This window comes from Geobacillus zalihae (assembly GCF_030414215.1).
GTDB lineage: Bacteria > Bacillota > Bacilli > Bacillales > Anoxybacillaceae > Geobacillus > Geobacillus zalihae.
This window is the reverse complement of the sequence record NZ_CP129217.1, coordinates 2,634,691-3,090,530: the sequence shown is the minus strand read 5'-3', so window position 1 is coordinate 3,090,530 and position 455,840 is coordinate 2,634,691. Positions and strand designations below refer to the sequence as shown.

The window sequence follows — 455,840 nt, the reverse complement described above, 5'->3', positions numbered from 1 at the left end:
CGGACGATTTTTTGATCATCGTTGATGAGTCGCACGTCACCTTGCCGCAGTTGCGCGGCATGTACAACGGCGACCGGGCGCGCAAGCAAGTGCTCGTCGACCACGGCTTCCGCCTGCCGTCGGCGCTTGACAACCGGCCGCTCACGTTTGAAGAGTTCGAGCAAAAAATCAATCAAATTATTTACGTCTCGGCGACGCCAGGGCCGTACGAGCTTGAACACAGCCCGGGCGTTGTCGAACAAATCATCCGCCCGACCGGGCTTCTCGACCCAACGATCGACGTCCGCCCGACGAAAGGGCAAATCGACGATTTGATCGGCGAAATTCATGAGCGCGTCGAGCGGAACGAGCGGACGTTGGTGACGACGCTGACGAAAAAGATGGCGGAGGATTTGACCGATTATTTGAAAGAAGCGGGGATCAAGGTGGCGTATTTGCATTCGGAAATTAAGACGCTCGAGCGCATTGAAATCATCCGCGATTTGCGGCTCGGCAAATACGATGTACTGGTCGGCATCAACTTGCTTCGCGAAGGGCTCGACATCCCAGAAGTGTCGCTTGTCGCCATTTTGGACGCCGACAAAGAAGGGTTTTTGCGCTCGGAGCGCTCGCTCATCCAGACGATCGGCCGGGCGGCGCGCAACGCGAACGGCCATGTGATCATGTACGCCGATACGATCACGAAATCGATGGAAATCGCCATTCAAGAGACGAAGCGGCGCCGCGCGATTCAAGAAGAGTACAACCGAAAGCACGGCATCGTGCCGCGCACGGTGAAAAAGGAGATTCGCGACGTCATCCGCGCGACGTATGCGGCGGAAGAGACGGAGATGTACGAGGCAAAGCCGGCGGCAGCGATGACGAAACAAGAGCGGGAAGAGCTGATTCGAAAGCTCGAAGCGGAAATGAAAGAGGCGGCCAAAGCGCTCGACTTCGAGCGGGCCGCCCAGCTGCGCGATATCATTTTCGAATTGAAAGCGGAAGGGTGATGGCCGGGTGAACGGAATGGATAAAATTATCGTCAAAGGGGCGCGCGCCCACAACTTGAAAAACATTGACGTCGAAATCCCGCGCGGCAAGCTCGTCGTCTTGACCGGGCTGTCCGGGTCGGGGAAGTCGTCGCTGGCGTTTGATACGATTTACGCGGAAGGCCAGCGGCGCTACGTCGAATCGCTGTCGGCGTATGCCCGCCAGTTTTTAGGGCAGATGGAAAAACCGGACGTCGATGCGATTGAAGGCTTGTCGCCGGCCATTTCGATCGATCAAAAAACGACGAGCCGCAACCCGCGCTCAACCGTCGGCACGGTGACGGAAATTTACGACTACTTGCGGCTTCTATTCGCCCGCATCGGCCGCCCCATTTGCCCGACGCACGGCATTGAAATCCAATCGCAGACGATCGAGCAAATGGTCGACCGGCTGCTCGCTTACCCGGAGCGGACGAAAATGCAAATTTTGGCGCCGATCGTCTCGGGAAAAAAAGGGACGCACGCCAAGACATTGGAGGATATTCGCAAACAAGGGTATGTGCGCGTCCGCATTGACGGCGAGATGCGCGAGTTGACGGAGGACATTGAGCTTGAAAAAAACAAAAAACATTCGATTGATGTCGTCGTCGACCGCATCATCATCAAAGACGGCATCGCATCAAGGCTTGCCGATTCGCTTGAGACGGCGCTGAAGCTCGCCGACGGCAAAGTTGTCGTTGACGTGATCGGCGAGGGGGAGCTCTTGTTCAGCGAAAAGCACGCTTGTCCGTACTGCGGCTTTTCGATCGGGGAGCTTGAACCGCGTCTGTTTTCGTTCAACAGTCCATTCGGCGCCTGCCCGGACTGCGACGGGCTCGGGGCGAAGCTCGAAGTGGATCTCGATTTGGTCATCCCGAACGATGAGCTGACGTTAAAAGAACACGCCATCGCTCCGTGGGAGCCGCAAAGCTCGCAATATTACCCGCAGCTGCTCGAAGCCGTGTGCCGCCATTACGGCATCCCGATGGACGTGCCGGTGAAGGATTTGCCGAAAGAGCAGCTCGATAAAATTTTGTACGGCAGCGGCGGAGAGCCGATTTATTTCCGCTATACGAATGATTTCGGGCAAGTGCGCGAACAATACATCGCATTTGAAGGCGTCATTCCGAACGTCGAACGCCGCTATCGCGAGACGAGCTCGGACTACATCCGTGAGCAGATGGAAAAGTATATGGCGGAACAACCATGTCCGACATGCCAAGGCTACCGGCTGAAAAAAGAAAGCCTGGCCGTCCTTGTCGGCGGCAAGCATATCGGCGAGGTCACCGCCATGTCGGTGACCGAGGCGCTCGCCTTTTTTGACGGGCTCGAGCTGACCGAAAAAGAAGCGCAAATCGCCCGCCTTATTTTGCGTGAAATTCGCGACCGGCTCGGCTTTTTGCAAAACGTCGGCCTCGACTATTTGACGCTCAGCCGCTCGGCAGGAACGCTCTCCGGCGGCGAGGCGCAGCGCATCCGCTTGGCGACGCAAATCGGCTCGCGGCTGACGGGGGTGCTGTATGTGCTCGACGAGCCGTCGATCGGGCTTCATCAGCGCGACAACGACCGGCTGATCGCGACGTTGAAAAGCATGCGCGACCTCGGCAATACGCTCATTGTGGTGGAGCACGACGAGGATACCATGCTGGCCGCGGACTATTTGATTGACATTGGTCCGGGGGCGGGCATCCACGGCGGCGAGGTCGTCGCCGCCGGCACGCCGGAAGAAGTGATGAACGACCCGAACTCGCTCACCGGCCAGTATTTATCGGGGAAAAAATTCATCCCGATTCCGGCCGAGCGTCGCCGTCCGGACGGACGTTGGCTTGAGGTCGTCGGCGCGCGCGAGCATAACTTGAAAAACGTATCGGTGAAAATCCCGCTCGGCACGTTTGTCGCTGTCACCGGGGTGTCGGGCTCGGGCAAAAGCACGCTCGTGAACGAAGTGTTGTATAAGGCGCTGGCGCAAAAGCTGCACCGGGCGAAGGCGAAACCGGGCGAACATCGCGGCATCCGCGGGCTGGAGCATCTCGATAAAGTCATTGACATCGACCAGTCGCCGATCGGCCGCACGCCACGCTCGAACCCGGCGACGTACACCGGGGTGTTTGACGACATCCGCGACGTGTTTGCCTCGACGAACGAAGCGAAAGTGCGCGGCTACAAAAAAGGGCGGTTCAGCTTCAATGTCAAAGGCGGGCGCTGCGAGGCGTGCCATGGCGATGGCATCATCAAAATTGAGATGCACTTTTTGCCGGACGTGTACGTCCCGTGCGAAGTGTGCCACGGCAAACGGTACAACCGCGAGACGCTCGAGGTGACGTATAAAGGAAAAAACATCGCCGAGGTGCTCGACATGACGGTCGAAGATGCGCTCGACTTTTTCGCCTCGATCCCGAAAATCAAACGCAAGCTCGAGACGCTCTATGACGTCGGGCTCGGTTATATGAAGCTCGGCCAGCCGGCGACGACGCTCTCGGGCGGCGAGGCGCAGCGCGTCAAGCTCGCCGCTGAGCTTCACCGCCGCTCCAACGGCCGGACGCTCTACATTTTGGACGAGCCGACGACCGGGCTTCATGTCGATGACATCGCCCGGCTGCTTGACGTGCTCCACCGGCTCGTCGACAACGGCGATACCGTGCTTGTCATTGAACATAACTTGGACGTCATCAAAACCGCGGACTATATCATTGACTTAGGTCCGGAAGGCGGCGACCGCGGCGGACAAATCGTCGCCGTCGGCACGCCGGAAGAGGTGGCCGAGGTGAAGGAGTCGCACACCGGCCGCTACTTAAAACCGATTCTCGAGCGCGACCGGGCGCGCATGCAGGCGCAATATGAAGCGGTGAAGGCGTAAAGGCCTTTGCGGCTTTGTCCGCCGCTTGGGACACCGGCGGCCGCCGCCTTTTTTTGCCGTCGGCAGGAAACTTTTCCTAGCGGCCGTCGTATATACAGGTAAAGGAAACTTGGAAAGGGGATTGCCGATTGTCGACGAACAAAGTGTTATCCGCGCTTTGTTATTTCAGCGTCTTTTTTGCGCCGTTCATTTTGCCGATTGTCGTCTATTTTGTTGTCGAAGATCTTGAAGTCAAACGCCATGCGAAGCGGTCGCTCGTGTCGCATTTGATTCCGGCCGTTACGATCCTCTTGTTCATTGCGTTGGCCGCGTCGCCGGTGTTGTTTGGCCATTGGAGTGGGGAATCGTTTCTTTTTGGCGGCGGGCTCGTCTGGCTTGGATTCCTTGTTGCTGGAGCGGTGAACCTCGTTGTCATCGTTTGGAATGTCGTAAAAGGGATTCAAGTGTTAAAATAAGAGAAAGCGTCCGTTTGCCAGCGATGCCGCGCGAGCAGCGAACAGCGCCGCATGAAGCCTGTAAAAAGGCATTGGCCGGCGGGCGCGAGACTCGAATAAAGATGGTGATGGGATGCTCAATTGGTTGATCGGTGTGTTGATCAATACGGTGTTGCTCATGGCGATCGACGGCTATTTTGACGATATTCATTTCAGCGGCGTCGGCGCGGCGTTTTTGGCGAGCGTCATTTTGGCGGTGCTCAACGCCGTCGTGCGCCCGGTGCTCATCTTGTTGACGCTGCCGGTGACGGTGTTGACGCTTGGATTGTTTTTGTTTGTCATTAACGCCATCACGCTCATGATGACCGCCGCGCTGATGGGGGATGCGTTCCAAATCGGCGGCTTTGGCACCGCGCTGCTTGCGTCGATCGTCTTGTCGTTTTTCCATTTGCTTGTGCAAAAAGCGATTATCGAGCCGCTGCGCAACCGGTCGTAACGGGGGCGTGATCCATTGGAAGGCCGGTGGCGCCATGGTTTTCCGTGATCGTGTGAAAAGATGGCGAATGCGGCAAGGGGTTGCAATGGGAGAAACGATGCGGTGAAGATCGTTTCGGTTTGATGTGTTTGGCTTGATCGGGACGGGGGGAGCCGTCCCTGTTTTGTTTTCCCCGATGTTTTCCATTCAATGGCGGAACGAAACGTGTTACAATGGAAAAAGATGAAGAAAGGGGAGAAAGGCGACGTATGCCAAAAGTGCGGACGAAAGACATCATTGAACAGTTCCAGCTCGAGCTCGTCAGCGGCGCGGAGGGCATTTACCGCCCGATTACGACAAGCGATTTGTCGCGGCCGGGGATTGAAATGGCCGGCTATTTCGCCTATTACCCGGCGGAGCGTCTGCAGTTGCTCGGACGGACGGAGCTGTCGTTTTATGAAACGTTGACGCCGGAAGAAAAAAAGTCTCGGATGGAACGGCTTTGCACCGACATTACGCCGGGGATCATCGTCTCGCGTGGACTTGAGGTGCCGCCGGAGCTGATCGAAGCGTCGGAGCGCCAGTCGGTGCCGGTCATGCGCTCGACGATGAAAACGACCCGCCTGTCGAGCCGATTGACAAACTATTTGGAAAGCAAGCTCGCCCCCACCACCGCGGTGCACGGGGTGCTCGTTGATGTGTACGGCGTCGGGGTGTTGATCACGGGCAAAAGCGGCGTCGGCAAAAGCGAAACGGCGCTCGAGCTCGTCAAACGCGGCCATCGGTTGGTCGCCGACGACTGTGTGGAAATCCGCCAAGAAGATGAAGATACGCTCGTCGGCAGCGCGCCGGAGCTGATCGAGCATCTGCTTGAAATTCGCGGCCTCGGCATTATTAATATGATGACGCTGTTCGGCGCAGGGGCGGTGCGGACGCATAAGCGCATTTCGCTCGTCGTCGACTTGGAGCTTTGGGATCCGGAGAAGCAGTACGATCGGCTCGGGTTGGAAGAAGAGAAAGTGAAAATTTTGGATACCGAATTGCCGAAACTGACGATTCCGGTTCGTCCGGGCCGCAACTTGGCGGTCATCGTCGAAGTGGCGGCGATGAACTTCCGGCTGAAACGGATGGGGGTCAATGCGGCCGAGGAGTTTTCGGCGCGCTTGAGCGACGCCATCGAAGACGGCGCGCACGATTACGACTGATCGGCGGCGTTTCTTGCGTCAAAGGAATGGATCTCGTTTGGGCATGAAGCATAGGAGGTGGTAAACGATGGAATCGACGATTCAGCCGCTTGACCGCGTGTTTTTGCACCTTGGCCCTATTACGATTTATTGGTATGGGATCATTATCGGCACCGGTGTGTTGATTGGGCTATGGCTCGCGACGCGCGAAGCGGTGCGGCGCGGCTTGCCGAAAGAGACGTTTGTCGATTTAGTGCTGTTTGCCGTGCCGATCGCCATTGTGTGCGCGCGGGCGTATTACGTGCTGTTTGAATGGCACTATTATTCAAAGCATTTGTCAGAGATTCCGAAAATTTGGCAAGGGGGCCTCGCCATTCACGGCGGTTTGATTGGCGCGGTGGCGACGGGCGCGGTGTTCGCCCGCGCGCGCGGGCTGTCGTTTTGGAAGCTCGCCGACATTGCCGCGCCAAGCATCATTTTAGGCCAGGCGATCGGGCGCTGGGGCAATTTCATGAACCAAGAAGCGCACGGCGGCCCGGTGTCGCGCGCGTTTTTGGAGAGCTTGCATTTGCCTGACTGGATCATCAACCAAATGTACATTGACGGCCGCTATTGGCATCCGACGTTTTTGTACGAATCGCTTTGGAATTTGGCCGGCTTTTGTCTTTTGCTTTGGCTCCGGCGCGTCAACTTGCGGCGCGGCGAGCTGTTTTTGTCGTATTTGATTTGGTACTCGATCGGCCGCTTTTGGATTGAAGGGATGCGCACCGACAGCTTGATGCTCGCCGGCAGCCTGCGCGCGGCGCAAGTCGTGTCCGTGACGCTCATCGTTTTGTCCGTCGCGCTTTGGATCGTGCGCCGGACAAAAGGCTGGGCGGACGCGCGCTATCGGGATGAATAGCCGTTAGAAGCGGCGAAACGCTGCGGACTTGTTCGGTTTGCGGGAAACCACGATGAATGAAGCTGCTTCGCCGCCGCGCTTCTTAATGGGAACAACCGTGTTGGGAGCCGCATTCCCTCTTTTTTAGGTTGGCCTGGGGCGAATTAAAAAGATACTTGTGCGCGGCATCCAGAGAATTGAGGTTTCATCGCACCGCGGCATGAAGGCAAGCAAAGGAGAGAGGAGAACATGACAGGAATGTTGCAGCGCGGCGTGCTCGCCGGGCTGAAGACCGCGTGGGCGCTTGGGAAAATTATTTTTCCAGTGACGCTCATTTTAGCGCTGTTGCAGCCGACGCCGCTGTTTTCGTGGCTCATTGACTTTGTCACGCCGTTCATGAAATGGTTTGGCTTATCCGGCGATGCGGCTGTGCCGCTTGTGCTCGGCAACTTGCTCGGGCTGTATGCGGCGATCGGGGCGATGCTGACGATCGAGTTGACGGTGAAAGAAGTGTTCATTCTCGCGGTCATGCTTTCCTTTTCCCATAACTTGATCGTCGAGTCATCGGTCGCCTCGCGCACCGGCATGAGCGTCTGGCTCATGATCGTCGTGCGCGTCGGGCTCGCTGTCGTGTCAGGTTTGTTGATCGCCCATTTCTGGGACGGGGGGCAGGAGATCGCCCGATACGGGTTTGTCGCGCATGAAGCCGCCCCGCCGTCCGGTTGGGGAGAGATCATCTTGGCGGCGCTGAAAAAAGCGGTTACCGGCATTGTGCAGCTCGTCGCGATCGTCATCCCGCTCATGACGGTCATTCAAATTTTAAAAGAACGCCACTGGATCGAGACGGTTTCGCGCTGGATGGCGCCGGCGACCAAGATGCTGGGCATGAGCCCGAACACATCGCTCACGCTCGCGGCCGGCTTTGTGTTCGGTCTGGCGTACGGAGCGGGCGTCATGATTCAGGCGGCGAAAGAAGACGGCGTCTCGAAGCGCGATTTAACGCTGGCGTTCATTTTTCTCGTGTCATGCCATGCAGTCGTCGAAGATACGCTCATTTTCGTTCCGCTTGGCATCTCTGTTTGGCCGCTGCTTTTCATCCGCTTGGTGACGGCGGTGCTGTTGACCATGGCGGTGGCATTCGTTTGGCGCCGTTTTGAACATCCCATGAGAAAGGAAGCCGCTTCATGACGATTCGCACGATTTTGTTTGACCTTGACGGCACATTGATTGATACGAATGAGCTCATCATCCAGTCGTTTTTGCATACGCTGGAGAAGTACTACCCGGGCCGCTACGGGCGCGAGGACGTCCTGCCGTTCATCGGCCCGTCGCTGTATGAGACGTTCAGCTCCCTCGATCCGGAACGGGTCGAGGAGATGGTGAAGACGTATCGCACGTTCAACCACGCCCACCATGACGAACTGATCCGCGAGTTTGACACCGTGTATGAAACAATCGAAACGCTCCACCGCCATGGCTTTCGCCTCGGCGTTGTGACGACGAAAATGCACGACACCGCCCTGATGGGGTTAAGAAAAACGCGGCTGGCGCCGTTTTTCTCGTGCGTCATCGGCCTCGATGACGTCACGCGGCCAAAGCCCGATCCCGAGCCGATTCACAAAGCGCTTGGCATGTTGCAGTCAACGCCGGACGAAGCGCTCATGGTCGGGGACAACTACCACGACATTTTGGCCGGCCAAAACGCCGGAGTGAAAACAGCCGGCGTCGCCTGGGCGATTAAAGGGCGCGAGTATTTGGAACAATATGAACCGGACTATATGCTGGAAAAAATGAGAGACTTGTTGGCCATTGTCGGCATCAACGAATGAAAGGAGGAGCCGTCCTCCCGGTGAGACGAACGACGAAACACCCTGTCCAAGGGGCGAACTCGCTCTGGCAGTTGTATCGCACCGTATCGTTTTGGAAAGTGCTGAAAAACGTCATCATCATTCAAATCGGGCGCTACACGCCGTTTTTGCCGCTGAAAAACTGGCTGTACCGCACGTTTCTCGGCATGAAGATCGGCGAGCAAACCGCGCTCGCCTTTATGGTCATGCCGGACATTCTCTTCCCAGAAAAAATTCACATCGGCCGCAACTGCGTCATCGGCTACAACACGACGATTCTCGCCCACGAATATTTGGTTGACGAATACCGCCTCGGCGATGTCGTGATCGGCGATGAGGTGATGATCGGCGCGAACTCGACCATTTTGCCCGGCGTGGTGATCGGCGACCGCGCCGTCGTCGCCGCGGGCACCGTCGTCCATCAAGACGTCCCGCCCGGGGCGATGGTCGCCGGCTGCCCGATGCGCATTGTCCGCCGGAATGAACCGCCTTCCGATTGAACGGGGGCGGTTTTCCATTTTGGAATAGGAAAAAATGAAAGAAACGAAAAAACAGAGAGTCTGTTTTTTTGCCCCCTATAAGTTAAACTTCCAGTTGGATTTATATAGGATCAATGATGAAAATATGAAACTTTAGGTGGCAGAACTAAAAATTGTTGGCTCTTCACCACAAAGTGTACTTGACAAAGAAAGACGATTATGATAGAGAAAATCAAAACATCATTTTTCCTTTTTTATACCACACATCTCTTTTTAACAGGCATTCGTGAAAAAACAGAACGTGTATGGATCCATGACCGATATGAAACCGTATCGTGGGCTTTCTATCAGTTCCGTCAAATGTTAGAGTATAAGGCGCGTTTGCATGGGTCAAAAGTGATGGTGGTTGCTCCGCATTACACCTCTTTGACATGTCCAAAGTGCGGGCATACGGAAAAAGCCAATCGAAACAAGCGTACACACACCTTTTGTTGCCGAACATGCGGATATACCTCAAACGATGACCGCATTGGTGCCATGAACCTTCAACGAAAAGGAATAGAGTACATCGTTGAAGGAACGACACAGGCATGACCTGCGTCGTTGGGCAGCTGTCAACCTGCCCCTGATGCAACCCCAAGTCAAGGAAGGAGGACGAAGTCCGCTCGCACTTCTGGGGAGTTGCAAGCCCCCACTTCAAGCGTTAGCGAAGTGGGGGTAGTTGACGTCTAACCTGTTTAGGTGAGAATGGGAATAACAACTTTCGGTGAAGGTGTATAAGAGAGAGTTCACAAGATGCAAAGTCAGCGAAACACGTAAAAAGCCGCCCCGTAAATGGGGCGGCTTTTCCTTTTGGACCGCGCATGCGGCGGTCAGTTGAAAAATATTTTTGGCCGCACTTGAGTTCAAGGAACTCAAAGGGCATTATTTATCGTATGCTTGTTTTCCGAATCTCATGCAAAGAAAATAATAAAGCATTTTGACAGAAGTGTCAAGAACGGTTTTCTGGATCTTTTCTAAGTTTAGTGTACATCCTACGGATTTTTTCGTCAATCAAGTCCATTTGTTCGCTTGTTAATTTGAAAACGCCGTCTTTTGCTTTTTTGGGTTTGAAAATGCGAATTTTGCTTATAGGGCGCATTTGGTTTGGAATGGCCACTGCCTTTTTTTCGTTCAGTCCCTCAATCGTACCTAAAAAGACCGAGTCTTTATGTACATCCTGTTCTGTTTCGTTTTCGTCTAATGAAGATAAAGGAACGACGTTGACGACGGGATTGTTTTTTGAACTATCGCGAATGACAACAGCATAGTGCATGCCGCCGAATTCAGCGCCAACATTAAAGCCAAAATGCGCTAAAACGATTTCTGACCGCTTATAAGCTCTTAGGTAAGATGGGGCAAATGTTTCTTCCCAGACGAGATATTTGTTTTGTGTTTCAAGCCACTCAATAAATATTCTTCCCCGCTTTTCGTCCATATTCTCAATGATTTTTTGCAGTTCCATTAGCTGTCTATTCATTTCTCTTACCAAATCTTTATTCTCATGCAACTTTTTTAACAAGGCTTCTCCTCCCTTTCCATTATAATAGATGAACGAAATGTTGTCTCTTTAATGTTCAAATGCTTGGCGATCGCAGTCATGCTGTCTATGTCGGATTCGGCCATCATGATTTTTAAAGTGTGCTTAAGTCCTATGCCATCTAGAAATTTTTTCTAATATTTTCACTTACCAACAATTATAACACTAAAACATCGAATATTTTATAATATTCATCATTGAGCACCGTCTGATGTGAGATCGACACGCCCGCCGTGGATGTCCTTCATGGCTGCCTCCGTCATGCGGGAGAACATCACGAAGTTGACGTGGTACGTCAATACGAGCCCCCAGAATGTGCGGTGAAACGGCCATCCGGGACAAATCGACCTTCAGTTTGATGAGTGATGATGGAACCAAAGGGAGAAAGTCAAACAGGAACTCCCGGAATCGACACTGCAACTCGAAGGCTTGAGAATCTTGCTTGAAACGTCAGCGCTCCTTCTTGGTCATCCGGCGAAGATTGGCTTAGTAAAACGGGCAATCGTTGTTCTTGCACTTGTAGATGTGGTATTTTTTTTGTGCTCTTTGATTTTCTCAAGCCGATTCTCGCCGACGAATATTTAGTGGACGAATACCGCCTCGGCGATGTCGTGATCGGCGATGAGGTGATGATCGGCGCGAACTCGACCATTTTGCCCGGCGTGGTGATCGGCGACCGCGCCGTCGTCACCGCGGGCACCGTCGTCCATCAAGACGTCCCGTCCGGGGCGATGGTCGCCGGCTGCCCGATGCGCATCGTCCGCCGGAATGAACCGCCTTCCGATTGAACGGGGGCGGTTTTCCATTTTGGAATAGGAAAAAAGGAAAGAAACAAAAAAGGAGAATTGGGGATTTTGGCAAGATGGATCGCCGCTATTTTCATTAGAGTGCAGATCACTGCCTATGCCGTGTGGAACGAAGCGCTTCTTGTTTTTGAAGCGATCTTGTCCGTTTTGTTATTTGTAAAGCATTCCCCCCTTGACGCTGTGGCCGCAAAGGAGTAAACTACTAATAACTTCACTTCTCTACCATATTAGCAAACTAAAGCATTTTGATAAAGGGCGTGGGGACATGGCAAAAAAGCTGTTTATGTTTGAAAAACCGTTAGGCATGCGCGATACGCTGCCGTTTTTATATGAGTTGAAAAAACAAGTGCGCTCGGTGATGGCGGAGGAAATTGAGCGCTGGGGGTACGAGTTTATTGAAACGCCGACGCTTGAGTATTATGAAACGGTCGGGGCGGCGTCGGCGATTGCCGATCATCGGCTGTTTAAGCTTCTCGACCAGCAAGGGCATACGCTCGTGCTTCGGCCGGATATGACGGCGCCGATCGCCCGGGTGGCGGCGTCAAGGCTTTATGAAGACGGCAATCCGCTCCGGTTGGCGTACAACGCCAATGTGTTCCGCGCCCAGCAGCGCGAAGGCGGGCGGCCGGCGGAGTTTGAGCAGATCGGTGTGGAGTTGATTGGCGACGGCACGGTGACGGCCGACGCCGAGGTCATCAGCTTAATGGTCGCGTTGTTGAAGCGCGTGGGGTTGGGCCGCTTTTCGGTGGCGGTCGGCCATATTGGGTATGTGAACGCACTGTTTTTGGAGATTTTAGGGAATGAGGAGCGGGCGAGTGTATTGCGCCGTTTTTTATATGAGAAAAATTACGTCGGCTACCGTGAACATGTGAAGTCGTGGCCGCTTTCGTCGATCGATCAAAAGCGGCTGTTGGATCTTCTTTCCTTGCGTGGCGGAACGGACGTGATCGAACAGGCGAAAACGCTCGTCACAAGCGAGGAGGGGCGGCGGTCGGCCGATGAGCTGGCGGCGCTCATGGCGGCGCTTCGGACGTACGGAGTGGCCGAGGCGGTGAAGCTCGATATGGCGCTTGTCAGCCATATGAGCTATTACACTGGCATTTTGTTTGAAGTGTACGCCGAGCAGGTTGGATTCCCGATCGGCAACGGCGGGCGGTATGATGATTTATTGGCGAAGTTCTCGCGCCCGGCGCCGGCGACGGGGTTTGGGTTGCGCGTCGATCGGTTGATTGAGGCGATTGGGGAAACGGATGTGCGCGATGACATCGAGTGCATCGTGTTCAGCCAAGAGCGGCTGGCGGAAGCGGTGGAATTGGCCGAAGCGAAACGGGCGGAAGGCAAGCGCGTCGTCTTGCAGCACATTGCCGGCATTCGTGATATTGACGCCTACAGCCAGCGCTACCGGTCGATCGTGTATTTGCTTGGCCGCAGCGGGCGCGATGGGCAGTGAACATAACAGAGAAGGGGCCGCCGGTTGGTCATCGACGCTGTTGAAAACGGCAGCGATTGGCGGGACAGAGCGGATGCGAAGAACGGACGGGAGAGGCTGCCCATGGCGGTGGAGAGCATGCGGTGTAATCGAGGACCAGCGCCGCATTTGACATGATGAGGAGCAAGGAGGAAGAATGATGCTGACGATTGCCATGCCAAAAGGGCGCATTTTTGAAGAGGCGGTCGAGTTGCTGCGGCGAGCGGATTATGCGCTGCCGCCGGAATTTACCGAGTCGCGCAAGCTCGTCATTGATGTGCCAGAGGAAAACATGCGCTTTATTTTGGCGAAACCGATGGATGTCGTCACCTATGTCGAGCATGGGGTCGCGGATTTAGGCATTGCCGGCAAGGACGTGCTGATGGAAGAAGAACGGGATGTGTACGAACTGCTCGATTTGCAAATCAGCCGCTGCCATTTGGCGGTCGCCGGGCTGCCCGGCGCCAAGATGAACGAGATCGCACCAAGGGTGGCGACGAAATACCCGAACATCGCGTCAACGTATTTTCGCGAGCAAGGCGAGCAAGTCGAAATCATCCGCCTGAACGGATCCATTGAACTCGCCCCGCTGATCGGCCTTGCCGACCGGATCGTGGACATCGTTTCCACGGGGCGGACGCTCAGAGAAAACGGGCTTGTCGAGCTTGAACGGATCGCCGAGGTGACGTCGCGCCTGATTGTCAACCCGGCGAGCTACCGGCTAAACGGCGGGGACATTGAACGGTTGGTCGACCGATTGGCGGCGGTCATTCCCCAGCCGTAGGAAAAAAGGTGTGACAGAGCGGAAATGGGCGGTTTCCGAAGAATGGGTTGGTGGAGATTCGGGAATGGCGGATCGGCGTTGACAACGCCGTTGGAAAATAGCATATAGATGCAACGAAGAAGTTTAACATATCCTTGACGGAAAAGCGGTTTGTCCATTTTCGACTGTCGGAGGCAAGCCACAGGCTTGCCTCCGTCACGCCAAGGCGTGACGGAGGATCGAACAACCGCCTGCTTCACAGACCCATATATGGGTCTTTAAGCGGTGTTGTTCGGTCGTCCGACAGTCGATCAAATACTCGGTAAAAGCTGCAAATGGTAAAGCTTCAAATTGTATCTATACAGATTGCCAATGGACGAAAACCGATGGACGTCACAGAAAGGGGAGCGAACGATGAAAATCGAACGGATCCGAGGCGGCGTTTCGCTGCGGCGCACGATTGAAAGCGGAACGGAGGAGCAGCGGCGCGCGGTGCTTGATATCATCGCCAACGTGCGCGCCCGCGGCGATGCGGTGCTCAAAGAATATACAGAACGGTTTGACGGCGTAAGCTTGGATTCGCTCAAGGTGACGGAAGAGGAAATGAAGCGCGCGCATGCGGCGATGGACGCGGAGATGCTGGAGATCATTCGCCAAGCGGCGGCGAACATTCGCGACTACCATGAGCGGCAAAAGCGCGAATCATGGTGGATGACGAAAGAAGACGGCACCATTCTCGGACAAAAGGTGACGCCGCTCGATGCGGTCGGGTTGTACGTGCCAGGCGGGACGGCCGCTTATCCGTCGTCTGTGCTGATGAACGTTATTCCCGCACAAGTGGCGGGGGTGAAACGGATTGTCATCACCTCGCCGCCAAACAAAGACGGCACGCTCCCGGCTGGGGTGCTGGCCGCCGCCTATGAACTCGGCGTGACGGAAATTTACAAAGTCGGCGGCGCGCAGGCGATCGCCGCGCTTGCTTACGGGACGGAAACGATCCGGCCGGTTGACAAAATTTTCGGGCCGGGCAATATTTATGTGGCATTGGCGAAGCGGGAAGTGTTCGGGCATGTGGCGATCGACATGATCGCCGGGCCGAGCGAAATTGTTGTGCTGGCGGATGAAACGGCCCGACCGGATGAGATTGCGGCCGATTTGTTGTCGCAAGCCGAGCATGACGTGCGGGCGTCGGCCATTTTGGTGACGCCGTCGATGAAATTGGCGCTGGCGGTGGCGAGCGAAGTCGAACGGCAGCTTGAAACGCTGCCGCGCCGCGACATTGCCCAAGCGGCGCTTGAGAACTACGGCGCCATTTACGTCACCGAGACGCTTGAGGAAGCGGTCGATGTTGTGAACGAACTGGCGCCGGAGCATTTGGAAGTGATGACGGCGGAACCGCTCGCGCTGCTCGGCCGGCTCCGCCATGCGGGAGCGATGTTTTTCGGCCGCTTCAGCTCCGAGCCGGTCGGCGACTATTTCGCCGGGCCGAACCACGTGCTGCCGACGAACGGTACGGCAAGGTTTTCAAGCGGCTTGAGCGTTGATGAGTTTGTGAAAAAATCAAGCGTGATCGTTTACAGCGAAGCCGCATTGAAACAACATGGAGAAAAAATCGCCGCCTTTGCCCGCCTCGAGGGGCTGGAGGCGCACGCGCGCGCCATTGAGGTGCGGCTCGAGAAAGGGGAATGAATGATGGCAAGGGAAGCAACGATCGCAAGAACGACGAACGAGACGAGCATTCAGTTATCGCTTTCGTTGGATGGCGAAGGGAAGGCGGAACTGGAAACGGGCGTGCCGTTTTTAACCCATATGCTCGATTTGTTCGCCAAGCACGGCCAGTTCGATTTGCACATTGAGGCCAAAGGCGACACGCATATTGACGACCACCATACGACGGAAGACATCGGCATTTGCCTCGGGCAGGCGATCAAGGAAGCGCTTGGCGACAAAAAAGGAATCAAGCGGTACGGCAACGCGTTTGTGCCGATGGATGACGCCTTGGCGCAAGTTGTGATCGACTTGAGCAATCGCCCGCATTTTGAGTTTCGCGGCGAGTTTCCGGCAGCGAAAGTCGGCGCGTTTGATGTCGAACTCGTGCATGAGTTTTTATGGAAACTGGCGCTTGAAGCGCGGATGAACTTGCATGTCATCGTCCATTACGGGCGCAATACGCACCATATGGTCGAAGCGGTGTTTAAGGCGCTCGGGCGGGCGCTCGATGAAGCAACGATGATCGACCCGCGCGTCAAAGGCGTTCCGTCGACAAAAGGGATGCTGTAGCCGATGGAGTGGGGCGCCCCCCGTGGGGAAAGAGTTCCGCAGGCGCAGGAAAGGCGGTCGGATCGAGGCAGCGCTTCCTGCGGGAAAAGCTCCATGGATGCAGGAAAGGCGACCGGATGCCAAGGAGAGGTTTGCACATGGAAGGAGCGCCGTAAAAAAGCATGCCGCCATACCGTTGTTCATTGAACAAGGGGATGGGCATGGATCAGGGAAGAAAGGAATGGGATGACGATGATCGGGATCATCGACTATGGCATGGGCAACTTATACAGCGTCAGCAAAGCGCTCGAGCGGCTCGGCTGTCCGTATGTCCTAAGCGGCGACAAAGAGGAGCTCGAGCAGGCGCGCGGGCTGATTTTGCCCGGTGTCGGCTCGTTTCGCGATGCGATGCACATTTTAAATGAGACAGGCCTAGCTGCTTTCATCCGTTCGGCGGTTGAAAACGGCACGCCGCTGCTCGGCATTTGTTTAGGGATGCAGCTGTTGTTTGACGAAAGCGAAGAAAACGGGCCGACAAAAGGGCTTGGCTTGCTTCGCGGCCGCGTCGTCCGCTTTCCGGGCGTCACGAAAACCGGCGAGCCATACAAAGTGCCGCACATGGGCTGGAACCGGCTCCGCTTTCATCGTCCGTCGCCGCTCCTTCGTGGCGTCGAGGAAGGGCATGTCTATTTTGTCCATTCGTATTATGTCATTCCAGGGGATGAGGACGTCGTGCTCGCGAGCAGTGAATATGACGTTGATGTTCCGGCGATCGTCGGGCGCGGCTGTGTGTTTGGCACACAGTTTCATCCGGAAAAAAGCGGTGCGGTCGGCATGAGCATCTTGAACAATTATGTCGGCATCGCCACGGGAAGGGGGAACGGCTGATGGCGGCGTTTACGATTTATCCGGCGGTCGATATGCGCGGCGGCAAGTGCGTCCGCCTGCTGCAAGGCGATTACAACAAAGAAACGGTGTACGGCGATTCGCCGGTCGCGATGGCCGAGCAATTCGCCGCTCAAGGGGCGGAGTGGATTCATATGGTCGATTTGGACGGAGCGAAAGAAGGGCGCCGCGTCAACGACCGGTTTGTCATTGAAGCGGCCCGTCGTCTTTCCGTCCATGTGCAAGTGGGCGGCGGCATCCGGACGGAAGAGGATATCGTGCATTATTTAGAAAATGGGGTCGCCCGCGTCATTTTAGGAAGTGCGGCCATTTCCGACCCGCCGTTTGTGAAAAAGATGCTCCAAAAATACGGCCGCCGCATCGTGATTGGCATTGACGCCCGCGACGGCTTCGTGGCGACGGAAGGGTGGCTTGCGACGTCGAACGTCAAGGCGGAAGAGCTCGGGCGGATGCTCGCTGAGGCGGGGGCGGAGACGTTTATCTTTACGGACATTGCAACGGACGGCACGCTGTCGGGCCCGAACATCGCCGCCGCGGTCCGGTTGGCCGAGGCGACGGGAAAAGAAGTGATCGCTTCTGGCGGCGTCAGCTCGCTTGACGATTTGCGCGCGCTCTGCCAATATGCTGGACAAGGCATCGGCGGCGCGATCGTCGGCAAGGCGCTTTATACGAATCAGTTTACGCTCGCGGAAGCGCTCAAGGCGGTGAACGAGCGATGATCACGAAGCGCATCATCCCGTGCCTCGATGTGAAAGACGGGCGCGTCGTCAAAGGAGTGCAATTTGTCCAGCTGCGCGATGCCGGCGATCCGGTGGAGCTCGCGAAGGCGTACGATGAGCAAGGGGCGGACGAGCTCGTGTTTTTGGACATTTCCGCTTCCCATGAAGGGCGGAAAACGATGGTCGATGTCGTCGAGCGCGTCGCCGCCCAGCTAGCGATTCCGTTTACGGTCGGCGGCGGCATCCACTCGCTTGAGGATATGAAGCGGATGCTTCGCGCCGGGGCCGACAAAGTGTCGCTCAACACCGCCGCGGTGCTCCATCCGACCTTGATCACCGAAGGGGCGGACTTTTTCGGCTCGCAATGCATCGTCGTCGCCATTGACGCGAAATACGATGAAACGCTTGGTTCATGGCGCGTCTATACGCACGGCGGCCGCAACGCCACGAACTGGGAAGTCGTCGCTTGGGCGCAGGAAGCGGTCCGTCTTGGCGCCGGGGAGATTTTGCTGACGAGCATGGACGCGGACGGCGGCAAAAACGGTTTTGATATTGAGTTGACGCGGCGGGTGAGCGAAGCGGTCCCGATTCCGGTCATCGCCTCGGGCGGCGCCGGCAAGGCGGAGCATTTCCTCGAAGCGTTCGAAAAAGGGAAAGCAGACGCGGCGCTGGCGGCATCGATTTTCCATTACAAAGAAACGTCGGTCGGACAAGTGAAAGCGTACTTGAAAGAAAGAGGGGTGAACGTGCGATGACGGCGGACATTCGCTTTGATGAAAAAGGGCTTGTACCTGCCATCGTCCAAGATGCGCAAAGCAAGGAAGTGCTCACGCTTGCCTATATGAACAAAGAGTCGCTTAAAAAAACGCTGGAGACCGGAGAAACATGGTTTTACAGCCGCTCGCGCCAAGAACTATGGCATAAAGGGGCGACATCTGGAAACGTGCAGCGCGTTGTTGACATCCGCTACGACTGCGACGCCGACGCCCTGCTCGTTCTCGTCGAGCCGGCCGGCCCGGCTTGCCATACCGGGTCGTATTCCTGTTTTTCCCGCTCGCTGGACGGCGCGGCGCGCACGCCGGCGGCCGACCGGTTCGCGATTTTGCATGAGCTTGAACAAATCATCGCCCAGCGCGACGCCGAACGGCCGGAAGGGTCGTACACGACGTACTTGTTTGAAAAAGGCGTCGATAAAATTTTGAAGAAAGTCGGCGAAGAAGCGGCGGAAGTCATCATCGCGGCGAAAAACCGGAGCCATGACGAATTGAAATGGGAAGCGGCCGACTTGTTGTACCATTTGCTTGTACTGTTGCGCGAACAAAAGCTGCCGCTTGACGCGGTGCTTGCGACGCTTGCCGAGCGGCACGCGCAAAAGGTGGAAGCGAGCGACAAAAAATAACAAGATGGTTAGGTGAGAAAAAGGAACGTCTGCCATCGCGCCGGCGTTCCTTTTTTGCACGGAAAAACCGCATTCCTAAAGTTTCTTGCTTGTTTTCGCCGCCGATATGGTATACTGTTGTTCGACGAATTTTACGGACGACGGAGGACAGAATGGGAAAACAACTGAAGCGATCATCACGAAAAGCGACGATTGTACCGTTCATCCAAAGCGGAGATTACTTTTTTAAAAAAGGAATGAAAGCATACGACCGAGGCGATTTGGAAAAGGCGAGGAAATATTTTGAGCGCGCCGTCCGTTTGGATGAGCGCGACGCCTCATTCGCCTTGCAGCTTGCCCTTGTGCTGTCGGAGCTTGGTGAATATCAATTTTCCAATCAATGGCTGTTCAAAATTATCCATGATTTGGACGAAACGATGTACGACTGTTTGTATTTTTTGGCGAACAATTTCGCCTGCCTCGGCTTGTTTCGTGAAGCAAGGCAATACGCGGAGCGTTATTTGGCGCATGAGCCGGCCGGAGAGTTTGCCGACGATGCTGCTGACTTGCTTGAGCTGCTTCGGCTCGATGGCTCGGAATGGACGGAAGAAGAGGAGCAGCTGATGGTGCTGGAGGATCGGGCCCGCCGTTTGCTTGAGGAGGAGCGGTTTGCGGAAGCGATTGAAGCGCTTGAAGCGCTCGTCGTGCGCTATCCGGACGTTTGGTCGGCGCATAACAACTTGGCGCTTGCTTATTTTTACAGCGGCGATGTCGACAAAGCGAAACAGAAAGTGCGTGAAGTGCTCAAACGCGATCCCGGCAATTTGCATGCGCTTTGCAACGCGCTTGTCTTCGCCTATTACTTGCGTGAGGAAGAACAGGCGGCCGCGCTTTGCGAGACGCTGGCCGGTTTGTATCCGTTTTTTCGCGAGCATCAATACAAGCTCGGGGCGACATTCGCGCTTGTTGGGCGGTTCGATTTGGCGTTCCGTTGGCTGCACCGTTTGTATAAACAAGGCTTTGGCGGTGATGGGCCATTTTATTATTGGCTCGCTTGCGCTGCCTACTATACTGGCCATGAGCCGCTCGCTCGGCAAATGTGGGAGGTGCTTGCCACCCTCCATCCCGAAAAACGGGGTGAGGAGCCGTGGGCCGTTTCAGCGCCGGTGGATGAGGCGCTTATCCGCTTGATGGCTTGGCTGGAGGGCGACGAGCTGGCCGACCGTCTGTACGGATTGTACTTGTTCAGCCGCTCGCCGCAGGCGAAAGAGCCATCGATGTCGCTTGCGGTATGCCGCCTCTTGCCGTCTGATCCCCGTCTGCGCCCGTTTATCGACTGCTTTTTGTTCGGCTTAACCGACGGCCCGTCCGCTTGGGCGGCGAACATCGGCCGCATGGTCGATGCGCTTTCGGCGCATAATGAGGAAAAGGAAGCGCTCTGCCGCTTCGCCTTCGCGATGGCCGTCCATCCGTCGGCTGATCGCGAGCCATTTGCGAACGGAGCCGCGTGGGCGGCGGCGATCGAATACATGTGGCGCCGACAGCAAGGAGAGCGTGTGACGCAAAGAGAGATGGCGGCCAAATACGGCGTTTCGGCGGCGACGGTGCAAAAATACGTGCAAAAAGCGCGCCGGCTCTATACATGAGCAAATCAATAGACAGGGCGAATCGACTTCTATACGATGAAAATGGAAGGATTCTCAAGCGAGGGAGTGGACGGTGTGGCAGACGAAAAAATTTACGATGTCATTATTGCCGGAGCCGGGCCGGCTGGGCTGACGGCGGCTGTCTATACATCGCGCGCCAATTTGTCGACGCTGATGATCGAGCGCGGCGTCCCGGGCGGGCAGATGGTCAACACTGAGGAAGTCGAGAACTATCCTGGCTTTGAAACGATTTTAGGCCCGGAATTGGCGACGAAAATGTTTGAGCATGCGAAAAAATTCGGCGCGGAGTACGCATACGGCGATGTGAAAGAAATCATCGACGGCGAGGCGTACAAAACGGTCATCGTCGGCGACAAAGAGTACAAGGCCCGCGCGGTCATCATCGCCACCGGAGCGGAATATAAAAAACTCGGCGTACCGGGTGAAGCGGAGCTCGGCGGCCGCGGCGTTTCGTACTGTGCGGTGTGCGACGGGGCGTTTTTCAAAGGGAAAGATTTGGTCGTCGTGGGCGGGGGCGACTCGGCGGTCGAAGAGGGCGTCTATTTGACGCGGTTTGCCAATAAAGTGACGATCGTTCACCGCCGCGACAAGCTGCGGGCGCAAAAAATTTTGCAAGACCGGGCGTTCGCCAATGAAAAAATTGATTTCATCTGGAACCATACGGTGAAACAAATCAACGAAAAGGACGGAAAAGTCGGCAGCGTGACGCTTGTGCATACGCAAACGGGCGAGGAGCGCGAATTTCCGTGCGACGGCGTTTTCATTTACATCGGGATGGTGCCGCTCTCGAAGCCGTTTGCCAATCTTGGCATCACGAATGAAAACGGCTATATCGTCACGAACGAAAAGATGGAGACGAAAGTGCCGGGCATTTTCGCCGCCGGTGATGTGCGGGAAAAAACGCTCCGGCAAATCGTGACGGCTACCGGCGACGGCAGCATCGCCGCGCAAAGCGCCCAGCATTACGTTGAGGAACTGAAAGAAAAGCTCAATAAGCAAGGGGTCAGCTGATCCGGTAACCAAATCGCAATCAAATCGTAATGGTTATTTAACCCAGATGTAACACGGGCGCAACACATTTGTCGTATGCTATAAGTAAGTAATTGACCCCCTTTTATATAGATCCTTGATTCGGCGCGGGCGTTTGTCCGCGTCTCTTTTTTCTTTGCCTGCGCGCTTGCATCCTGCCGCCCCGCTCGAAACGGCGGGGGATGGCGTCTTTCGGCTGGAAGCGGAATGTTGGGCCCCCGAGGTTTTTGCAGACGGGAAGCGGACGGTTTCCAGCGGTTTGAAGGTGGAGCGGCCTAACTATTTATGGTAAAATAAAGATGATTATGTGCGTGTTTGCGGATGGTTGGGGTGAACGAATTGCAACGGGTGACAAACTGCGTATTATATAAAGACGGCCAAGTGCTGCTGTTGCAAAAGCCGAGGCGCGGCTGGTGGGTCGCTCCGGGCGGGAAAATGGAGCCCGGCGAGACGGTGCGTGAAGCATGCATTCGTGAATACCGGGAAGAGACGGGCATTTATTTGAAAAATCCAGAGCTGAAAGGCGTCTTTACGATCGTGATGAAAAATGGGAATGAAACAGTGTCGGAGTGGATGATGTTTACGTTTTTCGCCGACGACTTCATTGGCGAAAACGTGCCGTCTTCCGAAGAAGGGACGCTTGCTTGGCATCAGGTGGAGACGCTTTCGACGCTGCCGATGGCCCCTGGCGACTATCATATTTTGGACTACGCCTTGAAAGGCAAAGGGGTTATGTACGGGGTGTTTGTGTATACAGAGGAGTTTGAACTGCTTTCGTATCGATTGGATCCGAGTTGATGGAGAGGAGAGACGACAATGGGGCAAAATGGGGCGCTGCAGCCGATTCAGCTCGTCATCATCACCGGCATGTCCGGCGCGGGAAAGACGGTGGCGATTCAAAGCTTCGAAGACCTCGGCTTTTTTTGTATTGACAACTTGCCGCCGACGCTGCTGCCGAAATTTTTGGAGCTCGTCAAAGAATCCGGGAATAAAATGAACAAAGTCGCCCTTGTCATGGATTTGCGCAGCCGCGACTTTTTCGATCATTTGTTCGCTGCGCTCGATGAGTTGGCTGAGCAGGCATGGGTCGTCCCCCAGGTGTTGTTTTTGGACGCCCAAGATTCGACATTGGTGGCCCGCTACAAAGAAACGCGGCGGACGCATCCGCTTGCGCCGAACGAGCCCCCGCTTGAAGGAATCCGTTTGGAGCGGAAGCTGCTCGAAGAACTGAAAGGACGGGCGCAGATCATTTACGATACGACGGGGCTCAAGCCGCGCGAGCTGCGGGAGAAAATCATCCGCCAGTTCTCATCGCATGCTCAATCCGGGTTTACCATCAACGTCATGTCGTTTGGGTTTAAGTACGGCATTCCGATTGATGCGGATTTGGTGTTTGACGTCCGCTTTTTGCCGAACCCGCATTACATTGAACATATGCGGCCGAAAACCGGGTTGGATGACGACGTATCGTCCTACGTGCTCAAGTGGGGGGAAACGCAAAAGTTTTTGGAAAAGCTCATTGATTTGTTGTCGTTTATGTTGCCGTATTACCAGCGAGAAGGAAAAAGCCAGCTGGTGATCGCCATCGGCTGCACGGGCGGCCAGCACCGTTCGGTGGCGCTCGCAGAATATATCGCCCGCCATTTTTCGGCCGACTATAAAACTGTTGTCTCGCACCGGGACATGGAGAGGAGAAAGGACATACACCGATGAGGAACGAACGAGCAGCGAAACTGGTCGTCATCGGCGGCGGCACCGGGCTTCCCGTGCTGCTGAGGGGGCTGAAGCAGCATGAATTGGATTTGACCGCCATTGTCACGGTCGCCGATGACGGCGGAAGTTCCGGGCGGCTGCGGGATGAACTGCACATTCCGCCGCCCGGGGATGTCCGCAACGTATTGGCCGCGCTGTCTGACGTCGAACCGCTCATTGTCGAGCTGTTCCAGCACCGTTTTCAAAACGGCAACGGCTTATCCGGCCATTCGCTCGGCAATTTGATTTTGGCGGCGCTCACATCGATCACCGGCGACTTTGTGAAAGCGATCCGTGAGATGAGCAAAGTGTTGAACGTGCGCGGCCAGGTTCTGCCGGCGGCGAACAAGAGCGTCGTATTGCACGCGGAGATGGAAGATGGTTCCATTGTCTCTGGCGAGTCAAAAATCCCGAGTGCGGGAAAAAAAATTAAGAGGGTGTTTTTAACGCCGGAAGACATTGAGCCGCTGCCGGAGACGGTTGATGCCATCCGCCGCGCCGATTTGATTGTCATCGGGCCGGGCAGCCTATACACAAGCATCTTGCCGAATTTGCTCGTGCCGAAAATCGGGCAGGAAGTATGCAAGGCGAAGGCGAAAAAAGTATATATATGCAACATTATGACTCAGGCCGGCGAGACGCCGCACTATACGGTGAGCGACCATGTGGAGGCGCTTCATGCTCATCTTGGCGGCCCGTTTTTGGACGCGGTGATCATCAACAGCGGAGCGATCCCGGAAGCGATCCGCCGCCGCTACGAGGCGGAGCGGGCCGAGCCGGTGCGTGACGACAGCAGCGGGCTTTCGTTGCAAGTCATCCGCGACGATATTGTCACGTACGAGGATGGGGTCATTCGCCATAATACGGCGAAAGTCGCCGCCCTTCTTCTCGGGCTTCTCCCTCACCGTTAAAGGCGGGACCCGAGTAGGCCGCAAAGCGCCATTATGGGCGGTGATGCTCCCGGTGGCCGCGCCGAAAGTCAGGCACCTCCAACCGGCCGGATGCGGGGAACGAATGGAGGTGGAGCGATCGTGTCTTTTGCATCGGAAACGAAAAAGGAATTGACCCATTTAGAGGTGAAGCCTTGCTGCTTGCGCGCGGAGCTGTCGGCGCTTTTGCGCATGAACGGTTCACTGTCGTTTTCCGGCGGGCGAATGGCCATCGATGTCCAGACGGAAAATGCGGCGATCGCTCGGCGCATTTATACGTTATTGAAAAAGGGCTACGATGTCGCCGTCGAGCTGTTTGTCCGCAAGAAAATGCGCTTGAAAAAAAACAACGTCTACATCGTCCGCGTGACCGACGGTGCGGCCTCTTTGCTTCGTGAACTTCACATTGTCAACGGCGATTTTTCGCTCATCCATGACATTTCCCCGGAGCTCGTCAAGAAAAAATGCTGCAAGCGCTCGTATTTGCGCGGCGCGTTTTTGGCTGGCGGTTCGGTCAACAACCCGGAGACGTCGTCTTACCATTTGGAGATTTTTTCGCTGTATGAGGAGCATAACCGGGCGTTATGCGAATTGATGAACAGCCACTTTTTTTTAAATGCGAAAACGTTGGAACGGAAAAAGGGGTTTATTACGTATTTAAAAGAGGCGGAAAAAATCGCCGAGTTTTTGAACATCATCGGCGCCCATCAAGCGCTGCTCCGCTTTGAGGACATTCGCATCGTCCGCGATATGCGCAACTCGGTCAACCGGCTTGTCAATTGCGAAACCGCCAATTTGAACAAAACGATCGGCGCTGCGCTTCGCCAGGTGGAGAACATCCGCTACATCGACGAGACGATCGGCCTTGATTCACTGCCGGCCAAGCTGCGGGAAATCGCGAAACTTCGCATCGAGCATCAAGACGTGACGCTGAAAGAGCTCGGGGAGATGGTTGCCGGTGGAAAAATCAGCAAATCCGGCATCAACCACCGGCTGCGCAAAATTGATGAGATCGCGGAGCGGCTGCGGGCTGGAAAGCCGGTCGATTTCCATAAATCGCTGTAAAGGGGAGATGGAGAATGGTGGAAAAACAAGTGGAAGTGAAATTAAAAACCGGGCTGCAGGCGCGCCCGGCGGCGTTGTTTGTCCAAGAAGCGAACCGTTTTTCCGCTGATGTGTTTTTGGAAAAAGACGGAAAACGGGTCAACGCGAAAAGCATTATGGGCTTGATGAGCCTCGCCATCGGCCATGGAGCGGTGATCACGCTCATTGCCGACGGTCCGGATGAGCAAGAAGCGATCGAAAAGCTCGCCGCCTATGTGCAAAAGGAAAAGTAAAGCAGCGTGTGGGGCTGGCGGGGAAAGGAATGGAAAAGGCTGCTCCGTTTTTGTCGGAAGCAGCCTTTTTTCGTCAATGTCGGTGCAGGCGCAGCTCTATAGCGGTTCTGCCAACGTGTGCATGCCTTATTTTTCATCAGCGCGCGTCAGCACGCGGTCAATGATGCCGTATTCCATTGCTTTTTGCGCGGTCATAAAGTTGTCGCGGTCCGTATCGCGCTCGATCACTTCGATCGGTTGGCCGGTGTTTTCCGATAAAATGCGGTTCAATTTGTCGCGCAAGAACAAAATGCGCTTCGCTGCGATTTCGATTTCCGTTGCTTGCCCTTGGGCGCCGCCGAGCGGTTGGTGGATCATGATTTCACTGTTTGGAAGCGCGAACCGTTTCCCTTTCGCACCGGCGGCAAGCAAAAACGCCCCCATGGAAGCGGCCATGCCGATGCAAATCGTCGATACGTCCGGTTTGATGAACTGCATCGTGTCGTAAATCGCCAGGCCAGCTGTGATCGAGCCGCCCGGGCTGTTGATGTACAAGGAAATATCTTTGTCCGGGTCTTCCGCCGCCAAAAACAGCAGCTGCGACACGATCGAGTTGGCCACTTGGTCGTCGATCGGGCTGCCAAGGAACACGATTCGGTCTTTCAATAAGCGCGAATAAATGTCGTACGCCCGCTCCCCGCGGTTCGTCTGTTCGATGACAGTCGGAATCAAATACATCAAAAACGCCTCCTTTTCCATCCTAATGGATCAATATGTACGCCTTAATCATACACGAATGGTCAATGAAGGTCAAACAAAACGACCTTCCCCATTCTTTATAACATATTCGCGGCTGGCGGCAAACATCCCTTTTTTCATCATAACCGCTTTTTCGTTTTTTTAACCTGTTGCCCCGTTGATGGGGGAAGGAACAAAGGTGCAATTTTTCCTGCTTTTGATGGCATTTTTCCTCTTGCATTTTTGCGCGATCCTGCTATAATAGAACATGCGACGGAACGAAATAGAGAAATCATGAACTTCCATGCCCTCGTAGTGTAGTGGATAGCACGAGAGATTCCGGTTCTCTTAGCGTGGGTTCGAATCCTGCCGAGGGCGCTACTTGTATCCGACCTGTTCGGATCGGAATTCCTAGACTCCTTGATACGACCGCGTTTGCGGTCGTTTTTCATTTTTGGGGAATCCCGAAAAAAACGATAGAATCCGAAAAAATTTTGCACGAATTTTGCACGGCTATTTGGTACGATCCAGTTCCGCCATCGCGAGATCGACCTGCCGGGATTCTTTTTGTTCCATCTCATCTAAAATATGCGAGTACGTTTGCAGAGTAGTGACAATATGGCGGAACGGGAAACGAGTTTGGAGCAGCTGGCTTCGATTCGGTTTCGCCAACCGTCGATCACGATTCGGACCTTGTCCGCAGACAAAGCGTATGGCGCCACGGAGTATCTGGAAGCGCTCTTTCTTCATCCAGACTACAGTTTTTTGTTTTTTGTCGTGTAAATGCCACTAATAAGTGAAAGGTGCAAACCGAATCCTCCTTCCGTTGCGTCACCCGATTGGGCGGCGTTTTTTATTTAGGTGAGGTGATACACGTGTAGAAGTTGCACGAGGTATTGAACGATAACAAAAGCTAAACCACATGAAGAAAAAGGACGGAATGACCTGGGGCGACTGGATGGAGATCATGGGGTCCGGCGCGATACGTATAAACGAGTGCGCGGGGCGGTGAGGAGGAAATGGGAAGGAATAAAGACCCTTAGGTTAAAAAACATATACTTGGTATATGGTTATAATCCTGCCGAGGCAAAACAGCCGCCTAGGAGGCTGTTTTTCTTTTAGATCAGCAGCGGACGCGCCGCTTTCCTCGAGAGGGTTCCCAAATCAAGGGCTCGGGCGGGGCATTGGGTTTTTTCGTCTGAACAGGCGCCGGTTCGGGCGGTCGACAAGGCCGCTTTCCGCCGTCAAAAATTTCTCCTACCCCCTCCCGCTCCCGTCGTGTACAATAAAAGAAAGGGAGGCGTGACGATGAGGGCGGAGTTATGGCAAGAGCAGCGGCTGCAGTTGTCGCTGACAAAGGAACTTGTGCAGGCGATTGAACTGTTGCAATATTCTGCAGTGGATTTGGAAGCGTTTTTATATGAACAGTCGCTGGAAAACCCGTTTTTGGAAATTCGCCGCACCCGGGTGCGGCAACGGCCAAGCCGGACAGAAAGAGACCAAAAGCAATGGCTCGAGAACATTGGCGCCCGCGCAGAGACGCTTGTTGGCCATTTGCTTTCTCAGCTGCCTGCGTTAAAGCTCGGTGATCGGGAAGAGCGCATCGTCCGTTATCTCATTGCCTCGCTCGATGAGGATGGCTATTTGCGCGTGCCGCTTGCCGAGCTGGCGGAGCGGTTTTCCACATCGATCCAAGAAATGGAATGGGGGTTGCGCCTTGTGCAGTCGCTTGACCCGCCGGGAGTCGGCGCCCGCGATTTGGCGGAATGCCTTCTTTTGCAGCTGGAACGTCTTCCGGAGCGCGACGAGCTGGCGGAAACGATCGTTCGTGATCATTTTATTCCTTTTGCGGAAAAATCGTGGAAAACGCTCTCCAAACAGCTTGGCGTCAGCCTTGGCGAACTGCAGCGCGTCTTCGAGCTTATTCGTTCACTCGAGCCACGGCCGGGCATTCACTATTCGAGCGAAACCCCGCCTTTGGTCGTGCCGGATGTCATCGTCACCCGCAAAGGGGATGGAGACTGGATTGTCGCCTACAACGATGACATCCATCCGGAGCTCGGATGGAATCGGGAGTACGAGCGGCGCATCGCCGCATCGAGCGATCGGCATGCCGAACAGTTTATCAAAGAAAAATATCGGCAGTTTACATGGCTTGCAAAAAGCCTAGAGCAGCGAAAACAGACGCTTCTTCGGCTCATGGCGGTCATTGTCGAGCGCCAGCGTCCGTGTTTGGAGTTCGGTCTTGCGGCGCTTAAACCGATGACGATGCGCGAGGTGGCCGAGGAGCTCGGCGTCCATGAATCGACGGTAAGCCGTGCGGTGCGTCATAAATATGTGCAAACGCCGTTTGGCACGATCGAGCTGCGCCGCTTCTTTTCGAACGCCGCGACGGCCAAGGAAACGATCGAGGCGGCTTCCTCCGCTCAAGTGAAAGCGATCATCCAAGAGCTGATCGCGGCGGAAGACCGACAGGCGCCGCTTTCTGACCAACAGCTGGCCAATTTGCTTCATGGCCGCTACGGCATCGCCATTTCCCGCCGCACGGTCGCCAAATACCGCGAGCAGCTGCGCATTCCTTCTTCGGCGAAACGAAAGCAATACACCGGAGCTTGATGCGACCGGTGAAAGAAAGGAAGAACGCGATGCACATCCGGTTGTACACGAAGACGAACTGTCCGCTTTGCGACAAAGCGAAAGCGGTTTTGACGGAGCTGCAGGCAGACTATCGGTTTACGATGGAAGAGATCGATATTTATGAAGACGACGCGCTTCTCGAGAAATATCAGTTGATGATTCCGGTCGTCGAGCTTGACGGGGAAGAAATCGGGTATGGGATGATTGAAAAAGAAATGGTGAGAAAGCGGTTGCGGCAAGTGCGAAACAGTTGAACGGCTCAATTCCTCCTGCTATAATGAAAATGGCGCGGGAGGAATTTTTTATCGATTGGCGGGACATAATATGTCATACTGGGACAAAAAACGTCCCTATGTTCTGCTAAGGGGAAGGATCGATGCAACCGTTAGTAGAGGCATTAAAAAAATTATCGCCCGACTTGCTTGACGTTATGCAAAAACGGTACGAGATTTTGCACTCCATTTCGCTTATGGCGCCGGTCGGGCGGCGGGTGCTGGCTGCCAGCCTTGGCATGAGCGAGCGGGTGCTGCGGTCGGAAACAGAGTTTTTGAAAGGGCAAAACTTGCTTTCCGCCGATGTATCGGGCATGAGGCTGACGGAAGAAGGCCAAGCGCTGCTGTATACGCTCCACGATTTGATGCGGGAAGCGCTTGGGCTCAAGGAATTGGAAGCGGCGCTCAAAGAACGGCTCCGTGTCGGGCGCGTCGTCGTCGTTGCCGGGGATAGCGACCGGTTTCCTTGGGTAAAAAAAGAAATGGGAAGAGCGTGCGTCGCCCGCATGAAAGAGCGGCTTCAGCCGGGGGACGTTGTCGCGGTGGCCGGTGGGACGACGATGGCGGCGGTCGCGGAGATGATGACGCCGGACCCACAGCTGAGCGGTGTGCTGTTCGTTCCAGCGCGCGGCGGCCTTGGCGAAGATGTCGAGAACCAGGCGAACACGATTTGCGCCAAAATGGCGGAAAAAGCAGCCGGTCGTTATCGGCTTCTCCATGTGCCCGACCAGCTGAGCGACGAAGCGTATGCGTCGCTCGTCGAAGAGCCAGCCGTGAAGGAAGTGCTGGAGCTCATCCAATCGTGCCGCATGGTCGTCCATGGCATCGGGGAAGCGGTGACGATGGCGAAACGGCGGCGGACGCCGCCTTCGGAGATGGAAAACATCATCGCCCGCCATGCCGTCGCCGAGGCGTTCGGCTATTATTTCAATGAGCAGGGCGATGTCGTCCATAAGGTGAAAACGGTCGGCATTCAACTTGAGCATCTCCCGCATGTCGAACACGTCATCGCCGTCGCCGGAGGGGCATCGAAGGCGAAAGCCATTCGCGCCTATATGAAGCGGGCGCCGCATTCACTGCTCGTCACCGACGAAGGTGCCGCCAAAGCGTTAGTAGGGGAATAACTTCCCTTGCCGATACTATTCAGCAGCAAAGTTAAGGAGGAAAACACGATGACAGTAAAAGTTGGGATCAACGGATTTGGCCGCATTGGGCGCAATGTGTTCCGCGCGGCATTGAAAAATCCGAACATTGAAGTGGTGGCGGTGAACGATTTAACGGATGCCAACACGCTTGCGCATTTGTTGAAGTATGACTCCGTTCACGGCCAGCTGGATGCCGAAGTGTCCGTCAACGGCAACAACTTGGTCGTCAACGGCAAAGAAATCATCGTCAAAGCGGAACGCGACCCGGCCAACTTGGCGTGGGGCGAAATCGGCGTTGACATCGTCGTCGAATCGACCGGCCGCTTCACGAAACGCGAAGATGCGGCGAAGCATTTGGAAGCCGGCGCGAAAAAAGTGATCATTTCCGCCCCGGCGAAAAACGAAGACATTACGATCGTCATGGGCGTCAACCAAGACAAATACGACCCGAAAAGCCACCATGTTATCTCGAACGCGTCGTGCACGACGAACTGCTTGGCGCCGTTTGCCAAAGTGCTGCATGAACAATTCGGCATCGTCCGCGGCATGATGACGACCGTTCATTCGTACACGAACGACCAACAAATTTTGGACTTGCCGCACAAAGATTTGCGCCGGGCCCGCGCCGCGGCCGAATCGATCATTCCGACGACGACCGGGGCGGCGAAAGCGGTCGCGCTCGTTTTGCCGGAATTGAAAGGAAAGTTGAACGGCATGGCGATGCGCGTGCCGACGCCGAACGTATCCGTTGTTGACTTGGTGGCGGAGCTGGAAAAAGAAGTGACGGTCGAAGAGGTGAATGCCGCATTGAAAGCGGCGGCCGAAGGCGAATTGAAAGGCATCTTGGCTTACAGCGAAGAACCGCTCGTCTCGCGCGACTACAACGGCAATCCGGCTTCGTCGACGATCGATGCGCTCTCGACCATGGTCATTGAGGGCAAAATGGTGAAAGTCGTTTCGTGGTATGACAACGAAACCGGCTATTCGCACCGCGTCGTCGACTTGGCGGCGTACATCGCGTCGAAAGGGCTGTAAGACGGGCTCGGCATTGAGTTTTCCGCCTGTTCAAGTCTATAATAGGAAAATGGAGGGGAGCGGGGAAATGATCCCCACTCCTTTTCCTTTTCCAACACCATCGTTGAAGGGGGCTGGAACGATGAACAAGAAGACGGTTCGCGACGTTGATGTCAAAGGGAAGCGCGTCTTCTGCCGCGTTGATTTCAACGTGCCGATGGAAGAAGGCGCGATCACTGATGACACACGCATTCGCGCCGCACTCCCGACGATCCGCTATTTGATCGAGCACGGGGCGAAAGTCATTTTGGCGAGCCACCTCGGCCGCCCGAAAGGAAAAGTGGTCGAAGAATTGCGTTTGGATGCCGTTGCCAAGCGGCTCGGCGAGCTGCTTGAACGCCCGGTCGTGAAAACGAATGAAGCGATCGGCGATGAGGTGAAGGCGGCGGTCGACCGTTTGAACGAAGGCGATGTGCTCTTGCTTGAGAACGTCCGCTTCTATCCGGGCGAAGAGAAAAATGATCTCGAGCTCGCCAAAGCGTTTGCGGAGCTTGCGGATCTATATGTCAACGATGCGTTCGGCGCTGCCCATCGCGCCCATGCGTCGACGGAAGGCATCGCCCATTACTTGCCGGCGGTGGCCGGATTTTTGATGGAAAAAGAACTCGAAGTGCTTGGCAAGGCGCTTTCGAATCCGGACCGCCCGTTTACAGCGATCATCGGCGGTGCGAAAGTGAAAGACAAAATCGGCGTCATCGACAATTTGCTTGAAAAAGTCGACAACTTGATCATCGGCGGCGGACTGGCGTACACGTTCGTCAAAGCGCTTGGGCATGATGTCGGCAAGTCGCTGCTTGAAGAAGATAAAATCGAACTGGCGAAATCGTTTATGGAAAAAGCAAAAGAAAAAGGCGTCCGTTTTTATATGCCGGTGGACGTGGTCGTCGCCGACCGGTTTGCGAACGACGCCAACACGAAAGTCGTGCCGATTGACGCGATTCCAGCCGATTGGGAGGCGCTTGACATCGGCCCGAAAACGCGCGAATTGTACCGCGATGTCATTCGCGAGTCGAAGCTCGTTGTCTGGAACGGCCCGATGGGCGTCTTTGAAATGGACGCGTTCGCGCACGGGACGAGAGCGATCGCTGAAGCATTGGCGGAAGCGCCCGACACCTATTCGGTCATCGGCGGCGGGGATTCGGCGGCGGCGGTTGAGAAATTCGGCTTGGCCGACAAAATGGATCATATTTCCACGGGCGGCGGCGCGTCGCTTGAGTTTATGGAAGGAAAACAGCTGCCGGGTGTCGTCGCGCTCGAAGACAAATGACCCACGGCGCCGGATTTGGCGCATGGCGGCTGACGCCGCCCATTGAAAGGAAGGGTGAACGATGAGAAAACGCATCATTGCAGGCAACTGGAAAATGCATAAAACATTGGCGGAAGCGGTTCAATTTGTCGAGGACGTAAAAGGGCACGTGCCGCCGGCTGACGAAGTGGATTCCGTTGTTTGCGCGCCGTTTTTGTTTTTGGATCGGTTGGTGCAAAATACAAACGGCACCGATTTGCAAATCGGGGCGCAAAACATGCACTTTGCCGACCAAGGGGCGTACACAGGCGAAGTGAGCCCGGTCATGCTGAAAGACCTCGGCGTGACGTACGTCATTCTCGGCCATTCGGAGCGCCGGCAGATGTTTGCGGAAACGGATGAGACGGTGAACAAAAAAGTATTGGCCGCTTTCACCCGCGGCTTGACGCCGATCGTTTGCTGCGGCGAATCGCTTGAGGAGCGGGAAGCGGGGCAGACGAACGCCGTTGTCGCCTCGCAAGTGGAAAAAGCGCTCGCCGGCTTGACGCCGGAACAAGTGAAGCAAGCGGTCATCGCTTACGAGCCGATTTGGGCGATCGGCACGGGCAAATCGTCGACGGCGGAAGATGCGAACGAAGTGTGCGGCCATATCCGTTCGGTTGTTTCGCGCCTGTTTGGCCCGGAGGCGGCGGAAGCGATCCGCATCCAATACGGCGGCAGCGTCAAACCGGACAACATCCGCGACTTCTTGGCGCAAGAACAGATCGACGGCGCCTTAGTCGGCGGGGCGAGCCTCGAGCCGGCTTCATTCTTGCAATTGGTGGAGGCGGGGCGCCATGAGTAAACGACCGGTTGCGCTCATCATTTTGGACGGGTTTGCGCTGCGCGACGAAACGTACGGCAATGCGGTCGCTCAGGCGAACAAACCGAACTTTGACCGCTATTGGAACGAATACCCGCACACAACGCTCAAGGCGTGCGGCGAGGCGGTCGGGCTTCCGGAAGGGCAGATGGGCAACTCGGAAGTCGGCCATCTCAACATCGGCGCCGGGCGCATTGTGTACCAAAGCTTAACGCGGGTCAACATTGCCATTCGCGAAGGCGAGTTTGACCGGAATGAAACGTTTTTGGCGGCGATGAACCATGTGAAGCAGCACGGAACGAGCCTTCATTTGTTCGGTTTGCTTTCTGACGGCGGGGTGCACAGCCATATTCACCATTTGTACGCCCTCTTGCGCTTAGCGGCGAAAGAAGGCGTGAAGCGTGTGTACATCCACGGCTTTTTGGACGGCCGCGACGTCGGCCCGCAAACGGCTCCGCAATACATCAAAGAACTGCAGGAAAAAATCAAGGAATACGGGGTCGGCGAAATCGCGACGTTATCGGGCCGCTACTACTCGATGGACCGCGACAAGCGGTGGGACCGCGTCGAAAAGGCGTATCGGGCCATGGTATACGGCGAAGGCCCGACGTACCGCGATCCACTTGAATGCATTGAAGACTCATACAAGCATGGCATTTACGACGAATTCGTCCTGCCGTCGGTCATCGTCCGCGAAGACGGTCGGCCGGTGGCGACGATTCAAGACAATGACGCGATTATCTTCTATAATTTCCGCCCGGACCGGGCGATTCAAATTTCAAACACGTTTACGAACGAAGATTTCCGCGAGTTTGACCGCGGCCCGAAACATCCGAAGCATTTGTTCTTTGTCTGCTTGACCCATTTCAGCGAAACGGTGAAAGGGTACGTGGCGTTCAAGCCGACAAACCTTGACAACACGCTCGGGGAAGTGCTGTCGCAGCACGGACTGCGCCAACTGCGCATCGCCGAGACCGAAAAATATCCGCACGTGACGTTTTTTATGAGCGGCGGCCGCGAAGAGAAATTTCCAGGCGAAGACCGGATTTTGATCAACTCGCCGAAAGTGGCGACGTACGACTTAAAGCCGGAAATGAGCGCCTATGAAGTGACCGATGCGCTCCTCAAGGAAATTGAAGCCGATAAGTACGACGCGATCATCTTGAACTACGCCAACCCGGATATGGTCGGCCACTCGGGCAAGCTTGAGCCGACGATCAAGGCGGTGGAAGCCGTGGACGAATGCCTCGGCAAAGTCGTCGACGCCATTTTGGCCAAAGGCGGCATCGCCATCATCACCGCCGACCACGGCAACGCCGATGAAGTGCTGACGCCGGACGGCAAGCCGCAAACGGCGCATACAACCAATCCGGTGCCGGTCATCGTGACGAAAAAAGGCATCAAGCTGAGAGACGGCGGCATCTTAGGCGATTTGGCGCCGACGATGCTTGATTTGCTCGGCCTGCCGCAGCCGAACGAAATGACCGGGAAATCGTTGATTGTCAAATAACGATGATCTTGAGAAAACGATACGAAAAGGAGTGTGTTTTAATGTCTGCCATTATCGATGTCTACGCTCGTGAAGTGCTCGATTCGCGCGGCAACCCAACCGTAGAAGTGGAAGTGTACACGGAAGACGGCGGCTTCGGCCGCGCCCTGGTGCCAAGCGGCGCCTCGACCGGGGAATATGAAGCGGTCGAACTGCGCGACGGCGATAAAAACCGCTACCTCGGCAAAGGGGTGTTAAAAGCGGTCGAAAACGTGAATGAAATCATTGCGCCGGAAATCATCGGCCTCGAGGTCACTGACCAAGTGGCGATCGACCGGAAGTTGATTGAACTAGACGGCACGGAAAACAAAAGCAAGCTTGGCGCCAACGCCATTTTGGGCGTCTCGCTTGCCGTGGCCCGCGCGGCGGCGGACGAGCTCGGTTTGCCGCTGTACCAATACTTGGGCGGCTTTAACGCCAAAACGCTGCCGGTGCCGATGATGAACATTTTAAACGGCGGCGCGCATGCGGACAACAACGTCGACATTCAAGAATTTATGATCATGCCAGTCGGGGCGGAAAGCTTCCGCGAAGCGCTGCGCATGGGGGCGGAAATTTTCCACAGCTTAAAAGCGGTGCTGAAAGCGAAAGGCTACAACACCGCGGTCGGCGATGAAGGCGGCTTCGCCCCGAACTTGAAATCGAACGAAGAAGCGCTGCAAACGATCATCGAAGCGATCGAAAAAGCCGGCTACAAACCGGGCGAACAAGTGATGCTCGCCATGGACGTTGCCTCGTCCGAGCTGTACAACAAAGAAGACGGCAAATATCATCTTGAAGGCGAAGGCGTTGTGAAAACGTCGGAAGAAATGGTCGCTTGGTATGAAGAGCTTGTATCGAAATATCCGATCATCTCGATCGAAGACGGGCTCGATGAAAACGACTGGGAAGGCCATAAACTGCTGACCGAGCGGCTCGGCAAAAAAGTGCAGCTTGTCGGCGACGACTTGTTTGTCACAAACACGAAAAAACTGGCCGAAGGCATTGAAAAAGGCGTCGGCAACTCGATTTTGATCAAAGTGAACCAAATCGGCACGCTCACCGAAACGTTTGACGCCATCGAAATGGCGAAACGCGCCGGCTACACCGCCGTCGTCTCGCACCGCTCCGGCGAAACGGAAGACAGCACGATCGCCGACATCGCCGTCGCCACGAACGCCGGCCAAATCAAAACAGGCGCGCCGTCGCGCACCGACCGCGTCGCGAAATACAACCAGCTGCTCCGCATTGAAGATGAACTCGGCCACACGGCCATTTACCAAGGCATCCGCTCGTTTTACAATTTGAAAAAATAACGGGAACAGGCGTCCCCAACGGAGGGGGCGCCTGTCGTTTTGACGGAGGCGAAAAGAGAATCGAATGGCTGGCGGTGATCAAGACGTCTTGATGCATTCAGGAAAGCTGCGCCTCTCCTTTAGACGGGAGAGGAAACAGCCGTTTTATGCTGTGTAGTGTAGCGTTGGATGTTGTCTCATGATGAAGAGAAAGTCAAGTATCATCATTTGTAGAAAATAGTCGAATTTTTTGTAATGATTTATATAAATTGAAATAAAGGTTTTCTCCCGTTCCACGGCGAATAAATAAAAGAGAAAATAGGGGAACGGAGAGAAAATATGATGCCAAATCACAAAGACGAGATCGAAAAGTTGTCCACTGCCATGAAAGAAGCAAAAAGTAAACGAGCATATGAACGCTACCAAGCGATTTATCTTCATTTGCAGGGATATACCAAAGGAGAAATCGCAACGATTATTGGTCGATCCAAGAAAACTATTTATAACTATATTCATGCCTACGCCCAGCGCGGTCTTGATGGACTGGAGATGAAATACTCACCTGGCGCCCCACGTCGATTGACCCCTGAGCAGGAAAAAGAGCTGGCTTTGATCATTGAACATCAGCTCCCCGTAGATGTGGGATTCGAAGCAAAATATAATTGGACGCTTGCGATAATCGCTGAACTCATTCAACAAAAGTGGGGGCCAACATACACGCTTCGCGGAACAAGTGACATTCTGCATCGGTTAGGGCTAAGCTATACGAAACCGACCTATACACTAGCCAATGCCGATGAAGAGAAACAAAAAGAATTCGTCGAAATCACCTTCCCTGAAGTAAAAAAAAACTGGTAGATGGGAACATCGCCCATGTCCTCGTTCAAGATGAGTCGATGATTCGTGATTACCAAGCGATTCAAAAAACATGGTTTGTCAAAGGAAAACAACGAATCATTCCGACGTTTGGAAAACATCAAGGGCTGAAGCTGATTGGCACGTTGAACTACGAAACAGGGGAAGTGTTTTGCATCGAAGAAGAACGCTATGACGCGGAAACATTTCTTCGATTTCTTCAACTTGTGTTAGAACGCTATCCCACAGGCAAAATAGTGATGATTTTAGATAACGCTCGAATTCACCATGCCAAACTCATTCAGCCATTTTTAAAAGAACACGAAGATCGGTTAGAGCTCGTCTTTTTGCCACCATACAGTCCGCAATTGAACTTGATTGAAGGGCTATGGAAATGGCTGAAATCAGACGTGATTTACAACGTGTTCTATTCGAGTGTGCAAGAAATTAGAAAGAATGTCCAAGCCTTTATTCAGCGAATCAACCAGAAACCAGAACAAACGATCGATCGTTTGTGTGTTCAGTTGTAAATCTTTAATTCAACTTATATATCAAAGACAAAAAAAAGAAATGATGTGTTTGATTTCGTTATCAAAATGGAAGATAATAAACATAAATATTTGATTCGCATGGTAAATTACACCAAACCTTTGGGATGGGTTCCATTTAACGACTTTCAAATAAATCAAGTCAATGAAATTGAATAGCCCGTAGTGCTTTGATGAACACTTATTTACAAGGGGCTGTATCAATGAATAAAATTATGATTTTCATTTATTGCATCTGTTTGTTTTTAAAAGCGGTTGAAAAATAAACTTTGCTGCAGATGAGCATGGTTCCTCAACTTAAAGTTTCATCAAGCACATGTTGGAATGATGAACATCAAAAAAGGTAGAGATTTATCCATAAATGGCATTGTAGGATAGGGCACACCATCGTCCAATTTTGCCTGGAAAGTAAGAAATCTTTAGAAGGCTGGTGAAAAACGACTGATTTCGCCGAACCCATTGTTTTCGGTCGAAAGAGAAGCGTTGATTTTGCAAGACTTCTCTATTTGAGAAAAAAGTCCATTTTCCGCGATTTTTCACTAAATCCCCGGCCTTTTAGGTGCTGTTCCTTTTCCTATTCCAACGAGCTGACATTGTCCCGCATAGGTCGATGGACGCAAGTGGTCCGTTCGTTTATAATATTTTTGAATGATCAGAATATTTAGGGGGGATAGGGATGGAACAAACGATTGTCGAGACGCGGTATGGGCGGCTGCGCGGTGTGATGAATGGAAGCGTTTTCGTTTGGAAAGGGATTCCGTACGCGAAAGCGCCGGTCGGGGAGCGTCGGTTTTTGCCGCCAGAGCCGCCCGATGCGTGGGATGGGGTGCGGGAGGCGACTGCTTTCGGTCCTGTCGTGATGCAGCCGTCAGATCCGATTTTCAGCGGATTGCTCGGGCGGATGAGCGAGCCGCCGAGCGAAGACGGGCTGTACCTGAACATTTGGTCGCCGGCGGCGGATGGGAAGAAGCGCCCGGTGTTGGTTTGGATTCATGGCGGCGCCTTTTTGTTCGGCTCGGGTTCTTCGCCGTGGTATGATGGGACGGCGTTCGCGAAACACGGCGATGTCGTTGTCGTGACGATCAACTACCGAATGAACGTGTTTGGCTTTTTGCATCTCGGTGATTTGTTCGGCGAAGAGTACGCTCAAGCCGGGAATCTCGGAATTTTGGACCAAGTGGCGGCGCTGCGCTGGGTGAAGGAGAACATTGCGGCGTTTGGCGGCGATCCGGACAATGTGACGATTTTCGGTGAATCGGCGGGAGCGGCGAGCGTCGGCGTGCTGTTGTCGCTTCCGGAGGCGAAGGGGCTGTTTCGGCGCGCCATTTTGCAAAGCGGTTCGGGATCGCTTCTTCTCCGTTCGCCGGAGACCGCCATGGCGATGACCAAGCGCATTCTCGAGCGTGCCGGCATCCGCCCGGGTGACCGCGGCCGGCTCTTGTCGATTCCCGCCGAGGAGCTGCTGCGGGCGGCGCTGTCGCTCGGTCCGGGAATCATGTACGGTCCGGTGGTGGATGGCCGCGTATTGCGGCGCCATCCGATCGAGGCGCTCCACGACGGGGCGGCCAGCGGCATTCCGATTCTCATCGGTGTGACGAAAGACGAGTACAACTTGTTTACCTTGACGGATCCGTCATGGATGAAGCTTGGCGAACACGAACTGCTTGACCGGATCAACCGTGAAGTCGGGCCCGTGCCGGAGGCGGCGATTCGCTATTATGCAGAAACGGCGGAGCCGTCGGCGCCCGCCTGGCAAAAGTGGCTTCGCATCATGACGTACCGCGTGTTTGTCGAGGGGATGCTGCGGACAGCGGACGCCCAAGCGGCCCACGGAGCGGATGTGTACATGTACCGGTTTGACTATGAAACGCCGGTGTTCGGCGGGCAGCTGAAAGCATGCCACGCGCTCGAGCTGCCGTTTGTGTTTCACAATCTCCATCAGCCGGGCGTCGCGAATTTCGTCGGCAACCGGCCGGAGCGCGAGGCGATCGCTGACCAAATGCATTACGCCTGGCTGGCGTTTGCCCGCACCGGCAACCCGAACGGCGATCACTTGCCGGAAGCGTGGCCGGCGTATACGAGCGAGCGCAAGGCGGCCTTTGTCTTTTCAGCCGCCAGCCATGTCGAAGATGATCCGTTTGGCCGCGAGCGAGCGGCATGGCAAGGACGCTAGAAGATTTGATTCGTGAGGGAGCACCGCCATCTGTGAAAAAATGGAGCTTCGGCCTCTCTCCGCTAAACCAACAAAGGAACGGCCAACCGCCGTTCCTTTGTTATTCGTTTGCCCCCTGAGAAGGAAGCCCGAACTGTTCCGCCAGCGCTGGGTCGCGGTCGATGGCCTCGATGAGCTTGCGCATGACGTTGACGTCAAACGTAAAGTTCGCCCCAATCGGCGAGGTGACGAAAATTTTCCCTTTCTTCGCCTCCCGCGCCCGTTTGAATTGATAGCCGTCAATCGCGATGACGACTCGTTCGTCCGGTCTTGCCATTGAAGTCCCTCCAGTCGTTGCCGATTTGCTTTCTATTGTAACGTATTTCGGCGGCGGACGACAATGATCATACCGCACCCGATTCATGGAGCGTCAAGCGGATGGAGGATGAAACGCTCCCCCATCTATGCCAAAGGGGAGGAGCAGGGAATTTTTTGGCCCCATCCCTTCGATTTAGCCCTCTAGAAAAGACAGGAAATGTAGTCTTTCCTTCAACATCGTTCCATTCTTTCGCTGCCTCCAGGCCGATCAGATCAGGTCAGATACGTTGCGATTTTTGCCAGGCATTCATCAATGATTTCATCGATTTCCTCCATTTGAGCATCTTCTGGCTTGTATTTTTTTAAAATTTTTAGATGACGGGCTTTCCAATCTAATGTTTCACAAAAAAGAGAATCTGTTCCTTTCGTCGTGTTGAGACAGGCCCGCCAGTTGCCGCCAACGGCGATCTATGGTATAGTGAAATTATTGCAACGTCGGTCGTTGGAGGTGTCAGGCATGCATGCCTTGCTTGTGACGCTGCTTGTCATTGTGTCGATCGCGCTGATCGCAGTTGTCTTGCTGCAGTCGGGCCGCAGCGCCGGGCTGTCGGGGGCGATCACCGGCGGCGCCGAGCAATTGTTCGGGAAGCAGAAAGCCCGTGGGCTCGATGCGGTGTTTCAGCGCGTCACGGTCGTGTTGGCCGTCTTGTTTTTCGTATTGACGATCTTGGTTACGTACGTACAGCCATCATAAGTCAAACATGGGGCGGTCCATAGAATGAAGGGCTGCCCTTTCTATTTCACACTAGAGAGGAAGGAGAGCCGATGATGAAAATTGTTCCGCCGAAGCCGTTTTTCTTTGAAGCCGGGGAGCGGGCGGTGCTGCTTTTGCATGGGTTTACCGGCAATTCCGCCGACGTTCGGATGCTTGGGCGATTCTTGGAATCGAAAGGGTATACGTGCCACGCTCCGATTTACAAAGGGCATGGCGTGCCGCCGGAAGAGCTCGTCCACACCGGACCGGATGATTGGTGGCAAGACGTCATGAACGGCTATCAGTTTTTGAAAAACAAAGGCTACGAAAAAATTGCCGTGGCTGGATTGTCGCTTGGAGGCGTATTTTCTCTCAAATTAGGCTACACTGTACCTATAGAAGGCATTGTGACGATGTGCGCGCCGATGTACATCAAAAGCGAAGAAACGATGTACGAAGGTGTGCTCGAGTATGCGCGCGAGTATAAAAAGCGGGAAGGGAAATCAGAGGAACAAATCGAACAGGAAATGGAACGGTTCAAACAAACGCCGATGAAGACGTTGAAAGCCTTGCAAGAACTCATTGCCGATGTGCGCGCCCACCTTGATTTGGTTTATGCGCCGACGTTCGTCGTCCAAGCGCGCCATGATGAGATGATCAATCCAGACAGCGCGAACATCATTTATAACGAAATTGAATCGCCGGTCAAACAAATCAAATGGTATGAGCAATCAGGCCATGTGATTACGCTTGATCAAGAAAAAGATCAGCTGCATGAAGATATTTATGCATTTCTTGAATCGTTAGATTGGTAATGGAGAAAGGAGGGGATGGCCAATGGATCATGTGTTGGCCGAACGCATTTTAACGTTTATGCGCGATGAGGCGTACAAACCGCTGACCGTTGAGGAACTGGAGGAAGCGTTTGGGATTGAGGATGCGGACGGGTTTAAGGAATTTGTCAAAACGCTTGTCGCCATGGAAGAGGAAGGCCTTGTCGTCCGGACGCGCAGCAACCGCTACGGCGTGCCTGAGCGGATGAATCTCGTGCGCGGCAAGGTGACCGGCCACCCGAAAGGATTCGCGTTTGTCACACCGGAGGAGCCGGGACTGGATGATATTTTCATCCCGCCGTCCGAATTGAAAAACGCGATGCATGGCGACACGGTGCTTGTGCGCGTCCAAGCCGATTCATCCGGGGCGCGCCGCGAAGGAACGATCGTCCGCATTTTGGAGCGCGGGGTGAAAGAGGTCGTCGGCACGTACACGGAAAGCAAATATTTCGGCTTTGTCATCCCGGATGACAAACGGATCGTCAATGACATTTTCATCCCGAAAAACGCGGCGAACGGCGCGGTCGAAGGGCATAAAGTCGTCGTCCGGCTCACCTCGTACCCGGAAGGACGAATGAGCGCTGAAGGGGAAGTCGTGCAAATTCTCGGCCATAAAAACGACCCGGGCGTCGACATTTTGGCGATCATCTATAAATACGGCCTTCCGCTTCAATTTCCAGAAGACGTGATCGAGCACGCCAACCGGGTGCCGGACGTCATTACGGAGAAAGACTTGGAAGGGCGCCGCGATTTGCGCGGCGAGATGATCGTCACCATTGACGGCGAGGATGCGAAAGACTTAGACGATGCGGTGACGGTGACGAAGCTTGAAAACGGCAACTATAAGCTCGGCGTTCATATCGCCGATGTCAGCTACTATGTTGAGGAAGGCTCGCCTATTGACCGCGAGGCGTATGAACGCGGCACGAGCGTTTATTTGGTTGACCGCGTCATCCCGATGATCCCGCATCGGCTGTCGAACGGCATTTGCTCGCTCAACCCGAAAGTCGATCGGCTGACGCTCTCGTGCGAAATGGAAATCACCCCGCAAGGAGAAGTCGTCCGCCATGAAATTTTCCCAAGCGTCATCCGCACGGCGGAACGGATGACGTATTCCGATGTCAATAAAATTCTCGTTGACAAAGACGAAGCCTTGCGGGAAAAATATGCGCCGCTTGTGCCGATGTTTGAGCTGATGGCTGAGCTTGCCGACATTTTGCGGGCAAAGCGGATAAAGCGCGGGGCGATTGATTTCGATTTTAAGGAGGCGAAGGTGCTTGTCGATGAAAACGGCAAGCCGTACGATGTCGTCTTGCGCGAGCGGTCGGTCGCTGAGCGGTTGATTGAAGAGTTTATGCTGGCGGCGAACGAAACGGTGGCTGAGCATTTCCATTGGTTGAACGTGCCATTTATTTACCGTGTTCACGAGGATCCGAAGCCGGAAAAACTGCAGCGCTTTTTAGAGTTCATCACGAACTTCGGCTATGTCGTGAAAGGAACGGGCAACCAAATCCATCCGCGCGCCCTCCAGCAAATTCTCGAAGCGGTGCGCGGCGAGCCGGAAGAAATGGTGATCTCGACCGTCATGCTTCGGTCGATGAAACAGGCGCGCTATGACGCCGAGAGCCTCGGCCATTACGGCCTGTCGACCGAGTTTTACACCCATTTTACGTCACCGATCCGCCGCTACCCGGATTTGATCGTCCATCGGTTGATCTGGACGTATCTCATTAACGGCCAGATGGATCTTGACACCCAGCAAAAATGGGCGGAAAAGCTGCCTGAAATTGCGGAACACGCTTCCGATATGGAGCGGCGCGCCGTTGAGGCGGAGCGGGAGACGGACGATCTGAAGAAAACCGAGTTTATGGAAGACAAAATCGGGATGGAGTTTGACGGCATTATCAGCTCGGTGACGAACTTCGGCTTGTTCGTTGAGCTGCCGAACACGATCGAAGGCTTGGTGCACGTCAGCTACTTAACGGACGACTATTACCGCTACGACGAACGCCACTACGCGTTGATCGGCGAACGGACCGGGAAAATGTACCGCATCGGCGATGAAATCACCGTCCGCGTCATCAACGTCAACAAAGACGAACGGATCGTCGATTTTGAAGTCGTCGGCATGAAAGGGCGCCGCCCGCCGAAAGCGAAAGCCGCTCCGGTCGTCATTGAAGGGAAAAAGCAAAAACAGGCCAAGGCAAAGGCGGAAGCGAAAACGAACAGCGGCAAAAGCCGCCACGCGAAGGCGAAAAAGAAGAAAAAGAAAAAACGGTGAGGAAAAGCCTCGCGCCCGGCTTTTCCTTCTTTTTCGTTTTTGATAAAATAAGAAACGCTACGATGAGGAGGGGGAAAACGGATGCCGAAAGGCGAAGGAAAGGTCATCGCGCAAAACAAAAAAGCACATCACGATTATTTCATCGAGGAAACGTACGAAGCCGGCCTCGTGCTGCAAGGGACGGAAATCAAATCGATCCGCAACGGCCGGGTGAATTTGAAAGATTCGTTCGCCAAAGTCGAAAAAGGGGAAGTGTTTCTCCATAACATGCACATCAGCCCGTACGAACAAGGCAACCGCTACAACCACGATCCGCTGCGGACGCGAAAGCTTTTGTTGCACCGCCGTGAAATCAACAAACTGATCGGCTACACGAAAGAGCAAGGGTATACGCTCGTGCCGCTCAAACTGTACATTAAAAACGGCTTTGCCAAAGTGGAGCTTGGTGTGGCCAAAGGGAAGAAAAAATACGACAAACGGGAAGACATGAAGCGGAAAGAAGCGCAGCGCGAAATCGAGCGGGCGTTCCGCGAGCGGCAAAAACTGTAGAAGAAGTCCGCGGTGGTTGGGGCGCTGGCCGCGAGGAGAAACTTGGACTCATCGGGCTTGATTGGCCGTGCGCGCAGCGGGTTTGGAAACGGGCGAGCCCCGTCCGTATGGCGGGCGCTTCCGGGACAGGACGAATGGTTTCAAACAATAAAGAAGATGTCTTCCAACATCGCCCCCGCCGTTCGAGGGAAATCCTGTTTTTTGGCGGAATTGAAAACATTCCCATTGCAAATGCGCACCGCCATGGTATAATAAAAAGTGCAACAGCCGGTTATCCCATGCTTAAGCTGTTCCGGTCTTTCTTCGCACCGCGGGGACGATCCGGATTCGACAGGGGTAGGTCGAGCTTAAGCGGCGAGCCGAGGGGGACGTCCTCGTAAAAACGTCACCTAAAGATAACTGGCAAACAAAACTACGCTTTAGCTGCCTAATTGCTGCAGCTAGCTCCTCCCGCCATCGCCCGTGTGGCGTCCGAGGGGTTCATATGAAGCGGGCTACGCCCAAATCCGCCGCCTGAGGATGAGGGAAGAGATGAACCAGGCTAGCCGCCGGGAGGCCTGTCGGTAGGCGGAACGGACGGCGAAGCGAAATATACCGACTACGCTCGTAGATGCTTAAGTGGCGATGCCTCTGGACGTGGGTTCGACTCCCACCGTCTCCATTTCCAACATCCGAACGGTTCGGACGAGAAACCGTGAAACCCTTGATGCGACTGCATTTGCAGTCGTTTTTCATTTTTGGGGAAGCCCGAAAAAAACGATAGAATCCAGAAAAATTTTGCGCGGCTTTTTATTGTAACCCATGGTGCTAGTTGAGCGTTGACGCTCAACTAGCACCATGGGTTATTGTTACATCTTATCCGAAGTGGTGATGAATATGATGGAAATTGAGGGGAAATTTAAGACGCTCAAATACTTTGTAGATGGGTATTATAATCAATCGATGATCATGAATTTGACGATATGATTAGAGAATTTAGAGACGAAGAACCAGAGAGTTTGGTTCATGCATTAAGAGCTGAATTAGCTGAATTACAAAAACTAATAGACAATGGGGATAGAGAAACATTTAAAAAAATAGAGATTTTATTGCATGATAATAGTTTACGATATATTGAGTTTGAAGATGGTCAAGCGTTTATTAATCGTGTTTTAAATGTTCTGGATAATAAAAACTAAAATATTCTCACCCAATTAATTAAAAAGCCTTTCTCATTCGAGAGGGTGAATCCACAAACACTTCATTTGAAGTGTTTGTGAATCTTGCGCAGAACGTGCAAAAAGAGAGAGTCAACGATACATATAGGGGATTCCGTACGTCTCTGTTCGGTTCAGTTCTGGGTATTCGGAAGTGAAATGAACCAAAATCGGACTGCCATCGCAGGAAGGAAAATGACGGAAAAAGTGCCGGTCTCCGTAGCGAATGGCTTCTAGCGCCAAGGTCAATTCTTGTTCGAATACTTGTTTTCGGCGGATGTTTTCTTCCTTGCCCATTTGCTTGCTGCCGACAAACACATAAATGAACAAGGCGAGATGTTGCCCTGCCTGTTTCCATTCTCCCAATACTTCATCGCGCATGGCATTGAGCCGTGTGGTCGCGAACGAGCGGCCGATCGCTAAATAGAGGTCTCCCGTCGCATCAGAGTGAGTTAACGTATACATTCGTCCGATGAGCGGGAACGTATGGGTGGTTCCGGCGGCGAACTGGGTGTGTAGCCGGTCGATAGAAAGGTGTTTCATGGCGGTCCCTCCTTCTTTCATCTTGTTCTGCAGCGATGATGGGCCCATAATATGAATATGCGCCTCGTTTGTTCATGATGAATGGATTCGTGATCGGGAAAAAGAGATAAAAAAGAAGGCCGAACGAGCGAATCTTTCGCTTCGTTCGGCCGAGCGATCGGCGCCTGTTAGTCGGTTGCGGCGGATGGCTCTTTGTCTGCCGCTGCTTCACGATGAGCGGCAGGAGTGTTGGCTTCGGCCCATTGCGGGCGCCAGGCGATGCAAAGCGCCCCGCCGATGATGCCGAGAATCGTGCCGACTAAGAAGCCGCCCAAGGCGCCCATGATCGACAGAATGGCACTGAACATACCGATGATGCCGAGCAAGGTGGATAGCCGCGGCATGGCGTAGGAAAGAATCCCCATCAACATGACCATGCCGCCAAGGAAAAAGCCGGCGAACACCATGCTTCCGGGAACGAGAGAAATTTCGTATAGCTGCATCGGAATCCATAAAATCACAAGGCTTGATAACAAGAGAAACGTCGCCCCCCAAAACGGGCGGCGTTTCCGCCAGCGACCGAACGCCTGCCAGCTAGAACGAATGATGCCCAATGTTTCTCATCCTTACTGAAATTAGTTGAGTTTTTCAAAGTACACTTTCATGCCCGGCAGCGATACTTTTTGCTGGAATAAGTAGACGGTTTTGATATCGCCGTTTTCGATCGTAATGCTGTCGGCTCCTTGTGTGAATTCTTTGGCCGCTTTCTCGACTGGGTTGCTCGTATCGCCGACATAGCTTTCTTTCATCGTCAAGCTGCCGAAGGAGATGTTGCCGTTGATTTGCGTCGCTTTTTGCACGAGGCCGTCAATGGAGACAGGCTCGCTCGCGACAATGACGACGCGAATGCCCAAGGCCGGGAAGTCTTTCGAAATCCGAAGACCTTGAATCGTCGCTTTATCCATTTCATTGACGAAGACCGGCGTCTGCGGCGCATTGCCTGCTTCCGCCACGCCGCCGTACATTTTAAACCCGCTGCCGTTTAGCTTGTCAAACTGAACAGTGAATTCGCCGACCCCGCTGATTGGTACGGCATAGGCGACGCCTGTCAGCCCGAAGGCGGACAACATAAGAGTGAGGGCAAAAAATCCTCCGAGCAAGGCGAGAAGCAACGGTTTTTTGGCCGTGTGCCCTCCTACAATCAGTGATTGGCTGGCCATATTCATGAACATTCTCCTCCCCTTCACATAAATTGAAAGCGCTTTAAATATAGATTTAATTAAATATTAAAATAATTCAAATAAAATAAAATCCCTACATTTGTAGGGTTTTTTCCCGTCTTCGTCGCAGAGGGGAGAAGGAATCAACGCACGCGTTGCGAAAATACAATAGTGAGGGAACACGGTCGACCAAAAAAGGGGGGCGTTGCCTTGTCAACAGAATTGCACAATCATTTGTTTCGACTGCTGAGAGAGGCTTCGGATATTTTGCGGCAGTATGAAAGGGAAGTGAACCGGGAATGGAAGCGGATCGGCGAAGCGCTTGGCAAGCGGAATGCGCGGGTTCAAGAGGTGTTTTCCACGCTGTGCGCATTCGTTCAGGCAAGATTGCTCCCGTACGGGGGCGAACACCCAGCGAATAGGCATCTCGAACGCATTGCGGCGTTTCATCCGGAGATGGTCATATTTTCCCTAAATTTAATGGAAAATACGGTTCATCAAGTGTTGAAGGCGCATGCGTCAGCGGCTGCTACGCTGCACCCAGCCGTGCGGTATTTGTTTTTCAAATGGAATGAATGGTTGTTGTATGAAATGAATGAGCAATCATTCAAAATCGGCCGCGATTCCTCGTGGAAAAAAGAATCCTTGTGGAAAGACGCCGTCATTTTGTTCAACGAATGGATTTTGCGGGCGCAGACGTTTGAGGAATCGGCGGCGCATATTTGTTTTGGTTTTTCCTATTTTCTTCCTTTCAGCCGCTGCGCTCTGTTTCAATTTGTCAATCAGGAGAGCACAGCCATCGGTCTGCACGGGCATGGCGTGGACAACGGGCAAATTCAGCGCTTGCGCGTGGAATTGGACAGCATTCCGATGTTGAAAGAAAGTGTGGGGAAATTGAAAGCGGAAGTGCATGAATTTCGCCATTTTCGTCCGATTTATGTGCCGAGGGCGAGCGAACAGTTTCCGCGCCTGTATGTGGACCCGTTCGGTTTGGCCTCGCTGGTGATCGTTCCGGTGTATGTGCCGACGGAAGGGAGGATGATTGGAGGCGTCGTTCTCGACCGCGGACCGGGCCGCTTCTTTGCCGTTGACCGCCGCCTGTTTCCCGCGCTGATGAAATTTGGCCAAAGCGCGGGGGAGTTGCTGTTGAAATGGATCAAGGCGCCAAAAAAAGAATGGGAAGGGATGGCGGAATCCTTGTCGCCAAGAGAAATTGAGATTTTGAAGCTGCTCGCCGACGGAGCCTCGACATTGGAAGCGGCCTGTCAGCTTTATTTGAGCGAATTTACGGTGCGCGACTACATTTCCAGCGCCTTAAGGAAACTCAACGCGAAAAATCGGACGGAAGCGGTGGCAAAAGCGCTGCGTCTTGGGTTGATTGGATGACGAGGCGGACTGGTCTGTCCGGCCGTTTCATTTCACACCATTTTCGCCGATTGCTCACCGTTTGGACACAGTTTTGTTCTATACTGCCTACTGAAAAACATGAAAACATGGCAGGGGGGAAAACTGTGGAACAAACGGTGAAGGCGGCGGACAAACAGCGGCCGATGTATGCGGTGGTCTGGAGGTGGCATTTCTATGCCGGGATCATCTTTGCGCCGTTTCTGATCATTTTGGCGTTGAGCGGGGCCGTCTATTTGTTTAAGCCGCAGATCGAATCGGCTCTGTACGGCCATTTGTACGAGGTGGACAAGGTTGGGGAAAAAAGGCTGTCTCTCGTTGAGCTGACGGAACGGGTCAAGGAGAAATATCCGCATGATTCCGTTGTCTCTGTGACGCTTGAGAAAGAAGCGAATCGGACCGTGAAAATCGGGATGATGGACAAAGGAGAAATGGTGTTTGCCTTTGTCAATCCGTATACCGGGGAGATTCAAGGGACATTGCGCGCGGATGAGAATTGGACGGAAATCGCGAAAAAAATCCACAGCGAGCTATTGATTGGCGGAACGGCGGCCAACCGTCTTGTAGAGCTGGCGGCTTGTTGGGGCTTTATTTTGTTGGCCACGGGCCTCTATCTTTGGTGGCCGCGGCAATCATTCTCTGTTCTCGGGACGTTTTGGCCGCGCTGGTGGGCGAAAAAACGGTTGGCTTGGCGCGATTGGCATGCCGTGACCGGTGTATGGATGAGCATCGGGATTTTGCTGCTCATTGTGACAGGGATGCCGTGGACAGGGGTCATGGGGGAGGTCATCAACCGGGTGGCGACGGCGACAAACACCGGGTATCCGCCGTTTGCGTTCAGCTTCGGACTGAAGCCGGAATCGAAAGTGGTCACCAAAGAAGTGGCGCAAGACGTGCCATGGGCGGCCGAACAACTGCCTGTGCCTTCTGTTCGCAAGCGCAAGGCGGCCCCGCTTTCGCTCGATGAGGTGTATGCGATCGCGGAGGCGAAAAAGGTGAAAAAGCCGTTCACCATTTCGCTGCCGCAAGGGGAAAAAGGGGTGTTTACCGTTGCGACATCGAAGACGAAGCCGTGGGATAACGCGACCTTGCATATTGACCAATATTCGGGACGGGTTCTGAGCGATGTCCGCTTTTCCGACTACGGCGCATTGGCCAAAGCGATTACGATTGGCATCGCGTTCCATGAAGGGCGGTTGTTTGGGCTGGCCAATCAGCTCGTCAATCTCGTTTTTTGCCTCGGGCTTGTGTTTTTGGGCGTCAGCGGCTTTGTGATGTGGCGCAAGCGCAAGCCGAAAGACGGTTTCGGCGCTCCGGCGCGGGTGAAAGACCCTCAAGCGGCGAAAACGGTGTGGGGCGGCATGATCGCCGCAGCGGTCGTGATGCCGCTGTTTGCGTTGTCGCTCGTTGTGATTTGGCTGTTTGACCGTTTTGTTGTGCAAAAGATTCCGAGCGTTCGCCGCTTTCTAGCGGCGTAAACATCTTTGGAAGCGGCTTGAATGTCCTTGAGCATCAGGCCGCTTTCTTTTCTCGACGTTGGGTTTTTTTGTCATGTTCTGCATGGGGCGGCATATGGATAAAAAGGGAATCTTCTTCAGCGCATCAAAAGGGAGGAAATGAGAATGAACCAGCCCTACGCGTCCCATGCTTCGTCACCGCAGCTCATTGCCCTGGTTGACCCGTATGTGTACCACGCTTTCCAAGCTTTGAACGGCAAAGAAGTGGTGGTGGAAACCGTCCGCGGTTCGATCCAAGGAACTGTGAGGGATGTGAAGCCGGACCATATCGTCATCTCGGCGCATCAGGCGGTTTATTACATCCGCTTGGCGCAAGTGGTGTCTGTTCGCCTCAGCAATTAATGGAGAGGAGGAAAAGAGTCGTGGTATTTCAGCGGATCGACCGGCTGGCGATCGAATTGCCGAAGCCGAAGTACGCGGACCCCAATGCGGCTGCCGCTGTCCAGGAGCTGCTTGGCGGCCGTTTCGGAGAAATGTCGACGTTAAACAATTATTTGTTTCAGTCATTCAATTTTCGGCAAAAACAGAAGCTGCGCCCGTTTTACGAGTTGGTGGCGAGCATCACCGCCGAAGAGTTTGGCCATGTGGAGCTCGTGTCCAATGCGATCAACCTTTGCTTGACCGGCTCCACCCATCCAGGTGATCCGGATACAGCGCCGATGAAGGATGCGAAAGACAAGCGCAATACGTATCATTTTATCGCGACGGCGCAGACGGCGTTTCCCGGCGATTCGATGGGGAAGGCGTGGACGGGGGAGTACGTGTTCAACAGCGGCAACTTGATTTTGGATTTGCTTCACAACTTTTTCCTTGAATGCGGAGCGCGCACGCATAAAATGCGCGTCTATGAAATGACGGACCACCCTACCGCCCGCGAGATGATCGGCTACTTGCTTGTGCGCGGGGGCGTTCATATTTTGGCGTACGCCAAAGCGATCGAAGTGGCTACGGGGGTCGATGTGACGAAACTGCTGCCGATCCCGAAGTTGGATAACCGTGTGTTCGACGAGGCGAGAAAGTATGAGGATCAAGGCGTCCACCGCCGGCTTTATACGTTCAGCGATCGCTATTACAAAGAAATCGTCCGCATTTGGCAAGGAACCCATCCAAGCGATGGACAGCCGCTCGAGGTGGTCGAAGGAGCGCCCCAAGGGGGGGCGATCCCCGATTTGGACGAAGTGCCGGAAGAATTCGCCCCCGGGATTTCGGCCGAAGATTTTTTCGAAATCGCCAAGCGGCTGCAGCGGTCGGCAGGGTTGTGATGAGGCGCCCAACGGCGCCTCATTTTTTGAAAAGCAGGTCATTGAACAAAAAGGACGGCGCAACGAGGGCATGACGTTTCCCTTGAGCGTCCACGATTGGAGGAATCGCTATCTTTCTTCATGTTGTTCACCGGCGGCGCGGGCGGCAACGGTTTGGAGCACGTCGAGGAATGTTCGGGCGCTTTTCGGCAAATACCGTTGTCGGTCGAGGATGGCGGCGGCTTCCGCTGTCATCGAAGAGTCGATGATCTCCAGCACCTTGATGCCAGGGAGGCGAAACAAGGCTACGGTGGATTGCGGCACAATGGTGGCCCCGAGGCCTTGGGCGACAAGGGAGAGCAATATGGTCGCGTCCGGGCATTCGCATAGAACGTTCGGTTCAAAGCCATGACGGCGGCATTCCTCGATGACCCGCTCGTACTGTCCGGCGCCGTGCACCCGGTGGAGAAGGAGAAGCGGCCAATCCGCAAAATCGCGCATGCATAATGAGGGTTGGCCGGTTTTCCATTGCGCCGGCAACACGCCGACATAACGTTCGCCGGGCAGACGGATGACGTCGTAATCAGCCGAGTCGATCGGCAGGCGGACGATGCCGATGTCAATGCGCCGCTCGTAAAGCAGCTGACAAATGGAAAATGTATCTCCTTCACGGAGATGAAAGGTCACGTTCGGAGCTTGTTCATGGAAGTGACGGATTGCTTGGGCCAAATAGTAAAAGCACGATTTGACGCAGCCGATCGACAGCGTTCCCGCCGTTCCCGCTTCGATTTCTTTTACTTCCGCCACGGCGTCATCAAGCTGGGCGAGCAGCCGTTTCGCCTTTTCGTAAAACGCTTTGCCTGGTGCGGTGAGCTCCATTTTTTTCGCCTTTCGATCAAATAAAGGAACGCCGAGCTCTTCTTCGAGCTGCTTCAGCTGCTGGCTGAGCGGCGGCTGGGCGATATGAAGCTTTTGCGCCGCTTTCGTGATTTGCCCCTCTTCGGCAATCGTGATGAAGTATTTCAGCTGCTTCACATCGATCATGGTCGTGCCTCCTCTCTTGCTTCCATATCTTTTTCGTATAGGATGGTTGATCATTTTTGTATTTTTCATATATGAAATCATATGTTATATTAATTTTGAACATTCTGAATGATAGCGCTTCCTTATCTATTATACGTGAAAACGGGGGGAATGAAAATGCCGGCCAAAACAGGTCAGGAGTATATGGAGCGGCTCAAGCGGGCGAAAAGCAGCGTGTACATCCACGGGGAAAAAGTGGAGGATGTCACCGTTCATCCGGCGTTTTGCAACGTCGTCCGTTCGATGGCGGCGCTTTACGACCGGCAATATGAAAAGCCGGAGAAAATGTTGTACCGGTCGCCGACAACCGGGCAACTCGTCGGCATGACGTTCATTCAGCCGACAACCATTGACGAGCTCATCGCCCGCCGCGAGGCGACGCAAGAATGGGCGCGTATGTCGGCGGGGATGATGGGCCGTTCTCCCGATTATTTAAACGCGGAAGTCATGGCCATGGGCGTCGCCAATGATCTATTTGCCGAAGATGATCCGATGTTTGCCGAAAACGCGAAAAACTACTATGAGTACGCGCGTGAAAACGACATCAGCTTGACGCACACGCTCATCCATCCGCAAATGAATCGCGCCAAGGCGCTTCATGAACAAAACGATGCCGATGTGCCGCTCCATTTGGTGGAACGGCGAAAAGACGGGATCATCGTCAGCGGCATCCGTCTGTTGGCGACGCAAGGCGGGATTACGGACGAAATTTTAGTGTTTCCATCAACCGTGAAAAAATCGACAGCTGGTGAAGACCCGTACGCGCTCGCCTTTGCCATTCCGAACAATACGCCGGGCGTCAAGTTCATTTGCCGCGAGGCGTTTGACTACGGGCGGAGTGCGTGGGACCATCCGCTGGCGTCCCGCTTTGAAGAGGGCGATGCCATCGTTTCGTTTGAAAACGTGTTTGTGCCGTGGGAGCGCGTGTTTGTTTGCGGCAATTCATCGATTTGCAACCGGACGTTCCGTGAGACGAACGCGGTCATTCATATGTCCCATCAAGTGGTGGCGAAAAACATCGTCAAAACGGAGTTTTTGCTCGGTGTCACGCTTTGTCTGATCGAAGCAATCGGCATCGGCGAATTCCAGCATGTGAAAGATAAAGGGGCGGAAATCATGCTCGTCCTCGAGACGATGAAGAGCCACCTGTACCGGGCTGAGCACAATGCGAAGCGAGACCGCTGGGGAACGATGACGCCGGATTTTGCCGCGCTCGATGCCGCACGCAACTGGTATCCGCGCATTTATCCACGGCTTTCGGAGATCATCCGCATTTTAGGAGCATCGGGGTTGATGGCGATTCCGACTGAAGCCGATTTCCATCATGAAGAAATTGGAGATATCGTCCGCCGCGCGATGCAAGGGGCGACGGTGGACGGCTATGAACGCGTCCAGCTGTTCCGTCTCGCCTGGGATCTCACGATGAGCGCGTTCGGAGCCCGGCAGACGCATTATGAATATTACTTTTTCGGCGATCCCGTTCGGATGGGGATGGCGTATTTTGACGGCTATGAAAAAGAGCCGTATCAACAGTTCGTGCGTGAATTTCTGCGCGGCGCCAAAAGTGTGTTCATTCCTTCTGACAGCCAGCGGTGACAGTGCAAATGGAGTTGAATTTTATCGAAAGGGGAGAAGGATGGTGAAATTTTCCATTATTCGCTGCGCCCGCGCGGTGCTGCATGTGACTGATTTGGCCGCCGCCCGCGATTTTTACGAACGGGTGCTTGGGTTTGTCGTGACGGAAGCGGATGAGAGCCATCTGTATTTGCGGGGGCTGGAAGAATATCATCATCATAGCCTTCTGTTGAAAAAAGGGCCCCGCCCCGCGGTCGAGGCGCTTGGCTACAAAGTCGGTTCCGAGCAACAATTGGAAGCGCTTTATGAATGGTTTGCGGCGCAAACGCTGCAGCCGAAATGGCTGGAAGCGGGAAGCCAGCGAGCCGTCGGGAGAGCGTTTCGCGTGCAGGATTCGTCCGGGCTGCCGCTTGAGTTTTTCGCGCATATGGACAAAACTGAGCGGCTGTTGCAGCGGTATGACTTGCACCGCGGCGCCCGCGTGCAGCGCATCGATCATTTCAACTGCGCGGTTAGAGATGTAAAGAACGCGTACGACTTTTATGTCCATGGTTTGGGCTTTGCCTGCTCAGAGTATACGGAAACAGAGGATGGGAAACTTTGGGCGGCATGGCTGCACCGGAAACAAAATGTTCACGATTTGGCGCTGATGAATGGGAAAGGGCCTCGTCTTCATCATATCGGTTTTTGGCTGCCTGACCCGCTCAGTTTGATCCATGCGTGCGATGTGCTGGCGGCGGCTGGATATGCGGCAAACATTGAACGCGGGCCGGGCCGCCACGGATTGTCGAACGCCTTCTTTGTCTATTTGCGCGACCCGGATGGCCACCGAATTGAGCTGTATAACGGCGACTATTTGACGAGCGACCCCGATTTTCCGCCGATCCGCTGGGATTTGGACGATCCAAGGCGCCAGACGTTTTGGGGGCATGCGGCGCCGGACAGCTGGTTTGAAGAGGCGTCCGTCGTTCTTGATGTTCACAGCGGTCAGCCGATCGAGCCGGACGAACCGACATTGGCGAAGCAGAAACCGACCTTCCTGATTTAGAAAAAAACCGCCGTCCTTCTGCTCGCGGTTTTTGGATCAAGATTATATATGATTTTATCGTTGATTTTATATATGATAATGTGTACAATATAAATAAGATTCGGAAAAGTAAAACAAATAGGGGGAGAAAGGATGGCATACCGCGAGGCGAAAGAACGGCTGCGCGGCTCAATCGCGCCGGTCGTCACGCCGTTTGATGAGGAAGGAAACGTGGATTTTGCGGCGCTCGCCGCGCTCATCGATTGGCATATTGAAAGCGGCACGCACGGCATTTCCGTCACGGGAACGTCGGGAGAGCCAAGTTCGCTGACGCTTGACGAACGGAAACAGGTGATGGAAACGGCGAAAAAAGCGGTGGCGGGTCGGGTGCCGTTCGTGCCGGGGACGGGCTCGACGAACCATGCGGAAACGATCGAGCTGACCAAATTTGCGCAGGAGATTGGGGCTGATGCGGCGATGGTCATCGTCCCGTATTACAATCGCCCGTCTCAAGCTGCGCTCTATAAGCATTTTAAGGCGGTGGCCGAGTCCGTTGACATTCCGATCATCATCTACAATATTCCGGGGCGGACGGCGGTCAATTTGGAAGTCAAAACGTTGGCGCGGTTGGCTGAAGATTGTCCGAACATTATCGGCGCGAAGGAGTCAAACAAAGATTTTGAACATGTGAACCGAGTGCTGTGGCACTGCGGGCGCGATTTCCTTCTCTTTTCCGGCATCGAGCTGTTGTGCTATCCGATGCTGGCGATCGGCGGCGCCGGTTCGATCAGCGCGACGGCGAACGTCGTGCCGCATAAGGTGGCCGAGCTGCATGATGCTTGGTTTGACGGCGACATCAAGCGGGCGCAAGATCTTCATTTTGAACTGATGGAGCTCAATGATGTGCTGTTTATTGAAACGAATCCGGGCCCTGTCAAAGCAGCGCTCGGCATGATGGGGAAAATCACCCCGAAGCTCCGGCTGCCGCTCGATTTGCCAAGCGAAGAACATCAGCGGCAAATCCGCCGCACGCTCGTCAAATACGGACTGCTGGCTGAAGAGCCATCCAAAACGGCATAACGGGGCGGGAGGAGAAGCGATGGTCAATGTGCGCTTGCGTCTGGCCGGCATGAGGCGGACGATTGAGGCAAAGGCGGATCCGCACGGCGGGACGGTGTCGTTTGGCGGGCAGACGCACCGCATTGATGAATTGGAATGGGACGCGCCTATTGGCGGGGCGATGTACGGGGTGGCGCTGAATGATGGAAAGGAGTGGGCGGCGCTGTCAAAAGAGATGAACGCCCCGCCGTATGAAAAGCCGCCGGAAGGCCCGGTGCTGTATATGAAGCCGGCAAACACCATCAACGCCCATCGGCGTCCGGTGCTTCTGCCTCGTTGGGTGAAGCATCTTCAGGCTGCTCCGGCGCTCGGGCTGGTGATCGGGCGGACGGCGGCGCGCGTGCGGCGCGAGCAGGCGCTCGATTTTGTATTCGGCTATACGATCGTGAATGATCTGTCGATTCCACACGAGCAGCGGCACCGCCCGGCGGTGAAGGAGCAGGCGCGCGACGGGTTCGCCCCAGTCGGCCCGTGGATCGTGCCGAAAGAGGAAGCGTCGCCGCTCTTTTCGCTCACCGCGCGCGTCTACGTCAACGGGCGCCTCGTCCAGCGTGCAGACCTGAGCCGCTTTCGCCTTCCAGTCGAACAATGGCTTGCTGAGGTGACCGAATTTATGACCCTTTACCCAGGCGATGTGCTGTTTTTCAGCTGGCCGGCCGATGCGCCGCTTGTTACAGCAGGAGATGTGGTGCGCATCGAAATCGAAAGGATCGGTGTGTTGGAAAATGAAATCGCCCTGGAACAAGGAGGCGATGAATGATGAGGCGGGCGCGTGTGGCCTGGAACGGAATCGTGACCGAAGCCGAGCCGCTCGACGATGGCCGCCTCCGCCTGCCGGACGGAACGATCGTCGGGGAGCTTGACGTGATGTGGCTTCCCCCGGTGGAGCCGGGCGTGATCGTGGCGCTTGGATTGAATTATGCCGAGCATGCCGGCGAATTGTCTTTTGTTGCGCCGAAAGAGCCGCTTTTATTTTTCAAAGGGAAAAATACGCTCATCGGCCATCGCGGCCGAACCGTTCGCCCGGAGGGGGTCAACATGATGCATTATGAATGCGAGCTCGCGGTCGTCATCGGCCGCCCGGCCAGCCGGGTGAGGGCGGAACGGGCGTACGACTACATTTTCGGTTACACGATTGCCAACGATTACGCTGTTCGCGACTACTTGGAAAATTACTACCGGCCGAATTTCCGCGTCAAAAACCGCGACCGGACGACGCCGCTAGGCCCGTGGATCGTCAGCCATGAGGAAGTCGGCGATCCGATGGCGCTTCGTTTGCGGACGTATGTCAATGGGGCGGTTGTGCAGGAAGGATATACGGGCGATATGATTTTTTCGATCCCGTATTTGCTTGAGTACATCACCGAATTCATGACGCTCGCGCCTGGCGACGTGATTTTGACCGGCACGCCGAAAGGGGCGGTGAACGTCCAGCCCGGCGATGAAGTCGTGGCCGAAATCGAACGCATCGGCCGGCTGATCAATTACATCGTCTAGCCAAAGGAGGAGGAATGATGCCGCACTTTATTTTGGAATACACGGCCAATCTCGGCGAAGAGGCCGATATTCGCGGCTTGCTTGGAAAAATTCACCGCGTGTTGATCAAGCGGAGCGATTGGTTTCCCGTCGGCGGCATCCGCTCGCGCGCCATTCGGCTTGACGAGTACTATGTGGCTGATGGGGCCGAAGACGATGCGTTTGTGCACGGGACGCTGAAAATCGGCGCCGGGCGTCCGGAACAGGTGAAAAAAGAAGTCGGCGACGAGCTGTTTGCCGTGATGAAAGACCATTTCGCCCCGCTGTTCGCCAAACGCTATTTGGCGCTGTCGCTTGAGCTGTATGAATTCAACGAGGCGGGGACGTATAAACACAACAACATTCATGCGCGTTATCGGACATAGCGGGAGGGGGAAACGAATGGCAGTGCAACCAAAAGTGCTTCATTATATCAATGGGCAGTTTATGGAAGGGGCAGCCGGTGCGTATTTCGACAACATCAATCCGTTTACGAACGAACCGATCAACGAAGTGGCCGAGGGGCGGAAAGAAGACATCGATGCGGCGGTTCGGGCGGCGAAGGAGGCGTTTGATCACGGGCCGTGGCGGACGATGCCGGTTGAAAAGAGGCTCCGTTATTTGTTCCGCATTGCCGAGCTGATTGAAACATATGCGGATGACATCGCCTATTTAGAGGCGCTCGACACCGGCATTCCGATCAGCCAGGCGAAAAAGCAAGCCGCCCGCGCGGCGGAAAACTTCCGCTTTTACGCGGAAATGGTGAAGACGCGCCTTGTCGGCGAGGCGTACCATGTGAATGGACAGTTTTTAAACTATACCGTTTATAAACCAGTCGGCGTCGCCGGGCTCATCACGCCGTGGAATACGCCATTTATGCTGGAAACGTGGAAGGTGGCTCCCGCGCTGGCGACCGGCAACACCGTCGTCTTGAAGCCGGCCGAATGGTCGCCGTTGACGGCGAATAAACTGGCGGAAATCATCGATGAAGCCGGGCTGCCTCGCGGGGTGTTCAACGTCGTGCACGGGTTTGGCGAAACGGCGGGCGCCGCGTTGGTTGCCCACCCGGATGTGCGCCTCATCTCGTTTACCGGCGAGACGACGACCGGCATGGAAATTATCCGCAACAGCGCCGCAACGTTGAAAAAAACATCGATGGAGCTCGGCGGCAAGTCGCCGCTCATTGTGTTCGCCGATGCGGATCTCGAACGGGCGCTCGATGCGGCGGTTTGGGGGATGTTTTCGCTCAATGGCGAACGGTGCACGGCCAACTCGCGGCTTTTGCTTGAACAGTCGATTTACGACGAATTTGTCGCCCGGCTGAAAGAGCGCGTCGACCGCATCGTCATCGGCGACCCGATGAACCCGGCGACTGAACTCGGTCCGCTCATTCACCGCGATCATTGGGAGAGGGTGAACCGCTATATTGACATCGCCAAGCAAGAAGGGGCGGACGTCTATGCCCCCAGCGTTCCAACAGGATTGGAAAAAGGCAATTTTGTGCCGCCAACGTTGCTGCTTGGTTGCCATAACGGCATGAGGGTGGCGCAGGAAGAGATTTTCGGACCGGTCATGGCGGTCATGTCCTTTGCGGATGAAGAAGAGGCGATACGGCTGGCGAACGATGTGAAATACGGGCTGGCGGCATACGTCTGGACGAACGATATGAAGCGCGGCCACCGCGTCGCCCAAGCGATCGAAAGCGGGATGGCGTGGGTCAACTCGCCGAACGTCCGCGATTTGCGCATCCCGTTTGGCGGGACGAAATACAGCGGCATCGGCCGCGAAGGTGGGCATTACAGCTTTGATTTCTATACGGAAGTGCAAGTCGTCCACGTCGCCGTCGGCGATCCGCCGATCCCCGCGTTCGGCAAGGGGGAGAAACCGACCGCCTTGTCTGCCGAACAGGCATAACGACTAGTCAATGTATATGATCTAGTATATGATAAACGTATGGAAACGAAAGCGAAAAACAAAACCCAATTGGCTTACGAGTATATTCTTTCCCGCATTGAAAACGGCGTCTATGGCCCGGGATACCGCGTCGTCATCGATCAAATCGCCCGCGAGCTTGGACTCAGCAGCATCCCGGTGCGCGAGGCGATCCGCCAGCTCGAGGCGGAAGGGCTTGTCGAATTTAAGCCGTATACAGGCGCCGTTGTGAGCAACATCAACGAGAAAGAATATATCGAGACGCTGTCGGTGTTGGCTGTGCTGGAAGGCTATGCGACCGCGCTTGGCTCCGCCAATTTGACGAAGGAGGCGATCAACGAGCTTGAGCGGTTGAACGAACGGATGGAGCGGGCGCTTGAAGAGCTGGAGCTGGAACGGTTCAGCGAGCTGAACTATGAATTTCATTCCTTGATTTACGCCCATTGCGGCAACGCCTACCTCGAAGAGCAAATCAAGCAAATTTGGCAGCGGATGAAGCGCATCCGCGTGTACGGATTTACGTTTGTCCCGCAGCGGGCGAAAGCATCGATCGAAGAACATCGAGAGATCATCCGTCTGTTGCATGAACAGGCGCCGCCGCATGAAATCGAACAATACGTCCGTCAACACAAAATCAACACCGCCGAAGCGTTTAAGCGGCGGCGCTGATCTTCTTCCGCTGAGCGGGTGGCAGAGGCGTACCTTGGAGCGGCGGGCCGCCGATGACAGCCGTATATCGTCGTTGTTTCTTTCCCCTATTTCTGCTATGATGGGGGTAGATTTGACCCTCATTTCGGCATGAATGGGTCTCAGCCATAGAGGCAAGATGTCGGACGAAGCGCCCGTCGTGTGGAAACATCAAGAAGGAAAGCCGCCCAACCGCCAGCGGAAGGCGCAGGGCGGCTGATGACGAAAAGGGAAGGATGGGAGAACCGTATGGATGATCGTACATTTCGCAGAGCCATGGGAAAATTTGCGACCGGCGTGACGGTCGTGACGACCGAATTTCAAGGGGAAGCGAAAGGAATGACGGCGAACGCGTTTATGTCCGTTTCGCTCGACCCGAAACTTGTCGTCGTCTCCATTGGCCATAAAGCGCGAATGCATGACATTGTCAAGCAAACGGGGAAATTTGCCGTCAACATTTTGCGGCGCGATCAAGAGGAGTTGTCGCGCTTGTTTGCCGGCCAGTTGAAAGAAGAGCGCCCCGTTTCGTTTGATTGGGTGAACGGCCATCCGATTTTGCCGGAGGCGTTGGCGAATATTTTATGCAACGTCCACAGCACGTACGTGGCCGGCGATCATACGCTTTACTTTGGGGAAGTGACCGATATTTTGATGAAAGACGAACCGGGCGACCCGCTCTTGTTTTTTGAAGGGAAGTACCGGAGCATTGGACAATAAGCGCCCTTGGATGGATCGGGGCCGCTATGTCGATGCGGGTACGACGCAACAGGCAGTTCAGCCCGTCATCTTGCGTCCCGGCCGTTTCCATGGCGCTATTAGAAAAGGTGTCCCGCTGTTTGGGACACCTTCGTTGTTATTTTTTCAATACATCGTGATCAACGTACCGTTCGCCGTTCAGTTCGCTGATGACGTTGATGGCGACTTTCGCCCCGTCGCCCGCTGTGATGATCGTATGAACGCTGACGCCGGCCACCGTCCCCGCCGCCCAAATGCCGTCGATGTTCGTTTTGCCATTGGCGTCGACGTCAATCACCGTTTTAATGCGCGGCTCCGTGCCCGGTTTGGTGCGCAGGCCGATTTTTTCCGCCAGATCCGTGGCGACGCCGGTGGCGAAAATGACGTGTTTCGCCTCAAAGGAGCCGTTTTCCGTTTCGAGGCGGAATCCCCCGTCTGTTTTTTGCACATTTGTCACTTGCGTTTCCACCAATTCCGCCCCGAATTTTGCGGCTTGCTTTTTCCCGGTTTCCACCAATTCCGGGCCGCTGATTTCCGGAACCCCGTAATGGTTTTCCACCCAAGCGCGCTTTGTCATGCCTTTGTCGCTGTCAAACAAGACCGTTTTCTTCCCGGCTTTGGCGGCGAAGATCGCAGCGCTTGCCCCCGCAGGCCCGGCGCCGATGATGGCGATGTCGTACATCGTGACCGCCTCCTTCTTTTGAATATTGGCACTATTATTACCTTATCACAAATAGAAAAAGAGTCCAAATGATCTGCTCATTATTTATAATTATTATCATTTTGTATTTACTTTAAATAATCATGGGTGTATAATAGATACCAAACACGCAGCAAAGGGGAGGAAACGCGTGAATAAACCGGCCGTTTGTGAACAGTGCGGTCAGCCGTTGCGGCGGCTGAAACATTCGCTGCTTTGTCAATGCGGGATGAAAATTGTCGTGCAAAAATAATATACCGAAAAAACGGCTTCCTGTTTCTGTCGCATTCAACCGGCGAATGGCGCCGGTTTTTTTCTGTCCTCATTTGGGGCGGCGGCGAATATATAAAAGTAAAACCGCATTTTTCACAAGGGTTGGTGCCGCTGATGCACGACAAACGAGATTTGGGCGCCCGCTTGGCCGCCTTTTACCGAGGGATGGCGGAGTGGGTGGGACAAAAGCAGAAGTATTTTCCTCTTCCATCCCATGAAGAGAGCCGGGATCAGTTGCTTGCTTACTTATATATGAGGGAGCATATGCCGTCGGATTTGCGTGAAGCGATGGAAGACGCCGGATGGCGGCTCGAGGGGCAAGAGGCTCATCTCATCGACGCGATCGAACAAGTTTTGGCCTATTTGCGCACGCGGGTTGATGGCGGATGGGAGCTTCGAAAGATGACAAGAAAGGAAGCGAAACAGTTGCTTCATAAACGGGCGGGGGCAGTGTTCGGAAGCCCAAGTTCTGTTCGGCCGACACGCATTATGGTGACGATGGACGAGGCATGGGTGGATGAGCCGGGGCTGATCGAGCGGCTGCTTCTTTATGGCATGGACATCGCCCGCATCAACTGCGCCTACGGTTCTCCGGAAACGTGGGAGGCGCTCGTGGCCATCATTCGTCAAGCCGAGAAGCAGTTGGAGCCACAGCTGCAGGGGAGGCGATGCCGCATTTACATGGATCTGCCGGGGCCAAAAATCCGGGTCGACCGCTTGGCGGTCAACGCGGGGCCGATGAAGCTCTCTGTGAAGAAAAATCTATATGGAGAGCCAATGGAGCCGCTCTTCGGCCTCATTTCCTTCTCTTCTTCCCCGCCGCCGTCTCCGCTCCCCCGCGATGTTTCATTCTTGTGGCAGTTGACGGCTGAGGACGGAGCGACCGTCGAAGAAGGGGATGAACTGCTGTTTACCGATGTGCGCGGAAAAAAACGAAAACTTCGGGTCACGGAACAAATCGCGCCGTCTTGTTTTAAAGTTCTTCTTTCGCGGACGGCCTATGTGCAAAAAGGGATGAAACTGCGGCGCGGGTCGGCTTCCTTCACTCTATGTTCTGTTTTGTTCATTCCAATGAAAGCGTTTGTCACGGTCGGTACACCGCTGTATATTTATTTCGATGACGCTGCGTTTGCACAGGCGCAGAATGGCTGCGGTGTGAAAATGACGACGACGTTGGCGAAAGCGTGGCGCAATGTGCGGGCGGGAGACCGCCTTTATTTGAACGACGGCCAAATTGCAGCGCGGGTCGTGAAAGTGCACGAGCGGCATGTAGAGGCCAAAGTCGTTGCCGATGGCGGAAAGCGAAAAGCGATTAAGCAAGGAACGGGCATCCATCTTCCCGATTCGTTTCTCCATTTGACGGTTCCGCCGCTCACCGACCGCGACCTTGAATGGATTCCGTTCATCGCGAGATGGGCGGATATCGTCGGGCTGTCGTTTGTTCAGGCCCCTCATGACCTGCGAAAGCTTTATCATTTGCTTGCCGAACAAGGGGCTGGTTCTCTCCCGGTGATCGCGAAAATCGAAACGCGGGCGGCGCTTCATAACTTCGTTCGCATCTTGCTTGAGGGATTGAAGTTTCCGGCGTTTGGTGTGATGATTGCGCGCGGCGATTTGGCCCTGGAGATTGGATTTGAACATCTTGCGGCCGCACAGAACGACGTTTTGGCGCTATGCCGGGCGGCTCACACCCCGGTCATTTGGGCGACGCAAGTGCTTGAACAAATGGCGAAAAAGGGAATTCCGTCGCGCGCGGAAATCTCGGATGTTTTTGTTGGAAAACAGGCGCAATGCATCATGTTGAACAAAGGAAGGCATATTGCGGAGGCGGTGCGCTTATTGTCGTCGTTGTTGGAAAAGGAGGAGAGGCAGAGTGGATCGCTGGCGATGCCGAAAACGGACGGCGAACGGATGAACCTGCTTAACTTGTGGGAGGATGAAGGGTGAGCGTTGGCCACTGCTTCCGCCGTCTGTTTGAGAAATGAGCCGCGCCAAAAAAGGAGTCCTGCTGTGTTAGGGGGCTCCATATTTTTTGTCTAAATGTAAACCTATATAAAAATAAAGTTGACAAATAAAAAACACATCAGGCACAATAGAAACAAATATTTGGAGAGGAGGGAAGATGTGCGAATCCATTCCTTTGTTTGGGCGGCATTTTTTGCCGCGTTGACGGCTGTTGGTGGGTGGATCAAAATTCCGGTGCCGTATGTGCCGTTTACGCTGCAAATCGCGGCGGTGTACTTGGCCGGCTGTCTGCTTGGCCCAAAAATCGGAGCGCTTAGCCAACTTCTATATGTCTTGATTGGGCTGGCGGGCGCGCCCGTGTTTGCGGAAGGAGGCGGGCTCGGTTATATTTGGAAGCCGACGTTTGGCTATTTGCTCGGTTTCATCGCCGGGGCGTATACGTGCGGCTTGCTTGTCCGCCGCTTTCAATGGACAAGAGCGAGAGACATATTGATGGCGAATGCAGCGGCATTGTTGGTCGTGTATGTGTTTGGCTGCGCGTGGCTGTACATAGCAATGAAATGGATCGCGGAGACTCCGCTTTCCATCGGCCAAACGCTATGGTTCGGCTTTCTTCTTCCGGTGCCGGGGGATCTCGTGCTTTGCGCCGTTTGTTCGGTCATCGCGGCGCGCGTATGGCCGCGCGTCCGACCGATCATGATGACTCGAGGGATGGGGGGATAAGAGAATGGGGCAAGCCATTTTCATGACGGGAACAGGAACAGAAATCGGCAAAACGGTCGTCACTTCCATCGTGGCGTTGGCGCTGGAGCGGCTTGGGATGAAGGTCGGCGTGTTTAAACCGGTTCAGACTGGACTGGCCGAAGACGGGGTGTCGTTTGCCGAACAATATTGGTACGAACGAGTGGCGAAGATTCCGACATCAGAAGGCATGTACTATATGGAACCGGCGATGTCGCCGCATTTAGCGGCGAAGTTGACCGGCACGTCCATCGAACCAGAGAGGGTGGCCGAACGGTTGGAATGGCTTACGCAGCGCTATGATGTGGTGCTCGTCGAAGGAGCGGGAGGGTTGGCCGTTCCGTGGTGCGAGCGCGACGGACGATGGTATATGACGAGCGATTTTGTCCGCGACTATGAGGTGCCGGCGATTCTCGTGTCGCTCTCAAGCCTTGGTGCGATTCATCACGCGGTGACGACGGCAGCCTATGCGAACGCACAAGGCATTCGTCTGCTTGGCCTGATGTTCAATCAGTTTCAGGAGCAAGAGATTATCCACCAAAACAATGTCGAAACGATCGCCGCCTTGCTTCGGCTGCCGGTGCTGGCGGTCGTGCCGCTCCTTCCTGCAGTCTCAAGGCGGGAACTGGAAACCTTAGCTCAGCGTTGGATCGAACAAGGAAAGGCGAAACAATTGCTGGAGGTGCTTAGCGTTGGCGTATAGCTACGAGCAATTGGAACAGTGGGACAAGCAGTACGTCTGGCATCCATTTACGCAAATGAAGCAGTATGCCAAAGAACGCCCCTTGATCATTGAACGCGGGCAAGGAAGCTATTTGTACGATGTCGACGGCAACCGGTACCTAGACGGCTATGCGTCGCTATGGGTCAATGTCCACGGCCATAACGATCCGGAGCTGAATGCGGCGCTTCGCGAGCAATTGGAGAAAATTGCCCATTCGACATTGCTTGGTTCGGCGAATGTGCCGTCGATTTTGTTGGCCAAACGGCTGCTTGAATATTGGCCGCACATGTCAAAAGTGTTTTATTCCGATACCGGGGCGGCGGCGGTGGAAATCGCGCTCAAGATCGCCTATCAGTATTGGAAAAACATCGACCCGGTCCAATATGCGAAGAAGAACAAGTTTGTCTCGTTGAAGGAAGCGTACCACGGCGATACGGTCGGGGCGGTGAGCGTTGGCGGCATGGAAACGTTCCACCGTATTTTTGCGCCGCTTTTGTTTGAGCGGATCGAAGTGCCGTCGCCGTACGTGTACCGTATGGACGAATACGGAAGCGAGCAGGAGATCGTCGGCTATTGTTTGCGCGAGCTTGAACGGGTGCTTGAGGAGCAGCACGATCAAATCGCCGCGGTTGTCATCGAGCCGCTTGTGCAAGGAGCGGCGGGGATCATCGTCCATCCGCGCGGGTTTTTAAAAGGAGTGGAAAGGCTTTGCCGCCGGTATGGGGTGCTCTTCATTTGCGACGAGGTCGCCGTCGGCTTTGGCCGCACCGGCACGATGTTCGCTTGTGAGCAGGAAGAGGTGCAGCCTGATCTTGTCTGCCTTGGGAAAGGGATCACGGGAGGATATTTGCCGCTCGCGGCCACACTGGTCACGGAAGAGATTTATGCGGCATTTCTCGGCGATGTGGACGAAGACAAAACGTTTTACCACGGCCATACGTACACGGGAAACCAGCTCACTTGTTCCGTTGCGCTGAAAAACATCGAGCTCATCGAAAAACGCGGCTTGATTGACAGCGTCAAGCGGAAGGCGCGCCGGCTGGCCGAATGGCTTGAGCGGTTGTATGACATTCCGATTGTCGGCGACATCCGGCAAAAAGGCTTGATGTGCGGCATTGAAATCGTGAAAGACCGAAGAACGAAAGAAGTCTTTCCGCGCGCGGCCATGGTGGAGCACCGGATCATCCTCGAAGCGCGCCGGAGGGGGCTTGTCATCCGTCCGCTCGGCCCGGTGTTGACGTTCATTCCGGTTCTTTCGATGAGCGAAGACGAAATGGCTGAGGCGGTGCGCATTTTGTTCGATTCGATCGCCTGTTTGTACGATCAAGTGCAGGCGTAGCTTGTATAAGCGGGGGCGGCGGACAGCCGCCTGCTTTTGTTTTTCGAATATACTGGGAATAAAAGGAAATAATTTCCTTTAATGAGAATATCTTGTAGAAAGAGACCTTCCTTTGCATTCACGGATCGATGATTTGGGAGAAATCGCCGTTTTTCACCAGCCTTCTAGGTACTGGCCTAAGCAGCGGGCGTTTTTCCTGCATACAGTGGGACTAAAGCAAGCGGAAGGGGGGAAGCAAGATGAGCCATCTCCAAGTGGCGGATGAGCGCATTTGGCGGCCATGGGGCTGGTGGTTTTGGCGGCCGCGCCCGTTTTTCTTCGGCGCTCCGTTTTTTGGCGCTCCATTTTTCGGCGGCTTTTTAGGCGGTTTGCTTGGGAGCGCATTGGTTCCGCCGTTTTTCTATCCGTGGTGGTATGGCCCCATTTGGTGGTGAGAAACCGGCAAGGGTTGGGCGGACGGCCCACCCTCTTTTCTTGTTTGTTGCATATGAATAAAGTGTAGCATTCTAGCTTTGGGGAAAGGAGAAGGAACGATGCTATTTCCAGGATTGTTGTTTGGCGCCCCATTTGTCGGCGGCTTCTTGGGCGGACTGCTCGGCGGCGCGTTGGCTCCGCGTCCGTTTTACCCATACCCGCCGTATCCGCCGTACCCGCCGTATCCAGGCTGGTGGTATTAATCGTCTATTCATGAAAGAATAAGCATCCCTGTGGAACAAGAAGGGATGCTTATTCAATGATCCCGGTGTCGCGGATGCGGACGTCCGCTGTTTGCAGCATGCTCCATACCGATTCGGATGGCGCTGTCATCCCTTTCTCCCCTTTCTGCGTCCTGTCTTCTTAACGGATGGAGAAAGAGGATGTCCTTCTGCCGTTCGGACATCCCCTCGTTTTGTTATTGCATGGCATTTCGTTGATAAGGGAGCTGATTCGTATACCCTTGGAACTGCTGGTACGTTTGCTGAAGCTTTTGCGGATCGGCGGCTTCAAGCTTGTACCATCCTTTTTTGAACATCAAATTGTACAAGTCGCGCTGACAGTTTTGCGTTTCGGTGAAAATATTCATCATATCTTGATATAACGGTTGGTTGCTCGCTTCATGCAAAAAGACGCTGTACGACAAGGTCATGTATTTTTCCGTCGTCAACATGTCGTTTAGAAAATCGCGCTCGTTCATTTGCGGCGTTTTCGGCACTTGCATCTCCGGATTTTGCACTTGTTTCGTGTTCATGCATCGTTCCTCCTTTCACATCACCGGTGGCTGCGGCGGGTTTTGCAAATGGCGCAAAATCATGTCGTAATGGCGCTGATGCATCTGTCCAGCGCGCTCGATCGCCTGCACCACTTCAGGGTCTCGGCATTGCGAGGCGAAAAAGTGCGCTTTTTTCGCCGCGAGCAAGTTCCACGACATCATGTCGGAAAAATACATGGCGTCTTTGGTGGACACCATTTGCGGCGGCTCGGGCATCGCCGCCTGCGGGTTCATTTGTGGTTGCTGTTGCATCGTTGTTCGCTCCTTTCGTCGGTTGTTCGCTTGTAGATTGTGCAGAGAGTGGAAAATTATGCGCATATAAAAAATAAACCGTGGGGAAAAAACATATTCAATTGAATTGAAACATGGTACAATAAGAATGGTGAATGCGTTTCCATACAAGGAGGCTTGCAACAGTGGAGCAGTTGATGCGCGATTTTTTCCTGTTCTTATCGAAAAATAAAACATTGACGAAATGGGCGAAACGATACGGCCTTCGCTTCGGCGCTTCACGGTTTGTCGCCGGCGAAACGATCGAGGAAGCGGTGCGCGTCATCCGCCAGCTGAACGAAAAAGGATTGGCGGTCACGGTCGACTATTTGGGTGAGTTTGTCGACAATGAGCAGGAAGCGAATGAGATGGCGCGCCATTGCTTGGAGGCGATTGAGGCGATCAGCCGGGAGAAGTTGAACTCGCAGCTGTCGCTGAAAATGACATCGATGGGGCTTGATATTTCCGATGAGCTTGTCATGCGCAACATGCGCCGCATTTTGGATGCGGCAAAACAGCGCGGCGTGTTTGTGACGATCGATATGGAAGACTATTCGCGCTGCCAAAAGACGCTGGACATTTTTAAAATGTTGAAAAAAGAATACGACAACGTCGGCACGGTGCTGCAGGCGTATTTGTACCGGACGGAACAAGACATTGAAGATTTAAAGCCGTACCGCCCGAACTTGCGGCTCGTCAAAGGAGCGTACAAAGAGCCGCCTGAAGTGGCGTTTCCGGATAAAAAAGATGTCGATGAGAACTTTAAGAAGATCATTAAAATGCATTTGCTAAACGGCAACTATACGGCGGTGGCGACGCATGACGACGCCATCATCGAATATACGAAGCAGCTCGTCAAAGAATACAACATTCCCAACAGCCAGTTTGAATTCCAAATGCTGTACGGCATCCGCCCGGAGCGCCAACTCGAGCTGGCGCGCGAAGGATATACGATGCGCGTGTACGTTCCGTACGGCACGGACTGGTATGGCTATTTTATGCGCCGGCTCGCCGAACGGCCGGCCAACGTGGCGTTTGTTTTAAAAGGCATCCTCCGCAAGTAGGGGCGCAAAACAGAGGAAAACGCCGGCGGCCGCCGAGCGTTCGGGCGCAGAAGGGGACAGGCATCCAGCGAGCGGCCATGAAGCCGGTTTCCATTTTAAACCATGGCCGCTGCATATCCCGAGGCGTCGGGCGGTCATTTGAGGGAAAGGCCGTTCAGATCGTGCGGCCTTTCTTTGCTTTTCCCTATATCTGCAGCTATGACAGGCGGGAGCTGACGATGTGGGCGTCAGCTCCCTTGCATGTTGTGCTTTTTGTACTGCTGGTTTTGGCTTGTCCGTTTGCCGCCGCCGTCGGCTTCGACCGTCGGGCCGGCGTTTCCTTTGACGCTTGCGGCGCTGACGCCGCGTTCAGACGGATTTTTTTTCAGCCGGGCCATCGTCTTCACCTCCTGTTTGTTAGTATGGATGAAAGAACGGCCTCGATGTGAAAAAAATGTGCGCAAATATATTGCGAAAATTACCAACATACTATATATTGAATATAGAGAACGTTTTCACGGCTATTTTTTTCGCCGAAAAATGAATGATGATTCATTCAATGGTGTGAGGGGGAACCGAAATGGCAAAACGCATTCGGCGCGCCGCGGTGCTTGGGTCCGGCGTCATGGGTTCGGGCATTGCCGCCCATTTGGCGAACGTCGGCATTCCGACGCTGCTGTTGGATATCGTGCCGCGGGAATTGACGAAAGAGGAAGAAGCAAAAGGTTGGACGCTCGAGCATAAACAAGTGCGCAACCGCCTCGCCAATCAGGCGCTGGAAAGGCTGCTCAAGCAAAAACCGGCGCCGCTCATGTCCAAAGACAACATCGCTTTGATTGAAACGGGCAACTTCGAGGATGACTTCCACCGGCTCGCGGAAGTCGATTGGATCATTGAAGCGGTCGTTGAAAAGCTGGAAGTGAAAAAAGAAGTCTTCGCTCGCGTCGACGAGGTGCGGACGCCGGGGACGATCGTCAGCTCGAACACATCCGGCATCTCGATCGCCGCGATGGCGGAGGGGCGTTCGGATGATTTCAAAAAACACTTTTTAGGCACGCATTTCTTCAATCCGCCGCGCTATTTGAAGCTGCTTGAGATCATCCCGACGGAGCATACGGATCCGGATGTGGTCGCCTATATGAAATCGTTCGGCGAAGACGTGCTCGGCAAAGGCGTCGTCATGGCGAAAGATACGCCGAACTTCATCGCCAACCGGATCGGCACGTATGGGTTGCTTGTCACCGTCCGCGAGATGATGCAAGGCGGCTACAGCGTCGGCGAGGTCGATTCGGTGACGGGGCCGCTCATCGGCCGGCCGAAAAGCGCGACGTTCCGCACGCTTGACGTCGTCGGGCTCGATACGTTCGTGCATGTCGCCAACAACGTGTATGAAAACGTCGAAGGGGAAGAAAAAGAGGCGTTCCGCGTGCCGGAGTTTATGAAAACGATGCTTGAAAACGGCTGGCTCGGCAGCAAATCCGGACAAGGCTTTTTTGTCAAGCAAGGAAAAGACATTCTCGAGCTGAACTACGTCACGATGCAATACGAGCCGCGCAAAAAGCTTGTCACCCCGGCGGTGGAGATGGCGAAGCAGGCGAAAGGAGCGGCCGCCAAGCTGCAAACGCTCGTGTATGCCGATGGCGACCGCGCGGGAACGCTCCTTTGGAACATCATCGCGCCGACATTGCTGTACACCGCCCGCCTTGTCGGGGAGATCGCCGACGACATCGTGGCGATCGATCAGGCGATGAAGTGGGGGTTCGGCTGGGAGCAAGGTCCGTTTGAACTGTGGGATGCGATCGGCCTCGAGAAGTCGGTGCGCAAAATGCAGGCGGAAGGGCGCGACATCCCGTCGTGGATCACGGACATGCTCGCCGACGGAGCCACATCGTTCTATAAAACGGAAAACGGCCGGCTGTTCTATTATGCGCCGGGCGGGTATAAAACAGTAGAAGAAAACGAAAAAGTCATCCACATCCGCCGACTGAAAGAGGCGCGCGGCGTCATCAAGAAAAATGCCGGCGCCAGCCTCATTGACCTCGGCGACGACGTGGCGCTTCTGGAGTTCCATTCGCCGAACAACGCGATTGGCGCCGATATTGTCCAAATGATCAACGAGGCGCTTGAGGAAGTCAACCGCAACTACAAAGGGCTCGTCATCGGCAACCAAGGGAAAAACTTCTGCGTCGGCGCGAACTTGGCGATGATGCTCATGGAGGCGCAAGACGAAAACTTTTTTGAATTGGAACTTGCCGTTCGCCAGTTCCAGCAAGCGCTTCTCAAAATGAAATACAACCCGAAGCCGGTCGTCGTCGCGCCGTTTGCCATGACGTTAGGCGGCGGGGCGGAAGTGAGCTTGGCGGCTTCGCGCATCCAAGCGGCGGCCGAGACGTACATCGGGCTTGTCGAAGTCGGCGTCGGCTTGATTCCGGGCGGCGGCGGCAACAAGGAGCTGTACATCAAACGGTTGAACAGCCTGCCGCGCGGCGTGGACGTCGACTACGTCAAAATCGCGGCCAGCGTATTTGAAACGATCGCCATGGCGAAAGTGTCGACGTCAGCGGCGGAAGCGCGCGAGCTTGGCTTCTTGAATCATCGCGACGGCATCACGATGAACGGCGACCATCTGCTGTATGAAGCGAAACAGGCGGTGCTCTCGATGTATGAGGAAGGGTACCGGCCTCCTGCAAGGAAGAAAGTGCCGGTGGCCGGCGAAAGCGGCTATGCCGCCATGTTGCTTGGGGCGCAGTCGATGTTCCATTCCGGCTACATCAGCGAGCACGATTTGAAAATCGCGAAAAAATTGGCGTATGTTCTAGCCGGCGGCAAAGTGCCGTACGGAACGGAAGTCGACGAGCAATATTTGCTCGATCTCGAGCGCGAGGCGTTTTTGAGCCTCATCGGCGAGCCGAAGACGCAAGCGCGCATGCAGCATATGCTTGTGAAAGGAAAACCGCTCCGCAACTAAAGCGGAGGAGATCAAGGGGGGATTGGCGTGAGAGAAGCGGTCATTGTCGCAGGTGCGCGCACACCGGTCGGCAAAGCGAAAAAAGGAACGCTCGCCCACGTGCGGCCGGATGATTTAGGGGCGCTCGTCGTCAAAGAAACGATCAAGCGCGCGGGGAACTATGAAGGAAACATTGACGACTTGATTATCGGGTGCGCCATGCCGGAGGCGGAGCAAGGATTGAACATCGCCCGCAACATCGGCGCGCTCGCCGGGCTGCCATATACCGTGCCGGCGATCACGATCAACCGGTATTGCTCGTCCGGTTTGCAGGCGATCGCCTATGCGGCGGAACGGGTGATGCTCGGCCATTCCGACACGGTCATCGCCGGCGGGGTCGAATCGATGAGCATGGTGCCGATGATGGGGCATGTCGTCCGCCCGAACGCCCGCTTGGCGGAAGAAGCGCCGGAATACTACATGTCGATGGGGCACACTGCCGAGCAAGTGGCGAAAAAATACGGCGTCAGCCGCGAGGACCAAGACGCATTCGCGGTGCGCAGCCACCAGCGCGCCGCCAAGGCGATTGCCGAAGGAAAATTCAATGAAGAAATCGTGCCGGTCGAGGTGACGGTGCGCAAAGTAGAAGGCAACAAACTCGTTGAGGAGAAAGTCGTCTTTACACAAGATGAAGGCGTGCGCCCGGACACGAATATGGAAACGCTCGCGAAACTCCGGCCGGCGTTTGCGGTAAACGGCACCGTCACCGCCGGCAACGCGTCGCAAATGAGCGACGGGGCGGCGGCGGTCATGGTGATGGACCGCGAAAAAGCGGAGTCGCTCGGCTTGAAGCCGCTCGGCAAGTTTCGTTCGTTCGCGGTTGCCGGCGTGCCGCCGGAAGTGATGGGGATCGGCCCGGTCGCTGCGGTGCCGAAAGCGTTGAAGCTGGCCGGCCTTGAGCTGTCCGACATCGGTTTGATCGAGCTGAACGAAGCGTTCGCCTCGCAATCGATCCAAGTCATCCGCGAACTTGGGTTGGATGAAGACATTGTCAACGTCAACGGCGGGGCGATTGCTCTAGGCCACCCGCTCGGCTGCACGGGCGCGAAGCTGACCTTGTCTTTGCTTTACGAAATGCGGCGCCGCAACGTGCAGTTCGGCATCGTCACGATGTGCATCGGCGGCGGCATGGGAGCGGCCGGCGTGTTTGAGCTGCTGTAGCGGCAGCTGACAGCGAGCGGGCTTCATCAGCTCGCGCGAGGCATGCATCCGCATTTGCCCGGCTGCATGGAACGTCTATTTCCCGGGCGGCGTTGCCGCCCGGATCATCAATCATCTTTCGGGGGAGGAAATCAACGATGGCCAAAACGATGGAAGAAGCGATCAAAGGCGGCAGCTTTTTGATTGAAGACATTCCGGCGGAGCGCGTGTTTACGCCGGAAGATTTCACCGACGAACATCATATGATTGCCAAAACGACGGAAGAGTATGTCAACAATGAAGTGCTCCCGCAGCTCGAGCATTTGGAAAACCACGAGTTTGACCGTTCCGTGAAATTGCTTCGCAAAGCGGGCGAGCTCGGCTTGTTAAGCGCTGACATTCCGGAAGAATACGGCGGTTTGGGCCTAGATAAAGTCAGTTCGGCCATCATTGCGGAAAAAATGGCGCCGGCCGGCGGTTTTGCCATTTCGCACGGGGCGCACGTCGGAATTGGCTCGCTGCCGATTGTGTTGTTTGGCACGGAAGAACAAAAACAAAAATATTTGCCGTATTTAGCGACCGGCGAAAAAATCGCCGCCTACGCCTTGACGGAGCCTGGCTCGGGTTCGGACGCCCTCGGCGCGAAAACGACGGCGAGATTAAACGCGGAAGGCACGCATTACATTTTAAACGGCGAAAAACAATGGATCACCAACTCCGGTTTTGCTGATGTGTTTGTCGTCTATGCAAAAGTCGACGGCGAACATTTCACCGCGTTCATCGTGGAACGCGACTTCCCGGGCGTTTCAACTGGTCCGGAAGAAAAGAAAATGGGGATTAAAAGCTCGTCGACAAGAACGCTCATTTTGCAAGATGTGCCGGTGCCGAAAGAAAACGTGCTCGGTGAAATCGGAAAAGGCCATGTCATCGCCTTCAACATTTTGAACATCGGCCGCTACAAGCTTGGGTTAGGGGCGGTCGGCGGCGCGAAGCGGGCGCTTGAAATCACGCTCAAATACGCCAATCAGCGCCAGCAATTCAAACGGCCGATTTCGCAGTTTACGTTGACGCAGGAAAAATTCGCGACGATGGCGTCGCGCCTGTATGCCGCCGAAAGCTCGGTTTACCGCACGGTCGGCTTGTTCGATGAACGGATGGGCCTGCTTGATGCGGAAAAGGCGAAAGATGGCAAAGAAGTGGCGAAATCGATCGCCGAATATGCGATCGAATGCTCATTGAACAAGTTTTTTGCCACGGAAGTGCTCGATTACATCGTGGATGAAGGCGTGCAAATCCACGGCGGGTACGGCTTTATGCAGGAATACGAAATTGAGCGCGCCTACCGCGATTCGCGCATCAACCGCATTTTCGAGGGGACGAACGAAATCAACCGCCTGCTCGTGCCGGGCATGTATTTGAAAAAGGCGTTAAAAGGCGAGCTGCCGCTCTTCCAAAAAGCGCAGCAGCTTCAGGAAGAACTGATGATGATGGCCGCCGAAGAGCCGGGGACGGGCGCGCTGGAACAAGAGAAATACTTGGTGCGCAACGCGAAAAAAATCGCCTTGATGGTCGCCGGTTTAGCGGCGCAAAAATACGGCCAGCGCATTGAAGAAGAGCAAGAAGTGCTCGTCAACATCGCCGACATCGTCTCGAACATTTATGCGATGGAATCCGCGCTCTTGCGCACGGAAAAAGCGATTCAGGCGAGCGGTGAGGAGAAAAACAAACAAAAATGGCTGTACACGCAAATTTTCTGCCAAGAGGCGTTCAATGAAATTGAAGCCCATGCGAAAGAAACGCTCGTCGCCGTCGAACAAGGCGACACGCTGCGGATGATGCTCGCCGCTCTCCGACGGCTGACGCGCCATACGCCGATCAACGTGATCGCGAAAAAACGCGAAGCGGCCGCCGCGCTCATTGAAGCCGAACGGTATATTGTGTGATAATGGGAAGTGCCAGGCGTTTGCCTGGTGCTTCTTATTTGTTTGCCAAACAGCGGAAATGAAAGGGAGGAGTGAAGATGGCGCTCACGCTCTATTGGTATCCAAAATGCGGAACGTGCCGGAAGGCGAAGCGTTGGCTCGATGAACACGGCATTGAGGTGCAAACGGTGCATTTGGTCGACGAGCCGCTGACGAAAGAGGAGCTGGCTGAACTGCACCGAAAAAGCGGGCTGCCGCTCAAAAAATTTTTTAATACGAGCGGCATGAAATACCGCGAGCTTGGCTTGAAGGACAAGCTCGACCGCGCATCGGAAGACGAGATGCTCGATTGGCTCGCCTCGGACGGGATGTTGGTCAAACGGCCGATTTTGACGGACGGCGAGCGGGTCGTCGTGGGCTTTCGCGAACAAGAATACGAGGCGTTTTTCGCCAAGAAGGCATAAAATTTTTTGCAAAATCGCGTCAAGACAGTGAGTTTTATTGAAAAATCGGTTATGATGAAGAAGAACATATTTTGATTTTGCTGCGATGGAGGGATTCGATGAACACGCCGAAAGAACTTCGTTACACAAAGGAGCATGAATGGGTGCGCGTGGAAGGAGAGAACGTGCGCATCGGCATTACGGATTACGCCCAGTCAGAACTTGGCGACATCGTCTTTGTCGAGCTGCCGGAAGTCGGCGCGGAGGTTGTGGCGAACGAGCCGTTCGGCAGCGTTGAATCGGTGAAAACGGTCTCGGAATTGTATGCGCCGATCAGCGGCACGGTCGTTGAAGTGAATGAGGCGTTGAACGACCATCCAGAGTACGTGAACGAATCGCCGTATGACAAAGCGTGGATGATCGTCGTCAAACCGAATGATTTGAGCGAAATCGACAATTTGTTGACGGCGGAACAATACGAGGCGATGATCAACGAAGGATAAACGTTCCTGCAATCTTCGCTTCGATTCGGGCACTCTATACATACCGGAATTTGATTGAAAAAAGGGGTGCTCGCGATGGCGCTGCAAACGACGCGCATAGATGTCACGGACCGGATCATCGGCAAACTGAACGGCCGCTCGCTGGAGTTGTACGAGGAAGGAGAGCTCATCGGGCGCCTTCCGCTTCCGGCGGCCGTCCCGTTGAAAAAGGGGTATACCGAACAAAACGGAAGAATTTACAAACAGGTGACCGCTACCGTTGAGCCGGACCAAAAATATGTCGATTGCGACGGGGAAGCGGGCTGGTGTTGAAAGGCAACGGTGGATGGCCGTTGCTTTTCATTTTCAACATTTGGCCGGCGCAAGACATACAATAATAGTATCCTCATTTGAAGTTAGGTGGGTCGGACATGCGACGCGTGGAAAAAGTGATCATCGTCGAAGGGCGATCAGACAAGCAAAAAGTGGCGGCGGTGCTGAACGAACCAGTCGTCATCGTCTGCACAAACGGCACGATCAGTGATGCGCGCCTTGAGGAGCTGGCCGATGAGCTGGAAGGATGCGATGTATACGTCTTGGCCGATGCCGATGAGGCGGGAGAAAAATTGCGCCGGCAGTTTCGCCGCATGTTTCCAGAGGCGGAGCATCTTTACATTGACCGGGCGTATCGCGAAGTGGCGGCCGCTCCGCCTTGGCACTTGGCGCAAGTGCTGTTGCGCGCTCGTTTCGACGTCCGCATCGAATCGCTCATGAGGGGAAGAGGCGAGTGAAAGCGATCGACCGAAACGATGTCATGCGAGTGGTGGAAGTCGAGCCGCTTCTGGCCCTTTACTTGTATACCCCGCTGTGCGGCACGTGCCAGCTGGCGCGGCGGATGCTAACGGTGGTGGAGCAGTTGTTTCCGGCGCTGCCGTTTTACGAAACGGACATCAACTATATCCCTGAGCAGGCCGTTGCGTGGAAAATTGAAAGCGTTCCTTGCCTGCTTCTTTTTAGGGACGGAACGGTCGCAGGCAAGTGGTATGCCTTTCATTCCGTTCCGTATTTGTACGAAGTGATTCAAGCCTGCTTGCCGTCCCGATGATTCGCCTTTTTTTGACGCTGTTTGACACATTTCTTGGGAAATGACAAAAACGGCGCTCGTTCGTCAACGGGTTGTCGAGATTTTTGTAAAGGATTTCTCCTCTTCAGGTGGAAGTGAAAAAAATAAAAATGGGGGAGGGGATATCCATGGAAATGCGTGAATTAGTTGGGCAGTTCGTGGAACGGATGCAAGTGTTGCGCCATTTGGTGCCGATTTTGCCGGATGAGCAGCTGTATGTTCGGTTTGAAAGCGATGACGAAACCGCCTTGCTGTTGATCGGCAAGGAATCAGCCGCTAGAGGGATGGAAAACGATGAACGGAAAACATTGACGGTGCGCGGTTCCAAAGAGGCGCTCGCGTCCCTGCTGAACGGCGAACTGAAGCTGCAGCAGCTCGTCCGGTTGCGTGAAGTGCACGTGTCAGGAAGCTTCCGCCAGCTTTTGCTTCTTGAATCGCTCCTCCATTTGGCCAAGCCTTATCGGGACGTCGGATAAAGTGTGAGTAAAATATTTGTGGGTGACATTCCGAAATGATCCCCGACGAGGGTTGCGAACTTTTGTTCGCGACGCTCGTCGGGGCCACCAAGCGAAGCGCGGTAGAAAAAAGCAAATGTCATGCAAAAAGGACTCTCTCCCTGCTATGATGGTGATTGTCAACATCAACCGAAAACAGGAGGGAGAGAGTCCATGAAACATCTTACCACAGAATGGCCTTTATTAAAAGAGCTGGAGGAACAATTAGTCAGAACTCTTCAAAAGGTGTTCGCTGTCTTGTTGGCGGCCCTTTTGGAGGAGATTGATCAACAACTGGCGGAAGCGCGGGACAAGCGCCGGTATCAGCTGAAAGACAAACGGCCGACTACGATCCAAACGCTGTTTGGAGAAGTGACGTTTCGACGGAACTACTACTATGACCGGCAAACGGGGAACTATACCTTCTTGCTGGATGCCGAATTAGGCTTTGATGGGGCCCGATCGATCAGTCCTTGCCTCGAGGAAACGGCGGTCGAGTTGGCCGTCGAGTGCTCTTCCTACCGCAAAGCGGCCCGTACGTTGGAGTCGATCGTGGGGTATGCGGTCATGAGCCACGAGGCGATTCGCCAACTGGTGCTGGAGGCCCCTGTCTCGCTGCACCGCCCTGTTTCCCAACGGCACGGCCGGGTGCTGTTTGTGGAGGCGGATGGACTGTTTATTTCCCGCCAGGGGAAAGGGAAACGGGCGAAAGAAGAGAAAATCCTGGCGGTTCACGAGGGATGGAAACGAAACGGTTCGCAGCTCGAGCTCGTGAACCGGCGCCACTACCTCCATGAAGGGGAGGGAGACGTGTGGGAACGGTTCGAAGAGTGGCTGATGAACGAATATGCCTATGATCCGTGCCGGGACCTGTTGATCATCAACGGCGACGCGGCGTCGTGGATCACGGCCTGCCGGGAGTATTTTGGGAAGCGGGCGTGCTTTCAGCTGGATCGATTTCATGTGGCGCGGGAGCTGCGTCAGTGTCTGTCCGGCCATCCGCGTTGGCGGGAGGTGCGGAAGAAGCTGGCGAAACAAGACGAAGAGGGGCTTCTCGTGGAGCTGAACAGCGCGGTCGGCACGTTGGAGGACGAAGCGAAAGAGAAGCAGATGGCTGCCATGATCCGCCGGATCGAGTCGATGCCGGGATGCATCCGGGACTATCGGGAGTGGCTGTCGGAGCAAGGGGTGGAGACGACCGGCATGCGTCCGATGGGCCACGCCGAGAGCGTGATGAGCCGGTTTGCGCATCGGGTGAAATCCCGCCGCAGCTGGAAAGACCAAGGGCTTCGGGCGTTTCTGAGGGCGATGGCGGCCCGAATCGACGGGATTTGGCGGAGAAATGGGCAGTTGGTGGAGGAAGAAGAGACCCGAACGGCGGCCTCGGCCTCAACAAAGTCCAAGCGGATCGAACAGGCCAAACGGAAGGCCGGACGGTTATGGGCAGATGTGGTGCGTCAGAATCTACCGTGTCTGCAGCGGTCATCCGGGACACCGATCCATCAAGCGTTGTCGGCGCTCCGGGATGGTGGTTGGGTGTAAAAAAATGGAATATCGTATCATCGCCTCAAGATGAGGGATGAGAGTCCGAAAGCGCTTACGATATGAATTCCTGAAAATGGTTCGCTAACTAGTGATTGACAACGCCCGTAGTGAACCGAAAAAATGTTCTCCACAAAGTCTTGACTGACTCTCGGATAAAAAAGATGTTGACACGCTTCGACAGACAATGATACAATCACATTCGTAGTCAATTGAATAGGCGATTGTTGCGCTCTTATCAAGAGAGGTGGAGGGATGTGCCCAATGAAGCCCGGCAACCGTCAGCGCATGTGCTGAAATGGTGCCAATTCACACAAAGCGGCCTGCTTTGAGAGATAAGAGACGGAATGGTGCACAATACCTTTCTGTTCTCTGCGGGCAGAAAGGTTTTCTTTTTGCGCTCTGCCGCTTGGGGAGGAAGGTGAAACGATGATTACACTCGAACAAGTGACGAAAATCTATCAAGCGGCCAACGGTTCGGTCACGGCAGTCGACAATGTGTCGCTTGAGATTCGCGAAGGAGAAATTTTCGGCATTATCGGCTACAGCGGCGCTGGGAAAAGCACGCTCATCCGCTTGCTCAATGGGCTCGAGAAGCCGACGAGCGGCCGGGTGGTCGTCGCCGGGCGCGATATGACGCGCGTGAAAGGGCGGGAGCTGCGCAAGGCGCGCCAAGAAATCGGGATGATTTTCCAGCATTTCAACTTGCTTTGGTCTCGCACAGTCAGGGAAAACATTGCCTTTCCGCTTGAAATTGCCGGCGTCCCGAAAGAGGAGCGGAACAAGCGGGTGGATGAATTGATCGAGCTTGTCGGCCTTTCCGGGCGCGAGGATGCCTACCCGTCGCAGCTGAGCGGCGGGCAAAAGCAGCGGGTCGGCATCGCCCGGGCGCTCGCCAACAACCCGAAAGTCTTGCTGTGCGACGAGGCGACATCGGCGTTGGACCCGCAGACGACCGATGCGATTTTGGACTTGCTCGTTGACATCAACAAGCGTCTCGGGCTGACGATTGTGCTGATCACCCATGAAATGCACGTCATCCGCAAAATTTGCGACCGCGTTGCGGTGATGGAAAGCGGCCGAATCGTCGAGCAAGGCGAAGTGCTGCATGTGTTCCGCAACCCGCAGCAACCGATTACGAAACGGTTCGTCAAGCAGCTGATCGAGCCTGAGGAGACGGAAGAGGCGATTTCCCATTTGTTTGGCCAATACCCGAGCGGGCTGATCGCGCAGCTGACGTTCGTCGGCGCGGCAGCCGGAAAGCCGCTCATCACCGAAGTGGTGCGTCAGTTTGCCGTCGATGTCAACATTTTGCAAGGGAAAATTTCGCAAACCCATCAAGGCGCCTATGGGGTGCTGTTCGTGCACCTCGACGGGGCGAGGGATGAAATCGACCGGGCGCTTGACTATATTCAACGCCAGCAGGTGGCGGTGGAGGTGATTCACGATGCTCGCTAACCTCCTGCCGAACGTGCAATGGGAGACGATGTGGGCGGCGACGGTCGAGACGCTGTATATGACGGGAGTGGCGGTGGCGGCCACTTTCGTCCTCGGAATCGTTCTTGGCTTGCTTCTATTTTTGACAGCGAAGGGCAACCTATGGGAAAACCGGTTTGTCAATACAGTGATTGCTGCGTTTGTGAACATTTTCCGCTCTATTCCGTTTATTATTTTGATCATTTTGCTCATTCCGTTTACCACCTGGCTCGTCGGGACGATGCTTGGCGCCAATGCGGCGCTGCCGGCTTTGGTCATTGGGGCCGCGCCGTTTTACGCCCGCATGGTGGAGATCGCCCTTCGCGAAATCGACAAAGGCGTCATCGAAGCAGCCCAAGCGATGGGCGCCTCAACGTGGACGATCATTTGGAAAGTGCTCTTGCCTGAATCGCTTCCAGCGCTCGTCTCCGGCATTACGGTGACGGCGGTGTCGCTCGTCAGCTATACGGCGATGGCTGGAGCCATCGGCGCCGGCGGGCTTGGGGACTTGGCGTATTTGGAAGGATTCCAGCGCAACCATAACGATGTGACGTTTGTCGCGACCGTGTTGGTGCTCGTCATTGTCTTTGTCATTCAGTTGATCGGTGACTTTGTCACTTCAAAAATCGATAAACGATAAAGGAGGAAGAAGTCGATGAAAAAATGGCTTGGTGCGCTCCTTGCCGCCGCTCTCGTCTTCGCCTTGGCAGCATGCGGAAGCAACAATCACGACAACGCGGAAGGCGGCAAAGACGGCAAATTGGTGAAGTTGAAAGTCGGTGCGTCGAACGTGCCGCATGCGGAAATTTTGGAAAAAGCGAAACCGATTTTGAAGAAAAAAGGCATCGACTTGGAGATCATTACGTTCCAAGATTACATCTTGCCGAACAAAGCGCTGGCGGAGAAGCAAATCGACGCCAACTATTTCCAACACATTCCGTATTTGGAATCGCAAAAGAAAGAGTACGGCTATGATTTCGTCAACGCCGGCGGCATTCATATCGAGCCGATCGGCTTATACTCGAAAAAATACAAAAGCATTGAAGAACTGCCGGACGGCGCGACGATCATCATGAGCAACTCGGTCGCCGACCATGGCCGCATTTTATCGATGCTGCAAGAAAAGGGGCTCATTAAGCTGAAACCGGGCATCGATAAAACGAAAGCGACGGTCAACGACATCGTCGAAAACCCGAAACATTTGAAATTTAAAGCGGACGTCGATGCTGGACTTCTGCCGCAAATTTACAAAAACGGCGAAGGCGATGCGGTTTTGATCAACGCCAACTATGCGCTTGACGCCGGTTTGGACCCGGCGAAAGACCCGATCGCCGTGGAGTCGCCGAAAAACAATCCGTATGTGAACATTGTGGCGGTGCGCAAAGGCGATGAAAACCGAAAAGAAATCAAAACGCTTGTCGAAGTGCTGCAATCGAAAGAAATTCAAGATTTCATCAAAGAAAAATACCACGGCGCCGTCATTCCAGCGGCGGAAAACAACCAATAACGGGAGCATTTCGCTTCCGTTTCTTTTTTTGTCTCCAAAAAGCCGCTCCCCTTAAACGAAACGAAAGCGGCAAAGGTTAAAACGATTCTGAATCCGAGGGCGCCGCGGCCGACCTGCTTCATCGGCCGTTCAAACGCGCCAGTACGGCGGCGAGCATAACGATGATGACGCAGTTTTGCAGGACGATCACCGCCGTTAAGCTGAAGGCGCCGTCTCCTTGTTCACCGAGGGTGTTGCCGATGATGATCCACGCCAAAAACGAAGCGAAAGCGGCGGTTAAGGCAAAGACAACCCAACGAATCAATGGCATTCCCCCCTTTCCTATGATGATGGAAGTGGAACAGAACCGTTCGTTTTCATCATGACATTCCGTCGATGTTGGCGAAACGGTGGTGTTTCCACAAGCTTTTAATACCATTCGTTGTTTAATATCGTTTTCCTTCATCCATACTAACAGCGGATAAGCAAAATAAGGAGGACAACGATCATGAACAACGAAACACATGCATCGGTCGAATCCGCGCTTCATCGCTACAAAGAGGGAATTGGGGCGTTCACCAAAAAACTTCCGAATGTGGCCGAGCGGTTTAACGCGTTTACGGAAGCGTGCTTTGCCGAGGGAGCGCTGTCAAAAAAAGAAAAACAATTGATTGCCCTCGGCATCAGCTTGGCGGCGCAAGACGAGTATTGCACGATTTACCATACGAAAGGATGCCTTGACGAAGGAGCGTCGGAACGGGAAATTTTGGAAGTATGCGCGGTGGCGGCCGCGTTTGGCGGCGGGGCGGCGATGAGCCAGGCGGTGACGCTCGTGCAGGAATGCCTCCGCGAGCTGCGGACAGCCCATTAGACTCCGGCAACGGGGTCTTTTTTTTGCAAAAGCTCGTACAAACAGCCCGTTTTCGTGTAAAATATAAAAAGCGCTGTCCCTTTTTCCTGTTTTTCTCCGTTTAGTTGCGTCTACATAGTGAAAAAGGGGGCGGAATAGTTGCGCATATTTTTCATTTGTTATAAGATTGTAATGAGAATAAAATGAGAATGAGCGTCCGCTGGGTCAACAGCGAGCGATGACTATTTTCAAGCAGAAATTGGAGGTATGCTGCATGGCAGTGTTGACGATTCAAAATCTCCACGTTGCGGTGGAAGGGAAAGAGATTTTAAAAGGGGTTGACTTGGAAATCAAAGGCGGGGAAATCCACGCTATTATGGGTCCGAACGGGACGGGAAAATCGACGCTGGCTTCGGCCATTATGGGGCACCCGAAATATGAAGTGACGGAAGGATCGGTGACGCTCGACGGCCAAAACGTCCTTGAGATGGAAGTCGACGAGCGAGCGCGCGCCGGCCTGTTTTTGGCGATGCAATACCCGAGCGAAATCAGCGGGGTGACGAACGCCGACTTTTTGCGCGCTGCGATCAACGCCCGGCTTGGCGAAGGTAATGAAATTTCGCTCATGAAATTCATCCGCAAGCTCGATGAAAAAATGGCATTTCTCGAAATGAACCCGGATATGGCGCACCGCTACTTAAACGAAGGATTTTCGGGCGGGGAGAAAAAGCGGAACGAAATTTTGCAGCTGATGATGCTTGAGCCGAAAATCGCCATTTTGGACGAGATCGACTCCGGCCTCGATATCGACGCGCTCAAAATCGTCGCCAAAGGCGTCAACGAAATGCGCAGCAGCGAATTCGGCTGTTTGATCATCACTCACTACCAACGGTTATTGAACTACATCACGCCGGATTACGTGCACGTCATGATGCAAGGGCGCATCGTCAAATCCGGCGGTCCGGAACTGGCGCAGCGGCTTGAGGCGGAAGGGTACGACTGGATCAAAAAAGAGCTTGGCATTGAAGACGAAACGGTCGGACAAGAAGCGTAAGCGTTAGGAGGAGGATTATGGCGACAGAAACGAAAATCCCATTCGATGAAACCTACATCCGCACGTTCTCAAGCGGGCGCGGCGAGCCGGACTGGCTGACCGAGCGGCGCCTTGAGGCGCTTCGGCTGGCGGAGCGGCTGCCGCTTCCGAAACCGGAGAAAACGAAAATCGACAAATGGAATTTCACCGAGTTCGCCCGCCACACGGTCGACAGCGCGCCGTATCATGGTCTTGACGATTTGCCGGAAGCGGTCAAGGCGCTCATCGAGGCGGGCGAAGGAACGAAAAACTTGTACGTGCAGCGCAACCATACGCCGGCGTACGTGTCGCTGTCCGATGAATTAAAAGAAAAAGGCGTCATTTTCACCGACATCTTCACAGCAGCGCGCGAGCATGGCGACTTGCTGAAAAACTATTTGATGACGGCGGTCAAGCCGGATGAGCACCGCCTTGCCGCGCTCCATGCGGCGCTGCTCAACGGCGGCGTGTTTGTCTATGTCCCGAAAAACGTGGAGATTGAAACGCCGCTTCAGGCGGTCTATATTCAAGACGAAGACGATATCGCCCTATTCAACCATGTCATTGTCGTCGCAGAAGACAACAGCCGCGTCGTGTTTGTCGAAAACTATATATCGGCAAGCCGAGAAGGAAAAGCGGTCGTCAATGTGGTCGCCGAGGTGTTTGCCCAAGCGAACGCAAGCGTCTTTTTCGCCGCCGTCGACCATTTGGCAAAAGGCACAACGACGTATGTCAATCGGCGCGGCATCGCCGGGCGCGACGGACGGATCGAATGGGCGCTCGGGCTGATGAATGACGGCAACACGGTCTCCGAGAACATCACCCGCCTTGTCGGCGACGGCTCGTTCGGCGATACGAAAACGGTCGCGGTCAGCCGCGGCGAGCAAGTGCAAAACTTTACAACGAGCGTCATTCATTACGGAAAGCATACAGAAGGCCACATTTTAAAACACGGCGTCGTCCGCGACAGCGCGACCTCGATTTTCAACGGCATCGGCAAAATTGAGCACGGCGCGTCAAAATCGAACGCCGAGCAGGAGTCGCGCGTCTTGATGTTGAGCGAAAAAGCGCGCGGCGATGCGAACCCGATTTTGCTCATTGATGAAGACGACGTCATGGCGGGCCACGCGGCATCGGTGGGACGCGTCGATCCGATCCAATTGTATTACTTAATGAGCCGCGGCATTCCGAGACGCGACGCAGAACGGCTCATCATCCACGGCTTTTTGGCGCCGGTCGTCGAGGCGATTCCAATTGAAGGCGTGAAAAACCAATTAATTGAAGTGATTGAAAGGAAAGTTCAATCATGAATGTGAACGAAATTCGCACGTTGTTTCCAATTTTGCATCAGGATGTCAACGGCCATCCGCTCGTTTATTTCGACAGCGCGGCGACATCGCAAAAGCCGCTGCCGGTGATTGAGGCGCTTGACCGCTATTACCGCGAGTACAACTCGAACGTCCACCGCGGCGTCCATACGCTCGGGACGAAGGCGACCGATGCGTACGAAGGCGCGCGCGAAAAAGTGCGGCGGTTTTTAAACGCCCAATCGGCGCAGGAAATCATCTTTACGCGCGGCACGACGGCATCGCTTAATTTGGTCGCCTCCAGCTACGGGCGCGCCAACGTCAAAGAAGGCGATGAGATCGTCATCACGTACATGGAGCATCACAGCAACTTAATCCCATGGCAGCAGCTGGCGAAGCAAACGGGGGCGACGTTAAAATACATTCCAATGCAGGAAGACGGCACGATCGATCTGCGCGATGTCGAGGCGACCGTCACCGAAGCAGCGAAGATTGTCGCCATTGCTCATGTATCGAACGTGCTTGGGACGATCAACCCGGTGCGGGAGATCGCCCGCATCGCCCATGAGCGCGGCGCGGTCGTCGTCGTCGATGCGGCGCAAAGCGCTCCGCATATGAAGGTCGATGTCCAAGAACTTGATTGCGATTTTCTCGCCCTTTCCGGCCATAAAATGTGCGGGCCGACGGGAATCGGCGTATTATATGGCAAAAAGAAATGGCTTGAGCAGATGGAGCCGGTCGAGTTCGGCGGCGAAATGATCGATTTTGTCGAGCTGTACGACTCGACGTGGAAAGAGTTGCCGTGGAAGTTTGAAGGCGGCACGCCGATCATCGCCGGGGCGATTGGCCTTGGGGCGGCGATCGATTTCCTTGAACAAGTCGGCTTGGACGCCATCGCCGCCCATGAGCACGAGCTGGCGCAATACGCACTCGAACGGCTGGCTGGCATCGACGGCGTCACCGTCTATGGCCCGAAAGAACGGGCGGGGCTTGTGACGTTTAACATCGAAGGGGTGCATCCGCACGATGTGGCGACCGTTTTGGACGCAGAAGGGGTCGCCATCCGCGCCGGCCACCATTGCGCCCAGCCGCTCATGAAATGGCTCGGCGTGACGGCGACCGCCCGGGCGAGCTTTTACCTTTACAATACGAAAGAGGAAATCGACCGGTTCATCGCCGCATTACAGAAAGCGAAGGAGTACTTCAGCCATGTCTTCTAACCATCCGTTGGACCAGCTTTACCGCCAAGTCATTATGGATCATTATAAAAACCCGCGCAACCGCGGGGTGCTTGAGGGCACGAACGTCGATGTCAACATGAACAACCCGACGTGCGGCGACCGCATCCACTTGACGATGAAAGTTGAAGACGGAAAAGTCGCCGACGTCAAATTTGAAGGGGAAGGCTGTTCGATTTCGATGTCGTCGGCGTCGATGATGACGCAGGCGATCAAAGGGAAAACGGTGGAAGAAGCGCTTCGGCTCGCCCACATTTTTTCCGACATGATCCAAGGGAAAGAGTACGACGATTCCGTCGACCTTGGCGACATCGAAGCGCTCCAAGGCGTTTCCAAGTTTCCGGCCCGCATCAAATGCGCGACGCTCGCGTGGAAAGCGCTCGAAAAAGGGCTGCACAATCATGAACATGAAGGAAGGTGAACCGAGATGGCGAAAAAAGCACCGGAAATCGGTGAATACAAGTACGGCTTCGTCGACAAGGACGTCTCCGTCTTCCGCGCCCAGCGCGGCCTGACGCGTGAAGTCGTCGAAGAAATTTCGCGGATGAAAAACGAGCCGCAATGGATGCTCGAGTTCCGCTTAAAAGCGCTCGACATCTTCTACAGCAAACCGATGCCGCAATGGGGCGGCGACTTGTCAAGCCTCGATTTCGATGAAATTACGTACTACGTCAAACCGACGGAAAAATCGGGCCGCTCATGGGATGAAGTGCCGGCGGAAATTAAAGCGACGTTCGATAAATTAGGGATTCCAGAGGCGGAACAAAAATATTTGGCCGGCGTCTCGGCGCAATATGAATCCGAGGTCGTCTACCACAACATGAAAGAAGACCTCGAAAAACTCGGTGTCATCTTTAAAGACACCGACTCGGCGCTGAAGGAAAACGAAGACTTGTTCCGCGAGTATTTCGCCAAAGTCGTGCCGCCGACGGACAACAAATTTGCGGCCTTGAACTCGGCCGTCTGGTCGGGCGGTTCGTTCATCTACGTCCCGAAAGGCGTCAAAGTCGATACGCCGCTTCAGGCGTACTTCCGCATCAACTCGGAAAACATGGGGCAGTTTGAACGGACGCTCATCATCGTGGACGAAGGGGCGCACGTCCATTACGTCGAGGGCTGCACGGCGCCGATTTACACGACGAACTCGCTCCATAGCGCGGTTGTTGAGATCATCGTCAAAAAAGGCGCGTACTGCCGCTACACGACGATCCAAAACTGGGCGAACAACGTCTTCAACTTGGTGACGAAGCGCGCCGTCTGCGAAGAAAACGCGACGATGGAATGGATTGACGGCAACATCGGCTCGAAGCTGACGATGAAATACCCGGCCGTCATCTTAAAAGGCGAAGGGGCGCGCGGCTTGACACTGTCGATTGCCATCGCCGGCAAAGGGCAGCACCAAGACGCCGGGGCGAAAATGATTCATCTGGCGCCGAATACGTCGTCGACGATCGTCTCGAAGTCGATCTCGAAACAAGGCGGCAAGGTGACGTATCGCGGCATGGTCCATTTCGGCCGCAAAGCGTCCGGCTCGCGCTCGAACATCGAATGCGATACGCTCATTCTCGACAACCAGTCGACATCGGATACGATTCCGTACAACGAAATTTTAAACGACAACGTGTCGCTTGAACACGAAGCGAAAGTGTCGAAAGTGTCGGAAGAGCAGCTGTTCTACTTGATGAGCCGCGGCATTTCCGAGCAGGAAGCGACGGAAATGATCGTCATGGGCTTCATCGAGCCGTTCACGCGGGAGCTGCCGATGGAATACGCGGTCGAGATGAACCGCTTGATCAAATTCGAGATGGAAGGAAGCATTGGGTAAGCTTGATGAATCAAGGGTGGAGCGTTCGCTTGGGGGTGCTTCCCCATACCCATCAAGTTAAGAATTTTGGTCTTTGTGCATCGTCAAAAACATGGTATCCTTTCTAACGAACACTCCACGTTAGAAAGGATTTTTTTCATGGAAAAACAAATGAAAGCATGGGTTCAAACCATTCGTCAACTCTTTTCTCCCGAAGAATTAACCCGTCTCGCACGGAAAACAGGCTTTATCCGGCGGCAGCGTTCGTTAACGGCGGAAGCCTTTCTGACTCTCTGTGCATGGGGAGATGGCTCACTGGCCAAACAGTCGCTTCAGCGGTTGTGTGCGGCCTTGACGCTCTGGCATGGCTGTTCCCTTTCAAGCGAAGGCTTGAATCAGCGTTTTACCGATCGGGCCGTGGCATTTTTGCGAGAAGTGTTTTTCCTTCTCCTCCTGCATCAACGTCCATTGCTTTTGTCAGCCATGGAGACCTATCGAACTTGTTTTACCCGCCTGCGGATTTTGGACTCAACCAGCTTTTTGGTTCCCGCTGACTATGGGGAAGACTATCGAGGTTCCGTTTCGTCGGGGGTGAAAATTCAGTTTGAATATGACTTGTTATCCGGCGCCTGCCTTCAGCTATGCGTTCAATCGGCCAATGACTCGGACGCTCGTTTTGCCTATCATGCCCAGCATACGATTTTACCGAATGACCTATGTATTCGGGATTTGGGCTTTTTCTCCGTTGCCGCACTGGCCGAGATCGACGCCCGCGGAGCGTATTATATTACTCGGCTCCGTTCCGATATGAAAGTGTATATCAAGGAGAATGGCCAGTGGAAGGAATGGGATTGGGAATCCCTTGGGAATCAATTAGAGGAAGGGGAATCAGTGGAAATGGAACATGTATACATCGGACATGAACGCTTGTATGTTCCACGGTTGGTTTTCCGCCGTCTGACGGCGGAAGAATGGCAAAAACGGATGGCGTATGTGCGGAAAAAGGAAAAAAGAAAAGGGAAGGCGCTGGCACGCCAAACCCTCGAACAAAAGAAATACCACATCTTACTGACGAATTTACCACAAGAGTCGTTTGATGGTCAACAGGTTTATGAGCTCTATTCCCTGCGCTGGCAAATTGAATTGTTGTTTAAAGCCTGGAAATCCGTATTTGATTTGGAGAAAGTCAAGGAGATGAAAAAAGAACGTTTCGAATGCCATTTATACGGGACGTTGATTGCCATTTTGGTCACCCAGACGTTTCTGTTTCAAGCTCGGATGTATTGGCATCAAAAGGAAGACATTGAAATCAGTGAACGGAAAGCGCTCGATCTTCTCCAATCGTATTGGCACCAGTTGCTTTTGCGTTCGCATATGGCGGAAATCAACCTTTTCTCTCTCCTTTCCCTGTTGCGAAAACATGCCAAGAAAGGTCGAAGGAAAGGGGAAGAAACGGCATCAGATATCTTAACGAAATTAGAGATATGGTAGAATTAGATATGGATATAAATACCAAATACCCCTCTTCTGGAGGGGTATTTGGTATGCCCAATAATGGATGTGATCCACATCATTCACTGCGGGGATGAACACGAGTATCGTCTTAAAAATTTTATACCGCTAACTTGACGGGTATGGGGTGCTTCCCCCACAAAACGCCCACATGATCGACGCAGGGCAAAACAAGGGAGCGGCCGGCGCTTATTCTCTCCGGTGGTCTCTGGAAGCGTCAAGGCCGCCCTGCAGGCCATTTCCTCCCTCATGGGAGCATGTTTTTAGGGGAGCGCTCTTTTTTGGGCGCTCCCCTGTCTTTCATTTCACATGCCAGGCGGCTCTGTTCAGCCGCGCCCGGTCTTCCTGTTTAGCTCTGGACTTTTTCAAGCGCCAATTTGATGCCGAACCCGATCATCACCGTGCCCGTGATGCCTTCGATCCATTTCTTCGTTTTCGGCCGCTTCATGAAATCGCTGATATAATGGATGAAGGAAATGTAAAACAAAAACCATATCGCGGTCATCGCCGTATAAGCCGCCCCCATCAGGAGAAACGGAACAAAGGAGTGCGAGCCCGGTGCTACGAATTGCGGCAAAAAGGTTAAGAAAAAGGCCGCCACTTTCGGATTTAAGAAATCGGTCAGAAACCCTTGCTTGAAGCAGGCGGTATGTTCTCCTCCTCCTCTGATGTCCGTTTCCACACTGGGGGCTTCGCCTTTTTTCATGACCCCATATAATGCCTTAACGCCTAAATACGTTAAGTACACAGCACCCACATACTTCAGGATCGAAAACAGCAAGGCCGATTGCATAATGACGGCGGAAAGCCCGAGCGACGCCGCGGCGGTGTGGAGAAACAAGGCGCAGCAAACCCCTAGTGCGGTTTTCAAGCCGCCGATCTTCCCTGCGGAAATGGTGTTTTTGGTCACCACCGCTGTGTCGGGGCCGGGCAGCACAATCAAAAATATCGATAAGAGAAGAAACGGGTACAGATGGATCATTGGACAGCCCTCCCATTGTCAGAATGTTTCGATGGGTATCATTGTATCGCAATCGTTCCTCGATTGTAAATTATGGATGTTATGAATCTATGAACTGCCATTGCCCTTGATGGTGCGGCGGTCATTTTTATTTCGCGCCGCCCGCGCTTATGGTATAGTGAAGATAGCTGGAAATCGAACGAATTGGTGATCATGATGATTTACATCGGACTGACTGGTTGGGGGGATCATGACAGCTTGTACCCGCCAGGTCTTGCGGCAAAAGACAAGCTGCTGGAATACGCGGCTCATTTTCCGACAGTCGAGGTCGATTCGTACTTTTACGCTATTCAGCCGCGTTCGAACGTGGAAAAGTGGATTCGCGAGACGCCACCGTCGTTTCAGTTTATTGTGAAGGCGTACCAAGGGATGACTGGGCATGAGCGCGGCCCGATTCCGTATGAAAGCAAGGAAGCGATGTTTGCCGCGTTTTTGGACTCGATCGCGCCGTTTCAGGAAGCGGGGAAGCTGGCGATGGTGCTGTTTCAGTTTCCGCCGTGGTTTGACTGCCGGCGCGAGCATGTGGAGTACTTGCGCTGGGTGAAAGCGCGGATGGGGGAGGTGCCGGCGGCGCTCGAATTTCGGCACCAATCGTGGTTTTCGCCGCGCTTTTATGAAAAAACGCTTCACTTTATGGAAGAGGAAGGGTGGATTCACACAATTTGCGACGAGCCGCAGGCGAGGGAAGGGTCGGTGCCGACGGTGTTGCATCCGACCGACCGGGAAAAGACGCTCATCCGCCTGCACGGACGGAATGTCCACGGCTGGAACAAGGCGACGGCCGGCGAGAACTGGCGGGCGGTCCGCTACTTGTATCGATATAACGAGCGCGAGCTGCGCGAGTGGGCGCGCCATATAGAGGCATTAAAACAAAAAACGAAACAGATTTACGTGCTGTTTAACAACAACTCCGGCGGCGATGCCGCCGACAACGCCAAACAATTGATCGATTTGCTTGGCATTGAGTACACGGGCCTTGCGCCGCGGCAGCTTGGTTTGTTTTGAAGCGAGAAAGAGGGGGATGGAGGATGGCGTATGCGTTGCTTGTCTTGATCGGCTTTATCGCGGGGACGGTGGGCAGCTTGGCCGGCCTTGGCGGCGGGGTGATCATCGTGCCGGCGCTTCTGTTTTTCGGCGCGCTCGGCTGGCTGTCGGCGGTGACGCCGCAAGTGGCGGTCGGCACGTCGCTTGTCGTCATTATTTTCAACGGCTTATCGTCCACATTGTCGTATATGAAAGACAAAATGGTCGACTATCCAAGCGGTTTGCTGTTTTGCATCGGCAGCGTTCCCGGGGCGGTCATCGGCGCTTGGGTGAACAATACGCTGAGCGCCGCTCATTTTTCATTGTATTTTGGGCTGTTTTTAATCGCCATGTCGGTTTTTTTGTCGCTGAGTCAAAAGAAAACGAAGCGTTCGGCTGACGAGACGGCGGCGACGAAAGAAAACGGGGCCGAACGAACGGCGGCGGAGCAGGCGCGGCCGGCGCCATGGTGGCGACGGCGTGTTGTGCGAACGTACACGGACCGAAACGGTGAGGTATTCACATACGGCTATCAGCCGCTCATGGCGGTCGCCATCGCGTTTGTCGTCGGCTTTTTCGGCGGGCTGTTTGGCATTGGCGGCGGCTCGCTCATGGTGCCGGCGATGATCGTGCTGTTTCGCTTTCCGCCCCATGTGGCGGTCGCCACGTCGATGTTGATGATTTTTTTGTCCTCGCTCGTCGGCTCTCTCACCCATGTCGCGATGGGAAACGTGCAATGGTCGTTTGCCCTGGCCCTCATTCCTGGGGTGTGGATCGGGGCGAAAACCGGAGCGTGGATCAATAAGCGGATGCCAAGCCGGACGCTTGTCGTCGTGCTGCGGCTAGTGCTTGTGCTGCTCGGGGCCCGGCTTGTATGGGGAAGTTTGGCGTAATGGAAGGAGGGGCGCGCGTTTTGAAGCAAACTATTTATATTTACCATACGAACGACGTGCACAGCCATTTTGAACATTGGCCGCAAATCGCCCGCTTTTTGTCAGAACGGAGAAGGGAGCATCGCGCGCGCAACGAGGCGATGCTTTTGTTTGATGTCGGCGATTTTCTCGATCGCGTGCACCCGATTACCGAGGCGACGCGGGGGAAGGCGAATGTGGACTTGTTGAACGATCTTGGCTATGATGCGGTGACGATCGGCAACAACGAAGGGATCACCCTTGATCATGATGAACTGGATACGTTGTACGAACAGGCTCGGTTTCCGGTCGTGGTCGCCAATTTGTTCCGCCGCAACGGCGAGCGGCCGCATTGGGCGCTTCCGTATGTCGTTATCCCGGCGACAGAGACGTTCCGCATCGGCGTAGTCGGTGCCACCGCCCCGTTTTCCCATTTTTACGAGTTGCTTGGCTGGAAAATTGCCCCACCGTTTGATTTGTTGGCCGCAGCGGTGGAGGAAGTGAAACGAAAAGCTGATTGTGTCGTTGTCTTATCCCATCTTGGGGTGAATGAAGATGAAAAAATCGCTGCGACGATTCCGGGCGTGGATATTGTGTTGGGCGCTCATACCCACCATGTGTTTCCAGAAGGCAAGGAAGTAAACGGTGCGCTTCTTTGCGCGGCTGGGAAATACGGACAATATGTCGGCGTCGTTAAGCTGGAAGTGGAAGGGCGACGTCTTGGGCGGGCGTCTGCGAAGGTGGTGGATGCTGGTGTGATGCCGTTTTCCGAAGAAGTGGCGTGCCGCCTTCGCTCCCTTGAACAGAAAAGTTTGGCGCGGCTTGAAGCGGAACAAGTCGCTGTGCTCCATGATGACTTGCCGCTTGACTGGTTCGCTCCGTCGCCGCTTGCCCGTTTGCTTGCGTCTGCGCTGCGCGAATGGTGCCAGGCGGACATCGGGATGGTGAACGCCGGGGTGCTGCTTGAACCGCTTGCGAGAGGACCGGTGACGAAAAAAGATTTGCATCGCATTTGCCCGCATCCGCTCAACCCGTGCAAGGTGAAACTGCGCGGCGCGGAGCTCAAAGAGATTATCCTTGAGGCCAATACGGAACGGATGAAGCATTGGCAGTTTAAAGGGTTTGGCTTCCGCGGCGAAGTGATGGGGGAAATGGTGTACGACGGCGTCGAGATCGAAACGGAGCTGGAAGAAGACGGCGCCTGGCATATCCGCGCCATTCGAATCAACGGCGAGCCGCTCGAGCCGGAGCGCACCTATGACGTGGCGACGACCGACATGTTTGCCATTGGTCATTTTTACCCGCAAATTCAGCGGGCGGCGGAGAAAACGTACTATATGCCGGAGTTTTTGCGCGATCTTCTCGCCTGGAAATTGGCCCAATAGGCAGGCACTTCTTTTTCCATGCTTCATACATTGGAGTATGGAAAGGAGAGTGACTGCGGCGATGGTGGAAGTCAAGCCGATTATCATTGAGGGACATCCGTTTGTCGCGGTGTCCGTCCAGCTGCCGAAAACGAACTTGCTGGCGGTGGCGAGTGAAAAAGGGTACATCATGTGCGGGGCGCTCGATGTGGCGTTATTGAACGAAAAGCTGCGCGACCGCGGCATTGTCGCCGGACGGGCGGTCGGGGTGCGCACGGTCGAGCAGCTGCTTGAGGCGCCGCTCGAATCGGTGACAGTCGCCGCCGAGGAGCTTGGCATCAAACGGGGAATGAAAGGAAGAGAGGCGCTGTTGAAAATGCGGTGAAAAAATCCCTCCTTGCAAGCATACATATAGCTTGTAAAGGAGGGATTTCATTTTGCTGCGCCCCCGATTTGTGCGGAGAGGGCCGCTTCCGTTCCGCTACGTGTTTTTATTGACATTCGTTTTTTTTATGTTTTCCACAGCGGCCGGGCTTTGGATCGTGAATAAAGGCATTGAGCCGGTGCTGATGGAAATTGCTGAAACGGAAACGAAACGGATCGCCAATTTGATTATCAATAACGCTCTTGAGAAACAATTTGAAGAAGAAAATCCGAAATTCCAGGAGCTCGTGACTGTCCAGCAAGACAACAGCGGGAGAATCGTGTCCGTCGATTTTAACGCCGAGGCGATCAACCGCATTTTGGAAGAAATAGATGACCATGTGATGGCGAGTTTAAAGGCGGCGACAGAAGGACGGATCGAACGGATGGTGCTGCCTGAGGTCGAATCCGGCCAAGGAGACAGCCGTGGGATCATTTACTATATCCCGCTCGGCCAAGTGACGAACAACGTGCTGCTCGCCAATCTCGGCCCGCGCGTTCCGGTGCAGTTTCAGATCGTTGGCAATGTCGATTCGGAAGTGACGAAAGAAATTCGAGCGTATGATATTAACAGTTTTTTTATTGAAATTGATATTCATGTATCGGTCGACATCCAAGTCGTCATTCCTTTTGCATCGAAAATTTCCAATGTGACAACAGATATTCCAGTTGTGATGCGCTTTATTCCGGGAGAAGTGCCGCAATTTTACAACAAAAACGGCGGTCAAGTCGGCCCGTCGGTTCCGCTTCCGAAGCGCTAGTTCAGAAAATGGTTTTGCCGGAAACATGGAAACGTTATACAACAAAAGCGTCGATCCGGCGTCCTTTTCCAGGCTCGCCTGCTCTCCACGACGGGGAGCGAACGAGCTTTTTTGTTTTCAAAAAGAAAAGAGCTAGACGAGCCGACGTAAATTTTGTAATATTATATTAAATTGAAAATAGTTTTATTATTTACATAAGGTCTAGAGGGGATGTGGGAGCCGAGGCAAAGGGACAGGAAACAAGAAGGGCCGGTTTTGGAAGCGGCCTCCTTTCAACACATGATGATCGTGCGCACGGGAACGGCGCTTGATTCGTGGAATGCCGCTAGGCGCACATCGGTGACAGAACATTTTGAATAATGGGGGGAACAAGAAATGAAGAAAAAAAGAACAGCAGGTGTCTTTTTCTCATTGATGCTGACGGCAGGTCTTTTGGCCGGCTGCGGCGGCAACCAACAAAGCGGCAGTTCTTCAGGCGGAAACGGTGGCGGAGGAGGCGGCGATGTCATTAAAATCGGCGCCAACCTTGAGCTCTCCGGCGGGGTCGCTTCGTATGGACAGTCGATCGCCGAAGGAGTAGAGCTGGCGTTTGAGGAAATCAACAAAGAAGGAATCAACGGCAAAAAGTTGGAGTTGGTGAAAGTCGACAACAAATCGGAAGCGGCCGAAGCGACAAACGGCGCCATCAAGCTGATCAGTCAAGATAAAGTCGCTGCCATTATCGGGTCGGCGACGAGCACGAACACGCTCGCTCAAGTGCAAATTGCCAATGACAATAAAGTTCCGATTATTACACCGTCTGGGACGAGCGAAACGGTGACCGTCAAAGATGGCAAAGTGAACGAGTTCGTCTTCCGGACGTGCTTTATCGACCCGTTCCAGGGAACGGTGGCGGCCAAATTTGCGCTGAACGACTTGAAAGTAAAAAAGGCGGCTGTTTTGATCGACAGCGCGAGCGATTACTCGAAAGGGCTGGCGGCGTCATTTAAAGAAACATTTACAGCCGGCGGCGGCCAAATTGTTGCCGAAGAAGCGTATGTGGCGAAAGACACCGACTTCCGCGCCACGCTGACGAGCATTAAATCGGCCAATCCGGAATTTTTATTCTTGCCGGGCTACTATGAAGAAGTCGGTTTGATCGTCAAACAAGCGCGCGAGCTTGGGTTGAACGTCCCGATCATGGGCGGCGACGGCTGGGATTCGCCAAAACTGATTGAGCTTGCCGGCAAAGACGCGTTGAACAATACGTACATTACGAACCATTATTCGTCGGGCGACCCGGACCCGAAAATTCAAGAATTTGTCAAAGCGTTCCAAGCGAAATACAATAAAGCGCCGGACGCCTTTAACGCCCTTGGCTACGATACGGCATACTTCTTGGCGGATGCCATCAAACGGGCTGGCAGCGCCGATCCGGTGAAAATTAAAGACGCGCTGGCGCAAACGAAAGATTTGCAGCTTGTCACGGGAACATTTACGGTCGATCAAAACCACAATCCTGTCAAATCGGCCATTATTTTGGAATACAAAGACGGGCAGCAGCAATTTAAAACAAAAGTGAATCCGTAATAAAAGGCTGGATGGATGCGTGGACAGGGGAGGCCCCTAAGGGGCGCCCTCCCATCCGGCATTTCTTTTGGTCAACGACGAGTTTTCGTTAAGGAGCGTGCGATCATGGAACTCATTCAACAGCTGGTCAACGGCATTTCGCTAGGCAGCATTTATGCGCTCATCGCGCTTGGCTATACGATGGTGTATGGCATCGTCCGGCTCATTAACTTCGCCCATGGCGACGTCTTTATGATTGGTTCATTCGTCGGTTTTTACGCTGTGACGATGCTTCACGTCGGCTTTGTTCCGGCGCTGTTGCTGGCGATGGCCTCTTGCGCCGTGCTTGGGATGATCATCGAGCGGATTGCCTACAAGCCGCTGCGCAATGCGGCGCGCATCGCGGTGCTTATTACGGCGATCGGCGTATCGCTCTTGATTGAGTACGTCACGATTTATTTGCGCGGGGCGCAGCCGGAAGCGTATCCGAGCACATTGCTTCCGGATCGGAACTTGGAGCTGTTTGGCGTTGTCATCAGCAGCCAGTCGCTGTTCATCCTCGGCACGTCCCTCGTTTTGATGGTCCTTCTTCAGTTCATCGTTCACCGGACAAAAATCGGGAAAGCGATGCGCGCCGTCTCTCATGATGCGGAAGCGGCCCGGTTAATGGGGATTAATGTCGACAATACGATTTCGGCCACGTTCGCCATCGGTTCGGCGCTTGCGGGGGCGGCAGGCGTTATTTTCGGCATTTATTATACAAAAATCGAGCCATTGATGGGCATTCTTCCCGGATTAAAAGCGTTTGTCGCCGCCGTGTTGGGCGGAATCGGCATCATTCCGGGAGCGATGGTCGGGGGGCTTTTGCTTGGCGTCATCGAATCGCTCGTCAGCGGGCTCGGCTACTCGCTTTGGCGCGACGGAGTGGCGTTTGTCATTTTAATTCTCATCCTCATTTTCCGGCCGGCCGGATTGTTTGGCAAGAACGTACGAGAAAAAGTGTAAAGGATGGTAGGGAACAATGGCAACTTGGAAGCGGACGCGTGGATTTTGGGTTTCCGTCATACTGGCCTTCTCCTTTTTCGTTGTTGTCGAGTGGCTGATCGCAAGCGGAACGTTAAACATCTTTTATGTGAATACCCTCTTTTTTATGGCGATTAATGTCATTTTGGCCGTCAGCCTTCATTTAATTATCGGCATCACCGGACAGTTTTCGATTGGACATGCCGGCTTTTTCGCCGTCGGCGCTTACGCTTCAGCCGTCATGACGATGAAGCTGCAGCTACCGTTTGCGGTCGGCGTCTTGACCGCTGGGATCGCGGCGATGCTCGCCGGCCTCGTCATCGGCGTGCCGAGCCTGCGTTTAAAAGGCGATTACTTGGCGATCGCCACGCTTGGGTTTGGCGAAATTGTCCGCATCGCGCTCTTGAACATCGATTACGTCGGCGGGGCGAGCGGCATGACGGTGACGCATATGACGACATGGCCGTGGGTGTTCGCCTGCCTGTTTGTCACGATTTTGGTGATCGCCAACTTCACGAACTCGACGCACGGACGGGCGTGCATCTCGATCCGCGAAGATGAAATCGCCGCCGATGCCATGGGGATCAACACGACGTATTACAAAGTGGCGGCGTTTGTGATCGGTTCGTTTTTCGCCGGCATCGCCGGAGCGCTGTATGCGCACCACTTTTACATCATTCAGCCATCGAACTTTGGCTTCCTGAAATCGTTCGACATTTTGATTTTCGTCGTCCTCGGTGGGCTCGGCAGCCTATCCGGCGCGGTGGTGGCCGCGGTGTTGCTGACGATCGTTTCGACGTTCTTGCAAAACTATCCGGAAACGCGGATGATCATTTACAGCATCGTCTTGATTTTGGTGATGCTGTACCGTCCAACCGGGTTGATGGGGACGAAAGAACTATCTTCGCTCTTCAAATGGCGGAAGGCAGCGCAGGGAGGAATGAATCATGGCGGCAAAAACACCGTTGCTTAAAGCAGAAAACGTCGGCATCCAGTTTGGCGGGCTGAAGGCGCTCTCCGGTGTGACGATGGAGCTGCATCAAGGGGAGCTTGTCGGGCTCATCGGCCCGAACGGCGCGGGGAAAACGACGCTGTTTAACTTATTGACGGGCGTGTATGTGCCGACTGACGGGCGGATTATGCTTGATGGCGAGACGTTGAACGGACTGCCGCCGTATAAAATTACGCGCAAAGGGATCAGCCGGACGTTTCAAAACATTCGCCTGTTCGGCGAGCTGTCGGTGCTCGACAACGTGAAAGTCGCCTACCATGCGCACGCCCGCCATTCGATCGCGAGCTCCATTCTCCGCCTCCCGTCCCATTTCCGCGGTGAAAAGGAAATGGAAGAAAAGGCGATCGAGTTTTTGAACATTTTTCAGCTTGACGGCGTCATGCACGAGAAGGCGAAAAACTTGCCGTACGGCCAGCAGCGCCGGCTTGAGATCGCTCGGGCGCTGGCGGCGCAGCCAAAAGTGCTTTTGCTTGATGAGCCGGCCGCCGGCATGAACCCGCAAGAAACGAAAGAATTGATGAAGTTGATTGCGTTCATTCGCGAACGGTTTGCGTTGACGATTTTGTTGATTGAGCATGACATGTCGCTTGTGATGGGCATATGCGAGCGCATTTACGTGTTGGATCACGGCCAGCTGATCGCCGAAGGCACGCCGGAACAAGTGCGCAGCAACCCGAAAGTGATCGAGGCTTACCTTGGCGAGGAGGTGTCGTGACCATGTTGAAAGTGGATGGAATCGATGTGTTTTACGGCAACATTCATGCCTTAAAAGGCGTATCGCTTGAGGTGAACAAAGGCGAGATCGTCACGCTGATCGGCGCAAACGGCGCCGGCAAAACGACGCTTCTGAAAACCATTTCCGGGCTGCTTAGGCCGAAAAACGGCGACATCGTGTATGAGGGAGCCTCGATCGCCGGCAAGGCGGCGCAGACGATCGTCAAGCAAGGCATTTCCCACGTGCCGGAAGGGCGGCGCGTGTTCGCCAATATGACGGTCGAGGAAAACTTGGAGCTCGGCGCGTTTTTGCGCAAAGACAAAGAAGGCATTCAACAAGACTTTGCCAAAGTCTTTCAGCTGTTCCCGCGCCTTGAGGAGCGGCGCAAGCAGCTGGCCGGCACGCTTTCGGGCGGCGAGCAGCAAATGCTCGCCATCGGCCGCGCGCTCATGGCGCGCCCGAAGCTGCTCTTGCTTGACGAACCGTCGATGGGGCTCGCGCCGCTTTTGGTCAAAACGATTTTCCGCATCATTCAGGAAATCAACGAGTCGGGGACGACGATTTTGCTTGTCGAACAAAACGCCCATATGGCGCTCTCCATCGCCCATCGCGCCTATGTCCTTGAATCGGGGCGCGTCGTCTTGTCGGGAACGGCGAGCGAGCTGCAGGCGAGCGAGCAGGTGAAGCAGGCGTATTTGGGCGGGCATTGAGAAGCGATAGGCGGAAGAACGTCAGCGGAAAGCCGTTTCGGACGGTTGTGCCGCCGTGGAAAAAAGGCTGATTCCAACTTGGAGATCAGCCTTTTTCCGTCATTGCCGTTTCGGCCGGCGAACGCCGGCTGGGATGGACGGACGGGAAACATCGGCGTCCGGGACGTCTCTGCTCTTGAAAAAACATGCCGCTTATTTGGGCGGCTGGCGTTGGCGGAGAGACCCCCGTCGCGCCAGCCCCCGCGCGGCTAGCGGCGCCGTTGTTGCCGCTCGGCCCGCTCCCATGCTTTTAGGTGCGGGTACGGGTCAAACGCCCATTCGGTATAGCCGTTGTCTTTGTACATGCCGTAGTGAAGATGGGGCGGAAATTTCCCCGCCGTGCCGGGCGGACCGTAGCCAGAGCTGCCGACTGAACCGATGATCGTCCCCGGCTCGACGATTTGCCCCTCGCGAAGATCGGCGGCGAAGCCGTTCAAATGGGCAAAGTAATGGTACGTGTTGTTGATGTCGCGGATGCCGATGCGCCAGCCGCCGTATTTGTTCCACCCTTTCAGCTCGACGATGCCATAGCACGTCGAGCGCACCGGAACGCCGTAGCCGGCGAAAATGTCGGTTCCTTCATGAATGCGCCGCCCGCCCCAGCCGCGCGCATCCCCCCATGTATCGCGGTAGCTGTAATTGGCCCCTAGCGGAAGCGGAAACACGTGGTTGTCCAATTTCAACGTCTGATACTTTTTATAAATTCTCGCCTTTCCTAAAATCAAGTCGACGGTTTTGGCGCGTTGGTAATAGTTCCAAAGCGCGATTTTGATATGGCGGTGATCGATGCCGTACGTCTGCAAATAGCGGGCCATGGCCATGATCACATCGTCATCGTCATCCGCCCGCGCATAGCCGTCGCCGTCTCCGTCCACGCCGAGGCCTCCAAACTGGGAGATGGTGAACGGGTCTGTATCATGCGGGTTTTTGTTCAGCGGCCCGGCCCATATTTCCGGCTTCATATAAATGCCGAGAACGCCGGTCGGTTTGGGCAAGTCGCGGCGCACTTGCCGGACGTTTCGCTCATACTGGTCAATGGCCGCAAAGTAATACCACGGGATCAAGGAAACGGCCTCGGCCTTTTTGTACAGCTCCATTCGCTTTTCATACACCGCTTCTTCCTGTTCCGCCGCCGAAGCCGCGCCGGCGGCGATCCACAGCATCGCTGCCGCCGATATGGCGGCAAGCCATCGATGCACGCGTATTCCCCCTTTCCGCCCGTTTCATATGTTTAGTTTGGGGAGAAACGGGAATTTCATAAATGTTAAAAGGAGGAAAATCGTCTGATGGACGATTTTTTTGTGTTTTCCTGCGCTTTTCATTATAATGAGAAATGAACAATCATGACAAGTGGAGTGAGAACGATGGCGACGAAAGAAGAACACGTCCGCAAGCCGGACTGGTTGAAAATCAAGTTGAACACGAACGAGAATTATATCGGTTTAAAGAAGCTGATGCGGGAAAACCGTTTACATACCGTTTGCGAGGAAGCGAAGTGCCCAAACATTCACGAATGCTGGGCCGTACGGCGGACGGCGACGTTTATGATTTTAGGCAGCGTCTGCACGCGCGCCTGCCGCTTTTGCGCCGTCAAAACCGGGCTGCCGACCGAGCTCGATTGGCAGGAGCCGGAACGCGTCGCGGAATCGGTGCGCATCATGAACTTGAAACACGTCGTCGTCACCGCCGTCGCCCGCGATGACCTAAAAGACGGCGGGGCGGCGGTATTCGCCGAAACAGTGCGCGCCATCCGCCGGAAAAACCCGTTTACGACGATCGAGGTGCTGCCGTCGGATATGGGCGGGGTGTATGAAAACTTGAAAATTTTGATGGATGCCCGCCCTGACATTTTAAACCATAACATCGAAACGGTGCGCCGCTTGACTCCAAGGGTGCGCGCCCGCGCGACGTACGAACGTTCGCTTGAGTTTTTGCGGCGCGCGAAAGAATTGCAGCCGGACATTCCGACGAAATCGAGCATCATGGTCGGCCTTGGGGAAACGAAAGAGGAAATCATGGAAGCGATGGATGACTTGCGCGCCAACCATGTCGACATTTTGACGATCGGCCAGTATTTGCAGCCGACGAAAAAACATTTGAAGGTCGTAAAATATTACCATCCGGATGAGTTTCAAGAGCTGAAAGAAATCGCGTTGAGCAAAGGGTTCAGCCATTGTGAAGCGGGGCCGCTCGTCCGCTCGTCGTACCATGCCGATGAGCAGGTGAGCGAGGCGGCGAAAGCGCGGCAGTTGAAAGCGTAACATCCAACGAACGGCGCGAAAGCAAGCAAGCGTTGTTTCAGCGGCTGAAAGCATCATCTCGGCCGGATGAACGCGAAGAAACGGTCATGCCTTTCATCAAGAAGGCAGACCGTTTCTTTTCCCTAGCGCCCCGCTTTCGTCGCCCGCGGCGTGCCGTCGCGGAAATCGCGGTCTAATTCATCGTTTGTTTCGTTGATCATTTCGCCGTTTTCATTTTCCCCGTCGCTCAGTTTTTTCCCTTGCGGATATTTCAACATCCGCTGAATCGTCGCATCGAGAATTTGGTCGATGTTGCGCGTGTTCGAATCAAGGCGCCCGAAGCGCTCAATGTCCTTCATCAGCTGCGGATTGTCGGCGACATACACATGGTAGTAGCGTGGAACGACGGAAAGCGCTGTTTTTTTCACTTGATCGGCCGTTTGCTGCCGATTGTTCGTGTCCGCGTCATACACGACGAGCACTTCCTCATCCGTGACGAGCGTGGCGACGTCTTTGACGCCCGGTAGCTGGGTGCACAATTTGCTGATTAAATCAGCCGCTTTCTCGCGGTTGAAGGACGGCATGTCGTTATAGCCGTTTGCATCGCCGAGGATCGGGCTTTTTTGATGGCGGACGTAGCCGAAGTTGTTCATCGGCGTGTCATCGCCGTTGGGCACCCCGTTTTCATTGTACAGCTCGTTGCGGTCGGTGACATTGATCGTGTTGCCGCTCCGCTTGTAAATATCGGTGTTGTCGTCCTCGGCCGTCTGTGCGCAGCCGGCTAGGGCGACGGCCGTTCCGAACATAACGGCCAACCATGGTCGTCTCATCGTCAGCACCCCCTTCGCTTTTAGGGTGGCACACGGATGATGGTTTGATGACAGTAATTGATTGGGGGCGATGCATCGTTTATGATGGAAGTGGAAAGGCGAGGTGAGAACAGTGATTTGCATTAACAATCATTGTTACGAACTGGTGGAAAATGTGAAAAACGCCTTTAATGAAGAAGCCTTTCGCGCCCGATATGCGGACATTTTGGCGAAGTACGACTACATTGTCGGGGATTGGGGATACAACCAGCTCCGGTTGCGCGGGTTTTTTGACGACCATAACCAAAAAGCGACGTACGATACGAAAATCAGCACGCTGTCCGAATATTTGTATGAATATTGCAACTTCGGCTGCGCGTATTTTGTGCTGCGCAAGGTGAAACGGTAAGCACGGCAGCCGCCCGCTTGCCGCGAGCGGCTGCCTCGTCATTCGCCTTCGTTGTACGGAAACTGTTCACTCTGATGCGGATCGTCGTGCGGCGGGTGGGCGGCTGGGTCGCGCCTTGGAATGTTTTGGTGGAACGATTTAAACTCGTAGTTGAAGGCGCTGTAATGCCGCTGGCCTTCCTTCCAAGGCGTGCTTTTGTTTTCGACCGGCGCGTCGTCGCGGCGCGGCGAGCCGTACGGCCCTTCTGGGAACTCTTCGGCGGTCAAGAAATTGCGCTGTTTCTCGACGATGGAAAAATCGGCGTATGTTTCCCGTTCCGCCATTCGTCTCACCTTCCTTCGTTCGTGGGCTGTTTCATAAGATGCCCGAAACCGAGGAAGGTTATGAGAGATACTCCTCCAAAAAGGCGCGCAAATCGTTGGCATCTTGTTCATGAAGCTGGTAAGCGTGCTCGATATAGCCTGGCTCCTCCAAATCGTCGCGCCCGAGAATGGCAAAGCGGTTGCTTTGCAAATCGAGCACGAGCCACTTCCCGTAAAAACGATCCGTTTCGATGAGCGCCAAATCAAACCGCTGCCGCTCGCCGACAAAACTGACGAAGCGGACGGCCGCTTCGACGGTGTCGTCGTATAAATAAAACCGTTCGCCCATCATTTGAGCCCCTCCTGTTTTTTCGTCTATGTCCATCATAGCAGACAGGCGGCGAAAACGGGAGACAGAAAATCGCACAAAGGAACGAGGAGGGATGACGGATGTATTTTGTCGATCGCAAAAAACTGGAAGAAACACTCAGCTACATGGAACAAATGCTGGACCGTTACAAGGCCGAGAAGCGATGGGACGAGCCGCTTCGGCAATTGGCGCTCGAACGGATCGCTCATATCGTCATCGAGGCGGTGTTGGACGTCGGCAACGCCATGATCGATGGGTTTATTATGCGCGACCCAGGCAGCTACAACGACATCATCGACATTTTGGCTGACGAACAGGTGATCTCGCCGGCGGATGCTGACCGATTGAAAGCGTTCATTGCCCATCGGAAAATGCTTGTGCACGAATATGCGCGCGTCGATCACGCGAAATTGCTCGCCGATCTGAACGAACATTTGCCGGCGCTTGAGGCGTATCCGAAGGCGGTGCGCGCTTACCTTGAAAACGAGCTCGGCCCGGTGTCGGCGTTTCGCAATTGATGGCGGGAAAGGAGAGCGGATGCATTGAAACGATACAACGGCTACCTCATCGATTTGGACGGGACGATGTACCGCGGCACCGAATGCATCACTGAGGCGCGTACGTTTGTCAACGAGCTGCACCGCCGCGGCATTCCGTATTTGTTTGTCACGAACAATTCGTCGCGCACACCGGCGCAAGTGGCGGAAAAATTGCGTTCGTTCGGCGTGCCGGCGGAGGAGAAGCATGTGTTTACGACAAGCCAGGCGACGGCGAATTACATTTTTGAAAAGAAACCGGATGCTTCCGTGTATGTGATCGGTGAAGAAGGGCTCCAAACCGCCTTGGCGGACAAAGGATTCCGTTTGGCCGGCGAAGATGCGGATGTCGTCGTCATCGGGATTGACCGGCAAATTACATACGAAAAGTTCGCTGTCGCTTGTCTCGCTGTCCGAAATGGAGCGATGTTCATCTCAACCAACGGCGACATCGCTTTGCCGACGGAGCGGGGGCTTTTGCCGGGCAACGGGGCGCTGACGTCGGTCGTCGCCGTATCGACGCAGGTGAAGCCGACATTTATCGGCAAGCCGGAAAAAATCATTATGGAGCAGGCGCTCAAAGTGCTCGGCGTCCCGAAGGAGGACGTGCTGATGATCGGCGACTATTATGAAACCGACATTTTAGCCGGCATGAACGCTGGCATCGATACGCTTTTAGTCCATACGGGCGTTACGACAAAAGAAATGCTCGCCCGCTACGAACGGATGCCGACGTATACGGCCGATTCGCTTTTGGAATGGCTTGACCGCTTGTAAACAACGCCGCTTTGCCTTTTTTGGCAAAGCGGCGTTTCATGTTGCTCGGCGCGGATGGAGGGCGCGCATGGGCGGCGCCGGCGTTACTCCGCATTGGCGGCCCGATGCGCCAGGCGGCTTGACGCCGCCGCGGCGATGGCCCCGACAATGTCGTCCAAAAACGTGTTGCATTTTCCGGTCGATTTATCATTTAAATATTGCAAAATGCCCGGTTTTTGCTTATCGATATATCCGTAGTTCGTAAACCCGATCGATCCGTACACATTGACGATTGACAGCGCCAAAATTTCGTCGACGCCATACAGCCCTTCATCGCGGCGGATGATCGACTGCAGCGGTTCATCGAGCCGACCGTCTTCGGCGAGTTTATCCAATTGGATGCCGGTTAGAATCGCATTTTGCACTTCGCGTTTCGAAATGACGCGGTTGACGTTTTCGATGCACTCCTCCATCGTTAAATCGGGATGATATTTTGATTGCAAGTAATAAACGAGCTCCGCAATTTTTTCCACGGTCACCCCCCGTTCCTCAAGCCAGCGCCGAGCCGTTTGTTCCAGATTGTTCATAATGAATTCGCTCATGAACTTCACCTGTTTCTTTTAGAAAGTCGTTTTCTATATATATGTATCATGTCATAAATCAGTCCGTCATATAAAGAAAAATGCTCATCGGCTTTTTTGGCGCCCGCTGTCATATATAAAAAGTAGCCCTCTTTTTCCGCGGCCATGCGCTGGCTGATCAGCATAGGCGCGTGAATGGGGCCGTTTCATGCTGGAGCGGAGGCGGAATCGGCTCATCGATGGGGCGGCGATGAGATGAAGGTGTGGAACGAGCGGAATGACTGGTTTCGGCAAAAAGGAAAAAGGAGGCGCGGCGATGGAAGAATGGGTGCGTGAACAGTATGGCATGCGCGTCGAGAGGTTGGAGCGAAGCGGACGGCATGCGGCCTTTTGGCATCGGCAGGAGCGTTTTTTGCTCGTTCCCGCCGATGGGCAAAGCGAAGCGGAAATGGAAGAGCGCCAGCAAATGAGCCGCTATTTGCGGGCAAAAGGAGTGGACGGCGTCGGAGAACTGGTCAAAACGACGTCCGGAACGTATATCGCTTCCTATAATGGACAGCCGTTGGCGCTCGTTCGCGCTCCGCTTCCGGCGGCTCGCTTTCGTTCGCTCGGAAGGGAATTGGCGGTGATGCATGAATGCGGGAGAACATGTCCATGGCCGATCGTCGCCTGCCGGCGCATCGGCCAATGGCGGGAGCTGTGGGCGAAGCGGATCGATCAAATGGAGGCGTTTTGGTCGAGCAAGCTCGCTTCCGGGCCGTCGTCGCTGTTTGATCGTCTGTTTATCGAATCGTTCCCGTATTATTTAGGCTTGGCGGAAAACGCGGTGCAATACGTGGCGGACACGGAGATTGACGAAGAACCAGGGCGCATCGATTACGCGGCATTTTGCCATGAGCGTCTCCCCGAGGCGAAGTGGGTTGGGGGGGGAGAAGCGAAGCTGCCGACCGACTGGGTGTATGACCATTGCGCCCGCGATTTGGCGGAATGGGTGCGCCATTTGTACGAAAAGAGCGGACTTGGCTGTCAGCGGGCGGTGCGGCAGTTTTTTCAAGAGTATGAACATGCGGCGCCGCTGTCGCCGTTTGCGTGGCGGCTTGTTTACGCCAGGTTGTTGTTTCCGCTTTCCTATTTTGAATGTGTCGAGGCATATTATATCGCTGTGGATGAGAGCGAACGGACAAGGCGGGAGGGGGAGTTGCGGCGCTTGCTCGATCGATCGCACGAGTACGAGCGGTTTTTGGCTTCGTTTGCCAAGATCGCCGGCATCTCGAACCGCATCCGCCTGCCGGCGGTCGAGTGGCTGCCGCCGGCGTAACGCAGGGAAGACAGCCTCCCGCTTTTTTTGGCCCAAACGAAAAAACGACCGCTTCCCTGCCGTTACACCCTAAGGACAACTTCCCGTTTTTTTTCGGCCAAAGTTGTGATAAGATTTAGAAAAAACGATGCAGGAGGCTGCACCATGACGAAGCCGTATGTATTCATTACGCGAAAATTGCCCGAGGACGTGGTCGCGCCGCTTTTGGCCATCGCTGAAGTAGAGATGTGGCCCCATGAAGATATGGCCGTGCCGCGCGATGTGCTCGTTAAAAAGGCGAAACGGGCGACGGCCATCTTGCCGATGGTGTCTGATCCGATCGATGAAGACGTCTTGTCCGCCGGTTCGGTGCTCCGAGTCGTCGCCAATATGGGCGTCGGCTATGACAACATTGACGTGCCGGCGGCAACAAAGCGCGGCATTCTCGTTTGCAATACACCCGATGTATTGACCGATACGACGGCCGATTTGACGTTTGCGCTTTTATTGGCCACCGCCCGCCGCCTCGTGGAAGCGGCTGAATTTTTGAAGGAAGGAAAATGGAAAAGCTGGAGCCCGTTTTTGCTTGCGGGCGCCGATGTCCATCATAAAACGATTGGCATCGTCGGCATGGGCAACATCGGGCAGGCCGTGGCGAAACGGGCGAAGGGGTTTGACATGAACGTGCTGTATCACAACCGCTCCCGCCGTCCGGAGGCGGAAGAGAAGCTGGGCGCCGTCTACCGCCCGTTTGCCGACTTGCTGGCGGAGAGCGATTTTGTCGTCTGCTTGACGCCGCTCACCTCCGAGACGCGCCATTTGTTCAACCGCGAGGCGTTCCGGCAAATGAAGAAGTCCGCGATTTTCATTAACGCGGCGCGCGGAGCGGTCGTCGATGAACAGGCGCTGTATGAGGCGCTAGTCGTCGGGGAGATCGCCGCGGCGGGATTGGATGTGTTTGAACACGAGCCGGTCGCGGCCGATCATCCGCTCGTTTCGCTTCCGAACGTCGTCGCCTTGCCGCATATCGGCAGCGCCACGTACGAAACGCGGCGCGCCATGATGACGTTGGCGCGCGACAACATCATCGCCGTGCTCGAAGGACGGCCGCCGTTGACGCCGGTAAACCGGATCTCGTAAAAATTTTCATTGCCAAATGGCCGATCGTCTTTTATAATGTCTACTATAAAAATACAAATGTCTACTGTGCGTAAACAGAAGGGGCGGGAATCATGGAAAAACCAATTTTGGTCGGATTGTTAGGATTAGGAACGGTCGGGAGCGGCGTAGTCAAAATTATTGAAAACCATCAGGAAAAGTTGATGCATCAGGTTGGCTGCCCGGTGAAGGTGAAAAAAATCCTTGTCCGGGATGTACAGAAACCGCGTGATGTCGCCGTTGACCCGTCGCTCCTTACGACGAGTGCGGCTGAGGTGATTGACGATCCGGACATTGATGTCATCATCGAAGTGATGGGCGGCATTGAGGAGACAAAAGAGTGGCTGTTGCGGGCGCTGCGCCAAGGGAAGCATGTCGTGACCGCCAATAAAGACTTAATGGCCGTCTACGGGTCGGAGCTGCTTCGGGCGGCGGCGGAATACCGCTGCGATTTGTTTTATGAAGCGAGCGTCGCCGGCGGCATTCCGATTTTGCGCAGCTTGGTCGACGGCTTGGCGTCGGACCGGATTACGAAGCTCATGGGCATTGTGAACGGGACGACGAACTACATTTTGACGAAAATGTCGCAAAACGGCGCTTCCTATGAGGACGTGCTCGCCGAAGCGCAGGCGCTCGGGTTTGCGGAAGCCGATCCGACGTCAGACGTCGAAGGGCTGGATGCGGCGCGGAAAATGGCGATTTTGGCCCGCCTGGGCTTTTCAATGGACATCGACTTGGACGATGTGCAAGTGAAAGGCATCACCCAAGTGACGGAGGAAGACTTGAACTACGGGAAGCGGCTCGGCTACACGATGAAATTGATCGGCATCGCCCAGCGCGACGGGCAGAAGGTCGAGGTGAGCGTCCAGCCGACGTTTTTGCCGGATTCGCATCCGTTGGCGTCCGTGCACAACGAATACAATGCGGTGTACGTATACGGCGAAGCGGTCGGAGAGACGATGTTTTACGGGCCGGGGGCCGGGAGCTTGCCGACGGCCACGGCGGTTGTCTCCGACTTGGTCGCGGTGATGAAAAATATGCGCCTTGGCGTCAACGGCCGCTATGCCGTCGCGCCGCAATATGAAAAGCAGTTGAAGACTCCGGCGGAAATTTTCTCGAAATACTTTTTGCGCATTCACGTCAAAGACCAGGTCGGCGCGTTTGCCAAAATTACGACGCTGTTTTCCGAGCGCGGGGTGAGCTTTGAGAAAATTTTGCAATTGCCGCTGAAAGAGGATGGCCTAGCGGAAATCGTCATCGTCACGCATGACGCCTCGCAGCAAGACTACGAAGACATTTTGCAGCAGCTCGGCGATTTGGAAATCGTCGAACGGGTGCAAAGCTCGTATCGAGTGGAAGGAGAGAAACGGTAATGGCATGGAAAGGGCTGCTTGACGCCTACGGCGATTTTTTGCCGCTCTCTGCGGCGACGCCGAGGCTGTCGCTTTGCGAAGGGAATACGCCGCTCATCCCGCTGCCGCGCTTGTCGGAGGAGCTCGGCATTGCGCTCTATGTCAAGGTCGAAGGGGCGAATCCGACCGGTTCGTTTAAAGACCGCGGCATGGTGATGGCGGTGGCCAAGGCGAAAGAGGAAGGAAGCCATACGATCATCTGCGCCTCAACCGGCAATACATCGGCTTCAGCGGCCGCCTATGCGGCGCGCGCCGGCATGCGCTGCCTCGTCGTCGTTCCGAACGGCAAGATCGCTCTCGGCAAGTTGGCGCAAGCCGCCATGTATGGCGCGGAAATTTTTGCGATTGACGGCAACTTTGACGAGGCGCTGAAGATGGTGCGCCGGTTGAGCGAAACGGCGCCGATTACGCTCGTCAACTCGGTCAATCCGTACCGGATCGAAGGGCAAAAAACGGCGGCGTTTGAAGTGTGCGACCAGCTTGGGCGCGCCCCGGACGTGCTCGCCATTCCAGTCGGCAACGCCGGCAACATCACCGCCTATTGGAAAGGGTTTAAGGAGTACCATGAAGCGAAAGGAACGGGCCTGCCGCAAATGCGCGGCTTTGAAGCGGAAGGAGCGGCGGCGATCGTCCGCAACCGGGTGATTGAACAGCCGGAGACGGTGGCGACCGCGATCCGCATCGGCAATCCGGCGAGCTGGGACAAAGCGGTCGAGGCGGCGAGCGAGTCGCGCGGGAAAATTGATGAGGTGAGCGACGCAGAAATTTTGGCCGCCTACAAGCGGCTCGCCCGGACGGAAGGCATTTTTGCCGAACCGGCGTCATGCGCGGCGATCGCCGGGGTGATCAAGCAGCGCGAACGGAACGAAATCGAACGCGGCAGCCTCGTCGTCGCGGTTCTCACTGGCAACGGATTGAAAGACCCGGCCATCGCCTTGGAGACCGCGGCGATCGAACCGATCGTGCTGCCGAACGATGAACAAGTTGTCTTGGAGCATTTGCAAGGGGTTGTCCGGGCATGAAAGAAGACGAGATGTTGAAGATCGTCGTTCCGGGAAGCACGGCGAACCTAGGTCCAGGATTTGACTCGATTGGGCTCGCGGTCAATCGCTATTTGACGCTTGATGTCCGCTTGGCGGATGCGTGGTCGTTTGCGCCAAAGACAGCGGAAGTGAGCGGTATTCCGCGCGGGACGGACAATTTGGTGTACCAAGTGGCGGCGGAGACGGCGGACGTTTACGGCCGCCGGCTGCCAAGCTGTGCGGTCGATGTGTACAGCGACATTCCGTTTACGCGCGGGCTCGGGAGCAGCGCGGCGGCGGTCGTCGCCGGCATTGAGCTCGCCGACGCGCTGCTTGGGCTTCAGTTGCCGCGCGAGCAAAAGATGGAGTTGGCGACTCGATACGAAGGACATCCGGACAATGTCGGCGCCTCGTTGTACGGGGGGCTTGTCATCGGCTGCTGCCGCGAGGCGGGCGTGGATGTCGTCCATATTCCCGAATTGGATGTAGAGCTTGTCGCCATTATTCCCGAGTATGAACTGGAAACGAAAAAAGCGCGCGGGCAGCTGCCGGAACAATGGACGAGAGAGAGGGCGGTCGAGGCGAGCGCCGTCAGCAACGTTCTCGTCGCCGCGTTGCTCACGAAAAACTGGAAGCTTGCCGGCCGGATGATGGCCGCCGATCTGTTCCATCAGCCGTATCGGAGACAGCTCGTTCCGGAACTCGAGCGGGCCGAGGCGCTCGCTCTTGAATACGGAGCGATCGGTGCAGCGCTGAGCGGAGCGGGGCCGACGGTGCTCGTCTTTGCCGAACCGGGCCAAGGAGAGCGGCTCGCGCGCCGGCTGCGCCCGCATTTTCCGACGTGCGACATCGCGCGTCTTTCCGTCGAGCCGCGCGGCAGCTGCGTCTACAAGCTGGCGCTTGAAGCTTGAACCTTCTTGGGCGCCGGCGCGAACAGAAGTCCGTTCAGCGGCCTGGCCGTTTCGCCGCCGCGCTTGGGAGCGGGCGAACGATATGACGGTTTTCCTTGCACAATTGGAAGGAAACGAAAACGGAGAAGCGCCCGATCAGGCGGGTTGTGGCTGCCCATCAAAAGCCTCCCCGTCGGCTCGCCGCCCCGCTGGCGATAAAAAAATCCGAACAGCGGCCGCTGTTCGGATTTTTCATATTAAAACACTTGTTCCACTTCGACGACGCCCGGCACTTCTTCAAACAAGGCGCGCTCAATTCCGGCTTTGAGCGTAATCGTCGAGCTCGGGCAGCTGCCGCACGCGCCGAGGAGGCGAAGTTTCACGACGCCGTCTTCGACATCGACGAGTTCGCAGTCGCCGCCGTCGCGAAGCAGGAACGGACGCAGTTTATCCAACACTTCTTGCACTTGTTCTTTGATTTCTTGATCCGTCATTTCCATCGACTCCTTTCCTTAGTTTTTATTATAATCATGGTGACAAAAAAAATCTAATGATAAATTTTGCTTTTGCAAAGGGTGACAACGATGACATTCAAGCCGGTTGAAATTTGTGTGTACGGGGCTGACGTCATTTGCCCGGCATGCGTGCAGCTGCCGTCGTCGAAAGAAACGTACGAGTGGCTCGAGGCCGCGCTGCGCCGCAAGTATCCGGATCAGCCGTTTGTGATGACGTACGTCGACATTTTTGCGCCGCCGGCCGATGACGAGGAGAAGCGGGAGCTCGCGCAGACGATCGTCGAAGAAGATTGGGTGTACCCGGTCGTGGTGATCGAAGGAAACGTCGTCGCCGAAGGCAACCCGCGGCTCAAGGCGATTTGTGCAGAAATGGAAAAATTTGGGTATCAACCGTCGGCGCCGGAAGGGAAAAAGGCGGAATGAACTCCGCCTTTTTCATCGAATAAGGGTCAGTTGTGCTATCAATACCCATGGTGATGCTTGTACATCCACAAAATGCCTGATTTCAACAAACGCGGCACCCGGCCGGTGAGCGGGCGGTCGGCGAGCAAGCCGAAGCCGTGCTTTTTGCCGAGCGAGCCGAGAATGCCTTTTAATTTGATCGGCGGGAATTCGCTCGGTGGTTCTTCTCCGTTCCACCGCTTTTGCAGCACTTGGACGATTTGCTCGGCTTGCGCTTCAGCGAGCTGGGCGCTCGGGGAATGCGGCAGGCTCGCACAGTCGCCGACGACGTAGGCGTTTTCATAGCCGGGGATGTGATGGCGCTTCGTCAGCACCACGCGGCCTTGCTTGTCCTTTTCGACATTCAGTTCGCGGACGACGCGGTTGGGCTGAATGCCGGCCGTCCAGACGATGACGTCGCACTTGACCGGCTCGTCGTGGTTGTACAAGACGCCAGGTTCGACTTTCGTGACGTTGGAGTTGCGGACGATTTCCACCTTGTGTTCAACGAACCATCCTTCCACATAATCGCTCAACCGTTTCGGAAACATCGGCAAAATGCGCTCACCGCGGTCAAACAGCTTAATGTGCAAGTCCGGACGGCTCTCCGCCAGTTCGCTGGCCAGTTCGACGCCGCTCAATCCCGCGCCGACGATGCCGACCGTCGCTTTCGGCGGCAAATTGTTCAGCGCTTCATAGGCGGCGCGCGCCTTATCGATCGACTGGATGCTGTACGTATGCGCCTCGGCGCCCGGCACCCCGTGGTATTTGTCTTCGCAGCCCAATCCGATCACGACATCATCGTAGCGGACGCTGCTCCCATCCTTTAAATGGACGAGCTGCTGGTCGAGATCAATCGAGACGACTTCGCCGAATTGGTACACAAGCTGCGGATGTTCCGGAAACGGGACGCGGATGTGATGGTCGCTGACCGTTCCCGCGGCCAAGGCGTAATATTCCGTTTTTAAACAATGGTACGGAACGCGGTCGATGAGGATAATATGAATGTCGTTTGGCAATTCGTCCGGGAGGAGGCGCTGCAAAATGCGCATATTGCCGTATCCTCCGCCAAGCAATACAAGTTGTCTCATCGTGAAAAATCCCCTTTTGTCGAGTTTCTAAAGCCGACAATGCCATAGAAAAGTATAACGAAATTGTGACAAAAGAACAATCATTTTTCCGCTTCCTTGATCGAACGAGCATGTCCATTGACGCCGCGCCGGAAAACCGCTACGATGGGAAGAGGAAGGTGAACCGCATATGATGTTGCCCATCATCGAATTTTGCATCAGCAACTTAGCCAGCGGGTCGTACAAAGCAATGGAAATGTTGGAAAAGGATCCGAACTTGGACATCATGGAATACAGTTGCTTAAGCTATTGCACACGCTGCGCGGAAACGCTGTTTGCGCTCGTCAACGGCGAGTTTGTCAGCGGCGAAACGCCCGAGCAGCTCGTGGAAAATATTTATCGGCATCTCGAGGAAAACCCAATGTTTTAACGAAAAAAGGAGGATGTCCGCGATGCGGCATCCTCTTCAATGTATAATGAAAAAACGGGGGATATTCCCATTGTGCCCAGGAGATGCCGCCATTATACATGCGAAGCGCAAAAAATGTTCAGGAGGGAGTCATGTGCGTTCTTTTTCGTTTACGAAAATGCACGGATTGGGTAATAGTTACATATACGTCGACTTGTTCCGCGAAACATTGCCCGAGGAGGAGCTGCCGGCGATCGCCCGCAGCGTCGCCGATGTCCACACAGGCATCGGCTCCGATGGCTTGATTCTCATTTGTCCATCGGAGAAAGCGCCACTCAAAATGCGCATTTTTAACAGCGACGGCTCGGAAGGGAAAAACTGCGGCAACGGCTTGCGCTGCGTGGCGAAATACGCGTACGAGCACGGCATCGTCCGCGACCGCACCTTTTTGATTGAAACGCTCTCCGGGGTTGTCGAAGCCCGTGTTGCAGTAGCAGATGGCGAAGTGACAAGCGTGACGGTCGATATGGGCGAGCCGCGCCTTGAGCGCAGCGCCATTCCGATGGTTGGACCAAAAGCGGAACGAGTCGTCGCCGAGCCGTTTGCCATCGCTGGGGGCGAATATGAAATGACGGCGGTGTCCATGGGCAACCCGCATGTGATCTTTTATGTCGACGACATCCGCCGTGCGCCGGTGACGACGCTTGGCCCGCTCGTCGAAAAAGATCCGCGCTTTCCGGAAGGGGTGAACGTCGAGTTTGTCGAAGTGGTGAACGAGCGCGAGCTTCATTTCCGCGTCTGGGAGCGCGGCTCCGGCGTGACGCAGGCGTGCGGGACCGGAGCGTGCGCGGCGGTCGTCGCTTCCGTGTTAAACGGCAAAACGGTGCGCGGGGAGGAAACGGTCGTCCATTTGGCCGGCGGCGATTTAACGATCGTATGGGGGCACGACGGGCGCGTGCGCATGACCGGTCCGGCGGAGACCGTGTGCACCGGCGTTTATTACTACCGAGGCGGGCGGAACGGTTGAGCACCGAAAGGCGAAGACGGTATACTATAAGGGAAGAGGGAGCCATTCAAGACGATTCGCCCTATCCGAGTCGTCGGGCGAATCGGTCGAAAAACGGCCAAGTTGTTTGGCCAGTGTCAACCGTTAAAGGAGGGATCATGGATGGCAGAGGCAGTTATTACGCTGACAGAAGCGGCAGCGTTTCAAATCAAAGATATGATGAAAGAGCAGGGAGAAGAGGGCGCGTACTTGCGCGTCGGCGTCCATGGCGGCGGCTGCAGCGGGTTGTCGTACGGCATGGGCTTTGACCATGAGCGGCGTGAGGATGACATCGAATTTGAGCAACACGGCATCAAAATTTTGGTGGACCGCGACAGCGCGCCGATTTTGCGCGGAACGGTCATCGACTATAAACAGTCGCTGCTTGGCGGCGGGTTTACGATCAACAATCCGAACGCCATTGCGACATGCGGCTGCGGCTCCTCGTTCCGCACAGCGACCAATGCCGGCACGCCGGAGCAATGCTAAGCAGGCGGGGTGACGTCCCATCTGCCTGGCAGAGGCAAACGGCCTGCCTTGCCGTGATCGTCGGGCTCTTGAGAAGGCCGGTTTTCGCCGCACGGCCGGTTGAAAACGCGGGCGTGTACCGACTGGCGAAATGTTGGAAGGGTGGTCTTTCCCTCACGAAATTGGGGAAAACGGCCGCGCTCCAACATCGGCCTTTTCGGGAGCGCCAAAGGAGGAGAAACGATGAAAGGACAAATCAATGTCATCTTGGCGCTTGTCTTGGCGCTCATTGTGGCGCTGCTGGCGGTGGCGAATGTCGAGCAGGTGACGATCCATTATTTAGTCGGCGAAACCCGCTTGCCGCTCATTATCGTCATTTTAGGTTCGGCCGTCCTTGGCGGCCTTGTCGTCGGCATGCTCGGATGGGTGCGTTTGTTCAGCCTGCGCCGGCAGGTGAAGCTGCTTGAGAGAGAGCGGGAGGAATGGACGAAAAACAAGGCTGGGAATACTGATGGCGAGTCGGTTTCGCTGGAGCGAGAGGGATGAGGCATGAGCATGGCGCCCCCAACAAAGAGGGGCGCCTTTTGCTTGAAAAACGGGTGTGGACGGGGCGGGCTATATGAATGGCTCCAATCAGTCGGGATGCGGCGTTAAGGCGAAATGCCGAGCGCCCCTTCGCTTCCGCTTGTTTTCCCGACGGAGCGCCATTAAAACAGCGATGTCGAGTGCGCCGGCTGCATCCGCGCCGTCGGGTCGATGTACGTTTTGGCGCTGCTGATGGCGATCGGCGCTTCGCCAAAGCCGCAGGCGATCAGCTTGATTTTCCCGTCGTACGTGCAAATGTCGCCCGCCGCATACACGCCGGGGATGTTCGTTTCCATCCGCGAGTTGACTTTGATCGCATTTTTTTCGATGTCAAGCCCCCAGTTTTTGATGGGGCCAAGCGAAGAAATAAAGCCGTAGTTGACAATGACGGCGTCGACATCGATCGTTTCTTTCGTTCCTTCTTTCACATGCTCGAGGATGACTTGGCGGATGGCGTGTTCATCGCCGACGAGTTCAACGGGCACAAACGGCGTTTTCACTTGCACGCTGGACTTCTTGAGCTGCTCGACGCTATGTTCATGGGCGCGGAATTTGTCGCGGCGATGCACAATCGTGACGCTTTGGGCGATCGGTTCGAGCATGAGCGACCAGTCAACAGCCGAGTCGCCGCCGCCGCAGACGAGCACGCGCTTTCCGGAAAACTGCCCCAAGTCGTTGATGAAGTAATGTAAGTTTTTTCCTTCATAGCGGGAAGCGCTTTCGATTTCGAGCCGACGCGGCTGAAAGGCGCCGTTTCCGGCGGTGATGATGACCGTTTTCGAATAATGGATTTGTTGATTGGTGATGAGTTTAAACGTTCCGTCCTCCTGCTTTTCAAGCGTGTCGACCGACTCGTTCAGGCAGACGGTCGGCGAAAATAGGTCCATCTGCTCTTTCAGCTGGTTGACAAGCTCTTGGGCGCGCACTTTCGGAAATCCGGCGACATCATATATGTATTTTTCCGGATATAACGCGGCCAGCTGCCCTCCAAGCTGCGGAAGGCTTTCGATAATTTTGACTTTCATTTGCCGCAAGCCGCCGTAAAACGCGGCAAACATCCCGGTCGGCCCGCCGCCGATGATCGTGACGTCATACATCGTGCGATCTTCTTTCATCAACATCCCTCCCTGCATGAAATGGATGGCTGCACAACTCTATCTTACCATAAATCGACGCTGTCCAAACGAAAGAAATTTTTTAGGACAAAACGGCGAAAAAAGTCTTGAAATGGGAAAGAAAAACGACTAATATGATGAGTGGAGAAATTGTTAACGTTTTGTGACAGTCTCCCGACATTTTTTTGGCAAGGAACGTGAAGTATTTCACAAATTTTGCTCAATAAAAACGGGGGCCGCAGCAAAAGCTATAAGAAACGTGTGGAAAAAAATTAAAAAGGGTGGAAGTGATTCAGGTGAGAAAGCCAAACGTTGTCATTTTAGGCGCTGGCTATGGCGGGTTGATGACGACCGTTCGCCTGCAAAAGCTCATCGGCGTGAACGAAGCGAACATTACGCTCGTCAACAAGCACGATTACCATTATGAGACGACATGGCTTCATGAGGCGTCGGCCGGGACGCTGCATCATGACCGTGTCCGCTATCCGATCCGCGATGTCATCGACCGGAACAAAGTGAAATTCATCCAAGATACGGTGACGAAAATCATTCCAAATGAAAAGAAAGTGCTGCTTGAAAACGGCGAGCTGACGTACGATTATCTCGTCATTGCCCTTGGGTTTGAATCAGAAACGTTCGGCATCAAAGGGTTGAAGGAATACGCATTTTCGATCGCCAATGTCGACGCCGCGCGGCAAATCCGCGAACATATCGAATACCAGTTTGCGACGTACAACGCGGAAGAGGAAAAGAAAGAGGAGCGATTGACGATCGTCGTCGGCGGGGCGGGATTTACCGGCATTGAATTTTTAGGCGAGCTCGCCAACCGGATGCCGGAGCTGTGCCGCGAGTATGACATCGACCCGCACAAAGTGCGCATCATTTGCGTGGAGGCGGCGCCCACGGCGCTGCCGGGCTTCGATCCGGAGCTCGTCGAGTACGCGGTCAGCCAGCTTGAGCGCAAAGGAGTCGAGTTTCGAATCGGCACGGCGATTAAGGAATGCACGCCGGATGGCATCATTGTCGCCAAAGGTGATGATGTCGAGGAAATTAAAGCCGGCACAGTCATTTGGGCGGCCGGCGTGCGCGGCAGCCGCGTCATCGAGGAATCTGGATTTGAAGCGGCGCGGGCGCGCATTAAAGTGGACCCGTACTTGCGTGTCCCGGGGCATGAAGACATTTTCGTCGTCGGCGACTGTTCGCTCGTGATTGATGAAGAAACGAACCGCCCGTATCCGCCGACGGCGCAAATCGCCATGCAAGAAGGCCAGCTGTGCGCGAAAAACTTGGCGGTGCTCATCCGTGGACAAGGGGAGCTGGAGCCGTTTAAGCCGGATATTAAAGGGACGGTTTGCTCGCTTGGCCATGATGATGCCATCGGCGTCGTGTTCGGCAAAAAGCTGTGGGGCGCCAAAGCGAGCTTCATGAAAAAAGTGATTGACAACCGCGCCCTGTATTTGATCGGCGGTTCGTCGCTTGTGATGAAAAAAGGCAAATTTAAATTTTTCTAATCGATCCAAAAAGCTCCCGTGATGGCGGGAGCTTTTTGCATGGCAACGAAACAGGGATCCGCCGCTCGATTGTCGAAATACAAACAGTGCATAACGATCGGGAGAAAAGGATGAGGACGATGGACAACAAACGAGGAAACGTTTGGATTGCGGCGGCCGGACTGGTCATAAACGAGAGCGGGGAATGGCTCGTTGTCAAGAAAAAATACAGCGGGCTAAAAGGCAAATGGTCGCTGCCGGCCGGGTTCGTAAAGCCGGGGGAAATGCTTGATGAGGCGGCGGTTCGGGAAGTGAAGGAAGAAACGGGGATCGACGCCGAACCGGTCGCGCTTCTTGGCTTGCGCACCGGCGTCATCGCTGGGGAGATCAGCGACAATATGGCGATTTTTCTGTTGCGCCCGCTCTCGCGCGACATCGTCGTGCAGACGGATGAGCTGTATGCCGCCGCGTTTTTCAGCAAAACGGCGCTTCAGAATGATCCGAACACATCAGGCTTGCTTCGCTATTTGTTGGCGCTCGAGCCGCTTGATTCCCTTTCGCTGCATGATGGACTCAATCCCGGCGATCCGTTCGGCTACACGAAATACCGCCTTTACTTTGAATCATCAAAATTGAAAGAATAGTCAAGAAAATAAAAGCGATCGAAAGATGTATCCGCTTACACGGACGAAAATGGGGGAGAATCGCCGTTTGTTTTTACAGAAAATTTTGATATATTAACAAAAAAGAAACGGAGGGGAACATCGATGACAAAAACATGGACCATAAACGACTGCCCGTACTGCGAGGGGCATGGATACGTTCAGCTGCTTTTGGGCGGATCGGAAACGTGCTACAGTTGCCAAGGAACCGGAAGCGATGGCGAAGAGGATGACGACCATTGACGTTCGTCTGAGGATATGAAACATCGTTTGGAAACAATCAGGCGATCATAAAGAAGAGAACGAACATTGACGGTCATCCGCCCGATCCAGTACACTGAAAACGGGTGTACGGGAGGTGAAGGGCGGATGCAAATGAGTTTGCCAGTCGTATTGATTTCGATGGTATTGTTTTTCGTTTTGTTTTTTGGCATTGGTTTTTTGTTGAACATGATTTTGCGCATGACGTGGATTTTGGCGGTCTGCTTTCCGTTGATTGCGGTTTTCATTATTGATGATGTGCCGTTGACGCGCTATTTCACCGCGCCGTCCGAGGCGTTCGCCGCGCTCGGCCGGAAGATCGCTTCGCTGGCGGCGGCGGATCTGTTGATTTTGTCAAGCGGCTTTGCCGGCGCTCTTTGCGCCGGATGGGCGATCCGCACGCTGCGGGCGAAAGGGTATCAAATGTTTTAAAGCGTCTCTGCCCTGCAGAGGCGTTTTTTTTTTGGCTTTTCGTCGGAAGCGGCGCGTGATTTTTTCAGAACATGCCCTTTTGCAGGGAAAATTGAGCAATGACTTCGGCATCCTTGCTCCGGAAACGATATCGCTTGTCCAGTATATGTTGCGGTGAGGACTCTTTTTGGCGGACAGGCTGATGATGGCGTTTGTGCGGAGCGGATGTGTCGGGCAATAGCCGTTGCCGAGGATGCTTGCGCCAAAGCCGTTCATCGACGTGGTGAAGCTGGCGGCTTGTTCGTTTTTTGCCGTCTTCGCAATGAATATTTCGATTTTGGATGGAGATAAATAGAGGTGTGAGAGGAGTTGAGAGCATTGAATGGATTTAGGCAGTTCGTGCGCCGAACCGCGATGACGCTGCTGTTTTTGGCGGCGCTCTTGGCGACATTCGAGTCCGTTTCCGGGGTTGACGCGAAGACGGTTCTCCATCCCTTTCCGAGCGCTTTATCGATGGATCATCAGCCCATTTGGGGAATGAAAGAGCTCGCGAAAAACGGGGGCCGCTCCGTTTTGCGGCTTGAGGATCATTTTGACTGGTCAAAATATCCATCCGTTGAAGTGGTCGCCACCGGCTATACAGCCGGCATTGAATCGACCGGGAAAACGCCCGATCACCCTGAGTATGGCATCACCTACTCCGGCGTCCGCGTCAAGCGCGACCTGTATTCGACGATTGCTGCCGATTTATCGATCTTTCCGATCGGCACGATTTTGTTCATCCCTGGATACGGATTCGGCGTCGTCGCCGACAAAGGCGGGGCGATCAAAGGCCATCGTCTTGATTTATATTACGAAACCGTGGAAGATGTCTATAAATATTGGGGAAAAAGGAAAGTGCAAGTTTACATTATCCAAAAAGGGGACGGCACGCTGTCGGAGGAAGAATTGACGCGGTTGAACGAGGATGAAACGATGCAAGTGTTCCGGCAGCAATATTTGGAATCGAAAAGCTGAAAAAGGGCTCCCGCCCGTCAGCGGCCAAGGAGCGGATCGCTGCCGTCAGCGGGAGGAAACAGCGCCGGATGCAAAAGCGGCGCCAATTTTTTTAATCCGACCAAGAGGCGCGGAGACGGCCGGCAATAGAGCGATTCTTCTAAAATGTGGATGTTCCCGGTGCGGACCGCCTCGGCCTGTTGGGCATTCGGGCGCGCCGTGACGGCTTTCGGGCTCATTTTTTTTGTCTGCACGCCGACCCAAACGAGCAAGATGTGCGACGGGTTGAGGGCGAGAACGTCTTCCCATTCCGTTTGAACGCTCGCTTCTGGAAGGTCGGCGAACACGTTGCGCCCGCCGGCGAGTTCGCTTAGTTCGCTCAGCCAGTTTGCCCCGCCCGGCGTGAAAATCGGCCGCGGCCACCATTCCCAATAGAGGCGGGCCGGCTCCGCCACCGTTGCGGCCCGCTCGCGGTATTCGCTGAGAAATGCGCGGTAGCGGCGGACGAGGTCGGCCGCTTTTTTCGTTTCGCCAAGCGCCTCGCCGAGCTGAAGGAGATCGTTGGCGATGTCCTCAAGTGAATTCGGCGCCAGGACAAGGTGCGGGAGCCCGCGCCGTTTGAGTTCCTCGACGTTGCGCTCCATGCCGGGCACGCTTAAAGAGGCGACGACCAGGTCAGGCTTGAGCGCCTCGACGCGGTCCATATCAATGTGCAAATCCGGCCCGACGTTTGGCAGCTGCTTCACCTCGGGCGGCCAGTCGGACGAATCGTCGACGGCGACGACATCGCCAAGGCGGCCGAGATAAGCGAGCAGCTCGGTGTTGCTTGGACATAAGGAAACGATTTTCAACGGCATCGGTCCTTTCTGCATCGGAGTATGGTTATCCATTCGCCCCATCCCGCCTTTTTCCCTCTTTCGCCCCCCTTGTTTTTAAATATGGCGAATTCATCCATTAGATGATCGAAATAATTGGCTTGTTTCGCTATAATGAAGACGGGAAGGCATAATCATAGAAAGGATGAGACGATGTTTACGGTAAAGCCATTGCCGTCTGTCGAAACGAACGAGGAAGCGTTGGTCATCGGCTTGTTTGAAGGGGGGCAGCCGTTTGCCGGCCTTGCCGGCGAGTATGACGCCCGCCTTGGCGGACAGCTGTCCGGACTGTGGAAGGAAGGCGACATTTCCGCGAAACGGGGGCGCATCGCCACCGTTCATCCATTTTTGCCGATGGGGGCGAAGCGGTTGTATTTCGTCGGTCTCGGCAAAAAAGAGGAGCTGACGTTTGCGCGGCTGCGCGAGGTGTTCGGCAAGCTGTTTCGCGCGTTGAAGCAGGCGAAGCGGACGAAAGCGGCGGTCGCGCTTGACACGTTTACGGCCGGGGACGTCGACGAAAACGAAGCCGCGCATGCGCTTGCCGAAGCGTATTATTTGGCGACGTATGAGTTCCCGGGATACAAGCAAAACAGGCGAGAGCGGGACTATGAGATGAAATCGCTCACCGTTTATACGGGGGCGGACGCAGCGGACATCGAGGCGAGCTTGTTCGTCGGTTCGGTGTACGGGAAGGCGACGAACTCGGCGCGCACGCTCGTCAACACGCCGGGGAATTTGCTGACGGCGTCCGATTTGGCGGATTATGCCGTAAAGCTCGCTGACCGATACGATTTTGACTATGAAATTTTGGAGAAAGAAGACATGGAGCGGCTCGGCATGGGAGCGCTGCTCGCGGTCAACCAAGGGTCGAAGCAGCCGCCGAAATTGATCGTGTTGAAATATCAAGGGAAAGAAAAATGGGAAGACGTGATCGCCCTCGTCGGCAAAGGGGTGACGTTCGACACAGGCGGCTACTGCCTGAAGCCGCGCGACAGCATGGTTGATATGAAAACGGATATGGCCGGCGCGGCGGCGGTGCTCGGGGCGATGGAAGCGATCGGCGAACTGCGGCCGGAACAAAACGTGCTCGCCGTCATCCCGGCGACTGACAATATGATCAGCGGCGAGGCGTTCAAACCGGATGATGTCATCACATCGCTGTCCGGAAAAACGATCGAAGTCCGCAACACGGACGCTGAAGGACGGCTCATTTTGGCCGATGCGGTGACTTATGCGAAACAGCACGGCGCCAGCTATATCATCGATGTCGCCACGCTGACAGGCGGAGTGATCGTCGCCCTTGGCACGGACAAAACAGGGGCGATGACGAACAACGAGGCGCTGTTTGAGCAGCTGCTGGAAGCATCGATGGAAACCGGGGAGTTCATTTGGCGGCTGCCGATCACCGAACACGACCGCGAGCGGGTGCGAAGCAGCAAAATCGCCGATTTGAACAACTCTCCGGGGCGCGAAGGGCACGCCATTATGGGCGGGGCGTTTATTGGCGAGTTTGCCGAAGACATCCCGTGGGTGCATTTGGACATTGCCGGCACGGCGACTGCAAAGAAAGATGGCGACCTCGGCCCGGCTGGGGCGACGGGTGTCATGGTGCGGACGCTCACCGCGTTTGTTGAACGGTTTGAATAAGCAAGACGCAAGCGGCGCTGCGATCGCCTAATTCAAGCAGGACGGGCTGAGCCGGCGGCCGCGCGATGTCGAATGGGAAAGCCGAAGCAAATGTGCATAGCTTCGGCTTTTGTTTGGCACGCTACATAATACATGGGCAGGAAAAGCGAACAAAATGTAAAGGTAATGTAAATTTCGTGTAAAATTTTTGATTGTCTTATTGTAAATGCTGTGTAAATTGCTACAATAAGTAGCGGTGATTTTCGATTTCTGAGATGGAGGGTGGCCTCAATGATCTTTTCCCCAAAAAAGGACGTTTTCTTCGACATGTTGTTTACGATTTCGGAAAATGTCAAGGAAGCAGCCCAATACTTTGTTGAGTATAAAATCCGAGGCGTGAGCGACTTGAAAGAATTCGCCCGCGTCATGAAAGAGTATGAACGGAAAGGCGATTCGTTCATCCATGAGCTTGTCGTCCAATTGAACAAAACGTTCATTACGCCGATTGAACGGGAGGACATCCATCAGCTGGCGATGAAAATGGATGATGTGCTTGATGGGTTTGAACAATGCTCCGCCCGGTTTGAAATGTTCTCATTCACGGACATTGACGAACATATGGTGAAGTTCTTCGACTATATTTACCAAAGCACGATCGAAATCGTTCATGCGCTCGAACTGCTGTCGCACAAAAAGTTGCTTGACATGCGCCAGCACGCCATTAAAATCAAGGATTACGAAACGAAATGCGACGAAATTTTGCGCGCTTCGATCAAAAACTTGTTTGTGACGCAAAAAGACCCGATTAAGCTCATCCAATACAAAGAGCTTTACGAAATGTTGGAAGAGATTGCTGACAGCTGTGAAGATGTCGCGAATACGCTCGAGACGATCATTATGCGCAACGCGTAAAAGGGGACGTTGTTTTTATGGATATGATTTTAGTCTTGACGATATTCATTGTGGTTTTCGCGTTGGCGTTTGACTTTATCAACGGCTTTCACGATACGGCCAACGCCATTGCCACATCGGTGTCGACAAGGGCGCTCACGCCGCGTCAAGCCATTATTTTGGCTGCGACGATGAACTTTATCGGCGCGCTCACCTTTACCGGCGTCGCAAAAACGATTACGAAAGACATTGTCGATCCATTCACCCTTGAGAACGGTTCTCTCGTCATTTTGGCAGCGCTGGTTGCTGCCATTGCCTGGAACTTAATTACGTGGTATTATGGCATTCCGAGCAGCTCGTCGCATGCACTCATCGGTTCGGTCGCTGGGGCAGCCATTTCCGCCGCTGGCTGGGATGTAATCCACTACCAAGGTTTTCTTAAAATTTTGGAATCATTGATTATTTCTCCATTTTTGGCGATGGGTGTTGGGTTTGTCATTATGAGTTTGTTTCGTTTCTTATTTAAAGACGCCAATTTAACAAGAACAACCAAAGGGTTTCGTCTATTTCAAGTTGTAACGGCTGCATTGCAGGCGTATACGCATGGAACGAATGACGCCCAAAAAACGATGGGCATCATTACGATGGCGCTGATCGCTGCCGAAATGCACCACTCAGATGTCGTGCCGGAATGGGTGCGCATTTCTGCCGCCTTAGCCATGGGATTGGGGACGGCTGTCGGCGGATGGAAGATCATCAAAACGGTCGGTGGAAAAATTATGAAAATCCGCCCTGTCAATGGGGCGGCAGCGGACTTATCCTCGGCGCTCGTCATTTTTTCCGCCACGTTGTTGCATTTGCCAGTCAGTACGACGCACGTCATTTCCTCGGCCATCATGGGGGTCGGCGCCGCCCAACGGGTGAAAGGCGTCAAATGGGGCGTCGCCCGCCGCATTGTCATGACGTGGATCATCACGTTGCCAATCTCCGCGCTCATTGCCGGATTTGTGTACCAAATTCTCCGGTTGTTTTTCTAACTTGAAAAAAGGGTGTCCCGATTTGTTGGGACACCCTTTTCTTATGGTTGTTAAGGGAAATTTCCCTTTTGAGTCAGGCTCTTTTCAGATTTAGGCCGCCGAACGGCCCGCGGCGGAAGAGCGTCCGATCGCCCGGCAAATCCTTGGGGCGATCAAGCCGGCTGCGATCGACAACAAAATGTCTTTCGGCAGCGGGGCAAGCATCCAGCCCCACACCATGCCGTACGAAAGTCCTTCGGGCGCGTCTGCCCATAGTTTGTACGCCATGTACATCCAGTTCGTGCCGATGACATAGTTGATGACCATGCCGACCAAGGCGGCGGTGATGAAACGGGCCTTGGACGCCGGCTGCGGGCCGCGGTTGATGATCCATCCGGTCGCATAAGCGGCAACGATAAAGGAAAGAATGAAGCCAAATGTCGGTTGGAAAATCATCGACAGTCCGCCGTTGAATTTGGCAAACACCGGCACGCCGGCGAGGCCGACGAGCATATACACAATCATGGCCACCGCACCGAGCCGCCGCCCTAACACCGCGCCGGCAAGGACGCAGAAAAACGTTTGCAGCGTAATGGGAACACCGCCGACGACCAAAAACGGCGCCCACGACGTAATGTTCGCCCCGATCGCCATCAAGGCGACGAACATGGCGGCGAGCGTCATGTCAATCGGTCGAAGGGAACTCCGTCGTTCCATATGTAAACCCCCTTTTTTTGTCCGTTAACAAAATCGTACCGAACAACCGCTAGGCTGTCAATTCTCTTTTTTTGGCGGATGATCAAACGGCTTGGGGGGATGATAAAGAAAAAACGACTCCTCGAGCGCTTCATGTGGACAACGCGGCGAGGAGCGTGAAAGGAGGTCTTGGCCATGGATTGGTTCGTGCCGGATGAGGAGCTGAAACGGGCGAGCAAAATCGGAGCGAACGAAGACATCATTCATACGAGCAAAAATGACGAGGGCTACGATTTGCGCACCCCGGCGGAAATCGGGGCTCGGCAGCCGACGGATGAAAACGGCAATGCGTGAAAGAAGGGGCGCGGATGGACGGATAAGAAAATCGTCTTGGTCCGGAAAGATCGAGCGAAAAAAGAGGAAGATGGCCGTCTCCCCATCGTGTTCCCTTAGAGTGGTTTCGTCGTTCTGATAAAATGCTGCGGGCTCGAATGCTGTACTCGCTTTTCAGTGTTTTTTCGGCATGAAAGGAATAGCAGGAAACGAATGGATTGATTTTTATGAATAAATGCCTATTTTTGATATGGTAATAAAGTTCCTTTTTTTTTTTTTTTTATTTACAGTAAAATTTTAATTGTAAATATATAGTTGTTTTACCATAACATGTTCTTGTTAAACGATTGAGAATGAGGGGGTGGTGAAAAAAGGTGGTAAACTAAATTATTTTAGAATCAAAAAGTACTGGATTTGGTTTCTTTTTTATTAAATCACGAGCCTTCTAGAAAGACGTTGATATGATACAAAAGAAAGTCAAAAACGGGTTCTTCTTCATGGAATTGATTAAGGAGAATCTTTATGACCAAGAGAATAAAGTTTATACTGTTCACCTTGTTCTTTTCTCCGTCATTATTTCTGATTAACTATTATCAAAGCATAAACATGAAAAAGGACGAATATCCGGATTATATCTTTTGGACTCTCTATTTGTTGGTCGTCGTTTGCTTGACGGTCATCTGCCGATCGGTTCGACAAATCCTCTTTAGTGTTGTTTGCATGTCTGCCGTTTCTGTTGGCCTTGGATATTGGCTGATTGAGAAAAATGAAAGCATTCGATATTTTTACAACCTTGGGATTCCCACAACGTTTATTGGCCTTTCGCTGCTTGTTCACGTCATTCCGCTATTCGTCTGTTTGTTCCGTTCTCTATATACATGCACTTTAAAGTAATGACTTCTGTATGAACACCTTTTTTCATGGCTATATGGATGCATTATAGTCAAGAAACATTAGTTAATCATTGGGGGAATGATTGATGAGGAAAATACTTTATTTGATCATTGCTATGAGTTTATTTTTTATACCATTTAATGTTTCAATAGCAGGCGCTGAAACACAATCAGATCAGGAGGGAAAAGAGGAAGCATTAACAACAGTGGAAGATATATATAGAACTTCGTATAAAGGAGTTGAAATTATTATTAATTCCTCTAACAGTATGATTACACCTGAAAAAATGATCATTGCGAAGAAAGTGATTGATTCAGAATTATTGAATACATCACATGCTTTTATTTTAAACAGCAACCAAGTGAAGCCTCAAGTGATCCCTAACCCAGGAGATGGAACGGTTATCGGAACTAGATATTATTCTTTTGATAACGATACCGCTAAATTTGTAAGCAGTGTATTAAAAACAGGATTAACTGCTATCGCTACATTAGCTGGATATACGTTTGGCCCTGGAGCGGCAACAACCATTGCTTCGATTTGTACATTGGCAGGGGAATATATTAATCTAAAACCATACTGGACAACAGTGAAAATCATACGATATTACAGTGATTATTATGATCAGTATATATATGACGCGTATCACTTTGTCTATAGCGACAGCAAGCGCACCAATCTGAAAAAAGTATTTATTTCCGACGATATGATCAAAACGACGGGCAATGTATTGGATACATTCTGATAGAAGGAGAATCTATTGTCCATGAATCGAAAAAAAAGATTTGTCTTAGCTCTCGCCGTGCTGATGGTCATATTCTTTTTCGTCTACATGTTTGAAGAACAAGTGCTGCGCTTTCTAGACTATAAGGTGGTCAAGATGACGATGTTGATTTCGTTGATCACGATCATTGTCGGGGATCTCATTTATCGACCTAGGTGAGCGGATGCGCAAAGTGAATGGAAGGGGACGCCGGGCGTTGGTGCCCGGCAAGTTTGTTTAGGAGCCAGACGGCGATGGGACGATCGCTGTCTTTTTTTGGTTCACGAAGGTCGGCGGCGAGAACCGTTTTGGTGTGAAAGGAGCTTCTGGCCCAGCAAGGCGCCAACGACAACACCGCTTCCAGCGCCGTGCATCGTCTGGAAGCGGCGCTGTCGCGCCGGATGCGACCGTCGTGAACAGATGTTGGCAGCCGCCAAAGCGGCGAATGCGAAGAGAGAAGGCTGCTTGACGGCCGTTTTTTCCTTTTCGCCCGCCGCCGCGATGGCGAAGGCTATCCGTGAAAAGGCGAAAACACGTTCCAGCGCAAGCCGATGGCAAGCTGGCAGCACGGGAACGAACCGGGCGGCGGCGACAACGTCAGGCGGATGCCGTCGGGGTTAAAATACACCTCGGTTTGCGAGCGGATGCCAAGCGAGCGGATGAGGCGTTTCACTTCTTCCGTTTTTCCTTCTTGGGCGGCCGACATGACCGAGGCCGCGAACGAACGGGACTCGGCCAGTTTTTTCAAAACGGTGGCAGCATCGTTCATCAGCGTCTGCGCCGTAGTGGCGGACTGGGAAAAGAGCGCCGGGTCGATCGGAGGGTACGGGCCGGCCGGCATCCGCGGGAACGGGGTGAACATGGCTGCTTGCGCCTCCTTTCCGAAAATGGAATCCGATATTACGATATGTGCAAACAGCCAAAAAGGAGCGAAGCCAAGCGGCGATTTCGCTCCTTCTTTATGCATTGCGCAGGTGGGACGCTACAAATAGCGCAGCCATAAATAGGCATGCGACAAAAGCAAGGCGATGAGCGTGAGCGGCGCGCCGATTTTCAAAAAATCAACGTACGTAAAGCCATGTCCTTCGCGCGAAGCGATGCCGGCGACAATGACGTTCGCCGAGGCGCCGATGAGCGTCCCGTTCCCGCCGAGGCAGGCGCCGAGCGACAAGGCCCACCACAGCACGTCAATTTGCGGAGCGTCAGGAGACAGCCCCATGCCGACCGCCATATCTTGAATGAGCGGGATCATCGTGGCGACAAACGGAATGTTGTCGATCGTCGCCGAAGCGATGCCGGACAACCAAAGGATGAAATAGGCGGCTGTGGAAATATCGCCTCCGGTGATCTCAAGCGTTTTTTCCGCCAATGATTTGATCAGGCCGATGTCAACAAGCCCGCCGACCAAGACGAACAGTCCAGCGAAAAAGAAAATCGTGCCCCATTCGATCGAATGGAAGACATCCTCGATTTCGTGCTCCGGCACGGCGATGAGCATGAGCGCGACCGCCCCGGTCATGGCGATGACGGCCGCATCGACATGAATGACGGAATGAAGAATAAAGCCAAGGATGGTCAGCCCGAGCACGGCGACCGATTTGCGCATCAGTTTGGCGTCTTGAATGTAGTCGGCATCGCGAAGCTCCATCAGCTTTTGAATCAACGTTGGATCGGCTTTCAGCTGCTTGCGGTACACAAACGCGAGCATCGCGACCGTGACGATGGCGATCACCGCGACGATCGGTGTTAGGTTGAACAAAAAGGCGTTGAAATCTAAATGCTTGTTCGCCGAGCCGATCATAATGTTTGGCGGGTCGCCGATCAATGTTGCCGTGCCGCCGATGTTCGACAACAGCACTTCGGAGATTAAGTACGGCACCGGGTTCACTTGAAGTATGCGCGTAATGGAGAACGTCACCGGCACGACAAGCAGCACGGTCGTAACGTTGTCCAAAAACGCCGACAGCAGTCCGGTCAACAGTGAAAGCATGATTAAAATGCGGACCGGGCTGCCTTTTGCGAGCTTGGCTGCTTTAATGGCCATGTATTGAAAAAAGCCGGACTTGCTTGTAATGCCGACTAAAATCATCATGCCGATCAGCAGTGTGATCGTTCCCCATTCAATATGGTGAGTAAACGCTTTCTCTGCATCGACGATGCCGAAGATGACCATAAGAGCGGCGCCCAGCAAGGCGATGACCGCGCGGTGAATTTTTTCCGAGATGATCATCGCGTATGTAATCAAGAAAACCGCAATGGCAAAATAATATTGAACGTTTGACACATGTGCGGCAGCATGATCCATTTGTACTCCTCCTTTTCCAGTTATGTCGTCATGTCGTGAAAACCGCTCCCACACGCTGGGCATGTCCAGTCGCGGCGCTCGCTCGAGGCTTCACGGACGTAAAACGTAAAGGAACAATGCGGACAAGGAATTTCGCGTACCCGATCGATCAGCATCCGCCGTTTCGGTTCAGCCGGGGCGTCGGTGTCAATGACCTCGACATGTCTGTCATCGCGCGATTCGTCTTCGGCGAGGATGGCTCCTTCCGCTTCCTCCTTCGTACGCCACCTGCCGCCGAGCAAGTGCTGCTCGAGCTGGCTGTGTGAGGAATGTTCAAGCATGTCTTCAGCCAGTTTCATGTACTGGCGGTCCGTCAGCCCGCTGAACGGAAGGTTCTTCTTCTGTTTTTTCCAATACGCCCGCAGTTGGTCTTCGGTGAAGATCCATGTGACAATCTGATGAATCACGACATTTTTCATCCCATCCACCCTCCTTTTTCTTGATCATATCATAGAAGGCTGGTGGTTTAACAGGAAATGCGGCTCAATCATCGCATTTTTTTCAATGGATCAACCTTATAAATGCTGCTCTTCTCTTCACTCAAGAACCATCGGTTTAGGGGAAATGATTGTTTTTCGCCGATCTTAAAAACGATTGGCTTGAATGAGAAGCGTCCATCCGCCCTTCTTCTTTTTCACCAAGGCTGTCGTTGATTCCTCCGTCATCCGCCTCTTTTTCGCCATTTTCTGAAAAAAGAAATAAACAATCGCTTCTGCGTGATATAATAATAGTAAGACGGACGGCAGCAACGTGCCGGAAAGGGGGGAAGCGACGATGGACAGCCCGCAATATTTGTTTCTCGATTTTGAATTTACGATGCCGGAGACGAAAACAAACCCGAACGGGTTTTGTCCGGAAATTATTGAAGTCGGCCTTGTCGCGGTTGTGGACGATCAGATCATCGGCCAATTTTCTTCCTATGTGAAGCCGCTCCGCTTTCCGCAACTCACGGAACGGTGCAAGTCGTTTCTCAACATCACCCAAGAACAAATCGACCGCGGAATGAGTTTTTATGAGTTGGTTTCCTTGCTTCGGCAATATGACCGCGACCGCCCGACGACGGTGATGACGTGGGGGAGCATGGATATGAAAGTGCTCCGGGAAAACTGCCAATCCGCGCAAGTGGAATTCCCATTCACTGGAGAGCATCGTGATTTAGCCATGGAGTATAAGCGGTTTTTCGGCAACAAAAACCAAACCGCGCTGCGCAAGGCGGTGCAAGAGTACGGCAATGAGGCGGTTGGAAAAGCCCATTGCGCGCTCGATGATGCGTTCACCGCGTATACGATTTTCCGGCTGGTGGAAAACGACAAAAAATATTTGGCGAAGACAAAGCCACCGACGATTGGAGAACGGATTGATTTGACCCAGCTGCGAAAAAAATTCGCTTTATAGCCTGCTGCGTTGGCGGCGGCTTTTTTATGTTATAATAGAAAGTGGACGATTTTTTAGGCAGAAAGGTTGTTTCCTTATGTGGCCATCGGTGCTGAATTTATTTTTGTACTTTCCGGAAGACAAACGTGAATACATTCCCGCAGCCATTTCGTTTGCTGTCTTTTTCTTGATGGCGGTGTTCACGATGCGGCTCATCATCGTTATCTCCCGGCGGCAAGAGAGGGAAGCGAAGCAACTCGAAGAACAGCTGCTTGGAAAACGAGAGGAACGGAAGGAGCCGCCCGGAGTATAAACGAGCCCCCCTCCGGCAATACTGGCGGATAACAAGTGATGCTGGAGGGTGGTTCGTGTTGCGAAAAACGTACGGTGTGGTGTTCGCTGCGGCGCTCGTGTTGTCCGGCTGCGGCCAAGAGAATGGAACGAGCCGGACGGTGGAGATGATCAATGCGGACGGCGATTCGATCGGTACGATCGAGTTGACTGAACAGGCGGAAGGGGTGCGGCTGAAGCTTGACCTAGAAGGTCTCCCGCCGGGGGAGCACGCCATTCACATCCATGAAAACGGAAGCTGCAAACCCCCCGATTTCCAATCGGCCGGCGGTCATTACAATCCGGATGGGAAAAAGCACGGCCTTTTACACCCGGAGGGGGCGCATGCCGGCGATTTGCCGAACATTATTGTGAAGGATGACGGCACGGTCAACGTCGAGCTGACGGCGCCCAATGTGACGCTGAAAGAAGGAGAGAAAGGCTCGCTGCTTACAAAAGACGGAACATCGATTGTCATTCACGCCAAGAAAGACGACGGCATGACCCAGCCGGCGGGAGACGCCGGCGGACGGATCGCCTGCGGGGAAATCAAGTCGTCGTGAAACAGGGGCTCGCGCGCGGGCCCCTGTTTCACGTGGCCAGGGCAGCGCTTCGCATGGGAAATGCGAGAAACTGGCGGTCGCACGGCTTCTGCTGCACATGGTTGGCAGAACAGAGAACGGAAAGGAACGATCGTTTGGCTTCATTTGCTCTTTTGGTTTACATGGATGGAGGAACCCCGCAACGGATTCGGCGCTGCTTCTTTTCCCTTTCGCCATCCGCTTGGCCGCTCTTCTTTGGCGCAAAGCTAGCCTAGCGCCGCCGCCAGCCGCCGCAGCCCTTCCTCCAGCGTCGGGCGCGGGCAGGCGATATTCAAACGGATGAAGCCGACGCCTTCGGGACCGAATTTGCTGCCGAATTCGACGGCGAGTTTTCCTTTTTCAAGGAGCCGACGCTTCAGCTCCGCCTCGGAAAGGCCAAGGCCGCGGCAGTCGATCCAAACGAGATACGTCGCTTGCGGCCGGATCACGCGGAGCGGCGGCAAGTGTTCCGCTAAATAGGTAGCGGTCATGTCGATGTTTTGCCGCAAGTAATCAAGCAAGGCGTCAAGCCACGGTCCGCCATGGCGGTAGGCCGCTTCCGCTCCGACGATGGCGAACGCATTCAGCGTAAAAAAGCCGTGCCGCTGCTGGACGCGGCGGAACGCCCGGCGCCGCGATTCGTCGGGAATGATGACTTCCGCCGCCTGCAAGCCGGCGAGGTTGAACGTTTTCGTCGGCGCGCGGAACGTGGCGCTTTGCGCGGCCAGCTCTGGGTGGAGCGAGGCAAACGGCGTGTGTTTGGCTGGCGGGAGCGTCAAATCGGCGTGGATTTCATCAGACAGGACGAAGACGCCGTGCTTGAGGCAAAGTTCTCCCAGCCGTTCGAGTTCTTCTTTTGTCCATGATTTGCCTCCCGGGTTGTGTGGATGGCAAAGGATGAGAAGTTTGGCATCGGGCAGCTTTCGCTCCAAGTCGTCCCAGTCGATCGCATAGTTGTCTTCCTCAAGGCGCAGCGGACTGAACAGAAGCGCGCGGTCATGACGGCGGACGAGATCAAACAGCGGCCGGTAGACCGGGGAAAAAACGATGATGCGATCCCCTGGTTCGGAAAACGCTTCGATGGCGGCGGCGACCGCCGGCACAACGCCGTGGGCAAACACGAGCCAAGACGGATCGATCGTCCAGTCATGACGGCGTTCAAGCCATTGGCACACCGCTTCTTTGAGTGAATCGGGAATGACGGTGTAGCCGAACACGCCGTGCTCCACCCGTTGCCGCAGCGCCTCTTGCACTTCTTTCGGCGCGGGAAAATCCATATCGGCGACCCACATTGGCCATACGTCTTCGCGGCCGAACACGCGATGAACGTCATCCCATTTCACCGCCAGCGTGCCCCGGCGGTCGATGACGCGGTCGAACGGAAACATGATCGCGCCTTCTCCTTTCTCAGCACGCGAACGATGCGGTCCTTTCCCTTCATCGAATGGAAACATTGTTGCATCTTCTCCCTTCTTTTTTTCGAATCGATGGCTTATAATGGGTTATATCATAGCATCAAGAAAGAAGGTGGATGGCGGCGGCATGGACGGACAACAGTTGAATCGGCTTCTTCTTGAATGGATCGGCGCCTGGGACCCGTTTGGCCTTGGAAAAGACGCCTACGACGTCGAGGCGGCCAGCGTGCTCCAGGCGGTGTATGAGACGGAAGACGCCCGCACGTTGGCCGCCCGCATTCAGTCCATATATGAATTCGCCTTTGACGAGCCGATTCCTTTTCCCCACTGCCTAAAACTCGCCCGCCGGCTGCTTGAGCTGAAGCAAGCGGCGTCCTGTCCGCTCCCGTGATGACGACAGGCGGCCGGTTTGGCGAAACCGACCGATGAAATGGAGGGATGCTGCGTGAAATTGAGCGAAAAAGAGCTGGAAATTATCGAAATATTAGAAAAAGATGCACGAACGCCGATCGATGTGCTGGCGAAGATGATCGATTTGCCGGTCGAAGAAACGGAAGCGCTCGTCAAAAAGTTAGAAGAGGCGAAAGTGATCGTCCAATATACGGCGCTCATTGACTGGCGGAAGGCGGACGGCCGCGAGGGAGTGACGGCGATGATCGACGTCAAGGTGACCCCAAAGCGCGGTGTCGGCTTTGACGAGGTGGCGGAACGCATTTACCGATTCCCGGAAGTGAAATCGGTGTACTTAATGTCCGGCGCCTACGACTTATCGGTCGTGATCGAAGGGCGTTCGATGGCGGAAATCGCCCAATTTGTATCGGAAAAACTGTCGACGCTCGATTCTGTCATTTCAACGACGACCCATTTCATTTTGAAAAAATACAAACACGATGGCATCGTCTTTGACCAAGGAGATCAAGATCGCCGCATCGTGGTGTCGCCATGAAGCCGCAAACGAGAAAAACGTACGTGTCGGAAACGGTTGCGGGCTTGAAACCATCCGGCATCCGCCGCTTTTTCGACCTTGCTTCCACCATGGATGGCGTCATTTCGCTCGGCGTCGGCGAGCCGGATTTTGTCACGTCCTGGAGCATTCGCGAAGCGAGCATTTTGTCGCTCGAGCAAGGCTATACGTCGTACACCCCAAATGCCGGGCTCTTGGAGCTCCGCCAAGAAATCGCCGCTTATTTGCGCCGCAAGTTTCATGTCGACTACTGTCCGGAGACAGAAATTTTAGTGACGGTCGGGGCGAGCCAAGCCATCGACTTGGCGCTTAGGGCGATCATCAACCCGGGCGATGAAGTGATCATCGTCGAACCGAGTTTTGTCGCCTACGAGCCGCTTGTCGTGCTCGCGGGCGGGAAGCCGGTGGCCGTTTGCACGTCTGGCGAAGACAAGTTTCAGCTCAATCCGGCGCACCTTGAACGGGCGATCACCGAGCGGACGAAGGCGGTCATCATCTGCTCGCCGAACAACCCGACCGGAACGGTGCAGAGCCGCACGGAGCTTGAAGCGATCGCCCGTCTGGCTGAGGCGCACGACTTGCTCGTCATTGCCGATGAAATTTACGCCGAGCTGACGTATGAAGGAGAGTACACGAGCATGGCCGCTGTTAGCGGCATGCGCGAGCGGACGATTTTGATTTCCGGCTTTTCCAAAGGGTTTGCGATGACCGGATGGCGGCTCGGGTTTGCGGCAGCGCCTGACGAGATTTTGCAGGCGATGTTGAAAATCCATCAGTATGCCATGATGTGCGCGCCGACAATGGCGCAATATGGGGCGCTTGAGGCGCTTCGCAGCGGAGAGCGCGATGTCGCCGAGATGCGCAACAGCTACCGGCGGCGGCGCAACTATTTCGTCGCCTCGCTCAATGAAATCGGGCTGCCGTGCCATTTGCCGGGCGGTGCGTTTTACGCTTTCCCGTCCATCAAGCCGACTGGTTTGACGTCGGAGCAGTTTGCTGAGCGGCTGCTCATCGAAGAAAAAGTGGCGGTTGTCCCCGGCAACGTTTTCGGCCAAAGCGGGGAAGGCTATATCCGCTGTTCATACGCATCATCGCTCGAACAGCTGCAAGAAGCCATTAAGCGAATGAAACGGTTTTTGGCGCGCCTGTAACTGGGGATGTTCCGCCGTCGGCGGGACATCTTTTTTTGGGGTTTGCTGTCGGTCTATGTTATAATACAGAAACATAGACGAAATTCATCAATAGGAGTGTTTCGCTTGTCAACGATCAAACGAGGAGCGATCGTGAAAGGGAAGGTGACGGGCATTCAGCCGTATGGCGCGTTCGTCCAGCTTGAGGACGGCATGCAAGGGTTGATCCATATTTCTGAAATTTCCCATCAATTTGTGAAAGATGTGCGCGATTACGTCCATGTCGGGGATGAAGTGACGGTCAAGGTGTTGGACGTCGATCGAAAGGCGAGGAGGGCGAGCCTGTCCCTAAAGGCGCTCGAACCTGCCGGGGAAAAGGAAAAACGCCATATGCGCATGAAAATGCCGCTCAAGTCGGGGTTTCGCCCGTTGAAGGAAAAACTGCGCGAATGGATTGAGCAGTCCAAGAAAGAAAATTGGCCGAAACCATAACCCTGCGCCCCAAACGGTGAGAGTCCATGACGCTTTGAGGCCGGGAGAGGCGCAAAAAAATAAGACACCCACCGTCAGGCGGTGAGTGTCCCAATGGTTTTCCGTCATGTGCGCGATGTTTTCGGTTCAGTGCGCCCAAGCTCTTCGGCCGGTTTGAACAGCAGCGCCAAGTTGATCAAGCCGGCGATGCCGACCAAGCTGTAGATGATGCGCGACCAAACGGAGTCTTGGCCGCCGAAAATGGCGGCGACTAAGTCAAATTGGAAAAAGCCGATCAGTCCCCAGTTAATGGCGCCGATAATGGTCAACAATAGCGCAATGCGCTGCAATGCTCCCATCTTGTTTGCCTCCTTTGGAAAATTTCTTTTCAACTTATAGGATGAATCGCAGTCGTGAAAAATATGCATCGTTTGCCGCCAAAGCAGTTGGCTTTACAATCGGTGGCAGGCGCTGCCATAATAGATTCAGGAAAAGGAGGGCATCCATATGCAAGAGTTTATTTTCCGCAACCCGACGAAACTGATTTTCGGAAAAGGGCAGCTCGAACGTCTCAAAGAAGAAGTGCCGCGCTACGGCAAGAAAGTGCTGCTCGTGTATGGCGGCGGCAGCATCAAACGAAACGGATTGTATGAGGAAGTCATGAAGATATTGGGGAACATTGGCGCCGAGGTCATCGAACTGCCAGGCGTCGAACCGAACCCGCGCGTCTCGACCGTAAGAAAAGGGGTGGACATTTGCAAGCGGGAAGGCGTCGAATTTTTGCTGGCGGTTGGCGGCGGCAGCGTCATCGACTGCACGAAAGCGATCGCCGCCGGGGCGAAATTCGATGGCGATCCGTGGGAGTTTATCACGAAAAAAGCGCCCGTCACCGGCGCCCTGCCGTTTGGCGTCGTCTTGACGCTGGCGGCGACCGGGTCGGAGATGAATTCTGGTTCGGTGATCACAAACTGGGAGACGAAAGAAAAATACGGCTGGGGCAGCCCGTTTACGTTCCCGCAATTTTCGATTTTGGATCCGACGTATACGATGACCGTTCCGAAAGACCATACGGTTTACGGCATTGTCGATATGATGTCGCATGTGTTTGAGCAATATTTCCACCATACGCCGAACACACCATTGCAAGACCGGATGTGTGAAGCGGTGTTGAAAACCGTGATCGAAACGGCGCCCAAACTGATCAACGATTTGGAAAACTACGAGCTGCGCGAGACGATCATGTACTCGGGCACGATCGCCTTAAACGGCTTCTTGCAAATGGGCGTCCGCGGCGACTGGGCGACGCACAATATTGAGCATGCCGTTTCCGCCGTGTATGACATCCCGCACGCCGGGGGATTGGCGATTTTGTTCCCGAACTGGATGAAGCATGTGCTCGATGAAAATGTCAGCCGTTTCGCCCAGCTCGCGGTGCGTGTGTTCGATGTCGATCCGGCGGGCAAATCCGAGCGGGATGTGGCGCTTGAAGGCATCGAGCGGCTGCGTGAGTTCTGGTCGAGCCTCGGGGCGCCGTCGCGGCTTGCGGACTATGGCATCGGCGAGGAAAACTTGGAGCTGATGGCCGATAAAGCGATGGCGTTTGGCGAGTTCGGCCGTTTCAAAACATTGAACCGCGATGATGTGCTCGCCATTTTGCGCGCTTCCCTGTAATGAGGCGATGCGGCGGTTTCGCGAATCAATCGATGATGGCGCCGGCTCGGCGACGGAATCTGCCTGAGCTGGCGCTTTTCCTATTTTCTTGGTTTGCCTGGGTGCGCTCCCAATCCCGCAGGACGGCGGAAAGGGAGGAGGGCGCGAAAAACAGCCGCCTCGCCCGAATCCATGGTTCTCGAATGAGGAAAAAGCACAACGTTGATTACGTTTCTTGAGGCAAGCAGCCTGAGCCCTCTAGAAGGCGGGTGAAAAACGAGTTTTGTTCGCAAATCGGCGGCGTTTCATCAGAAAAGAGAGCCGATTTCACAAGGTTTCTCTAATTGAAAAATGGTTGGGATAAGCTGTCTTTTTCGTTGCATCACCATCCCTCCAGGTGTCACGCAAGGAAATCGGCGCGGCGAACATGGCGAAAAATGAATCCGTTTCCAAAAAAGGTGGGCTGCTTGATTTCCCTTGTTTATTCCGCTAAAGTGAAAGAAGGCAATGATTCTTGAAGGGGAGGCGGAAATCGATGACCCACATTCGCTTTGACTATTCCAAAGCGCTCGCCTTTTTTGGCGAACATGAGCTTACATACTTGCGTGATGCCGTGAAAGTCGCGCATCATTCGCTTCATGAAAAAACCGGTGTTGGAAGCGACTTTTTAGGCTGGCTTGACTGGCCGGTCGACTATGACAAAGAAGAATTCGCACGCATCAAGGAGGCGGCGAAAAAAATCCAATCGGACTCTGATGTTCTTGTCGTCATCGGCATCGGCGGCTCGTACCTTGGCGCGCGGGCGGCGATCGAGATGCTGCACCATTCGTTTTACAACGCCTTGCCAAAAGAAAAGCGGAAAACGCCGCAAATCATTTTTGTCGGCAACAACATCAGCTCGACGTATATGAAAGACGTCATCGATTTCTTGGAAGGGAAAGACTTCTCGATCAACGTCATTTCCAAATCGGGGACGACGACCGAGCCGGCGATCGCCTTCCGCATTTTCCGCAAGCTGCTTGAGGAGAAATACGGCAAAGAGGAAGCGCGCCGCCGCATTTACGCGACGACGGACAGCAAGCGCGGCGCGCTTCGGACGCTCGCCAATGAGGAAGGGTACGAGACGTTTGTCATTCCGGATGACATCGGCGGCCGCTACTCGGTGCTGACGGCGGTCGGATTGCTGCCGATTGCCGCAAGCGGCGCGGACATTAACGCCATGATGGAAGGAGCGGCCAAAGCGCGTGACGATTTCAGCTCCTCGGAGCTTGAGGAAAACGCCGCTTACCAATACGCCGCCATCCGCAACATTTTGTACAACAAAGGGAAAACGATCGAGCTGCTCGTCAACTACGAACCAGCGCTGCACTATTTCGCCGAATGGTGGAAGCAGCTGTTCGGCGAAAGCGAAGGGAAGGATCAAAAAGGCATTTACCCGGCTTCCGCTGATTTCTCGACCGATTTGCATTCGCTCGGCCAATACATTCAAGAAGGGCGCCGCGATTTGTTTGAAACAGTGTTGAAGCTGGAAGAACCGCGTCATGAGCTGATCATTGAAGCCGAAGAAAACGACCTTGACGGACTGAACTATTTGGCGGGAAAAACGGTTGATTTCGTCAACACAAAAGCGTTCGAAGGGACGCTGCTCGCCCATACGGACGGCGGCGTGCCGAACTTGGTCATCACGTTGCCGAAGCTCGATGAATATACATTCGGCTACCTCGTCTACTTCTTTGAAAAAGCATGCGCCATGAGCGGCTACTTGCTCGGGGTGAATCCATTTGACCAACCGGGAGTGGAAGCATACAAAAAGAACATGTTCGCCCTCCTCGGCAAACCAGGCTATGAGCAGCTGAAGGAAGAACTGGAGAAACGGTTGAAATAACAACGTGTTCCATCGCCAAGCCGCTGTTTTCTCGGAGGAGATGACTCGCGGCTCGACCCGAGTCGCGCCCGAAACGGCGGACGGAACGACGGAAAAAGCGCCTCTTCCCTTTTGCGGGGGAAGAGGTGTTTTGTTATACATGAACCGGGTCGTCCGGCCTCACAATGCCCGGACGAGGGTTTATTGCTCCCTGCCGTTTTTCGCCAAGCGTCTGAAGCTGCCGCGGACAAATAATCCACGTCAAACGGGAAACGATAAAAGAAAGGAGGGATTGTGCATGATTGAAATGCCATCGCGTTTGGAAGGGAAACAATTTCAACTGTACCATTTGGAAGAGCAATTAAAACCAATGGGATATACAATCGGCGGCGGGTGGGACTACGATCACGGCTATTTCGACTACAAAATCGCCGATGACGCGGGCTATCAGTTTTTGCGCGTGCCGTTTCGGACGGTCGACGGGCAGCTTGATTCGCACGGAACGACGGTGGAGCTTGGGCGGCCGTTTTTGCTTGCGCATAAATACCAACGGGGCATCGATGATTTCGCCGATGTCGGCAACATCAGCGCCTCATTCAATCAGTTTGCCGAGCCGCAAGACCCGGATGCGACCGTACCCGAGCGATACATTTCCGTCGGAAAGGCGCTTGTCCAAGAACTGGAGCGCCGCCTGCTCGATTAAGGGGCAAGCGCGAACAGGCGGTCGCTTGGTTGAATCGGGCGGTCCGGTGCAACGGAAATCGCTCCGTGATCTCCATGGATGACGCCAAGCAGCGTCACGTTTTGCTTGAGCAGCTGCTGTTGAACGGCGGCGAATGGCTGGCCGATTTGCTGTTCGTCTGGCTCGAGAAGGCAGAGCGTCTGTCCGTCCAGGCGGTAAAGCGCCGTCTCCCACACGCTGGCGGCGCCCGGCGAGCGAAGGCTGGCGGCCATGGCGAAACTCGCCAGCAAGTTTGTCTGAATCACCTCATCCGCCCCGGCGCGGAAGGCGTTCTGGACGTTTCGGCCCGTTAGGATTTCCACGATGGCGTACACCGACGGGTTGAGGCTTTTGGCGGCAAGCAGCGTGACAATCGTATCTTTATCGGCTTCCGCTTCCGCTTTATGCGGATCGGCGGTGATGAGCAAAAAACGCGCTTCTTGAATATTGGCCTTCTCCAGCACCGCATCGTCGCTTGCCGTTCCTTTAATGAAATGAACCGGCGCGTTCAGAAGCGGGTGGGACGGAACAGTGGCGTCGATGAGAACGAAGCGCATGGAGGCGTCGTGCCGCGCGAGGCGGAGCAGCACCTCGCGCGCCCGCTCGTTCCAGCCGACGATCACCGCATGGCCGCGCCCTGTATACCGGAGCTGTCCGCTTGTAAAAGCGGTTTCCCGGGCGGCGGCCGCGGCGGAGACGGAAGCGAAATAAGCAGTGAGGATGCCGGTGCCAAGGACGATGAGCCCAATGGCCGCGAGTTTTCCGGCGACCGTTTTCGGGGCGATGTCGCCGTAGCCGATTGTCGCCGACGTCACGATCGCCCACCACACGCCGTCGAACACCGTGCGGAACGTCTCTGGTTCAATGAAGCGCATCAGCGCGCCAAACAGCACGATCAACGCGCTTGCCGAGACAAACAGGCGAAGCACGGGCGGCCAGCGCCAATACGATAACAGCACGTTTCTTGTTTTCATCGTCCACCCCTCTTTTGTTTTTGTCTTTTTTAGTGTGAGCCGTTTTTGCATAAACATTCCTGTTTTTTCCCATACTAGGAAACGGAACATGAGAGAAAGGGGACAGTGGTCATGGATATGAACCGTGTCAAACAAATCGTTTCTTCCCCTGCCGATATTCCGGTGTATTACAACGGAGTGTCGGTATGGATTGACGGGTATGATGAAGAAAAACAGACGGCGACCGTCCATTTGCGCGACGGGCGGCTTCATGAGCGCCGGGATGTGCCGGTTTCGGAATTGACGGAAGAGCGGGAGTGAAAAGGGGAGGCCGGCTGACAGCGCGGGAGCCTTCTTGCGTTTCCCGAGCGCGCTTGGTTCGAGTAAAGGCGTTTTCCGGCATGAAGCGTCCGGGCGGCCTGCAAGAAAACGGTTGTTGTTCGCCGTCTGTTTCGTGAACAAGACGGCTTTTCAGACGACAATCAGAGGGAGTCGGTGCAAGGACGTAGACATCGGATGAAACGTTGATGGAGCGAAAGACGAGGAAATCTGCCGCTTGCCGAACGACATGTCGGGCAAGCGGCTTCGTTTTGTCAGACAGCGGATTGGCGGCGCGTCCGGGCAACGCGCACCGTCAACAGCAAGGCGCAGGCGAAAAAGAGAAGATCATCCATTCCGTAGACGAGATGATACCCTCCAACGGCAAACAGCGCGCTGCCGATCATCGGTCCGAACGCCATGCCCATATAGCGGAAAAAGTTGTACACGCCGATCGCTGTCGAGCGGTTCGCCTGAAAGACGTTCGTCAGCACAGTTGTTTGCACCGGGAGCGAAAGGCCTAAAAACAAGCCGAACAAGGCGATGGCCAAAACAAGCAGCGAAAGCGATCGTTGGGCTGCGATCAAGAAAAAGAAAATGGACAGCACGGTCAAGTACGATGCCGCCAAGAGGATGCGCCGCTCCGGGAAGCGTCCTTGAAGGCGCCCGCCGAGGAAGCTGCCGATGACGATCATGGACGACATCGCCAAGTACACCGTCCCTTTTTCCTGCGCCGACAGACCGTACCGATCCGTCAAGATGCTGGGCAAAAAGACGAGAAAATTATACAGCGAGTAATATTGAACAAATCCAAGCAGAACGATCGACGACCCGGCGCGGCGGCGGAGCACTGAAGCGAAGTCGGAGAGGCGAAACGGGGACGAAACGGCCGTTTCTGGTTTCGTTTCCTTCAGCAGCAGGAAATTGCCGGCACCAACTAAGCCGCCGACGGCCACGAGCGCCAAAAAGACGGTGCGAAATGGAAAATGCTCTGCCAAAAAGCCGCCGACGATCGGCCCGACGACAGGGCCAAGTGAGACCATCATTTGAAACGTCCCCATCGCCCGCCCGCGCTCTTTGCCGGTGAACAAGTCGCCGATGACCGTGGCGGCGACGACCGACCCGGCCGCGATGCCAACGGCTTGCAAGGCGCGGAAGAACAAAAGTGCGGAAATGGATGTCGAGAAAAAACAGCCGAGCGAAGCGGCGATGTAGATGACGATGCCGCCAAGCAGCACCGTCCTCCGTCCTTTCCGGTCGGTGAGCGGACCATAGACGATTTGCATCATCGCCAGGAAGAACGTGAAAATGGAAATCGTCAAGTTGATCAAAAACGAAGAAGTCGCAAACGCCTCCCGCACTTCTGGTAAAATAGGAGTGTAAATCGTTTGCGTAAACGGGCCGAGAAACGCGGCGAGCGACACAAGATAGACGACAAGCTGGCGCTTCATCTCTTTCCCCTTTCTTTGCCAGTCCATATGTTATGATTATACTCCTGCTTTTTTCGTTTTTGGAAACGAAATGCTTATCGAGAAAAGGTGGGGATGAGAATGGAAACATGGTTGATCCGCGATGCGACGATGGAAGATTTGCCGCACATTGTCCGCATTTATAATGAAACGATCCCGAGCCGGATGGTGACGGCGGACTTGGAGCCTGTGTCGGTTGACAGCAGGCGGGCGTGGTTTGAGGATCACGACCCGCACCATCGTCCGCTTTGGGTCGTCGAGGACGACGGCGCGGTTTGCGCCTGGCTCAGCTTTCAGTCGTTTTACGGCCGCCCGGCGTACCGCCATACGGCGGAGGTAAGCATTTATATCGCCGAAACGCATCGCGGCCGGGGGCTTGGAAGGAAGCTGCTCGAGCGGGCGGTCGAACGGGCGCCCGAACTGGGGATCAAGACGCTGCTCGGCTTTATTTTTGCGCATAATGAACCAAGTTTGCGGCTTTTCTCCCGCTTCGGATTTGAACGATGGGGATATTTTCCGCGCGTGGCGGAATTGGACGGCGTGGAACGCGATTTGGTCATTGTCGGCAAACGGCTTGTATAGAATGGGGGGAGGCGGGGAAGTCATAAGTAATGAGGATGAACGGAAAGAGGGAAGGATATGAACGTCATGCCGATTCGGCTGTTTACGATCCAAGATGGGGAAGGATTTGTCGCTGACGCGTTTCAATGCCCGGTGACCGGCAATTTGATTTACAAATCGTCCGGCACGCCGTCTGTCATCGCGTACACCGATTTGACCGACGAACAAATCATGCGCCTTGAACAATACGGATTTCGGCGGCTCGATTCGGCGCCGGCGTCGATGGAAAACGGTCGAGATGGCATTGAAGAGCTATTGCCGAGGCAATGAGGGAGAGAGAAAACACAAGATGAAAACGTTGAAGAAAAGGCCTGCCCGCTGGGGACAGGCTTTTTCTTTTCCCCAGAAGGGTGGCGACAGATTCGTGCGTGAGAAAGTTCAAGGGATGAAACTGCGGCGCTGCAAGGTTTTTTTAATTTGAAAAAACATTGTTGCAAAGCCTGATATTCGTTCCATCACCGGCCGTTGATCATGTCAACCGGCGGATGAGCCAATAGAGCGCGGCGGCCGCCGCTAGGCCAAGCAGCGTATAAAGAACCGGACGGCCGGATCGTTCGAGCGGCGTTTTGTTCTCCAAAGCCGGCGGATGATCGGTCTTGGCCGTCTTTTCCTTCGTCTGCGGCCGCGTTTCCGTCCCTGCCCCCTCCCTCTCTCCAGCGGCACGCTTGCCGTACATGCCCGCTCCGGTTCGTTTCGCCTCCTCGTACGCCTTGCGGACGCGCGCTTCGTATTTGTAATCGCCATAGTCATAAAAGTCTTCGACAAGTCCGGCTTTGGCGAGGTCTTCTTGCAGCAGGCGCTTGCCGACCCACACCCAGGCGAGCAGCCGCTGGTATTTGTCAAACAGCGCGTCTCCGTCGGTCTCAAGCAAAATGTTCCCTTGATGCAAGCGGGAACATGTAAACCGGCTTGCTTCTTTCCCATACGGTTCGACTTGGATCGTGCTCTCGGGCGTATCAATGAACAAAAACCGCGTCGTGTATACATGGACGTTGACGCGGAATTTCGCTGTATCGCCGTCGATGCACTCGACCAATTCAGCCGGGTAGGTGCGGCCAAGGCGCAACGTAGAACGATCTTCTTTCTTCCCCAGCGTATGGCCGTCCAGGTCGATTCGTTCTGGGGTGAGATGCCGCTTGCATCGTTCATTGCCGTTGTATTTCTGAATAAGTTGGACAAGCTCTTCTTTCGTTTTCGCCTGCTTCGCCAGCGCAGTCGGCTCATGGAGCAAATACACGCAGTCGCTGCCGCGGAAGTGCCCGCCCAACTCATCAAGCTCGCCAGGGTGGGCAAAAGCGGAAATCGGGAACATCAACAGGAAACAAAACAAGAATATGACCATTCGTTTCAAAAACGATCCCTCCACTCGAAAAACATTTCTTCCTCTTGAACAAGAACCGGATGTCCGCAATGGATGGGTTTCAGCACACGATCGCACATGTTATGCCGGTTTTTGCCGTTTTTCAGCGAAAAATTAAGCCAATATGGCCGTTATCGCGCTGTTAGGCGATTTGCGTTCGTTCACGATAAAGTTTATCAAAAAAGTGGAACGATGAGGAAACATCTCGTCAATCAAGGATGTTTGAGGGGGGAGAGGATGACATGTCCAACTTGCTTTTCGATGATCAACCGTTGGTCATTTTGCCGCAGCTCGCTTTGGCGATCGGGTTGAACGAAAGCATCGTTGTTCAGCAGCTGCATTATTGGCTCAAGAAAAGCGAAAACGTCCATGACGGCTATAAGTGGGTGTACAACACGTATGCAGACTGGCAGCGACAATTCCCGTTCTGGTCGGAAAGCACGGTCCGCCGGACGATTACCAAGCTCGAGAAAATGGGTATTATCGTTGCGGCGAATTTTAACCGTTCCAAGATCGATAAAACGAAATGGTATCGGATCGACTATGACAAACTGGCCGAAATAACGAAAGAAATGTCAGAAATGTCGGGCGGAGAACATGGGCAGGCGGCCGATGATGGCGTGATGACCGCGCACAATGGTGTTTCGATCGTTCAAGGTGCGGTTTCGTTCACTCAAGACGGGGCTTCGTTCGTTCACGATGAGGGGTTGACGACGCACGGCGGGGATTCGATTGTGCAAGATGGCGTCTCGGCCGTTCAAGGCGGCGCTTCCGTGGTTCATGGGGAGGTATTGGCGTCTGGCACTTCGACCGCTCAAAACAAGGTTTTGGCTATGGAAGAGAGGGGATCGATGAGGCCGAGCAGCGTTTCGATGATTCAACAACATCCGATTTCAGCCGTTTGCGATGGTGTTTCGACCGGCCAAAATGAGCAGACGATGGGCGAAACAGTCCGTCCATTTGCGCAAAATGAACCGTCCAACTGGTCAAACTGGGCGGTCGAGGTGCTCAATTTGACGAGACCAATACCAGAGACGACAACAGAGATGACATCAGAGATCAAAAGAGAAGACGAAGAAGACGCGCGCGTGCGCACATACAAGGAGATCGTTCGCTTCTGTGAGGAAAACGGGTTTGGCGTGATCGGCGATTATTTGCGGGAAAAGATCAATGCGTGGGTGGACGATGCGTCCGATGAATTGGTGTTGGAAGCATTGAAAATCGCGGTGGAAAACGGCGCCAAACGGTGGGTGTACGTGGACACGATTTTGCGCGACTGGACGGAGAAAGGGTACCGCACCGTGGACGAAGTGCGCGCCGCGCGGTTGGCGTTTCGGGAACAGCGGATGAAGCAGCGATCCGCCCCGCCTTCATCCGATGGCGGGAGAACGATGCGGAAACCGATCCGCACCGAGATCGTGCCGGATTGGCTGAAGATGGATTACAGCCAGCCGGAAGACGACGACTTTGACGTTGAGCAGGCGCGCCGAGAGCTCGAGGAACGTCTGAAAAAATACAAAACCAACCTGGACGGATGAAGCCGAAGGGCGTAAGAGCCCGAGCAGTCTCATCTCATGACGGGACGTGAACCGAGCGATCTCCCGTGTGCCCCACGCTTTGAAGTTCAGTCAGGTCGTTCACTGGTGCTGGCGCCCCTTCACGTTTAGATGGTGGGAGGCTTCTTTTGGGAATTTGTTCACAGGGAGATGGCTCATCGCCATCTCCCGAAACGAAAATAAAAAACCCTTGCACGGCAAGGGTTTGGCAAATGGAGCATACCGGGCTCGAACCGGTGACCTTCGCGCTGCCAGCACGACGCTCTCCCAACTGAGCTAATGCCCCAAAAAAGGATATGGATGATCTGTCCATGTCCCATTATATATATGGATGCGGACAATTGCAATCCTTTTTTGATCACCCGCTTTCAATATCAACGTGCACGACATCGTCAATGGAGCGGATGACGTAGTAAAGTTCGGCGGTCGAGCGCTTTTGGTCAATGACGGCTCTTAGTTTCAGCAAATGTTCATTCTCTTCAACATCTTTAATGCGCATCGTTTTAATGTTGATGTCCTGTTGCTTTAAATGGTCGATGACCTTTGTAATGTTTTTGGCGTCCGCTACGGTGATTTGCAGCAGCACCTCTTTTTCGCGCAGCTGCTTCGGTCCGAAAAAATTGATCAAAAACGGAATGAGTTCCACACTGACAATGAGAAGCGCGACGCCGAACGCCGATTCCCAATAAAAGCCTGCGCCGACCGCCACTCCAATCCCTGCCGCCCCCCAAATGATCGCGGCGGTCGTCAGCCCAGTGATGCTGTCGTTGCCGCGGCGCAAAATGACGCCCGCTCCTAAAAAACCGACCCCGGACACAATTTGCGCCGCCAGTCGAAGCGGGTCCATCGTAATATGGTCTTTGAGCGGAAAGACGTACGCCGATTCGATCGAAACGATTGTAAGCAAGCAGCTGGAAATGGAAATGACAAGGCACGTTTTCAACCCGACCGGTTTTCGCTTCAATTCCCGTTCCAGCCCAATGATCAGCCCGAGAATGGCGGAAATCCCTAGTTTGAGGAACGGATCAAACATCATCGTTTCTCACCTCGTTCATGGTATAATGAAAGAAAACGCCTGATGACGCCTGTTTTCGCCCGGCGTGAAAACGGCGGCCAAGAACTGCGCTTGACCGAGACAAGGGGAGGAAAACGAATGAAGCCGCCAAGCACCATAAAGGCTTATGCCGCTCTATTCATCGGCGCGCTTGCCGTGTCAACATCGGCCATTTTCGTCAAATGGTCGCAGGCGCCGTCCGCGGTGATCGCCTTTTATCGACTCTTTTTGGCCGTCGCCATCATGACGCCGTTGTTCCTCCGGCATCGAAGCGAACTCCGAGGCATCTCTCGGCGCGATTGGCTGTTTTCGCTTTGTTCTGGGGTTTTGCTTGCCTTTCATTTTATCCTTTGGTTTGAATCGCTCGACTATACATCCGTCGCTAGTTCGGTCGTGCTTGTGACGCTGCAGCCGCTGTTTGCCTTCGCAGGCGGCGCGTTGTTTTTCCGCGAACGGTCGACCGTCGGCGCGGTCGGGAGCGCGGTGTTGGCCATGATCGGCAGCGTTCTCATCAGCTGGGGAGACTTCCGCGTCAGCGGTGAAGCGCTGTACGGCGATGGATTGGCGCTTATTTCCTGCGCGTTTGTCACGGCGTATTGGCTGTTCGGCCAAGAGGTGCGCCAACGGTTGTCATTGATGACGTATACCTATATCGTCTATAGCATCAGCGCGGCGGTGTTGTGGCTGTACGCGATGCTGTTTCGCCTTTCGCTGACGGCGTATCAGCTGACGGATTGGCTTTGTTTTCTCGCTCTCGCCGTCATTCCAACGCTGCTCGGCCATTCGGTGATGAACTGGGCGGTCAAATGGGTCAGCGCCTCGACGGTGTCGATGGCGATTTTATTTGAACCGATCGGCGCTTCCGCCTTGGCCTACTGGCTGTTTGGCGAACCGATCCGTCCGTTTCAATGGATCGGCGGTATTTTTATTTTAACAGGAATCGCCCTGTATTTGTGGGAGAAAAACGAAAAAGGTCCGCTAACGGTGCAAGAACGTAGCGGACCCTAGCGTTCCGACGATCAACGAAGAGCGGCGGATCGGCAGGCGGAATTCATCGAAGCCGCGGGCGAATTGGGACAGATAAGCGAAATCGACTTGCGTGATATCGGGAAGCAGGTAAGCGGATTTCGTCGCCCCCTGCTTCCGTTTTCGATTGAGCGCGGCGATGATGCCGTCTGCCGTCTGGATGCCGATGCCATGCCCGTAAAAGAAGCCGTCGCCTAAGTAAATGGCATTTTCCCCTTGCCATTGCGGCGTCAGCGGATCGAATTCCGGGTTTTTAAAATAGAGGCAATCTCCGGGGAGAAAGTGTTCATCTTTTTTTGTTTGAATGCCAAGATCCCGGTCTGTATGCCAGTCATACAGCAGCAAATCCGCAAACAGCCGGTTGAATGCCGCTGGATCGATTACGTCAAGCACGGCCTTGTAAAACACGATGACGATCGCGGTCGCGCATTCAAACGCGTATCGCTCGCTATGGACAAAAATGTCCTGAATCGCTTCGGAAGCCGTGACATCTGGGCGAAGACGGAAGCCGCCGCGCTCGTCCCGCGTCCAAAAATCGCTGTTGCAGCGCGAAAAACGGAAAATGGCAAACCGCGCCCGGCTTTTCGCCAACTCGCCCGCCGCCCGAACAATGCGGTCGCGCAAGGCGATTTCAAATCGAAGCTGGTGTTTATTTGCATACGTATACAACTTAGGCGAGGAAACAAGGGCATCTAAGATTCGTTGTTCGCTGGCCGGAAGCGAAAACGAACTAGAAACGTCAAAGTTGATTGGTGATAACACGCGAATCAAAGTGAAGAAGCCTCCTTGATGAAAGGATCGCAACAACGATATAGATGCAAAACGGAAAAGTTCTCCACGTCCTTGACGAAAAAAGTCGCTTGCCTATTTCGACCGCCCGAGGCAAACAGCCGTCTTCTTCGCCGCACCTTGGCGTGGCGGAAGACGGAACGACTACCTGCTTCACAGACCCAGGCGTGGGGCTGGAAGCGGCGTTGTTCGGTCGCCTGACAGTCCATCCAGTCGCTCTGCAAAAGCCGTCGATGTGAAGGCGTCCAATCGCATCTATATAGCGATGTCATAGAAGAAATGTATGCACTCGCGCCGGTGTTCATTCCCCTTTTTTAGGAAAAGAACGCTTTCCTGTGGGATGGAGAAGAGGGAACGGGGATGGATCAGCGCGTCCTAAAATTTTTTTAAAAAAGGTATTGCTTTTTTCGAGTTAAGGTGGTATATTAGAAAACGTCGCTGATCAAAGAGGTTGTTTGACAGCGATGCGAAGCAAAAAAGCAGTTGACATCCAAAAAGATGTTATGCTAACATAAAAGAGCTGTTTGAGAGAGACAAAACAGTCGAAAGCTTGTTCCTTGAAAACTGAACGAAACGAAGCGCGAAAGAAAAGCTGAGGCCGTTTAGCGCCTTTGGTGCTGCGGTTGAAGCAAAAAGCCAATCAACTTTCTTTGGAGAGTTTGATCCTGGCTCAGGACGAACGCTGGCGGCGTGCCTAATACATGCAAGTCGAGCGGACCGGATCGGAGCTTGCTCTGATTTGGTCAGCGGCGGACGGGTGAGTAACACGTGGGCAACCTGCCCGCAAGACCGGGATAACTCCGGGAAACCGGAGCTAATACCGGATAACACCGAAGACCGCATGGTCTTTGGTTGAAAGGCGGCCTTTGGCTGTCACTTGCGGATGGGCCCGCGGCGCATTAGCTAGTTGGTGAGGTAACGGCTCACCAAGGCGACGATGCGTAGCCGGCCTGAGAGGGTGACCGGCCACACTGGGACTGAGACACGGCCCAGACTCCTACGGGAGGCAGCAGTAGGGAATCTTCCGCAATGGGCGAAAGCCTGACGGAGCGACGCCGCGTGAGCGAAGAAGGCCTTCGGGTCGTAAAGCTCTGTTGTGAGGGACGAAGGGGCGCCGTTCGAAGAGGGCGGCGCGGTGACGGTACCTCACGAGAAAGCCCCGGCTAACTACGTGCCAGCAGCCGCGGTAATACGTAGGGGGCGAGCGTTGTCCGGAATTATTGGGCGTAAAGCGCGCGCAGGCGGTCCCTTAAGTCTGATGTGAAAGCCCACGGCTCAACCGTGGAGGGTCATTGGAAACTGGGGGACTTGAGTGCAGGAGAGGAGAGCGGAATTCCACGTGTAGCGGTGAAATGCGTAGAGATGTGGAGGAACACCAGTGGCGAAGGCGGCTCTCTGGCCTGCAACTGACGCTGAGGCGCGAAAGCGTGGGGAGCAAACAGGATTAGATACCCTGGTAGTCCACGCCGTAAACGATGAGTGCTAAGTGTTAGAGGGGTCACACCCTTTAGTGCTGCAGCTAACGCGATAAGCACTCCGCCTGGGGAGTACGGCCGCAAGGCTGAAACTCAAAGGAATTGACGGGGGCCCGCACAAGCGGTGGAGCATGTGGTTTAATTCGAAGCAACGCGAAGAACCTTACCAGGTCTTGACATCCCCTGACAACCCAAGAGATTGGGCGTTCCCCCTTCGGGGGGACAGGGTGACAGGTGGTGCATGGTTGTCGTCAGCTCGTGTCGTGAGATGTTGGGTTAAGTCCCGCAACGAGCGCAACCCTCGCCTCTAGTTGCCAGCATTCAGTTGGGCACTCTAGAGGGACTGCCGGCGACAAGTCGGAGGAAGGTGGGGATGACGTCAAATCATCATGCCCCTTATGACCTGGGCTACACACGTGCTACAATGGGCGGTACAAAGGGCTGCGAACCCGCGAGGGGGAGCGAATCCCAAAAAGCCGCTCTCAGTTCGGATTGCAGGCTGCAACTCGCCTGCATGAAGCCGGAATCGCTAGTAATCGCGGATCAGCATGCCGCGGTGAATACGTTCCCGGGCCTTGTACACACCGCCCGTCACACCACGAGAGCTTGCAACACCCGAAGTCGGTGAGGCAACCCGCAAGGGAGCCAGCCGCCGAAGGTGGGGCAAGTGATTGGGGTGAAGTCGTAACAAGGTAGCCGTACCGGAAGGTGCGGCTGGATCACCTCCTTTCTAAGGAGAAAAGCGGAGGCCGCAATGGCCAACTGTCGATACACAGCGCTTTCGTTTCGTTCGGTTTTGAGGGAATGAGAAATTCCTTCACTTGTTTTGCGCCTGCGTCTTCTAGCAGATTCAAGGAAGATGGATTCCTCGGCGCAAAGCTGCAAGGAAGCAGACTCAAGGCAGTCGCTTCGTTCAGTTTTGAAGGAATGAGAAATTCCTTCAAAAGCGCCTGTGCCTGCGTCTGCTAGCAGGTTCAGGGAAGCAAGATTCCTCGGCACAAGACTGCAGAGAAGTGAATTCAAGAAATAGTCTCGTTTGCGTCTGCGTCTACAAGCGAATTCGGAGAAGCCGAATTCCTCGACGCAAACCAGCGAAGAAGCGAATTCAAAGGAGCTACTTTGCGCCTTCGTCTTCCAGCAGGTTCAAGGAAGATGGATTCCTCGGCGCAAACCAGCGAAGAAGCGAATTCAAAGGAGCTACTTTGCATCTGCGTCTTCTAGCAGATTCGAGGAAGTGGGATTCCTCGATGCAAGACTGCAGAGAAGTGAATTCAAGAAGCAGTCTCGTTCCTTGAAAACTAGATAACCGATAAAGCAAAGGAAGAAGCCGAGAGCGCGATAGGTTAAGCTGGAAAGGGCGCACGGTGGATGCCTTGGCACTAGGAGCCGATGAAGGACGGGGCAAACGCCGAAACGCTCCGGGGAGCTGTAAGCAAGCGTCGATCCGGAGATGTCCGAATGGGGGAACCCACTGTCCGTAATGGGGCAGTATCCATGCCTGAATCCATAGGGCATGGAGGGCACACCCGGGGAACTGAAACATCTTAGTACCCGGAGGAGAAGAAAGCAAACGCGATTCCCTGAGTAGCGGCGAGCGAAACGGGAACAGCCCAAACCAAGAGGCATGTCCTCTTGGGGTTGTAGGACCGCTCACGATGGGAGTGAGAAAGGGACGGGGTAGACGAACCGGTCTGGAACGGCCGGCCAGAGAAGGTGAGAGCCCTGTAGTCGAAACTTCGTTCCCTCCCGAGCGGATCCTGAGTACGGCGGGACACGAGGAATCCCGTCGGAAGCAGGGAGGACCATCTCCCAAGGCTAAATACTCCCTAGTGACCGATAGTGCACCAGTACCGTGAGGGAAAGGTGAAAAGCACCCCGGGAGGGGAGTGAAAGAGAACCTGAAACCGTGTGCCTACAAGTAGTCAGAGCCCGTTGATGGGTGATGGCGTGCCTTTTGTAGAATGAACCGGCGAGTGACGATGGCGTGCGAGGTTAAGCCGGAGAGGCGGAGCCGCAGCGAAAGCGAGTCTGAACAGGGCGTGTGAGTACGTCGTCGTCGACCCGAAACCAGGTGATCTACCCATGTCCAGGGTGAAGGCCGGGTAACACCGGCTGGAGGCCCGAACCCACGCACGTTGAAAAGTGCGGGGATGAGGTGTGGGTAGGGGTGAAATGCCAATCGAACTTGGAGATAGCTGGTTCTCCCCGAAATAGCTTTAGGGCTAGCCTCGGGTTTAGGAGTCTTGGAGGTAGAGCACTGATTGGGCTAGGGGCCCAAACCGGGTTACCGAACCCAGTCAAACTCCGAATGCCAACGACTTATGCCCGGGAGTCAGACTGCGAGTGATAAGATCCGTGGTCGAGAGGGGAACAGCCCAGACCGCCAGCTAAGGCCCCGAAGTGCACGTTCAGTGGAAAAGGATGTGGAGTTGCAAAGACAACCAGGATGTTGGCTTAGAAGCAGCCACCATTTAAAGAGTGCGTAATAGCTCACTGGTCGAGTGACTCTGCGCCGAAAATGTACCGGGGCTAAACGTGCCGCCGAAGCTGCGGGATGACCGTTGGTCATCGGTAGGGGAGCGTTCTAAGGGCAGAGAAGCCAGACCGGAAGGACTGGTGGAGCGCTTAGAAGTGAGAATGCCGGTATGAGTAGCGAAAACAGAGGTGAGAATCCTCTGCGCCGAAAGCCTAAGGGTTCCTGAGGAAGGTTCGTCCGCTCAGGGTTAGTCGGGACCTAAGCCGAGGCCGAAAGGCGTAGGTGATGGACAACAGGTTGAGATTCCTGTACCACCTCCTTCCCGTTTGAGCGATGGGGGGACGCAGGAGGATAGGGCGAGCAGGCGGCTGGAAGAGCCTGTCCAAGCCGTGAGGCTGATCCGCAGGCAAATCCGCGGATCATAAGGCTAAGCGGTGACGGCGACGGAGTGATCCGGAAGTCCCCGATTTCACACTGCCAAGAAAAGCCTCTAGCGAGGGAAGAGGTGCCCGTACCGCAAACCGACACAGGTAGGCGAGGAGAGAATCCTAAGGCGCGCGGGAGAACTCTCGTTAAGGAACTCGGCAAAATGACCCCGTAACTTCGGGAGAAGGGGTGCTCTTTGGGGTGAAGAGCCCTGAAGAGCCGCAGTGAAAAGGCCCAAGCGACTGTTTATCAAAAACACAGGTCTCTGCGAAGCCGAAAGGCGACGTATAGGGGCTGACACCTGCCCGGTGCTGGAAGGTTAAGGGGAGCGCTTAGCGGAAGCGAAGGTGCGAACCGAAGCCCCAGTAAACGGCGGCCGTAACTATAACGGTCCTAAGGTAGCGAAATTCCTTGTCGGGTAAGTTCCGACCCGCACGAAAGGTGTAACGACTTGGGCGCTGTCTCAACGAGAGACCCGGTGAAATTATACTACCTGTGAAGATGCAGGTTACCCGCGACAGGACGGAAAGACCCCGTGGAGCTTTACTGCAGCCTGATATGGAATTTTGGTATCGCTTGTACAGGATAGGTGGGAGCCTGGGAAGCCGGAGCGCCAGCTTCGGTGGAGGCGGCGGTGGGATACCACCCTGGCGGTATTGAAATTCTAACCCGCACCCCTTAACGGGGTGGGAGACAGTGTCAGGTGGGCAGTTTGACTGGGGCGGTCGCCTCCCAAAAGGTAACGGAGGCGCCCAAAGGTTCCCTCAGAATGGTTGGAAATCATTCGGAGAGTGCAAAGGCACAAGGGAGCTTGACTGCGAGACGGACAGGTCGAGCAGGGACGAAAGTCGGGCTTAGTGATCCGGTGGTTCCGCATGGAAGGGCCATCGCTCAACGGATAAAAGCTACCCCGGGGATAACAGGCTGATCTCCCCCAAGAGTCCACATCGACGGGGAGGTTTGGCACCTCGATGTCGGCTCATCGCATCCTGGGGCTGTAGTCGGTCCCAAGGGTTGGGCTGTTCGCCCATTAAAGCGGTACGCGAGCTGGGTTCAGAACGTCGTGAGACAGTTCGGTCCCTATCCGTCGCGGGCGGAGGAAATTTGAGAGGAGCTGTCCTTAGTACGAGAGGACCGGGATGGACGCACCGCTGGTGTACCAGTTGTCCCGCCAGGGGCACCGCTGGGTAGCTATGTGCGGACGGGATAAGCGCTGAAAGCATCTAAGCGTGAAGCCCCCCTCAAGATGAGATTTCCCACCGCGTTAGGCGGGTAAGATCCCTCGAAGATGACGAGGTCGATAGGTCCGAGGTGGAAGCGTGGCGACACGTGGAGCTGACGGATACTAATCGATCGAGGGCTTAACCTATAAGCGGCTTCTTCCGACGGTTATCTAGTTTTGAGGGAATGAAAAAACTCTTGACAGCTCAGCGCGAATCATTATAATAGTAAATGTCTAAAGAGATGTCATTTCGCAGCAGCTCAGTGACGAGCATTTGCATCATCGGATGAACTGCGAGTTGCCTTGACACGTCCAGCTTCTTTGAATCGGCTGGCAGAGGAAGAGGCAGGGCATCTTATTGGGAGAATTGACCTTCGTTATGATTCCGCAGTAGCTCAGTGGTAGAGCAATCGGCTGTTAACCGATTGGTCGCAGGTTCGAATCCTGCCTGCGGAGCCATCGTGGAGAGCTGTCCGAGTGGTCGAAGGAGCACGATTGGAAATCGTGTAGGCGTGAATAGCGCCTCAAGGGTTCGAATCCCTTGCTCTCCGCCATGATCCATCAGCATGGCCCGTTGGTCAAGTGGTTAAGACACCGCCCTTTCACGGCGGTAACACGGGTTCGAATCCCGTACGGGTCACTTCTTTGTGGAGGATTAGCTCAGCTGGGAGAGCACTTGCCTTACAAGCAAGGGGTCGGCGGTTCGATCCCGTCATCCTCCACCATCTTAATATAAAAGCTGACTTGCTTTCTCATCATCGTGGGGTGGAGCAAAGAGCCTTTGCTTCAACGAATCCGCTTCCAGTTGCCTCGACGCATCTGGCATCTTTGAATCAGCTTGTAGAGGAAGAGGCAACGAACAACAACACTAAAAGTATTGTGAAAATCAACTTACTTTCTTATCGCCGCGGGGTGGAGCAGTCCGGTAGCTCGTCGGGCTCATAACCCGAAGGTCGCAGGTTCAAATCCTGCCCCCGCAACCAAAAATGGTCCCGTAGTGTAGTGGTTAACATGCCTGCCTGTCACGCAGGAGATCGCGGGTTCGAGTCCCGTCGGGACCGCCATCTTTCCAAAAATGCATGATGCAACGAATCATGTGATCGGTGAAATACGGCTCGGCAGCTCAGTCGGTAGAGACGAGCATCCGCTTCATCGAATTCGCATCGAGTTGCCTCGACGCATCCAGCATCTTGGAATCCGCTGGCAGAGGAAGAGGCACAATGCAGCACAAGTAAAGCAGCGTAAAACTTGATACGGCTCGGTAGCTCAGTCGGTAGAGACGAGCATCCGCATCGTCGAATCTGCTGCGAGTTGTCCCGACGCACCCAGCTTCTTCGAATTGGCTGGCAGAGGAAGGGACACAAAAGTCATCAACGAACAAGGGAAAAATAAGATACGGCTCGGTAGCTCAGTCGGTAGAGCAAAGGACTGAAAATCCTTGTGTCGGCGGTTCGATTCCGTCCCGAGCCACCATATAATTGATAGCAAGCTGACTTAGCTCTATTGGCAGAGACGAGCATCCGCATCGTCGAATCTGCTGCGAGTTGTCCCGACGCACCCAGCTTCTTCGAATTGGCTGGTAGAGGAAGGGACACAACAAATGAACAATGAGCCACGATTTATATCATAATTATGCCGACTTAGCTCAATTGGTAGAGACGAGCACTTGCTTCGTCGAGTCGGCTTCGAGTTGCCTCGACGCATCCTGCTTCCTCGAATCAGCTTGTAGAGGAAGAGGCACAGAGCACAACAATGAGCCACCTTCTTGCATTTGTTTTATGCCGACTTAGCTCAATTGGTAGAGCAACTGAATCGTAATCAGTAGGTTGCGGGTTCAAGTCCTGCAGTCGGCACCATTCCTTGGAGGGGTAGCGAAGTGGCTAAACGCGGCGGACTGTAAATCCGCTCCCTTTGGGTTCGGCGGTTCGAATCCGTCCCCCTCCACCATTTTAACAAAGGGGCATAGTTTAATGGTAGAACAGAGGTCTCCAAAACCTCCGGTGTGGGTTCGATTCCTACTGCCCCTGCCATTCCTATCATGATTATGGCGACTATGGCGAAGTGGTTAACGCACCAGATTGTGGCTCTGGCATGCGTGGGTTCGATTCCCACTAGTCGCCCTTCACTTACAACGTTGGGGTATAGCCAAGCGGTAAGGCAACGGACTTTGACTCCGTGATGCGTTGGTTCGAATCCAGCTACCCCAGCCACGGATGCGGAAGTAGTTCAGTGGTAGAACACCACCTTGCCAAGGTGGGGGTCGCGGGTTCGAGTCCCGTCTTCCGCTCTCGATCAAGGCGGCATAGCCAAGTGGTAAGGCAGAGGTCTGCAAAACCTTTACCCCCGGTTCGAATCCGGGTGCCGCCTCCATATCTAATGAATAAAAAAGTGTTGACAGTTGAAAGATGATTTGGTAAATTATTAATTGTCGCGCCGATGTGGCGGAATTGGCAGACGCGCACGACTCAAAATCGTGTGGGGTAGCCCCCCGTGTGGGTTCGACTCCCACCATCGGCATCGAAAATAGGAGAAAGGCTTTAGGGACAAGGGGTTTCACGTAAGTGAAATCCCTTGTTTTTTATTTACCGAATACGATTCGAGAAAAGAAAATCGTGTGCGTACAATCGTGTTCGGTGAGGTGAAATGGAAAGTGAAAAGAATAGAAAATGAGAGAAAATTGCAGAGAAAGAGCAAGAGAGGAAGAAGAGGAGAGCTAAGTCGTGAGGAGTTATTGCTAATATCTGATGACATAGGAGAAATTGAATACACATTTGAGGAATTGTTAGAGATATTTATTGAGGATTGCGAACTAAGAAATTTGCGGGAACATACGATTAAATATTACCGCAGTGAGTTAAATGCGTTTATAAAACTGCTGAAAGAGCAAGAAATCGAGTTGCGTGTAAGTGAATGGACAGGAGAAACCATTAAGCGAAATGTCATTATGTACATGAAAGAAAAAGGTCTTAAGACAGTCAGTATCAATTCCCGTTTGAGGGCTTTAAGGGCGTTTTTTAACTTTTTGGAAGGACGGAATCTCATAAAAAGCAATCCGATGAAAGACATCAAATTGTTGAAGGATAGAAAAAGGATTGTAGAAACATTTGATAATCAGCAGATAAAGTCGTTATTTAAAGCATGCGACCTTCGTACGTTTGTAGGTTTAAGGGATTATACGATTATGATGTTGCTGTTGGAAACGGGAGTTCGAGTAAATGAATTGGTGGGCATAAAAACAACGGATATCATTTGGGAACAAAAAGTCATCCGCGTTCGAAACACAAAAGGTGGCTTCGAACGTTTTGTTCCTATTCAAGATAAAATGATTAATCAGCTGTAGATGAGCATTTTTCATTACAATAATTTCCATGCTTTAAGAGACAAACAGGGTCCCCCTTAGGCGACATGGAGCTGTTTTTTGATCACATCAATGGGAATCTCTTGCTTCGCGGCGTTATAAATGAACTCGACGACGCTGTGGCCTTTCCGTGATCGAAGAAGCTCCAGTCCAGCGGAAAGGTTTTGTTGGGATTCGGCGATGCTGTACACGCAGGCCAAGAGCACCACCGCCCAATACCGTTTCACCGCCCGAATGTGGCGAACGCGGTATCCATCCAGCTTCATCAGAAAAGGCTTTTTTATCCTCTTCAAGATCCTTCTTTCCTTTGTTCTGGAAATAATCCACCACATGCTGGTCTGTGGCAAGATAGTTACCGATAAGCCCATCTTGTCTTTTCACTCTCTTCAGTACTCCTTGTGCCTCTAATGACCTGCATGCCTGATTGACAGGTTGCTGTGGCTTTTTTTCTCCCAATATTCGATTGGTAATTTCTCTATCGGTCAAACCGCTATGTTCCTGTAGAAGTTGAATAATCCTTTCCTTTAATGTTTTCACTACTCATCCCCCACATATATTAGCTTCTCATTGAATTTTACAATTTTCTGGTTAACGTAAACAATAGCATCATGAATTCACTCTTTACATGGTACGACATTATAGCATTTAGTAGTGTTTTGTTCGACAAAAAAGTACGAATTTGTCTTATAAATTCGCACTTATGTGTATATGATAAAGTGATTTCACTATAAAACTATAAAGGAGGTGTTTTTTGCAAGCAAAAAGTGCAGAGAATTGCAAGAAAAAATACATAGGCTTGCCGGCTCAATGAATTTACCTTTCAACCGAGTGAGAAGGGAGCGACTGAACGGCAGAAAGCGCGTGCCGCAAGCGGTAGCTCTCTCCCGTAAACGCGAGAATGTGGGCGTGATGGACCAAACGATCCACCAGCGCTGCCGTCAGGCGGTTGTCCCCAAACACTCGATTCCACTGTCCAAACTCTAAATTCGATGTCACGATGACACTTTTTCGTTCATAACAATCGGCAATGATGTGAAACAGCAGTTCCGATCCCTGCTTTTGAAAAGGTACATAGCCGAGTTCGTCCAAAATCAACAACTCGCATGTGTCGATTTGCCGTTTGAGCCGTCCGAGGATGCCGTCTTTTAACGCCTCTTCGAGCTGGGCGACAAGATCGGCGACACGGAAAAACCGAACTTCATGGCCCCGTTCACACGCTTTTAATCCTAATGCGGTGGCGAGATGGGTTTTTCCTGTTCCCGGCGAACCTAAAAGCAGGACGTTCTGTTTTTGCTCCAAAAAGCGAAGGTCGCAAAGTTCTTCCTTCGAGGTCGTGGTCGGCCAATGAATCTGATCCGACCATTCGTAATCTTTGAGCCATTTCAACTCCCGGAACTTCGCCTTCTTGATCAATCGAGCCTGTTTTGCTTTCTGACGGAACGACAGCTCCAACGCCAACACATCACGTAAAAACTGTTCCTTGGTCTCGTAGGCCACCTCCTCGAATCGATCCGCGATGTACGCCAAATGCAGGGCTTTACAAATCTCTTTTAAATCCATCTTCATGCCCGGCTTCCCCCTTCCCTTGACGGACAAAGACGTTGATCATACACATGTAAATCGGTTTCATAGTCGACTAAAACGGAAGGGGTATAGGCTTCTTCCCATTTCGCGGGATACTCCGAACGCTTCGCCTCCATCAACACCCCGATCTCATGGGGCGCCAAATCCCACCGTTGATACTTGTCAAGCCACTGGGCGATCTCATAGACGGTGTACCGGTCCAGCAGCTTCTGCACCCCTCGAATGCGTGATGCCGTCTGTTTCGGTTGTTCCATGAAGTATTTCCTAATGGCCTCCGGCAAGTAAACTCGAAACCGCGAATACTCCACCACCCGGGGCTTTTGCGCCCATTCCGCCAAAATGTCCTTCCAAGGGAGCTCCCGTTGCTTTTTCGTGTACGGCCTTGGCGCTTCCAGGTACACCTCCCCTTCCTGGGACAAAACCATGAAACGATCCCATTCCTTTTTGACAAGGACACGGTTGGGAACCGGGATCCCATGAACCACAAACGCCTCCCCATCCACCGTTACTTCCCCGTATTTATTGACATTAGCGTGGTGGAAGGAGAAGATCGGGAGATCTCTCTCCGGCAGGACAAGCAACTCCTTTTGTTCTTCCTGCCATAATTCCTCAATGGTTCTCCCTTTTTCATAGTGGGGGCGGGCTCGATCTTCGATCATCTTGCGATGCAGCCACTCCGCCAGTTCTTCATCCCCCTCGATCAACGGAGCAGGGACAAAGCAGTGTTGACGAGTATAGTAAACTTTCCGTTCGACATTCCCTTTTTCGTGTCCGCTATACGGATTGCACGCCTGTACGTCAAACCGGTAATGAAGCCGGAATCGCTCAAATGCTTCAGTATATTGACGTTCGCCTCCTTTTCGGATCGAAACCACCGCCGCCGCCAAATTGTCGATGCGCAGTTTTCTCGGGACGCCTCCGGCTTGGCGAAACAGCTGAGTGAGCCCGTAAAGAAAACATTCGCTGTTTTCCGCCGGCAATGGATACGCATACGCGGCGTTGCTGTACGGAAAGCTCAAAATCAGAATTGATCGGTCTTCCTCTTTTCCCTCCTTCGTCACAACGGACATGGTGCCGAAATCCACCTGCGCTTCCCCCGGAGGGTGTTCCAGCCTCTCGTAACGCTGTTCCTTCTCCAGCTTAAGCTGAGGTCTTCGTTTTTGAACGTAGGCGCAAACCGTTCGATAAGACCCTTTAAAGTCATGTTCCTGCTTTAATTGTTCGTACATCTTCTTGCTTGTCCGCCGTTGTTTTCTTGGCAGTTTGGCGTCCTCCTCCAGCCAGTCATCAATGATTTGACCGTATCCTTCTTCCTCCATCATTCCCCGTTTTCTCTTTATTTTTTGTCTGACCGAAATGTCTCCATCCGCATATTTCTTGACTGTTCTCCAGTTAAATCCCGTCCTACGGACAATTTCGGAAAGCGATAACCCTTTCTTTTCACGCAAATGTTTGATATGATGAATTTCAGGCATTGCTAGCATCCTTTCATTACCTCCACTGTTTTGTTCTTCACAACCTTAAACAGTAGAGGATATTTTAGGAGCTGGCAAGCCTTTTTTTTATGCCATGAAGCTCTGCACTTTTTTGTTGCAGAACTCTGTACTTTCATTTTGCACTAAACAGGAGGATCGATGTAAATCATTTTTATTCTACCTGAATAACTTTTTTGCAATAAACGTAAAACCTCTAAATTATCCCCTTCGATTAATATATGCTTTGCGTTCTCTTCGTTTATCCCTTCTCCTTCCATAAATTTAAGAGTTCCTTGTGGCGGTAAAAAAGCAAGACGACGGGCTTCTTTTTTACCCACCCATTGAAGCCCGTAAAATTCCTCAGTGTTACTTTCAATTAATTCTTCGTCAATACCGTTGATTTCTTCTTGCATAAAGGATGGATCAATGCCAAGCAGCAGAACGCTTATGCTGTCCAAGGAACAGCAGAACCCCATAGCGCTGTGCAAGTTTTGTTGAGCGATGGAAAGCAGCGCATCACCAAAACGGTGCGTGCAGACGGCAAAGGGAGATTCCGGGCGGTGATCGATGCAAGAAGATTGGCGGAAGGAGAGATTACGGTCTCCGCGGTTAGTGTGGATTCGGCAGGAAACCAAAGCGGCCAATCGAAGAAAGTGCTTCGGAAAGATGTGAGCATAGAGGCCCCTGAGCTGTTGAATGAAGGATATATCAACGCTTTCAACTATGAAGCTTATCCAGTAACGGGGACAGGAACGCCTGGAGAGAAAGTGGTGGTGGAGGCTGCTGATGGAAAAAAATCCGTCTCAGCGAGCGGGCTTGTGGATGAAGATGGGAATTATGAAGTGGAGATCAATACTTCTTCTCTGAAGGACGGGAAGATCACGATCCGTGTGAAAACGATCGATCAAGCGGGGAATGAAAGCCGGATGGCAAGTGTCGTCCTCATCAAATCGTTGTCTTCTCCGGCCAAGCCGTCTATTGACAATAAAGGATATGTGAACGCCAGTGCAGATGCAACTGCTTATGAGGTGACGGGCAAGGGAGAGCCAGGAGCGGAAGTGGAGGTCACTTTGTCCGATGGAACGAATGAAATCAGCACAGTCGGTACGGTGGAAGAAAACGGGAGATACCATGTAGAAGCGGATATTTCCCCGTTAAGCGATGGACTGATTACCATTACAGCCGTTCAAACGAGCGTTACAGGCAATGTAAGCCCAGAGGCAACCGCGACGGTTTGGAAGGATACAGCTGTTGCCACTCCATCATTGAACGCCCTGCCAGCTGTTACGAGTCAAAATCAAGCGGCATACACGATCGCAGGAATGGCAGAAAGCAACGCATTGGTGCAAATCATCATTACGGATGGACAAAAATCTCTCGTGGAACGGACGTCGGCGGACTCGAATGGGAATTTTTCGAAGACGATCGATCTGTCTGCATTCAACAATGGCCAGCTGATGATCATTGTGACACAAGAAGACAAAGCGCAAAACCATAGTGAAGCGACCACAGCGACGGTGACGAAAGGGCAATAAGAAGGAACCTGTCGGCCGAGCCTTTCTTTGAAGCGGGATGCTTCAAAGAGGACTCGGTCGATTTTTTGGTGAATAGACATGTTTCAATATCACATAATCATGGAAAATCACAAAATTCAGAGGCCTTCCTGGATGTTATTTGCGCACCGCATGGACATAATGGACATGTTCAAACGCTGTCAGATCGTCGTTTCGGTTCGAGAAAAATTCCGCTTGGATTTGTTCCGGCGATACGTGTTCGAAAATGAGGAGACGGTGATGCTGCAGCTGTTTCTCAAGTTCCTCGATCGAATACGCCGCTTTCATCGGTTCACCGCTTTGCCGGGCGAGGGCGAGCGTGTTTTGCACCCGCTTGACGGTGGAGGTGAACAGCTGCTCATCGGCAACATCAAACACGATAGAACTGCCCTCTGTCATCAATGGAGCGAGTTGGTGCAAAAGACGATAGAAGTGCTCTTTTTCTAGATAATATGAGACGCCAAGCAGGCTGAACACCGTTTTTTCGTTTGGGCGAAAGCCGGCTGCGAGCAATCGGGAAGCCACGTCATCCTTGGTAAAATCAGCGGCGACCAGTTGCAAGCAGTTTGGCATCTTCCCGTTGGCCATGTGGATGCGTTCGCGCTTGAATTGCTGTGTGTTGGGATGGTCGACTTCGAATATCGTCAGGCCGCTGTTTGGATGACGGAAGGCGAACGTATCCATCCCTGCTCCTAACATGACATACTGCGTCGCGCCAAGCCGCTTTTCGTGTTGGACGATCCGTTCGGTATAGGCGGCGCGGGCGATTGGAGTCGGAGCGAGCTGCGTTTGGACGATCCATTTCACTTTCTCTTCGTCCGATGAGAACGCATCAAGCCGCTCGGGGGCAAAAAATCCTAAGCCGTTGGCGAGAAAGGTTTGGATTTGTTTGTATTCTTCGTCTGTGATCAGCTGTCTGGCCATATCGTCACGAAATATGACAGGCGTATCGTGTTCCGTATGATAAGCGCGGACGAAACAGGACATCAATGCGGTCATGCTCGGTTCGTTTGGTTTCATGGCAATGGCTCCTTTGCGAGGCTATGGAGAATCATCTTCTGGCCGTAGGCGACAAATTGTTCTTTCGTCTTGCCGAGCGTCGGCAGCAAAAACGCTCCTTTTGTTTCGATAAGGTCAAACAACGCGTGTAGCTGTGCGGAGAACACGTACACGGTCATCATGACGTCTGCGGTTTCACGGACAACGCCTTCTGCGATGCCTTGCTCGATCCAGCGGGAGAGGGCGTCATTGATGTCCGTTCCTAAAGAGAAAATAGCTTCCATGGTGGGTGTCACTGCGTCCAACGATGGCGGGCGAAACTCGCGGACGGCGCGCGCCGAAACGGGACAATGTTCGTAGTAAGCGCGCATTGCTTTACAAATGTGTTCGTACTTGGCCAAAAACGGCTGCTCGGCTTGCACGATGTCGGTTAGACGATCACGCAACTGTTTGAGACCATTCGCGACAATGTAGTACAAAATCTCCTCCTTCGTGTCAAAGTAGCGGTACACCGTACGGCGGCTGTATCCCGACGCTGCGCAAATGTCGCTGATTGACGTGCCGTCAAACCCGCGTTCGAGAAACAACCGCTCAGCGGCTTGGGCAATCGTTTGTTTGTGTACAGCGGCGATATGTTCTTTCATAGCTGATACTCCTAGTATCAAAAGTATACTATTAGTATACTTTTGTTTTTCTGTTTGTCAAGTGGTTACTTTATTGACAAACGAGCCATCAAAACAATGGTGATGAAGGGGAGCTGGGGTGGTGTTCGTAGAGCATATCGAAAGTGGATGGTTCAACATTCATCAGGCGAATCACTAAAAATATATCGGGGCTTTTGGTGAATGGCCCAATGGTTGACGGTAATACGAACTATGAGACAGAAGAGGTTTTTCTTTTGCGTGCAGGATATTGCCCTCGTGCTTACGAATCTATATCTATACGGATGCACATCAAGCAAGGAGGATGGCTATGGGAAACATCCAGCCAAGGCGGTTGGTGACGGCAAGCGGCCAACCGATTGTTATACGGACGGCATGGCCCGAGGATGCCGAGCGGATCGTTGCGTTTGTCAAGGCCGTGACCGCGGAAGCGCTTTACTTGCTTACGACGGAAGCGGAAGTGACGGTCACAGAAGATCAACAACGCCAATGGCTGCAAAAAATGGCGGACGATCCTGGAAAGTTGGCGCTGTTGGCCGAGCATGACGGAGAGATGATCGGGTTTTTAGATTTTCATAATGGAAATAAGCGGCGAACCAAGCACCAAGGGTCTTTCGGCATGAGCGTGAAAAACGGCTTTCGAGGCCAGGGGATCGGCGCGGCGTTGCTTGCAGCGCTCCTTGATTGGGCAAAAGAAAATCCTTTGATTGAAAAAGTTTGCCTCGAAGTCGTCGCTGACAACACGAACGCGATTCGATTGTATCAAAAGTTTGGATTTGTGGAAGAAGGCGTGAAGAAAAAAGCTGCAAAAATCGATGACGGGACGTATTGGGATTTGATTTTGATGGCCCGCTTTGTCAAGTAGGTTCGGCGGATGAGTGCGGGGAGATCGCTCGATGAGCATTTCCTTCCTTTCTATTGCGCCGGTTTGCGCTTCGGTGCGGCGGTCGGCGTGACAAGGAGGGAGAACGTGAGAGACAAGGGAATGAGGTTGTTGCCGCTTGGCGTCAGGCTCATGAAGCCGCAGCGGGAACAATACAAACGGATGGCGGCCTGCGAGAGAAAGGCCGCCATGTTGGTTTTGGTTGAAATGCCCAATCTTTTGTCATTTGGTCCCGATGTGCTGTTATTTCTGCCGTTGCTTCTCCTAGAAGGCTTGTGATTTAAGGGGAAATGTTGCTCCCCAACAGCGTTTCTCAAATTGAAAAACCTTGCAACACCATAACTTTATCCCTTTCGACTTCTCGCAAATCGAGCGAATCCGTTGTTTTTCACCGGTCTTCTAGAAGGCCGGTGAATTAGTGAAAAGTCGCGAAAAACGGACTCTTCTCAAATTGAGAAGTCCTGTAAAATCAACGCCTCTCTTTCACCCAAAAGCAACGGATTCGGCGAAATCGGTCGTTTTTCACCAGTTCTCTAGGAGGCGCGGCGCTTTTTTGAGTAAAAGAGGTGTTGGGGGCTGCTCGCAGAAAGGAGCGGCCGCTCCTGGCCGCGCACCGCTACGAACGCTCGCTGACGGCGATTTGGATGCCGATCAGCGCGAAGATGGCGCCTTTGAGCCAATGGATTCGCCTAGTGATGGCGGTGTGGGCCAAGAGCCAATGGCGCAGTTTTTCCGCACCGATGCTCACTAAGGTGAAGACAGCGAGCGCTTGAGCGAGAAAGACGGCGCCAAGAAGCAACATCTGTTGCGGCACGCGGCCCGCTGACGGATCAACGAACTGCGGCAGGAGCGCCAAAAAGAAGAGCGACACTTTCGGGTTGAGCACGTTCATGACAATGCCTTTTTTGTACAGCGAGGCGTATGCCATTGGCTTCTGCCGCCCAAAGGCGAGACTGCTGTCTTTTTCGCGGAACGCCTGCCATGCCAAGTACAGCAAATACGCGGCACCGGCGTACTTGACGATGGCAAACGCCAAGGCGGATTGGTAAATGACAGCCGAGACGCCAAGCGTGGCTGCGCTGATGTGGACAAGCAGGCCGGTGCACAGCCCGAGCGCGGTGGCGATGCCCGCCTGTTTGCCTTGGGACAGGCTTTGGGCGATGACGAACAAAATGTCTGGCCCTGGCGCTAACGTAAGCAAAACGGCGACGCCTAAAAACGCGAAGATCGTTCCGATTCCCATGAGGCATCCCTTCCTTCGGCATGATGACTCTATATGTTCGCCGCGGATCGTATTGATTCCTTTTTGTTTGAAAGGGAAAATGGACAAACGAAAAAGCCGCCCATGCCATTCAAAGCAGAGGCGGCATTTCCTATTCATGGGAAGCTTTTTTCTCCAAAAACGCCCGGCCATAGCGGCCATGGTCATGGAGCATGGCGTGCTCCACCTGGATGGTGGCGTGCTCGATTCCGTATTTTTCCTTCAACATTTCATTCACCGCCAAGATGACGCATAGCGGCTGGATGCGTTCGTTGACAAACACATGAACCGACAGCGAGTAATGGTCGGTTGAGATGGCCCATAAGTGCATGTCGTGCACGTCTTCGACCCCTTCGATCTTTCGAATATCGGCGCGGATTTGTTCGAGGTCGAACCCATCTGGCACGGCTTCCATTAAGATGAGATACGATTCGCGCATAATTTTCGCCCCGCCTGTGAAAATGATGGCGGCGATCACTAAGCTGATGATCGGGTCGAACACCGTCCAGCCGGTGAAGTAAATGAGCAGCGCGGAAACGATGACGCCGATCGAGCTAATCAAGTCGCCGATGAAATGCCAAAGGGCGCTCTGAACGTTCAAATTGTCTTCCTCTTTCGTGCTCCGGCTTAAGACGATGGTCAACGTCAAGTTGACGACGAGGCCGATCACTGCGATCCCGAGCATGAGGCGAAAGTGGATCGGTTCAGGATGGAGAAAACGCTGAATGCCTTCCCATAAAATCCACAGCGCAATGACGGCCAACGTCAGCCCGTTCAAAAACGATGTGATGATTTCAAACCGCAAAAAGCCGAACGTAAAGCGGCGGTTCGGCGGGCGCGTCGCCATGTAGAGGGCGACCATGCTTAAGCCAAGCGCCAATACATCGGATGCCATATGGGCCGAATCGGACAAGAGGGCGAGTGAGTTGGAAATCAGTCCGCCAATGATTTCGACGGCGGTGAAAAACATGGTCAACAAAAGCGTCACCCAGAGCGCTTTTTTCGATTCATTTTGCGTTTTGACGTGCGGGAGATGGTGAAAATCGTACAGTGTTGGAGCCATAATGCACCTCCGTTATTTATAATAATTATCAACTTATATATATTATAATATAAAAATCCGCCTGTGTGCAAATGAAATTTCGACAGCCAGAAACAGCGGTTGTTGGAATTTGTCTAAAAGTATAGACGAAGCATTCAAGGAATGAAGCCTTCTGTTGGCGAATAGGAATCAATGTTGTGTATGGCCATCATTTTGCTTCGGAAAGGATGCGATCCAGCTTGATTGCGGCGAATCCGACAGATTTAGAAGTGTATTTGTTTCATGAAGGCCGTTTGTATCAAAGTTATGAGTTGTTCGGCGCTCATGTCATCCGCGACGGCGGAGCGGTCGGCACTCGCTTTTGCGTGTGGGCGCCCCATGCGCGGGAAGTCCGTCTTGTCGGCAGTTTCAACGATTGGAATGGGGCGAATTCCCCCCTGACGAAGGTGAACGACGAAGGGGTATGGACGATCGTTGTTCCAGAAAACTTGGAAGGGCATCTCTATAAATATGAGATCATCACACCGGATGGCCGTGTTCTGTTGAAAGCCGACCCGTACGCCTTTTACTCCGAATTGCGCCCTCATACCGCCTCGATTGTCTACGATTTGAAAGGATACGAGTGGAATGATTCATCTTGGCAGCGGAAGAAACGGCGAAAGCGGATTTATGACCAACCGATGGTCATTTATGAACTTCATTTCGGTTCGTGGAAAAAGAAACCGGACGGCCGCTTTTATACGTACCGTGAGATGGCCGACGAACTCATTCCGTACGTGCTGGAGCGCGGATTTACGCACATTGAGCTGCTTCCGCTTGTCGAGCATCCGCTCGATCGTTCATGGGGATATCAAGGGACCGGCTATTATTCGGTGACAAGCCGCTATGGCACGCCGCACGATTTCATGTATTTCGTCGACCGCTGCCATCAAGCGGGGCTTGGCGTCATCATCGACTGGGTGCCGGGGCATTTTTGCAAGGACGCCCACGGGCTGTACATGTTTGACGGCGCACCGACGTATGAATACGCGAATGAAAAAGACCGAGAAAATTACGTCTGGGGGACGGCGAATTTTGACTTGGGCAAGCCGGAAGTGCGCAGTTTTCTGATCTCCAATGCGTTGTTTTGGCTGGAGTATTACCATGTGGACGGGTTTCGCGTCGATGCGGTCGCCAATATGCTTTATTGGCCGAACAATGACCGGCTCTATGAAAATCCGTATGCGGTCGAGTTTTTGCGCCAGTTGAATGAGGCGGTGTTTGCCTATGACCCGAACGTCTTGATGATCGCTGAAGATTCGACCGACTGGCCTCGGGTGACCGCGCCGACGTACGATGGCGGCCTTGGGTTTAACTACAAGTGGAACATGGGCTGGATGAACGACATGCTGAAGTATATGGAAACGCCGCCGCATGAGCGGAAATACGCCCATAACCAAGTCAGTTTTTCCCTCCTTTATGCGTATTCGGAAAATTTCATTTTGCCATTTTCCCATGATGAAGTTGTGCATGGCAAAAAATCGCTGCTCAATAAAATGCCTGGGTCGTACGAAGAGAAGTTCGCCCAGCTGCGCCTATTGTATGGCTACATGATGGCCCACCCTGGGAAAAAGCTGCTGTTTATGGGCAGTGAGTTTGCCCAGTTTGATGAATGGAAGTTTGAGGGAGAGCTCGACTGGGTGCTGTTCGATTTTGAATTGCACCGGAAAATGGACGAATATGTGAAGCAGCTGATCGCCTGCTATAAACGGTATAAGCCGTTTTACGAGCTTGATCATGATCCGAGGGGGTTTGAATGGATTGACGTTCATAATGCCGAGCAAAGCATTTTCTCGTTCGTCCGCCGGGGGAAAAAAGAAGGTGATGTGCTGGTCATTGTTTGTAATTTCACAAATCAGGCGTATGACGATTACAAAGTCGGCGTGCCGCTTTTGGCGCCGTACCGCGAAGTGCTGAACAGCGATGCAGCGGAGTTTGGCGGATCAGGGCATGTCAATTCGAAGCGGCTTTCCGCTTTCCATGAGCCGTTTCATGGAAAACCGTACCATGTGCGCATGACGATTCCGCCGTTTGGCATTTCCATTTTGCGGCCAGTGCAAAAACGAGGGGAGAGAAAGCAGAATGAAGAAGAAGTGCATCGCCATGTTATTGGCCGGCGGGCAAGGAAGCCGGCTTCGCTCGCTGACGAAAAACATCGCGAAACCAGCCGTGCCGTTTGGGGGGAAGTACCGGATCATTGATTTTACGTTGAGCAATTGCACGAACTCGGGCATTGACACAGTCGGGGTGTTGACCCAATATCAGCCGCTTCTTTTGCACTCGTACATCGGCATCGGAAGCGCATGGGATTTAGATCGAAGAAACGGGGGCGTCACCGTCCTTCCCCCTTACTCCGCCTCTTCCGGCGTCAAATGGTACGAAGGCACAGCGAACGCCATTTATCAAAATATGAATTATATTGAACAGTACGACCCGGACTACGTGCTCGTGCTGTCCGGCGACCACATTTACAAAATGGACTATCGGCAGATGCTCGACTACCATATCGCCAAACAGGCCGATGTGACGATTTCCGTTATTGAAGTGCCATGGGAAGAAGCGAGCCGGTTTGGCATTATGAATACGAATGACGAGATGCAAATTGTCGAGTTTGCCGAAAAACCGGCGGAGCCAAAGAGCAATTTGGCATCGATGGGCATTTACATTTTCAATTGGCCGTTATTGAGGGAGTATTTGCAAATCGACAACGCCGACCCGCATTCGTCGCACGACTTCGGCAAAGATGTGATTCCGCGGCTGCTTCGGGAGAACAAGCGGCTCGTGGCCTATCCGTTCAAAGGCTATTGGAAAGATGTCGGCACCATCAAAAGCTTGTGGGAAGCCAACATGGATTTGCTCGATGAACACAATGAACTTGACTTGTTTGACCGCTCGTGGCGCATTTATTCGGTCAACCCGAACCAGCCGCCGCAATACATCGCTCCCGAGGCGGAAGTGAGCGATTCTCTCATCAATGAGGGATGCGTCGTGGAAGGAACGGTGGGGCGCTCAGTGCTGTTTCAAGGCGCCCGCATCGGCAAGGGAGCGGTTGTGAAAGAATCCGTCATTATGCCAGGGGCAACAGTTGGTGAAGGAGCGTATGTCGAGCGAGCGATCGTCACTCCGGAGATCGTCATCCCGCCGCATTCGACTGTGAGCCCGGGCGATGCTGATGATGACGTCGTGCTCGTAACGACCGAGTGGATCAAGCAACGGAATAAGGACACCGCAAGGAAGGATGGAGCACAATGAACAACAACATGATGTTGGGCGTCATCGACGCGACCACGTATATGGAGGCAATGGCGCCGCTTGTCGAGAGGCGTTCCATCGCAGCGGTGCCGTTTGCCGGGCGGTATCGGCTCATTGATTTCGTGCTTTCAAGCATGGTCAACTCCGGCATTGAAAGCGTCGCGATTTTTCCGAAATACCAATATCGGTCGCTGATGGACCATTTAGGATCAGGGAAGAATTGGGATTTAAACCGAAAGCGGGACGGATTGTTTTTCTTCCCATCGCCGGACTTGTTGTTTTCCGGTGAGCGCCGGGTCGGGGCGTTTGCCCATTTTGAGCAGCATATCGACTATTTTTTGCGGAGCCGGCAAAAGTATGCGGTCATCGTCAATAGCTACACGGTGTGCAACATCGACTTTGACGCCGTCCTCGAGCGCCATATCGAACGCGGCTGCGATGTGACGCGAATTTGCCATCGCGGCGAGTCGCTGGAGATGTACGTGTTGGAGACGTCTCTTCTGCTTGATTTGATCGCCGGCTACAAAGACCACGGCTATCGGAGCATCGTCGATGTCATTCATGACGACCGCCATTCGCTGTCCATTTGCGACTATGAATACAGCGGGTATGCGGCCGTCATCGATTCGCTCGCCCGCTATTTTCAGGCAAGCATGGAGCTGCTTGACCGAAGCGCTTGGGAGCAGCTTTTTCTTCCATCGCGGCCGATTTATACGAAAGTGAAAGACGAGCCGCCGACGAAATACCGCCGGGAAGGGAATGTGAAGCGCTCGATGATCGCCAACGGCTGCGTCATTGAAGGAACGGTGGAAAACAGCGTCCTGTTTCGTTCCGTGAAAATCGGCAAAGGAGCCGTTGTGAAGAACAGCATCGTGATGCAAAAATGCCAAATCGGCGATGGTTGTGTGCTTGATGGCGTCATCGTCGACAAAGACGCGAAAATCGAACCGGGGGTCGTTTTGCAAGGGACGGCGGAGCGGCCGTTTGTCGTTCGCAAAGGAACGGTGCAAGGGGAGGTCGTGAATCGATGAACGTGCTGTTTGCCGTATCAGAATGCGCCCCGTTTGCCAAATCGGGAGGATTGGCCGACGTCGCCGGCGCGCTGCCGAAAGAGCTGCGCCGGCTTGGCGTCGATGTCCGCGTCATGTTGCCCAAGTATGAAACAATCGCTTCAAAGTGGAAAGAACGAATGGACAAAGTGGCGGAGTTCGTCGTGCCAGTCGGGTGGCGCCGCCAGTATTGCGGCGTTGAGGAGCTCGAGCATGACGGGGTCGTCTATTACTTGATCGACAACGAATACTATTTCAAACGGCCGCAGCTGTACGGCCATGATGACGACGGCGAGCGGTTCGCTTATTTTTGCCGGGCGGTGCTGGACGCGCTTCCGGCGATTTCGTTTCAGCCCGACATCATTCATTGCCATGACTGGCACACCGGCATGATTCCGTTTTTCTTGCGCGAGCAATACCGTCATGATCCGTTTTATGCGGATATCCGCACGATCTTTACGATTCACAACTTGCAGTTTCAAGGGCTGTTTCCGCGCGGGATTTTAGAGGATTTGTTGAATTTGGACGGACGGTATTTCACCGTCGACCATCTCGAGTTTTACGGAAGCGTCAGCTTTATGAAAGGGGCGCTTGTCGCCTCCGATTTGATTACGACGGTCAGCCCGACGTACAAAGAAGAGATTCAAACCGCCTATTACGGCGAGCGGCTTGACGGGCTGTTGCGGGCGCGGCGGGATGATTTGCTTGGTATTTTAAACGGCATTGACGACGAGTTTTACAACCCGGAAACCGATCCGTTTTTGGCGGCGAACTATAGCGTACATACGCGGGAAAGAAAAAAATTCAACAAGCGCGCCCTGCAGCGGCGGTTTGGTCTGCCAGAGCGGGATGATGCGCCCGTTGTCGCGATGGTGACGCGAATGACGGCGCAAAAAGGACTCGATTTAGTCACGTGCGTCTTCCATGATCTGATGCAGGAAGAGATGCAGCTTGTTGTGCTTGGAACGGGGGATTGGCGGTTTGAACAGTTTTTCTCGCAAATGGCGGCGGCCTATCCGGACAAAGTCGGGGTGTACATCGGCTTTCACGAACCGCTCGCCCATCAAATTTATGCGGGCGCGGACTTGTTTTTAATGCCGTCATTGTTTGAACCGTGCGGGCTGAGCCAAATGATCGCGCTTCGGTACGGGACGATTCCGATCGTTCGGGAAACGGGCGGGCTGAACGATACGGTGCAATCGTACAATGAATTCACAGGAGAAGGGAACGGGTTCAGCTTTACGAACTTTAACGCCCACGACATGTTGTACACGATCCGCCGGGCGCTGTCGTTCTACCGCCAGCCATCTGTCTGGGAGCGGCTCGTGGAGCGGGCGATGCGCGGCGATTACAGCTGGCGCCGGTCGGCGAGGGAGTATCGAAAAGCGTACGAACAGCTGAACAAAAAGGGGGAAGACGCGCTTGTTCGCGGATAAAGAAACGTTTCAACGGGCGTTTGTGACGCGGGTCGAGGCGTTGTGCGGCAAACCGTTTGCCGAATCGACGGCGCGCGATCATTATCATGTCCTTGGCCATATGGTACGCGAACATATCAGCCGCCATTGGATCACGACGAATGAACGCTACCGGGCGCAACGGTGGAAGCAAGTGTATTATTTGTCGATTGAGTTTTTGTTGGGTCGCCTGCTCGGCAACAATTTGTTAAACCTCGGCGTCCGCCCGATGGTCGAAGAGGGGCTTCGCGAGCTCGGCATCCGCCTTGAGGACATTGAGGAATGCGAAGCGGACGCCGGGCTTGGCAACGGCGGGCTGGGGCGGCTCGCCGCCTGTTTTCTTGACTCGCTCGCCACATTGAATTTGCCGGGCCACGGCCACGGCATTCGCTATAAACACGGGCTGTTTGACCAAAAAATCGTTGACGGCTATCAAGTCGAGCTGCCGGAGCAATGGCTGCGAAACGGGAACGTTTGGGAAATCCGGAAAGAAGAGCTGGCGGTCGAAGTTCGCTTCTGGGGAAGGGTCGAGGTGTCGGAACAAAACGGCCGCCTTGTGTTCCGCCATGTCGACAGCGAAAACGTGATGGCTGTGCCGTACGATATGCCGGTCATCGGCTTCGGGACGAACACGGTCAACACGCTCCGGCTTTGGAGCGCCGAGCCGGCGAAAACGTTCCCGCTTCATAAAGATGTGATGCAATACAAGCGGGAGACGGAAGCCATTTCGGAGTTTTTGTACCCGGACGATACGCACGATGAAGGCAAACTGCTCCGGTTAAAGCAGCAGTATTTTCTCGCCGCCGCCAGCCTCGGCAGCATCACTCGCGCTCATCGCCGCCAGCACGGGAGTTTGCGCCGGCTTCATGAGTATGTCGCCATTCATGTGAACGACACGCATCCGGCGCTCGCGATTCCGGAATTGATGCGCATTTTGCTCGATGAAGAAGGGATGGGCTGGGAAGAGGCGTGGCACATTACGACCCATACGATCGCGTATACGAACCATACGACGTTGTCGGAAGCGTTGGAGAAATGGCCGATTCGTCTGTTTCAGCCGCTGTTGCCGCGCATTTATATGATCGTCGAGGAAATCAACGAACGGTTTTGCCGCGAGCTGTGGGAACGCTACCCCGGCGATTGGGGGCGGATTGAACAAATGGCCATCGTCGCCCACGGGATGGTGAAAATGGCGCACTTGGCCGTCGTTGCGAGCCATAGCGTCAACGGCGTGGCGAAACTGCATACGGAGATTTTGAAACAGCGGGAGATGCGCTTGTTTTACGAATGGGCGCCGCACAAGTTCAACAACAAAACGAACGGGGTGACGCACCGGCGCTGGCTGTTGAAAGCCAACCCTGAGCTGTCGGCGTTGATTACGGAAACGATTGGTCCGCGCTGGATCCGCGAGCCGGAAGCATTGATTGAGCTGAAGTCTTATGCTTCCGATCCGGCGTTTCAGCAGGCGTTGGCTGCGGTCAAACAGCAGCGGAAGCTGAAGCTTGCCAAGCGCATTTCGGAAAAAACGGGCATTGTTGTCGACGAATCGTCGATATTTGATGTCCAAGTGAAACGGCTGCACGCTTATAAACGGCAGTTGTTAAACGTGTTGCACATTATGCATTTATACAATCGGCTGAAAGAAGACCCGCGTGTTTCGATCCACCCGCGCACGTTCATTTTCGGAGCGAAAGCGTCGCCAGGCTATTACTACGCCAAGCGGATCATTAAGCTCATCCATTCTGTTGCCGACAAGGTGAACAACGACAACCAGGTAAATGAACAGCTGAAAGTCATTTTTTTGGAAAATTACCGCGTATCGCTCGCGGAAGAAATCATTCCGGCCGCCGATGTGAGCGAACAAATCTCAACAGCCAGCAAAGAAGCGTCCGGGACGGGCAACATGAAGTTTATGATGAACGGCGCCGTTACGCTTGGCACGCTGGATGGAGCGAACGTCGAAATCGCGGAAACCGTCGGGGAGGAAAACATGTTTTTGTTCGGGCTGACGGCCGATGAAGTGCTCCGCTACTACGAACACGGAGGCTATCGGGCGCATGAGTATTACCATCATGACAAACGGATCAAGCAAGTTGTCGACCAGCTCATCAACGGCTTTTTCCCTGATGTCGGCGACTACTTTGAGCCGATTTACGACTCGCTGTTGGCGCAAAACGACGAATATTTTGTGCTGCGCGACTTTGCCGCCTACGCCGAGGCGCACGAGCGGGTTGAGGATGCTTACCGCGATCCGGCGCGCTGGTGGCGGATGAGCGCCGTCAACATCGCCCATTCCGGCCGTTTCGCCAGCGATCGGACCGTAGCGGAATACGCCGCCGAAATTTGGGGTCTTTTGCCGTCGGGGGAACGTTTCTCAACTTAGGAAAGGACGTTGGAAAGGACGTTTTTGGGTTGCTTTTTCATCGTCTTTGGCGAGGAGACCCCCACTTCAACGACCAAAGGGAGTAGGTAGCGTCAAAAGTTCTATGAAAACTCCACACAGATCATCCCATTGAGCATCGTGGGGCATGCGGAGGGCCGGATTCGCCCTTGACCAACACCCGCCAAAGGTGCGGAAGAGTCATCAAGGGCGACGGGGACAAAAAGAAGGCAATAAGAAAGCCGCCCTTGCCATGACCGAATTTTACCTTTGGCGGTGTTCGGTTGGTCAAGGGTTCGCTTCGCCGAATCCGGCAGGAGTTCTGTTCAACGGGCTCCGGCGGACAAAAAAGTCAGGCCGCCTCTTGTTGGAGAAACGCTTGTGCCATGGCGATGAGCTTCGTCCACCGGGCCGGCATATGCGGAAGATCCGCCAGTTCCGGGATGACGACCGGGACCCGGCCTTCGAGTGCGCTATGCGGGCGCAGGAAGTTGAAATACGCCACAAACAGCGTCACAAAGGACACCGAGCCTTCTTCCGCACCAAACCCATGGGTCGGGCGGTAGTTGCCTTTAAAGGTCCGGTTGAATCGCTCGATGATCTGTTTGAGAGGGCGAAACTCTTCCGAGACCGGATCTTCGTTGGTTAGGCCGATCACCTGGCGGACGTCAAACGAAATCCCGTGCTGGGCGAAGAAGTGTTGCGCCAGCCGGTAAATCGGGTTGCCATCCACGACAAACGACAAGTCGTCTGGGAGGGACGGCAGCTTCCGCAGGACATCATCGATGGCCTGGATGGCCGAGAGCGTGTCTCGGTTGGGCGAGACGCGATACGACAGCACGATCTTTTTGACGGCATCGAACATAAAGAACAGGTAATGCCAGCGCCCTTTGACGCGAATATACGTCTCGTCCCCGCAAAACGAACCGGACAGCTCATACGGGAACCGGTCGACAAAGGGCTTGATCCAAAGCGCGGCGCTGTTGGCGTAGTTGAGCACCGTCTGATGGGAGATCGAGACGCCATGGATGTCCTTCATGGCGGCGGCGGTCTCCCTCGAGGACATCCCAAAGTTGACGTAGTACGTCAACACGAGCCCCAACACGTGCGGCGACGCAGCCAGCCGGGACAAATCGACCTTCGGCTTGATGGGCGACGAGGAAGCCAACGGGAGAAAGTCAAACAAGAACTCTCGAAACAAATACCGCACCTTGAAGGCTTGAGGATCCTGTTGAAACTGTTGGCGCTCCTTCTTGGTCATCCGGCGAAGGTTGGCCTGGTAAAACGGGCAATCGTTGTTCTTGCACTTATAGATGTGGTATTCTTTGCGTTCCTTGATTTTTTCCAGCGTCTTTTTGCAGTGCGGGCAGCGAAAGACCGCTTGCTTGGTGAACCGGTTCCGGTGGTTGAACCGGCACTGGCACACTTTGCATTGGTATTGCCCGTTTCCGCCGTTATTGGCGTACAGGTAAGAAGAGGGAGCCTGGCAGCGAGGGCAGGTCAACGAATCCGGAACACGGTGTTTCGCCTTCGCGCGGCGCTGGATGGGCCGCAAAGGACGTCCGTGCTGGGCTTCGTAGTCCGCCAACAGCTTCCGGTAATCAAAGGTTTCCGGCACATCGATGATCGGAAGGTCATCGACCTGAAGTTTTCGGTACGGTTTTTGGACGAGTTCGTCCAAGTCCTTACGATTCAGGGATTTTCCCACGATCACACCCATCAAATACACAATGATTTGATATTGGGCCTTGATGATTTGAAGCAAATAGGCTAATAATTGAGGTAACAAGCTTGTCACTCCTTCTTTGTTTGGGCTGTTGAGTGTGTGGTTACCTCAATGATGGCCGAAAACAACGGGGGTGGCAAGCTTTTTTTCTTCCAACGGTTGAAACTCAGGAGAAAACCGTGAGTGTGGAGGATAAACTTTTGACAATACCACGGAGTAAGTGGGGGAGGAATCGCTTTTTTGTGTTTTTGTATCACTAAAAAATATGATATAATATATGATATAATATATTATATAATATATTTAGTGAAAGAGAGGTGAGACAAATGGACATGACGTTAACAGCCAAAATCAAAATTTACCCAACAGCGGAACAAGCAGAAGTATTGAAAGCCACCCTTTCCGCCTATCGACAAGCGTGCAACGCTGTGTCTGTTGTGATTTTTGACACAAAAGTGCTTGCACAAGCCAAGTTACACGACATGACCTATCGTCTACTTCGATCAAACTACGCTTTGCGTTCGCAAATGGCGCAATCTGTAATCAAGACGGTTATCGCTAGATACCGTTCCCTAAAAAGCAATGGTCATGAATGGACATTGGTTCGCTTTAAAAAGCCTGAATATGACCTCGTTTGGAATCGAGATTACTCCATTGTTCAAGGGTTATTTTCTGTCAATACACTAGAAGGACGAATCAAAGTGCCATTCGAACCAAAAGGCATGGAACAATATTTTGATGGCTCATGGACGTTTGGCACAGCCAAACTCGTCTATAAGCATAACAAATTCTTTTTGCACATTCCCATGACTAAAACAATTCCGACCGTAGATGAACACAACATTCGCCAAGTGGTCGGTGTCGATGTAGGGGTTAACTTTCTTGCAGCAGCTTATGATTCGCAAGGGAAAACTACCTTTTTTAACGGACGAAAAATCAAGCATATGCGGGCGAAGTACAAACGAATGCGAAAAACCCTCCAGCAAAAAGGGACGGCTTCTGCGCGTCGGAAGTTGAAAACAATCGGACAACGAGAAAACCGTTGGATGACGGATGTGAACCATGCTGTCACGAAGGCACTCGTTCGTCAATATGGAGAACGTACCCTTTTTGTATTAGAAGATTTAACAGGCATTCGTGAAAAAACAGAACGTGTATGGATCCATGACCGATATGAAACCGTATCGTGGGCTTTCTATCAGTTCCGTCAACTGTTAGAGTATAAGGCACGTTTGCATGGGTCAAAAGTGATGGTGGTTGCTCCGCATTACACCTCTTTGACATGTCCAAAGTGCGGGCATACGGAAAAAGCCAATCGAAACAAGCGTACACACACCTTTTGTTGCCGAACATGCGGATATACCTCAAACGATGACCGCATTGGTGCCATGAACCTTCAACGAAAAGGAATAGAGTACATCGTTGAAGGAACGACACAGGCATGACCTGCGTCGTTGGGCAGTTGTCAACCTGCCCCTGATGCAACCCCAAGTCAAGGAAGGAGGACCAAGTCCGCTCGCACTTCTGGGGAGTTGCAAGCCCCCACTTCAAGCGTTAGCGAAGTGGGGGTAGTTGACTCAATCATCGTCCTTTTAGGGAATTTCGAGGGAGAAGGCATAAAAGCAAAAGGGCGTTCCGTTTGGCCGGAGCGCCCTTTCTCGCTTAGTCGTCGCCGTCGAGCCAGTCGCCGATGCCGCCGAGGATGCTGCCTTCGCCGACCGACCGTCCGCCGGCGCTCGGGGCGGCAGCGAGGACGCGGTCAGCGAGCCGGCTGAACGGAAGCGACTGCACCCACACTGCTCCCGGACCGGTGACGGTGGCCAAAAACAATCCTTCGCCGCCGAAGAAGGCGGTTTTGATGCTGCCGACATATTCAATATCGTAGTTGACGTCTTTCGTCATGGCGACAAGGCAGCCGGTGTCAATGCGAAGCGTTTCCCCGGGCTGCAAGTCGCGGCGATGGATCGTTCCGCCGGCGTGCAAAAAGGCAAGCCCGTCACCTTCCAACTTTTGCATAATAAACCCTTCGCCGCCGAAAAAGCCAGCGCCGAGTTTGCGCTGAAACTCAATGCCGACGGAGACGCCTTTTGCCGCACACAAAAAGGAGTCTTTTTGGCAGATGAGCTTCCCGCCAAGTTCGCTCAAATCGACCGGGATGATTTTTCCCGGATACGGAGCGGCGAAGGCGACGCGGCGCTTGCCGTTTCCTTGGTTGGTAAACACGGTCATGAACAAGCTTTCGCCGGTGAGCAGCCGCTTCCCCGCGCCGACAAGGCGGCCAAGCAGCCCTTTTCCGGACGAGGAGCCGTCGCCAAATACGGTTTCCATGACGATGCCGTCATCCATCATCATCATCCCGCCCGCTTCCGCGACCACGCTTTCGTATGGGTCGAGCTCGATTTCGACAAACTGCATGTCATCGCCGTACAGCCGGTAATCGATCTCATGTGCGTTCATCATTTCGCCTCCATTCAGATCATATGACGTTCTGCTCTGTACTACGGAAAACGGCATTGGCCCGTTTCACAAAAAAGACCATCTTGCCGATGGCCTTTTTCATGGAGTCGTTTCCCCAAAATGCTGCTGGGACGGTCTTTCATCGTACCGGCGGTAGCTGTCTGTCGATGTATACGGGTCTTTTTCATACGCCGGCAAATCGCCGATGTTCGACATGATGCCTTCGTCATCCAATATGTTTTCCAGCAGCTCATGCTCCCGCGTCGGGTACACACGTACGTGTTGGCCATGCAAATCGACGGCCGCGAAATTTTCCAAGTCTTCGATATAGCCGACGTTCTCTTCCGACTCGGCATACACTTCGCTGTAGGAATCGACGTTTTTGCCAAGGTCGGAAGGGGTGTCGGATGTGCCGTAGCGGGCTACTTCCTGCCATGCATCTTCTGCGTCGTAAGCGACCGATTCCGTGCGGTCATCGAAATCGAATTTGCCAAACGGCGGCATGAGCACGCCCTCTTCAAGCGGGCGCTTTTGCGACACCGTTTGATCCGGGCTGTGCTCGCGGCAGTAGAGTGTTGTCGGCAGCGCCTCGAGCCGTTCGTATGGGATCGGCCGGCCGCATACGCGGCACGTTCCGTATGTGCCGTCGGCGATGGCGCCAAGCGCCCGTTCAATCTCGCGAAGTTCGCGCTCGGCATGCTCCTTTAGGGCGAGATCTTTTTCCCGCTCATACAGCTCTGTCGCCTCATCGGCCGGATGGTTGTCGTAGCTCGCCAGCTCACCGACCGCATCGTGGGCGTGGCTGCGGATCATGCCGAAATGGTCGTTTTGCTTCAGCCGGTCTTCCGTCTCCCGTTTCATGTCGAGCAGTCTTGAGCGGAGGGCGGCAAGCTGTTCGTTCGTCAGCATCAGTCGCAATCCCTTCCTTCGCAGTAGCGTCTATATGGTGTAGTATGGGCGAAAATCAAAAAAAAAACACGGTCATGTTGACCGTGTTACAGCCAATGGGCAATGAGCAAGCCAGCGGCGAGCAAAAAGCCGAACTGTGTATTCGTTTGCGCCGTCGCCTTCATGGCCGGCATCATCTCGATCGGCTTGATTTTGCCGATAAATCCGCGCGTCGCGGCGATTGCTTTTGGAATGCTCAATAAAGCGAGCAGCGCCCAAAATGGCACGATCTGAAACGCCGCAAGCGCGGCCGTCCAAAGAAAGGCAACGGCGAACATGGCGGCGAGCAGGCGGATGGCCCAATCGCGGCCAATCAAAATGGCGAGCGTCTTTCGCCCTTTTTCACGATCGCCGTCCAAGTCGCGAATATTGTTCGCCAGCAAAATGGCGCCGACCAAAATCGCGATCGGAATGGCGGTGAGCACGGCGCCGCCGCTGATATGGCCCGTTTGGATGAAAAATGAAATCAAAATGATGACAAAGCCCATAAAAAACCCAGCCGCCAGTTCGCCAAACGGCGTATAGGCGATCGGAACCGGCCCTCCGGTGTAAAAATAACCGGCCGCCATGCAAATCGTTCCGACAACGGCGAGCCACCAACTGCTTTCGGCGCAAATGTAGACGCCGATGAGCATAGCCAACCCAAGACAGCCAAACGCCAACGCCAGCACCGTTTTCGGCTTGAGGCCGTCTCGGACGATGGCGCCGCCGATGCCGACCGACTCCGGTGAATCGAGGCCGCGTTGATAATCGTAGTATTCGTTGAACATGTTCGTCGCCGCCTGAATCAACAAAGAGGCGATCATCATCGCGGCAAACAGCAGCCAATCAATCGATGTTTCGCCAAGCGCCAGCACCGTGCCGACGCATACGGGCACAAATGCCGCCGTCAGCGTATGCGGGCGCGTCAGCCGCCAAAAGACGCGCCAGTCGCGGCGCGCCGGCGGGCGATGGTCCATATGTGTGAATGATTGCATATTCATTCCCCTTAGATTCTGTGAAAATGTCATTCGTTTATGTCCAAAATAAGTGTAGGCAAACGTTGAAAGCATGTCAACCCTTCCCGATAGATAAATGATTTCCTATTATATTATAATGGGAAGTGGGGATGGAGGGGGAATTTTACGACAGAAAGCGTGAGGAACGTGGCGATTGGATTTCGACATCACCTGCAGCAACAATTGCATAGATTGGCGGTGAATGCAGGGCGGCCGTTTGTCAGCTGGACGGAACCGTGGGAGGGCGTTGATCCGGTTTCTTTTTTTATGCAAGGGCCGTCATGCGGCTTCCGCGAACGGTTTTTTTGGGCGGATCGAACCGGAGGCACGATATTGGTCGGCCTCGGCTCCGTTTATGCGATCGAAACGGAGAAGGCCGACAGCCGGTTTGATGACGTGGAAGCGGGCCGGCGCCGATGGGAGAAGGAGATGGAGCCATACGGCGCGGCCGATGCGCCGCCGTTATTGTTTGGCGGATTTTCGTTTGACCCCTATCGGCCGGGCACCGACATGTGGCGCGGCTTTCCGGCCGGGAAGCTCGTGGCGCCGGCCGCGCTTCTTGCCGTAAGAAACGGCAAAACGACGTTGACCGTCACCGTCCCAACGGACAAAAGAGGACGGGACTGGGAGCGGGTCGGGCGCTTGCTTGAGCGGATCAGCGACCCTATGGCCGCTCCAAAGCGGCTTCCGCGCCTTGTGTCAGACGAAGAAGAAGAGAAAGAACGATGGTTGGCGGCTGTTCGCGAAGCGATCGCCTCGATTCGGGCGGGGGCGTTGGACAAGGTGGTGCTCGCCCGCGCTCGGCGCCTGGCGTTTGCCAAAACGTTGGATGCCGCGGCCGTACTCCAGCGGCTTCGCGAGCAGCAGCCGTTTGCTTACATTTTTGCGTTTGAACAGGACGGCCGCTGTTTTATCGGGGCTTCCCCTGAGCAGCTTGTCCAAAAAGAAGGGAAAATGTGCCGGTCGGTTTGCCTCGCCGGATCGGTGCGCCGCGGGGCCGCTATGGAGGAAGACGAGCGGCTTGGCGCTTGGCTGCGGGCAGATCGAAAAAACAACGAAGAACATCAGTTTGTTGTGCAAATGATCGGTCGCTTGTTTTCTTCCGTCTGCGAGACGGTCGAGATGCCGCCCGCGCCGCAGCTGCTCAAGCTGCCGCACATCCAGCATTTATGCACTCCGGTTGTCGGCCGTGGCTGCCGCGAGCGCTCGGTGCTCCGCTTAGTGGAAATGATGCATCCGACACCCGCGCTCGGCGGAACGCCGCGCGATCGGGCGCTGGAGGTGATCCGCGCCCTTGAGCCGCTTGACCGCGGATGGTATGCAGCGCCGATCGGCTGGGTGGATGGCGAAGGCAATGGGGAATGGGCGGTCGCCATTCGCTCCGCCTTGCTCGCCGGGAAGGAAGCCATGCTATTTGCCGGCTGCGGCATTGTCGCCGATTCCGACCCAAACAGCGAATATGAAGAGACAAATGTGAAAATGGCTCCGATGTTATCGGCGTTGGGAGTGATGAACGATGGCTGATGCCTTGTCTGTTTATGTAGCGGCATTGGTGGACGGATTGGCGCAGGCCGGGGTGGCGGAGGCGGTGATCAGCCCCGGTTCGCGCTCGACGCCGCTTGCGATGGCGATGGCGGCCCACCCTGGCCTTCGACTATATATGAATATCGATGAGCGGTCGGCCGCGTTTTTCGCCCTCGGCTTGGCGAAAGCGAAGCAGCGTCCGGTCGCGCTCGTATGCACGTCCGGAACGGCGGCGGCCAACTATGGGCCCGCGGTTGTCGAGGCATACTATTCGCGCGTGCCGCTCGTGGTGCTGACGGCCGACCGGCCGCATGAACTGCGCGATGTCGGGGCGCCGCAGGCGATTGATCAGCTGCACTTATACGGACGCTACGCCAAGTGGTTTGTGGACTTGGCGCTGCCGGAAGAGGCGGATGATATGCTGCGATACGCGCGGACGATGGCGGCAAGAGCCGTCCAAACGGCCGCCGGTGCACCGTGCGGGCCTGTGCATGTGAACGCGCCGTTTCGCGAGCCGCTTGTCCCGCATATCGATGAGGCGGTTTGGGAGCGGGTGCGGTCCGTTTCGAGAGCGCCGCAAGTATGGCGCGGCCGCCCAGCGCTGCCGCAAGAGAGCGTATCGGCGCTGTATGAGCAGCTATCGGCGGCGGAACGCGGGTTGATCGTCTGCGGGCCGCTCGATCGCCCTGGGTTTGCCGAGGCGGTCACCGAGTTGGCGCGGGCGCTTGATTTTCCGATTTTGGCCGATCCGCTTTCCCAGTTGCGCGCCGGTACGCATGACAAAACGTACGTGCTGGACAGCTATGACGCCATATTGCGGGAGGAAACCGCCGCTTCCAAGCTTGTTCCGGATGTGGTGCTTCGGTTCGGCGCCATGCCGGTGTCGAAGCCGCTCTTTTTATGGCTCAAGCGCCATCGCGCGATTCGTCAAATTGTTGTCGACGACGGCGGCTGGCGTGATCCGACGTTGTCCGCGGACAGCTTCGTTCAGAGTGATGAATGGATTCTTTGCCGCCAGCTTCTTGAATGGGCGAAACCGAAAGAAAACAAAAGCGCGTGGTCGGCGATATGGCGCGAGATGAACGCGATCGCCCGCGCGGCGCTTGAGCGCCATCTGCCGAAAGAAGAATGGTTTGAAGGGAACGTGTTCACGGAGCTTGCCGATTTGCTTCCAGCCGGGGCGGCGCTGTTTGTCGGCAACAGCATGCCGATTCGCGATGCGGATACGTTTCTCTTTGCGACGGACAAGCCGCTTCGCGTTTTGGCCAACCGCGGCGCCAACGGCATTGACGGAGTCGTCTCGAGCGCCTTGGGCGCAAGCGTTGCCGCGAACCCGCTTGTGCTGGTGATCGGCGACTTGTCGTTTTACCACGATTTAAATGGCTTGTTGGCGGCGAAGATGCATTCGTTGTCAGCTACCATTGTGTTGTTGAACAACAACGGCGGCGGCATTTTCTCGTTTTTGCCGCAGGCGCGCCATAAAGGGGCGTTTGAAACGCTGTTTGGCACGCCGACGGATTTGTCGTTTGCCCACGCCGTCGAGATGTACGGCGGCCGCCATACGGTGCCGCACAATTGGGCGGAGTTCCGCCGCCATGTATCGGAATCGCTGTCGTCAGGCGGGCTTCATGTCATTGAAGTGCGCACGTCGCGCGCGGAAAATGTCCGAATGCATCGATTGTTGTGGAACGAGGTTGCCCGGGAAATCGCGAAATGTCTCGAATGAAGAGGATTGGCATGACCATGATGGTGAATGGGGTTTGTTACCATGCGGAACAATACGGAGAAGGAGAGCCGCTTCTGTTGCTTCACGGGTTTACGGGCAGCGCGGACACGTGGCGGCCGCTCGCCCCGTTTTGGCCGGACTTCCGTGTGATGGCCGTCGACTTGTTGGGCCATGGGCGGACCGAGGCGCCAAAGGACGCCCGACGGTATCGGATCGAACACGCGGCGGCTGACTTGGCGGCGCTCCTTGACGAATGGGGCGTCGAACAAGTGAACGTGCTCGGCTACTCGATGGGCGGCCGGCTCGCGTTGGCGTTCGCCGTTTGGCATCCGCACCGCGTTCGCCGCTTAGTGCTGGAAAGCAGTTCGCCCGGCTTGAAGACAGAGGAGGAGCGGCGCGCGCGGCGGGAAGCGGATGAGGCGTTGGCGCGAAAGATCGAAACGGAAGGCGTCCGTGCTTTTGTCGATGATTGGGAAAAAATCCCGCTGTTTGCCACTCAGCAGGCGCTTCCGGATTCGGTGCGGGCGGCGATTCGCCGCGAGCGGCTCCGTCATACGGCAACGGGGCTTGCCAACAGTTTGCGCGGGATGGGGACCGGCGTGCAGCCGTCGTTTTGGGAGCGGCTTGGCGAACTTGCCATGCCTGTGCTCCTTGTTTGCGGGGAGCACGATGAGAAGTTTTGCCGCATCGCTGCCCAAATGCACGAGCGGCTGCCCAACAGCGAACTTATCTGTGTAAAAGAAGCCGGACATGCAATTCACGTGGAACAGCCCGGCATTTTTGCTAAAATAGTAAGTGAATTCATGACAAAGGGGGAAGTGTAAATGCCGTTTGAATGGGTGAAGCAGTACGACTATGAGGATATTATTTACGAAACGTACAACGGCATCGCCAAAATTACGATCAACCGTCCGGAAGTACATAACGCGTTTCGGCCGAAAACGGTGAACGAGATGATCGATGCGTTTACGAAAGCGCGCGATGATTCGAATATCGGCGTCATCATTTTGACCGGCGCCGGCGGCAAGGCGTTTTGCTCGGGCGGGGACCAAAAAGTGCGCGGCCATGGCGGCTATGTCGGCGAGGATGAAATTCCGCGCCTCAATGTGCTTGATTTGCAACGGCTCATCCGCGTCATTCCGAAGCCGGTTATTGCGATGGTCGCCGGCTACGCCATTGGCGGCGGGCATGTGCTTCATGTCGTCTGCGATTTGACGATCGCCGCGGACAACGCCATCTTCGGCCAAACCGGGCCGAAAGTGGGAAGCTTTGACGGCGGCTATGGCGCCGGCTATTTGGCCCGCATCGTCGGCCATAAAAAGGCGCGGGAAATTTGGTATTTATGCCGTCAGTACACGGCGCAAGAAGCGCTCGAAATGGGGCTGGTCAACAAAGTCGTGCCGCTTGAGCAGCTTGAAGAAGAAACGGTCAAATGGGCGCAGGAAATTTTGGAGAAAAGCCCGACGGCCATTCGCTTCTTAAAAGCGGCGTTCAACGCCGACTCCGATGGCTTGGCCGGCATCCAACAGCTCGCCGGCGACGCGACGCTTCTCTTCTACACGACCGAAGAGGCGAAGGAAGGCATGCGGGCGTTCAAAGAAAAACGGAAGCCGGACTTCAGCCAATTCCCGCGCTTTCCGTGATGGGAATAAAGCAGCTTGATGAAGAATCAAGCTGCTTTTTGCCGCTTTTTCAAAGCGAGGAATGATGGCCGATGGGCGAGAGCGGCAAGAAAGGAGGAACGCTAGATGACAACGATGCCAAACTGGCTGAAGCAGCGGGCGTTTTTAACCCCGGAGCGAATCGCCGTGAGCGACGGGCGGCGGACCAAAACGTTTGCCGAGCTGTATGAAGCGGCTGCCGTCTGGGCGCGGCGCCTCGCGCGGGCGGGCGTCAAGGAAGGAGATATTGTCGCCTTGCTGATGAAAAATCGCATCGAGATGATCGAGATCATCCATGCGTTGTTTTTTCTCGGCGCCCGCGTCCTGCTGCAAAACGTGCGCCTGACGTCCTATGAGCTTGGCTGGCAGCTGGATGACAGCGGCGCGCGGCTTGTCATCGCCGATGAGGAGCTGGCCGGGAGTCTTGACGGCGACGGGCGCGTTCTGACCGTCGGTGCGTTGGCCGCGTTGCCCGAAGCGGACGTTTCCTTCAAGGAAACATGCGATTTGGAGGAAACCGCCACGATCATGTATACGTCCGGGACGACCGGCACTCCGAAAGGCGTCTTGCAAACGTACGGCAATCATTGGTGGAGCGCCGTCGGTTCGGCGCTCAATTTAGGGTTGCATGAGCGCGACTGCTGGCTGGCCGCCGTGCCGCTGTTTCATATCAGCGGCCTGTCGATCGCCATGCGCAGCGTCATTTACGGCATGCCGATGCGGCTGCAAACGTCATTCGACCCGAAGGAAGCGAACGAATGGATCATGCGCGGCGACGTGACGATCATGTCGGTCGTGGCTGCCATGCTTCAGCGGATGATATCGGAGCTCGGGGAAGCGCGCTACCCCGATACGTTCCGCTGCATGCTGCTAGGGGGCGGGCCGGCGCCGCGCCCGCTGCTTGAGGCGTGCAAAGAAAAAGGCATTCCGGTGTACCAGACGTACGGGATGACGGAAACGGCGTCGCAAATCGCAACGCTCGCGCCGGAATACAGTTTGACGAAGCTCGGTTCGGCCGGCAAGCCGCTTTTTCCGGCGGAGCTTTGCATCCTAAAAGACGAAAAGCCGGCTGCGCCGCATGAAGCGGGAGAAATTGTCGTCAAAGGGCCGAATGTGACAAAAGGATACTTGCATCGCCCGGAAGCGACGGCGCAAGCGATCCGCGGCGGCTGGTTTTTTACCGGCGATATCGGCTATATTGATGAAGAGGGATTTTTGTACGTCCTTGACCGCCGTTCTGACTTGATCATTTCCGGCGGCGAAAACGTCTATCCCGCTGAGGTGGAGGCGGTGCTGCTGTCGCATCCCGATGTGGAAGAAGCCGGGGTGACGGGCGTCGAGGATGAAACGTGGGGGCAAGTGCCGTATGCGTTCGTCCGCCTGAAACGCGGAGCGTCGCCAGACGAAGCGGCCCTTCGCGCGTTTTGCCGCGAGCGGCTGGCGAAATATAAAGTGCCGGCCCGCATTTACTTCGTCGACGAACTGCCGCGCAACGCCGCGCAAAAACTGCTGCGCCGCGAACTGAAAAGGCTCATTCCAAAAACAGAACAAACATTTTGATAGGAGTAGAAACATCTGTTCGGAAGCAGAAAAGGCAGGAACTCGCCTAGGCCGAGTTTCCTGCCTTTTTGCCGCTGCCATTCCTGCGGCGTTCCGACCGGGAGGCATGGCGTTCGCCGAATCGAAGCCCTTGCTTTTAGACCGCTGCGATCCAGCTTCATCCATCCGCTTTGTCCCCTGTTGGAGGACGGCAGTCAAACGTCATCCCTTGCACGGCCGATTTCCATCGCGCAGATGGAAACATAGGGATGGCCATCCAACGATGTTTTTTACTCCATCTGGCGTTGGTTTCGAAATGGACGGCCCTCAAACGTCATCCATCCACCCGAGTTCAGCGGCCCGATGGGCGACGAGCCGTTCAATCTCAGGTGGGAGCTGATCAAACGAACCGAACTCATAATCCCACAAACGGGCGAAGGAGTCGATGCAAGCTGGGTATGTTCCTAAAGCGGCCCGCTTCATTTCCGTTTGCAGCGCTTGAATGAGGCTGGCGCGTTTGTCCATCGTCATCCCCCTCGAACGATGCAAGCGCCGCCCGGTCGGCCGGGCAGCGCCTCGTTGGTCTCGCATTATGCTTCATGGGCCGGAACAAACGTTTTGCAGTCTGTTTCCGTGGAATCAGACGCCATGTTTCCGGCATGGCTGACCACGTAAATGGCTTCAGCGCTGCAGCGATTCCCTTCTGCCCAATAACGACAGTTGCGCACTTCGCAAAGAACATCTTTCGCCATGGTCATCCCCCTTGTCGTGATGAAATCGCCCGCATCTATAGTTTGACGCATTTGCAGGCATTTTATCCATCTCTAACCGAGAAGACTCCCGCTTGGGATCAACGGAGGCAGGGGCAATCGACAGCTTCCGTTGCGCCCGTTGCTTCACGCTGTCCCAAATGGAAAGAAGGGCTTCGTGCAGAAATGGTGTTTGCCTCGTGCCGCTGTTGAAGAGGACATCATGGCCTAAAAATAGATGAAAATCTTTCTTATTTTAATTGACACAGAAAATCATTCTCAATTAAAATAAAAGAGAAAAAAGAAGAGAACAAAGGAGGATTTTATGATGGCATCGCTTCTTGTCGTTGGAGCGGATCATTTAGGCCATATTACCGATAAATTGGAGCGTTCCGGATTCCGGGAAATCATTCATCTCAATGGACGAAAAGTGAATATGGTGAAACGCGACATTCCGGAGCATGTCGACGCCATATTGGTCATGATCGATTACGTGAACCATAATTTGGCGAAGAAAGTGAAAGAGAAGGCGAAAAGCAAAGACAAGCCTATTTATTTTGCGAAACGGTCATGGAGCTCGATCAACGCCGTGTTGGAGCAGCTGGAAAAACATGCATGAACAAACAGGAGGCGAGCCATGGTGCCTATCCATCACGAGACGTTGGATGTCTGGCCGTGTGCGCTGCGCCGGTTTCTTCGCCGCGTCATTCAAGCGTATTGCGACACCGCGCCTTCGCTGCGGTCTCCGCTTTGCTTGCTCCGGCTGATTGATCAGCACCGTTCGCTCCTTCCTTTGTCGATGTTTCCGACGCCGTTGCATTATGCACTAGTGTTGGCCAAGGTGACGGATCATTTGCTGCAGTTTTTTGGTTCGATGGAAGAGGCGGCGTGCAAGCCGCTATTGTTGGCGGACGGCGGATTGGGGGAAGAGGCGGATCGAGCGTTGTACATCGTTTACCGCGACCGGGTTCGTGTGCTGCTGTGGTGCGAGGAAGAGGAAGCCATTCGGCGATGCAAAGAAACGGCGTCGTCCTTATGCAGGGACGCGATCGGATGTTGCCCGAACGAACTGGAATGCTGCTTTTTATGGACGGGCGGACGCCGCGTTGAGTGGCTTTCGGCTTGAATGGAAGGACCACAGGCATGAAAAGCGCCGTTTTATAGGCAAAGCGTTGTCGAATCAATTTTGGCTTGAACAAAGAGGAAGGGACGGCGTATAATAAACGTTAGTGAGAATGAAAATCGTTATTTTAAAAATGGAGGAGCAAGCCATGAAACGCATGCCTTGGAAAGTCATGGCCACGTCGGCGGCGGCCTCGCTGCTTTTGGCGTCCGGCTGTTCCGCCGTCGGGGAGAAAGAGAACGGCCGTTCATCGGAAGCGCCGCGCCTGCACGTGCCGGTGGCGGACGATCATTTTGATACGGCCGGCAATATGTTTGCCTACTCGGAATTTGAACTTTCGGGCGAACCGCTCGCTGAAGGGCTCGGGCTTGATTTGGACACCCTTGACGCGAGAAAACCTGATAAACCGACGAAATTCGACTATACGGCTGGCATCGAGTCATACGAGTATTCCGAAGAGGCGATGTACGAAGTGACGGAAAAGTCAGGGCTGGGGCTTCATCTCATCAACGGCCCGATCGCGAAGCAGCGGGCCGAACAGCGGCATCAGCCAGCCGATCAGGCGCTCGCCGACCGTTTTTATGAGCTTGCGGACAGCGTCGGCTATCCGCGCGAGGAACTTTTCCGCAACATGTTCCCAACCTTCATCGAGTACGCCGGCGGCGATCCGCATTATGCACAAAAGGTTGACACGGGCGTGTATGCGGAAAATGATGACGGTACATATGTTCCCGTCTATCAAGTCGATTTCCAATCGCTTCGCTGGGATCGCGGAAAAATGGACAAAGTGCTCACGCCATCGGCTTACGGCGGCGTCTTTTTGAAGCAAGCGCTTTGGGCCGGCGACTTTTTGGGGAATTTTCATCAAAAAGACAGCGATGAAGAGGTGGAGGCGAAAACGCCAAACGACGATCAAAGCGGGAACATCGCTCTTGGCGTCAGCTCCGCCGACGGGATGCAAGGGATGATTTTGACGGAACAAATATGGAACAAGCTGGCTTTTATCCGTGACCATTTATTTTATGATGCGAAGCAACAGGCGTTGACGAAGGCAGCCGGCAGCCGCTACAACCCAAGCGGGGGATTTGTCTATTTGCCGCACGCGGTGGAAGTGGCTGAAGGGGGAAGCGAGCTGGCGCCGGATGCGGCGAAGTTGGTCGTCAAAGATCCCCGCAGCTTGCTTGAGGACCAATGGCTCATGCTATGGCCGGCGGCGGAGTTTTTCGGCATGACCGACCAGCGGCCGGAAAACAAAAACCAAAACCCCGCGTTTTTGGCCGTGTTTGACGGAAAACCGTTCCCAAGCGCGCCAAAGGAAAACCTTGACGCGACGACGGCGAACGACCGCGTGGCCGACGACCCGTATTCCGTCAACCGCGACGTGCTGCTGCAAGTGTTTCGCAACATCGATGCCATGCATTTCAATGAAAAAGCGGGCGCGTTTGTGACCGAACATGACGGGCGAACGCAAGGAAATCGGGTCGATACGTTCCAAGCCGGCTATACAATGGAAGCGCTCCGCATCTTCGAACGGGCGATTGACGGGATGCCGGTCGGCTATGCGAGCGGAGAGAGCGCCAAAGGGCTCGGCACGCCGGAAGGAAAGCGGGCGCTCGAGCTCATCCGCCGGCAAGCGGATTTTATCATGCACAACTTGATGCGAAAAGACGGACTTGTCGAAAACGGCTATACGATCGGCCAAGGGCCGGATCAAGACGAGCCGACGCTTCTTGCCCAGCTTGGCGCGATCCGCGGGCTGACGGCGGCATTTTTGGCGACGAAAGACGAAGCATACCGCGATGCGGCGCGCCGTGTTTATGAGGCAATGAACAAACATTTTTGGGATCAAAAATGGCACGTGTACCATACGGGAGAAAAAGAGGACAAGTACACCCCGTGGCTCGCCGGCGCGTTGTCGGGGGTGTTCCGCGTGGCCTTGCAAAACTTGAACAACGACCAAGCGGATGAGACGGCGAAATCCCTTGACCGCGAAACGATCATCTCCCGCTACGTCGACTTTTACGACCGAATCGTCGACGGCCCGACGCTTCAGGAAGGGATGCAGGCAAGCGAGTTTTGGGATACGGGAGATGTCTACATCAAAGGGAAAAAATTGGGCAACACCGATCATGACCATGTCCCGCAAGTGCAGGCGGCCGGCGGCCCATACGGCGTGGCGCCGGTGTTGCGGACGGTCAAGGTCAACGTTGGATCCGCCAACAAATAACAGAAAGAAAGCGGCGAATACGATTGAGATTCGCCGCTTTTCTTTGTAAAATTGAGGATGGTTATCATTTTCGTGAAAAAACGGGGGAATATTGAAATGCGAAAATGGTGGTTCGCCGCGGCGATCGCCACGCTGTTGGCCGGCTGTCAGGACGAAAAGGCATGGCATGAGCAGCCGAAAGTGGTCAGACATGCCCCGGCGCACGGCGACAACATCGCCGTAAGCAGCGACGGGCGCTATGTCTACACCGCCAACATCGATGTGGATACAGTGACAATCATCAACGCGAAAACGAAAACGAAGGAAGCGGAAATTCCCGTCGGCCGCGAACCGCGCCAGCTGGCGCTCAGCCCGGATGGACGGACACTGTATGTTTCCTGCATGTACGATGATGAAGTGGACGTCGTGTCGCTTGACAAGCGGAAAGTCGTCGACCGTTGGAAAACGGGGATCGAGCCGTTCGGCATCGTCACCAGTCCGGATGGGGCGGAAGTATATGTCGCCAACTACCGCTCGGGCACGGTCTCGGTGTTTGACGCCGAGAGCGGGAAGCGGACGAAAGACATCCAAGCGGGCGATCGGCCGCGGGCGCTGGCGCTGACAGCGGACGGAAGGAAGCTGTACGTGACGCAATATTTGGCGGCCAAAGTCACCGTGATTGACACAAAGAAACGGCGGGCGGTCAAGGAAATCGCCCTCGCCCCGTCGCCGGACAAAGCCGATCGAAAAAAGAGCCAAGGCGTTCCGAACACGCTTGAGCAAATCGTCATCGCCTCGGACGGCAAAAAAGCGTATATTCCGCACTTATTGACGAACATCGATACGCCGATCCAATTTGAGGAAACGGTCTTTCCGGCCATCTCGGTCATTGATGCAACGAAAGACGTTGAGTTGCCGGACGAGCGGAAAGAGCTGTTTGCCGCGATCAATGTCACGGATGTTCATAACGAGACGATCATCGTCTCCAATCCGTACGATGTGGCGTTTTCCCCGGACGGCGGCAAAGCGTACGCGGTCATGTCTGGAAGCGAGGACCTCGTCGTCTTTGACTTGCGACGCGGCGGCAAGGCGACGCAAATTTTGCGCCGCATCCACGGCAACAATCCGCGCGGGATCGCGATTTCGCCGGATGGGAAGACGCTTTACGTCCACAACGCCATGAGCCATGATTTGGCCGTGATCAAAACCGGAGGAAAAAGCCCATATGCGAAAGCGAAGCAGGAAGATGGCACGATCCGCCTCATTGCGAAAGATTCGCTCTCCCCGCTCGTGCGTGAAGGAAAAACGATCTTTTACAGCGCCAACAGCGACGAGTTTGCCATCAACATCACAGGGAACAATTGGATGAGCTGCGCTTCGTGCCATAGCGACGGCGACATCAACGGCTTGACGCTCATGACGGCGAAAGGGCCGCGCAACGTGCCGAGCAATATTTTGGCGACGAAAACCGGGCTGTTTATGTGGGATGGGTCGCGCGACGATTTTACCGACTACATTCATACCGTGCAAGGCGAGATGGGCGGCATGACGGCGATCGACCCGTCCAAGCCGCTGCCGCCGAACGTCCAGCATATGTTTGACGCCATTCTCGCCTACTTGAACGACCCGCGCTCGTTCCCCGTGCCGAAAAGCCCGTACCGGAACCGCGACGGCAGCTTGACGGCGGAAGCGAAGGAAGGGGAGCGCCTGTTTAACGGGAAAGGGAATTGCTTAAGCTGCCATGGGGGCGAGTATTTCACCGACAGCGTCAAGGCGGTCGGGCCGGACGGGAAATTGACGACTGCCAATACCGCCTACTTGCACGACATCGGCACGGCCAATCCGAAGGACCGCGCCTCCAAAGGCGACGCCCGCGCCCGGTTCACAAACCCGCGGACGCCCAAGCAGTGGGATACGCCGACGCTGCGCGGCGTATGGGCGACAGCCCCGTATTTGCATGACGGCAGCGCGAAAACGATCGAGGAAGCAATCCGGCGCCATCGGACGAAAGAAGTGCAAACATTGACGCCGGGAGAAATTGCGGCCATTGCGGCCTATGTCCGCTCGCTGCAATAGTGAGAGTGATGGGTGAGGAAAAGGGGGCTTTTCTTTCTGCAGGGCAGAAGATAGCACCGTCATAAAGGAAGGTGTCCCACGCGTGTTGGGGACACCTTTTTCCTTGTTATTTTGGCCGTACATAGCGCTTATCGTGCATAAACAAACGCCAGAAATAGACGAAGCCGGGAAACAAAATGAGAAAGCCCACGATGTAGAAGGCAAACAGCGCCCGGAATGTATCCGGATGGGGAAAAGGAAACGAAACCGCCTGCCTCAATCGAAAGAGGCAGGCGGTTGTATTTCAATGAAGGGCTTTTTGCAGCACGCGGAGATTCTCGGCCATAAGGGAAAAGTAATCTTTGTGGGCTTTTCGATCTTCATCGGTCAGCGATTCCAAGTTATGCAGACGGAGCGGCTTGGCGCCGATTTCGTTCTGAATCACTTCCGCCGTTTTGGGATGAACATTTTGTTCGAAAATGACATAGCGGATGTGATGCTGTTTGGCTGTCTGGATGAGCTGAGTCAGCTCTTTTTGCGATGGTTCGTTGCTCGGAGAAAGCCCGGAAACGCTCAGCTGTTTGATTCCGTAGCGGTCTTCCCAATATCCGTAGGCTTGATGGGAAACGAGTATCTCTTTTCTAGGAGCTTTCTCCACTGTTGAACGGAATTGCCCGTCAAGGCGCTCGAGTTTCATCTTTAACGTTTCAAAGTTTTGCATAAACAGGTCTTTTTTTTCAGGTTTCAGTTCAATCAGCAAATCGCGGATGTTCTTGGCGATCGCAATGGAGCGGATGGGGTCAAGCCATACGTGAGGATCTTTGTCTCCGTGTTCATGGCCATGTTCTTTCTCATGTCCCTCTCCGTGTTCGTCTTTGTGCCCTTCGCCATGCGCATGCTCCTGTTCATGGTTCGATTCAAGCAATTCGATGCCGTTTGTAGCAACGAGAAATCGGACGTGCTCATTTTGTAATGTTTCCTGCAGTTTTTCGGCGAACGGTTCCATCCCGTGGCCAATGTAAATGAAGGCGTCCGCATCGGCAATCTGCTGCACGGTTTTGGTTGTCGGTTCGAAAGTATGGGCTTCCACTCCCGGCGGGTAAACGCTTTTGACGTTCACGGCGTCGCCGCCGATTTTTTTCGTAAAGTCTTCAAGCGGATAGACGGTTGTATAAATCGTTAGCTGATCGTTCGATGTTTGGCCCTCTTTTGTTTCTGGCTTCGATTGACAGCCGTATAGCAAGGCGCTCGTCGCCAAAAGGAAAGACAAAATGATGGACGTTGCTCTCATGTTGAACTCCTTTCTGGAATCAAGATGTCCGCATTTATTATATCGTAATCATTACGATTTACAAGATCGATCATACAAAAAAATAAAGCAAATGGCAAGGCCATTAAGTGATTTTGTTTCTTTTCGCGTGTTCTGATGATTCAGGAACGGGATCAAAACCGCCCGGATGGAACGGATGGCATTTCAAAATGCGCTTCGCCGTCAGCCATCCCCCTTTTATGGCGCCAAAGCGCCGGATCGCTTCGATGCCATAGTTCGAGCAGGTCGGATAAAAGCGGCATGTCGGCGGCTTGAGCGGAGAAAGGAAGCGTTGATAAAAGCGGATGCACCAAATCAGCCATTGGCCCATGCCCAGTTCTCCTTTCTGTGATCATCATGATTACAATAGAACAAACCTTTCTTTTGTTCAAGCAAAACGACTGTCGTTCGCTCGGAATGGGGGCGCTCGCCCAGACCTTGCTTTTTGGGCATAGACGCCAAGCGAGAGGCAAAAAAGATGCGGGACGCCCCTCGTTTTGGTTATGATAAAGAAAGAGGATCAAAATAGCTAGGAGTGATTGACATGCCTTCACCGGTGGAAAGCTTTGAATTGGACCATTGCGCGGTCAAAGCGCCGTACGTTCGGCATTGCGGCGTTCACAAAGTCGGCAGTGACGGCGTCGTCAATAAGTTTGACATTCGCTTTTGCCAGCCGAACAAAGAAGCGATGGACCCGGCCGCGATTCATACGCTCGAACATCTGTTGGCGTATACGCTGCGCCGACATGCGGCCAAATATGATCATTTCGATATTATCGACATCTCGCCTATGGGTTGCCAAACCGGGTTTTATCTTGTCGTGAGCGGCTCGCCGACCGTGGACGAGATCATTGATTTGTTGGAAGAAGCCATGAAGGACGCGCTCGCCGCGACGGAAGTGCCAGCCGCGACCGAGCGGCAATGCGGCCAAGCGAAGCTGCATGATCTAGAGGCGGCCAAACAGCTGATGCGCTTTTGGCTTTCGCAAGAGAAAGAAGAGTTGAAAAAGGTGTTTGGTTGATGAACAAGCCAGCCCCGCGCCGCTACTGCGGCTGCTTCGGGCCGGCTTGTTGTTCGCCGCCGTGTTCATTCGGGTGCGGATCGACCGTATGCTTGTAGGCATACGCTTTGGACGTCGTGACGACCGCCAGCACGAGAACGACAGCGGCGATGATGAGGCAAACGATCAAGGTCCAGTACATCATGACGCCCGCCTTTTTTCTTTTTATTATACCATATCTGGCAGAGCTGGCGTTCATATTTCCGGTGAAATCGGGCAAGCTATCCATCGACACGTTTTCCATGTTTCATCTCTATTTCGCGCAGGAGACTCCCACTCAACGACCAAAGGGAGTAAGTGGGAGAGGAATGCGCGTTCCCCCTTTCTTTTGTGTATGATCGAATAAAGGCGTGGAGAAAACTGTTCAATAAAGGCACTCCACTCACGGCTGCTCGATGGATGGGGTTGGTTGCAGGAAACGTTGCAACCGTAAAACATCGAGCGTAGGTCCGTCTGTTGTGTGTGGAAGCCAAGTACTGCCAACAGACACACCGAGAGAATCGGCAACGATGCAGGCATGACCTGCATCGTTGGGCAGTTGTCAACCTGCCCCTGATGCAACCCCAAGTCAAGGAAGGAGGACGAAGTCCGCTCGCACTTCTGGGGAGTTGCAAGCCCCCACTTCAAGCGTTCGCGAAGTGGGGGTAGTTGACCAACAAGCCAGCTGGGTACAAGAACCATAAGGAGGAGTGAGAGGATGACAACTCGACTGATCGATCTTGTCAACAAGCAAATCGCCAACTGGACTGTGTTGTACGTGAAATTGCACAACTATCATTGGTATGTCACCGGGCCGCAGTTTTTCACGCTGCATGAAAAATTCGAAGAGTTGTACAACGAAGCCGCGACCCACATTGACGCACTGGCCGAGCGGCTGTTGGCCTTGGGTGGCAAGCCTGTGGCGACGATGAAAGACTGCCTCAAGCAGGCGTCCGTCAAAGAAGCAGCCGGGACGGAAACGGCGGAGCAAATGGTCGCTTCGATTGTCGGCGACTTTGAAACGATGATCGGCGAATTGAAAGAAGGCATGCAGCTGGCGGATGAAGTGAACGATGAAACGACGGGGGATATGCTGCTTGGCATTCATCGCAGCTTGGAAAAACACGTCTGGATGTTGAAATCGTTCTTAGGACGATAAGAAGAGGAGGCTGTCCTCAGGCCGGGGGACGGCCTTTTGCTTTGTCCTTTCTTTGTCGAAAAAGGGCGATTTTTTAGGGAATGCGCCGCGCCGCGTTCTCCCCTCCGGGCATACGATAGTTACGCGTATCCTATGTTCAAGGAGGGGGGAGCGTGAACAAGCCGATCCCGATGGTTGCCGTGTCGCTGTTCGGTTCGTTTCTGTCGCTGTTTGTCGGCAGCGTGGACTCATTTGTCGTGATTTTGCTTGCTTTGGTCATTGTCGACTACCTTACCGGCATTGCCGCCAGCGCGGTCGAAGGCAAGCTGTCAAGTCAAGTCGGCTTTCGCGGCATCATCCGCAAACTGTTGATTTTCGTTCTGGTGGCGGCGTCGCATCTCGTCGATTTGGCCATTGGATGGAACATGCATGTCATCCGCGATGCGATCATTTTTTTCTATATCGCCAATGAGTTTATCTCGATTGTGGAAAACGCCGGCCGGGCGGGCGTTCCGATCCCGTCCGTGCTGCGCAAGGCGATCGAGCTGTTGAAAGATGAAATAAAATAAGCATATTTTTCCCCGATTGCCCCACACTAAGCAAAAAGAGCAAAAGAAGGAGTGGATGAAGGTGGCAGATGAACAAAAAAAGACGTATTACGTCTCAATGGCGCACGGGGAAATTTCCCAGTTGAAAACGGCATCGCCGTGGGACTTTCAAATTGAGGCGACCGACGAGGAAATCGCACGCCTGCGCGAGTATTTTGACCAAAACTACTCCACCGACTGGCAGGCGTTTTGGCGCACCCATGTGCCGTACATCCAATACCACTATGATCGGGAAAACGATGCGTACGACCGGACGATGGTCGACATTTACAAAATGATTTATGAGCTCGGCAACGACGAAGCGAAAGCGCACATCCGCTCGATGGGCATTCTCCCGGACGAAAAAGAAGAGTAAACGCCGCGAGTCGAGCGGCGTTTTTCTGTATAATGGGGAGAGGAAAGGGGAGAGTCCGATGCATGAATTTCGCGATTATTACGGACATCGCGTTCGGCTGGCCTTTGCGGATCATCCGTTTTCCCCCTCCCCCGGGCATGTATGGGTCATTTGCCGCTATGGCGGGCGATGGCTGTTGACGGATCATCCGCGCCGCGGCCTTGAGTTTCCCGGCGGCAAGGTGGAAGAAGGGGAAACAGCGGCGGAAGCCGCGGTCCGCGAAGTGATGGAAGAAACGGGGGGAATCGTCGGCCGGCTCGAATACATCGGCCAATATAAAGTGGAGCCGGATATCGTGAAAAACATTTATTTTGCCGACATCGCTGCGCTCGTCGAGCGGGGGTCGTATTTGGAAACGAACGGCCCGGTGCTGCTTGAGGCGCTGCCGGATGACATCCGCACGGATGAACGGTTCAGCTATATCATGAAAGACGATGTCCTTTCGCTTTCGCTTGCCGAGTTGAAACAGCGCGGACTGATCAGCCGAGGGGAAAGAAGCGGAGAACGGTGATGATTTTAGACGGCTTTTGTTGGTCATCCGGTTCCATGAAGGAAGAAGCCAAGGGGGGATGGGCGGATGCCGGCCCGACGTCAGGAATGAAAAGAGACGCCCGTCGATCGTTTACGAACGTCTCTTAACGACGGCTGCCCCATTTTTTCTCGACGATGGCAACAAGTTGGTACATAACAGTCGACAACAAAGCGACAATGAGCAGGCTCATCAATACGAGCGTGAAGTTGAACACTTGGAAGCCGTAAATGATTAAATACCCAAGCCCTTGCTTGGAGACGAGAAACTCTCCGGTGATGACACCGACCCAAGCGAGGCCGACGTTCACTTTCAACGTCGAAATGATCGCCGGGAACGACGCCGGCAGCACCGCCTCTTTAAAGCATTGGTAGCGGGTGGCGCCGAACGTCCGCAGCACTTTCAAATAGTTCGGGTCAACTTCTTGGAACGCCGAATAGACGACAATCGTCGTGATGATGATGGAAATGACGACGCCCATGGCGATGATGGACGTAAATCCCGGTCCGAGAGCGACGATCAAAATCGGCCCGAGGGCGACTTTTGGCATGGCGTTGAAGACGACCAAATACGGATCGAGCGTTTTCGCCAGGCGCGGAAACCACCAAAGGACCGCGCCGATGAGCGCCCCGCCGGCGGTACCGATAAGAAAGCCGAGCAACGTTTCAAACAATGTCGCCCACGTGTGGACAAACAGCGAATGATCGCCAAGTTTTTCGCCAAACAGCTTGGCGATGGCGGACGGCGAACTGAATAGGAGCGGATCGACCCAATGGAAGCGGCTCGCCGCTTCCCAGACGGCGAAAAAGGCGACAAGCAGCGCCGTCTGCCAAAGGCGGATCACCCGCCGCTCTTTGCGCAATGCGGCGAGGTATTCACGGTGCAGCGATTCGATGCGATCATGGAGCGGCTTCAAGGTCCTCCATCTCCTTCCAAATGGATTGGAACAATGGCGAAAACGCCGGATGCTGGCGGGCGGCAAGCGGCGGGCGGCCGCGCAGTTCATCCGGGATGACAAACGTCCGCACAAGGCGCCCAGGGCGCGGTGAAAACAAGAAAATGCGGTCGCTCATGGCGATGGCTTCTTCGATGTCATGGGTGACCAAGACGGCTGTTTTTTCGTATTGCCGCAGCGTCGCCCAGACGAGCTCTTCCAATTTCAGCTTCGTCTGCTGGTCGAGGGCGGAAAACGGCTCGTCGAGCAACAACAGTTTCGGATCAGTCGCGAGCGTGCGCACAAGCGCCGCGCGCTGGCGCATGCCGCCGGACAGCTGGCTCGGGTAATACGACTCGACGCCGCCAAGGCCGATCTCAGCGAGCAGGGCGAGCGCCCGCTTTTTCGTTTCCGGCGTCAACGTTCCCGTGATGTGGGGTCCGAGCAAAATGTTTTCCTCGATCGTTTTCCAAGGGAATAGGTAGTCTTGCTGAAGCATGTAGCCGACCGCACGCCGCGCCGTTTGGGCGTCCGATCCGCCCGACCAGAGCGGTTCGCCTTCTATGAGCACCGCCCCTTCCGTTGGTTCGATCAATCCGGCGATGATCGAAAGCAGCGTCGTTTTGCCGCAGCCGCTAGGGCCGAGAAAGGAGACGAACTCCCCTTTCTCGACGGACAGCGACACATCATCGAGTGCAGTGACAGCGGTCGTTTTTGTCAAATACGTGTGCGAGAGGCGGTCGATGACAAGAAACATTTCGTTCACCCGCTTTCGTCACTTGTTCATCGCGCTTTTGGCAAACGACGAATCAACAAGCGTGTCAACGTGGATGCGCTTCGGCAGCTCGCCGGCTTCGGCCATAATGTCTTGCAAGTGGTTCCATTCTTCTTCATCCAAAATCGGATCGGTCGCGTAGGTCCCTTGGCTTTTGTACCGGTCGACGACTTTTTCGATCAAAGCCAAATCGGTGTCTTTGAAATACGGCTGAATAGCTTTCGCGATCTCGGCGGCGTTGTGCGATTCGACCCATTGCTGCGCTTTGTAGATCGCGCGCGTAAATTTTTCAATGACGTCTTTGTTCGCTTTGATGTAGCTTCGTTTCGCCATATACGACGTGTACGGCACGCGCCCGGATTCGGTGCCGAATGAAGCGACGATATAGCCTTTTCCTTCTTGTTCAAAAATGCTCGCCGTCGGTTCAAACAGCTGGACGAAATCGCCCGTCCCGCTCGCAAAGGCGTTGGCGATATTGGCGAAATCAACGTTTTGGATCAGCTTCAAATCTTGATGCGGGTCAATGCCGTGTTTTTTCAGCACAAACTCGCCGACCATTTGCGGCATGCCGCCTTTCCGTTGGCCGAGGAACGTGCTTCCTTTCAGCATCTCCCATGTAAAGTGGTCGATTTTCTCGCGGGAAACAAGAAACGTCCCGTCGGTTTGCGTGAGCTGCGCGAAATTGATGACCGGATCGTCCGTCCCTTGCGCATAGACATAAATGGATGTTTCCGAGCCGACAAGGGCGATGTCCGCGCCGCCGGAAAGCAGCGTCGTCATCGTTTTGTCGCCGCCCCATGTCGTCGTCAGTTCGACATCCAGCCCCTCTTCTTGAAAGAAGCCTTTTGCCAGGGCGACGTACTGCGGCGCGTAAAAAATCGAGTGCGTCACTTCGGCGAGCCGCACTTTTTTGAGCGGCTTTTCGCTTTGGCCCCCGTCATTCGTGCAGGCGGAAAGCGGCAAAAGCAAGAGAAGCGAGCATAACCATACGGCCCATTTTTTCATGTTCGTTAACCCCCTTGGTTCGCATGCGGTAAACCGTGGTTTCACCTTATCGTATGCACGCAGCAAAAATGTGTGAATGCCTAGAAAAAATGGGCGGTCAGCCGAGAACGGGCGGCGGTCGGGACGCTCCTCGCGCTCCAGGGCTTTTTCAAGATGACGCTCGGCCAAGGGGAGGCATGCAAGAGCGGCGAGGCAGTCGGACATCCCCACTTGTCCTAATGAAAGAAGGCGTTGGGGGATGATGACGGGTGGTTCGCATCATCTGTTTTCGCATAGGAAGGAGGCAGGCGTATGGACGGGGACATCATCGACCAATACCGGTTTCCGTCGCCGCATCCGGGAATCGATGTGTTCTTTGTCACCTATATGTCCCAAGGGCTGAAGGTGAAAGGATTTTTAGCGGCGCCGAAACAAAATAAGGTGTATGACGGCTTCTTGTATTTGCGCGGCGGGATTAAAAATGTGGGGCAGGTGCGAGTGCCGCGCCTTGTCCAATTCGCTTCGCAAGGGTTTGTCGTCTTCGCTCCGCTTTACCGCGGCAATGGGGGCGGAGAAGGAAACGAAGATTTCGCCGGCGACGACCGTTATGACGCGCTCGCTGGGTTTTATCTCCTTCGCCGCCATCCGCTCGTCCATCCCGGGCGCGTTCACATGTTCGGCTTCTCCCGCGGCGGGGCGATGGCGCTCCATGCCGCCCTAATGGCCGAGGGGGTCTGTTCGGTGGCGGTCTGGGGAGGGGTGGCGGATCTGGAGCTTACGTATTGGGAGCGGCCTGACTTGCGGCGAATGATGAAGCGCGTCATCGGCGGGACGCCGAACAAATGCCCGGAGCGCTACCGGCATCGAACCCCGCTTTATTATCTCGAGCGGCTCCAAGCCCCGGTGCTCATCATCCACGGCGGGCGCGATGAGAACGTATCGATTGAGCACGCCTATCGGCTTGAGCGGCGGCTGAAGCAGCTCGGCAAACCGGTCACGGCTTGGTACTTCCCTGAGTTCACCCACTATTTTCCGCCGCAAGCCAATCGCGAGACGGTGCAAAGGCTCACGGAATGGATGAAACAACAGCTGACAATGTGATACGATACAACTAGAGGGGCGGCTGCGCGCGCCGCTCGGGTGGCGGCGCGGCCGCCAACGAATCGATGGGGTGCCAAGGAGGTTGGAATCATATGGGCATGCCGATGGAGCTGCAGACGGTCATTGTGACAAAAGGAAAGGAACAGCGCGTTCAAGGAAATGTGTTTGTGTTGGAAAAAGAAGGATACCGCTTGTATCCGCTTGACGTGCCGCTTGAAGTGCGCCGGACGGTGCAAAGCGAAGCGAGCGGCGTTGCGGTCGTGAGAAAGCTTGAGTGGAAAGACAGCCGGACGACGGTGACGTATGAGCTCGTCAGCCTGTATTCGACGAATTGAACGAGGCTGCACACCACGAAGCGGCTGAATGAGAGCTGAACGGGTTCATCGGACAGGAGCGCAAACGGAAGAACGGTTTGCGCTCTTGGCTCAAGTTTTTTCCGTCTATAGTTAACTTGTGGCGTCAGGCCGATTCAGACAAGCATAAAAATAGCCTTTGCTTGAGGACTTCCTGTGCGACGTTTGATCATACCATAAAAAAAGTAGGGGGGAGGAGAAGGAGTTTGGCCGCGGAGAGCGAATATCATACGATGAATTCGATGCCGCAAGGAGGGAAAACGTGGCGAAAAAGCGAATCGATCACGACCGGTTGTTCAAGGAGCTGCTGTCGACGTTTTTCGAAGACTTTTTGCTTCTTTTCTTTCCTGACGTGTACGAGCACATCGACGTCCATCATCTTTCCTTTCTCTCCGAAGAGCTGTTCACCGACGTGACAGCTGGGGAAAAGCACCGCGTCGACTTGTTGGTCGAAACAAAGGTAAGAGGGGAGGACGGGCTCGTCATCGTTCACGTCGAACATCAAAGCTATAAGCAGCGGACGTTCCCCGAGCGAATGTTCCTCTACTTCAGCCGCTTGTTTCAAAAACACCGCCGCCGCATCCTCCCGATCGCCATTTTCAGCTACGACGAACGCCGCGACGAACCTTCCTCATTGATGATTCAATTTCCATTTTTGATGGTTCTTGACTTCCGCTTTCTGACGGTGGAACTGCGCAAACTGCCGTGGCGCGAGTACATCCGCCGTGACAATCCGGTTGCCGCCGCCTTGTTAAGCAAAATGGGGTATAATGAAAGCGAGAAGGTGGAAGTGAAAAAGGAGTTTTTGCGCATCCTAGTCCGCCTCGAGCTCGATGAGGCGAAGCAGCGGCTGTTGTTTGGGTTTTTTGAAACGTATTTGCGGTTGTCCGAAGCGGAGGAAATCCAACTGCGAAACGAGGTGAGCCAAATGGAGACGAAGGAAGCGAAACAAGTGATGGAGCTCATCATCTCATACGAACAGCGGGGAATCGAGAAAGGCATTCAACAAGGAGTCAAACAAGGAATCGAACAAGGGTTGAAACAAGGAATAAAGCAAGGGATGAAGCAAGGGATTGAACAGGGACGCCAAAAAGGGATCGAGGAAGGGAAAATCGACATCGCGAAGAAAATGTTGGCGAAAGGGTACGATGTCGACACGATCCACGAGCTGACCGGGTTGCCGGCGGAAAAGATTGAACAGCTGAAGAAGTAAACCCGCCTTCGCATTGTCGTCGACCCCCAATCGTGCCAAAACCCCGGGGGATCGACGACAATCATTTTATGCGTTCGAACCTTACGGCCATCGAGGGTAAAGTCTATTGACAGAATTTGTCGGTGACGTTCATCGTCCCGATTGGCGTTTTGATTCTAATGTTGAAAAGGCAGGAGCGCAAACAATCCTTCGGTTTGCACTCTGCCATATGATGAAGCAAGACTGATTCCTTTGCTTTGTTCTGAAATAAAGTGATCATTTACAGAGGGAGCTCACAAAATAGTTCCCGTGATTTCTCCTCCTCAATCCTCTCTTTGATCATCGAAACGATTGGTGATGGAATCGTAAACACGAACCAAAAGCCAGCTCTTCAGTTTTTGATAAAACGCGCTCTTTGTCGCGCCCCCAAGCAAGGGGGCGAAGGAAAGCGGATGGATTTTCAACAATTTCCTAAAGGCGAATGGATATACTGAAGCAATGGAAGCCTCCCCCTTATTCTTGTGCAGAGTCTATTTTTTATTACCACAACTTCCCTTGTTTGTCAAGGATTTGTTCGGCATCGGAATGAAAAAATCCTCCCGATTTTCGTGGGAAGGAGGCGAAATGGGAGGCCCAAAGCAACGGAAAGAAATAAAAAACAGCCGGACAGGGAATACCCTGTCCGGCCGTGTTCTTGTTACACGAGCGGTCCGCCGAGTTTTTCGATGGACGGATCGATGTGGGCGAATTTTTGGAAGTTGGCGCGGAATTTTTGCGCCAGCTCTTTTGCTTTTTGTTCGTATGCTTGTTTGTCGGCCCATGTGTTTTGCGGCTGCAGGACGTCATCCGGCACGCCGGGGACGCGGGTTGGGATGGCGAGGCCGAAAATCGGATCTTTGACTGTTTCGACGTTGTCGAGCTCCCCTTCGACGGCGGCTTGCACCATCGCCCGGGTGTAGGCGAGCTTCATGCGGCTGCCGACGCCGTACGCCCCCCCTGTCCAACCGGTGTTGACCAAAAAGACGCGGACGTTGTGTTCGGCGATTTTTTGCCCGAGCATTTCCGCGTATTCGACGGCCGGGCGCGGCAAAAACGGTGCGCCAAAGCACGTTGAGAACGTTGCTTCCGGTTCGGTGACGCCGCGTTCGGTGCCGGCGAGCTTGCTTGTGTAGCCGCTTAAGAAATGGTACATCGCTTGTTCGCGCGTCAGCTTGCTGATCGGCGGCAGGACGCCGAACGCATCAGCCGTCAAAAACACGATCGTGGACGGATGGCCGGCGACGCTCGGGTCGATGATGTTTTGGATCGCCTGAAGCGGGTAGGCGGCGCGCGTGTTTTCCGTCAGCGTGCCGTCGTCGTAATTCGGCACCCGCGTCGCGTCATCGAGGACGACGTTTTCGAGCACCGCGCCGAAGCCGATGGCGTCAAAAATTTGCGGCTCTTTCTCGCGCGATAGGTTGATGCATTTCGCATAGCAGCCGCCTTCGATGTTGAAAATACCGCGGCTTGACCAGCCGTGTTCATCATCGCCGATCAAGCGGCGGTTCGGGTCGGTCGAGAGCGTCGTTTTTCCCGTTCCCGACAAGCCGAAAAAGAGGGCGACGTCGCCTTCCTGGCCGACGTTGGCCGAGCAGTGCATCGGCAGGATGCCTTGTTCCGGCAGCAAATAGTTCATCACCGAGAAAATCGATTTTTTCATTTCGCCGGCATACTCGGTGCCGCCGATCAACACGGTGCGCCGTTCAAACGAGATGATGATGAACGCTTCCGAGCGCGTGCCGTCGACTTTCGGGTCGGCTTTAAAGTTCGGCGCGCAAATGACGGTGAATTGCGGCTCATGCACGGCGAGCTCTTCGGCGTTCGGCCGAATGAACAGCTGATGGACGAACAAGTTGTGCCAGGCGAATTCGTTGACGACTTGAATCGGCAGCCGGTATTTCGGATCGGCGCCGGCAAAGCCTTTAAACACGAACAGTTCATCTTTCTTCATTAAATAGTCGAGCACTTTGTCGTACAGTTTATCAAACGTCTCCGGAGACATCGGCTGGTTGACCGCTCCCCAGTCGATCGTTTGCTTCGTTGACGGTTCTTCGACGATGTATTTGTCTTTCGGCGACCGCCCTGTGTACTTGCCGGTCGTGACCGCGACGGCTCCGGTGTGCGTCAGCCGTCCTTCGTTCCGCTGCAGGACTTTCTCGACGAGCTCGGCGACGGACAGTTGATGATGCACGTACGGTTTTTGCAGCAATACATCAAGCTTATTCGTCATGTTTGCGATCCCCATATTCAAAACCTGCCTTCTTTTTGAAATCACTCTTGAAAATAGTATAACACATTTTTATTAATAGTCCATACTAATTGTGTGGGTTTTTCAAACTTTATTTTGCCCAATGTGTCGATTTCCTTGAGGAAAGAATTTTCTCGGCTGGAAATGATAAAAAATGAATTTTGATAGTTGACTTTGCCGATTCCATTGCGATAAGATAAGTCATTGAACGGATACTCTTATCCCGAGCCGGTGGAGGGACAGGCCCGATGAAGCCCAGCAACCGTCACAACTGTACATGTGTGAAATGGTGCTAACCTGTGGCAAGGCGCAGTCCTTGAACGATAAGAGTGAAAGGAAGCAATACGATTGCCATGACCTTTCCTCAGCCGTTACAGGAAAGGTTTTTTATATTGCGAAGGGAAAAAGGGAAATGAGTTCCGTGTTGCCACATTATGCCAAGAGGAGGAAACAAACCGAATGTCAGCCAAACGCCGCTTGTTTACTTCAGAGTCTGTGACGGAAGGACATCCGGATAAAATTTGCGACCAAATTTCTGACGCCATTTTGGATGCCATTTTGGAAAAAGATCCGAACGCCCGCGTCGCCTGCGAAACGAGCGTCACGACCGGGCTGGTGCTCGTGAGCGGGGAAATCACGACATCAACATACGTGGACATTCCGCGCATCGTCCGCGATACGGTCCGGGAGATCGGCTACACGCGCGCCAAATACGGATTTGACGCCGATACGTGCGCGGTGCTGACGTCGATTGACGAACAATCGCCGGACATTGCGATGGGGGTGAACCGGGCGCTTGAGGCGCGCGAAGGTCAGATGACTGACGAGGAAATTGAAGCGATTGGCGCCGGCGACCAAGGATTGATGTTTGGGTTCGCCTGCAATGAGACGGAAGAATTGATGCCGTTGCCGATTTCGCTTGCGCACCGCTTGGCGCGCCGATTGGCGGAAGTGCGCAAAACGGATGTCTTGCCGTACTTGCGGCCGGACGGGAAAACGCAAGTGACGATCGAATACGATGAAAACGGCAAACCGGTGCGCGTCGATACGATCGTCGTTTCCGCGCAGCACCATCCGGAAATTACGCAAGAGCAAATCGAGCGCGACATTAAAGAACAGGTCATCAAGCCGGTCGTGCCCGCAGAGCTGCTTGATGAGAACACGAAATACTTCATCAACCCGACAGGACGGTTTGTCATCGGCGGTCCGCAAGGGGATGCTGGGTTGACGGGGCGCAAAATCATCGTCGATACGTACGGCGGCTACGCCCGCCACGGCGGCGGCGCGTTCTCGGGCAAAGATCCGACGAAAGTCGACCGCTCGGCGGCGTATGCGGCCCGCTATGTCGCGAAAAACATCGTCGCGGCAGGACTGGCCGACAAATGCGAAGTGCAGCTTGCCTACGCGATCGGCGTCGCCCGCCCAGTTTCGATTTCGATCGATACGTTCGGCACCGGCAAAGTGTCGGAAGACATTTTGATTGAGGTCGTGCGCAACAACTTCGATCTCCGCCCGGCGGGCATCATCAAAATGCTCGACCTTCGCCGCCCGATTTACAAACAGACGGCTGCTTACGGCCATTTTGGGCGTACGGACATCGACCTGCCGTGGGAGCGCACCGACAAAGCCGCCTTGTTGAAAGAACAAGCGCTGGCGTTGGCGGACAAGTGATGAAAGAAAAAGAGCTGCCTGATCACGGCAGCTCTTTTTTGTTGGCGCACGATGTCCGCTGTTGCTGCAGCGCTTTGTAATACTGCCCTTTCTCGACATATTCGCGGCGTATGCGCTCCATTTCACGGATGTCGTCTTCCGTCAGTTCGCGGACGACTTTCGCCGGCCGGCCGAGGGCGAGCGTGTTGGGCGGAATTTTTTTGCCCGGCGGCACTAAACTGCCGGCGCCGATAAACGCGCCTTCCCCGATTTCCGCGCGGTCCAAAATGATCGAGCCCATGCCGATGAGCGCGTTTTTGCGAACGATGGCGCTGTGCAAAATGACTTGATGGCCGACTGTTACACCGTCTTCAATGATAAGCGGATTGTTTGGACTTTGATGCAAAATTGAGTTATCTTGAATATTGACCCGGTTGCCAATCACCGTTGGCGCCACATCGCCGCGAATGACGGTATTGAACCAAATGCTCGTCTCTTCGCCGATCACGACATCGCCGGTGATCGTCACATAGTCGGCGATAAAGGCGGAGGCGGCAATTTGCGGCGTTTTGCCTTTGTATGGGTAAATCATGGGCGTTCGTTCCTTTCTGCTGCAAAATCGATCGTTCACCATGTATTGTACAACGCTGCGTCCAAATCGCCAACGAAAGTGAGCGCGCCTGATCGGGATTGGTGAAAAACGTTTCGTTTCGCCCGATGAGTGGTTGGGATCGGGAAAGAAGATCCGATTTCACAAAGCTTCTCAACGTGAGAAGAACCGTTGTTGAGCGGTTTTTTCATTCCATCGCCAACCCTTTTATGGTTTGCCCCGGCCGCATTGATGGCAATACTGGAAGACGAGATCGCAGGCTGTTCAGACGCGAAACGATTTTGGTTGCTGATAAGATGGAAATGCTAGGAGACGAGACCATGGTGTTTGCACCTGAGGTGAGCCGATTGAACATTCCGAAAAACCCCATCGCCTTGATGAAAATGGTGTATCGTGACGTGCTTCCGCTTGTCCACCGCGAGCTTGCCTATTGGCGGCGCCAGGCCGAGCGCATTCCCGACCCGGAATTGCGGCGCCAGGCCTTGGCGAGCATCGCTTCGAAAACGTTCCATTGCGAAGGCGGCTCCATTTTGGCGCTCTTGGCCGGAGAAAACATGGAGGATTGCATCCGCTTTATCGTGGCTTACCAGACGATCAGCGATTATTTGGATAATTTGTGCGACCGCAGCACTTCGCTCGATCCGCTCGACTTTCGCGCCTTGCACGATTCGATGCCGGACGCTTTGACGATCGGCGCGGAGCCGTCGAACTATTACCGCCATCGCCGCGAACAGGAAGACGGCGGCTATTTGCCGGCGCTCGTCCGCACGTGCCAAGAGGTGCTCGAGACGGTGCGCCATTATGAGACGATCGCCCCATTTTTGCATGAATTGGCCGGATATTATTGCGACTTGCAAGTGCATAAACATGTCGAAGCGAGCGATCGGGTGCCGCGGCTGGAGAAATGGTTCGCGCAATACAAAGACGCCTTGCCGCCGATGGAATGGTATGAGTTTTCCGCCTGCTCCGGTTCGACGCTCGGCATTTTCTGCCTCGTCGCCTATGCGTTTGGCGAATCGCTGCCGCCGGAGATGGCGAGACAAGTGCGCGACGGTTATTTTCCGTACATTCAAGGACTGCACATTTTGCTTGACTATTTGATCGACCAGGAGGAAGACCGGGACGGCGGCGATTTAAACTTTTGCTTTTACTATCCGAATGAAACGGTGATGCTTGAGCGGCTTTGCCATTTCATCGAAGAGGCCGACCGCCATGTCGGCGCCCTTCCGCACGGCGAGTTTCACCGCCTTATTCACCGAGGGCTTCTTGGGTTGTATTTGTCGGATGCCAAGGTGAAAAAGCAGCGCGGGCTGCGCCGGCTGGCGCGCCGGCTCGTCCGCGCCGGCGGGGCGGCGTCGCAGTTTTTCTATTGGAACGGAAAAGCATACCGCTTTTGGCAGGAGCGGCAAAAACGGCTGTTCTTTTCATAAGGGCGGCCGTTTGCTTGTATTGGCAAGAGCAGTGGTTCGTCGGCGGATCGGACGGAATCAGGCGCCCCCATCCGCCCGATTCTCGAGCGCGAGCAAAAACGGCGGGTTGTTTTGCCGATTGATGAATTCGTATTTCAAGGCATGGACGCGCCGTTGATCAAGAGAACGGACGTAATCAAGGAGCGCGTCGCGTTCGCGCTTTCCTTCCGGATGGCCGTGGTAGACGACAAGAACGATGACGCCGCCCGGCTTCATGACGGAAAGCAACTGGCGGACCGCTTCGATCGTCGATTCCGGCTGGGTGACGATTTGCTTATTGCCGCCCGGCAAATAGCCGAGGTTGAACACCGCGCCGGCGATGCGCCCGTGTACATCGGCGGGAAGCGCCTCAAGCAGTTCACTATGGCTTCGCTCGAACAACGTCGCCCGCCCGCATAGCCCATGTTCCGCGAGGCGGGCGGAAGCGGCGGTGATGGCCTCAGGCTGAATGTCAAAGCCGAACACATGGCCTGTCTCCCCGACGCGTTCGGCCAAATACACGGTGTCGTGCCCGTTGCCGACGGTCGCGTCGACGGCGATGTCGCCTTCGTTGACCGCTTGATCAAGCAAAAAGCGGGCAAACGGCAAAATGTTCATCAAAGCCATCGGTTGGCCCCTCCTTGTGATCGTTTCATCGTTTACGTTGGCAGGCGTGTCGCTGCGCCAAAGATGCCGGATGCCATCGTTTTTCCCTAAAAGACTGGTGATTTAGTGAAAAGTCGCGGAAAACGGACTTTCTTCTCAAATGGGGAAGTCCTGTAACATCAACGCTTCTCTTTCAGCCGAAAACAGCGGGTTCGGCGAAATCGGTCGTTTTTCACCAGTCCTCTAAAGCCTCGCCATCCTCTGCGCCGACGTGACAGAAAACCTTGAGCTGACCGACATCGGCCTGATTGAGCTGAACGAAGATCCCCACGTCGGCATTGTAACAAAAACTTCATGGAAAATCGACCGCTGCCAATCATTGGCGTGATACGGCCGGCCTATGCGGCGCATAGTAAACATGAGGGAATATCACGAAACGAGGTGAGCGCATGGCGACAAGACAATCCGTTGAGGAATTTTTGCAGCGGTGTGAAGATGTGATCCGCTACGCGAAAGAGCAATATACGGAAGCGCAAAAGCAGGAGCATTACAACATCACCGAATACACCAACGCCCAGCAGATGCTCGAGCAGACGGTCATCGATTTGGCGCACTTGGCGCGAAGCTGCAACGCCCAGCAGCGCGAGCAGCTGCATCGGATGCGGCTCCAACTGGAGCAATTGCAAAACGACATGATTTTGCTTGACCGCTGAAACGAGGAGGAACACGACATGAAGCGACGCTTGAAACAAACGAATCCGGAACAAAAAACACCTAGCGGCCAAAACAATAACGATCTTGAGCTTGGTCAAGACTTTGACCCGGTGAAGCTGGCGAAAAAGCAATACGAGGAAACGGGCGGCCAACCGATCCGCTCCAAGCAGCGGAACGGGTGACGACAAGCCAAAGGGGCGGAAGCCGCTCCAACTTGTTCTTCTTTTCGCGCAGGAGCCCCGCTTCAAAAGCCATTGTTTCCGTGGGGAGTTAGTTTGGCAAAAAAGTGGCGGACGCATCGGAACGCTCCGCCTTTTTGATTGCATTTTTTCCTGTTTTCCCCTACAATTATTTCGGAACTCAAAATAAAAGCCAGAAAAGGATGATGACCGATGCCCCGCGCTCTTTGGTGGCTGCTTGTCGGCATGGCGCTCAATGTGACAGGGGCGTCGTTTCTATGGCCGCTAAACACGATCTATTTGCACGAACAGCTCGGCCAGCCGCTCGCTGTCGCTGGTGTCGTGCTCATGCTCAACTCTGGGGGAAGCGTCATCGGCAGCTTGGCCGGCGGCTTTTTGTTTGACCGGATCGGCGGGTTTCGCGTTTTGTTGGCCGGAGCGATGTTGACGATAGCCGCGCTCGGCGGCTTAAGCGTTTGGCACGGTTGGCCGCATTATGCGGTGTTTTTGGCGTTTGTCGGCGTTGGCAGTGGCGTCGTCTTTCCGGCCGCGTCGGCGTACGCCGGGGCGATTTGGCCGGAAGGGGGGCGGCGGGCGTTCAACGCCTTGTATGTCGCGCAAAACATCGGCGTCGCCGTCGGGTCGGCGCTTGGCGGGCTTGTCGCTTCATATTCGTTCTCGCTCGTTTTTTTCGCCAATCTTTTGTTGTATGCCGCGTTTTTGTTTACGGTTGTGGCCGGGCTGCGCCGCGTTCCGCTCTTGCCGCCGCCGAGAAAGAAACGATCCGGAGAAGCGGAAAGAGCGCCATCCCGCGCCGCGGGCTGGGCGCTTGCCCTCCTTTGCGCCGGCTATGGACTGTGTTGGTTGAGCTATGTCCAATGGTCGACGACGATCGCCGCCTATACGCGCGAGCTCGGGATACCGGTCGGGCAGTACAGTTTGCTTTGGACGATCAACGGCGCGTTGATCGTCTTGGCCCAGCCGCTGTTGTCAGCGGTCATCCGCCGCTTCATGCCGACGTTGAAGCGGCAAATCGTGATCGGTTTTCTGATTTTCGCCGTTTCGTTTGCCATGCTGTTGGGGGCGCATTCGTTTGCAGAGTTTGCCGCGTCCATGATGGTGCTCACGATCGCCGAGATGATCGTCTGGCCGGCGATTCCGGCCGCGGTGAACGAATGGGCGCCGCCGGGGAAGGCCGGGTTTTACCAAGGAATCGTCAACGGAACGGCCACGGCCGGACGGATGATCGGACCGGTCATCGGCGGCTCGGTCGCCGATCTGTTTGGAATGAAGCTGCTCATCATGATGTTAGCATTGTTTGCCTTATTGGCGGTGCTGGCCGCGCTTTTGCATGATCGTCGGCTCCCGAAGCGGACGGAGAACGCGGATGAAAAAACCGCGGCTTCCGTATAGATTTCGGCTTGCAATTGATCGACAAATTTTTTAAAATAATAATAAATTTGTCATTCTGTCCACTCATCGCTCGATTCATCCTATTTCGCGCAGGAGACTCCCACTTCAACGACCAAAGGGAGTAAGTGGGAGAGGAATGTGCGTTCCCCCTTTCTTTTGTGTATGATAGAATAAAGACGTGGAGAAAACTGTTAAATAAAGGCACTCCAATAACGGCTGCTCGATGGATGGAGTTGGTTGCAGGAAACGTTGCAACCGTAAAACATGAGCGTAGGTCTGTCTGTTGTGTGTGGAAGCCAAGTACTGCCAACAGACACACCGAGAGAATCGGTAACGATGCAGGCATGACCTGCGTCGTTGGGTAGTCGTCAACCTGCCCCCTGATGCAACCCCAAGTCAAGGAAGGAGGACGAAGTCCGTTTGCACTTCTGGGGAGTTGCAAGCCCCCACTTCAAGCGTTAGCGAAGTGGGGGTAGTTGACGTGCGAATAAGGCGAATAACGGTGAAGAGGAGCAGTAGCGGGCCCGACGGACGGCAGAGAGTTGACGGATGGTGCGAGTCAACCGAAGTCGGCTCGTGAACTCGCCTCGGAGTTGCCGGCGTGAACGGTCATCGACAGCGCCGGCCGTCCATCCGCGTTAAGGAAGAAAGCGGGTGCGCCGTTTGGCGCGCCAAAAAGGGTGGTACCGCGGGAAGCGCGCCTCTCGTCCCTTTGCTGTGGGGATGGGGGGGTTTTTTTGTACATATTTTCGTCAATGATGCAAGTAGAACTTGATAGGAGGAGTGCTGCGATGAGCTTCAACCACCGCGAAATTGAACAAAAATGGCAGGACTATTGGGAGAAAAACAAAACGTTCCGCACGTCCGATGATGACGACAAGCCGAAGTTTTACGTTCTCGACATGTTCCCGTATCCATCCGGCGCCGGCTTGCACGTCGGCCATCCGGAAGGATATACGGCGACCGATATTTTGGCGCGCATGAAGCGGATGCAAGGGTACAACGTCCTTCACCCGATGGGCTGGGACGCGTTCGGGCTGCCGGCCGAGCAATATGCGCTCGATACCGGCAACGACCCGGCGGAGTTTACGCAAAAAAACATCGACAATTTCCGCCGGCAAATCAAATCGCTTGGCTTTTCGTACGACTGGGACCGGGAGATCAATACGACCGACCCGAACTATTACAAATGGACGCAATGGATTTTCTTGAAGCTGTATGAAAAAGGGCTCGCCTACATGGATGAAGTGCCGGTCAACTGGTGCCCGGCGCTCGGCACGGTGCTGGCGAACGAAGAGGTGATCAACGGCCGGAGCGAGCGCGGCGGGCATCCGGTCATCCGCAAGCCGATGCGGCAATGGATGCTGAAAATCACCGCCTATGCCGACCGCTTGCTTGAAGATTTGGAAGAGCTCGACTGGCCGGAAAGCATTAAGGAGATGCAGCGCAACTGGATTGGCCGTTCGGAAGGAGCGGAAATCGAGTTCGCCGTCGACGGCCATGACGAAACATTCACCGTGTTCACGACGCGTCCGGATACGCTGTTTGGCGCGACGTACACCGTCTTGGCGCCGGAGCATCCGCTCGTTGAAAAAATCACGACGCCGGAGCAAAAGCCAGCCGTTGACGCCTACTTAAAGGAAATTCAAAGCAAAAGCGACCTTGAGCGCACCGATTTGGCGAAAGAAAAAACGGGCGTGTTCACCGGCGCGTACGCCATTCACCCGGTCACCGGCGATCGGCTTCCGATTTGGATCGCCGACTACGTCTTGATGGGCTACGGCACTGGGGCGATCATGGCCGTGCCGGCGCACGACGAGCGCGACTATGAATTCGCGAAAACATTCCACTTGCCGATCAAAGAAGTCGTTGCCGGCGGGAATATCGAAAAGGAAGCGTACACCGGAGATGGTGAGCATATCAACTCCGAGTTTTTGAACGGCTTGAACAAGCAGGAAGCGATCGACAAAATGATCGCCTGGCTTGAGGAGCACGGCAAAGGGCGGAAAAAAGTGTCGTACCGGCTGCGCGACTGGCTGTTCAGCCGCCAGCGCTACTGGGGCGAGCCGATTCCGATCATCCATTGGGAAGACGGCACGATGACGCCGGTGCCGGAAGAGGAATTGCCGCTTGTGTTGCCGAAAACGGATGAAATTAAACCGTCGGGAACGGGCGAATCGCCGCTCGCCAACATCGAAGAATGGGTCAACGTCGTCGACCCGAAAACCGGCAAAAAAGGGCGGCGTGAAACGAACACGATGCCGCAATGGGCGGGCAGCTGCTGGTATTACTTGCGCTACATCGACCCCCACAACGACAAGCAGCTCGCCGATCCGGAGAAATTGAAAAAATGGCTGCCGGTCGACGTCTACATCGGCGGGGCGGAGCACGCGGTCTTGCATTTGCTGTACGCCCGCTTCTGGCATAAGTTTCTTTATGACCTTGGCATCGTGCCGACGAAAGAACCGTTCCAAAAGCTGTTCAACCAAGGGATGATTTTAGGCGAAAACAATGAAAAAATGAGCAAATCAAAAGGCAACGTCGTCAACCCGGACGACATCATCGAAAGCCATGGCGCCGACACGCTGCGGCTGTATGAAATGTTCATGGGGCCGCTTGAAGCGTCGATCGCCTGGTCGACGAAAGGGCTCGACGGCGCGCGCCGTTTCCTTGACCGCGTCTGGAGGCTCTTTGTCACCGAACATGGCGAACTGAACCCGAACATTGTCGACGAACCGGCGAACGACACGCTCGAGCGCGTCTATCACCAAACGGTGAAAAAAGTGACGGAAGACTATGAAGCATTGCGCTTTAACACTGCCATTTCGCAGCTGATGGTGTTCATCAACGAAGCGTATAAAGCCGAGCAAATGAAAAAAGAATACATGGAAGGGTTTGTCAAACTGTTGTCACCGGTTTGTCCGCACATCGGCGAGGAGCTGTGGCAAAAGCTTGGCCACACGGACACGATCGCCTATGAACCGTGGCCGACGTATGATGAAACGAAGCTTGTCGAGGACGTCGTGGAAATCGTCGTGCAAATCAACGGCAAAGTGCGGTCGCGTTTGCACGTGCCCGTTGACTTGCCAAAAGAAGCGCTCGAGGAGCGGGCGCTCGCCGATGAAAAAATCAAAGAGCAGCTTGAGGGCAAAACGGTGCGCAAAGTGATCGCCGTCCCCGGCAAGCTCGTCAATATCGTCGCCAACTAATGATGAGGGCGGGCTTCGGCCCGCTCCTGATCCACCAACGAAAGGGGTCGATCTGCCATGGAAGAGATCAAGGAAATCACGCCGGCTGAAGTGAAAGAAAAACTCGAACGCGGGGAAAAGCTGAACATTGTCGATGTGCGCGAAGACGAAGAAGTCGCCCTCGGCATGATCCCCGGCGCCAAACATATTAAAATGGGCGACATCCCCGATCGGCTTGAGGAATTCGACCGCAATGAAGAATATATTTTCGTCTGCCGCTCCGGACGGCGGAGCGAAAACGTCTGCCGCTACTTGCAAGAGCTCGGCTATCGCGTCCGCAACATGACGGGCGGCATGCTCGAGTGGGAAGGCGAAACGGCGCCGAAGCAATAAGCGCTTTCGGCTCAAAGAACAGGGCATGGCGGTGGGCCATCATCCAAAGTGATCCCGTTTTTGTCGAGACCAAAACGACCGAACGTGTCAGCGGATGGAACAGCCCCGCTCGGTCAAGAGGAATGGCTTGCTGGCGCCGGCCTTTTCATGCGTCCGGCGGCTTGCGCGTCTTCGGTCGGCGTATAGTGGGGAGTCGGGCGGTTCCGCGTTTCTCAACGGTGAATATTGTTCTTCCCGCACGGTCCAATGGTTGTTTGCCGCTGGTCTTGCATGAGCGAAAAAGCGTCCCAGCTTTTTGGGGCGCTTTTTCCATTTTGTTTTAGTACCAAAGTGTGATGAAAGAAAAAAAAGGAAAGGATATAATTTTCGGTAAAATCAGACACTTGTTCGAAGGAGGAGCTCTCTGTTGAAACTCGGCGACCGCTTGAAATTCGCCCGCTTGATGAAAGTTTCTACCGGGCGCTTGTCTACTATTTGACGCCGACGTCGAACTTCAGCCAGCTGCGCGCCGCCTGCGTGCAAGCGGCCGCTGATTTGTACGGGTCGACAAGCCAAGAAGTCAACTCGGTGAAACAGGCGTTCAATGCGGTTGGCGTGTATTAAGACGAATGAAGTTTCTGACGTCACGCGTCCCGCTGTTCGGGGGCGCGTGACGCCTTTTGTGGGCAGGATTTTCCCTAAATGCGTGGAAAAGGAAAAAGAAAACGGGGGAATGGCGATGTACAAAGTGAAAGTGTTTGATAAAGAGCATGAAAAAGATTTGGAAGCGGCGGTCAATGATTTTTTAGCCCGATTGAAAGACGGACAGTTGATCGATGTCAAGTACAGCGTGGCGGCGATGGAATCGGAAGGCGAGCAAATCTACTGTTTTTCCGCCATGGTCATTTACCGGACTTGACACTTCACACGGCTCCAGACTGTGGGATTCTTTGGCCGTTTTCGTGCTGATCCCCCCAAAGCGGGCGACGCTTTTTTCGTTGCGGCATTTCCATTTCAGGCGGCGAAATTTTGCGATCGCCCGCCTTGAAGACGGGCGTTGTCGGAATGTCAGCGGACGCCCCGGAGCACCCGAGGGGCATGAGGACGGCGGTCAATTCGTTGCTGTCTGCCCCGCGGAGCCGCTCGCCCCGTTTTTTTCCGCCAATGCATAGCGGGCGGCGTTCACGCCGGCGAGCCGCCCGGTGACAAGGGCGGCGGTGATGTTGTAGCCGCCCGTGTAGCCGTGAATGTCCAAAATTTCCCCGCAAAAGTAAAGGCCGGCCATGCATTTGGAGGCCATTGTTTTCGGCTCAATTTCTTTGACCGACACGCCGCCGCCGGTGACGAATGCTTTCTCAAGCGGCAGCGTGCCGTGGACATGGAAGGTGAACTGTTTGCACAGGCGGACGAACGCCCGCAAGGCGTCATGGCTCACCGTGCCGGCAGAGGCGTGCGGGTCGATGCCGGCACGCTCGAGCAAAAAGACGGCGTACCGCTCGGGAAGCACCGTTTTGGCGATCGTTTTCATCGCCTTTTTCGGCTCCTCTTTGCACAGCTTGGCGAAATGTTGAAACAGTTCTTCCTGCGTCACGTCCGGAAGCGCGTCGATGCTCATTTCGACCGCGCCGTCCGCCGCTTTTTTCAACGCCTTAACGACAAACTGGCTGCAGCGGAGAGCAGCTGGGCCGGAAATGCCGAAGTGCGTAAACAGCATATCCATCCGGTGGGTGATGATCGGCTTGCCGTTCGGCTTTAAGACGCTTAACGCGACGTCGCGCAGCGACAAGCCTTGCAGCGTCCGCTCTTTGATGAACGGCTCATGCGAGACGATCGGAACTTCGGTTGGAAACAATTCGGTCACCGTGTGGCCCGCTTTTTCCGCCCACGGATAGCCGTCGCCCGTTGAGCCGGTTTGCGGCACCGATTTGCCGCCGACGGCGACGACAACCGCACGGGCGTGGATCGTCTCCCCGCTTTTCAGCGTGACACCGACTGTTTTTCCTTGTTCATACAACACGTCCGCCACTGGCGATTCAAGCCGAACATCGACGCCAAGGCGCGACAATTCGCGAACAAGCGCGTCGACGACCGACTGGGCGCTGTCGCTTTTGGGAAACATGCGGCCGTGGTCTTCCTCCTTGAGCGGCACGCCGAGCCGCTCAAAAAAGCGGATGATGTCTTCATTGTTAAATACGGAAAAGGCGCTGTATAAAAAGCGGCCGTTGCCGGGAATATGGCGGACCATTTCATCCACCGGCAGCCGATTCGTCACGTTGCAGCGTCCGCCGCCGGAGATGGCGAGCTTGCGCCCGAGCTTCGTTCCTTTTTCCAACAAGAGCACCTTCGCCCCTTCTTCGCCGGCGCCGATGGCCGCCATGAGCCCGGACGGACCGCCGCCGATGATGATGACGTCGTATCCCATGTTCATTCCACCCTTTCTTTTTTGCGCGTGGCCGATATTTTTCGTTCCATTGACAACTATGGTAAAATAGATACGTTGTCATTTTCAACGTCCATGGCTAGGGAAGGGGTCATATGTCAACATCGAAACTGCTGCGCGGCACGTTTATTTTAACGGCTGGCGTGATGATTTCTCGCCTTCTTGGTTTATTTTACGTCATCCCGTTTTACCATCTTGTCGGCGAGCGCGGCGGGGCGCTGTACGGATACGGCTATGTGCCGTACCAAATTTTTTTGAGCTTGGCGACCGGCGGGCTGCCGGTGGCGGTGTCAAAGTTTGTGTCGAAATACAACGCGCTTGGGGAATACGGCGTTGGCTATCGGCTCTTTCGCTCCGGCCTTGTCTTGATGATCGCAAGCGGCATCGCCTCATGGCTCATTTTGTACGCCCTGGCGCCCATCTTGGCGCCGCACGTCATCGATGCGAAAACGAACGTCAACTCGGTCGACGACGTCACGGCCGTCATCCGCGCGGTCAGCTTTGCGCTCCTCATCGTGCCGGTGATGAGCTTGATCCGCGGATTTTTCCAAGGACATGAGTCGATGGGCCCGACGGCGCTGTCGCAAGTCGTCGAACAAATCGCGCGCATCGCGTTTTTGCTTGGGGCGTGCTACGTCATTTTGCGCCTGATGGACGGCTCGATCGTCTCCGCTGTGAGCGCGGCGACGTTTGCCGCGTTTGTCGGGGCGGCGGCGGGGCTTTTGGTGTTGCTTGTCTATTGGTGGAAGCGGCGTCCGTATTTGCAGTCGCTGCTTGCGCGTGACCGCGGCGAAGCGGACGTGTCGCTTTTGGCGATGTATAAAGAGCTGCTTCTTTCTTCGATTCCGTTTGTTTTTGTCGGCTTGTCGATGTCGCTGTACCAGCTCGTCGATCAGTTTACGTTCAATCACGCGATGGCGGCGGCGGGCCGCGGGAGCATCTCGGAGCACGCGTATTCCGTGTTCAACATGTGGGCGCAAAAGCTCGTCGTCATCCCCGTGACGCTCGCGACCTCGTTCAGCTTGGCGCTCATCCCGACGATTACGAAAGCGTATGTCGCGCAAGACCGGAAAGCGCTGCGGCAATATTTGAACCAGACGTTTCAAGTGCTCATGTTTTTAACGCTCCCGGCGGTGATTGGCATGGCGGTGCTTGCAGGGCCGGTGTACAGCTCGTTTTACAGCTATGATCCGCTTGGTGAACAAGTGTTGCGCTGGTATGCGCCGGCGGCGATTTTGTACGCTTTGTTTTCTGTGACGGCGGCGATCATGCAAGGCATCAACGAGCAGCGGTTTACGGTCGTCAGTTTGACAGCCGGCTTGCTTGTGAAGCTTTTGCTCAACACGCCGCTCATTATGAAATGGTCGGCCGTCGGGGCCATTGTGGCCACGATGGCGGGCTATTTCGTCTCGGTGGCGTTCAACTTATGGGTCATTCAGCGCCGCACGCGCTACCGCTATCGGTTTGTCGCCCGCCGGACGGCGTTTATGGCCATCCTGACGGCGGCGATGTCAGCGGCGGTTATGGGGGTCGAGGCGCTGGCGTCCCGATGGATCGATTACCGCGCCGGCACCGCTGAATCGGTGGGCGCTGTTTCCATCGGCGCAGCGGTCGGGGCGGCCATCTACTTGTTTCTCAGCATCCGCTCCGGGTTGTTTTCGGCGCTGTTTGGCGACCGGTTTGCGTTTTGGCGCCGGAAAGAGAAAAAGGCGGTATCGTAGACGAGGGTGTATGGGGGGATCGGCCGTTTCCTAGAAGCGGCTCGTTTAGGCCGGGAGCCTGGCGGACGGCGCTTCTTGCGAACATCGCGGCGCCCGAGCGAAAGGGTTCGACGACGGCTGTTTTTCGCCCTCCCCCATGCCGTTCGGCTTGTGGCAAAAAAAGAAGAAGGCGGTCGTCCCCGCCTTCTTTCTCCATTTCGCTTACGACAGGCCGAGCCGGCGTTCGACGCGATCGAGGCGGCTTTCCACCCGGTCGAGCCGGCGGTCGAGCCGTTCGACGGCCCGCTCAAGCCGTTCGATGCGCCGCGCCCAGTTGGCGAATGGCCCGCCTGGGTATCCGGGCCAAAATTGGCTGGCTGGCGGCTGTTGACGGTAATCATCCAACGTTGGGACATAATAGTAATATTCATTCATCGGCAAATCCCCCTTCTTGATGTTTCCTTCACAGTGTATGGGGGGAAGGCGGAAGCGGACTAGATGAACGCCTAATGAAGGCCATATTTTTAGGAGGGAGATTTGTGGAGCTGCGCATTGACAAGCTGCTCGCCCATATGGGGTATGGGACGAGGAAGGAAGTGAAAAAGCTACTCAAGTCCGGAGCGGTGAAAGTGGACGGCGCGCCGGTTCGTGATGCGAAAACGAAAGTGCGGCCGGATGAGCAAATCGTGACCGTTTGGGGAGAAACGGTCGAGTACAAGCCATTCATTTACTTGATGATGAATAAGCCTTCGGGGGTCGTTTCCGCGACGGAAGATGCCGTGGAAGAGACGGTCGTCGATTTGCTTGAAGAAGAAGACCGGGCATTTTCCCCGTTTCCGGTCGGGCGGCTTGACAAAGATACGGAAGGGCTGCTGCTCTTGACGAATGACGGCCAGCTCGCCCATCAGCTGTTGTCGCCGAAAAAACACGTGCCGAAAACGTATTTTGCCGTCGTGGACGGGGAAGTGACGGAAGCGGATGTCGCGGCGTTTCAGCGCGGCGTCGTCCTTGATGACGGCTATGAAACAAAGCCGGCCAAGCTCGTTGTGTTGAAATCCGGCCTTCGTTCCGATGTCGAGGTGACGATCACCGAAGGGAAGTTCCATCAAGTGAAGCGGATGTTTCAAGCGGTCGGCAAGCGGGTCGTCTATTTAAAACGAATTCAAATGGGGCCGCTCGCCCTTGACCCGGATTTGGCCGTCGGCGAGTATCGGGAATTGACGGACGAAGAGGTGGACATGTTGAAGCAATACCGGCCAGAGACGGACGAAAAAAAAGGAACCTGACGCGGTTCCTTTTTTATGGAAAAATAGTGGATATTCATCTGTGGAAAAATGGTTCGCGTTCATCTCCCATCTTGCCTACCCTATTGGCACCGGGTTTACGAAGAGATGCGCACTTTTTTGTTTGTGGTCGTCCATTTGCCCTTGCTTGGGCTGCGAACGAGATCGTTGTACATAAGCACGTTTAAGTCGCGCTGGATCGTTCGTGGGGTGGTGCCGAACTCATCAACAAGCTCTTGGGTCGTAACCGTTCCTTTTTCGCTAATGTACATATACACGGATTTGATGCGGGTAAGCATCCGATGTGTTGAAGGTTTCAAAAGACCACTCCCTATCTTAGCATCATTCGCATGGCACAACCGACTGCTAGCAGATGAGAGATGTCTTTGTCTGTTTACTACCATTGTACACGAAATGAGAGGGAAAATGCTACCCGGTTGCCTCTATTCACGAAAAATTTCAACATTTTGTCATGAAACGGAAATCGATTTGCAACGAATGAAACATTTTGACTTCCTGTTTTTGATATGATACGTTGGCAACAAAGGGTGTTGAATAAGGAAAGGAAGAATGGCGTTGAACATCGACTGGATGAACGAAGCGAAGAAACGAAAAGACGATCTTGTCCGCGACGTGCAAGCGCTTGTCCGCATTCCGAGCGTCCGCGATGATCAGCAGGCGCAGCCGGGCGCGCCGTTTGGGCCCAAGGTGGCCGAGGCGCTTGAGCATATGCTTCGCCGCGGCCGGGAGGAAGGGTTTCGCGTCAAAAATGTGGACGGGTTTGCCGGGCATATCGAAATGGGGCATGGGGAGAAACTTGTCGGCGTGCTCGGCCATATCGACGTCGTGCCGCCTGGGGACGGCTGGACGATGGATCCGTTTGCCGCTGAGGTGCGCGATGGCCGCCTTTACGGGCGCGGCGCGATCGATGACAAAGGGCCGACCGTCGCGGCGTTTTACGCGATGAAAATCATCCGTGACCTCGGGCTGCCGCTTGGCAAGCGGGTGCGGCTTATCATCGGGGGCGATGAGGAAAGCGACTGGCGGTGCGTAGAGCACTATTTTCGTCATGAAGAAATGCCGGATGTCGGATTTGCGCCGGATGCTGATTTTCCGATCATTCATGCCGAAAAAGGAATCATTGACGCCGATTTGTCGTACCGCCCGCTTGAATCGGCGGAGGCGGAAGGGCTCGCGCTTGCCTCATTCCAAGCCGGGCGCCGCTACAATATGGTGCCGGATGCGGCCGAAGCGGTGGTGGAAGGAGCGGGACGGACGGAGGAGCTGCTTGGCCTCTATGAACAGTTTTGCCGGGAGCGCGGCGTAAAGGGGAGCATCAGGCAAAGCGAAGGGGCCGTCGTCTTTCAATTGGAAGGGGTGTCCGCTCATGGCGCCGAGCCGGAGCGCGGCAAAAACGCCGGCGTCTATTTGGCTCAGTTTTTGGCGTCGCTTCCGCTCGATGGCCGAAGCCGGCCGTTCATTCAGTTTGTGGCCTCCGCCTTTTTCGGCGATGCCCGCGGCCGGCGGCTTGGCCTTGCGTATCGCGACGAACAAAGCGGCGACTTGACCGTCAACGTCGGGGTGCTGTCGTATGACCGGCAGCATGGCGGAACGATTGGGCTGAACATCCGCTATCCGGTGACGGCCGACGGCGAGGCGATCCGCCGGACGCTCGCTGGCGCCGCGGCTGAACATGGATTCGCGCTCAGCCGGTTCAGCGATACGAAGCCGCATTATATCGACCCCAACCACGAGCTTGTCCGCACGCTTCAGCGCGTCTACGAAGAGCAGACGGGCGAGCCGGCCCGGCTTTTGGCCATCGGCGGCGGCACATACGCCCGCGCCTTGAACGCCGGGGTGGCGTTTGGCGCGTTGTTTCCGGGCCGTCCGGATGTCGCCCACCAGAAAGATGAGTATATCGAAATCGACGATTTGGTGAAAGCGACCGCCATTTACGCGCAGGCGATTTACGAGCTGGCGAAATAAACGGCGGTCCGCCGCCCCGGCGAAAAAGAGAGCGGGGCGGGCGTTGTTTGAACGAAAGGGGGGACGGGATGGAAGCGGCGTTCAAACGGGAGGCGGCGGTGCGAAAACAGGTGTTTCCGCTCTTTTATTTTCTCATCTTTTTTGCTTTTGGCGCGTTGTTTCCGCTTTTGTCCGTCTATTTGCAGGAAGAGGCGCGCCTTTCGGGGGCGGCGATCGGCTGGATCATGTCGCTTCCCCCGATCGTGACGATGGCGGCCCAGCCGCTTTGGGGCACGGCGGCCGATTATACGCGCAAACCGGTCGAACTGTTGACGCTGGCGCTCGGGGTGACAGCGCTGTTTGGGTTTCTTTATTCGCTGGCCGGAAGCTACCGGGTGTTCGTCGCCTTGACCGTGCTGCTGTCGGCGGCGCAAAGCGCGATCGTTCCACTCTCCGACAGCATCGCTCTTCATCATGTGCGCCGCTCGGGCGGAAACTACGGGGCGATTCGGCTTTGGGGATCGATCGGGTTTGCCGCGGCCGTGTTGGTTGTCGGATGGCTGTCTGATCATGTCGCGTTTGTGGTCATTTTTTACGCCTTTTCTGTGGCGCTGCTGGCCGCGTTGGCTTTGGCCGCCCGTCTGCCGCGCTACCCGATGGCGGCGCCGGGGGCGTTGACGCTTCGGGATGTGCGCCGGCTGCTGTCCTTCCGCTCGTTTCAGCTCTTGCTTGTCGCAACATTTTTGCTGTTTGGTCCGATTTTGGCCAATAACTCGTATTTCGGGCTGCTCATTCATGAGTTGGGCGGGACGTTAACTGGCATCGGCTTCGCCTTTTTGTTTGCCGCCGGCAGCGAGGCGCCGTTTATGAAAGCGGCGGATCGGCTCATCGGCCGTTTCGGCATGGTGCGGCTTCTTCTATTGGCTGCGCTCATCTCCGTGGTTCGCTGGCTGTCGTACGCGGTCGACCCGCCTCTTTGGTTTGTGTATGTAACGACGGTCGTCCAAGGCTGCTCGGTCGGGCTGGCGATCCCGACGGCGCTTCAATATGCGCGCCGCTTGGCGCCGGAGCGGGTGCAGGCGACGGCCGTGGCGTTATACTCAGCGGTCGGCAATGGCCTTGGCGCGTGGTTTTGCACGTTGGTGGGCGGATATTTGTTTGAGCGTTGGCAAATCGGCGCTGTCTACTTGTTTTTTAGCATCTGCACGATCGTGGGTGTGCTCGTGCTCCTTTTGCTCGCAAAACGAGAACGAACGGCAGGTGAAGAGAAGTGAAACGAAGCCATTATTTTATCGCTGTTCCGCTGACGTCTGAAGCGAAACAAGCCATTGCCCGATTTTCGGGGGATGCGGCGTCGTCGCTGCCGTTTCGCACATGGGTGCATGAAGAGGACTATCATATCACCCTCGCGTTTTTAGGCGATGTGCCGCCGAAAAAAATGGCGCCGCTGTGCGAGGCGATGGCCGCCGTCGCCGCCAAAAGCGCCCCGTTTTCCCTCGCGCTTGCCGGGCTTGGGACGTTCGGAGAGCGGACGGCGCCTCGCGTTTTTTGGCAAGGAGTCGAAACGGAAGAAGCGTTGAATGGATTGCGGCGCGACGTGTATGAAGCGTGCATGAAGCTTGGGTTTTCCTTGGACCGGCGTCCGTTTGCCCCGCATATTACGATCGCCCGCAAATGGCAGGGAGCCGAACCGTTTCGCCCGGATCGCCTCCGTTCGCTTGCCGCGGCCAAGGTGGTGTTTTCGGTGCCTGAGATCGTGCTGTATCGGACGAATATGGAACGGACGCCGAAGTACGAAGCGATCGCCGTGTTCCCGTTGCTTGGCGCGCCGATGAATGACCGGGAATAGCAGGTGAAACAATGGGTCAGCTCGTGAAACTCATGGATTGCATTTCCCGTTACGAAACGGATGTGTACTATTATGTACCGGAATTCATCCGGCTCAAGCAACGGCAATGGGAGCAGGCAAAAGCGCGGTGGCAAGCCGAACGAACGGCTGAGGCCAGCGGATGGCTTGAAACGGGCGAGACGTGGGATGTTTGGCTTGACAAACCGTCATGGTGGGAACGGCTGACGAAACGATGGCGCCGCCGTGCCGCGCTTACGGAAGAAGAGCCGTTTTCTCTTGCGCCGATGGCTCGTCCGGCGGCTACTCTGGAGGAATTGAAACAGCAGTTTTTGGATGAGTTGTTCGAGTTGCAGCTGAAATGGGCGAGTTCCACGATGATGTACGTTTCCTCCCTCGATGAGGCCGTGTATGGCGATGAGACGTTGAAATATTTTTTGCAGCGGTTTCCGGATACGCATTTATGCTTTTACCGGCCGGTGGCGATGGTCGGCAAGGCGCCGGTGGAGCTGGAGACGATGATGTTGACGCCATCCGCGCTCTGGTGCATTGCCTTTGTCGAAGGAAGGCCGGATAACATCGTCATGGCGTCAACCGGCCGGTTTTGGGTGGAACAAGCCGGAACGAACGAAACGAGGCTGGTCAACCCGGTCGTGTCGCTGCGGCGGACGGAGCAGATCGTTTCGGAGATTTTTCGCAAACATGGGGTTGATTGGCCGATCCATCTCGTGCTGTTAAACCGCTCCGGCTACATTGACAGCGGCGGTCTTTTTCCGTTTATCCGCTATATTGATAAGCGAAATTATGACGAGTGGTTTTCCCGCCTGCGCCGCTCAGCTCTCCCGCTTCGGCACGGGCAGCTGAAAGCGGCTGAGGCGCTGCTTCGCCATTGCGCCAGCTTTTACGACCGCCGGCAAGACGAGAATATGAACAGCGAGGAAGGGCAACAATAGAAACATCTGTGCATCGATAGGGCGACCGGCCGATGATTTGGCACCGCCCTTTTTCTTTTACGTATGATGGTATTAACCGGAGAAAAAAGGGGTGAACGCACATGCTTCACATCAGCCGAACGTTTGCCGCCTATTTGGACGAGATGGATCAAATCGTTGTGCTTGCGCCGAAATCGCTCGGCTTTGATGGAATGGCGCCGTTTACGCTCGTGGCGCCGAGCGGCGAGGAGATTCCGCTGTCCGTGCAGCACGTCGAGGATGTTGGGGAGACGGTGAAATATGTGTGCCGGTTTGCATCCGCGTTCGAGTTTGGAGCGACATACTGGGTGCGTTCTTGCCGCGGGGAGGAGACCGATGTTCAAATCGGCGCCGTTGTGCGCACTCCTGCATTTGATGATCGGTTTTTCTATGATGGGCCGTTAGGAGCGGAGTATTTCAAAGAACAGACCGTATTTCGCGTCTGGGCGCCGACTGCCACCGCGGTCAACGTCAAGCTTGTTCATCCGCATCTCGGCGAGGTTCATTGCGTGCCGCTTGAGCGCGGCGAGCGCGGCGTATGGTCAGCCGCCGTCCCCGGCGATTGGGAGCGAGCGTGTTACACGTATATCGCCTGCATCAACCGCGTATGGCGCGAGGCGGTGGACCCGTATGCGACTGCTGTTTCGATCAATGGCGAGTTCGGCGTCGTGATCGACTGGGAGAAAACGAAGCTGGCGCCGCCTTCTTCGCCGCTTCCGCCGCTCTGTTCGCCGACGGATGCCATCATTTATGAACTGAGCATCCGCGACTTTACGAGCCACCCGGACAGCGGCGCCGTCCATAAAGGGAAGTATCTCGGGCTGGCTGAAACGAACACAAGCGGGCCAAACGGGACGGCCACCGGGCTTTCGTATGTCAAAGAGCTGGGCGTCACCCATGTGCAGCTCATGCCGTTTACCGATTTTGCCGGGGTTGATGAGCGCGACCCACAAGCGGCTTACAACTGGGGATACAATCCCCTTCATCTATATGCGCCGGAAGGGAGTTATGCGACCGATCCAGCGGATCCATACGCGCGCATCATCGAGTTGAAACAGGCGATCCGCACGTTGCATGAAAACGGATTGCGCGTCGTGATGGATGCGGTCTACAACCATGTCTACGATCGGGAGCAATCGCCGCTTGAGAGGCTCGTTCCCGGCTATTACTTCCGCTACGACGCCTATGGCCAACCGGCCAACGGCACCGGCGTCGGCAACGACATCGCTTCGGAGCGTCGGATGGCGCGCCGCTGGATCGTCGATTCGGTTGTATTTTGGGCGAAAGAATATGGCATTGACGGGTTTCGCTTTGATTTGATGGGCGTGCACGATATCGAGACGATGAAAGCGGTGCGTGATGCCCTCGACGCCATCGATCCGTCGATCCTTGTGTATGGGGAAGGTTGGGACTTGCCGACGCCCCTTCCACCGGAACAAAAGGCGACGATGGCCAACGCCAAGCAGCTGCCGCGCTTCGCTTATTTCAATGACCGGTTTCGCGATGCGGTGAAAGGGAGCACCTTTCATTTGCCGGACCGTGGGTTCGCCCTCGGCAACCCAGGCGGCCGAGAACAGGTGAAGCTCGCCATTGCCGGGAGCTTGCGAGCGCTAGGCGGGCTGTTTTGCCACCCGCGTCAGTCGATCAATTACGTCGAATGCCATGACAACCATACGTTTTGGGATAAGATGGAGGCGGCCAACCATGATGAGCCGGAATGGCTCCGGCGGAAGCGGCAAAAGCTGGCGACGGCGATCGTTCTGTTGGCGCAAGGCATTCCGTTTTTGCACAGCGGCCAAGAGTTTTATCGGACGAAAGGCGGCGATGGGAACAGCTACCGATCGCCGGATGCGGTCAATCAGCTGGATTGGGGGCGGAAAAGCCGCTATGAAGACGACGTCCGCTACGTTCAAGGATTGATCGCTCTTCGCCGCGCGCATGGCGCGTTCCGCCTCGCGACGGAAGCGGAAGTGCTGCGTCATTTCACGTTTCTTGAGCCGTTGCCGCCGTCGGTCATCGCCTATCGGCTGCATGATGTCGCCGTCTATGGGCCTTGGGAGGACATCATCGTCGTGCATCATAACGAGGAGAAAGAGACCGCCATTGCGCTCCCCGACGAGCGCGAGTGGGCGGTTGTATGCGACGGACAGCGATGCGGGACAACGCCCTTTGGCCAAGCGCGCGGCATGCTTCGGCTCGACGGCGTCGGCACATGGGTGCTCGTCCAGCCTGCGGGGTAATCGCTCAGACGGCGCGTGGGAATTGTCTCAAGGTTTGCAGAGGAGCGGTGGTTATCGATTTGATGAAACATGCCGCCGTTGAGACGAAACGGGAAAGGGCGGCCGACCGGAGTGGGAGCCGCGGGGCGCTTCCGCTTTGGCAGTTTTAAGCAAGGTGTTTGCCGAGAAAAATGTTTGCATGCCGGAGCGGTATTTCAGTATAATACAAGTAAAATGGACGGAAGAAGGACGCGGCCTGGCCGTCCTTTTTATTTGGGCGCGAGAAGCAAACGGAGACGTTTCTATTTTTAAGTCGCAGGTGAACACGCTTGGAACAGTTACTAGGTAAGGAGTGGGAGATCACTCCCGCTGGCGGCGCTACAGGGGATGCGTATTTTGCGGAATGTGAAGGAAAGAAATTGTTTTTAAAGCGGAATTCTTCTCCGTTTCTTGCTGTATTGTCGGCCGAGGGCATCGTCCCGAAGCTTGTATGGACGAAGCGGCTCGAAAACGGCGATGTGTTTACGGCCCAGCAATGGCTGAACGGCCGGGAGCTGAAGCCGTGGGAGATGGGAAGCGAGCAAGTGGCGGCGCTGCTAAGGAAAATCCATCGTTCAAAAGAGCTGGTGACGATGCTGAAGCGGCTCGGCAAATCTCCGCTGCGCGCGAAGAAGATGCTCGCTGCGCTCGCTGAGCAACAGCGGCGCCATCCGGCCGGTGGTTCTGTCGTCTGTCAGGCGCTTGACTGGCTTGAACAGCATGTTTCGTCATTGCCGGATGGCGAATATGTTGTCTGCCACTGTGACATCAATCATAACAATTGGCTGCTGGCCGACGATGGCACGTTGTACTTGATCGATTGGGACGGAGCGATGATCGCTGATCCGGCGATCGACATCGGCATGTTGCTTCATCTGTACATTCCGCGCGTCGAATGGGAAGCATGGCTCGACCGATATGGATGGGCATGGAGCGAGCAGCTTGGCCTCCGCCTAAAGTGGTATACGATCGCTCATACGTTGCACTCGCTGTTTTGGCCGAAAGGGAAGGACGGCCAAAAAGAAAAGGAGCAGTCGCTTCGGTTATTGAAGCGCGTCATGGTAGAGAGTTGACCAAGCGAGGCCTCAGCGTCCGAACGGCCGGCGCTGGGGGCGGCGCGATCGCTGCGTTCGGTTGTCGCCGCGCCGTTTGTTTCCGCTGTCGATGACGGAGACGCCGCGGTCAGGACAGCCCATTCACCCAATCGGCGAGCTGGCCTTGGTGGGCGGAAATGTGGGCGTTTAAGTCAGCGCTGTATTTCCCGCCTTGGCCATAAGCGTAAATATGGGGGAGAATTTGCTTGACTTGGCTGTTCACCTCATCGTTGGCGAGCAGCGATTTGGCGAGCCGTTCAATTTGTTCGCATTCGGAAACCGTTCCGCAGCAATCGAGCTGATGTTCGGATAAAATGTCGCGAAGTAAGGTCAATTGATGGTTATAGTCGAGCGGCATGCTGGTCACCATCCTTTCGCCAGGCTGTACGGTTTTATCATGCCCGGATCGAGCCGAGTTTATGATTCGAAACCGAAAAGACCCCCTGCTTCCACGCGTGAGCGTAGATGGGAGAGCGTTCAGGCCCGGGCGTTTTTTCGCGTTTGCTTCTTTGGCGCGAGTGTGGTATCGTCAAACCAACAAACGGAAACAAGGCTGAGGTGTCAATATGCGTTTGCGCAACAAACCGTGGGCGAAAGACAAAATCGCCGCGTATCCGCAATACGTCATTCCCGATCCCGAAGCAAAGCGCGGGCGATGGCGCGAGCTGTTCGGCCGTGATCGGCCGATCCATGTCGAGATCGGGACGGGGAAAGGCAAATTTATCACGGAAATGGCCAAACTTCATCCGGATGTCAATTTCATCGGCATCGAGCTGTACCCGAGCGTGCTCGTGTCCGCGCTTGACAAACTGATCGAAAGCGGGCTCGCGAACGTCAAGCTGCTGAACGCCAATGCGAAAGATCTGACTGCGTTTTTTGCCGACGGGGAAGTGTCGCGCCTTTATTTGAACTTTTCCGACCCATGGCCGAAAAAGCGGCACGAAAAGCGGCGGCTGACGTATCGGGGCTTTTTGGCGCTCTATGACCGCATTTTGGCGGAAGACGGAGACATCCATTTGAAAACGGACAATCAATCGTTTTTCGAATACTCGCTTGTCAGTTTGTCGCAATATGGGTTTGTGCTCGCATCGGTCCAGCTCGACTTGCATCAAAGCGGCATGACGGACAATGTCATGACAGAGTATGAGGAAAAATTTTCCTTAAAAGGAAACCGCATTTACCGATGCGAGGCGGTGCGCCCGCCGCGGCGGTCGTCATAGGCCCGAACCGATTGGTCGGGTCTTTTTCTATTTCCGATTGATGGAGAAAATGGTACACTAGTGGAGGGGGGAGAGAGGAAATGGAACAGTTGCGAATTGGACAAGTCACCTTGACATGGCTGCAAGGCGGCGTCACCCATCTTGACGGCGGGGCGATGTTTGGCGTCGTGCCGAAACCGCTTTGGTCGAAAAAATATCCTCCGAACGACAACAATCAAATCGAGCTGCGCACCGATCCGATTTTGGTGGAAGCCTATGGAAAACGGCTGCTCATTGAATCCGGCATCGGCAACGGCAAGCTGACCGACAAGCAAAAGCGCAACTTCGGCGTCACGGAAGAATCAGCGATTGATGAATCGCTTGCCAAGCTCGGGCTGACGCGGCGCGACATCGACATCGTCATCATGACCCATTTGCATTTTGACCATGCGTGCGGATTGACCGTTTGGGAAGACGGACGGCTCGTGCCGGCGTTTCCGCGCGCGGCGATCATCACCTCGGATGTCGAGTGGGAGGAAATGCGAAACCCGAACATCCGATCGCGCAATACGTATTGGAAAGAAAATTGGGAGCCGATCGCGGATCAAGTCGTTCCGTTTACAAAGGAAACGGAAGTCGTTCCTGGCATCCGCCTCATCCATACCGGCGGGCATAGCGCCGGGCATGCGATCGTGCTCATCGAATCAGACGGGGAGATGGCCATTCATCTTGGCGATTTGCTTGGCACGCACGCCCATCAAAACGTCCTTTGGGTGATGGCGTACGACGATTACCCCATGGATTCGATTTTTGCCAAACAGCGATGGCTCCCGTACGGCGTAAAGCAAAATGCGTGGTTTACCTTCTACCATGATGCCTACTATCGGGCTGTGAAATGGCAGGAAGACGGGACGATGGCCGCCGTCGTGAAGCGGGAGCGGCCGCTATGACAGCGGCTTGGCGTCTACGATGGCTCCCGTGTAGGCGTTGATGAAAAACTCGTCATCCCCGTCGTCGCGGCAGACGCCGCCGCGGTATACGGTGTACGCCAGGCCGTTTTTCTCATACCGCTCCGGGGCGGATTGAATCCAGGAACCGCGGATGGCGCGCGGACCGCCAAGCGCGCGTTTGGCCATGGCCAGCGCTTGTTCCGGGGCAAGGAGCGCCGGTTTGGAAGCGGAGCGGATGGCATAGACGACGGCCGCACCGACGGCGGCGCCGACGAGCCACTGTTTCCAAGCCATGTTTCTTTCCTCCTTCTCGCTTTGATACGGTTTAGTATAGCCGATTTTGGCGGAACATGTAAGAAGGACGGAAAGAAACGGAACGGTGAAATCGAACATAGAAAGGGAGACGCGTGATGAATGAGGACACGCTGCAATTATTCCAAACGTTGACCGAGCTTCCAGGCGCACCGGGTTATGAACATCCGGTGCGGCAGTTTATGCGCAAAGAGCTCGAGAAATACGCCGATGACATTGTGCAAGACCGCCTCGGGAGCCTTTTCGGCGTCAAACGCGGCGATGAGGCGGGCCCGACGGTGATGGTCGCCGGCCATATGGATGAAGTCGCATTTATGGTGACGGCGATCACCGACAATGGCATGATTCGGTTTCAGCCGCTCGGCGGCTGGTGGGATCAAGTGCTGCTCTCCCAGCGCGTGCAGATTATCACGGACGGAGGGCCGGTCATCGGCGTGATCGGGTCGATTCCGCCGCATTTGCTTGATGAGGAGCAGCGCAAGAAACCAATGGAGATGAAAAACATGTTGATTGACATCGGAGCGGAAAGCCGTGAAGATGCCGAACGAGTCGGCGTCCGCCCCGGTCAGCCGATCGTGCCGGTCAGCCCATTCACGGTGTTGGCCAACGGAAAAACCGTGATGGCAAAAGCGTGGGACAATCGGTTTGGCTGCGGGTTGGCGATCGAGCTGTTAAAAGAGCTGAACGGCGAAACAGTGCCGAACGTCTTGTACGCTGGAGCGACTGTGCAGGAAGAGGTCGGGCTGCGTGGGGCCCAGACGGCGGCAGCGATGATCAACCCGGATATCTTTTTCGCCTTGGAAGCCAGCCCGGCCAACGACATGTCCGGCGACAAGCAGGCGTTCGGCCATATCGGCAAAGGGGCGCTCATCCGCTTGTACGACCGGACGATGATTACGCACCGCGGCATGCGCGAGTTTGTGCTTGACACCGCGGAAACGATTGGCGTCCCGTATCAGTTTTTCATTTCCCCAGGCGGCGGAACCGACGCCGGGCGGGTGCATATCGCCAACCGCGGCGTGCCGTCGGCGGTGATCGGCATTTGCGCCCGCTACATTCATACGCATGCGTCGATCATTCATATCGATGATTACGCGGCGGCCAAACAGCTCATCGTTGAGCTCGTCAAACGGTGCGACCGGACGACGGTCGAGACGATTCGCCAAAACAGCTGAGGAGAAGCGAACGCTTCTCCTTTTCCATGACAAGGAGGGCACTGGATGAAAACTGTTGCGGTCGGAACGAACAATGAAGCGAAAATCGCCGCCGTTCGGGCGGTGCTTTCGGAAAAGGAATACCGCATTGTATCGCTTGAGGTGCCATCAGGCGTTTCCGCACAGCCGCTGTCCGATGAGGAGACGCGGCTTGGCGCCATCGGGCGCGCCAAACGGGCGCTCGAAGCGGCGGAGGCGGACATCGGCATCGGATTGGAAGGCGGCGTGACGAAGATCGATGGGCAATGGTGGCTGTGCAACTGGGGGGCGCTCGCTGACCGAAACGGAGTGGTGGTGGCCGCCGCCGGCGCCCGCCTCGCCCTCCCGCCGGACGTCGGCGCCGGCATCGAGGCGGGGCGCGAGCTCGGCGACGTGATGGAAGCGTACACCGGGAGGAGGAACGTTCGGCGGAAAGAAGGTGCGGTCGGCGTGTTGACGAACGGGCGCGTTGACCGATCGGCGATGTTTTCCCACATCGTCGAGCTTTTGGCCGGTCAATATGAATGGCTTTGTCAAAACGGGTCGTTCCATGTATGATAAATAACGAACGGTCATGCCGATGATGGCGGCCGGCTGAATGAGCGGGCCGCGTTCCACCAAGGAGCTGGATCGAGCGGCCGGCAAAGCGAGGGGCGGCGCCAAACGGTGAAAACGCCGCGCGGGCATGGCCAGGCATTGTCAACGCCGGATGCGCCCTTGGCGAAGCCCCGGCCGAAAGGGGGAAACGGAAGGCACGGGCGCCGGCAAAACAAGGAGGAACACGAATGAACAGCCGGCAAATGTATGAGAAGATTAAAGAACGTCTCGTCGCCCACCCGCACTGGACGTTTCGCTTTGACGCCAAGCAAGACGCGATGCGCGTCGAAGACCGCCGCACGAAAAAAGGCGTCACGATCTCGCTTCCCGGCGTGATTGCCAAATGGCACGAACAAAAAGACGAGGCGGTGCGCGAAGTCGTTTATTATGTGGAGCAAACGTTGAAAACGATGGAGGAAGACGCGGCGCTTTCCGGAAACGAGCGGAACATTTATCCCGTCATTCGCTCGGCGTCGTTTCCGACGGAGACGAAAGAAGGCGTCCCGTTGCTGTTTGATGATCATACAGCCGAAACGCGCATTTACTATGCGCTTGATCTCGGCAAAACGTATCGCTTGATTGATGAGCGCATGCTGGAGAAAGACAACTGGAGCCGCGAGCGGGTGAAGGAAATCGCCCGTTTCAACGTCAGGTCGTTGCCGACGCCGGTGAAAGAGGACCGGGTGGCGGACAACGTGTTTTATTTTGTGAACACCAATGACGGGTATGATGCGAGCCGCATTTTAAACGAATCGTTTTTGGCCGATATGCGGGCGCGCGTGGAAGGAACGATGGCCGTCGCTGTTCCGCATCAAGATGTGCTTGTTATCGCTGATGTGCGCAACGACATCGGTTATGACGTGCTCGCGCAAATGACGATGAGCTTTTTTGCCGGCGGCCGCGTGCCGATCACGGCGCTGTCGTTTTTATACGAAAATGGGAAACTTGAACCGATTTTCATTTTAGGAAAAAAACGGAGAACGTAGCGACAAGGAGGAAGAGAGCGATGAACGTGTTTTACAACCGAGAAGGGGTCGGCGACGTGTTGCTTGTGTCGCTGAAACCGGCGGCGGATGAGGAACGGACGTTTGTCAGACAAGGCGATGTCGTCCGCATCATGTCCGAACGGACGGGCGAGACGGTCGGCTATAACATTTTTTCCGCGTCTTCGTACTATCCGTTTTCCGGCAACGGTCCGCTGGAAGTGAATGAGGAGCTCGTCGGCGTCATCAACGACATCTTGGCGAAAAACGGTTTTGACGAACCGATCGAAGCTGACTTGTCGCCGAAGTTTGTCGTCGGATATGTGAAAGAGAAAACGAAGCATCCGAACGCCGATAAATTGAGCGTCTGCCAAGTCGATGTCGGCGGTGAGGTGCTGCAAATCGTCTGCGGAGCGCCGAACGTCGCCGAAGGGCAAAAAGTCGTCGTCGCCAAAATCGGCGCCGTGATGCCAAACGGCCTCGTCATTCAAGAAAGCGAGCTGCGCGGCGTCCGGTCATCCGGCATGATTTGTTCGGCCCGCGAGCTTGGGCTGCCAAACGCCCCGCAGGAGAAGGGCATTTTGGTGCTGTCCGATGAGTATGAGGTCGGCCAGCCGTTCGTTTTTTGACGTTCCGACGGGCGGTGCAGACGGATTCCGACTGTTGTTTCGCCACTGGAACGACGCCAGTGGCATTTTTTCCGACAATGAAGGCAAAGAAAGAGTGACGTGATGGATGAAATTTTGGAAACGATGGCTTCGTTTTCTCACGAGCGACGAGGAAGAGGAAGGGAACGAACAGCGAACGAATTCCCGGCTGTCGGCCGGCATGCCCGAACGCGGCGCGGTGAATGTCATTTACCAATATCCGCAAGGCCGCTTCCGCTTTCCGTTGATTCCGGATGACCAGCCGGGTGAAAATCGGGAAAGGCCGGGGCGGGCGAAAAGCGAGGCATCCCGGCCGCTGCCGAGTCGGCGCCCGTCGGCTGGCGTTTCAAGGGAAATAGCGGAAAAACGGCCGTTCCGCCCGTCTGATGTGCCATCCCCGGTTTTTGGATATGATCGGAATCGGGGGAAACAGCGGCAACGAGCGGATGAACCCGAGCTGACCGCGGGGGGCATGGAGAATCGGAGCGATGAGGCGGTTCGGGAAGAGGCCCTCCGCGGAGAAGCGACACGGCGAGACGCGCGAGAGGGAACGGAAAGCCGGGCGGCTGAACCGCCAAAAGAAGAGGCGCCTTTGGCCAAGGGGGCAGAGGAATGGAACGAAGACGCGAGCGGAGCGATGCCCGCGGCTGTTATGGAAACGGAAGGAAAACATGAGCTGGCGCCGGCGGCAGGGCAGGAAGAACGTGATGCCGAGGCGGATGAAAAGAAAGGGCAGGAGCTGGACGAACGAGGCAACGAACGCGCGCCGCACGCAACAGACGGCGGCTTGGAGAGCGAAGGACGAGGGGTGCCGTCACAGATGAGGAATGGCGACGGAGGGAGCGCTTCTTCGACAGAACAGCGGGAGAAGACCCCAGATCGCGAAATCCGTCACTCGGCGGCGCCTGTTCGCCGAGAAGAGGCTTCCCGTCCCGAACGAACGCGCATCCCGTATAATGTGATCATGTTCAAGCAAGATTGGCGCAAACTCGAAGAAAAAGCGGCGAATCGATCGAACGGCTGCGTACTGCCGCCATTGGCGCTTCTTGAACCGCCCGAGAAAGCGGCCGAACGCGACGAGCAGTGGCTTCGCGACCAATGCCAGCGTTTGGACCGGACGTTTGCGAGCTTCCATATCGGCGCCAAAGTCGTTGGGGCGACGCAAGGACCGACGGTGACGCGGTTTGAAGTGCAGCCGGATTTAGGAGTGAAAGTGAGCAAGATTACGAGTTTAATCGATGATATCAAACTCAGTCTGGCGGCGAAAGATATTCGCATCGAGGCGCCGATCCCGGGAAAACGGACGATTGGCATTGAAGTGCCGAACCGAACGAGCCGTCCGGTGCGCCTGCGGGAAATTTTAGAAAGCGAAGCGTTCCGTAAAAGCCCATCGCCGCTTACCGTGGCGCTTGGGCTTGACATTAGCGGTGCGCCGGTCGTGACTGACATCCGAAAAATGCCGCATGGGCTGATCGCCGGGGCGACCGGGTCGGGAAAAAGCGTATGCATGAACGCGATGCTTATCAGCATGTTGTATAAAGCAGCGCCGCACGAAGTGAAATGGCTGCTCATTGATCCAAAAATGGTCGAACTGGCGCCGTACAACGGGCTGCCGCATTTGCTCAGCCCGGTGATCACCGAGGCGAAGGCGGCGGCGGGGGCGCTCAAGTGGGCGGTCGGCGAAATGGAACGGCGGTATGAACAGTTTGTCCACGCCGGCGTGCGCGATATTGAAAAGTATAACGCCCATCTTCGCGAACGCGGAAGCAGCGAGCCGCCGCTGCCGTACATCGTCATCGTCATTGATGAGCTAGCGGACCTCATGATGGCCGCTCCAGCCGATGTCGAAGAATCGATTTGCCGGCTGGCGCAAAAAGCGCGGGCGTGCGGCATCCATCTGCTGATCGCGACGCAGCGGCCGTCGGTCGATGTCCTCACGGGATTGATCAAGGCGAACATTCCGACGCGCATTGCGTTTTCCGTCTCCTCCCAAGTCGATTCGCGCACCATTTTAGATGTGAATGGGGCTGAGCGGCTGCTTGGGCGCGGCGATATGCTGTTTTTGGAAAATGGTTCGGCCAAGCCGGTGCGGCTGCAAGGCTGCTTTATTTCTGATGAGGAGATCGAGCGGGTGGCAGCGCACGTGAAAGAGAAGCAAGGCCCATCCTATCTGTTTGATCCGGACGATTTTCGGCAAACGGCGTCGATGGGCGGCGAGGATGACGAACTGTTCGAGGAGGCGTGCCGGTTTGTCATCGCCCAAGGAGGGGCGTCGACATCGAGCCTGCAGCGTCATTTCCGCATCGGCTACAACCGCGCTGCCCGGTTGATCGAGATGATGGAGGAACGAGGGTTGATTTCGGAGGCGCGCGGCAGCAAACCGCGCGATGTGTTGATGAGCGAGGATGAGTGGGAGCGCTGGCGCGAGCAGAACAGCTGAGGGCGGGCGGCCTCCTTTGGGCGGGCGGTAGTGTTTTGCCTCCTTGCGTGCTATAATGGGGAAATGAATGGTGCACCGCAATGAGAGAAATGGCAAAACGAGATGGATATCATATACTGTCTTACAGAGAGACGATGGTTGGAGGGCTTAACGATGACAGCTTACCATTTTGTAGGCATTAAAGGCACGGGGATGAGCGCGCTCGCGCAAGTGCTTCATGACCTTGGCTATACGGTGCAAGGGTCGGATGTAGAGAAATGGTTTTTCACGCAAAAGGCGCTTGAAGAGCGGGGAATCCCGGTGCTGCCTTTTTCGAAAGACAATATTCGTCCAGGTTATACGGTCATTGCCGGCAACGCATTTCCGGATACGCATGAGGAAATCGAGGCGGCCCGTCAGCTTGGTGTGCCTGTCATTCGTTACCATCGCTTTTTAGGCCAGCTGGCAGGCAAGTTTACGAGCATCGCGGTGACCGGTTCGCATGGAAAGACGACGACGACGGGGTTGCTTGCCCATGTGATGCAAGGAGCCCATCCAACGTCCTATTTGATCGGAGACGGCACGGGAAAAGGAGAACCAGGGAGCAAATACTTTGTGTTTGAAGCGTGCGAATACCGCCGGCACTTCCTTTCCTACTTTCCAGATTATGCGATCATGACAAATATTGACTTTGATCACCCGGATTATTTTGCCAATGTCGACGATGTGTTTTCCGCTTTCCAGCAAATGGCGAATCAAGTGAAAAAAGCGATCGTCGCCTGCGGGGATGATCCGTATTTGCCGAACATTCAGGCGAAAGTGCCGATTTTGTTTTATGGATTCGGCGAAGAAAACGATTTTCAGGCGCGCAATATCGTCAAGACGACGGAAGGGATGGCGTTTGATGTGTTCGTGCGCAACACATTTTTCGCTTCGTTTGCCATTCCGCGCTTCGGCACTCATAACGTATTGAATGCTCTCGCCGTGATCGCCCTCTGCCACTACGAAGGGGTGGATGCGGGCACGATCGCCAAGCGGCTGCAAACGTTCCAAGGCGTGAAGCGCCGCTTCAGTGAAAAAACGGTCGGGCGCCAAGTGCTGATCGATGATTACGCGCATCATCCACGCGAAATTACGGCGACATTGGAGGCGGCAAGGCAAAAATATCCGGGGCGCGAAGTGGTGGCGATTTTTCAGCCGCATACGTATACGCGGACGCAGACGTTTTTGCGCGAGTTTGCCGAAAGTTTGCTGCAAGCGGACCACGTGTATTTGTGCGACATTTTCGGCTCGGCGCGCGAACATGAGGGCAAGCTGACGATCCGTGATTTGCAGGCGCAAATTCCGCGTTCCCAGCTGCTTGAGGAACAAAACGTAGCCGTGTTGAAGCAGCATCAAGACGCGGTGTTGGTGTTCATGGGCGCCGGCGACATTCAAAAGTTTCAACAAGCGTACGAACGGGCCGTTCTTTCCGCCTGACGGCCGACAGGGAACGGGCTGTGATGAAGATGGCCCGTTTTTCCTGTTTCAAAAAGGAAGCCGTCTTTTCTATGTCGAAGTTTGAAAGCGGGAAAAGATGGGTACAAAGGGAATGAAACGTTCGAATGGGCAAGGAGGGAATCGGGTGGAATGGCTTTTGTATGGAAGCGTGGCGCTCATCGCGCTTGCTTTTTTGCTGCTTGTCGTTTACATAGCCAAGACGCTCATCGTTTTGCAGGAAACGCTGCGCCGGCTGACAGCGGCGATCGACCATGCCGATGAGCAAGTGCAAACGGTGGCGAAAGAAGTTCGTGAACTTCTCCATACGGCTAACGGCATCGCCAGCGATGTGCAAAAAAAAGCAGAAACGCTAAATGGCGCAATCGAAGCGGTCGGAGAGATCGGCGGCACGATCCGTTCGCTCAACCGCGCGCTTCGGCAGGCGGCTGCCGGTTTGTCGGCGCGGGCGGGCCTGGAGCAAGGAAAATGGGTGAAGGCATTGCGCTGGACAAATGTTTTGCTCGATTTACGGGAAAAATGGAGAAAAAAACAATCGTTAAAGGAGGGTGTATCGAATGGCGAAAAATAACGGTGGATTTTTGCTTGGCGCGCTGGTCGGCGGCATCGCCGGCGCGGCTGCTGCGTTGTTTTTGACGAGCGAAAAAGGGCGGAAATGGCTCGAGGAGTGGAATCATGCAGGCAGATGGGAGCCCGTAAAAGATACGGCTGCAGAATGGATCGAAACGGCGAAAGAGAAAACGAAGGAAATCGCCAGCTTCATTCCGTTGAAATCCTCGACGGTGCCAGCTGGCGGGGAAAACGATGGAGAGGAAGCCAAGAAGGCGACGATTCCGATTCCGCCATCCGCCGGGCCAGCCGACCGGGAAACGCTGCAAAAGCTGCTTGAGGAAGCCGAGGCGGCGCTTGATGACGCCGAGCAAAGCATCACATCGCGAAAAGAAGCGGAGTGAGAGAGATGGGAATGGAGAAGCTGGAGACGATCGAACAGTTTGACCGCGTCATGAAGGAAACGGAGCGTTTTTTGTTCGTCAAGCATAGCCTCACCTGCCCGATCAGCCAGGCGGCGTTTGGCGAATGCGAGAAGTTCGCCGCAGACCATCCAGAGCTTCCCATATATTGTCTGTACGTCCAAGAGGCGCGGCCGCTGTCCAACTATATCGCCGAAACGACCGGGGTGAAACACGAGTCGCCGCAAGTGCTGCTGTTTGAAAACGGCCGCGTCGTCTGGCATGCGTCCCATTGGGCCATTACGTATGGCGCGCTCTCGGAGCATGTCGGCGCTTGACCGTCCGCCTTTATTGCGGGCGGTTTTTTGCACACTTTTTGCTTTATTGCTTAAAAGCGTTTAATCAAAAAAGCATTTTTTTCGTGACAACGATAGCTCCATCGATTATAATAAACACTAATTAAACGACTTCGCTCTCCAAGACGGGGGCACCGCTTGCCGGCAAGCGGCGAAAACAATGCACGACACTTGGCGAAAGGATGAGAAAAGCATGAGCAATGAGAGATTAGACGAACTGCGGGCGCGAGTCGATGAGATCAACTTGCAGCTGTTGAAACTGATCAATGAACGGGGACGGCTCGTTCAGGAGATCGGAAAAATTAAAGAAGCGCAAGGGACGCACCGCTACGACCCGGTGCGCGAGCGGAAGATGCTCGACCTCATTTCCGAGCATAACGATGGGCCGTTTGAAACGTCGACGCTGCAGCACATTTTCAAGGAAATTTTTAAAGCGGCGCTTGAGCTGCAGGAAGACGATCACCGCAAGGCGCTCCTTGTCTCACGGAAAAAGCATCCGGAAAACACGATTGTTGAAGTGAAAGGCGAGCGAATCGGCGACGGCAATCAATATTTCGTCATGGGCCCGTGCGCTGTGGAAAGCTATGAACAAGTCGCTGCGGTGGCGGAGGCCGTGAAAAAACAAGGGATCAAGCTGCTGCGCGGCGGCGCCTACAAACCGCGCACGTCGCCGTACGATTTCCAAGGGCTCGGCGTGGAAGGGCTGAAAATTTTGAAACGGATCGCCGATGAGTTTGATTTGGCGGTCATCAGTGAAATCGTCACCCCGGCGGACATTGAAATCGCCTTGGACTATATTGACGTCATCCAAATCGGCGCGCGCAACATGCAAAACTTTGAGCTGCTTAAGGCAGCCGGCCAAGTGAACAAGCCGATTTTGCTGAAGCGCGGCTTGGCGGCGACGATCGAAGAATTCATCAACGCCGCTGAGTACATCATGTCGCAAGGAAACGGGCAGATCATTTTGTGCGAGCGCGGCATCCGCACGTACGAGCGGGCGACGCGCAACACGCTCGACATTTCGGCTGTGCCGATTTTGAAGAAAGAAACGCACTTGCCGGTGTTCGTCGATGTCACCCACTCAACGGGGCGGCGCGATCTGCTCATCCCGTGCGCCAAAGCGGCCTTGGCGATCGGCGCCGACGGCGTCATGGCCGAAGTGCATCCGGACCCGGCCGTCGCCTTGTCCGATTCCGCCCAGCAAATGGACATCGCTCAATTCAACGAGTTTATGGAAGAAGTGCGCGCGTTCCAACGTCAGTTTGTTCAGGCGTAAGACGATCCCCTCGGTTGTTGCCCGAGGGGATTTTTTGATGAGATGGCGAGTGTTGGGGCAAACTACCCGTGAACGGTTTGTGAACAAACCGGCAAAATGGTTGCGATTTCGTTGCGAGTTGGCGATAATGTATCGTATGATAGTTGTACATACATTCGGAATTTGACCGGTTATCGGATCGAGCGAAAAGGAGTGAAACAAAATGACGGTAACGATTTATGATGTGGCGCGGGAGGCGAACGTCTCGATGGCGACCGTCTCGCGCGTCGTCAATGGCAACCCGAACGTCAAACCGTCGACGAGGAAAAAAGTGCTTGAGGCCATCGAACGGCTCGGCTACCGCCCGAACGCCGTGGCGCGGGGGCTCGCCAGCAAAAAAACGACGACGGTCGGAGTGATCATCCCGGATATTTCGAGCATTTTCTTCGCCGAACTGGCGCGCGGCATTGAGGACATCGCCACGATGTACAAGTACAACATCATTTTGAGCAACTCCGACCAAAACAAAGAAAAAGAGCTGCATTTGCTCAACACGATGCTCGCCAAGCAAGTGGACGGCCTGTTGTTTATGGGCGGGACGATCACCGAAGAGCACGTCGCCGAATTTCAAAAGTCGTCGGTGCCGATCGTGCTTGCGGCGACGATGGGACCGAACGAGATTCCCTCGGTCAACATCGACTACGAGCAGGCGGCGTTTGAAGCCGTGACGTATTTGCTGGAAAAAGGAAACCGCCGCATTGTCTATGTAACCGGTCCGACCGATGACCCGATCAACCAGCGGAAGTTGGCGGGGTACCGACGCGCGCTTGAGGAACACGGCGCGCCGTATGAGGAAGAGCTCGTCATTGAGGGCGACAACTCGTACGACTCCGGCTTGGAGGCGTATGAGAAAATCACAGAGCTTGCCGAACGGCCGACGGCGGTGTTTGCTGGCACGGACGAAATGGCGCTCGGCATCATCCACAGCGCCCAAGACCACGGGGTGCGCGTGCCGGATGAACTGGAAGTCGTCGGTTTTGATAACACGCGATTGGCGACGATGGTGCGGCCGCGGCTGACGACCGTCGTGCAGCCGATGTACGACATCGGGGCGGTGGCGATGCGGCTCTTGACGAAGTATATGAACAAAGAGCCAGTGGACCACCATATCGTTGTCTTGCCGCACCGGCTTGAAGTGCGGGAGTCGACGAAATGAAAAAAGCTGGCCTCAACACGGGGGCCAGCTTCTTGCTTGCTTTGCTCCATTTCTTTTTTGACAGCTGCAATCGCCTTGCAGTCGGCCCGTTTTTCGGTGAAAACGGAAGTTGACTAGGAAAACAGGACGTAGAAATCCATTGTTTTCTTTAAATGAAAAAAAAATCAAGTCCCCGCCCGGCGTTGACTGCGAATGAAATACAACGCCTTTTCCACCGTTTGCGCATTTTTTTCGCTGATCTCCGCCTTGCGCGGGATCGGGGGATACAAGTCATCCGGGTCGTCCCACTCGAGCGGAAGCGCGACGGGTGAAAGCGGTTGCCAACGTTCGCGCCACTCATCCGGCAGCGGGCCGGACACATCGGCTTGTCCCGTCATCTCGAGCCAAAGGAGCGCCCATGCCCGCGGCACGACGCGCCAGATGTCATAGCCGCCGCCGCCGACGGCGATCCAGCGTCCGCCGCAATATTCATGCGCGATTTCGTGCGCGAGTTTCGGAATGGCGCGGTAGGTTTTCATCGTCACCGACAAATGGGTGAGCGGATCGTAATAGTGGGCGTCGACGCCGTTTTGCGTCACGATGACATCCGGGCGGAAAAAGTCGGCGATTTCCCGAAGCGCGGTCGTATAGGCGGCGATCCATGATTCGTCTTCCGTGAACGCATCAACGGGAATGTTGAACGAATAGCCGTAGCCCGCGCCTAAGCCGCGCTCGTTGACATTTCCGGTCCCTGGGAACAAATAGCGCCCCGTTTCATGAATGGAAAACGTGCAAACGTTCGGATCGTCGTAAAACGCCCATTGCACCCCGTCGCCGTGGTGGGCGTCCGTGTCGACGTACAACACGCGCAGTCCGTATTTCTCCCTGATGTATTGAATGGCGACCGCGCTGTCGTTGTAGACGCAAAAGCCGGATGCTTTGCCGCGGAAGCCGTGGTGCAGACCGCCGCCAAGGTTGAGCGCATGCTCGGCCGCTCCGGAAAGAACCGCGTCGACGGCGGTGAGGGTGCTGCCGACCAAAAGAGCGCTCGCTTCGTGCATGTTTGGGAAAATCGGCGTATCCTCGGTGCCAAGGCCGTAGTTTTGCGCCGCCGCTTCCGACAGCTCGCCGCGCCCGGCCGCTTTCACCGCCTCGATGTAGGAGCGGTCGTGAATGAGTGCGAGCTCGTCATCGGTCGCCATGCGCGGGGCGACGATCTGGCGGTCTTCGAGCGCGCCGAGCGTGCAAAGCAAGTCGTATGTCATTTTGACCCGCAGCTGGTTGAACGGATGGTCGTCATGAAATTTGTACTGAAGAAATTGCTCGCTATAGACGAATGCGCAGTTTCGGCTCATGACGTAACCCCCGGCAAGTTCGGCCATAGCACGCGATAGCCGGCGTTTTGCAAATCGCGGATCAATGGAAGCGGATTCATCGTCTGCACGCGGAAAACTAAAATTTTCTCATTCGGATCCGGAGCTGGATACACCAAGACGCTGGCGATGTTCACATGGCGCTCGCTGATGATGGCCGCCGCTTTGCTTAACATGCCGGTTTCGTTCGGCACTTTGATCTCGATTTGCGACCCCGGCTGGTGAACGCCGGTCAATTCAATGAACGTGCGGAGCAAATCCGTTTGCGTGATGATGCCGACGAGTTTCCCGTGATTGACGATCGGCAGACAGCCGATTCCGTGTTCGTAAAAGAGCGCCGCCACCTCCTCGACGAAATCGAGCGGATGGCCGACGATGAGGTCGGTTTTCATCATCGTGCTGACCGGTTTTTGCAAGTCTTCCAGATGTTCATGAAGATGGAAAATGGACGGGCTCGCGTCGCGCAAATCGCGATCGGTCACAAGGCCGATCAATCTCCCGCTTTCATCGATGACCGGCAGATGGCGGATGCGGTGATGTCTGAGCAGCTGCAGCGCTTCGGCGATCGTATTCGTGGGACGGAGTGTCACCACCCGCGTTTTCATGATTTGTTCGACAAGCATCGTTCTCCTCTCCCCTTTGTGCGTGGCATTTCATGCGCGCCGCCCGCAACCGGCAAGGCGGGCGCAAACGTCTGGACAGCCGAGAATGTCAGCTAGTACATATAGCGGTTCATAAACCGAAGCCGGTCGAACCGTTGAATTGATTCGGCGTCGACCCGTTTGCCAATGCGGACCATGAGGCAGTTCGCCGGATGGGAGCAAATTTCCGGGTCGTCGGTCGCATACCAGACGAGCCCGCCGGCGTTCATCATTTTCTCCATCACTTTTCGGTACTCCCATACGTTCAGCCCCGTGCCTTTTAGATCCCAATGCCAATAATACTCCGTTGTAATGATGATATAGTCTTCCATGGCGTCGTCCATCATCGAGACGATCAATAAATTTTTTCCGACGCCAAACCCGCGGAACTCCGGAATGACTTCAATGGCGCCAAGCTCGAGCAAATTTTCCATGTTCCCTTCCGACCAACGCTCAAGCGGATCGGGATACAAAAACGTCACATATCCGACAATCACCTCGCCGCGGCGGGCGATGATGATCCGCCCTTCCGGCAGCTTGGCGATTTCGATCAACGCTTTGTGCTGTTTGGCAGGCGGGCGGAAGGAAGTGAGGTCATGGTGGAATTCGTAGCTGGCCAACGCTTCCGGCGTCACCGGTCCTTCGATGAGGAGCGTTCCTTTCGGGGTTTTCAGCTCTTTGGCGTTATACGTTTTTTTATGTTCCATTCGTCCACCACCTGAATTGGTCGTTCTGCTTCCATTATACATAAAAATGGCGCCGGCTGGCGCGGTTCAAAAAAATTTCAAAAAAGCGGGGACAAGGAATATTTTAAAAATTGAGAAATGGTTTTCAATCGACTATAATAGAAATGTAATCACTTACATAAGGGGGATCGGAGAATGAACACAGAACGGCTTCCTGTCATACAAGGGGACTACAATTTGAAAAACTACGAAGAAACATATAAACAGTTTCAATGGTCGGAAGTGGAGAAAGAGTTTTCTTGGCATGAAACGGGCCGAGTCAACATGGCGTATGAGGCGATCGACCGCCATGCTGAGTCGTTCCGTAAAAATAAAGTGGCGCTCTATTACCGCGACGCGGTGCGGAACGAGAAATATACGTTCAAAGAAATGAAAGAGATGTCCAATAAGGTGGCGAACGTCTTAAAACAGGCGGCGGACATTCAGAAGGGCGACCGTGTGTTCGTGTTCATGCCGCGTTCTCCGGAACTGTACTTTGCGGTGCTTGGGATCATTAAAACCGGCGCCATCGTCGGGCCGTTGTTTGAGGCGTTCATGGAAGGAGCGGTGCGCGACCGTCTTGAAGACAGCGGGGCGAAGGCGATCATTACGACGCCGGAGCTTCTGCCGCGCGTGCCGGTCGGCGATTTGCCGGAGTTGAAGTACGTCTTTTTGGTCGGCGACGGCATTGTCGAGGAAGGGCCGTACATCGATTTGAAAAAGCGGATGAATGAGGCAAGCAAGCACTTCGACATCGAATGGGTCGACCGCCAAGACGGCTTGATTTTGCATTACACATCCGGTTCGACCGGCAAGCCGAAAGGCGTTTTGCACGTCCATAACGCGATGATTCAGCACTATCAAACGGCGAAATGGGTGCTCGACTTAAAAGAAGACGACATTTACTGGTGCACGGCTGACCCGGGGTGGGTGACCGGGACGTCGTACGGCATCTTCGGCCCGTGGCTGTGCGGAGCGTCAAGCGTCATCGTCGGCGGCCGCTTCAGCCCGGATGCTTGGTATCAAACGATCCAAGATTTCGGCGTCACCGTCTGGTACAGCGCGCCGACGGCGTTCCGCATGCTGATGGGCGCCGGCGATGAAGTCGTGAAAAAATATGATTTAAGCTCGCTCCGCCACATTTTGAGCGTCGGCGAGCCGCTCAACCCGGAAGTCATCCGCTGGGGGATGAAAGTGTTCGGCCGCCGCATCCATGATACGTGGTGGATGACGGAAACGGGCGCGCATCTCATTTGCAACTACCCGTGCATGGAAATCAAGCCGGGATCGATGGGGAAACCGATCCCAGGCGTCGAGGCGGCGATCATCGACGACCAAGGAAACGTCCTGCCGCCGTACCGGATGGGCAACTTGGCCATCAAAAAAGGCTGGCCGTCGATGATGAAAACGATTTGGAACAACCCGCAAAAATATGAATCGTACTTTATCGGCGACTGGTACGTATCCGGCGATTCGGCCTACATGGACGAAGACGGCTACTTCTGGTTCCAAGGCCGTGTTGACGATGTCATCAACACATCCGGCGAGCGCGTTGGGCCGTTTGAAGTCGAAAGCAAGCTCGTCGAGCATCCGGCCGTTGCCGAAGCCGGCGTCATCGGCAAGCCGGATCCGGTGCGCGGGGAAATCATCAAAGCGTTCATCGCGCTTCGCGAAGGGTACGAGCCGTCCGAGGAACTGAAAGAAGACATCCGCCAGTTCGTCAAAAAAGGGCTCGCCGCTCATGCCGCGCCGCGTGAGATCGAGTTCCGCGACAAACTGCCGAAAACGCGGAGCGGGAAAATCATGCGCCGCGTCTTAAAAGCGTGGGAGCTCAACTTGCCGACCGGCGATTTGTCGACGATGGAAGACTGATAGGGAGAGAAGAAGGGGCTGGCCCAAAACGCGATTGCGTTTTGGGATCAGCCCCTTTTCCATCCCCGTATGCATGCGCCGACAACGGCATTTTTGAAAGAAAGCCCATCTGTTCGGCCATGTCAGTCCGCGGCACTTGAGGACGGGGGAGAAGACGGCCCCCCGCTCTTTTGCTGATCGGAATGGGACGGCAGCGAAACGGGGTTCGACGGCGCCGATTCCTGTCCGGCGATGTCCACAGCAGTGACGCAGTACGCGGCGCCCGGCTGCAGCGGCGAAAACGAGGCTGCCTCGTCCGCTTTAACAGCGGCGGCGAGGCGTCGTTCCCCCGTTTCGTTCACTAGATAGACGCGGTAGCCGATGACATCCGGCTCGTTATGGCGATTCCAGACGAGCTTGCCCCCTGCAAGCCGAGCGGCGGGTGGAGCCGGTGGACGGCCGTTTTCCTTTAATGTGGAGACGAGCGATGCATCGCCCGCCTGCCCCTCGCCGTTGATCCCCCAATCGGCGAGAAGCTTCGGATTCACGATCACTTCGCGAGTGACAAACTCTTCCGGCGTCGTCTCAAGCGCCACATAGCGGCGTCCGCCGATGACGACGACCCGGCTTTCCATCACTTCCTCGCCGCTTCCTTCCCGCGGCGCAAACTTCGTATTGTACAGATCGTAACGGACGAGCCCGGCTTTTTCGCACGCGGCCGACGGGCTGAAGCCACTCGCGGCGCAGTAAGCGCGGCGGACGATGCCGCCTGGCATGAGAAACCGCTTCGGCGGAGCGATGAGCTTCGGGTTTTCTTGATAGGCAGCATTGATCAACCGCGCCCATAACAGCTGGGTGCGCTGGCTGTAGGAAAGCCCTTTGTAGCGGGATTCAAGCGGCGCCGGCCGGTCATAGCCGATCCAAACGCCGAACGTGACGTTCGGATTAACGGCGATAAACCACGAATCGCGCTTGTCTTGCGATGTCCCGGTTTTTCCCGCCCAATCGGCGGAAAAGGTCAAGTAGCGCGGCACCGACGAGGCCGTTCCGCCGTGAAGCACGCCGCGCATCATATCGATCATCAAGTACGACGTTTGCGGCGAAAACACCGGGACGGGTTTGCTTTGATGTTTGTAAACGATCTTTCCGTTTTTGTCCACAATCTTCTCGATCATGTAGGCGTCCACAAACGATCCGTAATTGGCGAACGTCGCATAGGCGTTGACGTTTTCCTCGACCGTGACGCCAATGTGCGTCCCGCCGATCGCCAAAGCCGGATTGGCTTCTTCTTGCTTCGAAACGCTCGTGATCCCCATTTTATGCAAATAGTCGATCGGATGGCGGGATCGAATTCTCATATACGTCCGAACGGCCGGAATGTTGAACGATTGCTGCAAGGCATAGCGCGCCGTGACGAGCCCGTGCGTTTTTCCGTCCGCGTTTTTCGGCGCATATGAACCGATCGAAAGCGGCAAGTCGGGAATGATCGTCGCCGGCTGGATGACGCCCATCTCCATCGCCGGCGCGTATACTAAGAGCGGTTTCATCGTTGACCCGTTGGACCGGTGCGCCTGGGTGGCGTGATTCAACTGCTCGCGCCCATAATCGCGTCCGCCGACGAAGCTGATGATTTTTCCCGTTTTGTTTTCGATGAGCATCGCCCCGACTTCGACCGGTTGGCGATGGGGGATCGTTTTCCCTGTTTTCTTGTCTTTGGTGTAATACACATTGTCGCTTCCGTAATACGGGTAGCGGGCAGCGATGCGCTGCATTTGTTCATAAATCTTTTTGTCGATCGTCGTATAAATCCGATATCCGCCTTGGCGCAGCGCTTTTTCCGCTTCGCCGAGATAGCGGCGGAAACGAGCGGGTTCGCGCTGCACTTCTTCCGGCTTATAACCGTCGCGCTTGGCGAACGTCTCGGCGAGCACCTCTTTCGCCCGCCGCTCAATCTCCATCGTCAAAAACGGATATTGTTCAAACGGCGACGGCTTCGGGGCGGCCAAATGCTTCGCCACATCATAGGAAAGCGCTTCCTTATACTGTTTTTCCGAGATGTAGCCGGCCCGTTTCATCCGGTAAAGCACCGTTTTCATCCGTTTCAATCCCGCCGAGAGGTCCGGTTTGACGCTGCCGTCAGCGGCAAACGGGGTGTAGACGAACGGGTTTTGCGGGAGCCCGGCCAAAAACGACGCTTGAGCGAGATTCAACTCTTTGGCGTTGACGCCAAAGACGCCTTGGGCCGCGGCTTGGATGCCGGCGATGTTGCGCCCTGAAGAATTGCGGCCGAACGGAACGACGTTTAAATACGCCTCTAAAATGTCTTCTTTGGAAAAAAATTTCTCCAGACGAAGCGAAAGCAGCATTTCTTTCGCCTTCCGCTCAAACGACACCTCGTTCGTCAACATCTGGTTTTTGACGAGCTGCTGCGTAAGCGTGCTCCCGCCGCTTTTGACCGGCGAGTTGGTCAGCTCTTGAAACACGGCGCGGATGACGGCCTTCGGAACGACGCCGTGATGTTCATAAAAATGTTCGTCTTCGGTCGCGATAATGGCTTGCACGACGTACGGAGACACGTCGGACAGGCGCACCGCCTCGCGGTCGAGGTCGGACCGGAACCGGCCTAAATATACACCGTTGGCAAAGTACATGTGGCTCGTTTCGCCGTAATGGTAAATCTCCTTTTTCATCTCGTCGGGAGAGGGAACGGGCATATCTTTGACCAAAAAGGCAAAATAGCCGGCGCCGGCGCCGATGGCAAAGCAGACAAGGCAGAGTGCGGCGACGAGCAAAATGAAGATGACGTTCCAAACCACATCGTATGTAAGGGAAAAATAATGCCACGCTTTTTCAAGAGAAATGGAAAGTTGGTTTCGCTTCATGCCAGCCCCCCTATGCGGCAAGTCATTATATATCAGTATACCATAGGAAGGGGAGGCATTGTGGAATTTTGCCGATTTTTCGCCGTTTGTGCGAAAAGCGTTAGGGTTGACAGCGAGTGCATCGCTATGGTAATAAGAATGTATATATTTCATATGAGAAAGCGATGATGGGAACAAGTAGCGGCTGTCTCCCTGGTGCAGAGAGCTGGCGGACGGTGCGAGCCAGTCCACAGGCAGGCGTGAATTACCTCCCTGAGCAGCGATGGCGAACGGTTTTGGCACCTAGTAGCCATCCGCCGGCCGGCGCCGTTACCCAAATGAGTGAGAAAGCACCATGCTTTCTAAGTAGGGTGGTACCGCGACGAACACTCGCCCCTTCATGACGGGCGGGTGTTTTCTTTTTCATGACATTCATAGAGAGGTGAAGGACATGGATTTGCTTGCGGAATTGCAATGGCGCGGGCTCGTCAACCAAACGACGGATGAAGACGGGTTGCGCAAGCTGTTGAATGAGGAGCGGGTGACGCTCTACTGCGGGTTTGACCCGACGGCGGACAGTTTGCATATCGGCAACTTGGCCGCCATTTTGACGCTGCGCCGCTTCCAGCAGGCGGGGCACCGGCCGATCGCCCTAGTCGGCGGAGCGACGGGGTTGATCGGTGACCCGAGCGGGAAAAAAAGCGAGCGCACGCTCAATGCCAAAGAAACCGTCGAGGCATGGAGCGCGCGTATTAAAGAACAGCTCGGCCGCTTTTTAGATTTTGAAGCGGACGGCAATCCGGCGAAAATCAAAAACAACTACGACTGGATCGGGCCGCTGGATGTCATTACGTTTTTGCGCGACGTCGGCAAGCATTTCAGCGTCAACTACATGATGGCGAAAGAGTCGGTTCAATCGCGCATCGAAACGGGCATTTCATTTACCGAGTTCAGCTATATGATGCTGCAGGCATACGATTTTCTCCGCCTGTACGAGACGGAAGGATGCCGCCTGCAAATCGGCGGGAGCGACCAATGGGGCAACATCACGGCAGGGCTTGAGCTTATTCGCAAAACGAAAGGCGAGGCGCGGGCGTTTGGCTTGACGATCCCGCTTGTGACGAAAGCGGACGGCACGAAATTCGGGAAAACGGAAAGCGGCACGATTTGGCTCGACAAAGAGAAAACGTCGCCGTACGAGTTTTACCAGTTTTGGATCAACACCGATGACCGCGATGTGATCCGTTACTTGAAGTACTTTACGTTCCTGTCGAAAGAGGAAATCGAAGCGCTTGAACAAGAGCTTCGTGAGGCCCCAGAGAAGCGGGCGGCCCAAAAGGCGCTTGCTGAGGAAGTGACAAAGCTCGTGCACGGCGAAGAGGCGCTCAGGCAAGCGATTCGCATTTCTGAAGCGCTCTTTAGCGGCGATATTGGCAATTTGACAGCGGCGGAAATTGAGCAAGGGTTCAAAGATGTGCCGTCATTCGTTCATGAAGGAGGCGACGTTCCGCTTGTCGAGCTGCTCGTTTCTGCCGGCATTTCGCCATCGAAGCGGCAAGCGCGCGAAGACATCCAAAACGGCGCCATTTACGTCAACGGCGAGCGCCTTCAAGACGTCGGAGCCATATTAACGGCTGAACACCGCCTTGAGGGGCGGTTTACGGTCATCCGCCGCGGGAAGAAAAAGTATTATTTGATTCGCTACGCCTAAGAAAAAAGATCCGAAATGCCGATGCATTTCGGATCTTTTTTGCGCCTTAACGCGAGTAGAACTCGACGATGAGCGCTTCGTTGATTTCCGCCGGCAGTTCGGAACGCTCCGGCAAGCGGGTGTACGTCCCTTCCATTTTTTCCGGATTGAACGTCAAGTAATCTGGAATGTAGTTGTTCGCTTCGAGCGCTTCTTTAATCACTTGCAAGTTGCGCGATTTTTCGCGAACGGCGATCGTTTGTCCCGGTTTGACGCGGTACGACGGGATGTTGACGCGGCTGCCGTCGACCAAAATGTGGCCGTGCGTCACGAGCTGGCGGGCTTGACGGCGCGTGCGGGCCAACCCTAAGCGATAGACGAGGTTGTCTAGGCGCGATTCTAACAAAATCATGAAGTTTTCGCCGTGTTTGCCCGGCATTTTGCCTGCTTCTTCAAACGTTTTGCGGAATTGGCGTTCGTTCACGCCGTACATATGGCGCAGCTTTTGTTTTTCTTGCAGCTGCAAGCCATATTCCGACAATTTCCGCCGTTGCCCTGGACCGTGTTGGCCAGGCGGATACGGACGTTTTTGCAATTCTTTCCCCGTGCCGCTCAATGAGATGCCAAGGCGGCGGGAAATTTTCCACATTGGGCCAGTATAACGAGCCATTCGTTGCTCCTCCTTACGCTTTTATTCCCGTAAAATAAAAGCAGATGTGCGCCAACAATTACGGCCATTTTGTTTTCATGCATCCTCGCTCTCGCAGCTAAGAGTTACGCGATGCACCTCGGCGGGCCGAGGAACAAAATGAACCATAAAGGTGGGCACAAAGGCTGCTATATTTTACACAAAGGCTATTATATGATTTTTAGAGGATAAAGTCAACATTTTGTTTTCCCTCTTCTCGATTTGTATGATATAATAAAAGATGCAATTTTTAGAAAAAAATTGTCATCCCATTCTCTCGCTTGGAATGATGATGCCGGTTTGGGTGGAAAAGGCGATGAACAAGGAAGAAATGAAGCGGTATGAATCATTTAAACAAAAATTTTTCCACTGGTTTTTAGCGTTTCAGGACGATGGGCCGTTTTCGGCGGCGGCGGGCGAGTTGCTCGCGCTGCTGAAAGAAGAGCTGGCGCTCGAGCAATCCGTTTTTTATTTGTACGACCCGGTGCGGGCTGTCTTTTATCCGGAAGCGGCAGCGGTTGGGGAGTCGAGTGCTTTGCCGATCGCGGCTGATGGAGAGCGGAAAGTCGCTGTTGTCGATGCCGGTGGGCCGCATATGGCGGCCCGGCTCTTTTTCATGCTTTCTGATGAGACGCCGGCGATGGTCGAGCTCGTGTATCGAAAAGATGGCGGTTTTGACGAGCGGTTGTTGTGGGAGATCCGGACGGATTTGGCGCGATTGTTCCGGAAGCTTAGCGCGGTGCTGCAAGGAGAGGGCGAAGAGAAACGGTATGGACAGTTGCATCGCTTCGCCGCCAAAATTCATTCCTCGATGCATATCGATGTTGTGCTTGAAGAAATTATCCGCACGCTGCAAAACGTCTATCCATCGTTCACCTACCACCTTCTGTTGTCGCATGACAACCATCTGCGCGGAAATTTGCCGATCAAAACGCTTGTATTGGATGAAAGGGAAAAACAGACGGCGGCGTTGCGGGCGTTTTTGACTGGACAAGTGCAATGCGAGGAGATGGAGGCGCCGCCGCGCTCGGTGCTGTACGCCCCGATTAAAGGGGTGCAGGCGGTGTATGGGGTGATTGAAATTATCGCCCCATACGCTGCGCCATTTCCAAAACGAGAGATTCATTTTATTTCGCTGTTGGCGAGCACGGCTGGAAGCGCGCTGGAGAACGCCAAGTTGTATGAACAGTCGCGCCGGCTTGTCTCCGATTTGCAGCTGATCAATGACACAATGCGCCAATTGAACGCCCGGCCGCGGCTTCATGAAGCCATTGAGTACATGGTATCGCAAATCCAACAATCGTTCGGCGCGGATGAAGTCGGTTTTTTCCGGTTTGCCGACGGCAAGTGGGAGCTTTTTCCAGGCAGCACGCCGTTTTTTTTCGACCATCGGTCCGAGCCCTATATCGAATGGGTGGAAAAGCGGCGCCAAAGCGGAAATGACATTTTATTTGCCGGCGATGTATGCGTGTCCGCTTTCGGTCCATTTCGCTCCATCATGGCGGCGCCGATGCAGCAAAACAAAGAAACGAAGGGACTGTGCATTGCGCTCGCCAGCGAGCCGTACCGCTTTACGTTTGAGATGTTCAAGCTCTTGGAATCCCTCGTTCAACATTCAACGCTGGCGTTTATGAACGCGATGCTGCGCGAAGAGCTCGAGAAGATGGTGGTCACCGATTATTTGACAAAGCTGCATACGCGCCGCTACTTGGACGAGCGGATCCAACAGTCGATGGGAACCGATGCGTCGGGAGCGTTCATGTTGCTTGACATTGACAACTTTAAGCAAATCAACGATGTGTACGGCCATCAAACAGGCGATGAAGTGCTTGTTCAAGTGGCAGAGACGATGCGCGCCAACATTCGCGACAGCGATGTGGCGGCGCGTTGGGGCGGGGAAGAGCTGGCGGTGTATTTGCCGAACGTGCCGCTGTCCGACGCCGTTGCCGTCGCCCGGCGCATCATGGAAAAAGTGCGGGAGCAAACGATCCCGGCGGTGACCGTGTCGTGCGGCATATCATGGTGGGGGCATGGCGGCTTTCAAGATGCAGAGCAGCTGTTCAAACGAGCTGACGCCGCGCTTTATATGGCGAAGGAGATGGGAAAAAACTGCATTTTTGTGCACGATGACGGTCATGTGTATAAGGTGTAAAAAAAGGAATCCGGGCAAGCGGATTCCTTCTTCGCGCTTGGTGCGCTTTTTTCGTCAGGCGGACATGAGCACGCTGGCAAACTGCTCCAAGTAGCGGCGGTCGATGTCATCGAAGCGGTTTTTCACCGGGCTGTCGATGTCAAGAACGCCGATGACGCGTCCGTCTTTGATGAGCGGCACGACGATTTCCGATTGAGACGCTGCATCGCAGGCGATATGGCCCGGGAATTGGTGAACGTCCGGAACGACCACCGTCCGCCGCTCGGCGGCCGCCGTGCCGCACACCCCCTTGCCGAACGGAATGCGCACGCATGCCGGCAAGCCTTGGAACGGGCCAAGCACAAGCTCCTCGCCGTCTGCGAGATAAAACCCGACCCAATTGATGTCGGTGAAAAACTGGTTGAGCAAGGCGGCTGCGTTCGCCAAGTTGGCGATGAAGTTGGGTTCCCCGGAAATGAGCGATTTCAGCTGTTCGATGACGAGCGCGTAATTTTCTTCGCGTGTTCCGTTGTAAGCCATGGGACGAAACATAGAACTAGCCTCCTTTTTCATCATGGTTGGAGCAGGACTCTGGCCTCAACATCCAGCAGGATGCAAGCAGGGAAATGGCTGATTCGCCTATTTTATGACGGCTGCGGGCGGTTGTCAACCGAAAGAGCCTCGCGGTCCATCCTCTCCCGTCCTTGGTGCAAGTCGGCGGCGCGATGGGCGTCGGATCCGTAGACGATCGGGATGCCCCGCCGCCGCGCCTCGGCGATCACGCCGCCCGGCGGATACGGCTCAAGGCAGAGCGGTTTGGCGGCGCCGGCGCCGTTGTAGTCCAATTCATAGCCGAACTGCTTGATGTCATCGAGAATGGCAACAATCCACTCATCCATTGGTTCCAAGCATGGGAAACGGCGTTGGAACTTGCGCACAAGCGTCATATGGCCGATGCGTCTCGGTTTGTAGCGGCCAAGCTCCGTGCGGATCGATTGCCGCACCGTTTCGTAGTAGGCGCGGTGGACGCGTTCGACCGATCCGAACAAGCGGACGATGTCGGCGAACATATCTTCGCTGTAATCAAGGCATACATATTGCCCTTCGTGGGCCAAAAAGTGAACCGATAAAATGCTGTCGTCAAGCAGCGGGCCGACCTCGTCGAGCAGGCGGGTTGTTTCTTCCTCAAAGCCAGGAATAAAATCGACTTCGAGCCCGACACGGATGGCAATGTCGTTTCGGTAGCGGGCTTTCACCTCAGCGACGGCGTGCAAATAGCGCTCAAGCTGGCTAAGCTTCATCGAACAGTCCTGGTTGGGCGTTGGATCGATAAACCGCTCAGGAAGCGGGGCGTGCTCCGTAAAGGAAATGTCGGTATAGCCCAGTTCGATCGCGCGCTCTACATAGGCCTCAAGCGGATCTTGGCTTCCGTGCGGACAAAACGGCGTATGAATATGCCCGTCGCGCATGATCGATTTTCCTCCTTTCTCCCTTATGTATCATAGCAAAAATAGTGAAGATTCTTGTAAAAAAAATAAAAATTTTGGTCAAAAAATGTCGTTAACATGGTATCATAAAAACATTGAAAAACATATATTTTTGCCTTCTCCGCTATTTTCGTTTGTTCGATAGAAGTAGCTTGAATGCAAGGAGGGCATCAGCGGATGGGAATGGCATGGATCGTTCTGCTCCTCGGAGCGGGGGCAATCATATATAATCATGTGTACCGGAAGCGGATGTACCGGGAAATCGATCGGCTCGAGGAATGGAAAATCAACTTGATGAACCGGCCGGTGCCGGATGAGCTGGCGAAAGTGAAACAGCTGAATATGACAGGGGAGACGGAGCAGCTGTTTGAACGATGGCGCCAGCAATGGGACGACATTGTGGCAGTGAAGCTGCCGAATGTGGAAGAACAGCTGTTTGACGCGGAGCGGCTGCTCGACAAATACCGCTACCGGCAGGCGCGCCGGCTGCTTGGGCAGATCGCCGACGGATTGCGTCGTCTTGAGGAAGAAGTGCATGAAATCATTCATGAAGTGAATGAGTTGATCGGCAGCGAGGAACAAAGCCGGGCGGAGATCGAGGAGCTGCGTGCGGCTCACCGGGAAGCGAAAAAGGCGCTGCTTGCTTACCGTTATACGTTCGGTTCGGCTGCCGACTTGCTTGACGTCCGTTTAACGGAAGCGGAAAAGCAGTTTCAGCGGTTTGCCGAATTGACGGAAGCCGGCAACTATTTGGCGGCGCGCGATGTGGTTCTGACGTTGAAGGAAGAGCTCGGCCGGCTCACATCCATGATGGAAGAAATTCCTAAAATTCTTGGCGAATGCCAAACGTCGTTGCCAGCTCAGCTCGCTGAGTTGGCTGATGGCTATCGAGAGATGGAAGAGCGCGGATACATCCTTGACCATTTGCACATGGAGCGCACGCTTCAGGAAAAACGGGAAAAAATCGAGCAATGTCTGGCCATGATCCATGAGCTGCGCATCGAAGAAGCGAAGCAGATTGTCGCTGAGCTGAAAGAAGAGATCGACGCGCTCTACGATTTGCTCGAAAACGAAGTGCTCGCGCATCAATATGTGCAAACGGAAATGCCGCGCCTCAGCGGCATGCTTCAGGAGCTTGCCGCCGAGGCGAAGGAAACCGAGGCCGAGGCGCTGTTCGTCCAGCAAAGCTACCATTTGGCGCCAAGCGACCTCGAAAAGTACCGGAGCATCGAAAAGCAGCTGCACCAGTTGCAAAAGCGGTTTTTTCTCATTCAAGACCGCGTTGCCGAGGCGAAAACAGCGTATTCGCTCCTGAAAGAGGAGCTTGAGCAGCTTGTGTCCCAAATCGACCTCATGAAGGAAGAGCATGAACAGTTTCGAACGATGCTGCAGACGCTGCGCAAAGACGAATTGATCGCCCGCGAAAAGCTTGACGGCATGAGAAAAACATTGGCCGAGGCGCTCCGCCTTGTGCAAAAAAGCCGGCTGCCGGGGCTGCCTGAACCGTATGCGCTTGAATTGGCGGAAGCGAGACGCAGCTTGCAAGCCGTTGCCGCGCGTCTTGAAGAAAAGCCGCTTGACATGCCGGCGGTCGACCAAGCGTTGGAGGAGGCGAAAGCGGCTGTGGAACGGTTGTATGAGCGGACGGTGGAAATGATCGAACAGGCGACGCTGGCGGAGCGGACGATTCAATACGGCAACCGCTACCGACGCCGCTATCCAGCGGTCCGCAAAGGGCTGGAAGAAGCCGAATTTTTATTTCGCCATTATGATTATGAGGAGGCGCTCCGGCAAGCGGTGGCGGCCGTTGAAGAAGTCGAGCCGGGCGCGTTTGACCGTGTGCAGAAATTATGGCAGGAGGATAACAGCCGGGAACAGTGATCAACCACCTGATCACGAGTATTGATTATCCATTATTTTACTAAAAAACACAGCACAAGCTTTTCTGCCTCTTCTCTCGAACAGGAACGAAGCCCGGAATATTTTGAATGAGGGGGCTTCGTTTGCTGTCTTCGTAAGGCAGCCAAACCGTGGGACGCACGGGGATGGCTTGGCTGACAGCCTGCCGTGGGGCGGGTGTTCCCAAGAATCTCCCACCTCTAAGCGCAGGTGGGAGATTGTTCAATGGGTTTTTGGTGAATAATGTAAATGACGGTGTGTTTTCGTTGCCGATTGGCGCCTGTTTTGGTTAAGATGGACGATGTACAGCGATATTTTGCCGACAATGAGCGGAGGATGGAAGCGATGATTTATCTTGACAACAGTGCGACGACCAAACCATTTCCCGAGGTGGTCGATTCGTTCGTCGCCGTCGCAACGAACTATTTTGCCAATCCGTCGTCGCTCCATGGGCTGGGCATGAAGGCGGAGCGGCTTTTGGCGCAGGCGCGTGAACAAATCGCCGCCATGCTGCGCGTTAAGCCGAATGAAATCGTTTTTACCTCCGGCGGAACGGAGGCGAACAATTTCGCCATCAAAGGGGTCGCCTGGCAATACGAGCGGCGCGGCCGGCATATCATTACGACGAAAATCGAGCATCCGTCTGTCGCTGAACCGTGCCGCCAGCTTGAGGAGCTTGGTTTTGAGGTGACGTACTTGCCGGTCGACCGCGAAGGAAGGGTATCGGTTGAGCAAGTGGAACGAGCGCTGCGCGACGATACGATTCTCGTGTCGGTCATGCACGTCAATAACGAAGTTGGCACGGTGCAGCCAATCGAAGAAATCGGCGCCCTCTTGTCCCGCTATCCGAAAACATTGTTTCACGTCGATCGGGTGCAAGGGATCAGCAAAGTGCCGCTCGACTTGAAGCAAGCCGGTGTTGATTTATGCACGATATCGGCGCATAAATTTCACGGATTGCGCGGCGCCGGCTTGCTTTACGTCCGTGAAGGCGTCCGCTTGGCGCCGTTGATTGCCGGCGGCGGGCAGGAGCGGCAGCTTCGGTCCGGAACGGAGAACGTCGCCGCCATCGTGGCGATGGCAAAGGCGCTTCGCTTGGCCATGGAGCGGTATGAGCGGGACATCGGCCGGCTTCAAGCATTGAAAGACGAGTGGCTTGAAGCGCTCTCGGCGATTCCAGACATCGAGATCAACACGCCGCGCGATGGCGTCGCTCCTCATATCATCAACTTTTCGTTAAAGCGCGGCGTGAAGCCGGAAGTGTTTGTTCATGAACTAGAAAAAAATGGAATATACGTTTCGACGACGTCGGCCTGTTCATCGAAAAAAAAGGCGCCGAGCAAGACGCTTTTGGCCATGGGACTTGGTGAAGACCGAGCCGAGCGCGGCATTCGCATCAGCTTGTCGTTTGACAACAGCCGGGAAGAAATCGCGCCGGCGGTGGCAGCGATCAAGCAGGCGATCAAAACATTAAGCGAGGTAACGGAATAAGATGAGGAACTATGACCGCATTTTGATCCGCTACGGAGAAATGACGACGAAAGGAAAAAATCGGAACATCTTCGTCCGACGTCTTAAAAACAACATTGCCCGCAAACTGCAGGCGTTCGAGCGGATTCAGATTGAATATATGCGTGACCGAATGTACATTTTATTAAACGGCGAGCCGCATGAACCGATCATCGAAAAGCTGAAAACCGTTTTTGGCATTCATTCGTTCAGCCTGGCGATGAAGTGCAAAAACGATTTGGACGCCATTAAGGAAACGGCGCTCGCCGCCGTCCGCCAGCTCCCATACAAAGGAAAAACGTTTAAAGTGAGCGCCCGCCGCGTCGACAAGCAGTTTCCGTATCGAAGCGACGAGCTGAACTACGAGGTGGGGGCGCATATTTTGCGGCATACGGATGGACTTACGGTCAACGTGCGCGAGCCGGATATCGACGTGCGCATTGAAGTGCGCCAAGACGGGACATATGTCACATGCCGCGACATTTTCGGCGCCGGCGGCCTGCCGGTCGGAACGAGCGGCAAGGCGATGCTCATGCTCTCCGGCGGCATCGACAGCCCGGTCGCGGGATATTTGTCCATGAAGCGCGGTTTGGAAATCGAGGCCGTCCACTTTTTCAGCCCGCCGTTTACAAGCGAACGGGCGAAGCAAAAAGTGATTGACCTCGTGCGCAAGTTGACGACATACGGCGGGAGAATCAAGCTTCACATCGTGCCGTTTACGGAAGTGCAGCAAGCCATTTATCAAGGAGTTCCGAACGAGTACTCGCTCATTTCCACTCGGCGGGCGATGCTTCGGATCACCGATGCGTTGCGCCGCCGCCAGCGGGCGTTGGCGATCGTCACGGGCGAAAGCCTCGGCCAAGTCGCGAGCCAGACGCTAGAAAGCATGTACGTGATCAATGAGGTGACAAATACCCCGATTTTGCGCCCGCTTGTTTCGATGGATAAACTTGAAATTATCGAGCTGGCGAAGCAAATCGGCACACATGATATTTCCATTCTTCCGTATGAAGACTGTTGCACCATTTTTACGCCAAGAGCGCCGAAAACGAAGCCGAAAAAAGAAAAAGTGCTCCATTATGAGAGCCAGCTCGACCTCGCTCCGCTTCTGGAAAAGGCAGTCAATGACACAGAAACGCTCGTCATTGATGAAGAAACAGGGCAGGGCGATGAGTTTGCCGAGCTGTTTTGAATCTCAAAATTTACCAAAAAGCATCGCTGCATATCGCCATCTGTTTTCACACATTCTATAGGTACAAGGAGGTGAAAACAGATGGCACGCAACAACAGCAATCAACTGCTCGTTCCGGGTGCGCAACAAGCGCTGGAGCAAATGAAATATGAGATCGCTCAAGAATTTGGCGTGAACTTAGGCGCTGACACGACTTCGCGCGCCAACGGTTCGGTCGGCGGTGAGATCACGAAACGTCTCGTAGCCATGGCGCAGCAACAATTGGGCGGCGCACGCCAATTCTAATTTCATCATGATGGCTTACGCGGCGGGGGCATTCCCCGCCGCTTTCATATGAGAAAAACGGTATTCAAAATAGAACGACTATTTTGTATAATAAAGATGCCGACCAAGGTGAAACAAGACAGAGGGGGAGAGGAACGATGAGGCGGGAAGACTTGATTGCTCCCGAGCGCTACAATTTAACATCGGAAATGGAACGGCATGCGGCCGCCGGCCCGGATCGGATCGCGTTGAAATGGGAGAGCGAGCAAGGCGAAACGAAAGAGATTACATACGGCCGCTTGATGGCGCGCGCCAACCAAATTGGAAACGCTTTCTTATCGCATGGGCTCGAAAAAGGCGATAAAGTGCTCGTCATGATGCCGCGCCTCATTGAAACATACGAAGTGTATATAGGGGCGCTCAAAGCCGGGCTTGTCGTCATCCCAAGCTCGGAGATGCTGCGGACAAAGGATTTGCAATATCGGCTCGTCCATAGCGAAGCGAAGGCGGTTGTCGCTTATGCGCCGTATACGGACGAATTTGCGCCGATTGACGGCATCGAACGTTTGACGAAGTTCGTCATCGGGGAACCCCGGGACGGATGGATTCCGCTTGAAGACGCCATGGCCAAAGAGAGCGAAACGCTTGAGGCGGCGGATACCTCGCGCGATGATATGGCGTTTTTGTCGTACACATCCGGCACGACCGGCAATCCGAAAGGGGTCGTCCATTGCCATGGTTGGGCGTACGCCCACTTGCGCACGGCTGCGAAAAACTGGCTGTGCATTGAAGAAGGCGACCTCGTTTGGGCGACGGCCGGACCGGGATGGCAAAAATGGATTTGGAGCCCGTTTTTATCGGTGCTCGGCTCGGGGGCGACCGGTTTCGTCTACTACGGCCGCTTTGAGCCGGAAAAATATTTGCAGCTATTGGAAAAATACAACATCAATGTGCTGTGCTGCACGCCGACCGAGTATCGTTTGATGGCGAAAGTGCCGGACATCGGCCGCTATCATCTATCTCATTTGCACAGCGCCGTGTCCGCCGGAGAGCCGCTCAACCGCGAAGTGATCGACACGTTTGCCAAGCATTTCGGCGTCGAAGTGCGCGACGGCTACGGCCAGACAGAAAACACGCTGCTTGTCGGCGTCATGAAAGGAATGCCCATCAAGCCGGGTTCGATGGGGAAACCGACGCCAGGCAACCGCGTCGAAATTATCGATGAAAACGGCGAGCCGTGCCCGCCCGGACAAGTCGGCGACATCGCCGTCCATATCGAGACGCCGGCGCTGTTTAAGTATTATTACAAAGATCCGGAGCGGACAGCGATGCAGTTCCGCGGCGACTACTACATTACGGGAGACAAAGCGCGCAAAGACGAAGACGGCTATTTCTGGTTTGAAGGCCGCGGGGATGACATCATCATCAGCGCCGGCTATACGATCGGCCCGTTTGAAGTCGAAGACGCGCTTGTCAAGCACCCAGCCGTAAAAGAGTGCGCCGTCATCGCCAGTCCGGATGAAGTGCGCGGCCATGTTGTCAAAGCGTTTGTCGTGCTGCGCGACGGGGTCGACAAAGACGATCCGTCTCTGATTCCGGCCCTGCAAGAACATGTGAAACAGTTGACGGCGCCGTACAAATACCCGCGTAAAATCGAGTTTGTCGACGATTTGCCGAAAACGGCGTCCGGAAAAATCCGCCGCGTCGAGCTGCGCGAGCGGGAAGCCCGCCTTGCCGGCCGGTCGTCGTAAGCAGAAAGAGCCGGTTGAGCTGGCCGTTGCCAGAAGCGGAGCGATGTCCGCGCGGCGACCAAACAAGAGGGTGTCTCGTTGCGAGACACCCTCTTGCCGCATGCGCGTCGAACGGATTCGCCATTTTAGATCCGGTGTTTTGCCGGGAGAACAGACACACGCTTCACAAAAAGACGCGTTTCACTTTATCCCAGAACGAATTGTCTTTCAAGCGCACCGTTTTGACCACCCGGTCGCTTAAACGAATGTCAATCCGCTCAATATGCTGGATGCTGAGCGCTTCATTGTCGAGGCCGATGATCGGAAAATGGCTTGTTTCTTCCGACATTTTCAGCGTCAACGTCCGCGAGCCGCTCAAAATGAACGGCGAGCCGAGCGTCCGATAGCGGTTGCTGTTGAGCGAGGCGAGTTCGCTCACTTGAAAGCACGGCAAGAGCGGATCGACGACCGCTCCGTGCACCGATTTATTGTAGCCGGTGCTGCCGGTCGGCGTCGAAACGATGATGCCGTCGCCGCGGAACGTCTCGAAATGCAAGTCGTCGATGAAAACGTCGATCGCCATCGTTTTAATGATTTGCGAGCGGATCGAACATTCGTTTAAGCAGAAAAACGAAGCCGCGCCGTCGATCGTCACTTCGATGATTGGGTAGCGCCGCACTTCGAGTTTCCAATTTTTCGCCGCTTCCACCATATGATCGATGTCGTCAATATGGAAATCGCAGTAAAACCCGCGCGCCGGCAAGACGGACACGCCGACGTACAAACGGTCAGGAAGAAATCCCGTCTGCCGCACCGCCTGCAAAAACGCGCCGTCATCCCCGATGCTGACGATGATGTTCGCTTCCCGATAGTCGTCGACGACAACAAACGGACCGCGCTCTGCCAGCTCCATGAGCGGCTTCACCCGTTCGATGAGCTTGTCGTCGCGCTTATAAAAAAAATAAAGACGGTTGCGTTCCATATCCATGTTTTGCCCTCCTGCTGGCATCATCTAATCAATCGATGTACAATGAATATTGTACCACGTTTGCCAGGATTCTAAAAATATGGGCAGCCGATGCAGGGGGGAAGACGATGAATCGAAAACGATGGACCGCGTTGGCCATCGCCGCCGCCTTGTTTGTGATCTCGGTGCTTGTTCAAGCGGTTGGCGTTCTTTTGTCCGACAAGGCCGGCGGCTGGTCGGAAAGCTGGCTGGCGCTCATGGAGTCGCCATTTAGCGAAGAAGTCATCGCCGAGGGCGACCCGTTGAAAAAAATCGCTGTGTTGGAAGTGAACGGAGTTATTCAAGATGCGGGGGAAGCGGAGTCGTTTCTTTCCTCATCACAGTACAACCACCAAACGTTTTTGCAAATGATCAAACAGGCGAAAGAGGATCAAAACGTCAAAGCGATCATCTTGCACATCAATTCGCCGGGCGGCGGTGTCGCGGAAAGCGCGGAAATTTACGATCAGCTGATGAAGCTGAAAAAGAAGACGAACAAGCCGATTTACGTATCGATGGGGGCCATGGCCGCCTCGGGCGGTTACTATATCGCGGCGGCCGGCGATAAAATTTTCGCCAGCCCGGAGACGATCACCGGCTCCATCGGCGTCATCATGCAAAGCGTCAACTATGAAGGGCTGGCAAAGAAGTACGGCGTGGAGCTTGTCACGATCAAAAGCGGGCCGTACAAAGACATCATGAATCCGGCGCGCAAAATGACCGAAGCGGAACGGGAGATTTTGCAGCAGCTGATCAATGATTCGTATGATGCGTTTGTTGATGTGGTAGCCAAAGGGAGAAAGCTGCCGGAAGACACGGTGCGCAAGCTGGCGGACGGCCGCATTTATGACGGGCGACAGGCGAAGGCGCTCCGCCTTGTCGACGAGTTCGGCTACTTGGATGACGCGATCGCTGCGCTCAAAAAAGAGCATCATTTAACCGGCGCTCAAGTCGTAAAATACGTGAACGATGCGCCGTGGAGCTCTCTCTTTGAGATGGTGTCGAACCGGATGAAGCCGGACAGCGAGGCGGCCGGGCTCATCCGCCTGTTGTCGCGCCCATCCTCGCCGCGGCTTATGTATTTATACGCCGAATAAAGGAGTGGAAACATGACGGACATGCAAATAACGGCGACGCTGGCGGATCATCTCCCGCCGGCAGAGCGCCCCCTCTGCTACGGCGGCTTTTGGCTTCGTTTTTGGGCGTATTGCCTTGATGTCATTGTTGTCTCGAGCCTCAACCGGCTCATCGTTTGGCCGCTTTTTCGCCTGTTCGATTGGCCGCTTGCGCAGGACGGTTTGTTCGCGCCAGCGGCGGTCGCGGCCGCCGTCGTCTTTTACGCCTATTTCGTGTTGATGACGAAAGCGTTTGGGCAGACGCTTGGCAAAATGGTGTTCGGCTTAAAAGTGGTCGATGAGCGCGGCGAGCCGCTCACCTGGCTGACCGTGTTGTTTCGCGAAGTCGTCGGCAAATTCATCGCGAAAAAATTGCTGTTCATCGGTTTTTTGTTTGTTGCGTTTTCCGAAAAGAAAAAAGGGATGCATGACCAGTTCGCGGATACGATCGTCGTCCGCGAGTAACAATCCGCCTGCATCAAGAACAGACCGTCAACCAATGTCCGCCTGCCGAAACGGCAGGTTTATTTTTTTTCTAGATGGCGACAATGGATGATGAAAGGGAGGGCGGACATTGAAAGCAGTCATCGCGGTCATCGCAACGGTTGTTCTTTTGCTTCTTCTCGTCGCCTGGATGAAAGTATCGGTGACGGTCGTGTTTCGCCATATGAAAGACGACGATGAATGCAAAATCGTGGTGCGCACGCTGTTTGGCCTCCTCCGCTATACCGTCCGCATTCCGCTCATCAAGCTGGACATGGATCCGGATGCGCCGGGAGTGGCGTTTCTCCATAAAAAAGGAGTGGAGGGAACGCGCGGGAAGGAGGAAAAGAAAGGGAAATTGACCCTAAAAAAAATCGCCGACCTGTTTCGGCAGCTGAAACGGTTTCTCGAGCAAGTCGTCGACTTGCATGAAATTATGAAACAATTTTACCGCCACGTGACGATTACGAAATGGGAGTGGAAAACGAGAATCGGCACCGGCGACGCCGCGTCAACGGGCTTGCTCGTGGGGCTTGGCTGGTCGCTGAAATACATGATCATCGGCGCTGCGAGCCGCTATATGAACATGAAAACAACTCCGGCTGTCGCCATCGTTCCGGCCTACGATCGGGCCGCTTCGGAAACGGTGTTTTTATGTATGATTCAGTTTCGAATCGGGCATGCTATGGTAGCAGGATTGCGAGTGGTCAAACATTGGCGCGGATGGCGGTTGCCAAAGCGAAACCCATTGGCGGCCAAGCAGGCAAATGAAGGCTACTAGGAGGAATGACGATGACGAACCATCCGATTCAAGGGCTGATGACAACAGCGATGGAAAACTTAAAACAAATGATCGACGTCAATACCATTATCGGCGACCCGGTGGAGACGCCTGACGGGAGTGTCATTTTGACCGTCTCGAAAGTCGGGTTTGGCTTTGCCGCCGGCGGCAGCGAATTTATGCTTGACGGCCAGCAAAACGGCCACCAAGGGGCGCAAGCCGGCGGGAACGGGCAGGCCCAAGGGAACGGACATCCGTTTGGCGGCGGCAGCGGCGGCGGCGTCTCGATTACGCCGATTGCGTTTCTCGTCGTCAACTCGTCCGGGGTGAAGCTGCTCCATTTGGATGAAAGCACGCACTTATACGAAAAAATTCTCGATGTCGCGCCGCAGGCGTTTGAGAAGATTCAGGCGATGCTGAAGAAAAACAAGAAAGACGGCGCCGCAGGCCAAAAAGCAGACGACTTTGACATTTAGCCGGACCGTTGGCGTCTGGCCTTTTGTTTGTCCGCTGTCATGAACGGACAAAATCGTTGAAAAATTCCGTTCCGCGTTTTAGTATGGAAGTAGTACATATTTTTTCTAAAGGGGGAGAGAACCCATGGCCTATGTGACGTTTAAAGGGCAGCCGGTGACGCTTGTCGGCAACGAAGTGAAAGTCGGCGACAAAGCGCCGGATTTCACCGTGCTTGATCAAAACTTGCAGGAAGTGACGCTCGCGGATACGAAAGGACACGTCCGCCTGATCAGCGTTGTTCCGTCGCTCGACACCGGGGTTTGCGACGCGCAAACGCGCCGGTTTAACGAGGAAGCGGCAAAGCTCGACAATGTGAAAGTGTTGACGATCAGCGTCGATTTGCCGTTTGCGCAAAAGCGGTGGTGCGGCGCCGCCGGCATTGAGAACGTTCAAGTGTTGTCCGACCATCGCGATGTTTCGTTCGGACAAGCATACGGCGTCTTGATCAAAGAACTGCGCCTGCTTGCCCGCGCCGTGTTTGTCATCGACAGCCATGACACAGTGACGTATGTCGAATACGTGCCGGAAGTGACGAACCATCCGAACTACGAAGCGGCGATTGAAGCGGCGAAAGCGGCGAAATAATGAAAAGGCCCCGACCCGTTCGGGGCCTTTTCCGTTCCTATCGGCGCTTTTCTTGCGGCGCGAGGCGGACGGCCGTACAATATACAGAAGGGACGTTGGCAGAAAGGTGGGGACGTACAGATGATGACGCCAGTCGAACGGTTGTTCACGGTATTCGATGAAACGGCCCAACTTTTGCAAGAAGAATTGCAATGCACGTATTTAGAAGCCGTCGCGGAGACGGGGGAGAATTTGTTCCACGGCGACGTGCTGCAAGATGAGGTGAGCGAGCTGAACGCGAAACGGCTGAAAAAGCAGTATCGCGAACTGATGCTGGAACGGTTTCAAAACGAAGAAATCCGCAAGGCGTTTCAGCTTGCGGTGTTAAAAGGGATGCGCAAGCATGTTCAGCCGCACCACCAAATGACTCCGGATGCGGTCAGTTTGTTTTTGGCGTATTTGGTCCGCGAGTTTACGCGCTCGCATTTGGCGCTTAAGATCCTCGACCCGGCCGTCGGCACGGCGAATTTATTGACGGCGGTGTTAAACGGCCTTCGGGGAAAACAGGCGGCGAGCTACGGCAGCGATGTCGATGATCTGCTTGTCAAATTGGCGTACGTCAACGCGAACTTGCAAAAGCATCCGGTGCAGCTGTTTAACCAAGACAGCCTAAGGCCGCTGTTTGTTGAGCCGGTTGACGTCGTTGTCTGCGATCTGCCGGTCGGCTATTACCCGGATGACGACAATGCCGCCCGCTTCGCCTTAAAAGCGAAGGAAGGCCGGTCGTATGCCCATCATTTGTTCATCGAGCAAAGCTTGCGTTATACGAAAGAGGGCGGCTACTTGTTTTTCCTCATCCCGAATACGTTGTTCTCAAGCCCGCAGGCGGGGCAGCTGAACGAATTTTTAAAAGAGGCGGCCATTGTCCAAGGAGTCTTGCAGCTGCCGCTGTCGATGTTTCAAAACGATCAGGCGGCAAAAAGCGTGTTGATTTTGCAAAAGAAAGGGCCGAACGTCAAAAAGCCAAAACACGTGCTGCTTGTCGAGCTGCCGCGGTTTTCCAACAAATCGGCGATGCAGGCGATGATGGCGAAAATCGACGCCTGGATCACCGAGGAAAAAGAACGTTGAAGAAAGGGTGTCCCAAACGCAGCGGGACGCCCTTTTTGATCACCGTATAGGCCGTCAAGCCCCTTCACAAAACGAGAGGTTGCATCTTCCTCCCCTTGCGCTCACGCGTGGAAGTGGGGTCTTCTCGGCTCAAGATGATAAATGCTGCTCTTTTCTTCATCGAAGAATCGCTGTTTTTCACCGACCTTTTCGGTCAGCTCCGTTTTCATTTTTCACAACATAAAAACTTTTTCTTGCAACCGGTTGCGAAACAAAGCCGCGCTTGAAACGCGAAAACGGGAGGCATACAATGAAAAAGGCATAGTGAAACGGCGCCCAATCGCGCACACTAACGGTAAGCGCGAGCGGATTTTGGCAAAAAAGGAGCTGTGTTTTCGATGGCGAAAGTGCTAGCCGTTAATGCGGGAAGTTCCTCGTTGAAATTCCAGCTGTTTGAGATGCCGGCAGAAACGGTGTTGACCAAAGGGGTCGTCGAACGGATTGGCTTTGACGACGCGATTTTCACCATTGTCGTAAACGGTGAAAAACATCAAGAAGTGACGGCGATTCCGGATCATGCCGCGGCCGTTAAAATGCTGCTTGATAAGCTCATTCGCTACGGCATTATCCGTTCGTTTGACGAAATTGACGGCATCGGGCACCGCGTCGTCCACGGCGGGGAGAAGTTCAGTGATTCGGTGCTCATCACCGAGGACGTCATCAAGCAAATTGAAGAAGTGTCCGAGCTCGCTCCGCTCCATAACCCGGCCAACCTCGTCGGCATTCGGGCGTTTCAGGAAGTGCTGCCGGACGTGCCGGCCGTGGCGGTGTTTGACACGGCGTTCCACCAGACGATGCCGGAACAGTCGTTTTTATACAGCTTGCCATATGAGTATTACACGAAATTCGGCATCCGCAAGTACGGATTCCACGGCACGTCGCACAAATACGTCACCCAGCGGGCGGCGGAGCTTCTCGGCCGGCCGATCGAACAGCTGCGCCTCATCTCGTGCCATTTAGGCAACGGGGCGAGCATCGCGGCGGTTGAAGGCGGCAAGTCGATCGACACGTCCATGGGCTTTACGCCATTAGCCGGCGTGGCGATGGGAACGCGCTCCGGCAACATCGACCCGGCGCTCATCCCGTACATTATGGAAAAAACGGGAATGACGGCCGATGAAGTGATTGACGTGCTGAACAAAAAGAGCGGCATGCTCGGCATATCCGGCATCTCGAGCGATTTGCGCGACTTGGAAAAAGCGGCCGCCGAAGGAAATGAGCGCGCAGAACTGGCACTTGAAGTGTTTGCGAACCGCATTCATAAGTACATCGGCTCATATGCGGCGCGCATGTGCGGGGTCGATGCCATCATCTTCACCGCCGGCATCGGCGAAAACAGCGAAGTCGTGCGGGCGAAAGTGTTGCGCGGCCTCGAGTTCATGGGGGTGTACTGGGATCCCATCCTAAACAAAGTGCGCGGCAAAGAAGCGTTCATCAGCTATCCGCACTCGCCGGTCAAAGTGCTCGTCATCCCGACGAATGAAGAGGTCATGATCGCCCGCGACGTCATGCGGCTGGCGAATTTGTAGGGGTTGACGAGATTTACAAACAAAAACGTAATTTGTAACTAGCAAAAACATGCTAAAGCAACCTTTTTCATATTCGATTACGAATGTGGGAGGAGGTTGCTTTTTTCTTTGTCGATAAAAAAACGAGCATGCGTTAACAAAAAGAGAGTTTACACCATTAATGATGCGCTGAAGATTGTCCTAAAAAGAATCGTTGCAGCCATGTTGGCCAAAACAGCTGCCTCAAACAAACGGGGCGGCTATTTTTTTGTTTCATCGCTTATACGCTTTGTTGAGTGTTCATGGGTTCCCTTCGTTTTGCCTGTTTCCTCCCGGCAATTGTCGGAATTGCTGGAGGGAGTCGTTTCGCGCCAAAATGAGAGTGCACACTCGATTGAAGGGAGTGAACGGATATGGCATTGTTTCGTGATGATGCTCATGTGTATCGGGTGATCGGCGAGTTTATGCAAATTCCGTCGCGCCCAAGGACGGAAATGGAGCTGCGCAGCTGGTGGGGACAGCATCCAGCGTATCAGGAATACGGCAACGAGGTGGAGCAAATCAATCGGATTGGAGAACAAATCCGCCGTTCCCGCGCCGCGTTCGTCTTTTATTTGACCGATCCGGAGGCGGTCATCAGCATCGATGCGAGGCGGCCGGAAACCGGTGAAAACTACGCCATTTATTTCGGGCAGGCAATCGATGCGCCTGATGTTGCCATCAAGACGACCGGCGATATCGCCCACCAATTTTGGGGCGGCAACATCAACGTTCCATTGGCGCTCATGACCGGAAAAATGAAGGCAAAAGGATCGAAAGCGAAGGCGCTGCAGCTTCTGCCGCGCATCGTGCCGGCGTTTCCGCTTTATCGGCGCTATTTGGAGCTGATCGGTGAGGATGGACTTCTTCATGCCTTGTGAGCTCGGCGCTGACAGGAAGGTGATGCCCCAAACGTCATTTAGATGTTTGGTTTGATGGAAATTTTTTGTAGCCCGCTTTCATGGCCGGACAAATGTCGGGTGAAAACGCAAAAGCAAAAGGAAAAATCCGAGCATCATCGGGATGGATGAATGATTGAAAGCGGTTTATAGTAAAAGTGGGCCAAAAAATTTCTGATAGTTCAAAATATTAAGGAGGTACTGATATGCCCAGTGTGAAAGAAGTGTTTCAGATGATCGATCAACAATTGAAAGAAGACATTTCACGAGCGGAAGGAATTGTCGCCGTGTATCAATTCAATTTGAGCGGCGATGAAGCCGGCGTCTACCAAGTCGTGCTCCGGCCGGATGCAGGATTTGTCATTGAAGGGGAGCAAGAGCCTTCTGATTGCACGTTAAGCATGGACAGTGAAGATTTTAAAAAAATGGCGGAAGGGGAATTGAACGGAACGGAGGCGTTTATGAGCGGGCGGCTTCGCATTGACGGAGATATGGGGCTGGCGCTTCGCCTTCAAGAAGTGCTCGCCGCATACAACAGTGCAAAGCAGGCTTAACGGAGGAAAAGAGGGCGGTCGACAAATCGGCTGTCCTCTGACAAACCGATAGGGGAGAAGCGGACGATGCGTTTGACGGATATTTGGAAACGAAACATAGAGGAATATGGACCGTATCCGTTGCTGGTATTCGAAGGAAAAGAATATACGAACATTGAATGCGATACCCGTTCGTCTCAGCTGGCTCATGCATTGATTGAACTTGGGGTCAAGCCGGGCGACCGCGTTGTTGTAACGATGCCGAACAGCCCGGAAGTCATCATCGCCTTTAGCGGCGTCTTGAAAGCAGGAGCGGTTGTCGTGCCGGTGTTGCCGCTGTTGCAGACGCAGGAGCTCCATTACATTTTTAAAGACTGCCAACCGAAAGTGGTGCTGACGGCGGAAATGCTGTGGGCGAAAGCGAAAGAGGCCGCCAATGGCTTGCCGGCGCCTCCGATGATCGTCACGCTGGACGCTCCGGATTCTCCTCACTCTTTGCGAACGAGAATGGAACAAGCTCCTGCCAGCCTGACGACGTCGGAAGTCAATGAAAACGATCCTGCGGCTTTGCTTTACACGTCGGGAACGACCGGCCAGCCGAAAGGGGTTGTGTTGACGCACCGCAATTTGTCCACGAATGCGGAAGCGGCCGCTGAGATGGCGAAGCGGCTGCCGACCGAATTTGCACGCGTCGGCCTTGGGGTATTGCCCATCTCCCATGCGTTCGGATTTACGATGATGAACGTCGCGCTCCTTTTGGGGGATCAAGTCGTCCTTCTGCCGTATTTTGAGCCGAAAAAAGCGCTCGAAGCGATCGAGCGGCATCGGGTGACGCATACGGCGATGGTGCCGGCGATGTTTCATGCTTTATGCCATTATGCCGAGGCCGACCGGTACGACACTTCCAGCTTGGTGGCTTGCATATCCGGTTCTGCGGCGCTGCCGCCCGAACTTGCTGAGCAGTTTCAGCGCAAGTTCAACTGTCTTATTTTGGAGGGATACGGTCTGTCCGAGGCGGCGCCGATTGTGACGGCGACGGATCCGACGAAACCGATCAAGCTTGGATCAGTCGGCTTGCCGCTTCCCGGGGTTCGGGTGGCGGTCGTCGATGAATACGGAAATCCCCTGCCGCCAAACGAAGTCGGAGAACTGATTGTGTCGGGTCCAAACGTTTTTCAAGGCTACTATGGAAAAGACGAGGAGACCCGCCAGGCGCTGCGCGACGGCTGGTTGTATACCGGCGATATGGCGCGCATCGATGAGGACGGGTATGTGTTTATCGTCGATCGGAAAAAAGATGTCATCATTCGCGGTGGATTCAATATTTACCCGCGCGATATCGAGGAGCTGCTGATGTCCCATCCGGACGTGCTGGAAGCCGGCGTCGTCGGCGTCCCTTCACCGAAAATGGGCGAAGAAGTCGCCGCGTATGTCGTCGTTCGGCGCGGGGCCCAAGTGACGGAAGCGGAGCTGATCGAGTTTTGCCAAAAGCGGTTGGCGAAATACAAAACCCCGCGCTTTTTGAAAAAGGTCGGCTATTTGCCGAAAACGATGATCGGCAAAATCGACAAAAAGAAGCTGCGCGAATGGGCGAGCGAGTTCATTCCCGCTGTTCAATCGTAATGGAAAAGGAGAGGGGCAAGGTGATATCCTTTCAACCGTCGAAAGAAGAACAGGCGTTTTTTCAAGTTGCCCGCAGCCTAGCCGTTGAGAAAATTCGGCCGGTCGCAAGAGAGTGTGAAAAACATCGAACGGTTTCAGTTGATGTGAGCGAACGGGTGGATGAGCTCGGCTTGTCAACGCTCGAGCTTCCGGAATCGTGGGGAGGCTTGGAACTGCCGCTTCTGTCGCAATCGATCATCTGGCAAGCGCTCAGCTATGGCGATTTAGGCGTCATTCAAGGGCTTCCGGGGGCCGGGGAGGCGTCTTCCCTCTTTCGTCTGTCTCCCGAGCACCGCGTGTGGCACCGGTACCGGGAGATGGCGAAAGGCGGATGGCCGACTGTCGCCTGGATCGACGAAGCGGAACAAAAAGAACCGCTGAAGGAAGCGATTCGCGTGCGCCGGCGCGGCAGCGGATATATTGTGGACGGGGTGTCGTCTCCAGTCCGCTTGGCGTCGAAAGCCGACTGGGCGGTCATCGCCGCTAGGGACGAAGAAGAGGAAACGGTATTGCTCGCCTTTGATGAGCGAGTATGGGAGATCGAAGAAGGAGACATCAGGCTTGGGCTGCTGGCTGCCGGCATCGCTCGCCTTCGATTCGCAGAAGTGTACGCCGGTCCGGAACAACTCGTGGCCCGCGGCCCGGAAGCGGATGCATTGCTCAACCGCATGCGCGCCCGAAACCAAGTCATCGAAGCGGCGAAGGAAGTCGGCTTGATGGAGGCGGCGCTTGATTACACCATTGAATACACTGCGGGAAGAAAGGCGTTCGGACAGGAGATCGCCAAGTTCCAAGGGGTGTCATTTACGATCGCCGAAATGGCGTTCGAATGCCGCGGGGCGAAACTGCTTGTATGGCAAGCGGCCGCTGCAGTTGACCGAGGGGATGAACAGGCGGGCGGCTACGCCTGGAGCGCGTTGTCGCGAGCTCATCGTTCCCTGCGCTATGTCACCGATCAGGCCGTGCAAATGCTCGGCGGGCACGGGTACGTGCAAGAATACCCGGCTGAAAAATGGATGCGCGACGCCCAGGCGCAAGTGATGCTGTACGGCCGGGAAACGGATTGGCTCATCCGCCGCGGCGAACAGCTGCTGGGCAAACGGAAAGAGAGGGTGGCGCCATGATTTCCTTTGAATTCTCACCGCAGCAAAAACAAATCAAAGAACTCGTCCATTGGTTTGCTAAACATGAAGTGCGCCCGATCGCGCTGGAGGCCGACCGGCTCGGGCGGGTGCCGGACGAATGGCTGCAAAAAGTCAACAAAATGGGCATCCAGCTGAATGCGTCTTCGTTTGGCGGAGGGCGTGCTTCGGCTGATTCGGAAAAGAAAAAGGAGAAAAAAGAGCGCGAAGGCAACCGCGTGGCCGTCATCGCCGCTGAGGAGCTCGCGTGGGGATGCCCAGGCATCGCCCTTTCCCTTCCCGGCCCTGGCTTAGGCGGTCCGCCGATTCAATCGAGCGGCACGCCCGAGCAAAAGCAGCGGTTTTTGTCCATTTTCACGAAGGAGGAGCCGCGCTGGGGAGCTTACGCCTTGACGGAACCGGAAGCCGGCTCGGACGCGTCCGGCATCCGCACGACGGCGAAAAAAGTGGACGGCGGCTATCTCTTAAACGGGCAAAAAATTTTCATCACCAACGGCGCCCGCGCTTCTTGGGTCGTCGTGTTCGCCACGGTTGATCCGAAGTTGGGCCGCGCCGGGCACCGGGCGTTTGTCGTCGAAAAAGGGACGCCGGGATTTGTCGCGACCCGCACCGTCCATAAGATGGGTTTGCGCGCCAATGAAACGGCGGAGCTCTTGTTTGAAGACTGCTTTGTTCCTGATGAAAATTTGCTTGGCGGTGAAGAGCTGTACAGCGCAAACGAAAATCGCCCGTCCGGCTTCCAAGTGGCGATGAAAACGTTTGACAGCACGAGGCCGATCGTCGCGGCCATGGCCGTCGGCATCGCCCGCGCCGCCTATGAATATACGCTTGACATCGTTCGCAGCGAGTACCCGAAACAAGGACGGTTGTACTATGAAGCAGCCGCCCTGCTTGCCGAGGCGGAGCAAGAGATTGACGTTGCTCGCCTGTTGACGTGGGAAGCGGCGTGGAAAGCCGACATTGGCGAGCCGAATGCGATGGAAGCGGCTATCTGCAAGGCAGTGGCCGGGAAAATGGCGCTTCATGTATGCGCTATGTGCCTTGAACTGCTCGGGCCCGTCGGCCTTGACGGACATTTGGTCGAGAAATTGTACCGCGATGTGAAAGTGTTCGATATTTTCGAAGGCACGCAACAAATCCAACGCCTTGTCACCGCAAGGCGGTTGTATGCGCCATACGGGGTGCACGTATAGAAGAGCGAGGCGGCGACCCAAACATCTCCGCTCGCGGTGGAGAGCGATGATCATTTATGAAGTTGCCGGTTCGATCGAACGAAAGGGGGAATTCCGATGCCTTACGAAACGCTGCGCATCGAGCGGCGAAACAAAGGAGTCGCTTGGGTGATGATCGACAACCCGCCGGCGAACGCCATTAGCGAGCGATTAATGGAAGAATTGGAGAAAGCAGCCGATGAATTGGAAGCCGACCGCGGGGTGCGCGTTGTCGTCATCGCGTCGGCCCATCCGAAAACGTTTCTCGCCGGCGCTGATTTAAAGGATATGATTCAGCGAGGAACCCAGTTTGCCGGCAATGAAGCGGGCATCGCCGAACAAAGCGCCCGCATGCAGCGCTGCTTCGACCGATTCGCGACGATGCCGAAGCCGGTCATCGCGGCCATCAACGGCTACGCGCTCGGTGGCGGCTGCGAATTGGCGTTGGCTTGCGATTTCCGCATCATGGGCGGCGGCAAAATCGGCTTGACGGAAGTCTCGCTCGGCCTGATCCCTGGCGCGGGTGGCACGCAGCGGCTGACGCGCCTCGTCGGGCGGGCGAAAGCGACGGAACTCATTTTTCTCGCCAGACGGCTTGAACCGCAAGAAGCGCTCGAACTCGGCCTCATTCATCGCATCACGCCCCCGGAGCGGTTGGAAGAAGAGGCGGCGGCGTTTGCCGAGCAACTGTCAGAAGGGGCCGTACGGGCGATGGGGCTTGCCAAGCGGGCCATCTATGCGGCCGAAGGGCTTCCAGAAGACGGATTTGGCATCGAAGCGGCGTCATTTGCAGCAACGTTTAAGACAGGAGAGCCGGCGATTGGGCTGGCGGCGTTTTTCCAAAAGAAACAACCGCAATTTTTACGTTAAACGGAGGGATCACCGATGTCGTCATGGGCGGAACTGCTGAAAGGAAAAGTGGCGGTCGTCACCGGCGCCTCACGCGGCCTCGGGCGCGCGGATGCCTTGGCGCTTGCCGAAGCGGGAGCGGATGTCGTCATTACCGATATTTTGCTCGAATCGGATGAAGAAAGCAAACAGACGGCGCAAAAATATGGACCGCTCTCACAAGTGATGCAGAGTACAAAAGTGGTGTACGCCGAAAAGACAGCGGAAGACATTCGCGCCATGGGGCGGCGGGCGCTGGCTCTCAAAATGGACGTCACCGACCGTGAGCAAGTGAAAGAAGTGTTTGCCCGCGTCAAAGAAGAGTTTGGTTCCATTGATATTTTGGTCAACAACGCCGGCACGCTCGACCACGTTTCGCAAATCGAAAAGCAAAACGATGAGTTTTGGGAGCGCGATTTGCGGGTGAACCTGACCGGCACGTACAACTGTACAAAAGCGGTATGGCCGTATATGAAAGAGCAAGGATGGGGGCGGATCATCAACATGTCGTCTGTCGCCGGGACGCTTGGCGGCTTCGGCCAGGCGAGCTATTCGGCGACGAAAGGAGCGGTGCTGAGCTTTACGAAAAGCATGGCGCTTGAAGGGGCGCGCTACGGCATTACGGTGAACGCCATCGTCCCGGGCATCATCAACACGGAAGCGTTTCGCATGGGCAACCCGAAAATGAATGAGCGCATGATCCAGCGCACCGCGTTCCGCCGTCCGGGCGAGCCGGAAGACGTCGCCAATGCCATCGTGTTCCTTTGTTCCGATAAAGCGAAGTACATTACGGGGATTGGGTTGAATGTTTCAGGCGGCATCGAATTGTTTACGTTTTGACGAAACGGACGCCGCGCTTCGGGGCGTGCTGAAGGAAGTTCGATGTTCAGACAGAAAAGGAGGAGCGGCATGAGGGAAGTGGTGATTGTTGACGCCGTGCGCACGGCGATCGGCAAGAAAAAAGGGGCGCTCTCAAGCGTCCATCCGGTCGATTTGCTTGTTCCGGTGCTGCGGGCGCTTGTCGACCGAAATGGGCTGGATGCCGGCCTGGTGGAAGATGTCATCGTCGGCTGTGTGACAATGACCGGAGAGCAAGGGGGCAACATCGCCCGCCAAGCGGTGCTCGCCGCCGGATTTCCGGTCGGAGTGCCGGCGTTTTCCTTAAACCGGATGTGCGGCTCGAGCCAACAGGCGATTCATAGCGCGGCGCAGGCGATTTTGGCCGGCGACATCGACATCGCCATCGCCGCCGGGGTCGAAAGCATGACGCGCGTTCCGATGGGAAGCGACATGGGGCGGTTCAGCCGCCAGCTGACAAGTCGGTACAACATCGTGCCGCAAGGGATTTCTGCGGAGATGATCGCGAAAAAATGGGGGGTGTCTCGGGAAGAGCTTGATGCGTTTTCCTTGCAAAGCCATGAAAAAGCGGCGGCGGCAACCGACCGTGGGATGTTTGAGCGGGAAATCATTCCGCTTGACGTGCCGGGCGAGGAGGGGACGGTGTCCTTCACCCGCGACGAAGGGATTCGGCGCGACACGTCGCTTGAAAAGCTGGCGGCGCTCAAGCCGTCGTTCCAGCCGAAAGATGGCGTCATTACGGCCGGCAACTCGAGTCAAGTGAGCGACGGCGCGGCCGGCGTGCTGCTCATGTCGGCAGAAAAGGCGGCAGCGCTTGGCTTGCGGCCTAGAGCCCGCATCGTCGCCCGCACGGTCGTCGGCGAAGATCCGATTTTGATGTTGACCGGCGTCATTCCCGCGACGCGCCGCGTGCTCGACAAAGCCGGGCTGCGTTTGGATGACATCGATGTGATCGAAATCAATGAAGCGTTCGCTTCCGTCGTCAAGGCGTGGGAGCGGGAGCTCGAGCCGGATATGGCAAAAGTCAATCCGCGCGGCGGGGCGATTGCCCTCGGCCATCCGCTCGGCGCGAGCGGAGCCCGGTTGATGACGACGCTGCTTCATGAGCTTGAGGACATGGACGGGAAATACGGATTGCAAGTGATGTGCATCGGCTTTGGCATGGCGACCGCCACCATTATTGAACGGCTGTAAAGCAGAGAGGAGGGAAGCCGTTTGCACGCGTCGATCGAAACGGCCAAACCAAAACCGGCCCGCGACTGGGCGGCGATTGGCGCGGCCATTGAAGAGGAGCTAGCCGCCATTACGGCGGGAAAACGACGGCGGAAAATCATCGCTGTGCTTGTCAAAAACGGGCTCGGCATGGTGCTGGGCGACGCCATCGCCCATAGGCTGCGGGGAAAGGGAGGGGACAACGACTATTGGCGCCATGTCGGCCGAAGGCTGCGCCTGGCGTTTGAGGAGCTCGGCCCGACGTTCATCAAGCTCGGGCAAGTGCTCGTCACCAGGCAAGATTTACTGCCGGAGCCGGTGACACTCGAGCTTGAGAAGCTGCTCGACCGGGTGCCGCCGATCGAGTTTGCCAAAATTCAATACATTCTCGAACGCGAGCTGTCCGACGGCCTCGAGACGTTTGAGTGGATCGACGAAACGCCCCTCGGTTCAGCGTCGCTCGCCCAAGTATACAAAGCGAAGCTGAAAGACGGTCCGGTCGTCGCCGTGAAAGTGGTGCGCCCGACGGTCGAAAAGCTGTTTCAAACCGATATCGCCATTATCAAAAAAATGGCCGCCCGCCTGCAAAAGCGGCTGCCGCCCGAGCTGCAGGCCGCCCTCGATCTTGGGGGGCTCGTGCAAGATTATTACAGCAGCGCCATGGATGAGCTCGACATGACGGAAGAAGCAAGAAAAATGCAAGAAATGAAGCAAAAGTACGAAAGGAGGGCTGAACATGTCACGGTTCCGCACGTGTATGAAGCGACGAAAAGCGTCTTGATCATGGAATACATTGACGGCTGGCTCATTAAAGACTTCCCTGTCGATTTTCTCACCTTCGAAGAGCGGGTCAACATCATGATCGATCTTGTCCATCATTACGTGCAAACGATGCTCGACGGCCATTATCATGCGGATGCCCACGGTTCCAACATTATGATTGACAAGCGGACGAAAAAGGCGGTCATCATCGACTGGGGGATGACCGGGCGGATGGACAGCGTGATGGCGCAAATTTTGATGCGTGTCATTTTGCACATCCAGCTCAACCAGGCGGAAGACGCCGCCGAAGTGTTTATGGAACTGATGTCGCCCACCATTTACACCGATGTTGTCAAATTGAAAGATGAACTGCGGACGTTGACGTTAAACTATGTGTCCGCCCATCAAGGGAGCAGCCGCTACAACTACGGCCGCCTCGTCCTTGAAGCGACGGCGATCGGGCTCCGCAACTACTGCAAAGTCCCGAACGGCTTGGCGCTTTGGGCGAAAGGATTTTCCGCCACCGAAGGGACGGCGCGCTGGATTTGCCCGGAAATTTCGTACGGCGAAGTCGTGGAGGCGTATGAAATTCCAATTTTAAAAAGCATCCTCGGAAAGCGCTTTAATTTTCGCGCCAACGCGAGTCTTGTCGCTGAAACGGCGGAAATGATCGCCACCTTCCCGCGCCGGTTCAACAAAGTGTTGGAGACGATGGCCGAAAACAAATGGCGCATGACCGTGCAAGTCCAAACCGACCCGGTGACGCGCAATACGCTCAACCAAATCGCCAACCGTTTGGCGCTTTCCCTCATCGCGTTTGCCATCATTATGGCCACCGGGTTTATTGTCGCCAGCATCCCGGGCGGAACGTTTCTCGGCATGGAGAAAACGACGATCGCCAACATCGGGTTGGCCGTTTCTGTCATCTTGGTCGTTTTCCTTGGCTGGCGGCTGTTCCGGACGCGCAAACAGCGGCCGCGATTTTAAAGAGGGAGGAAGGAACATGCGCGAGGAACAAGAAGAGCTGACGATGTCAAAGCGCATCGAAGCGTTTTACCGGCAAAGCGGCGGGCCGGGAAGCCCGACGATCCGGCGGTTGCTCGATAAGCATTTGCTGTATGGGAAAGACCACGGCCTGCCGGGGAAAAAGGAAGAGTTTGAGGATGTCATCCGCGATGTGTTTTTGCAAGACCATTCGACCCGGCCGCTCGTCATCGGCCTTTTCAAGCTGAAAGAAACGCTCAAGCAGGAATGGGACGCCTATTTGGATGCATTGCGGGGCCGCGGCATCCGTGAAGAGGAAGCGGATATGGCCGGCAAGCGGGCGTAATGGGCGGATGGAAAAGGAGGGAACGACATGGCAAAAGCCGCAGTATTGCACCGCTACGGGGAGCCGCTTTTCATCGAGGAAGTGGAAGTGGCAGCCCCGAAGCGCGGGGAAGTGAAAGTGAAACTGAAAGCAGCCGGCCTATGCCATAGCGATTGGCACGTCATCGACGGAACGCTCCCGCTGCCGCTGCCGATCGTGCTTGGTCATGAAGGGGCGGGCATCGTCGAAGAGGTCGGGGAAGGGGTGACAAGTGTCAAACAAGGCGACCATGTGGTGCTCAATTGGGTGCCGTCATGCGGGACGTGCAGCTATTGCCGCACCGGGCGGCCCGATCTATGCGAGGAGGCGGCAAGGCTGACGGCGACCGGGACCATGCCCGACGGGACGACGCGCTTTTCTTGGCAAGGGAAGCCAGTGTATCAGTTTTTAACAACCGGCGCGTTCAGTGAATATACCGTTGTGCCTGAGCAGGCCGTCATTCCGATTCGCCGCGACGTGCCGTTTGAAGTGGCCGCCTTGATCGGCTGCAGCGTCATCACCGGCGTCGGCGCCGCCATTCACACGGCCAAGGTGAGCCCGGGCAGCACGGTCGCGGTGATCGGCGCCGGCGGCGTCGGATTCAATATCATTCAAGGAGCCGCGTTAGCGGGGGCGAAACAAATTATAGCCATTGATGTCGTCGATGAAAAATTGGCGATGACGAAAACGTTCGGGGCGACGCACACCGTCAACGCCCGCGAGGACGATGCCGTCAGCGCCGTGCTCGACTTGACCGACGGCATCGGCGTCGACTATGCGTTTGAAGCGATCGGCCGCCCGGAGACGATGGCCGACGCATACAACATGACGCGAAAAGCGGGAACGACGGTCATCGTCGGCATCGCCGCGCCGCATGAAACGGTGGAGATCAACGCCTTTTCGCTGCCGTCCCAATCCAAAACGTTGACCGGTTCGTGGCTTGGCCAAGGCAATCCGCCGGTTGACTACCCGAAGCTGCTTGATTTGTACGCGGCGGGCAAGCTGAAGCTCGAACCGCTCATCAGCGCCGTCTATTCGCTCGACCAAATCAACGACGGATTCGCCGCCTTAAAGAGCGGGCAAAACATTCGCGGCATCATTCGCTTTGAAGAATGAGACGACAAGCCGCCCCGCGTGCGTTTGGGTGAACAAACAAGAGAAGCTGTTGGGCGGTCGGAAAGAGGGCGTTCCATCCGCCCTTGGACGAAAACGGGAAGGCCGGTGTTTGGACGGGCAAACAAGGGGATCGAAAAAACGTGGAACGATCGAGACGAGAGGGGGATTGACATGCCGGTGTTTCAAAGCGAGCAGGAAGTATACGACGTTCTCGGCCGCTTTTTTGAACGCGTGGCCGAAACGGAAGAGTCAAAAGAATTGATTGCGGCGACGGAGCTCGGGCCCGGATATGACGCGTTTGTCCAATACATTTTCCATAAGCCGGAAGCGAAAATTACATGGGCGCAGGAAAACAGGAAATTGAAAATTGTCTGCGGCGAAACAGCGCTGCGCCCGGAGCTCATTTTTGAGCAGACGGCGGATGTCGGGCATAAATTTTGGCTCGGGAAGCTCGATTTGCAGCAGGCGCTCGCCCGCCAGCAAATCAAAGTGCAAGGGCCGCTTGTGAACGCCTTGAAAGTATTGCCGCAGCTTGACGCCATTTACCCGGCGTACCGCGAATATTTGCAGGAAATCGGACGGAGCGACTTGTTGCTATAGCAGGCGAGCTTGGGAATGCATGGCGGGATGTCGCCAGGGGGCGCTGTAAGCACTTGAAAACGCGCTGTCTCCATCGGCTTTGCGCCCGATATAGCGGTTGGGAAAGGAGAAACGACGATGATTTCTATGAAAACAACAGAAGCTGGTTTATGGATTGGAGGAGAATGGCGGCCGGCGGCGGATGGCGCGATGTTTGACGTCATCGACCCGGCGACAGGCCAAGTGACGGCCCGTGTGGCCAACGCCGGGGAAAAAGATGTCGACGCAGCGGTCGCCATCGCCGAAGAGGCGTTTTCGGACCGGCGTTGGCTGTCGATTCCGCCGCTCGAACGCGGGCGCATCTTGCGGCGCATCGCCGAACTGATCCGCCAGCACCACTACGAACTGGCGCAACTCATGACGCGGGAAAACGGCATGCCGATCAATCTAGGGTTGTTTATTGAAATTCCGCTTGCCGCCGACTGCTTCGACTTTTTCGCCTCGCTCGTCGTCAAGCCGCAAGGGGAGGTGCTGCCGTTTTCCGTCGCCGGCTCGGCGCCGGATTATATGGCGTGGACGATGAAGGAGCCGATCGGGGTGGCTGGGCTCATCACCCCGTGGAACTTTCCGCTTTTGATGCCGTCATGGAAAATCGCCCCAGCGCTCGCTGCCGGCTGTACGATGGTGTTAAAACCGGCGCCGGAAACGCCGCTGACGGCGTTGAAGCTTGCTGAGATTTGCCATGAGGCCGGCGTGCCGGAAGGCGTCATCAACGTCCTGCCTGGACTCGATGAGGCCGGAAAAGCGCTCGTCAGCCACCCTGGCGTGCCGAAAATCGCGTTTACCGGCGAGACGGCGACCGGCCGCCATATTTTGCAAGCGGCCGCGCCGCACATCAAACGGGTGACGCTCGAGCTCGGCGGCAAGTCGCCGAACATCATCTTTGCCGACGCCGACTTGGAACAGGCGGCGAAAAGCGCGCTGTTTGGCGTGTTCTACAACTCCGGGCAAGTGTGCCAAGCGGGAAGCCGCATTTTAGTCGAACGGTCGGTTTACGAAACGTTTGTCGAGCTGTTGGCCAGCAAAGCGAAAAAGCTGAAAGTCGGGCCTGGCGTGGATGCGCGCAGCGACCTTGGCCCCGTCATCAGCCGGGAGCAATACGAGAAAGTGTTGCGCTACATTGAGATCGGCAAGCAGGAAGGAGCACGGCTCGCGGCGGGCGGAAGAGCTTTGGAGGGGCTTGGCGGCGGCTATTTCATCGAACCGACGGTTTTTGCCGATGTATCGCCATCGATGCGCATCGCCTGTGAAGAAATTTTCGGGCCGGTCGCCGCTGTCATTCCGTTTCAAGATGAAGAGGAAGCCGCCTCCATTGCCAACGATACGATTTACGGCTTGGCGGCGGCGGTTTGGACGAATGACATCAAACGGGCGCTCCGCTTAGCGCGGCGGGTGAAAAGCGGAACCGTGTGGATCAACACGTACCAAGTGCTGTCGCCGACTGCGCCGTTTGGCGGGTACAAGCAAAGCGGCCTCGGGAGAGAGCTTGGCATGCAGGCGCTTGATGCCTATCTCGAGACGAAAACGGTTATTTGCGACTTGAATGACCGGCCGATGACGTTGTTTTAACAGCAGGGGAAAACCTTGTCGGAACGTTTTTACTTTCGAAGGACATTCGGACGGATCGATTTCATCAAAGCTGAACGATATAAGGAGGGAATAATGATGGTCCATCATGACGGCTTTCAAACTGTGAAAGCAACGATTGACTGGGAGCATCCGATGTATAAGTTGTATGAAAAAGCGAAGCGGAACGGCAAATGGAACCCAGCCGACATCGACTTCAGCCAAGATCAGAAAGATTTTGCCAGCTTGACGAGCGAAGAAAAAATTTCCGCGCTGCCGCTTGTTGCCGGTTTCTCGGCCGGCGAAGAGGCGGTGACGCTCGACATTTTGCCGATGGCCCACGCCCTCGCGCGCCAAGGGCGGCTGGAGGATGTCTTGTTTTTGACGACGTTTATGCATGATGAAGCGAAACATGTCGAGATGTTTTCCCGCTGGCAGCAGGCGGTCGGCATCGGGCAAATGGATTTGTCCGTCTTCCATAACGATGATTACAAACGCATCTTTTATGAAGCGCTGCCGGAAGCGATGAACCGTCTGTACACCGACGACTCGCCGGAAGCGGTCATCCGCGCCGCCACCGTCTACAACATGATCGTCGAAGGGACGCTTGCCGAATCAGGCTATTACACGTTCCGACAAATTTATAAAAAAGCCGGGCTGTTCCCTGGCCTTTTGCAAGGGATCGATTACTTGAACATGGATGAAGGCCGCCATATCCAATTCGGCCTTTATACGATCCAGCGGCTCGTCAATGAAAATGAGCGGTATTACGAGTTGTTTATCCAGTATATGGATGAATTATGGCCGCATGTCATCGGCTATGTCGCCTATTTGACCGAGCTCGGAAAGCGCCAGCAGCAGCTCGCCCGCACATATGCGCTCGAGATCGACTATGATTTGTTGAATCGATATGTGGTGAAACAGTTCAACCTCCGCAAAAAGCAAATCAGCCGCACGAAGCGCGTCGACGTCGTTGAGGAGCTCGAAAAAACGGCTGCTGAGTCATGAGCGGACGGGCGGGTGGCCCCCTCCCCCCGCCCGCATCTAGAAAAGGTCGGTGATTTGGGGAAAATGCACCAGCAAGGAGCAGCTTGGTCAACAGCTCTTTCGTGCATTCGGGGACCCATCTTTTTGAAGAAAACGCGGCTTTTCACCAATCTTCTAAAAAAACAGGGGAGAAAGCGTCTCATCCAGTATTTTTCCAGCTTGGGCGCGAAATAGGTGCGAGGGAGGGCGCAGCCGGTTTGTGCGGCATGTGGGCAAGACCGCTGCTGCCTTCAAGGGGAGCAAGGTATTTATTTTGGGGGGAATAGGGATGAATCAAAGCTTGTCGGATGAAGGAACACAAAGGGGGCATGAAAAAATGGGGAGCTTGTTTGCGGTCAATCCAAAACGATTTGCCATTGCGGGTGGGACGGGATTTCTCGCCGTCATCGCTTTGGTTGCCATGTTGCTTCTGTCAGGGACGGCGTTTGCGGCGTTTCCGCTTTCAGGAGTTGGGGGATTTACGATCAGCGCTGATAAAATTACGGGAACCGGGTTTAAACTGTATCCCGCCATCGGTGAAACCGAACAAAGAGGGGCTTGGGGACAGGCCGCCGTCGACTTGGCGTCGGCGAACATCACCAATTTGGTGCTGACGAAAAACATCAACACCGAATCGGCTCTCGGCGCTTACGGCATTAAAAGCATCGATGTTGTCGTTACCGGCGGCAATGTGAGCGGGCAAAATTTAAAATTGCGCGTCACCGGCATTCAAGCGGACAGCACGTCATTTGCCGGCTTGGAGACGCAAGAGCATAAAACCGACAACCCGCTCAATGTTATCGATTTGAGCGCGCCGAGCTTGACTCTTGACAAACCGAGCTTGAACACGCATTACATGTCGGCTGGGTCGATCACGATTCCGAACATGAAGTTGAAAGTGATCGCCAACATGAAGGACGGAAGCCGTGTCGGCGACTTTTAATCCGGTCTGATCATCATTTGAATGAGAGCGGTTCATCTCCTATTCCTCCCAAAATGAATTGGATGATCTGTGATCTTGTTCCTTGTGTCGAAAGTTGCATCAACTGTGGATCAAAGGGGTGACGGAAAGAGGGACGGCGGAGTGTTCAGCTTGTCCGCTGCTGTCACTTGCCGAGAGAGAAGATGAAAACGGGTAAAGGGAGGCAAGACCATGGGAAAGATGTTCGAGATTGGGCAAATTGCGGTCATAGGGGCGCTGACGGGCGCGTTTATCGGCGGAATCGTGCTCCAAGGAGGGATTGAAGGAGCGCTGTGGGGTGGACTGGCGCTGGCCGCTGTTCTCGCGGCGGCCGTTTGGCCGCTTCTCGAACGCCCAACTGCTTTGATGCGAGCGAAATATGGAGCGGCGGCTTTTTTGCCCGGCATGCTTGTTGGCGGGAGTCAATGGCTGTCGATCGGGGTTGTTGGGGCAGCGGTGGGAGGGGCGGCGAGCAGCGCGCTGGCTGCTTTTGTTGCCTCTCGCCTCATCGTGCGCCAGGAAGAACAAGGCCGTTATATCCGCACGCGTTTTCATTACGTCTGGCTGTTTTTTGGTGGATCCCTCGTGACGTTTTTCGCTTTAAACGCCCTGTTTGTCGCTGAGAGGGCGGCGCCGTGGCAAACATGGGCGCGATCGATTCCGATGGCCGTTCAGTCCTCCATCGTTCTTGCCTTCGTGTTGCTTGGATATATGATTTGCATCGGCTGGCAAAAGAGAAAGACCGAGACATGGCGGCAAGCGCGGTCGGCTGCCCGCCGGGCGGGGGGAGCGCTGCTGGTTGGAGGGTTGCTGCTTATCGCCGCCGCTTCGATGTTCCATTATGGCCTTTGGTCTGTTCACGATGCAGCCCGCTTTGTCGGGCCGCTGTTGTCGTATGCCTTAGGTTGGATGCTGCCGTGCGCCGTCGGGCTTTTGCTTGCTAAAAACCGCTATCGTCCTGTGTTAGGATCGGTGCTCGGGATGATTGGCGCGATATTCGTCTTGATCGTTGGCATTAGCGTGTTTCCGATGTTGCTGCTTCCTGGAAGCGGGCTGATGTGGGCTGGGCTGGTCACGGGGCTGGTGATGATCGTTTTGTCCATTTTAAGCATGATCAAACCGCAAAGCCATGTCACCATCGGCAGCTTTCTTATTCTTGCTTCCATTCTGTCTTTCGTCGGTGCAGCAGGAGGTCTGATCATCGGAGGGGTGATCGGGCTTTTAGGAGGTGCGCTTGTGGTCGGATGGAGCGGGAAACAGGAAGAAAAAACAAGCAGTGATTCTTCTCCCCCCGCCTCTCCGATCCCGCCGCATTCGCCAACGATGACAGGATAAAGGAGGAACCCAATGAAATCCATCAAATGGCTCAAAATGTCGTTTCTTGCGTTGCTGCTTCTCCTCTGCTTGCCGCTTGGCGGTTCGCGTTCACTCGCTGCAGGGGAGGAACAAGGATTTGTCATTCATGCTGATAAAGTCGTCGGCATCCTCGATTTAGGGGGCATTATCCTTGGTTCGCCGAAAGTGATCGTCGGCAAGCTTCCGATTGCGTTCATCCAAGCAGACATCAGCGGATTGTCAATGGAACGGGCCATCGACACGCCGCAAGGAACCATCGTGCTGTCGATTCGCTCGGAAGGAACAGCGAGCGCCACTTGGATGAAGCTCGATGTGACGAAATTGAAGTTCGGGGGCCTTTGCTTGGATGGGTTTCCCATTAAGCAGTGCTTGAGAGACGTCACGTTGGTGGCGACGAAGATGACGGCCTCCCGTCTCTCCATCCCCGGCATGTCGCTGTCGGCCTCATTTTCTGGTGCAACTCTAGCGCAAGCGGAGCAAAGCGCACTCGAACAAACAGATCTCGCGCAAGAAGCGGAACGGCTCATCTGGCAGCTGGATGAACAAAAGCAAGGCGATAACAGCGCCGCCCGTATGGTTGAGACGCTGCAAGCAAACGTCCCAGCGTTGGAGAAGCGTGTCAAGGCGAGAACGGATGAATGGGGGACGCTCGCAGAAAAGCTGAACGCTGTTTCGGCTTCTCTCCAACAGCTTGAACGGGCCATGGCGGGCGGACAAACAGCTGGAAGCGAAGAAAGAGCGCAATATGAAGAAATCAAGGTTCGACTGCAGGAGTGGAACGAAATGATCGATCAACAAACGGCCGCCATCCGCCAAGATATCGAGAAATGGAAGGAACAAGACGCTCTATGGAAGAACGCAGTTTCGTATGCAACAGAAACGTTGAAGCTTGGAGAACAATCAAAAGCGATGAATCTTCTTTCGGCTTTGCGCTCGTCGCTTGATCGCGTCAAACAACAGCTTGACAAGCTGGAAACGGACGGAGCAGTTTGGCGCAAAACGGCGAACGAGCTTGAACAGCGGCTGAATGCAGTAGTTGAATGGTGGAAGTCCAAACCGGCTGCCGAAGCGAACAGCGCGGACGGACGTTCTCAGCCCCCGCTTCCTTCGCCGGGAGCAGATGAGGAAGGGAAACGGTAAAGACATAGAAGGTTGGTAATGATAGAAAAGAAATGCTCTTCTTGAACTGCGAAACTCTACAACGCTTTTTTCACTTGAAAGCGACAAGTTCGCGCAATGGTGGTTTTTTCACCAACCTTATAGAAAACAAGAGGGCAAGGCGTTTGGCTCCTTGCCCTGTTGGTGTGGACCGATTTCAGCAAGAAGCGCGCATGCCGACGCTACGGTGAACTACCCACCACCTACGCTTCGCTTAGAGATGGGGGCTTCAAGCGACTTGTGTGTGTTCGCCGAACGGTAAGCCACACACAAGAACCCTTTACGCTTCCCTTCGTTCCGAAGGTGTCCGTTCTAGCCATATTCTATCCTATTCGTTGGCTAACGCCAACCGACATTCATCTCCCACTTTCACTTCGTTTCAAAGCGGGAGACTTCTTTCGGAAAGATGTTAAATGATTCCGTCGCGAATCGCTTTGACAATGGCTTCAGTCCTGTTTTTGGCGTTCATTTTTTGCAAAATGGCAGACACATAATCGCGCACCGTGTATTCGCTCAAATGGAGACGCTTTGCCGCCTCGTACGTTGACGCCCCTTCGGCGACGAGCTTCAGCACTTCGATTTCCCGCGGCGATAAATGCGGCGTCGGCTGAACAAGATCGGAACGCCCTCCGCTGCATTTGGCCAAAATCTCCCCCGCGCTTTGTCCGAATTTCATCACCGCCGTGTAAAGATCATTGGACAATTGAAAGGACGTCTTCGGACCGCAATCCAAAATGGCGGCGCCGATAAGCCGATTTTCCGACGGCGCGTAAATGGGAGCGATGACAATCGATTCCAGTTGAAACTGCTTGACGTATTTCATCGGCAATCCTTGCGCGGCATGGCGGACATAAATGGGCGGCACGTTCGTCATCTGGCGGCCGAGCAGCTGCAGCCGCTGGATGTATTGCTTAATGAACGGAAGGCTGTCGATGTGTTCGTGAATGCTTTTGATGTCATGATTGTTCAGTTGATAACCGTACAATCCGAATCCGCTTTCATGAGTGCTTGAATAGGCGAACAGGGCACATCGTTCAAACGGCAAGTAAGCGACAAATCCGGTTGAAATGTACTCGATCGCTTCGTTCAGCGATTTGGCCCGCATAATCCATTGGTCAAACAACAAGACGGCGTCTTTCCAAAGATGTTGCTCTTTTGTGCGAATGACGGCCTTCTGGGCGGCATGAGACTGTTCGAGAGCGTGAAGAAGAAACGGGATGACGAGTTGTTCTTCCCCTTCTGCGCAAACGAGCAAAAGATCGCTCCCCCATGGGAGCGGAATCAATCGCATTCCACCCGCGTCCATGCGGGAAAGAATGCGTTCACATAAAGCGAAAATCGTCTCTCCATACATCGCGCCTTCTGTGAGCACATCGGCCGCGCTTCCATGCCATTTGGCGACGATGAATCCACCGTCCGCTGTTCTTGCCAGCTGGGCGATCCAGGCGATCGGCAGCTGCTTGGATGAAACGATTTGCGAAAGAAACTGCTCCAAATCGAATTCGGGGCAGCCAGAAGCATTGACGGACTCATGAAGCTTCGAAAAAACGTACTGAATGGCTTGATGAACGCGAAATTCCACAATACCGTCCGATTGAATGGCTTCGTGAACCGCGTTTTCCATCATCGATAAAATGGCGGTGGACTGGTTGGGTGACAGCCCGCCGTTTCGCTTTTCCCACTCGCGGCGAAATGACGCCAGCCATTCATCGATATCATTCATGGGATCAAGCCATTGCGAAGAGAACACGTCAACGGCAAGCCGCAAAGGCTGGGCCGCGGCATGCTGCTTGTCCTCCAGTTCGCGGCATTTGCCCAGCCAAGCGGATAAAATGTCGTCGCGGTGTTTCCGAATCATCTCCCATCCTTCTTTCAAAATGGCGTCCAATCGGATTGACAAGCGCAAGTCCATTCGTTTTCCCTCCTTAAGTTTTTTTCTTGTTTTTTGTCCAAACGATATCATTGCTTCCGTTTCGTGTATCGATCGTTCCATACAATTGGGCGTCATGGGCGTCGGATGTTGGTTGATGCCGGGAGAGAAAAACGAGTGCAAAGATGTTGGAAACAAGAGAAACCGGTTGCGGAAAGTCCTATGATCATCGTGGTGATATATATTAATAATATTATAACAATTCTGTCTATTATGATACAAATGGTTTGCGAACCGTATTTCCATTGTGTACGATAGAGATAAAGAAACGAAAGGGGATCATAAACGGATGAGCACGACCGAACATAAACAAGAAGCCCCCCAAACCGTCCGCTGCAAAGTCATCACCGTCAGCGACACGAGAACGGAGGAAACCGACCGAAGCGGCCGGCTGATGATCGAGCTGCTCACGGAAGCCGGGCATGAGGTCGTCGGCTATGAGATCGTCAAAGACGAAGCGGACGCCATTCGCGAGGCAGTGCTTGACGGTTGCCGCCGCGCCGATGTCGATGCCGTGCTCACGAACGGCGGCACCGGCATCGCCAAGCGCGACGTGACGATCGAAACGGTCGGTGCGCTGCTTGAGAAAGAACTCGTCGGCTTTGGCGAGCTGTTCCGCTTCTTGAGCTACACCGAAGACATCGGCCCGGCCGCCATGCTGTCGCGCGCCGTCGCCGGCGTGGCGATGGACACCGCCGTCTTTTGCACTCCCGGCTCCACCGGCGCTGTGCGCCTCGCGATGACGAAGCTCATTTTGCCGGAGCTTGGGCATGTCGTGAGGGAGATTCGGAAGGATAGGGCGCCGCGTTGACGAAAAGAGAACATAAGCGAAAAAGAGGATGCCCGCTGCGGGCATCCTCTTTCATTCATCAAGCCTTGATGCATTTTTCCCGCTCTTGATTGCGCAGGATGAACCGCTGGATTTTTCCGCTTGGCGTTTTCGGCAGTTCGGCGACAAATTCGACTTCGCGCGGGTATTCATGCTTGGATAAGCGCGTTTTGACGAACAAGGACAGCTCGTCGGCCAGCTCGTCCGACGGCGCAAAGCCTTCTCTGAGCACGACAAACGCTTTGACGATTTCCCCTTTGACGGGATCCGGCTTCCCGACGGCGGCTGCTTCGACGACAGCCGGATGCTCAAGGAGGCAGCTTTCGATTTCAAACGGCCCGATGCGGTAGCCGGCGCTCGAGATGATGTCGTCCGCCCGTCCTTGGAACCAGAAATACCCGTCTTCGTCTTTTGTCGCCAAATCGCCGGTCAAAAACCAAGGGCCAACAAGCCGCTCGGCGGTTTTTTCAGGGTCTTTCCAATACCCCTTAAAGACGTTCGGGATCGAGTCGGTGTTAAAGGCAATTTGTCCGACTTCGCCGTCGGCGACTGGGGTTCCGTTCTCATCGAGCAGGGCCACGTCAAAGCCCGGCAGCGGCCATCCCATCGAGCCTGGCCGGATTTCCATCTCGGCGGCGTTGAAGTTTCCGATCAGCATCAACGTTTCCGACAAGCCATAATGGTCGTGGATCGTAACGCCCACGTGCTCTTGGAAAAAGCGGATGACTTCCGGATTGAGCGGTTCGCCCGCTGAGCTCATGGCGCGCACGTTCAGTTGATAGCGGCGAATGACGTCCGCGCCGGCCGCCGCCATCGCCCGATACGCGGTCGGGGCGTACGCGAAATTGGTCACCCGGTATTTTTCCATCAAGGAATAGCACGTCTCCGGCTTAAACGGCCCTTCGTAAAAGACGATCGGCACGCCAAAGGCCATCGGCGCAAAGGTGCAAAAGACGAGCCCGTACGCCCAGCCCGGATCCGCCCCGCCGAAAAAGACATCGTCATCGCGCAGGCCAATCGCATAGCGCATATACGGATAAATGTTGATGAGCACGTTGTGCGGCCACATGGCGCCTTTTGGCATCCCGGTCGAGCCGGACGTATACTGAATCGCGAGCAGATCGTCGACCGTCGTTTCTTCGATCGAGTGCTCAGTCGACTCTTTCGAAAGCGCTTCCCAAAATGGCTGGTCTTGATCATGAGACGGTCCGTCAATGACAAAAATGTATTCCAATGTCGGCATGTTGTCCCGCGGCGGCAGTTTGGCGCGCTGTTCCTTGTTCGTCAAGAGGACTTTCGCCTCGGAATGGTTGATGCGATATTCAATCGCCTGCGGGCCAAACGCGGTAAAGAGCGGCACATACACGGCGCCGACCTTCCAAGCCGCCAAAATGTAGACGACAAGGGCCGGGTTTTTCGGCATGAGCGCGCAGACGCGATCCCCTTTTTTCACGCCCAGCTTGCGGAACACGTTCGCCATTTGGTTCGACCAATCGCGCAATTGCCGATAGGTGATCGTTTTTTGCTCTCCTAAAGCGTTTTCATAAAACAGCGCAATGCGGTTCGGATCCTCGGCATACCGGTCGCATACTTCGTGGGCGGCGTTGAACCGGCTGCGGGGATCCCAGTCGTAATGAGCGAATGCCTGATCCCAAGAAAATGATTGAATGAGTGAGGCAGGTGATAGATGGTTGGCCATGTCTGATCCCTCCGTTGTGTGAAAAGGAGTCAAATCAATAATAATTGAAATAAAAATAAAATTCAATATATTTTTGAAGGATAATAAATGGAACCCATTGGAGAAAGGGGATAGAATGAAAAAAGAGGAGCTCCCCAGCTTGAGCGCTCCTCTCAATCGCCAAGAAAGCTTTCGTTTGCGGCAGCGTATCCTTCGTCATCACGGCGGAATCCGCCGCATCAATCCCCGATCTTCTGGTCAAAATCGTTGCAGCCGCATGGTTTGTCTGCCGTCTAAAAAGGGGACAAGCGGCATCAGCGCTCATTTGTTATGGGGTGTTATGGTTTTTCGACCCGCTTTTTTCCGTGTCGCGATGAAACGGATGGAGCAATGCGATACCAAATCCACAAATCGTTGACGATCGAAGCGAGTTCGGCGATGTCAGCATTGAGCTGGCACGAGCGTGCGAAATCCGCTTCTTGGCCGAGTTCGTCTTGTTTTTTGTTGATTTCCCGCTCCAGTTCGGCGATGCGGTCGGGGATCAAGCCGCGGATCGTTTCCCATTCCAGTAAAATCGCCTCTTGTTCGTTTGGGCTGTAGTCCTCCCAAGGCTTGTCCAGATGCGGCAGGCGGATGCCGAGCCGTTTGTCGTCGATGAAGATGCCGTTCATTCTTGCCGCCTCCTTTTTTTCTATTATACGAAACATTTCCGCATATCGGTGAGGAATTTTTATTCTTTTTGTTGAATAAGTATTGAAAAATCACGGGAAAGCTGATAAAGTGATAATGTATTAAATTTGAATATTTATTTATATTTAAGTATATTTATGTGACAGGAGAGGAGAACGACCATGGCAAATCCGAAATTGGTGCTGGCATACTCTGGCGGTTTAGATACATCAGTCGCGATCAAGTGGCTCCAGGAGCGCGGATATGATGTGATCGCGTGCTGCTTGGACCTTGGGGAAGGGAAAGACCTCGATTTCGTGAAAGAAAAAGCGCTCAAAGTCGGGGCGATCAAATCGTATGTCATCGACGTCAAAGACGAATTTGCGAACGAGTATGCGCTCATCGCCTTGCAGGCGAACGCGTTGTACGAAGGGAAATATCCGCTCGTTTCGGCGCTGTCGCGTCCGCTCATCGCGAAAAAACTCGTTGAAATCGCCGAGCTCGAAGGCGCGGTGGCGGTGGCTCACGGCTGCACGGGGAAAGGGAACGACCAAGTGCGCTTTGAAGTGTCGATCAAAGCGCTCAATCCGGATTTGGACGTGATTGCCCCGGTGCGCGAGTGGAGCTGGTCGCGCGAGGAAGAAATCGAATACGCGAAACAGCACGGCATTCCGATTCCGGTTGACCTTGACAGCCCGTTTTCCATCGACCAAAACTTGTGGGGACGAAGCAACGAGTGCGGCATTTTGGAAGACCCGTGGGCGGCGCCGCCGGAAGAGGCGTATGAGCTGACGGCTTCGCTTGAGAACGCGCCGGATGTGCCGGATGTCATCGAGATCGGCTTTGAACAAGGTGTGCCGGTGACGTTAAACGGGAAGGCGTATCCGCTCGCGCAGCTCATTTTGGAGCTGAACGCGTTGGCCGGCAAGCACGGCGTCGGCCGCATCGACCACGTCGAAAACCGCCTTGTCGGCATCAAGTCGCGCGAAGTGTACGAATGCCCGGGGGCGATCACGCTCATCAAAGCGCATAAAGAGCTCGAAGACTTGACATTGGTGCGGGAAGTTGCGCACTTCAAACCGATCATCGAACAAAAAATCGCCGAAGTCATTTACAACGGTCTTTGGTTCTCACCGCTGAAAGACGCGTTGGTCGCGTTTTTGAAAGAAACGCAGAAAAACGTCACCGGCGTCGTGCGCGTGAAGCTGTTTAAAGGCCATGCGATCGTCGAAGGGCGCAAATCGCCGTTCTCGCTCTATGATGAAAAATTGGCAACATACACGTCCGAAGATGAATTTGACCATCAAGCGGCGGTCGGATTCATTTCGCTGTACGGCCTGCCGACGAAAGTCAACAGCATCGTGAACAAGCAAAACAAGGCGTCGGTGCCGACCGGCCAATGAAGGAAAATGAAGGGAACTTCATGAAAGGAAGGAGGAAGTCGCATTCCTCTGCGGCGAGATTCGTGAAAAAGCTTTGGGGCGGACGGTTTACGAAAACAGCGGAAGAATGGGTCGACGAGTTTGGCGCGTCGATCCCATTCGACCAAGAGCTCGTTGAAGAAGACATTGAAGGCAGCCTTGCCCATGTGACGATGCTTGGCGAATGCGGCATCCTGCCTGAAGACGATGTGGAGCAGATCAAAGGCGGGCTCATCCGCCTGTTGGAAAAGGCGAAGCAAGGGGAGCTCGAATTTTCCATTGCCTACGAGGACATTCATTTAAACATTGAAAAAATGCTCATCGACGACATCGGACCGGTCGGCGGCAAGCTGCACACTGGACGGAGCCGGAACGACCAAGTGGCGACCGATATGCATCTATACTTGCGCAAGCGGGTTGAAGAGATTCTCGGCCTCATCCGCGGGCTGCAGCGGGCGCTTGTCGCTCAAGCCGAAAAGCATGTCGAAACGATCATGCCTGGATATACGCATTTGCAGCGGGCGCAGCCGATTTCGTTCGCCCACCATCTGCTGGCTTATTTTTGGATGCTCGAGCGCGATTATGAGCGGTTTTCCGAGTCGCAAAAGCGCATCAACCGCTCGCCGCTCGGCGCCGGGGCGCTCGCCGGGACGACGTTTCCGATCGACCGGCATCGGACGGCGGAGCTTTTGGGCTTTGCCGATCTTTACGAAAACAGCCTTGATGCGGTGAGCGACCGCGATTTCATCATCGAATTTTTAAGCAACAGTTCGATGCTCATGATGCACCTGTCGCGGTTGGCCGAGGAGTTGATTCTTTGGTCAAGCCAAGAGTTCCAGTTCATTGAGCTGGATGATGCGTTTGCGACCGGCAGCAGCATCATGCCGCAAAAGAAAAACCCGGACATGGCCGAACTCATCCGCGGCAAAACCGGCCGCGTGTACGGCCACTTGATGGCGCTCCTCACGGTGATGAAAGGGCTGCCGCTCGCCTACAACAAAGATATGCAAGAAGATAAAGAAGGCATGTTTGATACAGTAAAGACGGTCATCGGGTCGCTGAAAATTTTCACCGGCATGATTGAAACGATGAACGTGCGCACGGACGTCATGGAGCGGGCGACGAAACAAGACTTTTCGAACGCGACCGAGCTTGCCGATTACTTGGCGGCAAAAGGCATGCCGTTCCGCGAGGCGCATGAGGTCGTCGGAAAGCTCGTCTTGCATTGCATCGAACAAGGCGTCTTTTTGGCCGATTTGCCGCTTGACGTGTACAAAGAAGCGTCGCCGCTTTTTGAGAAAGACATTTATGACGCCTTGCACCCGCGCACGGCCGTCAACCGCCGCAACAGCGCCGGCGGCACCGGTTTTGCCGAAGTGCGGGCGGCGCTTGAAAAAGCGAAAGAAAAGCTAAACACCCCGTAACGGCGGGGTGTTCTTTTTTGGCATTCACCGGCGGCACAGAGAATGGATGCATTCGTTGAGCGCGGAAGGCTATTCTTTCGGCGTCCGCACAACAAGCACATCGCATTTCGCATGGCGGACGATGTTTTCCGAGACGCTGCCGATCAGGAACCGCTCGACCGCGTTCAACCCGGTCGCCCCGCAAATGATGAGGTCGGCTTTGTATTTTGGAGCGACGTCTTTGGCGATTTTCACTTTCGGCGAGCCGAATTCGACCGCGATGTCCACATCGTCGAGTCCCGCGGCGACGGCTTCGTTTTTATACCGCTCAAGCAATTCGTTCGCATACTGTTCCGAACGTTCGGCGAGGGCATAATCGTGCGCTTCAACGGTCGTAAAGCCGCGCAAGTCGATGATGTGGGTCAAAATGAGTTTCGCCCCGTTTCGCTTGGCGATTTGAACCGCTTTTTTGAACGCCCATTCCGCTTCCTTCGAGCCATCGACGGCGACGACGATCGTTTGGTAGGTCATGGTCATGTTCTCCCCTCCCTTTGGTGAAAAATGCTATCTCTATATATGGTATACCCATCGCCCTTTGACGAGAAACTAGGCCATATATTGAGATTTTGTGAAAGAAGGAGGAAGGGCGATGGAAAAGCGGCATAACGACTGGCAGTACGATGAAGAGGAAGTACGGACGATCACCGAACAAATTACCGAATCGTACGAGAGCGGCATCATTGACGATGACGAATCGTATTACGACCCGCGCCGCGAAGTCGGCGAATAACCATGGCGCCCATGCGCTATGGTTATTTTTTTGTATTCCCCCTTGTTTGTAGTAAAGTAAAAATGAGACCGCAAATCGCGACGAGGAGGGAGAAGGGTGCGGCATGCGTTGATCACGGCCGGAGCGAAAGGATTGGGGAGAAAGGTGACGGAGCTGTTGCTTGATCAAGGCTACTCGGTGACGGTGAACTACCGGAGCGATGAGCAGGCGGTGCGCTCGCTTGCCGAGAAGTATCGCGGCGCCGCTGACCGCCTCCAGTTTGTGCAGGGAGATGTGACGGACAAAAACGATTTAGCGGCGCTTGTGAACGCCGCCATGGAGCGGTTCGGCCGCATTGACTGCCTTATTAACAACGCAGGCCCCTACATTTTCGAGCGGAAAAAGCTGGCCGATTATACGGAAGACGAATGGTACGAAATGATTGAAGGCAATTTGAGCTCGGTCTTCCATTTAGTGAGGCGGACGATCCCGATTATGCGAAAACAGCGGTTTGGCCGCATCATTACGTACGGATTTCAAGGAGCGGCGGATGCCCCCGGCTGGGTGCACCGTTCGGCGTTCGGCGCGGCGAAAGTCGGGTTGGTGTCGCTGACGAAAACGATCGCCCTGGAAGAGGCGGAATATGGAATTACCGCCAATATGGTGTGCCCAGGCAACATTGTCGGCGCCATGAAAGAGGCGGGGATCGCCGACGCCCGCGTGAGAAGGGATGCGGAAACGCCGGTCGGGCGCCCGGGGACTGGCGAAGATATCGCCCGCGTCATCGCGTTTTTATGCGAGGACGACTCGGATTTCATCACCGGCGCCGTCATTGACGTCACCGGCGGAGCGAACGTCATTTACCGCCACCTTTTCCGTTGAGAACAGCGCCTCCTCCTTTTTTCGTTTGCTTTTGCGCGAAACGGGGCACAATAAAAGGAGAAGCGGGAAGGAAAAAGGAGGAAAAAGTGATGAAGATCGGCATTCCAAAAGAAATCAAAAACAATGAAAACCGCGTCGCCATCACTCCGGCAGGCGTGATGACGCTCGTCAAAGCGGGGCATGACGTGTATGTGGAGACGGAAGCCGGCGCTGGGTCGGGGTTTTCTGACGCTGAATATGAAAAAGCCGGGGCAGTGATCGTGACAAAAGCGGAAGATGCCTGGGCGGCGGAGATGGTGTTGAAAGTGAAAGAACCGCTGCCTGAGGAGTTCCGCTATTTCCGTCCAGGGCTCATTTTATTTACGTATTTGCATTTAGCCGCGGCCGAAGCGCTCACGAAAGCGCTCGTCGAGCAGCAAGTGGTCGGCATCGCTTACGAGACGGTGCAGCTTGCGAACGGCTCGCTGCCGCTGTTGACGCCGATGAGTGAAGTCGCCGGCCGCATGTCGGTGCAAGTCGGCGCCCAGTTTCTCGAGAAGCCGCACGGTGGGAAAGGCATTTTGCTTGGCGGCGTGCCCGGGGTGCGTCGCGGCAAAGTGACGATCATCGGCGGCGGCACAGCGGGGACGAACGCGGCGAAAATCGCGGTCGGCCTCGGGGCGGACGTGACGATTTTGGACATTAACGCCGAGCGGTTGCGCGAGCTCGATGATTTGTTCGGCGACCAAGTGACGACGTTGATGTCCAACTCGTATCATATCGCCGAATGCGTGCGGGAATCGGATTTGGTCGTCGGCGCCGTCTTGATCCCGGGGGCGAAAGCGCCGAAGCTTGTGACGGAAGAGATGGTGCGCTCGATGACGCCAGGCTCGGTGTTGGTCGACGTCGCCATTGACCAAGGCGGCATTTTCGAAACGACCGACCGCGTCACGACGCACGACGATCCGACATACGTCAAGCACGGCGTCGTCCATTACGCCGTCGCGAACATGCCGGGCGCGGTGCCGCGCACGTCGACATTCGCGCTTACGAACGTCACGATCCCATACGCCTTGCAAATCGCCAACAAAGGCTACCGCGCCGCGTGCTTGGATAACCCGGCGCTGTTAAAAGGGATCAACACGCTCGACGGGCATATCGTGTACGAAGCGGTCGCGGCGGCGCACAACATGCCGTATACGGATGTTCATTCGTTGCTGCAGGGATGAAACCATGAAGATGGAGCCGCCTTGATGGCGATGAGAAAACAAAGCTGTCCGAATCGGCTTGGGGATCGAGCCGGTGGACAGCTTTTGCCAATGGCCTCTCTCGGTGAACTACCCACCACCTACGCTTCGCTTAGAGATGGGGGCTTCAAGCGACTTGTGTGTGTTCGCCGAACGGTAAGCCACACACAAGAACCCTTTACGCTTCCCTTCGTTCCGAAGGTGTCCGTTCTAGCCATATTCTATCCTATTCGTTGGCTGACGCCAACCGAGATTCATCTCCCACTTTCACTTCGTTTCAAAGTGGGAGACTTCTTTCGGAAAGATGTTAAACCATGATCAACTCCTTCGAAAACGACGTCAATACCTCAACCCCATGATCCGTGACCGCGACGTCGTCTTCAATGCGCACGCCGCCGATGGATGGGACGTAAATGCCCGGTTCGATTGTAAACACCATGCCGGGGGCGAGCGGTTCGTTGTTGGCGCCATGAAGCGATGGGTATTCGTGGATCTCGATCCCTAAGCCGTGCCCGACGCGGTGGGTGAAATAGTCTCCGTAGCCGGCTTGTTCGATGACGTTTCGGGCGGCGCGGTCGATCTTCTTCATCGCGGTTTGCGGGCGGCAGGCGTCGATCGCCGCCTGCTGGGCGCGCCGAACGGTATCGTAAATGAGCCGCTGTTCGTCGCTTGCCGTCTGACAGACGACGGTGCGGGTAATGTCGGAGCAATACCCATCGACGATGACGCCTAAATCGAACAGCACGAAATCCCCCGGTGCGACCGCCGCCGTTCCCGGCACGCCGTGCGGATCGGCTGATTTTGCGCCCGTGAGCACGGTCGTGGGAAACGACATCCCTTCAACGCCGAGTTTTTTCAGCTCATATTCAATAACGGCGACAAGTTCGAGCTCCGTCACGCCCGGGCGGATGGCCGAGACGCCGATTTCGATCGCTTTGTCGGCAAGTTCCGCCGCCTGGCGCAACACCTTCATTTCCTGCTCATCCTTGATCAGGCGAAGCTGGCGCAGCTTTTCTTCGGCGTCGTGCCACTTGGCGTTTGGAAACAATGCCGAGAGACGCTCGAAACGGGCGAACGACAAATCGTTTTTCTCAACGGCAATCGAGACGGCCTTGATGCCGCGCGCTTCGAGATGGCGGCGGATCTCGTTCCACGGGTCAGTGCTGTCGTCGTAGCCGATCACCGTATGCCCAAAGCCGCTCCGGCGGGCGCGCGGCGCTTCCATTTGCGGACAGACGAGCGCGGGCTCGCTGTCAGGGAAAACCAAAAGCGCCAGCAGCCGCTCGTGCGGGTCGCACCGAAATCCGCTCAAATAAAAGACGTTGGCGCTTGACGTGATGAAGGCGAATGAACTATGTTGTTGTTGAAGCCAAGAGGAAAATGCTTGCAGCCGTTGGTTCATCGTTCCCTTCCTTCCTTTTTTCGTGATCGTCCATTTTGAGCGTATCAAGAAACGGGCCGTTTGTAAATGGACAGGCGGGAAAAGAAGGAAATGGATGGGCGGCGGCGAATCATGTGTAGTGGAAAGGAGAGATGTGACGATGAAAATCAGCTACCATGGCCATTCGGTCGTCCGCATTGAGACGAACGGAAAAACGATTTTGATCGACCCGTTCATCACCGGCAATACGACGACCGATTTGAACGCGGCGGATGTGAAAGCGGATGTCATTTTGTTGACGCACGGGCACGGGGATCATGTCGGCGATACGGTTGAAATCGCCAAGCGGAACAACGCCCTTGTCGTGGCCACATTTGAGCTGGCGACGTATTTAAGCTGGCAAGGCGTCGAGACGTTTGGCATGAACATCGGCGGGGCGCGCGAATTTGACTTTGGCACGGTCAAGTTCACGCAGGCGTTCCACAGCTCCGGGTTTGTGACGGACGACAAGCAAATCATTTATTTAGGCATGCCGACCGGCATTTTGTTCACGGCCGAAGGCAAAACGATCTACCATGCCGGCGACACTGGGCTGTTTTCCGACATGAAGCTGATCGGCGAGCGCCATAACATCGATGTCGCCTTTTTGCCGATTGGGGACAGCTTCACGATGGGGCCGGAAGACGCGGCGGTCGCCGCCGAGTGGCTCGGGGCGAAACTCGTCGTGCCGATCCATTACAACACGTTCCCGCCGATCGCCCAAGACCCCGAGCGGTTCGTCTCGCTCCTCCCGCCGGGCGTCGGCCGCGCGTTGAAACCGGGGGAAAGCATCGAGCTGTAACAGAGGCGCCCTTCCCGCTTCGGGAAGGGCGCTTTCTGATGGCCGGCGCGACCGTTGAATCCCCGCCGCTGCGCCCTGTATAATGGAGGTAACAATGCGTAAAGGGTGAAGAACCGTTGGCGACAAAACACGAGCAAATTTTGGAATACATTCACCGGCTGCCGATCGGCGAGAAAATTTCTGTCCGGCAGATCGCCAAGGAAATGGGCGTAAGCGAAGGGACGGCGTACCGGGCGATCAAGGACGCCGAGAACAAAGGGTATGTGAGCACGATTGAACGCGTCGGCACGATCCGGATTGAGAAGAAACGGAAGGAAAACATTGAGAAGCTTACGTACGCTGAGGTTGTCAACATTGTGGACGGCCAAGTGCTTGGCGGACGTGAAGGGCTGCATAAGACGCTCAACCGTTTTGTCATCGGCGCCATGCAGCTGGAGGCGATGATGCGCTATACGGGCGCAGGGGATTTGCTTATCGTCGGCAACCGGACGAAGGCGCACGAGCTGGCGCTTCAGGCGGGGGCGGCCGTGCTCATCACCGGCGGGTTTGACACGGCCGACCACGTGAAAAAGCTCGCCGATGAGCGGCAGCTGCCGATCATTTCGACGAGCTATGACACGTTTACGGTCGCGACGATGATCAACCGGGCGATTTACGACCAGCTCATCAAAAAAGAAATTGTGTTGGTCGAGGATATTCTCATTCCGCTTGACAAAACAGCGTACTTGCGCATCCATGATCCGATTGAGCGGTGGTATGCGTTGAACAAAGAGACGCGCCATAGCCGGTTCCCGGTCATCGATGATGAGCTGAAAGTGCAAGGGGTTGTGACGGCAAAAGACGTGCTGGATGTCGACCGGCAGCTGCCGATCGAAAAGGTGATGACGAAGCAGCCGATTACGGTGAACGGAAAAACGTCAGTGGCGTTTGCTTCTCATATTATGGTATGGGAAGGAATTGAGCTTCTCCCGGTGGTGGATGACTATAACCGGCTGCAAGGGATCATCAGCCGCCAAGACGTGTTAAAAGCGCTGCAAATGGCGCAGCGTCAGCCGCAAGTCGGGGAGACGATCGATGATCTCATCACCGCCCAGTTTCGTGAGTCAGGCGACAAAGAAACGCTGTTTCGCTGCACGATTACGCCGCAGATGACGAACTATTTAGGGACGCTCTCGTACGGCGTGTTTACGACAATCGTCACCGAAGCAGCGGCGCGCATGCTTCGCGCGTACAAACGCGGCGATTTGGTGATGGAAAATATCACGATTTACTTCATCAAGCCGGTGCAAATCGACAGCACGGTCGACGTGCGGGCAAAGCTTTTAGAGCTCGGGCGCAAGTTCGGCAAAGTGGATGTCGAAGTGTATAACGAAGGCGATCTTGTCGGCAAAGCCATGATGATGTGCCAGCTGATCGACCGATAAACGGTAAAGGAAAAAAAGGATGTCCACTTCCTTATGGGAACATCCTTTTCCTTTATCGTTGGCCGGCGCATACGCCAAACGGTATTACCCTTGTTTTGCCGCTTCCTTTGCCTCTTCGACCGCCTGCGGCAGATAGCAGCGGTAGGCGCGGTAGCCGGCCCAAACGCTCCCGAAGCCTAAGGCGATAAAAATGGCGCAGATGATATAGGTCACGGTTGTCTGATACAAAAACAATTGGTTGATCCCGAACAAGGCAACGAACAGTCCAAGCGCCATGCTCGATTTCGCTGAGAGAAAGCGGCGTTCCATCGGACGATGGGAGCGGACGTAGCGGATTTTATAATAGACGTAAAACGAAAAGGAAAATATAATGAAAATAACCAAGGCTGGCATGGTTGGGTCCCTCCGTTGTTCATTTCTTTTTTCATTGTACATAGAAGCAGGGAAAAATGCCAGCGGTTGAATATGACAGGTGACTAAAGGGGAAGAACGAATGAAACCGGTTCATCAACAAATTCTTGATGCGATTCGTGAATTTGACACGATCATCATCCACCGCCACGTTCGCCCGGACCCGGACGCGTACGGGTCGCAAGGCGGGTTGGCGGCGTTGCTTCGGGCGTCGTTTCCGAAAAAAAGGGTGTACGCGGTCGGAACGGACGATCCGTCGCTGTCGTTTTTGCGGAACATGGATGTCATTGATGATTCTGTGTACGCGCAGGCGCTCGTGATCGTCTGCGATACAGCTAATGAGGAGCGGATTTGCGACAGCCGCTATCGGCTCGGGCGAAAGCTCATTAAAATTGACCATCACCCGAACGACACGCCGTATGGCGACATTATGTGGGTCGATACCGCCGCCAGTTCGACAAGCGAGATGATTTATGAGTTTTATTTGGCGGGGAAAGAGGAAGGGTTGACGATGACCGTTGAGGCGGCGCGTCTCATTTACGCCGGCATTGTCGGCGATACGGGCCGCTTTTTGTTTCCGCGCACAAGTGAAAAAACGTTCCGCTACGCTGGGGAGCTCATTTCGTACGGCTTTTCGCTGACGGAATTGTACGACGGATTGTATCGGACGAGCTTGCCGCTCGCCCGCTTAAGCGGTTATGTGTTGTCGAACTTTATGATCGAGGAAGGGGTGGCGGCTGTGAAAATGCCGCGGGCGCTGCTTGAGGAATACGGCGTCACCCCGCTTGAGGCGTCGCAGCTCGTCAGTTTGCTCGGCAATATTGACGGCATTGTCGCCTGGGTGTTTTTCATTGAGGAAGAACGGGAAATCCGCGTCCGCTTCCGTTCCAAAGGGCCGGTCATCAATGTGGTCGCCAAACGCTACGGCGGCGGCGGCCATCCGCTCGCAGCCGGTGCGTCCATTGCTTCTTGGGAGGAAGCGGATCGCGTGATTGAAGACGTAAAAGCGGTCTGTCGGGCTGAGCGGTGACGGAAACGGGTGGTTTTAACATCTTTCCGAAAGAAGTCTCCCACTTCTAAACGAAATGAAAGTGGGAGGTGAATTTCAGTAAAACCGTGGGGCACACGGGGATCGCTCGGTCAACTTCCCATCATGAGAGGGGATTACCCGAGAAGCCCCCACCTCTAAGCGAAGCGTAGGTGGTGGGAGTATGTCACAAAGTTGTTGTTTCAAATGAAGCGTCATGTTGATAGGAGAAGGCGTCCCGAAGGCTTTCGGGACACCCTCTTTTCCCGCAAGACGCGCTTGTTTGGCACTCCACCGCGGCGGAATGGGGCGGCAAGGCGCGCTCTACGAAAGCGGCGTCAGTTTCACTTCGACGGCCAACAAGGTAAAGATCGTGAGTGTGTGAAGTTCAAGCCGGTATGTCTTCTCGTGGATCGTATACGTTTTGTTTTCAATTGCCCGCTCAATCAGTTCGCGGCTGTTGTACACCGTTTCGATATCTTTCGTAATCAAATGGGACAAATCTTCTTTGACGCTGTCTTCAATGCGAAACGTCGTGTATGAATCAAGTTTATATTGCTCGGCGTTGGCGAGATGGACGGAAACGTCCTGAACGGTCAGCTTTTTTTTCATTTCCTTATTGTAATGAATATAGTCTTCCTGCCAAATGCGAATTTCGTTTTGCAAATCGGCGATCTGTTCGTTGAGCTCATTGACGTGCCGCACTTGTTTTTCCTGCAAGACGCCGAACATATACAAAAAGACAAACCAACTGATGAGCGCTCCGATCGCCGCGCCGGCAAAAAAGCGCTGCCATGACGGGTATTGGTAATACGGAGGAATTCTCATGGCGAAATGTGCTCCTGTGTCAGCCACGTGATGATCGCCACTCCGGTCTGTGCTCCGCCCATGGCGGACAAAATGAGCAAAAATTGCCGCACGATGTCTTTCGTTTCCCCTAAAAACAGCCCTCGCTCAACGACGTAAAACGTGTCAAACGTCCCGCCGATGGCGGCGACGACCGCCCAAATGCGCAAATCGCCGGCAAATCGGTACATGGCCGTCAGCGGCTGGCCGCCGCTCAAAAACGCGCCGAGCGCGCCGATGATGGCGCCGCCAAGCAGCACGCCGACGGCGATAAAATAGCTTTGAATAAACGCCGGCAAGAAGGCTGCTTTTTCGTTCATGCGTTTCCCCGCCCTTTCTTTCTCTCTTATCTATGTATATCAATAGGGTGGACGGAGTATGTAGCCGAAAGAAAAGTTTTCGCCCGTCAAGCGCACGGATGAGGGAGGGATGGTCATGATGTTCGTTCACTTGCATGTGTTGAGCGGATACAGTTTGTTTCAAAGTGCGGCGGCGGTGGAGGCGCTTGCAGCGAGGGCGAAACAGCTCGGCTATCAAGCGCTCGCGCTCACGGACCGGAATGTGTTGTATGGCGCTATTCCGTTTTACCGGGAATGCAAGCAGAACGGCATTCGCCCGATTATCGGCGTGACGGCTGATGTCGCTCTTTCTGGGGAGGAAGCGTTCCCGCTCGTGCTGTTGGCCGCCAATGAAGAGGGGTATCGCCATTTGCTTGAAATCAGCACCATGATGCAAATGGGGGAAACAAAGCATATGGAGGAAGCCGCTCTTGTGCGCTTAAGCGGCGGCATCATCGCCATCACTCCCGGAAGCGAGGGACGCGTCGAGTCGCTTGTAGCCGCCGGCGAATGGGAGCGGGCGAAAGAGGCGCTTGGCCGCTATCATCAGCTGTTTCCAGGACGGCTGTATGTCGCCGTTCAGCGCGGCGAGCAAACGCGAGCCCCATATGAAGCCGGGTTGTTGCAGCTGGCGGAGGAAACCGGCGTCCCAATCGTGGCGACGAACGACGTCCGTTACGTGGAGCGCAGCGATGCCGTGGCGTGGCGTTGCTTGCAGGCCATCGGCCGCGGCGCGCTGCTCGCTGACATTGAGGACGATAACGGCCGCTATTTGGCGGGGCCAGAGGAGATGGCGCGCCGGTTTGCGGACTTGCCGGAGGCGCTCGAGAACAGCCTGGCGATCGCCGATCAATGCGAGCTGCAGATCGAGTTTGGCGGCTGGCGGCTGCCGGCGTATCCTGTTCCGGACGGAGAGACGGCCGACAGTTATTTGCGCCGCTTATCGGAACAAGGGCTCGCCCGACGCGTGCCGTCGGCCGATGAGCGCTACTGGCGTCGGCTTTCGCATGAGCTGGATGTGATTCAGTCGCTTCATTTCAGCGACTATTTTTTGATCGTCGCCGATGTGCTCGCCTACGCCCGCCGGCGCGGCATCTTAACCGGCCCGGGCCGCGGTTCGGCGGCCGGGTCGCTTGTCGCCTACGCATTGTCGATCACCGATGTCGATCCGATCAAGTATGGGCTTTTGTTTGAACGGTTTTTAAATCCGGAGCGGGCGTCGGTGCCGGATATTGACTTGGATTTTCCTGATGACCGGCGCGAAGAAGTGATTCGCTATGTGGCGGATAAATACGGGCGCGACCGCGTTGCGCAAATCATTACGTTCGGCACGTTCGGCGCCAAAGCGGCGCTGCGCGAGACGGCCAAAGCGCTTGGCGTCCCTGGGCGGGAGGCGGAACAGGTTGCGGCGCTCTTGCCGAGCAAACAAAGTGTGACGCTCCGCCAATGGCATGCCGAGTCCGCCGCTTTTCGGCGAGCGGTGGCAGCGGTTCCGCAAGGGAGAGAGTGGCTGGCTGTTGCGCAAAAACTGGAAGGGCTGCCGCGCCATACGTCGATCCACGCTGCTGGTGTCATCATCAGCCCGGAGCCGCTCGTTCGCTTCGTGCCGCTGCAGCCAAGCCATGGCGAATGGCCGCTGACGCAATACGCGATGGGGGCGCTTGAAGCGCTTGGATTGCTGAAAATTGATTTTCTCGGTTTGCGCACGCTCACGTTGATCGAGCAGATCGTGCGTTTGATCGAGCGGCAGACCGGAAAGCCGTTTGACATCCGCACGTTGCCGCTTGATGATGAAAAAACGTACGCGCTGCTTGGCGCTGGAGATACAAACGGCATTTTTCAGCTCGAATCAAGCGGGATGAAGCGCGTGCTCGCCGAGCTGCGGCCGTCTGAGTTTGAAGATGTCGTCGCCGTCAATGCCTTGTATCGGCCGGGGCCGATGCAAATGATCCCCGTTTACATCCGGCGCAAGCGCGGCGAGGAGCCGATTGAATACATCCATCCTGACCTTGCGCCGATTTTAGCGCCGACATACGGGGTATTGATCTATCAAGAGCAAATTATGCAAATCGCCGCCCGGCTTGCCGGATTTTCGCTCGGACAAGCGGACGTGCTTCGCCGGGCGGTGGCGAAAAAAGAGAAAGCGCTGCTTGCTAAGCAGCGTCAGACGTTTGTCGCCGGCTGCGTGGCGAACGGCTATCCGAAAGCAGTCGCCGAGGAACTGTACCGACACATCGTCCGCTTTGCCGATTACGGCTTCAACCGAAGCCACGCGGTCAGCTATGCGCTGTTGTCGTATGCGATGGCGTATATGAAAGCTCATTACCCGCTTTGTTTTTATGCGGTCATGCTCACCAATGCTTCCGGCGACCGAGAAAAAGCGGCGGTGTACTATTGGGAGGCGGCGCGAAAAGGGATCAACGTCCTTTTGCCGTCGGTCAACAAAAGCGGTTTTCGCTCTTTTGTGGAGGGGAGCGCCATTCGCCTTGGGCTCGCGATGGTGAAGCAAGTCGGCTCGGCGGCGAAGCTGATTGTCGAGGAGCGGAAAGCGAACGGACCGTTTGCCGACTTCTTTGATTTCGCTGCTCGCTTGCTGCCAAAAGGGCTCGGGCGCCCGGCGCTCGAGGCGCTCATTTCCGTTGGGGCGTTTGACGAGTTCGGTGCAGATCGGGCTTCGCTTCTTGCCAGCATTGACATTGCGATCGAACATGCGCAATGGGTTCAGGCGCTGCAAGCCGGAGGGCTGTCGTTAAAACCGAAATATGCTGCCGCACATTCGTGGCCTTTGTCCGAACGGCGGCGGCGGGAAGCGGAGTTTCTTGGCTTCGCCGTCACCCCGCATCCGGCGGCGGTGTGCCGCCCGTTGCTGCAAGCGGCGGGGGCGGTGTGTGTTGCCGATGTGCAAGGTCCGTCAACTGTAGTCGGGGGAGCGGTCGTCCGCATACGGAAAACGAGGACAAAGCAGGGTGAAGAAATGGCGTTTTTCACCGTCGGCGATGAGAGCGGGGAATTGGAGGCGGTGGCGTTTCCGAACGTTTACCGCCGCGCGGCGGACGTATTGAAAGAAGGACAGTTTGTATTGCTTGCCGGAACGATTGAGGTGCGCGGCGGACGGCGTCAGCTCATCATTCGCCGCGCCGAGCGCCTGCTCGTGTCAGCGCTGTATATTAACGCAGGCCATGCGCTATCGGATGGACCGCGGCTTGCGGCGTTGAAGCAGCTGCTCGAACAACACCACGGAAGCATTCCGGTTTATTTATACGACGAAGCGAAGCGGAAGCTTCTCCGCCTGCCGGAACGGTATGCGGTTGACTTCACCGCGCCGCTTGTCGACGAATTGCTCTCTCTATTCGGTGCTGGGCGCGTCGCTGTCAAATAAGTCACCCTTTACTATTTCGCTATTTTGTTATATCGTATAACCATTAGGTGGTCAGACCAGTGGATGAAGCGAAGGAGAGGGGTCATTGTATCAAAGAGGAGAACGTGTATGCCGAGACGTTGAAACATATCCACCGCATGATGGCGGAAGACAACTTAGCCCCTGGCGACAAGCTGCCGTCGGAGCGCGAGCTGGCCGAACGGCTCGGCGTCGGGCGTTCATCGGTGCGCGAGGCGTTGCGGGCGCTTGAATTTCTCGGCTTGATTGAAACGCGGCGCGGTGAGGGGAGGTATAGGCGTGAGGTTGGCAGCCACCAGCTGATCGACCTGTTGGCGATGTTTTTGTTGGAAAACGAACGGGCAAAGGCCGATTTGGCGGAAACAAAATGGCTCATCGAGCGCCTGTTGCTTGCCCTTGCGTGTCGGCGCCGGAGCGCGGAGGACGTAGACGAGTTGAAAAAAATCGTTCGTCAAAAACCGATTGATTTCGCGCGGTTTTTCGAGACGGTGGTGGAAGCGGCTGGCAATGTTTTGCTCGCCCGCATTTGGCGGGTGCTGTCGGGGTTTGCCGCTTCATTTGCGCCCGAGCCGCCCCTTGCTGACGCCGGTTATGAACAGCTGCTCGCCGCTTTGGAAAGGCAAGATCCGGCGGAGACTGTCGCCGTCTGGGAGGCGCAACGGCCTTCGCCGTTGTCGAAACGGGCCGGACATCGTTTGACAAACAATGATGTCCATTTTCGATAAAGTAGTAGAGAGGCGAAAACGCAAAGGAGGGGCTCCCTCGTGTGGAAAGACTTGTTTGTGAAAAAGAAAAAGTATGCACCGTTGCCTTCAGAACAAGCGAGGCATGAAGTGCCGGAAGGCGTGATGACGAAATGTCCGCAATGCAAGAAAATTATGTATACAAAAGAGTTGATCAAAAACTTGCGCGTTTGCCTAAGCTGCGGCTACCATCATCCGATGCCGGCGCGTGAACGGATTGCAAGCCTTCTTGATGACGGCAGCTTCCGCGAGTATGACGCCGATATGATCTCGGTCAATCCGCTCGGCTTTCCGGGCTACATCGAAAAACTGGAAGAAGACCGGCGCAAGTCAGGGCTGAACGAGGCGGTCGTCACCGGCGAAGGAGCGCTTTATGGCCATCCGCTCGTCATTGCTGTCATGGATTCATCGTTTCGCATGGGCAGCATGGGCTCGGTCGTCGGCGAAAAAATCACCCGCGCCGTCGAACGAGCGCGCGAACAGCAGATGCCGTTTCTCATTTTCACCGCTTCCGGCGGCGCCCGCATGCAGGAAGGGGTGTTGAGCCTCATGCAAATGGCGAAAACAAGCGCGGCGCTCAAACGGTTCAGCAACGACGGCGGCTTGTTCATCTCCGTCATGACCCACCCGACGACCGGCGGTGTATCGGCGAGCTTCGCCTCGCTTGGGGATTATAACTTTGCCGAGCCGGGGGCGCTCATTGGTTTTGCCGGCCGCCGCGTCATCGAGCAGACGGTGCGCGAAGAGCTGCCGGACGATTTCCAGACGGCGGAGTTTTTGCTGAAGCACGGGCAGCTTGATGCCGTCATTCACCGCCACGAGCTGAAAGAAACGCTTGCGGTCGTCTTGGATCTTCATCAAAAAGGAGGGGAAGAGGGATGGTGGCGGAATTAGAATTCGAAAAGCCGCTTGTCGAGCTGCGCCGCAAAATTCAAGAGTTGAAAGAGTTCATGAAAACGGCGGATGTCGATTTATCGGCGGAAATCGAAAAGCTTGAGGCGCGCCTCGCCAAGCTGGAAAACGAGATTTATGCGAATTTGACGCCGTGGGACCGCGTGCAAATCGCCCGCCACCCGCAGCGGCCGACGACGCTCGATTACATCGAGCGGTTGTTTACGAACTTTCTTGAGTGCCACGGCGACCGCTGCTTTGGCGATGACGAGGCGATCGTCGGCGGCATCGCCAAATACGACGGACTCCCCGTGACGGTCATCGGCCACCAGCGCGGCAAAGATACGAAAGAAAACTTGCGCCGCAACTTTGGCATGCCGCATCCGGAAGGATACCGGAAGGCGCTGCGGCTCATGAAGCAGGCAGAAAAGTTTTCGCGGCCGATCATCTGCTTTATCGACACGAAAGGCGCCTACCCGGGCAAAGCGGCCGAAGAGCGCGGGCAAAGCGAGGCGATCGCCCGCAACTTGTTTGAAATGGCTGGGCTCACGGTGCCTGTCGTCTGCATCGTCATCGGAGAGGGCGGAAGCGGCGGGGCGCTTGCCCTTGGCGTCGGCAATCATATCCATATGCTGGAAAATTCGACGTACTCGGTCATCTCGCCGGAAGGGGCGGCGGCGATTTTGTGGAAAGACGCCTCATTGGCGCAGCGGGCGGCGGAAACGATGAAAATCACCGCTCATGACTTAAAGGCGCTCGGCGTCATCGATGAAATCATTCCAGAAGTCAAAGGCGGCGCTCATCGCAACGCCGACGAGCAGGCAAAAGAAATTGACCGCGTGCTGCGCCGTTCGCTCAAACAGCTGTTGGCGCTTGACGGCGAAGAGCTCGTCCGGCAGCGCTATGAAAAATTTAAACAAATGGGCCAAGTGTCGTTTTTGCCGGAAACGATTCGGGCAAGATAAGGAAAAAGCTGTCTCCGTCGCGGGACAGCTTTGTTCTATCGTGAAAAAATCCACTTTTGTAAGCCGTTTCATCGATCGCTTCTGTATTGTGTTCCGCTGTTGTTCATGGTACATTAGGGATGTTCAAGAAGACGTATGAGGTCGGACGTGTGCAATTCAATGCAAACGAGGTGGAAATGATGAAACGGATTGGTGTGTTGACAAGCGGCGGCGACTCGCCGGGCATGAATGCGGCCATTCGCGCTGTCGTCCGCAAAGCGATTTACCATGGGGTGGAAGTGTACGGAATCTACCACGGGTATGCCGGGTTGATCGCCGGCAATATCAAAAAGCTGGAAGTCGGGGACGTCGGGGACATCATCCATCGCGGCGGCACCATCCTTTATACCGCGCGCTGCCCGGAGTTTAAGACGGAAGAAGGACAGAAAAAGGGGATCGAGCAGCTGAAAAAGCACGGCATTGAAGGGCTGGTCGTCATCGGCGGCGACGGGTCGTATCAAGGGGCGAAAAAATTGACGGAGCACGGCTTCCCGTGCGTCGGCGTGCCCGGGACGATCGACAACGACATTCCAGGCACCGATTTCACGATCGGTTTTGACACCGCGCTCAATACGGTCATTGACGCCATTGACAAAATCCGCGACACGGCGACGTCGCATGAGCGGACGTACGTCGTCGAAGTGATGGGCCGCCATGCCGGCGATATTGCGCTATGGTCGGGGCTTGCCGGAGGGGCGGAGACGATTTTGATTCCGGAAGCGGACTACGACATGGACGACATCATCGCTCGCTTGAAGCGCGGCCATGAACGCGGCAAAAAACACAGCATCATCATCGTCGCCGAGGGAGTCGGCAGCGGCGTCGACTTCGGACGGCAAATTCAAGAGGCGACCGGCTTTGAGACGCGCGTGACGGTGCTTGGCCATGTGCAGCGCGGCGGATCGCCGACGGCGTTTGACCGCGTGTTAGCGAGCCGCCTCGGCGCCCATGCGGTCGAGCTGCTCCTTGAAGGCAAAGGCGGCCGCTGCGTTGGCATTCAAAACAACCAAATCGTGGACCATGACATTGCCGAAGCGTTGGCGAAAACACATACGGTCGATCAGCGGATGTATACATTGTCGAAAGAGCTGTCGATTTAATTCCCGAGGGGAAAGGAAGAAGAAGTGATGAAGCGGAAAACGAAAATCGTCTGTACGATCGGGCCGGCCAGCGAGAGCGTAGACAAGCTCGTGCAATTGATCGAAGCGGGGATGAACGTGGCGCGCCTCAACTTTTCGCACGGAGATCATGAGGAACACGGGCGGCGCATCGCCAACATTCGCGAGGCGGCGAGGCAGACGGGCCAAACGGTCGCCATTTTGCTCGATACGAAAGGTCCGGAAATCCGCACGCACAATATGGAGAACGGCGCCATCGAACTGAAGGAAGGGGCAAAGCTCATCATTTCGATGAGCGAAGTGCTCGGCACGCCGGAAAAAATTTCTGTCACCTATCCGGGGCTGATCGATGATGTGTCCGTTGGTTCGAAAATTTTGCTGGACGACGGGTTGATCGGCCTTGAAGTCAACGCAGTCGACAAGCAAGCTGGAGAAATTGTCACGACCGTCTTAAACAGCGGTGTGCTCAAAAACAAAAAAGGGGTCAATGTCCCCGGCGTGCGTGTCAATTTGCCGGGCATCACCGAGAAGGACCGAGCCGATATTTTATTTGGCATCCGTCAAGGCATCGACTTCATCGCCGCCTCGTTTGTGCGCCGGGCGTCTGATGTGCTCGAAATCCGCGAGCTGCTCGAGGCGAATGACGCCTTACATATCCAAATTATCGCGAAAATTGAAAATGAAGAAGGCGTCGCCAACATCGATGAAATTTTGGAAGCCGCCGATGGCCTCATGGTGGCGCGCGGCGACCTTGGCGTTGAGATTCCGGCTGAGGAAGTGCCTCTCATTCAAAAAATGCTCATTAAAAAGTGCAACATGCTTGGCAAGCCGGTCATCACGGCGACGCAAATGCTCGACTCGATGCAGCGCAATCCGCGGCCGACGCGGGCTGAGGCGAGCGATGTCGCCAACGCCATTTTTGACGGCACCGACGCCGTCATGCTTTCCGGAGAAACCGCAGCCGGCCAGTATCCGGTCGAAGCGGTAAGGACGATGCACCAAATCGCGCTCCGCACCGAGCAGGCGCTGGAGCATCGCGACATTTTGTCCCAGCGCACGAAAGAGAGCCGAACGACGATCACCGATGCCATCGGCCAATCGGTCGCCCACACGGCGCTCAATTTGGATGTCGCGGCGATCGTGACGCCGACGGTGAGCGGAAAAACGCCGCAGATGGTGGCGAAATACCGCCCGAAAGCCCCGATCATCGCGGTGACATCAAACGAAGCGGTCTCGCGGCGGCTGGCGCTCATTTGGGGCGTGTATACGAAAGAAGCACCGCATGTCAATACAACCGATGAAATGCTCGATGTGGCGGTCGACGCGGCAGTGCGCTCCGGCTTGGTGAAGCACGGCGACTTGGTCGTCATCACGGCCGGCGTGCCGGTCGGCGAAACGGGATCGACGAACTTAATGAAAGTGCACGTCATCAGCGACTTGCTTGCCAAAGGGCAAGGCATCGGCCGCAAGTCGGCATTCGGCAAGGCGGTCGTCGCCAAAACGGCGGAAGAGGCGTGCCAAAAAATGGTAGAGGGCGGCATTTTAGTCACCATCAGCACCGATGCCGATATGATGCCGGCTCTCGAAAAAGCAGCGGCGATCATTACTGAGGAAGGCGGGTTGACGAGCCATGCGGCGGTCGTCGGCTTAAGCCTTGGCATTCCGGTCGTCGTCGGGGTGGAAAATGCCACAAGCTTGTTTAAAGATGGGCAAGAGATCACGGTCGATGGCGGCTTTGGCGCCGTCTACCGCGGCCATGCGAGCGTGTTGTAACGGACGTTGCAGCAAAACAGGGTGTCCCAAAAGCAGCGGGACACCCTTTCGCATCGTCCTGTATACCCATTAAACATCTTTGTGAAACGAAAGATTGTATTCCTATTATAGAAAGCCGAGCTTTTGAGACAGCTCCCTTCGATTACGTGGTCGGCTTGCCGATAATAAAGCGCCAAAGATCACGAAAAACATTGGCGCTATGGAGCGTGCGGATGATGACAAGCGCGACGGGGCCGGCAATCAAGCCGAGAAAGCCGAGCAGCTTGAAGCCGACGAACAAGGCGATGAGCGTGGCGAGCGGATCGAGGCCGATCGTTGAAGAAAGCACTTTCGGCTCCATGATTTGCCGTTGGACGAGGACGACGACATACAGCACGCCCAATCCGATGGCAAACGGAATGTCGCCGCTAGCCATGGTGTAAATGATCCAAGGAACAAATACAATCCCCGTTCCCAAATATGGCAAAAGATCGACGAACCCGATGATCAATGCGATCGTAATGGCGTAATCGACGCGCAAAATAAGCAAGCCGATCAACACGATGACCGTCGTAATCGAAATGAGCGTCGCCTGCGCTTTGATAAAGCCAAACAGCGCCCGCTTTAAATCAAGAAACACCGTTTTTCCGCTTGTGCGGGCTTTCGTCGGCAGCCATTGCTGCGCCATGCGCACGAGACGCCGCCAGTCTTTGCTGATAAAAAACGTCGCCAACAGCGAAAAAATAAACACGGTCGCGGCATTCGGCAGCCAGGCGAGAAGCTGCGGAATGTTTTGCAGGATGCTTTGGACAAATTCACCAACCGTCGTCCCCATTTTTTTTCCGACGGCTTGAATGTTTTGCATAATCGTATCCTGTTGGGTGGCGCTTAAACTTTTAAACATCCCGGCCAAATCTTTGTAAATCGGGATGATTTGGTCGGCGACGAACGTCTCCATATACGTGATCAATGCTTGAAATTTTTCCGGCACGACGCGGGCTAAATATTGCGTTCCCGAAACGATTTCGGCAACAAGAAGCGTGACCAAGCCGGCGACCGCGGCAAACAACATGATGAGCGTGACGCTGACCGCGAGCCAGCGCGGCATTTTCGCTTTCCGCTCCAAAGCATCGACGAGCGGGTTGATGATCATCGCGATGAAAAAGGCGATGATGAACGGATACGTCACCGTCGCGATGTAGTACGCAGCGATGGCGCCGAGCGCGACAGCGGCGATGACAAGAAAAAAGCGCAAAAAGCGATCAACATAAACTCGGGACAATGTTTCACCTCCAACGACGTTCCATATTGATATATTACACGTTTTCTTACGGGGAAGCAAAAAGACAAGTTTCATAGGAAAGGACGGACGACCGTGAACGAACCGGTGTTGTTTTTATTGTTGTTGCTTGCGCTCGGCTTTCTTGCGAAAAACAAGTCGCTTATTGTCGCCGTCGTTGTGCTGTTGGCCATCAAACTTGTCAGCTTGGATCAAAAAGTGCTGCCGATCATTCAGTCCAAAGGGATCAACTGGGGAGTGACGGTCATTACGATCGCCGTGCTCGCTCCCATCGCCTCTGGGGAGATCGGCTTTCGGCAGCTTGTCGGCTCTTTGCAGTCGTTGTCGGCCTGGGTGGCGCTCGCATCTGGCATTTTTGTCGCCTTGATCGCCAAAAATGGAGTAACGCTCCTTGCCCATGACCCGCATATGACAGCGGCGCTTGTGCTCGGAACCATCCTCGCGGTTTCGCTGTTTCATGGGGTGGCGGTTGGTCCATTGATCGGCGCTGGCATTGCCTATACGGTCATCAAAATGGTAGAATATTTTTGATCACCAGGCGGCGTGTGGGATCCTCCGTTTTGAGATGAATGGATTTCTATTTTATTCCTGATCATCATTTCTTTGGCTCTTCACCAAAAGTTGTACTTGATTTTTTCTGAACTCTATTTACGCTTGTAAGGGAAAATCAACAAATCAGTGATTTTTTCAAATCTTTGTGCAGGAAGCTGTATTGCTTGTCAAGTACATGTTGTGGTGAAGAGCCATTTCTTTTGACGTGTGACAGCTGACAAAAGTCTGATAATTGTTTATAATAATAAACGTGAGTGAGTTTTCGGCCAAGCATTGTACAGCTGTTGCGACGGGGCGGTTGCCGCCGGCGTCATGTAAGCACTTTCGCGCGCGCGTTTGTTTTTGCCTCCATTTCGAGCAAGCGCTCATCGGCCATCGGTCGTTATGGCCGGAACTTATGAAGAGAAGGGGAGATTGAACATGACAGTAACCCGTGGGTTAGAGGGAGTTGTGGCCACAACTTCAAGCATCAGTTCGATCATCGATGACACGTTGACGTATGTCGGTTATGACATTGACGATTTAGCCGAAAACGCTTCCTTCGAAGAAGTCGTTTATTTGCTTTGGCATCGCGAACTGCCGACGAAAGAGCAGCTTGAGGAATTAAAGAAACAGTTGGCGGAAAACGCTGAAATTCCAAATGAAATCATTGAACACTTCAAGCTGTATCCGATTGACAAGGTGCATCCGATGGCGGCTTTGCGCACCGCGGTATCGCTTCTCGGCTTGTATGATGAAGAGGCGGATGTGATGACGAAAGAGGCGAATTATCGGAAAGCCATTCGCCTGCAGGCGAAAATCCCGACGATTGTCACCGCCTTCGCCCGCGTGCGCAAAGGGTTGGAACCGGTTGCGCCGCGCAAAGATTTGAGCTTTGCCGCCAATTTCTTGTACATGCTGACCGGCAAAGAACCAGACGACATCGCCACGGAAGCGTTCAACAAGGCGCTCGTGCTGCATGCCGACCACGAGTTGAACGCGTCGACGTTCACGGCGCGCGTCTGCGTAGCCACGCTGTCCGATATGTATTCCGGCATCACGGCGGCGATCGGAGCCTTGAAAGGGCCGCTTCACGGCGGGGCGAACGAAGCGGTGATGAAAATGTTGACGGAAATCGGCACGGTCGACAACGTCGAGCCATACATCCGCAGAAAGCTCGCCAACAAAGAAAAAATTATGGGCTTTGGCCATCGCGTTTACCGAAAAGGCGACCCGCGCGCCAAACATTTGAAAAAAATGTCGGAAAAACTGACGAAGCTCGTCGGCGAGCCGCATTGGTATGAAATGTCGACGAAGATTGAAGAAATCGTCACATCGGAAAAAGCGCTGCCGCCAAACGTTGACTTTTATTCCGCCTCGGTTTACCATTGTTTAGGAATCGATCATGATTTGTTTACGCCGATTTTTGCCGTCAGCCGCACCTCGGGATGGTTGGCTCACATCTTGGAACAATACGACAACAACCGTCTCATCCGTCCGCGCGCTGAGTACACCGGCCCAGGCAAGCGGGCGTACGTGCCGATCGACGAGCGCGGCTAAAACAAGTGGACAAGGCGGTGAAGGCGCGCCTTCACGCCTTTTTATAAAAAAACTGCATTGGGGGTTTTGCTCGTGACGCAAGGAGAAAAAATTACAGTCCAAAATGGTGTGCTCAACGTTCCGAACAACCCGATCATTCCGTTCATCGAGGGGGATGGAACCGGCCCGGACATTTGGGCGGCCGCTTCGCGCGTGCTCGAAGCAGCGGTGGAAAAAGCGTACAAAGGTGAGAAAAAAATCGTTTGGAAGGAAGTGCTCGCTGGTGAAAAAGCGTACAAGCTGACGGGCAGCTGGCTTCCGGATGAAACGCTTGAGACGATCCGCGAATACATAATCGCCATTAAAGGGCCGTTGACGACGCCGGTCGGCGGCGGCATCCGCTCGCTGAACGTCGCGCTCCGCCAAGAGCTCGACCTGTTTGTCTGCTTGCGCCCGGTTCGCTACTTCCCAGGCGTTCCGTCGCCGGTGAAACGCCCGGAAGACACCGATATGGTCATTTTCCGGGAAAACACGGAAGACATCTACGCTGGCATTGAATATGCCAAAGGCACGCCGGAAGTGAAAAAAGTCATCGACTTTTTGCAAAACGAAATGGGCGTGCGCAAAATCCGCTTCCCGGAAACGTCCGGCATCGGCATTAAACCGATTTCCGAACAAGGGACGAAACGGCTTGTGCGCGCGGCGATCAACTACGCGATCGAACACGGCCGCAAGTCGGTGACGCTCGTTCATAAAGGAAACATTATGAAATTCACCGAAGGCGCGTTTAAAAACTGGGGTTATGAACTGGCGGAGGAAGAATTCGCCGACAAAGTGTTCACGTGGGCGCAATACGACCGAATCGTTGAAACGGAAGGCAAGGAAGCGGCGAACAAAGCGCTTGCTGATGCGGAAGCGTCCGGCAAAATCATTATCAAAGATGTCATCGCCGACATCTTCCTGCAACAAATTTTGACGCGTCCGCGCGAATTTGACGTCATCGCGACGATGAACTTAAACGGCGACTACATTTCCGACGCGCTGGCCGCTCAAGTCGGCGGCATCGGCATCGCGCCGGGGGCAAACATCAACTACGAAACCGGCCACGCGATTTTCGAAGCGACGCACGGCACGGCGCCGAAATACGCAGGGCTTGACAAAGTCAACCCATCGTCCGTCATTCTCTCGGGCGTCATGATGTTTGAGCATCTTGGTTGGAACGAAGCAGCGAAATTGATCATCAAAGCGATGGAGAAAACGATCGCTGCGAAAATCGTCACGTATGACTTCGCCCGCCTGATGGAAGGGGCGACGGAAGTGAAATGCTCCGAATTTGCTGATGCGCTCATCCGCAATATGGACTAACCTTTGAAGGAAAGGGATGGCAAACGATGGCGATGAAACGGAAAAAAATCTCGGTGATCGGCGCCGGATTCACGGGGGCGACGACGGCGTTCCTTTTGGCGCAAAAAGAGCTCGGCGACGTCGTGTTGGTCGATATTCCGCAGCTTGAGAACCCAACGAAAGGGAAGGCGCTCGATATGCTCGAGGCAAGCCCGGTGCTCGGCTTTGACGCGAATATCATCGGCACATCGGATTACGCTGACACAGCCGATTCCGACATCGTCGTCATCACAGCAGGCATCGCCCGCAAGCCGGGCATGAGCCGCGACGATTTGGTGACGACGAACCAAAAAATTATGAAGCAAGTGACGAAGGAAGTCGTCAAATACTCGCCGAACTGCTACATCATCGTCTTGACGAACCCGGTCGATGCCATGACATACACGGTGTTTCAAGAGTCCGGGTTTCCGAAAAACCGCGTCATCGGCCAGTCGGGCGTCTTGGATACGGCGCGCTTCCGCACGTTCGTCGCCGAGGAGCTGAACATTTCGGTAAAAGATGTCACTGGGTTTGTTTTAGGCGGCCATGGCGATGACATGGTGCCGCTCGTCCGCTACTCGTACGCCGGCGGCATTCCGCTCGAAAAACTCATTCCGAAAGATCGTTTGGACGCCATCGTTGAGCGGACGCGCAAAGGCGGCGGTGAAATCGTCAACCTGCTCGGCAACGGCAGCGCCTACTACGCACCGGCCGCCTCGCTTGTCGAAATGGTCGAAGCGATTTTGAAAGACCAGCGCCGCATTTTGCCGGCGATCGCCTACCTTGAAGGCGAATACGGCTATGAAGGCATTTATTTGGGCGTGCCGACGATCCTCGGCGGCAACGGCATCGAGAAAGTGATCGAGCTCGAGCTGACCGAAGAGGAAAAAGCGGCGCTCGCCAAATCCGTCGAATCCGTTAAAAATGTCATGCGCATGCTGGAATAGCGGCGAGGCAAAAATTCGGGTATTGCCCCGGATTTTTGCCCACAGTCAATGAAAGCGCTTTCTAGACAACGAAGGGGTGGGAACATGTTGAAAAAACGAAAGCTCGGGAGACGGATCGGGGAAATTCAAGCGGGGGAAAAGCTCGTGTTCCAAGCCGCCATCGAAGACAAAGACTTGCTTCTTTATCTTGGGCTGACGGATGATGCCAATCCGCTCTATATCCAGCATGATTATGCTTCACAGACGCCGTTTGGAAAACCGGTCGTGCCGCCGGTCATGTTGACGGGGATGATCACGTCCGCGGTCTCCAAATATTTGCCAGGCCCGGGCAGCTACATTACGCGGCAGGATCTTCGCTTTCTCCGCCCCGTTTATCATTATGAAACGCTCGAATTTTTGCTCGAAGTCGCCGATGTCGATGAGGCGGGCCATTGCGTGACGTTGTCCGTCATGGCGACGCGCGGTGCGGAAACGGTGCTTGACGGAACGCTGTCTGTCTGCCCGCCGCATACGTTGCCGCGCCTAGACGGGCGGGTGCTCGAGAACTTTTGACCTCATGTTGAAAGCAGCCCCCCACTTCGAAACAAAGGGGGAGTTTTATGCCGCTTTCCGCCAAAGGAAGCCAACCAAACGCGAGAGGCAGTTTTCCGCGGGCAACCTGTCCGCAGGAAAACCGCCCTTTTTTCTTTTTTTGTCCGAATCATGGCGTCAATTGTGGTATCATAAAGGCAGAAACCATTGGACGGGATGGAGGAGCGGCATGGGACGAAAAATTTTAGTTGTCGATGACGAACAGCCGATTGTGACTCTGTTGTCGTACAATTTGGAGAAAGCCGGATTTCACGTCGTGACCGCTCACGATGGCGAAGAGGCGCTCGTGAAAGTAGCGTCCGAGCAGCCGGCGCTCATTATTTTGGACTTGATGCTGCCGAAGCTTGACGGCGTTGATGTGTGCAAGCGGCTTCGCCAGCAGCAAATCATGACGCCGATTTTAATGTTGACGGCTCGCGATGATGAATTTGACAAAGTGCTTGGTCTTGAGCTTGGCGCCGACGACTATATGACAAAGCCGTTCAGCCCGCGCGAAGTCATTGCCCGCGTCAAGGCGATTTTGCGCCGCACGGAGATCGTTCAGCCGGCGGCTGAATCGAGCGAGCGGCTTGTTGTTGGCGAGCTGGAAATTTTTCCGGAACGCTATGAAGCAACGATCGGCGGCAAGCCGCTTGAGCTGACGCCGAAAGAGTTTGAGTTGCTCCTTTATTTGGCTCGCCATAAAGGGCGGGTGTTGACGCGCGACCAGCTGCTCAGCGCCGTGTGGAACTACGAGTTTGCCGGCGATACACGCATTGTCGACGTCCATATCAGCCACTTGCGCGAGAAGATCGAAACCGATACGAAAAAACCGATGTACATTAAAACGGTGCGCGGCCTTGGCTACAAATTGGAGGAACCGAAGCGGCATGAATAGCTTCCGCACCCGCCTTTTGTTTTGGCTCGTGACGCTCATCGCCACGGTGTTGATCGCCCTCGGGCTTTTGCTCGGGCAATTGCTGAAAGATTTTTACGCCGAGACGATGAACAAACGGATGGAAAAAGAGGCCCAAGCGCTTGCGATTTTGCTTGAAAATGAACCGCTCGAGCAAATCCGCGCCGATTTGCAGGAAATGGGGAATGAGCTGTCGTCCCGCATCACCGTGCTCGATAAAGAAGAACGGGTGCGGTTTGACAGCGGTCGCGTCGCAGCGATCAGCGACAAAGACCATGAGCGCATCGTCCGCGCGATTTTGCGCAAAAAGCAGTTTCCCCGTTTTTCCGTGATTGAAAAAACAAACGACGTCTATTACTACATCGTCCCGTACGAGCGCGGTGAGCGGAGCGGGTACGTCGTGTTAAGCACACCGACGAGCTCACTCCAAAAAGTAAACGAGCAAATTTGGGGCGTGCTCACGAGCAGCCTCGGGATGGCGCTCGTTGTCATCATCGCTCTCGTCTGGAAAATCGCCAATCAATATATGAAGCCGATTGAAGAAGCGACGAAAGTGGCGTTTGAGCTGGAAAAAGGCAATTACGCCGCCCGTGTGCCCGATGGTGAATATAACGAGGCCGGGATGCTTGTGCGCTCGATCAACCGGCTGGCCCGCCATTTGCAGGAGATGAGCAGGGCGCGGGAAATTCAGACCGATCGGCTTCACACGCTCATTGAAAACGTCGGCAGCGGCCTGTTGTTTATTGACCACCGCGGACATATTTCTCTCATCAATCGGGCGTTCCAGACTCAGTTTCATCTCGATCCGTCGGATTGTTTACACCGTCCGTACGCCGATGTGCTGCCGCATGGCGACATCGTCCGGTTTATCGATGATATTTTCATCACCGAAACGACGATGCGCCGGCATATGCGGCTGACGATTGGCATCGAGCGGAAACATTTCGATGTATACGGGGCTCCCATCATTGGCACGAACGCCGAATGGAAAGGGATTGTCGTCGTGTTTCACGACATTACGGAGCTGAAGCGTCTTGAGCAAATCCGCAAAGACTTTGTCGCCAACGTTTCGCACGAATTGAAAACGCCGGTGACGTCCATCAAAGGATTCGCCGAAACGCTATTGGATGGCGCCATGAAGGATGAAGCGGCGCTCGAACATTTTTTGACCATCATCTTAAAAGAAAGCGAACGGCTGCAAACGCTCGTTGAGGAACTGTTGGACTTGTCGAAAATCGAGCAGCACGGATTTCAGCTGCAACTCGAAGACGTGGATATCGCTCAAGTCATCGCCGAAGCGGCTGCTGTGTTTCGCCAAAAAGCGGCGGAAAAACAAATTGATTTGCATATCGAATCGCCATCCGGGCTTGTCATCCGCGGTGACAGAAATCGGATGAAGCAAATTTTGCTGAACTTGCTCGCCAACGCCATCACGTATACGCCGGAGCACGGACGGGTCGCTGTCGAGGCGGAAGAGACGGAGAAAGAAGTGCTGATCCATGTGAAAGACACCGGAATCGGCATTGAGGAAAAGGAAATCCCGCGCATTTTTGAGCGTTTTTACCGCGTCGACAAGGCGCGCAGCCGCGATTCCGGCGGAACGGGGTTGGGCCTTTCGATTGTGAAACATTTGGTTGAGGCTCACCATGGATATATTACCGTAGCGAGCAAAGTGGGGCGCGGCACCGTGTTCACGATCCATTTTCCAAAGCCGGGACGGTAGCCGGCTTCTTTTGATCATCTCCAACTGAGAAGCCTCCCATTTTTCAGCGTGAGCGTAAGCAGGGGATGAATCGGCGCCTCCCATCATGGTGGGAGAGCGTTCAAGGCAAGCCGCAGGCATGGTACAATAGGACAAGGAAGCATCCGAGGAGGGATGAGATTGAAAAAAAAGCTTGTTTTAATCGACGGCAGCAGCGTGGCGTACCGCGCCTTTTTTGCCTTGCCGCTTTTGCATAACGACAAAGGCATCCATACGAACGCCGTCTACGGGTTTACGATGATGTTGAATAAAATTTTGGCGGAAGAAGAGCCAACTCATATGCTTGTCGCGTTTGACGCCGGGAAAACGACGTTCCGGCATGAAGCGTTTCAAGAGTATAAAGGTGGGCGCCAGCAGACGCCACCGGAGCTGTCGGAGCAGTTTCCGCTGTTGCGCGAGCTGCTGAGGGCATATCGCATCCCCGCCTATGAACTCGAGAACTACGAAGCGGACGATATTATCGGAACGCTTGCCGCCCGCGCTGAGCAGGAAGGGTTTGAGGTGAAAGTCATTTCCGGCGACCGCGATCTGACCCAGCTCGCCTCCCCCCATGTGACGGTGGACATTACGAAAAAAGGGATTACCGATATCGAACCATACACGCCGCAGACGGTCCGCGAAAAATACGGCTTAACTCCGGAACAAATCGTTGATTTGAAAGGATTGATGGGCGACAAATCGGACAACATCCCCGGAGTGCCGGGCATCGGGGAAAAGACGGCGGTCAAGCTGCTCAGGCAATTCGGCACGGTCGAAAATGTGCTTGCCTCCATTGACGAGATCAAAGGCGAAAAGTTGAAAGAAACGCTGCGCCAACACCGGGAGATGGCGCTGTTAAGCAAAAAGCTCGCCGCCATTCGCCGCGACGCCCCGGTCGAGCTCTCGCTTGATGACATCGTCTATCAAGGGGAAGACCGGGAGAAAGTGGTCGCTTTATTTAAAGAGCTTGGGTTTCAATCGTTTTTAGAGAAAATGGAATCGCCGTCATCAGAAGAGGAAAAACCGCTTGCCAAGATGGCATTTACGCTTGCTGACCGCGTGACGGAGGAGATGCTTGCCGACAAGGCGGCGCTTGTCGTTGAAGTGGTCGAGGAAAATTATCATGATGCGCCGATCGTCGGCATCGCTGTGGTCAACGAACATGGACGGTTTTTCCTGCGCCCGGAGACGGCGCTTGCCGATCCGCAGTTTGTCGCCTGGCTTGGTGATGAAACGAAGAAAAAAAGCATGTTTGACTCAAAGCGCGCGGCAGTCGCCTTGAAATGGAAAGGAATTGAGCTATGCGGCGTTTCCTTTGATTTATTGCTGGCCGCCTATTTGCTTGATCCGGCGCAAGGTGTTGATGATGTAGCTGCCGCAGCCAAAATGAAGCAATACGAAGCGGTGCGCCCGGATGAAGCGGTGTATGGCAAAGGGGCGAAGCGGGCCGTGCCGGATGAGCCAGTGCTCGCCGAGCATCTCGTCCGCAAGGCGGCGGCGATTTGGGAGCTCGAACGGCCGTTTTTGGATGAGCTGCGCCGCAACGAACAAGATCGGTTGCTCGTCGAGCTCGAGCAGCCGTTGTCTTCGATTTTGGCGGAAATGGAATTTGCCGGAGTGAAAGTGGATACGAAGCGGCTCGAACAGATGGGCAAAGAGCTCGCCGAGCAGCTCGGCACGGTCGAGCAGCGCATTTATGAGCTCGCCGGCCAAGAATTCAACATCAATTCACCGAAACAGCTCGGCGTCATTTTATTTGAAAAACTGCAGCTGCCCGTCTTGAAAAAAACGAAAACCGGCTACTCCACTTCGGCGGATGTGCTTGAAAAACTTGCGCCTTATCACGAGATCGTGGAAAACATTTTGCATTACCGCCAGCTTGGCAAGTTGCAGTCGACGTATATTGAAGGATTGCTGAAAGTCGTGCGACCCGATACAAAGAAGGTGCATACGATTTTCAATCAGGCGTTGACGCAAACCGGACGGCTCAGCTCGACGGAGCCGAACTTGCAAAACATTCCGATTCGGCTTGAGGAAGGACGGAAAATCCGCCAAGCGTTCGTGCCGTCGGAGTCTGATTGGCTCATTTTCGCCGCCGACTACTCACAAATTGAGTTGCGCGTCCTCGCCCATATTGCGGAAGATGACAATTTAATGGAAGCGTTCCGCCGCGATTTGGATATCCATACGAAAACAGCGATGGACATTTTCCAAGTGAGCGAGGACGAAGTGACGCCCAACATGCGCCGTCAGGCGAAGGCGGTCAACTTTGGGATCGTTTACGGGATCAGTGATTACGGCTTGGCGCAAAACTTAAATATTTCGCGCAAAGAGGCGGCTGAATTCATCGAGCGCTACTTCGAAAGCTTCCCTGGCGTGAAGCGGTATATGGAAAACATTGTGCAAGAAGCAAAACAGAAAGGGTATGTGACGACGCTGCTGCATCGGCGCCGCTATTTGCCGGATATCACGAGCCGCAACTTCAACGTCCGCAGCTTTGCTGAACGGATGGCGATGAACACGCCGATTCAAGGGAGCGCCGCTGACATTATTAAAAAGGCGATGATCGATCTGAACGCCAGACTGAAGGAAGAGCGGCTGCAAGCGCGCCTTTTGCTGCAGGTGCATGACGAGCTCATTTTGGAGGCGCCGAAAGAAGAGATGGAGCGGCTGTGCCGGCTCGTTCCGGAAGTGATGGAGCAAGCGGTCACACTTCGCGTGCCGCTCAAAGTCGATTACCATTATGGCTCGACGTGGTATGACGCGAAATAAAGAGAAGTCTTGGTGTGGAGCGCCGGCATCCCTAAGAAGGCCTGTGATGGAATGAAAAAGCAGTTTCACAACGACTCTTCTCCAGTTGGGAAGCCTTGAACATCGAGCCGTCCTTCTCAACCAACATGACCGATTTTGTGAAAATCAGCGTTTCTCACCGGCCTTTTAGGCAGAATCTTTCGGTGCGACGATTCTCGGCTGCAACTCGATGAATGGGAGCGAAACAGCTGCCGCCCCATGGAGAATCTTTCTCTCGGCGGATGAACCGGCGTCAATGTGAAAGCGTCGGCAGGAACGATGCAGGAAAACGGAGGAAAGGGGGGATCGCCATGCCGGAATTGCCGGAGGTGGAAACGATCCGTCGTACGCTTTTGCCGCTTATTGTCGGAAAAACGATTGAGGATGTGCGCATCTTTTGGCCGAACATCATCCGCCATCCGCGAGACCCCGAGGCGTTTGCGGCAAGAATGATCGGACAGACGGTGCGTGGTTTGGAACGGAGAGGGAAATTTTTGAAATTCCTGCTCGACCGCGATGCACTCATTTCCCATTTGCGCATGGAAGGGCGCTACGCCGTTGCTTCTGCCCTCGAGCCGCTCGAACCGCATACGCACGTCGTGTTTTGCTTCACGGACGGCAGCGAACTCCGTTACCGCGACGTGCGCAAGTTCGGAACGATGCACGTTTATGCCAAAGAAGAAGCTGACCGTCGGCCGCCGCTTGCTGAGCTTGGGCCGGAGCCGCTTTCCCCGGCGTTTTCCCCAGCTGTATTGGCGGAGCGGGCGGTGAAAACGAAACGGTCGGTCAAAGCGTTGCTCCTTGATCAGACGGTCGTGGCTGGGTTTGGCAATATTTATGTCGACGAATCGCTGTTTCGCGCCGGCATTCTTCCCGGCCGGCCGGCCGCCTCTCTCTCCAGCAAAGAGATCGAGCGCCTGCATGAGGAAATGGTGGCGACGATCGGCGAGGCGGTCATGAAAGGGGGAAGCACGGTACGCACGTACGTGAACACGCAAGGGGAAGCGGGTGCGTTTCAGCATAGCTTGTTCGTCTACGGACGCAAAGGAGAGCCATGCAAACGATGCGGCACGCCGATTGAAAAAACGGTCGTCGCCGGCCGCGGCACGCATTATTGCCCGCGCTGCCAGCGCTAGGCGGCGTGTAAAAAGGAGAGGGGTTCCATGACGTTGACGATCGGATTGACCGGCGGGATCGCCAGCGGCAAAAGCACGGTGAGCGCGATGATGCGCGAGCTCGGCCTTCCGGTCATTGATGCTGACGAAGCGGCGCGCGCCGTCGTCCGACCGGGGGAAGACGCCTACCGTCAGATTGTCGCCGCCTTCGGTCCGGGCATTTTGCAGACAAATGGAGAGATCGATCGGGCGAAACTCGGGGCGATCGTGTTCAACGACGAAGAAGAACGGAAAAAGCTAAACGCCATCGTTCACCCGGCGGTGCGTCAGAAAATGCTCGCGGAGAAAGAAGCGCTCGTCCGTTCCGGGGCGAAAACGGTCGTATTGGACATTCCGCTTTTATTTGAAAGCGGATTGACATCCTGGGTCGATAAAGTACTTGTCGTGTATGTTGACGATGACATCCAGCTTCGCCGGCTGATGGAGCGGAACGGGTTCACTGAGGAAGAAGCGCGCGCCCGCATTTGCGCTCAATGGCCGCTGGCGGAAAAAATGAAGCGGGCCGACGCGGTCATCAACAATAACGGAACGAGGGAAGAGACACGCCGTCAGCTGTTGGCTATTTTGAAACAATGGGACGCCTTGGAAAAATAGGAGTCTTTTTTGTTCGCTTTCAGTCATTTTGTTCTCCACATTCCCTAAAAATATGATATACTATTTATACAAATATAAGAAAATAGTATAACATATATGAGAGGAGAACAAAGTGAATGAAGGCGAAAGTGGCGATTAACGGTTTCGGACGAATCGGACGGATGGTGTTCCGGCGCGCCATCAATTCCCCTGATCTCGACATTGTGGCGGTGAACGCCAGCTATCCGCCGGAAACGTTAGCCCATTTAGTGAAATATGACTCAAACCACGGCAAATTTGACGGTGAGGTCATCGCCTTGGAAGACGGCCTGCTCGTCAACGGCAAAAAAGTGAGGCTGTTAAACTCGCGCGACCCGAAACAGCTGCCGTGGAAAGAGCTTGATATCGATATTGTGATTGAAGCGACCGGAAAATTCAACGATCGTGAAAAGGCGAGCCTTCACCTTGAGGCAGGGGCGAAGCGCGTCATTTTAACCGCCCCGGGCAAAAATGAAGATGTGACGATCGTTGTTGGCGTCAACGAGCATATGCTTGACATCGACCGCCATTTCATCATTTCGAACGCCTCGTGTACGACAAACTGTTTGGCTCCGGTCGTCAAAGTGCTCGATGAAGCGTTTGGGATTGAAAACGGCCTGATGACGACGGTTCACGCGTATACGAACGACCAAAAAAACATCGACAACCCGCATAAAGATTTGCGCCGCGCCCGCTCATGCGCGCAGTCGATCATCCCGACGACAACGGGAGCGGCGAAAGCGCTTGGCCTAGTGCTGCCGCATTTAAAAGGGAAGCTTCATGGCATGGCGCTCCGCGTCCCGACGCCGAACGTCTCGCTCGTCGACTTGGTCGTCGACTTGAAGCGCGATGTGACGGTTGATGAGGTGAACGAGGCGCTGATCCGCGCTGCCAACGGCCCATTGAAAGGCATCTTGGATTTCACGATGGAGCCGCTTGTCTCGATCGATTTCAATACGAATCCGCATTCTGCGATTATCGACGGCCTGTCGACGATGGTGATGGAAGGGCGAAAAGTGAAAGTGCTCGCTTGGTATGACAATGAATGGGGCTATTCGTGCCGCGTCGTTGATTTAGCCCATCTTGTCGCGGCCAAAATGAATGAGCGTCTCAGCGTCAATGCGTAACAGCGGTTCGATGTGAAGCGCGCCGCCTGCGCTATGGCTTTTGCGATCCGCACAAACGGATCGGGCCACGGTGCGGGCGTGGGCGCTTTTTCTCTTTTTTATGCAAAAAAATTAAAAAAGCCTGTTGCAAAAACCCCCTAAACAAAGTATACTATGTCTCGTGAACTTCTTAACGGCAAGGGTAATGTGACTACTTAAAGGGTTAGGACCTCTTAGGACTAACTTTCCCCCGTGGTAGTTATACATGCCATTTTGCAACTCACCTTCTGTTTTTTTATTTGTTTGAGAAAATTGGTTAAAGGGGGATTCTTTTCATGGACACGATGGGTCGTCACGTTATCTCGGAACTTTGGGGATGCGACTTTGACAAACTGAATGATATTGATTTTATTGAAAAAACGTTCGTTGACGCCGCGTTAAAGTCGGGAGCGGAGATTCGCGAAGTGGCGTTCCATAAATTCGCTCCGCAAGGCGTAAGCGGGGTCGTCATTATTTCGGAATCGCATTTGACGATTCACACGTTTCCCGAACACGGCTATGCGAGCATTGATGTGTATACATGCGGCCATTTAGACCCGACGATTGCCGCCGATTACATTGCCGAAATGCTGGGCGCGCAAACGCGGGAAACGATCGAACTTCCGCGCGGCATGCGCCCAATCGAAGTGAAAAAGGCGCAGGCGCTGTAATTGGATCATGATAAACCGAAAGGAGCGTAAGCGAAACGCTCCTTTTTTTGCGCCCTCGGCGGTACAACAGCGGCGAAAATCATGGTATGATGGAAGAAAAAGAATGACTAGGGAGACGTGGCAATGAGCATGTGGAAAACACTCAAATACGCCTTCACAAACCATTGTGAAACGCGGGAAAATCATGAAGATGAAGAGCTAAGAAGCCATTATTACAAAGCGACGAACCGCGCTGTGATCGATGCGGTCAAGGAGCTGCTCTCGTCGCTGCCTGGCGCCGAGCTCGTTTCTGTTTCCGAAGAGCGCGGCGAAATTTGTGCACAAACAAGGCGCGGCAAAAAGTTGTTTATCGTCGCTACCGTCATTTCCGTGCGGCCGTTTGAAACGGCGGTCGACTTTTCCGCGACGACGGAGACGAAGCTATTGCCGTTTGATTTTGGGCATAGCCGGGCGGTCATTCTCGATTTGTATCGGAAGCTCGACGCCCGCCTGCCCTATATCGGTTCCGGACTGAACAGCTAACTATATCTTGTCTGCTTTCGTCCATTCCGGTATGATAGAAAATAAGAAGATCAACGGAGTGGATGTTATGCGATGTCCTTCATGCCATCATCAAGGCACGCGCGTGCTTGACTCGCGCCCGGTTGAAGAGGGTCGTTCGATCCGCCGCCGGCGGGAGTGCGAACAGTGCCATTATCGGTTTACGACGTTTGAGCGGATCGAGGAGCCGCCGCTGATTGTTGTGAAAAAAGAGGGGACGCGCGAAGAATTTAGCCGGGAGAAAATTTTGCGCGGCTTGATCAAAGCGTGCGAGAAGCGGCCGGTGGCGCTCGAGGAGCTTGAAAAAGTGACGCAGGAAATTGAGCGCGAACTGCGCAATCAAGGCGTCTCGGAAGTGAAAAGCGAAACGATCGGCGAAATGGTGATGGAGCGCCTGTCACACATCGATGAGGTCGCCTATGTCCGCTTCGCTTCCGTCTATCGGCAGTTTAAAGATATTAATGTGTTCATTGAAGAACTGAAAGAGCTGATCAAAAAAGGGCAACGGTAAAAAGGGCTTTGGCGTTAGGCGGCAAGCCCTTTTTTTCAACGTCTTTTCGGCAGGAAAGGGGAGAGCCGGTTTGAAACGAATACGGCGAAATGGAAGGTCGGAGCGATGCAACACCATTGGAAAGAGCTGATTGCTGTCGACCGTTATACCGTGCAAAGCCGTGGGGTGTTGCAAGAGGTGGACCGTAAAGTGCTGACGCTGCTTTACCAGCCGCTCATCGGCTGCCGGGCGTTGGCGCTTTATATGACGCTTTGGGGGGAGCTTGAGCTGCTTGACGGCCAGGAAGCGACCCATCATCGGCTTATGGCGCTCATGCAGTGCGGACTGCCGGACATTTACAGCGAACGGTTGAAACTCGAAGGAATCGGGCTGCTCGACACATACGTCCACGCTAAAGAGGCGGATGAACCGAAGCTGTTTCTTTATGAGCTGCGCCCGCCGTTGGCGCCAGACCAGTTTTTCCGCGACGAGATGTTGAGCGTTTTTTTGCACCGGCAAGTCGGCCGCCACTTGTTTATCCAGCTGAGCAACTTTTTTGCCCGTCCGTCCATTGATGAAACGAAATTCACCCAGGTGACGCGGTCGTTTTCCGACGTGTTTTCGGCCGTGCCCGCTGAACAAATCGTCGCCGGCCTCAGCGAAGAAGCCGGGCCCGAGCTGCTTGAAGGGAAGGATCACATCAGGCGGGATGAGGCGTCGTATGTGCTTGATGATGATGTATTCGACTTTGAGCTGTTTTTTGCCGGCCTGTCCAAGCAGCTTGTGCCGCGCCGAGCGGTGACAGCGAAAGTGAAGGAAGCGATTAAAAAGCTGGCGTTTTTATACGGCATTCCGCCGCTTGAGATGCAAAAACTGGTCCTTGGCGTCATCGATCCGGCCTATCATATCGATATTGACGCGTTGCGCCGGGCGGCGCGCGAATGGTATGAGCTCGAACATGGCGGTGTCGAGCCGCGCCTCGTCGAACGAGTGCAGCCGCTCGCCTACCGGACGATGGAAAACATCGAACCGCGCACAAAAGAGGAGCAACTAATGAAACAGCTGGAAACAATTTCCCCGCGCCAGCTGCTGAAAGAGATTTCAGGCGGCGCTGAGCCGTCGCTGGCTGATTTGCAGCTGATCGAAGATGTGATGTTTAAGCAACAGCTGCTCCCCGGGGTTGTCAACGTGCTCATTTATTATGTCATGCTCCGGACGAATATGAAGCTGTCGAAAAAATATGTAGAAAAAATCGCCAGCCATTGGGCGCGCAAAAAGGTGAAAACCGTGAAGGAAGCCATGGAGCTGGCGAAAGAAGAGGCGAAAACATACCAAAACTGGGCGAACGAAAAGGAAAAAGGGACGCGGACGGTGCGCAAAGTCGTGCGCACGGAAATCGTCCCGGACTGGCTGAACATGGATTACAGCCAGCCGGATGATGATGATTTTGACGTCGAACAGGCGCGCAAAGAGCTTGAGGAACGGCTGAAAAAATACCGTGATGAATCATAGAGGGAAAAGCCATGGAACGAGTAAACCACCTGTTGCAGCGGTTGCTTGGCAATCAACGGTTTAAACAACGCTACGAACAAATGAAACGCTACATTTTGGAGCATCCGGACGTGCAGCCGTTTTTGCGGGCGCACGAACGGCAATTGTCGGCCGATGCGGTTGACCGCAGCTTGATGAAGCTGTATGAGTTCATCGAGCAGCACGGGAATTGCCGCCAATGTCCGGGCCTTGAGCGATGCAACAACATGCTGCCGGGGTACCATCCAAATTTGGTGGTCAACGGTGGAAGGATCGACGTTGAGTACGACCGCTGCCCAAAAAAAGTGCAGCATGACGAGCGAAAACGGCAAGAGTCGCTCATTCAAAGCATGTTCATGCCGCGCGAAATCTTGCGTGCTTCGCTCTCTGACGTCGATCTCAATGACGATGGGCGGATCAAAGCGATCCGATTTGCCGAGCGGTTTGTGGCGGAATACGAGCCAGGGAAAAAAATGAAAGGCTTGTATTTGCACGGATCGTTTGGGGTGGGCAAAACGTATTTGCTCGCCGCGATCGCCAACGAGCTGGCGAAGCGAAACGTTTCGTCGCTGATCGTCTACGTGCCCGAGCTGTTTCGTGAGATGAAACATTCGCTTCAAGACCAGACGATGAACGAAAAGCTTGATTATATCAAAAAAGTGCCGGTGCTGATGCTCGATGATCTTGGGGCGGAGGCGATGTCAAGCTGGGTGCGCGATGATGTGTTTGGCCCGATCTTGCAATACCGGATGTTTGAAAACTTGCCGACGTTTTTCACGTCGAACTTTGATATGCAGCAGCTCGCCCATCATTTGACGTATTCGCAGCGCGGCGAAGAAGAGAAGGTGAAGGCGGCGCGCATTATGGAGCGAATCCGCTATTTGGCCTATCCGATTGAAATCACTGGACCGAACCGCCGCGAGCAAAATATATAAAGGCGATTTGAAACGTTGCCGTTTGCACAGGCATGTTGATTAACCCATAAAAACTAGTTGAGCAGGTTCTGTTTCTAGCTTTTCTGCCGTAGTCGGCAAGCGGTTCGTTTGCCGACTGGGGCTGACCCAAAAGGGTAATTTCCCTTAAACAAAACACAACATATTGTTTCTTAATTTAATTGTTTTATGCCTGTATACGGTAATAAGAAAGGGTGTCCCGATCCTTTTGGGGCACCCTCTCCTCGAACAATGAACGCCGCTAAGCTTTGTGGTTTTTTAGTCTAAACAGCCCGTTGTCCCCATATATATAAACCAAGCATGCCTTTCGGGCTAAAGGGGGGACAGCGGGTGATCGAAATCCATTTTGACGAGGCAAGCGAGGCGGAAAAATTGGTTGGGCTGCTAGATCACCGGCAACCGGATGACGGTCCGCTGTTTCATGCCGCTTATGACGGGAACAAAACCGTGGCGGTTTACATACAGGGCGAGGAGAAGCGTGTGCTTGAGGAGCATATCATCCCAGCGATGACGGCGTTTATGCAGGAGGTGATGGAAGACCGGCTGCTGCTATCCATCATTGCCAATGTTTTTTATTTCCGCGACGTCGAAGAACAGCAGCAAATTTTGGCCCTCGCTCATTCATTTTTGGACGGCGAGCGGCGCGATTACCGGAAAAGCGCGGCGTTTGCCGCCTCGCGCACCGTGATGTTGCGCGACGCTTTTGCCTCCTTTTTGCGCGACGGCTTGTCATTTTCGTTTTCTTCGTTCGTTACGTTCCGGTTAAAGCCGTATATGGAGCGCCTCCAACATTATGTCGAGCTGGCGATTGATGAATACAAGCTGGAGCAGGAGTATCAAAATTTTGTGCAAATGCTGCGCGACTGCCTGGCTGGCCGGACGCCGCAATGGCCGCGCCTGTATTTGGTGCACGATCCGCCGCACTTCGTATTTTACGACAGCGAGCGGCGGGAGCTGTCGGCGGCGGAAGTGAGACAGTTGATCGACCGCCATCTCGTCTTCAGCCAGCCGATGTATATTGATGCATCGGTGCTCGCTCCGCTTGTCTCGCTCGCTCCGGCGGAAATTGAGCTGTACACCGATCATCCGGATGACGGCATGGTGCAGACACTGCAAAACGTGTTTCAAGAACGGCTGATCGTCTGCCGCCGCGCCGATTTTTCCCGCTTGTTTGCCGCCAACGCTGGAAATGGGGGAGAAGCTTGATTTTTCCTGCTGTTTTCGCTATAATGACGTCATGAATATGGATGAATACAAGCGATGACGAGGACATGGGCGCATTTTTACGGTTTCCAGAGAGGGAAGGCAGCGGCTGGAACCTTCCTAACACGAAAAATGCGCTTACCCCCTCAGAGCTGCGGCAGCGAACGCAACGCCCAGTAGTTGCCGCCGGTGGACGACCGTTATTCTTGTTGAGCCATGGCATGGCGAGGCGTTGCCATGGGAAGAAGGGTGGAACCACGATGAAAACTCGTCCCTTTAGGAGGGAGGAGTTTTTTTATTTTTCCATTTTCATCATCATGACAAAGGAGTGATTGCCAATGCCAGACGTCATTCGCATCACGTTCCCAGATGGGGCGGAAAAGGAGTTTCCGAAGGGGACGACGACGGAAGACATCGCTGCCTCGATCAGCCCGGGGCTGAAGAAAAAAGCGATCGCCGGCAAACTGAACGGCCGGTTCGTTGATTTGCGCACGCCGCTTCACGAAGATGGCGAGCTTGTCATCATTACCCAAGACATGCCGGAGGCGCTTGACATTTTGCGCCATAGCACCGCCCACTTAATGGCGCAGGCGATCAAGCGGCTGTATGGCAACGTCAAGCTCGGCGTCGGTCCGGTCATTGAAAACGGCTTTTACTATGATATCGACATGGAGCGTAAGCTGACGCCAGACGACCTCCCGAAAATCGAAGCGGAAATGCGCAAGATTGTCAAAGAAAATTTGGACATCGTCCGCAAAGAAGTGAGCCGCGAAGAAGCCATCCGGCTGTATGAAGAAATCGGCGATGAGTTGAAGCTCGAGTTGATCGCCGATATTCCGGAAGGCGAGCCGATTTCGATTTATGAGCAAGGCGAGTTTTTCGACCTTTGCCGCGGCGTGCACGTGCCGTCGACTGGAAAAATCAAAGAGTTCAAGCTGCTCAGCATCTCGGGGGCCTACTGGCGCGGCGACAGCAACAACAAAATGCTGCAGCGCATCTACGGCACGGCCTTTTTCAAAAAGGAAGACTTGGATCGTTATTTGCGCCTGCTTGAAGAAGCGAAAGAGCGCGATCACCGCAAATTAGGCAAAGAGCTTGAGCTGTTTACGACATCGCAACAAGTCGGACAAGGCTTGCCGCTATGGCTGCCGAAAGGAGCGACGATCCGCCGCATTATCGAACGGTACATCGTCGACAAAGAAGTGGCGCTCGGATACGATCATGTCTACACACCGGTGCTCGGCAGCGTCGAGCTGTACAAGACATCGGGCCATTGGGACCATTACAAAGAAAACATGTTCCCGCCGATGGAGATGGACAACGAAGAACTTGTGCTTCGTCCGATGAACTGCCCGCACCATATGATGATTTACAAAAGCAAGCTGCACAGCTACCGCGAGCTGCCGATCCGCATCGCCGAGCTCGGCACGATGCACCGCTATGAAATGTCTGGAGCGCTTACCGGCCTGCAGCGCGTCCGCGGCATGACGCTCAACGACGCCCACATTTTCGTGCGCCCGGACCAAATCAAAGACGAGTTCAAGCGCGTCGTCAACTTGATTTTGGAAGTCTATAAGGATTTCGGCATTGAGGAATACTCGTTCCGCTTGTCTTACCGCGATCCGCATGACAAAGAAAAATATTACGATGACGATGAAATGTGGGAAAAAGCCCAACGCATGCTGCGGGAAGCCATGGACGAGCTCGGCCTCGACTACTACGAAGCGGAAGGGGAAGCGGCGTTTTACGGGCCGAAGCTCGATGTGCAAGTGCGCACGGCGCTTGGCAAAGACGAGACGCTCTCGACGGTGCAGCTTGACTTCCTGTTGCCCGAGCGCTTTGATTTGACGTACATTGGCGAGGATGGGAAGCCGCATCGTCCGGTCGTCATCCATCGCGGCGTCGTCTCGACGATGGAGCGGTTTGTCGCGTTCCTCATCGAGGAGTATAAAGGTGCGTTTCCGACATGGCTCGCCCCGGTTCAAGTCAAAGTGATCCCCGTGTCGCCGGAGGCGCACCTCGATTACGCGTATGACGTGCAGCGGACGTTGAAAGAACGCGGCTTCCGCGTCGAAGTCGACGAGCGCGACGAAAAAATCGGCTATAAAATCCGCGAAGCGCAAATGCAAAAAATCCCGTACATGCTCGTTGTCGGCGATAAAGAAGTGTCTGAGCGAGCGGTCAACGTCCGCCGCTATGGCGAAAAAGAAAGCCAGACGATGGGGCTTGACGAGTTTATGGCCTTGCTCGCTGACGATGTGCGGGAAAAACGGACAAGATTAGGGAAAGCGCAATAAACCGTTGACAGGCGACATAAACGTTCAAGCGCCACAAGGAAGCAACGGTGGCGATGGCCCATGTCATGGGCGGTTTTTCAAAGAAATGGCGGCGTGAACAAGATTTTCTCTTGCCAATTGAATGTTGATCCGCTATAATAAAGGGCGTTGTGTTTATCAAGATCCGCTCCTTGACATGCCATCGCCAAGGTGGTATAGTGTATAAAGTGGAATGATGGCTTGTTTGTAACAAAAGCAGAAGCACCCCGCTTCTCACCTGACCGACGCCAAGACGGCTGTTGGCAGGTTGTTACGGTTCGTCAATGCGAGTGTAAGGACGTACTGCGCGGGTGCTTTGTGCATCTGCGCTTTTTTTTGGCTGGAAGTGGGGCTCTGCTGGCAAACAAGCCAGTCGGAAAAAACCTTGGAGGTGGCTCATTATTAGCAAAGATTTTATTATCAACGAACAAATTCGTGCCCGTGAAGTGCGCTTGATCGACCAAAACGGCGAACAGCTTGGCATCAAGTCGAAGCAGGAGGCGCTTGAGATTGCGGCAAGACGCAACTTGGATCTTGTGCTTGTCGCGCCGAACGCCAAACCGCCCGTTTGCCGCATCATGGACTACGGCAAATTCCGCTTCGAGCAGCAGAAGAAAGAGAAAGAAGCGCGCAAAAAACAAAAAGTGATCAACGTCAAAGAGGTGCGCCTCAGCCCGACGATCGAGGAGCATGACTTCAACACGAAGCTGCGCAATGCGCGCAAGTTTTTGGAAAAAGGCGATAAAGTGAAGGCGACGATCCGCTTTAAAGGTCGGGCGATCACCCATAAAGAAATTGGGCAGCGCGTCCTTGACCGCTTCTCGGAAGCGTGCGCCGACATTGCCGTTGTCGAAACGGCGCCGAAAATGGACGGGCGCAACATGTTTTTAGTGCTCGCACCGAAAAACGACAACAAGTAAGGAGGAACCTGCGATGCCAAAAATGAAAACTCACCGCGGCTCGGCGAAACGGTTCAAAAAAACGGCCAGCGGCAAATTAAAACGCGGCCACGCGTACACGAGCCACTTGTTTGCCAATAAAACGAAAAAACAAAAGCGTCATCTCCGCAAAGCGACGCTTGTCTCGCCTGGCGATTTCAAACGCATCCGCCAAATGCTTGACAACTTGAAATAACGACCGACTATAGGAGGGAACGATTATGCCACGCGTAAAAGGTGGACCAGTGACGCGCAGACGTCGCAAAAAAGTGTTAAAACTCGCAAAAGGCTATTTCGGCGCGAAACACGCATTATATAGAGTCGCGAACCAACAAGTGATGAAATCGCTCATGTATGCGTATCGCGACCGCCGTCAACGGAAGCGCGACTTCCGCAAACTGTGGATTGTCCGCATCAACGCAGCGGCTCGCCAAAATGGCTTGTCCTACAGCCGTTTGATGCACGGCTTGAAGCTGGCCGGCGTGGAAGTGAACCGGAAAATGCTCGCCGACTTGGCGGTGAACGACCAAGCGGCATTTGCTCAACTCGCCGATTTGGCGAAAGCGAACTTGAATAAGTAACCATGACGGCCATCCTAACAAAGGGTGGCCGTTTTTTTTTCGGCAACGAAATGGGGGGCTTGAAAGCCGATCAGCGCTGCTGTTTTTCTGTCAAGGAAAGGGATGGATATGGTACAATACGGAATAGCGATCAATCTTCTTGCCTTTTTTATGATGGGGCTCGACAAACAAAAAGCGAAACGCCGCCGCTTTCGCATCGCCGAGCGGACGCTTTGGCTGCTGGCGTTTGCGGGCGGGGCCATCGGTGCGGCAGCTGGAATGTACACGTTTCGCCATAAAACGCGCCATCGGGCTTTTGGCTATGGCTTGCCGCTGTTGGCAGCGGTGGAGCTGTTTCTCTATTGGCGATGGATGAGGTAGAAAGGGGAGGAGAGAGTCAACTACTCCCACTTAGCTAACGCTTGAAGTGGGGGCTTGCAACTCCCCAGAAGTGCAAACGGACTTCGTCCTCCTTCCTTGACTTGGGGTTGCATCAGGGGGCAGGTTGACGACTACCCAACGACGCAGGTCATGCCTGCATCGTTACCGATTCTCTCGGTGTGTCTGTTGGCAGTACTTGGCTTCCACACACAACAGACGGACCTACGCTCGATGTTTTACGGTTACAACGTTTCCTGTAACCAACTCCATACATCGAGTAGCAGTTATTGGAGTGCCTTTATTGAACGGTTTTCTCCACGCCTTTATTATATCATACACAAAAGAAAGGGGGAACGCGCATTCCTCTCCCACTTACTCCCTTTGGTCGTTGAAGTGGGAGTCTCCTGCGCGAAATAGGATGAATTGGCCTTTGCTTTACGATATGCAGCGCATGTTGGATGAGCGGATTGAAACAGAGCACGGCCTTATGCATGAGGACTTGTTCAATCGGAAAATGCTTGCGTTTCTCGTCGAACTTGGGGAGCTGGCCAATGAGACGCGCTGTTTTAAATTTTGGAGCGTGAAACCGTCGGCGCCGGCGGAACGGGTGCTGGAGGAATATGTCGACGGTTTGCATTTTTTGCTGTCGCTCGGGCTGGATTGCGGGCTGTTTTATGAAAGCCGGGAGCTTCCGGCTGTCGAGCGGCCGCTTGTTGAGCAGTTTTTGGCCATCTTTCGCGCCGCCGAGCGGTTCGGGGAGACGAGAGCGCGAGGGGAATATGATGCGCTGTTTGCGGAGTATTGGCGGCTTGGCGTGGCGCTCGGTTTTTCTTCCGACGACATCGAGGCGGCGTATCGGCGGAAAAATGAAGTGAACCACAAGCGGCAAAACGAGCGCTACTGATCTTTTTTCGGGTGGCGAATGATTCATTTTGCCAATCGTCAGCCTTTTCAAGTATAATAAAAAAGTGGACAAAACCGGAAAGGGGTGCCAAGATGGCGAAGTTGGACGAAACGTTGACGATGCTGAAAGCGCTGACCGATGCGAAAGGCGTCCCGGGCAATGAGCGGGAAGCGCGCGATGTGATGAAGACATACATAGCTCCGTATGCGGATGAAGTGACAACGGATGGCCTCGGCAGCTTGATCGCCAAAAAAGAAGGGAAATCGGGCGGGCCGAAAGTGATGATCGCCGGCCATTTGGATGAAGTCGGCTTTATGGTGACGCAAATCGACGACAAAGGATTCATCCGCTTCCAAACGCTTGGCGGATGGTGGAGCCAAGTAATGCTCGCCCAGCGCGTGACGATCGTGACGAAAAAAGGCGACATCACCGGCGTCATCGGTTCGAAGCCGCCGCACATTCTGCCGCCGGAGGCGCGCAAAAAACCGGTGGAAATCAAAGATATGTTCATCGACATCGGCGCGACAAGCCGCGAGGAAGCGATGGAGTGGGGCGTCCGCCCGGGCGATATGATCGTGCCGTATTTTGAATTTACGGTATTGAACAATGAAAAAATGCTGCTCGCGAAAGCATGGGACAACCGGATCGGCTGTGCGGTCGCCATCGATGTGCTCAAGCAGCTGAAAGGCGTCGACCATCCAAACACGGTATACGGCGTCGGCACGGTGCAGGAAGAAGTCGGCTTGCGCGGCGCGCGCACGGCCGCCCAATTCATTCAGCCGGATATCGCCTTTGCGGTGGATGTCGGCATTGCCGGCGATACACCGGGCGTGTCGGAAAAAGAAGCGATGGGCAAACTCGGCGCCGGCCCGCACATCGTCCTGTACGACGCGACGATGGTGTCGCACCGCGGCTTGCGCGAATTCGTCATCGAAGTGGCGGAAGAGCTGAACATTCCGTACCATTTTGATGCCATGCCGGGCGGCGGTACGGATGCGGGAGCGATTCATTTAACGGGCAGCGGCGTTCCGTCGCTCACGATCGCCATCCCGACGCGCTACATCCACTCGCACGCCGCCATTTTGCATCGCGACGACTACGAGAACACGGTCAAGCTGCTTGTCGAAGTGATCAAACGGCTTGACGCCGACAAAGTGAAACAACTGACGTTTGACGAATAAAAACACCGGCCAATTCGGCCGGTGTTCGTCATTGTTTAACCGCCTGCTCGAGCGTGGTGAGCATCATGTCTTTTTGCTGTTCATTGGCGTGCGTCCAAATGGCTTCAAAGAGGACGCCGAGGCCGGGCAAATATTTTTCCTCGCCACGCTGGATCGCGTCCTCGATTGTATTCTCGAGCTGTTCTTTCGAGTTGTTGGCGACGTTGTGCATAATGGCTTTCCGCAAGTTCAAATCCATTTGTCTCACCTCATTGGCCGTATTGTACACCGTTATCGTTTGCCAATGGCGGCGGATTTATACATGGAGCGGCTCTCGTATATGGTATAATAGAGGAAAAACTAGACCGAAATGAGTGATGGCGACGATGGACGAGAAACCGCTCTATGGATTGGAACGAACGGTATTTCGCCAACTGCTCCATCTATTTTCCCGTTATGCTGATGTCATTGAAAAAGTCATTTTGTTCGGCTCAAGAGCACGAGGCGATTACAAGGAAGGATCGGATATCGATTTGGCGATCCAATTTCGAAAACCGGGAGGCCCGCTGTACCTCCTGCAATCGGACTTGGATGAACTTCCGATCATTTATCCGATCGATGTTGTTGATTACAATCAAATTCACAACGAACAGCTAAAAATGAATATTGACCAAGAAGGAAAGACGATTTTTCAAACGAACGAGCACGGGAAGGTGATGGTCACCATGAGCCGGCTGATGGATCGATTTTACGATTTCGAACGGGCGCTCTCCAAACTCCGGCAAAGTGCCGCAAGAGACGCTCAAACGGATGACCTTGTTGTTGATGCGACCATTCAACGCTTTGAATTCACGTACGAACTAGCATGGAAATGGATGAAACTTTATTTGGAGCATCAGGGATACGCTGAAGTGACGAGTCCGAGGAAAACGATTCGCGAGGCGTTTCGGGAAGGGTTGATTCAAGACGGAGAGACATGGCTTCGCATGCTCGAAGACCGCAACCGGACGTCCCATACGTATGACGAAGAAACGGCGATGGACATTTACGAACGCATCCGTACACACTATATCCCGCTGTTTGACCGTTTGCTTGACGAAATGAAACGACAGCTTGACTCAGTGACATGAGCGGCCGGCGTGCGGAACGGAACGAGCCTGGCTTTGTGAAGGAACTTGGCTTTGGTCGTGAAAGATGACAACGGCACACATTTTGTTATAATCAAATGAAGAAACTTGACGAATGAGGTGACGACACAATGGAAAAAGCGACATTCGCCGGCGGCTGCTTTTGGTGCATGGTGACGCCGTTTGAGGAGCTTGACGGCATTTACGGCATCGTCTCCGGCTATACGGGCGGGCATGTCGAAAACCCAACATACGAGCAAGTGAAAACCGGCACGACCGGCCATTACGAAGCGGTGCAAATCACGTTTGACCCGGACGTCTTTCCGTATGAGCGGCTGTTGGAGCTGTATTGGTGTCAAATCGACCCGACCGATGACGGCGGCCAGTTTCACGACCGCGGGCCGCAATACCGGACGGCGATTTTTTACCATAACGAAAAACAGCGCCAGCTCGCCGAGCAGTCAAAGCGGGCGCTCGAGGAAAGCGGGCGCTTCTCGAAGCCGATTGTAACGAAAATTTTGCCGGCGACGACGTTTTACCCGGCGGAAGAGTATCATCAAAACTACCATAAGAAAAATCCGGAGCATTACAAACAAGACCGCGCCGCGTCCGGGCGCGACGAGTTTATCGCCAAACATTGGGGGACGAAACGGTGAAGCGGATCGAATCGCCGAAAAATGCGCGCGTCAAACAATGGAAAAAGCTGCTGACCAAAAAAGGGCGCGATGAGACCGGATTGTTTTTGCTTGAAGGGTTTCATCTTGTCGAAGAGGCTGTAAAAAGCAACGCGCCGCTTGTTGAGCTGATGGTGGACGAGCGGACAGCCATCCCGCCCGGCTGGGACGTCAGCGTCCCGGTTGTGATCGTGACCGAAGCGGTGATGAAGGCGATCAGCAGCACGGAGACGCCGCAAGGCATCGCCGCGGTGTGCCGAAAGTTGCCAGCCGAGCTTGAAGGTGTGAAGACCGCCTTGCTCATTGACGCCGTGCAAGACCCGGGCAATCTCGGGACGATGATTCGCACCGCCGATGCCGCCGGGATCGATGCTGTCATCCTTGGCGAAGGGTGCGCCGATGTGTACAATCCGAAAGTCGTGCGGGCGACGCAAGGGTCGCTGTTTCATCTTCCGGTTGTCAAAGGCGATTTGGTGCAATGGATCGCGCGTTTCAAGGAGCAGGGCATTCCGGTGTACGGAACGGCCTTGGAGAATGCCGTCGATTACCGCACCGTTCCGCCTTCGTCTTCCTTCGCCTTGCTCGTCGGCAATGAAGGAAGCGGCGTCCGGCGCGAATGGCTCGAGATGACGACGGAAACCATCTACATCCCGATTTACGGCCAAGCCGAGTCGCTGAATGTCGCCGTCGCGGCCGGAATTTTGCTTTATTCCTTGCAGGCGGTGCGGTAAACGATGAGCTGCGCAAAGAAATTTCGGCCTGACCTTGCCTTTGCCCACTCATTTGCGTATAATGAATAGCGACAATTTCCCATACGGACAACAACGATGACGGAGAAAAGTAGCTTGCTGCTCGCCATCCAGGGAGAAAACGCCGGAGACTGGGAGCGTTTTTATGGCTGACGCAAGTGAAGTTCACCTCCCGAGTTGACACCGGGACCATCCCAAAAGGGGATGTAAAGGTGTTCCGGCTTTCGGCCGTTATCGCAATGAAGCGAACAGCACATTTGTGCTGTTAACAAGGGTGGTACCGCGAGCAACAACTCGTCCCTTACCGGGGGGGCGGGTTTTTTATTTTGGATAGAGGAGGGACTCAAGTGAAAGAACGGCTGTACGAGCTGAAGCAAGAAGCGCTTCGCCGAATCGATGAGGCGAAAGACGTCAAAGCACTGAATGACGTGCGCGTCGCTTACTTGGGCAAAAAAGGGCCGATCACCGAAGTGCTGCGCGGCATGGGGGCATTGCCGCCGGAAGAGCGCCCGAAACTCGGCGCGCTGGCCAATGAAGTGAGAGCGGCGATTCAGCAGGCGCTCGAGGCGAAACAAGCGAAACTGGAACAGGAGGAAGTCGAGCGGAAGCTGGCCGCCGAAGCGATCGATGTGACGCTGCCGGGACGACCTGTGAGTCTTGGCAATCCCCATCCGCTGACGCGCGTCATTGAAGAAATTGAAGATTTGTTTATCGGCATGGGCTATACGGTCGCCGAAGGGCCGGAAGTCGAGACCGACTATTACAACTTTGAGGCGCTCAATTTGCCGAAAGGCCACCCGGCCCGCGATATGCAAGATTCGTTTTACATCACGGAGGAGATTTTGCTTCGCACCCACACATCGCCGATGCAGGCGCGGACGATGGAAAAACACCGCGGGCGCGGCCCGGTGAAAATTATTTGTCCGGGCAAAGTGTACCGCCGCGATACGGACGATGCGACGCATTCGCACCAGTTTACGCAAATTGAAGGATTGGTTGTGGATCGGAACATCCGGATGAGCGATTTGAAAGGGACGCTGCGCGAATTTGCCCGCAAGCTGTTCGGGGAAGGGCGCGACATCCGCTTCCGGCCGAGCTTTTTCCCGTTCACCGAGCCGTCGGTCGAAGTCGATGTGTCCTGCTTCCGATGCGAAGGGCGGGGCTGCGGCGTCTGCAAAGGCACCGGCTGGATCGAAATTTTAGGCGCCGGCATGGTGCATCCGAACGTGCTTGAGATGGCCGGCTTTGATTCGAAAACGTACACCGGCTTTGCGTTCGGCATGGGGCCGGAGCGGATCGCGATGCTGAAGTACGGCATTGACGACATCCGTCATTTCTATCAAAACGATCTACGTTTCTTGCGGCAATTTTTGCGTGTGTAACAGAAAAAGGAGGGGTTTTCCATGCTCGTGTCTTACCGTTGGCTGAGCGAGTACGTCGATTTGACGGGGGTCACCGCCGCGGAACTCGCTGATCGCATCACGAAAAGCGGCATTGAAGTCGAGCGGGTTGAGGCGCTCGACCGCGGGATGAACGGCGTCGTCATCGGCCATGTGCTCGAGTGCGAGCCGCACCCGAACGCGGATAAACTGCGGAAATGCCTCGTTGACCTTGGCGAAGGCGAGCCGGTGCAAATCATTTGCGGCGCCCCGAACGTCGCCAAAGGGCAAAAAGTCGCCGTCGCCAAAGTCGGGGCGGTGCTGCCGGGCAATTTCAAAATCAAACGGGCGAAGCTGCGCGGGGAAGAATCGAACGGAATGATTTGTTCGCTCCAAGAGCTCGGCGTCGAAACGAAAGTCGTGCCGAAAGAGTATGCAGACGGCATTTTCGTCTTTCCAAGCGATGCGCCGGTCGGCGCCGATGCACTGGAATGGCTCGGCTTGCACGATGAAGTGCTCGAACTGTCTTTGACGCCCAACCGCGCCGACTGTTTAAGCATGATCGGCGTCGCCTATGAAGTCGCGGCCATTCTCGGACGTGAAGTAAAGCTGCCGAAAGCGGCGGTCAAGGAAAACAGCGAACATGTCCATGAATACATTTCCGTCCGCGTCGAGGCGCCGGAAGACAACCCGCTGTACGCCGGGCGGATCGTGAAAAACGTCCGGATCGGCCCGTCGCCGCTTTGGATGCAAGCGCGCTTGATGGCAGCCGGCATTCGCCCGCACAACAACGTCGTCGACATTACGAACTACATTTTGCTTGAGTACGGCCAACCGCTTCATGCGTTTGACTACGACCGCCTCGGTTCGCAGGAAATTGTCGTCCGCCGCGCAAAGGCAGGCGAAACGATTGTCACGCTCGATGATGTCGAACGGAAGCTGACCGAAGACCACCTTGTCATCACGAACGGCCGCGAGCCGGTCGCCTTAGCCGGGGTGATGGGCGGGGCGAATTCGGAAGTGCACGATGACACGAAAACCGTGTTTATTGAAGCGGCGTACTTTACAAGCCCGGTCATCCGCCAGGCGGTAAAAGACCACGGGCTGCGCAGCGAAGCGAGCACTCGGTTTGAAAAAGGCATCGATCCGGCGCGGACGAAAGAAGCGCTCGAGCGCGCCGCCGCCCTGATGGCCGAATACGCCGGCGGCGAGGTCGTCGGCGGCGTCGTGGAAGCGAGCGTGTGGCGTGAGGAGCCGGTGGCGGTGACGGTCACGCTCGAACGCATCAACGGTGTCCTCGGCACGGCGATGTCGAAAGAGGAAGTGGCCGTGATTCTTTCGAATTTGCAATTTCCGTTCACAGAAGACAACGGAACGTTTACGATCGATGTCCCGTCGCGTCGGCGCGACATTGCGATTGAAGAAGACATCATCGAGGAAGTGGCGCGCCTGTATGGCTACGACCGTCTGCCGGCGACGCTGCCGGTGGCGGAGGCGAAGCCGGGCGGACTCACGCCGCATCAGGCGAAGCGCCGCCGCGTCCGCCGCTATTTGGAAGGGGCGGGCTTGTTCCAAGCCATCACGTATTCGCTCACGAGCCCGGACAAAGCGGCGCGCTTTGCGCTTGAGACGGCCGAATTGGTCCGCTTGGCGCTGCCGATGAGCGAAGAGCGGAGCGTTTTGCGGCAAAGCTTAATTCCGCATCTGCTTGAAGCGGCGAGCTACAACCGCGCCCGCCAAGTCGAGAACGTCGCCTTGTACGAAATCGGCTCTGTCTACTTGTCCAAAGGAGAAGGCGTCCAACCAGCGGAAAAAGAGCGCCTCGCCGGCGTTCTCACCGGCTTATGGCACGCCCATTTGTGGCAAGGCGAGAAAAAGGCCGTTGATTTTTACGTTGCCAAAGGGATTTTGGATGGCCTGTTTGACTTGCTTGGACTTGCCGCCCGCATCGAATACAAACCGGCCAAGCGCGCCGATTTGCATCCGGGACGGACGGCGGAGATTGCGCTTGACGGCAAGGTGATCGGCTTTGTCGGCCAGCTCCATCCGGCCGTGCAAAAAGAGTACGATTTAAAAGAAACGTACGTGTTCGAGCTCGCCTTGACCGATCTGTTGAACGCCGAAAGCGAAGCGATCCGCTACGAGCCGATTCCGCGCTTCCCGTCGGTCGTGCGCGACATCGCCTTGGTCGTTGACGAAATGGTCGAAGCCGGCGCCTTGAAGCAGGCGATTGCCGAAGCCGGGAAACCGCTCGTCAAAGACGTCTCCCTCTTTGACGTCTACAAAGGCGACCGCCTGCCGGCCGGGAAAAAATCGCTCGCCTTCTCGCTCCGCTACTACGATCCGGAGCGGACGCTCACGGATGAAGAAGTCGCCGCCGTCCACGAGCAGGTGCTCGCCGCAGTCGAGAAACAATTTGGCGCCGTGCTGCGCGGGTAAAACGAAAAGCTGTTCCGAAAGCGATTCGCTTTTGGAACAGCTTTTTTTGATGAGAGCTCGTTTCCAAACGGATTCAGAAAACGAAGGATGCCAACAAAGGCGGATGCCCTGTCAGCCGCGTTCAGCCATAATGCGCCCGGTTTGCGACACATCGTACCCGCCGAGCGCTTCGAGTTCGGCGCGGAACGAATCGGAGCGGAGCACGTCGAGCACGGAAGCGATGAGCGATTCATTCTCCGGCGTCCGCAGCATGACGACATCATACTGTTCGTTCATTAGCGGAATGAACTCGACGCCGGCCATTCGCGCCACCTTTTCCGTGCCGATGCCGACATCGGCGAGACCTGACGCCACCGCGGAGGCGACGCTCAAATGGCTTGTTTCCTCGCGTTCATAGCCGCGAATGGCGGACGGCGACAATCCATGCAGGCGCAGCTGTTCATCTAACAGGACGCGCGCCCCGGCCCCTTTCTCCCGATTGACGATCACGACGTCGCTCCTTCCTAAGTCGTGCCACGTTTGAATGCCGCGCGGATTGCCTTTTTGCACGTAAAACCCGATTGGCCTGCGCATCAAGTTCACCATGATGTACGCATGGCCTGTCAACAGCTTTTCCACATACGGACGGTTGTACTCACCCGTTTGCCCGTCAAACAAATGCACGCTGACGATGTCACATTGCCCTTTGTACAGCGCAATCAACCCGTTGAGGCTGCTCGTATAGGTGCGAAGCGATTGATAAGGGCCGCCTTTCTCGAGATGGGCGCCAAGCAAATCGAGCGCCATATCTTGACCGCTGATGATGATGGGGCGAAAAGCGGTTTCGGTCGGCCGTGAAACGGCGGAAAAAACGGTGCTTGCCTCCCCTTTTTGCCCGGCGATGTACCGCTTGAGATCATCCGCGGTGATCCGCATTTGCCGCCCAACGCGAAAGGCGGGCAGCTTCCCTTTTTTCACTAAATCGTACACCGTCAGTTTGGACACTTTTAATAAGGAAGCGATTTCTTCAATCGTGTATGACCGCGGCTCCGTCATCATGCCATCCTCCTTTCTTTCATTGTAGCGCAAAGAGAGCGATGTGAAAAAATTTTTCTTTTCTAACTAGTTATCATTATTTATAATTAGATATCATTACATATAAAAATCTGAATGGAGATAAGGGGGATGTAGATGCGAAAAATGGCATGGCTTGTCGCGGTGGTCTTGTTGTTCGGCTTGTATGGCTGCGACAGCGGTTCGAAAGAGGGGGCTGGGCAAACGAAATCGGCGGACAAAGTGGAGCTCACCATCTCCGCCGCCGCCAGCCTGCAAGAAGCGCTGGAAGAAGCGAAAACGGCGTTTGAACGAAAGCATCCGAACATCCGCATCCAATATAATTTCGGTGCGTCGGGCGCGTTGCAAAAGCAAATTTCCGAAGGGGCGCCGGTCGATCTCTTTTTCTCCGCGGCTGCCGAGCCATTTGAGGAACTGAAAAAGGAAGGGCTGATCGATTCCAAACACGAAAAAACCGTGCTCGCCAACGAGCTGGTGCTCATCGTTCCGAAACAAGGAGAAGGGGCGATTCAGTCGCTCGATGACATCACCCTCGCCAAACGAGTGGCGATCGGCATCCCCGAGTCGGTGCCGGCCGGCATGTACGCCAAACAAACGCTCGAAAAGGCGGGGCTGTGGGAGCAGGTGAAAGCGAAGCTCGTTTACGCGAAAGACGTTCGCCAAGTGCTGGCGTATGTGGAAACCGGCAACGTCGACGCCGGGTTTGTGTACCGGACGGACGCGCTCGTGTCGGACAAAGTCAAGATCGCCGCCGCCGTGCCAAGCGGCATGCACGACCCGATCGTCTATCCGCTTGGTGTCGTCAAGACGAGCAAACATCTCAAGGAGGCGCGGGAGTTGTATGATTATTTGACGAGCGAACAGGTGCTCCAACTATTCGAACAACACGGGTTCCGACCAAGCCGTTGAATCTGCTTCCCATTGGGAGGGGATATATGGTAACATAAAGACGATGCCAATCGAATAGGCGATGGAGTTCGCCATAACCGCCGGCTTCCGGCTGATGACTCCTGCTGCAAATGAAAGCGGCAGGAGTCTGTTTATTTTACGAAGGAGGGATGGTCATTGGTCTATCTCGCTGTCGGCGCAGCCGGCATGATCGGTGCGCTTGTCCGCTATGTCGTTGGTCTTGTCGTGCCCGCTGCCTGGTTGGGAGGGGTTCCACTCGGAACGCTTTTGGCGAACTGGACCGGCTCGTTTTTGCTCAGCTGGATTACGGTGGTGTTCACCCGCCGCCCGTCCTGGCCGCCGTGGCTGAAAACGGCGGCGACGACCGGGTTCATCGGTTCGTATACGACGTTTTCGACGCTCAGTGTCGAATGTGTGGAATGGATGGAACAAGGGCGCTTTGGCATGGCGGCCGTGTATATCGCTGCCAGCCTGTTCGGCGGCCTAGCCGCCGCATGGGCGGGATATGCTGCCGCCCATCCAAAGCGAAAGGAGGAAATAGCATGATGACCGCACCACTATTGGTGATGATGGGCGGTTTTTTCGGCGCCATATGCCGTTATGCCGTCAGCCGCTGGGCGGCTCCGCGTTCGCCGCGTTTTCCCATAGGGACGCTCATTGTCAACTTGCTTGGGTCCTTTTTGCTTGGCTGGCTCGCCGGAAGCGGCGCCGCCGATACTGAAAAACTGCTTGTCGGCACGGGCTTTATGGGCGCGTTCACCACGTTTTCGACCTTAAAATGGGAAAGCGTGCAAATGATGCAGCAACGCCAATGGGCGAAGGTTGTCGTTTATTTGGCGGCTACGTATTTGTGTGGAGTGTGGCTCGCGTGGCTTGGCTATCACGTGGGGCGGTGACCGCAGCGCCAAAAAACAAGCATTGTTTCTTAATTAGTTGATTGTGAAAAAGAACGTTCTAGGCTTGCTTTTAGAGGGCTGGTGATTGAATGAAAAATGTGAATCAACAACAGTGTTTTTCAATTTGATAAGCCTTGTAAAATCTGTTTTTCTCTTTGATCAAAAATGACCGATTTGCAGGAATGATTGTTTTTTCACCGCCCTTCTAGAGGGCCGATGATTTAGTACAAAATACCGCTATTCCATCTTTTTCTCAATTAGAGAAGCCTTGCGAAATCAGCCTTCTTTTTTTGGTGAAATGCCGCTGATTTGCTCGTGGCAGCCGTTTTTCACCGGCCTTCTAGGCAATCAGTATGGATGAATGGATAGAAAAATCTTCCCCGCAAACGATTCGTTCGCGGGGAAACGGAGATCGATGAAGGACAACGACCGAAGCACGGATGCGTTATCTTTTGCTTTTTCCAAACAATAATTCTTCAAGAATATCATGAATGCGCGTATTTTCATAAATGCCGGTGAATCGCTCCGCTCCCGGGCCCATGGCCGTCAGCGGCACATCGGCGGCGGTGTGGCCCGTTGTCGTCCAGTCGAGGGCGAACGTTTGCGTAGAGCGGGCGATTGGAAACGGGCCGTCTTCGCCGGAGATCGTTTTGCCGTCTCCCGACTCATCCGTGCCGCCCGGCGTTTCGATCGTCAAGCCGCCGCATTCATGGTCGGCGAGCACGAGGACGAGCGTATCCCGATGGCGCTTGGCGTACTGTTTCGCTGCGGCGACCGCTTCGTCAAGCTGCTGGCCCGCTTTGATCATGAGCGATCCGTTGTTTTCATGGCTCATTTCATCAATGGCTTCTTCTTCGACAACGAGGAAAAAGCCTTTTTTGTTTTGCGACAGCACGTCAAGCGCTTTTTTTGTCATATCGGGCAGCGACACGACAGGATTGTACACATCTCCTTCTCCTTCGGGTCGCTGCTGGAACATTTCTTCGTTGGCAAACAGTCCAAGCAGCTTGCGGCCGGACGCTTGTTTCAGCTCATCGGCGGTGCGGACGTACGTGTAGCCGAGCTGCTTGGCGCGTTCAACCAAGTTTCCTTGCGTGCCTTTGCTTGCTTCTTCCGGATCTTCGGCTGGATGGTCGGGGTAATAGCCAGGATTTCCATTAGGATACCAGTAATCTTCCCCGCCGCCTAAAATGACGTCCACTTTCGTTTGTTCGATGTATTGCTTGGCGATGTCGCTTTGGGCAGAGCGATTGGCGGTGTGGGCGGCAAACGCAGCCGGCGTGGCGTCCGTCACTTGGGCGGTCGTGACAAGCCCTGTTGCCTTGCCGGCTTTTTTTGCTTGTTCCAAAATCGTTTCCACCGGTTTTCCTTGCAGATCAACAGAGATGGCGCCGTTGTACGTTTTCACGCCTGAGGCGATCGCGGTCGCCGCCGCAGCGGAGTCGGTGATGAATGACTTCGAGTCGGCGGAGTTCGTATGGACAAGCCCGCTGTATGGCATATCGTCCATCTCCAATTCTCCAGCGATCCCTTTTGTGGCAAGGCGAATGGCGTTGCGATGCGCTGTGCCCATGCCGTCGCCGACAAAAAGAATGACATTTTTCACTTCAAGCGGCTTCGATTGTTTCGCTGGGGCGGCCCATGCAGTTTGACCGGCATGATAAAGCGCCAGTCCGGCGCTCAGCCCGGCAATGAGCAAAGCCGTGCGGCGTTTCGATTGGAACATCGTTCTCCTCTCCCTTTTCAGATGATTTTGTCATTTTTATTGTACAAGCCAGATGTTAAGCGTTCGTGAATGCAATGTAATGGATTTGAAAAAATTTCCTCTCTATTCAGATTGGACGATAGAATGGTTTCTCCTTTGGCAACATTCCTTGTTGACTTTCTCTTTTTTCCTTGGTATCGTTACTAATAGTTCAACAGTTGAACAAAATGGATGACAGCTCTCCATCTACTGTTGAATTTGGTTGATTGTTCAATGATTGAACCATCGGAGGTGAATCAATGCCGGAACGAAACATCGACGAATGGATCGACCGCTATTTGTCCGTGTCGTTTCTCGTGATGAAACGCGGCGCGGCGCTTGTCAAAGACAGCCTTTGCGAAGAGATGACGCATGACCAATATTATTTGCTTCGCTACATCCGCCGGCGGGGGACGTGCACGTCAACGGAGCTCGCGGCGATGTTCGGGGTGAACAAAAGCGCGGTGACGGCGATGACGAACCGCCTTGTCGACAAAGGCTGGCTGCGCCGCGACCGTGACGAGAACGACCGGCGCGTCATCGTCTTATCGCTGACAGAGCACGGGGAAGCATGGGTGAAGGAGATGGACCGGAGCGTCTATCGGCTCGTCGAAGAAGTAATCGCCCGCTTTCCGGAAGAAGAAATTGAAGCGTTCATCCGCACGTATGAGCGGCTGGCCCACGTGCTGCAGGAGGTGGAAGAGGCGACATGAAAGCGATCATCAAAGGAAAATGGCTCGTACTTGCGGCATGGATCGCCATTGCGGCCGTGCTCATGGCGACGGCGCCGAACATGGGCGATCTTGTCCGCGAGAAAGGGCAGTTGAGCGTGCCTGACGGCTACTCGTCGTCATTGGCGGCCAAGCTGATCAAAGAGGCGAACAGCCAGGAAAACAAACAAAACGAACGCTCCGCGGTGCTTGTCTTTTACCAAAAAGGCGGGTTGACGGCGGATGACAAAAAAGAGATTGAACGGGCGGTAAACGCGCTCGAAAAGAAAAAAGAGGAGCTTCATGTCACGAACATCGTCTCGCCGTTTGCCAACCCGAAGCTCGAAAAAGAACTCATCTCCAAAGACGGGACGACGATGCTCATTTCCATCACCATCGACCCGGCCGGCCGGACGGCGAAACAGCTGACGGATGCTTTATATAAAGCCGTCAGCGGCGTCAAAGTCGAGCATTATTTCACCGGCGGCTGGATGATCGATGAAGATGTGGTGGCAAGCTCACAGGCAGGCGTGAAAAAAACGGAAGGGATCACCGTCGTTTTTATTTTAATCGTCTTGCTCGCCGTGTTCCGTTCGCCGGTAGCGCCGCTCATTCCGCTGCTTGTGGTCGGGGCGACGTACGTCGTTTCGCAGTCAGTCGTGGCGTTTTTGGTCGATCAGGTCAACTTTCCGTTGTCGACGTTTACGCAGACGTTTTTAGTCGCCGTGTTGTTCGGCATTGGGACCGACTATTGCATTTTGCTGCTGAGTCGGTTTAAAGAAGAACTGGCGAAGCGCGGCGACCGGGCGGAGGCGATCGCCGCCACGTACCGGACGGCGGGGAAAACGGTGGCGGCAAGCGGCTTGGCCGTCATGATCGGCTTTGCGGCGATCGGCTTGTCGACGTTTAAGCTGTATCAATCGGCGGCGGCTGTCGCCGTCGGGGTGGCGGTCTTGCTTGCCGCCTTGATGACGCTCGTGCCGTTTTTCATGGCAGTGCTTGGCGAGAAGCTGTTTTGGCCGGTGCGCGGGAAGCTTGAGCACGGGCAAAGCCGGCTTTGGCTTGCGGCTGGCCGATTTGCGTTCGCCCGTCCGCTTTTGGCGCTGGCGATTGTCGCCGTCGTGACCGTGCCGGTGTTGGCGACGTATGATGGCAAACTGTCGTTTGATTCCATGGAGGAGATCGGCGATCATTATCGTTCGGTCAAAGCGTTTGACATCATTGCCGATCATTTCAATCCGGGAGATGCCATGCCGACGCAGGTGGTATTGAAAAGCAAAGAGCCGCTCGATTCGGAAGAAGGACTGGCGTTAATTGAGAAAATGAGCCGTGAGATCGAAAAAGTTGATGGCGTGGCGAGCGTCCGCTCGGCGACGCGTCCGACCGGAGAGCCGATTCAGGAGCTGTATGTCACCGAACAAGCGAAACAGCTCAAAGACGGCCTCGGCGCCGGCAAAGAGGGGATTGAGAAAATCGGCGCCGGACTTGAGACGGCAAGCGAAAAATTGTCCTCGTCCGCGCCGCAGCTCAAGCAGGCGTCATCCGGCATCGGCCAGCTCGTCTCTGGAACGGAGCGGCTTGAAGACGGTCTGCGCCAGCTGCAAAACGGCCTTAGTCAAATCGAACAAGGCGTGCGTCGTGGAGCGGTGGGCGCCGGCGAGCTGCAAAACGGCTTAGTGACGCTTCGCGACAATGCGAAAAAGTTGCAGGAAGGCGCCACGCAGCTGCTTGACGGCTACAAGCAGACGGAACAAGGGCTGTCGGCATTAAGCGGCCAGTACCGGCAAATCGAAGCGGGATTAAAGGCCGTCGCCAATCAGCTCGCCGCCGTGCAGGCGATGCTTGCGCAAGTCGAACAGGCGCACCCGGAGCTCGCGCAAGACGCCCAATATCAACGAGCGAAAATGACGGTCGCCGCCTTGTCCGAAAAGACGAACGAAATGGCGGACGGCCTCGTACAGTTGAACGGGGCGCTTGAGCAGGCGCGCGCCGGCTTGGCGAAAGCGAACGACTCGTTCGCCCAGCTTGCGGCCGGCCAAGCGGCGGTCAACGGCGGCTTGGACCGGATCATCGCCGGGCTTTCGGAGCTCGAAGCCGGGTTGACGAAAGCGGCCGACGGCCAGAAACAGGCGGTCGACCAATTGCCGCAATTCTCCCGAGGGCTTGAGCAAGTGAACGGCGGCCAGCGCCAATTGCTTGAGCATTTCTCCGCCCTTGGCGGCCAGCTCGACCAGCTTGTAAACGGCTTGGACCAAAGCGCGTCCGGTCTGCATAAAGTGGCGGACGGCCTCGGAACGGCGGAAACGTATTTAGCCGATTTGTCATCGGCGCCGGAGAAAGACATGGCTGGCTGGCACATGCCGAAGGAAGCGCGCGAAAGCAAAGACTTTGCGCAGGCGAAAGACGCGTATATGTCGAAAGACCGGCGCATCGTGACGTTTGATGTCATTTTAAAAGAAAATCCGTATTCGACATCGGCGCTCAGCCGTGTGGATGACATTCACGCCGCCGCTGAGCGGGCGGTGAAAGGGACGAAGTGGGAAGACGCGACGATCGCTGTCGGCGGCGTCACAAGCACGTACGCCGATTTGCAGGCGATCTCAAACGCCGACTATAAACGGACGGCCGTGCTGATGTTGATCGGCATCGCCATCGTGCTCGCAGCGCTCCTTCGTTCGCTTATCATGCCGCTCTATTTGATCTTGTCGCTCGTCCTGACGTATTACACATCGATGGCCGTCACCGAACTCATTTTCGTCAACGGCCTCGGCTATGCCGGCTTGAACTGGGCGGTGTCGTTCTTCGCCTTTGTGTTGCTGTTGGCGCTTGGCATCGACTACAGCATCTTCCTCATGGATCGGTTCAACGAATACCGCGGCCGGCCGGTGAAGGAAGCGATGCTGTCGGCGATGGGCCATATGGGGACGGTCATCATCTCGGCCGCCGTCATTTTAGGTGGGACGTTCGCCGCGATGTATCCGTCCGGCGTCTTGTCGCTCTTGCAAATCGCGACGATTGTGCTGACAGGGCTTCTCCTTTACGCCCTCGTCGTTCTGCCGCTTTTCGTGCCGGTCATGGTCCGCACGTTCGGCCGCGCGAACTGGTGGCCGTTTCGGCAGCCAGTGAGCGAAGTGGATGGTCTGGAACAACAAAAAATCAGTTAGGAAGGCGAGTCAACAAGGGTGTCCTAAGAGACCGGGACACCCTTTCTTGTTCCTGTATGAAGCAGCAAAATGGTCGATAAAAAGCAATATGTTGTGTTTGGTTTAAGGGGCATTACCCTCTTGGGTCAGCTCCTTTTTCTTAGTCCTTTACGCACGCATAAAAAGAAAGCAAGGCGCTCTGTTTGATTCAACAGAAACGTATATTCCACGTGCTCTGTATAGTTGTTTTCCTTGATTCTTTCCCCGTGAATGTGGATCGTATGGCGCATGGAGAAAAGAGTTTTTGTTTGAATATATTGAATATTATTTATTTTTTGTTAACATAGTTACAAAATATTGAATGTTGGAGTGATGAAAATGAAGTTGAGGAAAATCGCCGTCCCATTCTCGGTAACGTTAGCTATTTTGATAGCTCCCTTAATGGTGCGCGCCTATGTTTTAGAACCTTACTATTGGAAGGATGGAGTAAGCGGCCTCACGTATAAATGGGGAAGCAATCTTCAAACGTCCGGCACGGTGATTCGGACGGCTTTTGAAAATGCCCTCTCCGATTGGAATGAAACGCCAACCCCTGTTTGGTTTTCCTACAGCAGCCGTTCTTCCAACACGCTCAACTCCTACTATGTTTCCGATTCTTCCGAATATGGTGTTTGCAACATCACGTATTCAAGCAGTGAGATACTCCATTTTACAGCTATGGTTAACGCAGGGAATATTAATATCGGAAAAAGCAACGTGGCTCGAAGTGCAGCCGGGCATGAATTAGGGCACGGAATTGGATTGGATCATTCGACAGCGATAGCGATCATGAATTCGAATCGTGATCGGACGCGCATCTATACTCCACAGCAGGATGACATTAATGGCGTAAATGCAAGATATTAATGGGTTCATCTATCCAAGGGGAGGAAAAAGAGGATGAAAAAAATGGTGCTGTTCGCCGTGACGATTGGTGTTATATTTGTGGGCGGAGCCGTCTATTTCATAAAGGATGAAGGGAATATCCATAAACAAATAGGGACTGCCAAAGTAACTCGGCATATCCATACCATCAGTCATTCTGATCGTCCAAAATATACAAATATAAAGGATTTGAGCAAGGCGTCTGACTGCATCTTTATTGGAAGCGTCGAAGGAGTGGCTGGTACGCGAAATCTTGCGCGTAATCCGAACGACCCAGCACAAGAAGATCCGAATATTTATATCGAAGGAGTCGACTATGATGTAAAAGTGATTGAAGTTTTAAAAGGACACGCAAATGCTCATGTTCTTGTCACTGAGCAAAAGCAAATGCGGTTAGACAAAGATGGGCCCATGGTTCAAGATGAGCATTACATCGGTTTGGCATCCGGACAAACCTATATCTTTTTTGTCAAAAAATCGAATTTGACCGGCCGTTATTACAGTGTTGGAGATCCGTTTTTCTTTGTCCTTGAGAACAACCAAGTGGTGCTAAAGACGAAAGAAAAGGATTTGCTGGAGATTTATAAACCTGAAGAAGTAAAGGCGTTCAAAGCGAGAGTGAAAGCAGCAGTGGAGGAATGATGTTTTCGTTTCCTCCACTTATTTTTATCAAGAGCGATTCGATTTCACAAGCATATTTTTTCCGCTTTTGCCCAACGTAAAGTATGATGAGTGGTAGAGAACATACCAGAACCTAAAGGAGGAATGCGGGCATGACGAAACGAGTGCTCATGGTGGTGACGAACCATACGACGATCACCGACGACCATAAAACCGGGCTTTGGCTTGAGGAGTTTGCCGTACCGTATTTGGTATTTAAAGAAAAAGGGTATGACGTGAAAGTGGCGAGCATTCAAGGCGGCGAGGTGCCGCTTGACCCGCGCAGCATCAATGAAAAAGATCCGTCTTGGGCGGAAGCGGAAGCGGCGCTGAAGAACACAGCACGTTTGAGCAGGGACGATGCACACGGGTTTGACGCCATTTTCCTTCCCGGTGGACACGGGACGATGTTCGATTTTCCCGACAATGAAACGCTGCAATACGTCTTGCAGCAGTTTGCCGAAGACGGGCGCATCATCGCCGCTGTCTGCCACGGTCCGTCAGGGCTGGTGAACGCCACATACAAAGACGGCACGCCGATTGTGAAAGGAAAAACGGTCACGTCATTTACGGATGAAGAAGAGCGTGAAGTCGGGCTTGATGTGCATATGCCGTTTTTGCTCGAGTCGACGCTGCGCCTGCGCGGGGCGAATTTCGTCCGCGGCGAGAAGTGGACCGATTTCTCCGTGCGCGACGGCAACTTGATCACTGGGCAAAACCCGCAATCGAGCCGAAGCACGGCGGAGAAAGTCGTCGCCGCGCTGGAAGAGCGGGCGTGAGCGATAAAGGCTGAATGTGCGGCAAAGGGGTGTCCCAAGAGAACGGGGCACCCTTTCTTCATCAGGCATTCGTGAAAAAACAGAACGTGTACGTATCCATGACCGATATGAAACCGTATCGTGGGCGTTCTATCAGTTCCGTCAACTGTTAGAGTATAAGGCACGTTTGCATGGGTCAAAAGTGATTGTGGTTGCTCCGCATTACACCTCTTTGACATGTCCAAAGTGTGGTCATACGGAAAAAGCCAATCGAAAGAAACGTACACACACCTTTTGTTGTCGAACATGCGGATATACCTCAAACGATGACCGCATTGGTGCTATGAACCTTCAACGAAAAGGAATAGAGTACATCGTTGAAGGAACGACACAGGCATGACCTGCGTCGTTGGGCAGCTGTCAACCTGCCCCTAATGCAACCCCAAGTCAAGGAAGGAGGACGAAGTCCGCTCGCACTTCTGGGGAGTTGCAAGCCTCCACTTCAAGCGTTAGCTAAGTGGGGGTAGTTGACGACGGGATGCAGGGACACACATATTGTATCTCTTTTAAAGAGAGGCGATTTTTTGGGACAGCCTCTTGTTTTTTTTTTTTTTTTTTGCACGTCCAGAAGACGGGGAGATGGGCAAGGCGGTTTTCGATGATCAAATGGATGCTCGTTGTTCATTATTCAACAAATTGCGTTGATTTAGCTATTGAAGAGAAAGCGAGCTTTGATATCATAATAGACAAATGTTGAATATATTGGACTATCGGGCGTCAACATGAAGACGGAGAGGCCATCTCTGCCTTGGCGCCCGAGCGGCCATGGAAAGGAGAAAACGCCAATGGAGGAAACAATCGAAATCGTCCGCAACGGCGCTCAGCCGTCGGCGAAAGGGCAGGAAGCGTATTTCACCGGAAGCGTCCGCGTTGATTCACTCTTCCAAGAAAACGAATTCGCTCCGTACTCGGCGGCATACGTCACGTTTGAACCGGGGGCGCGCACGGCATGGCACACCCATCCGGTTGGACAAAGGTTGATCGTGACATATGGTGTTGGATGGGTGCAGGAATGGGGCGGCCCGATTCGGGAAATTCGGGCCGGGGACGTCGTTTGGTTCCCGCCGGGCGTCAAACATTGGCACGGCGCGACGCCGACGACAGCGATGACCCATATCGCTTTAACAGGAGTCGCGAACGGCAAAGCGGTCGAATGGCTGGAAAAAGTGAGCGATGAACAGTATCGCCGGGATGAATAGGAGGAACACGATGGCTGGATGGTCAAGCGAAGAGCTGCGTCGAATCGCAGAAACGGATGATTTGCACATTTCGCCGTTCCGCGAAGACGGCAAAACGTATGGAACACCGACGTGGATTTGGTCGGTGGTCGTTGGCGACTCCCTTTATGTGCGCGCCTACAATGGACAACGATCGAGCTGGTATCAGGCCGCTGTCAAACAGAGAGCGGGGCGGATCACAGCAGCCGGCATGACGAAGGAAGTTGTGTTCGAACCGGTCGATGGATCGATCAATGATTGGATCGATGACGCCTACCGAGAAAAGTACAAAGGAAGTCCGTATTTGTCTTCTATGATCAGCCTCCGCGCCCGTGCGGCGACGGTGAAAATCATGCCGCGATGAACAGCGCCTTCCCAATATAAAAGCCGTCACCGATTGCCAGCTTGCAGCCCGGCGTCGGTGGCGGTTTTTGTTGAGCGGCAAATCTATCAGCTCTTGGCCGCGTCCGTTGCCCTTCTTCCAGTCGATGGCGGTTTTGGTTAAGCATCGAAAGGGGATTTCATACGGCTGTCTAGGGGCGGAATGACGCTTTAATCAAAATTGCGGTCCAGCAAGCGCCCGGTCTGCTCGGCGATGACGCGCGCCGGCAGCGGCCTGCCTTGCTTGAACCACCATTCGACAATCCCGACGACGGCGGAGGCGAAAAATTGCAAGACGACGTCCTCATTCAGCCCTTTGTTTTTTCCAGTTGACGTGTCGACATCCGGCTTGAATTCCTCGATCACCAGCCGCAAAAACCGATTGCGGAAAGACGGCGCCCCTTTGCTAGACAGCATCGTCGAGAAAAACAACTGATGGCGCTCAAAATATTCGTACCAAATGTAGTTTCCTTCCTCAAACGTCAAGTCAGCCGCCTCGCGGCAAAGCTGCCGCAAGTTGTCCATATGTTCTTCAATCAGCTTATCCAATAAATCGTATTTATCGGTGTAGTGAAGATAAACCGTTCCCCGGTTCACATTCGCCCGGTCGGCGATTTCTTGAATTGTAATGTCATCAAACGGCTTTTCCGCCATCAGTTCGATGACAGCGTTTTTGATCGCTTCTTGGCTTTTCACAATGCGCCGGTCGATTTTCGCCATGGTGAACTCTCCCCTTGAAGGCATATTATTTGGTTAAATTATAAACATATGTATTTTAATCAATCAATGATGATTTTTGAGAGAAATCATATGGAACCATGCAGGCGCTGGGCGACGCCAACCGGTTGAGAAACATTCCACACGGACCATCCCGTTAGGCGGGACGCATTCGCCAAAGACGATGGGAAGAGAAGAACGGACGGTTCGAATGCAACGGGAGAGCGATGCGCAAAAAAAAGACCAGCATATGAACCGACCTTCGCTTTTAGGCGTTCGCTCGTTCCGTAGACCCAGACCGCAAATGTTTCGCATCTTCCTTCGGCGGCCGCCCGAATAGTCGGGAATATTCACGGCTGAATTGCGACGGGCTTTCATAGCCGACTTGAAAGGCGGCGTCAGCGGCATCGATCGCCTCCGTCAGCAAAAGCCGCCGCGCTTCTTGCAGGCGCAGCTGCTTTTGAAACTGGATCGGGCTCATTCCGGTGACTTCTTTGAAATGGCGATGGAGCGATGCCGGACTCATATGAGACAACTCCGCCAGCTCTTCGATGCGAATCGGTTGACGATAGTGTTTCTTCATATATTCGATGACATGATGAATGTGATGGGTACGGCTGTTTTGGACGGCCAATTGTTTGAGGACGTCGCCATACGGCCCTTGCAGCACGCGGTATAAAATTTCTTTTTGGTACATCGGCGCTAAAATACGGATATCGTTGGGCGCGTCGAGCAAGCGAATGAGCCTCGTGACGGCATCAAGCAAATCCGGTTCCACCGCGCTGACAAACATCGCCCGCTTCGGTTTTTTCGGCGGACGAATATGGTTTTCGGTGCGCTGCAGCAGCTCGATGACTTGCTGGAGCGCTATTTCCATGCGCAAGGCCAAATACGGCGTCTGTTCGCTTGCTTCGACCACTTGGGAGATGACCGGCAAGTCGACGGAAGAGACAAGATAATGGGTTGGGCTGTACGTAAACCGTTCCCCCGCCAGCCATACGTCTTTTCGGCCTTGCACGATCAAGCAAAACGATGGGCGTTGGACGCCGTGCTTCGGTGTTGTTGGATGTGATTCGCGAAACAGAAAAAGCGATGGAATCTCTGTTTCGTAAACCCCGTCTTTTCCGGTATGGCGTTCGATGAGCGACGCCAATTTCTGTTGTTGCTCAATGATCGATTTCAACCGTTTTTCCCCCTTCCACTACAGTTATTTTACCTAACCCTTTTCCGTAACTGGAAGAGGGTTGAGAGAATTAGGCAATGATTTGCGAGAATTGTGATACCGGTTGCGGTGCAAAAGAGAGCATAATGACATTGTGGGTAGCGTTCTTCGTGGCGATGTGCGCTGCCGGTTTGCCATTGTCGCCATGATTAACCGAATCAAGCAAGGAGGTAGAGAACGATGCAAATGGTAGTGTTAAACAACGGCGTCAACATGCCGATCTTAGGCTTCGGCGTCTATCAAATCAACGATCTGGAATTGTGCGAACAATGCGTGTACGATGCGCTCATGACCGGCTATCGGCTCATTGATACGGCTGCGTCGTATCAAAATGAAGAGGCTGTTGGGCGGGCGATCAAACGGAGCGGCATTCCGAGAGAAGACATTTTTGTGACGACGAAACTGTGGATTCAAGATGCCGGCTATGAAAGCACGAAAAAAGCATTTGCGAGATCGTTGGAGCGGCTGCAGCTTGATTACATCGATTTGTATCTCATTCACCAGCCATTTGGGGATGTATACGGCTCTTGGCGCGCCATGGAGGAGTTGTATCGCGAAGGGAAAGTTCGCGCGATTGGGGTGAGCAATTTCCACATGGACCGTCTCATCGATTTGATTCTTCATCATGACGTGACCCCGGCGGTCAATCAAATTGAAACGCATCCGTTCTGCCAACAAGTGGAAAGCGCGGAGTTCATGAAACAACATGGCGTCCAAATCGAGTCGTGGGCGCCTTTTGCGGAAGGACGAAACAATATGTTTCAAAATGAAGTATTGGTTTCAATCGCGAACAAGCACAACAAATCGGTCGCCCAAGTCATTTTGCGCTGGCTGACGCAAAGGGGGATTGTGGCGATTCCGAAATCGGTGCATAAAGAGCGCATCGTGGAAAACTTCCAAATCTTTGATTTTGAGCTCGATCAAGAGGATATGAACAACATCGCCGCCCTCGATACGAAGCAAAGCTTGTTCTTTTCCCATCGCGATCCCGAAATCGTGAAGTGGCTTTGCCAGCGCCGATTGGAGATTTAACGGAAAATAAAGGAGGAAGAGGATGCAAAAACGTCAATTAGGCAAAAGCGGCTTAGAAGTGTCCGCGATCGGGCTCGGCTGCATGGGGATGAGCTACGGCTATGGGCCGGCTGCCGACAAAAACGAAATGATCGCTCTCATTCATGCGGCCGTGGAGCGCGGGGTCACGTTTTTTGATACGGCCGAAGTGTACGGGCCATACGTGAATGAGGAATTGGTCGGCGAGGCGCTCGCTCCGTTCAAAGGAGAGGTGGTCATCGCCACGAAATTCGGCATTCAACTGAAAGACGGCAAGCAAGTGCTCGACAGCAAGCCGGAGACGATCCGCCGCTCGGTGGAAGGTTCGCTCAAGCGTCTGAGAGTGGAAGCCATTGACCTGTACTATCAACACCGCGTCGACCCGGACGTGCCGATCGAGGAAGTAGCCGGAGTGATCCAAGACTTGATGAAGGAAGGCAAAATTCGGCATTGGGGGCTTTCGGAAGCTGGGGTGCAAACGATCCGCCGCGCCCATGCGGTAGAGCCGCTTACGGCTGTCCAAAGCGAATACTCGTTATGGTGGAGAAGTCCGGAAGAAGAACTATTGCCTGCGCTTGAGGAGCTCGGCATTGGCTTTGTGCCGTTCAGCCCGCTTGGCAAGGGATTTCTGACCGGAGCGATTGATCGGAACGCAACGTTCGCCGAATCCGATTTCCGCCGCATTGTGCCGCGGTTCCAGCCGGAAAACCTCGAGGCCAATCAAGGGCTGGTCGAGCTCATCAAACGGTTTGCGGCCGAGAAACAAGCGACGCCGGCGCAAATCGCCTTGGCGTGGCTGTTGGCGCAAAAGCCATGGATCGTGCCGATCCCGGGAACGCGCAAATTCGAGCGCCTCGAAGAAAATCTTGGCGCGTTGGAGGTCGTGTTGACGGCAGAGGAATTGCAGCGGTTGAACGATGCCCTCGCCAACATCGACATTGCCGGCGACCGTTATCCGGCTGGTTCGGACTTTGCCAAGCGGGTAAGCAAATAGCGCTGGGGGATAAAGGCTGCTTTTTGGATCGCTCGATTGTAGTTGTGTATTTGGCGATCTTTTTTTTGCCAGGGCAAAAGCCGACGTTCGTTCCAATGATGGTAGACATTGTTGCTCGTTTTGTTCATTTCGCAAACACAGTGTAAAGCAAGCAAAGGGGAAAGAGAGGGTGAACCAACATGAAATATGTGAAACTTGGCAACACCGGTTTGGACGTTTCGCGCCTTTGCCTCGGCGGCATGAGTTTTGGCGTCCCCGGCCGCTGGATTCATCCATGGGTGCTTGATGAAGAGAAAAGCCGTCCGATCATCAAGCGGGCGCTGGAATTAGGCATCAACTTTTTTGATACCGCCAATGTGTATTCCGACGGAACGAGCGAGGAAATATTGGGGCGGGTGTTAAAGGACTACGCCGATCGAGATGAAATTGTCATTGCCACGAAAGTGTATTTCACGGCGCACGAAGGGCCAAACCGGAAAGGGCTGTCCCGAAAGGCCATCATGAGCGAAATTGACAAAAGTTTGAAACGGCTGGGCACCGATTATGTCGATTTGTATCAAATCCACCGCTGGGACTATGATACGCCGATCGAGGAAACGATGGAAGCGTTGCACGATGTGGTGAAAGCGGGAAAAGCACGATACATCGGCGCGTCTTCGATGTATGCTTGGCAGTTTTTGAAGGCCAATTATACAGCGGAAAAACACGGGTGGACGAAATTTGTGTCGATGCAAAATCATTACAATCTCATTTACCGTGAGGAAGAGCGGGAAATGCTGCCGCTTTGCCAAGAGGAGAACATCGCTGTGATCCCGTACAGCCCGCTGGCGTCAGGAAGGCTGGCGCGCGGCGCGTCAGAAACAACGCATCGTTCCGAAACCGATCAAATTCAACGATCAAAATACGACACCACGGCCGAGGCGGATCGAGTGATCATCGAACGGGTCTCTGAGCTCGCCAAACAACACGGCGTGAAGCGCGCGCAAATCGCCCTTGCCTGGCTGCTGCAGAAAGAACCGGTCACCGCACCGATTGTCGGGGCGACGAAACTGTCCCATCTCGAAGATGCGGTCGGCGCGCTATCCATCTCGTTAACAGCAGAAGAAATCGCCTACCTAGAAGAACCGTACGTGCCGCATCCGATCGTTGGGCATCGATAACGGAGGGAGAACAGGCTGTCCAAAAAGTCCGGCTCATTAGGCTGGATGGGGACAGTCTTTTGGTTGTTTATGGATGAAAAGACATTTTCTTCATATGTAAAACGAAACATATGGAAAGGATGGGAAACGGTGTCGTTCAGTTACTACGGGTCGACCTGTGCAACGGAGCCAACGCTGCCGTTTCCCATGGGGGTGATGGAAACCACTACCGGCGTTTGGCGATGTCCAGCGCCTTTTTTGTATTGGCGAAATGAAGCTTGGCGCATGTCTCAAGCGCTTCCGCCCCCCGCGCGCGGATGATGTTGGCGGCGGCTTCATCGACAATGGCGCCGGCGCCTTTTGGAAGCAGGAGGCCGACGGCGCGGGATAATTGCTCCATCTCCTCTAAAAACACATAGCGGGCGATGATCGAGGCGGCGGCGACTGATACGTGGACACTTTCCGCCTTGGGAAGGCAGTGCACCCGCTCGCGGATAATGCGATCTTCATCGGAAAGGTAACGGAAATACGAATCCCGTTTTAAAAATTCGTCGATGATGATTGCTTCTGGTTCGGCGGGCGCGATGGCGTCAACGAGTTTCACGAGCGTCCGGTTGTGAAGGAGCGCTTTCATTTTCGTCTGCGGCATGCCGCTTCGCTGCCAGCGGTTGTATTCGGCATTGTCCAACACGGTGACCGCATGCGGCACGGTTTCCATGATGGCGGGGGCGATCCGTTTGATTGCCTCATCGTTCAATTGTTTCGAATCTTTCACGCCAAGCGCCGCGATTTTGGCGATATGCGGCCGATCCACGTAGGCGGCGGCGACGACGATCGGGCCGAAATAATCGCCGGTGCCGACTTCATCGGAACCGATGGCGGAAAGAGACCCGAGTTGATGAGCTGCCAAAGCGGACGGCTGGTGGTCAGCTGTTTCGTTTGAGGCGCTCGCCCCTGATATCCATTTCGCTGCTTCTTGCTCCGCCGCTTTCCCTTGAAACAGCACTTTGCCTGAGCGGTAGGCAGTGATGACGACATCCGGGCGCTTGACGGCAAACAACGCTCCAGCCGGAAGCCGGTCGGATAAGGCGTCTTGGTAGTGGGCGCGCAAGGCGTCAAGCAGCTGTTGGTCGGCTTGAATCACATAGTTTGACAACGTTCGATCGCTCCTTTATCTTCTCTATCGTTGCTGTGTGTCGCTTCTTTCCATTATACCAGCGTTCATGATATGATAAACAGTAGGATTTGGCGAAATGGGGGAGAAAGCTTGACAGAACAGCCAAAAACGCGGGTGAGCGTCCGCATCTATGGACAAGACTACACGATCGTCGGCGCGGAAAGCCCGGCCCACATCCGGCTCGTGGCGGCGTTCGTTGACGATAAAATGCATGAATTCAGTGAGAAAAATCCGCTGCTCGATGTGCCGAAGCTGGCCGTGTTGACGGCCGTCAACATCGCCAGTGAATATCTCAAACTAAAAGAAGAATATCAACGGCTGGCGGAACAGCTGAAACAGGAAAAGGACGGGAAACAGGATGATTGATGTCGTGCTGTTGTTTGTCCTGTTGCTGGGGGCGATGATCGGGCTGAAGCGCGGCTTTATTCTCCAATTCATTCATATGGCCGGGTTTTTCATTGCCTTTTACGTCGCTTACCGGTATTATGAACGGTTGGTGCCGACATTGCGCCTTTGGATTCCGTATCCGACGTTCGGTGATCCGGAGACGATGAAGCTGCTGTTTCAGAGCACCCATTTAGACGATGCCTATTATCGGGCGATTTCCTTTGCACTTTTATTTTTTGTGGTGAAAATCGTGCTTCAAATCGTTGGCTCGATGCTCGATTTCGTCGCCCAGCTGCCGCTGTTGCGCAGCGTCAACCGCTTGGCCGGGGCGGCGCTCGGATTTGCGGAAGTGTATTTGCTTGTCTTTTTGCTTTTGTATATCGGTGCGCTCGTGCCGATTGACAGCGTCCAAGAACAGCTGCAGCATTCGCTCATGGCGACCGTGATTGTGAAACATACGCCGGTGTTGTCGGAGATGCTTGGCAACTGGTGGATTCATGGCCGCGTCTGACCGAGCGCGGCCGTGGTTTTGCGGGAAAGGGAGGGAACGGGGATGAGCGTCCATAAAAAAGAGGTCATCCGCCTGCTTGAAACGATCGCACTGTATATGGAGATCAAAGGAGAAAATCCGTTTAAGGTAAACGCCTTCCGCAAAGCGGCGAACGCCTTGGAAACGGATGAGCGGAGCCTCGCGGAAATTGGCGATTTCACCGCCATTCCCGGCATCGGCAAAAGCACAGCGGCGATCATCACCGAGTTTGTCGAAACCGGTTCATCATCGGTGCTCGAGGAATTAAAGCGCGATATTCCGGAAACGCTTCTTTCCTTGCTTAAGATCCCGGGGCTTGGCGGCAAAAAAATCGCCAAGCTGCATCAGGAGCTTGGCATTGTCGATATGGACGGATTGAAAGAAGCGTGCTTGGCTGGAAAAGTGCGCGCGCTTGCCGGTTTTGGCGCGAAAACGGAAGAAAAGCTGCTTGCGGCCATTGAAAAGGCAGGCAAACGCCCCGAGCGGCTGCCGCTCGCTCGGGTGCTCGCGATCGCGGCGGACATGGAACGCCAGCTCGCTTGTTTGGATGGCGTGATTCGCTTCTCGCGGGCCGGCAGCTTGCGGCGCTTGAATGAAACGGTGAAAGATTTGGATTATGTCATCGCTACCGACCGTCCGGCTGCGGTGCGCGACGGGCTGCTCGGCTTTGAGCGCGTCCGCGGGGTGCTCGCCGCTGGGGAGACGAAAGTGTCGCTTCTTTTCCAGTATGAGGATGAAGTGGCCGTTGACTTTCGGCTGGTCAGCGAGGCGCAATTCGCGACCGCGCTTCATCATTTCACCGGATCGAAGGAGCATAACGTGCGCATGCGCCAACTCGCCAAAGAGCGCGGCGAGAAAATCAGCGAATACGGCGTGGAAGACGAAGCGACAGGCGAAGTGAAAACGTTCCCGAATGAAGCGGCGTTTTACGCCCATTTCGGGCTGCCGCACATTCCACCGGAGCTGCGTGAAGATGGCACGGAAATCGAGCGGTTTTCCGCTGATCGGCCGCTTGTGCGCCTTGAAGACATTCAAGGCGATTTGCATATGCATTCGGCGTGGAGCGACGGGTCGTGTTCGCTTGCGGAGCTCGCTGAGGCGTGCCGCCGCCGCGGCTACCGGTATATCGCCATCACCGACCATTCGCACTATTTGAAAGTGGCCAACGGCTTGACCCCGGATCGATTGCGGCGCCAGCGCGAGGAAATCGAACGGCTGAACGCGCGCTATTCGGATTTTACGATTTTGGCCGGCATTGAGATGGATATTTTGCCGGACGGGACGCTCGATTACGACGATGACGTGCTCAAGGAGCTTGATTTTGTCATCGCCGCCATTCACTCTGCGTTCAAACAGCCGCGCGAGACGATCATGAAACGGTTGGAGGCGGCGCTTCGCCACCCGTACGTCGATGTCATTGCCCACCCGACCGGGCGGCTGATCGGCCAGCGCGACGGCTATGACGTCGATATCGAGCGGCTCGTGGAGCTCGCGGCGGAGACGAACACGGTGCTTGAGTTAAACGCCAACCCAAACCGGCTCGACTTGTCGGCGGCCTACGTGAAAAAAGCCGAGGAAGCGGGGGCGTATATTGCCATTAACACGGACGCCCACCATTTGGACATGCTCGAGGATATGGCGATCGGCGTAGCGACGGCAAGAAAAGGTTGGATCCATAAGGAAACGGTCATCAACACATGGCCGCTTGAAAAGCTGCAACAGTTTTTGCGCGACAAACGAAAGAAATGAATCAGCTGGGGGTCAGATACGTGCAACGAAAAGTGCTTCACACCTTGGAGTTCGATAAAGTGAAAGAGCAGTTGGCAGAGCATGCGTCCTCGCCGCTCGGTTTGGAAAAAATCGACGCTCTCATACCGTCTTCTGACTTGGAGGAGGTGGCCGCCTGGCTTGACGAAACGGATGAAGCCGCCGCTGTTTTGCGGCTTGCTGGCTATGCGCCGCTTGACGGAGTAGTCGACATCCGTCCGCATCTCAAGCGGGCGGCGATCGGCGGCACGCTCAGCCCGCAAGAGCTGCTTGAAGTGGCGGCCACCTCGGCCGCAAGCCGGCAAATGAAGCGGCTGATTATGGATCTGCATGAAGAGCACGGGGGATTGGACCGTCTGTCCACTTATGCCGATGAGCTCGTGGAGGTGCCGGCGCTTGAACATGACATTCGCCGCTCGATCGACGACCATGGCGAAGTGTTGGATGCCGCAAGCGACCGCCTCCGCTCGCTGCGCGGGCAAATTCGGTCAGTGGAAGCGCGCATCCGCGAGAAACTCGAGAACATCATCCGCTCGCCGTCGGCGCAAAAGCGGCTGTCGGACGCCATCATTACGATCCGCAATGACCGATATGTCATCCCGGTGAAACAAGAGTATCGCGGCGCCTACGGCGGCATCGTCCACGACCAGTCAGCGTCCGGGGCGACGCTGTTTATTGAACCGCAGGCGGTCGTCGAGTTGAACAACGCGCTCCGCGAAGCGCGGGCGAAAGAAAAGCAAGAAATCGAACGCATTTTGCGCGAACTTTCGGCAAAAGTCGCTGAGCAGGCCGAGCCGCTTGCGCGGGCGGTTGAGTCACTTGCGGCGCTTGATTTTGCGTTCGCCAAGGCGAAATACGCCCGCCGGTTGCAAGCCGCGAAGCCAGCGGTCAATAGCCGAGGCTATCTTCGTTTTTTGCAGGCACGCCATCCGCTGCTGGATCAAGAAAAGGCGGTGCCGAATGACATTGAACTCGGCGGCGACTATACGACGATCGTCATCACCGGGCCGAACACCGGCGGAAAAACGGTGACGTTAAAAACGATCGGCTTGTTGACGCTCATGGCGCAAGCGGGGCTGTTCATCCCGGCGGCTGATGGATCGGAAGCGGCGGTGTTCCGTTCCGTTTTCGCCGATATCGGCGATGAGCAGTCGATCGAACAAAGCTTGAGCACGTTCTCGTCCCATATGGTCAATATCGTTGACATTTTGCGCCATGTCGATGGTGAAAGCCTTGTGCTGTTTGACGAGCTTGGGGCTGGCACCGATCCGCAGGAAGGGGCGGCGCTCGCCATCGCCATCTTGGATGAAGTGCATGGGCGCGGAGCGCGGACGGTGGCGACGACGCATTATCCGGAGTTGAAAGCGTACGGCTACAACCGCCCCGGTGTCGTGAATGCGAGCGTCGAGTTTGACACCGAAACGCTCCGCCCGACGTATAAACTGTTGATCGGCATCCCCGGCCGCAGCAACGCCTTTGACATCTCGCGCCGCCTTGGGCTTGATGAACGCATCATTGAGCGGGCGAAAGCGCAAGTGAGCGCGGAAAGCCATAACGTCGAAAACATGATCGCGTCGCTTGAACGGAGCAAAAAGCAAGCGGAGGAAGAGGAAGCGCGGGCGCGGGCGGCGCTGGAGGAGGCTGAGCGTCTGCGCGCCGAATGGGAACAAAAATGGGAAGAGCTCGAAGAAGAAAAAGCGGAGCGGCTGGCGGAAGCAACGCAAAAAGCAGCCGACATCATCCGCGCCGCGGAACGCGAAGCCGAGCGGATCATTCAAGAGCTGCGCCGCTTGCAAAAAGAAAAGCAGGCGGAAGTGAAAGAGCATGAGCTCGTCGAGGCGAAACAGCGGCTCGCTGCTGCGCTGCCGAAAGTGGAGAAGCGAAAAAAAGCGAAAAAGGCTGCTTCACGCCATGTGTTCCAGCCGGGTGATGAAGTGAAGGTGACGAGCCTCAACCAAAAAGGCTACTTGATCGAAAAAGTGTCGGACGACGAATGGCAAGTGCAGCTTGGCATTTTAAAAATGAAAATCCGTGAACGCGATTTGGAGTATATCGGCAGTGCGCCGGCGAAAGAAGTGACGCCGATTGCGACGGTGAAAGGCAAGGACGCCCATGTGAGCCTCGAGCTTGACTTGCGCGGCGAACGGTACGAAGACGCTCTCCTTCGGCTTGAGAAGTACTTGGATGATGCTGTGCTCGCTGGCTATGCGCGTGTTTCGATCATTCACGGCAAAGGAACGGGCGCGCTCCGCCAAGGAGTACAGCAGTTTTTGAAGCAGCATCGGGCGGTGAAAAGCTTCCGATTTGGTGAGGCGAATGAAGGCGGCACTGGGGTGACGATCGTGGAACTGAAATGATGGGGGCGATGGCAATGGCGTCGTTTTGGGAGCACGACATGGTGAAAACGGCGGCCAATTTCAGCGTCGCCGTGCTGTGCATCGTCGTCTTTTTAGCCGTATTTGAATTGGTGACGAAATACAAAAACTGGGAAGAGATTCGCAAAGGAAATGTGGCGGTGGCGATGGCAACCGGCGGAAAGATTTTTGGCATCGCCAACATTTTCCGCTATGCGCTCGCCCGCCATGAATCGCTGCCGTCGATGATCGGCTGGGGGCTGTACGGGTTTTTGCTTCTGCTGGCCGCGTACTTTATTTACGAATTTTTGACGCCGAAATTCAATATTGATGACGAAATTGCCAATGACAACCGGGCCGTCGGCTTGATTTCCATGGTGATTTCCGTCGGTTTGTCGTTTGTCATCGGCGAAGGGATTCAGTAAAGGGGAACAACGAATGAACGCAGTAGTCAAATGGTTGTTGATCGCAGTCGGACTGCTTTTGATCGCCGGCATCGTCTATATGGCGGTGCGCAACCGATCGGTTGATGTGTTGGCGAAAATCTTGTTTGTCATTTGCGCGTGCTTTTTCTTCATTGGTTTGGTGTACTGGTTTTGGTAACGCTCGGTTCAAGCCTGGCGTTCTTTTTTTTTGATGAAAAATTAGAAAAAGTAAAATAAAATAGAAGCAAGGGGGGATTGCATATGGAAAAACCGTGGCTCGCTCATTATCCGCCGTCCATTCCTGCTACGCTCGACTATCCAAAGAAAACGCTTTCCGACTATTTGCGGGAGACGGCGGAACAATTCGGAGACCATGAGGCGATCGACTTTTTGGGCAAAACGATGACGTTTCGCGAGCTGTACGAGCAGGCTTTGACGTTCGCGCATTATTTGCGGACGATCGGATTGAAAAAAGGGGATCGGGTGGCGGTGATGCTGCCGAACTGCCCGCAGGCCGTCATCAGCTACTATGGGACGCTCCTAGCCGGCGGCATCGTCGTGCAGACGAATCCGCTTTACACCGAGTATGAGCTTGAATACCAGCTGAACGACAGCGGCGCCTCGGTGCTCGTGACGATGGATCTTCTGTATCCAAAGGCGGAAAAGGTGAAAGGGAGGACGCCAGTCAAACATTGGATTGTCACGAGAATGCAAGATTATTTGCCCACGGTGAAGAAATGGCTGTATCCGCTTGTGCAGCGGAAGCAAAACATGCCGATTGTCCGCATCGCGGAAAGCGAAACTGTTCATCTGTTCCGCACGATCATGAGCTGCAAAGAGACGGCGCCGATCGGGGAGGACATTGATCCGGTGGAAGATGTGGCGCTGCTGCAATATACAGGCGGCACGACGGGGCATCCGAAAGCGGCCATGTTGACGCATCGCAATTTGATCGCCAATACGCTCATGTGCGCTCATTGGGTGTATAAATGCGAAAAAGGAAAAGAAACGGTGCTCGGTGTGCTTCCGTTTTTCCACGTGTACGGCATGACGACGGTGATGAATTTGTCCGTGATGATGGCGAGCAAAATGGTGCTGCTCCCGCGCTTTGATGTCAAGCAAACATTAAAAGCAATCGAGCGCACCCGGCCGACGATGTTCCCAGGCGCGCCGACGATGTATATCGCTTTGTTGAATGAGCCCGACTTGGCCAAATATGATTTATCCTCGATCAACGTCTGCATCAGCGGCTCCGCTCCGTTGCCGGTTGAGGTGCAGGAGCAGTTTGAACGGGTGACGGGCGGAAAATTGATTGAAGGCTATGGGTTGACCGAGGCGTCCCCTGTCACCCACAGCAACTTCCTTTGGGATGGGGAGCGGGTGAAAGGAAGCATCGGCGTTCCGTGGCCGGATACGGACGCGAAAATCATTTCCTTGGAAACGGGTGAGGAAGCAAAGCCGGGCGAGCGTGGAGAACTCGTCGTGCGCGGGCCGCAAGTGATGAAAGGCTATTGGAACCGTCCGGAGGAGACCGAGCAAGTGCTGCGCGACGGTTGGCTGTATACAGGTGACATCGGCTATATGGATGAGCGGGGGTATTTTTATATCGTCGACCGCAAGAAAGATGTCATTATCGCCGGCGGTTACAACATTTACCCGCGCGAAGTCGAAGAAGCGCTGTACGAGCACCCGAAAGTGCAGGAAGCGGCCGTGATCGGCGTTCCGGATCCGTACCGCGGCGAGACGGTGAAAGCGTTCGTCGTGTTAAAGCCGGGGGAGATGTGCAGCGAACAGGAGCTTGACGCGTTTATGCGCCAGCGCCTGGCTGCTTACAAAGTGCCGCGCATCTACGAGTTCCGCAGCGAATTGCCGAAGACGGCGGTCGGCAAAATTTTGCGCCGCGTGTTGGTGGAAGAGGAGAAAAAGAAGCTTGACAAATCGGCAGAATTGCCCGTAAAATGAAAATATGAATGATGGTTCATTCATTTGGCGGATGGAAAGTGAGAAAAGGAGAATCCATATTGCGGAGGGAAAAGCCGAAATTTAAGCAAATCATTGACGCTGCCGTCGTCGTCATCGCCGAGCACGGCTACCATCAAGCACAGGTGTCGAAAATCGCCAAGCAGGCCGGTGTCGCCGACGGCACGATCTACCTTTATTTTAAAAACAAAGAGGATATTTTAATTTCGCTTTTTCAGGAAAAGATGGGGGCGTTCATCGAGAAAATTGAACAAGAGACAGAAGGAATTTCAAGCCCCCTAGAGAAATTGTATGTATTGGTGAAAACTCATTTTTCCGCCCTCGCCGCTGATCCGCATATGGCGGTCGTGACGCAGCTTGAGCTGCGCCAGTCGAACAAAGAGCTGCGCCATCGCATCAATGAGGTGCTGAAAGGATATTTGCGGCTCATCGACCGCATCATCATGGAGGGGATGGAAAAAGGGGAGTTTCGCCAAGATTTAGACGTCCGGCTCACTCGGCAAATGATCTTTGGCACCCTTGATGAAACGGTGACGACGTGGGTGATGAACGAGCAAAAGTATGACTTGGCCGCCCTCGCCGATCCGGTGTACGAACTGCTCGTCAAAGGGTGCGCCGCCGGGCGTTAGGAAAGGCAGAAAGGGGAGAGGCTTCATGGAGCATTTTCGCATAGCGAAAGAGGAGTTCGTCGCCGTCGTGACGTTTTCGCGGCCGCCGGCGAACGCCCTTTCATCAGCGGTTTTGAAAGAGTTTTCAACCGTGTTGGACGAGCTCGAGACCGATCCGGAAGTACGCGTCGTGCTGCTTCATGGCGAAGGAAGATTTTTCTCAGCCGGCGCCGATATTAAAGAATTCACGTCCATCGCTTCCGCTGAGGAGGCATCCGGCTTGTCGCGCAACGGCCAACTCGTGATGGAGCGGATCGAACGCTTTTCCAAACCAGTCATTGCGGCGATTCACGGCGCCGCATTAGGCGGTGGGTTGGAGCTGGCTATGAGCTGCCACATTCGCGTGGTGGCGGAAAACGCCAAACTCGGCCTTCCGGAGCTGCAGCTTGGCATCATCCCTGGATTTGCTGGCACGCAGCGGCTTGTGCGCTACGTCGGCTTTGGCAAAGCGGCGGAAATGATGTGGACGAGCGAGCCGATCACCGGACTCGAAGCGGTTGAATGGGGGCTTGCCAACAAGGCGGTGCCGGAAGAGCGGCTTCTTGATGAAGCAAAAGCGTTGGCGAAAAAGATCGCCGCCAAAAGTCCGCTTTCCGTCCGTGCGACGATTGAACTGCTCAACGCCGCGAAGGAAAAATCGTTTGCCGAGGCAGTGCGCGAGGAAGCGGAATGGTTTGGCCGCGTGTTTGGATCCGAGGATGCAAAAGAAGGCGTGCAGGCGTTTTTGGAAAAACGGCCGCCTGTCTTTAAAGGGAAATGATCCCTGTAAATATCTGAATGTTGGAACATGAAACAATGTTCGACCAAACCGAGGAGGGGAACGACATGAACATTTTTGTGTTGATGAAACGCACCTTTGACACGGAAGAAAAAATCTCCATCGTCAATGGCAAGATCAACGAGGAAGGCGCTGAATTCATCATCAACCCGTACGACGAATACGCCATTGAAGAAGCCATTCAAGTCCGCGACAAACACGGCGGTGAAGTGACGGTCGTCACCGTCGGCAGCGAGGAAGCGGAAAAAGAGCTGCGCACGGCGCTCGCCATGGGCTGCGATAAAGCGGTGCTCATCAACATTGACGATGATGTCGAAGAACAAGACCAATATACGACGGCGAAAGTGCTCGCTGAATACTTAAAAGACAAAAACCCGGACTTGATTTTAGCCGGCAACGTCGCTATTGACGGCGGTTCCGGGCAAGTCGGCCCGCGCGTTGCGGAATTGCTCGGCATTCCGTATGTGACGACGATCACGAAGCTCGACATTGCCGACGGCGGCAAAGTGACCGTTGTGCGCGACGTCGAGGGGGATGAGGAAATCATCGAAACGTCGCTGCCGCTCCTTGTCACCGCTCAACAAGGGCTGAATGAACCGCGCTATCCGTCGTTGCCGGGCATTATGAAGGCGAAGAAAAAGCCGCTTGACGAGTTGGAGCTTGACGACCTGGATCTTGATGAAGAGGATGTCGAAGCAAAAACGAAAACGATCGAAGTGTTCTTGCCGCCGAAGCGCGAAGCGGGCAAAATTTTGCAAGGCGAGATCGCTGATCAAGTGAAGGAACTCGTTCAGCTGCTCCGCTCCGAAGCGAAAGTGGTATAAGCGGAAACCGCTGTCGGCGTTCGGATGAAGCACAACGGGGAATCAAAGGATAGGGGGACTGAAACATGGCACGTAAAGTATTGACCTTAGCAGAAGTGCGGGATGGATCGCTGCGGAACGTTTCGTTTGAAGCCATTGCAGCGGCCAAAACGATCGCCGAAGGCGGGGAAGTCGTCTCGGTGCTCGTCGGCGACCAAGTGCAGGCGCATGCGAACGAACTCATTTACCGCGGTGCCGACCGCGTCGTCGTCATCGAACATCCGAATTTGAAATTTTATACATCAGATGGCTATTCGCAAGCGTTAAAAGCCGTGATTGACAAAGAGCAGCCGGAAGGCATCGTCTTCGGCCATACGGCGCTCGGCAAAGACTTGTCGCCGAAATTGGCCATCAAGCTCGACGCCGGCCTCGTTTCCGACGTCATCGCCGTCGAAGAGGCAGGCGGCAACATCGTCTTTACCCGTCCGATCTACTCCGGCAAGGCGTTTGAAAAGAAAATTGTCACCGATGGCATCATCTTCGCGACCGTGCGTCCGAACAACATCGCGCCGCTTGAGCGCGACGAGTCGCGCACAGGCAGCGTGGAAGCGCTCGCCGTCGAGATTAAAGACTTGCGCGCGATTGTCAAAGAAGTCGTCCGCAAAACGGCGGAAGGCGTCGACTTGACCGAGGCGAAAGTGATCGTCGCCGGCGGCCGCGGCGTCAAAAGCGCCGAAGGCTTCAAGCCGCTCAAAGAGCTCGCCGAAGTGTTGGGCGGCGCGGTCGGCGCTTCGCGCGGGGCGTGCGATGCCGGCTATTGCGACTACTCGCTGCAAATCGGACAAACGGGAAAAGTCGTCACGCCGGACCTTTACATCGCCTGCGGCATCTCAGGCGCCATCCAGCATTTAGCGGGGATGTCCAACTCGAAAGTCATCGTCGCCATTAACAAAGACCCGGAAGCCAACATCTTTAAAGTCGCGGACTACGGCATTGTCGGCGATTTGTTCGAAGTCGTTCCGCTCCTCACCGAAGAGTTCAAAAAACTGAAAGTGCATTCGTAATGAACAACACGGGCGGCTGCAGCCGTCCGTTTTTTGACGGATAAATTCCGCGGCAAAAGCGAATAGTAGAAACGAAGCAAAACATTCGCGCAGACTTGCATTCCATGGTATACTTTGCTTGCAGCATTCAAGAAGATGGGAGGGAATCCATATGGCGATTGTCAACGCCACTGACCAAACGTTCGCCGCAGAAACGAAAGACGGCCTCACGCTCGTTGACTTTTGGGCGCCATGGTGCGGACCGTGCCGCATGATCGCTCCGGTGCTGGAAGAGCTTGACCGCGAAATGGGCGACAAAGTGAAAATCGTCAAAGTGAATGTCGATGAAAACCAAGAAACAGCGTCGAAGTTCGGCGTCATGAGCATCCCGACGCTGCTTCTGTTCAAAGATGGCCAACTTGTCGACAAAGCGATCGGCTATCAGCCGAAAGAGGCGCTTGTGGAGTTTGTGAGCAAGCATGCGTAATGTCGATGACCAAAAATCCAGAGGGAGGGACCTCTGGATTTTTTTGATGGCCTCAAAAAATGATTGACAACAGGAAGCATTTTCTTTATATTAATAACCAACAATTCATATTGGTTATATAGGAATTATACATTTTTTATTCATAGTTTTTCTATAGTTATAGTTTATTTTTGGGAGGTGATGCCGCTTCGCTTTATTCCGTTGCGAATTAGATGAGGAAAACGAGGAGGGACAATGATGGATCAATGGTTAAAACAGAAGAAAGCACTATGGATGCTGGCCATCGTCTTTTTGTTATGGATGGGCTCCGGATGCGACGCACATAGCGGGAAGGAAGACAAAGGATCTGCTTCGTCGCAAAAAGGGGAAGCAAGCGAGGTCATTCGGATCGGCTATCAAAAATATGGCACGCTCAATATGCTAAAAGCGCGCGGGGATTTGGAAAAACGATTGAAAAAGTTGGGGTATACGGTGCAATGGTCGCTGTTTCCCGGTGGGCCCCAACTGCTTGAGGCGATGAACGCGGGCAGCTTGGATTTTGGCCATACAGGTGAAGCGCCGCCTGTATTTGCCCAAGCAGCTGGAACACCGCTTTTATACGTGGCGACCACGCCGCCGAATCCGGCTGCTGAAGCGATTTTAGTCCCCAAAAATTCGCCAATTCGCACGATCGCGGACTTGAAAGGGAAAAAAGTGGCGTTGAACAAAGGATCGAACGTTCACTATTTGCTTGTCCAGGCGTTGGAAAAAGCAGGATTGAAACTTTCTGACATCCAGCCCGTTTATTTGCCTCCCGCAGACGCGCGCGCTGCTTTTGAGCAAGGAAGCGTCGATGCGTGGGTCATTTGGGATCCGTTCTACGCCGCGGCGGAGCAAGGCGGAAAAGCGCGTGTCATAGCAGACGGGCAAGGATTAGCAGCCAACCGGGAGTTTTTCTTTGCTTCTCGATCGTTTGCGGAAAAGCATGCGGATGTTGTCAACATCATTTTGGAAGAGCTGAAGAAGGTCGATCGCTGGGCAAGCAATGATCCGAAAGGAGTAGCCGCGTTTTTGGCTCCGGAGCTCGGCATTGATGAACAGGCGCTGGAGACGGCAGCCAAACGGCGCACATACAACATTGAGCCGGTCACCGATGAAGTCGTGGCTCAACAGCAGCAAATCGCCGACCAGTTTTTTCAGTTAGGGCTGCTGCCAAAGAAAATAGACGTGAAAGAGGCGGTTTGGCGTGAGGGGAAATGAAGAAATGCGCACAAGAGTGATGAGAGGCTGAATGTATGATAGAAAGCCGGTCTGCCTCCTTGACAACATGATCGTGGTTAGGTTCGAATGCGTCATCCAACAGGCTGAAAGGGCAGACAACTTTTGGACGAGAATCGATGGAAAGGAGTGGAAATGAAGTGAAATTATCAAGGTGGACGGGATGGGCTGGGGGGAAGGCTGTGCCGTGGGCGTTGCCGATCGGTCTACTCGCTGCATGGCAAGCGGCAGCAGCAGCTGGTTGGCTGTCTTCGCGAGTGCTGCCGGCGCCGACTGATGTGATTGTTGCGGCGTGGAATCTTGCTTCGAACGGAGAATTATGGAAACATTTGTCCGTCAGTTTTTGGAGAGCGCTGACTGGCTTTGCCATCGGCGGATCGATCGGATTTCTTCTCGGCTTGCTCAATGGAGTGTTTCGTCCGGCTGAGCGATTGTTGGACACATCGATCCAAATGATTCGCAATATTCCGCATTTAGCATTGATCCCGCTCGTTATCTTATGGTTTGGCATTGGAGAGGAGGCGAAAGTGTTTCTTGTCGCGTTAGGCGTGCTGTTCCCGATGTATGTCAACACCTTGCACGGCATCCGCAATGTCGACGCCGGCTTGCTGGAAATGGGGCGCGTCTATGGGCTTGGACCATGGCAGCTGTTTTGGCGCATTTGGCTGCCTGGTGCGTTGCCTTCGATTTTAGTTGGATTGCGCTATGCCCTTGGCATTATGTGGTTGACGCTCATCGTCGCGGAAACGATCGCGGCCGACCGCGGCATTGGATATTTGGCCATGAATGCGCGCGAGTTTATGCAGACCGATGTCGTTGTTTTCAGCATTTTGCTTTACGCGCTGTTCGGCAAGCTGGCCGACAGCATCGCCCGTTTTCTAGAAAGAAGATGGCTTCGTTGGAACGTCAATTATCAGCATATATGAAAATCGCCAAACAATGTCAGGCGCTTCAACAAATGTCCATAAGGCTTGGAAACGAATGTTGGAAGGAGGATCAATGAATGGGACCGGGACGAGGGGCGGAGTTGATTTTGGAACAAGTGGGAAAACAGTTTGGGGACAAACACGCGTTGCGCCGCGTCAATTTGGTGGTGAAGAGGGGAGAGTTTGTCGCCATCATTGGCCGCAGCGGATGCGGCAAAAGCACTCTGTTGCGCTTGGCCGCCGGATTGGAGGAGCCGACGTCCGGCCGGATCCTGGTGGATGGGGAGGAGCTGCGTGGGCTCAATGAGAAGGCACGTGTCATGTTTCAGGACGCCCGCTTGCTGCCGTGGCGGCGCGTCATGGATAACGTCGGGCTCGGATTGAAAGGGGAATGGGAGCCGAAAGCGCTGGAGGTGCTCGAGCAAGTGGGGCTGGCTGACCGTGCGGACGATTGGCCGACCGTGCTGTCAGGAGGACAGCGCCAGCGCGTGGCCCTTGCCCGCGCCCTCATCAGCCATCCGCAGCTACTGTTGCTCGATGAACCACTTGGAGCTCTTGATGCGCTCACTCGGATTGACATGCAGCGTCTCATTGAACGGCTTTGGCTTGAACAGAAGTTTACGGCTTTGCTTGTTACGCACGATGTTGATGAAGCGGTGATGCTGGCGGATCGAGTAATCCTCATCGAAGACGGGGTGTGCACACTTGATGTGCCTGTGCGTCTGCCGCGGCCGCGCCAGCGCGGCGATGCGGCGTTCGCCGATTTGGTGGATACGATTTTGCGTCGCATTTTAGGCACAAAGCCGGAGGAGAGAGCGATCGCTTCAGTTTCCATCGGTGAGAAAAGGAGGGCGTTGTAGATGAAAAAACGGTTGGTTTGGCTATCTGTGTTAAGCGCATGCTTATGCCTGCTGCTGGCGGCTTGCGGGCAAGAACGAGGCGCCTCCCCCGCCTCGTCCAAGGATTCGGCGTCAGCCGATTCATGGCCGAAAGAGCTGCATATTGGCTATCAAAAATCATCGTTTTCACTATTTTTGAAAGAAAAAGGATACTTGGAAAAACAATTACAAAAGCATGGTGTTCAAGTCAAATGGTTTGAATTCCAATCCGGTCCCCCCCTTCTGGAAGCGTTGAATGCCGGACAAATCGACATCGGTTATGTCGGCGGGGCTCCCGCGGTGTTGGCGCAGGCGAACCCGGATTCACAGTTGGTGTATCTTGCCTACGAACCGGAAGTTGCGCGGGCGATCATTGTGCCCAAAACATCGTCGATTCAAACCGTTGCTGATTTGAAAGGAAAAAAAGTGGCTTTCGGCAAAGGATCAAGCGCCCATTATACACTATTGACGGCATTAGAGACAGCTGGATTGACACTTAACGACATTACTCCGGTGTATTTGCAGCCGTCTGAAGCGCGAACTGCGTTTGAGCGTGGTGATGTGGACGCCTGGGTCATTTGGGATCCGTTCTTGGCCGATGCCGAAGTGAACGGCGGTGCGCGCATTTTGATGGATGCGAAAGGACTTCCCAAACAATATGGATTTATCGTAGGACGGAATGGGTATGTGAAGCAGTATGCAGATGTAGCGAAGACGGTCATTGCACAACTGAATAAAGTTCATCAAGAAATCCACTCCTCTCCCGATGAAGCCGCCAAACTATTGGCTAAAGAAACGAAAATTGGCGAAGAGATTTGGAAACGGACGTTGAGCCGAAGAGAATATGGGGTGTTTCCGCTGACGAAGGAGGTGGTCGACGCCCAGCAACGCATTGCGGATCGTTTTTATGAGGCCGGGGTGATTCCAAAACGGGTCAAAGTGGAAGACGCTGTGGTCGTCATAAAGGGACAATAAGGAAATCCTGTAACATTCACACTTCATCAATACAAGCTGTTCCACTGAAAATGATAGGGCATTGTGAAAAGCCGAATTCCCCTTGAACAACGCTCTTCCAAGGGGATGTTAAGGACAGCGGGGCATAAAAGAATGTGGGGGGAAACAAATGACAACGGTGGCCATTATTTCTGGAAGTCCGTCGCGCGCCTCGAAAACGAATCGAGTGGCCGAATGGGTGAGCGAGCAATTGCAACGGATCGGCCATACGGTATATTTCATCCGATTGCGCGATTTGCCGGCGGAAGATTTGCTTTATGCGCATTCATCAAGCGATTCGATTGTGAAAACACATGATTGGATCCGCCAGTCACGAGTGGTGGTTGTACTAAGTCCAGTGTATAAGGGAAGTTACACCGGCATTTTAAAAGCGTATTTGGATTTGCTGCCGGAAAAGGCGTTTGCTGGGAAGCTAGTTGTGCCGATTGTTACGGGGGGGACCATTGCTCATCTGTTGGCTCTCGAATACGCGCTCAAACCCATTTTCTCCATTTTGGGAGCGCGGGAAATCTTGCATGGCGTCTTTATTTTGGATTGGACATTGGGGCATGATGACGAAGGCCGCCTCGTGTTTTCGGACGACTTGTTGTCGAGGATGGAAGAGGTGATTCATTCCATTTCCCATGGCTCTGAAAAAACGATCATGAGATAAGGAGGAAAACAATATGAAAGTCCTTTGGTTTATTCCTTCTCATGGCGACGGACGGTATTTAGGGACGGCAAAAGGCGGCCGCTCGCCGGAATACAGCTATTTCAAACAAGTGGCCCAAGCGGCTGATCGATTGGGATACGAAGGGGTGCTCATTCCAACGGGGAAATCGTGCGAAGATCCATGGCTGTTGGCGGCAGCGCTGGCAGCGGAAACGAGGCGATTGCGTTTTCTTGTCGCTGTTCGCCCAGGATTGATGACGCCAACATTGGCGGCGCGCATGGCCTCCACGTTCGATCGCATTTCCGATGGCCGGCTGCTTGTAAATGTCGTCACCGGCGGCGACCCCGTTGAGTTGGCGGGGGATGGGCTGTTTTTGTCGCATGACGAACGGTATGAAGCGACGGACGAGTTTTTGACGATTTGGCGCCGATTGCTGGAAGGAGAAGAAGTGACGTTTGCAGGAAAGCACGTGTCAGTCAAAGGGGCGAAATTGTTGTTCCCGGCTGTGCAAAAACCGTATCCGCGCCTCTTTTTCGGCGGATCGTCGGATGCCGGCCAACAGGTTGCCGCCCGCCATGCGGACGTCTACTTGACTTGGGGGGAGCCGCCTAGACAGGTGAAAGAAAAAATAGAACGGGTAAGGGAACTCGCTCGCCAAGAAGGGAGAGAAATCGAATTTGGCATTCGTCTCCACATCATTGTTCGCGAAACAGAAAAAGAAGCGTGGGAAGCGGCAGAGCGATTGATTCAGTATGTAGATGACCGGACGATTGAAGAGGCGCAGCGGGTGTTTTCCCGTTATGACTCTGTCGGGCAGCAACGGATGCGCGAGCTGCACAGGGGGAGGAAAGAGTCGTTGGAGATCAGCCCAAACCTTTGGGCGGGGATTGGGCTCGTTCGCGGCGGCGCGGGCACCGCGCTTGTCGGTGATCCGGAAACAGTGGCTGAACGTCTCCGTGAATACGAGCAACTCGGCATCCGTTACTTCATTTTATCAGGTTATCCGCATTTGGAAGAGGCGTATCGCGTGGCGGAATTGTTATTCCCGTTGTTGTCATTGGATGTTCCTTCTTCTTCCATTCGCGGCGAGGTAGTGGGTCACGAGTTTTTTCCAAATGTGATTAAGGTGTGATCGGTTCTAAAAAAGGGGGATGCGCTGCAAAAGAGCATCCATCCTTTTTTATTTTTGATTGACTTTGAAATTCATGTTCTTTTATAATCGTGCTTGTGTGATATTGATTATCATTTTTAATGGTCTATGGGGGGATCGATCATGTCATGGAAATGGAAGTGGCTCGCCGTGTTCGCCGCCGCGGCGTTGGCGCTTGGCGCGTGCGGCCAGAGCAAACAGACGGCGGGAACAGAAAAAGAAAGCAGCAACCAAACGGCTGTGGAAAAACAAGAAAAGCCGAAAGAGGAAGAGAAGACGGAGAACGAGAAGGAAGAAGCGGAAGTCGATTATGCGGGAGCGTTCAGCGAAGCGCTCGCGGAGCTTGAGAAGGCGAAGCAAGGCGGGGCGGTCGACTTCGGCAAAGTGGAGAGCATCTACAAAGAAAAGCTGCAGCCGCTTGTACAAAAACGTGACGCGGAATTTGAAGATACGCTTGACCAACATATTACCAACGCACTGGCCGCCGGCAAAGACGGGTCGCTTGAGCCGTTGGTTGTCAAGCAAATTTTTGACAAGCTGATGCAAAAAGTGTTTTACACGACGATCAAACATGAGTTTACCGAAGCAGAAGAGCATTGGGCCAATAAGGAAGAAGTAAAGGAAGAGCTTGAGGAAGCGAAGGCATTTTACGCGATTTTGCAGTCGACCGTGGAAAAGCGCGATGTGGCTTACGGAACGAAGTTGGTTGACGCGATCAACGGGGCGTTTGCCCAAATGGAGCAAGCGGTGCAAAACGATGATGCGCTCTCATTTGCCCTCGGCAAGCAAGTCGTGGACAAAACATTGATGAAAACATTCTATTTAGCGAGCGGAGCGTTGCCGCACGGCTATGCGGCGAAGGCGGCGGCTGCGGCCAAGGAAAACGCCGAAGAAGCCAAAGTGGAGCAGGCGGAAGGCTGGGCGTTTTATCAGTCCGTCTATCCGTATATGAAACGGCATGCCGCGGAGGAGGCGGACTACATTTTGAAACAGTTTGACCTGCAAACCGATGTCAAAACGCTCGATCCGAAAGCGGTGAACCATGCGTTCGTGCGCGGATGGGCGAAAGTGGCGCTTCACGAATATGAAGAAAGCAAAGAAAATTGGGGGCAAGACAAGTCGGTGATCACCGCCTTAGAAGGCGCGCTCTTTATTAACATGATCGAAAATGATATCAAAACGCTGCTCGGCGACAAGGCGTACAGCACGTTGAACGATCAGGCGGCGCGCTACTTGGAAGCAGCAAAGGCGAAAAACAAAGCCGAAGCTGACAAATGGCTGCCGCAAATTGAAGCTGCGCTGCAGCAAGTAGTGGAAAAGGCGAAATAATGACGAAGGAGGGTGTCCCCAAGGACGCCCTTTTTTCACAAACGCCCTTTCGGCTTGTCCCGGCTGAGAATGCGTTTTGGCGGATGCTTTTCGCTTTTGCCTGCAATCCGCGACTTTTGCCGGCCGCTATGGTAAGATGCTTAATGGACAGTGAATTTGATAATGGGGTGACGACTGTGAAAGTAGTGGTGACCGGGGGAGCGGGGTTTATCGGCAGCCACCTCGCGGCCCATCTCAGCAAGCAAGGATATGACGTAATAGCCGTCGACTGCTTTCATCCGTACTATTCGGCTGAACGGAAAGAGCGGCAGTTTCAGACACTCACCGGCGGTCGGGTGCCGCTTGTCCGCTTGGATTTGCTTGATGGGGAGCGAACGAAAAGGTGGCTGGTCGAGTTTCGCCCCGATGTCGTCTACCATTTGGCGGCGCTGCCGGGCGTGCCGTATTCCCTCGAGGAGCCGTTCGCGTATATCGATTATGACATCAAAGCGACGGTCAATGTGTTGGCGGCGGCGGGGGAAGCGGGAGTCAGCCATGTGCTGTTTGCTTCGTCGTCATCCGTCTATGGCGACCGCGGCAACGTGCCGCTGAAAGAAGAAATGGCTGATGGCCGCGTCGTGTCGCCGTATGCGGCGACGAAATACGGAGCGGAATCGTTTTGTCATGCCTATGCCCATTTGTATGGCTACCAAATGACGATTTTCCGCTATTTCACCGTTTACGGGCCGTGGGGTCGTCCGGATATGGCGATCGGCACGTTTTTGCGCCGATTGTTGGTGGGCGAGGAGATTGTCGTGTATGGCAAGGGGACGGCGCGCGATTATACGTACATCGATGATATTGTCGCCGGCATGGCCGCGGCGCTTCACCGCAGCGGCGGGCGAAGCGAAGTGTTCAACTTGGGCGCCGGGGCGCCCGTCACCATGGAGCAGCTGCTCGCTGAGTTGCGGAAGCACTTTCCCGATATGAAAATCGTGCACGCGCCGGAGCGGAAAGGCGATGTGAAAGCGACATGGGCGGACATCACAAAGGCGGAGCGGGCGTTTGGTTACAAGCCGAAGGTGGCGTTTGCCGAAGGGCTCGCCCGCACGGTGGCGTGGGCGCGCGAATATGAGCGGTAGGGCGGCCAAGGCGGGGCTGCAGGCCGCCGGGGTGGCCATGGTTGTTCTGTTTGGTTGGATGACGTATCGCTATTTTGACGGCCGTGCGTTGCTTCGGCATCTCGCCGGGCTGGCCCGCCATCCGGCGGATATGGCTGCCGCCGTTTTCGTGTATGGCGCGTCCTTTTGGCTGCGGGCATGGGCATGGAAGCAATATGTCGGGAAACCGATCGCCTTTGCCGTCTATTGGCGTGGGGTGTTGCTCAGCTTGTTGATCAATCATCTCGTCCCCGTCAAAATGGGCGATGCCGCCCGCGTCGCTGTGCTTGCCCGCCAGCCGGGTGTTTCCGCCGCTGAGGCGATCGAGTCGGTTGCGGTCATGCGGTTATTGGACATGGCGGTGCTGGGCGGTTTTGCGGCAGCGGGGGTGTATGTGTACATGCATCGGATTCCCGGCCTTCCGCTGGTGGGGGCGGCCGCTGCCGCAGGGGGGGCGCTTGTGCTCGTGATGTTTCGCCGTCCGCTCCGCCTCGAACGGTTATGGCGCCGATGGCGGACGGTGTTGCAGGGCCGCCGCGGCGCGGAGATCGCTGCGGCTGTGGCGGCGAGCTGGTTGTGTGAAGCGGCCGTCATTGGCGTGATCGCCAAAGCAGTCGGCATCCCGCTTTCCTTTGGACAGGCGGTGTGGGCAAACAGCGCGGCCGTTTCCGGCCAGATCGCCCAAGTCGTCCCCGGCGGGATCGGAACGTATGAGGCGGTGATGGCGTTTGCGTTGACCCGGCTCGGCGCACCATGGGAGAAAGCGTATGCGGCGGCAGTGTTGACCCATGCGTTTAAGTTTTTGTTTTCTTACGCCGCCGGGGCCATGGTATTGTTGCTTTGGCGGTCCGATTGGCAGATGGTGCGGGGTGTATGGAAAAAGGAAAGGGAGAGGCGATGAAAGAAGCGTCACGATTCGAAAAAATGGCGGCGCGCTGCTGGAATTTGCTGAATGAAGGAAAGCCGTTTACGCCGATTTTTGTCGCGGGAACGATGACGATCTACCATGCCGCTGATTGGATGGGCGGCTCATGGGGATGGATGCTTGGTCTGGCGGCGGCGCTGCCGCTGTTTGTCATCTACTATGTCTATGATTATCCGCTGTTTTTGCGCAATTATTTATGGATTCCTTACGTTGTGTTTCTCATCGTTTGGTCGTTTGCTGATGCGGCGCTGCTGCTGTTGGCGTCGGGGCTTTACTTTTTCTTTACCGTCTTTTTTTGGGGAACGCTCTATTACCATTTGCGCATCGGCACGTCATGGTGGAATTTCACCCGCTTTTGGAAGCTCGTGCTGAAAAACAGCGATTCGACGAGCGGCAACGCTCAAGAGCAGCTGCCGAAAGTCTTTCTCCTTTTATCTGTTTGGGAATATGCGTCGATCCAAGTGGAACGAGGGGCGGATTTGGCGCCGCTGTGCGGGGCGCTTTGGCTGTTTGCTGCTTTGGTGTGGCTGTTTTCATGGATTTTGCATCGGAATTTGTTCGACTGGCAGCCCGAGATCATTCCGACTTATACGAACAATGTGCCGAGTCCAACCGTGCCGATCAGTGACAAAGTGTATGTCATCGTGATTGATGGGATGCGCAAAGACCGGTTTGAAGCGGCCAACGCCCCGTTTTTGAAACGGCTGCGCGCGCAAGGGACGGAATTTGCGCAAATGGAGACCGTGTACCCGGCGCGTACGGTCGTTTGCTTTACATCGATGTTGACGGGCACGTATCCGTTTGAGCACGGGATTCGCTCGAATATGGTATGGAAGCTCGGAGCGAAAGTGGAAACGATCTTTGACTCGCTCCGCAAAGTAGGGAAAACAGGCCGCTTGCTTGGCATCGCTCATTTGGTCGATTCGTTCGGAGATGATGTCGAAACGGTGACGGCCGTCATGCCTAACGAACTAGCTGACCGCTATATTATCGAGCGGGCGAAACGCATTGTGGAAGAGCAGCACCCGGACTTGCTTGTCGTACAATTGATCGCCACCGACCAGACCGGCCATAGCCGCGGGGTGCTGTATGACGAGTATATTGAAAAAATTGAAGAAGCCGATGCGCTGATCGCCGAGTTTGTCGCCTGGCTTGAGGAGCGAGGCGAGCTTGAGCGCGCGACGCTGATCGTCTGCGCCGACCATGGCCAAGCGGATGGCATCGGCGGCCACGGCCATCTCGATGAAGGGGAGCGGTATGTGCCGTTTTTCATGTACGGTCCGGCGATTGAGGCAGGGAAACGGGTTGATGAGAAAAGAAGCCTCGTCTCGCTGGCGCCGACGATCGCCTATTTGCTTGGCGCGCCGTATCCAAGCCATAGCCGCGGCCCTGTTTTGATCGAAGCAATGCGGAAGGAGGAGAGCGATGAAACAGCAGCACGTCATCGTTTTTTTGCCGGCGCACAATGAGGAAGGGGCGATTGGGGACGTGATTCGCCGCATTCCGCGTCATTTCCATCCCGATGTAGAGGTCAGCGTCTTGGTCATTGATGACGGGTCGACCGACCGGACTGCTGAAGCGGCGCAAGAAGCGGGAGCCGATTACATTTGCCGCTGGCCGGAAAACCGCGGCCTCGGGGCGGCGGTGCGGCGAGGGCTCAAAGAGTGTGTCCGTCTTGGCGCGGATATCGGCGTGATGATCGATGCCGATAACGAATATCCGCCGGAACAAATTCCTGACCTTTTGGCGCCGATTTTCGCCGGTGAGGCCGACTATACGATCGGCTCGCGCTTCCTTGGCACGATTCGCGGCATGAAATGGCACCGCCGCCTCGGCAACTATGCCTTTACGTGGCTGCAGTCGCTCCTGCTCGGCCAGCGGCTGTACGACGGGCAATCCGGCATGCGCGCGTTTTCCCGCCAAGCGATGGAAGAGGCGGAAATCATCCACGATTACAATTACGCCCAAGTGTTGACGCTCAACTTAGTGCGCAAAGGGTTTCGACTAAAGGAAGTGCCGATCCGCTACCAAGTGCGGACGACCGGCCGTTCGTTCATCAAGTTCACCGCCTATATGACCGCGGTCATCCCGGCCATCTGGAAGGAAATGCGCCGCCCGGTAACAAAAGCGGTCATTGACCGAAAAGCGCATCTGCTTTCTTTGGAGCGGGAGCGCCATTGTTCGTGAGGCGGCCGCCTTGGGCCGCCGGCCATTTTTCCAATATTGACAATGATGGTGATAATGATTATCATTGATCTTGATGGAGGGGGATCAGAAACGTGAAAACATCCCGTTTCTTTTTTTACATAGCAGTGATCATTATTCTCAATCTCATTCCGCTGAAAGCGTTCGCCTATTCGTATGGAGATCCGAACAAAGAAGCGGTTGCTGAGGCGTATAAAGAGATGAAAGAAAAGTTGAACGAGCAGCCGCCGAACTTTGCCGCAGCGAAGGAAATTTTCGGAACCATAAAAGAAGAAATCGACATGCACATGGGGCCTGAGCCGTCCAAGGCGGTGCTTGCAGCCATCGAAGCGAAGGACCGCCAGGCGGTGATCAAAGACATGGAAAAAATTTTAGTGCTCAATATCGCCCGACGTTTGGACAATATTGAGGCGAACTTTGATCAGTACGACACGAGCAAGCGGCTGTTGGCGAAGGCGTTTGCGACGTATGAGGCGCTGTCGCCGATCATCCAAGGGAAAGACCCTGCGCTTGACAAACAGCTGCGCACCGAGTTTGACAAGGCGCTTCAGTCGCTTGGCAACCCGGGGCTGTTTGGCGTCGGCGAGAAAAAATCAGACATCGAAACGTTCAAGAAAAGCAAGGAAACCATTTTATCGGCGTTGCAAAAGCAATTTGGCCTCAAAAGCCTAAAAGTCGGCCATTTTTCGGAAAGCGCCACGGAAAAGCCGGATGCAGTGCAAAAGAAAGAGTGGACCGATTTGTCCGAGGCCAAAAACTGGATTCCGCTCATCGTCATCGCTGTGGTGATCATCGGGACTGTCTTGATTTACGCACGTCGCCGGAAGCGTGCTTAGTCTAAACTGAATGGGAGGCGGGGGCATGGAAGTTCAAGCGCTGCTTATCACGTTTCGTGAAGCGCTGGAAGCGCTGCTGATTGTCGGCATCATTACATCGTATTTGAAACGGGTCGGTCACCGTGAATACACGAAATATGTATGGCTTGGCGCCGCTCTTGCTGTGGCGGCGAGCGTCGGCGTCGCCATGTTGTTTCAGCTCGTCTTTACCGGTTTTGCGGCAATGGGAAGCGAGACGTATTTGAAAATCGGCATCATGGTCATTTCCGCGTTGCTCTTGACGCAAATGGTGTTCTGGATGGCCGAACATAGTCGGGACATGAAAAAAAGCGTGGAAGGGAAAATGGATCAGTTTGTCACCGCCGGCAATGTCGCCGGCATGGTCATCCACTCGTTTTTGGTCGTGCTGCGCGAAGGAGTGGAAACGGTCTTCTTCTTCGCCGCCATTACGCACGGCAACATCGGCGCGGCGATGCAAGGCTGGGGAGCGGCGACCGGGGTCGTCATTGCCGCTTTTGTCAGCTACTTCTTCTTTAAAGGGACGATGCGCATTCCGTTGAAGACGTTCTTTAAAGTGACTGGCGCGTTTATCGTCCTAATTGCCGCCGGACTGCTCGTGCAAGCCATTTCGATGATGCAGGACATCGGCCTCATCGGCAGCGTCATGCCGCACGTATACGATTTGACGTGGCTGCTTCCGGAACATCCGATCGATTACGAACATTACGTGCGCGACCATGGCGTCGCCCCTGTCTTTTCCGGCGAAGTCGGCGTCTTTTTAAAAGCGCTGTTCGGTTATTCTTCAATGCCGTCGCTTGAAGAAGTGTTGGCCTATATCGGCTACTTCGTCGTCGTGTATTTGTTGGTGGCGAGCCGCCGCGGTCAAAAGAAGGCCGTGGTTGAGAAGCCGGCGGTTGCCTCGTTGGAGGAACAAGCCAAAAACGTCATGTAACGTACAAGGACGCTGCGCCTTGTACGTTTTCTTTGGAGGGAAACACGGTGGACAAACGGTTGGGCGATGATCGCTTTTGGATGAGCTTTGGTGTCGGAATGGCTGCTTTGTTGGCCGGCGCCGGTTTGTATGGGGCGAACCCGTATGCGGCCTCGTGGGACGAAGTTGACTTTGCGCGGGCGTTGGAACGCTATGATTTATTGGCCATGCAGCCGCATTTCCCGGGCTATCCGTATTTGATTCTTGGCGGCATGGCAGTGCACGCTCTGGTCGCCAATCCGGCCAAAGCGCTTTCGATCTTGAATGTGCTCGTGTTGTTTTCCGCCGCCTTTCCCATCGTTTGGCTGCTCGCTCGCCATATGCCGCGTTCAGCGGCGCTATGGGCGGCGCTTTCGGTGCTTTCTTCAAGCTACGTGCTCCTTGCCGCCGCCAGACCGATGTCGGACGGCGCGGCGCTTGGCGTGCTTTGGTGGTACATATGGGCGGTGGAATGGGCGCGGCGGCGAACAACATGGATGGCGCAGCTTTGGCCGGCCGCGTTGTTCAGCATCCTCATGGGCATCCGTTTGTCTTATGCCCCGTTTGCCGCTGCGTTGTTGATCCTTTGGCATGAAGACTGGAAAACGCACCGCCGCCTCGGCCGCGTGGCGGCATCGCTGTTGGCGGCGGCCGCCTTTCAATTTGTTTGGGTGGCGGCGGTCGCGGCGACGGAAGGCGGCCTTTGGCCGTTTTTCAAGCTTGGCTGGGCGTTTGTCGTCGGTCATTTCAGCGACTGGGGGGGAACGGCGGCGGCGAGCCCGCTTCCATTTTGGGAGCGGGTGCGCCGCTTTGTCCTTGACAACTTTCTTTGGACCGGCATGGCCAGCCGAAATGCTTGGCTGCTGGCTGCCTATGCAGTGGTCGGCGCCATCGCCTGGCGCACTGGGCCGTTTCGGCTGCCGCGCCCGCTTGTCGTTTCCGCGTTGCTGTATGCTTTGTGGGCGCTTTTCGGACAAAACATTGACAAGCCGCGTCATCTCCTTCCGCTCGTTCACATTGCGCTCGTTTTCGTGTGGGGGCGCGTATTGGCTGCACCGCGATCATGGAAGCATGTGTTGGCGGCGGCGGTTGTGCTGCTGCAGGCTGCAATCGGCATCGGGCAGCTGTGCGAGCAGGCAAAGACGCCGCCGGCAGTGTATCAGCTTGCGGACGATTTGCGTGACAAACGGCAGCCGTTTGTGGTATATACGTGGGAAGAGACGCGCGTCCTAGACTATTTGAACGTGCCCTTTCCACATAAAGACGTGCTCCATTTTTCCTTCTTTTTGCAAGACAAAGAAAACTACCGCCATGCTGCGATATATATGACCAATCACGTTGTCCAAGGGTTCGAGGCTCAAGGGATCGATGTTTCCCGCCATGTGCGCAAAGTGAAAACGTATCGTTCCAGTCTGCTTGCTGATCCGGTGTATGGGACGATTACGCTGTACGAATGGGTGGATGGAGAGTGAGGTGATGGCCAATGAACGAGCGGCTGAAAGAAAAGCTGGCCGTGCTGCCGGAACAGCCGGGTTGCTATTTGATGAAAGACAAACACGGAACGGTCATTTACGTCGGCAAAGCGAAGTCGCTGAAAGCGCGCGTCCGCTCGTATTTCACCGGGACGCATGACGGCAAGACGCAGCGGCTTGTTGAGGAGATCGCCGATTTCGAATACATCGTCACCTCGTCAAACGCCGAGGCGCTCATTTTGGAGATGAATTTGATCAAAAAGCATGATCCGAAATACAACGTCATGCTGAAAGATGATAAAAGCTACCCGTTTATTAAAATCACCGCGGAAAAGCATCCGCGCCTGCTGATCACCCGCAAAGTGAAAAAAGACGGGGGCAAATATTTCGGCCCGTATCCAAACGTGCAGGCGGCGAACGAAACGAAAAAGCTGCTCGACCGCTTATATCCGCTCCGCAAATGTTCGACGCTGCCTTCGCGCGCCTGTTTGTATTACCATATGGGCCAATGCCTCGCCCCGTGCGTCCACCCGGTGTCGGACGAACAAAATAAGGCGATGGTTGAACAAATCGTCCGCTTTTTAAACGGCGGGTATGAAGACGTGAAGCGGGAGTTGGCCGAGAAAATGCACGAGGCGGCGGAAGCGCTCGAGTTTGAACGGGCGAAAGAATACCGCGATCAAATCGCAGCGATTGAGATGACGATGGAAAAGCAAAAAATGATGCTCAACGACTTCATCGACCGCGATGTATTCGGCTATGCGTACGACAAAGGCTGGATGTGCGTGCAAGTGTTTTTCCTCCGCCAAGGAAAGCTGATCGAGCGCGACGTGTCGATCTTCCCGCTTTACCAAGACCCGGATGAGGAAATGCTTACGTTTTTGGGTCAGTTTTATGCGAAAGCGCATCATTTGAAGCCAAAAGAAGTCGTCCTCCCGTCCGACATTGACGGCGAGCTCGCCCGCGAATTGCTCGGCGTTGCCGTCGTCCAGCCGAAAAAAGGGAAGAAAAAAGAGCTTGTTGAGCTGGCGAGCAAAAACGCGGCCATTGCTCTGAAAGAAAAATTTTATTTCATCGAGCGGGACGAAGAACGGACGATCAAAGCGGTCGAACGTCTCGGAGAGCGTCTTGGCATTCCGGCGCCGCGCCGCATCGAGGCGTTTGACAACTCGAACATTTACGGGGCCGATCCGGTCTCGGCGCTTGTCGTTTTCCTCGATGGCAAGCCGGCGAAAAAAGAATACCGGAAATATAAGGTGAAAACGGTCGCGGGGCCGAACGATTATGAAACGATGCGCGAAGTCGTGCGCCGCCGCTATACGCGCGTGTTGAAAGAAGGATTGCCGCTTCCCGATTTGATCATCATCGACGGCGGCAAAGGACACTTGTCGGCGGTGCGGGATGTGCTCGAAAACGAACTTGGACTGGATGTGCCGCTGGCTGGATTGGCGAAAGACGAAAAACATCGCACATCAGAGCTTTTGGCCGGCGACCCGCCGGATGTCGTGCCGCTTGACCGGCAAAGTCAAGAGTTTTATTTATTGCAGCGCATCCAGGATGAAGTGCATCGGTTTGCCGTTATGTTTCACCGAAAGACGCGGCAGAAAACGATGTTCCATTCCGTGCTTGATGACATTCCCGGCGTCGGGGAAAAGCGGAAAAAAGCGCTGTTAAACTATTTCGGATCAGTCAAAAAGATGAAAGAGGCGACCGTTGATGAGCTGCAACGGGCGAACATTCCACGGGCGGTGGCGGAGAAAATCTATGAAAAACTGCATGAATAATGGCTGAACGGACGCCCGTTTTGCGAGCGGACGCCCGTTCTTTGCATGTCATTCGATCGCCTGCTTCCGATCCCATTTCACCAAAATGCGCGCTTTGCCGTCCCGCTTTGGCGGCAGTTCGACCGCTTCGGTGACGAACCGCTTTTGTTGTTCGATTTGCTGGGCGAGAAATCCAGCCTCAAGCTGGAACGAGCAGCTGCCGTACAAGGAAAAGCGGGCGGCGATGATGGGGCCCGACAGCTCGATATAGAGTTCGTCGTTTCGCTCTTCGCCGGTTGATAGCTCCCCCCAGCCCGCCCGTTCAAAAAATACGGCGACGTCATCGAGCGTTCCGAGCGGGTAGCGCCGCGCCAGCTGTTTGCCGGCCCAGTACAGCAGCGAAGCGGCATCTTTGCCAAGCAGCTCGGGAAGAAGCGAATGGCGAAGCAGCTCAGTCCCGAAGGCGGAAAGCGCAATTGACCCAAACATTTGATATTGGTCCTCTAATGGTGGCTGTTTCATCGTTTTCCCCTCTTTCTATCCATTTCCCCATTATAGCTGAATTGCTGCCGGAGTGCATCCTCTTTCCTAAGGTGGCGCAACTATGAGAATGTTTGAACATTTTGTGTCAGTGTTTTCTTGACGCTTGTACAATGTGGGAGTACAATGAATGTGACAAGCGAATAGGGGAATGGAAGACGTTTCCGTTTCCGCATGGCGAGCGAGAGGGACATATTTTTTATTCAATTGAAGGGGGTTTACATAATGGCAGGGAATCGCGAGTTTTACTATCGCCGGCTCCATTCGCTGCTGGGGGTTGTTCCCGTCGGCATCTTTTTAGTGCAGCACTTGGTCGTCAACCATTTTGCGACCCGTGGGCCGGAAGCGTTTAACCGGGCGGCGGCGTTTATGGAAAACTTGCCGTTCCGCTATTTTCTTGAAATTTTTGTTATTTTTCTTCCATTGTTGTTCCACGCTGTATACGGCATTTATATCGCGTTTACAGCCAAATTCAACACTCGCCAGTACGGCTATTTCCGCAACTGGATGTTCATGCTTCAGCGGATCACCGGCATCATTACATTGATTTTTGTCGTCTGGCATGTGTATGAAACGCGGGTGCAGGCTGCATTCGGCGCCGAAGTGAACTACGACATGATGGCCAACATTGTCGACAATCCGTTTATGCTCGGATTTTATATTGTTGGAATCTTGTCCACGGTCTTTCACTTCGCCAACGGCTTATGGTCGTTCTGCGTCAGCTGGGGGTTGACGGTGTCCCCTCGTTCGCAGCAAGTATTTACGTACATTACGATGATCATTTTCATCGCGCTTTCCATTGTCGGCATTCGCGCCATCTTGGCGTTTGCGTAAGACAAGCGTTCCATTCCTAAGGAATGATTCAACGATGAACTGCTGCGTTGGCTCGTGACAAACGTGCTCTAGCCGTTCGCCGAACGATCGCTTGGTCGATGGCGGGCCGGCAAGGCAAAACGTGCGGCATGCAAGCAAAAGCAGCAATCTATTAGGGAGTGAGTAGCTATGAAAAAAGGGAAAATCATCGTTGTTGGCGGTGGGTTGGCCGGTTTGATGGCCACGATTAAAATCGCCGAAGCAGGAGTGCCTGTCGAACTGTTTTCGCTCGTTCCGGTAAAGCGTTCTCATTCCGTCTGTGCCCAAGGCGGCATTAACGGAGCGGTCAACACGAAAGGGGAAGGCGACTCGCCGTGGGAGCATTTTGACGACACCGTCTATGGCGGGGACTTCTTGGCGAACCAGCCTCCGGTCAAAGCGATGTGTGAAGCGGCGCCGGGGATCATTTACATGCTCGATCGGATGGGCGTCATGTTCAACCGGACGCCGGAAGGGTTGCTTGATTTCCGTCGTTTCGGGGGGACGCAGCATCACCGGACCGCCTATGCTGGAGCCACGACCGGGCAGCAAATTTTGTATGCACTTGATGAACAGGTGCGCCGCCATGAAGTGGCCGGGCTCGTCACGAAGTACGAGCATTGGGAGTTTTTAGGCGTCGTTTTGGATGACGAGCAAATTTGCCGCGGCATCGTCGCACAAGATTTGCGGTCCATGGAAATCAAAGCGTTTCCAGCCGATGCCGTCATTTTGGCGACCGGCGGCCCGGGGATCATTTTTGGGAAATCGACGAACTCGGTCATCAACACTGGTTCAGCGGCTTCGATCGCCTATCAGCAAGGCGTTTACTACGCGAACGGCGAGTTCATCCAAATTCACCCGACCGCGATCCCAGGCGATGACAAGCTTCGGTTGATGAGCGAATCGGCGCGCGGGGAAGGCGGACGCATTTGGACGTATAAGGACGGGAAACCGTGGTACTTCCTTGAGGAAAAATATCCGGCTTACGGAAACTTGGTGCCGCGCGACATCGCCGCCCGGGAAATTTTCCACGTCTGCGTCGATTTGAAGCTCGGCATCAACGGCGAAAACATGGTGTATTTGGATTTGTCACATAAAGATCCGAAAGAGTTGGATGTCAAGCTCGGCGGCATTATCGAAATTTACGAGAAGTTCATGGGCGAAGACCCGCGCAAAGTGCCAATGAAGGTGTTCCCGGCCGTTCACTACTCGATGGGCGGCTTATGGGTCGACTATGACCAAATGACGAACATCAAAGGGTTGTTTGCTGCCGGCGAGTGCGATTATTCGATTCACGGCGCGAACCGCCTCGGGGCAAACTCGCTTCTGTCGGCGATTTACGGCGGAATGGTCGCCGGCCCGAACGCCGTCCGCTACATCCGCGGTCTCGAGAAATCGGCCGATGCGATGCCGTCGACGTTATACGACAGCTATGTGAAACGGGAGCAAGAAAAGTGGGAAAACATTTTGGCGATGGACGGCACGGAAAACGCCTACGTGCTGCATAAAGAGCTCGGTGAATGGATGACGGCAAACGTGACGATCGTCCGCTACAACGACCGGCTGCTGAAGACCGATGAGAAAATTCAAGAGCTGATGGAGCGGTATAAAAACATCAGCGTCACCGATACGTCGAGATGGAGCAACCAAGGAGCGACGTTTATCCGCCAGCTGTACAACATGCTGCAGCTCGCCCGCGTCATTACGCTTGGCGCTTACTATCGCAATGAAAGCCGCGGCGCGCACTACAAGCCGGAGTTTCCGGAGCGCAACGACGAAGAATGGCTGAAAACGACGATGGCCCGCTACACGCCAGACGGTCCGGCGTTCCATTATGAAGACGTTGACGTCTCGTTGATTAAACCGCGCAAGCGCGACTACAGCAAAAAGAAAGAGGAAGTGAAGTAAGATGAGCGAGAACAAAACGGTTCGATTCATCATCACCCGTCAAGATCGTCCGGATTCTGCTCCGTATGAAGAGGAGTTTGTCATTCCGTACCGCCCGAACATGAACGTCATTTCGGCGCTCATGGAAATTCGCCGCAATCCGGTCAACGCCAAAGGGGAAAAAACGACGCCGGTCGCTTGGGAAATGAACTGTCTGGAAGAAGTATGCGGAGCCTGTTCGATGGTCATTAACGGCAAACCGCGCCAGGCGTGCGCCGCACTCATTGACAAACTCGAGCAGCCGATCCGCCTTGAGCCGATGCGCACATTCCCTGTCATCCGCGACTTGGTCATCGACCGGAGCCGGATGTTTGATGCGTTGAAGCGAGTGAAAGCATGGATTCCGATCGACGGAACGTACGACTTGGGCCCGGGGCCGCGCATGCCGGAGCGGAAGCGGCAATGGGCGTACGAGCTGTCCAAATGCATGACGTGCGGCGTCTGCCTGGAAGCGTGCCCGAACGTCAACAGCAAGTCGAACTTTATCGGCCCGGCGCCGCTGTCGCAAGTGCGGCTGTTTAACGCCCATCCGACCGGGGCGATGCATAAAGCCGAACGGTTGCGGGCGATTATGGGCGACGGCGGACTGGCCAACTGCGGCAACTCGCAAAACTGCGTGCAATCGTGCCCGAAGGGCATTCCGTTGACGACATCGATCGCGGCGTTAAACCGCGAAACGACGATTCAAATGTTCCGCGATTTCTTTGGCAGCGACGAAGTGTAGCGGCAGAATCAAAATCCCCTTCATTCGAACAGACATGAGGGGGATTTTTTGTTTTGCTGGACAAGCGGCAGCCAACCGTCTCCGGCGAATCGAAAGATAAAGAAGAAAAGGCTCTTCATCACAAAGTGTACTTGAAAAAGAAAGACGATCATGATAAAGAAAAACCAAAACAGCATTTTTTCCTTTTTATACCACACATCTCTTTGAACAACATTGCTATCATGTTTGTCTTTAAAAGTCATTTGGTGATGAACCGAAAAAAAAAGACCCATTTTTCTATTAGATAAGCAAATTTTCGTCACCGCCGCTCTTGCTCTCACATACGATATGGCGAGGAAATACCCATCCGGCAGTTCGGGCCCATTGAGAGCAAGGAGGGTTACAACCGTTGAAGGACAAATCATTTCAATCGAAGCCGCTTTTGACAAAAAGAGAAAAAGAAGTCTTCGAATTGCTCGTGCAAGACAAGACGACGAAAGAGATCGCCCAAGAGCTGTTTATCAGCGAGAAAACGGTCCGCAACCATATTTCGAATGCGATGCAAAAGCTTGGGGTCAAGGGGCGCTCGCAAGCTGTCATTGAATTGCTTCGAATGGGCGAACTTGAACTATAAACGATGCCGGCTTTCCTTGTTGGACAGCCGGCTGTTATGTTCCCTTGCGGCCGGACGAGGCTTGGCGCCCGTCCGGCCTTCGTCCGCGGCGGCCGCCGCATTTTTTTGTTGATTATCTTTGCCGGTGTTGTAAAATGAAAAGTAAGAATAGCTGTCGACGCAAGCCGCCGTTTGAGGCTGGCCGCGGAAACGATCAAGGAGAGATGGTATGCCGTCTGCGATGAATGAACAAACGGTCGCCGAGTTGGAAAAATTGCTTCGCTATATCGCCGCCAATTTGAAACAGCGCGGCCGTGAAATTTTAACCAACTATCCGATCACCCCACCGCAATTTGTCGCCCTGCAGTGGCTGCTTGAAGAAGGGGACTTGACGGTCGGCGAGTTATCGAACAAAATGTATTTGGCGTGCAGCACGACGACCGACTTGGTCGACCGTATGGAGCGGAACGGACTTGTCGCCAGAGTCCGCGATGAACACGACCGCCGCGTCGTCCGCATTCACTTGTTGGAAAAAGGCGAGCGCATCATTGAGGAAGTGATTGAAAAACGCCAGAGAGATTTAGCTAAAGTGTTGGAAAATTTTTCTGAAGAGGAAATCGTTCTCTTTGAGCGTTGTTTGCGCAAATTGCATCAAGAAATGACGAAAGAATGAGGCGATCACTTGGAAAGAGCAATTGGTGTCATTGACTCAGGAGTCGGCGGTTTGACCGTCGCCAAAGAAATTATGAGGCAGCTGCCGAAAGAACAAATTATTTACTTAGGCGACACCGCCCGTTGCCCGTACGGGCCGCGGCCGGTGGAAGAAGTCCGTCGATTTACGTGGCAAATGATTGATTACTTGCGGCAATATCCCTTGAAAATGCTTGTTATCGCCTGCAACACCGCGACGGCGGTCGCGCTTGACGACGTGCGGGCGAAGCTTGACATTCCTGTGCTTGGCGTTATTCATCCCGGCGCTCGCGCGGCCCTGAAAGCGACTAGGCGCGGGCACATCGGCGTCATCGGCACGATTGGCACGATCCGAAGCCGGGCGTATGAAAAGGCGCTTCAATCCATCAATCCGCGCGTCCAAGTCGAGAGCTTGGCCTGTCCGAAATTCGTTCCGCTTGTGGAAAGCGGCGACTTTGAAGGGCAGGAGGCGATGGCGATCGTCGCCGAATCGCTCGCTCCGCTCCGTCCGCTGCCGATCGATGTGCTGATTTTAGGCTGCACGCATTATCCGTTGCTCGCGCCGCTCATTCGCACGTATATGGGCAAACGCGTGAAGCTCATTTGCTCGGGCGGTGAGACGGCTCGTGAAGTGAGCGCGATTTTGCACCACAGCCAGCTCCTTTACACCGGCGAGCGCGAACCGGAGCATTTGTTTTTCACGACCGGGCCGAAAGAGCTGTTTGAAAAGATTTCCGGGAAGTGGTTTGGCAAGCCGATCGGCACGGTCGAAGCGATTCGGCTGTAACCAACCAATCCTTTAGCGTCCATGCGCTAAAGGATTTTTTTATTCTATTTTGGAAAACGGCTCGTATACATAGTAGTACAAACTACGAGTAGGAGGGAACGTCAATGAAACGGACGACTCAAATATGGGCGGCGCCGCTGCTCGCCTCGCTGTTGTTGCTTGGCGGCTGCGGTTTGTTTGGGCGAGATGAGGCGGTGAAGGAGATCGATCCGCCGCAAGAGACGAGTTATGTCAAAGACGGCCAAGCGCTTCAGGAAGCGACGGAAAGCCAAAAGGAAGGGAAAGAGAAAGCGAAGGCCACCGAGACGGTGAAAAGAGAGCTGTACTTGATTGACAAAAACGGCTTTGTCGTGCCGCAAACAGTGGAATTGCCGAAAACGCAGGCCGTGGCGAAACAAGTACTCGAATATTTGGTTGAAGACGGACCCGTGTCAGAAATGTTACCGAACGGCTTCCGCGCGGTCATTCCGGCCGGAACGACGGTGCTTGGCACAAAATTGGAAAAAGACGGAACGTTGATCGCTGACTTTTCGCCGGAATTTAAAAACTATAAGCCGGAGGACGAAAAACGAATTTTGCAGTCCATTACGTGGACATTGACGCAATTTGACAATATCAAGCGCGTCAAAATCCGCATCAACGGCTACGATCAAAACGTGATGCCGGTCAATAAAACGCCGATCCAAGATGGGGTAAGCCGCGCCGATGGCATCAATATGGAAGCGAACGGCGTGCCAGACATTACGAATACGCATCCGGTCACCGTTTATTTTGTCGCCCAACAAGGGAACAGCACATACTATGTGCCGGTGACACGGCGTGTGTCCAATAAGGAGAAAGATGATATTGCCGCGGCCGTCAACGAACTGATTCAAGGACCAGAGCAAGGGAGCGGGCTTGTCGGCGTCTTTCAGCCGGACGCGAAGCTTGTCGATGCCCCGAAATACGAGGATGGCAAAGTGACGCTCAACTTTAACGAAGGCATTTATGGAAGCAACAAGAAAAATGTCATTTCCGACGTCGTGTTGAATTCTCTCGTTTTGTCGCTCACGGAGCAAAAAGGAGTCGAAAGCGTGGCGATCACCGTCAATGGCAAAGCCAATCTTGTCACGGAAGATGGCAAGCCGCTCACCAAACCGGTCGCTCGGCCGCAAAACGTCAATACCGGGACATTTTAACCGGTTGGTGCTGACTGGCTGGAAACGAATAGGACGTTATGGTATAACAAAGAGGTGGAAACGTATTCTGCCTCTTTCTTTTTTTTCGCTAGGCGGAAAGAAATGCGGCGTCTGGCATTCCGTTGAAGATGGAGAAAAGGAGGACTCAGTTGATGAGAGCGGACGGACGAAGCAGTTGCGAGCTGCGCCCTGTACATATACACCCGCATTACATGAAGCACGCTGAAGGGTCGGTGCTCATTGAAATCGGCGACACGAAAGTCATTTGCACGGCGACGGTCGAAGAGAAAGTGCCGTCGTTTATGCGCGGCGGCGGCAAAGGATGGATTACGGCCGAATATGGGATGCTGCCGCGGGCGACAGAGCAGCGGAATGTGAGGGAAGCGAGCAAAGGAAAAGTGTCGGGGCGGACGATGGAAATTCAGCGCTTAATCGGCCGCGCGCTTCGCTCGGTTGTTGATCTTGAACAGCTTGGCGAGCGGACCATTTGGATCGATTGCGACGTCATTCAGGCGGATGGCGGAACGCGGACGGCGTCGATCACTGGTGCGTATGTGGCGCTTGTGTTGGCGCTTGCCAGACTGGTGGAAGAAGGGAAGCTCGAGGCGCTTCCGATCCGCGATTTTCTCGCCGCTACCTCGGTCGGCATCGATCCGGAGCATGGGGTGATTCTTGATTTAGATTACAACGAGGATGCGCGGGCGAAAGTGGATATGAACGTCGTCATGACCGGAGCCGGTCAATTTGTTGAGATTCAAGGAACCGGAGAGGAAGCAGTTTTTTCGCGCGCCGAGCTTGATGAATTGCTTGAAGCGGCGCAAATCGGCATCGAGCAGCTCATCGCCGTTCAGCGCCGCGCATTGGGCGAGTGGGCGGCGCGCATCGGCGAAAAAAAAGAAGCGGCAGAGGAGGACACAGAGTGAAGGAGATCGTCATCGCGACCAAAAACGCTGGCAAAGTGCGCGAGTTCGCCGCTTTGTTTGCCAAGCGGGGCGTCGAAGTGAAATCGTTGCTTGACTTTCCGGACGCTCCGGATGTCGCAGAAACGGGAAGCACGTTTGCGGACAATGCCGTGCTCAAAGCAGAAGCGGCGTCGCGGCGTCTAAAGCGGCCGGTGATCGCCGATGATTCCGGGCTCGTGGTCGATGCGCTCGGCGGCCGGCCGGGCGTTCATTCGGCCCGTTATGCCGGGGAAGATAAAAACGATGCACGCAACATCGCCAAGCTGCTTCGCGAGCTTGACGGGGTGCCGATGGAGCAGCGCACGGCTCGTTTTCATTGCGCGCTCGCCGTCGCGATCCCAGGGCGGCCGACCGCCGTTGTCGAAGCGACATGCGATGGTTATATCGCCGAAGTGCCGCGTGGGGAGGGGGGCTTTGGCTATGATCCAATCTTTTACCTTCCGGAGTGGGGAAAAACGATGGCGGAGCTTGCGCCGGAGGAAAAAAATCAAATCAGTCATCGCGCCAAGGCGCTGACGAAGCTCGATGAGCAGTGGGAGGAGATCGTCGGTGGAAAGGGGCGGACGGAATGAAGGCGGTGATTGTGAGCGACAGCCATGGGCTGACTGCCGAACTTGCTGAAATTGTCAACCGTCATCGCCATGAAGCGGATTTGTTTATCCATTGCGGTGACTCGGAGTTGGAGGTGGGGGCGGACGAGATCGCCCCGTTTGCCGTTGTGCGCGGCAACTGCGATTTCGCCGCGTTTCCTGCTGAGCGCATCGAAGAGGCAGGCGGCGTTCGGTTGTTTGTCACCCACGGCCATTTATACGGGGTGAAAACGTCGCTTTTGCGTTTATCCTATCGCGCGCAAGAAACAGGGGCTCACGTCGTTTGTTTCGGCCACTCGCATTTGGCCGGCGCCGAGCAAATGGATGGGCGGTTGTTCATCAACCCCGGCAGCATTGCTTTGCCGCGCGGAAGAAAAGAAAAAACGTACGCGGTGTTGACCATCGGCGGCGGGCGCGTGCATGTCCAATTTTATGAAGTGAATGGGCAGCCCGTTTCCGGAATGGAACGAACCTTTTCGATCTAAGCGGACAAAACGTCCGCTATTTTTTGTTTTTCGTCTTTGGCAGTTAGAGCGCGTCCGCTTTCTATGAGCCGCCAAGAAAGAAAAAATTTTTGAATCGGCAAAACCTTGATTCTATCATAATGTAAGCGCATTCAAATAGTTTGACCAATCGGAATTTTCGAAAAACGTTATTGACGGCGCAAAGGTTTCGGATTATTATAATTTTCAAATAAGAGAAACGACTCAATACAATGATCAAGCCGTTCAAAGCAACTGCTGACTGATCAAGGAAGAGGGGAACCGAAGTGGGCGAACAATGGATCTTTTTAAACGGAGAATTTGTGACAAAAGAAAACGCCAAAATTTCCGTGTATGACCATGGATTTTTGTATGGCGACGGGGTATTTGAAGGCATTCGTGTCTATAGCGGCAACGTATTCCGCCTCGAAGAACATATAGATCGGCTATACAATTCCGCGAAATCGATTTTGCTCGACATTCCGTACACGAAGGAAGAAATGATTGGCCACGTGCTCGAAACGATCCGCCGCAACGGCTATCAAGATGCGTACATCCGCCTGGTTGTTTCGCGCGGGGTCGGCGATTTAGGACTGGATCCGTACAAATGCAAAACGCCGCAAATCGTGATTATCGTCGAGCCGCTCGCGCTCTTCCCGAAGCATTTATATGAAACCGGCATCGAAGTGGTGACAGTGGCGACGCGCCGCAACCGCTCTGATGTGCTGAGCCCGAAAGTCAAATCGCTCAACTACCTAAACAATGTGCTTGTCAAAATCGAGGCGCATTTGGCGAACGTAAGCGAAGCGCTGATCTTAAACGATCAAGGCTATGTCGCGGAAGGTTCGGGAGACAATGTTTTCATCATCAAAAACGGCGTCATTTACACGCCGCCTGGGTATGTCGGGGCGCTTGAAGGCATTACGCGCCAAGCGATCATCGAAATCGCGGAGGATCTCGGCTATACGGTGAAAGAGGAGCCGTTTACCCGCCATGACGTCTATGTCGCGGATGAAGTGTTTTTGACGGGGACGGCGGCCGAAGTCATTTCGGTCATTAAAGTCGATGGCCGGACGATCGGCGACGGGACGCCGGGACCGCATACCAAGCGGTTGCTTGAAGAATTCCGCCGCCGCGTGGTCGTCGAAGGAGTAAAGGTGTATCCGACGAACGCCAATGTCGGTTGATCGTCCATGACAAGTGGATAGCGAAAAAGCGTTGACGAGGATAAGTAGTCAGCGGGGCCAACATCCACAGAGAGCCGGGGGAGCTGCGAACCGGTGATGTTGCCGCTTGATGAACTCACCTCTGAGCGCCAGCCTGAACGCCGGACGGCTAGTAGGGCTGGACGAGTGGAGACGCGCGCTTCACTCGTTACCAAAATGAGCGGCCGGCTTCGGCTGGCCGCTCCTGAGGCGGCCGTCACGGCCGTGAAGAAGGGTGGTACCGCGGAAAGGAAACCTTTTCGCCCCTTTGGCTGGAAATGACAGCCATCGTGGGCGGAAAGGTTTTTTATATGGATGACAAATCACAGGGAGGATCGACGATGACAAAAATGAAAGTCGAGGAACAAGAAAAAGCGAGGACGAAGGCGAGAATGAGCGGGTCGCTGATGCTCATTGAAGCGCTCAAGGAAGAAAAAGTCGAAGTCATCTTCGGCTATCCAGGGGGGGCGGTGCTCCCGCTGTATGACGAGTTGTATAAAGCCGGCGTGTTCCACGTGCTGACGCGGCATGAGCAAGGGGCCATCCATGCGGCGGAAGGATATGCGCGCATTTCTGGAAAACCGGGGGTCGTCATCGCCACCTCCGGCCCGGGAGCGACCAACATCGTCACCGGGTTGACCGACGCGATGATGGATTCGCTGCCGCTCGTCGTCTTTACCGGGCAAGTGGCGACAAGCGTCATCGGTTCGGATGCGTTTCAGGAGGCGGACGTTGTCGGCATTACGATGCCGATTACGAAACACAACTACCAAGTGCGCGACATCAGCGAGCTGCCGAGAATCATTAAAGAGGCGTTTCACATCGCGACGACCGGGCGCCCCGGACCGGTGTTGATCGATATTCCAAAAGACATTACGACGGCCGAAGGGGAGTTTGATTACGATCAAGACGTTCATTTGCCTGGCTATCAGCCGACGACGCAGCCGAACCATTGGCAAATCCGCCGGCTTGTCGAGGCGGTCAGCCAATCAAAGCGGCCGGTCATTTTAGCCGGCGCTGGCGTCTTGCACGCCAATGCGTCCAATGAATTGCGGCAATACGCCGAACAGCAAAACATTCCGGTCATTCATACGCTCCTTGGCCTTGGCGGTTTCCCGGCAGACCATCCGCTTTTCTTGGGGATGGCGGGCATGCACGGGACGTACACGGCGAACATGGCGCTCTATGAGTGCGATTTGCTTATCAACATCGGCGCCCGTTTTGACGACCGGGTCACCGGCAACTTGAAATACTTCGCGCCAAAGGCGACTGTCGCTCATATCGACATCGACCCGGCGGAAATCGGCAAAAACGTGCCGACCAAAATTCCGATTGTCAGCGACGCCAAAGCGGCGCTGCAGGAACTGATCGCCCAGCAAGGCAAACCGGCTGACAACGCGGCGTGGCTCGAACAGCTCAATGAGTGGAAGCGGCGCTTCCCGCTCCATTACGAGCCGGAAGCCGGGACGATCAAGCCGCAAAAGCTTGTCGAAATGATTTACGAATTGACAAATGGCGAAGCGATCGTCACAACGGACGTCGGCCAGCACCAAATGTGGGCGGCGCAATATTACAAGTTCAATCGACCGCACCGGTGGGTGACGTCCGGGGGGCTCGGCACGATGGGCTTCGGGCTTCCGGCAGCGATCGGCGCCCAGCTCGCCGACCGGAGCGCTACGGTCGTTTCGATCGTCGGCGACGGCGGCTTCCAAATGACGTTCCAAGAACTGTCGGTCATTCAAGAGCTGGGGTTGCCAATTAAAATCGTCATCGTCAACAACCAGGCGCTCGGCATGGTGCGGCAATGGCAGGAGCTGTTTTACGAAAAACGGTACTCCCATTCGCTCATCCCGAATCAGCCGGATTTTGTAAAACTCGCTGAAGCATACGGCATACCGGGGCTGCGGGCGAAGACGGAGGCGGAAGCAGCTGAAGTGTTAAAACAAGCGTTTGCGATGGATGGGCCGGTGCTGCTTGATTTCCATGTCCGCGCCGACGAGAACGTGTATCCGATGGTGGCGCCCGGCAAAGGGCTTCATGAAATGGTGGGGGTGAAAGCGTGCGAAGAATTATCACGATGACGGTCAACAACCGCCCGGGCGTGTTAAACCGCATTACCGGGCTGTTTACGAAGCGGCATTACAATATCGAAAGCATTACGGTCGGGCATACGGAAATCGAGGGCGTTTCGCGGATGACGTTCGTCGTCAACGTTGACGATGAACGGACGGCGGAGCAAATCATTAAGCAGCTGAACAAGCAGATTGATGTGTTGAAGGTGAATGACATCACCGACCAAGCGATCGTCGCCCGCGAGCTGGCGCTCATTAAAGTTGCCGCTCCTCCGGCGGTCCGCCAGGAAATTTACACGCTCATCGAGCCGTTCCGCGCCTCGATCGTCGACGTAAGCAAAGACAGCCTCGTCATTCAAGTGACCGGCGAGCCGGAGAAAGTCGAGGCGTTGATTGAACTATTGCGCCCGTACGGCATTAAGGAAGTGGCGCGCACGGGAACAACCGCGTTCACCCGCGGGGCGCAAAAAGCGACCACGAACCAGAAAACGGCGTTTATCATTTAACAACCATCAATACAAAACCGCACCCATGCGCAGTCATGGCGCCATCGCAGCATTTGCGCTGTTTCTTGACCAACATTTATCTACAGGACAAAGGAGAGGGTAATCATGGCAAAAGTCTACTATAACGGGGATGCAAACGAACAATATTTGCAAGGGAAAACGGTCGCGATCATCGGCTACGGCTCACAAGGCCACGCCCATGCGCAAAACTTGCGCGACAGCGGCGTCCGCGTCATCGTCGGGCTGCGAAAAGGAAAATCGTGGGAGCAAGCAGAGCAAGACGGGTTTGAGGTGTATTCCGTCCGCGAAGCGGCGAAGCAGGCTGATATCGTCATGGTGCTGTTGCCGGATGAGAAGCAGCCGGCCGTGTACAAAGAGGAAATCGAGCCGGAACTCGAGCCAGGCAATGCGCTTGTGTTTGCGCACGGCTTTAACATCCATTTCAGCCAAATCGTCCCGCCGAATCATGTTGACGTCTTCTTGGTTGCGCCGAAAGGCCCAGGCCATCTCGTGCGGCGCACATATACGGAAGGAGCGGGCGTGCCGGCGCTCATCGCCGTCTACCAAGATGTGACCGGACACGCGAGAGAAACGGCGCTCGCCTACGCGAAAGCGATCGGCGCTGCTCGAGCTGGGGTGTTGGAGACGACGTTCAAAGAAGAGACGGAAACCGACTTGTTCGGTGAACAAGCGGTGCTGTGCGGTGGGCTGACGGCGCTCATCAAAGCCGGGTTTGAAACGCTCGTTGAAGCCGGGTATCAGCCGGAAGTCGCCTATTTTGAGTGTTTGCATGAGATGAAGCTCATCGTCGATCTCCTTTACGAAGGCGGTTTGTCGTGGATGCGCTATTCGATTTCCGATACGGCGCAATGGGGCGACTTTATCACCGGCCCGCGCATTATTAACGACGCTGTGAAAGCGGAAATGAAAAAGGTGCTCGATGACATTCAAACGGGCAAATTCGCGAAGAGCTGGATTTTGGAAAACCAAGCGAACCGTCCGGAGTTCAACGCCATCAACCGGCGTGAGAATGAGCATTTGATTGAGATTGTCGGACGCGAACTGCGAAGCATGATGCCGTTTGTGAAGGCAAAACAAGTCGAGGCGGTGGTGCCAGGTGCGAAAAATTAAGTTTTTTGATACCACATTGCGTGACGGGGAACAATCTGCTGGTGTGAACTTGAATTTGCAAGAAAAGTTGGAAATTGCCCGTCAGCTTGAACGGCTGCGGGTTGACATCATCGAGGCGGGTTTCCCCGCCTCATCGAAAGGCGATTTTGAGGCGGTCAAACAAATCGCCGAAACGGTGAGAACATGCTCGGTCACCGGGCTGTCGCGCTCGGTCCGAAGCGATATTGATGCGGCGTGGGAGGCGTTAAAAGGCGGCGCGGAGCCGCGGCTCCACCTATTCATCGCCACCTCGCCGATCCATATGGTGCATAAATTGCGGATGACGCCGGAACAAGTGATTGAAGCGGCGGTTGAGGCGGTGAAATACGCGAAGCGCTTTTTCCCGATCGTCCAATGGTCGGCGGAAGATGCGTGCCGAAGCGAGTTGCCGTTTTTGGCGAAAATCGTCGCCGAAGTGATCAAAGCCGGCGCCTCGGTGATCAACATTCCGGATACGGTCGGCTATATTACGCCGAAAGAATACGGGGAAATTTTCCTCTATTTGCAAAACAATGTTCCGAATATTGAAAATGTTTCACTCTCCGCTCATTGTCATGATGACTTGGGCATGGCGGTGGTGAACTCGCTATCGGCCATTGAACATGGAGCGACGCAGGTCGAGTGCACAATCAACGGCATCGGCGAGCGGGCCGGCAATGCGGCGCTTGAGGAAATCGCTGTGGCCCTTCACATCCGCAAAGACTACTATCAAGTGGAAACGCGCCTCAATTTGCAGGAAATTAAGCGCACAAGCAATCTTGTCAGCAAGCTGACCGGGGTCGTCGTTCCACCCAACAAAGCGGTCGTCGGCAAAAATGCGTTTGCCCACGAATCGGGCATCCATCAAGACGGCGTCTTAAAAGAAAAAACGACATACGAAATCATTTCGCCGGAGCTCGTCGGCGTGCCGTCGAATTCGATGGTGCTCGGCAAACATTCCGGCCGCCATGCGCTTCGCAACCGGGTCGAGGAGCTCGGCTACACGTTGTCCGATGAAGAAATCAATCAGCTGTTTGTCCGTTTTAAAGAATTGGCTGACAAAAAGAAGGACATTACCGATGATGATTTAATCGCGTTGATTTTCGAAGAGAAGTTCGACCACTTTAAAGATTTTTACCAATTGTCTTCCATCCAAGTGCAATACGGGACGAATCAAATTCCGACAGCGGTCGTTGTACTGAAAGACGGGAAGGGGAATGAAATCCAAGAAGCGGCGACCGGCGCGGGCAGCGTCGAGGCGCTGTACAATACATTGGAACGTTGCTTCCAAACGCCGGTGACGCTGCTTGACTACCGGATCGAATCGGTCGGCGGCGGCCGCGATGCGTTGGCCCAAGTGTTCGTCAAAGTGCGCGCCCATGACATCGAGACGAGCGGGCGCGGCACTGCACAAGACGTGTTGGAAGCATCGGCGAAAGCGTACATCAACGCCATCAACCGTGTGTTTATGATCGAAGCGATGCGCGGCGAAAACGAGAAAGTGGCAACACCATAAAACGGGGGGATTCAGAATGGGAAACTATCGGATTGCCGTCTTGCCAGGGGATGGCATCGGCAAAGAAGTGACGTCCGGAGCGGTCGAGGTATTGAAAGCGGTCGGCATCCGGTTTGGCCACGAGTTTACGTTTGAATATGGATTGATCGGTGGAGCGGCGATCGATGAGGCGGGGACGCCGCTCCCCGAGGAAACGCTCCGCCTTTGCCGAGAAAGCGATGCGGTGCTGCTTGGGGCGGTCGGCGGTCCGAAGTGGGATGACAACCCTCCGCATTTGCGCCCGGAAAAAGGATTGCTTGCCATTCGCAAGCAGCTCGACTTATATGCCAACTTGCGGCCGGTTGTTTGCTATGACAGTTTGGTTTCCGCTTCGCCGTTAAAACCGGATCTCGTGCAAGGCGTCGATTTTGTCATCGTCCGCGAGCTGACCGGCGGCATTTACTTCGGCCAGCCGAGCGGCCGCGTCGTCGAAAACGGCGAAGAAAAAGCAGTGGACACCTTGCTATATAAAAAGGAAGAAATTGAGCGGATCGTCCGCATGGCGTTTATACTCGCACGCGGGCGGAAGAAAAAAGTGACTTCGGTCGACAAGGCGAACGTCCTTTCGTCAAGCCGTCTATGGCGGGAAGTGGCCGAAGAGGTGGCGAAGCAGTTTCCGGACGTCACGCTTGAGCATATGCTTGTTGACAATGCCGCGATGCAGCTCATCCGTGCGCCGAAGCAGTTTGATGTCATTGTGACAGAAAACATGTTTGGCGACATTTTAAGCGATGAAGCCTCCATGTTGTCCGGTTCGCTCGGGATGCTGCCGTCAGCCAGCTTATCCGCTTCCGGTCCGAGCTTGTATGAGCCGGTGCACGGTTCAGCGCCTGATATCGCCGGCATGAACAAAGCCAATCCGATTGCGGCGATTTTGTCAGCTGCGATGATGCTTCGCCTGTCGTTCGGGCTCACCGCGGAAGCGGAGGCGGTCGAGCACGCGGTGCGGCAGGCGCTCGATCAAGGTTTGCGCACTGCCGACTTGGCGCCAAGCGGCGGCCGCATCGTATCAACGAACGAAATGGTCGAAGAAATCAAAACAGCGGTGCTGGATTATACGGCCATTGCTCAAATTATGACCGTTTATGCCTAAGACGTGCGAGGTGAAAGCCAATGAAGCCGAAAACGATCATCGATAAAATTTGGGAAAACCACGTCGTCTACCGTGAGGAGGGCAAACCGGATTTATTGTACATCGATTTGCACTTAGTGCATGAAGTGACCTCGCCGCAAGCGTTTGAAGGGTTGCGGCAAAAAGGACGGAAGGTGCGGCGGCCGGATTTGACCTTTGCGACGATGGACCATAACGTGCCGACCGTTAACCGATTTGTGATTACCGACGAAGTGGCGCGCAACCAAATCGCTGCGCTTGAGCGCAACTGCCGCGAGTTCGGCATTCCGCTCGCCGACCTAAACAGCGAAGAGCAAGGAATCGTTCACGTCATCGGCCCAGAGCTCGGGTTGACCCAGCCGGGAAAAACGATCGTTTGCGGCGACAGCCATACGTCGACGCACGGGGCGTTTGGCGCCTTGGCGTTTGGCATCGGCACGAGCGAAGTCGAGCATGTATTGGCGACGCAAACGCTTTGGCAGCATAAGCCGAAAACGCTGCAAATCTGCATCAACGGCCGCCTCGGCAAAGGAGTGACCGCCAAAGACGTCATCTTGGCCATTATCGGCCGCTATGGCGTTGGCGTCGGCACCGGTTATATTATCGAATTTACAGGGGAAGCGATCCGACGCATGTCGATGGAAGAGCGAATGACGATTTGCAACATGTCGATTGAAGCTGGGGCGAGAGCCGGCCTCATCAGCCCGGATGAAACGACGTTTGCCTATTTGCGCGGCCGCAAATATGCGCCAAAAGGCGAGGAGTTTGACAAGGCGGTGGAACGGTGGCGGGCGTTAGCAAGCGATGAGGGGGCGGAATACGATAAAACGATTGAAATCGATGCGTCGACGATCGCTCCGATGGTGACGTGGGGGACGAACCCCGCGATGAGCACTTCCGTCGATGGCGTCGTGCCGCATCCCGAGCAATTTGAAAGCAAAACAGAGCAAAACGCGGTGCGCCGGGCGCTTGAGTACATGGGGCTCAAGCCGGGCACGCCGATTACGGATATTCCGGTGCAGCACGTCTTCATCGGTTCGTGCACCAACTCACGCCTCAGCGATTTGCGCGCGGCGGCGAGCATCGTGAAAGGGAAAAAAGTGGCTCCGGGTGTACGGGCGCTCGTCGTGCCTGGATCGCAGCAAGTGAAAAAACAAGCCGAGGCGGAAGGGTTGGCGCAAATTTTCATCGACGCCGGTTTTGAATGGCGCGACTCCGGCTGCAGCGCCTGTTTGGGCATGAACCCGGACATCATTCCGGAAGGCGAGCACTGTGCGTCAACGTCGAATCGCAACTTTGAAGGGCGGCAAGGAAAAGGGGCGCGCACGCATCTCGTCAGCCCGGTGATGGCCGCGGCGGCTGCGATTTACGGACATTTTGTCGATGTGCGCCAGCTTGAAGCCGAGCCGGTCTGTTAAATTGACGATCGTGATGGCAAAAGAGGCGGCGCGGCATCCTAGGAAGCCGAGCTCCTTTGCCATCAGTGACATCCATAACGGAAGGGGGAAAGGACGATGAAGCCGTTTACGATCCATCGCGGAAAAACCGCCGGCATCGATCGTGCGAATATTGATACCGATCAAATCATTCCAAAGCAGTTTTTGAAACGGATTGAACGCACTGGCTTTGGCCAGTTTCTCTTTTACGATTGGCGGTATTTGAGCGACGGCACGCCAAATCCGGAGTTTGAGCTCAACCGCCCGGAAAACGAAGGGGCGACGATTTTAGTCGCCGATGAAAACTTCGGCTGCGGCTCATCGCGCGAACATGCGCCGTGGGCGCTGCAAGATTACGGATTCCGCGTCATCATTGCCCCATCGTTTGCCGATATTTTTTACAACAACTGCTTAAAAAATGGGCTGTTGCCGATCCGGCTGGATAAAGAGGATGTCCGCTACTTGCTGCGCCAAAGCGAGCGCGCAGACTATGAACTGACGGTTTCGCTTGAAGAACAGCGGGTATTTGACGATGAAGGATTTTCGCGTCCGTTTGACATCGACCCGTATCGAAAACAGCTGTTGCTAAAAGGATGGGACGAAATTGATTTGACGTTTGTGTACGAAGCGCATATCGCCGCCTACGAACGACGGCATTGTCCACGGCCGTAAGCGCCATGTGTTCCGGGCGGCAAGGAGAGATGGGTTGCTCTGCCAATCGGCGGGAGCAGCCTTTTTCGCGTTTGACGGCGTCTGCGTCCAGAGGCCGGCTGCTTTTCGGCAAACAAGCGGCTTGTGTTACCCAGCAAGACGCGGGTTGTTTCGCGAGGGAAAACTTGTTACACTGATGGTAAATGCAAATGGGAGCGGGCGAAGATGGCCGGGAAAAAAGGAAAAATCATCATGTTTCCGCAAACAAAAGAACGGCTTATGGAAGAGGCGTTTGCTGCGCTCGAGGCGAAGCGATATAAAGAAGCGCTCCGCTTTTTGCGCGCCGCCGAACAGCTTGGCGACCACAGCTTTCCGGTTCGGCTTGGGCTGGCTGTCTGTTGCTATGAGCTTGGGGAATATGATGAGGCGGAGCGGCGTCTTGCCGGTTTGCTTGACGAGCAACCGGGCAACGGTGAACTGTTGCAAATGTATATTGCCATATTGTTGCAAACGAATCGATACAGCAAGGCCGAAACCGTGATCCGCCACGCCTTGCGCCGTCCGTCGCTATCCGTTTCGCTGCGCGAACAGCTTCACCAGCTGCTTCGATTCAGTGAAAAAATGAATGCCCGCACGCTTCCGCCCGCGGAGTGGAAGCGGGTGAGACGGCTGCTTGAGTCCGGGGACATTGCTGAGCAGCTGCAACTGATTAAACAACTGGAAAAAGAAGACATCGATCCGGTGCTGCCGTTGCTCAAGCAATATTTACGCGCACCGGAAAAAAGCCCGATGGCGAAAACGATGCTTCTTCGCCTGTTGACAGGGAAGCGAGTCAATGAAACGGTGACGGTTGAAAAATTTGGCCGTTGCATGGAGGTCGTCCCGTCAGCGTTGGACGAACAGACGGAAACGGAATTTGCTTCCGAACTGCTGGGCCGGCTTGAGCAGCAGCTCGCGGCGGAAAGCCCGAGCTTATACGAAACGGCGGCGGAAATTTGGCTTCGCTATGCATATGTGTTGTATCCGTTTCCGCCGGAGCCGGCGGATGCAGCGGCCTGGCTTGCTGCTCTCCATTGGATGGCGAGCCGGTTTTTAGGCTTGGATGCTGACGCGGCCGCCTTGGCCGACCGCTACGGTGTGGAGGCGGCGGAGATGGCAAGGCTTTGCCAAAAACTATATGAAATAGAGGAACTTTCCTCCCTCTAATGGCTCGTTCTCTGTTGAAACATGGCTGTTGTATGGTATAATATAATGGCTGTGCTATGTATCTGTTTTCGCATACTTGTCTACATAATCGGGCATCATAAAAAGATCTGGACAAGCGGAGTGCGCTATGGTCCGAGCAATGATTTCAGGTGGAGGGAACAAGGATGTCAGTCAAATGGGAAAAGCTTGAAGGGAACGAAGGCGTATTGACCGTTGAGGTCGACGCCGAGAAAGTGAACAAAGGCTTGGACGCCGCGTTTAAAAAAGTGGTGAAAAACATCACGCTTCCGGGCTTCCGCAAGGGGAAAGTGCCGCGCGTTCTGTTTGAAAAACGCTTCGGCGTCGAAGCGCTCTATCAAGATGCGCTCGACATTTTGCTGCCAGAGGCGTATGCCAAAGCCGTCGAAGAGGCAGGCATCGAACCGGTGTCAATGCCGGAGATTGACATTGAGCAAATGGAAAAAGGCAAAAGCTTAATTTTCAAAGCGAAAGTGACCGTAAAGCCGGAAGTGAAGCTCGGTCAATACAAAGGGCTTGAAGTGGAAAAAATGGATACAACCGTGACGGACGAAGATGTCGAAAACGAACTGAAACGCCTGCAAGAAGATTACGCTGAACTTGTCGTGAAAGAAGACGGGACAGTGGAAAACGGTGATACGGTCGTCATCGATTTCGAAGGATTTGTCGACGGCGAGCCGTTTGAAGGCGGCAAGGCGGAGAACTATTCGCTTGAAATCGGTTCTGGAACGTTCATTCCGGGGTTTGAAGAACAGCTTGTCGGCATGAAAGCCGGCGAGGAAAAAGAAATCCAAGTCACATTCCCGGATGAATACCACGCGAAGCAATTGGCCGGCAAACCGGCGACGTTCAAAGTGCAAGTGCATGAAGTGAAAGCGAAACAGTTGCCGGCGCTTGACGATGAGTTTGCCAAAGACGTCGATGAAGAAGTCGAAACGCTTGACGAACTGAAGGCGAAAATTCGCGCCCGTTTGGAAGAGGAGAAAAAGAACGAGGCGGAGACTGCCTTGCGCAATGCGGTTGTCGAAAAAGCGGCAGCCAACGCCGAAATGGATATTCCAGAGGTCATGATCAAAAATGAAACCGACCGGATGCTTCGCGAATTTGACCAACGCCTGCAAATGCAAGGTCTGAACTTGCAGTTGTATTACCAATTCTCCGGCCAAGATGAAGCGTCGTTGCGCGAGCAAATGAAAGAAGATGCCGAAAAACGGGTGCGCGCGGCGTTGACGCTTGAAGCGATCGCGAAGGCCGAAAACATTGAAGTAACCGACGAGGAAGTAAACAAAGAGCTCGAAAAAATGGCGGAAGTCTACAAGCTGAGCGTGGACAAGCTGAAAGAGCTGCTCGGCAGCTTAGATGGCGTCAAAGAAGATTTGAAATGGCGGAAAACAGTCGATTTTCTTGTAGAGCACAGCAAGGTTGCGGCATAATATATCTTAAGGAAGGAACAAGGCGCGAGACTTCGTGCCTTGTTCTTTATCCACAACCATGGCGCCTGAACGGCAATTTTCAAACTTTTCCAAATGGACGACGGTTTTTTCATTCGCTTTCTCAGGAACATGTATGGTAAAATAGCGAATACATACATTTTTACGACATAAGAGATGGCGGACATGGATACATAAGCAGGCGCGATTTCGTTGGCAAGGGGTGAAATGACATGTTTAAGTTTAATGATGAAAAAGGGCAATTGAAATGTTCGTTCTGCGGCAAAACACAAGACCAAGTCCGAAAGCTCGTTGCCGGTCCGGGGGTTTACATTTGCGACGAGTGCATTGAGCTATGCACGGAAATTGTTGAAGAGGAGCTCGGCAATGAAGAGGAATTTGAATTTAAAGACGTGCCGAAACCGTTGGAAATTCGGGAAATTCTAGATGAGTACGTCATCGGTCAAGATGAGGCGAAAAAATCGCTCGCCGTTGCGGTTTACAATCATTATAAACGGATCAATTCCGGCAGCAAAATCGATGATGTCGAGCTGTCGAAAAGCAACATTTTGATGATCGGGCCGACCGGGAGCGGGAAAACGCTGCTGGCGCAAACACTGGCGCGCATTTTGAACGTGCCGTTTGCCATCGCCGATGCCACCTCGCTTACAGAGGCCGGCTATGTTGGCGAAGACGTCGAAAACATTTTGTTAAAGCTCATCCAAGCGGCTGATTATGACGTCGAACGGGCGGAAAAAGGCATTATTTACATCGATGAAATTGACAAAATCGCCCGCAAATCGGAAAACCCTTCCATCACTCGCGACGTATCCGGCGAAGGGGTGCAACAGGCGCTGCTCAAGATTTTAGAAGGCACCATTGCCAGCGTTCCGCCGCAGGGCGGCCGCAAACATCCGCATCAAGAATTCATTCAAATCGATACGACGAACATTTTGTTCATTTGCGGTGGAGCGTTTGATGGCATTGAGCCGATCATCAAGCGCCGTCTTGGCAAAAAAGTGATCGGTTTTGGCGCGGAAATGAACCAGACGGATGTCGACGAGAAAAACTTGTTGTCGAAAGTGCTGCCGGAAGACTTGCTCAAATTCGGACTTATTCCGGAGTTCATCGGCCGTCTGCCGGTCATTACGACGCTCGAGCCGCTCGACGAACAGGCGTTGATCGACATTTTGACGAAACCGAAAAATGCCATTGTGAAGCAATACCAAAAAATGCTGGAGCTTGACGGCGTTGAGCTCGAGTTTGAAGAAGCGGCGCTCCGTGAAATCGCGAAAAAAGCGATTGAGCGGAAAACGGGCGCGCGCGGCCTTCGCTCGATCATCGAAGGCATTATGCTCGATGTGATGTTTGAGCTGCCGTCGCGCGAAGATGTGCAAAAGTGCATCATCACGCTCGACACGGTGCGCGGCACAAAGCCGCCGACGCTGATCCGTCATGATGGCACCGTCATCGAGCTGGAACGGAAAACATCTGCCTGATGGGAAAACCGCCTTTTTTCGGCGGTTTCTTTTTTTGCCGCCCATGCCCCGCGCGCCCGCTGGCGCTTTTTTGGTTTATTCCCGCCAGTTCGCGGAGATACTATCATACTACATACCATCTAAAGGCAGGAGGATATCGGGGCATGGATTGGACGAACATCGTACTGGTCATCCAGCTGTTTTTCGGGGTCATCATCGGCCTTTATTTTTGGAATTTGCTAAGAGGGCAGCGTGTGCAAAAAGTTTCGATTGATAAAGAGTCGCGCAAAGAGATGGAACAACTCCGCAAGCTGCGTTCGATTTCGCTCACCGAGCCGCTGGCGGAAAAAGTGCGGCCGAAAAGTTTTGACGACATCGTCGGTCAGGAAGACGGCATCAAGGCGTTAAAAGCTGCTTTATGCGGCCCCAACCCGCAACATGTCATCATTTACGGGCCGCCCGGCGTCGGCAAGACGGCAGCTGCTCGGCTCGTGCTTGAGGAAGCGAAAAAAAATCCGCTCTCCCCGTTTAAGAAAAATGCGGTATTCGTGGAGCTTGACGCGACGACGGCGCGCTTTGACGAGCGCGGCATCGCCGACCCCCTCATCGGCTCGGTGCACGACCCGATTTACCAAGGGGCCGGGGCGATGGGGCAAGCCGGCATTCCTCAGCCGAAGCAAGGGGCGGTGACGAACGCCCACGGGGGCGTTTTATTCATCGACGAAATCGGCGAGCTTCATCCGATCCAAATGAACAAGTTGTTGAAAGTGCTTGAGGACCGGAAAGTATTTTTTGAAAGCGCCTATTACAGCAAAGAAAATCCGCAAATCCCAAGCCATATTCACGATATTTTCCAAAATGGACTGCCGGCTGATTTCCGTCTTGTCGGGGCGACGACGCGCACGCCGAACGAAATTCCTCCGGCCATTCGCTCTCGCTGCCTGGAAGTATTTTTCCGTGAATTGGACCAAGATGAAATCGCCCTCATCGCGAAAAAGGCGGCGGAAAAAATCCGCTTGAACGTGTCAGAAAGCGGCATTCGCCTCCTTGCCGCCTATGCGCGCAACGGGCGGGAGGCGGTCAACATGATGCAAATTGCCGCTGGCCTAGCCATCACGGAAAACCGAGAACACATTTTGGACAAAGATATTGAATGGGTCATTCAATCGAGCCAAATGACTCCGCGCTATGAGAAGAAAATCGCTTCCGCTCCGGCGGTCGGCGTCGTCAATGGCCTTGCCGTGTACGGCCCGAACACCGGCGCGCTGTTGGAAATTGAGGTGACCGCTTTGCCGGCCAAAGGGAAAGGGTCGATCAATGTCACCGGCATTGTCGAGGAGGAAAGCATCGGCAGTGCAGAAAAATCGGTGCGGCGCAAAAGCATGGCGCGCGGCTCGGCGGAAAACGTCATTACGGTGTTGCGGGCGATGGGCGTGCCAGCGGACCGCTACGACATTCATGTCAACTTTCCGGGCGGGGTGCCGGTTGACGGCCCGTCAGCCGGGGTGGCGATTGCCGTCGGCATTTATTCCGCCATCTACCAGCTGCCAGTCGATCATACGGTCGCGATGACCGGAGAAATCAGCATCCGTGGCTGCGTGAAACCGGTCGGCGGCGTGTTCGCCAAAATCAAAGCGGCCAAACAAGCCGGGGCGAAAAAAGTCATCATCCCGATTGAGAATATGCAATCGTTGCTAGGCGAAGTCAGCGGCATTCAAATCATCGCCGTCCGCCGCCTCGAGGAAGTGCTCGTCCATGTGTTCGGCGAAGAGGCGCTCCGCCGAGGCCCCGCGCTGCTGCCAGCGGCTATGGACCGCTCGGAGAAAAAGCTCGTCTAGCCAAAGGAAACGGCGGCAAGGCGAACGGTTGGCAACGAAAGCGGGCGGTCCGCTCGCAACCGAGTCGGGCGGTTCGCCCGGCCTCTCTTTTATGTACGGCTTCGGCGCAAGCGGATCGTCGCTGAAGTCGGTTTTTCTTTGCCTGCAGACGGAGCGCCGCGCGCTTTTTCGTTCGTCAAATTTTACAAACCCTGCTGCCGTACTATACAATAAACGAATAGAAGCGAGAGATGGAGGTGTTCGGCGTGAACGGAAAGAAAAAGGAGACGGTCGTTCCGCTTTTGCCGCTGCGTGGGCTGCTCGTGTTTCCGACGATGGTGCTCCATTTGGATGTCGGGCGCGAGAAATCGGTCAAAGCGCTCGAACAAGCCATGGTTGAGGATCATATGATTTTGCTGACGTCGCAAAAAGACGTTGCCATCGACGAACCGGACATGGATGACTTATATAAAATGGGAACGATCGCGCGCGTCAAGCAACTTCTAAAACTCCCGAACGGCACGTTCCGCGTGCTTGTCGAAGGCGTCGCTCGGGCGCTCATTACGGAAGTGATCAGCGAGGAGCCGTACTTTCTCGTCAAAGTCGAAAAGTTTGCTGATCGGGCGGCGAAAGATTTAGAAGATGAGGCGCTCAAGCGGACGATGCTTGAATATTTCGAGCAGTACATAAACTTGTCCAAGCGGCTGTCGGTCGACATTTACGCCTCGATCGTCGACATCGATGAGCCGGGGCGAATGGCGGACATCATCGCCTCGCACTTGCCGCTTAAGCTTGAGGAAAAGCAGCGCATTTTAGAAACGATCGACGTGAAAGAGCGCCTCAATAAAATCATCCAAATTTTGCACAACGAAAAAGAAGTGCTCCAGCTTGAGAAAAAGATCAGCGCCCGCGTCAAGCAGTCGATGGAGCGGACGCAAAAAGAGTATTATTTGCGCGAGCAAATGAAGGCGATTCAAAAAGAGCTTGGCGAAAAAGAAGGAAAAACGGGCGAAGTCGAGGAGCTGAAAGAAAAAATCGAGGCGGCCGGCATGCCGGAGCATGTGAAACAAACGGCATTGAAAGAGCTTGACCGCTATGAAAAAATTCCGGCGACCTCAGCGGAAAGCGCAGTCATTCGCAACTACCTCGATTGGCTCATCGCCTTGCCGTGGTCGAAAGAAACGGAAGACATCCACGACATTAAGCGGGCGGAAGCGATTTTAAACGAGGAGCATTACGGGCTCGATAAAGTGAAAGAACGGGTGCTTGAATTTTTATCCGTCAAGCAGCTGACGAAATCGTTAAAAGGTCCGATTCTTTGCCTCGCCGGACCGCCGGGGGTCGGCAAAACGTCGCTCGCCCGCTCGATCGCCAAAGCGCTCGGCCGCCGCTTCGTCCGCGTTTCGCTCGGCGGCGTCCGCGACGAATCGGAAATTCGCGGCCATCGCCGCACGTATGTCGGCGCCATGCCGGGACGCATTATCCAGGGGATGAAAAAAGCAGGCACGATCAACCCCGTCTTCTTGCTTGATGAAATCGACAAAATGTCGAGCGATTTCCGCGGCGATCCATCGGCGGCCATGCTGGAGGTGCTGGATCCAGAGCAAAATCATACGTTCAGCGACCATTACATTGAAGAGCCGTACGATCTATCGAAAGTCATGTTTATCGCCACGGCCAACCATTTGGCGGCGATTCCGCAGCCGCTCTTGGACCGGATGGAAGTGATCCACATACCAGGCTACACAGAAGTGGAGAAGCTGCATATCGCCAAGCGGCATTTGCTGCCGAAACAAATCACCGAGCACGGGCTGAAAAAGGCGGCGTTGCAAATTCGCGATGACGCGATGCTCGATATCATCCGCCATTATACGCGCGAAGCCGGGGTGCGGGAGCTTGAGCGGCAGCTCGCCGCTATCTGCCGAAAAGCGGCCCGCCTCATCGTTTCCGGCGAGAAAAAGCGGGTTGTGATCACAGAAAACAATCTTGAGGAATTTTTAGGGAAGCGAAAATACCGCTACGGCCGAGCGGAGGCGGAAGACCAAGTTGGCGTGGCGACCGGGCTGGCGTATACGGCGTTTGGCGGCGATACGCTCGCCATCGAAGTGTCGCTCGCGCCAGGCAATGGGAAACTCGTGCTGACCGGCAAGCTCGGCGATGTCATGAAAGAATCAGCGCAAGCGGCGTTCAGCTACGTGCGGTCGCGCGCTGAGGAGCTTGACATTGATCCGAAGTTCCATGAGAAATATGATATTCACATCCACGTTCCGGAAGGAGCGGTGCCGAAAGACGGGCCATCGGCCGGCATTACGATTGCGACCGCACTCATTTCCGCTTTGACGGGCAAGCCGGTGAGCCGCTTTGTCGGCATGACCGGGGAAATTACGCTGCGCGGCCGCGTTCTTGCGATCGGGGGGCTGAAAGAGAAAACGTTAAGCGCCCATCGTGCCGGATTGAAAACCGTCATTTTGCCGAAAGACAATGAAAAAGATTTGGCTGACATTCCGGAAACGGTGAAGCGCGACTTGCGCTTTGTGCTTGTCTCTCATCTCGATGAGGTGCTGCCGCACGCGCTGGTGGGGTGGAAGCGATGAATGTGAAGAAAGCAGAGCTTGTGACCAGTGCCGTCAAGCCGGAACAATATCCGGACGGCGGACGGCCGGAGGTGGCGCTCGCCGGCCGTTCGAACGTCGGCAAATCATCATTCATCAACAAAATGATCAACCGGAAAAACTTGGCGCGCACCTCCTCAAAGCCAGGGAAAACGCAAACGTTGAATTTTTATTTGATTAACGACTCGTTTTACTTTGTGGACGTGCCAGGTTATGGGTTCGCCCGCGTGTCGAAGCAGGAGCGGCAAAAATGGGGGAACATGATGGAGACGTACTTTACGACGCGCGAGGTGCTGAAGGCGGCGGTCCTGCTCGTTGATTTGCGCCATCCGCCGACGAAAGACGATGTGATGATGTACGAGTTTTTAAAACATTACGAGATCCCGGTGATCGTCATTGCGACGAAAGCGGATAAAGTGCCGCGCGGCAAGCATCAAAAACACGTGAAAATCGCGCGCGAGACGCTGCGGATGGCGGACGGCGACCCGCTCATTTTGTTTTCCGCCGAGACCGGACAAGGGAAAGACGAAGCATGGGCGGCGCTTTTGCCGTTTGTGGCCTCATGACGAAAACACCAGCGATTCCGCTGGTGTTTTCACTTCCAAGGTTATTTTCGCCTAGTCCATAATATATAGACACCGATGGCGATGAGTCCGAGCGGCCAAAACTTCCAGACAGAGGAAAGTCCGGCTTGGACGAGGTGAAAGAATGGCTGGCCGCGCCCGGAAAACGTCAGCACGACAGCGAGAAGCAAAAAAAGCACGCCAAAGCTGGCCCCGCCTTTTTGTTTGCGGCTGCTGGCGAAAAAAGCGAGCGCGATGAGGAAAAAAAACATGTTCACGCCGCGGGGCCAGGCCGAAAATGCACTCGCAAGGAGCAACTCAACGCCAAATCCGAGTAAAAGAAAGCCGGGGAAAAGGTAAGCATATTCGCGCGCTGAATGCGCCTGGCCAAGCAAAGCCGCGCCGCAAATGGCAAGCAAGGCCGGCCACCCTTGGAAGAAATGGAAAAGGGGGGATTCCATCTGTCCGGCGAGAAAATACAGTCCGAGGCCAATGAATAAGATGCCGGCGAATACCGTTCGGGTTTTCATGATCGTCGCGTCCTCCGTTTCCCTTTTGGACATGTTTATGATAGAATGATCACTGTCTACAGTTTAGCATAGCTTTGAAGGCATGTTCACAATTTTTTCAAACCAGAACGATGGACGGTTGTGATATAATGATAAAAGGGATTCGGTCAATAAGGGGGTTGGCATCGTGCAAATCGTAGTCGTTGGCGTCGACTATAAAACCGCCCCTGTAGAAATCCGCGAAAAGCTCGCGTTTGCGGAAGCGGAACTCGGTGCGGCGATGAAACAGCTCGCCAAGCAAAAAAGCGTGCTCGAAAATGTGATCGTCTCGACGTGCAACCGGACGGAAGTTTATGCAGTGGTTGATCAACTGCATACCGGCCGTTACTATATGAAAGCATTTTTAGCCGAATGGTTTGGCGTCAAAGTGGAAGCGATTGCTCCGTATTTGCGTGTGCTTGAAGGAGAAGCGGCCATAAAGCATTTGTTCCGCGTGGCGGCCGGCCTTGATTCGATGGTGCTTGGGGAAACGCAAATTTTAGGGCAAGTGAAAGACAGCTATTTGCTCGCTCAAGAGGTCGGGACGAGCGGCACGATTTTCAATCATCTGTTCAAGCAGGCGGTGACGTTTGCGAAGCGCGCCCACTCGGAAACGGGCATCGGTGCGCACGCTGTATCGGTCAGCTATGCGGCGGTTGAGCTGGCGAAGAAGATTTTCGGCCGCCTTGCCGGCAAGCACGTCTTGATTATCGGGGCCGGCAAAATGGGGACGCTGGCGGCGCAAAACTTGTACGGCAGCGGCGTTGGCAAAGTCACAGTCGTCAACCGGACGCTTGAAAAAGCGAAACAGCTTGCGAAGCAGTTTGCCGGCGAAGCGAAGCCGCTCAGTGAGCTGTCGTGTGCGCTTCTGGAAGCGGATATCGTCATCAGCTCGACGGGAGCCAAAGGCTATATTTTGACGAAGGAAATGGTGGCGCCGCTTGAGAAAATGCGCAAAGGCCGCCCGCTCTTTATGGTTGACATCGCGGTGCCGCGCGATTTGGATCCGGCGTTGGCTGATTTGGAAACGGTGTTTTTGTACGACATTGACGATTTGCAAGATGTGGTGGCGGCCAACTTGGCGGAACGGCAAAAGGCAGCGGCTCGCATTGAAATGATGATCGAAGCGGAACTGATGGCGTTCAGCCAATGGCTGCAGACGCTCGGCGTCGTGCCAGTCATTGCCGCATTGCGCGAAAAGGCGCTGGCCATCCAAGCGGAAACGATGAAAAGTTTGGAGCGGAAACTGCCGCATTTGTCGGAGCGCGACTGGAAAGTGTTGAATAAGCATACGAAAAGCATTATTAACCAGCTGCTCCGCGATCCGATTTTGCAGGCGAAGGAACTCGCCGCCGGCCCGAATGCCGAGGAGGCGCTTTTGCTGTTTATGAAAATTTTCAATATCGAAGATGCGGTGAAAGCCGAGCGGCATATAGAGCAGGCGAAATCCGTGCAATGCGATGAACAAGACGCGGAAGCGGTCCGTGCCGCCCGCCCATCATGGCAGCTGTAAGGTGGGATGGATGGTGGCGCTGTTGTATGAGTTGTCTATTTTGCTTTACATCGCTTCGATCCTATTCTATTTCATCGATTTTTTGCAACAAAACCGGAAGGCGAACGACATCGCCTTCTGGTTGCTTTCTATTGTGTGGCTTTTGCAGACCGTGACGTTTGTTTCCCGCATCATGGAGACGAAGCGCTTTCCGATTTTAACGATGTCGGAAGGGCTTTATTTTTACGCTTGGCTGCTCATTACGCTGTCGCTCGTCATCAATCGGCTGCTGCGCGTCGATTTCATCGTCTTTTTTACGAACGTGCTTGCTTTTTTTATTTTGGCCATTCATACGTTCGCACCGTCTTCTCAGTCGCCGGCTGTTGCGGAGCGGCTCGTTTCGGAGCTGCTTATCATCCACATCACCCTTTCGCTCGGAGCGTATGCGGCGTTTACGCTGTCGTTTCTGTTTTCGGTGCTTTACATGTTGCAGTACAGTTTGCTGAAAAAGAAAAAGTGGGGGGCGCGCCTTTGGCGCATGGCGGATTTGTCGCGGCTTGATTTTTTGTCGTATGTTTTAAATGCGCTCGGCTTGCCTATGTTGTTATTAGGGCTCATTCTTGGCGTGATTTGGGCGTATATTCAAATCGACCATTTCCATTGGTATGATGCGAAAGTGCTCGGGTCGTTTGTCGTTCTTCTCGTCTATGGCGTCTATTTTTACAAGCGAGCCGTCCGGCAGATGCAAGGGAAGGCGATCGCGCTATGGAATATCGGTTCGTTTTTATTTTTGCTTGTCAACTTTTTCTTGTTTGGCAGTTTGTCAAAATTTCATTTTTGGTATTCGTAATTGAGGTGAAACGAGATGCGGAACATTGTCGTTGGCTCGCGGCGCAGCAAGCTTGCCTTGACCCAGACAAACTGGGTCATCGCCGAATTGAAGCGTCTCGGGGCGCCGTTTACGTTTGAGGTGAAAGAAATCGTCACAAAAGGGGACCGCGTCCTTGATATCACGCTTTCCAAAGTGGGCGGAAAAGGGCTGTTTGTGAAAGAGATCGAGCATGAACTGCTCACCGGCGGCATCGATATGGCGGTCCATAGCATGAAAGATATGCCGGCTGTGCTGCCCGAAGGTTTGGTGATCGGTGCGGTTCCGCGCCGCGAAGATGCACGCGATGTGCTTGTCAGCAAAGGAAACCGGATGCTCTCCGACTTGCCGCCTGGGTCGGTCATTGGCACGAGCAGCTTGCGCCGTTCGGCGCAGCTGCTTGCCTATCGCCCGGATTTGACGATCAAATGGATTCGCGGCAATATTGACACAAGGCTGGCGAAGCTCGAAAGCGAAGAGTACGATGCGATCGTGCTGGCGGCCGCCGGCCTGGCGCGCATGGGCTGGAGCGATGAGGTGATCAGCGACTACTTGTCGCCGGACATTTGCGTCCCGGCGGTCGGCCAAGGGGCGCTCGCTGTGGAATGCCGTGAAGACGATGAGGAGCTGCGCGAATGGTTACACCGCCTGAACGATGAGCGAACCGAACGGGCTGTTCGGGCGGAGCGCGCCTTTTTGCAGCAAATGGAAGGCGGCTGTCAAGTGCCGATTGCCGGCTATGCGGAAGTCGAAGGGGGGGCGGTGCGCCTTACTGCGCTTGTGGCCTCCCCGGATGGCAAAGAAAAGTATAAAGAAATGGTCACGGGCGCCGATCCGGAGGCCGTCGGCCGGCAGGCGGCCGCTGTCTTGATCGAACAAGGGGCGAAAGCGCTCATCGAGCGGGTGAAACAGGAGTTGAGCCAATCATGACACACAGCGCGCTCGCCGGCAAAACGGTGCTTGTGACGCGCGGCAAAGAGCAGGCGGCATCGTTTTCTGCCAAGCTGCGCGCTGTCGGCGCCGTGCCGGTCGAGATCCCGCTCATTGCCATCCGACCGGCGGCGCCGGAAGAAATCGCTTCTATGGTTGAGCGGCTTGGCGAATACCGTTGGCTCGTTTTCACAAGCGCGAACGCCGTCCGCTTCTTTTTTCCGCACGTTTCGTTGCCGCGGCCGCTGCCGGAGATGGCTGTCGTCGGCCGGAAAACAGCGGCGGCGCTCGCCGAGCATGGTCTTTCCCCGGCGCTTGTGCCGGATGATTACACCGCTGAACGGCTGGCTGACTTGCTCATGCCGCGCGTCAAACAAGGCGACCGGGTGCTGTTTGTCAAAGGCAATTTGGCGCGCCCGACCTTGCCTGAGGCGTTGCGAAACGCCGGCGCCGCGGTCGACGAGCTCACGGTGTATGAGACCGAGCCTGATGAAAACGGCCGGGAGCGGTTGTTGTCGCTGCTGCGCCGGCGGGAGCTTGATGCGGTCACCTTGATGAGCCCGTCGGCGGTTGACAGCCTTGTCCGCCTTCTCGACAAAGAAGTGGATGCCCTTCTTTCCGGTGTTGCGGTCGCCTGCATCGGACCGGTGACGAAAGAAGCGGCCGAGCGGGCGGGCATTCCGGTCCATATTTGTCCGACGGATTACACCACGGATGGTATAATCAAAGCGATGGAACAATATTTTTCCATGGAGGGACGATGAATGGCACTGTCATTTGACCGCCATCGCCGTTTGCGGCAAACGGCTGCGATTCGGGCGATGGTGCGTGAGACGCATCTTCGCGTCGAGGATCTCATTTATCCGCTGTTTGTGGTCGAGGGAAGCGGCATTAAGCGGGAAGTGCCGTCGATGCCAGGGGTTTACCATTTATCGCTTGACCGTTTATCTGAGGAAGTGGACGACATCGCCAAGCTTGGCATTCCCGCCGTCATGGTGTTTGGTGTGCCGAATGAAAAAGATGAAGTCGGTTCGCAGGCGTATTGCGAAACAGGGATTGTTCAGCGGGCGATCCGCCAAATCAAAGCTGAACACAAAGATCTAGTCGTCATTGCGGATACGTGTTTATGTGAATATACGAGCCACGGCCATTGCGGCGTCGTCGAAAACGAGCGCGTGCTGAACGACCCGTCGCTCGAGCTCCTCACCAAAACGGCGGTGAGCCAAGCGCAAGCCGGCGCCGACATCATCGCGCCGTCGAACATGATGGACGGCTTTGTCGCCGCCATTCGCCGTGGGCTTGATGAAGCAGGGTTTGAGTATGTGCCGATCATGTCGTATGCAATCAAATACGCTTCGGCATTTTACGGCCCGTTCCGTGATGCCGCCGACAGCGCGCCGCAGTTTGGCGACCGGAAGACGTACCAAATGGATCCGGCCAACCGCCTTGAGGCGTTTCGCGAGGCGGAGTCGGATGTCAAAGAAGGCGCTGATTTCTTGATGGTGAAGCCAGCGCTTGCCTACATGGATATTATCCGCGACGTCAAAAACCGTTTTCCGCTTCCGCTTGTCGCCTATAACGTGAGCGGCGAGTATGCGATGGTCAAAGCGGCGGCGCAAAACGGCTGGATCGATGAGAAGCCGGTCGTCATGGAAATGTTGACAGGGATGAAACGGGCGGGCGCGGATTTGATCATTACGTATTTTGCCAAAGATGTCGCCCGCTGGCTGGCTGAATAGAGAGGAGGGCGGAAGCATGCGAAGCTACGAACGGTCAAAAACCGCTTACGAAGAAGCGGTGAAATTGATGCCGGGCGGGGTGAACAGCCCGGTGCGCGCCTTCAAGTCGGTCGGGATGACGCCGATTTTCATGGCGCGCGGCCAAGGAGCGAAAATTTACGATATTGACGGCAATGAGTACATTGATTACGTACTGTCATGGGGTCCGCTCATTTTAGGGCATGCCAACCCGCAGGTCGTGGAAGCGTTGAAGCGCGTGGCGGAACAAGGCACAAGCTTTGGCGCTCCGACATTGCTTGAAAATGAGCTCGCCAAGCTCGTGATTGAGCGGGTGCCGTCGGTGGAAATCGTGCGGATGGTCAACTCCGGTACGGAGGCGACGATGAGCGCCCTCCGCTTAGCGCGCGGCTACACGAAGCGCAACAAAATCATGAAATTCGAAGGCAGCTACCACGGCCACGGCGATTCGCTGCTCATTAAAGCCGGCTCCGGCGTGGCGACGCTCGGCCTGCCGGACAGCCCGGGCGTGCCGGAATCGGTCGCCCAGCATACCATCACGGTGCCGTACAACGATTTGGACAGCGTCCGCTATGCGTTTGAGCGGTTTGGCGAAGACATCGCCGCGGTGATCGTCGAACCGGTCGCCGGCAATATGGGCGTCGTTCCGCCAGTGCCTGGCTTTTTGGAAGGGCTGCGCGAGGTGACGAAACAATACGGAGCCTTATTGATTTTCGACGAGGTCATGACCGGGTTCCGCGTCGATTACCACTGCGCCCAAGGGTATTATGGCATTGAGCCGGATTTGACGTGCCTTGGCAAAGTGATCGGCGGCGGCTTGCCGGTCGGGGCGTACGGGGGCAAAGCCGAGATCATGGAGCTTGTCGCGCCGAGCGGGCCGGTGTACCAAGCCGGCACGCTCTCCGGCAATCCGCTCGCCATGACGGCCGGGTACGAGACGCTCCGCCAGCTGACGCCGGAAACGTACGAAGAGCTTGGCCGCAAAGCGGCGCGCCTTGCGGATGGGCTTCATCAGGCAGCAGAGAAATACGACATCCCGCATACGATCAACCGCGCTGGGTCGATGATCGGCTTTTTCTTCACGAACGAGCCGGTGGTCAACTACGAGACAGCGAAAACGTCCGACTTGGAGCTGTTTGCCGCCTATTATCGGGAAATGGCGAATGAAGGCATTTTCCTGCCGCCGTCGCAATTTGAAGGGCTGTTTTTGTCGACGGCGCACAGTGATGATGATATTGAATATACGATTGCCGCTGCTGAGCGGGTGTTTGCCCGTCTGCGCGGATAAGGAAAGGGGCTGCCGACCGTCGGCAGCCCAATTTTTTATCATACCGCCTCGTTTCCGTTCATACAATGGATAATGTCATAGAAACCATTTGCCGAAGGGACGGAAGGAGGAGGCCCGGTTGGAGCAATCGTATTTGCGTTTTTCATTGGAAGAATCGGTCTGGTTTAAAAGAGGACAGGAAGTCGCCGAGTTTTTATCCATTTCTCTTGATCCGGTCATTTCCGTCGATGAGTACGACCAATATATTACGATCCGCGGCGCGCTTGAGTTGAGCGGCGAATTCCGCCAAGCGGGCGAAGGGCAGGCTGAAGCGGATGACGACGTGTTTGAGCTGGCTGGTTATCGGTTCATTCAGCACATTTCGGTGCGCGAAGACGGGATCAGCGAACTGTCGCACCGCTTTCCAATCGATATTACGATTCCAAAAAACCGCATTCGTTCCCTTGAGGATGTGTACGTGACGGTTGAATCGTTTGATTATGATTTGGATGAAAACGGAAGATTGCTGATCACTGCCGACATTTCGATCAGTGGGATCAGTGAAGCGCCGCTTGACGATGATTTGCCGGACGATGAGGAGGACGATGAGCCGCTGTTTGCCCCGTTTGAATCGATCGCCCGCAAGGAAGCGGCCGGTGAGGAAGCGTTTGCTTCGGCGGATGATCTCGCCGATGAGGCGGCTGAACAGCCCACGTTTGCCGCCGACGAAACGACGGTCTCCGTCATGGAGCCAGCCGCTATGCGCCATGAAGAAGCGGAGGCTGAGGAAGAAGAGGAGGCCAAAGAGCCGTTTTTGCCGCTTGAGACGGAAACGAAGACGGTCAGCGTACAGACGGAGGAAGACATCGCTTCGCTGCTGCCGCCAACTGAGGCGAAGGTATCGATCGGGGCGGCGAAAAAGGCGGTTGAGGAAGAAGAGGAAGAAGAAACGAAAACAAAAAGCGAAAATGCGCTTTACTTGACGAAACTGTTTGCGAAAAGCGAGGAGAAAGAGTTTACGAAACTGAAAATTTGCATCGTCCAGCAAGGAGATTCATTGGACAAGATTGCCGAACGGTATGATGTGACCGTCTCACAGCTTTTGCGCGCCAATGATTTGGAAAGCCCAGATGACGTGCACGAGGGGCAGCTGCTGTATATTCCGGCCATGGCGGGAAGCCGTCCTTTCTCATGAAAGGAACGCTTTCCGTTTCTTTTGCCGATCAGTAAGGGGGCGTAACGAATGGCCGCACAGGCTGACCGATATGAGGCTGTGCTCGCCCAGTACGGTCTTCGTCCAGAGCGCATGGAGCAGCGAGGCAAAGCCGTCAAGGTATACACGAACCGCGGTGTTTTCGCCTTAAAGCCGCTTGAAAGCGAGCAAGAAGCCGCTGCTATTTGGCAGTCTCTGCAACATGGCGGCGGCCGCCGCTGCCTCCCATTGTACTTTACGCAGCAGCGGTCGCTGTTTGCCACAGAAGGCAGGCGCCTTTATTATTTGCAAGCATGGCATGACGGCGAATCGAAGGTAGAGAAGGATGTGATCCACACCTTTTTTCGCGAACTCGCCCGCCTCCATCGCGCCACCGTCCGCACGATCGAGGTGGGTGAGGAAGAGGCGGCGGCGTACCGAAAGCAAAAAAGGGACGAATGGCAACGGACGCGAGCCGTATGGGAAGAGCGGGTCGAACGGTACGAAGCGGCGTGGTACATGTCACCGTTTCAACTCCAATGCTGCACCTATTTTCATGAGGTGATGCGCGCGTACGCGTTTGCTGAGGAGCGGCTCGATGTGTGGGAAGAGACGCTGAAAGAGACGAAGCAATGGCGCATCGCTTGGGTGCATGGCAAAGCGCGTCTCTCCCACCATCTCCCGCCGTATTGGATCAGTTGGGAGCGGGCGCATTGGAATTCACCGCTCTTTGACGTGATCGCCGCTCTCCGTTTTCACGTGCGAACGATGCCGCCGCTGGGGCGCGAGTGGCTTGAAGGGATGGAGGAGTACGAGAAGGAGCTGCCGCTGTCCGACGGGGAGCGGGCGTTTTTATACAGCCATTTGGCGGAGCCGCGCGGGTTTGTCCGTTGTTTGGAGCGATATGAGGCCGCTTCGCGGAACGAGCGGAACGAACGGGAATATGTGACCGCGCTGCAACGTTGTTACTGGGCGTTCAAAAACATGGAGGCCGTTGTCATGCATCTTGTCCAACGCGACGCCGCGCAGCAGGAAGAGGCGATGGATAATGAACAGCCGGCGGATGAAAGCAGCAATGATTAAATGGGTTTTGAATGCAGCCCAAACAAAACGGCGTCGCACTAAATCCATTCCAGATGGAGCGCCACGGCAATGAAAACGAAGATGGCCAATAAAATGACATCAAACGTCGTTGGCAGAAAAATGGTGCGGATCGCTTGAAAAATGGTGAGCGGGATGATCACTTGGGCGCAGACGGCGCGCACTTGCCTCAGCCAAGGTGGCCATGAATACGGGTTGAATCGCCGCATCGGTGTTCCCTCCTTCCCGGGTTTACTATACAATATGAAACAACAAAATGTTTGTCACCAACCGCCGGCCAATGGAATAAATAAATAAAAACTTGGCAAAGATGATGGACAATGGTAGTATAATAATCGAATCATGACGACAAAAGCGAAGACGGGGAGGAGTACAGCGGTCCGCGCCTGCAGAGAGGGAAATCGGAAGCTGCGAGATTTCCTAGGATGACGGCTGCTGGAAGGTCGCCCTTGAGCTGCTTCTTTGAAAGGCGCTGCTGCCGAGTAGAGGAAGCCGGCATCATGCCGTTATGCCAATGAAGCGCTTAAGCCTCCAGGCTTAAGAAAAAAGGTGGTACCGCGAAAGCAGCTCCTTTCGTCCTTTTCGGATGAAAGGGGCTTTTTTGCTTGCCGGCGGCGCGGCATTGCCAAGCAGGAAAGCCGCCGTCGGCCGCATTGTCCATCATGTCGAAGGAGGGAATGATTATGGCACAGCATGAAGTGTCAATGCCGCCCAAATACGACCATCGCGCCGTTGAGGCGGGGCGTTATGAATGGTGGCTGAAAGGCAAGTTTTTTGAAGCGACCGGCGATCCGGACAAACAACCATTTACGATCGTCATTCCGCCACCCAACGTCACCGGCAAACTGCATCTGGGGCACGCGTGGGATACGACGCTGCAAGACATCATTACGCGCATGAAGCGGATGCAAGGGTATGACGTTTTGTGGCTTCCGGGAATGGATCACGCCGGCATCGCCACCCAGGCGAAAGTGGAAGAGAAGCTGCGCCAGCAAGGGCTGTCGCGCTACGATTTAGGCCGGGAAAAATTTTTAGAAGAAACGTGGAAGTGGAAGGAAGAATACGCCGGCCATATTCGCAGCCAATGGGCGAAGTTGGGGCTTGGCCTCGATTACACGCGCGAGCGGTTCACACTCGATGAAGGGCTCTCAAAAGCGGTGCGCGAAGTGTTCGTCTCGCTCTACCGGAAAGGGCTTATTTACCGCGGCGAGTACATCATCAACTGGGACCCGGTGACGAAAACCGCTTTGTCGGACATTGAGGTTGTTTATAAAGAAGTAAAAGGCGCGCTCTACCATTTGCGCTATCCGCTCGCCGACGGCTCCGGCTGCATTGAAGTGGCGACGACCCGTCCGGAAACGATGCTCGGCGATACGGCCGTTGCCGTGCATCCGGATGACGAGCGGTACAAGCACTTGATCGGCAAAATGGTGAAACTGCCGATCGTTGGCCGTGAAATTCCGATCATTGCCGATGAGTACGTCGACATGGAGTTCGGCTCCGGAGCGGTCAAAATTACGCCGGCGCACGACCCGAACGATTTTGAAATCGGCAACCGCCACAATTTGCCGCGCATTCTTGTCATGAACGAAGACGGCACGATGAATGAAAACGCCATGCAATACCAGGGGCTTGACCGGTTTGAATGCCGGAAGCAAATCGTCCGCGATTTGCAAGAGCAAGGCGTTTTGTTCAAAATCGAAGAGCACGTGCACTCCGTCGGTCATAGCGAACGGAGCGGCGCGGTCGTTGAGCCGTATTTGTCGACGCAATGGTTCGTGAAAATGAAGCCGCTCGCCGAAGCCGCCATCAAGCTGCAGCAAACGGACGGCAAAGTGCAGTTCGTGCCGGAGCGGTTTGAGAAAACGTATTTGCATTGGCTTGAGAACATCCGCGACTGGTGCATTTCACGCCAGCTTTGGTGGGGGCACCGGATTCCGGCGTGGTACCATAAAGAAACAGGCGAAATTTACGTCGACCATGAACCGCCAGCGGACATTGAAAATTGGGAACAAGACCCGGATGTGCTTGATACATGGTTCAGTTCGGCGCTTTGGCCGTTCTCGACAATGGGATGGCCGGATGTGGAATCGCCGGATTACAAGCGCTACTACCCGACCGATGTGCTTGTCACCGGCTATGACATCATTTTCTTCTGGGTGTCGCGCATGATTTTCCAAGGGCTTGAATTCACCGGAAAGCGTCCGTTCAAAGACGTGCTCATCCACGGCCTCGTCCGCGACGCCCAAGGGCGGAAAATGAGCAAATCGCTCGGCAACGGCGTCGATCCGATGGATGTGATCGACCAGTACGGCGCCGATGCGCTCCGCTATTTCTTGGCGACCGGCAGCTCGCCGGGGCAAGACTTGCGCTTCAGCACCGAAAAAGTCGAAGCGACGTGGAATTTTGCCAACAAAATTTGGAACGCCTCGCGCTTTGCCTTGATGAACATGGGCGGCATGACGTACGAGGAGCTTGATTTGAGCGGCGAAAAAACGGTCGCCGACCATTGGATTTTAACGCGTCTCAACGAAACGATCGATACGGTGACGAAGCTCGCTGAGAAATACGAATTCGGCGAAGCGGGGCGTACGCTGTACAACTTTATTTGGGACGACTTGTGCGACTGGTATATCGAAATGGCAAAGCTGCCGCTGTACGGTGATGACGAGGCGGCGAAAAAGACGACACGTTCGGTGTTGGCGTATGTGCTCGACAACACGATGCGCCTGCTTCACCCGTTCATGCCGTTCATTACCGAGGAAATTTGGCAAAACTTGCCGCATGAAGGCGAATCGATCACCGTCGCTCCGTGGCCGCAAGTGCGCCCTGAGCTGTCCAACGAAGAAGCCGCGGAAGAAATGCGGATGCTCGTCGACATCATCCGCGCCGTCCGCAACGTCCGCGCCGAAGTGAACACGCCGCCGAGCAAGCCGATTGCGCTCTATATTAAGGTGAAAGATGAACAAGTGCGGGCGGTGCTCATGAAAAACCGCGCCTATCTTGAGCGGTTCTGCAACCCGAGCGAGCTCTTGATTGATACAAACGTTCCCGCGCCGGACAAAGCGATGACGGCGGTCGTCACCGGCGCCGAGCTCATCATGCCGCTTGAAGGATTGATCAATATTGAGGAAGAAATTAAGCGGCTTGAAAAAGAGCTTGACAAATGGAACAAAGAAGTCGAGCGCGTCGAAAAGAAACTGGCGAATGAAGGCTTTTTGGCGAAAGCGCCGGCTCATGTCGTCGAAGAAGAGCGGCGCAAGCGGCAAGATTACATCGAAAAACGCGAAGCCGTCAAGGCGCGCCTCGCCGAGCTCAAACGGTAGACAAACGATCTTGCGGTTGATTATGATGAAGACGAATCCGCTTTCTTGTGGATTCGTCTTTTTCGATGGATCATGATAGAAGGTTTGTCATATTCTGAGAAGAGGTTTGTTGTCAACATATACTCGCTTTCACCAGGCTTCTCGATGTGTGGCGCATCTGCCGCATGAAGCCGGCAGGGGGCGGCAAGACACCAATGGAAAAAGGAGGACGATGAACATGGTTCGAACGTATGAAGAAGCGGTCGCTTGGATTCACGGGCGGCTGCGGCTTGGCATAAAACCGGGATTGAAACGGATGGAATGGATGATGGAACAACTTGGCCACCCGGAACGCCGCGTCCGCGCCGTCCATATCGGGGGAACGAACGGCAAAGGGTCAACGGTCGCCTATTTGCGCTCCATTTTGCAGGCGGCGGGCTATTCGGTCGGCACGTTCACCTCGCCGTATGTCGAGCAGTTTAACGAACGAATCAGCATAAACGGCCAACCGATTCGCGATGAAGAGATCGTCGAGCTCGTGCAAACGATCAAACCGCTTGCGGATGAATTGGAAAAAACAGAACTTGGCGGACCGACCGAGTTTGAAGTGATCACGGCGATGATGCTGTATTATTTCGGCAAACAAAACATTCAAGACATCGTGCTCGTCGAAGTCGGGCTTGGCGGCCGCTTGGACTCAACCAACATCATTTATCCGCTCGTTTCCGTCATTACAAACGTGAGCTACGATCATATGAACATCTTAGGCGATACGCTTGGGCAAATCGCCGCGGAGAAAGCCGGAATCATCAAATCGGGCGTGCCGCTTGTGACGGCGGTGAAGGAACCGGAGGCGTGGGAAGTGATCGCCAAGACGGCGGCGGAGCGGAAAGCAAAAACATATCGTCTCGGCGTCGATTTCACCGTTTCCGACCGGCAGACGACGGTGGAAGGGGAGCAGTTTTCGCTTGTCACGCCGTTTGCCGAATATCGCGATTTGCGCATTCAAATGCCCGGCGCCCATCAAGTCGAAAACGCGGCGGTGGCGGTGATGGCGGCAGAGTTGTTGCGCCTTGGCTATTCGTTTTTGATCGATCCGGAGCATATCGCCGATGGGCTGACCACAGCCGCTTGGCCCGGCCGGTTTGAGCGGGTGAGCGACCATCCACTCATCATCCTTGACGGCGCCCATAACGAAGCCGGGATTCGCTCGCTCGTGGAGACGGTGCGCGCACATTATCCCGACAAGCGCGTCCATGTCTTGTTCGCCGCGCTGACAGACAAGCCGCTTGAGCGGATGATTCAGCTGCTTGATGAGCTCGCGGATACAATCACGTTTACCACGTTTGATTTTCCGCGCGCGGCAGCGGCGGAACAGTTGGCGGACCTTTCGTCCCATCCGCAGAAAGCGGTGACAGGTGATTGGATCGGCTGGATCGGTGAAAAGAAAAACCAAATGGGAAGTGATGAGTTGATGCTCATTACAGGATCGCTTTACTTTATATCTGAAGTGCGAAAACGTTTAAAAAAATAATGCCAAGCGATGAAAAGGATTGATATAATGGAAGAAAGATAGTTCTTTTGGCGCGGGAGGGGAGGCGCATGAAGCGGTGGCGCGGTTGGCTTTTATGGGGAATGTTGTTTTGGCTGATGGCAAGCCTATGGCCGATGAAAGCAGGTGTTGTGTATGCCGATCAGGATGTGTATTTTTCGTTCCCACAGACGCCTTATCAATATACGAGGCAAACTGAGGCGAGCACGGCTAAATTGGATTTTTCCCTTTCGTTTTCACAGCCGGAATACGCCAAGCCGCCGAACGGCAATGCCGAAGGACGGCTCGATGTGACGCTCATTCCACAAGGGGCCGTTTCGTCGCCCGTCCGTCCGCCGATCGACGTTGTGTTTGTGTTTGACGTCTCCGGCTCGATGACATGGGAGAAGCTTTCGAGCGCCAAGACGGCGCTCCGCTCGGCTGTCGATTACTTTAAAGCTCATTCGCATCCGAATGACCGTTTTGCCCTTATTCCATTTTCTGACTCGGTGAGAGATATCGTGCCGTTTGGGGATCAGCCGAATGTCGCCGCCCAACTCGAGAAAATTCGGACGGTCGGCGACAGTTTGACCGCTGGAGGCGGCACGAACTATTCGGCGGCGCTGTCGCTTGCGCAGTCGTATTTTAACGACCCGGTGCGCAAAAAGTATGTAATTTTCTTGACAGACGGGATGCCGACCACCCTTAACGCAACAGAAACAATCACCTATCGGGAAGTCGAACGGATTCTTTGGTTCTACTACTATACAGGAGAAAAAATCACGGCGCCGTTGCCGCTGACGTATGAACTATATACAAACGGGACGGCCGGCATTCGTTTTACTGACAAGCGTGGCTTTTCCCGCCTGTTTACAAGCGATGGATGGGATTATGTAAACGATGCTGATGTCCCTTTAGGCCGGAGCGGCTATCCATTTAGTTACAGCAGCATAGAGAAGAAAATTCGTGATCATGCCATCAACGTGGCTAAGGTGCTCGGAATGAACAATATTACGCTTTATTCGATCGGTTTTGGCAGCAACGATGAAGTTGATATGAGCTTTTTGCAAACGCTGTCCGCGACTGCCGGCGGCGAGGCGCGGCAAGGAACGGTGCAAAATTTGACCGCTTTGTTCCAGCGCTTTTCCCAGCTCGCTACGACGCCGGCGCTTACAGGCACAGTGCGCATCCCGCTTTCGTCATTCGGCGGCAATGTCACCATTGAGGAAAACGGCCAAGTGTGGCTGGATGAAACGAAGCAAAACGCCTATATTTCCTTTTCCATTCCGTATCAAGTCGGACAAAGCGCTCCTCCGCCCGTCACGGTTTCCATTCCGGTTTCGTTTAAGGCGAAAGGGACGTATACGTTCAATGCTGAATTGACCTATCGGGATGTATACGGCCAACTGCAGCCGTCGATGACGAAATCGGTGACGGTTACGGTCAAGGATGAAGCGCCGCCGTCCTTTACAGGCACGGTGAAATTGCAAGGATTGGTCAATAAGGTTGATAGCTTGATCAAGCGGGGAACGGCTGATGGGGAAGACAACCGCTTCCGGGCCACGTATTCGTTGTCGCTTGTCGGGTATGTCGGCAATGCGACTGGGACGATCAGCAACGTAAAAATCGTTCAAGAGCTTCCTGACGGCATCTCTGTCGTCCCCGATGGCAAAGTGGTGACGTACGAGGAAAATGGGAAGCGTTATGCACAATGGTCATTTGCCAACCAGACGTTCGACTACAGCCAATTGAATAAGCTGATGCTCTCGGCGCAATGGGTGATGCAGGCTGACTTTGCCATGAACAGTGTTCAATTGCCGCCAGCTTCGGTGACATTCACCGACAGCCGTTATGGCGCCAAAACATCGACGCTCGTTCCGCCGGCGGAACGAATCGGCATGACAGTTCGTTTGGATGATTTTCCGAATTTTTACTACGAAGGGGATGGAACGGGTACTATTACAAAACACAAATTTTCTGCTTTATCAGACGACACTGTCGGACGGGCGAATCCTAATTCATATGGATTGTTGCCGTTGCCTGTTAAAGCGCTGGAGTATGACCCGAATGATGACGGCGTGCTGCTTGTCACCTATCGCAACGACGAAACGGTGCGCATATATTTGAAGCCGCGTTTGTCGATCACCACATCAAATGGCGAAGCAGAAAGCGGCGCGACGGTGACGGAAGCGCCGACGGTTCGCGTGACCGAGCTTGTCGCCGGCGAACGGGTGACGTATGAATACGAAATCGCGCGCAACGGCTCGTCGTCCGATTGGCAGCTGCTTGGTCCGCCGCATGTCATTTCGGTTGCTGATGACGGCGAATATACGGTTGCCGTGCGTTCGAGCGGCGGGTTGACGCGCGGCGATGGAACAACGAGCGTGTCGTTCCGTTATATGAAGCTTATTCGCAATTTGACGCTCGGCGATTACAGGCGGGAAATGAACGTTGGCGAAACGCAAACGATTCCGGTGATCATTGAACCGGATGATGCGACAAACAAAACGCTTATGTGGGAATCAAGCGACCCGGATATTGCTTCTGTCGGCCATAACGGTGTTGTAACAGCAAACAAACCGGGAACGGTTACGATCACCGTCCGCGCGACCGATGGCGGCAACGCGTCGGCATCGGCGTCCATCCGTGTGATTGATCCGTACGTAGCGCTCACAGGCATGGCTTTCCACAAACCGGTGATCTATATGAATCTGGACGATCCTCCGCTCGAAGTGGCGGGGCAGCTCCGCTTTATCCCGGAAAATGCGACGGATAAAACGCTCCGCTCTGTGACATCGTCTGACTTCCGATTTGTCGACGTCGTCCAAGAAAATGGACGATGGTATTTGGAAGCAGTGGATGTCGGCTATGCGTATGTGACGGCGACCGCCAATGCGAGAACGCCGGATGGCAGGCCAATTCAAGCCTCAGTGTGGGTCTTTGTCCAACCGCGTGAAGATGAGGGGGGAAGCGGCAGCAACGGTGGGCGTTGGTAATGATGAAAAAAGCGGCCTCCTGAATTGGAGAGCCGCTTTTTTTCGTTTGTCCAGGGGATCGAGAGGATGAGAGAGGGAATTTAGCCGTCTTCGTTCATTCAACTTCAAGCCGGTCGGCGACGAGCGAGATTTGATTGACAAACGGCAATCCTGTTCCTTGTTCGACTAACACCCGTGGATTATATTTGACGATCAGACGGGATTGTTGCATGTCAGAGCTTGGAATGAAGTTCCCCGGCTCACCGTCTTTTGGCTCGATCCGGCCGCGAAAGGCGTTGATGACGAGCCCGTTGATGTCTGTATCCGGAGCAGCCGCTCCGTTCCCGCGGGCGAACAACCCGCCTTCAATGTACAAATACGATCCGACAGCATAAATCGTCGCGCTGCTGTCCGTATAAAAATACCCTTTTAAGTTCGGGATTTCACTTGAGTCTTGAAATTCATTGATGCGGGCGATATCGAGCGTGCCTTTGGACAACAACACGAGCCCTTTTCCATCCGCTCCGTCGATATGGCTGTTGTAAATGGTCGTCTTGCCAGTGACGTAAATGCTCGCGTTCAACGCCAAGTTTCCGGTGAGCGTCAAATCACCGAACACGATCAAATTGCCGCGTACAGCCGCTGTTGATTTTGTCGGTCCTTCAATGCGGAGATCGCCATTGACAATGAGCCATTGGTTTTGGCCATTTTGCCGCACGTCAATGTCGCGATAAAGGGTGATCTCCTTCCCTTCTGCGTCCAACCAAAGCGGCTTGTCTTTTGGCATCTGATTGATGGATTGTTCATACGGCGTTTCGTCGTCTGTCACGACCCGAGCCAAATTCCCTTCTTGATAAAGCTCCCGCGCTACATCGAGCGGCGCCTGGTGATCGTTTTCAATGCGCTCGATATACGCTTGTTGGGTTTCAGGCGACAACGGCGAGAGACCGGCTGCTTGAAGCAATTTATCTTTCACGGTGCGCTCGAAATCAGTATCGATGAAATCGTCCGTCTCTTGTTGAATGAGAGGGCCGCCATCGTCCGGCCATCCTGGGAAGAAAAGACCTTCTTCCATTTGGAAAGCTCGGCCGCCAGTCTTCCAGCAACTGCTCGTTTGCGTGCATGAAAACAGCAGCTTGTCATGAATGTGCCAAATCGAATCGCTCATTGATGCGGGCAGTCCGGCATCGATAGGAGCGATCGTTAACTCGCCGCTTTTTTTCACGTAGTTTGCCGCGTTGCTGATGTAAGCGCTTTGTCCGGCGTATACGTTTCCTTGCTCCACGTAGACGCCGCCGTTTAAGATGACGGTTTCTTTTGATCCGAGCGCGTATTTGAGAAAGCTTGGCGTATTTGTTAAAAAGACGAGCCGTTTGACTTTCCGCTCGCGATGGCCGTCCGTAAACGGTTTGGACAAATCGAGCGCGCGGAGGAACACTTTGTTCGTCGGAATGTTGTACAAGCGATAGGACACGTCTTCCACCTCCACGCCGTAGCGCGCTTTCAGCTTGCCGGCGATCGTATCCGGGCCGGGGGTGTCCTCGTTAATGCCGAGAAAGGCATCCCATTGACTGGGGGTGAAAATGTCATGACGAACAAAAAAATCGTCGTCTGAAAGCTCAGCTTTAAGTCCAGCAATTGCTTCATTAAGCGCTGTTTTGGCTTCATGAAACGATTCGATGTTCTCGACGCGCACCGCGGTAAATCGCGCTTGCTGGACGGCGACTGTTAAAATCGTCAAGCCGAGCAAAAAAAAGAGGGTGATCATGAGCATTGTTGTCACCAAGCTGTAGCCAGCAGCGTTCAAGCGCAGTCGGTTCATCGCGGCCCCTCCCTTCATAGGACAAAATTTCGGAACGCAATACTTAAAAGCCGAATTCTGTTGTTAATGTAAACGGCGGCACATACAGCCAACCACTCGGATCGGCGTGTCGACGGTCGGAGACAATGAGACGGATCGTCATGACGCCGCTGCGGCACAGGTTGCCTTCTTTTCGTGCGCAACGGAATGAAAACGATGAAGAGTCGTCCAGCAAAAAGCGGGAAGAGGTGATCGTTTCGCCATTGATCGCGAGCGCGCCGTCTTGGATGGACATCGTCATCCGCTCGATGCTTTCCGGCTTTTTCTCTTCACGGGAGACAAGCCCGGTGTCCGCATCGGCTTTGAATTCTTGGTTTTTCACAAAAGTGACGGCCGTTAACGGCTTGTTTTCTTCTTGACTTTCCATTCCATCCGGAGAGAGCGTGTACAGCTCGTTCATTATTCGGGCCATGGCGTAGTCCGCTTCGCTGCGCAAGTCGTTTTCGATGCCGATGCGCTCGTAGGCGCGAATGCCGGTTAAAAACACCGTGTAGATAGCGCCGATGATGAGCAAAGAAATGGAAACGGCGGCCAACAGCTCGATCATCGTCATGCCGGCTTCGCTTCTAGCGGATTGTTTCATCGGTGATCACCCCTTCGACCCACGCCGTTTCGTTCGTGCGCTCGCCCCAACGGACGGAGGTGTATAATTTGATCATGTAGCCGCCGGCGTTTGATTCGGCTGCTTTTTCCGTTTCAGCGCGGATGCGCGCCTGCAGCGGCGCAGGCAAGGAAGTGAATTCCGACGATGAAGTGAATGCATCCCATGCCTCCTTGTCGTATCGGACAAGGTAAACGGAAGCTTCGTAACGGACATTGTTGATTTTCGGGGCGAACTGCGCTTCGCATACCGTATGCAGTTGGCCAGATTCACCGGGAAAAAACAGCGCCGCCAACGATTCGTTGCCGCAATCGTCTTTTGTTAGCTCAAGAAACGGTGTTTGATGGTCTTCCATATACTCTTTTAGCCGGGAGAAATCTGCGTTTTTTTCAAAATAGACAGCGACGCCGCGGGCGACGTTGACGGCCACCGTCCGACCTTGGTTGTAAGACGTATGCATCATCGCATTCGTGAAAAAGTAAAACAAACCGATCGCGACGCCCGATAAAAGAGTGATGGCCAGCAACGTTTCGATCAACGTAAATCCTGCTTGACGACTAGGAAGAGGAAAATTGCTTCCCGCCATTTGTCATAACCTTCTTTCAAAATATGTAACTTTATTATACAATATTTTCGAGTCGAACCATGTAGAATTTTAGGATAAGAGAACGAGCAATGGCATATTTGTCGCGTTATTGCCAATGATACGCCGGGAAGGAACGGGTGGGCATGTGGAAAGAGGCGGTTGTTTACGTTGTTGCATTCATAGTGGCGCTGTTGGCCGTTTGGCTGCTGCCGCTTGGCTTCAGCAGGGCCGGGGGCGCGGCGGTGGTGGCGGCTGCCTTTTTGGCTGCGGGGCTGGCGCAGTTGGCCGAATCGGCGATTCCGTTATGGCAAATCGTCCTGCTCGTCGGGCTTTTGCTGTTGGCGGGCTCGTATTTGCTTGATCGTTGGTTCGGTCCGCTTCTTTACCGGTCGGTGGAGACGGAGGAAGCTGGGGAACGGAGAAAGGGAGGATGGAAAGGGAGTGGCGACCGGACGGCAGCGGGCGATAGGTACGGGACGATGGTCCAGAATGCAACGGAAAATCTAGTCGATTCGGCCTGGCCGGCAGCTTTTGGACAAAACGGCGCTTCTAGGGAATTTCAAGGCGCTGACTCGGGTGGGGAGGCGTTGCGATCGCACGTGCAGGAAACCGGTAACACCGCTTCAGGAGCGTCGCCTGCAGAGTCGGAAGCAGCTTCGGGAGAGACGGAGCGGGCGCCGAAATCCAGCGAGGAGCCCTGGGAAGAACAGACTGCTTTCTTGCTTCGATCGATGGATGGCATAGAGGAAGCCGCTTCCGATCCCGGAGCGGATCAAACCGAGCCGGAGGAGCTGCTTTCGTTGGATTCGGCCGATGCGGAGCAAAAAATGCGCTCCGTGGACCGAGACGATGCCGAGCAAGAGGAGTTTTTCCCGTTGGATTCGGATCGTGTGGAGCTGGAGAAGTTGTCCGCCTTGGATTTGGATGCAGTAGAGCCGACCGCCATGACGGGTGACGGTGGCGGGCTGAATGTTGAGCCGGCGCGCCGTCTGCGCGATTGGCTCGATGAGCTGCCTGTCTCGATGACGCCAGACATCGAAGCGGCGGTGCTGCAGGCGGGAGCGGCCGCCGACGGCCGCGGCCTGTTGCAGGCGCTTGATCTCAGCCATGAAGAAGAGGAGGGGCAACTTTCCGCGTTCATGTCTTCTAGCTCGGCGGGCGTTTCTGCTGTAGAAAACGGGCTGCCTTCCGGCCAGGCAATGCCGCGTGAAGGGGCGCTTTTGGAAGAAGCAATGCCGGGTATTGTCGACTGTTCGCTGCCGGAAACGGACGAGGCTGCCGAACCGCCCCGTCAGGAGGACGCGATGAAAGCAGAGCCTGACAGGCAGGAAGGGCAACGAGCGGAGCATGGCCGGTCGGAAGGCGAACAATCAACCGAGCGCCGCGAGCCGGAAGAAGATGGGCAAACGGAAAGCCGGCGGGAGGAAGAGAGCGAACGGCCAGCGCGAATGATCGGTCCGGAAGTCGTGCAGGCGGTCGTTCTTGAATTGCGCCTCAACCGCCGTCGTTTGGGCGCCGCCGATTACGAGCGCTGCATACGCCGCTGTTTGGACGCTCCGCTTTCTGACCGCGACTATTACGTATTGGCCCGTTTGTTAATGGAACATTATGTAGTAGAACAACAGTACGGCAAGCTCGCAGCGTGGCTCGAGGAGCTCGCTGACCGTTTTCGCGCCTATCCGGCTGTGGCCGAAGAGTTGGCGCTTTGGCGGCAGTTTGCCGCAACACTAAACAGTTGGGGTGAACAAGATGAAAGCTAGCGCGCAAATCATTGGGCTGCCGATCATCAGCATTGCTGACGGTGCACAAATCGGCACGGTGAAAAGTTTGGTGATCAACCCGGACAAAGGATCGATCGATTTTTTGACCGTCGAACAAGACGATGTGCAACTCAGTTTAAAGGCCATTCCGTTTAAAAAAGTCGTCGGCATCGGCGAGTTTGCCGTGACGGTGGAGCAAGGGCACGATGTGATTGACCTCTCGGAAATTCCGATCGCCAATCAGCTCGTCAATAAGCAAATCCGGATTAAAAATACGAAAGCCATCACGCGAAAAGGGCAGCTGCTCGGCGAAGCCCGCGAGTTTTTTGTTGATGAAGAGTCAGGGGATATTGTCGGCATCGCTCTTCAGCTCGAGAAAGGGGAAGCGGTGCTGCCGGCCTCGGAAGTGTTGACGTACGGCAAAGATATTTTGATCATCAACGACGGAGCGAACGAGTCGCTTCTTGATGACCCGGCGCAGTTGTTGAAGGCAGAGAGCATCGAGCCAACCAGCGTTATGGCGGAAGAGGACGTTTCCGCGCAAATGGAGGCGATGGCCGAAAGCGCGGAAAATGTTGAAGCGCTGCAGTCGCTGAGGGAAAAACAAGTTGCGCTGTTGGCTGGAAAACGGCTGACAAAAGATATTTATGATGCAGACGGCCGCCTGCTGTTTAAAGCGGGCACTCTGCTTGGCGAAGAGGATGTGCGCAAGGCGCAAGAGGCGGGGCCAAGCGTCATCGTCGATGTCTCGATGAATGTGGAGGCGTAATGGAGGAGGGTCGGCGGTGAAAAAGGCTGCCGCGTGGAAATTGTTTGTTGTCATGGCTGTTTGCACCGTTTATTTTATCGCTTTTTCGCATCTGGGCACCTTCGCCTATGATGTTTTGGCCCCGGATGACGGCCGCCTTGGCCCGGGCACGGCGGTCGGTCCGGTGTCACTCTCCGGCATGACGCCCGAAAGAGCCCGACAGGCGGTTGTCGAGCGGGTGAATGAGTGGCGGGCGACCGCTTCCATTTCTTTGCAGTACCAAGAAAAGCGCATTGACCTGCCGGCGGACGCGTTTGCGTTCCGTCTTGCCGAGAGCACGAAGCGGTTTGTCGACGGGAGGCGCACGCCGCTGTTTGTGATCGCTGATTTAGAAAAATGCCTCCAAGCGGCGGCATCCATCGTTCCGCCGGCGGCGTTATCGGCGCTTGACATCAAGAAGCTTGGGGCGGATTTAGAGGGACAGGCGGCTCAGCTGCAAAAGCCATCATCTCCGATCGACTTGGCTCGCTACATATCGTTTGCAAACGGCCGGCAGCCGGTCGTCAGCGAAGCGGCCGCATCGGTGCCTGACTCTTCGGCCGTCCGCTGGCTGTCTGGCGAGCGGCGCGCGGTGATCAAAGCGAAACAGCTGTTTTCGTTTGGCGATTATATGAAAAAGGTGAAGGCCGATTTGTCCGATGAAGCGGCCGATGCGATCGCTTCAGCGGTGTACCGGGCGGTGCTGGCGACCAATTTCACTGTCGTGGAGCGCTATACGAGCCGTATGTTGCCGGATGGAGTGACGCCCGGTTTTGAGGCGGCCATTAGCGGCGGCCGCGATTTGGAATGGTTCAACCCAAACACGACCGACTACACGCTTCTTCTCCGGCATGATGGACGAAAGGTGCGTGTTGCCATTATCGGGTTGCCGTTTGCCTATCAATATATCATTCGCCTAGGCGAGGCGGAGTCTATCGAACCGCGTGTCATCGTCCGCTATGACGCGCGCCTGGCGCCGGGCGAGAAGAGGACGGAACAGATCGGGCGGCCGGGGCTGGTTGTGACGGTGGAACGCGAAGTGCGCGACGGCGCTCGGTTCGTGCGCAAAGAAACGGTGAGCGAAGATTTTTATCCGCCAACGTATACGATTCACGTGCGCGGCCTTGAAGTGCCGGAAAGCAATGTTGGGCAAAGCGGCGACGGAGAAGGCGGAACGATGGAGCCGGCGAATGGGGTGACGGAAAACAACGGAGCGGCGAACCAACCGAATTCGACTGCGAAAAACAGCGGCGGGAATATAGAGAGCGGGACCGCGTCAAAGAAAGGCGATGAGGCGAGCAACGGGGAATCGGCCCCCGCCGCTGGCAGTGAAGAGAAGACGGATGCGGGCGGAGGGGAGGAAAAATGAGCAAAAAGCAGGAACGGAAACGGCTTGGTGATTTGCTTGTCGAAGCGGGATTGATCACCGAAAGCCAGCTGGCCGAGGCGCTGCGCGAGAAGGCGCCCGGGCAAAAGCTCGGCGACGCCTTGTTGCAGCGCGGCTACATCACCGAACAGCAGCTGATTGAGGCGCTCGAGTTTCAGCTCGGCATTCCGCACGTCAGTTTGTACCGGTACCCGATCGATCCGAAAGCGACAAACCTCGTGCCGAAAGAGTTTGCCCGCCGCCATATGGTCATGCCGCTCAAGGTGGAAGGCGATCGGTTGCTCGTTGCCATGGCCGATCCAATGGACTTTTTTGCCATCGACGATTTGCGCCTGTCGACCGGGTTTCAAATTGAAACGGCGATCGCTTCAAAAGACGATATTTTGCGGGCGATCAATAAATATTACGACATCGACGAAGCATTTGAGGATTTTTTGCAAACGCCGCCGCCTGAGGTGCGCGACGACGAGCGGGCTGCTGAGGACGATTCTCCCATCGTTCGTTTGGTGAACCAAATTTTGCAGCTTGCTGTTGAACAGCGGGCGAGCGACATTCATATCGATCCACAGGAGACGAAAGTGCTCATCCGCTATCGGATCGACGGCCTGCTTCGCACCGAACGCGCGCTGCCGAAACATATGCAAAGCATGTTGACGGCGAGAATTAAAATTTTGGCCAATATGGACATCACCGAACACCGCGTGCCGCAAGACGGGCGGATCAAAATGGACATCGATTTTCATCCGGTCGATTTGCGCGTTTCAACGCTGCCGACCGTATACGGTGAGAAAATCGTCATGCGCGTCCTCGACTTGGGCGCAGCTTTAAACGATATTCATAAACTTGGTTTCAACCCGGTCAATTTAGATCGGTTCATCCGCTTGATCGAGCGGCCGAACGGCATCGTCTTGATCACCGGACCGACCGGTTCGGGGAAATCGTCGACGCTCTATGCGGCGCTCAACCATTTAAACAGCGAGCACGTGAACATTATTACGATTGAAGATCCAGTCGAATATCAGATCGAGGGCGTCAACCAAATTCAAGTCAACCCGAATGTCGGCTTGACGTTCGCCCAAGGGCTCCGCTCGATTTTGCGTCAAGACCCGAACATCATCATGGTTGGGGAGATTCGCGACCGCGAGACGGCGGAAGTGGCGATCCGCGCTTCGCTCACCGGTCATTTAGTGTTGAGCACGCTCCATACGAACGATGCATTAAGCACGATCACCCGCCTGATCGATATGGGGATTGAGCCGTTTTTAGTGGCCACATCGCTCGCCGGCGTTGTCTCGCAGCGGCTTGTGCGCCGCGTCTGCCGCGACTGCCAAGAGGTGTATGAGCCGACGAAGCGGGAGCGGGACATTTTCGCCCGCCGCGGCATTGAGGTTCATCAACTTGTCCGCGGCCGCGGCTGCCCGATGTGCAACATGACCGGTTACCGCGGACGGCTGGCGATTCACGAGCTGCTTGTTGTCACCGATGAGATGCGGCGCGTCATTTTAAACAACGAGCCGTTTTCGAAATTGCGAGAGCTTGCCCTGCAAAACAAAATGATTTTTTTGCTGGATGATGGGCTGTTGAAAGTGAAGCAAGGGTTGACCACGCTTGAAGAAGTGCTGAAAGTGGCCATTTTGCATTGATGGGTGAGACGGATGAAGGAAAAGCTTGAGGCGTTATTGCGCGCGGCCTTTGAATGCCGCGCTTCCGACGTGCATTTGACCGTCGGTGCGCCGCCGATTTTTCGCGTGAACGGGGAGTTGAGAGCTTACGGCCATGAGCGCCTGCACCCGGAGGAAACAGAGCAAATGGCGAAAGCCGTCATTCCGGCGCCGCTTTGGCAGCAGTTTCAGGAAACCGGAGAGCTTGATTTTTCGTATGGCATTGCCGGCGTTTCCCGCTTTCGCTTAAACGTGTTTAAACAGCGGTCATGCGTGTCGCTCGCCGTGCGCCTCATCCCGGTGCGCATCCCGACGCTGGAGGAGCTTGGCCTGCCGGATGTTTTAAAGCGCATCGCCGAAAAGCCGCACGGACTCGTGCTTGTCACCGGACCGACCGGCAGCGGCAAATCGACGACATTGGCGGCGATGATCGACTATATGAACAAAACGATGTCGAAACATATCATCACGCTGGAAGATCCAATCGAGTATTTGCATAAACACGGGAAATCGATCATCGACCAACGCGAGGTGGGATTCGACACTGGCAGTTTTGCCGCCGGATTGCGTGCTGCGCTTCGTCAAGATCCAGACGTCATTTTAGTCGGGGAAATGCGCGATTTGGAAACAATCCAAACGGCAATCACCGCCGCGGAAACGGGCCATTTAGTGCTTGGCACGCTTCATACGGCGAGCGCGCCGGCGGCGATTGAGCGGATGATTGACGTCTTTCCGCCGGCCCAGCAGGCGCAAATCCGGCTGCAGCTTGCTTCCGTGCTCGTGGCCATCATCGCTCAGCGCTTGTTTCCAAACAGACACAAAACCGGGCGGACGGCAGCGCTGGAAATTTTAGTGAACAATGCGGCCGTCGCCAACTTAATCCGCAACGAAAAAGAACATCAAATCATCAATATTATGCAAACGAGCCGCAGCCTCGGCATGCAGACGATGGAAATGAGCGTTAAGGAACTTGCAGCCGCTGGACGCATCGATCCGCTGGCGGCTGAAGTGTATTTGGCAGGGGAGCGTGGGGACGATGGCGCAGTTTAAGTACGAGGGGCGCGACCGAAGCGGACGGAAAAAAGCTGGGGTGATCACTGCCGTTTCGCGGCGCGAGGCGGCGGCAAAGCTTCGGGAAAAAGGAATTCGCCCGCTGGCGCTTGCCGAAGTGCCGCCGTCCATATGGAACAAAGAAATTTCGTTTGGCCGCGCCGTCAAACTGCAGCACTTTGTCATCTTTTTGCGCCAGTTCGCAACGCTTGTGCGCGCCGGAGTGACGATCGTCGATTCGATCCGCATTTTGGCGGAGCAAACGGAAAGCAAGCCGCTCGCTAAGACGCTTCTTGACATCGAACAGTCATTGCGCGGCGGGAACCCGCTCTCAGCGGCAGCGGCGAATCATCCGCGCATCTTTCCGCCGCTGTTTGTCAACATGGTGCGCGCCGGTGAAGCGAGCGGGACGCTTGACGAGACGCTTGACCGCTTGGCCGATCATTTTGAAAAAATGCATCGGACGCGGCAAAAAATCGCCTCGGCGCTCGCCTATCCGATTGCTGTTGCCATCATTGCCACCGCGGTCGTTATTTTTTTGCTTGTCGCCGTTGTGCCAACGTTCGTCGAGATGTTCGCCGAGTTCCACGCTGAACTGCCGGCGATTACGAAGTTTGTGCTCAAAGCAAGCAGTGTGATGCAGCGGTATTGGTGGGCCGTCGTCCTGCTTTTTGCCGGCGTGTACGCATCGTTTGTGGTTCTTCGGCGGCAAAAGACAACGAAGTACTATTTGGATTATGCCGCCCTGCGGATGCCGATTTTTGGCACGCTCGTGCAAAAGGCGGCGCTCGCCCGCCTGACGCGGACGCTCAGCTCGCTTGTTGCAAGCTCGGTGCCGATTTTAGAGGCGCTTTCTATCGCCGGGCGCGTCGTGGAAAATGAAGTGATCGCATCTGTGCTGGCTGAAGCGCGAACCTCCCTCGAGCGCGGGCAATCGCTCTCGGAGCCGCTCCGCCGCCATTGGGCGTTTCCGCCGCTTGTTGCGCAAATGATCACGATCGGCGAACAGACCGGTGCGCTTGACGCCATGCTCGGCAAAGTCGCCGATTTTTACGAAGCGGAAGTCGATGCGGCCACCGACCGATTGAAATCGCTCATCGAACCGCTTATGATCGTGCTTCTCGCCGGCATCGTCGGGACGATCGTCACTTCGATCATCGTGCCGATGTATGATATTTTCAACCATATTCAACAATAAGATAAGAATATATTCCTATTTTTCTTCCTATGTTGTAGAATAATAGAGAAAACAAGATAAAAATGAAAGAAAGGGAGAGTGAACCATGTTCAAACGGATGTTGAAAAACGAGCGCGGCTTGACGCTCATCGAACTGCTCGCCGTCATTGTCATTTTGGGGATCGTTGCGGCGATTGCCATTCCGGCGATCGGGGGGTTGATTGACAATTCGAAAAAAGACGCGCACGTTTCGAATGCGCAACAAATGATCAATGCAGCGAAAATCGCCGTGACGGCGGATAAGGATTTGATACCGGCGAATGGGAAGTATACACTTGTTACGCTTGAATACTTAGAAGATAAGGGATATTTAGAAACAGTAAAAGACCCGGATGGAGGCACCAATTCGTATGAAAAAGGTACAGGTGCACAGCAAATGCAGACAGGCTTGAGTAGTGATCCTAAGGCTGATTATTCTTACGTACTTATCAAAAATAATAATAATAAACTAAGTTACTTTGTCAAATTAATTAACAATGAACGGGGGGTACATAATAGTGGGGCAGCTGTCGAAGAACAAAATCTTAAACGCAGTGTAGTTGGGCCTGCGACGACCAACAACGCAAGTGGAAGTTAAGAAGATAGCTGGAAATAGAAAAAGCGTTAGGAATTAATATCTATGAATCAAATTGCCTTAACTTTGGTTTTCCTCTACTCCCTCCTCCTCGCCTCATTTTTCAACGTTGTCGGGCTGCGGGTGCCGGTCGGGGAGTCGATCGTCCGCCCGCGGTCGCATTGTCCGGCGTGCGGACGGACGCTATCGGCGGGGGAGCTCATTCCGGTTGTGTCGTATGTCGTGCAGCGCGGGCGGTGCAAAGGGTGCGGGGGGCGCATTTCTCCCCTTTACCCGGCGATGGAATTGGCCACCGCTGCCTTGTTTACGGCCGCGCCGATGTGGGTCGGCTGGAGCGGGCGGCTCGTTGTGGCGTGGACGTTGATCAGCTTGTTTGCCATCATTGTCGTCTCCGATCTTCGCTACATGCTCATCCCCGACCGGGTGCTTTTGGTGTTTGCCGGTTTGTTTTTGGTTGAGCGGCTTGTGATTCCGTTTTTGCCGTGGGCCGATATGCTCCTTGGGGCGGCGGTCGGATTTTCGCTTTTATGGCTGATCGCCGTTTTGTCCAAAGGCGGGATGGGCGGCGGCGATGTGAAGCTGTTTGCCGTGCTTGGGTTTGTGCTCGGTTGGAAAATGGTGTTGCTCGCGTTTTTCTTGGCGACGTTGTACGGAACGGTGATCGGGCTTGTCGGCATGGCGTTGGGCCGCGTGCGGCGCGGCAAGCCGATGCCGTTTGCGCCGGCGATCGCACTCGGGGCGTTGACCGCGTTTTTCTTCGGAGAAGCGATCGTGCGCGCGTATATTTCACTCATGATGTAAAGACGGCAGAAAGGAAGCGGAATGAAGATGGCGTTATGGCGGCGAAAGGCGAAACAGGCGAACATCATCATCAAAGATCATGTCCTGCGCTATGTGGAAGCAAAGCCGGGGCAGCCGCCCGAGGCGAGGCGATGGGGCGAGCGAGCCTTGCCGCCCGGCATCATCCGCGATGGAAAAATCGCCGATCGGGAAACGTTGGCGATGATTTTGGACGAATGTGTTGACGAATGGAAACTTGACGGGCGGCGTGTCCGCTTTGTCGTTCCCGATCCGTTTGTGATGATCCGCCATTTGCCGCTTCCCGCTCATTTGCCGGACGAGGACATCCGCGGCTATTTGTTTATGGAGCTTGGCGAATCGATCCCGCTTCCGTTCGCCGATCCGGTGTTTGACTACGTCGTGGCCGAGAGAACAAACGAGGTGCTGAACGTGCTGTTGTTTGCCGCGCCGGAAGAGGCGGTGGCCGAATATGCGGCGCTCTTGGAAGACGCCGGCCTGCGCCCGGTGGCGGCCGATGTGTCCCCGCTTTGCGCCTATCGCCCGTTTTTTGTTGCCGGACAAGCCGCGGCGGACGACCACATTTTGCTTGTCCAGTTTGACGAATCGGCTGTCAATTTGAGCGTCTTCCACCGCCATTTGCCGCAGTTTATGCGCCATGTGCCGCTTGAGGCGCCCGGGGAGCCGACGGCGGCGATCGTCGACCCGTTTATTGACGTGTATAAAGAAATCGAGCGGATGATGAGCTTTTATTCGTTTTCCATCCAGCAAGGAAAACAGCAAATTACGCGCCTCTTCCTCACCGGCGACC

The 455,840-nt window shown here is 54.6% G+C and carries 438 protein-coding genes, 17 tRNA genes, 2 rRNA genes, 1 other RNA gene, 7 pseudogenes, 3 riboswitches and 7 other annotated features (2 of these 475 only partly in view); of the genes and pseudogenes, 372 read left to right on the top strand and 93 right to left on the bottom strand.

Annotated features, from left to right (window positions below; all coding sequences use genetic code 11):
* From uvrB to QWV57_RS15630, 10 genes and pseudogenes are all read left to right on the top strand, one after another.
* On the top strand, positions 1–989 hold the 3' portion of the coding sequence (gene uvrB, locus QWV57_RS15675) for an excinuclease ABC subunit UvrB (protein ID WP_129447457.1). Its footprint begins 988 nt before the window's first position; 989 of the gene's 1,977 nt are visible here — the last part of the coding sequence; its start codon lies off the left edge, out of view; the stop codon is at positions 987–989.
* Positions 990–1,005: 16 nt separating this feature from the next.
* Positions 1,006–3,864 (top strand): excinuclease ABC subunit UvrA, encoded by a 2,859-nt coding sequence (uvrA, locus tag QWV57_RS15670; protein WP_081132579.1) that lies wholly within the window; start codon positions 1,006–1,008, stop codon positions 3,862–3,864.
* 128 nt (positions 3,865–3,992) lie between these two features.
* Complete coding sequence (locus QWV57_RS15665) at positions 3,993–4,319, top strand: magnetosome magnetite crystal formation protein family (protein ID WP_015375804.1); 327 nt, start codon at positions 3,993–3,995, stop codon at positions 4,317–4,319.
* 112 nt (positions 4,320–4,431) lie between these two features.
* Positions 4,432–4,794 carry a phage holin family protein gene (locus tag QWV57_RS15660; protein WP_020754155.1) on the top strand — a complete coding sequence of 121 codons (363 nt, stop codon included), beginning with the start codon at positions 4,432–4,434 and terminating at the stop codon, positions 4,792–4,794.
* A 248-nt stretch (positions 4,795–5,042) separates the two neighbouring features.
* A complete protein-coding gene (gene hprK / locus QWV57_RS15655) occupies positions 5,043–5,978 on the top strand; it encodes an HPr(Ser) kinase/phosphatase (protein WP_033004901.1) in 936 nt (311 codons plus the stop codon).
* 67 nt (positions 5,979–6,045) lie between these two features.
* On the top strand, positions 6,046–6,858 hold the full coding sequence (lgt, locus tag QWV57_RS15650; protein WP_301100062.1) for a prolipoprotein diacylglyceryl transferase: 813 nt from the start codon (positions 6,046–6,048) through the stop codon (positions 6,856–6,858).
* Between the two features lie 228 nt (positions 6,859–7,086).
* Complete coding sequence (locus QWV57_RS15645; protein WP_020754152.1) at positions 7,087–8,025, top strand: nucleoside recognition domain-containing protein; 939 nt, start codon at positions 7,087–7,089, stop codon at positions 8,023–8,025.
* Positions 8,022–8,666: a pyrophosphatase PpaX gene (gene ppaX, locus QWV57_RS15640; protein WP_020754151.1), complete on the top strand. Its 645-nt coding sequence runs from the start codon at positions 8,022–8,024 to the stop codon at positions 8,664–8,666. The genes QWV57_RS15645 and ppaX overlap by 4 nt, the downstream gene beginning before the upstream one ends.
* A 20-nt stretch (positions 8,667–8,686) precedes the next feature.
* Positions 8,687–9,184: an acyltransferase gene (locus tag QWV57_RS15635; protein ID WP_033004897.1), complete on the top strand. Its 498-nt coding sequence runs from the start codon at positions 8,687–8,689 to the stop codon at positions 9,182–9,184.
* 252 nt (positions 9,185–9,436) lie between these two features.
* Positions 9,437–9,757 (top strand): annotated as a pseudogene (locus QWV57_RS15630) (zinc ribbon domain-containing protein); the annotation flags it as partial.
* Between the two features lie 397 nt (positions 9,758–10,154).
* Here QWV57_RS15630 and QWV57_RS15625 read toward each other — a convergent pair.
* Together QWV57_RS15625 and QWV57_RS18025 are read right to left on the bottom strand one after the other, a co-directional pair.
* Positions 10,155–10,724 carry a type II toxin-antitoxin system PemK/MazF family toxin gene (locus tag QWV57_RS15625; protein ID WP_015375798.1) on the bottom strand — a complete coding sequence of 190 codons (570 nt, stop codon included), beginning with the start codon at positions 10,722–10,724 and terminating at the stop codon, positions 10,155–10,157.
* A gap of 214 nt (positions 10,725–10,938) precedes the next feature.
* Positions 10,939–11,302: pseudogene (locus QWV57_RS18025) on the bottom strand (DDE-type integrase/transposase/recombinase); the annotation flags it as partial.
* A gap of 3 nt (positions 11,303–11,305) precedes the next feature.
* Between QWV57_RS18025 and QWV57_RS15620 the strand changes: the two are divergent.
* The 17 genes and pseudogenes from QWV57_RS15620 to QWV57_RS15540 form a co-directional block, all read left to right on the top strand.
* Positions 11,306–11,530: pseudogene (locus QWV57_RS15620) on the top strand (acyltransferase); the annotation flags it as partial.
* A gap of 66 nt (positions 11,531–11,596) precedes the next feature.
* The gene (locus QWV57_RS15615; protein ID WP_020755656.1) at positions 11,597–11,746 is read left to right on the top strand and encodes a hypothetical protein; all 150 of its coding nucleotides are present in this window, start codon (positions 11,597–11,599) and stop codon (positions 11,744–11,746) included.
* 67 nt (positions 11,747–11,813) lie between these two features.
* Entirely contained in the window at positions 11,814–12,998 is a 1,185-nt protein-coding gene (locus QWV57_RS15610; RefSeq protein WP_013146385.1) for an ATP phosphoribosyltransferase regulatory subunit, read from the top strand.
* Between the two features lie 178 nt (positions 12,999–13,176).
* Entirely contained in the window at positions 13,177–13,800 is a 624-nt protein-coding gene (gene hisG / locus QWV57_RS15605; RefSeq protein ID WP_013146384.1) for an ATP phosphoribosyltransferase, read from the top strand.
* Between the two features lie 393 nt (positions 13,801–14,193).
* On the top strand, positions 14,194–15,468 hold the full coding sequence (gene hisD, locus QWV57_RS15600; protein WP_033006003.1) for a histidinol dehydrogenase: 1,275 nt from the start codon (positions 14,194–14,196) through the stop codon (positions 15,466–15,468).
* A gap of 3 nt (positions 15,469–15,471) precedes the next feature.
* Positions 15,472–16,059, top strand: coding sequence for an imidazoleglycerol-phosphate dehydratase HisB (gene hisB / locus QWV57_RS15595; RefSeq protein WP_301100060.1), 588 nt, complete (start codon positions 15,472–15,474; stop codon positions 16,057–16,059).
* A 225-nt stretch (positions 16,060–16,284) separates the two neighbouring features.
* The gene (gene hisH / locus QWV57_RS15590) at positions 16,285–16,926 is read left to right on the top strand and encodes an imidazole glycerol phosphate synthase subunit HisH (RefSeq protein ID WP_015375792.1); all 642 of its coding nucleotides are present in this window, start codon (positions 16,285–16,287) and stop codon (positions 16,924–16,926) included.
* Positions 16,926–17,663, top strand: a complete 738-nt coding sequence (hisA, locus tag QWV57_RS15585; protein ID WP_015375791.1) for a 1-(5-phosphoribosyl)-5-[(5-phosphoribosylamino)methylideneamino]imidazole-4-carboxamide isomerase — start codon at positions 16,926–16,928, stop codon at positions 17,661–17,663. The genes hisH and hisA overlap by 1 nt, the downstream gene beginning before the upstream one ends.
* Positions 17,660–18,418 carry an imidazole glycerol phosphate synthase subunit HisF gene (hisF, locus tag QWV57_RS15580; RefSeq protein WP_060788258.1) on the top strand — a complete coding sequence of 253 codons (759 nt, stop codon included), beginning with the start codon at positions 17,660–17,662 and terminating at the stop codon, positions 18,416–18,418. The genes hisA and hisF overlap by 4 nt, the downstream gene beginning before the upstream one ends.
* Positions 18,415–19,062, top strand: coding sequence for a bifunctional phosphoribosyl-AMP cyclohydrolase/phosphoribosyl-ATP diphosphatase HisIE (gene hisIE, locus QWV57_RS15575; protein ID WP_015375790.1), 648 nt, complete (start codon positions 18,415–18,417; stop codon positions 19,060–19,062). The genes hisF and hisIE overlap by 4 nt, the downstream gene beginning before the upstream one ends.
* A 152-nt stretch (positions 19,063–19,214) precedes the next feature.
* The gene (locus tag QWV57_RS15570; protein ID WP_129447200.1) at positions 19,215–20,687 is read left to right on the top strand and encodes a tetratricopeptide repeat protein; all 1,473 of its coding nucleotides are present in this window, start codon (positions 19,215–19,217) and stop codon (positions 20,685–20,687) included.
* A gap of 75 nt (positions 20,688–20,762) precedes the next feature.
* Complete coding sequence (gene trxB / locus QWV57_RS15565) at positions 20,763–21,719, top strand: thioredoxin-disulfide reductase (RefSeq protein ID WP_021321638.1); 957 nt, start codon at positions 20,763–20,765, stop codon at positions 21,717–21,719.
* 339 nt (positions 21,720–22,058) lie between these two features.
* On the top strand, positions 22,059–22,535 hold the full coding sequence (locus tag QWV57_RS15560; protein ID WP_014196721.1) for an NUDIX hydrolase: 477 nt from the start codon (positions 22,059–22,061) through the stop codon (positions 22,533–22,535).
* A gap of 18 nt (positions 22,536–22,553) precedes the next feature.
* Positions 22,554–23,450, top strand: a complete 897-nt coding sequence (rapZ, locus tag QWV57_RS15555; RefSeq protein WP_013146374.1) for an RNase adapter RapZ — start codon at positions 22,554–22,556, stop codon at positions 23,448–23,450.
* Entirely contained in the window at positions 23,447–24,400 is a 954-nt protein-coding gene (locus QWV57_RS15550; RefSeq protein ID WP_013146373.1) for a gluconeogenesis factor YvcK family protein, read from the top strand. Before rapZ ends, QWV57_RS15550 begins: the two co-directional genes overlap by 4 nt.
* A 120-nt stretch (positions 24,401–24,520) precedes the next feature.
* On the top strand, positions 24,521–25,483 hold the full coding sequence (whiA, locus tag QWV57_RS15545; RefSeq protein ID WP_011232534.1) for a DNA-binding protein WhiA: 963 nt from the start codon (positions 24,521–24,523) through the stop codon (positions 25,481–25,483).
* A 14-nt stretch (positions 25,484–25,497) separates the two neighbouring features.
* Positions 25,498–25,755, top strand: coding sequence for an HPr family phosphocarrier protein (locus QWV57_RS15540; RefSeq protein WP_011232533.1), 258 nt, complete (start codon positions 25,498–25,500; stop codon positions 25,753–25,755).
* 126 nt (positions 25,756–25,881) lie between these two features.
* On the opposite strand, the gene clpP is transcribed toward QWV57_RS15540, so the two are convergent.
* Positions 25,882–26,472 (bottom strand): ATP-dependent Clp endopeptidase proteolytic subunit ClpP, encoded by a 591-nt coding sequence (gene clpP / locus QWV57_RS15535; protein WP_011232532.1) that lies wholly within the window; start codon positions 26,470–26,472, stop codon positions 25,882–25,884.
* A 306-nt stretch (positions 26,473–26,778) separates the two neighbouring features.
* Between clpP and QWV57_RS15530 the strand changes: the two genes are divergently transcribed.
* From QWV57_RS15530 to QWV57_RS15475, 12 genes are all read left to right on the top strand, one after another.
* Positions 26,779–26,850: transfer RNA gene (locus QWV57_RS15530), tRNA-Arg, on the top strand.
* Positions 26,851–27,090: 240 nt separating this feature from the next.
* Entirely contained in the window at positions 27,091–27,255 is a 165-nt protein-coding gene (locus tag QWV57_RS15525) for a hypothetical protein (protein ID WP_015375785.1), read from the top strand.
* Between the two features lie 525 nt (positions 27,256–27,780).
* Entirely contained in the window at positions 27,781–29,088 is a 1,308-nt protein-coding gene (gene rpoN / locus QWV57_RS15520; protein WP_033006444.1) for an RNA polymerase factor sigma-54, read from the top strand.
* A gap of 29 nt (positions 29,089–29,117) precedes the next feature.
* Positions 29,118–29,363, top strand: coding sequence for a glutaredoxin family protein (locus tag QWV57_RS15515; protein WP_033006443.1), 246 nt, complete (start codon positions 29,118–29,120; stop codon positions 29,361–29,363).
* A gap of 122 nt (positions 29,364–29,485) precedes the next feature.
* Positions 29,486–30,505 (top strand): sugar-binding transcriptional regulator, encoded by a 1,020-nt coding sequence (locus QWV57_RS15510; protein WP_020756342.1) that lies wholly within the window; start codon positions 29,486–29,488, stop codon positions 30,503–30,505.
* A gap of 48 nt (positions 30,506–30,553) precedes the next feature.
* Positions 30,554–31,561: a type I glyceraldehyde-3-phosphate dehydrogenase gene (gap, locus tag QWV57_RS15505; RefSeq protein ID WP_033006441.1), complete on the top strand. Its 1,008-nt coding sequence runs from the start codon at positions 30,554–30,556 to the stop codon at positions 31,559–31,561.
* 121 nt (positions 31,562–31,682) lie between these two features.
* On the top strand, positions 31,683–32,867 hold the full coding sequence (locus QWV57_RS15500; protein WP_033006439.1) for a phosphoglycerate kinase: 1,185 nt from the start codon (positions 31,683–31,685) through the stop codon (positions 32,865–32,867).
* 61 nt (positions 32,868–32,928) lie between these two features.
* Positions 32,929–33,690 carry a triose-phosphate isomerase gene (gene tpiA, locus QWV57_RS15495; protein ID WP_020756339.1) on the top strand — a complete coding sequence of 254 codons (762 nt, stop codon included), beginning with the start codon at positions 32,929–32,931 and terminating at the stop codon, positions 33,688–33,690.
* Positions 33,683–35,218 carry a 2,3-bisphosphoglycerate-independent phosphoglycerate mutase gene (gpmI, locus tag QWV57_RS15490; RefSeq protein ID WP_060788253.1) on the top strand — a complete coding sequence of 512 codons (1,536 nt, stop codon included), beginning with the start codon at positions 33,683–33,685 and terminating at the stop codon, positions 35,216–35,218. The genes tpiA and gpmI overlap by 8 nt, the downstream gene beginning before the upstream one ends.
* Before the next feature lie 41 nt (positions 35,219–35,259).
* Complete coding sequence (gene eno, locus QWV57_RS15485) at positions 35,260–36,552, top strand: phosphopyruvate hydratase (RefSeq protein WP_063193277.1); 1,293 nt, start codon at positions 35,260–35,262, stop codon at positions 36,550–36,552.
* A 318-nt stretch (positions 36,553–36,870) separates the two neighbouring features.
* Positions 36,871–37,916, top strand: a protein-coding gene (locus QWV57_RS15480; RefSeq protein WP_128570079.1) for an IS630-like element ISBs2 family transposase whose coding sequence is annotated in 2 segments (ribosomal slippage) — positions 36,871–37,374 and positions 37,377–37,916 — 1,044 coding nt in all. Because the reading frame shifts where the segments join, the coding sequence is not laid out codon by codon here.
* 694 nt (positions 37,917–38,610) lie between these two features.
* Positions 38,611–40,107, top strand: coding sequence for a carboxylesterase/lipase family protein (locus QWV57_RS15475; protein WP_015375778.1), 1,497 nt, complete (start codon positions 38,611–38,613; stop codon positions 40,105–40,107).
* Positions 40,108–40,207: 100 nt separating this feature from the next.
* Here the strand turns inward: QWV57_RS15475 and QWV57_RS15470 are convergent, their stop codons facing one another.
* Complete coding sequence (locus QWV57_RS15470) at positions 40,208–40,423, bottom strand: hypothetical protein (protein WP_013144264.1); 216 nt, start codon at positions 40,421–40,423, stop codon at positions 40,208–40,210.
* Positions 40,424–40,921: 498 nt separating this feature from the next.
* Here QWV57_RS15470 and secG point away from each other — a divergent pair, with 498 nt between their 5' ends.
* From secG to QWV57_RS15440, 6 genes are all read left to right on the top strand, one after another.
* On the top strand, positions 40,922–41,158 hold the full coding sequence (gene secG, locus QWV57_RS15465; RefSeq protein WP_013144265.1) for a preprotein translocase subunit SecG: 237 nt from the start codon (positions 40,922–40,924) through the stop codon (positions 41,156–41,158).
* A 74-nt stretch (positions 41,159–41,232) separates the two neighbouring features.
* Complete coding sequence (gene estA, locus QWV57_RS15460; protein ID WP_033004594.1) at positions 41,233–41,973, top strand: carboxylesterase; 741 nt, start codon at positions 41,233–41,235, stop codon at positions 41,971–41,973.
* 22 nt (positions 41,974–41,995) lie between these two features.
* On the top strand, positions 41,996–44,272 hold the full coding sequence (rnr, locus tag QWV57_RS15455; protein ID WP_015375777.1) for a ribonuclease R: 2,277 nt from the start codon (positions 41,996–41,998) through the stop codon (positions 44,270–44,272).
* An 81-nt stretch (positions 44,273–44,353) separates the two neighbouring features.
* Positions 44,354–44,821, top strand: a complete 468-nt coding sequence (gene smpB / locus QWV57_RS15450; protein WP_013144268.1) for an SsrA-binding protein SmpB — start codon at positions 44,354–44,356, stop codon at positions 44,819–44,821.
* Positions 44,822–45,133: 312 nt separating this feature from the next.
* Positions 45,134–45,485, top strand: a transfer-messenger RNA (tmRNA) gene (gene ssrA / locus QWV57_RS15445).
* A 298-nt stretch (positions 45,486–45,783) separates the two neighbouring features.
* A complete protein-coding gene (locus QWV57_RS15440; RefSeq protein WP_223813714.1) occupies positions 45,784–45,999 on the top strand; it encodes a hypothetical protein in 216 nt (71 codons plus the stop codon).
* A 111-nt stretch (positions 46,000–46,110) separates the two neighbouring features.
* Here the strand turns inward: QWV57_RS15440 and QWV57_RS15435 are convergent, their stop codons facing one another.
* From QWV57_RS15435 to QWV57_RS15425, 3 genes are all read right to left on the bottom strand, one after another.
* Positions 46,111–46,560, bottom strand: coding sequence for a staygreen family protein (locus tag QWV57_RS15435; protein WP_015375776.1), 450 nt, complete (start codon positions 46,558–46,560; stop codon positions 46,111–46,113).
* 167 nt (positions 46,561–46,727) lie between these two features.
* The gene (locus QWV57_RS15430) at positions 46,728–47,153 is read right to left on the bottom strand and encodes a DUF6114 domain-containing protein (RefSeq protein ID WP_301100058.1); all 426 of its coding nucleotides are present in this window, start codon (positions 47,151–47,153) and stop codon (positions 46,728–46,730) included.
* 21 nt (positions 47,154–47,174) lie between these two features.
* Positions 47,175–47,765 (bottom strand): DUF6230 family protein, encoded by a 591-nt coding sequence (locus QWV57_RS15425; protein WP_015375775.1) that lies wholly within the window; start codon positions 47,763–47,765, stop codon positions 47,175–47,177.
* Positions 47,766–47,969: 204 nt separating this feature from the next.
* Here QWV57_RS15425 and QWV57_RS15420 point away from each other — a divergent pair, with 204 nt between their 5' ends.
* The 4 genes from QWV57_RS15420 to QWV57_RS15405 all read left to right on the top strand — a co-directional run bounded on the left by QWV57_RS15420 (position 47,970) and on the right by QWV57_RS15405 (position 51,942).
* Positions 47,970–49,145, top strand: coding sequence for a helix-turn-helix domain-containing protein (locus QWV57_RS15420; RefSeq protein ID WP_015375774.1), 1,176 nt, complete (start codon positions 47,970–47,972; stop codon positions 49,143–49,145).
* A gap of 125 nt (positions 49,146–49,270) precedes the next feature.
* Entirely contained in the window at positions 49,271–50,641 is a 1,371-nt protein-coding gene (locus QWV57_RS15415; protein WP_301100057.1) for a PepSY-associated TM helix domain-containing protein, read from the top strand.
* A 144-nt stretch (positions 50,642–50,785) separates the two neighbouring features.
* Entirely contained in the window at positions 50,786–51,022 is a 237-nt protein-coding gene (locus tag QWV57_RS15410) for a YuzF family protein (protein ID WP_013144273.1), read from the top strand.
* 20 nt (positions 51,023–51,042) lie between these two features.
* A complete protein-coding gene (locus QWV57_RS15405) occupies positions 51,043–51,942 on the top strand; it encodes a manganese catalase family protein (protein WP_014196698.1) in 900 nt (299 codons plus the stop codon).
* Between the two features lie 108 nt (positions 51,943–52,050).
* Here QWV57_RS15405 and QWV57_RS15400 read toward each other — a convergent pair whose 3' ends face one another.
* On the bottom strand, positions 52,051–52,965 hold the full coding sequence (locus QWV57_RS15400) for a LysR family transcriptional regulator (protein ID WP_129447194.1): 915 nt from the start codon (positions 52,963–52,965) through the stop codon (positions 52,051–52,053).
* A gap of 156 nt (positions 52,966–53,121) precedes the next feature.
* Between QWV57_RS15400 and hpaB the strand changes: the two genes are divergently transcribed.
* From hpaB to QWV57_RS15355, 9 genes are all read left to right on the top strand, one after another.
* Positions 53,122–54,600, top strand: a complete 1,479-nt coding sequence (gene hpaB, locus QWV57_RS15395; RefSeq protein ID WP_129447193.1) for a 4-hydroxyphenylacetate 3-monooxygenase, oxygenase component — start codon at positions 53,122–53,124, stop codon at positions 54,598–54,600.
* A 43-nt stretch (positions 54,601–54,643) separates the two neighbouring features.
* On the top strand, positions 54,644–55,627 hold the full coding sequence (gene hpaD, locus QWV57_RS15390; RefSeq protein ID WP_129447192.1) for a 3,4-dihydroxyphenylacetate 2,3-dioxygenase: 984 nt from the start codon (positions 54,644–54,646) through the stop codon (positions 55,625–55,627).
* Positions 55,628–55,759: 132 nt separating this feature from the next.
* Positions 55,760–56,686, top strand: a complete 927-nt coding sequence (gene hpaI / locus QWV57_RS15385; RefSeq protein WP_081133075.1) for a 2,4-dihydroxyhept-2-ene-1,7-dioic acid aldolase — start codon at positions 55,760–55,762, stop codon at positions 56,684–56,686.
* Between the two features lie 19 nt (positions 56,687–56,705).
* Complete coding sequence (locus QWV57_RS15380) at positions 56,706–57,485, top strand: fumarylacetoacetate hydrolase family protein (protein WP_129447191.1); 780 nt, start codon at positions 56,706–56,708, stop codon at positions 57,483–57,485.
* Positions 57,482–58,222, top strand: coding sequence for a fumarylacetoacetate hydrolase family protein (locus tag QWV57_RS15375; protein WP_015375767.1), 741 nt, complete (start codon positions 57,482–57,484; stop codon positions 58,220–58,222). The genes QWV57_RS15380 and QWV57_RS15375 overlap by 4 nt, the downstream gene beginning before the upstream one ends.
* 17 nt (positions 58,223–58,239) lie before the next feature.
* The gene (locus QWV57_RS15370) at positions 58,240–58,626 is read left to right on the top strand and encodes a 5-carboxymethyl-2-hydroxymuconate Delta-isomerase (RefSeq protein WP_013144279.1); all 387 of its coding nucleotides are present in this window, start codon (positions 58,240–58,242) and stop codon (positions 58,624–58,626) included.
* A 16-nt stretch (positions 58,627–58,642) separates the two neighbouring features.
* Positions 58,643–60,154, top strand: coding sequence for a 5-carboxymethyl-2-hydroxymuconate semialdehyde dehydrogenase (gene hpaE / locus QWV57_RS15365; RefSeq protein WP_033006480.1), 1,512 nt, complete (start codon positions 58,643–58,645; stop codon positions 60,152–60,154).
* A 39-nt stretch (positions 60,155–60,193) separates the two neighbouring features.
* The gene (locus QWV57_RS15360; protein ID WP_015375765.1) at positions 60,194–60,841 is read left to right on the top strand and encodes a GntR family transcriptional regulator; all 648 of its coding nucleotides are present in this window, start codon (positions 60,194–60,196) and stop codon (positions 60,839–60,841) included.
* A 267-nt stretch (positions 60,842–61,108) separates the two neighbouring features.
* Positions 61,109–61,576 (top strand): flavin reductase family protein, encoded by a 468-nt coding sequence (locus QWV57_RS15355; protein ID WP_013524562.1) that lies wholly within the window; start codon positions 61,109–61,111, stop codon positions 61,574–61,576.
* Positions 61,577–61,712: 136 nt separating this feature from the next.
* Here QWV57_RS15355 and QWV57_RS15350 read toward each other — a convergent pair whose 3' ends face one another.
* Entirely contained in the window at positions 61,713–62,276 is a 564-nt protein-coding gene (locus QWV57_RS15350) for an FAD-dependent oxidoreductase (RefSeq protein WP_015375759.1), read from the bottom strand.
* Positions 62,277–62,681: 405 nt separating this feature from the next.
* Here QWV57_RS15350 and QWV57_RS15345 point away from each other — a divergent pair, with 405 nt between their 5' ends.
* The 6 genes from QWV57_RS15345 to ymaG (QWV57_RS15320) all read left to right on the top strand — a co-directional run bounded on the left by QWV57_RS15345 (position 62,682) and on the right by ymaG (QWV57_RS15320) (position 68,013).
* The gene (locus QWV57_RS15345) at positions 62,682–64,514 is read left to right on the top strand and encodes a pyruvate kinase (RefSeq protein ID WP_301100056.1); all 1,833 of its coding nucleotides are present in this window, start codon (positions 62,682–62,684) and stop codon (positions 64,512–64,514) included.
* Between the two features lie 177 nt (positions 64,515–64,691).
* Positions 64,692–65,255: a biotin transporter BioY gene (locus QWV57_RS15340; protein WP_129447189.1), complete on the top strand. Its 564-nt coding sequence runs from the start codon at positions 64,692–64,694 to the stop codon at positions 65,253–65,255.
* Between the two features lie 4 nt (positions 65,256–65,259).
* Positions 65,260–65,976, top strand: coding sequence for a dethiobiotin synthase (bioD, locus tag QWV57_RS15335; RefSeq protein WP_129447188.1), 717 nt, complete (start codon positions 65,260–65,262; stop codon positions 65,974–65,976).
* Positions 65,966–67,336, top strand: coding sequence for an adenosylmethionine--8-amino-7-oxononanoate transaminase (gene bioA / locus QWV57_RS15330; RefSeq protein ID WP_129447187.1), 1,371 nt, complete (start codon positions 65,966–65,968; stop codon positions 67,334–67,336). The genes bioD and bioA overlap by 11 nt, the downstream gene beginning before the upstream one ends.
* Before the next feature lie 239 nt (positions 67,337–67,575).
* A complete protein-coding gene (gene ymaG, locus QWV57_RS15325; RefSeq protein ID WP_011232484.1) occupies positions 67,576–67,770 on the top strand; it encodes an inner spore coat protein YmaG in 195 nt (64 codons plus the stop codon).
* A 99-nt stretch (positions 67,771–67,869) separates the two neighbouring features.
* Positions 67,870–68,013, top strand: a complete 144-nt coding sequence (gene ymaG, locus QWV57_RS15320) for an inner spore coat protein YmaG (protein ID WP_013144293.1) — start codon at positions 67,870–67,872, stop codon at positions 68,011–68,013.
* A 215-nt stretch (positions 68,014–68,228) separates the two neighbouring features.
* Here ymaG (QWV57_RS15320) and QWV57_RS15315 read toward each other — a convergent pair whose 3' ends face one another.
* Positions 68,229–68,564: a spore coat protein gene (locus QWV57_RS15315; protein ID WP_011232482.1), complete on the bottom strand. Its 336-nt coding sequence runs from the start codon at positions 68,562–68,564 to the stop codon at positions 68,229–68,231.
* Positions 68,565–68,579: 15 nt separating this feature from the next.
* Positions 68,580–68,837: a hypothetical protein gene (locus QWV57_RS15310; protein WP_011232481.1), complete on the bottom strand. Its 258-nt coding sequence runs from the start codon at positions 68,835–68,837 to the stop codon at positions 68,580–68,582.
* Between the two features lie 164 nt (positions 68,838–69,001).
* Between QWV57_RS15310 and QWV57_RS15305 the strand changes: the two genes are divergently transcribed.
* Positions 69,002–69,919 carry a proline dehydrogenase family protein gene (locus tag QWV57_RS15305; RefSeq protein ID WP_015375754.1) on the top strand — a complete coding sequence of 306 codons (918 nt, stop codon included), beginning with the start codon at positions 69,002–69,004 and terminating at the stop codon, positions 69,917–69,919.
* Between the two features lie 227 nt (positions 69,920–70,146).
* On the opposite strand, the gene QWV57_RS15300 is transcribed toward QWV57_RS15305, so the two are convergent.
* Positions 70,147–70,296, bottom strand: a complete 150-nt coding sequence (locus QWV57_RS15300; protein WP_015375753.1) for a YuzL family protein — start codon at positions 70,294–70,296, stop codon at positions 70,147–70,149.
* Between the two features lie 182 nt (positions 70,297–70,478).
* On the opposite strand from QWV57_RS15300, the gene QWV57_RS15295 reads away from it, so the two are divergent.
* From QWV57_RS15295 to QWV57_RS15235, 13 genes are all read left to right on the top strand, one after another.
* Positions 70,479–72,866, top strand: a complete 2,388-nt coding sequence (locus tag QWV57_RS15295; RefSeq protein WP_129447186.1) for a 3-hydroxyacyl-CoA dehydrogenase/enoyl-CoA hydratase family protein — start codon at positions 70,479–70,481, stop codon at positions 72,864–72,866.
* Between the two features lie 27 nt (positions 72,867–72,893).
* Entirely contained in the window at positions 72,894–74,066 is a 1,173-nt protein-coding gene (locus QWV57_RS15290) for an acetyl-CoA C-acetyltransferase (RefSeq protein ID WP_011232477.1), read from the top strand.
* A 137-nt stretch (positions 74,067–74,203) separates the two neighbouring features.
* Complete coding sequence (locus tag QWV57_RS15285) at positions 74,204–75,988, top strand: acyl-CoA dehydrogenase FadE (RefSeq protein WP_060788242.1); 1,785 nt, start codon at positions 74,204–74,206, stop codon at positions 75,986–75,988.
* Positions 75,989–76,065: 77 nt separating this feature from the next.
* Entirely contained in the window at positions 76,066–76,431 is a 366-nt protein-coding gene (locus tag QWV57_RS15280) for an arsenate reductase family protein (protein WP_081133277.1), read from the top strand.
* A 98-nt stretch (positions 76,432–76,529) separates the two neighbouring features.
* Positions 76,530–76,913, top strand: coding sequence for a glycine cleavage system protein GcvH (gene gcvH / locus QWV57_RS15275; RefSeq protein ID WP_033005647.1), 384 nt, complete (start codon positions 76,530–76,532; stop codon positions 76,911–76,913).
* A gap of 75 nt (positions 76,914–76,988) precedes the next feature.
* Positions 76,989–77,225 (top strand): YusG family protein, encoded by a 237-nt coding sequence (locus tag QWV57_RS15270; RefSeq protein WP_011232473.1) that lies wholly within the window; start codon positions 76,989–76,991, stop codon positions 77,223–77,225.
* A 98-nt stretch (positions 77,226–77,323) separates the two neighbouring features.
* Complete coding sequence (locus QWV57_RS15265; protein WP_011232472.1) at positions 77,324–77,683, top strand: toprim domain-containing protein; 360 nt, start codon at positions 77,324–77,326, stop codon at positions 77,681–77,683.
* Complete coding sequence (locus QWV57_RS15260; protein ID WP_011232471.1) at positions 77,680–77,997, top strand: thioredoxin family protein; 318 nt, start codon at positions 77,680–77,682, stop codon at positions 77,995–77,997. The genes QWV57_RS15265 and QWV57_RS15260 overlap by 4 nt, the downstream gene beginning before the upstream one ends.
* Before the next feature lie 146 nt (positions 77,998–78,143).
* Positions 78,144–78,491 carry a hypothetical protein gene (locus tag QWV57_RS15255; protein WP_025039296.1) on the top strand — a complete coding sequence of 116 codons (348 nt, stop codon included), beginning with the start codon at positions 78,144–78,146 and terminating at the stop codon, positions 78,489–78,491.
* 192 nt (positions 78,492–78,683) lie between these two features.
* Positions 78,684–80,051, top strand: a complete 1,368-nt coding sequence (locus tag QWV57_RS15250) for an ISLre2-like element ISGsp3 family transposase (protein ID WP_015374689.1) — start codon at positions 78,684–78,686, stop codon at positions 80,049–80,051.
* 232 nt (positions 80,052–80,283) lie between these two features.
* A riboswitch (SAM riboswitch) is annotated at positions 80,284–80,393 on the top strand.
* An 87-nt stretch (positions 80,394–80,480) separates the two neighbouring features.
* Positions 80,481–81,509: a methionine ABC transporter ATP-binding protein gene (locus QWV57_RS15245; RefSeq protein ID WP_011232469.1), complete on the top strand. Its 1,029-nt coding sequence runs from the start codon at positions 80,481–80,483 to the stop codon at positions 81,507–81,509.
* Positions 81,499–82,167, top strand: a complete 669-nt coding sequence (locus QWV57_RS15240; protein WP_020755861.1) for a methionine ABC transporter permease — start codon at positions 81,499–81,501, stop codon at positions 82,165–82,167. The genes QWV57_RS15245 and QWV57_RS15240 overlap by 11 nt, the downstream gene beginning before the upstream one ends.
* 15 nt (positions 82,168–82,182) lie before the next feature.
* Positions 82,183–83,034, top strand: coding sequence for a MetQ/NlpA family ABC transporter substrate-binding protein (locus tag QWV57_RS15235; protein WP_020755860.1), 852 nt, complete (start codon positions 82,183–82,185; stop codon positions 83,032–83,034).
* 118 nt (positions 83,035–83,152) lie between these two features.
* Here the strand turns inward: QWV57_RS15235 and QWV57_RS15230 are convergent, their stop codons facing one another.
* Positions 83,153–83,344: a hypothetical protein gene (locus tag QWV57_RS15230; protein ID WP_013524548.1), complete on the bottom strand. Its 192-nt coding sequence runs from the start codon at positions 83,342–83,344 to the stop codon at positions 83,153–83,155.
* 177 nt (positions 83,345–83,521) lie between these two features.
* Between QWV57_RS15230 and QWV57_RS15225 the strand changes: the two genes are divergently transcribed.
* From QWV57_RS15225 to QWV57_RS15195, 7 genes are all read left to right on the top strand, one after another.
* On the top strand, positions 83,522–83,884 hold the full coding sequence (locus QWV57_RS15225) for a carboxymuconolactone decarboxylase family protein (protein ID WP_015375747.1): 363 nt from the start codon (positions 83,522–83,524) through the stop codon (positions 83,882–83,884).
* Between the two features lie 253 nt (positions 83,885–84,137).
* Complete coding sequence (sufC, locus tag QWV57_RS15220) at positions 84,138–84,917, top strand: Fe-S cluster assembly ATPase SufC (protein ID WP_033006139.1); 780 nt, start codon at positions 84,138–84,140, stop codon at positions 84,915–84,917.
* Positions 84,918–84,934: 17 nt separating this feature from the next.
* A complete protein-coding gene (gene sufD / locus QWV57_RS15215) occupies positions 84,935–86,245 on the top strand; it encodes a Fe-S cluster assembly protein SufD (RefSeq protein ID WP_301100055.1) in 1,311 nt (436 codons plus the stop codon).
* Positions 86,242–87,462, top strand: coding sequence for a cysteine desulfurase (locus QWV57_RS15210; protein ID WP_081132911.1), 1,221 nt, complete (start codon positions 86,242–86,244; stop codon positions 87,460–87,462). Before sufD ends, QWV57_RS15210 begins: the two co-directional genes overlap by 4 nt.
* Positions 87,452–87,901 carry a Fe-S cluster assembly sulfur transfer protein SufU gene (gene sufU / locus QWV57_RS15205; protein ID WP_013144310.1) on the top strand — a complete coding sequence of 150 codons (450 nt, stop codon included), beginning with the start codon at positions 87,452–87,454 and terminating at the stop codon, positions 87,899–87,901. Before QWV57_RS15210 ends, sufU begins: the two co-directional genes overlap by 11 nt.
* A gap of 6 nt (positions 87,902–87,907) precedes the next feature.
* Positions 87,908–89,305: a Fe-S cluster assembly protein SufB gene (gene sufB / locus QWV57_RS15200; protein ID WP_011232461.1), complete on the top strand. Its 1,398-nt coding sequence runs from the start codon at positions 87,908–87,910 to the stop codon at positions 89,303–89,305.
* A gap of 138 nt (positions 89,306–89,443) precedes the next feature.
* Entirely contained in the window at positions 89,444–90,775 is a 1,332-nt protein-coding gene (locus QWV57_RS15195) for an IS4 family transposase (protein WP_129447597.1), read from the top strand.
* A 370-nt stretch (positions 90,776–91,145) separates the two neighbouring features.
* Here the strand turns inward: QWV57_RS15195 and QWV57_RS15190 are convergent, their stop codons facing one another.
* Positions 91,146–91,778 (bottom strand): LysE family translocator, encoded by a 633-nt coding sequence (locus QWV57_RS15190; RefSeq protein ID WP_011232456.1) that lies wholly within the window; start codon positions 91,776–91,778, stop codon positions 91,146–91,148.
* 195 nt (positions 91,779–91,973) lie between these two features.
* On the opposite strand from QWV57_RS15190, the gene QWV57_RS15185 reads away from it, so the two are divergent.
* The 10 genes from QWV57_RS15185 (at position 91,974) to QWV57_RS15140 (ending at position 101,307) form a co-directional block, all read left to right on the top strand.
* Positions 91,974–92,822, top strand: coding sequence for a DUF72 domain-containing protein (locus QWV57_RS15185; RefSeq protein ID WP_301100054.1), 849 nt, complete (start codon positions 91,974–91,976; stop codon positions 92,820–92,822).
* 23 nt (positions 92,823–92,845) lie between these two features.
* On the top strand, positions 92,846–93,733 hold the full coding sequence (locus QWV57_RS15180; protein WP_081132913.1) for a sulfite exporter TauE/SafE family protein: 888 nt from the start codon (positions 92,846–92,848) through the stop codon (positions 93,731–93,733).
* 20 nt (positions 93,734–93,753) lie between these two features.
* The gene (locus QWV57_RS15175) at positions 93,754–95,136 is read left to right on the top strand and encodes a bifunctional metallophosphatase/5'-nucleotidase (RefSeq protein ID WP_301100053.1); all 1,383 of its coding nucleotides are present in this window, start codon (positions 93,754–93,756) and stop codon (positions 95,134–95,136) included.
* A 61-nt stretch (positions 95,137–95,197) separates the two neighbouring features.
* Positions 95,198–95,500: a YunC family protein gene (locus QWV57_RS15170; RefSeq protein ID WP_301100052.1), complete on the top strand. Its 303-nt coding sequence runs from the start codon at positions 95,198–95,200 to the stop codon at positions 95,498–95,500.
* Between the two features lie 52 nt (positions 95,501–95,552).
* Complete coding sequence (yunB, locus tag QWV57_RS15165; protein WP_020753768.1) at positions 95,553–96,299, top strand: sporulation protein YunB; 747 nt, start codon at positions 95,553–95,555, stop codon at positions 96,297–96,299.
* Between the two features lie 375 nt (positions 96,300–96,674).
* The gene (locus QWV57_RS15160; RefSeq protein ID WP_020753766.1) at positions 96,675–97,868 is read left to right on the top strand and encodes an ABC transporter substrate-binding protein; all 1,194 of its coding nucleotides are present in this window, start codon (positions 96,675–96,677) and stop codon (positions 97,866–97,868) included.
* Positions 97,869–97,973: 105 nt separating this feature from the next.
* Positions 97,974–98,852, top strand: coding sequence for a branched-chain amino acid ABC transporter permease (locus QWV57_RS15155; RefSeq protein ID WP_020753765.1), 879 nt, complete (start codon positions 97,974–97,976; stop codon positions 98,850–98,852).
* A gap of 16 nt (positions 98,853–98,868) precedes the next feature.
* Complete coding sequence (locus tag QWV57_RS15150; RefSeq protein WP_301100051.1) at positions 98,869–99,843, top strand: branched-chain amino acid ABC transporter permease; 975 nt, start codon at positions 98,869–98,871, stop codon at positions 99,841–99,843.
* Positions 99,818–100,597: an ABC transporter ATP-binding protein gene (locus QWV57_RS15145; protein ID WP_020753763.1), complete on the top strand. Its 780-nt coding sequence runs from the start codon at positions 99,818–99,820 to the stop codon at positions 100,595–100,597. Before QWV57_RS15150 ends, QWV57_RS15145 begins: the two co-directional genes overlap by 26 nt.
* A gap of 2 nt (positions 100,598–100,599) precedes the next feature.
* Complete coding sequence (locus QWV57_RS15140) at positions 100,600–101,307, top strand: ABC transporter ATP-binding protein (protein ID WP_011232446.1); 708 nt, start codon at positions 100,600–100,602, stop codon at positions 101,305–101,307.
* Between the two features lie 248 nt (positions 101,308–101,555).
* Here QWV57_RS15140 and QWV57_RS15135 read toward each other — a convergent pair whose 3' ends face one another.
* Positions 101,556–102,545: a M23 family metallopeptidase gene (locus QWV57_RS15135; RefSeq protein WP_020753760.1), complete on the bottom strand. Its 990-nt coding sequence runs from the start codon at positions 102,543–102,545 to the stop codon at positions 101,556–101,558.
* Positions 102,546–102,710: 165 nt separating this feature from the next.
* Here QWV57_RS15135 and lipA point away from each other — a divergent pair, with 165 nt between their 5' ends.
* Positions 102,711–103,607, top strand: coding sequence for a lipoyl synthase (lipA, locus tag QWV57_RS15130; protein ID WP_015375731.1), 897 nt, complete (start codon positions 102,711–102,713; stop codon positions 103,605–103,607).
* A gap of 122 nt (positions 103,608–103,729) precedes the next feature.
* Here the strand turns inward: lipA and QWV57_RS15125 are convergent, their stop codons facing one another.
* Positions 103,730–104,416 carry a YhcN/YlaJ family sporulation lipoprotein gene (locus tag QWV57_RS15125; protein ID WP_033004697.1) on the bottom strand — a complete coding sequence of 229 codons (687 nt, stop codon included), beginning with the start codon at positions 104,414–104,416 and terminating at the stop codon, positions 103,730–103,732.
* Between the two features lie 112 nt (positions 104,417–104,528).
* On the opposite strand from QWV57_RS15125, the gene QWV57_RS15120 reads away from it, so the two are divergent.
* The gene (locus QWV57_RS15120; protein WP_013144326.1) at positions 104,529–104,804 is read left to right on the top strand and encodes a YutD family protein; all 276 of its coding nucleotides are present in this window, start codon (positions 104,529–104,531) and stop codon (positions 104,802–104,804) included.
* 38 nt (positions 104,805–104,842) lie between these two features.
* Here the strand turns inward: QWV57_RS15120 and QWV57_RS15115 are convergent, their stop codons facing one another.
* Both QWV57_RS15115 and QWV57_RS15110 read right to left on the bottom strand, forming a co-directional pair.
* Positions 104,843–105,127, bottom strand: a complete 285-nt coding sequence (locus tag QWV57_RS15115) for a hypothetical protein (RefSeq protein ID WP_047758248.1) — start codon at positions 105,125–105,127, stop codon at positions 104,843–104,845.
* A 58-nt stretch (positions 105,128–105,185) separates the two neighbouring features.
* Entirely contained in the window at positions 105,186–105,458 is a 273-nt protein-coding gene (locus QWV57_RS15110) for a DUF3055 domain-containing protein (protein WP_011232440.1), read from the bottom strand.
* A 98-nt stretch (positions 105,459–105,556) separates the two neighbouring features.
* Here QWV57_RS15110 and hepT point away from each other — a divergent pair, with 98 nt between their 5' ends.
* Positions 105,557–105,994, top strand: coding sequence for a type VII toxin-antitoxin system HepT family RNase toxin (gene hepT / locus QWV57_RS15105; RefSeq protein WP_047758247.1), 438 nt, complete (start codon positions 105,557–105,559; stop codon positions 105,992–105,994).
* A 24-nt stretch (positions 105,995–106,018) separates the two neighbouring features.
* Positions 106,019–106,789, top strand: coding sequence for a TIGR01457 family HAD-type hydrolase (locus QWV57_RS15100; RefSeq protein WP_020753752.1), 771 nt, complete (start codon positions 106,019–106,021; stop codon positions 106,787–106,789).
* 83 nt (positions 106,790–106,872) lie between these two features.
* Here QWV57_RS15100 and QWV57_RS15095 read toward each other — a convergent pair whose 3' ends face one another.
* On the bottom strand, positions 106,873–107,370 hold the full coding sequence (locus QWV57_RS15095) for a phosphatidylglycerophosphatase A family protein (RefSeq protein ID WP_011232437.1): 498 nt from the start codon (positions 107,368–107,370) through the stop codon (positions 106,873–106,875).
* Positions 107,371–107,665: 295 nt separating this feature from the next.
* Between QWV57_RS15095 and yutH the strand changes: the two genes are divergently transcribed.
* From yutH to thrB, 5 genes are all read left to right on the top strand, one after another.
* Positions 107,666–108,667, top strand: coding sequence for a spore coat putative kinase YutH (gene yutH, locus QWV57_RS15090; protein WP_020753747.1), 1,002 nt, complete (start codon positions 107,666–107,668; stop codon positions 108,665–108,667).
* Between the two features lie 144 nt (positions 108,668–108,811).
* Complete coding sequence (locus tag QWV57_RS15085) at positions 108,812–109,786, top strand: 2-hydroxyacid dehydrogenase (RefSeq protein WP_060788233.1); 975 nt, start codon at positions 108,812–108,814, stop codon at positions 109,784–109,786.
* A gap of 92 nt (positions 109,787–109,878) precedes the next feature.
* A complete protein-coding gene (locus QWV57_RS15080; protein WP_060788232.1) occupies positions 109,879–111,177 on the top strand; it encodes a homoserine dehydrogenase in 1,299 nt (432 codons plus the stop codon).
* The gene (thrC, locus tag QWV57_RS15075) at positions 111,177–112,238 is read left to right on the top strand and encodes a threonine synthase (RefSeq protein WP_011232433.1); all 1,062 of its coding nucleotides are present in this window, start codon (positions 111,177–111,179) and stop codon (positions 112,236–112,238) included. Before QWV57_RS15080 ends, thrC begins: the two co-directional genes overlap by 1 nt.
* Positions 112,235–113,149: a homoserine kinase gene (thrB, locus tag QWV57_RS15070; RefSeq protein ID WP_020753743.1), complete on the top strand. Its 915-nt coding sequence runs from the start codon at positions 112,235–112,237 to the stop codon at positions 113,147–113,149. The genes thrC and thrB overlap by 4 nt, the downstream gene beginning before the upstream one ends.
* A 236-nt stretch (positions 113,150–113,385) precedes the next feature.
* On the opposite strand, the gene QWV57_RS15065 is transcribed toward thrB, so the two are convergent.
* Positions 113,386–113,628 carry a NifU family protein gene (locus QWV57_RS15065; RefSeq protein WP_011232431.1) on the bottom strand — a complete coding sequence of 81 codons (243 nt, stop codon included), beginning with the start codon at positions 113,626–113,628 and terminating at the stop codon, positions 113,386–113,388.
* An 84-nt stretch (positions 113,629–113,712) separates the two neighbouring features.
* On the opposite strand from QWV57_RS15065, the gene QWV57_RS15060 reads away from it, so the two are divergent.
* A complete protein-coding gene (locus QWV57_RS15060) occupies positions 113,713–114,066 on the top strand; it encodes a YuzD family protein (RefSeq protein ID WP_015375727.1) in 354 nt (117 codons plus the stop codon).
* 38 nt (positions 114,067–114,104) lie between these two features.
* Here the strand turns inward: QWV57_RS15060 and QWV57_RS15055 are convergent, their stop codons facing one another.
* Positions 114,105–115,175 (bottom strand): NAD(P)/FAD-dependent oxidoreductase, encoded by a 1,071-nt coding sequence (locus QWV57_RS15055; RefSeq protein WP_011232429.1) that lies wholly within the window; start codon positions 115,173–115,175, stop codon positions 114,105–114,107.
* 169 nt (positions 115,176–115,344) lie between these two features.
* On the opposite strand from QWV57_RS15055, the gene QWV57_RS15050 reads away from it, so the two are divergent.
* The 4 genes from QWV57_RS15050 (at position 115,345) to QWV57_RS15035 (ending at position 117,622) form a co-directional block, all read left to right on the top strand.
* On the top strand, positions 115,345–115,584 hold the full coding sequence (locus QWV57_RS15050; RefSeq protein ID WP_013144336.1) for a YuzB family protein: 240 nt from the start codon (positions 115,345–115,347) through the stop codon (positions 115,582–115,584).
* Between the two features lie 133 nt (positions 115,585–115,717).
* Positions 115,718–116,590: a diaminopimelate epimerase gene (dapF, locus tag QWV57_RS15045; protein ID WP_301100045.1), complete on the top strand. Its 873-nt coding sequence runs from the start codon at positions 115,718–115,720 to the stop codon at positions 116,588–116,590.
* 141 nt (positions 116,591–116,731) lie between these two features.
* A complete protein-coding gene (locus QWV57_RS15040; RefSeq protein ID WP_060788229.1) occupies positions 116,732–117,097 on the top strand; it encodes a HesB/IscA family protein in 366 nt (121 codons plus the stop codon).
* Between the two features lie 222 nt (positions 117,098–117,319).
* A complete protein-coding gene (locus QWV57_RS15035) occupies positions 117,320–117,622 on the top strand; it encodes a LapA family protein (RefSeq protein WP_011232425.1) in 303 nt (100 codons plus the stop codon).
* Positions 117,623–117,783: 161 nt separating this feature from the next.
* Here the strand turns inward: QWV57_RS15035 and QWV57_RS15030 are convergent, their stop codons facing one another.
* Positions 117,784–118,782 carry an NAD(P)/FAD-dependent oxidoreductase gene (locus QWV57_RS15030; protein WP_301100044.1) on the bottom strand — a complete coding sequence of 333 codons (999 nt, stop codon included), beginning with the start codon at positions 118,780–118,782 and terminating at the stop codon, positions 117,784–117,786.
* Between the two features lie 281 nt (positions 118,783–119,063).
* Here QWV57_RS15030 and QWV57_RS15025 point away from each other — a divergent pair, with 281 nt between their 5' ends.
* The 5 genes from QWV57_RS15025 (at position 119,064) to spsC (ending at position 122,617) form a co-directional block, all read left to right on the top strand.
* Positions 119,064–120,287 carry an NAD(P)/FAD-dependent oxidoreductase gene (locus tag QWV57_RS15025; RefSeq protein WP_033006735.1) on the top strand — a complete coding sequence of 408 codons (1,224 nt, stop codon included), beginning with the start codon at positions 119,064–119,066 and terminating at the stop codon, positions 120,285–120,287.
* A 119-nt stretch (positions 120,288–120,406) separates the two neighbouring features.
* Positions 120,407–120,910: an NUDIX domain-containing protein gene (locus QWV57_RS15020; RefSeq protein WP_041468194.1), complete on the top strand. Its 504-nt coding sequence runs from the start codon at positions 120,407–120,409 to the stop codon at positions 120,908–120,910.
* A 123-nt stretch (positions 120,911–121,033) separates the two neighbouring features.
* Positions 121,034–121,171, top strand: a complete 138-nt coding sequence (locus QWV57_RS15015; protein WP_013144343.1) for a YuiA family protein — start codon at positions 121,034–121,036, stop codon at positions 121,169–121,171.
* A gap of 126 nt (positions 121,172–121,297) precedes the next feature.
* Positions 121,298–121,621 (top strand): YuiB family protein, encoded by a 324-nt coding sequence (locus QWV57_RS15010; RefSeq protein ID WP_013144344.1) that lies wholly within the window; start codon positions 121,298–121,300, stop codon positions 121,619–121,621.
* A gap of 357 nt (positions 121,622–121,978) precedes the next feature.
* Positions 121,979–122,617, top strand: coding sequence for a stationary phase survival protein SpsC (spsC, locus tag QWV57_RS15005; RefSeq protein WP_301102121.1), 639 nt, complete (start codon positions 121,979–121,981; stop codon positions 122,615–122,617).
* Between the two features lie 17 nt (positions 122,618–122,634).
* Here the strand turns inward: spsC and QWV57_RS15000 are convergent, their stop codons facing one another.
* Positions 122,635–123,447 (bottom strand): cobalamin-binding protein, encoded by an 813-nt coding sequence (locus QWV57_RS15000; protein ID WP_301102119.1) that lies wholly within the window; start codon positions 123,445–123,447, stop codon positions 122,635–122,637.
* 177 nt (positions 123,448–123,624) lie between these two features.
* Between QWV57_RS15000 and QWV57_RS14995 the strand changes: the two genes are divergently transcribed.
* The 3 genes from QWV57_RS14995 (at position 123,625) to QWV57_RS14985 (ending at position 127,025) form a co-directional block, all read left to right on the top strand.
* Complete coding sequence (locus QWV57_RS14995) at positions 123,625–125,118, top strand: leucyl aminopeptidase (protein ID WP_033006733.1); 1,494 nt, start codon at positions 123,625–123,627, stop codon at positions 125,116–125,118.
* 270 nt (positions 125,119–125,388) lie between these two features.
* Positions 125,389–126,009 carry a DUF47 domain-containing protein gene (locus tag QWV57_RS14990; RefSeq protein ID WP_033006732.1) on the top strand — a complete coding sequence of 207 codons (621 nt, stop codon included), beginning with the start codon at positions 125,389–125,391 and terminating at the stop codon, positions 126,007–126,009.
* Positions 126,010–126,026: 17 nt separating this feature from the next.
* The gene (locus QWV57_RS14985; protein WP_160270154.1) at positions 126,027–127,025 is read left to right on the top strand and encodes an inorganic phosphate transporter; all 999 of its coding nucleotides are present in this window, start codon (positions 126,027–126,029) and stop codon (positions 127,023–127,025) included.
* A 90-nt stretch (positions 127,026–127,115) separates the two neighbouring features.
* On the opposite strand, the gene QWV57_RS14980 is transcribed toward QWV57_RS14985, so the two are convergent.
* A complete protein-coding gene (locus QWV57_RS14980; protein ID WP_301100043.1) occupies positions 127,116–127,721 on the bottom strand; it encodes a biotin transporter BioY in 606 nt (201 codons plus the stop codon).
* A 174-nt stretch (positions 127,722–127,895) separates the two neighbouring features.
* Between QWV57_RS14980 and QWV57_RS14975 the strand changes: the two genes are divergently transcribed.
* From QWV57_RS14975 to QWV57_RS14965, 3 genes are all read left to right on the top strand, one after another.
* Positions 127,896–128,054: a hypothetical protein gene (locus QWV57_RS14975; RefSeq protein WP_164832351.1), complete on the top strand. Its 159-nt coding sequence runs from the start codon at positions 127,896–127,898 to the stop codon at positions 128,052–128,054.
* 958 nt (positions 128,055–129,012) lie between these two features.
* Positions 129,013–129,672 carry a hypothetical protein gene (locus QWV57_RS14970; protein WP_236658908.1) on the top strand — a complete coding sequence of 220 codons (660 nt, stop codon included), beginning with the start codon at positions 129,013–129,015 and terminating at the stop codon, positions 129,670–129,672.
* A gap of 21 nt (positions 129,673–129,693) precedes the next feature.
* Complete coding sequence (locus QWV57_RS14965) at positions 129,694–129,870, top strand: hypothetical protein (RefSeq protein ID WP_164978008.1); 177 nt, start codon at positions 129,694–129,696, stop codon at positions 129,868–129,870.
* A gap of 331 nt (positions 129,871–130,201) precedes the next feature.
* Here the strand turns inward: QWV57_RS14965 and QWV57_RS14960 are convergent, their stop codons facing one another.
* From QWV57_RS14960 to QWV57_RS14950, 3 genes are all read right to left on the bottom strand, one after another.
* On the bottom strand, positions 130,202–130,552 hold the full coding sequence (locus QWV57_RS14960) for a YuzC family spore coat inner layer protein (protein ID WP_020756145.1): 351 nt from the start codon (positions 130,550–130,552) through the stop codon (positions 130,202–130,204).
* A gap of 120 nt (positions 130,553–130,672) precedes the next feature.
* A complete protein-coding gene (locus tag QWV57_RS14955) occupies positions 130,673–131,995 on the bottom strand; it encodes an ArsB/NhaD family transporter (RefSeq protein WP_020756143.1) in 1,323 nt (440 codons plus the stop codon).
* A gap of 20 nt (positions 131,996–132,015) precedes the next feature.
* Positions 132,016–132,453, bottom strand: coding sequence for a hypothetical protein (locus tag QWV57_RS14950; RefSeq protein WP_060788707.1), 438 nt, complete (start codon positions 132,451–132,453; stop codon positions 132,016–132,018).
* A 355-nt stretch (positions 132,454–132,808) separates the two neighbouring features.
* Between QWV57_RS14950 and kapD the strand changes: the two genes are divergently transcribed.
* The 3 genes from kapD to QWV57_RS14935 all read left to right on the top strand — a co-directional run bounded on the left by kapD (position 132,809) and on the right by QWV57_RS14935 (position 134,301).
* On the top strand, positions 132,809–133,429 hold the full coding sequence (gene kapD, locus QWV57_RS14945) for a 3'-5' exonuclease KapD (RefSeq protein WP_033006327.1): 621 nt from the start codon (positions 132,809–132,811) through the stop codon (positions 133,427–133,429).
* Positions 133,430–133,505: 76 nt separating this feature from the next.
* Positions 133,506–133,721: a hypothetical protein gene (locus QWV57_RS14940; RefSeq protein ID WP_013144358.1), complete on the top strand. Its 216-nt coding sequence runs from the start codon at positions 133,506–133,508 to the stop codon at positions 133,719–133,721.
* 55 nt (positions 133,722–133,776) lie between these two features.
* A complete protein-coding gene (locus tag QWV57_RS14935; RefSeq protein ID WP_013524510.1) occupies positions 133,777–134,301 on the top strand; it encodes a superoxide dismutase family protein in 525 nt (174 codons plus the stop codon).
* Between the two features lie 245 nt (positions 134,302–134,546).
* On the opposite strand, the gene QWV57_RS14930 is transcribed toward QWV57_RS14935, so the two are convergent.
* Positions 134,547–135,707: a MalY/PatB family protein gene (locus QWV57_RS14930; protein ID WP_301102117.1), complete on the bottom strand. Its 1,161-nt coding sequence runs from the start codon at positions 135,705–135,707 to the stop codon at positions 134,547–134,549.
* Positions 135,708–135,861: 154 nt separating this feature from the next.
* On the opposite strand from QWV57_RS14930, the gene QWV57_RS14925 reads away from it, so the two are divergent.
* The 4 genes from QWV57_RS14925 to yugI all read left to right on the top strand — a co-directional run bounded on the left by QWV57_RS14925 (position 135,862) and on the right by yugI (position 138,320).
* Positions 135,862–136,125: a YugE family protein gene (locus tag QWV57_RS14925; protein WP_013524508.1), complete on the top strand. Its 264-nt coding sequence runs from the start codon at positions 135,862–135,864 to the stop codon at positions 136,123–136,125.
* Between the two features lie 54 nt (positions 136,126–136,179).
* A complete protein-coding gene (locus QWV57_RS14920) occupies positions 136,180–136,680 on the top strand; it encodes an Lrp/AsnC family transcriptional regulator (RefSeq protein WP_013144362.1) in 501 nt (166 codons plus the stop codon).
* A complete protein-coding gene (locus QWV57_RS14915; protein ID WP_020756135.1) occupies positions 136,677–137,849 on the top strand; it encodes an aminotransferase in 1,173 nt (390 codons plus the stop codon). The genes QWV57_RS14920 and QWV57_RS14915 overlap by 4 nt, the downstream gene beginning before the upstream one ends.
* Positions 137,850–137,954: 105 nt before the next feature.
* Positions 137,955–138,320, top strand: a complete 366-nt coding sequence (yugI, locus tag QWV57_RS14910; RefSeq protein ID WP_013144364.1) for a S1 domain-containing post-transcriptional regulator GSP13 — start codon at positions 137,955–137,957, stop codon at positions 138,318–138,320.
* 104 nt (positions 138,321–138,424) lie between these two features.
* On the opposite strand, the gene QWV57_RS14905 is transcribed toward yugI, so the two are convergent.
* A complete protein-coding gene (locus QWV57_RS14905; RefSeq protein WP_011232397.1) occupies positions 138,425–138,658 on the bottom strand; it encodes a DUF378 domain-containing protein in 234 nt (77 codons plus the stop codon).
* A gap of 148 nt (positions 138,659–138,806) precedes the next feature.
* Here QWV57_RS14905 and QWV57_RS14900 point away from each other — a divergent pair, with 148 nt between their 5' ends.
* The 3 genes from QWV57_RS14900 to QWV57_RS14890 all read left to right on the top strand — a co-directional run bounded on the left by QWV57_RS14900 (position 138,807) and on the right by QWV57_RS14890 (position 142,516).
* Positions 138,807–139,970, top strand: a complete 1,164-nt coding sequence (locus QWV57_RS14900) for an iron-containing alcohol dehydrogenase (protein WP_011232396.1) — start codon at positions 138,807–138,809, stop codon at positions 139,968–139,970.
* A 514-nt stretch (positions 139,971–140,484) separates the two neighbouring features.
* On the top strand, positions 140,485–141,834 hold the full coding sequence (locus tag QWV57_RS14895) for a glucose-6-phosphate isomerase (RefSeq protein WP_011232395.1): 1,350 nt from the start codon (positions 140,485–140,487) through the stop codon (positions 141,832–141,834).
* 277 nt (positions 141,835–142,111) lie between these two features.
* Positions 142,112–142,516, top strand: a complete 405-nt coding sequence (locus QWV57_RS14890) for a YugN-like family protein (protein ID WP_301100030.1) — start codon at positions 142,112–142,114, stop codon at positions 142,514–142,516.
* Here QWV57_RS14890 and QWV57_RS14885 read toward each other — a convergent pair.
* The gene (locus QWV57_RS14885) at positions 142,513–143,508 is read right to left on the bottom strand and encodes a potassium channel family protein (RefSeq protein WP_301100027.1); all 996 of its coding nucleotides are present in this window, start codon (positions 143,506–143,508) and stop codon (positions 142,513–142,515) included. The two genes, QWV57_RS14890 and QWV57_RS14885, sit on opposite strands and share 4 nt — an antisense overlap.
* 111 nt (positions 143,509–143,619) lie before the next feature.
* On the opposite strand from QWV57_RS14885, the gene QWV57_RS14880 reads away from it, so the two are divergent.
* Entirely contained in the window at positions 143,620–143,808 is a 189-nt protein-coding gene (locus QWV57_RS14880) for an H-type small acid-soluble spore protein (RefSeq protein ID WP_013144368.1), read from the top strand.
* 272 nt (positions 143,809–144,080) lie between these two features.
* Here the strand turns inward: QWV57_RS14880 and QWV57_RS14875 are convergent, their stop codons facing one another.
* Positions 144,081–145,283, bottom strand: a complete 1,203-nt coding sequence (locus QWV57_RS14875; RefSeq protein WP_301100025.1) for an MFS transporter — start codon at positions 145,281–145,283, stop codon at positions 144,081–144,083.
* Between the two features lie 72 nt (positions 145,284–145,355).
* On the opposite strand from QWV57_RS14875, the gene QWV57_RS14870 reads away from it, so the two are divergent.
* Both QWV57_RS14870 and QWV57_RS14865 read left to right on the top strand, forming a co-directional pair.
* Positions 145,356–145,856, top strand: a complete 501-nt coding sequence (locus QWV57_RS14870) for a GNAT family N-acetyltransferase (protein ID WP_301100024.1) — start codon at positions 145,356–145,358, stop codon at positions 145,854–145,856.
* Positions 145,857–145,913: 57 nt separating this feature from the next.
* A complete protein-coding gene (locus QWV57_RS14865; RefSeq protein WP_060788705.1) occupies positions 145,914–146,165 on the top strand; it encodes a hypothetical protein in 252 nt (83 codons plus the stop codon).
* A gap of 199 nt (positions 146,166–146,364) precedes the next feature.
* Here QWV57_RS14865 and QWV57_RS14860 read toward each other — a convergent pair whose 3' ends face one another.
* Entirely contained in the window at positions 146,365–147,246 is an 882-nt protein-coding gene (locus QWV57_RS14860) for a thermonuclease family protein (protein WP_081133118.1), read from the bottom strand.
* Between the two features lie 251 nt (positions 147,247–147,497).
* Here QWV57_RS14860 and QWV57_RS14855 point away from each other — a divergent pair, with 251 nt between their 5' ends.
* Positions 147,498–148,793: a DnaD domain-containing protein gene (locus QWV57_RS14855; protein WP_301100023.1), complete on the top strand. Its 1,296-nt coding sequence runs from the start codon at positions 147,498–147,500 to the stop codon at positions 148,791–148,793.
* Positions 148,794–149,024: 231 nt separating this feature from the next.
* On the opposite strand, the gene QWV57_RS14850 is transcribed toward QWV57_RS14855, so the two are convergent.
* Both QWV57_RS14850 and QWV57_RS14845 read right to left on the bottom strand, forming a co-directional pair.
* Positions 149,025–149,097: transfer RNA gene (locus tag QWV57_RS14850), tRNA-Ala, on the bottom strand.
* A gap of 72 nt (positions 149,098–149,169) precedes the next feature.
* Positions 149,170–149,847 (bottom strand): MgtC/SapB family protein, encoded by a 678-nt coding sequence (locus tag QWV57_RS14845; protein WP_011232387.1) that lies wholly within the window; start codon positions 149,845–149,847, stop codon positions 149,170–149,172.
* A gap of 117 nt (positions 149,848–149,964) precedes the next feature.
* Here QWV57_RS14845 and QWV57_RS14840 point away from each other — a divergent pair, with 117 nt between their 5' ends.
* On the top strand, positions 149,965–150,873 hold the full coding sequence (locus tag QWV57_RS14840; protein ID WP_060788708.1) for a DMT family transporter: 909 nt from the start codon (positions 149,965–149,967) through the stop codon (positions 150,871–150,873).
* Here the strand turns inward: QWV57_RS14840 and QWV57_RS14835 are convergent.
* A complete protein-coding gene (locus tag QWV57_RS14835) occupies positions 150,844–151,662 on the bottom strand; it encodes a protein-glutamine gamma-glutamyltransferase (RefSeq protein WP_060788703.1) in 819 nt (272 codons plus the stop codon). The two genes, QWV57_RS14840 and QWV57_RS14835, sit on opposite strands and share 30 nt — an antisense overlap.
* An 89-nt stretch (positions 151,663–151,751) precedes the next feature.
* Between QWV57_RS14835 and QWV57_RS14830 the strand changes: the two genes are divergently transcribed.
* The 19 genes from QWV57_RS14830 to QWV57_RS14740 all read left to right on the top strand — a co-directional run bounded on the left by QWV57_RS14830 (position 151,752) and on the right by QWV57_RS14740 (position 160,619).
* Complete coding sequence (locus tag QWV57_RS14830; RefSeq protein ID WP_223810850.1) at positions 151,752–151,919, top strand: hypothetical protein; 168 nt, start codon at positions 151,752–151,754, stop codon at positions 151,917–151,919.
* Positions 151,920–152,327: 408 nt separating this feature from the next.
* Positions 152,328–153,885 (top strand): 16S ribosomal RNA (locus tag QWV57_RS14825).
* Positions 153,886–154,496: 611 nt separating this feature from the next.
* Positions 154,497–157,426 (top strand): 23S ribosomal RNA (locus tag QWV57_RS14820).
* The 16S and 23S rRNA genes sit together here with 15 tRNA genes alongside, the layout of an rRNA operon.
* A 237-nt stretch (positions 157,427–157,663) precedes the next feature.
* A tRNA-Asn gene (locus QWV57_RS14815) sits at positions 157,664–157,738 on the top strand.
* Positions 157,739–157,742: 4 nt separating this feature from the next.
* Positions 157,743–157,833: transfer RNA gene (locus QWV57_RS14810), tRNA-Ser, on the top strand.
* Between the two features lie 14 nt (positions 157,834–157,847).
* Positions 157,848–157,919 (top strand) — tRNA-Glu (locus QWV57_RS14805).
* Between the two features lie 9 nt (positions 157,920–157,928).
* A tRNA-Val gene (locus tag QWV57_RS14800) sits at positions 157,929–158,004 on the top strand.
* A gap of 181 nt (positions 158,005–158,185) precedes the next feature.
* Positions 158,186–158,262, top strand: a tRNA-Met gene (locus tag QWV57_RS14795).
* 5 nt (positions 158,263–158,267) lie between these two features.
* Positions 158,268–158,343 (top strand) — tRNA-Asp (locus tag QWV57_RS14790).
* Positions 158,344–158,676: 333 nt separating this feature from the next.
* Positions 158,677–158,752 (top strand) — tRNA-Phe (locus QWV57_RS14785).
* 307 nt (positions 158,753–159,059) lie between these two features.
* Positions 159,060–159,135: transfer RNA gene (locus tag QWV57_RS14780), tRNA-Thr, on the top strand.
* A 6-nt stretch (positions 159,136–159,141) separates the two neighbouring features.
* Positions 159,142–159,226 (top strand) — tRNA-Tyr (locus QWV57_RS14775).
* Positions 159,227–159,235: 9 nt separating this feature from the next.
* A tRNA-Trp gene (locus QWV57_RS14770) sits at positions 159,236–159,309 on the top strand.
* 17 nt (positions 159,310–159,326) lie between these two features.
* Positions 159,327–159,399, top strand: a tRNA-His gene (locus tag QWV57_RS14765).
* Positions 159,400–159,414: 15 nt separating this feature from the next.
* Positions 159,415–159,489 (top strand) — tRNA-Gln (locus QWV57_RS14760).
* A gap of 5 nt (positions 159,490–159,494) precedes the next feature.
* Positions 159,495–159,566 (top strand) — tRNA-Gly (locus tag QWV57_RS14755).
* Positions 159,567–159,575: 9 nt separating this feature from the next.
* A tRNA-Cys gene (locus QWV57_RS14750) sits at positions 159,576–159,649 on the top strand.
* A gap of 62 nt (positions 159,650–159,711) precedes the next feature.
* Positions 159,712–159,796, top strand: a tRNA-Leu gene (locus tag QWV57_RS14745).
* 133 nt (positions 159,797–159,929) lie between these two features.
* Complete coding sequence (locus QWV57_RS14740) at positions 159,930–160,619, top strand: tyrosine-type recombinase/integrase (RefSeq protein WP_240673888.1); 690 nt, start codon at positions 159,930–159,932, stop codon at positions 160,617–160,619.
* Positions 160,620–160,675: 56 nt separating this feature from the next.
* Here QWV57_RS14740 and QWV57_RS14735 read toward each other — a convergent pair.
* The 4 genes and pseudogenes from QWV57_RS14735 to QWV57_RS14720 form a co-directional block, all read right to left on the bottom strand.
* Positions 160,676–160,903: pseudogene (locus tag QWV57_RS14735) on the bottom strand (IS701 family transposase); the annotation flags it as partial.
* A 547-nt stretch (positions 160,904–161,450) separates the two neighbouring features.
* Positions 161,451–162,203 carry an IS21-like element helper ATPase IstB gene (gene istB / locus QWV57_RS14730; protein WP_013523916.1) on the bottom strand — a complete coding sequence of 251 codons (753 nt, stop codon included), beginning with the start codon at positions 162,201–162,203 and terminating at the stop codon, positions 161,451–161,453.
* The gene (gene istA, locus QWV57_RS14725; protein WP_015374301.1) at positions 162,200–163,705 is read right to left on the bottom strand and encodes an IS21 family transposase; all 1,506 of its coding nucleotides are present in this window, start codon (positions 163,703–163,705) and stop codon (positions 162,200–162,202) included. The genes istB and istA overlap by 4 nt, the downstream gene beginning before the upstream one ends.
* A gap of 134 nt (positions 163,706–163,839) precedes the next feature.
* Positions 163,840–164,154 (bottom strand): hypothetical protein, encoded by a 315-nt coding sequence (locus QWV57_RS14720; RefSeq protein WP_164977991.1) that lies wholly within the window; start codon positions 164,152–164,154, stop codon positions 163,840–163,842.
* Here QWV57_RS14720 and QWV57_RS14715 point away from each other — a divergent pair.
* On the top strand, positions 164,104–165,231 hold the full coding sequence (locus QWV57_RS14715) for an Ig-like domain-containing protein (protein ID WP_020754097.1): 1,128 nt from the start codon (positions 164,104–164,106) through the stop codon (positions 165,229–165,231). The genes QWV57_RS14720 and QWV57_RS14715 overlap by 51 nt on opposite strands.
* Before the next feature lie 135 nt (positions 165,232–165,366).
* Here the strand turns inward: QWV57_RS14715 and QWV57_RS14710 are convergent, their stop codons facing one another.
* Complete coding sequence (locus QWV57_RS14710) at positions 165,367–166,269, bottom strand: class I SAM-dependent methyltransferase (protein ID WP_020754096.1); 903 nt, start codon at positions 166,267–166,269, stop codon at positions 165,367–165,369.
* Positions 166,266–166,892 (bottom strand): TetR/AcrR family transcriptional regulator, encoded by a 627-nt coding sequence (locus QWV57_RS14705; RefSeq protein ID WP_025950178.1) that lies wholly within the window; start codon positions 166,890–166,892, stop codon positions 166,266–166,268. The genes QWV57_RS14710 and QWV57_RS14705 overlap by 4 nt, the downstream gene beginning before the upstream one ends.
* A gap of 328 nt (positions 166,893–167,220) precedes the next feature.
* Here QWV57_RS14705 and QWV57_RS14700 point away from each other — a divergent pair, with 328 nt between their 5' ends.
* Positions 167,221–167,775 (top strand): GNAT family N-acetyltransferase, encoded by a 555-nt coding sequence (locus QWV57_RS14700; protein ID WP_301100022.1) that lies wholly within the window; start codon positions 167,221–167,223, stop codon positions 167,773–167,775.
* Positions 167,776–167,895: 120 nt separating this feature from the next.
* Positions 167,896–168,072 carry a hypothetical protein gene (locus QWV57_RS14695; protein ID WP_235048593.1) on the top strand — a complete coding sequence of 59 codons (177 nt, stop codon included), beginning with the start codon at positions 167,896–167,898 and terminating at the stop codon, positions 168,070–168,072.
* A 337-nt stretch (positions 168,073–168,409) separates the two neighbouring features.
* Here QWV57_RS14695 and QWV57_RS14690 read toward each other — a convergent pair whose 3' ends face one another.
* Both QWV57_RS14690 and QWV57_RS14685 read right to left on the bottom strand, forming a co-directional pair.
* Entirely contained in the window at positions 168,410–169,036 is a 627-nt protein-coding gene (locus tag QWV57_RS14690; protein ID WP_301100021.1) for a LysE family translocator, read from the bottom strand.
* A gap of 130 nt (positions 169,037–169,166) precedes the next feature.
* Positions 169,167–170,117 (bottom strand): cation diffusion facilitator family transporter, encoded by a 951-nt coding sequence (locus tag QWV57_RS14685; RefSeq protein WP_129447139.1) that lies wholly within the window; start codon positions 170,115–170,117, stop codon positions 169,167–169,169.
* A 206-nt stretch (positions 170,118–170,323) separates the two neighbouring features.
* On the opposite strand from QWV57_RS14685, the gene glgB reads away from it, so the two are divergent.
* Genes glgB through QWV57_RS14660 form a run of 5 tightly spaced genes read left to right on the top strand, consistent with a single transcriptional unit; the run spans position 170,324 to position 178,273 of the window.
* Positions 170,324–172,336 (top strand): 1,4-alpha-glucan branching enzyme, encoded by a 2,013-nt coding sequence (gene glgB / locus QWV57_RS14680; RefSeq protein ID WP_240673889.1) that lies wholly within the window; start codon positions 170,324–170,326, stop codon positions 172,334–172,336.
* On the top strand, positions 172,218–173,387 hold the full coding sequence (locus QWV57_RS14675) for a glucose-1-phosphate adenylyltransferase (protein WP_129447137.1): 1,170 nt from the start codon (positions 172,218–172,220) through the stop codon (positions 173,385–173,387). The genes glgB and QWV57_RS14675 overlap by 119 nt, the downstream gene beginning before the upstream one ends.
* Entirely contained in the window at positions 173,384–174,418 is a 1,035-nt protein-coding gene (locus QWV57_RS14670; protein WP_129447136.1) for a GlgC family sugar phosphate nucleotidyltransferase, read from the top strand. The genes QWV57_RS14675 and QWV57_RS14670 overlap by 4 nt, the downstream gene beginning before the upstream one ends.
* Complete coding sequence (gene glgA, locus QWV57_RS14665; RefSeq protein ID WP_081133234.1) at positions 174,415–175,872, top strand: glycogen synthase GlgA; 1,458 nt, start codon at positions 174,415–174,417, stop codon at positions 175,870–175,872. The genes QWV57_RS14670 and glgA overlap by 4 nt, the downstream gene beginning before the upstream one ends.
* Positions 175,859–178,273, top strand: coding sequence for a glycogen/starch/alpha-glucan phosphorylase (locus QWV57_RS14660; protein WP_081133233.1), 2,415 nt, complete (start codon positions 175,859–175,861; stop codon positions 178,271–178,273). Before glgA ends, QWV57_RS14660 begins: the two co-directional genes overlap by 14 nt.
* 349 nt (positions 178,274–178,622) lie before the next feature.
* Here QWV57_RS14660 and QWV57_RS14655 read toward each other — a convergent pair whose 3' ends face one another.
* Positions 178,623–180,059, bottom strand: a complete 1,437-nt coding sequence (locus QWV57_RS14655; protein ID WP_033004692.1) for a DDE-type integrase/transposase/recombinase — start codon at positions 180,057–180,059, stop codon at positions 178,623–178,625.
* A 263-nt stretch (positions 180,060–180,322) separates the two neighbouring features.
* Here QWV57_RS14655 and QWV57_RS14650 point away from each other — a divergent pair, with 263 nt between their 5' ends.
* Entirely contained in the window at positions 180,323–181,441 is a 1,119-nt protein-coding gene (locus QWV57_RS14650) for an RNA-guided endonuclease InsQ/TnpB family protein (protein WP_301100020.1), read from the top strand.
* A gap of 217 nt (positions 181,442–181,658) precedes the next feature.
* On the opposite strand, the gene QWV57_RS14645 is transcribed toward QWV57_RS14650, so the two are convergent.
* From QWV57_RS14645 to QWV57_RS14635, 3 genes are all read right to left on the bottom strand, one after another.
* On the bottom strand, positions 181,659–182,453 hold the full coding sequence (locus QWV57_RS14645; protein ID WP_033006918.1) for a TIGR00266 family protein: 795 nt from the start codon (positions 182,451–182,453) through the stop codon (positions 181,659–181,661).
* A gap of 99 nt (positions 182,454–182,552) precedes the next feature.
* A complete protein-coding gene (locus QWV57_RS14640; protein WP_301100019.1) occupies positions 182,553–183,362 on the bottom strand; it encodes a yteA family sporulation protein in 810 nt (269 codons plus the stop codon).
* An 86-nt stretch (positions 183,363–183,448) separates the two neighbouring features.
* Complete coding sequence (locus QWV57_RS14635) at positions 183,449–184,378, bottom strand: 1,4-dihydroxy-2-naphthoate polyprenyltransferase (protein ID WP_081133201.1); 930 nt, start codon at positions 184,376–184,378, stop codon at positions 183,449–183,451.
* Between the two features lie 168 nt (positions 184,379–184,546).
* Between QWV57_RS14635 and QWV57_RS14630 the strand changes: the two genes are divergently transcribed.
* The 5 genes from QWV57_RS14630 (at position 184,547) to QWV57_RS14610 (ending at position 190,870) form a co-directional block, all read left to right on the top strand.
* Positions 184,547–185,923: an isochorismate synthase gene (locus QWV57_RS14630; RefSeq protein WP_033006477.1), complete on the top strand. Its 1,377-nt coding sequence runs from the start codon at positions 184,547–184,549 to the stop codon at positions 185,921–185,923.
* Positions 185,916–187,649 carry a 2-succinyl-5-enolpyruvyl-6-hydroxy-3-cyclohexene-1-carboxylic-acid synthase gene (menD, locus tag QWV57_RS14625; protein WP_015375677.1) on the top strand — a complete coding sequence of 578 codons (1,734 nt, stop codon included), beginning with the start codon at positions 185,916–185,918 and terminating at the stop codon, positions 187,647–187,649. The genes QWV57_RS14630 and menD overlap by 8 nt, the downstream gene beginning before the upstream one ends.
* Before the next feature lie 11 nt (positions 187,650–187,660).
* Complete coding sequence (gene menH / locus QWV57_RS14620; protein ID WP_033006475.1) at positions 187,661–188,473, top strand: 2-succinyl-6-hydroxy-2,4-cyclohexadiene-1-carboxylate synthase; 813 nt, start codon at positions 187,661–187,663, stop codon at positions 188,471–188,473.
* Positions 188,474–189,292, top strand: coding sequence for a 1,4-dihydroxy-2-naphthoyl-CoA synthase (gene menB, locus QWV57_RS14615; RefSeq protein WP_011232345.1), 819 nt, complete (start codon positions 188,474–188,476; stop codon positions 189,290–189,292).
* A 105-nt stretch (positions 189,293–189,397) separates the two neighbouring features.
* Positions 189,398–190,870 carry an o-succinylbenzoate--CoA ligase gene (locus QWV57_RS14610; RefSeq protein WP_129447141.1) on the top strand — a complete coding sequence of 491 codons (1,473 nt, stop codon included), beginning with the start codon at positions 189,398–189,400 and terminating at the stop codon, positions 190,868–190,870.
* Positions 190,871–191,176: 306 nt separating this feature from the next.
* On the opposite strand, the gene QWV57_RS14605 is transcribed toward QWV57_RS14610, so the two are convergent.
* Positions 191,177–191,374, bottom strand: coding sequence for a hypothetical protein (locus tag QWV57_RS14605; RefSeq protein WP_015731616.1), 198 nt, complete (start codon positions 191,372–191,374; stop codon positions 191,177–191,179).
* Between the two features lie 65 nt (positions 191,375–191,439).
* Positions 191,440–191,601: a DUF1540 domain-containing protein gene (locus QWV57_RS14600; RefSeq protein ID WP_015375674.1), complete on the bottom strand. Its 162-nt coding sequence runs from the start codon at positions 191,599–191,601 to the stop codon at positions 191,440–191,442.
* Positions 191,602–191,926: 325 nt separating this feature from the next.
* Here QWV57_RS14600 and QWV57_RS14595 point away from each other — a divergent pair, with 325 nt between their 5' ends.
* The 4 genes from QWV57_RS14595 to QWV57_RS14580 all read left to right on the top strand — a co-directional run bounded on the left by QWV57_RS14595 (position 191,927) and on the right by QWV57_RS14580 (position 197,003).
* Positions 191,927–192,217 carry a DUF2325 domain-containing protein gene (locus QWV57_RS14595; protein ID WP_013524471.1) on the top strand — a complete coding sequence of 97 codons (291 nt, stop codon included), beginning with the start codon at positions 191,927–191,929 and terminating at the stop codon, positions 192,215–192,217.
* Between the two features lie 18 nt (positions 192,218–192,235).
* Positions 192,236–192,724 (top strand): hypothetical protein, encoded by a 489-nt coding sequence (locus tag QWV57_RS14590; protein ID WP_015375672.1) that lies wholly within the window; start codon positions 192,236–192,238, stop codon positions 192,722–192,724.
* A gap of 145 nt (positions 192,725–192,869) precedes the next feature.
* Positions 192,870–194,948 carry a hypothetical protein gene (locus QWV57_RS14585; RefSeq protein WP_015375671.1) on the top strand — a complete coding sequence of 693 codons (2,079 nt, stop codon included), beginning with the start codon at positions 192,870–192,872 and terminating at the stop codon, positions 194,946–194,948.
* A gap of 96 nt (positions 194,949–195,044) precedes the next feature.
* Positions 195,045–197,003 (top strand): beta-propeller fold lactonase family protein, encoded by a 1,959-nt coding sequence (locus QWV57_RS14580; protein ID WP_015375670.1) that lies wholly within the window; start codon positions 195,045–195,047, stop codon positions 197,001–197,003.
* Between the two features lie 106 nt (positions 197,004–197,109).
* On the opposite strand, the pseudogene QWV57_RS18020 reads toward QWV57_RS14580, so the two are convergent.
* From QWV57_RS18020 to yidD, 3 genes and pseudogenes are all read right to left on the bottom strand, one after another.
* A pseudogene (locus QWV57_RS18020) lies at positions 197,110–197,238 on the bottom strand (cytochrome d ubiquinol oxidase subunit II); the annotation flags it as partial.
* A gap of 48 nt (positions 197,239–197,286) precedes the next feature.
* The gene (locus QWV57_RS14575; protein ID WP_015375669.1) at positions 197,287–198,273 is read right to left on the bottom strand and encodes a metal ABC transporter substrate-binding protein; all 987 of its coding nucleotides are present in this window, start codon (positions 198,271–198,273) and stop codon (positions 197,287–197,289) included.
* Positions 198,274–198,376: 103 nt separating this feature from the next.
* Positions 198,377–198,622, bottom strand: coding sequence for a membrane protein insertion efficiency factor YidD (yidD, locus tag QWV57_RS14570; protein WP_011232336.1), 246 nt, complete (start codon positions 198,620–198,622; stop codon positions 198,377–198,379).
* Between the two features lie 213 nt (positions 198,623–198,835).
* Here yidD and QWV57_RS14565 point away from each other — a divergent pair, with 213 nt between their 5' ends.
* Positions 198,836–199,312 carry an S-ribosylhomocysteine lyase gene (locus tag QWV57_RS14565; protein WP_011232335.1) on the top strand — a complete coding sequence of 159 codons (477 nt, stop codon included), beginning with the start codon at positions 198,836–198,838 and terminating at the stop codon, positions 199,310–199,312.
* Positions 199,313–199,334: 22 nt separating this feature from the next.
* On the opposite strand, the gene ytzI is transcribed toward QWV57_RS14565, so the two are convergent.
* Positions 199,335–199,496, bottom strand: coding sequence for a YtzI protein (ytzI, locus tag QWV57_RS14560; protein ID WP_015375668.1), 162 nt, complete (start codon positions 199,494–199,496; stop codon positions 199,335–199,337).
* A 552-nt stretch (positions 199,497–200,048) separates the two neighbouring features.
* Between ytzI and QWV57_RS14555 the strand changes: the two genes are divergently transcribed.
* The 4 genes from QWV57_RS14555 (at position 200,049) to ytkD (ending at position 201,981) form a co-directional block, all read left to right on the top strand.
* Complete coding sequence (locus QWV57_RS14555; protein WP_011232333.1) at positions 200,049–200,489, top strand: Dps family protein; 441 nt, start codon at positions 200,049–200,051, stop codon at positions 200,487–200,489.
* A gap of 152 nt (positions 200,490–200,641) precedes the next feature.
* The gene (locus QWV57_RS14550) at positions 200,642–201,037 is read left to right on the top strand and encodes a phage holin family protein (RefSeq protein ID WP_013524459.1); all 396 of its coding nucleotides are present in this window, start codon (positions 200,642–200,644) and stop codon (positions 201,035–201,037) included.
* Positions 201,038–201,098: 61 nt separating this feature from the next.
* Positions 201,099–201,431: a hypothetical protein gene (locus tag QWV57_RS14545; RefSeq protein WP_041470577.1), complete on the top strand. Its 333-nt coding sequence runs from the start codon at positions 201,099–201,101 to the stop codon at positions 201,429–201,431.
* Between the two features lie 58 nt (positions 201,432–201,489).
* Positions 201,490–201,981: an RNA deprotection pyrophosphohydrolase gene (gene ytkD / locus QWV57_RS14540; RefSeq protein ID WP_015375666.1), complete on the top strand. Its 492-nt coding sequence runs from the start codon at positions 201,490–201,492 to the stop codon at positions 201,979–201,981.
* A gap of 124 nt (positions 201,982–202,105) precedes the next feature.
* Here ytkD and QWV57_RS14535 read toward each other — a convergent pair whose 3' ends face one another.
* Genes QWV57_RS14535 through QWV57_RS14525 form a run of 3 tightly spaced genes read right to left on the bottom strand, consistent with a single transcriptional unit; the run spans position 202,106 to position 204,713 of the window.
* Entirely contained in the window at positions 202,106–202,915 is an 810-nt protein-coding gene (locus QWV57_RS14535) for an ABC transporter permease (RefSeq protein WP_020756175.1), read from the bottom strand.
* Positions 202,899–203,690 (bottom strand): ABC transporter ATP-binding protein, encoded by a 792-nt coding sequence (locus QWV57_RS14530; protein ID WP_015375664.1) that lies wholly within the window; start codon positions 203,688–203,690, stop codon positions 202,899–202,901. Before QWV57_RS14530 ends, QWV57_RS14535 begins: the two co-directional genes overlap by 17 nt.
* A gap of 18 nt (positions 203,691–203,708) precedes the next feature.
* Positions 203,709–204,713 carry an ABC transporter substrate-binding protein gene (locus tag QWV57_RS14525; RefSeq protein ID WP_081212690.1) on the bottom strand — a complete coding sequence of 335 codons (1,005 nt, stop codon included), beginning with the start codon at positions 204,711–204,713 and terminating at the stop codon, positions 203,709–203,711.
* A 291-nt stretch (positions 204,714–205,004) separates the two neighbouring features.
* On the opposite strand from QWV57_RS14525, the gene QWV57_RS14520 reads away from it, so the two are divergent.
* The 3 genes from QWV57_RS14520 to QWV57_RS14510 all read left to right on the top strand — a co-directional run bounded on the left by QWV57_RS14520 (position 205,005) and on the right by QWV57_RS14510 (position 207,359).
* Positions 205,005–205,793, top strand: a complete 789-nt coding sequence (locus tag QWV57_RS14520) for an alpha/beta hydrolase family protein (RefSeq protein WP_060788433.1) — start codon at positions 205,005–205,007, stop codon at positions 205,791–205,793.
* Between the two features lie 92 nt (positions 205,794–205,885).
* Entirely contained in the window at positions 205,886–206,128 is a 243-nt protein-coding gene (locus tag QWV57_RS14515) for a DUF2584 domain-containing protein (protein WP_015375661.1), read from the top strand.
* Between the two features lie 280 nt (positions 206,129–206,408).
* On the top strand, positions 206,409–207,359 hold the full coding sequence (locus QWV57_RS14510; protein WP_301100007.1) for an Rpn/YhgA-type helix-turn-helix domain-containing protein: 951 nt from the start codon (positions 206,409–206,411) through the stop codon (positions 207,357–207,359).
* A gap of 676 nt (positions 207,360–208,035) precedes the next feature.
* Here QWV57_RS14510 and pckA read toward each other — a convergent pair.
* Positions 208,036–209,622, bottom strand: a complete 1,587-nt coding sequence (gene pckA / locus QWV57_RS14505; RefSeq protein WP_015375659.1) for a phosphoenolpyruvate carboxykinase (ATP) — start codon at positions 209,620–209,622, stop codon at positions 208,036–208,038.
* Between the two features lie 218 nt (positions 209,623–209,840).
* Positions 209,841–209,955, top strand: a riboswitch (SAM riboswitch).
* Positions 209,956–210,084: 129 nt separating this feature from the next.
* Between pckA and metK the strand changes: the two genes are divergently transcribed.
* Positions 210,085–211,296: a methionine adenosyltransferase gene (gene metK / locus QWV57_RS14500; RefSeq protein WP_014196594.1), complete on the top strand. Its 1,212-nt coding sequence runs from the start codon at positions 210,085–210,087 to the stop codon at positions 211,294–211,296.
* A 22-nt stretch (positions 211,297–211,318) separates the two neighbouring features.
* Here metK and QWV57_RS14495 read toward each other — a convergent pair whose 3' ends face one another.
* Positions 211,319–211,867, bottom strand: a complete 549-nt coding sequence (locus tag QWV57_RS14495) for a gamma carbonic anhydrase (protein ID WP_013144421.1) — start codon at positions 211,865–211,867, stop codon at positions 211,319–211,321.
* A 338-nt stretch (positions 211,868–212,205) separates the two neighbouring features.
* Here QWV57_RS14495 and QWV57_RS14490 point away from each other — a divergent pair, with 338 nt between their 5' ends.
* The gene (locus tag QWV57_RS14490) at positions 212,206–213,315 is read left to right on the top strand and encodes a tetraprenyl-beta-curcumene synthase (protein ID WP_301100005.1); all 1,110 of its coding nucleotides are present in this window, start codon (positions 212,206–212,208) and stop codon (positions 213,313–213,315) included.
* A gap of 57 nt (positions 213,316–213,372) precedes the next feature.
* Here QWV57_RS14490 and mnmM read toward each other — a convergent pair whose 3' ends face one another.
* Positions 213,373–213,960 carry a tRNA 5-(aminomethyl)-2-thiouridylate-methyltransferase MnmM gene (mnmM, locus tag QWV57_RS14485; RefSeq protein WP_014196591.1) on the bottom strand — a complete coding sequence of 196 codons (588 nt, stop codon included), beginning with the start codon at positions 213,958–213,960 and terminating at the stop codon, positions 213,373–213,375.
* Positions 213,961–214,388: 428 nt separating this feature from the next.
* On the opposite strand from mnmM, the gene QWV57_RS14480 reads away from it, so the two are divergent.
* The 7 genes and pseudogenes from QWV57_RS14480 (at position 214,389) to QWV57_RS14450 (ending at position 220,724) form a co-directional block, all read left to right on the top strand.
* On the top strand, positions 214,389–214,652 hold the full coding sequence (locus QWV57_RS14480; RefSeq protein WP_011232317.1) for a YtzC family protein: 264 nt from the start codon (positions 214,389–214,391) through the stop codon (positions 214,650–214,652).
* A gap of 18 nt (positions 214,653–214,670) precedes the next feature.
* Positions 214,671–214,835 (top strand): hypothetical protein, encoded by a 165-nt coding sequence (locus QWV57_RS14475; RefSeq protein WP_013144424.1) that lies wholly within the window; start codon positions 214,671–214,673, stop codon positions 214,833–214,835.
* A gap of 210 nt (positions 214,836–215,045) precedes the next feature.
* On the top strand, positions 215,046–216,245 hold the full coding sequence (locus QWV57_RS14470; RefSeq protein ID WP_301099995.1) for an MDR family MFS transporter: 1,200 nt from the start codon (positions 215,046–215,048) through the stop codon (positions 216,243–216,245).
* Positions 216,246–216,738: 493 nt separating this feature from the next.
* Positions 216,739–216,960 (top strand) — a binding site (T-box leader).
* Between the two features lie 76 nt (positions 216,961–217,036).
* Positions 217,037–219,454 (top strand): leucine--tRNA ligase, encoded by a 2,418-nt coding sequence (gene leuS / locus QWV57_RS14465; RefSeq protein WP_129447144.1) that lies wholly within the window; start codon positions 217,037–217,039, stop codon positions 219,452–219,454.
* A 57-nt stretch (positions 219,455–219,511) separates the two neighbouring features.
* Complete coding sequence (locus QWV57_RS14460) at positions 219,512–219,826, top strand: rhodanese-like domain-containing protein (protein WP_011232313.1); 315 nt, start codon at positions 219,512–219,514, stop codon at positions 219,824–219,826.
* Positions 219,827–220,276: 450 nt separating this feature from the next.
* Positions 220,277–220,429 (top strand): annotated as a pseudogene (locus QWV57_RS14455) (M4 family metallopeptidase); the annotation flags it as partial.
* 115 nt (positions 220,430–220,544) lie between these two features.
* A complete protein-coding gene (locus tag QWV57_RS14450; RefSeq protein WP_008880941.1) occupies positions 220,545–220,724 on the top strand; it encodes a sporulation protein Cse60 in 180 nt (59 codons plus the stop codon).
* Between the two features lie 192 nt (positions 220,725–220,916).
* Here QWV57_RS14450 and QWV57_RS14445 read toward each other — a convergent pair whose 3' ends face one another.
* Positions 220,917–222,227, bottom strand: a complete 1,311-nt coding sequence (locus QWV57_RS14445; RefSeq protein ID WP_081133059.1) for a BaiN/RdsA family NAD(P)/FAD-dependent oxidoreductase — start codon at positions 222,225–222,227, stop codon at positions 220,917–220,919.
* A 113-nt stretch (positions 222,228–222,340) separates the two neighbouring features.
* Between QWV57_RS14445 and QWV57_RS14440 the strand changes: the two genes are divergently transcribed.
* The gene (locus QWV57_RS14440; protein WP_081133060.1) at positions 222,341–223,966 is read left to right on the top strand and encodes a putative polysaccharide biosynthesis protein; all 1,626 of its coding nucleotides are present in this window, start codon (positions 222,341–222,343) and stop codon (positions 223,964–223,966) included.
* 201 nt (positions 223,967–224,167) lie between these two features.
* On the opposite strand, the gene QWV57_RS14435 is transcribed toward QWV57_RS14440, so the two are convergent.
* On the bottom strand, positions 224,168–224,380 hold the full coding sequence (locus QWV57_RS14435) for a hypothetical protein (RefSeq protein WP_033006856.1): 213 nt from the start codon (positions 224,378–224,380) through the stop codon (positions 224,168–224,170).
* A gap of 104 nt (positions 224,381–224,484) precedes the next feature.
* Here QWV57_RS14435 and QWV57_RS14430 point away from each other — a divergent pair, with 104 nt between their 5' ends.
* Positions 224,485–225,231 carry a pseudouridine synthase gene (locus tag QWV57_RS14430; protein ID WP_044744751.1) on the top strand — a complete coding sequence of 249 codons (747 nt, stop codon included), beginning with the start codon at positions 224,485–224,487 and terminating at the stop codon, positions 225,229–225,231.
* Positions 225,232–225,326: 95 nt separating this feature from the next.
* Here QWV57_RS14430 and QWV57_RS14425 read toward each other — a convergent pair whose 3' ends face one another.
* Complete coding sequence (locus QWV57_RS14425) at positions 225,327–225,548, bottom strand: DeoR family transcriptional regulator (protein ID WP_008880936.1); 222 nt, start codon at positions 225,546–225,548, stop codon at positions 225,327–225,329.
* 250 nt (positions 225,549–225,798) lie between these two features.
* On the opposite strand from QWV57_RS14425, the gene pepV reads away from it, so the two are divergent.
* From pepV to QWV57_RS14395, 6 genes are all read left to right on the top strand, one after another.
* Complete coding sequence (gene pepV, locus QWV57_RS14420) at positions 225,799–227,214, top strand: dipeptidase PepV (protein WP_020756853.1); 1,416 nt, start codon at positions 225,799–225,801, stop codon at positions 227,212–227,214.
* A gap of 68 nt (positions 227,215–227,282) precedes the next feature.
* Positions 227,283–228,467: a maltose permease gene (malA, locus tag QWV57_RS14415; RefSeq protein WP_015375648.1), complete on the top strand. Its 1,185-nt coding sequence runs from the start codon at positions 227,283–227,285 to the stop codon at positions 228,465–228,467.
* Entirely contained in the window at positions 228,464–229,042 is a 579-nt protein-coding gene (thpR, locus tag QWV57_RS14410) for an RNA 2',3'-cyclic phosphodiesterase (RefSeq protein WP_015375647.1), read from the top strand. The genes malA and thpR overlap by 4 nt, the downstream gene beginning before the upstream one ends.
* Before the next feature lie 11 nt (positions 229,043–229,053).
* Positions 229,054–229,992 carry a hypothetical protein gene (locus tag QWV57_RS14405; protein ID WP_015375646.1) on the top strand — a complete coding sequence of 313 codons (939 nt, stop codon included), beginning with the start codon at positions 229,054–229,056 and terminating at the stop codon, positions 229,990–229,992.
* Between the two features lie 101 nt (positions 229,993–230,093).
* A complete protein-coding gene (gene pulA, locus QWV57_RS14400) occupies positions 230,094–232,250 on the top strand; it encodes a type I pullulanase (protein ID WP_301099986.1) in 2,157 nt (718 codons plus the stop codon).
* A gap of 308 nt (positions 232,251–232,558) precedes the next feature.
* Positions 232,559–233,341, top strand: a complete 783-nt coding sequence (locus QWV57_RS14395; protein WP_301099985.1) for a phosphotransferase family protein — start codon at positions 232,559–232,561, stop codon at positions 233,339–233,341.
* A gap of 109 nt (positions 233,342–233,450) precedes the next feature.
* Here QWV57_RS14395 and QWV57_RS14390 read toward each other — a convergent pair whose 3' ends face one another.
* On the bottom strand, positions 233,451–233,720 hold the full coding sequence (locus tag QWV57_RS14390; RefSeq protein ID WP_063193170.1) for a YtzH-like family protein: 270 nt from the start codon (positions 233,718–233,720) through the stop codon (positions 233,451–233,453).
* Positions 233,721–233,928: 208 nt separating this feature from the next.
* Here QWV57_RS14390 and trmB point away from each other — a divergent pair, with 208 nt between their 5' ends.
* Together trmB and QWV57_RS14380 are read left to right on the top strand one after the other, a co-directional pair.
* Positions 233,929–234,582, top strand: coding sequence for a tRNA (guanosine(46)-N7)-methyltransferase TrmB (gene trmB / locus QWV57_RS14385; RefSeq protein ID WP_020756861.1), 654 nt, complete (start codon positions 233,929–233,931; stop codon positions 234,580–234,582).
* Positions 234,583–234,662: 80 nt separating this feature from the next.
* Positions 234,663–235,511 (top strand): YtnP family quorum-quenching lactonase, encoded by an 849-nt coding sequence (locus QWV57_RS14380; RefSeq protein WP_020756862.1) that lies wholly within the window; start codon positions 234,663–234,665, stop codon positions 235,509–235,511.
* On the opposite strand, the gene QWV57_RS14375 is transcribed toward QWV57_RS14380, so the two are convergent.
* The gene (locus QWV57_RS14375; RefSeq protein ID WP_033006861.1) at positions 235,506–235,805 is read right to left on the bottom strand and encodes a PepSY domain-containing protein; all 300 of its coding nucleotides are present in this window, start codon (positions 235,803–235,805) and stop codon (positions 235,506–235,508) included. The two genes, QWV57_RS14380 and QWV57_RS14375, sit on opposite strands and share 6 nt — an antisense overlap.
* 116 nt (positions 235,806–235,921) lie before the next feature.
* Here QWV57_RS14375 and QWV57_RS14370 point away from each other — a divergent pair, with 116 nt between their 5' ends.
* From QWV57_RS14370 to ccpA, 11 genes are all read left to right on the top strand, one after another.
* Entirely contained in the window at positions 235,922–236,998 is a 1,077-nt protein-coding gene (locus tag QWV57_RS14370; protein ID WP_033006862.1) for a M42 family metallopeptidase, read from the top strand.
* 45 nt (positions 236,999–237,043) lie between these two features.
* A complete protein-coding gene (locus QWV57_RS14365; protein ID WP_013524367.1) occupies positions 237,044–237,574 on the top strand; it encodes a DUF84 family protein in 531 nt (176 codons plus the stop codon).
* Positions 237,575–237,801: 227 nt separating this feature from the next.
* Positions 237,802–238,599: a DUF1444 domain-containing protein gene (locus QWV57_RS14360; RefSeq protein ID WP_081212686.1), complete on the top strand. Its 798-nt coding sequence runs from the start codon at positions 237,802–237,804 to the stop codon at positions 238,597–238,599.
* A gap of 20 nt (positions 238,600–238,619) precedes the next feature.
* Positions 238,620–239,225 carry a YtpR family tRNA-binding protein gene (ytpR, locus tag QWV57_RS14355; RefSeq protein WP_013144448.1) on the top strand — a complete coding sequence of 202 codons (606 nt, stop codon included), beginning with the start codon at positions 238,620–238,622 and terminating at the stop codon, positions 239,223–239,225.
* A 106-nt stretch (positions 239,226–239,331) separates the two neighbouring features.
* Positions 239,332–241,683 (top strand): DNA translocase FtsK, encoded by a 2,352-nt coding sequence (locus tag QWV57_RS14350; RefSeq protein ID WP_301099980.1) that lies wholly within the window; start codon positions 239,332–239,334, stop codon positions 241,681–241,683.
* A gap of 153 nt (positions 241,684–241,836) precedes the next feature.
* The gene (gene murC / locus QWV57_RS14345; RefSeq protein ID WP_011232289.1) at positions 241,837–243,141 is read left to right on the top strand and encodes a UDP-N-acetylmuramate--L-alanine ligase; all 1,305 of its coding nucleotides are present in this window, start codon (positions 241,837–241,839) and stop codon (positions 243,139–243,141) included.
* Positions 243,142–243,286: 145 nt separating this feature from the next.
* Positions 243,287–243,730 carry a DUF948 domain-containing protein gene (locus QWV57_RS14340; RefSeq protein ID WP_013144450.1) on the top strand — a complete coding sequence of 148 codons (444 nt, stop codon included), beginning with the start codon at positions 243,287–243,289 and terminating at the stop codon, positions 243,728–243,730.
* Positions 243,717–244,112, top strand: coding sequence for a YtxH domain-containing protein (locus QWV57_RS14335; protein WP_129447148.1), 396 nt, complete (start codon positions 243,717–243,719; stop codon positions 244,110–244,112). The genes QWV57_RS14340 and QWV57_RS14335 overlap by 14 nt, the downstream gene beginning before the upstream one ends.
* 5 nt (positions 244,113–244,117) lie before the next feature.
* Positions 244,118–244,447 carry a bacillithiol system redox-active protein YtxJ gene (gene ytxJ / locus QWV57_RS14330; RefSeq protein ID WP_013524360.1) on the top strand — a complete coding sequence of 110 codons (330 nt, stop codon included), beginning with the start codon at positions 244,118–244,120 and terminating at the stop codon, positions 244,445–244,447.
* A gap of 211 nt (positions 244,448–244,658) precedes the next feature.
* Complete coding sequence (locus QWV57_RS14325; protein WP_011232285.1) at positions 244,659–245,741, top strand: bifunctional 3-deoxy-7-phosphoheptulonate synthase/chorismate mutase; 1,083 nt, start codon at positions 244,659–244,661, stop codon at positions 245,739–245,741.
* A 202-nt stretch (positions 245,742–245,943) separates the two neighbouring features.
* Complete coding sequence (ccpA, locus tag QWV57_RS14320) at positions 245,944–246,936, top strand: catabolite control protein A (RefSeq protein ID WP_015375640.1); 993 nt, start codon at positions 245,944–245,946, stop codon at positions 246,934–246,936.
* A 164-nt stretch (positions 246,937–247,100) separates the two neighbouring features.
* Here the strand turns inward: ccpA and QWV57_RS14315 are convergent, their stop codons facing one another.
* The 3 genes from QWV57_RS14315 to QWV57_RS14305 all read right to left on the bottom strand — a co-directional run bounded on the left by QWV57_RS14315 (position 247,101) and on the right by QWV57_RS14305 (position 249,636).
* A complete protein-coding gene (locus QWV57_RS14315; protein WP_011232283.1) occupies positions 247,101–248,270 on the bottom strand; it encodes an acetoin utilization protein AcuC in 1,170 nt (389 codons plus the stop codon).
* On the bottom strand, positions 248,267–248,911 hold the full coding sequence (locus tag QWV57_RS14310; protein ID WP_129447149.1) for an acetoin utilization AcuB family protein: 645 nt from the start codon (positions 248,909–248,911) through the stop codon (positions 248,267–248,269). Before QWV57_RS14310 ends, QWV57_RS14315 begins: the two co-directional genes overlap by 4 nt.
* Positions 248,912–249,003: 92 nt before the next feature.
* Entirely contained in the window at positions 249,004–249,636 is a 633-nt protein-coding gene (locus tag QWV57_RS14305) for a GNAT family N-acetyltransferase (protein WP_011232281.1), read from the bottom strand.
* Positions 249,637–249,810: 174 nt separating this feature from the next.
* Between QWV57_RS14305 and acsA the strand changes: the two genes are divergently transcribed.
* A complete protein-coding gene (gene acsA, locus QWV57_RS14300; RefSeq protein WP_020756151.1) occupies positions 249,811–251,526 on the top strand; it encodes an acetate--CoA ligase in 1,716 nt (571 codons plus the stop codon).
* 122 nt (positions 251,527–251,648) lie between these two features.
* Here the strand turns inward: acsA and QWV57_RS14295 are convergent, their stop codons facing one another.
* A complete protein-coding gene (locus QWV57_RS14295) occupies positions 251,649–254,387 on the bottom strand; it encodes a transglycosylase domain-containing protein (protein ID WP_081212684.1) in 2,739 nt (912 codons plus the stop codon).
* A 155-nt stretch (positions 254,388–254,542) separates the two neighbouring features.
* Positions 254,543–254,767: a binding site (T-box leader), on the top strand.
* A 50-nt stretch (positions 254,768–254,817) separates the two neighbouring features.
* Between QWV57_RS14295 and tyrS the strand changes: the two genes are divergently transcribed.
* The gene (gene tyrS / locus QWV57_RS14290) at positions 254,818–256,077 is read left to right on the top strand and encodes a tyrosine--tRNA ligase (RefSeq protein WP_060788022.1); all 1,260 of its coding nucleotides are present in this window, start codon (positions 254,818–254,820) and stop codon (positions 256,075–256,077) included.
* Between the two features lie 46 nt (positions 256,078–256,123).
* Here the strand turns inward: tyrS and rpsD are convergent, their stop codons facing one another.
* Positions 256,124–256,726, bottom strand: a complete 603-nt coding sequence (gene rpsD / locus QWV57_RS14285) for a 30S ribosomal protein S4 (RefSeq protein ID WP_011232276.1) — start codon at positions 256,724–256,726, stop codon at positions 256,124–256,126.
* Between the two features lie 310 nt (positions 256,727–257,036).
* On the opposite strand from rpsD, the gene QWV57_RS14280 reads away from it, so the two are divergent.
* The gene (locus QWV57_RS14280) at positions 257,037–258,896 is read left to right on the top strand and encodes a sensor domain-containing diguanylate cyclase (protein WP_081132779.1); all 1,860 of its coding nucleotides are present in this window, start codon (positions 257,037–257,039) and stop codon (positions 258,894–258,896) included.
* A gap of 54 nt (positions 258,897–258,950) precedes the next feature.
* On the opposite strand, the gene QWV57_RS14275 is transcribed toward QWV57_RS14280, so the two are convergent.
* Positions 258,951–259,427, bottom strand: a complete 477-nt coding sequence (locus QWV57_RS14275) for a GAF domain-containing protein (RefSeq protein WP_015375636.1) — start codon at positions 259,425–259,427, stop codon at positions 258,951–258,953.
* A gap of 92 nt (positions 259,428–259,519) precedes the next feature.
* The gene (hisJ, locus tag QWV57_RS14270) at positions 259,520–260,344 is read right to left on the bottom strand and encodes a histidinol-phosphatase HisJ (RefSeq protein ID WP_015375635.1); all 825 of its coding nucleotides are present in this window, start codon (positions 260,342–260,344) and stop codon (positions 259,520–259,522) included.
* A gap of 195 nt (positions 260,345–260,539) precedes the next feature.
* Here hisJ and ezrA point away from each other — a divergent pair, with 195 nt between their 5' ends.
* The 5 genes from ezrA to mbcS all read left to right on the top strand — a co-directional run bounded on the left by ezrA (position 260,540) and on the right by mbcS (position 266,977).
* Complete coding sequence (gene ezrA / locus QWV57_RS14265) at positions 260,540–262,243, top strand: septation ring formation regulator EzrA (RefSeq protein ID WP_033004883.1); 1,704 nt, start codon at positions 260,540–260,542, stop codon at positions 262,241–262,243.
* 363 nt (positions 262,244–262,606) lie between these two features.
* The gene (locus tag QWV57_RS14260; protein ID WP_063193860.1) at positions 262,607–263,752 is read left to right on the top strand and encodes a cysteine desulfurase family protein; all 1,146 of its coding nucleotides are present in this window, start codon (positions 262,607–262,609) and stop codon (positions 263,750–263,752) included.
* Position 263,753: 1 nt separating this feature from the next.
* Positions 263,754–264,962 carry a tRNA uracil 4-sulfurtransferase ThiI gene (thiI, locus tag QWV57_RS14255; protein WP_081212655.1) on the top strand — a complete coding sequence of 403 codons (1,209 nt, stop codon included), beginning with the start codon at positions 263,754–263,756 and terminating at the stop codon, positions 264,960–264,962.
* 81 nt (positions 264,963–265,043) lie between these two features.
* Positions 265,044–265,247: an alpha/beta-type small acid-soluble spore protein gene (locus QWV57_RS14250; RefSeq protein WP_011232268.1), complete on the top strand. Its 204-nt coding sequence runs from the start codon at positions 265,044–265,046 to the stop codon at positions 265,245–265,247.
* A 137-nt stretch (positions 265,248–265,384) separates the two neighbouring features.
* Positions 265,385–266,977 carry an acyl-CoA synthetase MbcS gene (gene mbcS / locus QWV57_RS14245; protein WP_060788019.1) on the top strand — a complete coding sequence of 531 codons (1,593 nt, stop codon included), beginning with the start codon at positions 265,385–265,387 and terminating at the stop codon, positions 266,975–266,977.
* A gap of 163 nt (positions 266,978–267,140) precedes the next feature.
* Here the strand turns inward: mbcS and QWV57_RS14240 are convergent, their stop codons facing one another.
* Complete coding sequence (locus tag QWV57_RS14240) at positions 267,141–267,944, bottom strand: NAD kinase (RefSeq protein WP_063193152.1); 804 nt, start codon at positions 267,942–267,944, stop codon at positions 267,141–267,143.
* A 107-nt stretch (positions 267,945–268,051) separates the two neighbouring features.
* Here QWV57_RS14240 and sppA point away from each other — a divergent pair, with 107 nt between their 5' ends.
* The 24 genes from sppA (at position 268,052) to QWV57_RS14120 (ending at position 292,457) form a co-directional block, all read left to right on the top strand.
* Positions 268,052–269,059, top strand: coding sequence for a signal peptide peptidase SppA (gene sppA, locus QWV57_RS14235; protein ID WP_060788017.1), 1,008 nt, complete (start codon positions 268,052–268,054; stop codon positions 269,057–269,059).
* A gap of 12 nt (positions 269,060–269,071) precedes the next feature.
* Positions 269,072–269,542: an RDD family protein gene (locus QWV57_RS14230; protein ID WP_013524344.1), complete on the top strand. Its 471-nt coding sequence runs from the start codon at positions 269,072–269,074 to the stop codon at positions 269,540–269,542.
* Between the two features lie 109 nt (positions 269,543–269,651).
* Positions 269,652–270,341, top strand: a complete 690-nt coding sequence (locus QWV57_RS14225) for a DUF2953 domain-containing protein (protein WP_015375630.1) — start codon at positions 269,652–269,654, stop codon at positions 270,339–270,341.
* An 11-nt stretch (positions 270,342–270,352) separates the two neighbouring features.
* Entirely contained in the window at positions 270,353–270,817 is a 465-nt protein-coding gene (gene ytfJ, locus QWV57_RS14220; protein ID WP_015375629.1) for a GerW family sporulation protein, read from the top strand.
* A gap of 124 nt (positions 270,818–270,941) precedes the next feature.
* A complete protein-coding gene (gene tpx / locus QWV57_RS14215) occupies positions 270,942–271,442 on the top strand; it encodes a thiol peroxidase (protein ID WP_015375628.1) in 501 nt (166 codons plus the stop codon).
* Positions 271,443–271,562: 120 nt separating this feature from the next.
* The gene (locus QWV57_RS14210; RefSeq protein WP_060788015.1) at positions 271,563–272,552 is read left to right on the top strand and encodes a class I SAM-dependent methyltransferase; all 990 of its coding nucleotides are present in this window, start codon (positions 271,563–271,565) and stop codon (positions 272,550–272,552) included.
* Positions 272,553–272,929: 377 nt separating this feature from the next.
* Positions 272,930–274,120 (top strand): acetate kinase, encoded by a 1,191-nt coding sequence (locus tag QWV57_RS14205; RefSeq protein ID WP_060788014.1) that lies wholly within the window; start codon positions 272,930–272,932, stop codon positions 274,118–274,120.
* 392 nt (positions 274,121–274,512) lie between these two features.
* Positions 274,513–275,019, top strand: a complete 507-nt coding sequence (locus QWV57_RS14200) for a hypothetical protein (RefSeq protein WP_015375625.1) — start codon at positions 274,513–274,515, stop codon at positions 275,017–275,019.
* 224 nt (positions 275,020–275,243) lie between these two features.
* Positions 275,244–275,591 carry an SCP2 sterol-binding domain-containing protein gene (locus QWV57_RS14195; RefSeq protein ID WP_015375624.1) on the top strand — a complete coding sequence of 116 codons (348 nt, stop codon included), beginning with the start codon at positions 275,244–275,246 and terminating at the stop codon, positions 275,589–275,591.
* Between the two features lie 66 nt (positions 275,592–275,657).
* Positions 275,658–277,193: a class I adenylate-forming enzyme family protein gene (locus tag QWV57_RS14190; protein WP_015375623.1), complete on the top strand. Its 1,536-nt coding sequence runs from the start codon at positions 275,658–275,660 to the stop codon at positions 277,191–277,193.
* 20 nt (positions 277,194–277,213) lie between these two features.
* Complete coding sequence (locus tag QWV57_RS14185) at positions 277,214–278,356, top strand: acyl-CoA dehydrogenase family protein (RefSeq protein ID WP_033005181.1); 1,143 nt, start codon at positions 277,214–277,216, stop codon at positions 278,354–278,356.
* Entirely contained in the window at positions 278,353–279,567 is a 1,215-nt protein-coding gene (locus QWV57_RS14180) for an acyl-CoA dehydrogenase family protein (RefSeq protein ID WP_015375621.1), read from the top strand. The genes QWV57_RS14185 and QWV57_RS14180 overlap by 4 nt, the downstream gene beginning before the upstream one ends.
* A 96-nt stretch (positions 279,568–279,663) precedes the next feature.
* On the top strand, positions 279,664–280,455 hold the full coding sequence (locus QWV57_RS14175) for an enoyl-CoA hydratase/isomerase family protein (RefSeq protein ID WP_015375620.1): 792 nt from the start codon (positions 279,664–279,666) through the stop codon (positions 280,453–280,455).
* A 15-nt stretch (positions 280,456–280,470) separates the two neighbouring features.
* Positions 280,471–281,313 (top strand): SDR family NAD(P)-dependent oxidoreductase, encoded by an 843-nt coding sequence (locus QWV57_RS14170; RefSeq protein WP_011232252.1) that lies wholly within the window; start codon positions 280,471–280,473, stop codon positions 281,311–281,313.
* Between the two features lie 69 nt (positions 281,314–281,382).
* Positions 281,383–282,525 carry a thiolase family protein gene (locus QWV57_RS14165; protein ID WP_015375619.1) on the top strand — a complete coding sequence of 381 codons (1,143 nt, stop codon included), beginning with the start codon at positions 281,383–281,385 and terminating at the stop codon, positions 282,523–282,525.
* Positions 282,526–282,546: 21 nt separating this feature from the next.
* A complete protein-coding gene (locus QWV57_RS14160; protein ID WP_015375618.1) occupies positions 282,547–284,292 on the top strand; it encodes an ABC1 kinase family protein in 1,746 nt (581 codons plus the stop codon).
* Positions 284,293–284,308: 16 nt separating this feature from the next.
* The gene (locus QWV57_RS14155; RefSeq protein WP_011232249.1) at positions 284,309–284,635 is read left to right on the top strand and encodes a hypothetical protein; all 327 of its coding nucleotides are present in this window, start codon (positions 284,309–284,311) and stop codon (positions 284,633–284,635) included.
* A 27-nt stretch (positions 284,636–284,662) separates the two neighbouring features.
* A complete protein-coding gene (locus QWV57_RS14150; RefSeq protein ID WP_015375616.1) occupies positions 284,663–285,769 on the top strand; it encodes a Zn-dependent alcohol dehydrogenase in 1,107 nt (368 codons plus the stop codon).
* A gap of 171 nt (positions 285,770–285,940) precedes the next feature.
* The gene (locus QWV57_RS14145) at positions 285,941–286,369 is read left to right on the top strand and encodes a hypothetical protein (protein WP_033005185.1); all 429 of its coding nucleotides are present in this window, start codon (positions 285,941–285,943) and stop codon (positions 286,367–286,369) included.
* A gap of 117 nt (positions 286,370–286,486) precedes the next feature.
* Positions 286,487–287,977: an aldehyde dehydrogenase family protein gene (locus tag QWV57_RS14140; RefSeq protein ID WP_301099975.1), complete on the top strand. Its 1,491-nt coding sequence runs from the start codon at positions 286,487–286,489 to the stop codon at positions 287,975–287,977.
* Between the two features lie 96 nt (positions 287,978–288,073).
* Positions 288,074–288,982 carry a R2-like ligand-binding oxidase gene (locus QWV57_RS14135; RefSeq protein WP_033005187.1) on the top strand — a complete coding sequence of 303 codons (909 nt, stop codon included), beginning with the start codon at positions 288,074–288,076 and terminating at the stop codon, positions 288,980–288,982.
* 355 nt (positions 288,983–289,337) lie between these two features.
* Positions 289,338–289,943 (top strand): DUF6230 family protein, encoded by a 606-nt coding sequence (locus QWV57_RS14130; protein WP_015375612.1) that lies wholly within the window; start codon positions 289,338–289,340, stop codon positions 289,941–289,943.
* 210 nt (positions 289,944–290,153) lie between these two features.
* Positions 290,154–291,296, top strand: a complete 1,143-nt coding sequence (locus QWV57_RS14125; RefSeq protein WP_015375611.1) for a DUF6114 domain-containing protein — start codon at positions 290,154–290,156, stop codon at positions 291,294–291,296.
* 12 nt (positions 291,297–291,308) lie between these two features.
* Positions 291,309–292,457 (top strand): hypothetical protein, encoded by a 1,149-nt coding sequence (locus QWV57_RS14120; RefSeq protein WP_015375610.1) that lies wholly within the window; start codon positions 291,309–291,311, stop codon positions 292,455–292,457.
* Positions 292,458–292,884: 427 nt separating this feature from the next.
* On the opposite strand, the gene QWV57_RS14115 is transcribed toward QWV57_RS14120, so the two are convergent.
* Positions 292,885–294,387 carry a response regulator transcription factor gene (locus tag QWV57_RS14115; RefSeq protein ID WP_033006571.1) on the bottom strand — a complete coding sequence of 501 codons (1,503 nt, stop codon included), beginning with the start codon at positions 294,385–294,387 and terminating at the stop codon, positions 292,885–292,887.
* A 307-nt stretch (positions 294,388–294,694) separates the two neighbouring features.
* Here QWV57_RS14115 and QWV57_RS14110 point away from each other — a divergent pair, with 307 nt between their 5' ends.
* On the top strand, positions 294,695–295,216 hold the full coding sequence (locus tag QWV57_RS14110) for a MogA/MoaB family molybdenum cofactor biosynthesis protein (protein ID WP_015375608.1): 522 nt from the start codon (positions 294,695–294,697) through the stop codon (positions 295,214–295,216).
* Positions 295,217–295,274: 58 nt separating this feature from the next.
* Here the strand turns inward: QWV57_RS14110 and QWV57_RS14105 are convergent, their stop codons facing one another.
* On the bottom strand, positions 295,275–296,933 hold the full coding sequence (locus QWV57_RS14105) for an acetate--CoA ligase (protein WP_033006570.1): 1,659 nt from the start codon (positions 296,931–296,933) through the stop codon (positions 295,275–295,277).
* Positions 296,934–297,250: 317 nt separating this feature from the next.
* Positions 297,251–297,583 carry a hypothetical protein gene (locus QWV57_RS14100; RefSeq protein WP_015375605.1) on the bottom strand — a complete coding sequence of 111 codons (333 nt, stop codon included), beginning with the start codon at positions 297,581–297,583 and terminating at the stop codon, positions 297,251–297,253.
* A 180-nt stretch (positions 297,584–297,763) separates the two neighbouring features.
* Here QWV57_RS14100 and QWV57_RS14095 point away from each other — a divergent pair, with 180 nt between their 5' ends.
* Both QWV57_RS14095 and argH read left to right on the top strand, forming a co-directional pair.
* Complete coding sequence (locus QWV57_RS14095) at positions 297,764–298,984, top strand: argininosuccinate synthase (RefSeq protein WP_015375604.1); 1,221 nt, start codon at positions 297,764–297,766, stop codon at positions 298,982–298,984.
* A 62-nt stretch (positions 298,985–299,046) separates the two neighbouring features.
* A complete protein-coding gene (gene argH / locus QWV57_RS14090) occupies positions 299,047–300,426 on the top strand; it encodes an argininosuccinate lyase (protein WP_301099972.1) in 1,380 nt (459 codons plus the stop codon).
* A gap of 69 nt (positions 300,427–300,495) precedes the next feature.
* On the opposite strand, the gene QWV57_RS14085 is transcribed toward argH, so the two are convergent.
* Positions 300,496–300,942 (bottom strand): universal stress protein, encoded by a 447-nt coding sequence (locus QWV57_RS14085; protein ID WP_301099971.1) that lies wholly within the window; start codon positions 300,940–300,942, stop codon positions 300,496–300,498.
* A gap of 112 nt (positions 300,943–301,054) precedes the next feature.
* On the opposite strand from QWV57_RS14085, the gene QWV57_RS14080 reads away from it, so the two are divergent.
* The 3 genes from QWV57_RS14080 to ald all read left to right on the top strand — a co-directional run bounded on the left by QWV57_RS14080 (position 301,055) and on the right by ald (position 303,264).
* Positions 301,055–301,195, top strand: coding sequence for a hypothetical protein (locus QWV57_RS14080; RefSeq protein WP_164977992.1), 141 nt, complete (start codon positions 301,055–301,057; stop codon positions 301,193–301,195).
* 96 nt (positions 301,196–301,291) lie between these two features.
* The gene (locus QWV57_RS14075) at positions 301,292–302,056 is read left to right on the top strand and encodes an SDR family oxidoreductase (RefSeq protein WP_301099970.1); all 765 of its coding nucleotides are present in this window, start codon (positions 301,292–301,294) and stop codon (positions 302,054–302,056) included.
* A gap of 89 nt (positions 302,057–302,145) precedes the next feature.
* Entirely contained in the window at positions 302,146–303,264 is a 1,119-nt protein-coding gene (gene ald / locus QWV57_RS14070) for an alanine dehydrogenase (protein ID WP_129447153.1), read from the top strand.
* A 325-nt stretch (positions 303,265–303,589) separates the two neighbouring features.
* Here the strand turns inward: ald and QWV57_RS14065 are convergent, their stop codons facing one another.
* Positions 303,590–304,684, bottom strand: coding sequence for a M24 family metallopeptidase (locus QWV57_RS14065; RefSeq protein WP_060788527.1), 1,095 nt, complete (start codon positions 304,682–304,684; stop codon positions 303,590–303,592).
* Positions 304,685–304,823: 139 nt separating this feature from the next.
* Between QWV57_RS14065 and QWV57_RS14060 the strand changes: the two genes are divergently transcribed.
* Complete coding sequence (locus QWV57_RS14060) at positions 304,824–305,504, top strand: metal-dependent hydrolase (protein ID WP_021322125.1); 681 nt, start codon at positions 304,824–304,826, stop codon at positions 305,502–305,504.
* A gap of 116 nt (positions 305,505–305,620) precedes the next feature.
* Positions 305,621–306,928, top strand: a complete 1,308-nt coding sequence (locus tag QWV57_RS14055; RefSeq protein ID WP_129447155.1) for a CBS domain-containing protein — start codon at positions 305,621–305,623, stop codon at positions 306,926–306,928.
* An 84-nt stretch (positions 306,929–307,012) separates the two neighbouring features.
* Here the strand turns inward: QWV57_RS14055 and QWV57_RS14050 are convergent, their stop codons facing one another.
* A complete protein-coding gene (locus QWV57_RS14050) occupies positions 307,013–307,321 on the bottom strand; it encodes a YtpI family protein (protein WP_013144507.1) in 309 nt (102 codons plus the stop codon).
* 100 nt (positions 307,322–307,421) lie between these two features.
* Between QWV57_RS14050 and QWV57_RS14045 the strand changes: the two genes are divergently transcribed.
* Positions 307,422–308,369 (top strand): DHH family phosphoesterase, encoded by a 948-nt coding sequence (locus tag QWV57_RS14045; protein WP_013524308.1) that lies wholly within the window; start codon positions 307,422–307,424, stop codon positions 308,367–308,369.
* Positions 308,370–308,690: 321 nt separating this feature from the next.
* Here the strand turns inward: QWV57_RS14045 and ytrI are convergent, their stop codons facing one another.
* Entirely contained in the window at positions 308,691–309,194 is a 504-nt protein-coding gene (gene ytrI, locus QWV57_RS14040) for a sporulation membrane protein YtrI (protein WP_081132764.1), read from the bottom strand.
* Positions 309,191–309,532 (bottom strand): sporulation membrane protein YtrH, encoded by a 342-nt coding sequence (gene ytrH, locus QWV57_RS14035; RefSeq protein WP_011232219.1) that lies wholly within the window; start codon positions 309,530–309,532, stop codon positions 309,191–309,193. The genes ytrI and ytrH overlap by 4 nt, the downstream gene beginning before the upstream one ends.
* 115 nt (positions 309,533–309,647) lie before the next feature.
* On the opposite strand from ytrH, the gene dnaE reads away from it, so the two are divergent.
* The 6 genes from dnaE (at position 309,648) to pyk (ending at position 318,476) form a co-directional block, all read left to right on the top strand.
* Positions 309,648–312,929 carry a DNA polymerase III subunit alpha gene (dnaE, locus tag QWV57_RS14030; RefSeq protein WP_301099969.1) on the top strand — a complete coding sequence of 1,094 codons (3,282 nt, stop codon included), beginning with the start codon at positions 309,648–309,650 and terminating at the stop codon, positions 312,927–312,929.
* Between the two features lie 59 nt (positions 312,930–312,988).
* On the top strand, positions 312,989–313,672 hold the full coding sequence (locus QWV57_RS14025; RefSeq protein ID WP_081132763.1) for a FadR/GntR family transcriptional regulator: 684 nt from the start codon (positions 312,989–312,991) through the stop codon (positions 313,670–313,672).
* A gap of 39 nt (positions 313,673–313,711) precedes the next feature.
* Positions 313,712–314,584: an acetyl-CoA carboxylase, carboxyltransferase subunit beta gene (gene accD / locus QWV57_RS14020; protein ID WP_025949478.1), complete on the top strand. Its 873-nt coding sequence runs from the start codon at positions 313,712–313,714 to the stop codon at positions 314,582–314,584.
* Positions 314,569–315,546 (top strand): acetyl-CoA carboxylase carboxyl transferase subunit alpha, encoded by a 978-nt coding sequence (gene accA, locus QWV57_RS14015; RefSeq protein WP_011232215.1) that lies wholly within the window; start codon positions 314,569–314,571, stop codon positions 315,544–315,546. Before accD ends, accA begins: the two co-directional genes overlap by 16 nt.
* A 179-nt stretch (positions 315,547–315,725) precedes the next feature.
* Positions 315,726–316,685, top strand: a complete 960-nt coding sequence (gene pfkA, locus QWV57_RS14010) for a 6-phosphofructokinase (protein WP_015375590.1) — start codon at positions 315,726–315,728, stop codon at positions 316,683–316,685.
* A 27-nt stretch (positions 316,686–316,712) separates the two neighbouring features.
* A complete protein-coding gene (gene pyk / locus QWV57_RS14005; protein WP_015375589.1) occupies positions 316,713–318,476 on the top strand; it encodes a pyruvate kinase in 1,764 nt (587 codons plus the stop codon).
* Between the two features lie 142 nt (positions 318,477–318,618).
* On the opposite strand, the gene ytvI is transcribed toward pyk, so the two are convergent.
* Positions 318,619–319,737 carry a sporulation integral membrane protein YtvI gene (gene ytvI / locus QWV57_RS14000; RefSeq protein ID WP_015375588.1) on the bottom strand — a complete coding sequence of 373 codons (1,119 nt, stop codon included), beginning with the start codon at positions 319,735–319,737 and terminating at the stop codon, positions 318,619–318,621.
* Positions 319,738–319,830: 93 nt separating this feature from the next.
* Between ytvI and QWV57_RS13995 the strand changes: the two genes are divergently transcribed.
* The 24 genes from QWV57_RS13995 (at position 319,831) to QWV57_RS13880 (ending at position 344,770) form a co-directional block, all read left to right on the top strand.
* Complete coding sequence (locus QWV57_RS13995; protein ID WP_015375587.1) at positions 319,831–320,286, top strand: DUF441 domain-containing protein; 456 nt, start codon at positions 319,831–319,833, stop codon at positions 320,284–320,286.
* 441 nt (positions 320,287–320,727) lie between these two features.
* Positions 320,728–321,846 (top strand): citrate synthase, encoded by a 1,119-nt coding sequence (citZ, locus tag QWV57_RS13990; protein WP_015375586.1) that lies wholly within the window; start codon positions 320,728–320,730, stop codon positions 321,844–321,846.
* Positions 321,847–321,918: 72 nt separating this feature from the next.
* Complete coding sequence (icd, locus tag QWV57_RS13985; protein ID WP_011232209.1) at positions 321,919–323,190, top strand: NADP-dependent isocitrate dehydrogenase; 1,272 nt, start codon at positions 321,919–321,921, stop codon at positions 323,188–323,190.
* A 26-nt stretch (positions 323,191–323,216) separates the two neighbouring features.
* The gene (mdh, locus tag QWV57_RS13980) at positions 323,217–324,155 is read left to right on the top strand and encodes a malate dehydrogenase (protein ID WP_011232208.1); all 939 of its coding nucleotides are present in this window, start codon (positions 323,217–323,219) and stop codon (positions 324,153–324,155) included.
* 84 nt (positions 324,156–324,239) lie between these two features.
* Positions 324,240–324,707, top strand: coding sequence for a MaoC/PaaZ C-terminal domain-containing protein (locus QWV57_RS13975; protein ID WP_011232207.1), 468 nt, complete (start codon positions 324,240–324,242; stop codon positions 324,705–324,707).
* A 208-nt stretch (positions 324,708–324,915) separates the two neighbouring features.
* Complete coding sequence (locus QWV57_RS13970; protein ID WP_011232206.1) at positions 324,916–325,623, top strand: response regulator transcription factor; 708 nt, start codon at positions 324,916–324,918, stop codon at positions 325,621–325,623.
* The gene (gene pnpS / locus QWV57_RS13965; protein ID WP_011232205.1) at positions 325,616–327,364 is read left to right on the top strand and encodes a two-component system histidine kinase PnpS; all 1,749 of its coding nucleotides are present in this window, start codon (positions 325,616–325,618) and stop codon (positions 327,362–327,364) included. The genes QWV57_RS13970 and pnpS overlap by 8 nt, the downstream gene beginning before the upstream one ends.
* Before the next feature lie 153 nt (positions 327,365–327,517).
* Positions 327,518–330,154: a DNA polymerase I gene (gene polA / locus QWV57_RS13960; protein ID WP_020754976.1), complete on the top strand. Its 2,637-nt coding sequence runs from the start codon at positions 327,518–327,520 to the stop codon at positions 330,152–330,154.
* 329 nt (positions 330,155–330,483) lie between these two features.
* Complete coding sequence (mutM, locus tag QWV57_RS13955) at positions 330,484–331,308, top strand: DNA-formamidopyrimidine glycosylase (RefSeq protein ID WP_011232202.1); 825 nt, start codon at positions 330,484–330,486, stop codon at positions 331,306–331,308.
* Between the two features lie 27 nt (positions 331,309–331,335).
* The gene (coaE, locus tag QWV57_RS13950; protein WP_020754978.1) at positions 331,336–331,941 is read left to right on the top strand and encodes a dephospho-CoA kinase; all 606 of its coding nucleotides are present in this window, start codon (positions 331,336–331,338) and stop codon (positions 331,939–331,941) included.
* A 116-nt stretch (positions 331,942–332,057) separates the two neighbouring features.
* Complete coding sequence (locus QWV57_RS13945; protein ID WP_011232200.1) at positions 332,058–333,086, top strand: glyceraldehyde-3-phosphate dehydrogenase; 1,029 nt, start codon at positions 332,058–332,060, stop codon at positions 333,084–333,086.
* Positions 333,087–333,400: 314 nt separating this feature from the next.
* Positions 333,401–333,775, top strand: a complete 375-nt coding sequence (speD, locus tag QWV57_RS13940) for an adenosylmethionine decarboxylase (protein ID WP_011232199.1) — start codon at positions 333,401–333,403, stop codon at positions 333,773–333,775.
* A 123-nt stretch (positions 333,776–333,898) separates the two neighbouring features.
* Positions 333,899–334,297, top strand: coding sequence for an aminotransferase class IV (locus tag QWV57_RS13935; RefSeq protein WP_011232198.1), 399 nt, complete (start codon positions 333,899–333,901; stop codon positions 334,295–334,297).
* A 67-nt stretch (positions 334,298–334,364) separates the two neighbouring features.
* Entirely contained in the window at positions 334,365–334,826 is a 462-nt protein-coding gene (gene nrdR, locus QWV57_RS13930; protein ID WP_013144522.1) for a transcriptional regulator NrdR, read from the top strand.
* 105 nt (positions 334,827–334,931) lie between these two features.
* Positions 334,932–336,317: a replication initiation and membrane attachment family protein gene (locus tag QWV57_RS13925; RefSeq protein WP_011232196.1), complete on the top strand. Its 1,386-nt coding sequence runs from the start codon at positions 334,932–334,934 to the stop codon at positions 336,315–336,317.
* A gap of 11 nt (positions 336,318–336,328) precedes the next feature.
* Complete coding sequence (dnaI, locus tag QWV57_RS13920; RefSeq protein WP_013144524.1) at positions 336,329–337,270, top strand: primosomal protein DnaI; 942 nt, start codon at positions 336,329–336,331, stop codon at positions 337,268–337,270.
* Between the two features lie 348 nt (positions 337,271–337,618).
* On the top strand, positions 337,619–338,494 hold the full coding sequence (ytxC, locus tag QWV57_RS13915) for a putative sporulation protein YtxC (RefSeq protein ID WP_011232194.1): 876 nt from the start codon (positions 337,619–337,621) through the stop codon (positions 338,492–338,494).
* Between the two features lie 45 nt (positions 338,495–338,539).
* Positions 338,540–338,770, top strand: a binding site (T-box leader).
* 59 nt (positions 338,771–338,829) lie between these two features.
* Complete coding sequence (gene thrS / locus QWV57_RS13910) at positions 338,830–340,788, top strand: threonine--tRNA ligase (RefSeq protein ID WP_301099967.1); 1,959 nt, start codon at positions 338,830–338,832, stop codon at positions 340,786–340,788.
* 226 nt (positions 340,789–341,014) lie between these two features.
* Positions 341,015–341,148, top strand: a sequence feature (ribosomal protein L20 leader region).
* A gap of 56 nt (positions 341,149–341,204) precedes the next feature.
* Positions 341,205–341,726, top strand: coding sequence for a translation initiation factor IF-3 (gene infC / locus QWV57_RS13905; protein ID WP_074044349.1), 522 nt, complete (start codon positions 341,205–341,207; stop codon positions 341,724–341,726).
* 13 nt (positions 341,727–341,739) lie between these two features.
* Positions 341,740–341,940, top strand: coding sequence for a 50S ribosomal protein L35 (rpmI, locus tag QWV57_RS13900; protein WP_011232191.1), 201 nt, complete (start codon positions 341,740–341,742; stop codon positions 341,938–341,940).
* Between the two features lie 25 nt (positions 341,941–341,965).
* Positions 341,966–342,325, top strand: coding sequence for a 50S ribosomal protein L20 (rplT, locus tag QWV57_RS13895; protein WP_011232190.1), 360 nt, complete (start codon positions 341,966–341,968; stop codon positions 342,323–342,325).
* Positions 342,326–342,433: 108 nt separating this feature from the next.
* Positions 342,434–342,685 (top strand): DUF1294 domain-containing protein, encoded by a 252-nt coding sequence (locus QWV57_RS13890; protein ID WP_041470570.1) that lies wholly within the window; start codon positions 342,434–342,436, stop codon positions 342,683–342,685.
* 418 nt (positions 342,686–343,103) lie between these two features.
* On the top strand, positions 343,104–343,589 hold the full coding sequence (locus QWV57_RS13885) for a dUTP diphosphatase (protein ID WP_025039320.1): 486 nt from the start codon (positions 343,104–343,106) through the stop codon (positions 343,587–343,589).
* Positions 343,590–343,681: 92 nt separating this feature from the next.
* The gene (locus QWV57_RS13880; RefSeq protein ID WP_015375580.1) at positions 343,682–344,770 is read left to right on the top strand and encodes a M42 family metallopeptidase; all 1,089 of its coding nucleotides are present in this window, start codon (positions 343,682–343,684) and stop codon (positions 344,768–344,770) included.
* A gap of 28 nt (positions 344,771–344,798) precedes the next feature.
* Here QWV57_RS13880 and sspI read toward each other — a convergent pair whose 3' ends face one another.
* Positions 344,799–345,008, bottom strand: a complete 210-nt coding sequence (gene sspI / locus QWV57_RS13875; protein WP_015375579.1) for a small acid-soluble spore protein SspI — start codon at positions 345,006–345,008, stop codon at positions 344,799–344,801.
* Positions 345,009–345,135: 127 nt separating this feature from the next.
* Between sspI and QWV57_RS13870 the strand changes: the two genes are divergently transcribed.
* The 5 genes from QWV57_RS13870 (at position 345,136) to pheT (ending at position 351,117) form a co-directional block, all read left to right on the top strand.
* Positions 345,136–345,879, top strand: coding sequence for an HI0074 family nucleotidyltransferase substrate-binding subunit (locus tag QWV57_RS13870; protein ID WP_015375578.1), 744 nt, complete (start codon positions 345,136–345,138; stop codon positions 345,877–345,879).
* A 128-nt stretch (positions 345,880–346,007) separates the two neighbouring features.
* Entirely contained in the window at positions 346,008–346,532 is a 525-nt protein-coding gene (msrA, locus tag QWV57_RS13865) for a peptide-methionine (S)-S-oxide reductase MsrA (RefSeq protein WP_013144533.1), read from the top strand.
* Positions 346,529–347,281, top strand: a complete 753-nt coding sequence (locus tag QWV57_RS13860) for a TrmH family RNA methyltransferase (protein ID WP_015375577.1) — start codon at positions 346,529–346,531, stop codon at positions 347,279–347,281. Before msrA ends, QWV57_RS13860 begins: the two co-directional genes overlap by 4 nt.
* Positions 347,282–347,368: 87 nt before the next feature.
* Positions 347,369–347,604, top strand: a binding site (T-box leader).
* A gap of 42 nt (positions 347,605–347,646) precedes the next feature.
* Positions 347,647–348,681: a phenylalanine--tRNA ligase subunit alpha gene (pheS, locus tag QWV57_RS13855; RefSeq protein ID WP_015375576.1), complete on the top strand. Its 1,035-nt coding sequence runs from the start codon at positions 347,647–347,649 to the stop codon at positions 348,679–348,681.
* Between the two features lie 21 nt (positions 348,682–348,702).
* Positions 348,703–351,117: a phenylalanine--tRNA ligase subunit beta gene (gene pheT, locus QWV57_RS13850; RefSeq protein WP_020756294.1), complete on the top strand. Its 2,415-nt coding sequence runs from the start codon at positions 348,703–348,705 to the stop codon at positions 351,115–351,117.
* Between the two features lie 111 nt (positions 351,118–351,228).
* On the opposite strand, the gene QWV57_RS13845 is transcribed toward pheT, so the two are convergent.
* On the bottom strand, positions 351,229–352,152 hold the full coding sequence (locus QWV57_RS13845; RefSeq protein ID WP_301102107.1) for a substrate-binding domain-containing protein: 924 nt from the start codon (positions 352,150–352,152) through the stop codon (positions 351,229–351,231).
* A gap of 135 nt (positions 352,153–352,287) precedes the next feature.
* Between QWV57_RS13845 and modA the strand changes: the two genes are divergently transcribed.
* The 3 genes from modA (at position 352,288) to crcB (ending at position 353,975) form a co-directional block, all read left to right on the top strand.
* Positions 352,288–353,079 carry a molybdate ABC transporter substrate-binding protein gene (gene modA / locus QWV57_RS13840; protein ID WP_301099963.1) on the top strand — a complete coding sequence of 264 codons (792 nt, stop codon included), beginning with the start codon at positions 352,288–352,290 and terminating at the stop codon, positions 353,077–353,079.
* A gap of 48 nt (positions 353,080–353,127) precedes the next feature.
* Positions 353,128–353,190: riboswitch (Fluoride riboswitch) on the top strand.
* A 45-nt stretch (positions 353,191–353,235) separates the two neighbouring features.
* The gene (locus QWV57_RS13835; RefSeq protein ID WP_063193119.1) at positions 353,236–353,625 is read left to right on the top strand and encodes a fluoride efflux transporter FluC; all 390 of its coding nucleotides are present in this window, start codon (positions 353,236–353,238) and stop codon (positions 353,623–353,625) included.
* Positions 353,625–353,975, top strand: coding sequence for a fluoride efflux transporter CrcB (crcB, locus tag QWV57_RS13830; protein WP_063193859.1), 351 nt, complete (start codon positions 353,625–353,627; stop codon positions 353,973–353,975). Before QWV57_RS13835 ends, crcB begins: the two co-directional genes overlap by 1 nt.
* Positions 353,976–354,420: 445 nt before the next feature.
* Here the strand turns inward: crcB and QWV57_RS13825 are convergent, their stop codons facing one another.
* Positions 354,421–355,701, bottom strand: coding sequence for an alkaline phosphatase (locus QWV57_RS13825; protein ID WP_063193118.1), 1,281 nt, complete (start codon positions 355,699–355,701; stop codon positions 354,421–354,423).
* Positions 355,702–355,979: 278 nt separating this feature from the next.
* On the opposite strand from QWV57_RS13825, the gene QWV57_RS13820 reads away from it, so the two are divergent.
* From QWV57_RS13820 to QWV57_RS13785, 8 genes and pseudogenes are all read left to right on the top strand, one after another.
* On the top strand, positions 355,980–356,432 hold the full coding sequence (locus QWV57_RS13820; RefSeq protein WP_119877889.1) for a MarR family winged helix-turn-helix transcriptional regulator: 453 nt from the start codon (positions 355,980–355,982) through the stop codon (positions 356,430–356,432).
* Positions 356,429–359,593: an MMPL family transporter gene (locus QWV57_RS13815; RefSeq protein ID WP_301099962.1), complete on the top strand. Its 3,165-nt coding sequence runs from the start codon at positions 356,429–356,431 to the stop codon at positions 359,591–359,593. The genes QWV57_RS13820 and QWV57_RS13815 overlap by 4 nt, the downstream gene beginning before the upstream one ends.
* A 351-nt stretch (positions 359,594–359,944) precedes the next feature.
* Positions 359,945–360,478 (top strand): matrixin family metalloprotease, encoded by a 534-nt coding sequence (locus QWV57_RS13810; RefSeq protein ID WP_081132328.1) that lies wholly within the window; start codon positions 359,945–359,947, stop codon positions 360,476–360,478.
* Between the two features lie 33 nt (positions 360,479–360,511).
* Positions 360,512–361,138: a hypothetical protein gene (locus QWV57_RS13805; protein WP_081132329.1), complete on the top strand. Its 627-nt coding sequence runs from the start codon at positions 360,512–360,514 to the stop codon at positions 361,136–361,138.
* A 131-nt stretch (positions 361,139–361,269) separates the two neighbouring features.
* Positions 361,270–361,935 carry a type 1 glutamine amidotransferase domain-containing protein gene (locus QWV57_RS13800; protein ID WP_129447165.1) on the top strand — a complete coding sequence of 222 codons (666 nt, stop codon included), beginning with the start codon at positions 361,270–361,272 and terminating at the stop codon, positions 361,933–361,935.
* 61 nt (positions 361,936–361,996) lie between these two features.
* A pseudogene (locus tag QWV57_RS13795) lies at positions 361,997–362,314 on the top strand (zinc ribbon domain-containing protein); the annotation flags it as partial.
* Between the two features lie 445 nt (positions 362,315–362,759).
* Positions 362,760–363,173 (top strand): (R)-mandelonitrile lyase, encoded by a 414-nt coding sequence (locus QWV57_RS13790; protein ID WP_122983933.1) that lies wholly within the window; start codon positions 362,760–362,762, stop codon positions 363,171–363,173.
* A 10-nt stretch (positions 363,174–363,183) separates the two neighbouring features.
* Entirely contained in the window at positions 363,184–363,555 is a 372-nt protein-coding gene (locus QWV57_RS13785) for a DUF2255 family protein (RefSeq protein ID WP_081132335.1), read from the top strand.
* 188 nt (positions 363,556–363,743) lie between these two features.
* On the opposite strand, the gene QWV57_RS13780 is transcribed toward QWV57_RS13785, so the two are convergent.
* Both QWV57_RS13780 and QWV57_RS13775 read right to left on the bottom strand, forming a co-directional pair.
* Complete coding sequence (locus QWV57_RS13780) at positions 363,744–364,292, bottom strand: TetR/AcrR family transcriptional regulator (RefSeq protein WP_129447166.1); 549 nt, start codon at positions 364,290–364,292, stop codon at positions 363,744–363,746.
* 265 nt (positions 364,293–364,557) lie between these two features.
* Positions 364,558–365,472 carry an AraC family transcriptional regulator gene (locus tag QWV57_RS13775; RefSeq protein WP_081132339.1) on the bottom strand — a complete coding sequence of 305 codons (915 nt, stop codon included), beginning with the start codon at positions 365,470–365,472 and terminating at the stop codon, positions 364,558–364,560.
* A gap of 219 nt (positions 365,473–365,691) precedes the next feature.
* On the opposite strand from QWV57_RS13775, the gene QWV57_RS13770 reads away from it, so the two are divergent.
* The 3 genes from QWV57_RS13770 to QWV57_RS13760 all read left to right on the top strand — a co-directional run bounded on the left by QWV57_RS13770 (position 365,692) and on the right by QWV57_RS13760 (position 368,715).
* Positions 365,692–366,543, top strand: coding sequence for an aldo/keto reductase (locus QWV57_RS13770; protein ID WP_081132341.1), 852 nt, complete (start codon positions 365,692–365,694; stop codon positions 366,541–366,543).
* A 22-nt stretch (positions 366,544–366,565) separates the two neighbouring features.
* Entirely contained in the window at positions 366,566–367,555 is a 990-nt protein-coding gene (locus QWV57_RS13765) for an aldo/keto reductase (RefSeq protein ID WP_081132343.1), read from the top strand.
* A gap of 179 nt (positions 367,556–367,734) precedes the next feature.
* Positions 367,735–368,715 (top strand): aldo/keto reductase, encoded by a 981-nt coding sequence (locus QWV57_RS13760; protein WP_081132345.1) that lies wholly within the window; start codon positions 367,735–367,737, stop codon positions 368,713–368,715.
* Between the two features lie 205 nt (positions 368,716–368,920).
* On the opposite strand, the gene rnhC is transcribed toward QWV57_RS13760, so the two are convergent.
* Entirely contained in the window at positions 368,921–369,850 is a 930-nt protein-coding gene (gene rnhC, locus QWV57_RS13755) for a ribonuclease HIII (protein ID WP_119877892.1), read from the bottom strand.
* Between the two features lie 111 nt (positions 369,851–369,961).
* Here rnhC and zapA point away from each other — a divergent pair, with 111 nt between their 5' ends.
* From zapA to uvrC, 27 genes are all read left to right on the top strand, one after another.
* Positions 369,962–370,237: a cell division protein ZapA gene (zapA, locus tag QWV57_RS13750; protein ID WP_015375564.1), complete on the top strand. Its 276-nt coding sequence runs from the start codon at positions 369,962–369,964 to the stop codon at positions 370,235–370,237.
* A complete protein-coding gene (locus QWV57_RS13745) occupies positions 370,230–370,769 on the top strand; it encodes a CvpA family protein (protein WP_015375563.1) in 540 nt (179 codons plus the stop codon). The genes zapA and QWV57_RS13745 overlap by 8 nt, the downstream gene beginning before the upstream one ends.
* A gap of 42 nt (positions 370,770–370,811) precedes the next feature.
* A complete protein-coding gene (gene polX, locus QWV57_RS13740; protein WP_015375562.1) occupies positions 370,812–372,536 on the top strand; it encodes a DNA polymerase/3'-5' exonuclease PolX in 1,725 nt (574 codons plus the stop codon).
* 20 nt (positions 372,537–372,556) lie between these two features.
* Positions 372,557–374,911, top strand: a complete 2,355-nt coding sequence (locus tag QWV57_RS13735; protein WP_356948120.1) for an endonuclease MutS2 — start codon at positions 372,557–372,559, stop codon at positions 374,909–374,911.
* Positions 374,912–374,925: 14 nt separating this feature from the next.
* Positions 374,926–375,333: a DUF350 domain-containing protein gene (locus QWV57_RS13730; RefSeq protein WP_015375560.1), complete on the top strand. Its 408-nt coding sequence runs from the start codon at positions 374,926–374,928 to the stop codon at positions 375,331–375,333.
* A 13-nt stretch (positions 375,334–375,346) separates the two neighbouring features.
* Positions 375,347–375,511: a hypothetical protein gene (locus QWV57_RS13725; RefSeq protein WP_162833771.1), complete on the top strand. Its 165-nt coding sequence runs from the start codon at positions 375,347–375,349 to the stop codon at positions 375,509–375,511.
* Positions 375,512–375,594: 83 nt separating this feature from the next.
* Positions 375,595–377,295: a long-chain-fatty-acid--CoA ligase gene (locus tag QWV57_RS13720; protein WP_301099959.1), complete on the top strand. Its 1,701-nt coding sequence runs from the start codon at positions 375,595–375,597 to the stop codon at positions 377,293–377,295.
* A 59-nt stretch (positions 377,296–377,354) separates the two neighbouring features.
* Complete coding sequence (gene fadR, locus QWV57_RS13715; RefSeq protein WP_011232163.1) at positions 377,355–377,942, top strand: fatty acid metabolism transcriptional regulator FadR; 588 nt, start codon at positions 377,355–377,357, stop codon at positions 377,940–377,942.
* Positions 377,943–377,967: 25 nt separating this feature from the next.
* On the top strand, positions 377,968–378,741 hold the full coding sequence (locus QWV57_RS13710) for an enoyl-CoA hydratase (protein ID WP_020755578.1): 774 nt from the start codon (positions 377,968–377,970) through the stop codon (positions 378,739–378,741).
* Between the two features lie 65 nt (positions 378,742–378,806).
* Positions 378,807–379,583, top strand: coding sequence for an electron transfer flavoprotein subunit beta/FixA family protein (locus tag QWV57_RS13705; RefSeq protein ID WP_013144555.1), 777 nt, complete (start codon positions 378,807–378,809; stop codon positions 379,581–379,583).
* 65 nt (positions 379,584–379,648) lie between these two features.
* Positions 379,649–380,626 carry an electron transfer flavoprotein subunit alpha/FixB family protein gene (locus tag QWV57_RS13700; protein WP_015375557.1) on the top strand — a complete coding sequence of 326 codons (978 nt, stop codon included), beginning with the start codon at positions 379,649–379,651 and terminating at the stop codon, positions 380,624–380,626.
* Between the two features lie 151 nt (positions 380,627–380,777).
* A complete protein-coding gene (trxA, locus tag QWV57_RS13695; protein WP_015375556.1) occupies positions 380,778–381,092 on the top strand; it encodes a thioredoxin in 315 nt (104 codons plus the stop codon).
* Between the two features lie 237 nt (positions 381,093–381,329).
* Positions 381,330–382,331, top strand: coding sequence for a sulfonate ABC transporter substrate-binding protein (locus QWV57_RS13690; protein WP_015375555.1), 1,002 nt, complete (start codon positions 381,330–381,332; stop codon positions 382,329–382,331).
* Positions 382,332–382,468: 137 nt separating this feature from the next.
* A complete protein-coding gene (ssuC, locus tag QWV57_RS13685; RefSeq protein ID WP_020755574.1) occupies positions 382,469–383,275 on the top strand; it encodes an aliphatic sulfonate ABC transporter permease SsuC in 807 nt (268 codons plus the stop codon).
* Positions 383,276–383,352: 77 nt separating this feature from the next.
* Complete coding sequence (locus QWV57_RS13680) at positions 383,353–384,135, top strand: ATP-binding cassette domain-containing protein (RefSeq protein ID WP_015375553.1); 783 nt, start codon at positions 383,353–383,355, stop codon at positions 384,133–384,135.
* Positions 384,136–385,128 carry an aliphatic sulfonate ABC transporter substrate-binding protein gene (locus QWV57_RS13675; RefSeq protein ID WP_020755573.1) on the top strand — a complete coding sequence of 331 codons (993 nt, stop codon included), beginning with the start codon at positions 384,136–384,138 and terminating at the stop codon, positions 385,126–385,128.
* A gap of 148 nt (positions 385,129–385,276) precedes the next feature.
* Positions 385,277–385,819: an NADPH-dependent FMN reductase gene (ssuE, locus tag QWV57_RS13670; protein ID WP_015375551.1), complete on the top strand. Its 543-nt coding sequence runs from the start codon at positions 385,277–385,279 to the stop codon at positions 385,817–385,819.
* Between the two features lie 13 nt (positions 385,820–385,832).
* On the top strand, positions 385,833–386,951 hold the full coding sequence (gene ssuD / locus QWV57_RS13665; protein WP_020755571.1) for an FMNH2-dependent alkanesulfonate monooxygenase: 1,119 nt from the start codon (positions 385,833–385,835) through the stop codon (positions 386,949–386,951).
* Positions 386,952–387,092: 141 nt separating this feature from the next.
* Positions 387,093–388,298, top strand: coding sequence for a hypothetical protein (locus QWV57_RS13660; protein ID WP_033005938.1), 1,206 nt, complete (start codon positions 387,093–387,095; stop codon positions 388,296–388,298).
* Between the two features lie 176 nt (positions 388,299–388,474).
* The gene (locus QWV57_RS13655) at positions 388,475–389,419 is read left to right on the top strand and encodes an NAD-dependent epimerase/dehydratase family protein (RefSeq protein WP_129447347.1); all 945 of its coding nucleotides are present in this window, start codon (positions 388,475–388,477) and stop codon (positions 389,417–389,419) included.
* The gene (locus QWV57_RS13650; RefSeq protein WP_033005937.1) at positions 389,409–390,338 is read left to right on the top strand and encodes a lysylphosphatidylglycerol synthase transmembrane domain-containing protein; all 930 of its coding nucleotides are present in this window, start codon (positions 389,409–389,411) and stop codon (positions 390,336–390,338) included. Before QWV57_RS13655 ends, QWV57_RS13650 begins: the two co-directional genes overlap by 11 nt.
* Entirely contained in the window at positions 390,335–391,831 is a 1,497-nt protein-coding gene (locus QWV57_RS13645) for an alkaline phosphatase family protein (protein ID WP_033005943.1), read from the top strand. The genes QWV57_RS13650 and QWV57_RS13645 overlap by 4 nt, the downstream gene beginning before the upstream one ends.
* Entirely contained in the window at positions 391,788–392,549 is a 762-nt protein-coding gene (locus QWV57_RS13640) for a glycosyltransferase family 2 protein (RefSeq protein WP_129447346.1), read from the top strand. The genes QWV57_RS13645 and QWV57_RS13640 overlap by 44 nt, the downstream gene beginning before the upstream one ends.
* A gap of 92 nt (positions 392,550–392,641) precedes the next feature.
* Complete coding sequence (locus tag QWV57_RS13635) at positions 392,642–393,403, top strand: hypothetical protein (RefSeq protein WP_015375544.1); 762 nt, start codon at positions 392,642–392,644, stop codon at positions 393,401–393,403.
* Between the two features lie 25 nt (positions 393,404–393,428).
* Positions 393,429–394,355 carry an FTR1 family iron permease gene (locus QWV57_RS13630; protein WP_015375543.1) on the top strand — a complete coding sequence of 309 codons (927 nt, stop codon included), beginning with the start codon at positions 393,429–393,431 and terminating at the stop codon, positions 394,353–394,355.
* Between the two features lie 47 nt (positions 394,356–394,402).
* Entirely contained in the window at positions 394,403–395,845 is a 1,443-nt protein-coding gene (locus QWV57_RS13625; protein WP_015375542.1) for a hypothetical protein, read from the top strand.
* An 11-nt stretch (positions 395,846–395,856) separates the two neighbouring features.
* Entirely contained in the window at positions 395,857–397,629 is a 1,773-nt protein-coding gene (gene uvrC / locus QWV57_RS13620) for an excinuclease ABC subunit UvrC (protein ID WP_020755563.1), read from the top strand.
* Positions 397,630–397,677: 48 nt separating this feature from the next.
* Here uvrC and QWV57_RS13615 read toward each other — a convergent pair whose 3' ends face one another.
* Entirely contained in the window at positions 397,678–398,130 is a 453-nt protein-coding gene (locus tag QWV57_RS13615) for a YslB family protein (RefSeq protein ID WP_014196467.1), read from the bottom strand.
* Positions 398,131–398,373: 243 nt separating this feature from the next.
* Between QWV57_RS13615 and QWV57_RS13610 the strand changes: the two genes are divergently transcribed.
* The 25 genes from QWV57_RS13610 (at position 398,374) to yihA (ending at position 425,764) form a co-directional block, all read left to right on the top strand.
* Positions 398,374–398,982: a succinate dehydrogenase cytochrome b558 subunit gene (locus QWV57_RS13610; protein WP_011232147.1), complete on the top strand. Its 609-nt coding sequence runs from the start codon at positions 398,374–398,376 to the stop codon at positions 398,980–398,982.
* 168 nt (positions 398,983–399,150) lie between these two features.
* Positions 399,151–400,908, top strand: coding sequence for a succinate dehydrogenase flavoprotein subunit (gene sdhA / locus QWV57_RS13605; RefSeq protein WP_015375539.1), 1,758 nt, complete (start codon positions 399,151–399,153; stop codon positions 400,906–400,908).
* A 1-nt stretch (position 400,909) separates the two neighbouring features.
* On the top strand, positions 400,910–401,671 hold the full coding sequence (sdhB, locus tag QWV57_RS13600) for a succinate dehydrogenase iron-sulfur subunit (protein WP_015375538.1): 762 nt from the start codon (positions 400,910–400,912) through the stop codon (positions 401,669–401,671).
* A 53-nt stretch (positions 401,672–401,724) separates the two neighbouring features.
* On the top strand, positions 401,725–401,958 hold the full coding sequence (locus QWV57_RS13595) for a hypothetical protein (RefSeq protein ID WP_060788003.1): 234 nt from the start codon (positions 401,725–401,727) through the stop codon (positions 401,956–401,958).
* Between the two features lie 101 nt (positions 401,959–402,059).
* Positions 402,060–402,284 carry a helix-turn-helix domain-containing protein gene (locus QWV57_RS13590; protein WP_020754265.1) on the top strand — a complete coding sequence of 75 codons (225 nt, stop codon included), beginning with the start codon at positions 402,060–402,062 and terminating at the stop codon, positions 402,282–402,284.
* Positions 402,285–402,492: 208 nt separating this feature from the next.
* Positions 402,493–402,936 (top strand): MarR family winged helix-turn-helix transcriptional regulator, encoded by a 444-nt coding sequence (locus QWV57_RS13585; RefSeq protein ID WP_015375537.1) that lies wholly within the window; start codon positions 402,493–402,495, stop codon positions 402,934–402,936.
* 9 nt (positions 402,937–402,945) lie between these two features.
* Positions 402,946–403,740 (top strand): glutamate racemase, encoded by a 795-nt coding sequence (gene racE / locus QWV57_RS13580; protein WP_011232143.1) that lies wholly within the window; start codon positions 402,946–402,948, stop codon positions 403,738–403,740.
* 104 nt (positions 403,741–403,844) lie between these two features.
* Positions 403,845–404,918: a GerMN domain-containing protein gene (locus tag QWV57_RS13575; protein WP_015375536.1), complete on the top strand. Its 1,074-nt coding sequence runs from the start codon at positions 403,845–403,847 to the stop codon at positions 404,916–404,918.
* 152 nt (positions 404,919–405,070) lie between these two features.
* Positions 405,071–405,841, top strand: a complete 771-nt coding sequence (rph, locus tag QWV57_RS13570) for a ribonuclease PH (RefSeq protein WP_015375535.1) — start codon at positions 405,071–405,073, stop codon at positions 405,839–405,841.
* Entirely contained in the window at positions 405,838–406,452 is a 615-nt protein-coding gene (locus QWV57_RS13565; RefSeq protein ID WP_015375534.1) for an XTP/dITP diphosphatase, read from the top strand. The genes rph and QWV57_RS13565 overlap by 4 nt, the downstream gene beginning before the upstream one ends.
* Positions 406,449–406,955 (top strand): metallophosphoesterase family protein, encoded by a 507-nt coding sequence (locus QWV57_RS13560; protein WP_033004987.1) that lies wholly within the window; start codon positions 406,449–406,451, stop codon positions 406,953–406,955. Before QWV57_RS13565 ends, QWV57_RS13560 begins: the two co-directional genes overlap by 4 nt.
* Before the next feature lie 284 nt (positions 406,956–407,239).
* Positions 407,240–408,139, top strand: coding sequence for a branched-chain-amino-acid transaminase (gene ilvE, locus QWV57_RS13555; RefSeq protein WP_011232138.1), 900 nt, complete (start codon positions 407,240–407,242; stop codon positions 408,137–408,139).
* A gap of 22 nt (positions 408,140–408,161) precedes the next feature.
* Positions 408,162–408,428 (top strand) — a binding site (T-box leader).
* A gap of 70 nt (positions 408,429–408,498) precedes the next feature.
* Positions 408,499–410,238 carry an acetolactate synthase large subunit gene (gene ilvB / locus QWV57_RS13550; RefSeq protein WP_033004993.1) on the top strand — a complete coding sequence of 580 codons (1,740 nt, stop codon included), beginning with the start codon at positions 408,499–408,501 and terminating at the stop codon, positions 410,236–410,238.
* Positions 410,217–410,735, top strand: a complete 519-nt coding sequence (ilvN, locus tag QWV57_RS13545) for an acetolactate synthase small subunit (protein ID WP_013144574.1) — start codon at positions 410,217–410,219, stop codon at positions 410,733–410,735. The genes ilvB and ilvN overlap by 22 nt, the downstream gene beginning before the upstream one ends.
* 105 nt (positions 410,736–410,840) lie before the next feature.
* Positions 410,841–411,866 carry a ketol-acid reductoisomerase gene (gene ilvC, locus QWV57_RS13540; protein ID WP_011232135.1) on the top strand — a complete coding sequence of 342 codons (1,026 nt, stop codon included), beginning with the start codon at positions 410,841–410,843 and terminating at the stop codon, positions 411,864–411,866.
* Entirely contained in the window at positions 411,853–413,400 is a 1,548-nt protein-coding gene (locus tag QWV57_RS13535) for a 2-isopropylmalate synthase (protein WP_011232134.1), read from the top strand. Before ilvC ends, QWV57_RS13535 begins: the two co-directional genes overlap by 14 nt.
* A gap of 16 nt (positions 413,401–413,416) precedes the next feature.
* Entirely contained in the window at positions 413,417–414,532 is a 1,116-nt protein-coding gene (gene leuB, locus QWV57_RS13530) for a 3-isopropylmalate dehydrogenase (protein ID WP_011232133.1), read from the top strand.
* 20 nt (positions 414,533–414,552) lie between these two features.
* Positions 414,553–415,968 (top strand): 3-isopropylmalate dehydratase large subunit, encoded by a 1,416-nt coding sequence (leuC, locus tag QWV57_RS13525; protein WP_015375530.1) that lies wholly within the window; start codon positions 414,553–414,555, stop codon positions 415,966–415,968.
* Between the two features lie 96 nt (positions 415,969–416,064).
* Positions 416,065–416,658 (top strand): 3-isopropylmalate dehydratase small subunit, encoded by a 594-nt coding sequence (gene leuD, locus QWV57_RS13520; RefSeq protein ID WP_011232131.1) that lies wholly within the window; start codon positions 416,065–416,067, stop codon positions 416,656–416,658.
* 204 nt (positions 416,659–416,862) lie between these two features.
* Positions 416,863–417,843: a tetratricopeptide repeat protein gene (locus tag QWV57_RS13515; protein ID WP_033025943.1), complete on the top strand. Its 981-nt coding sequence runs from the start codon at positions 416,863–416,865 to the stop codon at positions 417,841–417,843.
* A gap of 164 nt (positions 417,844–418,007) precedes the next feature.
* Positions 418,008–419,294 (top strand): trigger factor, encoded by a 1,287-nt coding sequence (tig, locus tag QWV57_RS13510; RefSeq protein WP_060788001.1) that lies wholly within the window; start codon positions 418,008–418,010, stop codon positions 419,292–419,294.
* 230 nt (positions 419,295–419,524) lie between these two features.
* Positions 419,525–420,790: an ATP-dependent protease ATP-binding subunit ClpX gene (gene clpX, locus QWV57_RS13505; RefSeq protein ID WP_011232128.1), complete on the top strand. Its 1,266-nt coding sequence runs from the start codon at positions 419,525–419,527 to the stop codon at positions 420,788–420,790.
* A 143-nt stretch (positions 420,791–420,933) separates the two neighbouring features.
* A complete protein-coding gene (lonB, locus tag QWV57_RS13500) occupies positions 420,934–422,607 on the top strand; it encodes an ATP-dependent protease LonB (RefSeq protein ID WP_014196454.1) in 1,674 nt (557 codons plus the stop codon).
* Between the two features lie 230 nt (positions 422,608–422,837).
* Complete coding sequence (lon, locus tag QWV57_RS13495; protein WP_031212304.1) at positions 422,838–425,180, top strand: endopeptidase La; 2,343 nt, start codon at positions 422,838–422,840, stop codon at positions 425,178–425,180.
* Complete coding sequence (yihA, locus tag QWV57_RS13490) at positions 425,177–425,764, top strand: ribosome biogenesis GTP-binding protein YihA/YsxC (RefSeq protein ID WP_129447345.1); 588 nt, start codon at positions 425,177–425,179, stop codon at positions 425,762–425,764. The genes lon and yihA overlap by 4 nt, the downstream gene beginning before the upstream one ends.
* A gap of 41 nt (positions 425,765–425,805) precedes the next feature.
* On the opposite strand, the gene QWV57_RS13485 is transcribed toward yihA, so the two are convergent.
* Positions 425,806–426,291, bottom strand: a complete 486-nt coding sequence (locus tag QWV57_RS13485; protein WP_129447344.1) for a LiaI-LiaF-like domain-containing protein — start codon at positions 426,289–426,291, stop codon at positions 425,806–425,808.
* A 166-nt stretch (positions 426,292–426,457) separates the two neighbouring features.
* Here QWV57_RS13485 and hemA point away from each other — a divergent pair, with 166 nt between their 5' ends.
* The 8 genes from hemA to ysxE all read left to right on the top strand — a co-directional run bounded on the left by hemA (position 426,458) and on the right by ysxE (position 434,898).
* On the top strand, positions 426,458–427,822 hold the full coding sequence (gene hemA, locus QWV57_RS13480; RefSeq protein ID WP_129447343.1) for a glutamyl-tRNA reductase: 1,365 nt from the start codon (positions 426,458–426,460) through the stop codon (positions 427,820–427,822).
* Positions 427,823–427,832: 10 nt separating this feature from the next.
* Positions 427,833–428,651, top strand: coding sequence for a cytochrome c biogenesis protein (ccsA, locus tag QWV57_RS13475; RefSeq protein WP_013144585.1), 819 nt, complete (start codon positions 427,833–427,835; stop codon positions 428,649–428,651).
* Positions 428,652–428,666: 15 nt separating this feature from the next.
* The gene (gene hemC, locus QWV57_RS13470; RefSeq protein WP_129447342.1) at positions 428,667–429,599 is read left to right on the top strand and encodes a hydroxymethylbilane synthase; all 933 of its coding nucleotides are present in this window, start codon (positions 428,667–428,669) and stop codon (positions 429,597–429,599) included.
* A complete protein-coding gene (locus QWV57_RS13465; RefSeq protein WP_020754244.1) occupies positions 429,596–430,363 on the top strand; it encodes a uroporphyrinogen-III synthase in 768 nt (255 codons plus the stop codon). Before hemC ends, QWV57_RS13465 begins: the two co-directional genes overlap by 4 nt.
* A complete protein-coding gene (hemB, locus tag QWV57_RS13460; RefSeq protein ID WP_013144588.1) occupies positions 430,364–431,338 on the top strand; it encodes a porphobilinogen synthase in 975 nt (324 codons plus the stop codon).
* Between the two features lie 16 nt (positions 431,339–431,354).
* Positions 431,355–432,644 (top strand): glutamate-1-semialdehyde 2,1-aminomutase, encoded by a 1,290-nt coding sequence (hemL, locus tag QWV57_RS13455; protein ID WP_011232118.1) that lies wholly within the window; start codon positions 431,355–431,357, stop codon positions 432,642–432,644.
* 118 nt (positions 432,645–432,762) lie between these two features.
* On the top strand, positions 432,763–433,818 hold the full coding sequence (gene spoVID / locus QWV57_RS13450; protein ID WP_301099956.1) for a stage VI sporulation protein D: 1,056 nt from the start codon (positions 432,763–432,765) through the stop codon (positions 433,816–433,818).
* Between the two features lie 48 nt (positions 433,819–433,866).
* Positions 433,867–434,898 carry a spore coat protein YsxE gene (gene ysxE / locus QWV57_RS13445; RefSeq protein WP_301099955.1) on the top strand — a complete coding sequence of 344 codons (1,032 nt, stop codon included), beginning with the start codon at positions 433,867–433,869 and terminating at the stop codon, positions 434,896–434,898.
* A gap of 38 nt (positions 434,899–434,936) precedes the next feature.
* Here the strand turns inward: ysxE and QWV57_RS13440 are convergent, their stop codons facing one another.
* Positions 434,937–435,125: a YszA family small membrane protein gene (locus QWV57_RS13440; RefSeq protein WP_011232115.1), complete on the bottom strand. Its 189-nt coding sequence runs from the start codon at positions 435,123–435,125 to the stop codon at positions 434,937–434,939.
* A gap of 139 nt (positions 435,126–435,264) precedes the next feature.
* Positions 435,265–435,500, top strand: a binding site (T-box leader).
* Positions 435,501–435,599: 99 nt separating this feature from the next.
* On the opposite strand from QWV57_RS13440, the gene QWV57_RS13435 reads away from it, so the two are divergent.
* The 3 genes from QWV57_RS13435 to QWV57_RS13425 all read left to right on the top strand — a co-directional run bounded on the left by QWV57_RS13435 (position 435,600) and on the right by QWV57_RS13425 (position 442,748).
* Positions 435,600–438,242, top strand: coding sequence for a valine--tRNA ligase (locus QWV57_RS13435; protein WP_301099954.1), 2,643 nt, complete (start codon positions 435,600–435,602; stop codon positions 438,240–438,242).
* 217 nt (positions 438,243–438,459) lie between these two features.
* Positions 438,460–439,755: a bifunctional folylpolyglutamate synthase/dihydrofolate synthase gene (locus tag QWV57_RS13430; RefSeq protein WP_129447339.1), complete on the top strand. Its 1,296-nt coding sequence runs from the start codon at positions 438,460–438,462 to the stop codon at positions 439,753–439,755.
* Between the two features lie 68 nt (positions 439,756–439,823).
* Positions 439,824–442,748 (top strand): VWA domain-containing protein, encoded by a 2,925-nt coding sequence (locus QWV57_RS13425; RefSeq protein WP_129447338.1) that lies wholly within the window; start codon positions 439,824–439,826, stop codon positions 442,746–442,748.
* A 94-nt stretch (positions 442,749–442,842) separates the two neighbouring features.
* On the opposite strand, the gene QWV57_RS13420 is transcribed toward QWV57_RS13425, so the two are convergent.
* From QWV57_RS13420 to QWV57_RS13410, 3 genes are read right to left on the bottom strand one after another with little or no spacing between them, the layout of a single operon-like run.
* Positions 442,843–444,549, bottom strand: a complete 1,707-nt coding sequence (locus QWV57_RS13420; RefSeq protein WP_081132369.1) for a hypothetical protein — start codon at positions 444,547–444,549, stop codon at positions 442,843–442,845.
* 43 nt (positions 444,550–444,592) lie between these two features.
* The gene (locus QWV57_RS13415) at positions 444,593–445,171 is read right to left on the bottom strand and encodes a PilW family protein (RefSeq protein WP_044744827.1); all 579 of its coding nucleotides are present in this window, start codon (positions 445,169–445,171) and stop codon (positions 444,593–444,595) included.
* On the bottom strand, positions 445,155–445,775 hold the full coding sequence (locus tag QWV57_RS13410; RefSeq protein WP_013144597.1) for a type IV pilus modification PilV family protein: 621 nt from the start codon (positions 445,773–445,775) through the stop codon (positions 445,155–445,157). The genes QWV57_RS13415 and QWV57_RS13410 overlap by 17 nt, the downstream gene beginning before the upstream one ends.
* A gap of 143 nt (positions 445,776–445,918) precedes the next feature.
* On the opposite strand from QWV57_RS13410, the gene QWV57_RS13405 reads away from it, so the two are divergent.
* From QWV57_RS13405 to pilM, 9 genes are all read left to right on the top strand, one after another.
* On the top strand, positions 445,919–447,535 hold the full coding sequence (locus QWV57_RS13405) for a hypothetical protein (RefSeq protein WP_129447353.1): 1,617 nt from the start codon (positions 445,919–445,921) through the stop codon (positions 447,533–447,535).
* On the top strand, positions 447,525–448,304 hold the full coding sequence (locus tag QWV57_RS13400) for a PRC-barrel domain-containing protein (protein WP_053532384.1): 780 nt from the start codon (positions 447,525–447,527) through the stop codon (positions 448,302–448,304). Before QWV57_RS13405 ends, QWV57_RS13400 begins: the two co-directional genes overlap by 11 nt.
* Positions 448,305–448,320: 16 nt before the next feature.
* Positions 448,321–449,691: a G5 domain-containing protein gene (locus tag QWV57_RS13395; protein ID WP_129447337.1), complete on the top strand. Its 1,371-nt coding sequence runs from the start codon at positions 448,321–448,323 to the stop codon at positions 449,689–449,691.
* A complete protein-coding gene (locus QWV57_RS13390) occupies positions 449,688–451,352 on the top strand; it encodes a GspE/PulE family protein (RefSeq protein WP_023633503.1) in 1,665 nt (554 codons plus the stop codon). Before QWV57_RS13395 ends, QWV57_RS13390 begins: the two co-directional genes overlap by 4 nt.
* Before the next feature lie 12 nt (positions 451,353–451,364).
* On the top strand, positions 451,365–452,420 hold the full coding sequence (locus tag QWV57_RS13385; RefSeq protein WP_041470558.1) for a type IV pilus twitching motility protein PilT: 1,056 nt from the start codon (positions 451,365–451,367) through the stop codon (positions 452,418–452,420).
* Positions 452,407–453,618, top strand: a complete 1,212-nt coding sequence (locus tag QWV57_RS13380) for a type II secretion system F family protein (protein ID WP_129447336.1) — start codon at positions 452,407–452,409, stop codon at positions 453,616–453,618. Before QWV57_RS13385 ends, QWV57_RS13380 begins: the two co-directional genes overlap by 14 nt.
* A gap of 85 nt (positions 453,619–453,703) precedes the next feature.
* On the top strand, positions 453,704–454,234 hold the full coding sequence (locus tag QWV57_RS13375; RefSeq protein WP_129447335.1) for a prepilin-type N-terminal cleavage/methylation domain-containing protein: 531 nt from the start codon (positions 453,704–453,706) through the stop codon (positions 454,232–454,234).
* A 42-nt stretch (positions 454,235–454,276) separates the two neighbouring features.
* On the top strand, positions 454,277–455,032 hold the full coding sequence (locus QWV57_RS13370; RefSeq protein ID WP_129447334.1) for a prepilin peptidase: 756 nt from the start codon (positions 454,277–454,279) through the stop codon (positions 455,030–455,032).
* Positions 455,033–455,053: 21 nt separating this feature from the next.
* Positions 455,054–455,840, top strand: partial view of a type IV pilus biogenesis protein PilM gene (gene pilM, locus QWV57_RS13365; RefSeq protein WP_082825830.1) — the 5' portion only. Its footprint extends 152 nt past the window's final position; only the first 787 of its 939 coding nucleotides appear in the window; the start codon lies at positions 455,054–455,056; its stop codon lies off the right edge, out of view.

Excerpts from the sequence above, each read along its gene's own strand:
- uvrA (WP_081132579.1), top strand. The coding sequence starts at position 1,006 with ATGGATAAAATTATCGTCAAAGGGGCGCGCGCCCACAACTTGAAAAAC.
- QWV57_RS15660 (WP_020754155.1), top strand. The coding sequence starts at position 4,432 with ATGCTCAATTGGTTGATCGGTGTGTTGATCAATACGGTGTTGCTCATG.
- hprK (WP_033004901.1), top strand. The coding sequence starts at position 5,043 with ATGCCAAAAGTGCGGACGAAAGACATCATTGAACAGTTCCAGCTCGAG.
- lgt (WP_301100062.1), top strand. The coding sequence starts at position 6,046 with ATGGAATCGACGATTCAGCCGCTTGACCGCGTGTTTTTGCACCTTGGC.
- QWV57_RS15645 (WP_020754152.1), top strand. The coding sequence starts at position 7,087 with ATGACAGGAATGTTGCAGCGCGGCGTGCTCGCCGGGCTGAAGACCGCG.
- ppaX (WP_020754151.1), top strand. The coding sequence starts at position 8,022 with ATGACGATTCGCACGATTTTGTTTGACCTTGACGGCACATTGATTGAT.
- QWV57_RS15610 (WP_013146385.1), top strand. The coding sequence starts at position 11,814 with ATGGCAAAAAAGCTGTTTATGTTTGAAAAACCGTTAGGCATGCGCGAT.
- hisG (WP_013146384.1), top strand. The coding sequence starts at position 13,177 with ATGCTGACGATTGCCATGCCAAAAGGGCGCATTTTTGAAGAGGCGGTC.
- hisD (WP_033006003.1), top strand. The coding sequence starts at position 14,194 with ATGAAAATCGAACGGATCCGAGGCGGCGTTTCGCTGCGGCGCACGATT.
- hisB (WP_301100060.1), top strand. The coding sequence starts at position 15,472 with ATGGCAAGGGAAGCAACGATCGCAAGAACGACGAACGAGACGAGCATT.
- hisH (WP_015375792.1), top strand. The coding sequence starts at position 16,285 with ATGACGATGATCGGGATCATCGACTATGGCATGGGCAACTTATACAGC.
- hisA (WP_015375791.1), top strand. The coding sequence starts at position 16,926 with ATGGCGGCGTTTACGATTTATCCGGCGGTCGATATGCGCGGCGGCAAG.
- hisF (WP_060788258.1), top strand. The coding sequence starts at position 17,660 with ATGATCACGAAGCGCATCATCCCGTGCCTCGATGTGAAAGACGGGCGC.
- hisIE (WP_015375790.1), top strand. The coding sequence starts at position 18,415 with ATGACGGCGGACATTCGCTTTGATGAAAAAGGGCTTGTACCTGCCATC.
- QWV57_RS15570 (WP_129447200.1), top strand. The coding sequence starts at position 19,215 with ATGGGAAAACAACTGAAGCGATCATCACGAAAAGCGACGATTGTACCG.
- QWV57_RS15560 (WP_014196721.1), top strand. The coding sequence starts at position 22,059 with ATGGTTGGGGTGAACGAATTGCAACGGGTGACAAACTGCGTATTATAT.
- rapZ (WP_013146374.1), top strand. The coding sequence starts at position 22,554 with ATGGGGCAAAATGGGGCGCTGCAGCCGATTCAGCTCGTCATCATCACC.
- QWV57_RS15550 (WP_013146373.1), top strand. The coding sequence starts at position 23,447 with ATGAGGAACGAACGAGCAGCGAAACTGGTCGTCATCGGCGGCGGCACC.
- QWV57_RS15540 (WP_011232533.1), top strand. The coding sequence starts at position 25,498 with ATGGTGGAAAAACAAGTGGAAGTGAAATTAAAAACCGGGCTGCAGGCG.
- clpP (WP_011232532.1), bottom strand. The coding sequence starts at position 26,472 with ATGTATTTGATTCCGACTGTCATCGAACAGACGAACCGCGGGGAGCGG.
- QWV57_RS15525 (WP_015375785.1), top strand. The coding sequence starts at position 27,091 with ATGGCGGAACGGGAAACGAGTTTGGAGCAGCTGGCTTCGATTCGGTTT.
- rpoN (WP_033006444.1), top strand. The coding sequence starts at position 27,781 with ATGAGGGCGGAGTTATGGCAAGAGCAGCGGCTGCAGTTGTCGCTGACA.
- QWV57_RS15515 (WP_033006443.1), top strand. The coding sequence starts at position 29,118 with ATGCACATCCGGTTGTACACGAAGACGAACTGTCCGCTTTGCGACAAA.
- QWV57_RS15510 (WP_020756342.1), top strand. The coding sequence starts at position 29,486 with ATGCAACCGTTAGTAGAGGCATTAAAAAAATTATCGCCCGACTTGCTT.
- gap (WP_033006441.1), top strand. The coding sequence starts at position 30,554 with ATGACAGTAAAAGTTGGGATCAACGGATTTGGCCGCATTGGGCGCAAT.
- QWV57_RS15500 (WP_033006439.1), top strand. The coding sequence starts at position 31,683 with ATGAACAAGAAGACGGTTCGCGACGTTGATGTCAAAGGGAAGCGCGTC.
- tpiA (WP_020756339.1), top strand. The coding sequence starts at position 32,929 with ATGAGAAAACGCATCATTGCAGGCAACTGGAAAATGCATAAAACATTG.
- gpmI (WP_060788253.1), top strand. The coding sequence starts at position 33,683 with ATGAGTAAACGACCGGTTGCGCTCATCATTTTGGACGGGTTTGCGCTG.
- eno (WP_063193277.1), top strand. The coding sequence starts at position 35,260 with ATGTCTGCCATTATCGATGTCTACGCTCGTGAAGTGCTCGATTCGCGC.
- QWV57_RS15475 (WP_015375778.1), top strand. The coding sequence starts at position 38,611 with ATGGAACAAACGATTGTCGAGACGCGGTATGGGCGGCTGCGCGGTGTG.
- QWV57_RS15470 (WP_013144264.1), bottom strand. The coding sequence starts at position 40,423 with ATGGCAAGACCGGACGAACGAGTCGTCATCGCGATTGACGGCTATCAA.
- secG (WP_013144265.1), top strand. The coding sequence starts at position 40,922 with ATGCATGCCTTGCTTGTGACGCTGCTTGTCATTGTGTCGATCGCGCTG.
- estA (WP_033004594.1), top strand. The coding sequence starts at position 41,233 with ATGAAAATTGTTCCGCCGAAGCCGTTTTTCTTTGAAGCCGGGGAGCGG.
- rnr (WP_015375777.1), top strand. The coding sequence starts at position 41,996 with ATGGATCATGTGTTGGCCGAACGCATTTTAACGTTTATGCGCGATGAG.
- smpB (WP_013144268.1), top strand. The coding sequence starts at position 44,354 with ATGCCGAAAGGCGAAGGAAAGGTCATCGCGCAAAACAAAAAAGCACAT.
- QWV57_RS15440 (WP_223813714.1), top strand. The coding sequence starts at position 45,784 with ATGATTAGAGAATTTAGAGACGAAGAACCAGAGAGTTTGGTTCATGCA.
- QWV57_RS15435 (WP_015375776.1), bottom strand. The coding sequence starts at position 46,560 with ATGAAACACCTTTCTATCGACCGGCTACACACCCAGTTCGCCGCCGGA.
- QWV57_RS15425 (WP_015375775.1), bottom strand. The coding sequence starts at position 47,765 with ATGAATATGGCCAGCCAATCACTGATTGTAGGAGGGCACACGGCCAAA.
- QWV57_RS15410 (WP_013144273.1), top strand. The coding sequence starts at position 50,786 with ATGAACCAGCCCTACGCGTCCCATGCTTCGTCACCGCAGCTCATTGCC.
- QWV57_RS15400 (WP_129447194.1), bottom strand. The coding sequence starts at position 52,965 with ATGATCGATGTGAAGCAGCTGAAATACTTCATCACGATTGCCGAAGAG.
- hpaB (WP_129447193.1), top strand. The coding sequence starts at position 53,122 with ATGCCGGCCAAAACAGGTCAGGAGTATATGGAGCGGCTCAAGCGGGCG.
- hpaI (WP_081133075.1), top strand. The coding sequence starts at position 55,760 with ATGGCATACCGCGAGGCGAAAGAACGGCTGCGCGGCTCAATCGCGCCG.
- QWV57_RS15380 (WP_129447191.1), top strand. The coding sequence starts at position 56,706 with ATGGTCAATGTGCGCTTGCGTCTGGCCGGCATGAGGCGGACGATTGAG.
- QWV57_RS15375 (WP_015375767.1), top strand. The coding sequence starts at position 57,482 with ATGATGAGGCGGGCGCGTGTGGCCTGGAACGGAATCGTGACCGAAGCC.
- QWV57_RS15370 (WP_013144279.1), top strand. The coding sequence starts at position 58,240 with ATGCCGCACTTTATTTTGGAATACACGGCCAATCTCGGCGAAGAGGCC.
- hpaE (WP_033006480.1), top strand. The coding sequence starts at position 58,643 with ATGGCAGTGCAACCAAAAGTGCTTCATTATATCAATGGGCAGTTTATG.
- QWV57_RS15360 (WP_015375765.1), top strand. The coding sequence starts at position 60,194 with ATGGAAACGAAAGCGAAAAACAAAACCCAATTGGCTTACGAGTATATT.
- QWV57_RS15355 (WP_013524562.1), top strand. The coding sequence starts at position 61,109 with ATGGATGATCGTACATTTCGCAGAGCCATGGGAAAATTTGCGACCGGC.
- QWV57_RS15350 (WP_015375759.1), bottom strand. The coding sequence starts at position 62,276 with ATGTACGACATCGCCATCATCGGCGCCGGGCCTGCGGGGGCAAGCGCT.
- QWV57_RS15345 (WP_301100056.1), top strand. The coding sequence starts at position 62,682 with ATGCACGACAAACGAGATTTGGGCGCCCGCTTGGCCGCCTTTTACCGA.
- bioD (WP_129447188.1), top strand. The coding sequence starts at position 65,260 with ATGGGGCAAGCCATTTTCATGACGGGAACAGGAACAGAAATCGGCAAA.
- ymaG (WP_011232484.1), top strand. The coding sequence starts at position 67,576 with ATGAGCCATCTCCAAGTGGCGGATGAGCGCATTTGGCGGCCATGGGGC.
- ymaG (WP_013144293.1), top strand. The coding sequence starts at position 67,870 with ATGCTATTTCCAGGATTGTTGTTTGGCGCCCCATTTGTCGGCGGCTTC.
- QWV57_RS15315 (WP_011232482.1), bottom strand. The coding sequence starts at position 68,564 with ATGAACACGAAACAAGTGCAAAATCCGGAGATGCAAGTGCCGAAAACG.
- QWV57_RS15310 (WP_011232481.1), bottom strand. The coding sequence starts at position 68,837 with ATGCAACAGCAACCACAAATGAACCCGCAGGCGGCGATGCCCGAGCCG.
- QWV57_RS15300 (WP_015375753.1), bottom strand. The coding sequence starts at position 70,296 with ATGGCCCGGCTGAAAAAAAATCCGTCTGAACGCGGCGTCAGCGCCGCA.
- QWV57_RS15295 (WP_129447186.1), top strand. The coding sequence starts at position 70,479 with ATGGCAAAACGCATTCGGCGCGCCGCGGTGCTTGGGTCCGGCGTCATG.
- QWV57_RS15285 (WP_060788242.1), top strand. The coding sequence starts at position 74,204 with ATGGCCAAAACGATGGAAGAAGCGATCAAAGGCGGCAGCTTTTTGATT.
- QWV57_RS15280 (WP_081133277.1), top strand. The coding sequence starts at position 76,066 with ATGGCGCTCACGCTCTATTGGTATCCAAAATGCGGAACGTGCCGGAAG.
- gcvH (WP_033005647.1), top strand. The coding sequence starts at position 76,530 with ATGAACACGCCGAAAGAACTTCGTTACACAAAGGAGCATGAATGGGTG.
- QWV57_RS15270 (WP_011232473.1), top strand. The coding sequence starts at position 76,989 with ATGGCGCTGCAAACGACGCGCATAGATGTCACGGACCGGATCATCGGC.
- QWV57_RS15265 (WP_011232472.1), top strand. The coding sequence starts at position 77,324 with ATGCGACGCGTGGAAAAAGTGATCATCGTCGAAGGGCGATCAGACAAG.
- QWV57_RS15255 (WP_025039296.1), top strand. The coding sequence starts at position 78,144 with ATGGAAATGCGTGAATTAGTTGGGCAGTTCGTGGAACGGATGCAAGTG.
- QWV57_RS15250 (WP_015374689.1), top strand. The coding sequence starts at position 78,684 with ATGAAACATCTTACCACAGAATGGCCTTTATTAAAAGAGCTGGAGGAA.
- QWV57_RS15245 (WP_011232469.1), top strand. The coding sequence starts at position 80,481 with ATGATTACACTCGAACAAGTGACGAAAATCTATCAAGCGGCCAACGGT.
- QWV57_RS15240 (WP_020755861.1), top strand. The coding sequence starts at position 81,499 with ATGCTCGCTAACCTCCTGCCGAACGTGCAATGGGAGACGATGTGGGCG.
- QWV57_RS15235 (WP_020755860.1), top strand. The coding sequence starts at position 82,183 with ATGAAAAAATGGCTTGGTGCGCTCCTTGCCGCCGCTCTCGTCTTCGCC.
- QWV57_RS15230 (WP_013524548.1), bottom strand. The coding sequence starts at position 83,344 with ATGCCATTGATTCGTTGGGTTGTCTTTGCCTTAACCGCCGCTTTCGCT.
- QWV57_RS15225 (WP_015375747.1), top strand. The coding sequence starts at position 83,522 with ATGAACAACGAAACACATGCATCGGTCGAATCCGCGCTTCATCGCTAC.
- sufC (WP_033006139.1), top strand. The coding sequence starts at position 84,138 with ATGGCAGTGTTGACGATTCAAAATCTCCACGTTGCGGTGGAAGGGAAA.
- sufD (WP_301100055.1), top strand. The coding sequence starts at position 84,935 with ATGGCGACAGAAACGAAAATCCCATTCGATGAAACCTACATCCGCACG.
- QWV57_RS15210 (WP_081132911.1), top strand. The coding sequence starts at position 86,242 with ATGAATGTGAACGAAATTCGCACGTTGTTTCCAATTTTGCATCAGGAT.
- sufU (WP_013144310.1), top strand. The coding sequence starts at position 87,452 with ATGTCTTCTAACCATCCGTTGGACCAGCTTTACCGCCAAGTCATTATG.
- sufB (WP_011232461.1), top strand. The coding sequence starts at position 87,908 with ATGGCGAAAAAAGCACCGGAAATCGGTGAATACAAGTACGGCTTCGTC.
- QWV57_RS15195 (WP_129447597.1), top strand. The coding sequence starts at position 89,444 with ATGGAAAAACAAATGAAAGCATGGGTTCAAACCATTCGTCAACTCTTT.
- QWV57_RS15190 (WP_011232456.1), bottom strand. The coding sequence starts at position 91,778 with ATGATCCATCTGTACCCGTTTCTTCTCTTATCGATATTTTTGATTGTG.
- QWV57_RS15185 (WP_301100054.1), top strand. The coding sequence starts at position 91,974 with ATGATTTACATCGGACTGACTGGTTGGGGGGATCATGACAGCTTGTAC.
- QWV57_RS15180 (WP_081132913.1), top strand. The coding sequence starts at position 92,846 with ATGGCGTATGCGTTGCTTGTCTTGATCGGCTTTATCGCGGGGACGGTG.
- QWV57_RS15170 (WP_301100052.1), top strand. The coding sequence starts at position 95,198 with ATGGTGGAAGTCAAGCCGATTATCATTGAGGGACATCCGTTTGTCGCG.
- QWV57_RS15160 (WP_020753766.1), top strand. The coding sequence starts at position 96,675 with ATGAAGAAAAAAAGAACAGCAGGTGTCTTTTTCTCATTGATGCTGACG.
- QWV57_RS15155 (WP_020753765.1), top strand. The coding sequence starts at position 97,974 with ATGGAACTCATTCAACAGCTGGTCAACGGCATTTCGCTAGGCAGCATT.
- QWV57_RS15150 (WP_301100051.1), top strand. The coding sequence starts at position 98,869 with ATGGCAACTTGGAAGCGGACGCGTGGATTTTGGGTTTCCGTCATACTG.
- QWV57_RS15145 (WP_020753763.1), top strand. The coding sequence starts at position 99,818 with ATGGCGGCAAAAACACCGTTGCTTAAAGCAGAAAACGTCGGCATCCAG.
- QWV57_RS15140 (WP_011232446.1), top strand. The coding sequence starts at position 100,600 with ATGTTGAAAGTGGATGGAATCGATGTGTTTTACGGCAACATTCATGCC.
- lipA (WP_015375731.1), top strand. The coding sequence starts at position 102,711 with ATGGCGACGAAAGAAGAACACGTCCGCAAGCCGGACTGGTTGAAAATC.
- QWV57_RS15125 (WP_033004697.1), bottom strand. The coding sequence starts at position 104,416 with ATGAGACGACCATGGTTGGCCGTTATGTTCGGAACGGCCGTCGCCCTA.
- QWV57_RS15115 (WP_047758248.1), bottom strand. The coding sequence starts at position 105,127 with ATGGCGGAACGGGAAACATACGCCGATTTTTCCATCGTCGAGAAACAG.
- QWV57_RS15110 (WP_011232440.1), bottom strand. The coding sequence starts at position 105,458 with ATGATGGGCGAACGGTTTTATTTATACGACGACACCGTCGAAGCGGCC.
- hepT (WP_047758247.1), top strand. The coding sequence starts at position 105,557 with ATGTATTTTGTCGATCGCAAAAAACTGGAAGAAACACTCAGCTACATG.
- QWV57_RS15095 (WP_011232437.1), bottom strand. The coding sequence starts at position 107,370 with ATGAGCGAATTCATTATGAACAATCTGGAACAAACGGCTCGGCGCTGG.
- yutH (WP_020753747.1), top strand. The coding sequence starts at position 107,666 with ATGGAAGAATGGGTGCGTGAACAGTATGGCATGCGCGTCGAGAGGTTG.
- QWV57_RS15085 (WP_060788233.1), top strand. The coding sequence starts at position 108,812 with ATGACGAAGCCGTATGTATTCATTACGCGAAAATTGCCCGAGGACGTG.
- QWV57_RS15080 (WP_060788232.1), top strand. The coding sequence starts at position 109,879 with ATGGAAAAACCAATTTTGGTCGGATTGTTAGGATTAGGAACGGTCGGG.
- thrC (WP_011232433.1), top strand. The coding sequence starts at position 111,177 with ATGGCATGGAAAGGGCTGCTTGACGCCTACGGCGATTTTTTGCCGCTC.
- thrB (WP_020753743.1), top strand. The coding sequence starts at position 112,235 with ATGAAAGAAGACGAGATGTTGAAGATCGTCGTTCCGGGAAGCACGGCG.
- QWV57_RS15065 (WP_011232431.1), bottom strand. The coding sequence starts at position 113,628 with ATGGAAATGACGGATCAAGAAATCAAAGAACAAGTGCAAGAAGTGTTG.
- QWV57_RS15060 (WP_015375727.1), top strand. The coding sequence starts at position 113,713 with ATGACATTCAAGCCGGTTGAAATTTGTGTGTACGGGGCTGACGTCATT.
- QWV57_RS15055 (WP_011232429.1), bottom strand. The coding sequence starts at position 115,175 with ATGAGACAACTTGTATTGCTTGGCGGAGGATACGGCAATATGCGCATT.
- QWV57_RS15050 (WP_013144336.1), top strand. The coding sequence starts at position 115,345 with ATGATGTTGCCCATCATCGAATTTTGCATCAGCAACTTAGCCAGCGGG.
- QWV57_RS15040 (WP_060788229.1), top strand. The coding sequence starts at position 116,732 with ATGGCAGAGGCAGTTATTACGCTGACAGAAGCGGCAGCGTTTCAAATC.
- QWV57_RS15035 (WP_011232425.1), top strand. The coding sequence starts at position 117,320 with ATGAAAGGACAAATCAATGTCATCTTGGCGCTTGTCTTGGCGCTCATT.
- QWV57_RS15030 (WP_301100044.1), bottom strand. The coding sequence starts at position 118,782 with ATGTTGATGAAAGAAGATCGCACGATGTATGACGTCACGATCATCGGC.
- QWV57_RS15020 (WP_041468194.1), top strand. The coding sequence starts at position 120,407 with ATGGACAACAAACGAGGAAACGTTTGGATTGCGGCGGCCGGACTGGTC.
- QWV57_RS15015 (WP_013144343.1), top strand. The coding sequence starts at position 121,034 with ATGACAAAAACATGGACCATAAACGACTGCCCGTACTGCGAGGGGCAT.
- QWV57_RS15010 (WP_013144344.1), top strand. The coding sequence starts at position 121,298 with ATGCAAATGAGTTTGCCAGTCGTATTGATTTCGATGGTATTGTTTTTC.
- QWV57_RS14995 (WP_033006733.1), top strand. The coding sequence starts at position 123,625 with ATGTTTACGGTAAAGCCATTGCCGTCTGTCGAAACGAACGAGGAAGCG.
- QWV57_RS14990 (WP_033006732.1), top strand. The coding sequence starts at position 125,389 with ATGATCTTTTCCCCAAAAAAGGACGTTTTCTTCGACATGTTGTTTACG.
- QWV57_RS14985 (WP_160270154.1), top strand. The coding sequence starts at position 126,027 with ATGGATATGATTTTAGTCTTGACGATATTCATTGTGGTTTTCGCGTTG.
- QWV57_RS14980 (WP_301100043.1), bottom strand. The coding sequence starts at position 127,721 with ATGGAACGACGGAGTTCCCTTCGACCGATTGACATGACGCTCGCCGCC.
- QWV57_RS14975 (WP_164832351.1), top strand. The coding sequence starts at position 127,896 with ATGGATTGGTTCGTGCCGGATGAGGAGCTGAAACGGGCGAGCAAAATC.
- QWV57_RS14970 (WP_236658908.1), top strand. The coding sequence starts at position 129,013 with ATGAGGAAAATACTTTATTTGATCATTGCTATGAGTTTATTTTTTATA.
- QWV57_RS14965 (WP_164978008.1), top strand. The coding sequence starts at position 129,694 with ATGAATCGAAAAAAAAGATTTGTCTTAGCTCTCGCCGTGCTGATGGTC.
- QWV57_RS14960 (WP_020756145.1), bottom strand. The coding sequence starts at position 130,552 with ATGTTCACCCCGTTCCCGCGGATGCCGGCCGGCCCGTACCCTCCGATC.
- QWV57_RS14955 (WP_020756143.1), bottom strand. The coding sequence starts at position 131,995 with ATGGATCATGCTGCCGCACATGTGTCAAACGTTCAATATTATTTTGCC.
- QWV57_RS14950 (WP_060788707.1), bottom strand. The coding sequence starts at position 132,453 with ATGAAAAATGTCGTGATTCATCAGATTGTCACATGGATCTTCACCGAA.
- kapD (WP_033006327.1), top strand. The coding sequence starts at position 132,809 with ATGGACAGCCCGCAATATTTGTTTCTCGATTTTGAATTTACGATGCCG.
- QWV57_RS14940 (WP_013144358.1), top strand. The coding sequence starts at position 133,506 with ATGTGGCCATCGGTGCTGAATTTATTTTTGTACTTTCCGGAAGACAAA.
- QWV57_RS14930 (WP_301102117.1), bottom strand. The coding sequence starts at position 135,707 with ATGTTTCCGTTCGACCGCGTCATCGACCGCCGGGGCACGCTGGCGGTG.
- QWV57_RS14925 (WP_013524508.1), top strand. The coding sequence starts at position 135,862 with ATGGACGGACAACAGTTGAATCGGCTTCTTCTTGAATGGATCGGCGCC.
- QWV57_RS14915 (WP_020756135.1), top strand. The coding sequence starts at position 136,677 with ATGAAGCCGCAAACGAGAAAAACGTACGTGTCGGAAACGGTTGCGGGC.
- QWV57_RS14905 (WP_011232397.1), bottom strand. The coding sequence starts at position 138,658 with ATGGGAGCATTGCAGCGCATTGCGCTATTGTTGACCATTATCGGCGCC.
- QWV57_RS14900 (WP_011232396.1), top strand. The coding sequence starts at position 138,807 with ATGCAAGAGTTTATTTTCCGCAACCCGACGAAACTGATTTTCGGAAAA.
- QWV57_RS14895 (WP_011232395.1), top strand. The coding sequence starts at position 140,485 with ATGACCCACATTCGCTTTGACTATTCCAAAGCGCTCGCCTTTTTTGGC.
- QWV57_RS14890 (WP_301100030.1), top strand. The coding sequence starts at position 142,112 with ATGATTGAAATGCCATCGCGTTTGGAAGGGAAACAATTTCAACTGTAC.
- QWV57_RS14885 (WP_301100027.1), bottom strand. The coding sequence starts at position 143,508 with ATGAAAACAAGAAACGTGCTGTTATCGTATTGGCGCTGGCCGCCCGTG.
- QWV57_RS14880 (WP_013144368.1), top strand. The coding sequence starts at position 143,620 with ATGGATATGAACCGTGTCAAACAAATCGTTTCTTCCCCTGCCGATATT.
- QWV57_RS14875 (WP_301100025.1), bottom strand. The coding sequence starts at position 145,283 with ATGGACTGGCAAAGAAAGGGGAAAGAGATGAAGCGCCAGCTTGTCGTC.
- QWV57_RS14870 (WP_301100024.1), top strand. The coding sequence starts at position 145,356 with ATGGAAACATGGTTGATCCGCGATGCGACGATGGAAGATTTGCCGCAC.
- QWV57_RS14865 (WP_060788705.1), top strand. The coding sequence starts at position 145,914 with ATGAACGTCATGCCGATTCGGCTGTTTACGATCCAAGATGGGGAAGGA.
- QWV57_RS14855 (WP_301100023.1), top strand. The coding sequence starts at position 147,498 with ATGTCCAACTTGCTTTTCGATGATCAACCGTTGGTCATTTTGCCGCAG.
- QWV57_RS14845 (WP_011232387.1), bottom strand. The coding sequence starts at position 149,847 with ATGATGTTTGATCCGTTCCTCAAACTAGGGATTTCCGCCATTCTCGGG.
- QWV57_RS14840 (WP_060788708.1), top strand. The coding sequence starts at position 149,965 with ATGAAGCCGCCAAGCACCATAAAGGCTTATGCCGCTCTATTCATCGGC.
- istB (WP_013523916.1), bottom strand. The coding sequence starts at position 162,203 with ATGAAGATGGATTTAAAAGAGATTTGTAAAGCCCTGCATTTGGCGTAC.
- istA (WP_015374301.1), bottom strand. The coding sequence starts at position 163,705 with ATGCTAGCAATGCCTGAAATTCATCATATCAAACATTTGCGTGAAAAG.
- QWV57_RS14710 (WP_020754096.1), bottom strand. The coding sequence starts at position 166,269 with ATGAAACCAAACGAACCGAGCATGACCGCATTGATGTCCTGTTTCGTC.
- QWV57_RS14705 (WP_025950178.1), bottom strand. The coding sequence starts at position 166,892 with ATGAAAGAACATATCGCCGCTGTACACAAACAAACGATTGCCCAAGCC.
- QWV57_RS14700 (WP_301100022.1), top strand. The coding sequence starts at position 167,221 with ATGGGAAACATCCAGCCAAGGCGGTTGGTGACGGCAAGCGGCCAACCG.
- QWV57_RS14695 (WP_235048593.1), top strand. The coding sequence starts at position 167,896 with ATGAGGTTGTTGCCGCTTGGCGTCAGGCTCATGAAGCCGCAGCGGGAA.
- QWV57_RS14690 (WP_301100021.1), bottom strand. The coding sequence starts at position 169,036 with ATGGGAATCGGAACGATCTTCGCGTTTTTAGGCGTCGCCGTTTTGCTT.
- QWV57_RS14685 (WP_129447139.1), bottom strand. The coding sequence starts at position 170,117 with ATGGCTCCAACACTGTACGATTTTCACCATCTCCCGCACGTCAAAACG.
- glgB (WP_240673889.1), top strand. The coding sequence starts at position 170,324 with ATGCGATCCAGCTTGATTGCGGCGAATCCGACAGATTTAGAAGTGTAT.
- QWV57_RS14675 (WP_129447137.1), top strand. The coding sequence starts at position 172,218 with ATGAAGAAGAAGTGCATCGCCATGTTATTGGCCGGCGGGCAAGGAAGC.
- QWV57_RS14670 (WP_129447136.1), top strand. The coding sequence starts at position 173,384 with ATGAACAACAACATGATGTTGGGCGTCATCGACGCGACCACGTATATG.
- glgA (WP_081133234.1), top strand. The coding sequence starts at position 174,415 with ATGAACGTGCTGTTTGCCGTATCAGAATGCGCCCCGTTTGCCAAATCG.
- QWV57_RS14650 (WP_301100020.1), top strand. The coding sequence starts at position 180,323 with ATGGACATGACGTTAACAGCCAAAATCAAAATTTACCCAACAGCGGAA.
- QWV57_RS14645 (WP_033006918.1), bottom strand. The coding sequence starts at position 182,453 with ATGAACGCACATGAGATCGATTACCGGCTGTACGGCGATGACATGCAG.
- QWV57_RS14640 (WP_301100019.1), bottom strand. The coding sequence starts at position 183,362 with ATGCTGACGAACGAACAGCTTGCCGCCCTCCGCTCAAGACTGCTCGAC.
- QWV57_RS14635 (WP_081133201.1), bottom strand. The coding sequence starts at position 184,378 with ATGCAATCATTCACACATATGGACCATCGCCCGCCGGCGCGCCGCGAC.
- menD (WP_015375677.1), top strand. The coding sequence starts at position 185,916 with ATGGCTGATGCCTTGTCTGTTTATGTAGCGGCATTGGTGGACGGATTG.
- menH (WP_033006475.1), top strand. The coding sequence starts at position 187,661 with ATGACCATGATGGTGAATGGGGTTTGTTACCATGCGGAACAATACGGA.
- menB (WP_011232345.1), top strand. The coding sequence starts at position 188,474 with ATGCCGTTTGAATGGGTGAAGCAGTACGACTATGAGGATATTATTTAC.
- QWV57_RS14610 (WP_129447141.1), top strand. The coding sequence starts at position 189,398 with ATGACAACGATGCCAAACTGGCTGAAGCAGCGGGCGTTTTTAACCCCG.
- QWV57_RS14605 (WP_015731616.1), bottom strand. The coding sequence starts at position 191,374 with ATGGACAAACGCGCCAGCCTCATTCAAGCGCTGCAAACGGAAATGAAG.
- QWV57_RS14600 (WP_015375674.1), bottom strand. The coding sequence starts at position 191,601 with ATGGCGAAAGATGTTCTTTGCGAAGTGCGCAACTGTCGTTATTGGGCA.
- QWV57_RS14595 (WP_013524471.1), top strand. The coding sequence starts at position 191,927 with ATGGCATCGCTTCTTGTCGTTGGAGCGGATCATTTAGGCCATATTACC.
- QWV57_RS14590 (WP_015375672.1), top strand. The coding sequence starts at position 192,236 with ATGGTGCCTATCCATCACGAGACGTTGGATGTCTGGCCGTGTGCGCTG.
- QWV57_RS14585 (WP_015375671.1), top strand. The coding sequence starts at position 192,870 with ATGAAACGCATGCCTTGGAAAGTCATGGCCACGTCGGCGGCGGCCTCG.
- QWV57_RS14580 (WP_015375670.1), top strand. The coding sequence starts at position 195,045 with ATGCGAAAATGGTGGTTCGCCGCGGCGATCGCCACGCTGTTGGCCGGC.
- QWV57_RS14575 (WP_015375669.1), bottom strand. The coding sequence starts at position 198,273 with ATGAGAGCAACGTCCATCATTTTGTCTTTCCTTTTGGCGACGAGCGCC.
- yidD (WP_011232336.1), bottom strand. The coding sequence starts at position 198,622 with ATGGGCCAATGGCTGATTTGGTGCATCCGCTTTTATCAACGCTTCCTT.
- QWV57_RS14565 (WP_011232335.1), top strand. The coding sequence starts at position 198,836 with ATGCCTTCACCGGTGGAAAGCTTTGAATTGGACCATTGCGCGGTCAAA.
- ytzI (WP_015375668.1), bottom strand. The coding sequence starts at position 199,496 with ATGATGTACTGGACCTTGATCGTTTGCCTCATCATCGCCGCTGTCGTT.
- QWV57_RS14555 (WP_011232333.1), top strand. The coding sequence starts at position 200,049 with ATGACAACTCGACTGATCGATCTTGTCAACAAGCAAATCGCCAACTGG.
- ytkD (WP_015375666.1), top strand. The coding sequence starts at position 201,490 with ATGCATGAATTTCGCGATTATTACGGACATCGCGTTCGGCTGGCCTTT.
- QWV57_RS14530 (WP_015375664.1), bottom strand. The coding sequence starts at position 203,690 with ATGTTTCTTGTCATCGACCGCCTCTCGCACACGTATTTGACAAAAACG.
- QWV57_RS14525 (WP_081212690.1), bottom strand. The coding sequence starts at position 204,713 with ATGAAAAAATGGGCCGTATGGTTATGCTCGCTTCTCTTGCTTTTGCCG.
- QWV57_RS14520 (WP_060788433.1), top strand. The coding sequence starts at position 205,005 with ATGGACGGGGACATCATCGACCAATACCGGTTTCCGTCGCCGCATCCG.
- QWV57_RS14515 (WP_015375661.1), top strand. The coding sequence starts at position 205,886 with ATGGGCATGCCGATGGAGCTGCAGACGGTCATTGTGACAAAAGGAAAG.
- pckA (WP_015375659.1), bottom strand. The coding sequence starts at position 209,622 with ATGGGGATCGCAAACATGACGAATAAGCTTGATGTATTGCTGCAAAAA.
- metK (WP_014196594.1), top strand. The coding sequence starts at position 210,085 with ATGTCAGCCAAACGCCGCTTGTTTACTTCAGAGTCTGTGACGGAAGGA.
- QWV57_RS14495 (WP_013144421.1), bottom strand. The coding sequence starts at position 211,867 with ATGATTTACCCATACAAAGGCAAAACGCCGCAAATTGCCGCCTCCGCC.
- QWV57_RS14490 (WP_301100005.1), top strand. The coding sequence starts at position 212,206 with ATGGTGTTTGCACCTGAGGTGAGCCGATTGAACATTCCGAAAAACCCC.
- mnmM (WP_014196591.1), bottom strand. The coding sequence starts at position 213,960 with ATGGCTTTGATGAACATTTTGCCGTTTGCCCGCTTTTTGCTTGATCAA.
- QWV57_RS14480 (WP_011232317.1), top strand. The coding sequence starts at position 214,389 with ATGGCGACAAGACAATCCGTTGAGGAATTTTTGCAGCGGTGTGAAGAT.
- QWV57_RS14475 (WP_013144424.1), top strand. The coding sequence starts at position 214,671 with ATGAAGCGACGCTTGAAACAAACGAATCCGGAACAAAAAACACCTAGC.
- QWV57_RS14470 (WP_301099995.1), top strand. The coding sequence starts at position 215,046 with ATGCCCCGCGCTCTTTGGTGGCTGCTTGTCGGCATGGCGCTCAATGTG.
- leuS (WP_129447144.1), top strand. The coding sequence starts at position 217,037 with ATGAGCTTCAACCACCGCGAAATTGAACAAAAATGGCAGGACTATTGG.
- QWV57_RS14460 (WP_011232313.1), top strand. The coding sequence starts at position 219,512 with ATGGAAGAGATCAAGGAAATCACGCCGGCTGAAGTGAAAGAAAAACTC.
- QWV57_RS14450 (WP_008880941.1), top strand. The coding sequence starts at position 220,545 with ATGTACAAAGTGAAAGTGTTTGATAAAGAGCATGAAAAAGATTTGGAA.
- QWV57_RS14445 (WP_081133059.1), bottom strand. The coding sequence starts at position 222,227 with ATGGGATACGACGTCATCATCATCGGCGGCGGTCCGTCCGGGCTCATG.
- QWV57_RS14440 (WP_081133060.1), top strand. The coding sequence starts at position 222,341 with ATGTCAACATCGAAACTGCTGCGCGGCACGTTTATTTTAACGGCTGGC.
- QWV57_RS14435 (WP_033006856.1), bottom strand. The coding sequence starts at position 224,380 with ATGAATGAATATTACTATTATGTCCCAACGTTGGATGATTACCGTCAA.
- pepV (WP_020756853.1), top strand. The coding sequence starts at position 225,799 with ATGGCGTTGAACATCGACTGGATGAACGAAGCGAAGAAACGAAAAGAC.
- malA (WP_015375648.1), top strand. The coding sequence starts at position 227,283 with ATGGAAGCGGCGTTCAAACGGGAGGCGGCGGTGCGAAAACAGGTGTTT.
- QWV57_RS14405 (WP_015375646.1), top strand. The coding sequence starts at position 229,054 with ATGGGTCAGCTCGTGAAACTCATGGATTGCATTTCCCGTTACGAAACG.
- pulA (WP_301099986.1), top strand. The coding sequence starts at position 230,094 with ATGCTTCACATCAGCCGAACGTTTGCCGCCTATTTGGACGAGATGGAT.
- QWV57_RS14390 (WP_063193170.1), bottom strand. The coding sequence starts at position 233,720 with ATGCCGCTCGACTATAACCATCAATTGACCTTACTTCGCGACATTTTA.
- trmB (WP_020756861.1), top strand. The coding sequence starts at position 233,929 with ATGCGTTTGCGCAACAAACCGTGGGCGAAAGACAAAATCGCCGCGTAT.
- QWV57_RS14380 (WP_020756862.1), top strand. The coding sequence starts at position 234,663 with ATGGAACAGTTGCGAATTGGACAAGTCACCTTGACATGGCTGCAAGGC.
- QWV57_RS14375 (WP_033006861.1), bottom strand. The coding sequence starts at position 235,805 with ATGGCTTGGAAACAGTGGCTCGTCGGCGCCGCCGTCGGTGCGGCCGTC.
- QWV57_RS14370 (WP_033006862.1), top strand. The coding sequence starts at position 235,922 with ATGAATGAGGACACGCTGCAATTATTCCAAACGTTGACCGAGCTTCCA.
- QWV57_RS14365 (WP_013524367.1), top strand. The coding sequence starts at position 237,044 with ATGAAAACTGTTGCGGTCGGAACGAACAATGAAGCGAAAATCGCCGCC.
- QWV57_RS14360 (WP_081212686.1), top strand. The coding sequence starts at position 237,802 with ATGAACAGCCGGCAAATGTATGAGAAGATTAAAGAACGTCTCGTCGCC.
- ytpR (WP_013144448.1), top strand. The coding sequence starts at position 238,620 with ATGAACGTGTTTTACAACCGAGAAGGGGTCGGCGACGTGTTGCTTGTG.
- QWV57_RS14350 (WP_301099980.1), top strand. The coding sequence starts at position 239,332 with ATGAAATTTTGGAAACGATGGCTTCGTTTTCTCACGAGCGACGAGGAA.
- murC (WP_011232289.1), top strand. The coding sequence starts at position 241,837 with ATGACAGCTTACCATTTTGTAGGCATTAAAGGCACGGGGATGAGCGCG.
- QWV57_RS14335 (WP_129447148.1), top strand. The coding sequence starts at position 243,717 with ATGGCGAAAAATAACGGTGGATTTTTGCTTGGCGCGCTGGTCGGCGGC.
- ytxJ (WP_013524360.1), top strand. The coding sequence starts at position 244,118 with ATGGGAATGGAGAAGCTGGAGACGATCGAACAGTTTGACCGCGTCATG.
- QWV57_RS14325 (WP_011232285.1), top strand. The coding sequence starts at position 244,659 with ATGAGCAATGAGAGATTAGACGAACTGCGGGCGCGAGTCGATGAGATC.
- ccpA (WP_015375640.1), top strand. The coding sequence starts at position 245,944 with ATGACGGTAACGATTTATGATGTGGCGCGGGAGGCGAACGTCTCGATG.
- QWV57_RS14315 (WP_011232283.1), bottom strand. The coding sequence starts at position 248,270 with ATGAGCCGAAACTGCGCATTCGTCTATAGCGAGCAATTTCTTCAGTAC.
- QWV57_RS14310 (WP_129447149.1), bottom strand. The coding sequence starts at position 248,911 with ATGCTTGTCGAACAAATCATGAAAACGCGGGTGGTGACACTCCGTCCC.
- QWV57_RS14305 (WP_011232281.1), bottom strand. The coding sequence starts at position 249,636 with ATGGAACATAAAAAAACGTATAACGCCAAAGAGCTGAAAACCCCGAAA.
- acsA (WP_020756151.1), top strand. The coding sequence starts at position 249,811 with ATGAACACAGAACGGCTTCCTGTCATACAAGGGGACTACAATTTGAAA.
- QWV57_RS14295 (WP_081212684.1), bottom strand. The coding sequence starts at position 254,387 with ATGAAGCGAAACCAACTTTCCATTTCTCTTGAAAAAGCGTGGCATTAT.
- tyrS (WP_060788022.1), top strand. The coding sequence starts at position 254,818 with ATGGATTTGCTTGCGGAATTGCAATGGCGCGGGCTCGTCAACCAAACG.
- rpsD (WP_011232276.1), bottom strand. The coding sequence starts at position 256,726 with ATGGCTCGTTATACTGGCCCAATGTGGAAAATTTCCCGCCGCCTTGGC.
- QWV57_RS14280 (WP_081132779.1), top strand. The coding sequence starts at position 257,037 with ATGCCGGTTTGGGTGGAAAAGGCGATGAACAAGGAAGAAATGAAGCGG.
- QWV57_RS14275 (WP_015375636.1), bottom strand. The coding sequence starts at position 259,427 with ATGTTTCGTCCCATGGCTTACAACGGAACACGCGAAGAAAATTACGCG.
- hisJ (WP_015375635.1), bottom strand. The coding sequence starts at position 260,344 with ATGCGCGACGGGCATATTCATACGCCGTTTTGTCCGCACGGAAGCCAA.
- ezrA (WP_033004883.1), top strand. The coding sequence starts at position 260,540 with ATGGGAATGGCATGGATCGTTCTGCTCCTCGGAGCGGGGGCAATCATA.
- QWV57_RS14260 (WP_063193860.1), top strand. The coding sequence starts at position 262,607 with ATGATTTATCTTGACAACAGTGCGACGACCAAACCATTTCCCGAGGTG.
- thiI (WP_081212655.1), top strand. The coding sequence starts at position 263,754 with ATGAGGAACTATGACCGCATTTTGATCCGCTACGGAGAAATGACGACG.
- QWV57_RS14250 (WP_011232268.1), top strand. The coding sequence starts at position 265,044 with ATGGCACGCAACAACAGCAATCAACTGCTCGTTCCGGGTGCGCAACAA.
- mbcS (WP_060788019.1), top strand. The coding sequence starts at position 265,385 with ATGAGGCGGGAAGACTTGATTGCTCCCGAGCGCTACAATTTAACATCG.
- QWV57_RS14240 (WP_063193152.1), bottom strand. The coding sequence starts at position 267,944 with ATGGATATGGAACGCAACCGTCTTTATTTTTTTTATAAGCGCGACGAC.
- sppA (WP_060788017.1), top strand. The coding sequence starts at position 268,052 with ATGAATCGAAAACGATGGACCGCGTTGGCCATCGCCGCCGCCTTGTTT.
- QWV57_RS14230 (WP_013524344.1), top strand. The coding sequence starts at position 269,072 with ATGACGGACATGCAAATAACGGCGACGCTGGCGGATCATCTCCCGCCG.
- ytfJ (WP_015375629.1), top strand. The coding sequence starts at position 270,353 with ATGACGAACCATCCGATTCAAGGGCTGATGACAACAGCGATGGAAAAC.
- tpx (WP_015375628.1), top strand. The coding sequence starts at position 270,942 with ATGGCCTATGTGACGTTTAAAGGGCAGCCGGTGACGCTTGTCGGCAAC.
- QWV57_RS14210 (WP_060788015.1), top strand. The coding sequence starts at position 271,563 with ATGATGACGCCAGTCGAACGGTTGTTCACGGTATTCGATGAAACGGCC.
- QWV57_RS14205 (WP_060788014.1), top strand. The coding sequence starts at position 272,930 with ATGGCGAAAGTGCTAGCCGTTAATGCGGGAAGTTCCTCGTTGAAATTC.
- QWV57_RS14200 (WP_015375625.1), top strand. The coding sequence starts at position 274,513 with ATGGCATTGTTTCGTGATGATGCTCATGTGTATCGGGTGATCGGCGAG.
- QWV57_RS14195 (WP_015375624.1), top strand. The coding sequence starts at position 275,244 with ATGCCCAGTGTGAAAGAAGTGTTTCAGATGATCGATCAACAATTGAAA.
- QWV57_RS14190 (WP_015375623.1), top strand. The coding sequence starts at position 275,658 with ATGCGTTTGACGGATATTTGGAAACGAAACATAGAGGAATATGGACCG.
- QWV57_RS14180 (WP_015375621.1), top strand. The coding sequence starts at position 278,353 with ATGATTTCCTTTGAATTCTCACCGCAGCAAAAACAAATCAAAGAACTC.
- QWV57_RS14175 (WP_015375620.1), top strand. The coding sequence starts at position 279,664 with ATGCCTTACGAAACGCTGCGCATCGAGCGGCGAAACAAAGGAGTCGCT.
- QWV57_RS14170 (WP_011232252.1), top strand. The coding sequence starts at position 280,471 with ATGTCGTCATGGGCGGAACTGCTGAAAGGAAAAGTGGCGGTCGTCACC.
- QWV57_RS14165 (WP_015375619.1), top strand. The coding sequence starts at position 281,383 with ATGAGGGAAGTGGTGATTGTTGACGCCGTGCGCACGGCGATCGGCAAG.
- QWV57_RS14155 (WP_011232249.1), top strand. The coding sequence starts at position 284,309 with ATGCGCGAGGAACAAGAAGAGCTGACGATGTCAAAGCGCATCGAAGCG.
- QWV57_RS14150 (WP_015375616.1), top strand. The coding sequence starts at position 284,663 with ATGGCAAAAGCCGCAGTATTGCACCGCTACGGGGAGCCGCTTTTCATC.
- QWV57_RS14145 (WP_033005185.1), top strand. The coding sequence starts at position 285,941 with ATGCCGGTGTTTCAAAGCGAGCAGGAAGTATACGACGTTCTCGGCCGC.
- QWV57_RS14140 (WP_301099975.1), top strand. The coding sequence starts at position 286,487 with ATGATTTCTATGAAAACAACAGAAGCTGGTTTATGGATTGGAGGAGAA.
- QWV57_RS14135 (WP_033005187.1), top strand. The coding sequence starts at position 288,074 with ATGGTCCATCATGACGGCTTTCAAACTGTGAAAGCAACGATTGACTGG.
- QWV57_RS14130 (WP_015375612.1), top strand. The coding sequence starts at position 289,338 with ATGGGGAGCTTGTTTGCGGTCAATCCAAAACGATTTGCCATTGCGGGT.
- QWV57_RS14125 (WP_015375611.1), top strand. The coding sequence starts at position 290,154 with ATGGGAAAGATGTTCGAGATTGGGCAAATTGCGGTCATAGGGGCGCTG.
- QWV57_RS14120 (WP_015375610.1), top strand. The coding sequence starts at position 291,309 with ATGAAATCCATCAAATGGCTCAAAATGTCGTTTCTTGCGTTGCTGCTT.
- QWV57_RS14115 (WP_033006571.1), bottom strand. The coding sequence starts at position 294,387 with ATGGACTTGCGCTTGTCAATCCGATTGGACGCCATTTTGAAAGAAGGA.
- QWV57_RS14110 (WP_015375608.1), top strand. The coding sequence starts at position 294,695 with ATGAGCACGACCGAACATAAACAAGAAGCCCCCCAAACCGTCCGCTGC.
- QWV57_RS14105 (WP_033006570.1), bottom strand. The coding sequence starts at position 296,933 with ATGGCCAACCATCTATCACCTGCCTCACTCATTCAATCATTTTCTTGG.
- QWV57_RS14100 (WP_015375605.1), bottom strand. The coding sequence starts at position 297,583 with ATGAACGGCATCTTCATCGACGACAAACGGCTCGGCATCCGCCTGCCG.
- QWV57_RS14095 (WP_015375604.1), top strand. The coding sequence starts at position 297,764 with ATGGCAAATCCGAAATTGGTGCTGGCATACTCTGGCGGTTTAGATACA.
- QWV57_RS14085 (WP_301099971.1), bottom strand. The coding sequence starts at position 300,942 with ATGACCATGACCTACCAAACGATCGTCGTCGCCGTCGATGGCTCGAAG.
- QWV57_RS14080 (WP_164977992.1), top strand. The coding sequence starts at position 301,055 with ATGGAAAAGCGGCATAACGACTGGCAGTACGATGAAGAGGAAGTACGG.
- ald (WP_129447153.1), top strand. The coding sequence starts at position 302,146 with ATGAAGATCGGCATTCCAAAAGAAATCAAAAACAATGAAAACCGCGTC.
- QWV57_RS14065 (WP_060788527.1), bottom strand. The coding sequence starts at position 304,684 with ATGAACCAACGGCTGCAAGCATTTTCCTCTTGGCTTCAACAACAACAT.
- QWV57_RS14060 (WP_021322125.1), top strand. The coding sequence starts at position 304,824 with ATGAAAATCAGCTACCATGGCCATTCGGTCGTCCGCATTGAGACGAAC.
- QWV57_RS14050 (WP_013144507.1), bottom strand. The coding sequence starts at position 307,321 with ATGCCAGCCTTGGTTATTTTCATTATATTTTCCTTTTCGTTTTACGTC.
- QWV57_RS14045 (WP_013524308.1), top strand. The coding sequence starts at position 307,422 with ATGAAACCGGTTCATCAACAAATTCTTGATGCGATTCGTGAATTTGAC.
- ytrI (WP_081132764.1), bottom strand. The coding sequence starts at position 309,194 with ATGAGAATTCCTCCGTATTACCAATACCCGTCATGGCAGCGCTTTTTT.
- ytrH (WP_011232219.1), bottom strand. The coding sequence starts at position 309,532 with ATGAACGAAAAAGCAGCCTTCTTGCCGGCGTTTATTCAAAGCTATTTT.
- dnaE (WP_301099969.1), top strand. The coding sequence starts at position 309,648 with ATGATGTTCGTTCACTTGCATGTGTTGAGCGGATACAGTTTGTTTCAA.
- accA (WP_011232215.1), top strand. The coding sequence starts at position 314,569 with ATGGTGGCGGAATTAGAATTCGAAAAGCCGCTTGTCGAGCTGCGCCGC.
- pfkA (WP_015375590.1), top strand. The coding sequence starts at position 315,726 with ATGAAACGGATTGGTGTGTTGACAAGCGGCGGCGACTCGCCGGGCATG.
- pyk (WP_015375589.1), top strand. The coding sequence starts at position 316,713 with ATGAAGCGGAAAACGAAAATCGTCTGTACGATCGGGCCGGCCAGCGAG.
- citZ (WP_015375586.1), top strand. The coding sequence starts at position 320,728 with ATGACAGTAACCCGTGGGTTAGAGGGAGTTGTGGCCACAACTTCAAGC.
- mdh (WP_011232208.1), top strand. The coding sequence starts at position 323,217 with ATGGCGATGAAACGGAAAAAAATCTCGGTGATCGGCGCCGGATTCACG.
- QWV57_RS13975 (WP_011232207.1), top strand. The coding sequence starts at position 324,240 with ATGTTGAAAAAACGAAAGCTCGGGAGACGGATCGGGGAAATTCAAGCG.
- QWV57_RS13970 (WP_011232206.1), top strand. The coding sequence starts at position 324,916 with ATGGGACGAAAAATTTTAGTTGTCGATGACGAACAGCCGATTGTGACT.
- pnpS (WP_011232205.1), top strand. The coding sequence starts at position 325,616 with ATGAATAGCTTCCGCACCCGCCTTTTGTTTTGGCTCGTGACGCTCATC.
- polA (WP_020754976.1), top strand. The coding sequence starts at position 327,518 with ATGAGATTGAAAAAAAAGCTTGTTTTAATCGACGGCAGCAGCGTGGCG.
- mutM (WP_011232202.1), top strand. The coding sequence starts at position 330,484 with ATGCCGGAATTGCCGGAGGTGGAAACGATCCGTCGTACGCTTTTGCCG.
- coaE (WP_020754978.1), top strand. The coding sequence starts at position 331,336 with ATGACGTTGACGATCGGATTGACCGGCGGGATCGCCAGCGGCAAAAGC.
- QWV57_RS13945 (WP_011232200.1), top strand. The coding sequence starts at position 332,058 with ATGAAGGCGAAAGTGGCGATTAACGGTTTCGGACGAATCGGACGGATG.
- speD (WP_011232199.1), top strand. The coding sequence starts at position 333,401 with ATGGACACGATGGGTCGTCACGTTATCTCGGAACTTTGGGGATGCGAC.
- QWV57_RS13935 (WP_011232198.1), top strand. The coding sequence starts at position 333,899 with ATGAGCATGTGGAAAACACTCAAATACGCCTTCACAAACCATTGTGAA.
- nrdR (WP_013144522.1), top strand. The coding sequence starts at position 334,365 with ATGCGATGTCCTTCATGCCATCATCAAGGCACGCGCGTGCTTGACTCG.
- QWV57_RS13925 (WP_011232196.1), top strand. The coding sequence starts at position 334,932 with ATGCAACACCATTGGAAAGAGCTGATTGCTGTCGACCGTTATACCGTG.
- dnaI (WP_013144524.1), top strand. The coding sequence starts at position 336,329 with ATGGAACGAGTAAACCACCTGTTGCAGCGGTTGCTTGGCAATCAACGG.
- thrS (WP_301099967.1), top strand. The coding sequence starts at position 338,830 with ATGCCAGACGTCATTCGCATCACGTTCCCAGATGGGGCGGAAAAGGAG.
- rpmI (WP_011232191.1), top strand. The coding sequence starts at position 341,740 with ATGCCAAAAATGAAAACTCACCGCGGCTCGGCGAAACGGTTCAAAAAA.
- rplT (WP_011232190.1), top strand. The coding sequence starts at position 341,966 with ATGCCACGCGTAAAAGGTGGACCAGTGACGCGCAGACGTCGCAAAAAA.
- QWV57_RS13890 (WP_041470570.1), top strand. The coding sequence starts at position 342,434 with ATGGTACAATACGGAATAGCGATCAATCTTCTTGCCTTTTTTATGATG.
- QWV57_RS13885 (WP_025039320.1), top strand. The coding sequence starts at position 343,104 with ATGAATTGGCCTTTGCTTTACGATATGCAGCGCATGTTGGATGAGCGG.
- QWV57_RS13880 (WP_015375580.1), top strand. The coding sequence starts at position 343,682 with ATGGCGAAGTTGGACGAAACGTTGACGATGCTGAAAGCGCTGACCGAT.
- sspI (WP_015375579.1), bottom strand. The coding sequence starts at position 345,008 with ATGGATTTGAACTTGCGGAAAGCCATTATGCACAACGTCGCCAACAAC.
- QWV57_RS13870 (WP_015375578.1), top strand. The coding sequence starts at position 345,136 with ATGGACGAGAAACCGCTCTATGGATTGGAACGAACGGTATTTCGCCAA.
- msrA (WP_013144533.1), top strand. The coding sequence starts at position 346,008 with ATGGAAAAAGCGACATTCGCCGGCGGCTGCTTTTGGTGCATGGTGACG.
- pheT (WP_020756294.1), top strand. The coding sequence starts at position 348,703 with ATGCTCGTGTCTTACCGTTGGCTGAGCGAGTACGTCGATTTGACGGGG.
- QWV57_RS13845 (WP_301102107.1), bottom strand. The coding sequence starts at position 352,152 with ATGACGGAGCCGCGGTCATACACGATTGAAGAAATCGCTTCCTTATTA.
- modA (WP_301099963.1), top strand. The coding sequence starts at position 352,288 with ATGCGAAAAATGGCATGGCTTGTCGCGGTGGTCTTGTTGTTCGGCTTG.
- crcB (WP_063193859.1), top strand. The coding sequence starts at position 353,625 with ATGACCGCACCACTATTGGTGATGATGGGCGGTTTTTTCGGCGCCATA.
- QWV57_RS13825 (WP_063193118.1), bottom strand. The coding sequence starts at position 355,701 with ATGTTCCAATCGAAACGCCGCACGGCTTTGCTCATTGCCGGGCTGAGC.
- QWV57_RS13820 (WP_119877889.1), top strand. The coding sequence starts at position 355,980 with ATGCCGGAACGAAACATCGACGAATGGATCGACCGCTATTTGTCCGTG.
- QWV57_RS13815 (WP_301099962.1), top strand. The coding sequence starts at position 356,429 with ATGAAAGCGATCATCAAAGGAAAATGGCTCGTACTTGCGGCATGGATC.
- QWV57_RS13810 (WP_081132328.1), top strand. The coding sequence starts at position 359,945 with ATGAAAATGAAGTTGAGGAAAATCGCCGTCCCATTCTCGGTAACGTTA.
- QWV57_RS13805 (WP_081132329.1), top strand. The coding sequence starts at position 360,512 with ATGAAAAAAATGGTGCTGTTCGCCGTGACGATTGGTGTTATATTTGTG.
- QWV57_RS13800 (WP_129447165.1), top strand. The coding sequence starts at position 361,270 with ATGACGAAACGAGTGCTCATGGTGGTGACGAACCATACGACGATCACC.
- QWV57_RS13790 (WP_122983933.1), top strand. The coding sequence starts at position 362,760 with ATGGAGGAAACAATCGAAATCGTCCGCAACGGCGCTCAGCCGTCGGCG.
- QWV57_RS13785 (WP_081132335.1), top strand. The coding sequence starts at position 363,184 with ATGGCTGGATGGTCAAGCGAAGAGCTGCGTCGAATCGCAGAAACGGAT.
- QWV57_RS13780 (WP_129447166.1), bottom strand. The coding sequence starts at position 364,292 with ATGGCGAAAATCGACCGGCGCATTGTGAAAAGCCAAGAAGCGATCAAA.
- QWV57_RS13770 (WP_081132341.1), top strand. The coding sequence starts at position 365,692 with ATGCAAATGGTAGTGTTAAACAACGGCGTCAACATGCCGATCTTAGGC.
- QWV57_RS13765 (WP_081132343.1), top strand. The coding sequence starts at position 366,566 with ATGCAAAAACGTCAATTAGGCAAAAGCGGCTTAGAAGTGTCCGCGATC.
- QWV57_RS13760 (WP_081132345.1), top strand. The coding sequence starts at position 367,735 with ATGAAATATGTGAAACTTGGCAACACCGGTTTGGACGTTTCGCGCCTT.
- QWV57_RS13745 (WP_015375563.1), top strand. The coding sequence starts at position 370,230 with ATGATTGATGTCGTGCTGTTGTTTGTCCTGTTGCTGGGGGCGATGATC.
- polX (WP_015375562.1), top strand. The coding sequence starts at position 370,812 with ATGAGCGTCCATAAAAAAGAGGTCATCCGCCTGCTTGAAACGATCGCA.
- QWV57_RS13730 (WP_015375560.1), top strand. The coding sequence starts at position 374,926 with ATGGCGTCGTTTTGGGAGCACGACATGGTGAAAACGGCGGCCAATTTC.
- QWV57_RS13725 (WP_162833771.1), top strand. The coding sequence starts at position 375,347 with ATGAACGCAGTAGTCAAATGGTTGTTGATCGCAGTCGGACTGCTTTTG.
- QWV57_RS13720 (WP_301099959.1), top strand. The coding sequence starts at position 375,595 with ATGGAAAAACCGTGGCTCGCTCATTATCCGCCGTCCATTCCTGCTACG.
- QWV57_RS13710 (WP_020755578.1), top strand. The coding sequence starts at position 377,968 with ATGGAGCATTTTCGCATAGCGAAAGAGGAGTTCGTCGCCGTCGTGACG.
- QWV57_RS13705 (WP_013144555.1), top strand. The coding sequence starts at position 378,807 with ATGAACATTTTTGTGTTGATGAAACGCACCTTTGACACGGAAGAAAAA.
- QWV57_RS13700 (WP_015375557.1), top strand. The coding sequence starts at position 379,649 with ATGGCACGTAAAGTATTGACCTTAGCAGAAGTGCGGGATGGATCGCTG.
- trxA (WP_015375556.1), top strand. The coding sequence starts at position 380,778 with ATGGCGATTGTCAACGCCACTGACCAAACGTTCGCCGCAGAAACGAAA.
- QWV57_RS13690 (WP_015375555.1), top strand. The coding sequence starts at position 381,330 with ATGGATCAATGGTTAAAACAGAAGAAAGCACTATGGATGCTGGCCATC.
- ssuC (WP_020755574.1), top strand. The coding sequence starts at position 382,469 with ATGGAAAGGAGTGGAAATGAAGTGAAATTATCAAGGTGGACGGGATGG.
- QWV57_RS13680 (WP_015375553.1), top strand. The coding sequence starts at position 383,353 with ATGGGACCGGGACGAGGGGCGGAGTTGATTTTGGAACAAGTGGGAAAA.
- QWV57_RS13675 (WP_020755573.1), top strand. The coding sequence starts at position 384,136 with ATGAAAAAACGGTTGGTTTGGCTATCTGTGTTAAGCGCATGCTTATGC.
- ssuE (WP_015375551.1), top strand. The coding sequence starts at position 385,277 with ATGACAACGGTGGCCATTATTTCTGGAAGTCCGTCGCGCGCCTCGAAA.
- ssuD (WP_020755571.1), top strand. The coding sequence starts at position 385,833 with ATGAAAGTCCTTTGGTTTATTCCTTCTCATGGCGACGGACGGTATTTA.
- QWV57_RS13660 (WP_033005938.1), top strand. The coding sequence starts at position 387,093 with ATGTCATGGAAATGGAAGTGGCTCGCCGTGTTCGCCGCCGCGGCGTTG.
- QWV57_RS13650 (WP_033005937.1), top strand. The coding sequence starts at position 389,409 with ATGAGCGGTAGGGCGGCCAAGGCGGGGCTGCAGGCCGCCGGGGTGGCC.
- QWV57_RS13645 (WP_033005943.1), top strand. The coding sequence starts at position 390,335 with ATGAAAGAAGCGTCACGATTCGAAAAAATGGCGGCGCGCTGCTGGAAT.
- QWV57_RS13640 (WP_129447346.1), top strand. The coding sequence starts at position 391,788 with ATGAAACAGCAGCACGTCATCGTTTTTTTGCCGGCGCACAATGAGGAA.
- QWV57_RS13630 (WP_015375543.1), top strand. The coding sequence starts at position 393,429 with ATGGAAGTTCAAGCGCTGCTTATCACGTTTCGTGAAGCGCTGGAAGCG.
- uvrC (WP_020755563.1), top strand. The coding sequence starts at position 395,857 with ATGAACGAGCGGCTGAAAGAAAAGCTGGCCGTGCTGCCGGAACAGCCG.
- QWV57_RS13615 (WP_014196467.1), bottom strand. The coding sequence starts at position 398,130 with ATGAAACAGCCACCATTAGAGGACCAATATCAAATGTTTGGGTCAATT.
- QWV57_RS13610 (WP_011232147.1), top strand. The coding sequence starts at position 398,374 with ATGGCAGGGAATCGCGAGTTTTACTATCGCCGGCTCCATTCGCTGCTG.
- sdhA (WP_015375539.1), top strand. The coding sequence starts at position 399,151 with ATGAAAAAAGGGAAAATCATCGTTGTTGGCGGTGGGTTGGCCGGTTTG.
- sdhB (WP_015375538.1), top strand. The coding sequence starts at position 400,910 with ATGAGCGAGAACAAAACGGTTCGATTCATCATCACCCGTCAAGATCGT.
- QWV57_RS13585 (WP_015375537.1), top strand. The coding sequence starts at position 402,493 with ATGCCGTCTGCGATGAATGAACAAACGGTCGCCGAGTTGGAAAAATTG.
- QWV57_RS13575 (WP_015375536.1), top strand. The coding sequence starts at position 403,845 with ATGAAACGGACGACTCAAATATGGGCGGCGCCGCTGCTCGCCTCGCTG.
- rph (WP_015375535.1), top strand. The coding sequence starts at position 405,071 with ATGAGAGCGGACGGACGAAGCAGTTGCGAGCTGCGCCCTGTACATATA.
- QWV57_RS13560 (WP_033004987.1), top strand. The coding sequence starts at position 406,449 with ATGAAGGCGGTGATTGTGAGCGACAGCCATGGGCTGACTGCCGAACTT.
- ilvB (WP_033004993.1), top strand. The coding sequence starts at position 408,499 with ATGACAAAAATGAAAGTCGAGGAACAAGAAAAAGCGAGGACGAAGGCG.
- ilvC (WP_011232135.1), top strand. The coding sequence starts at position 410,841 with ATGGCAAAAGTCTACTATAACGGGGATGCAAACGAACAATATTTGCAA.
- leuB (WP_011232133.1), top strand. The coding sequence starts at position 413,417 with ATGGGAAACTATCGGATTGCCGTCTTGCCAGGGGATGGCATCGGCAAA.
- leuC (WP_015375530.1), top strand. The coding sequence starts at position 414,553 with ATGAAGCCGAAAACGATCATCGATAAAATTTGGGAAAACCACGTCGTC.
- leuD (WP_011232131.1), top strand. The coding sequence starts at position 416,065 with ATGAAGCCGTTTACGATCCATCGCGGAAAAACCGCCGGCATCGATCGT.
- QWV57_RS13515 (WP_033025943.1), top strand. The coding sequence starts at position 416,863 with ATGGCCGGGAAAAAAGGAAAAATCATCATGTTTCCGCAAACAAAAGAA.
- tig (WP_060788001.1), top strand. The coding sequence starts at position 418,008 with ATGTCAGTCAAATGGGAAAAGCTTGAAGGGAACGAAGGCGTATTGACC.
- clpX (WP_011232128.1), top strand. The coding sequence starts at position 419,525 with ATGTTTAAGTTTAATGATGAAAAAGGGCAATTGAAATGTTCGTTCTGC.
- lonB (WP_014196454.1), top strand. The coding sequence starts at position 420,934 with ATGGATTGGACGAACATCGTACTGGTCATCCAGCTGTTTTTCGGGGTC.
- lon (WP_031212304.1), top strand. The coding sequence starts at position 422,838 with ATGGAGGTGTTCGGCGTGAACGGAAAGAAAAAGGAGACGGTCGTTCCG.
- yihA (WP_129447345.1), top strand. The coding sequence starts at position 425,177 with ATGAATGTGAAGAAAGCAGAGCTTGTGACCAGTGCCGTCAAGCCGGAA.
- QWV57_RS13485 (WP_129447344.1), bottom strand. The coding sequence starts at position 426,291 with ATGAAAACCCGAACGGTATTCGCCGGCATCTTATTCATTGGCCTCGGA.
- ccsA (WP_013144585.1), top strand. The coding sequence starts at position 427,833 with ATGGTGGCGCTGTTGTATGAGTTGTCTATTTTGCTTTACATCGCTTCG.
- hemC (WP_129447342.1), top strand. The coding sequence starts at position 428,667 with ATGCGGAACATTGTCGTTGGCTCGCGGCGCAGCAAGCTTGCCTTGACC.
- QWV57_RS13465 (WP_020754244.1), top strand. The coding sequence starts at position 429,596 with ATGACACACAGCGCGCTCGCCGGCAAAACGGTGCTTGTGACGCGCGGC.
- hemB (WP_013144588.1), top strand. The coding sequence starts at position 430,364 with ATGGCACTGTCATTTGACCGCCATCGCCGTTTGCGGCAAACGGCTGCG.
- hemL (WP_011232118.1), top strand. The coding sequence starts at position 431,355 with ATGCGAAGCTACGAACGGTCAAAAACCGCTTACGAAGAAGCGGTGAAA.
- ysxE (WP_301099955.1), top strand. The coding sequence starts at position 433,867 with ATGGCCGCACAGGCTGACCGATATGAGGCTGTGCTCGCCCAGTACGGT.
- QWV57_RS13440 (WP_011232115.1), bottom strand. The coding sequence starts at position 435,125 with ATGCGGCGATTCAACCCGTATTCATGGCCACCTTGGCTGAGGCAAGTG.
- QWV57_RS13435 (WP_301099954.1), top strand. The coding sequence starts at position 435,600 with ATGGCACAGCATGAAGTGTCAATGCCGCCCAAATACGACCATCGCGCC.
- QWV57_RS13430 (WP_129447339.1), top strand. The coding sequence starts at position 438,460 with ATGGTTCGAACGTATGAAGAAGCGGTCGCTTGGATTCACGGGCGGCTG.
- QWV57_RS13425 (WP_129447338.1), top strand. The coding sequence starts at position 439,824 with ATGAAGCGGTGGCGCGGTTGGCTTTTATGGGGAATGTTGTTTTGGCTG.
- QWV57_RS13420 (WP_081132369.1), bottom strand. The coding sequence starts at position 444,549 with ATGAACCGACTGCGCTTGAACGCTGCTGGCTACAGCTTGGTGACAACA.
- QWV57_RS13415 (WP_044744827.1), bottom strand. The coding sequence starts at position 445,171 with ATGAAACAATCCGCTAGAAGCGAAGCCGGCATGACGATGATCGAGCTG.
- QWV57_RS13410 (WP_013144597.1), bottom strand. The coding sequence starts at position 445,775 with ATGGCGGGAAGCAATTTTCCTCTTCCTAGTCGTCAAGCAGGATTTACG.
- QWV57_RS13405 (WP_129447353.1), top strand. The coding sequence starts at position 445,919 with ATGTGGAAAGAGGCGGTTGTTTACGTTGTTGCATTCATAGTGGCGCTG.
- QWV57_RS13400 (WP_053532384.1), top strand. The coding sequence starts at position 447,525 with ATGAAAGCTAGCGCGCAAATCATTGGGCTGCCGATCATCAGCATTGCT.
- QWV57_RS13390 (WP_023633503.1), top strand. The coding sequence starts at position 449,688 with ATGAGCAAAAAGCAGGAACGGAAACGGCTTGGTGATTTGCTTGTCGAA.
- QWV57_RS13385 (WP_041470558.1), top strand. The coding sequence starts at position 451,365 with ATGAAGGAAAAGCTTGAGGCGTTATTGCGCGCGGCCTTTGAATGCCGC.
- QWV57_RS13380 (WP_129447336.1), top strand. The coding sequence starts at position 452,407 with ATGGCGCAGTTTAAGTACGAGGGGCGCGACCGAAGCGGACGGAAAAAA.
- QWV57_RS13375 (WP_129447335.1), top strand. The coding sequence starts at position 453,704 with ATGTTCAAACGGATGTTGAAAAACGAGCGCGGCTTGACGCTCATCGAA.
- QWV57_RS13370 (WP_129447334.1), top strand. The coding sequence starts at position 454,277 with ATGAATCAAATTGCCTTAACTTTGGTTTTCCTCTACTCCCTCCTCCTC.